The following is a 348,391-nucleotide window of genomic DNA, read 5'->3' on the forward strand; positions in this document are numbered from 1 at the left end:
GTAGGTGAAGCGACTTGCTCGTGGAGCTGAAATCAGTCGAAGATACCAGCTGGCTGCAACTGTTTATTAAAAACACAGCACTGTGCAAACACGAAAGTGGACGTATACGGTGTGACGCCTGCCCGGTGCCGGAAGGTTAATTGATGGGGTCAGCCGCAAGGCGAAGCTCTTGATCGAAGCCCCGGTAAACGGCGGCCGTAACTATAACGGTCCTAAGGTAGCGAAATTCCTTGTCGGGTAAGTTCCGACCTGCACGAATGGCGTAATGATGGCCAGGCTGTCTCCACCCGAGACTCAGTGAAATTGAACTCGCTGTGAAGATGCAGTGTACCCGCGGCAAGACGGAAAGACCCCGTGAACCTTTACTATAGCTTGACACTGAACATTGAGCCTTGATGTGTAGGATAGGTGGGAGGCTTTGAAGCGTGGACGCCAGTCTGCGTGGAGCCGACCTTGAAATACCACCCTTTAATGTTTGATGTTCTAACGTGGACCCGTGATCCGGGTTGCGGACAGTGTCTGGTGGGTAGTTTGACTGGGGCGGTCTCCTCCTAAAGAGTAACGGAGGAGCACGAAGGTTGGCTAATCCTGGTCGGACATCAGGAGGTTAGTGCAATGGCATAAGCCAGCTTGACTGCGAGCGTGACGGCGCGAGCAGGTGCGAAAGCAGGTCATAGTGATCCGGTGGTTCTGAATGGAAGGGCCATCGCTCAACGGATAAAAGGTACTCCGGGGATAACAGGCTGATACCGCCCAAGAGTTCATATCGACGGCGGTGTTTGGCACCTCGATGTCGGCTCATCACATCCTGGGGCTGAAGTAGGTCCCAAGGGTATGGCTGTTCGCCATTTAAAGTGGTACGCGAGCTGGGTTTAGAACGTCGTGAGACAGTTCGGTCCCTATCTGCCGTGGGCGCTGGAGAACTGAGGGGGGCTGCTCCTAGTACGAGAGGACCGGAGTGGACGCATCACTGGTGTTCGGGTTGTCATGCCAATGGCACTGCCCGGTAGCTAAATGCGGAAGAGATAAGTGCTGAAAGCATCTAAGCACGAAACTTGCCCCGAGATGAGTTCTCCCTGACTCCTTGAGAGTCCTGAAGGAACGTTGAAGACGACGACGTTGATAGGCCGGGTGTGTAAGCGCAGTGATGCGTTGAGCTAACCGGTACTAATGAACCGTGAGGCTTAACCTTACAACGCCGAAGATGTTTTGGCGGATTGAGAGAAGATTTTCAGCCTGATACAGATTAAATCGACAGGTCAGAACATGACGTGTTGATAAAACAGAATTTGCCTGGCGGCCGTAGCGCGGTGGTCCCACCTGACCCCATGCCGAACTCAGAAGTGAAACGCCGTAGCGCCGATGGTAGTGTGGGGTCTCCCCATGCGAGAGTAGGGAACTGCCAGGCATCAAATTTAGCGAAAGGCCATCCGGAAGGATGGCCTTTTTGCGCTGGTGCAGAAAAAAGGCCGGATGCGACGCTGGTGCGTCTTATTCAGCCTACACTTGCCTATCCGTCCTGCTTTTGCATCCACTCCACCACAAAATCAACCAGCCCCTCAACATCATTAATATCCAGTAACGCGACATCAACATTAAGCGGTACATCGCTGGCTACAGCAATGACATGCCTGTCTATCACTAACTCTTCTGGTCGATGTCCGGCTCCATCGCGAAATAGCACAATCTTCGCGATCTCTTCATGCTTGAACCCTTCGACCAGAATCAAATCCAGCTTTGAGGTATCCATTCGGCTTGCGAGGAAATGTAGATCCAGTTCTTCTTCATCTGGTGTTTCCGTCATCAAAGCCCATCGTTGCTGGCTGGCAACGATGGTTTGCGCCGCGCCAGCCTTGCGCAGCTCATAGCTGTCTTTGCCTGGCTTATCAACATCCATATCATGATGCGTATGCTTAATCAGCCCCGGGCGGATCCCTCTGGCGCATAATGCCGGGATCAGTTTTTTCAGCAGCGTAGTTTTTCCGGTGCCACTCCACGCAGCAAAGGCGATTAACGGTATCATCGTTTTTCCTGCCATCGGGCAAGCTCCTCTGGCGTATTCACGTTTATAAATGCCTCTTTGCGATCGCTGAAATCAACCGCGTGACCGCCAGCAAGATTCATAAAAGCCATCACCCGGCGCTCTCCGGACAGCAGGTATTCCTGCAATAATGGCTCAATAGTGCGGTTTACCAGGGCTATAGTCGGGTGATCGCGTTCGCCGTCATGAACCCATACGACAGGCGCATCTTTGCGCTGATGGTTAAGTCGGGAGGCTAAATCCTGGGGAATATAGGGTGTATCGCACGGACAAAACAGAAACCACTCGCCTTTTTCCTGCTGCATTACTGAAAGCATTCCCGCCAGTGGCCCAGGGTAATCCGCCAGAGAATCCGCTATCACTTTCAGACCGGTTGCCTGATAGATTTCCTGATGGCGATTGGCATTAACCACGACGTGAGACAGCTGCGTCATAAGCGCGTCAGCGACATGTTGCCACAGCGGTTTGCCATTTAATTCAAGCAATCCTTTATCTACGCCGCCCATTCGTCTGGCTTTACCGCCTGCCAGCACAACGCCTGTTATCGTCGTCATCAGATTCACCGATATCGCCTCTTTTATTGTGGGATTGACCCTGCTAACGTGTCTGTCTCAAGAGTAAGGAGCATTACTATGAAATGTAAACGTCTGAATGAAGTTATTGAACTCCTCCAGCCAGCCTGGCAAAAAGAGCCAGACCTTAACCTGCTGCAATTTTTGCAGAAACTGGCGAAAGAGTCAGGTTTTGACGGCGAACTGGCGGATTTGACGGATGACATTCTGATCTATCATTTGAAAATGCGTGATTCCGCGAAAGATGCGGTGATCCCAGGTTTGCAGAAAGATTATGAAGAAGACTTCAAAACGGCGCTATTACGCGCACGCGGCGTAATTAAAGAGTAAAAGCTTGTAAGCGGCGCGACCAAAATCATCGTGAAATGATATCCTTCATCATTCGTAATGTTTTCCGGATGATGGGATGAACAACAACGCTTTTACTTTCCAGACACTACACCCGGATACCATCATGGACGCTCTGTTTGAGCAAGGGATCCGGGTGGATTCCGGGCTTACCCCGCTTAACAGCTATGAAAACCGTGTCTATCAATTTCAGGACGAAGATCGTCGACGTTTTGTCGTCAAATTTTACCGCCCTGAACGCTGGACAGCCGATCAAATCCTCGAAGAACATCAATTTGCATTGCAGTTGGTAAACGATGAAGTGCCGGTCGCAGCGCCAGTGGTGTTCAATGGCCAGACTTTATTGAATCATCAGGGATTTTATTTCGCCGTTTTCCCAAGCGTCGGTGGTCGCCAGTTCGAAGCTGATAATATCGATCAGATGGAAGCGGTTGGTCGTTATCTGGGGCGTATGCACCAGACGGGGCGCAAACAGCTTTTTATCCATCGCCCGACCATCGGCCTGAATGAATATCTCATTGAGCCACGTAAACTGTTTGAGGACGCTACGCTGATACCTTCCGGGTTGAAAGCGGCATTCCTGAAAGCGACAGATGAGCTGATCACCGCCGTTACAGCGCACTGGCGGGAAGATTTCACCGTTCTGCGGCTACATGGTGACTGCCATGCCGGGAACATTCTCTGGCGCGATGGTCCGATGTTTGTCGATCTGGATGATGCACGTAATGGCCCGGCTATTCAGGATTTGTGGATGTTGCTGAATGGTGATAAAGCCGAGCAGCGGATGCAACTGGAAACTATTATTGAAGCTTATGAAGAATTTAGCGAGTTCGACACCGCTGAAATCGGACTGATTGAACCTTTACGCGCCATGCGTTTGGTTTATTATCTTGCCTGGCTAATGCGGCGTTGGGCTGATCCCGCGTTCCCGAAAAATTTCCCGTGGTTAACCGGGGAAGATTACTGGCTGCGACAGACGGCGACTTTTATAGAACAGGCAAAAGTTCTACAAGAACCCCCTTTGCAATTAACACCTATGTATTAATCGGAGAGAGTAGATCATGAAAAAGATTTGGCTGGCGCTGGCTGGTTTAGTTTTAGCGTTTAGCGCATCGGCGGCGCAGTATGAAGATGGTAAGCAGTACACCACCCTGGAAAAACCGGTTGCTGGCGCGCCGCAAGTGCTGGAGTTTTTCTCTTTCTTCTGTCCGCACTGCTATCAGTTTGAAGAAGTTCTGCATATTTCTGATAACGTGAAGAAAAAACTGCCGGAAGGCGTGAAGATAACTAAATACCACGTCAACTTCATGGGTGGGGATCTGGGCAAAGAACTGACTCAGGCATGGGCAGTGGCGATGGCGCTGGGCGTGGAAGACAAAGTCACGGTTCCGCTGTTTGAAGGCGTGCAGAAAACCCAGACCATTCGTTCAGCATCTGATATCCGCGATGTATTTATCAACGCAGGTATTAAAGGTGAAGAGTACGACGCGGCGTGGAACAGCTTCGTGGTGAAATCTCTGGTCGCTCAGCAGGAAAAAGCCGCAGCTGACGTGCAATTGCGTGGTGTTCCGGCGATGTTTGTTAACGGTAAATATCAGCTGAATCCGCAGGGTATGGATACCAGCAATATGGATGTTTTTGTTCAGCAGTATGCTGATACAGTGAAATATCTGTCCGAGAAAAAATAATTCATTGTAAATTACATAAAGCCCGTGAATATTCACGGGCTTTTTTTATTATTTAATAAATATAAATACATTCTGATAATGCACTCTGTTACTGGACATTATTTCATCATAAGTGGATATTCAAAGTTTTGCTGTTTTATCAGGGAATATTTATATGATACGTAAGTCAGCTACAGGTGTTATTGTTGCGTTAGCCGTAATCTGGGGTGGTGGCACATGGTACACAGGTACGCAAATTCAGCCTGGTGTCGAAAAGTTTATTAAAGATTTTAACGATGCTAAAAAGAAAGGTGAACATGCCTACGAGATGACGTTAAGTTATAAAAACTTTGAAAAATGTTTTTTTAATTCCCGTTTTGAAATGCAACTTACATTTGATAACGGCGTACCCGATTTCAATATCAAGTCAGGCCAGAAAGTTGCATTTGATGTGGATGTTGAGCACGGTCCGTTGCCCATTACAATGTTAATGCGTGGTAATGTCATTCCCGCACTGGCAGCGGCAAAAGTGAACTTAGTAAATAATGAGCTAACACAACCGCTATTTATCGCCGCGAAAAATAAATCACCCGTTGAAGCGAAATTGCGATTCGCGTTTGGTGGCTCATTCTCCACGACATTAGATGTTGCCCCTGCAGAGTATGGAGAGTTTTCCTTTGGTGAAGGCCAGTTTACTTTTAATGGAGATGATAGTTCATTGTCTAACCTGGATATTGAAGGCAAGGTCGAAGATATTGTCCTGAAATTATCGCCAATGAGCAAAGTAACGGCGAAGAGTTTTACCATTAATTCTCTGACGCGATTAGAAGAAAAGAAATTTCCGGTTGGTGAAAGCGAGTCAAAATTTAATCAGATTAACATTATCAATCGCGGTGAAGACGTTGCCCAACTCGATAATTTCGTTGCAAAAACCAGGCTAGATCGCGTAAAAGATAAAGATTATATCAATGTCAATCTGACCTACGAACTTGATAAGTTAACAAAAGGGAATCAGCAACTCGGTAGTGGTGAGTGGTCATTGATTGCTGAATCTATTGATCCCTTAGCGGTGCGTCAATTTATCATCCAGTATAACATTGCGATGCGGAAGCAGCTTGCTGCACACCCTGAGTTAGCAAACGATGAAGCTGCTCTGCAAGAAGTGAATGCTGCATTGTTCAAAGAGTATTTACCGTTATTACAAAAAAGTGAGCCAGTTATTAAATTACCGGTTAGCTGGAGAAATACTCTCGGAGAACTAAACGCCAATCTGGATCTTAGTATTGATGATCCAGCCAAATCTTCATCATCCATAAATAAAGATATCAAATCGTTCAATTTAAACGTGGCTTTACCGCTTAATGTTGTTACAGAAACAGCAAAACAACTTAATTTATCTGAAGGTATGGATGCTGAAAAAGCCCAGAAGCGGGCGGATAAACAAATCAGCGGGATGATGACATTAGGTCAGATGTTTCAGTTAATCACGATTGACAACAATACCGCCTCGCTACAGTTGCGTTATACACCGGGTAAAGTTGTTTTTAACGGGCAGGAGATGAGCGAAGAAGAATTTATGTCTCGTGCCGGACGTTTTGCACATTAATATAATATCTCGCCTCTGCTAATTCAGAGGCGAGAAAAGCTACTTATTCTGGCGCTGCGATGACATCAATGACGTCAGAAGCCTGTCTTTTTCATGCCACAGTGAGTTCAGCCATTGCTGAAAATGGCGTTTAAAGCTTTTGTCATTGATATAGTCGCCATGCAATTCTTCAGCAATAGGTTGTAAATCCACATGCACGACAATTCTGGTCAGTTTGCCACTTAGCATATCGAAGAATGGTTGACGGTGATTATCCGGGTAACACAGCGTAACGTTGAGCAATTTATCGAATTGTTTACCCAGTACATTCAGCGCCATCGCAATACCGGCAGCTTTTGGCGGCAGAAGATTTTGAAATGTTGAGTGGGTTTGCTGGTGTTTCTCTTCAGTGAAGCGGGAACCCTCAACAAAATTCACAATAGTGGTGGGATGCAGGCGAAATTTTTCGCAGGAACGACGAGTGGTTTCTACATCTTTACCGCGTCGCTCCGGATGACGTAACAAATAAGCGCGCGAATAACGCTTCATAAACGGCATATCCAGCGCCCAACACGCCAGGCCAAGAAAAGGCACCCAGGCCAGTTGCTGTTTGAGGAAATATTTATTCATCGGAATGTGCTTACGAAACAGCACACACAGTACGACAATATCTGCCCAGCTATGGTGATTACAAATAAGCAGATACCAGTTCTTTTTACTTAACCCTTCCAGCCCGTGAACTTCCCATCGCAAATGTGGATTAAGGTGTAGTAATAGCGCCAGTCCTTCGCACCAGCAATACATCATAAAATCACAAAAACGTGAAACTTTTCGCCATATCATTGGCACAGGTAACAATAGTTTTACGATCCCGGCAATGATGATCGGGACGGAACAAAAAATGGTAACCAAAATGGTCAATACGATACTCAGCAAAAGGGTTATCGTAGCGAGTATTCTCGTCATAATTAATTTATTCAAAAAGTTAGCCATAGACAGTGCGCGAAAGAAGCGCAAGGCGCAGATTTTAGCAGAAAACGCCCCAAATAACGGATGATCCTGAAGTAGAAAAATAATTTATATCTATCCACATTAGAAGAAATCCTATTATCTCAATTATTAGGGATGGCTTTATTTATAACTGCATGAAAAACAAAGATAAACATCATGCTGTAAAAAGCATGATAATAAATTAAAAGCGATGTAAATAATTTATGCACAAAGTTATCCACATGACGATTTGCGAGCGATCCAGAAGATCTACAAAAGATTTTCACGAAAAGCGGTGAAAAACTCATGTTTTCATCCTGTCTGTGGCATCCTTTACCCATAATCTGATAAACAGGCACGGACATTATGGTTCAGATCCCCCAAAATCCACTTATCCTTGTAGATGGTTCATCTTATCTTTATCGCGCATATCACGCGTTTCCGCCGCTGACCAACAGCGCAGGCGAGCCGACCGGTGCGATGTACGGTGTCCTCAATATGCTGCGTAGTCTAATCATGCAATATAAACCGACACATGCAGCGGTGGTCTTTGACGCCAAGGGAAAAACCTTTCGTGATGAACTGTTTGAACATTACAAATCACATCGCCCGCCAATGCCGGACGATTTGCGAGCGCAAATCGAACCCCTGCACGCAATGGTCAAGGCGATGGGACTGCCGCTGCTGGCGGTTTCTGGCGTAGAAGCGGACGACGTTATCGGTACACTGGCGCGCGAAGCCGAAAAAGCCGGGCGTCCGGTGCTGATCAGCACTGGCGACAAAGATATGGCGCAGCTGGTGACGCCAAATATTACGCTTATCAATACCATGACGAACACCATCCTCGGCCCGGAAGAAGTGGTGAATAAGTACGGCGTACCGCCAGAACTGATCATCGACTTCCTGGCGCTGATGGGCGACTCCTCCGATAACATTCCTGGCGTACCGGGCGTGGGTGAAAAAACCGCGCAGGCACTGCTGCAGGGTCTTGGCGGGCTGGATACGCTGTATGCCGAGCCGGAAAAAATTGCTGGCCTAAGCTTCCGTGGCGCGAAAACAATGGCAGCCAAGCTCGAGCAAAACAAAGAAGTGGCTTATCTCTCTTACCAGCTGGCGACGATTAAAACCGACGTTGAACTGGAGCTGACCTGTGAACAACTGGAAGTGCAGCAACCGGCGGCTGAAGAGTTGTTGGGGCTGTTCAAAAAGTATGAGTTCAAACGCTGGACTGCTGATGTAGAGGCGGGCAAATGGTTACAGGCCAAAGGGGCTAAACCTGCCGCGAAGCCACAGGAAACGCTTGTTGTCGACGAAATGCCAGAAGTGACGGCAACGGCGATTTCTTACGATAACTACGTCACTATCCTTGATGAAGATACGCTGAAAGAATGGATTACGAAGCTGGAAAAAGCGCCGGTGTTTGCATTTGATACCGAAACTGACAGCCTCGATAACATCTCTGCCAACCTGGTGGGGCTTTCCTTTGCTATCGAGCCAGGCATAGCGGCATATATTCCGGTTGCTCATGATTATCTCGATGCGCCCGATCAAATCTCTCGCGAGCGTGCACTCGAGTTGCTAAAACCGCTACTGGAAGATGAAAAGGCGCTGAAGGTCGGGCAAAACCTGAAATACGATCGCGGTATTCTGGCGAACTACGGCATTGAGCTCCGTGGGATTGCGTTTGATACCATGCTCGAGTCCTACATTCTCAATAGCGTTGCCGGGCGTCATGATATGGACAGCCTCGCGGAACGTTGGTTGAAGCACAAAACCATCACTTTTGAAGAGATTGCCGGTAAAGGCAAAAATCAACTGACCTTTAACCAGATTGCTCTGGAAGAGGCCGGTCGCTACGCCGCCGAAGATGCAGACGTCACCTTACAATTGCATCTGAAAATGTGGCCGGATCTGCAGAAACACAAAGGGCCGTTGAACGTCTTCGAGAATATCGAAATGCCGCTTGTGCCGGTGCTTTCACGCATTGAACGTAACGGTGTGAAGATCGATCCGAAAGTTCTGCATAATCATTCTGAAGAGCTCACTCTACGTCTGGCGGAGCTGGAAAAGAAAGCGCATGAAATTGCAGGTGAAGAATTTAATCTTTCTTCGACCAAACAGTTGCAAACTATTCTTTTTGAAAAACAGGGCATTAAACCGCTGAAGAAAACGCCGGGTGGTGCGCCGTCAACGTCGGAAGAGGTGCTGGAAGAGCTGGCGCTGGACTATCCGTTACCGAAGGTGATTCTGGAGTATCGTGGTCTGGCGAAGCTGAAATCAACCTATACCGACAAACTACCGTTGATGATTAACCCGAAAACCGGGCGCGTACATACTTCTTATCATCAGGCGGTAACCGCGACGGGACGTTTATCGTCAACCGACCCTAACCTGCAAAACATTCCGGTGCGTAACGAAGAAGGTCGCCGTATCCGCCAGGCGTTTATTGCGCCAGAGGATTATGTGATTGTCTCGGCGGACTACTCGCAGATTGAACTGCGCATTATGGCGCATCTCTCGCGTGACAAAGGCCTGCTGACCGCATTCGCGGAAGGAAAAGATATTCACCGGGCAACGGCCGCAGAAGTGTTTGGTTTGCCGCTAGAAACCGTCACCGGCGAGCAACGCCGCAGCGCGAAAGCAATCAACTTTGGTCTGATTTACGGCATGAGTGCTTTCGGCCTGGCGCGCCAGTTAAATATTCCGCGCAAAGAAGCGCAGAAGTACATGGATCTTTACTTCGAACGCTATCCGGGCGTGCTGGAGTATATGGAACGTACCCGCACACAGGCGAAAGAGCAGGGCTACGTTGAAACGCTGGACGGACGCCGTCTATATTTGCCGGATATCAAGTCCAGCAACGGTGCGCGTCGTGCTGCGGCTGAACGTGCAGCAATTAACGCACCGATGCAGGGAACCGCAGCCGACATCATCAAACGGGCGATGATTGCCGTAGATGCATGGTTACAGGCCGAGCAACCGCGCGTTCGTATGATCATGCAGGTACACGATGAACTGGTATTTGAAGTTCATAAAGATGATCTCGATGTGGTATCAAAGAAAATCCATCAATTGATGGAAAACTGTACCCGTCTGGATGTACCGTTGCTGGTGGAAGTCGGAAGCGGTGAAAACTGGGATCAGGCGCACTAAGATTCGCCTGAATATGCCCTTTTTTCGTAAGTAAGCAACATAAGCTGTCACGTTTTGTGATGGCTATTAGAAATTCCTATGCAACAACTGAAAAAAAATTACAAAAAATGCTTTCTGAACTGAACAAAAAAGAGTAAAGTTATTCGCGTAGGGTACAGAGGTAAGATGTTCTATCTTTCAGACCTTTTACTTCACGTAATCGGATTTGGCTGAATTTTTTAGCCGCCCCAGTCAGTAATGACTGGGGCGTTTTTTATTGGGCGAGAGAAAAGATCTGAATTGCCTGATGCATAACGCTTATCAGATTTACGGCGTGAGTCGCAATATTTTGAAGACCTAGGCCAGACAAAGCATTTAAGCTGCATCCGGCACCGGGGAAAGAAAATTATTCGCCGTCCTGATTCTCTTCGACAGGCTGCATTTCGCTAAACCAGGTATCCAGCTTCTGACGCAGCTTATCCACACCTTGTTTCTTCAGCGAAGAGAAGGTTTCTACCTGCACATCACCATTAAATGCCAGCACCGCTTCACGCACCATATTCAATTGCGCTTTACGTGCACCGCTCGCCAGTTTGTCCGCTTTGGTCAGTAGCACCAACACGGCGATATTGCTGTCCACCGCCCACTCAATCATCTGCTGATCGAGATCTTTCAGCGGATGGCGAATATCCATCAGTACCACCAGACCTTGCAGGCTCTGACGTTTTTCGAGGTATTCGCCGAGCGCGCGCTGCCATTTGCGCTTCATCTCTTCCGGGACTTCCGCATAACCGTAGCCAGGCAAGTCAACCAGACGCTTGCCATCAGCCACTTCAAACAGGTTGATAAGCTGGGTGCGCCCTGGTGTTTTCGAGGTACGAGCCAGGCTTTTCTGGTTAGTCAGCGTGTTCAGCGCGCTGGATTTACCTGCGTTGGAACGGCCTGCAAAAGCCACTTCGATCCCGGTATCGGAAGGTAAGTGGCGAATATCAGGCGCACTCATCACAAAATGCGTCTGTTGATAATTCAAATTAGTCAAAGCGGTCGTCTCCGTCAGTCAAAGCTTTTCAGCGATTATACCTGAACCACAATAAAAGACGGATTTTTCGGGGGACATGGTGTAAGTAAAAGCCACATGCTTTGTGAGACATTGCCGATCATCTTTATGCGAAATCGAAGAGAAAATTCTGCGATGCATGTCAAATAGGTCAAATAAATCATGTGATTAGTTTTATACAATAATCTGAAAATGAGAAAATACTGATGATAGTTTATTGTTTGTTTAGCGCAGAAGCGTAAAGTAGCACCCATAGAGCGAGGACGCTAACAGGAAGATGACTCAGGATGAGGGTCAGGAGCGCCAGGAGGCGAAGACAGAGGATTGTCAGGAAGACAAACGTCCGGAGACGTAATTAAACGGAAATGGAATCAACACGGAATGTTCTGGCTAATGGAAAAACAGGGTGTGTTGGCGGCCTGCAAGGATTGTAAGACCCGTTAAGGGTTATGAGTCAGGAAAAAAGGCGACAGAGTAATCTGTCGCCTTTTTTCTTTGCTTGCTTTCTGTTAGATTCCGCCGCAAATCTATACTGAATAAAACGGCAAAAAGACGAACCATTATGAAACCATCATCTTCAAACTCACGCAGCAAAGGTCACGCAAAAGCGCGTCGAAAAACACGCGAGGAGCTGGATCAGGAAGCTCGTGACCGCAAGCGCCAGAAAAAACGCCGTGGTCATGCGCCGGGCAGTCGCGCAGCGGGCGGTAACACTACATCAGGCAACAAAGGCCAGAACGCACCGAAAGATCCACGTATTGGCAGTAAAACCCCTATTCCATTGGGCGTGACTGAAAAAGTCACCAAACAGCACAAACCGAAGAGTGAGAAACCTATGCTTTCACCGCAGGCGGAGTTGGAGTTACTGGAAACGGATGAGCGTCTGGATGCGCTGCTGGAACGTCTGGAAGCAGGCGAAACCCTGAGCGCCGAAGAGCAATCCTGGGTTGATGCCAAACTGGATCGTATTGATGAGCTGATGCAGAAACTCGGCCTCTCTTATGACGACGATGAAGAAGGGGAAGAAGACGAGAAGCAAGAAGACATGATGCGTCTGCTGCGGGGCAACTAACGGATTGCCACCGTGGGCCTTCCCGTTCTGCTGATAACCCTTCCGGTTATATGTTATCTGGTGTGGTTATTCGTTAAACTACAACGGTTGTCGCGGCGACAAAAGTGGCTGCGCAACCGGCTGATGACCCGAACCGGGCATCCGTTGGTACGCCGTAGCCGCCAGAGACGCCATCGGAAGGAGTGAGCATGTCTGTACAGCAAATCGACTGGGATCTGGCCCTGATCCAGAAATATAATTATTCCGGGCCACGATACACCTCGTACCCGACCGCGCTGGAGTTTTCAGAAGACTTTGGCGAACAGGCGTTTTTACAAGCCGTGGCGCGCTATCCTGAGCGTCCATTATCTCTCTACGTACATATCCCGTTCTGCCATAAGCTTTGTTACTTCTGCGGTTGCAATAAGATTGTCACACGCCAGCAGCACAAGGCTGACCAATACCTGGACGCGCTGGAGCAAGAAATCGTCCATCGTGCGCCGCTGTTTGCCGGGCGTCACGTTAGTCAGTTGCACTGGGGCGGTGGTACGCCGACGTATCTGAATAAAACGCAAATCAGCCGCCTGATGAAGCTGCTGCGGGAAAACTTCCAGTTCAATGCCGACGCGGAAATCTCGATCGAAGTCGATCCGCGTGAAATCGAACTGGATGTACTCGATCATTTACGCGCCGAAGGTTTTAACCGTCTGAGCATGGGCGTGCAGGACTTCAACAAAGAAGTGCAGCGTCTGGTCAATCGCGAGCAGGATGAAGAATTTATCTTTGCGCTGCTTAACCATGCGCGTGAGATTGGCTTTACCTCCACCAACATTGACCTGATTTACGGCCTGCCGAAACAGACGCCGGAGAGTTTCGCTTTTACCCTGAAACGCGTAGCGGAACTTAACCCCGATCGTCTGAGTGTCTTTAACTACGCACATCTGCCGACCATTTTTGCTGCTCAGCGTAAAATCAAAGATGCTGACCTGCCGAGTCCGCAGCAGAAACTCGATATTCTGCAAGAAACCATCGCCTTCCTGACGCAATCGGGCTATCAGTTTATTGGTATGGATCACTTTGCCCGCCCGGATGACGAGCTGGCTGTGGCTCAGCGTGAAGGCGTGCTTCATCGTAACTTCCAGGGCTACACCACCCAGGGGGATACCGACCTGCTGGGGATGGGCGTTTCAGCCATCAGCATGATTGGCGACTGCTACGCGCAAAACCAGAAAGAGTTGAAGCAGTACTATCAGCAGGTGGATGAACAAGGTAATGCGCTGTGGCGCGGTATTGCATTAACGCGCGATGACTGTATTCGCCGCGATGTGATTAAGTCGCTTATCTGCAATTTCCGTCTGGATTACGCCCCCGTTGAACAACAGTGGGATTTGCACTTCGCTGATTACTTTGCGGAAGATCTCAAGCTTCTCGCCCCGTTAGCAAAAGATGGGCTGGTGGATGTCAATGAGAAGGGGATTCAGGTGACGGCGAAAGGCCGCTTGCTGATCCGCAACATTTGCATGTGCTTCGATACTTATCTGCGCCAGAAAGCGCGGATGCAGCAGTTCTCACGGGTGATTTAAATAGTGAATGGCGCCTCGTTCACAAGGTACAAAACGAAAGCGCCATCAATGTGCTGAGAACAAGGTTGCCTGATGCGCTACGCTTATCAGGTCTACAAAACCTGTTTTTGTAGGCCGGACAAGGCGTTCACGTCGCATCCGGCATAAACAATGAGCTTCAGCTAAACAGCCCAATCATCGCGACACACAGGATGGCCGCAACGGCAGTTTGCGGTGTGTGGCTATCAACTGCGCCACTCGATACCAGATTAATTATTGATTCCAGCATAATGACTTCCCCCGTTTTCCGGGCAAGATCATACTGAACTTATCGGAACAGTAAAGCGCAAAATAACAGCAATTTGCGCTCAATAATCAATCTTTACACACCAGCCGTGAATCACTCCATCCCCAACTCTTTTAACTTACGTGTCAGGGTGTTACGTCCCCAACCAAGCAGTCGCGCTGCTTCCTGTTTATGTCCCTGCGTATGTCGCAATGCGGTGGTCAGTAACGTCCGCTCCAGCTCTGGCTGCGCTTCAGAAAGCAGGTTTTGATGACCGGAACGCAGCGCCCGATCTGCCCACTGTGCTAACAATGTTGCCCAACTGTCCGGTTGCATAGTGGAAGGACTTTCCGGTACGGTTGATTCAAACAGTTCGCTTGGCAAATCCTGAATCAACACTTCCTGTCCGGCGGCCATCACCGTTAACCAGCGGCAGGTGTTTTCCAGTTGGCGCACGTTCCCCGGCCACGCCAGACGCGTCAGGGCGGCTTCGGTTTCCGGATGCAGCAACTTCGCTTCTACGCCCAATTCGCGCGCGGCAACCTGTAAAAAATGGCGCGCCAGGCGGGGAATATCTTCCCGACGCTCGCGCAGTGGTGGCAGATGAACACGGATAACGTTCAGGCGGTGGAAAAGATCCTCACGGAACTTGCCTTCCTGCACCCGCTGTTCGAGATTCTGGTGAGTCGCGGCAATAATACGCACATCCACTTTCACCGGCGCATAGCCGCCAACGCGGTAAAACTGACCGTCTGCCAGCACGCGCAGCAAACGCGTCTGCACATCCAGCGGCATATCGCCAATTTCGTCGAGAAATAACGTACCGCCATCGGCCTGTTCAAAACGCCCCTGGCGAACGGTATTGGCACCAGTAAACGCGCCTTTTTCGTGACCAAACAGTTCTGATTCGATCAAATCTTTTGGGATAGCCGCCATATTCAGCGCGATAAACGGCGCTTTGGCTCGCGGGCTGTGGCGATGCAGGGCATGAGCGACCAGCTCTTTACCGGTGCCGGACTCACCATTGATCAACACGCTAATCGAAGAACGCGAAAGCCGACCAATAATTCGGAACACGTCCTGCATGGCTGGTGCTTCGCCGATGATATCGGTTGTTGGGCCGTTAAGCTGAATATTGCGTGGCTGCTGCTGTTCCTGGTAATGGCTGATGGCGCGCTCAACCAGCGCCACGGCTTCGTCGATATCAAACGGTTTGGGCAGATAATCAAACGCCCCTTGTTGATAGGCGCTAACGGCGGCATCCAGATCCGAGTGCGCGGTCATAATGATGACCGGAAGCATCGGATGGCGCTGTTTAATCTGTTTGAGCAGCGCCAGCCCGTCCATTCCGGGCATACGGATATCTGAAAGCAGCACATCCGGCGTTTTGCTCGCCAGCGCCTCCAGCACCTCCGCGCCGTTCTCAAACGTCGTACAAGTTAAACCCGCCCCAGCGAGCGCACGTTCAAGCACCCAACGGATGGAACTATCGTCATCGACTACCCAGACTATCCCTCGTTGCATAAACGTCACCTTTATTTCCTGATAGGCAGGTAAACCGAGAACTCGGTATGACCTGGCCAACTGGTAAATTCAATTTTGCCTGAATGCTGATCAATCAAATTACGGGCGATGGATAAGCCAAGCCCGGTGCCGCCTTCGCGACCGCTGACCATCGGGTAAAACAGAGTATCCTGCAAATGAGGCGGAATGCCTGGCCCGTTGTCTTCTACATCGATCCGCGCTGCCAGCCGATAACGCTCACTGTGCAAGGTCAGTTGAAACGCGGTGCGGGTACGCAGAATAATTTCGCCGCCTTCCGGTCCCAGTGCCTGTAACGCATTGCGCACAATATTCAGCAATACCTGTTCAATTTGATCCGGATCGTGCGCCAGTTCCGGCAGGCTGGGGTCGTAATCACGAATCAACCGCACGTTACCCGGCAGTTCCATCGACACCAGCGCCACCACGCGTTCTGCCACCTTGTGAATACTTTCGGTAACACGTGTGCCAGGCAGTTGCGGCCCCAACAGACGGTCGACCAGATTACGTAATCTGTCCGCCTGCTCGATAATCACTTTGGTATATTCGAGTAGTGACGGGTCAGGTAATGCTTTGCTGAGCAGCTGCGCCGCGCCACGTAAACCGCCAAGCGGATTTTTAATCTCATGCGCCAGGCCGCGTACCAAATCGCGGGCAGCTACCTGCTGGGCGTGCTGTAGCTGTTCCTGACTTAAGCGGCGCTGATTATCCATTGGTGCCATCTCCAGCAGGATCATGCCATCTGGCATACGCTGAGCCGTCACAGAAAGGATATGTGAGCGCCCGTCAATCACCAGCGTCACTTCGTTATCGGTAAACCCTTGCCCCGCCTCCAGACTTTCTTGCATCAACTCGATATTTAATGAGAAGTAGCTCAACAGTTCCGGTAACGGCGTACCGAACAATTTGCGGGAGCTTTGGGCGAGCAGTTGTTGCGCGGCGGGGTTGGCGTAATGTATCGCCAGATTGTCATCAATTAACAAAATACTGTTAATCAGCGAGTTGAGGATCTGCCCAGCATCGGGCTGCGTGCCTGTTGCCATAAAGCAGTCTCCTGAACAGGTTGCACCATTTTAGTGCATTATAGCTTTTTACGGATAAAAAGCGCGAAGCATCAGAGAAATGACGGAGAAAAAAGCCCATGCAGAGATGGGCTGAAAGTTTCCACGGCAACTAAATCCCGGCGTTGTTCGCGCCGGGTAGTACAACTTCAACTATTAGACACTGTAGTACAGCTCAAACTCTACCGGATGCGGAGTCATACGCACGCGGTCATTTTCTTCGCGACGTAGAGCGATGTACGCATCGATCGCTTCATCCGTGAACACGCCACCGGCTTTCAGGAACTCGCGGTCCAGATCCAGTTCGTTCAGTGCTTCTTCCAGAGAGCCTGCAACTTGTGGGATCTCTTTCGCTTCTTCTGGCGGCAGGTCATACAGGTTTTTGTCCATGGCTTCGCCCGGATGGATCTTGTTCTTGATACCATCAAGACCGGCCATCAGCAGGGCAGCAAAGCACAGGTACGGGTTAGCCGCCGGGTCCGGGAAACGTACTTCGATACGACGTGCTTTCGGAGAAGAAACCACCGGAATACGGATAGACGCAGAACGGTTACGTGCAGAGTAAGCCAGCATTACCGGTGCTTCGTAGCCCGGGACCAGACGCTTATAAGAGTTGGTGGTCGGGTTTGCCAAGGCGTTAATCGCTTTAGCGTGTTTGATTACGCCGCCAATGTAGTACAGCGCCTGCTCAGACAGACCTGCGTATTTATCGCCCGCGAACAGGTTAACGCCGTTTTTAGACAGCGACATGTGGCAGTGCATACCGGAGCCGTTATCACCGAACATCGGTTTTGGCATAAAGGTCGCAGTTTTACCGAAGCGATGCGCTACGTTGTGCACAACATATTTGTAGATCTGAATTTCGTCAGCTTTTTTGGTCATGGTATTGAAGCGGGTAGCCACTTCGTTCTGACCAGCAGTCGCTACTTCGTGGTGATGGGCTTCAACCACCAGACCCATCTGTTCCATCACCAGACACATTTCAGAACGAATATCCTGAGCAGAGTCTACCGGTGGAACCGGGAAGTAACCGCCTTTCACTGCCGGACGGTGACCTTTGTTACCACCTTCGTATTGGGTGGAGGAGTTCCATGCGCCTTCGATATCGTCGATAGCAACGTGAGAACCGGAGATAGAAGATCCGAAACGGATGTCATCGAACAGGAAAAATTCTGGTTCTGGCCCGAACAGTACGGTGTCGGCAATGCCAGTAGAGCGCAGGTAATCTTCGGCGCGTTTCGCGATGGAGCGCGGGTCACGGTCATAGCCTTGCAGGGTGCCAGGTTCAAGGATGTCGCAACGGATAATCAGGGTAGAGTCGGCGAAGAACGGGTCAATCACTGCGGTGGATGCGTCTGGCATCAGCACCATGTCGGATTCGTTAATGCCTTTCCAGCCGCCAATCGAGGAGCCGTCAAACATTTTGCCTTCTTCGAAGAATTCAGCATTCACCTGATGAGCAGGGATAGTGACGTGCTGTTCTTTACCTTTGGTATCGGTGAAGCGCAAATCAACAAACTTCACTTCGTGCTCGTTCAGCATCGTCAGTACGTGTTCAGCGGACATACTTTAACTCTCCTGGATTGGTCATTGTCGTCGTGGTAACGAAATCTGCAATTATTTTGGCCGTGTCGCCGTAAAAAAGATAAAGCGAAATCTGTGCCAACTTTTAAATTGCCCCTAAAAGGCGTTATCATGCTTAACATCGTGCAAAAGGGCTGCACCGTGATGTGAATGTTGCACCAATATAGTGCTTCAATGGAAACATTAAGCACCATGTTGGTGCAATGACCTTTGGATAACCCTTTTTATGCTCCGTGAAAGCGATCACAAAGGGACTCTGCAATACTTGTTTGCGGAGGATGTTTGTGATCCTGTTTTGTAGTGCGATTAATCCGTGTACAATAACGCGCTATTTCTAATGCCTGAGGCAAAGTTGTGATCGAAAAATTGCGTAATATCGCCATCATCGCGCACGTCGACCATGGTAAAACCACCCTGGTAGACAAGCTGCTCCAACAATCCGGTACGTTCGACTCTCGTGCCGAAACCCAAGAGCGCGTGATGGACTCCAACGATTTGGAGAAAGAGCGTGGGATTACCATCCTCGCGAAAAACACCGCTATCAAATGGAATGATTACCGTATCAACATCGTTGATACCCCGGGGCACGCCGACTTCGGTGGTGAAGTTGAACGTGTAATGTCCATGGTAGACTCAGTGCTGCTGGTGGTTGACGCATTTGACGGCCCGATGCCGCAAACGCGTTTCGTAACCAAAAAAGCGTTTGCTTACGGCCTGAAGCCGATTGTTGTTATCAACAAAGTTGACCGCCCAGGCGCGCGTCCTGACTGGGTTGTGGATCAGGTATTTGACCTGTTCGTTAACCTCGACGCGACCGACGAGCAGCTGGACTTCCCGATCGTTTACGCTTCTGCGCTGAACGGCATCGCGGGTCTGGATCACGAAGATATGGCGGAAGACATGACCCCGCTGTACCAGGCGATTGTTGACCACGTTCCTGCGCCGGACGTTGACCTTGACGGTCCGTTCCAGATGCAGATTTCTCAGCTCGATTACAACAGCTATGTTGGCGTTATCGGCATTGGCCGCATCAAGCGCGGTAAAGTGAAGCCGAACCAGCAGGTTACTATCATCGATAGCGAAGGCAAAACCCGTAACGCGAAAGTCGGTAAAGTGCTGGGCCATCTCGGTCTGGAGCGTATCGAAACCGATCTGGCGGAAGCTGGCGATATCGTGGCGATCACAGGCCTTGGCGAGCTGAACATTTCAGACACCGTTTGCGACACGCAAAACGTTGAAGCATTGCCGGCACTCTCCGTTGATGAGCCGACCGTTTCCATGTTCTTCTGCGTTAACACCTCTCCGTTCTGCGGTAAAGAAGGTAAGTTCGTAACGTCTCGTCAGATTCTGGATCGTCTGAACAAAGAACTGGTACACAACGTTGCGCTGCGTGTAGAAGAAACCGAAGACGCCGATGCGTTCCGCGTTTCTGGTCGTGGCGAACTGCACCTGTCTGTTCTTATTGAGAACATGCGTCGTGAAGGTTTCGAACTGGCGGTATCCCGTCCGAAAGTTATCTTCCGTGAAATCGACGGTCGTAAACAAGAGCCGTTCGAAAACGTGACTCTGGACGTTGAAGAACAGCATCAGGGTTCTGTAATGCAGGCGCTGGGCGAGCGTAAAGGCGAGCTGAAAAACATGAATCCAGACGGTAAAGGCCGCGTACGTCTCGACTACGTGATCCCAAGCCGTGGTCTGATTGGCTTCCGTTCTGAGTTCATGACCATGACTTCCGGTACGGGTCTGCTGTACTCAACCTTCAGCCACTACGACGACGTACGTCCGGGTGAAGTGGGTCAGCGTCAGAACGGCGTACTGATCTCTAACGGCCAGGGTAAAGCGGTAGCGTTCGCGCTGTTTGGTCTGCAGGATCGCGGTAAGCTGTTCCTCGGTCACGGTGCAGAAGTTTACGAAGGTCAGATTATCGGTATTCACAGCCGTTCTAACGACCTGACCGTAAACTGCCTGACCGGTAAGAAACTGACCAACATGCGTGCTTCCGGTACTGACGAAGCCGTTGTTCTGGTTCCGCCTATCCGCATGACTCTGGAACAAGCTCTGGAGTTCATCGATGATGACGAACTGGTAGAAGTTACTCCGACCTCTATCCGTATTCGTAAACGTCACCTGACGGAAAACGATCGTCGCCGCGCGAACCGTGGTCCAAAAGAAGATTAATTTTTCTTTTTAGTCGTGAAAAACCTGCCAGTGATGGCAGGTTTTTTTTTGCCTTTGCAGGTCTGATAAGATGCGTCAGCATCGCATCAGGCATTATCGAAAGCCCTGCACACGGAGAAAATCCGCAATCGCGTCAGTGTTGTTGTGACCAATAACACTTTCAGCACAGGCACTCGCCATTACCCATCGCAATGCCTTTCCCAGCCATCCTCAAAATAAAGGCTATGATTTCATCCAGCGCGATGCACCTGGGTTAACCCGCTTACCCAGGCACCTGACGCAATAAATCTAACGCCGGAATTTGTGACGCCAGATAAGCCGCTGGTCATAGAAACTCGTCGGCCATTTACGCCTGAATCTTAACCATTCATCTATTGTGAAAAAGCCAGTGAAATTACTCTGCTTTTTCGCAATCAGCGTCACAAGATTACCCATATTGCCACATAGCCAAACCCCTCCTTTCCCGCTACAGTTAATTTCCTGTGGCGAGAAAGGAGGCAAAAATGCTCTATATCTTTGATTTAGGTAATGTGATTGTCGATATCGACTTTAACCGTGTGCTGGGAGCCTGGAGCGATTTAACGCGTGTTCCGCTGGCATCGCTTAAGAAGAGTTTTCATATGGGGGAGGCGTTTCATCAGCATGAACGTGGGGAAATTAGCGATGAAGCGTTCGCAGAGGCGCTGTGCCATGAGATGGCCTTACCGCTAAGCTACGAGCAGTTCTCCCACGGCTGGCAGGCAGTGTTTGTCGCGCTGCGCCCGGAAGTGATCGATATCATGCATAAACTGCGTGAACAGGGGCATCGCGTGGTGGTGCTTTCCAATACTAACCGCCTGCATACCACTTTCTGGCCGGAGGAATACCCGGAAATCCGCAACGCTGCCGACCATATCTATCTGTCGCAAGATTTAGGTATGCGCAAACCGGAAGCGCGAATTTACCAGCATGTTTTACAGGCAGAAGGTTTTTCACCAGATGAGACGGTCTTTTTCGATGACAACGCCGATAATATAGAAGGGGCTAATCAGCTAGGCATTACCAGCATTCAGGTAAAAGATAAAACCACCATCCCGGACTATTTCGCGAAGGTGTTATGCTAAAAACCATCCATGAAAAAGCCAGGCATCGTACCCGTCCGCTATGGGCCTGGCTGAAACTACTCTGGCAACGCATTAATGAGGACAACATGACAACCCTGGCAGGTAACCTTGCCTATGTGTCGTTGCTCTCATTAGTGCCGCTGGTTGCCGTTGTTTTTGCGCTTTTCGCCGCTTTTCCCATGTTTTCCGACGTCAGCATTCAGTTGCGTCACTTTATTTTCGCCAACTTTCTGCCTGCCACCGGCGATGTTATCCAGCAATATATCGAACAGTTTGTTGCCAATTCCAACAAGATGACCGCCGTCGGGGCATGTGGCCTGATCGTCACGGCGTTATTGCTGATGTACTCCATCGATAGCGCACTTAACGCCATCTGGCGCAGTAAACGGGTGCGTCCCAAAATTTACTCGTTTGCCGTGTACTGGATGATTTTGACGTTAGGGCCGCTGTTGGCAGGTGCCAGTCTGGCGATCAGTTCCTATCTGCTCTCCCTGCGCTGGGCGAGCGATCTCAATACCGTCATCGACAATGTGCTGCGTATTTTTCCGCTGCTGTTGTCGTGGATCTCCTTCTGGCTGCTGTACAGCATTGTTCCTACCATCCGCGTACCTAACCGCGACGCTATTGTCGGCGCGTTTGTCGCCGCGCTCCTGTTCGAAGCAGGAAAGAAAGGTTTCGCGCTTTATATCACCATGTTCCCGTCGTATCAGCTCATTTACGGCGTACTGGCGGTGATCCCCATTCTCTTCGTCTGGGTCTACTGGACATGGTGTATCGTCTTGCTTGGCGCGGAAATTACTGTCACTCTCGGGGAATACCGCAAACTAAAACAAGCAGCTGAACAAGAAGAAGACGACGAACCATGATTGCATTAATTCAACGCGTAACCCGTGCCAGCGTCACCGTGGAGGGAGAAGTGACGGGCGAAATTGGCGCGGGACTTTTGGTGTTATTGGGTGTCGAAAAGGATGACGACGAACAGAAAGCAAACCGTCTGTGCGAGCGTGTGCTCGGCTATCGCATCTTTAGCGATGCCGAAGGCAAGATGAATCTCAACGTGCAACAGGCCGGCGGCAGTGTGCTGGTGGTTTCCCAGTTTACCCTTGCCGCAGATACCGAACGAGGGATGCGCCCAAGTTTCTCCAAAGGCGCATCACCGGATCGCGCAGAGGCGTTATATGACTATTTCGTCGAACGCTGCCGTCAGCAGGAGATGAACACGCAAACAGGACGCTTCGCTGCGGATATGCAGGTATCGCTGGTCAATGATGGCCCCGTGACATTCTGGTTGCAGGTATGAGCCAGCTTCCAGGGGTATCACGGGAAACAAGAGAGAGTATCGCTATGTATCACCTTCGGGTTCCACAAACAGAAGAAGAATTAGAGCGTTACTATCAGTTTCGCTGGGAGATGTTGCGTAAACCCCTGCATCAACCAAAAGGTTCGGAACGCGACGCGTGGGATGCGATGGCGCATCACCAGATGGTCGTTGACGAGCAGGGTAATCTGGTGGCGGTAGGGCGGCTGTATATCAATGCCGATAACGAAGCCTCCATCCGTTTTATGGCGGTACACCCGGACGTGCAGGACAAAGGGTTGGGGACGCTGATGGCGATGACGCTTGAGTCGGTGGCGCGTCAGGAAGGTGTTAAACGCGTGACCTGTAGCGCCCGCGAAGATGCGGTGGAGTTTTTCGCCAAGCTGGGGTTTGTGAATCAGGGAGAAATCACCACACCAACTACCACGCCCATTCGTCATTTTTTGATGATTAAACCTGTCGCTACTCTGGATGATATTTTGCATCGCGGCGACTGGTGCGCACAGCTCCAGCAGGCGTGGTATGAACACATCCCATTAAGTGAAAAAATGGGCGTGCGTATTCAGCAATATACTGGGCAAAAATTTATCACCACCATGCCGGAAACCGGCAATCAGAATCCGCATCATACGTTATTTGCCGGGAGTTTATTCTCGCTGGCAACACTCACCGGTTGGGGGCTTATCTGGCTGATGCTGCGTGAACGTCATCTCGGCGGAACGATTATTCTGGCTGACGCGCATATTCGTTACAGCAAGCCGATTAGCGGTAAACCTCATGCGGTAGCCGACCTCGGTGCGTTAAGTGGCGATCTCGACCGTCTGGCGCGCGGGCGTAAAGCGCGGGTGCAAATGCAGGTTGAAATCTTTGGCGACGAGACGCCTGGTGCGGTGTTTGAAGGGACGTATATCGTTCTTCCCGCTAAGCCATTTGGCCCGTATGAAGAGGGCGGGAACGAAGAAGAGTAGGGTGGACGTTTTAATTAAAGACCGGTTGGTGGTGGCACTGACCGGTCAGTTACGGATGATTAATTTCACCTTAATCTCCGGTGCTGTAAAGAAGCTGACTTTTTTCGGGTACACCACCTGGATGATGCAAATGAAGACCCAATCAAAAAAATATTCTTGAATATAATATATTCATAACACCCATAACTCATCCTTATTATTTATTGTCGCTTTTCTGTGGGAGTGTCCCCGCCTAATTAAGAGTAATAAATTATTCTGGGCGATAACTAAGCCATTTTTGAGTAACAATTAAAATAATTGCAACTGTTGTATTATTTCTGGAAAACGTCTCGCAAAAACAAAACCGTATGAAAAAATAAGCTTTCGTCAGTTAATTTTTCGGCGTAATTTTCGCACATACATTAATGAGTAATTTATGTAAGGTGGTGAAAATGGCGATGAATACGGTTTTTCTTCATTTATCAGAAGAGGCAATTAAACGGCTGAATAAGCTCAGGGGCTGGCGTAAGGTTTCGCGATCTGCAATTTTACGCGAAGCGGTAGAGCAATATCTGGAGCGTCAGCAATTTCCGGTGCGTAGGGTAAAAGGCGGCAAGCAAAGGAGTGAGGCAGTAGGTGTTGAAGAATAGTGTAAGCTGCGCGAGGAATGGTAATGGCAAAAATGATACCAATCAGAATACTGAAAAGTGCGCGTTGTTCATACCGGATGCGGCTTGCACGCCTTATTCGACCTACAAAATCATGCCAATTCAATATATTGCAGTTTTTGGGGTAGGCCTGATAAGCGTAGCGCATCAGGCAATCTTACGTTTGTCATCAGTGACATACCAATAACCTTATCGATGTGTTGCTGGGAAAATTGAGACCAAACAGGCACTGACAGCATGGACTTGAATTGGTAACGCGGAATACGAGAGATGGTGTATCACACCTTATGAGCTGTAATCCGGGCGACCTGCGCCACCCGGAAAACGTCAGAGATTACTCTCCTTCACCCGGAAACAGGAACGGGTTGATGGAACTACGGGCATAGCCTTCTTGCTCCATTCGTGCATCCAGTACCAAGGAGGCGAGGTCATCTGCCACGGCTTCAACTTTCGGCTCTTTTTCCTGATAAAGAATCTTCAGGTAAGTGCCACAGTCATCGCAGCTTTCGGCTTTAATCGCGGCCTGTTCGTCATCCAGCGACCAGTAATGCAGTTTGCCGCTCTGCTCGCAGTTGCTGCATTTTACGCGCACCACGTGCCATTCGGTTTCGCACAGGTTGCAGTGCAGATAACGCAGACCCTGAGTGGTGCCAATTTGCACCATGCTGGACACCGGCATAGAACCACAAACCGGGCAATATTGACGTTGTTCGCCGTATTCTGCGCGGGCTTTGCCGGGGATCAGGTTAGCCATTTGCGCCCAGTAGAGCGACAGCGCGGCCCAGATAAACGGTGCTTTATCGCTGCTGACGGAGGAGAAATCAGAGGCAAACAGCGCGCTGGCCATATCTTCCAGCTCCTGGGTTGATGCCTTCTCCAGATTCTCAATCACGGCCAGCGCCGGACCGCTCATTTCAGGTTTCAGCTCGGCAATCAGCGCCATCAACAGTTTTTGCCAGTGCTTATCGCGCGGCAGAACGTGAATATCCAGCGGTGGCTTGCCTTGTGCGCTGGCTTCTTTAATGCGTGCAGTCAGATCCATCTCCAGCGGATGGTCGTACAGCACCACTTCCTGGGCGTGGGCGATAAGCGCAGCAAAGCGCAGGTAATCACCCAGCGGATTATTTTCTGCCAGTTCGCGCAGACGCTCGGCGCGGCGGTTGTACAAATTTTTGAGCCGAGGGAACAATAACGGCGGAATCATATCCGCCGTACGTTTCTCGCTCGAACCCAGCTCATCTTGCGGGATTATGCGAATACTCATTCAGCTTTCTTTTCCGTTGTCTTGCGGACTTCACGATACCAGCGTGGATGGTGTTTCTTCGCCCATGCGCTGGTAACCCATCCTTCCACCATGGCGGTAATCGTGCCTTTCACCCAAAGGGCGGCGTAGATATGCACCATGATAACCACAATTAACGCTACTGCGGCAAATGAATGCAGCATTAACGCGAATCGGATCACCGGGATTGAGAAAGCAGGCGCAAAATAAGGACGCCAGATAATCACACCGCTCACCAGCAGCAGAACCAGGAAAATAATCGCTGCCCAGAAAACGCATTTCTGACCGAAGTTATAACGCCCGGTGTCACCTACTTCCTCGTTGACGACGATCTTACGAATATTCTTCGCCCAAAAGATATCATCCCGATTGATTAGGTTGTGATGCCAGTAACGGAAAAACATGATGATGAACGAGGCAAACATAACCACGCCGACAAACGGGTGCAGAATTCGCGCCAGCTGCGGTGTGCCCATGATTTGCATCAACCAGTTGAAGGATGGGAACAAAAAGCCCAGCCCACTCACCGCCGCCAGGATGAAGCAGAAGGCGGTTACCCAGTGGTTGATACGTTCCGGCGCGGTGTAGCGCACGATGGTGTCACGTCGTTTCATTTGCGCTCCTCGTCTTTCTCTTCGTGCAGATTGTTCTCTTCCTCATCCGCACGGTTCGGGCCGACACCCACGTAGTGGAAGATACTGGCCGCAAAGGTAGCCGCAAAGCCAACAGCCGCGAGCGGTTTCCAGATGCCTTTCCAGAATTTCACTGTTTCGCTGATTTCCGGGTTCTCCGGCAAGCCATGATACAGATTCGGCTTGTCAGCATGGTGCAGCACGTACATCACGTGTGTACCACCGACGCCAGCCGGATCGTACAGACCCGCATTGTCGTAACCACGGGTTTTCAGCTCAGCCACACGCTCGCTCGCCAGCGTTTTCATCGACTCTTTCGTACCGAAATGAATCGCGCCCGTCGGGCAGGTCTTCACACAGGCCGGTTCTTGCCCAACCACCACGCGGTCAACGCATAGCGTACATTTGTAGACGCGGTTGTCTTCCGGGTTGAGGCGCGGAATATCGAACGGACAGCCCGCAATGCAATAACCGCAGCCAATGCACTGCTCGGACTGGAAGTCGACGATGCCGTTGGCATACTGAATAATTGCACCTTCCGCCGGACACGCTTTCAGGCAGCCCGGATCGGAACAGTGCATACAGCCGTCTTTGCGGATCAGCCATTCCAGTTTGTCATTCTGCTCCACTTCCGAGAAGCGCATTACCGTCCACGATTTGGCGCTTAAATCATTGGGGTTATCGTACACCCCAATGTTATTGCCGACGGTATCGCGAATGTCGTTCCACTCTGAACACGCCACCTGACAGGCTTTACAGCCGATACAGGTGGTAACGTCGATGAGTTTCGCCACTTCTTCCTGGAAGTCCCGCGCCTGAGGCGCGGGGGTCAGACCGTTAGTCGCGGAACGACGAATGATATCTTGAGATTGATAAGCCATATGTCGTCTCCGTTACACCTTTTCCACATTCACAAGGAAGGACTTAAACTCCGGCGTCTGCGTGTTCGCATCACCGACGAATGGCGTCAACGTATTGGCAATAAAGCCTTTTTTCGCCACGCCTTCATAGCCCCAGTGAATCGGAATACCGATGGTATCGATATCTTTGCCGTTCGCTTTCAGCGTGCGAATACGTTTGGTCACCACCGCTTTGGCTTTGATATAGCCACGGTTGGAGGAGACTTTCACGGTATCGCCCTGAGCAATGCCAAGTTTATTCGCCAGCGACTCACCGATTTCCACAAACTGCTCTGGTTGCAAAATCGCGTTCAACAGCGCGTGTTTGGTCCAGTAGTGGAAGTGCTCGGTCAGACGATAGGTGGTTCCGACATACGGGAACTTATCGGCTTTACCCAATGCTTCAGCGTCATCTTTAAAGATACGCGCAGCCGGATTCGAGATAACGTTTGGATGCAGCGGGTTAGTCCCCAGCGGCGTTTCAAACGGCTCGTAGTGTTCCGGGAACGGACCTTCCGCCATCTTATCGAGAGCAAACAGACGCCCCATGCCTTCCTGCTGCATGATAAACGGCCCAACGCCGCTGCCCGGAGGCGCTGCGCTGTAGTCCGGAATATCCCAGCCGGTCCACTTGGTGCCGTCCCATTTCAGCAACTGACGCTTCGGATCCCACGGGTTACCCTGCGGGTCTGCGGAGGCGCGGTTATACAGGATGCGGCGGTTAAGCGGCCATGCCCATGCCCAGCCCAGCGTGTTACCGAGGCCAGACGGATCGGCGTTATCTCGGCGTGCCATCTGGTTGCCTTCCGGCGTCCAGCTACCGGCGAAAATCCAGCAGCCACAGGAAGTTGTACCATCATCGCGCAGTTGGGCGAACGAACTAAGTTGTTGGCCTTTCTTGACGATAACCGCACCGGTTGCTGGATCGGTAATATCGGCCAGCGCCTTACCGTTGCTCTCCATCGCCACTTCTTCTGAAGATGGCTCATGCGGAATGGCGTAGTTCCAGGTCATGTTCAGTACCTGATCCGGGTTCGCGCCACCCTGTTCGGCATACATCTTGCGCAAGCGCAGGAAGATACCGGAGAGGATCTCGCCGTCGGTCAGTGCAATCCCTGGGGCGTCCGCACCTTTCCAGTGCCACTGCAACCAGCGACCGGAGTTAACGATAGAACCGTTCTCTTCCGCGAAGCAGGTCGATGGCAGGCGGAACACTTCGGTTTGGATCTTCGACGAATCAACTTCGTTCAGCTCACCGTGGTTCTGCCAGAAGTTAGAGGTTTCAGTGTTCAGCGGGTCGATGGTGACGAGGAACTTCAGTTTCGACAGACAACCGATCACTTTGTTTTTGTTCGGGAATGAGGCAACAGGGTTAAAGCCCTGGCAGATATAGCCATTGACCTTGCCCTCTTTCATCATCTCGAAGTATTGCAGGACGTCGTAACCTTTATCCCACTTCGGCAACCAGTCAAAGCCCCAGCTATTTTCCGCCGTCGCTTTATCACCAAAGAAGGCCTTCATCATTGAGACGAAGAATTTCGGATAGTTGCCCCAGTAGTTTACCTGGCCTTCCAGCAGCGGTTTCGGCGTGTTGGCGGTAAGGTAAGTTTGCAGGTCGGTCTGCTTCTCGCTTGGCAGCGTCATGTAACCCGGCAGGCTCTGCGACAGCAGCCCCAGATCCGTCAGCCCCTGAATGTTGGAGTGACCGCGCAGGGCGTTAACGCCGCCACCTGCCATCCCCATGTTGCCGAGCAGCAGCTGGATCATCGCCATGGTACGGATGTTCTGCGCACCAACGGAGTGTTGCGTCCAGCCGAGCGCGTAGAGGAACGAGGCGGTTTTATCGTGTGCACTGGTTTCGGCGATGTATTCGCAGACTTTCAGGAACGCGTCTTTTGGCGTACCACAGATGTTTTCAACCACATCTGGCGTATAACGGGAAACGTGCTGTTTCAGCAAGTTCCACACGCAGCGTGGATGTTGCAGCGTGGTATCGCGTTTGGCGAAGCCGTTTTCGTCCAGTTCGTAAGTCCAGGAGGATTTATCGTACTTGCGTTTTTCCGCGTCGTAGCCGGTGAACAGGCCATCTTCAAAGCCGTAATCTTCACGCACGATCAAGCTGGCGTTGGTATAGGCTTCGGTGTATTCGCGGTTGAATTTTTCATTGTTCAGCAGGTACAGCAATACGCCTGACAGGAAAGCAATGTCAGTACCGGAACGAATAGGGGCATAGTAGTCAGCCACCGCCGCCGTACGCGTAAAGCGAGGATCAATCACAATTAGCTTCGCGCCGTTGTGAATTTTGGCTTCCATCGCCCAGCGGAATCCTACCGGGTGAGCTTCAGCGGCATTACCGCCCATCACCACGACGAGGTTGGCGTTCTTGATGTCGACCCAGTGGTTGGTCATCGCACCGCGACCAAATGTTGGAGCAAGACTTGCTACCGTTGGTCCGTGTCAGACACGCGCCTGGTTGTCGACCGCGAGCATACCCAGCGCGCGGGAGAATTTTTGCGTTAAATAGCCGGTTTCGTTACTCGACGCGGAAGCACACAGCATCCCGGTGGAGAGCCAGCGGTTAACAGTCACGCCTTCGGCGTTTTGCGCAATGTAGTTCGCATCGCGGTCTTCTTTCATCAGTTTGGCGATGCGATCAAACGCCTCTTCCCAACTGATTTGCTGCCATTTATCAGAACCAGGCGCACGGTATTCCGGGAACTTCAGACGGCTTTCGGAGTGGATGAAATCCACCAGGCCAGCGCCTTTCGGACAAAGTGCACCACGGTTGACCGGGTGATCCGGATCGCCTTCGATATGGAAGATAGATGCTTTGGCGTTTTTTGCTCCGTCACCGAGGCTGTACATCAACAGCCCGCAACCAACAGAACAATAGGTGCAGGTATTACGGGTTTCGCGGGTGCGCAGCAGTTTATACTGCCTTGTTTCCGCGAGTGCTACGCTGGGTGCAAAGCCCAGTGCCGCTGCCGTGGTGCCTGCCATACCGCCAGCGCAGATCTTAAAGAACTGCCTTCTGCTGACCTGCATGGATTGCTCCTTGTTTCGACATTGTCACGTCCCATTTACATTCGCTTGCTGCGTGTGCAGGGAGTGGGAGTTATTTTTCTTTGCGGAAGGGGCCGCAAAGGTCCAGAATTGGCTCAATTTCCCTCCATCCAGGAAGGGTTTGTAACAGAATACCATAATCTTGGTGTGTGTGTTCTTATCTGGTTAAGAGAAAGTGAAAAAAACACAGCAAAAAGAAATCAAAAATGTGACAAATATCACGGGAATGCGACAAATTGAGTTATGGCAGCGTGACGATTTACAACATTCCCGGCTTGATGAAGTCGCGGAAGAAGTTCCCGTTGCGTTGGTCTACAACGGCATTTCGCACGTAGTGATGATGGCTTCGCCAAAAGACCTTGAACGCTTTGCGCTTGGTTTTTCGCTTTCCGAAGGAATAATCGAAAGCCCGCGTGATATTTTCGGCATGGATGTTGTTCCCTCGTGTAATGGTCTGGAAGTGCAAATCGAACTTTCCAGCCGTCGCTTTATGGGGTTGAAGGAGCGCCGCCGGGCGCTGGCGGGGCGTACAGGCTGTGGCGTGTGCGGCGTGGAGCAACTTAATGACATCGGTAAACCGGTGCAGCCGCTGCCGTTCACCCAGACGTTTGATCTCAACAAACTGGATGATGCATTACGCCATCTCAATGATTTCCAGCCCGTGGGGCAACTGACCGGTTGTACCCATGCCGCAGCCTGGATGTTGCCGTCTGGCGAACTGGCGGGCGGACATGAAGATGTGGGTCGTCATGTGGCGCTGGATAAACTGTTAGGTCGGCGGGCGCAAGAAGGTGAACGTTGGCAGTCGGGGGCGGTGTTGGTTTCCAGCCGCGCCAGCTATGAAATGGTGCAAAAATCGGCGATGTGCGGAGTAGAAATTCTGTTTGCGGTGTCTGCCGCGACAACGCTTGCCGTAGAAGTCGCCGAGCGATGTAACCTGACGCTGGTAGGTTTTTGTAAGCCGGGACGGGCGACGATTTATACCCATCCGCAACGGTTGATTCATAATTAAAGAAATACCGCAATTCTGATTCTGGATTGCGGTTTTATTTTTTTATTAAATAATGCTGAATATGTTATTCAGCATTTAAATAATAATTTCACCACAAGAAATTATCTCGTTAACTCCGGTTTATATCGATATACTCCAGTCGCATTAATCCTTTAAGAATTAATCATTATTTATATAAGACATTTTGTTTTAATCATCGCGTCAATAAATAAATGTTTCCGATGAGTGAATGAAAATAACAAACCTTGCACCGGTTGTAAAAAACAGCAATGTATTTTCAATAGTGGGTGATGGATTATGAGTATTGAAAAATGAGTACATTACAGTTACCTGGCAGTTCATATTCTACAGAAGTTAATTTAAACGGCTTAATTGAGGTGCTCAGTAAGCATCTTTACTCCACCCCCGTGGTCGCCGTGCGGGAATTAGTGCAGAACGGGCATGATGCGATCGTGCGCCGCAGGATTGAGCAACCCGATGCGCCAAATGATAACTCTATTCGTGTGGTGGCAGACGTGGCGAAATCCACCATCACCATTAGCGATACCGGCGCGGGTCTGACAGAAAGCGAAATTCACGGCTTCCTGGCTACAGTGGGCGTGGGTTATACCCGAATGCTGCGCCAGCAGGATGACAATACCGGTTTAATTGGTATGTTCGGCCTCGGTTTTTTGTCGGCATTTGTACTGGCAAAAGAGGTCACGGTGTTGACAACATCCTGGCAAACGCCGGATCAGAGCTGGAAATACCACTCTACCGACGGGCAAAAATATACCGTTACAGCGCATCAGACCTCGGAGCCGGGGACGCAGGTGATTCTGACGCTCAAAGAAGAGTACAGCCATCTGGCGAGTAACAATTTGCTGAACCGCGTCCTTTCCCGCTACTGCATATTGCTGCACGAACCGGTCTATGTGGGGGACGCCAGCGAGCCGGTGAACAAACTCCAGCCACCGTGGCGTGAAGAAACGCCAGACGGCGTAACGATGCACCGTGCGCTGGTACAGCGTAAAAATCTCGCCTTTGCCGCCCAGTTTGAATCTTCTTTTGAACCTATTTGCACCATTCCGGTGGTGCCAGCGGGAATGAGCGATGCAGTTGGAATTTTATGGATTCAGGATGGCGCAACCTACGGTACCAGCGATAACCGCAACCTGTCGCTGTTTTTGCGCGGCATGTTACTCGATGACGAAGCGCGTGAGCTGTTACCGCCCTGGGCCGGTTTTATTGGCGGCGTGATTGAGTCATCGAAACTGACGCCGACGGCGAGCCGGGAAGATCTCCAGCGCGACGAAACCTGGGTCGCGGTGCAGGAGGCGTTAAAAGAGGCGCTGATTTCTGGTTTATCCGATCTCGCACAAAATCAGCCAGAAATCTGGCGACGGGTATTAATGCGCCATAACGAAGCGTTGCTTGGCGCAGCGTTGTGTGATGACCGTCTGTTTGATTTGCTCAAAGACCGTTTACAGGTGCCAACGTCAAAAGGCGCGCTGCTGGCGAAAGATTTACGCGTTAATAACAGCATTCATATTCTGTTAAGTCGCGACGGCGGTTTCGAAGAGATGCTGTTCCACATTCTGCAACGACCTGTTGCTCGTGGCGATCGCTATGCCGTGGTGCCATTTTTACGCCGCTGGGCGCTGTTATATCACTGCCGGATTATTGAAGTCGGTACGCAAACGGGCAATGAGCAGTTGTTCAGCCTGGCGGAATTACCCGAAGAGCAGGTTGCTTATCTGGAAGAGCATCTCTGCGATGGCGAGCAATTAATTATCTCGCGCTTTGAACCGGCCGTTTTACCATTAGTGGTAACGCCAGATCGGGAAGCGGAATTAAAACAAATTCTTGAACAGGATGACGCGGATAAACGTATTAGCACCGCAGCGTTAATGCTGGCACGGCAATTTACCTCGCAAATCCAAAAGACCAAAACGTCAAGTCTGTATATCAATCTCAATAACCCCTGCATCATGCAACTGGTGACGGCATTACAACATCAGCAACAGCCAGCGGCGGCATTACGGTTATTAAAATCGCTGAAAGTAATTTTGTGCTCCAGCGGTAATAAAGAACAGCAGTGGGATTTACACCAGGCGCTGGATGATTTTACTCAGGTTATTCCTGTCTTAATTAATCAAGGAAAATAAAATGGATACATGGGAGTGGTACAACAAATATAGCCAGGAGTTGCGTGATGCCGGGCAGGAGTATATTCCGCAGATAATTGATGATTTTTCTGAAGGTGTTTTACATCTGCAAATGGAAAAGTGCGATTCGTTATTACCGGAAATGAAAGCACTGAATCAGGTGGCAAAAAATCCGTGGCTGGAAATATTTATCGGACACTGGGAGATGCGCCATCGTCTGACCAACTACGAAGAAGGCGAAAAAGTGCTGCCTGACGTGGTGGCGCTGTTTGAAAAAGCGCATCGGGAAGAGGCGAAAGATTGCCCGCAATCTATCTGCGTTACGCAGGATTTATCCGCCTGCTACGAGAATATAGATGCCCCAGGCTGGGCCAATGAACGCATGGCGGTGTGTGAAGAAACCATCGCGCGCATTGATCCGACCTGGAGCTGCTTTATGTGTTTATCCTGCGAATATGCCAGTGCGCTGATGGATTCCAACAGAACAGAAGAGGCGTTGGTTTATATCGACAGGCAAATCGACGCGGTAAAAGCATCGGGGAGTGAATATTTAGAAGCACTGCTGGCAACTCGTGCCGATATTTTGGTTGCCCTTCAGCGTTACGATGAAGCACGTGAAGTGATTGATGAACTGGCAAAAGAGAATGATTATTGGGGACGCGACCGCATCAATTATCAACTCAAAAAACTGTACATCATGGCGTTATGCGGGCAGGACAAAGAAGTCTGGGAGGAATTGCCGCGTTGGTCAGATCTGACTCCCTATTCATGGGGACTATGGCTGAAGATTATTACTGAATTACTGCCCCGCAATCCACAGAGAAACCACTGGCAACTGGCGCGAATCATCCAAAAAATGCTGGAGCACCGTTCACAGGCCGGGGCGCACCGCAAAGTGGTTGATCTGGCGAAACTGCAAATCACTCTGGCACTGGAGCGTGAATCCGTCTGGATTGCCAAAATGGCGATGAAGCTGGCTCAGCGGCACATACCGAAATTACGCGCGTTATTGGGGGTTGATCGCGAGTTTCTCGAACTTAGTGAAAAAATTGCCGCTAAAGAGGCGGAACTGCTTGCTCGCCCGGTTGTTGAATCGCCTGAAAATAGCGATGAAGAAACGCAGCCTGACCCCGAAAAAGACGTCGAAATATTCCGCCGTGCTTACCTGAACACGCCAGATGATACGGAATTGCTGGGTAAACTGGTCAATGCGTTAAAGGCTTGCAATGCGATTGATGAGTCGATTGAACTGCTGCAAAGCTATGTTGAAAGCCACATCCAGGAAGATAACGGCCTTTGCTTCGATCTGCTGGATCTCCTGCTACACCGTGGCGATCAGCAAGCGATCGAACAACTGGCGAAGCAGTATGAACGGGCTGGGCTACTACATATGGCCTTGTGGTTCCGCGCGCGAGTGATCAACCAACAGGAAGACTGGAGTGAACTGGAGTCGATTGGGCAACAGTTGCTGCAAAATGAAAAAGGGCGTGAGTGGATCGGCGTTTATCGCATGTGCTCCTGGGCAGCACAAAAACAGGAAGCCTGGGATCGGCAGCTGGATTATTTACAGCAATTGCAGCAACTTATGATTAGCCGTGAAGAAGATATTCGCAATCTCCAGTGGGATATCATGGCGACCGCCAGCATCTTACAACAGTGGGATTTGGTGCGGACTATCGCCGCAGAACTGGAAATCGAACTCACGGAAGGTGAAGGTTTTATTGACGAAAAATGGGGGTTACTGAATATCCGTTTCCGGGAAAACTTCGAATACCGCTATTACTATGCCCAGCGGATTGGACCGGTAACGGCAAGGATCATTGAACCAACCTACCGGACCGATTACCCACAACATGTTGATGAAATTGTCGTTTTCGATGCGGAGATGTTGAATACCCGGCCTGAAGATGAGGAAGAACAGAAGAATTTCACGCCGCTTTATGGCTGCCTGAAAACCATTATCCCGACTGAATACGGCGAGTCCTGGTTCTGCGAAGGCGTTATGCCTGGTGAAGAACAGTTTAATGCCTTCCGTGAGGCGCTACGTGAACGAAACTGGTACTACTGGAGCAACAGTAACGATGACTATACGTTAACGGACAGCCATCAGGGAGAAGATGCCGAGCCACTGCCCGCGTTATATTTTGTTATCAGCGCGCCGCGTTCGGTTGCTAAAGCTAATATTGATAAAACGCTAAGTGAGTTAACCGCAGACTGGGAACATCCGTTGTGTTGGTGGCGACTTGCCAAAGAAGCCGGAGCGAACGAAGAGAAACATGCTGCTATTTCTGAACGTTATGGGATGTAATGCAGGTTTAAATAATGGGGGGCAGAAACTTCCCTCCCGCAATGGTTGAACTGTTAATTGAATTAAGTCCTGTAATTTAGATATAAAATTACAGGACTTATTCATTCAGTGAATTGTAGCTATTTATTTATAAACAAAACGCGTGTAGTGACGCTTTCTTTTTTCCTTTATTATATTCACTCTCTTATTTATCTATTTATAAGGCAATTAAATGAAAAGGAATTTATTATCTTCAGCTATTATTATCGCCATAATGGCCCTCGGTATCACCGGATGTGATGATAAAAAAGCCGAAACAGAAACTCCCCCGCCCGCCAATAGTCAACCTGCCGCACCAGCTCCTGAAGCCCCCGTTGCAAAAGCAGAAGCTAAGCCTGAAACGCCTGCGCAACCGGTGGTCGATGAACAAGCGGTTTTCGACGAAAAAATGGATGTCTATATCAAGTGCTACAACAAGTTACAGATCCCTGTACAGCGTAGTCTGGCGCGTTATGCGGACTGGCTGGAAGATTTTAAACAGGGGCCTACCGGTAAAGAGAGGACTGTCTATGGCATCTACAGTATTAGTGAATCCAATCTCTCAGAGTGTGAGAAAGGCGTGAAAAGTGCTGTGGCGTTAACGCCTGCACTGCAACCTATTGACGGCGTGGCGGTGAGTTATATCGATGCTGCCGTGGCGTTGGGTAATACCATTAACGAAATGGATAAATATTACACCCAGGAAAATTATAAAGACGATGCGTTTGCCAAAGGGAAAACGCTGCACCAGACATTCTTAAAAAATCTTGATGCCTTTGAACCTGTCGCAGAATCTTATCATGCGGCAATTCAGGAAATTAATGATAAGCGCCAGCTTGCGGAACTGAAAAATATTGAAGAAAGAGAAGGGAAAACATTCCACTACTACTCTCTGGCAGTCATGATCTCAGCGAAACAAATTAATAACCTGATCTCGCAAGATAAGTTTGATGCCGAAGCGGCAATGAAGAAAGTGACTGAGCTGGAAACGCTGGTGGCGCAGGCCAAAGAAGCGGATAAAGGTGGCATGAATTTCTCATTCATCCATTCGGCAGACCAATATCAGCTTGAGGCTAAAAAATATGTTCGCCGCGTAAGAGATAAAGTCCCGTACTCTGACTGGGACAAAGAGCAACTTCAGGACGCAAACTCAAGCTGGATGGTCGAAGACTCTTTCCCGAGAGCGTTACGCGAGTACAACGAAATGGTCGATGATTATAATCGCCTACGTTAAACGTTTCTGATTCTTGTGCGCAATGTAGTCGGGAGCATATCAATTCATAGTACCGGGGCGATGAAGCCCCGGCGTGAGAGATTACTGCCCGTAATAGGCATTAGCCCCGTGCTTACGCAGATAGTGCTTATCTAAGAGTTCATTTTGCATGGCAGGAAGCTGCGGCGCGAGCTGGCGCGAGAACAGCCCCATATACGCGCACTCTTCCAGCACCACAGCATTATGCACCGCATCGGCGGCGTTTTTACCCCAGGCGAACGGGCCGTGAGAATGCACCAGTACCGCCGGGATTTGTGCCGGACTCCTGCCGCGCTCTTCGAAGGTTTTAATGATCACTTCGCCAGTCTGGTATTCATACTCACCGTTGATCTCCTCTGCGGTCATCTGGCGCGTGCAGGGGATCGCACCGTAAAAATAGTCAGCGTGAGTCGTACCCCAGGCAGGGAGATCAATCCCTGCCTGCGACCAGATAGTGGCATGGCGCGAGTGGGTATGCACAATGCCGCCAATTTCTGCATAGCGGCGATAAAGCGCCAGATGCGTTGGCGTGTCGGAAGAGGGCTTTTTGCTGCCTTCCACCACCTTACCGCTGGCTATTTCAACCACCACCATATCGTCGGCGGTCATCACGTCGTACTCGACGCCGGAAGGCTTGATCACCATCCATTGTCGCGTCTTATCTACTGCGCTGACATTGCCCCAGGTGAACGTCACCAGATGGTGAGCGGGAAGCGCCAGATTCGCCGCCAGCACGTCGGCTTTCAGTTGCTCTAACATATAAAACCAGCCTCCTGCATACGCGCTTCAATCCAGCGCCGCGCCTGAATAATCTCCAGCACCGGTTCTTTGGCTTTTTCGGTCCACATCTCAATCAGGAAAGAACCGCGATAGTTCAGTTCATGCAGCGTTTTGAAGATGCCAACGAAATCGACGCAGCCTTCGCCAAACGGCACATCACGGAACTGTCCGGGGCTTTGCTCGGTGACTGGCAGGGTGTCTTTCAGGTGAATAGCCGCGATACGGTCAATGCCCAGTTTCAGTTCTGCGGGAACATCATTACCCCAGGCGCTGAGGTTGCCGACATCCGGGTAGACGGTGAACCATGGCGAGGCGAGCATCTCGTCCCATTTTTTCCATTTGCTGATGGAGTTCATAAACGCGGTGTCCATAATCTCCACCGCCAGCATCACTTGTGATGCCGCCGCCTGTTCAACCGCCCACGCCAGTCCTTCAGCAAACCGTTGCCGGGTGCCTTCGTCATGGTCTTCGTAATAGACGTCGTAGCCCGCCAGTTGAATGGTGCGAATACCAAGGTCGCGCGCCAGGCGAATCGCGTTACTCATGATTTCCCGCGCCCGCTGGCGCACCGCCTCGTCGCGGCTACCAAAAGGGAAACGGCGATGGGCAGACAGGCACATTGACGGAATAGCAATGCCCGTTTCGATCATCGCGGTAACCAGCGAAGCACGTTGTGCGGCGCTCCAGTCCAGGCGTGACAGACGTTCGTCGGTTTCATCCACCGACATTTCGACAAAATCAAAACCGCAGCTTTTTGCCAGCACCAGTCGCTCCGGCCAGGAGAGATCTTTCGCCAGCGCCTTTTCATAAATACCTAACGGATGATTACGCACGTGCGCCTCCCCAGATTGAGTCGATTTGCGCATGAAAATCAGCGGCCACCTGCGCCGGATTTGCTGCGCCTGCCAGCGCCCGCCCGGCAATAAACGCTTTCACGCGGATATCTTTAAACAGCGGCAGGTCAGCAGGGGTAATCCCGCCAGTAATAGAAAGTTCGAGGCCGATATCAGAAAGAGCCTTCATACGCGCCAGATCCGCCTCGCCCCATTGCTGCCCGCTGGCCTGTGCGTCGCGACCACGATGATAAATCGCCTGCCGTACACCAATGCGATGCCAGTCACGTGCGTCGTCCAGTGTCCAGTTGCCGAACAGCTCTATCTGGATTTCACCGCCGCAGTGTTGCGCCATCGCGTGGCCTTTTTCCACCGTGGCGAGCGGCGCGGCGCAGATGATGGTCATCCAGTTGGCGCCCGCGCCAAACGCCTGTTGCGCGAGCGTTTCACCGGCATCAGCGACCTTCCAGTCAGCGACGATGATTTTGTTCGGGCACTGTTCACGCAAGGCTTTCACCGCGCCAAGCCCTTCGTTTAAACAGAGAATGGTGCCCGCTTCGACGATATCGACGCTGTCTTTTAACCGCGTCACGTCGCGCTGCGCGGCTTCAAGTGATGAGTGGTCGAGAGCCAGTTGCAGAAGTGGTCTGCTCATAGTGTGTGTTCCTTAATGCGGGTGTGATAACCCTGAAGTGCGGCAATGAGTTGCTGATAGCGTTGATATTTTTGTTGGTAATGCTGATGCGCGGTCATGTCCGGCAGTAATGTGCGTAGCGGATGTTGCGAGCTGTGCTGGGCCTCGCTGAAGTTGCGATAAACGCCCGTACCGACACGGGCAGCGAGCGCCGCGCCAAAGCATCCCGTTTCTTCCACCTGCGGCAGCTCGATACGCAGACCGCTGACGTCCGCCAGCATTTGCATCCAGACATCGGAGTGCGCCGGACCGCCAGTCACGCGCAGGGTGTGAACAGCGGTAAAACGTTCACGCATCCGGTTGAGGTGGGTCATGTGGCTGAACACCACGCCTTCATAAATGGCCTGCAACAGGTGCGCGCGGGTGTGAATGGCCTGCATCCCGTAGAAACCGCTGGTCATCTCAAGTCCGGCGTTACTGCCGTACAGGAACGGCAGGAAAAAGAGATCGCCTCCGGCTTTCGGCAAGCTGGCAACGGCCTGATTAATCTCAGCAAAAGAGATTTCTCCCCACTGCGCGGTAAACCATTCGAGATTGCCGGAAGAGGTAGGGCTGGCTTCGTGAACGATAAATTGACCGTCATTAACGTAGCGGCCATAGACATACGGATGCGCTTCACCGTCACGTAAACCGCTGGTTATGCCGCTGGTCACCGCCCAGGTTCCCATCACCGCATTGAGGGTAGATTCGTCTTCGATCCCGGCGCAGAGTGCGGTGGAAACCACATCAAAAAGGCCACCGACAACGGGCGTACCCGCTTTCAGACCGGTCTGTGCGGCTGTCTGAGCGGTGATCTCCCCGCAGATTTCGGCAGATCCAACAACAGGCGGCAGGGCGTGGTTGATTTCACCTATCCCCAGCCAGTCGGTGAGGCACGGGTCATATTCCCCAAGACTCATGTTGTAGAGATTGGACTCGGAAATATTGCTTTCTTCGCAGCCTTTGACGCCGGTTAAACACCAGCGCAGGTAGTCGTGCGTCATCATCACGCAGCCAATTTGCGCATAACGCTCAGGTTCGTGCATTTTCAGCCAGCGTAACAGCGACACCGGATGCCCGGTCCACAAGGTTTGGCGGGTCAGCGGGTAGAGTTTTTCCGGGACGCCATCTTCCTGCCAGCAACGGACGATTTCCATCGCCCGGCGGTCAGAGGACAAAATGGCGTTACCTAGCGGTTTGTTATTTTTATCGAGTAAAAACAAACCTTTCCCTTGTGCGGAGATACCGATACCCACAATTTGCTCCCCGCTAACGCCGGAATGGGTAAGCAGGGCGCGAATGACAGCCATGCAGCATTGCCACAGTTCTGCCATATCGCGCTCTGCCCAGCCTGGCTGCGGGCTTAATGCGCACAGCGGCAGGCGCTGCACGCCCGCCTCCCGGCCTTCGCGGTCATACAGTCCGGCTTTCAGCCAGCTACCGCCACAATCTAACCCCAGCCAGTATTGCGTCATGGTTTATTGCACCTCATCCACGGCTTTCAGCAGTTCAGCGCCCTGCGGAACATCTTTAACAAACATGTCGCGAACCTGATTACCCAATGCATCGCTAAAGGCTTTGCGGTCGAGATCGGTAATCACTTCAACGCCCGCGTCTTTCATGCCGTCGATGATTTTTTGCTGATCTTCAGCAACCAGTTTGCGCTGATAGTTACCCGCTTCTTGCGCAGATGTGATCAGTGCCTGCTGGAACTCAGGGGTTAAGCCATCAAACTTCGCTTTGTTGATCACCACCAGAAGTGGGGAGTAGGCGTGATGGGTCAGAGAAAGGTACTTCTGCACTTCATAAAATTTTGCTGACCAGACGACGTTAATCGGGTGTTCCTGGGCGTCGATGGTGCGGGTTTCCAGCCCGGTATAGACTTCGGCAAATGGCATCGGGATCGGGTTAGCACCGAAGATTTTGAATGCCGCAATATTCATTGGACTATTGTTGGTACGGATCTTCAGCCCTTGCAGATCGGCGGGAGTTTTAACCGGTGCACGCGAGTTGGTGACATCGCGCCAGCCGTTTTCCCAGTAAGCCAGCACTTTCAGCCCTTTACCTTCAAGGGAGATTTTCAGCTCATCACCGACTTTACCGTCGAGGGTTTTATGCGCATGGGCGGTATCGCGGAACAGGAAAGGGACATCGAGCAGGTTGATGACGGGCGAGAGTCCCGTAAAGTTATTGGAGCCAGACATCTCCATATCAATAGTGCCGCCGCGCACGCCGCTGATCATCGCCTGCGCATTGCCGAGGGTGCTATCCGGGAACAGTTTTAACTTCAGTTCGCCTTTGGTTTTTTCTTGCAATAATTCGTTGAATTTTTTTGCTGCAATATGTTGTGAATCGGTTTGCGAGGTTTCATAACCGAAACGTAATGATTGTGCCGCCAGAGAAGATGTACTGAACGCCGCCACTCCGGCAAATAATAAAGCGTAGGTTACAGAACGTAATTTCATTATGATTTCCTTTTAACTCATCCATTTAAGAGGAGCGGTAATAAGCCCCGGTATAAAAATAAATAATGCTAACAACATGAATAAAACCATGACGTAAGGCGCAACGCCTTTTACCGCATCGTCAAATTTAAGTTTTGCCACGCCGCATACCACGTTAAGGACGTTACCGACCGGGGGCGTAATCAGTGATATTGAACAGTTGATAATAAACATGATGCCGAAATAGACCGGATCTATTCCCGCTTCTTTCACTAATGGCATTAATACAGGTGTAAGAATTAATACGGTGGGCGTTAAGTCCATTACCGTGCTGATCACCATAATAGCAAGCATAATGACGATGAATAATAAGCGAGGCGAATCAACCAACGGTTGTAATAGCTCCGATACCATCATGGGTAATTCGGCGATCGTAATAAGCCATGCAGATACCGCAGCAGAAGCCACCAGGAACATGACCACGGATGTGGTTTTCGCCGCGTTAATCAGAACATGATAAAGCGTGGAGAAGGTCATTTCGCGATAGACCACCACCGAGACGAACAGAGCGTAGAAGGCGGCAACCGCGCCTGCTTCGGTAGGCGTAAATAACCCCGAACGGAAACCGCCAATAATAATTATCGGCAAAAAGAGCGCCCAAATACCGGAGACTAAAGATTGCCAGACTTCCCGCAGTGAGGCTTTTGGCTGGCAAGGCAGATTCAGCCGTTTTGCCTGCCACCACCAGGTAATCATCAGCGTGACGCCCATCATGATGCCCGGCGCGATGCCCGCCATAAACAGTTTACTGATAGAGAGTCCGCTGGAGACGCCGAAGATAATGAGTGGAATAGAGGGAGGGATAATGGCCGCAATAATACCGCCAGAACCGATAAGTCCGGCGGCGCGATTTACCGGATAGTTGGCCTGACGCATCATCGGCACCAGCAGCGCCGCGACAGCTGCGGTATCAGCAACCGCAGAACCGGAAAGGCTTGCCATGATCATTGCCGCCAGCACGCCAACGTAACCCAGACCGCCTGGCCTGTGACCCACCAGTTTCATTGGCAGGTCGACAATACGTTGCGACAGGCCGCCCGCATTCATGATCTCACCCGCCAGCACAAAGAAGGGGATCGCCAGCAGGGAGAAACTGTCTGCACCGTTGACCAGCGTTTGCGCCAGAATTTGCACATCAAAGATATCCATCCAGAACATCAATGAGATGCCGCACAGCAATAATGCCCAGGCGATGGGAACACCAATCGCGATAGCGCCTAACAAACTGACAATAAATATAAGAATTGTCATCGTCAGACTCCTTGTTGATTTTGGCTGATGGTATTTGTGAACTGCCGGTATAAATGACGCAATTCCAGCAATGCGATAATCAGGCTGGTGGGGATAGCGGCGGCGTACATTAAGCCAACGGGTACGCCGAGAATGGGCGATAAGTTACTCCAGTCCTGTGACGTTTTTTCTATTGCACCCCAGGCCAGACCCAGACACAGCAATAAAATGAGCGTATGGGTTAGCAGCGAAACACGTTGTTGATTAGTGGGAGAGAGTTTTTCGACTAAAAAAGTAACCTGCACATGGCTGTTGTCCATATAAGCAACGATAGCGCCAATAAAGGTTAACCAGACAAATAAAAGCCGGGATAATTCATCAATCGATAATATGCTTGTGTGAAATCCATATCGAAGAATGATATTAATAAAAATAATACAAGACAGTATTGCGATGATGAGCGCAAGAATGCCTTCGAGTATCCGTTTCATAACGAGTCCTTCTTGTTATGCAATATGTTTTCATTAATTAATGTTGTTGGTATTCGTAATATTTATTGGAGAGCGATTAATTAGAATCTGGCAAAATAATGAATCGTTTTAAATAGATTCATTTAGAGAGTGAATGCCATTGCGTAATATTTCGATGCGGTGCTGAACATCAGCAGCAGCATGGATTTCTAATAACTTGATGCCCGAAAATTGCAATGTTGATGGTTCTGCTACATTAAATAACTCGCGAACATGATCTGTGGTCATCAGGCTTTCTGCACAGAATGGTGCAAACGGCGCGTGTAAATCCTGCCATTCTCCGTATGCTCCGTTTAGCGTCGTACCAGAGAACATCAACGCGCCGAGTTTCCCGGCCTGTTTCGCCATTTGGGTATGGGTCAGCGGCAACGCTGTATTGCGGCCTTCAATGGCGGATCGCGCCCAGTTGATACAGATGCTGATGTCATAATCGGCAATGACTTCCAGCACATTTTCCAAAGGCAAAAAGCCTTTGCGTGGAGCGGCAGACGTCATGGCATCGCAGTGTTCCAGCACCAGTTTGCACGGCCAGTCCCAACTGGCGATTTCTTTTAACGAGCGGGCAAAAGCATCCGTCGCTTGCATAACATTGGGATTCGTTGCTAACGGTGCGGCCTGGATCTCCAGTGCGAGCACTTTATTAGCCTGCAATGAGTTGATTTTATGGAACAGGTGGCAATAGTACGCCACGCAGGCCTTGCGTTGTTCTTCATCGCTGGAGGCGAGACCAAAGCCGCTGTTTTCGCTGCGGCGACGCATGGTTTCCATCACAGCGGTGATGACAAATTTCCAGCTTTCCGGCGTATGGCGAAGTAACCATTGATCGCCAAGAGGATGGAAGTTTTCCAGGCAGGGTTGTTCCAGACCGCGAATATCAGGGGTATCTGATAATTGTCGCCAGAATTCCTTCTCTTCCTCTTCACTTCTTTGATGAAAAGAAGGTGCACAGGGATACGCGCCGATAATATAACCGACATTATTCGCTTTCATTTTGTGCTCCAGTAATAACTTTTTATAAAGCGCAGAGGGCGACTTTAACCACGATTTTGCGGATTGCCGTAGGGGCATTTTTATTACATGCCGGTCGGTGAACATCCTGCGGGAAGAAAATAGCGTAGCTACCCGGTATCATTTCTATAAATGATTCATGTTCACTATCGTGATAAAAAATAATATCGCGTTGCTCTAATAACGACTCACTGAATTTATTATTTCCCGTATCAATAGCAATGCCGATTTTCTCTTCACCCCACGCCAGAAACTGAATATCGATATACCGACGATGCACTTCCGGACGGTTTTCCACCGCTTCGCGTGTGGTTAAATCGATAATTTGCGCATAAATATTCTTGCCGTCGATTTCGACGACGCCCGGCTCCAGGGCGTTGAAGTCGGTGGTGCGCAGAAAATCGAGCGCCTTTTCAATGGCGACGGGCAAACGGCACGGATTAGGTTGTGTGATATGTCCAAATATCATGGTCTATCTCCTTATAATGCCTGGATTTTTGCCCATACGCTGTCGTCAATGGTAATTCCGTTACGACGGTTTTCTGCCAGCAGGGTAGTGAATTCGTGACCGGGTAAACGAATGGCCTGGTTTTTGTCTGCGCGCTCGGCGCTAGTAACGTAATCCATAATGCGTTGCAGTTTGGCATCGCGGGTGGAACCGTCGATCAGTTTGTCCACTTCAATGGCAATAAAGATTTGTGAAATGCCGTACTCGTCGCTGTTGTCCTGGGTGACTTCAGCAACCGATGCGCCGTCAGAAAGGAGAGTGGCTATCATATCCAGCACAATCGACATGCCAGAACCTTTCCAGTAACCCATCGGCAAAATGCGGCGATTTTTCTCGATAATGCCAGGTTCTTTGGTCAAATTGCCCTCATCATCAAACCCACCATCGACCGGCAGCTCGCGTCCCGCCAGACGATTCACTTCTAACATGCCGTAGGAGAACATCGACATCGACATATCGACCATGGTGATGGGGGACGAAGGAATGGCGACGATCAGCGGGTTAGTGCCGATGCGACACTCTTTTGCGCCCCACGGCGGCATTACGGCGATGGAGTTGGTCCAGCAAATGCCAATATAGCCTTTTTCCGCCGCCTGCCAGCCGTAGCTGCCGCCGCGCATCCAGTGGTTGGCATTACGTAACGCGACCAGGCCAATCCCGTGAGTTGCCGCCAGTTCAATGGCGCGATCCATCATCTTTTTCGCTGTCAGGTTACCGATCGAACGCCGGGCGTCCCACTGCTCAATCGCGCCGAGGCTGGTTATACGTTTGGGTTGGGCGTCAGGAATGATATCGCCGTTTTCCAGTTGCTGAATGAAACGGGGGAAACGGTTAACGCCATGAGAATAAACGCCGGATTCGGTGGTGCGGGCGAACATCTCTGCACATGCATCGGCCGTTTCACTGTCAACGCCACGTGAAATTAATACCCGATTAAAGGCTGTTTTTAACTGCTCAAATGTCACTTTCATCCCTGGCTTCCTTGTGTTTGTTGATCGCTTTTTTAGCTTAAAATTCCACTATGCGAAATTTGATTTCAAATATATCGATCGCTTTTTAACAAAGCAATCCGCGCCATGATTTTCAAAAATTAATAAAATCAAATAGTTACAAATTATCTGTCGAGATCGTGAACTGCGACACACTTTGCGTTACCATCAGGGCGCGATAAAAAGGGGAAGAAAGCGATGGGAAAAAAAGAGCACGAGTTGGCGCAGGAAAAAGAGCGCCCAGCTGGAAGTCAGAGCCTGTTTCGCGGGTTGATGCTGATTGAGATTTTGAGCAACTATCCAAACGGTTGCCCGCTGGCGCATCTCTCTGAACTGGCTGGCTTAAATAAAAGCACGGTCCATCGTTTATTGCAGGGGCTACAGTCCTGTGGCTATGTGACAACTGCGCCCGCTGCGGGGAGTTACCGCCTGACCACAAAATTTATTGCTGTCGGGCAAAAGGCGCTGTCGTCGCTGAATATCATTCATATTGCCGCGCCGCATCTTGAGACGCTGAACATCTCCACTGGTGAAACCATTAACTTTTCCAGTCGAGAAGATGATCACGCTATTTTGATTTATAAACTGGAACCTACTACCGGTATGCTACGAACCCGCGCCTATATTGGTCAGCATATGCCGCTCTACTGTTCGGCGATGGGTAAGGTTTATATGGCGTTTGGTCATCAGGACTACGTGAAATCGTATTGGGAAAGCCATCAGAATGAAATCCAGCCGCTAACCCGCAACACCATTACCGAACTGCCCGCGATGTTCGATGAACTGGCGCACATTCGTGAAAGCGGCGTGGCAATGGACAGAGAAGAGAATGAACTCGGCGTCTCCTGTATTGCTGTTCCGGTGTTTGATATTCATGGGCGGGTGCCGTATGCGGTGTCGATTTCGCTTTCGACATCACGCCTGAAACAGGTGGGGGAGAAAAATCTCCTGAAACCGCTGCGTGAAACTGCGCAGGCTATCTCCAATGAACTGGGATTTACCGTCCGCGATGACCAGGGCGCGATCACATAACGCTTTTGGCAGGTGGCAAAACTTTAATATTTCCTTCGTTGGATCAAAGCAATAATGGCGCACTCTCTGGCACGCTGCGGTTTTAGTGCAAAGGAGTGATCATGAACCGGTTTATTATTGCGGATGCGACGAAATGTATCGGTTGCCGTACCTGTGAAGTGGCTTGCGCAGTGTCGCATCAGGAGAATCAGGATTGCGCTTCGTTGTTACCTGGCGAGTTTATTTCCCGTATTCGTGTCATCAAAGACTACACCTGGACCACGGCAGTAGCCTGTCATCAGTGTGAAGATGCACCGTGCGCGAATGTTTGCCCTGTGGACGCTATTCGCCGCGAACATGGGCATATCTTCGTTGAACAATCACGTTGTATTGGCTGTAAAAGCTGTATGCTGGCTTGCCCGTTTGGTGCGATGGAAGTGGTTTCTTCGCGCACAAAGGCGAGGGCGATTAAGTGTGACCTGTGCTGGCATCGGGCAACGGGACCAGCCTGTGTTGAAGCCTGCCCGACAAAGGCGTTGCAATGTATGGATGTTGAGAAAGTGCAGCGGAATCGGCTACTACAGCAGCCTGTTTGAGACATTATTCCGGCGGTTCTCAACGCCGGAATAGTGCGTTTCGTTTATGCCGGATGAGGCGTGAACGTCTTATCTGGCCTACAAAACCTTACAAATTCAATATATTGCAGAAATTATGTGGCCTGATAAGCGTAGCGCATCAGGCAATTTTTAATGACTCTCAGCCCAGGCGCGTTCAATCTCTTCCGCCAGAATCTTCACACCTGCCTCGATTTTCTCCGGCTCTGGTACGTAGTTCATGCGCATACATTGATGCGTATGCGGCCACGGTTTATCCAGTCCCGGGAAGAAGTTGTGCCCCGGCACCATCAGCACGCCGCGTGCTTTCAGCCGCTGGTAGAGCTGCTCGGTCGTAATGGGCAAATCCTTAAACCATAGCCAGAGGAAAATGGCTCCTTCCGGTTTATGAATCAGGCAGCGATCTTCCGGTAAATAACGGCGAATGATGGCGATAGTTTCCTGAACACGCTGGTAATAGAACGGCTTGATGACCGTTTCTGACAGGCGCAGCAGATCGTTACGCTTAATCATTTCGCACATCATCGCCGGACCAATACCACCAGGCGCCAGGCTGATAATGCCGTTCATATTAGTGATAGCGGTGATGATTTTTTCATTGGCGATGATAATGCCGCAGCGCGAACCTGGCAGCCCCAGTTTGGAAAGGCTCATGCATAGCACGATATTCGGATTCCACAGTGGGCGCGCTTCGCTGAAGATAATGCCAGGGAACGGGACACCATAAGCGTTATCAATCACCAGTGGAATACCGTGCTGATTCGCCAGCGCATCCAGCTTCAGTAACTCTTCGTCAGTAATCACATTGCCTGTTGGGTTCGTCGGTCGCGAGACGCAAATCATCCCGGTCTCTTCGCCAATATGCAGATGTTCAAAATCGACGTGGTATTTAAACTGGCCTTCTGGCAGCAGTTCAATATTTGGACGCGCAGAGACGAAAAGATCTTCTTCCAGTCCGGCGTCAGCGTAGCCAATGTATTCCGGTGCCAGCGGGAACAGCACTTTTTTGACCCGACCATCGGCGCGGCGTCCGGCAAACAGATTAAATAAGTAGAAAAATGCGCTCTGGCTGCCGTTTGTTAGTGCAATATTCTGTGGTTCGATATCCCAACCCAGCTTCTCGCGTAGCATTTCGGCAAGTAGTGTGAGTAGCTCCGTTTTCCCCTGCGGGCCGTCGTAATTACACAGCGCATCAGTGGCTTTGCCGCTTTCCAGCATGTCGGTAAGCAGCGTCTGGAAGTAGTCCTGCATTTCTGGGATCTGCGCCGGATTGCCGCCGCCGAGCATAATCGCGCCGGGCGTGCGTAAGCCGTCGTTCAGATCTTCCATCAGCAGCGTAATGCCGGAGTGGCGGGTAAATTTGTCACCAAAAAGGGAGAATGTCATAGCGGGATATCTGTCGAACTCTGTAGCAAGGAAAGTAACAATAACGCTACATTTGCTGGGGTGCAAATCGGGTTGCTGCAAGAGGATTGACGTATCATGCTAAGGTTTATGATATGTCTGGTCTTTTATACTGGAATACGGCTTCCCGACATACTGTAAGTGGGAAGCCGGAAAAGTTACTGTTGCCCCGCCCAGACAACCATCACTTTATCGTCGCCATGTTCACGGACAAATCCATAACCTTGTTTCAGTGACAATGTGGTCTGCTTACCCGCGCCAATCGCTGGATGGCGGGCGCGGAACTGACCGAGGCGTTGCCAGTGCGCAACGCTGGCGGCAGATTTACCGCTAACATCCTGCCAGTTCATATCCGAGCGTGTGCCTTGCAGCGGATCAGAACCGGTAGCTCCGAACGGACGCGAGGATTCATCACCATAAAAGATTTGCACCGCACCTGGCGCTAATAGCAATAACTCTGCTGCTTTGTCGCCCCCTTCGCGGAACAGGCGGGTATCATGCGACGAGAGGTAGCTCAACACGTTGAAATCCTGCAATTTATCTGCCATTTGCTGCCAGGTGGTATCCATCTGTGCCAGACAATCGACGGCTTTCGCGGCCTGTTCCTGATAATCGAAATTGATCATCGCATCGAAGCCGTGGCGATAGTAGTCACTTTGCATTACGCCATGACCCCAGGCTTCGCCGGTCATCCAGAAAGGTTTGTCATCTAACGCTTTATCGGGGTTAGCTTTTTTCCATTCGCGAAGTGCGGCGCTGGCTTCGGTTTTCAGTTGCTGCCAGGCGGGCAACTCAACATGTTTGGCGGTATCGACCCGAAAACCATCAATCCCGTAGTCGCGAACCCACTGGCTTAACCAATGCGTTAAATAATCGCGGGGAGTAAAACTATCGATGGCTTTAGCGTGGGTATCCGGTTTGTTTTTATAGAACACTGGCAGACCTGAAGCGGTGGTAGATTCGGTCTTTATATCCAGCAAAAAGGCCAGCGACATGGTGAGATCGTCGAATCCAGGATTGTCGTAATCGCCAATATCCGTTCTGATCCAGTTTTTTCCCCACCATTTATCCCAGCCTGTTTTGTCGCTGAAATTAATGTAATCGTTAAAGCTATGCCAGGTTTGCCCGGCGGCGGGTTTCCAGTCGCTCCAGCGGTCACCCAGTGTTTTTTTCAGCTCATCACCGGAAAGGTATAACGCGCCAAACTGATACTCCTGCATATCCGCCAGCGTGGCATAACCGGTATGGTTCATCACCACATCAAAGAGAATACGAATACCGCGCTGGTGTGCGCTATCAACCAGCGCCTGTAGATCGGCTTCGTTGCCCATATTTGCATCAAGATTCGTCCAGTCCTGTGTGTAATAACCGTGGTAGGCATAGTGCGGGAAATCGCCTTTTGTACCACCGCCCACCCAGCCGTGAATTTGCTCAAACGGGGCGCTGATCCACAGGGCATTGACGCCCAGCTGCTGGAGATAATCCAGTTTGTTGGTCAGGCCGCGTAAATCGCCGCCGTGAAAAGTGCCAATTTCCGCCATACCGTCTTTATGACGACCGTAGCTCTGATCATTGCTGGGATCGCCGTTTTCGAAACGGTCTGTCAGCACAAAGTAAACGGTGGCGTTATGCCAGTCGAAAGAGGCAGAGGTGTCTGTTTCTGCCCGTTCCAGTAGTAGTAAGCCGTTACTGGTGGCGGCAGGTTGTAATGTAATTTGGCCGTTTTTCACTGTCGCGATTTGTTGGCTGTAATAATCACGGACAGGCGCACCTTCCGGGAAGGTGGCACTGACATCAAGCGTAAGTGGGCGACCATCCCATTTCGGGCATTCACGGATTGGGGTTGCTATTGGTTCGGCGGTGTTTGGGATCGATATCATCAACGTCGGCGTGCCGGAGCGGGTGTCGATTTGCAGCGTATATTCGCCATCTCTGAACAATCGCCATTGTGGCGGTGTGTTGTTGCAAGGTTGCAGGGAAAGCATCTGATTGAGTTTTATCGCATTCACCGGCTGCCAGCACTGTTGGTCAAAATTTAGCGTTAGTGGACGCGTACCTTTAGCCAGCTTCGCGTGGCTGACAAATGTTCCTGTCCCCTGTTCGGTAAAGGCGGGGAACCCCGGCGAAGTCCAGCTGGCGGCAATGGCAAAGCCGGGAAGGAGTGTCAGAAAACAGGCGGCAAGTTTCATGGCGGGTGAGTCCTTATTGCTGCGATTTCAGACAGTTTGCCAGCGAATAACCAGACAAAACTCATCCCTGAGTAGTAAGTCCACAGGATGAGACGCAGGGGTGAGCGATCGCGCGCAAAAAACGGCTGAATTTTGCGATAAAATCCACATTTTCTGCGATCTTGCACCAATCTGAACCATTACCACGTGACATTGTTTCAGATTTGGACTATTCCTTGGGGTGCGCTTGACCGCTATTTTTGATATGATTTGAGATTCAACTCTCAAATTTGGGAAAAATATTACTCTAAATCATTCGAGTTGCAGGACAAAACACCAATGGCGTTTTGAACAGCGTTTACGCAGCACATGCAACTTGAAGTATGACGAGTATAAGGTGTTTGAATGATTAAATCCGATCAGGAGACCTGATGATTTTGACTCCCATACGACGATATGGGGCGATGATTCTTATGTTACTCACTCTGGTGTTTTCGAGTGAGGTGTTAGCGAAGACGCACACGACAACAACGAGTCAAAAGTCCCACTTAACTAAAGCTAGTAATAAACAGGTAAGCAGTAAACAAGAGTATTCTCGCAATAGTGCAAAGAGCAGTTCACTTCCTGATTTGCGAAAATACCCTTCCGGAACACCAAGAAAAAAAGCGTTTCTCCGGACTGTAATGCCCTATATTACCAGCCAAAATGCTGCCATTACGGCGGAACGTAACTGGCTGATCTCAAAACAGTACCAGGGTCAATGGTCGCCTTCAGAGCGTGCACGTCTGCAAGACATTGCCAAACGCTATAAGGTGAAGTGGTCCGGTAATACGCGAAAAATCCCGTGGAATACGCTACTCGAACGTGTAGACATTATCCCGACCAGTATGGTGGCGACGATGGCTGCAGCAGAAAGCGGTTGGGGAACGTCGAAACTGGCGCGTAGCAACAATAACCTGTTCGGCATGAAGTGCATGAAAGGACGTTGTACCAATGCGCCGGGTAAAGTGAAGGGGTACTCACAGTTCAGTTCTGTAAAAGAATCGGTGAGCGCCTATGTCACTAACCTGAATACGCATCCGGCTTACGCTTCTTTCCGCAAATCACGCGCACAATTGCGTAAAGCGGATCAGGAAGTTACCGCCACAGCGATGATTCATAAGCTGAAAGGTTATTCCACGAAAGGGCAGAGCTATAACAACTACCTGTTCGCGATGTACCAGGATAACCAGCGGTTAATCGCCGCGCATATGTAATTGCATTCCCTTGAGCCTTATCCGACTTGTTGGTCGGATAGGGCTTTTGTTCGCATCAGGTGGTTGTGCTGAGTTACCTGATGCGACGCTGGCGCTTCTCATCATGCCTGACGGGTAGGTCGGATAAGGCGTTCACGCCGCATCCGACAACCACGCAGCGTTGCCTGATCCGACGCTTCTCATCACGCATGGTGGATTTTCCCCTCCCGCTACAGCATTACCTCGCTATTTACATCGCGATACTCTTTTGGCGTCGTGTCATACGCTTTTTTAAATACAGAGTAGAAATATTGCAGCGATGGATAACCACACATTTGCGATATCTCATTGATCGACAAGGTAGTAGAAATCAGCAGGCTGCGCGCTTTCTCCAGCTTCTCGGCATGGATCATGGCGTGAATAGTTTCACCCACTTCTTCTTTAAACCGTTTTTCAAGATTGGATCGCGATATGCCCACCGCATCCAGAACCTGATCCACTTTAATTCCTTTGCAGGCATGATTGCGGATGTAATGCATGGCCTGAATAACGGCGGGATCGGTCAACGAACGGTAATCAGTAGAACGCCGTTCGATGACACGGACTGGCGGAACCAAAATCCGCTGCAACGGCATTTCTTCTTTATCTAATAAGCGATGCAAAAGTTTTGCCGCCTGATAGCCCATTTGTCGGGCACCCTGCGCAACAGAAGAGAGGGCGACACGCGAAAGATAGCGGGTCAATTCTTCGTTATCTATGCCAATCACGCATAATTTTTCCGGTACGGGGATGTGCAGATGCTCGCATACTTGCAGAATATGCCGCGCCCGGGCGTCAGTGACGGCAATAATCCCTGTTTGCGGTGGCAGTGTTTGCAGCCAGTCTGCCAGCCGATTCTGCGCGTGTTGCCAGTTCTCTGGTGCGGTTTCCAGCCCCTGATAAACCACACCTCGGTACTTCTCTTCAGCCACAAGCTGACGAAAGGCATACTCGCGTTCGGCGGCCCAGCGTTTGCCGCTCGACTCTGGCAGACCATAAAAAGCAAAGCGGTTAACGCCTTTCTCTTTTAAATGCAAAAATGCGCTTTCAACCAGCGCATAGTTATCGGTGGCAATGTAATGTACGGGCGGATAGCTTTCTGCCAGGTGATACGAGCCACCAACCCCAACAATAGGGACGTTGACATCAGCCAATGCTTGCTCGATTTGTTTATCGTCGAAGTCGGCGATGACGCCATCTCCTAACCAGTCCTTGATTTTATCAATGCGGGCGCGGAAATCTTCTTCAATGAAAATATCCCATTCCGATTGCGACGCCTGTAAATATTCCCCTACACCTTCTACTACTTGACGGTCATAGGCTTTATTAGCATTGAACAGCAACGTGATGCGATGACGTTTAGTAAACATGGTTCTTTTCCTGCTGAATCATGCAAAAACTCAAAACCGGTAATACGTTACCGGTTTTGAGAAAATTTTTATCAAAATCAGGAACGGCGTTTGGTTGCGGAGTCCATCCATACTGCCAGCAACAGAATCGCACCTTTGACGATATACTGCCAGAAGGTCGGTACATCCATCATACTCATACCGTTATCCAACGAAGCCATGATGAATGCCCCCATTACTGCACCGGCAACACTCCCCACACCGCCTGCCAGACTAGTACCGCCAATCACACATGCTGCAATTGCGTCCAGCTCGGCGATATTCCCCGCAGAAGGTGAACCAGCGCCAAGTCGAGAACTAAGAATTAACCCGGCGATGGCTACCATCAAACCGTTGATAGCAAACACGGCAAGTTTTGTTCGTTCAACGTTAATCCCGGATAGCCGCGCCGCTTCCAGATTACCGCCAATAGCGTAAATACGTCGCCCAAAGGCTGTCCGTGTTGCCATAAACATTCCACCGAGTAACAGCAACGTCAGCAGCAGAACAGGAGTGGGAACGCCACGGTAATCATTTAGCAGCCAGATTGCGCCTAAAACGATGATAGCCGTTAATGCCTGGCGACCGACCACCGCCGTAGATGCCGGAGACTGCAAACCCAAAGCCTGACGGCGCATTCTTCCGCGCCATTGCCAGCCGACAAAAGCCATTAAACCAAGCGCGCCGATGATGAAACCGGTACTGGCTGGTAGATAGCTTTGCCCAATTTGTGACATCGCGGCGCTGGTGGGGGAAACGGTCGTGCCGTTGGTGATACCAATCAGGATACCGCGAAATGCCAACATACCTGCCAGGGTGACAATAAATGACGGGACTTTGCGGTACGCGACCCACCACCCATTCCACGCTCCGAGAAGCAGTCCCAGAACCAATGTCACAATGATAGTGAGTGGCAGCGGCCAACCCAACCAAACGTCACAGATAGCGGCGACCCCGCCTAGTAGCCCCATCATGGAGCCGACCGAGAGGTCGATTTCAGCAGAAATGATGACGAACACCATACCTACCGCGAGAATGCCGGTAATTGCGGTCTGGCGCAGCAGGTTGGAAACGTTACGGGCGCTTAAGTAGGCACCATCGGTGGTCCAGGTAAAGAACAGCATAATTGCGATGATCGCTGCAATCATCACGAAGACCTGTAAATTCAGTGATTTCAGCCCAGAAAAGCCACCGGATGTCGGTACGGCTAATTTCACTTCAGACGGATTGCTTTTCGACATGATGTTCGCTCCTCAATGCGGCTTCCATCACCTGCTCCTGAGTCAGGTTATGATTTATCAGGTTGGCTTTTAGTTTTCCTTCATGCATCACCAGCACACGATCGCTAAGGCCGAGTACTTCAGGTAATTCAGAAGAGATGACAATAACGGCAATACCTTGCTGGACGAGTTGGTTAATTAATTTGTAGATCTCGTATTTAGCGCCAATATCAATACCCCTGGTGGGTTCATCAAGAATGAGAATGCGTGGATTTAATAGCAGGCAGCGTGCGAGGATCGCTTTTTGCTGATTGCCACCGCTTAAACGTCCAATAGCAAGGTCGGGGGAGGATGTTTTAACTTTGAGTTGCTGGATGGATTCCAGAATACATTTTTGCTCTGCGGCATCATCAAGCTGGCTGATCCCTCCGGTAAATTTATTGAGTGCGGCGAGAGTAATATTTTTACCAACCGCCATTACCGGAACGATACCATCGCGCTTTCTGTCTTCTGGCACCATCGCAATACCCTGGGCGATCGCTTGCTGGCAGTTGTGAATATCCACCTGTTTGCCGTCAATATAGATTTTCCCTTCCCACTGTCCGGGCCAAACGCCAAACAGGCATTGAATGGTTTCGGTGCGTCCGGCACCGACCAGTCCGGCAATACCCAGTATTTCACCGCGTTTCAGAGAAAAAGAGACATCGTTGACCCGTTTAATATGACGATTAACCGGATGCCACGCCGTCAAGTGCTCAATACGTAATATTTCATCACCAGTGATATGCGGTTCGTTAGGGTAAAGTGCCGTTAATTCTCGCCCTACCATCATAGTGATAATATCGTCTTCGCTCATTCCGGCTGCATCACGTGTTCCTATATGCTGACCGTCGCGAATAACGCAAATCGTATCGGAAATTGCTTTAACTTCGTTGAGTTTGTGCGAAATATAGATACAGGCGATACCGTGTTGTTGCAGATCGCGAATAATATCCAGTAAAACCGTGGTTTCCAGCTCGGTTAATGAGGCTGTCGGTTCATCAAGAATTAATAAACGCACCTGCTTATTTAGCGCCTTGGCAATTTCAACCAGTTGTTGTTGCCCAAGCCCTAAATCGCCAACGCGGGCATCTGGTGAAATGGATAAACTGACCTGCGCTAATAGCTTCTGGCAGCGTAACGTCATCTGGTCATAATCCATAATCCCATTGTGGGTTATTTCGTTACCCAGGAAGATATTTTCCAGCACGGTCAATTCTTTCACCAGGGCCAATTCCTGGTGAATGATGGCGATACCTTTGCGTTCGGTATCGCGGATGTGACTTGCCTGAATCTCTTCGCCAGCAAAAATAATTTCGCCTTCGTAGGAACCATGAGGATAAATTCCACACAGCACTTTCATCAGCGTTGATTTACCAGACCCATTTTCCCCACAGAGTGAGACGATTTCGCCAGCGTTTAGCCGCAAGCTGACGTTATCTATCGCCTTCACGGTGCCGAAGGTTTTGGTAATGTTCTTCATTTCAAGTAGATAAGACATAACGACTCCACCTAAGCCAATCAGTTCACGCGGCATGGAGAGAAATCACGCCCCGGTCAGCGCCGGGGCGTGACGCTTAAAGCTCGCTCTCTTTGTGGAATCCGTCTTTAATTACCGTATCTTTGATGTTGTTTTTATTAACATCGATTGGTGTCAGCAGGCGGGATGGAACATCTTTCAGACCATTATTCAGAGTGGTATCTGCTTTTGGTTCCTGACCATTGCCCAACTCAACGGCAATTTCTGCGGCAGTATTTGCCAACAACGTAATGGGTTTATACACCGTCATAGTTTGCGTACCGGCAGCAATACGTTTTATGCCCGCGAGATCTGCATCCTGACCGGAAATTGCCACTTTGCCTGATAAACCTTGAGCACTTAATGCCTGAATCGCCCCGCCAGCGGTAGCATCGTTTGAGGCAACAACCGCATCAATTTTGTTATTGTTGGCAGTTAGCGCATTTTCCATAATTTTCAGCGCATTTTCTGGTAACCAACCATCAACCCATTGGTCGCCAACGACTTTAATTTTTCCTGAGTCAACATAAGGTTTTAATACTTTCATTTGCCCGGCGCGAAATAGCTTGGCGTTGTTATCGACCGGGGAGCCACCCATCAGGAAATAATTGCCCTGTGGGACGATATCAACCAAGGCTTTTGCTTGCAGTTCGCCGACTTTTTCATTATCGAAAGAAATATAAAAATCTATATCTGCATCATTAATCATGCGGTCGTAAGCTAATACTTTTATACCTTCTTGTTTGGCTTCTTTTACAACGTTACTTAATACCTGACCGTTATATGGAATAATGACAAGAACGTCGACGCCCCGGTTAATCATGTTTTCAATCTGCGACATTTGGGTTTCTTCATTGCCATTCGCAGATTGCACAAATACTTTCGCACCGAGAGATTCTGCTTTTTTAACAAAGATATCCCGATCTTTTTGCCAGCGTTCAAGACGAAGATCGTCAATCGCCATTCCTATTTTTACTTCTTTGGCGTGCGCTGCGACGTTAGTAAGCAGGAGTGAGGTGCAAAGGGTGAGTAAGATGTTCTTTATTTTCATGATTCAGAGGCCTTCTGTTGTTAGAGGTCAGCTTAAAAAAGTAACAATCACCGCGATAAACGTAACCAATTTTTAGCAACTAAACAGGGGAAAACAATTACAGATTTTTATCTTTCGATTACGATTTTTGGTTTATTTCTTGATTTATGACAGAGATCTTACTTTTATTGATTAATTGTACTTGTTGCATTTTTCTATTCGAGAAACCACCCAATTTCATCATTCCATATTATTTTTGCGAGCGAGCGCACACTTGTGAATTATCTCAATAGCAGTGTGAAATAACATAATTGAGCAACTGAAAGGGAGTGCCCAATATTACGACATCATCCATCACACGCGGCATTACCTGATTATGGAGTTCATTATGCAAGCCTATTTTGACCAGCTCGATCGCGTTCGTTATGAAGGTCCGAAATCCTCTAACCCGTTAGCATTCCGTCATTACAATCCCGACGAACTGGTGTTGGGCAAGCGTATGGAAGACCACTTGCGTTTTGCCGCCTGCTACTGGCACACCTTCTGCTGGAACGGGGCGGACATGTTTGGTGTGGGCGCTTTTAATCGTCCGTGGCAGCAGCCTGGCGAAGCTCTGGCGCTGGCGAAGCGTAAAGCCGATGTCGCATTCGAGTTTTTCCACAAATTACATGTGCCGTTTTATTGCTTCCATGACGTGGATGTTTCCCCGGAAGGCACATCGTTAAAAGAGTACATCAATAACTTTGCGCAAATGGTCGATGTGCTGGCTGGCAAGCAAGAAGAGAGCGGCGTGAAACTGTTGTGGGGAACCGCTAACTGCTTTACTAACCCTCGCTATGGCGCGGGCGCGGCGACGAACCCAGATCCCGAGGTCTTTAGCTGGGCAGCTACACAAGTTGTTACCGCGATGGAAGCAACGCATAAACTGGGTGGTGAAAACTATGTGCTGTGGGGCGGTCGTGAAGGTTACGAAACTCTGTTGAATACCGATCTTCGTCAGGAGCGTGAACAGCTTGGTCGCTTTATGCAGATGGTGGTTGAGCATAAACATAAAATCGGTTTCCAGGGCACGCTGCTTATCGAACCGAAACCGCAAGAACCGACCAAACATCAATATGATTACGATGCCGCAACGGTTTACGGTTTCCTGAAACAGTTTGGCCTGGAAAAAGAGATTAAACTGAATATTGAAGCGAACCACGCGACGCTTGCGGGTCACTCTTTCCACCATGAAATTGCCACAGCCATTGCGCTTGGTCTGTTCGGTTCTGTCGATGCTAACCGTGGCGACGCGCAATTGGGCTGGGATACTGACCAGTTCCCGAACAGCGTGGAAGAGAACGCGCTGGTAATGTATGAAATCCTCAAAGCAGGTGGTTTCACGACCGGTGGTCTGAACTTTGATGCCAAAGTACGTCGTCAGAGCACTGATAAATATGATCTGTTCTACGGCCATATTGGGGCGATGGATACGATGGCGCTGTCACTGAAAATTGCAGCACGCATGATTGAAGACGGCGAACTGGATAAACGCGTAGCGCAGCGTTATTCCGGCTGGAATAGCGAACTGGGTCAGCAAATCCTGAAAGGCCAAATGTCATTGGCTGATTTAGCAAAATATGCTCAGGACAACAATCTGGCGCCGGTGCATCAGAGTGGACGCCAGGAGCAACTGGAAAATCTGGTAAATCATTATCTGTTCGACAAATAACGGCTAATTGTGCAGTCCGCAAGCCCGGTTATCGGTAGCGATACCGGGCATTTTTTTAAGGAACAATCGCTATGTATATCGGGATAGATCTTGGCACATCGGGCGTAAAAGTTATTTTGCTCAACGAGCAAGGTGAAGTGGTCGCTTCGCAAACGGAAAAACTAACCGTTTCGCGTCCGCATCCACTCTGGTCGGAGCAAGATCCGGAACAGTGGTGGCTGGCGACTGGTCGCGCGATGAAAACCCTGGGTGAACAGCATTCTCTGCGAGACGTTAAAGCATTGGGTATTGCCGGGCAAATGCATGGTGCAACTTTACTTGATGCTCAGCAGCGGGTGCTACGTCCCGCCATTTTGTGGAACGACGGGCGCTGCGCGGAGGAGTGTGCTTTGCTGGAAGCGCGAGTTCCGCAGTCGCGGGATATTACAGGCAACCTGATGATGCCCGGATTTACCGCGCCTAAATTGCTGTGGATTCAGCGAAATGAGCCAGAGATATTCCTTCAGGTAGACAAAGTATTATTGCCGAAAGATTATTTGCGTCTGCGGATGACGGGAGAATTCGCCAGTGATATGTCTGATGCAGCTGGCACCATGTGGCTGGATGTCGCAAAGCGTGACTGGAGTGATGTTATGCTGGAGGCTTGCCAGTTATCTCGAGATCAGATGCCAGCATTATACGAAGGCAGCGAAATTACCGGCACTTTGCTACCTGAGGTTGCAAAAGCGTGGGGAATGAATGCAGTGCCGGTTGTTGCGGGCGGCGGCGATAATGCGGCTGGCGCGGTTGGTGTGGGTATGGTTGATGCCAACCAGGCAATGTTATCGCTGGGGACTTCAGGCGTTTATTTTGCGGTGAGCGAAGGTTTCCTAAGTAAGCCGGAAAGTGCCGTACATAGCTTTTGTCATGCATTGCCGCAGCGTTGGCATTTAATGTCTGTGATGTTGAGTGCGGCGTCGTGTCTGGACTGGGCGACGAAATTAACCGGTCTGAGTGATGTCCCTGTTTTAATTGCCGCAGCCCAGCAGGCCGATGAGAGCGTCGATCCTGTCTGGTTTTTGCCTTATCTTTCTGGCGAGCGTACGCCGCACAATAATCCACAGGCAAAGGGCGTTTTCTTCGGCCTCACCCATCAACACGGCCCCGCAGAACTGGCACGCGCGGTACTGGAAGGCGTGGGGTATGCGTTGGCGGATGGCATGGATGTCGTACATGCCTGTGGCATTCAACCGCAAAGCATTACACTGATTGGTGGCGGAGCGCGTAGCGAGTACTGGCGTCAGATGCTGGCGGATATTAGCGGTCAGCAACTGGATTACCGCACGGGGGGGGATGTGGGGCCAGCATTAGGCGCAGCAAGGCTGGCACAGATTGCGGTAAATCCAGATAAATCTCTCATTGAGTTGTTGCCGCAACTTCCTTTAGAACAGTCGCATCTGCCGAACGCGCAGCGTTATGCTGCTTATCAGCCACGGCGTGAAACGTTCCGTCGTCTCTATCAGCAACTTCTGCCGCTAATGGTATAATATTTCCCCCTGCCTTATGTGGCGGGGGATAATTTCCATCTATATATATTTAGAATATATTAATTTTTTATATGGATTTATTCTGAAAATCATTTGTTAATGGTGTTTTTCAGTTTTGTCTTTCGTTGGTTACTCGTAATGTATCACCGGTAGATACGGAGATCGTTATGAAAACCTCAAAGACTGTGGCAAAACTATTATTTGTGGTCGGGGCGCTGGTTTATCTGATTGGATTATGGATCTCATGTCCATTGTTAAGTGGCAAAGGCTATTTTCTTGGCGTGTTAATGACGGGGACTTTTGGCAACTATGCCTATCTGCGCGCAGAGAAACTCGGGCAACTGGATGATTTCTTTATTCGCATTTGCCAGTTAGTTGCGTTAATGACTATCGGCCTTTTGTTTATCGGCGTTTTAAACGCACCCATTAACGCTTATGAAATGGTGATCTACCCGATTGCCTTTTTTGTTTGCTTGTTTGGTCAAATGCGCTTGTTTCGCTCGGCATGATCGCCATAAAGCTCTTAATAGTTCAGGAATGAAAGGAAATCTGTGATGGAAAACAAAATATCAACCTATTCTCCGGCATTCAGTATTGTGTCATGGGTAGCTCTTGCTGGTGGTATCGTTACCTATCTGTTGGGGCTATGGAATGCAGAGATGCAGTTAAATGAAAAGGGATATTATTTTGCCGTATTGGTGTTAGGGCTGTTTTCGGCAGCTTCCTATCAAAAGACCGTTCGGGATAAGTATGAAGGTATTCCTACCACATCTATTTATTATATGACCTGCCTGGTGGTATTTATCATCTCTGTCGCGTTATTGATGGTAGGTCTGTGGAATGCAACGTTATTACTCAGTGAAAAAGGCTTTTATGGTCTGGCCTTCTTTTTAAGCTTGTTTGGTGCAGTAGCGGTGCAGAAAAATATCCGTGATGCCGGAATCAACGCCCCAAAAGAAACGATGGCTGCGCAGGAAGAATATAGCGAATAATCCAGGTAAACCCGGTCAGCCCAGTGTGACCGGGTTTTTACTTAACTCACTAATCTGTTTTTATCGATTCGTTGCACCAGCACAGAAAGTAACAAGCTTGCTGCCAGCGTCGCGCAAAAGATCCAAATAATATCCAGTATTGGCCAGCTTTTAAGCTCAATACCACTGGTGCGCAGCGCATGGATAATCAACGCGTGGAACCCGTATATACCCAGAGAATGACGGGATATCAGTCCAAGCCCGCTAACAGTACGCGTATCCAGTGTATTTTTTACCAGAGTCAGTAACGCAATTGCGCAGATAAAAACCATCGGCCCACAGTAAAGATACCAGGTATCGGCAAAATTTCCGCGCCACCGTAATTCATATAATGTCCCACGAGAGATAATAAATACCCCGGCTATAAACAGTGCGGCGCTCATCCACGACAGTGGCTTATGTTGCGTGTCCATCATCCCAATGGCGCGGCCCAACATGCCATACAGGATGTAGTAAAAGGTATCGCCATTGATATATAAGTTAATTGGTAGCCATTCAAAACCGTCGATCTTCTGTGGCACTGTGTTTGGGTTGGCGATGATGCCAATCACCACCATTAGCACCAACAACATTTTACCGCCGACGTGCTTTACCTGAATCAGCGGCGAAACCAGATAAATCACCGCAATCGCGAAGAAAAACCATAAGTGATAAAACACCGGCTTTTGCAGAAGATTTTTCAGCGATAACTCCACATTGATGGAAGTAAACAGTGCAATGTAGAGCAGTGCGACAGTGCTATAAAACAGCAGGCATAAGCCGATACGTAAGAAATGACGCAGCTGGGCGCTACGTTCGCCAAAAAAGAGATAGCCGGAAATCATGAAAAATAGCGGTACGCTGACACGAGAGGCAGAATTTAGAATATTCGCGATATCCCAAGTGATGGGTTTAACACTATGGGCATTGGTCACATACCAGGTAGTGGTGTGAATCATCACCACCATTAAACACGCTATCCCTCGCAGGTTATCAATCCAGTAAATTTTGGGCTGCATCTGTGTCTCTGTATCTGGTTAAAAAAAGTCTGACCGATAAATCATTCGGTTGGCGCACTGGAATAATCTGAGTTTTATCACTACAGCTTATAGAGGCTTGAGGAAATTCGTAAGATATTAGCCACTATACCGATATAAATAATAAGACTCACCTGCAAACCAGACGGTAATTTAATGATGATGAACTATTTCTTTCCGGCAATGGTGCTTATGGTGTTAGTGGGATGCTCGACACCGCCACCCGTACAGAAAGCACAACGGGTAAAAGTTGATCCTCTGCGTTCGTTGAATATGGAAGCCTTGTGCAAGGATCAGGCAGCAAAACGTTATAACACCGGCGAGCAAAAAATCGACGTCACCGCATTTGAACAGTTCCAGGGGAGTTACGAAATGCGCGGCTATACCTTTCGGAAAGAGCACTTTGTCTGTTCTTTTGACGCAGATGGCCATTTTTTGCATCTTTCCATGCGTTAAGCCCTGCTTTTTCCCGTTTCGTACTGTATATCTTCCATCCAGCGGGTATACTGATCCCTTCCTTTAAATCCACACGTATCCAGCACGAAATAATATGCAAAAGTTTGATACCAGGACCTTCCAGGGCTTGATCCTGACCTTACAGGATTACTGGGCTCGCCAGGGCTGCACCATTGTTCAACCATTGGACATGGAAGTCGGCGCGGGAACCTCTCACCCAATGACCTGTCTGCGCGCGCTGGGGCCAGAACCGATGGCGGCTGCTTATGTCCAGCCTTCTCGTCGCCCGACCGATGGTCGCTACGGCGAAAACCCCAACCGCTTACAGCATTACTATCAGTTCCAGGTGGTGATTAAGCCATCGCCGGACAATATCCAGGAGCTGTACCTCGGTTCTCTGAAAGAGCTGGGCATGGATCCGACTATCCACGATATTCGTTTCGTGGAAGATAACTGGGAAAACCCGACGCTGGGTGCTTGGGGTCTGGGCTGGGAAGTGTGGCTGAACGGCATGGAAGTGACTCAGTTCACTTACTTCCAGCAGGTTGGTGGTCTGGAGTGTAAACCGGTTACCGGCGAGATCACCTATGGTCTGGAACGTCTGGCGATGTACATTCAGGGCGTAGACAGCGTTTACGACCTGGTCTGGAGCGACGGCCCGCTGGGTAAAACCACTTATGGCGACGTGTTCCATCAGAACGAAGTGGAGCAGTCCACTTATAACTTCGAATACGCGGACGTGGACTTCCTGTTCACCTGCTTCGAGCAGTACGAGAAAGAAGCGCAGCAGCTACTGGCACTGGAAAATCCGCTGCCGCTGCCTGCCTACGAGCGTATTCTGAAAGCCGCCCACAGCTTCAACCTGCTGGATGCGCGTAAAGCTATCTCCGTCACCGAGCGTCAGCGTTATATTTTGCGCATTCGCACCCTGACCAAAGCAGTGGCAGAAGCATACTACGCTTCCCGTGAAGCCCTCGGCTTCCCGATGTGCAACAAAGATAAGTAAGAGGCGGCTATGTCTGAGAAAACTTTTCTGGTGGAAATCGGCACTGAAGAGCTGCCACCAAAAGCACTGCGCAGCCTGGCTGAGTCCTTTGCTGCGAACTTTACTGCGGAGCTGGATAACGCTGGCCTCGCTCATGGCACCGTTCAATGGTTTGCTGCTCCGCGTCGTCTGGCGCTGAAAGTAGCTAACCTGGCGGAAGTGCAACCGGATCGTGAAATCGAAAAACGCGGCCCGGCGATTGCCCAGGCTTTCGACGCCGAAGGCAAACCGAGTAAAGCAGCAGAAGGCTGGGCGCGTGGCTGCGGGATCTCCGTTGACCAGGCCGAGCGTCTGACTACTGACAAAGGTGAATGGTTGCTGTATCGCGCTCACGTGAAGGGCGAAAGCACCGAGGTGCTTGTACCGAACATGGTAGCCACTTCGCTGGCGAAACTACCGATCCCGAAACTGATGCGCTGGGGCGCGTCTGACGTGCACTTTGTGCGTCCGGTGCACACCGTAACTTTGCTGCTGGGCGATAAAGTCATTCCGGCAACTATTCTGGGTATTCAGTCCGATCGCGTAATTCGCGGACATCGCTTTATGGGTGAGCCGGAAATTACCATCGACAATGCCGATCAGTATCCGGAAATTCTGCGTGAGCGCGGTAAAGTCATTGCCGATTACGAAGAGCGTAAAGCGAAGATTAAAGCCGATGCTGAAGAAGCGGCGCGTAAGATTGGTGGTAATGCTGACTTAAGCGAAAGCCTGCTGGAAGAAGTGGCTTCGCTGGTTGAATGGCCGGTTGTTCTGACCGCGAAATTCGAAGAAAAATTCCTCGCTGTACCGTCTGAAGCACTGGTTTATACCATGAAAGGTGACCAGAAATACTTCCCGGTGTATGCGAATGACGGCAAACTGCTGCCGAACTTTATCTTCGTTGCCAACATTGAGTCGAAAGATCCGCAGCAGATCATTTCCGGTAACGAGAAAGTCGTTCGTCCGCGTCTGGCGGATGCCGAGTTCTTCTTCAACACCGACCGTAAAAAACGTCTGGAAGATAACCTGCCGCGCCTGCAAACCGTACTGTTCCAGCAACAGTTGGGGACACTGCGCGATAAAACTGACCGCATTCAGGCTCTGGCTGGCTGGATCGCTGAACAGATTGGCGCTGACGTTAACCACGCAACTCGTGCGGGGCTGCTGTCCAAGTGTGACCTGATGACCAACATGGTCTTTGAGTTCACCGACACCCAGGGCGTTATGGGTATGCACTACGCGCGTCATGATGGTGAAGCGGAAGATGTCGCGGTGGCGCTGAACGAGCAGTATCAACCGCGCTTTGCTGGTGATTCCCTGCCGTCTAACCCGGTAGCCTGTGCGCTAGCGATTGCTGACAAGATGGATACCCTGGCGGGCATCTTCGGTATTGGTCAGCATCCAAAAGGTGATAAAGACCCGTTTGCACTGCGTCGTGCGGCGCTGGGCGTGCTGCGTATTATCGTTGAGAAGAACCTCAATCTTGATCTGCAAACGCTGACCGAAGAAGCGGTGCGCTTGTACGGTGATAAGCTGACTAACGCCAATGTGGTTGATGACGTTATCGACTTTATGCTCGGTCGCTTCCGCGCCTGGTATCAGGACGAAGGTTACACCGTCGACACCATCCAGGCGGTACTGGCGCGTCGTCCGACTCGTCCGGCTGATTTCGATGCGCGTATGAAAGCAGTATCGCACTTCCGTACCCTGGAAGCAGCGGCAGCACTGGCGGCGGCGAACAAGCGTGTATCTAACATTCTGGCGAAATCAGACGAAGTGCTGAGCGATCGCGTGAATGCCTCCACCCTGAAAGAGCCGGAAGAAATTAAACTGGCGATGCAGGTGGTCGTATTGCGCGACAAGCTGGAGCCGTACTTCGCTGAAGGTCGTTACCAGGATGCGTTGGTCGAGCTGGCTGAGCTGCGTGAACCGGTTGATGCCTTCTTCGATAAAGTAATGGTTATGGTTGATGATAAAGATCTGCGTATCAACCGCCTGACCATGCTGGAAAAACTGCGCGAATTATTCCTGCGCGTTGCGGATATTTCTTTACTGCAGTAATAACTCCTTTATTAAAAAGTCTGCCAGATGGCAGACTTTTTTTATCACTAAATAATACAGCTACCTGTAATAATCTTCTGCTGAATAAAAATCATCTCATATATTAATTTTATGTGATTTTTTTAGGATTAAATCAAGGAGAGGAAAAGAACTTATTAAGCTAGAATAGCTACGGGTGCTTGAGACTGTTTGTCTCAGGTATTCGCCGAAAGGCAGACAGAGAAAAGCCCCACCTGACTATAAATCAAAGTGAGGCTACCTCTATGCGTCAACAACATAAGGTTAGCCTCTTACTCGTTGGAAATCAACACAGGAGGCTGGGAATGCCGCAGAAATATAGATTGCTTTCTTTAATAGTGATTTGTTTCACGCTTTTATTTTTCACCTGGATGATAAGAGATTCACTGTGTGAATTGCATATTAAACAGGGGAGTTATGAGCTGGCGGCATTTTTAGCCTGCAATTTGAAAGAGTAAGAGTCTTCGGCGGGAAATTATTCCCGCCTTTCTTACGGCGTTGCGCATTCTCATTGCACCCAAATTTATCTGTTTAATGAATGTTATTTAAAATAAAAGCGAATGGATTTGGCTATTAGATCAGTTTTTACATCGGGAACAGGAATGGCTCGGAGCATTCATGAATAAGCTGCTTTTACTATTGATAATGTTTTATCAACGACATCTTTCTCCTCGTAAAGGATATCGCTGTGCTTACAGTGTGTTGTACCAGACGCAGGGATGTTCTGGTGCCGTCAAAAATATTATTCAACAGAAAGGTGTTCTTGCTGGGTGGAGCGAGATACGTCAGCGTTTTGCAGATTGCCGACTTGCAGCACAGACAATCAGGCAGAAACAACGCCTGGGTGAGAGTATACGTAAAAAGAAGAATAATGATTGTGATTGTACCGGCTGTGATGGTGCGGTCTGTCGTGATTGCCACATGCCGGACTTTTGTCCGAATATTCCTGTGCCAGATCTGGATTGCTCCTGCGACTGCTCTTCTCTACATTTAAAGCGTTTTTTCAAATAAAAAAATCCCCGCCAATTGGCAGGGATCTTAGATTCTGTGCTTTTAAGCAGAGATTACAGGCTGGTTACGTTACCAGCTGCCGGGCCTTTAGCGCCGCTTTCGATGGTGAAGGACACTTTCTGACCTTCGTCCAGAGATTTGTAACCATCGTTCTGGATAGCAGAGAAGTGTACGAACACGTCTTTAGAGCCATCGTCAGGAGTGATGAAGCCGAAGCCTTTGTCAGCGTTGAACCATTTTACGATACCAGTCATTTTACCGGACATAGTGTATTACCTTTAATAATTAAGTGTGCCTTTCGGCGATATGGCGTGCTTTACAGATTTTGAAGCGTTAAAGGAATGTGCACTACGAGGGGTATCAACGATAACTCTTGAAGGGACTTGCCTTACTACACTGCTTTAATGGTCTGTACGTCAAACCGTTGATGTGCATTAAGCCACGCATTGAATGGTGATGCAACAATTATTTTCCATATTTATGATTAATTGGTCGGAAAACGGTCCTGTCATCAGGACCGTAAACATCAATACAGTGGATAAAAGTCTATTCCATCAACTGTTTACTTAATGCTGGGTTGGCCTGGATCAGGCGCATCAATTTTAGTTCGGCACTGGAAGGCTTTACGCGTCTGGACTCCCATTCTTTCACCATGGCTACTGATACGCCCAAAACCCGGGCGAAATCATCAATTTTTAACCCTGTCCCTTTACGTAATTGCTCAATTTCGGTACAAGGCGTTGTTCTGTGCGTCAGGGTAATCTTTTGCGTTTCATCTTTAAAAACAATTTGTTCCAGGCTACTCAACAGCTCATGCATTGGATCTTTATATTCCATTGAAAACTCCTCAAATCACACTGCGGGATCGTGAATTTCATCGAAGCTCATTAAGAATAGTCGGGAAAAGCAGACACAGCGGGGAGAAACCCGTGAGTGATTTAAGTATGATTCGATTCAGCTGCTAAGTTGCCGTGACTTATAGTCGCCTAACAATATGATTAATGCCGATATATTCCGTTGCGTCCTGGGATTGTAAAGATTCCGAAAATTTGGCTACCAAGAGAAGGGAGGGGCTGGCCACAAAAACGCAATAGTAATGCCTGTTTTTAACAATAAAACAACAAATTAACTCTTCTTCATTTTCTACATCATTTTCCCAGGAAGATTATGCATAAAGGGTATCCTGTAAGCCTGTCCTGGACTATCCTTGTCAGCGTCAGACACGCGTGTGTCGTTGTGCGCTTTTTTTGGGTGAAAGGAGTAAGAAAATGGCGACAGGAAAGTCCTGCTCTCGCTGGTTTGCGCCTCTTGCGGCGTTATTAATGGTAGTTAGCCTGAGTGGGTGTTTTGATAAAGAAGGCGATCAGCGTAAAGCGTTTATCGACTTCCTGCAGAATACAGTGATGCGTAGCGGTGAACGTCTACCAACCCTGACTGCCGATCAGAAAAAACAGTTTGGTCCTTTTGTCTCTGATTACGCGATCCTGTATGGCTATTCCCAACAGGTTAATCAGGCGATGGATTCCGGTCTGCGTCCGGTTGTAGACAGCGTTAACGCGATTCGCGTACCACAGGATTATGTCACGCAAAGTGGTCCACTGCGTGAAATGAACGGATCTCTGGGCGTACTGGCGCAACAATTGCAAAATGCGAAGTTGCAGGCCGATGCCGCACACTCTGCGCTAAAACAGACCGATGACCTGAAACCGGTCTTTGATCAGGCATTCACTAAAGTAGTGACGACCCCAGCGGATGCGTTGCAACCGCTGATTCCGGCGGCTCAAACGTTTACGCAGCAACTGGTGATGGTGGGGGACTACATCGCTCAACAAGGTACTCAGGTGAGCTTTGTCGCGAATGGCATCCAGTTCCCGACTTCACAGCAGGCGAGTGAATATAACCAACTGATTGCGCCATTACCGGCACAGCATCAGGCGTTTAATCAGGCCTGGACTACGGCAGTTACTGCAACCCAATAAAGAGTAAAAGCCCGAGCGATTATCGGGCTTTACTCCACGCAGTCGCGGCTTAGTCCGCGACGTGCGGATTCACACAGTTCTTCTCAACCTTCCCCTGCAACGCATTAATCAAATTATCCACGGCACAGGCAGCCATGCCATAACGCGTCTCATGAGTGGCTGAACCAATATGCGGTACTGCAACGACATTTGCCATTGAGAGCAACGGCGAATCTACTGGCAATGGCTCTTGTTCGAAGACATCCAGACCAGCGGCGTGAATTTCCCCTTTCTGCAACGCTGCAATCAGCGCATTTTCGTCAACTACCGGCCCACGCCCTGCATTAATGAAAATAGCGGAGGATTTCATTTTGGCGAATTGTTCCGCGCCAAACAGGTGATGAGTTTCTTCAGTTAGCGGCAGGATCAGGCAAACGAAATCTGATTCTTGTAACAGCGTATCCAGATCGCAGTAGCGGGCGTTAAAGCGTTCTTCTGCTTCTTTATGGTGGCGGCGAGCGTTATAGAGAATTGGCATGTTGAAGCCAAAATGCGCGCGCTGTGCCAGCGCCATGCCGATCCGTCCCATCCCGACAATGCCCAGTGTTTTATGGTGAACATCAATGCCGTACCAGTCCGGGCCGATATTGGCGGTCCATTCGCCTGCTTTTACGCGTTCTGCTACCTCCACAACCCGGCGAGCGGTAGATAACACCAGCGCCATCAGCGTATCGGCGACGGTTTCCGTTAATACGGTTGGCGTATGCATTAGCAGGATTTTTCGGGCGTTAAGCGCGTCGACATTGAAATTGTCATAGCCGACGGAGATAGTTGATGTGGCACGCAGTTTTGGCATCTTTTCCAGCAATGCGGCATCAACATTCTCGTTTGAACCCAGTAAACCTTCAGCTTCGGCAAAAATCGCCGCGTTTTGTTCGATGGTTTGTGGATTGAGGTCTGCTACCTGGTGAACGGTGAAATGCTCTTGCAGGCGTTGCAGTAGATCATCAGGTAAGGCTTTGTAGAGGATAACGGACGGCTTCATTCTTCTCTCCATTCACTGATAAGGCAATCACCTTAGCCTGAAATATGATGAAGGAAAACTGAAGAATGCCAGGTGATTTCTGCATCACCCGGCATGAAAGGGATTAGAGCGGGCTTAAAGTGATTTCTACACGGCGGTTTTGCGCCTTACCTTCTGCGGTGCTGTTGCTGGCGATCGGATTAGCCGGGCCAAGACCCTGAGTACGGATGCGGCTGGCGTCCACGCCCTGGGTGATCAACGCGCTGGCAACGGAATCCGCACGCTGCTGGGAGAGACGCATGTTCAGGTCGTGACCACCCGTGCTGTCGGTGTAACCAATCACGTTAACCGCTGTTTTCGGATACTCTTTCAGCACCATTGCCACGCCAGTCAGCGTGTTAGCACCAGCCGGTTTCAGAGTTGCGCTGCTGCTGTCAAAGGTCACATTGTTCGGCATGTTAAGGATAATGTTGTCCCCGCTGCGGGTTACGCTAACGCCGGTGCCGCGCATTTTGTCACGCAGCTTCGCTTCCTGCACATCCATGTAATAACCAACGCCGCCGCCCAGTGCCGCGCCAGCGGCTGCGCCAATAAGCGCACCTTTACCGCGATCTTTCTTCGAAGAAGAGAGTGCGCCAATACCCGCGCCAACGAGAGAGCCCAGACCTGCACCGATAGCAGATTTACCTGCTTCACGTTCGCCGGTGTAAGGGTTAGTTGTACAGCCAGATACCGCCAGAGCGCCGCTCACGACGGCAGCAATAAGATAAACACGTTTCTTCATTGTTAATCCTTAATAACCTTTTTATTCTTGTTCACGGGTGCCGTGGCGGGAGATTATGCCGTGTGAACATGAAGATTATTCCTGGGAATACTCGGAAATTTGTAAGTAATATTTAACTGCTCAATACATCTAACCTTTCAGGAGCCTTCGGTTTGGCCAATTCATCCTCACGTTATTCCGTTCTTACTGCCGCCCACTGGGGACCCATGCTGGTTGAAACCGACGGCGAAACCGTGTTTAGCTCGCGTGGCGTGTTAGCAACAGAGCTGGAAAACTCCTTGCAGAGCGCGGTTCGCGACCAGGTTCACAGCAATACGCGGGTGCGATTTCCAATGGTGCGCAAAGGCTTTCTCGCGTCTCCAGAAACCCCGCAAGGCATTCGTGGGCAGGATGAATTTGTTCGCGTGAGTTGGGATGAGGCGCTGGAGCTCATCCACCACCAACATAAACGTATTCGTGATGCTTATGGACCGGCGTCGATTTTTGCTGGTTCCTACGGCTGGCGTTCAAACGGTGTATTGCATAAAGCGTCAACTTTATTACAACGCTATATGGCGCTGGCAGGTGGTTATACCGGGCATTTGGGGGATTATTCGACCGGCGCGGCACAGGCGATCATGCCGTATGTCGTGGGGGGTAGCGAAGTCTATCAGCAGCAGACCAGCTGGCCGCTGGTGCTGCAACATAGCGATGTGGTGGTGCTGTGGAGTGCTAACCCTCTAAATACGCTGAAAATTGCGTGGAATGCGTCTGATGAGCAGGGACTTTCTTATTTTTCCGCATTGCGTGATAGCGGGAAAAAGCTGATCTGCATTGATCCAATGCGATCGGAAACCGTCGATTTCTTTGGCGATAAAATGGAGTGGATAGCGCCACATATGGGCACCGATGTGGCGCTAATGCTGGGGATCGCCCATACGCTGGTGGAAAATGGTTGGCACGACGAGGCGTTTCTGGCGCGTTGCACCACGGGTTATGACATCTTCGCTTCTTATTTGCTGGGTGAGAACGACGGAATAGCGAAAACCGCCGAATGGGCGGCGGAGATTTGCGGCATTTCAGCGGAGAAAATTCGCGAGCTGGCGGCTATTTTCCACCAAAACACTACGATGCTGATGGCAGGATGGGGAATGCAGCGCCAGCAGTTTGGTGAGCAAAAACACTGGATGATCGTCACGCTGGCGGCAATGTTGGGGCAAATCGGCACACCCGGTGGCGGTTTTGGCCTTTCTTACCATTTTGCTAATGGCGGCAATCCGACCCGCCGCGCTGCGGTGCTCTCTTCCATGCAGAGTAGTTTGCCTGGCGGCACCGATGCAGTAGATAAAATCCCCGTTGCCCGTATCGTTGAAGCATTAGAAAACCCCGGTGGCGCATATCAACACAACGGCATGAACCGACATTTTCCGTATATTCGTTTTATCTGGTGGGCGGGTGGTGCCAACTTTACTCATCATCAGGATACTAACCGCTTGATCCGCGCCTGGCAAAAACCAGAGCTGGTGGTGATATCTGAATGCTTCTGGACGGCGGCGGCGAAACACGCCGATATTGTCCTCCCTGCAACCACCTCGTTTGAGCGTAATGATCTCACTATGACCGGAGATTACAGCAATCAGCATCTGGTGCCGATGAAACAAGTGGTGCCACCGCGTGATGAAGCACGTAATGATTTTGATGTTTTTGCTGAATTAAGCGAACGGTGGGAAAAGGGCGGTTATGCGCGATTTACGGAAGGAAAAAGTGAGCTGCAATGGCTGGAAACGTTTTATAACGTCGCCCGGCAGCGTGGGGCAAGTCAGCAGGTACAATTGCCGCCATTTGATGAATTTTGGGAAGCCAACCAATTAATTGAGATGCCGGAAAACTCAGACAGTGAGCGGTTTATTCGCTTCGCTGATTTCTGCCGCGATCCGCAGGCTCATCCGTTAAAAACCGCCAGCGGTAAGATTGAAATATTCTCGCAGCGCATTGCGGATTATGGTTACCGGGATTGTCCGGGACATCCAACGTGGCTGGAGCCGGATGAGTGGCAGGGCAATGCCGAACCGGAACAGTTGCAGGTGCTTTCTGCTCACCCGGCACATCGTCTGCACAGTCAGCTGAATTACAGTTCTCTACGCGAATTGTATGCGGTGGCAAATCGTGAACCTGTCACTATTCACCCAGAGGATGCGCGGGCGCGCGGCATACAAGATGGCGATACAGTTCGGGTGTGGAACTCGCGCGGGCAAATCCTTGCCGGAGCAGTCATTAGCGAAGGTATTAAGCCAGGCGTGATTTGTATTCACGAAGGTGCATGGCCAGATCTGGATTTATCTGCTGGCGGCATTTGTAAAAATGGTGCGGTTAACGTGCTAACTAAAGACCTTCCCAGCTCGCGGCTGGGGAATGGCTGTGCGGGTAACACGGCGCTGGCGTGGCTAGAAAAATATAATGGCCCGAAGCTGTCGCTTACGGCGTTTGATCCGCCTGCCAATCCATAATCCAGGTAGGGAGTTGGGTTTCCTCCTGCCATGCGCAGTCGACAATATGAAACCCCTGCGCATGGTAAAAATCTAGCGCCGGTTGGTTTTTTTGATAAACCTCCAGCAACAAATGGGGATGGCGCTGCTGTACATATTGCATCAGCGCCTTACCGATACCGCGCCTGATGGCCTTCGGTGCAACGAACATTGCTGCCAGAAATCGCCCCTCCATAATGCTGACAAAACCGAGAAATTCACCATCGTCTTCCCACACCCAGTTTTGCGCGTTGGCAAGATATGCATCACGTACCAGCGGAATGCAGTCACGCCAATAGCTTGTTTCTATAAAGGGATGTCCCCAGCTTGTGCTTTCCAGCCATAACTCCAGAATCGCGGGCAGTTCCGAACGTTGCGCTTCCCGAATCATGTTTTGTTCTCCGGATGGCAACAGCAGCTAACCACATGATCATTCACCAGCCCACATGCCTGCATAAAGGAGTAACAAATCGTCGAGCCAACAAACTTAAAGCCGCGTTTTTTCAGAGCCTTGGAGAGCGCGTCGGAGGCGGGCGTTGAAGTAGGGATTTCGCTCAATGTTCTGGCTTGTGTCACTTGTGGCTGGTGGTTTACGAACGACCAGACAAAGTCGGCAAACGGTTCGCCGTTTTGCTCCATTTGCAGGTAAGCGCGCGCATTGCCGATAATGGCCTGGATTTTTCCACGATGGCGAATAATCCCGGCATCCTGTACCAGTCTTTCGATATCGTCTTCCTCCATTGCCGCAACCTTGACGGGATCAAACTGATGAAAACAAGCGCGATAATTTTCACGTTTTTTGAGGACGGTAATCCAGGATAACCCAGCCTGTTGTCCTTCAAGGCAGATCATTTCGAACAGTTTTTTACTGTCGGTTTCAGGCACGCCCCACTCATTATCGTGGTAGGCAATATAAAGTGGATCCTGACTCACCCAGCCGCAACGTTCCATACTTTCCCTCGTTATATACCCGGTCGTAAAAATTTCACCTGCTTTTCTTGACGCATCGGTGAAAAAGTCAATATTTAATACAGGGCTAATATGCCCGATATCCTTCATACAATGACAATAATATCGCCGAATTCGGCTCTTTCCTGGAGTCGTGTTAATGATCATAAAAAAATGCGGTGGCCACTGGACGTTAAGTTTGCTGGCGAGCGTTGTAACCAGTTCTCTTTTTCTCAACACAGCTTATGCCTGGCAACAAGAATATATCGTTGATACGCAGCCTGGGCATACTACGGAGCGTTATACCTGGGATAGCGATCACCAACCTGATTACAATGATATTTTGTCGCAACGTATTCAAAGTAGCCAAAGGGCGCTGGGACTGGAAGTCAATCTGGCGGAGGATACGCCTGTGGATGTGACCAGCAGTATGAGTATGGGCTGGAATTTCCCTTTATATGAACATGTTACAACAGGCCCAGTCGCCGCATTGCATTATGATGGTACGACTAATTCGATGTATAACGAGTTTGGCGACAGCACTGCAACGTTGACCGATCCGTTATGGCATGCCAGCGTCAGCACATTAGGCTGGCGTGTTGATTCCCGGCTTGGTGATTTTCGTCCCTGGGCGCAAATCAGCTATAACCAGCAATTTGGCGAGAATATCTGGAAGGCTCAATCAGGCCTGAGCCGCATGACGGCGACAAATCAGAACGGCAACTGGCTTGATGTGACGGTGGGAGCCGATATGTTGCTTAACCCACATATTGCCGCTTATGCCGCGTTATCTCAGGCAGAAAACAGCAACAATAATAATGATTATTTGTATAGCATGGGCGTTAGCGCCAGATTTTAACTTGTCATTTACAATTCAAGGCCGCGTATAACAATCATTGTGCTGATAGTGGGTACTAACTGACATAATTATTATTGCGGTGAATATTTGTCACGTCATTCATTCCTGAACTAAGGCATTTCATTCCGTTCTGATGGCATTTCATGCCGTTTTTCCCCTGGCATAAAGTGCACTTCGATATGGTTGTCGGCAGAGACCTTTCCTTTTTATTAATGCAGGAACACTGCCATGACACCTTCCAACTATCAACGTACGCGCTGGCTGACGCTTATCGGTACTATTATTACCCAGTTTGCCCTGGGGTCGGTTTATACCTGGAGCCTGTTTAACGGTGCACTTTCCGCCAAACTGGATGCACCGGTAAGCCAGGTGGCATTTTCTTTTGGCCTGTTGAGTCTGGGACTGGCAATTTCTTCTTCTGTCGCGGGAAAATTACAGGAACGTTTTGGCGTTAAACGCGTCACTATGGCTTCCGGTATTTTGCTGGGATTAGGCTTCTTCCTGACCGCGCATTCCAACAACCTGATGATGCTGTGGCTGAGTGCCGGTGTGCTGGTCGGTCTGGCAGATGGAGCGGGTTACTTGCTGACGCTCTCTAACTGCGTGAAGTGGTTCCCGGAACGTAAAGGTTTGATCTCCGCATTCGCCATTGGTTCCTATGGCCTGGGTAGCCTGGGGTTCAAATTTATCGACACGCAACTGCTGGAAACGGTCGGTCTGGAAAAAACCTTTATAATTTGGGGTGCGATTGCGCTGGTGATGATTGTTTTTGGTGCGACCTTAATGAAAGATGCGCCGAAACAGGAAGTCAAAACCCATAATGGTGTGGTGGAAAATGATTTCACTCTGGCAGAGTCGATGCGAAAACCACAATACTGGATGCTGGCGGTAATGTTCCTGACTGCCTGCATGAGCGGTCTGTATGTAATTGGGGTGGCGAAAGATATCGCCCAGAGTCTGGCGCATCTTGATGCAATTTCCGCAGCCAATGCAGTGACAGTTATTTCTATTGCTAACCTTTCTGGTCGTCTGGTGTTGGGTATTCTGTCTGACAAAATTGCCCGTATTCGGGTCATCACCATTGGACAGGTAGTTTCGCTGGTGGGCATGGCGGCACTGCTGTTCGCTCCACTCAATGCGTTAACGTTCTTCGCAGCGATTGCCTGCGTGGCCTTTAACTTCGGCGGTACAATCACGGTGTTCCCGTCACTGGTCAGCGAGTTCTTTGGGCTTAATAATCTGGCGAAAAACTACGGTGTAATTTACCTCGGTTTCGGTATCGGCAGTATTTGCGGCTCGATTATCGCCTCACTGTTTGGCGGCTTCTATGTGACCTTCTACGTGATTTTTGCCCTGTTGATTCTGTCACTGGCGCTCTCTACGACCATTCGCCAACCAGGGCTCAGAGCGTTTCGTGAGGTGCATGGTTAAGTTTGGCGACTGGTTTCAGTCTCGTCCTGAGATAGAGTGGCACATTTTTCACCGTGAATGAGCCAATGTATCAAAACAATTCAGGATGAGTCATTGATAAAGTCGGGGCCAGTTAGCTGGCCCTTTTAAGTGTTCAATTAATGAAAGTCTCCTTTCATACTTGTATTTTTGTAAATTTGTGCTTCACGCACACTCTTTCCCCACACTTTTTCCCTTTGCTGTGGTCTACTTATCAGCGTGTGCAGATTTTCCTTATCTGACGACCTTCGCACTTTTCCCTTGCCTGGCTTGAAAGGCCATTATGCAGGGTGTTATCACCTGTTTTTCCAGGGTTTGTTTGCATGAGATATATCAAAACGATAACGCAGCAAAAGCTAAGCTTTTTGCTCGCTGTCTATATTGGTTTGTTTATGAATTGCGCAGTCTATTTCCGTCGGTTTGATGGTTACGCGCATAACTTCACTTTTCTTAATGGTGTCTCGGCGGTTATCGAACTGGCAGGGACGGTTCTGGCAACCTTCTTCTTTTTACGCTTAATTTCACTCTTTGGCAGAACAGCCTGGAAAGTGCTGGCTTCATTGCTGGTGCTGATTTCTGCCGGAGCCAGTTACTACATGACATTTATGAACGTCATGATTGGCTACGGGATTGTCGCTTCGGTGATGACCACCGACATCGACCTGTCGAAAGAAGTGGTTGGCTGGACACTTATCGCATGGGTTGTACTGGTGAGTATTATCCCGTTGCTCTTTATCTGGATGAACCGCTCACAAGACACCTTCTGGCGTCAGCTTTGTACCCCGAAAACACGCTGGCGTAGCGCGCTTACTGTGCTGTTAGCAGGCTTGCTGGTATGGGGCCCAATCCGTCTTATGGATGTAGCACAAAAGCGTGCAGACCGCATGGCTGGGGTGGATATGCCAAGTTATGGCGGGGTGCTGGCGAACTCTTATTTACCCTCGAACTGGCTTTCTGCGCTGGGGCTGTATGCCTGGGCGCAAGTGGATGAATCTTCAGACAATCGTTCGTTGATGAATCCGGCGAAAAAATTCACCTATACCCCGACGCAAAATCTCGACGACACCTATGTGATTTTCATTATTGGTGAAACCACGCGTTGGGATCATATGGGGATGCTGGGTTACGAGCGTGATACCACGCCGAAGCTGGCGAAAGAGAAAAATCTGGTGATGTACCGTGGTTATTCTTGCGATACCGCGACTAAATTATCACTACGCTGTATGTTTGTGCGTGAAGGTGGAACGGAAGATAACCCTCAACGTACGCTCAAAGAGCAGAACGTATTTGCGGTTCTCAAGCAGTTGGGTTTTAGCTCTGATTTGTACGCCATGCAGAGCGAGATGTGGTTCTACAGCAATACCATGGCTGACAACATTGCCTACCGTGAGCAAATCGCGGCTGAGCCACGTAACCGTGGGAAAGCGGTAGACGACATGTTGCTGGTTAATGAAATTGAACGTTCTCTGGAGAAAAAACCAGAAGGTAAGCATCTGATTGTGCTGCATACCAAAGGGTCGCACTACAACTATACTCAGCGTTATCCACGTGAGTTTGCACAGTGGAAGCCAGAGTGTTATGCAATTGATCGCAAATGTCCAAGAGCGCCGATGATTAACTCATACGATAACTCCATTACCTACGTAGATCATTTTATCGACTCGGTGATCGACAGATTCCGCGATAAGAAGGCCATTATTTTCTATGCAGCGGACCACGGTGAGTCGATTAACGAGCGTGAGCACTTGCATGGTACACCACGCGAATATGCACCACCGGAGCAGTTCCGCGTACCGATGATGGTCTGGATGTCAGATAAATATCTGGAAAATCCGGCCAATGCGCAGGCATTCGCGCAGTTGAAAAAAGAAGCCGATATGAAAGTACCGCGCCGTCACGTAGAGCTGTACGACACCATCATGGGCTGTCTCGGCTATACTTCACCGGATGGTGGAATTAACGAAAACAACAACTGGTGTCACATCCCGCAAGCGAAGACCGTTGTGGCTAACTAAACGGCCTGCTGACTTTCTCGCCGATCAAAAGGCATTTTGCTATTAAGGGATTGACGAGGGCGTATCTGCGCAGTAAGATGCGCCCCGCATTCGGTGATTGGCGCAGCCTGGTAGCGCACTTCGTTCGGGACGAAGGGGTCGGAGGTTCGAATCCTCTATCACCGACCAATTTAGAAAAACCAGCCTACGGGCTGGTTTTTTGCTTTCTGCGGTCTGAAGAGGATGAGAACCTCCGGGGGCAGGGAGGTTCGACTCGACGTAGGCCTGATAAGACGCGCCAGCGTCGCATCAGGCAAATGTGCCGGCCCATTGTCGGATGCGGCGTGAAGGCCTTATCCCCCCACATCACACATTTCCCTGCCAAATTTGCGCCCCATATCTCACTATCCATTAACGGATTTGTGACAGAAACCATTGTCTTTTTTTATATTTGCTTAAATCTATTATTGCGTTACTTATGGCTGGCGCTGGCATTTTCCGCTGTGCGTTTTAGCGTTCATGGTATTAATCGCTCAGATATCCACCTTTTCCTCAGATTTTTTTCATTAAATGCATAAAACTTAATCACCAATTGTTGCTAAATATTAAGGTTATTGTTCTGGTTATGTTGGAGTAGCACAAATTTCTCTGCTGCAAATAGCGGTTTGAAGTTTTTTTAATCTTTGTTTGTGGATTCTCACCGTTGGTGTAAATCCCGGTTGGCTGTATTGACGTTTTCACATTCTGTTGACAGATTGTAGGTCACGAGGGGCATTTTATGGAGGATCCGCACTGTTACACTGATGTTAATTAGTACGGCATCCCCACCTCATAACGTTGACCCGACCGGGCAAAAAACAAAAAAGGTCAGGCAGCGACAACCCACTGCAAAGGGTTAAAACAACAAACATCACAATTGGAGCAGAATAATGCGTATTTCCTTGAAAAAGTCAGGGATGCTGAAGCTTGGTCTCAGCCTGGTGGCTATGACCGTCGCAGCAAGTGTTCAGGCTAAAACTCTGGTTTATTGCTCAGAAGGTTCGCCAGAAGGGTTTAACCCGCAGCTGTTTACCTCCGGCACCACCTATGACGCCTCTTCCGTACCGCTTTATAACCGCCTGGTTGAATTTAAAATCGGCACCACCGAAGTGATCCCGGGCCTCGCTGAAAAGTGGGAAATCAGCGAAGACGGTAAAACCTATACCTTCCATCTGCGTAAAGGTGTGAAGTGGCATGACAATAAAGAATTCAAACCGACGCGCGAACTGAACGCCGATGACGTGGTGTTCTCGTTTGATCGTCAGAAAAACGTGCAAAACCCATACCATAAAGTCTCTGGCGGCAGCTACGAATACTTCGAAGGCATGGGCTTGCCGGAGTTGATCAGCGAAGTGAAAAAGGTGGACGATAACACCGTTCAGTTCGTGCTGACTCGCCCGGAAGCGCCGTTCCTCGCTGACCTGGCAATGGACTTCGCCTCTATTCTGTCAAAAGAATATGCTGACGCGATGATGAAAGCCGGTACGCCGGAAAAACTGGACCTCAACCCCATCGGCACCGGCCCGTTCCAGTTACAGCAGTATCAAAAAGATTCCCGTATTCGCTACAAAGCGTTTGATGGCTACTGGGGCACCAAACCGCAGATCGACACGCTGGTCTTCTCTATTACTCCTGACGCTTCCGTGCGTTACGCGAAATTGCAGAAAAATGAATGCCAGGTGATGCCGTACCCGAACCCGGCAGATATTGCCCGCATGAAGCAGGATAAATCCATCAACCTGATGGAAATGCCGGGGCTGAACGTCGGTTATCTCTCGTATAACGTGCAGAAAAAACCACTGGATGATGTGAAAGTTCGCCAGGCTCTGACCTACGCGGTGAACAAAGACGCGATCATCAAAGCGGTTTATCAGGGCGCGGGTGTAGCAGCGAAAAACCTGATCCCGCCAACCATGTGGGGCTATAACGACGACGTTCAGGATTACACCTATGATCCTGAAAAAGCGAAAGCCTTGCTGAAAGAAGCCGGTCTGGAAAAAGGTTTCTCCATCGACCTGTGGGCGATGCCGGTACAACGTCCATATAACCCGAATGCTCGCCGCATGGCGGAGATGATTCAGGCGGACTGGGCGAAAGTCGGCGTGCAGGCCAAAATCGTCACCTACGAATGGGGTGAGTACCTCAAGCGCGCGAAAGATGGCGAGCATCAGACGGTAATGATGGGCTGGACTGGCGACAACGGGGATCCGGATAACTTCTTCGCCACCCTGTTCAGCTGTGCCGCCTCTGAACAAGGCTCCAACTACTCAAAATGGTGCTACAAACCGTTTGAAGATCTGATTCAACCGGCGCGTGCCACCGACGACCACAACAAGCGCGTTGAACTGTACAAACAAGCACAGGTAGTGATGCACGATCAGGCTCCGGCACTGATCATCGCTCACTCCACTGTATTTGAACCGGTACGCAAAGAAGTTAAAGGCTATGTGGTTGATCCATTAGGCAAACATCACTTCGAAAACGTCTCTATTGAATAATTAAAAGCCATACCCGGTGGTGCTGTTCCTCTGCGTGCAGCGCCATCCGGCAGCAATACTTCATTCCCTGTCAGACAAGGGCAGGAATTGATTTGTGAGCAATACAGACACGCAGTTCCAGGCTGTGGGTCACTATAGAGAATCCGGGTTATGTTGCAGTTTATTCTCCGACGTTTGGGACTCGTCATCCCCACGTTTATCGGTATTACCCTTCTCACTTTTGCCTTTGTCCACATGATCCCCGGCGATCCGGTGATGATCATGGCGGGCGAACGTGGGATCTCCCCAGAGCGTCACGCACAGCTGCTGGCTGAACTCGGTTTAGATAAACCGATGTGGCAGCAGTACCTCCACTATATTTGGGGCGTTATGCACGGTGATTTAGGCATTTCGATGAAAAGCCGCATCCCGGTTTGGGAAGAGTTCGTGCCGCGCTTCCAGGCCACGCTGGAACTTGGCGTCTGCGCGATGATTTTTGCTACGGCAGTCGGCATTCCGGTTGGTGTGCTGGCTGCGGTTAAACGTGGTTCCATTTTCGATCACACGGCGGTTGGTCTGGCACTGACCGGTTACTCAATGCCAATCTTCTGGTGGGGCATGATGCTGATCATGCTGGTTTCGGTGCACTGGAACCTGACGCCGGTCTCCGGTCGCGTGAGCGACATGGTGTTCCTTGATGATTCCAATCCGTTAACCGGTTTTATGTTGATCGACACCGCCATCTGGGGTGAAGACGGCAACTTTATCGACGCCGTCGCGCATATGATCTTACCTGCGATGGTGCTGGGCACAATTCCGCTGGCGGTTATCGTTCGTATGACGCGCTCCTCGATGCTGGAAGTGCTGGGCGAGGATTACATCCGCACCGCGCGTGCCAAGGGATTGACCCGGATGCGGGTGATTATCGTCCATGCGCTGCGTAACGCCATGCTGCCGGTGGTAACCGTTATTGGCCTACAGGTAGGGACGCTGCTGGCGGGGGCGATTCTGACCGAAACCATCTTCTCGTGGCCCGGTCTGGGGCGCTGGTTGATTGACGCACTGCAACGCCGCGACTATCCGGTAGTGCAGGGCGGCGTATTGCTGGTGGCGACGATGATTATCCTCGTCAACCTGCTGGTCGATCTGCTGTACGGCGTGGTGAACCCGCGTATTCGTCATAAGAAGTAAGGGAACATCATGTCACAGGTTACTGAAAATAAAGTGATTACTGCACCGGTGCCGATGACCCCTTTACAGGAGTTCTGGCACTATTTTAAACGTAACAAAGGCGCGGTCGTCGGACTGGTTTATGTCGTCATCGTGCTGTTTATCGCGATCTTTGCCAACTGGATTGCACCCTATAACCCGGCGGAACAGTTCCGCGATGCGCTGCTCGCCCCGCCAGCCTGGCAGGAAGGCGGCAGCATGGCGCACTTGCTGGGCACTGATGACGTCGGTCGCGATGTGATGTCGCGCCTGATGTACGGCGCACGCTTGTCGCTGCTGGTCGGTTGTCTGGTGGTGGTGTTATCGCTGATTATGGGCGTTATTCTCGGCCTGATCGCCGGTTACTTCGGCGGCCTGGTCGATAACATCATCATGCGCGTGGTCGATATCATGCTGGCGCTGCCAAGCCTGCTGCTGGCGCTGGTGCTGGTGGCTATCTTCGGCCCGTCGATTGGTAACGCCGCGCTGGCGCTGACCTTCGTTGCCTTGCCGCACTATGTCCGCTTAACTCGCGCTGCCGTGCTGGTGGAGGTGAACCGCGACTACGTGACCGCTTCCCGCGTGGCGGGAGCCGGGGCGCTGCGGCAGATGTTTATCAATATTCTTCCCAACTGCCTTGCGCCGCTGATTGTCCAGGCGTCGCTCGGTTTCTCTAACGCCATTCTCGATATGGCTGCTCTTGGTTTCCTCGGCATGGGGGCACAACCGCCAACGCCGGAGTGGGGCACCATGCTCTCCGACGTGTTGCAGTTTGCGCAAAGCGCCTGGTGGGTCGTGACCTTCCCTGGTCTGGCGATCCTGCTGACGGTGCTGGCATTTAACCTGATGGGTGACGGTCTGCGTGACGCGCTCGATCCCAAACTGAAGCAGTAAGAGGTTCGAGATGGCGTTATTAAATATAGATAAATTATCGGTGCATTTCGGTGACGAAAGCGCACCATTCCGCGCTGTAGACCGCATCAGCTACAGCGTGAAACAGGGCGAAGTGGTCGGGATTGTGGGTGAATCCGGTTCGGGTAAATCGGTCAGTTCACTGGCGATTATGGGGCTGATTGATTATCCGGGCCGCGTGATGGCGGAAAAGCTGGAATTTAACGGCCAGGATTTGCAGCGTATATCGGAAAAAGAGCGCCGCAATCTGGTGGGTGCCGAAGTAGCGATGATCTTCCAGGACCCGATGACCAGTCTCAACCCGTGCTACACCGTGGGTTTCCAGATTATGGAAGCGATTAAGGTGCATCAGGGCGGTAACAAAAGTACCCGCCGTCAGCGGGCGATTGACCTGTTGAATCAGGTCGGTATTCCCGATCCGGCGTCGCGTCTGGATGTTTACCCGCATCAGCTTTCCGGCGGAATGAGCCAGCGCGTGATGATCGCCATGGCGATTGCCTGTCGGCCAAAACTGCTGATTGCCGATGAACCGACCACCGCGCTGGACGTGACCATTCAGGCGCAAATCATCGAACTGCTGCTGGAGCTACAGCAGAAAGAGAACATGGCGCTGGTGTTGATCACCCATGACCTGGCGCTGGTGGCGGAAGCGGCGCATAAAATCATCGTGATGTATGCAGGCCAGGTGGTGGAAACGGGTGATGCTCACGCCATCTTCCGTGCGCCGCGTCACCCGTATACTCAGGCATTGCTGCGTGCGCTGCCGGAATTTGCTCAGGACAAAGAACGTCTGGCGTCGTTGCCAGGTGTCGTTCCAGGCAAGTATGACCGCCCGAACGGCTGCCTGCTTAACCCGCGCTGCCCCTACGCGACTGACAAATGCCGCGCCGAAGAACCGGCGCTGAATATGCTCGCTGACGGGCGTCAGTCCAAATGCCATTACCCACTTGATGATGCCGGGAGGCCCACACTATGAGTACGCAAGAGGCCACCTCGCAACAACCGCTGTTGCAGGCTATCGACCTGAAAAAACATTACCCGGTGAAGAAAGGCATGTTTGCGCCGGAACGTCTGGTGAAGGCGCTGGATGGCGTTTCATTTACCCTTGAACGTGGCAAAACGCTGGCGGTAGTAGGTGAATCTGGCTGTGGTAAATCGACCCTTGGTCGATTGCTGACGATGATCGAAATACCTACCGGTGGTGAACTGTATTACCAGGGGCAGGATCTGCTTAAGCACGATCCGCAGGCGCAGAAGCTGCGTCGGCAGAAAATCCAGATCGTATTCCAGAATCCCTACGGTTCGCTGAATCCGCGTAAAAAAGTTGGGCAAATTCTCGAAGAGCCGCTGCTTATTAACACCAGCTTAAGCAAAGAACAGCGTCGGGAAAAAGCCTTGTCGATGATGGCGAAAGTCGGCCTGAAAACCGAGCATTACGACCGCTATCCGCACATGTTCTCCGGCGGTCAGCGTCAGCGTATCGCCATTGCCCGAGGTCTGATGCTCGACCCGGATGTGGTGATTGCCGATGAGCCGGTTTCTGCGCTGGACGTCTCAGTGCGTGCGCAGGTGCTGAATCTAATGATGGATTTGCAGCAGGAACTGGGGCTTTCTTATGTCTTTATCTCCCACGACCTGTCGGTGGTGGAGCACATTGCTGATGAAGTGATGGTGATGTACCTGGGCCGCTGCGTGGAGAAGGGAACGAAAGACCAAATCTTCAATAACCCGCGCCATCCGTACACTCAGGCGCTACTTTCCGCGACGCCGCGCCTGAATCCGGACGATCGCCGCGAGCGCATCAAGCTCACCGGTGAACTGCCAAGCCCGCTGAATCCACCGCCGGGGTGCGCCTTCAACGCCCGCTGTCGTCGGCGCTTCGGCCCCTGCACCCAGTTGCAGCCGCAGCTAAAAGACTACGGCGGTCAACTGGTCGCTTGTTTTGCTGTTGATCAGGATGAAAATCCGCAGCGTTAACTCACAAAACCGGGGCCATGCGCTCCGGTTTACTCAATCAGCTTCAACAGTGGCGACAAGCATAGCAAAATGCCGTACAGCAGAATCAGCCAGGCTTTAAATCCGCGAAGTTTTTCCAGTTGTGCGACTTTATAGATCAGGAAAAACGGAATGAGGCACGACACAATGCCATATAACGGGCTTCCCAACTGAAAGAACACCAGCACCGATACACGAAACGAAACCCAAATCGTCAACGTAATGACGATAAAAGCGCAGATCGCCAGAGTCAGCATGCGTGAGTTAATTTTCTTGGTATCAATAATTCGGCTTAACAGATTGAGAATAATGCCTTTAATGGCCTCGTGGAAACCGAGATAAATGCCAAAGAATGCGGTCAGTACGGCAAAGATATTCAGCACCGTAGAGGTGATATGAATGATATGCCCAGGGATCACCTGCGCGGCCAGCGCCAGTGCCGAGATATTTTGTTCAAAGGCAGAAACGGCTTCTTCGTGGCTAATTGAGAAGGTAAACGAAAAGGCAAAAAACAGGATCACCGCGATGAGCGTGATATAACTAATCCGGTGGGTACGCAGCGCGAGCCGAGTTGCCAGTACTTTATCCGCTTCCCGTTTACGATAGGCAATATTCATCGGGTTAAGCACCTGAATAAATACCGCAGAAAAGAAGCAAAAAGGAATAGTAAGCAGAACGTCGCGGAAGAAGACGGAGGCTTGTGGGAACGCGGTTATATTGGCGAAATTCCAGTGCGGGATCATCGCAAAACCGAACACGACAATAATCCCTACTTTGACCAACACCATTGGCCCAGAAATCTTAAACAGTAATCGTTCACCACCAGACGCAATCGCCACCAGTACGGCGAAAATGGCGACTTTATAAAATAGAGATTGAGAAAGATCGGCATCGGTTAAACCGAAGGTTTTCAGGTACGAGGCGCTGTCGAAAACCACGGAGAGGGAATAGATAAAAATCCCGTGGATAATCATCAAAAAGTAGATAACGCCGAGGAATATTCCCCAGTTCTTCCCCAGGTAATGACTGATAATATCGGTGTAGTCATTACAGGAGTCACTTTCAGATAGTGTCTTTAAATAAATATCCTGCACTACCCAGGTTGCCGGATAAGCAATAATGGCGGCGGTAATAAATACCCAAATTCCCTTTAGCCCAATTTGTACTGGCATCAGCACCGTTCCGGCACCAATTGCCATTCCTATGCATAATAAAACCCAGCCGAAGTCATATCGCGTAAATGGTAATTTTTGATCGCGTAGTTGTAATGTGTTGTCCTGCATAAAGTCCTGTCCAGAAAGAAGTCAGCCCCGCAAAGATGGTTATCCCCCGTTTCTCTTGCGCAACAGGCGGAGAAGTCGAATACGCAGTGTGCTAAGAATGAGGCAACAGATTCACCGGGGAGAATCGCGAGGAGGCGCAATTCTACAAAATTGCGCATTTCACTACCAGCCTGGTGTCAGATCGCGGGTAATGCGTAAAGTGAAAATTCTGCAAACATGAAAATAAGCTGGAATGTATCGCGCAAAGTGAAAAACAGGCAGGTGCCAGGGGCAGAAAGCGTCAGTAGAATCTGTCGCAAGCCGGAGGGTTCCGGTGAGGCGCAATGTTGCGGGGGCTTTATCCCTGGTGGCATTGGTTGCTGGAAAGAGAAAACCCCCGCACGTTGCAGGTATGCACCTGACAACATCACGGGGGCCATTCTTGACTCTAGACCATTCAAGAATAGCCGCGAAACGTTGTCATTACAACACAGGCGGCTATATGACGCTCGCAGAACTGGGCATGGCCTTCTGGTATGATTTAGCGGCTCCGGTCATTGCTGGCATTCTTGCCAGTATGATCGTGAACTGGCTGAATAAGCGGAAGTAACGTGTCATGCGGGCGTCAGGCTGCCGTAATGGCAATTTGCGCCCGGACCAGGCCGCAGGGGTGAAACTCTGCGGCCTTTTTCGTAAGAAAAATGCAACGATTGCAAGCGGATAATATTCTGCGGAATGCGCAGCACAGAGTGAAGACGTGACGGATTCCGGAACAGAAAAACAGTCGTAGAATCAGCGGCAAGCCGGAGGGTTCCGGTGAGGCGCAATGTTGCGGGGGCTTTATCCCTGGTGGCATTAGTTGCTGGAAAGAGAAAACCCCCGCACGTTGCAGGTATATACCTGACAACATCACGGGGGCCATTCTTGAATCCAAACAATACAAGAATAGCCGCGAAACGTTGTCATTACAACACAGGCGGCTATATGACGTTCGCGCAGTTAGGCATGGCCTTCTGGCACGATTTAGCGGCTCCGGTCATTGCTGGCATTCTCGCCAGCCTGATCGTGAGCTGGCTGAATAAGCGGAAGTAACATGCTATGTGGGCGTCAGGCTGCCGTAATGGCAATTTGCGCCCGGACCAGGCCGCAGAGGTGAAACTCTGCGGCCTTTTTCGTAAGAAAAATGCAATGGTTGCAAGCCGGTAATATTCTGCGGAATGCACAGCACAGAGTGAAGAAGTGATGGATTTCGAAGCAGAAAAACAGTCGTAGAATCAGCCTCAAGCCGGAAGAGTCCGGTGAGGCGCAATGTTGCGGGGGCTTTATCCCTGGTGGCATTGGTTGCTGGAGAGAGAAAACCCCCGCACGTTGCAGGTATATACCTGACAACATCACGGGGGCCATTCTTGCATCTAGACCATTCAAGAATAGCCGCGAAACGTTGTCATTACAACACAGGCGGCTATATGACGTTCGCGCAGTTAGGCATGGCCTTCTGGCACGATTTAGCGGCTCCGGTCATTGCTGGCATTCTCGCCAGCCTGATCGTGAGCTGGCTGAATAAGCGGAAGTAACATGCTATGTGGGCGTCAGGCTGCCGTAATGGCAATTTGCGCCCGGACCAGGCCGCAGAGGTGAAACTCTGCGGCCTTTTTCGTAAGAAAAATGCAATGGTTGCAAGCCGGTAATATTCTGCGGAATGCACAGCACAGAGTGAAGAAGTGATGGATTTCGAAGCAGAAAAACAGTCGTAGAATCAGCCTCAAGCCGGAAGAGTCCGGTGAGGCGCAATGTTGCGGGGGCTTTATCCCTGGTGGCATTGGTTGCTGGAGAGAGAAAACCCCCGCACGTTGCAGGTATATACCTGACAACATCACGGGGGCCATTCTTGCATCTAGACCATTCAAGAATAGCCGCGAAACGTTGTCATTACAACACAGGCGGCTATATGACGTTCGCGCAGTTAGGCATGGCCTTCTGGCACGATTTAGCGGCTCCGGTCATTGCTGGCATTCTCGCCAGCCTGATCGTGAACTGGCTGAATAAGCGGAAGTAACGTGTCATGCGGGTGTCAGGCTGCCGTAATGGCAATTTGCGCCCGGACCAGGCCGCAGGGGTAAACTCTGCGGCCTTTTTCGCGTTTACTGCGGGTATGGCACCCAATCGCCGCCGTTCAGGCGAACGTACGGTTTATCCTGATATTGAATCACCACCGCGTTTGAGTTCTCGGATACCGGTGCTGTTTGTGGCAATCCGCTGGTGAGTTTTTTCCAGTCAACATTGTCTTCGGTGAAAATTTTACCGTCGAGAACGCGAACAACCAGATCAGAAATTGCCAGGAAACTGCTTGGTTGGTCGATGACAATCGGAGCCCCCTGATGTGGTGCCTTCATGCCGAAGAATTTCACGCCAACGGGGACATCAGTGATTGATGGACTAGGGATATCACGTAGGCCAGATACCTGCATTCTGTCGCCTTTCAGCGCGCCGCCATGTTCTGGTACGACCACCACCATTACTTTACGGTCAGATTTCTCCAGCTCGGTAAAGAATGCATCCAGTTCATCAAAGAACTTCTGCGCCCGCGCTTTATAGTCCGCTGTTTTACTGACGCCAGGATAATGGTTGCCATCATGCAGAGGGAGCGTGTTGTAGAACGTGGCGCTACGGGAGTTTTTATCTTTTTCAGTAAATTCCAGCCAGCGGTTAAGTACGGCGGTATCGTCATAAACTGGCGAACCATCAAAGCCCAGCAAAATAACCGGTAGATTCGTTTGATCCATCAATTCTGTCTGCATACCGCCATTTTCGCGCACTTCTTTCAGGAAGCCGCCGAATTGACCGTTATGCCCCATCATCAGATGCTGGGTAAAGCCCAGTTTTGACAAGTTATCGAACAGATAGCAGTCATTATTGGCTGGTTGATACAGATTGGTGTGCGAAGTTTGCCCACAACTGGCGCGCAGCAGACGAATCGCCGCCGGGCCGCTGTATGAGGTCGCAGAGTTGAATTTCTTGAACTCAATATCGAAATGCGACCATAACGGATGCGACATTAACCCGGCAGCCTCAATGTCCGACCAGGAGAGTGAGCAGATGTTGATGACCAGCAATTCAAATGGCTGTGCATCTGCCGGAAGCGCGGATGGGAAGGTCGATTTACGTTTCGCTTCGGCGTTATAGAAATTATTCAGCCATGCATTAAGATTCGCCGTTGTCGGCGGCGCGGTTTGCGCAGGCATATCACCCACCACCGGCGTACCACCTGCGGCTGCGACCGTTGCCGCTGCATTACCGCCCGTCGTTGTCACCGTCGTGGTCGGTTGACCGGCTGGCCACAGGGAGAAACTTGGTCCAGCCAGCGTAAGTACGTTCAACCATACCAGAATAGCGACGACAAATATGGTGATACGAATCCATTGTGACAGGAACAACCACGCCACTAACAATACAAAAATGGCTCCGATCATCTGCCAGTTAATAAAGCGAGTAACGAGGTCGATTAAATAATCGCTACTGAAACCAGCCACTTGCGAACCCTGACTCATGATACTTTCCGGGCCTGGCAGCCAGGTGTCGTGCCAGAACAATGCAAAACCGATTGGCAGGGCTATCCAGTGGCGTAGACGGTGTAGGCTATAGCGCGGAATAGGCATTAGCAGGAACGCAGCAAACACCAGGTTAAGCAGCGGATGGAAGTTAAGATATCCCGCCCATAACAGGCCAAATTTGACCAGAAAATATAAGTTCCAGCCAGAAAGGCCGCGCCAGTATTGCCAGAGGGAAGAAGGCATAGCGGTGTTTTGGGTAAATTGAGTCATTTTTTGATTGCCCTGGCTTTTTCCGCACGGCGTAATGTACCGGCCGGTTTTACATAACGAGGTTTAGCAAATAACAAACGCAAAGTGTCACGAATACGCCGCAGAGAATGCCGCGCCAGATAGCCCAGCGGGAAAAATATCAGTGCGCAAACGATAATAATTTCAATGATATCGCTGATGGTCATCATGATGAACGCTCCACAGCATCATCCAATAATCGCAGTGGTTCAGGTATGCGTCGCCAGTTGCGACCATCGTGTTCGGCATTGATGACTGGCGTGGAACCCTGCGTTAAAGGCAGCGGCATCCCCCATTGTTCCGGGGCGAGTAAACGCATTTGCACCAGCTCGGCGCTGATTTGGTCATCTTCAAACCAGACCATGCGGTTAGAGAAAATGTCGCCAGTAGGTAGTGGGAAAATATGATTCAATGCGGTATCCAGATCGTTAATCCGGCAGAAAGAGAGGAACAGCACCAGTCGATTGCCGCCAATCGTCATAATATCGCCGGTACGATTAGGGCGACACAGCGTCAGAGCTTGTTCAACGCGAATGCCAGGCACCGGGCGCAAAGCCACCAGAACGCCTTTCCCGTGAGCGGGTAACAGGGTGTTATTCATCATATTATTGACCGCGTCACAGAATACATCCCACTTCTGGAACCCCCGCAGTTTAATCGGCTGAGTCATCGACAACAGCGTGGTGATATCTTCCGGTACATAGCGGCTGAACTTCTGTCCCTGCACGCTTTCAATCATTGTCAGACAGCGAGAGAGCGGGGCGTTCCATGGAATGACCATATTTGCGCCGCAGGCCAACAGTAAACGTTCGTCGGTGGCGCGCAGGCTGGCAATATTTTCCCGCACGAGGATTTTCAACGCGCTACCACGCTGGCGACGCAATGTATGAATACTGCGGGCCAGCGGTTCAATTTGCCCATTTTGCTGCAAAGAGAACACGACCGTCGCGGCCTGAGAGGTACGCGCTTCATTGAACAGCGTTTCGTTATTGTCGAATAGCTTCCAGTGTTCCGATAGCGGTGGCGCGCCTTCCAGTACGGCAATATTACTGAGAATACGTTTTTCATCGCTGCGTGGTTGGATCTCCGCCTCTTCGCGCTGAACTAACGCCCAGACGCCATTTTGATGCTGGACGGTCAGTTGCTGACGGGCGCTGACGCCTTTTTCGTTACACCAAAAAGCAATATCCAGCAGATGCTGATCGCCCTGAAAACGCAAACTGGCAAGTCCAAAAAGCGAACGGTACTCCTCCAGTAACAATGAAAATTGTTTATCGTTATTATTTCCGGGATTAATTACCAGCAGTGAACAATGGTTTAGCCTGCACCATTTATTCATTTTTTCCAGCCATAGGCGAAGGTGCTCGGCAGGAATGTTTTGCCATGCGTTATTTGCGCAAACAAGAATGAACAGGTAATTATTGGGAACAACTGAACATTGTAAATCACGGGGCAAATAGTATAGACCTTTTTCATGATTTAGCATTGAAAATAATTTTATTTTTTCTGGTCCTTGAGAATCATCTAATTTGAAAATTTTCTCGGGATCGCTATCCATGCTAATGACCGCGACTTGCGCGGTTTCAGCTTGAGAAGCCATCGTTTGATTCACCAGGCTAATAGCATCTTCTTGACGATCGACGTTAAACCACCAGACGCCGCCTGCTGGCATATGTCGCAGCTCATCCCATAAGGATGAGATACCGATAGAGAATACGGGGTCCACAGTGTCCCTCAAGTCGCCATTTTGTCTGATTATCAGTTTACTAGCGAAAGCTAAGAAATAAACCTACCATTGAAATTAAAACTTATCAGATTTAGCATGTGAATCAATTTAACAGGACAGAAACCTTGTGATATCAGCCTTTTCGTTTTTTAGTTTTTCTGTTGCGTAACGGAAAGTCAAAAAATGAGCGGGTTTCTGTGCTGCCATAAGCAATAAAGCGGCGAAATTGTCTTGCTGTGTAATATGTTTATTTTATAGGGATCAACCATAATGAATAACAACGAACCCGATATTCTGCCTGATCCCGCGATAGGCTATATCTTCCAGAATGATATTTTGGCGTTAAAACAGGCTTTTTCACTGCCTGATATTGATTATGCCGATATTTCCCAACGAGAGCAGTTGGCTGCGGCATTAAAACGTTGGCCGTTGCTGGCTGAGTTTGCGCAAAAAAAGTAGGGGTGTGGTGAATGGCCGTTCTGGGATTGCAGGGGATGCGGGGTGGCGTGGGAACGACAACGATCACTGCCGCGTTAGGCTGGTCATTGCAAATGTTGGGAGAAAATGTCCTGCTGGTGGATGCCTGCCCGGACAATTTGCTGCGCCTGTCATTCAACGTTGATTTTTCTCACCGCCAGGGCTGGGCAAGAGCCATGCTGGATGGCCAGGACTGGCGTGATGCCGGGCTACGCTATACCTCGCAGCTCGATCTGCTGCCCTTTGGTCAACTGACTCTCGAAGAACACGAAAATCCCCAGCACTGGCAAACACGGCTGGGCGAGATTTGTAGCGGTATTCAGCAACTAAAGACCAGCGGGCGTTATCAATGGATTTTGATCGATTTACCACGCGACGCCTCGCAGATAACGCATCAAATCATGAGCCTGTGCGATCACAGCCTGGCAATCGTCAACGTGGATGCTAACTGTCATATTCGGCTGCATCAGCAGGCACTGCCCGCTGGCGCGCATATTTTGATTAATGATTTTCGTGTAGGCAGCCAGGTTCAGGACGATATTTATCAGCTATGGTTGCAAAGCCAGCGGCGCTTGTTGCCAATGTTGATCCATCGTGATGAAGCGATGGCTGAATGTCTGGCGGCGAAACAACCGTTGGGCGAATACCGTAGCGATGCGTTGGCGGCAGAAGAAATTCTGACGCTGGCGAACTGGTGTCTGTTGAACTATTCCGGGCTGAAAACGCCAGTCGGGAGCGCATCATGAGTATCCTGACCCGGTGGTTGCTTATCCCGCCGGTTAACGCACGTCTTATTGGGCGTTATCGGGAATATCGTCGTCATGGCGCGTCGCCTTTCAGCGCGACGCTCGGCTGTTTCTGGCTGATCCTTGCCTGGATTTTTATTCCGCTGGAGCACCCGCGCTGGCAGCGTATTCGTGCGCAACATAAAATCCTGTTCCCTCATATCAACGCCTCGCGCCCGCGTCCGTTGGATCCTGTGCGCTATGTCATCCAGACCTGCTGGTTGCTGATCAGTGCTTCGCGCAGAGAAACGCCGAAACCGCGCTGGCGGTCGTTTTCACGCTTGCAGAATATTCGTGGGCGTTATCATCAATGGATGGATGAATTGCCGGCTCGCTTCAGCCATAACACGCAACATCTTGATGAGAAAAAAGAGCTGGGACATCTGAGCGCCGGAGCGCGGCGTTTTATTCTTGGCATCATTGTGACATTCTCGCTGATTCTGGCGCTGATTTGCGTCACCCAGCCGTTTAACCCACTGTCGCAGTTTATCTTCCTGATGTTGCTGTGGGGTGTGGCATTAATGGTACGGCGAATGCCGGGACGCTTCTCTGCACTGATGCTGATTGTGCTGTCGCTCACTGTCTCGTGCCGTTATATCTGGTGGCGCTACACCTCTACGCTGAACTGGGATGATCCGGTCAGTCTGGTGTGCGGCTTAATTCTGCTGTTCGCTGAAACCTACGCATGGATTGTGCTGGTACTTGGCTACTTCCAGGTTGTATGGCCGTTGAATCGTCAGCCAGTGCCGTTGCCGAAAGATATGTCGCTATGGCCGTCGGTGGATATTTTTGTGCCGACGTACAACGAAGATCTCAGCGTGGTGAAAAACACTATCTATGCCTCGCTGGGTATCGACTGGCCGAAAGATAAGCTAAATATCTGGATCCTCGATGACGGTGGCAGGGAGGAGTTTCGCCAGTTTGCACAAAACGTAGGGGTGAAATATATCGCCCGTACCACTCATGAACATGCGAAAGCGGGCAATATCAACAATGCGCTGAAATATGCCAAAGGCGAGTTTGTGTCGATTTTCGACTGCGACCACGTGCCAACGCGCTCGTTCCTGCAAATGACCATGGGCTGGTTCCTGAAAGAAAAACAACTGGCGATGATGCAGACGCCGCATCACTTCTTCTCGCCGGACCCGTTTGAACGCAACCTGGGGCGTTTTCGTAAAACGCCGAACGAAGGCACGCTGTTCTACGGTCTGGTGCAGGATGGCAACGATATGTGGGATGCCACTTTCTTCTGCGGTTCTTGTGCGGTGATCCGCCGTAAACCGCTGGATGAGATTGGCGGTATTGCCGTCGAAACGGTAACCGAAGATGCGCACACTTCTTTGCGTTTGCACCGTCGTGGCTACACCTCCGCGTATATGCGCATTCCGCAGGCGGCGGGGCTGGCGACCGAAAGTCTGTCGGCGCATATCGGTCAGCGTATTCGCTGGGCGCGCGGGATGGTGCAAATCTTCCGCCTTGATAACCCGCTCACCGGTAAAGGGCTGAAGTTCGCGCAACGGCTGTGCTACGTCAACGCCATGTTCCATTTCTTGTCGGGCATTCCACGGCTGATCTTCCTGACTGCGCCGCTGGCGTTCCTGCTGCTTCATGCCTATATCATTTACGCACCTGCGTTGATGATCGCACTGTTTGTGCTGCCGCACATGATCCACGCCAGCCTGACTAACTCGAAGATTCAGGGCAAATATCGCCACTCATTCTGGAGTGAAATCTACGAAACAGTGCTGGCATGGTATATCGCACCACCGACGCTGGTGGCGCTGATTAATCCGCACAAAGGCAAATTTAACGTCACCGCCAAAGGGGGCCTGGTAGAGGAAGAGTATGTCGATTGGGTGATCTCGAGACCGTACATCTTCCTCGTGCTGCTCAACCTGGTTGGTGTCGCTGTTGGCATCTGGCGTTACTTCTATGGTCCGCCAACCGAAATGCTTACCGTTGTCGTCAGTATGGTGTGGGTGTTCTACAACCTGATTATTCTCGGCGGCGCGGTAGCGGTATCGGTTGAAAGTAAACAGGTTCGTCGTTCGCATCGTGTTGAGATGACGATGCCAGCGGCAATTGCCCGCGAAGATGGTCACCTTTTCTCCTGCACGGTTCAGGACTTCTCCGACGGTGGGCTGGGGATCAAAATCCACGGTCAGGCGCAGATCCTCGAAGGGCAGAAAGTGAATCTGCTGCTCAAACGCGGTCAACAGGAATACGTCTTCCCGACCCAGGTGGCACGCGTGATGGGTAACGAAGTCGGGCTGCAATTGATGCCGCTCACCACCCAGCAACATATCGATTTTGTGCAGTGTACGTTTGCCCGTGCGGATACATGGGCGCTCTGGCAGGACAGCTACCCGGAAGATAAGCCGCTGGAAAGTCTGCTGGATATTCTGAAGCTCGGCTTCCGTGGCTACCGCCATCTGGCGGAATTTGCACCTTCTTCAGTGAAGGGTATTTTCCGTGCGCTGACTTCTCTGGTTTCCTGGGTTGTTTCGTTCATTCCGCGCCGCCCGGAGCGGAGCGAAACGGTACAACCATCGGATCAGGCTTTGGCTCAACAATGATGATAACGCGATGAAAAGAAAACTATTCTGGATTTGTGCAGTGGCAATGGGGATGAGCGCATTCCCCTCTTTTATGACGCAGGCGACGCCAGCAACGCAACCACTGATCAATGCTGAGCCAGTTGTTCCTGCCCAGACGGAACAAAATCCGCAGGTGGGGCAGGTGATGCCGGGCGTGCAGGGAGCGGATGCGCCAGTCCTCGCGCAGAACGGCTCTTCGCGTGATGTGAAGCTGACCTTTGCGCAAATCGCGCCGCCGCCGGGTAGCATGGTGCTGCGTGGTATCAACCCGAACGGCAGCATTGAGTTTGGTATGCGCAGCGACGAAGTGGTGACGAAGGCGATGCTCAATCTCGAATACACGCCATCGCCGTCATTGCTGCCAGTTCAGTCGCAGTTAAAGGTTTATCTCAATGATGAACTGATGGGCGTGCTGCCAGTGACTAAAGAGCAGTTGGGTAAAAAGACGCTGGCGCAAATGCCGATTAACCCGCTGTTTATTACCGACTTCAACCGCGTGCGGCTGGAGTTTGTCGGTCATTATCAGGATGTGTGCGAAAACCCGGCCAGCACCACACTTTGGCTGGATGTCGGGCGCAGTAGTGGACTGGATCTGACGTATCAATCACTGAATGTGAAGAATGACCTGTCGCACTTCCCGATTCCGTTCTTTGACCCACGCGATAACCGTGCTAACACCTTACCGATGGTCTTTGCGGGCGCGCCGGATGTTGCTCTGCAACAGGCTTCCGCCATTGTTGCCTCGTGGTTTGGTTCCCGTTCCGGCTGGCGTGGGCAGAACTTCTCGGTACTCTATAACCAGCTTCCCGATCGCAATGCGATTGTTTTTGCGACTAACGACAAACGCCCGGACTTCCTGCGCGATCATCCGGCGGTAAAAGCCCCGGTGATTGAGATGATCAACCACCCGGAAAATCCTTACGTCAAACTGCTGGTCGTGTTTGGTCGTGACGACAAAGACCTGTTGCAGGCAGCGAAAGGTATCGCCCAGGGCAATATTTTGTTCCGTGGCGATAGCGTAGTGGTGAATGAAGTCAAACCGCTGCTGCCGCGTAAGCCATACGATGCGCCGAACTGGGTGCGTACCGATCGTCCTGTCACCTTTGGCGAACTAAAAACCTATGAAGAGCAGTTACAGTCCAGCGGTCTGGAACCAGCAGCGATTAACGTTTCGCTAAATCTGCCGCCAGATCTCTACCTGATGCGCAGTACCGGTATTGATATGGATATCAACTATCGCTACACCATGCCGCCGGTGAAAGACAGCTCGCGGATGGATATCAGCCTGAACAACCAGTTCCTGCAATCATTTAACCTGAGTAGCAAACAGGAGGCGAACCGCCTGCTGCTGCGTATTCCGGTATTACAAGGTTTGCTGGACGGCAAAACGGATGTCTCTATTCCGGCGTTGAAGCTGGGGGCGACCAACCAGCTGCGCTTCGACTTTGAGTACATGAACCCGATGCCGGGCGGATCGGTGGATAACTGTATTACCTTCCAGCCGGTGCAGAACCATGTGGTGATTGGCGACGACTCTACCATCGACTTCTCGAAGTATTACCACTTCATCCCGATGCCGGATCTGCGCGCGTTTGCCAATGCGGGCTTCCCGTTCAGCCGGATGGCGGATCTGTCGCAAACCATCACCGTAATGCCGAAAGCGCCCAACGAAGCACAGATGGAAACGCTGCTAAATACCGTTGGCTTTATCGGCGCGCAGACGGGCTTCCCGGCGATTAACCTGACCGTGACCGATGATGGCAGCACCATTCAGGGTAAAGATGCCGACATCATGATCGTCGGTGGTATCCCGGACAAATTAAAAGACGACAAGCAGATTGACATGCTGGTACAGGCCACCGAAAGCTGGGTGAAAACGCCAATGCGCCAGACGCCATTCCCCGGCATTGTGCCGGACGAAAACGACCGTGCGGCAGAAACTCAGTCAACGCTGACCTCTTCCGGCGCGATGGCTGCGGTGATTGGCTTCCAGTCACCGTATAACGACCAGCGCAGCGTGATTGCTCTCCTGGCTGACAGTCCGCGCGGTTACGAAATGCTTAACGATGCGGTGAACGATAGCGGCAAACGCGCCACCATGTTCGGCTCGGTAGCCGTGATCCGTGAATCTGGCGTTAACAGTTTGCGTGTCGGCGACATCTATTACGTTGGACATCTGCCGTGGTTCGAACGTTTGTGGTATGCACTGGCTAATCACCCGATTCTGTTGGCGGTGCTGGCGGCAATCAGCGTGGTGTTGCTGGCCTGGGTACTGTGGCGTCTGCTGCGTATCATCAGCCGTCGTCGTCTTAACCCGGATAATGAGTAATTGATGATGAATGTTTTGCGTAGTGGAATCGTGACGATGCTGCTGCTGGCTGCCTTTAGTGTTCAGGCAACCTGTACCTGGCCTGCCTGGGAGCAGTTTAAAAAGGATTACATCAGTCAGGAGGGACGCGTCATTGACCCCAGTGATGCGCGCAAAATTACCACCTCCGAAGGGCAAAGTTACGGCATGTTCTTTGCTCTGGCGGCTAACGACCGTGCTGCTTTCGATAACCTTCTCGACTGGACACAGAACAATCTTGCCCAGGGCTCGTTAAAAGAGCATTTGCCCGCCTGGCTATGGGGCAAGAAAGAGAATGCGAAGTGGGAAGTGCTGGACAGCAACTCAGCCTCTGACGGTGATATCTGGATGGCCTGGTCACTGCTGGAGGCCGGTCGATTGTGGAAAGAGCAACGTTATACTGACATTGGCAGCGCGTTGTTAAAACGCATTGCGCAAGAGGAAGTGGTGACAGTGCCGGGGCTGGGTTCCATGCTGTTACCGGGCAAAGTGGGCTTTGCCGAGAATAACACCTGGCGTTTTAACCCGAGTTATCTGCCTCCGACGCTGGCGCAGTATTTCACCCGCTTTGGCGCACCGTGGACCACGTTGCGCGAAACCAATCAACGTTTATTGCTGGAAACCGCCCCGAAAGGCTTTTCGCCAGACTGGGTACGTTATGAGAAAGACAAAGGCTGGCAGTTAAAGCCAGAGAAAACGCTGATCAGCAGTTACGACGCTATTCGCGTCTATATGTGGGTTGGCATGATGCCCGACAGCGATCCGCAAAAAGCGCGGATGCTCAACCGTTTTAAACCGATGGCGACATTCACCGAGAAAAACGGCTATCCGCCGGAGAAAGTTGATGTCGCTACGGGTAAAGCGCAGGGTAAAGGGCCAGTCGGCTTTTCTGCGGCTATGTTGCCATTTCTTCAGGATCGTGATGCCCAGGCCGTACAGCGTCAGCGTATTGCAGATAACTTTCCTGGTAGCGATGCCTATTACAACTACGTGTTGACCCTGTTTGGACAAGGCTGGGATCAACACCGTTTCCGCTTCTCGACAAAAGGTGAGTTATTACCTGACTGGGGCCTGGAATGCGCAAATTCACACTAAATATTCTTACGCTTTCCCTCGGTCTGGCCGTGATGCCGATGGTCGAGGCGGCACCAACCGCCCAGCAACAGTTGCTGGAACAGGTTCGTGTGGGCGAAGCGACCCACCGCGAAGACCTGGTGCAGCAGTCGCTGTATCGTCTGGAACTTATTGATCCGAATAACCCGGATGTCGTTGCCGCCCGTTTCCGTTCTCTGTTACGTCAGGGCGATGTTGATGGTGCGCAAAAACAACTCGAACGATTGTCGCAATTAGCGCCGAGTTCAAATGCGTATAAATCATCGCGTACCACAATGCTGCTTTCCACGCCGGATGGTCGCCAGGCACTGCAACAGGCACGATTGCAGGCGACGACCGGTCATGCGGAAGAAGCAGTGGCGAGTTACAACAAACTGTTCAACGGTGCGCCGCCGGAAGGTGACATTGCTGTCGAGTACTGGAGTACGGTGGCGAAAATTCCGGCTCGCCGTGGCGAAGCGATTAATCAGTTAAAACGCATCAATGCGGATGCACCGGGCAATACGGGCCTGCAAAACAATCTGGCGCTATTGCTGTTTAGTAGCGATCGGCGTGACGAAGGCTTTGCCGTTCTGGAACAAATGGCGAAATCTAACGCCGGGCGCGAGGGGGCTTCTAAAATCTGGTACGGGCAGATAAAAGATATGCCCGTCAGCGACGCCAGCGTGTCGGCGCTGAAAAAATATCTCTCTGTTTTTAGCGATGGCGATAATGTGGTGGCAGCGCAATCGCAACTGGCAGAACAACAAAAGCAACTGGCCGATCCTAATTTCCGCGCCCGTGCGCAAGGTTTAGCCGCTGTGGACTCAGGCATGGCAGGTAAAGCCATTCCCGAACTGCAACAGGCGGTGCGCGCTAACCCGAAAGACAGTGAAGCCCTTGGGGCGCTGGGGCAGGCGTATTCCCAGAATGCCGATCGCGCTAATGCGGTGGCGAATCTGGAAAAAGCCCTCGCGCTGGATCCGAACAGCAGCAACAACGACAAATGGAACAGTCTGCTGAAGGTGAACCGCTACTGGCTGGCGATCCAGCAGGGCGATGCTGCGCTGAAAGCCAATAATCCCGACCGGGCAGAACGCCTGTTCCAGCAGGCGCGCAATGTCGATAACGCCGACAGCTATGCGGTACTGGGGCTGGGTGATGTGGCGATGGCACGTAAAGATTACCCCGCTGCCGAACGCTATTATCAGCAGACTTTGCGTATGGACAGCGGCAACACCAACGCCGTGCGCGGGCTGGCGAATCTTTATCGCCAGCAGTCGCCGGAAAAAGCCGAAGCGTTTATTGCCTCGCTTTCTGCCAGCCAGCGGCGCAGCGTTGATGACATCGAACGCAGCCTGCAAAACGACCGCTTATCACAGCAGGCGGAGGCACTGGAAAATCAGGGTAAATGGGCACAGGCGGCAGCACTTCAGCGTCAGCGTCTGGCGCTCGATCCCGGCAGTGTGTGGATTACTTACCGGCTTTCGCAGGATCTCTGGCAGGCCGGGCAACGCAGCCAGGCCGATACGTTAATGCGCAGCCTGGCGCAACAGAAGCCGAACGACCCGGAGCAGGTTTACGCTTACGGACTGTATCTTTCCGGTCACGACCAGGACAGAGCCGCGCTGGCGCATATCAACAGCCTGCCGCGCGCGCAGTGGAACAGCAATATTCAGGAACTGGCAAACCGCCTGCAAAGCGATCAGGTACTGGAAACCGCCAGCCGCCTGCGTGAAAGCGGTAAAGAGGCAGAAGCGGAAGCGATGCTGCGCCAGCAGCCACCGTCCACGCGCATTGACCTCACCCTGGCCGACTGGGCACAGCAGCGACGTGATGACACCGCTGCCCGCGCGGCGTATCAGAATGTCCTGACGCGGGAGCCAGCTAACGTTGATGCCATTCTTGGGCTGACGGAAGTGGATATCGCCGCCGGCGACAAAGCGGCGGCACGCAGCCAGCTGGCGAAACTGCCCGCCACTGACAATACCTCTCTGAATACACAGCGGCGCGTGGCGCTGGTACAGGCGCAGCTTGGCGACACCGCAGCGGCGCAGCAGACGTTTAACAAGCTGATCCCGCAGGCAAAATCTCAGCCGCCGTCGATGGAAAGTGCGATGGTACTGCGTGATGGTGCAAGGTTTGAAGCGCAGGCGGGCGAGCCAAAGCAGGCGCTGGAAACCTACAAAGACGCGATGGTCGCATCCGGTGTGACGCCGACGCGTCCGCAGGATAACGACACCTTTACCCGTCTGACCCGTAACGACGAGAAAGATGACTGGCTGAAGCGCGGCGTGCGCAGCGATGCGGCAGATCTCTATCGCCAGCAGGATCTTAACGTCACCCTTGAGCACGATTACTGGGGCTCGAGCGGCACCGGTGGTTACTCCGACCTGAAAGCGCACACCACCATGTTGCAGGTGGATGCACCGTATTTTGACGGACGGATGTTCTTTCGCAGTGATTTCGTCAATATGAACGTCGGCAGTTTTTCCGCCGACGCTGAGGGTAAATGGGATAACAACTGGGGCACCTGTACGTTGCAGGACTGTAGCGGCAACCGCAGCCAGTCAGATTCCGGCGCCAGCGTGGCGGTCGGCTGGCGAAATGACGTCTGGAGCTGGGATATCGGCACCACGCCGATGGGCTTCAACGTGGTGGATGTGGTCGGCGGCATCAGTTACAGCGACGATATCGGGCCGCTTGGTTACACCGTTAACGCCCATCGTCGCCCCATCTCCAGTTCCTTGCTGGCCTTCGGCGGGCAGAAAGACTCCCCGGGTAATACCGGGAAAAAATGGGGCGGTGTGCGTGCCGATGGCGTGGGGCTAAGTCTGAGCTACGATAAAGGTGAAGCGAACGGCGTCTGGGCATCGCTTAGCGGCGACCAGTTAACCGGTAAAAATGTCGAAGATAACTGGCGCGTGCGCTGGATGACGGGCTATTACTATAAGGTCATCAACCAGAATAATCGCCGTGTGACCATTGGCCTGAACAATATGATCTGGCATTACGACAAAGACCTGAGTGGGTACTCACTCGGTCAGGGCGGTTACTACAGCCCGCAGGAATACCTGTCGTTTGCCATACCGGTGATGTGGCGTGAGCGGACGGAAAACTGGTCGTGGGAGCTGGGTGCGTCTGGCTCGTGGTCGCATTCGCGCACCAAAACCATGCCGCGTTATCCGCTGATGAACCTGATCCCGACGGACTGGAAAGAGGATGCCGCCAGCCAGACCAACGCCGGCGGCAGCAGTCAGGGCTTTGGCTACACGGCGCGGGCGTTACTTGAGCGTCGCGTCACGTCCAACTGGTTTGTCGGCACGGCGATTGATATCCAGCAGGCGAAAGATTATGCGCCCAGCCATTTCCTGCTCTACGTGCGGTATTCCGCCGCCGGATGGCAGGGCGACATGGATTTACCGCCGCAGCCGCTGATACCTTACGCCGACTGGTAAGTTTTCAGATAGCGCCTCTCTTAATGCCGCTGCGATCGGGTATACTCGGGCGGCAATCTGGGATTTCCGGGGGGAGACAATTTGCGCGTTAGTCGCTCGTTAACAATTAAGCAGATGGCAATGGTGGCGGCCGTTGTCATGGTGTTCGTTTTTGTTTTTTGCACTGTTTTGCTGTTCCATCTGGTACAGCAGAATCGCTATAACACGGCTACGCAACTGGAAAGCATTGCTCGCTCTGTCCGCGAACCCTTATCTTCCGCCATTTTAAAAGGTGATATTCCTCAGGCGGAAGCTATTCTTGCCAGCATAAAACCAGCGGGCGTGGTCAGTCGCGCCGACGTAGTGCTGCCTAATCAGTTCCAGGCACTGCGTAAAAGTTTTATTCCAGAGCGACCGGTGCCGGTGACGTTCACCCGACTGTTTGAGTTACCGGTACAAATCTCGCTGGGCGTCTATTCGCTGGAACGTCCTGCTACCCCGCAGCCGATTGCTTATCTGGTGTTACAGGCAGATTCCTTCCGCATGTACAAGTTCGTGATGAGCACTGTCTCTACGTTAGTGACCATTTACTTACTTTTGTCTCTGATCCTGACGGTGGCGATTAGCTGGTGCATTAATCGACTGATATTACATCCTTTACGCAATATCGCTCGTGAGCTAAACGCCATTCCACCGCAAGAGATTGTTGGCCATCAACTGGCCTTGCCGCGTCTGCACCAGGACGACGAAATCGGTATGCTGGTGCGCAGTTACAACCTCAATCAGCAACTGTTGCAGCGCCATTATGAAGAACAGTGCGAAAACGCGATGCGTTTCCCGGTGTCGGATTTGCCAAACAAAGCCTTGCTGATGGAGATGCTGGAACAGGTGGTCGCACGTAAACAAACCACCGCACTGATGATCATCACTTGTGAAACGCTACGTGATACTGCTGGCGTGCTGAAAGAGGCGCAGCGGGAAATCCTGCTACTGACGCTGGTGGAGAAAATCAAATCGGTGCTGTCGCCACGCATGATCCTCGCACAGGTCAGTGGCTATGACTTCGCTGTGATCGCTAATGGTGTACAGGAACCGTGGCACGCTATCACATTAGGTCAGCAAGTGCTCACTATCATGAGTGAACGCTTGCCGATTGAACGTATTCAGCTACGTCCGCACTGTAGCATCGGTGTGGCGATGTTTTATGGCGATCTCACTGCCGAACAACTTTATGGTCGTGCTATTTCGGCGGCATTTACCGCTCGTCATAAAGGGAAGAATCAGATTCAGTTCTATGATCCACAGCAGATGGAAGAAGCTCAACAACGTTTGACGGAAGAGAGCGACATTCTTAATGCACTGGAAAATCATAAGTTTGCTATTTGGCTACAGCCGCAGGTGGAGATGACCAGCGGCAAACTCGTCAGCGCGGAAGCGTTGCTGCGCATCCAGCAACCGGATGGCACATGGGAACTGCCGGATGGCTTAATCGATCGTATTGAGTCCTGTGGGCTGATGGTTACCGTCGGTCATTGGGTGCTGGAGGAATCCTGTCGATTGCTTGCTGCCTGGCAAGAGCGCGGCATTATGTTGCCATTATCGGTGAATCTCTCGGCGCTACAGTTGATGCACCCAAATATGGTGCCGGATATGCTGGGGTTATTAACTCGTTATCGTATTCAGCCTGGAACGTTGATCCTGGAGGTCACGGAAAGCCGACGCATTGATGACCCTCACGCGGCGGTGGCGATCCTCCGTCCGCTGCGCAACGCCGGCGTACAGGTGGCGCTGGATGATTTCGGCATGGGTTACGCAGGGCTGCGTCAGTTGCAGCATATGAAATCGTTGCCAATAGACGTGCTGAAAATCGACAAAATGTTTGTTGAGGGCTTACCGGAAGATAGCAGCATGATTGCTGCAATTATCATGCTGGCACAAAGCCTGAATCTGCAAATGATTGCTGAAGGCGTAGAAACGGAAGCGCAACGCGACTGGCTGGCAAAAGCAGGTGTTGGTATTGCCCAGGGCTTCCTTTTTGCCCGTCCACTCCCCATCGAAATCTTCGAAGAGAGTTACCTGGAAGAAAAGTAGCTACCCCAAACTGATTACAAAACTTTAAAAAGTGCTGGTTTGTGCGAGCTAGCTCAAACTTTTTAACCTTTTTGTTTCAATTATGATCCAGGTACATTTCTGTGATGTTGTCTGGGTGTTATTTTAAGGCCGCAGGTACCCCATAACCTTACAAGACCTGTGGTTTTACTAAAGGACACCCTATGAAAACCTCTCTGTTTAAAAGCCTTTACTTTCAGGTCCTGACAGCGATAGCCATTGGTATTCTCCTTGGCCATTTCTACCCTGAGATAGGCGAGCAAATGAAACCGCTTGGCGACGGGTTCGTTAAGCTCATTAAGATGATCATCGCTCCTGTCATCTTTTGTACCGTCGTAACGGGCATTGCGGGCATGGAAAGCATGAAGGCGGTCGGTCGTACCGGCGCAGTCGCACTGCTTTACTTTGAAATTGTCAGTACCATCGCGCTGATTATTGGTCTTATTATTGTTAACGTCGTGCAGCCTGGCGCCGGAATGAACGTCGATCCGGCAACGCTTGATGCGAAAGCGGTAGCAGTTTACGCCGATCAGGCAAAAGACCAGGGCATTGTCGCCTTTATTATGGATGTCATCCCGGCTAGCGTCATTGGCGCATTTGCCAGCGGTAACATCCTGCAGGTGCTGCTGTTTGCCGTACTGTTTGGTTTTGCGCTCCACCGTCTGGGCAGCAAAGGCCAACTGATTTTTAACGTCATCGAAAGTTTCTCGCAGGTCATCTTCGGCATCATCAATATGATCATGCGTCTGGCACCCATCGGTGCGTTTGGGGCGATGGCGTTTACCATCGGTAAATACGGCGTCGGCACGCTAGTGCAACTGGGGCAGCTCATTATCTGCTTCTACATCACCTGTATCCTGTTTGTGGTGCTGGTACTGGGTTCAATCGCTAAAGCGACCGGTTTCAGTATCTTCAAATTTATACGCTACATCCGTGAAGAACTGCTGATTGTGCTGGGAACATCATCTTCCGAGTCGGCGCTGCCGCGTATGCTCGACAAGATGGAAAAACTCGGCTGCCGGAAGTCGGTGGTGGGGCTGGTTATCCCGACAGGCTACTCGTTTAACCTTGATGGAACATCGATATACCTGACGATGGCGGCGGTGTTTATCGCCCAGGCCACTAACAGTGAGATGGATATCGTCCACCAAATTACGCTGTTAATTGTGTTGCTGCTCTCTTCCAAAGGGGCGGCTGGGGTAACGGGCAGTGGCTTTATCGTGCTGGCGGCGACACTCTCTGCGGTGGGCCATTTGCCGGTGGCGGGTCTGGCGCTGATCCTCGGTATCGACCGCTTCATGTCAGAAGCCCGTGCGCTGACTAACCTGGTCGGTAACGGCGTAGCGACCATCGTAGTTGCTAAGTGGGTTAAAGAGCTGGACCACAAAAAACTGGATGATGTGCTGAATAATCGTGCGCCGGATGGCAAAACGCACGAATTATCCTCTTAATCTCACCACTTATGCCCGCACTCCCTTCCCCGAGTGCGGGTGTTTGCGCATAATTGCCCCCTGTGCCCGAACTTACCACCTGGGTGAGTTCGGGTTTATTTCACTTCCTCCGTGACATTTTCATGTTCTTGCGGTCTAACACGAAGTGTTTTTAACGTCATTTAGGCTGACCGATAGCGGGCAGTCTTTTATTACCAGGATAGTTGATCAGGGGTTCACATGCAGGGCACAAAAATTCGACTTTTAGCGGGCGGTTTGCTGGTGATGGCCACTGCTGGCTATGTGCAGGCAGATGCGCTCCAGCCTGATCCAGCATGGCAACAGGGGACGCTCGCCAACGGTTTACAGTGGCAAGTGCTGACCACGCCCCAGCGTCCCAGCGATCGTGTTGAAATTCGCCTGCTGGTTAATACCGGTTCGCTCGCCGAAAGCACCCAACAGAGCGGTTACAGTCATGCCATTCCTCGTATTGCGCTGACGCAAAGCGGTGGTCTGGAAGCGGCACAGGCACGTTCATTGTGGCAGCAGGGGATCGACCCTAAGCGCCCGATGCCGCCGGTGATCGTCTCTTACGACACCACGCTGTTTAATCTGAGTTTGCCAAATAATCGTAACGATCTGCTGAAAGAGGCGCTCTCTTATCTGGCGAATGCGACCGGCAAGCTGACCATCACACCAGAAACGGTTAACCATGCGCTGCAAAGCCAGGATATGGTGGCAACCTGGCCTGCCGACACTAAAGAAGGCTGGTGGCGCTATCGCCTGAAAGGATCAACTTTGTTAGGTCACGATCCTGCCGATCCGCTGAAAAAGCCCGTTGAAGCGGAAAAGATTAAAGATTTCTACCAGAAATGGTATACCCCAGATGCAATGACGCTGCTGGTGGTGGGAAACGTTGATGCGCGCTCGGTTGTAGACCAGATCAACAAAACGTTTGGCGAACTGAAAGGCAAACGTGAAACACCGGCTCCGGTGCCGACGCTTTCTCCGCTGCGTGCGGAAGCGGTGAGCATTATGACCGACGCGGTGCGCCAGGATCGGTTATCTATCATGTGGGACACGCCGTGGCAGCCAATTCGTGAATCTGCCGCACTGCTGCGCTACTGGCGCGCGGATCTGGCTCGTGAGGCGCTGTTCTGGCATGTTCAGCAAGCATTAAGCGCCAATAACAGCAAAGACATCGGCCTTGGATTCGATTGCCGTGTGCTGTATCTGCGTGCGCAATGTGCCATCAACATCGAGTCACCAAACGACAAGCTGAACAGCAACCTTAATCTGGTGGCGCGTGAACTGGCGAAAGTCCGCGACAAAGGTCTGCCGGAAGAAGAGTTCAACGCCCTGGTCGCGCAAAAGAAACTGGAGCTGCAGAAACTGTTTGCCGCCTATGCACGGGCTGATACCGATATTCTGATGGGGCAGCGGATGCGTTCACTGCAAAATCAGGTTGTCGATATCGCACCGGAGCAATATCAGAAACTGCGCCAGGATTTCCTTAACAGTCTGACGGTAGAGATGTTAAATCAGGATCTGCGTCAGCAGTTGTCGAACGACATGGCGTTAATTCTGCTGCAGCCGAAAGGCGAGCCGGAATTTAACATGAAATCGTTGCAGGCTGCCTGGGATCAAATCATGGCGCCATCGGCCACGGCTGCGGCGACGTCTGTCGCCACGGATGATGTGCATCCTGAAGTGACGGATATTCCACCCGCGCAGTAATAAATAACCCGGCAGCGTTTCTTCTGCGCTGCCGGGATTAACGGTAATGAATATACCCGCAGATATTTTTCCGGGCACGGCGGTAGCGTGCGGATAATTACTGACTGCTGTGGTTTATGTAAAAGGGTGTAACCACACTTTGTGAACGTAACGTGCTAAAGGAATATAAATGCGCTACAAAGTCACACTGTTCTTGCCGATCATGATTCTCTGTTTAACAGCTCTCTATTCCTGCAACAAAAATTTTCTTTTACTTTTGGATGCGAATAATATTTATGTCAGTACAAGAAATAATATCGATAAAGACAAGGTAAAAATAGAATTCGGTATCAGTGTCAACACGATCAACCGAGAAACGGATGCCGAATTATTTGCTGACAGAGATAAGTATACAGTTCTCTTCGACGGTAACCTGAAAAACAGGATGATAAACGAGTACGGCGAAAATGATTTTTTAATTACCTATGATGATCGCTGCTATTTATCATTTCGTCAATTTAAAACCAATCGTCGTCATCAACATGATTATTATTTTGACTTCTTTAACACTAATGGGAATGTCTTCGTCACGGTCGAAATTAAAGGTGAGAACCCGCTTAAATTTACGCGTAGTTTGAATGATATGCGTCAGCAGTTTATTTCAAATCATCAGCCCCGCTCGGTTCATCCCTGCAAGAAGATTAACGGAGAACGAATATCTACCCGTTCTCCGCCAAAAATCATTACGCTGGCATCGCCTCACGCGGGATAATCGCGCCGCGATACTGGATAACCGTACTTGCAGTCAAATGTCCGCGTTTTGCCGCTTCTTCTGCACTTCCCCCGGTCAGGCGTACCGCCAGATAACCGGCGCTGAAAGAGTCACCCGCAGCGGTGGTGTCGATCACTTTTTCTTTCGGCAGTTTCACCGCTGGAACATCCACTAACCCTTCGCCAGCAATAGAAACCAGGCAAGAATCCGCCCCGCGTTTTACTACCACTTCTTTCACGCCTGCGTTATGGGTGCGCGCAATGACGTCTTCCACCGGCTGTTGACCCCACAGCGCGTCTTCATCGTCCAGCGTCAGGAAGGCGATATCTGTGCATTCCAGCATTTGCTGGTACACCTGCTGCGTCTCTTCTTTGCTCGCCCACAGGCGCGGACGGTAGTTATTGTCGAAAATGACCTTCCCGCCGTTGGCGCGGCATTCGCGCAACAGAGAAAGCAGCTTCTCGCGGCTGGTCGGGCTTAAGATCGCCAGGCTAATCCCGCTAAGGTAAAGGTAATCGAAATTCGCCAGCTCTTCACAAATCGCTGCTGACTGCTCGCTCTCCAGCCAGAATTTAGCAGCGGCTTCGTTACGCCAGTAGTAGAAAGTGCGTTCGCCAGTGCTATCGGTTTCAATGTAGTAAAGACCCGGCAGGCGGTTTTCCATCCGTTGGGTCAGGGAAGTATCGACGTTCTCGCCGTGCCAGGCGTCCAGCATCTGCTGACTAAAACTGTCCGTTCCCAGCGCCGTTACGTAATGAACGGTTAATGCCGCAGGATCGACCTGACGAGCGATATAGACGGAAGTGTTCAGGGTATCGCCGCCGAAACCGCGCTTAACGTCTGCGCCTTTCTCGGAAAGCTCAATCATGCATTCGCCAATCACGGCAATCTTTTTGGACATAGTCGTGAACCTGATCTGTAAAAAATTAGCGTTAGTTTGCGCTGTGGTGGTTTGCTGGTCAACTATATTAAAACACTGTTCCATTATTTTTTTGAGCCAGAACGTATTCCTGGAAGATTCCGTCGTTACGTGGGCAAATTAACTTCTCTCTGGCGGTAAAGTTCTGCCGTGGCGCGCCGATAATATTTGTCGAGTCCGGGCAGCATCACTTTTAAACACAGGACATCTTCGATGATAAGGCAGGTTATCCAGCGAATAAGCAACCCTGAAACAAGCATCGAGAGCTTGCAGGAACGGCGTTTTTGGTTGCAGTGTGAGCGCGTTTATACCTGGCAGCCGATTTACCAGACTTCCGGACGATTGATGGCCGTGGAGCTTTTAACCATTGTCACGCATCCTGATAATCCCTCGCAACGGCTGCCGCCAGATCGTTATTTTGCCGAAATCACCGTCAGGCATCGTATGGATGTGGTGAAAGAACAGATTGATTTACTGGCGAAAAAAGCTGCGTTCTTCGTTGAGCACGGCCTGCTGGCATCGGTTAATATTGATGGACCTACGCTTCTTGCCCTACGTCAGCAGCCGGAAATTTTGCGCCAGATTGACCGTCTTCCCTGGCTGCGTTTCGAACTGGTGGAACACATCCGTCTACCGAAAGATTCAACGTTTGCTTCGATGTGCGAATTTGGCCCACTGTGGCTGGATGATTTTGGCACCGGGATGGCAAATTTCTCTGCGCTAAGTGAAGTGCGTTACGACTACATCAAAATCGCTCGCGAACTGTTTGTGATGTTGCGCCAGTCGCCAGAAGGTCGCACGCTCTTTTCCCAGCTTTTGCATTTGATGAACCGCTACTGCCGTGGGGTGATCGTCGAAGGTATCGAGACTGAGGAAGAATGGGGCGATGTGCAAAATTCTCCCGCATTCGCCGCACAAGGCTGGTTTCTTTCACGTCCGGCACCAATAGAAACGCTGGACTCAGTGGCGCTGGCTCTGTAAGCCCCCTCATTTTCTGCCTGGCTGGACTATCTTTAGGACTGGCACAGGAAGAATGTGAGGAAGCGAACTATGAGCAAAGCAGGCAAAATAACCGCTGCGATTTCAGGGGCTTTCTTGTTGTTGATCGTCGTGGCGATCATTTTGATTGCAACGTTTGACTGGAACCGTCTCAAACCGACCATCAACCAGAAAGTCTCTGCGGAACTGAATCGCCCCTTCGCCATCCGTGGCGATCTGGGCGTGGTGTGGGAACGGCAAAAGCAGGAAACCGGCTGGCGTAGCTGGGTGCCGTGGCCTCATGTACACGCACAAGACATCATTCTCGGCAACCCGCCGGATATTCCCGAAGTGACGATGGTACATTTACCGCGCGTAGAAGCGACGCTGGCTCCGCTGGCGTTGCTGACTAAAACGGTCTGGCTGCCGTGGATCAAGCTGGAAAAGCCCGACGCGCGCCTGATTCGCCTCTCGGAAAAGAATAACAACTGGACGTTTAATCTCGCCAACGATGACAACAAAGACGCGAATGCGAAGCCGTCGGCGTGGTCGTTCCGCCTGGATAATATTCTGTTCGATCAAGGTCGGATCGCCATTGATGACAAAGTAAGCAAAGCGGATCTGGAAATTTTTGTCGATCCGTTAGGTAAGGCGCTGCCGTTCAGCGAAGTTACCGGATCGAAAGGTAAAACGGATAAAGAGAAGGTGGGCGATTACGTTTTTGGCCTGAAAGCGCAGGGGCGTTATAACGGCGAATCGCTCACGGGTACGGGAAAAATAGGCGGTATGCTGGCGCTGCGTGGCGAAGGAACACCGTTTCCGGTGCAGGCTGATTTTCGCTCTGGTAATACCCGTGTTGCTTTTGATGGCGTCGTGAATGACCCAATGAAAATGGACGGCGTCGATTTACGGCTTAAATTTTCCGGCGATTCGCTGGGTGATCTCTATGAACTGACAGGCGTTCTGCTGCCCGATACCCCACCGTTTGAAACCAATGGTCGGCTGGTAGCGAAAATCGACACTGAAAAATCGTCGGTCTTTGATTATCGCGGTTTTAATGGGCGAATTGGCGATAGCGATATCCACGGTTCTCTGGTCTACACCACCGGCAAGCCGCGACCAAAGCTGGAAGGTGACGTTGAGTCGCGGCAGTTACGGCTGGCTGATTTGGGGCCGTTGATTGGCGTTGATTCCGGGAAAGGGGCAGAAAAGTCGAAACGGTCTGAACAGAAGAAGGGCGAAAAAAGCGTTCAGCCTGCGGGCAAAGTGCTGCCTTATGACCGCTTCGAAACTGATAAATGGGACGTTATGGATGCCGATGTTCGCTTCAAAGGCCGACGTATCGAGCATGGCAGCAGTTTGCCGATTAGCGATCTTTCAACCCATATCATCCTCAAAAACGCTGACCTGCGCCTGCAACCGCTGAAATTTGGTATGGCGGGCGGCAGCATTGCGGCGAATATTCATCTGGAAGGGGACAAAAAACCGATGCAGGGGCGGGCGGATATACAGGCTCGTCGACTGAAGCTGAAGGAGCTGATGCCGGATGTAGAACTGATGCAGAAAACGCTGGGAGAAATGAACGGCGATGCTGAACTGCGTGGTAGCGGTAACTCGGTGGCGGCGCTTTTAGGCAACAGTAACGGCAACCTGAAACTGTTGATGAATGACGGGCTGGTGAGCCGTAACCTGATGGAGATTGTTGGGCTGAACGTCGGAAACTACATTGTCGGTGCGATTTTCGGTGATGATGAGGTGCGGGTGAACTGCGCGGCGGCGAATCTGGATATCGCTAACGGTGTGGCACGCCCGCAGATTTTTGCTTTCGATACTGAGAACGCGTTGATTAACGTTACCGGCACGGCAAGCTTTGCTTCGGAGCAACTGGATTTGACTATTGATCCGGAGAGCAAAGGGATTCGTATTATCACGCTGCGTTCGCCGCTGTATGTGCGTGGCACGTTTAAGAACCCGCAGGCTGGCGTGAAAGCCGGGCCGTTGATTGCTCGTGGTGCTGTTGCGGCGGCGCTGGCAACGCTGGTGACGCCTGCGGCGGCGTTACTGGCGCTGATTTCGCCTTCAGAAGGTGAAGCTAATCAGTGCCGGATGATTTTGTCGCAGATGAAGAAGTGATGAGGGGGGATTGTGTTTGCTGGTGAGTTCGGAAACAGCGTGTTCCCCTCACCCTAACCCTCTCCCCAAAGGGGCGAGGGGACTGTTTTTTGTGTGTTGAAACAACGAGTACCGCTTTTCCGTTCACTTTCTGGCGAGGGAACTGTTTCGTGCGTGTTGAAACAGCGAGAGCCGCTTTTCCGTTCACTTTCTGGCGAGGGGACTGTTTTGTGCGTGTTGAAACAACGAGAGCCGCTTTTCCGTTCACTTTCTGGGGGGAGGGCTGTTATGTTCGCGATGTAACATCTCGCTCCGCTTTTCTCCCTCTCCCTTTCAGGGAGAGGGCTGGGGTGAGGGTGGCAGCCCGCACGATACTTACAACGACTGATGTCGCGTCTCATGCGTCAGCAGCAGGGCAATTAACGTCAAGCCAGCCATTGTCGCCAGATATAACCCCACTGCACCTAGCCCGTAGTTAGTCTGCAACCAGGCTGCGATATACGGCGCAACGGAAGCCCCAAGAATCGACGATACGTTGTAAGAGAACGATGCCCCGGTGTAACGCACTTCCGTCGGGAACAGCTCTGGCAACAGCGCGCCCATCGGCCCGAAGGTCAGTCCCATCAGACTTAACCCCAACAGCAGGAAGGCAAAAACCAGAATTGGGTTACCAGAACCGAGCAGTGGGTTAAAGGCGAACAGCGCAAACAGGATGATAAGCGTCGTGATGATTACCATGCTTTTACGACGACCAAAGGCATCTGCCAGCAATCCGGCGACTGGCACCATCACACCAAAACCAATTACTGCCATCATCAGCATCCACAGCACTTCGTTACGCGGCAGGCCAAGCCCGACAGGCGCGGCGGCGGTACTGAAGGTCATCGAGTAGACAGTCATGATGTAAAACAGCGTGTAGGTTGCCAGCATGATGAAGGTGCCGAGCACCGTGACGCGCACGTGTTTGGTCAGCAGTGTACCCAGCGGGATCTTCACCTGTTTTTTCGCTTTTGCGACTTTCTCAAACACCGGTGATTCATGCAGCGAAACGCGGACATACAGGCCGATAATCACCAGCACCGCCGAGAAGATAAACGGCACGCGCCAGCCCCAGCTCATAAACTGCTCGTCCGTCAGTAGCCACGAGAGCAACAGGAAAGTACCGTTGGCAAAGAAGAAGCCAATTGGGGCGCCCAGCTGCGGGAAAGAGCCGTAAAGCGCACGTTTGCGCGGCGGGGCATTTTCAGTTGCCAGCAGCGCCGCACCGCCCCATTCACCGCCTAATCCCAGCCCCTGACCAAATCGAGCCAGCGCCAGCAACAGCGGGGCGAAAATACCAATCGTGGCGTAGCCCGGCAACAGACCAATCACCACCGTCGAAATCCCCATCGTTAGCAAAGAGGCGACCAGTGTCGCTTTACGTCCAACGCGATCGCCGAAATGACCAAATACGGCAGAGCCGATGGGGCGCGCGACGAAGGCAATGGCGAAGGTGGCAAGCGATTGTAGGGTCGCTGCCGCCGGGTCGCCCTGCGGGAAGAAGATATGCGGGAACACAATGACGGCTGCAGTGGCGTAAATGTAAAAGTCGAAGAACTCAATGGCTGTACCAATGAGGGAGGCAACAAGGACTTTATTACGCGAGTTTACCGGCGTGAATTCCTGGTTATTTTCGAGTGTTGTGGCTGTTGCTTGCATAATCTTTTCTTATTTTTTGGCTAACGAATAGCCATATTACGCACAGCAAAAGTGATATTTCAATGTGTAACAAATCGCGAAAATGGTCAAAAACCAAGCAAAAAGGGGATAATGTTTAGGCTAATGATTTTTCTTCTATGAAATGCTTCACACAATTTCATAAATAGTCAATAAAACTGGTTTCAGGTTAAATAAAAGTTACCGACTGGATTTATATGCTGGGGTTATGAGTTGGAATGAAATTGTTTGCTCCTAAATAGCTGGCTTAAGAGGCTCTGGGAAGAGTTTCAAGAGGTTATGTGCGCATTATAGCCGGATGCGATGCTGGCGCATCTTATCCGGCCTACGGGGAGTCAGGCCGGATAAGGCGTTTACGCCGCATCCGGCATATTTTAAGGCTGTGTTTTCCCCGGCATTCGCGGGTCATCTTTATACTCGGCGGTGGCAATCCACGCCGCGCAAAACAGCGTCAGACGAGCGAAGAAGTAGAAAAATGCCATCAGCCCCAGCACGGAACCAAATGCTGCGCCAGATGGGGATTTCATCAACGACGGCAGGGTATACGTCATCACAATTTTAATCACTTCAAAACCAATCGCTGCGAGGAACGTCCCGCGAATCAGCGCCTTTCTACGCGGACGGTGGCGCGGCAGGCGCCAGAAGATCCAGAAGAAAAGCAGATAGTTGGCAAAGATAGAAATCGCCAGACCAATCAACCGCCACGTCGGTTTCAGCCACTCAATGCTATTAAGGTGCAGCGCGCTAATAATCATTTGTTGCGCAGAACCGGCAACGGAAGTGATTGAGAGCGTCACAATCAGCGCAATCAACAAACCAATCAGCGAAATAAAGTCACGCAGATATTTTACCCAGAACTTCTCCTGATCTTGCGGCGAACGTTCCCAGACATCGCGCGATTGGGCGCGAATTGCTTCACGTAAATTCCCCATCCAGTTGATGCCGGAGTATAGCGCCACGGCTAACCCAACAAGTCCTACGGTAGTACGCTGCTGAACGGCAGTGTTGATGGTGTTTTTCAACGTGGCGGCAAGCGTCGGATCGCTGATGTTTTGCAGAATCTTGTCGAAGATATCCTGTAACAGCATCGGATGCGAAGCCAGCACAAAACCCCCTGCGGCAAATGACACCATTAAAATCGGGATCATCGACAAAAACGAGAAATAGGTGATGGCCGCGCCAAACTGATTACCAAGCCGATCGTTAAAGCGTTCTGTCGCGCGAATAAGGTGCGCGATGATCGGTTGGCGTTGGATTTTTTCGGCGGTGGTGGTGACGGTTTCCAGTGCCTGACTGACTTTGCCGCCTTTATCGCTATTATCCAGATGCTTAATTGGCTCGTGCTCCAGATCCTGGGTGGGACGTTTGATCTCGTTTTCCTGCGTCATCCGCTCTTTAGTCCTTCTGTCGTTGTCTTTCTTAAAAAGTATAGTCGGTCAGTCCAGGTACTCTTTCATCACACCAGCCAGCCACTGCATAAACAGGTTTACACGGCGGGAAAGCTCCCGACGCTGTGGGTAAACCAGAGAAATGGAGCGTGGTTCGGCGCGGTAGTTGGGTAACACTTCGATAAGCTGTCTGGCGCGTAGGGCTTCGCGTACGGTGACGCGGGGGATCTGAATAATCCCCAGTCCCGCCAGACCGGCGGCAAGATAGTTTTCTCTACTGTTTACCGTCAACATGCCGCCGGACTTAAACCACTGGACGCCATTAACACTGGCAACCTCAAAACCCAACGGATGCGCACCCAGATGTGGCGTGTAATGCACTACCGCGTGCGAAGTCAGGTCGTCGGGACTTTGCGGATAACCAAAGCGCGTCAGATAGTGCGGACTGGCGCAGTTGACCATCGTCAGTTTGCCGAGGGGGCGGGTGATGAGTCCATCGTCGGGCAACGTTCCCGTGCGTACTACGCAATCAAAGCCATCATGAAGAATATCTACCGGACGGTCATTGCTGCTTAATTCCAGTTCAATTCCCGGATATTGATGGAGAAATTCGGGCAGGCGCGGCAGTAGCAGGGTTTTTGCTATCCCGGACGGGATATCGATGCGCAATTTACCGCTGATGCTGGTGGCCTCCTGCTGAAATAAACCGTCCAGTTCGTTGAGATTACTCAACACATCTTTTGCCCGTTGGTAATAGGTCATGCCATCAGGCGTGAGTTTGACCCGTCGCGTGGTGCGCTGGAGAAGCTGGGTGCCAAGTTGATGTTCCAGTGCCTGTATCTGGCGCGAAACACTTCCCTTTGGCAAAGCAAAGAAATCCGCTGCGCGGGAAAAACTCTCCAGCTCTGCGACTTTGATGAACAACTGCATTGCGTGAATTTTATCCATTTCTTTGACCGATTGTTGTTCACAGCGAAACAGTAACGCGTATATCGCATTGTTTATTGTTTTTTCTAACATCTAATGCATGGTTTCACAACGATGCAACGTTGAAAGTGAGGTGATTTTAGAGAATAAAAGGCGGATTCGCGTCTCTGAATAGAGAAATAACCAACAGAAAACCAAAATTTTGATTCGTTTTATAAAATGCTCACACACGACATTGCGTATTTGTGCGTAATCCAGTCACTTTCTTAAACTGTGGATGCTATTAAAGCGTGCGCTGAATTGGCCTGGTTAACCGGAACGTGGCGCGAAAATATAAGGAATTCCTTAAGATTTTTTTAAATAGTGCCCTCGACATGTAATTTCAGGCGTTTAGCTGTAACTATTTATATCGGTAACTATTTTCTGTCTTTCATCTCTGTAGAATGGCCTCTGCCAAATGGCGAATTCTTATTTTGTCTCTCGGGTAATACCCTTCCACTACTTAAGCCTTTTTAACGTATTCAGGTGGAGATTCAGTAATGCAAATAATCATGTTTGACAGGCAGTCAATATTTATTCATGGAATGAAAGTCAGTTTACAGCAACGTATTCCAGGAGTAGGTATTCAGGGCGTCGGTCAGGCAGACGAGTTATGGCAAAAGCTGGAAAGCTACCCTGAAGCCTTAGTTATGCTCGATGGCGATCAGGATGGTGAGTTTTGCTACTGGTTACTGCAAAAAACCGTGGTGCAATTTCCTGAGGTTAAGGTGTTAATCACGGCTTCGGATTGCAACAAACGATGGTTGCAGGAGGTTATTCATTTCAATGTGATGGCGATTGTACCGCGTGATTCTTCGATCGATACGTTCGTGTTGGCGGTCAATAGTGCGGCGATGGGAATGATGTTTCTGCCCGGTGACTGGCGAACCACGCCGGAAAAGGATACGAAAGATCTCAAATCGTTAAGCGCCCGCCAGCGGGAAATTTTAACCATGCTGGCGGCGGGCGAATCGAATAAAGAGATTGGTCGGGCATTAAATATCAGCACCGGAACGGTAAAAGCGCACCTGGAATCGCTCTATCGCCGTCTGGAAGTGAAAAACCGTACCCAGGCAGCGATGATGTTAAATATATCCTCCTGAAGAGGATAATTTTACAGCTAGCAGGAAGTTAGCGGTTGGCTGTAAAAATATTATGGTTCGCCGTATAGACCAATTAAACGACGTACCACACCGTTGGTCCAGCCAAACCCATCCTGCAACGGATATTCGCCCCCGCCGCCCTCGCGGGGGACACCATCGGCAATATGGTATTTCTCGATCAGTTTGTGCTGTTCCAGGTAGAACTGATTCACCGTCTTCAGCCAGCTATGCGCGATCTCATCCCCCAGATAGTCATCACCGTACATTTTAAATCCCTGAATCGCCATCCATTGTAATGGCGCCCAGCCGTTGGGTTTATCCCACTGTTCACCGGTTTCATACTCACTTGCCAGAATCCCGCCCGGCGTCAGTAAACGGCTTCGCACGGCATTTGCCAGACGGTCGGCCTGTTCATGGCTCGCCATGCCCACATATAACGGCACAATGGCAGCAGCGGAAAAGAGAGCCTGCTGTTCGCGCCGCCAGTCGTAATCGCGGTAGAGACCATTTTCATCATCCCAGAGATAATGGTTTACCGCATCGCGGCGGGCATTGGCTTTCTGGCGGAACAGAGTTTCCGTTTCCTTGTCGCCTTTCAGCGCCGAGATGTTGGCGATGGCGCTCTCCAGTTTAAACAGGAAAGCATTCAGATCGATGGGGATGAACTGAGTGGTCCGAATACTCGCCAGGCGACCGGCGTCGCGTAGCCAGCGGGAGGAGTAATCCCAGCCAGAAGCTGCGCCCGCGCGTAAATCGCGGTACACCTCGTTCGGCGGACGACCAGAGTGCTTCGCGGTTTCCACATCCTCCAGCCAGGATTCGTCACGCGGCGTGTCGCGGTCGTCCCAGTAGCGGTTAAGCAGCGAACCATCCGGCATCCGCACTACATGGCGATAGGCCTGATTAGGGATCAGCGATTCTGCTCCGTCCATCCAGAAGGCATATTCCATTTTCAGATGGTCGAGATAGCGGCGCGCTCCGCGTACACCATCTTCTTCAAACAACTCCACCATCAGCGCAAAAACCGGTGGCTGCGAGCGGCTCAAATAGTAGGTGCGGTTGCCGTTGGGGATGTGCCCGTAGTTTTCGATCATCCAGGCGAAGTTATCGGCCATGCATTTCAGCAAATCTTCACGCCCGCTTTCCGCCAGACCCAGCATGGTGAAATAGGAATCCCAATAGTAGGTTTCGCTAAAACGACCGCCAGGGACAATATACGACTGCGGCAGCGCCAGCAGAGAAGACCACGGAATGTGATCCTGCGGCTCGCGGGTTAATACCGGCCATAGCTGGTCGATATGCTCTTTCAGGGAGTTTTGCGGGTCTGATACATACTCGCTGGAGTAGACTTCCGGTAACCAGAAGTGATTTTCAACAAACTTGCGCAAATCGAAATCACGATGACGGCGCACTTTACGATAGCGGATTAAGATATCCAGCGGGTCCATTTTGGGGGCGCAGTCAGGAAACGTTTTACTATCGGGGAAAATTTTTGCCGACTGGACATGTTCGAAAAGTTCGAGATAGCGGTCAGCAGGTGTTAGCGCGTCAGAGGCTGGCAGCCCTTCAATCATTTCGGGTTCTGGCTCTGCCTCGAGCATCTCATCCAGTTTTAATTCATACGGATCCAGTTCATAACAGAGATCGACCTCGACCATCAGTTCGTCTGGATTAGGGTTTTGAATTTTCTGATTGAGCATAAGGATCCGACCTCCGAAATTCGTCTCTAATTATCGGGCTTTCCTTTAAGCGTAGTCATTCGCTCCGGTCGATGGGCGACAAAGCGTGCGGTGGATCACGTTTATTAATGGGGCAAAAAATATAACGCACTAATATCAATGGAATTTATAAAAATAAGAATTCCATGTTGTTTTTCATTTTCGGAACATTCAATCATGGTCTCCCCGTAATCATGATATGCCATTCCTGATCTGAGTAATAGGTATAGGCTATCTTATTGATAGTTTATATTCATGTAATTGATTGATTCCTATCAAAAAGCTAATTCCCCTGTTTTTTATGATGGTTTAGTCTCGCAGAGACGTTTGCAGCATTCTGGAAAATTTTCTGGGTCACAATAACTCACTACCGTGAGGGAAGAATAATGAAAATGGTCTCACGTATTACCTCGATCGGCCTGGCTGGCGTCGCGATTTGCTATTTAGGATTATCTGGTTATGTGTGGTACCACGATAATAAACGCAGTAAACAGGCTGATGTTCAGGCATCTGCTGTCAGTGAAAATAATAAGGTTTTAGGTTTCCTCCGCGAAAAAGGATGCGACTATTGCCATACGCCTTCCGCAGAATTACCCGCCTATTATTATATTCCTGGCGCGAAACAGTTGATGGATTACGACATTAGGCTCGGATATAAATCTTTTAACCTCGAGGCAGTGCGTGCGGCTCTGCTGGCAGATAAACCCGTTTCGCAAAGCGATCTGAACAAGATTGAATGGGTGATGCAGTATGAAACTATGCCGCCAACGCGTTATACCGCACTGCACTGGGCGGGTAAGGTGAGTGATGAAGAGCGGGCGGAAATACTCGCCTGGATTGCAAAACAGCGCGCGGAATATTACGCCAGCAATGACACCGCGCCGGAGCACCGTAATGAACCGGTGCAGCCCATCCCGCAAAAACTGCCTACCGATGCGCAAAAAGTGGCGTTGGGGTTTGCCCTGTATCACGATCCCCGTTTATCGGCTGATAGCACCATTTCTTGTGCTCATTGTCATGCGCTGAATGCGGGAGGTGTTGATGGCAGAAAAACGTCGATTGGCGTCGGTGGTGCGGTCGGGCCGATTAATGCGCCGACGGTGTTTAACTCGGTGTTTAACGTTGAGCAATTCTGGGATGGTCGTGCGGCAACATTGCAGGATCAGGCGGGTGGGCCGCCGCTGAATCCGATTGAAATGGCGTCCAAATCCTGGGACGAAATCATTGCGAAGTTGGAAAAAGATCCTGTGCTGAAAGCGCAGTTCCTCAAAGTTTATCCGCAAGGTTTCAGTGGTGAAAATATTACTGACGCAATTGCTGAATTTGAGAAAACATTAATTACGCCGGATTCACCGTTTGATAAATGGTTGCGTGGTGATGAAAATGCGCTGACTGCGCAGCAGAAAAAAGGTTATCAATTATTTAAAGATAATAAATGTGCAACGTGTCATGGCGGTATTATTCTCGGTGGACGTTCTTTCGAACCGCTGGGTCTGAAAAAAGACTTTAACTTTGGTGAAATTACGGCGGCGGATATTGGTCGTATGAATGTTACTAAAGAAGAACGCGATAAACTGCGTCAGAAAGTACCCGGTTTACGTAACGTTGCGCTAACGGCGCCGTACTTCCATCGCGGCGATGTGCCGACGCTGGACGGGGCGGTGAAACTGATGCTGCGCTACCAGGTAGGTAAAGAGCTGCCGCAGGAGGATGTGGATGATATCGTGGCATTCCTGCACAGCCTGAACGGAGTTTACACACCGTATATGCAGGATAAACAATAATTAATTCGAACGCCCGAACAGGAATTTCGGGCGATTTTTATTACGATAATAAAGTCTGTTTTTTATATTATCATGTTAAATGTTTATATTATAAAAAGTCGTTTTTCTGTTTAGGATTTTGTTATTTAAATTACACCCGCAACGCCTTGCGTCCATTCCAGATAAATCCTACTTTTTTATTGCCTTCAAATAAATTTAAGGAGTTCGAAATGGACCAGAAGCTGTTAACGGATTTCCGCTCAGAACTACTCGACTCGCGTTTTGGCGCAAAGGCAATTTCCACTATCGCGGAATCTAAACGTTTTCCGCTGCACGAAATGCGCGATGACATCGCATTCCAGATTATCAATGATGAATTATTTCTCGACGGTAACGCCCGTCAGAACCTGGCGACTTTCTGCCAGACCTGGGACGACGAAAATGTTCATAAGCTGATGGATCTGTCGATCAACAAAAACTGGATCGATAAAGAAGAATATCCGCAGTCCGCAGCTATCGACCTGCGTTGTGTAAATATGGTTGCCGATCTGTGGCACGCGCCTGCGCCGAAAAACGGTCAGGCCGTTGGCACCAACACCATTGGTTCTTCCGAGGCCTGTATGCTCGGCGGGATGGCAATGAAATGGCGTTGGCGCAAACGTATGGAAGCCGCAGGTAAACCGACCGATAAACCCAACCTCGTGTGCGGGCCGGTGCAAATCTGCTGGCATAAATTTGCCCGCTACTGGGATGTGGAACTGCGCGAGATCCCTATGCGCCCCGGTCAGTTGTTCATGGACCCGAAACGCATGATTGAAGCCTGCGACGAAAACACCATCGGCGTGGTGCCGACTTTCGGTGTGACTTACACCGGTAACTATGAGTTCCCGCAACCGCTGCACGATGCGCTGGATAAATTCCAGGCTGATACCGGTATCGACATCGACATGCACATCGACGCCGCCAGCGGTGGCTTCCTGGCGCCGTTCGTGGCTCCTGATATTGTCTGGGACTTCCGCCTGCCGCGCGTGAAATCGATCAGTGCTTCAGGTCATAAATTTGGTCTGGCTCCGCTCGGCTGCGGCTGGGTTATCTGGCGTGATGAAGAAGCACTGCCGAAAGAACTGGTGTTCAACGTTGACTATCTCGGCGGTCAAATCGGGACTTTCGCCATCAACTTCTCTCGCCCCGCCGGTCAGGTAATTGCGCAATACTATGAATTCCTGCGCCTTGGTCGCGAGGGCTACACCAAAGTACAGAACGCCTCTTACCAGGTCGCCACTTACCTGGCGGATGAAATCGCTAAACTGGGACCGTATGAATTCATCTGCACTGGTCGCCCGGACGAAGGTATTCCGGCGGTCTGCTTCAAACTGAAAGACGGCGAAGATCCGGGATACACCCTGTATGACCTCTCTGAACGTCTGCGCCTGCGCGGCTGGCAGGTTCCGGCCTTCACCCTCGGCGGTGAAGCCACCGACATTGTGGTGATGCGTATTATGTGCCGCCGTGGCTTCGAAATGGACTTCGCTGAACTGTTGCTGGAAGACTACAAAGCCTCCCTGAAATATCTCAGCGATCACCCGAAATTGCAGGGTATTGCTCATCAAAATAGCTTTAAACATACCTGATAACAGGATGCTATAAGGGACCTCAGCCCCGGCTGGCAAGCCGGGGCTGAGAGTTCGGTCAGAATATAACCCGGAAATATTGGTTTATATTCATATTGTTATTAAGTTGTATAAAGTATGAATGTTTATAAATTATAATGGTATAAGTGAAATATCACCTTAAGGTATTATTCGCCTGGTATTCATTATCTTGCATTTTTATCTATGCATTTTTGTATTATAAATACCATAATACTGCGCAATTTATTCCACTCATTATCCTTTTTCTTACCGCTTCGTTTAAATTTATACGCCAGTAAATTTGACTTAGATATAATGCGTGCTACATTAATAAACAGTAATATGTTTATGTTATATTAAGTCAACTATGCAATCACAACATGGCACTTGTCTCATTGCGTACGCAACACATAAATATATTCTCACCGTGGCTAATGGTGAATATCGCTATTTGAATGGCGGTGATTTGGTCTGCGCGGATGCAAGTCAGGTTTTAGTTTCTAACTCCTTAGAAAATTTAGTATTTGTCACGAAGGAAACGCTTTCATTATTTCTCCAGATGCTCAAGGAGGAGGCATTAATTTTCCATGCTCATAAAAAAGCACCTTCGTTAATTATTCACCACTGCGCCAAAGAAATTCCAGTTTTTCAGGAAGTTGCACAACTCTCGCAGCAACATAATCTCCGCTATGGTGAGGTATTGCGCAAAAGAGCATTAATATTTGCATTATTGTCCGTTTTTCTTGAGGATGAGCAGTTTATACCGCTACTTGTGAACATATTACATCCCAATATGCGCACGCGAGTTTGTACAGTTATCAACAATAATATCGCTCATCAATGGACACTATCACAGATCGCCAACGAGTTACTGATGAGTCAGAGTCTGTTAAAGAAAAAATTGCGTGAAGAAGATACGTCTTATTCACAACTGCTCACCGAATGTAGAATGCAGCGTGCATTACAACTTGTTGTAATGCCTGGTATTCCAATAAAACGTGTAGCAATGTCCTGTGGCTATAACAGCATGTCATATTTTATTTACGTTTTTCGAAATTATTATGGGATGACACCCACAGAGTATCAGGAACAAATAGCACAAGGAAGGTTCAATGGCGACTCAATGACAAGGCTTGTTACAGAGGAAAATTTTATAGTTCGGCTGTAAGAATAAGATTACAAAGTCTGCCCGAACATAAAAAAAACCCGGCATAGGGGACCGGGAAGAGGATAGTCTGCCGTCTCCAGACTAATAAACCGTTATAACACTCCCTGTTGGCACGGGAAACTTTTGTGCTCTCAGTAAGTTAAATATAACGTTTGCTGGAGATAAGATCAGCCAAATTTTTATAAACATAGGCTATACGATTTTTAAAAATATAATTTTATTGTATTTACTTACTTCCAATTAACTGTTATGCAAATTTGCGTAATAGGTAAATTATGATCCTACTAAATATGGCAGTTTTAGCCCTGAGGAACAGTCAGGCATCATTTCATCAGTATACTGAAATTGAAATAATCGCAGTAATGGAATATAAGGGATAGTCATGGCTCATGTTTGCTCGGTGATCCTCGCCTGCCGTTCGTTCGATATTTATCATGAACAGCAAAAAATATCGTTGAACAAAGAGAGTATTCTACTACTGGAGAAAAATTTGGCAGACGATTTTTCGTTTTGTTCACATGATACGCGACGTCTGGATATCGATGAGCTGACGGTTTGCCATTACTTACAAAATATTCGTCAGGCACCACATAATTTGGGGCTACATAACAAAAATCGTTTATTAATTAACCCAGAGCCGCCCATGCCTCTGGTGATAGCGATTTTTGATAGTTTTGCTAAATCCGCTGTAAATTCTCCGATATTGAGCAATATGCTCTATCTTTCCTGCTTATCAATGTTTTCTCATAAGAAAGAGCTTATACCCTTACTTTTTAACAGTATCAGCACTGTCTCGGGGAAAGTTGAACGTATTATTAGCTTTGATATAGCCAGGCGTTGGTATCTGCGTGATATCGCAGAAACAATGTATACCAGTGAGAGCTTAATCAAAAAAAAGTTGCAGGAAGAAAATACTTGCTTCAGTAAAATATTACTCGCCTCGAGGATGTCGATGGCCAGAAGACTACTTGAGTTACGGCAAGTTCCTCTACATACCATTGCTGAAAAATGTGGGTATAGCAGTACGTCGTACTTTATAAATACATTTCGACAATATTATGGCATCACACCACATCAGTTTGCACAGCATTCGCCGGGAACCTTCTCCTGATTTTGGGTATTGGTCAGGATCTCACACTCGCTGCATGTAAAACTCTTTCCTGATTATCTCTGCCGGAACCAACGGCAAGTTCTCTTTGGCAGTTCGCAAACGGGTATTAGTATTTTCAGGAGGAAAAGACGCAGCATGTTTGGGATTATTAAGCTAACAATTCATATAATTACGGGAATGCTGGTCTGTATTGTGCTGTTCAAATTGATGACCAATGGCTGGAGTGGTTTCTACTTTCACTGCTGTTTGTTAAGTCTGGTATTCCTCACGATTAGCTGGTTGTTGAGTAGTGAGTGGTTGCGAGGAAAGAGTAAGGCCGAACGCTCATGTTCAACCTTACTCTCATTCATACGTTACGCTTTTTTAAAGCGGGCAAAGAGATGTTCCACAACGACGAAAAAGACGGGAACGAAGTAAATTGCCAGCACAGTTGCTGCAAACATCCCCCCCATAACGCCTGTACCTACCGCGTTTTGTGCGCCGGAACCTGCGCCATGACTGATAACCAGCGGCAGTACGCCAAGAATAAAGGCCAGAGAGGTCATGAGGATTGGGCGTAAACGCATCCGCGCCGCTTCGATAATCGCTTCTACCGGCGTCTTCCCTTCTTTCTGCATCATCTCAACCGCAAATTCGACGATCAGGATGGCGTTCTTGGCGGAAAGCCCGATGGTGGTCAGCAACCCGACCTGGAAGTAGACGTCATTGCTTAAGCCGCGCAGGTCAGTTGCCAGTAATGCACCAATGACACCCAACGGTACAACTAACATCACCGAGAACGGAATTGACCAGCTTTCATACAGCGCGGCGAGGGCGAGGAACACCACGACCAGTGAAATGGCATACAGTGCGGGAGCCTGGTTGGAGGATAACGCTTCCTGATATGACAGCCCGGTCCAGGAGTAGCCGACGCCCGCCGGAAGTTTAGCGACCAGATCCGCCATAAATTTCATCGCGTCACCGGTACTTTTCCCGGCAGCGGCTTCCCCTAAAATCTCCATCGACGGAATGCCGTTGTAACGTTCCAGTCGCGGCGAACCGTAGGTCCATTCTGTTGAAGAATAGGCAGAAAGCGGAGCCATCGTGCCAGAGGCGTTGCGTACATACCATTGGTTGATGTTGTCTGGCAGCATACGGAAGGGCGTTCCAGCCTGGACATACACTTTTTTCACACGCCCCTGATTGAGGAAGTCGTTGACGTAGCTACTGCCGAAGGCGGTAGAGAGGGTCTGGTTGATATCAGACAGTTCCACGCCCATCGCTTCGGCTTTCGCGGCGTTGACGTTCACTTTGAACATCGGCGTATCTTCCAGGCCGTTCGGGCGAACCGCTGTTACCTGATCGGGTGATTGTGCTGCCAGCGACAACAACTCGTTTCTCGCCTGGGTCAGCTTTTCGTGCCCCAGGTTGCCGTTGTCCAGTAGTTCCATATCAAAACCTGATGCTGTACCCAGCTCCGCTACCGCAGGTAAGTTGAACGGGAAAATCATCGCTTTATTGATACTGCTCAGAGCCACCATTGCCCGCTGAATGATTGCGGTCACCGAGTTTTCTTCGCCGACGCGTTCAGACCACGGCTTGAGGCTGATAAACGCCAGACCGTTGTTTTGCCCCTGACCACTGAAGCCAAAGCCACCAACGGTAAACACCGACTGGACATTATTTTTCTCTTTGGTCAGATAGTAATCAGTCACCTGTTGCAGCACTTTCGTGGTGTTAACCATGGTGGAACCTGACGGTAACTGCGCGGTGGTCATAAAGACCCCCTGATCCTCTTCCGGTAAGAAAGAGGTCGGTGTCCGCAGGAACAGTACCGCCATCCCGGCACAAATCAGTAGGTAAACCACCATATAGCGACCAGTGCAACGCAGCAGTGAGCGGGTGCTGTCGGTATAGTGCTGAGTCGATTTTTCAAACAGATGGTTGAAGCGTTCGAACAAGGCGTTCGGTTTGTGACCACCTTCCGGTGCGGCTTTCAGAATGGTGGCGCAAAGTGCCGGGGTCAGGCTCATCGCCACAAACACCGAAAGCAACATGGAGGAAATCAGCGTAATGGAGAACTGGCGATAAATTTCCCCGGTCGCGCCGCTCATAAAGGCCATTGGCATAAACACGGCGGACAGAACAACGGCAATCCCGACCAACGCACGCTGGATTTGCCCCATCGATTTATGCGTCGCTTCCTGCGGCGGTAGCTTATCTTCCGCTATCACGCGCTCGACGTTTTCCACCACCACGATGGCGTCATCCACCAGAAGCCCTATAGCTAACACCATCCCGAACATGGTGAGGGTGTTGATGGTAAAACCGACCGCCGACAAAATCGCGAACGTACCGAGAATAACCACCGGCACGGCGATAGTCGGGATAATCGTAGCGCGAATGTTCTGTAAAAACAGATACATGACCAGGAAGACGAGGATGATCGCCTCAACCAGCGTTTTGAAAACTTCCTGAATTGAAATTTGGATAAACGGCGTAGTGTCGTAAGGATAAACCGTCTTCAGGCTGGCGGGGAAATAGGCTGATAAGCGGTTGAGTTCTGCTTTTACTGCCCGCGAGGTATCGAGCGCGTTTGCCCCGGTAGCCAGTTTGATGGCGATACCGGCGGCAGGTTTGCCGTTATAGCGCGCCACGGTGGAATAATCTTCCGCCCCCAGCTCGACGCGAGCAACGTCGCGCAGCAATACTTGCGAACCATCTTGCTGAACTTTCAGCAGGATTTTGCCAAATTCTTCCGGCGTTTGTAGGCGCGTCTGCACAATGATTGAGGCATTCAGTTGCTGGTCTGCCGCCTGTGGCATCCCCCCCAGTTGACCGCCGGAAATCTGGTTGTTTTGTACTTTGATTTGGGAAATAACATCAGAAGGAACGAGATTGTATTTATTGAGTTTTTGCGGGTCCAGCCAGATACGCATGGCGTACTCTGAACCAAAGAGCTGTACGCTACCGACACCTGCGGTACGGCTGAGTGGATCTTTAATATTAGAAGCCACATAGTCCGCGATGTCGTACTGGTTGAGGCTGCCGTTATCAGAGATAAACGCCGCCACCATCAGGATATTGCTGCTCGATTTATTGACGCTAATTCCTTGTTGCTGTACCGCTTCGGGGAGCGATGGCATGGCGAGTTGCAGTTTATTTTGTACCTGAACCTGCGCGATATCGGGCGATGTTCCCGTCTCAAAGGTCAGGGTGATGGATGCATTACCTGCTGCATCGCTGGTTGATGACATATACATCAGGCCATCAAGCCCATTCATATTTTGCTCAATCACCTGAGTGACTGAGTCTTCTACCGTTTGCGCATCAGCGCCCGGATAGGTGGCGCTGACGGTGATGGTCGGCGGCGCAATCTGCGGATACTGCGCAACCGGTAAGTTCATGATCGCCAGACCGCCTGCGAGCATCAAAATAATGGCAAGTACCCAGGCAAAAACCGGGCGATCAATAAAATAGTTAGCCATGAAAGTCCCCTTAAGCCTGCAACGTTATTGTTTCGATTCGGTGCTGGCGTTTTCCTGGCTGGAGGAAATTGCGCGTGCCTTGATACCCGGATGTATGCGTTGCAAACCGGAAACGATCACCCGATCGCCAGCTTGCAGGCCAGAGGTAACAATCCACTGGTTTCCGATAGCTTTGGTCGCGTCAATTTCGCGTAACTGCACGACATCGTCTTTATCCAGAATGAGCGCCGTCGCTTTACCCTGAGCGTTGTGGGTAACACCTTCCTGCGGCACCAGTAACACATTCTGGCGGCTACCTTCATCCACTAATGCTGTGACGTACATGCCTGGCAGTAAGTCACCATTTGGATTGGGGAAAATCGCACGCAACGTGACGGAACCCGTGGTTTCATCTACCGTCGGGTCGGAAAATTTCAGCGTGCCGGTCTGGCTGTAACGTTTGCCATTTTCCAGATTAAGCTGCACAGGCGTACTGCCCTGAACCTGTTTGATCTGCCCACTGGCGACTTCCTCTTTCATGCGCAAAAAATCTTGCACTGACTGGGTGAGATCGACATAAATCGGGTCAAGACGCTGCACGGTAACCAGGGAATCAGCTTGATTAGCAGTAACTAATGCGCCGACGGTCACCGACGATTTTCCGCTGACGCCCGTAATCGGCGAGGTGACATTTGCGTATTGCAGATTGATCGTCGCCTGCTCAACAGCCGCTTTGGCGACGGTGACGTTGGCTTCTGCTTCATTCAGTTGGGTGCGCGCGGTGTCGTAATCCTGACGGCTAACGTAGTTGGTCCTCAGCAACGATGCCTGGCGGTTAAAGGTGATGCGGGCATTGCTGGCGGTGGAGAGAGCTTTCGCCAGCGAACCTTTGGCGGAGTTCAGCTCTGCCTGTAAAGGTGCAGGATCAATCTGATACAGCGAGTCGCCCTGGTTAACTTTATCGCCTTCGATAAAGTTGCGTTTAATGATAATGCCGCCTACCTGGGGGCGTATCTCAGCAACTTCATAAGGAACAGTTCTGCCGGGCAGTTCGCTCATCACATTGACCGAACCGGGAGAGAGTGTCACCACACCCACTTCAGGTGTCATCGCGGCGGCATTTTCCGTCGATTTGTCATCGCAGGCGGTGAGTATCGCGCCGCAGAATAACAACGGTATTAACAGTATTCTTTTTCTGTTCATTTTAGTCCCTGAAAACTCGTGAGAAATAACGGTTCTTTGAATTGCGTGCGGGGAGAGGTATGAGGGATTTACAGACCAGCGGCATAATGCAAGTCATGAGCTTGTAAGCCTGTGAGAGAGCATGTAGGCAGAGCGACCAATATCGTGATGTTAATGGCAAAAAAAATGTTGCCGTTCTGCCGACAGTCTCTGTCTGCATCCGGGCAACGAAGGTTTCTACTGGTGGATACACAAACCAGGGGAATAAATTCGTTTTCGCTTCTCCTTGGGTTATCACCGGGAGTAATGGAGTCAGCATTTGCATCCCTCGTCATGCCAGCCATTAATTTCAAACAATTATCGCTGGGTCACTTCGGCGCCTTATTAAAAATAAGAAGAAATTCCCAGAGTCACGATGTCGCTCATACGTCTCAGTTTCAGCTTGTACATGATATTGAATTTCTGGATCTTTAACGTTTGCTGCGAAATATTTAGTGTTGATGTGATATTACTTTCATTTTTGTTTTTCAGAATCAGTTGCATAATTTTGAATTGATTATGCGAGAAACATAATTGAGAATTCTTATGGGGTAAGTGTTTTCCATAAGTAATATCAATCAGGTTTTTAATACTTTCTTTGCGGCTGATAAAATAAATAGGCGACTGACTTTTCAGTTTACTGATGTGATAAGGTGCCAGAACAATGATTCTTTCGGCATCTAATTTCTCAAGAAACTTAATAGCTTCTTCATCAAGGATATGATTATGATAGGTATCAATGATCACCTTGAATGGTTTGTTGCCTATGCTTTTGAGCTCTGACAGGGAATTGATTTTTATCATTTCGTGATTATCTTTCAACTGCAAAAAGCCCTGTAAAAGAAAAGAATCCTTCGTCATGAGAAAAATCATAACTTGCTCCTTAGCCGTTATCGTTTCGAACATGCTGTCCTTTTCATTATTTACATCCATGTCCGAATATGGTGTTCAATATAGTAAACGCCTATAAGAACCTTGCCCTTCGTGAACTAATACGTCTATTAACACTAATCAAAACTTCAGATTTAGCCATCATCTGGTCCATATATTGATCCTAGGTAAGATTCCTGGTTGTTATTGATTTGTAATTAATAAACAAAACATTAACACGCTGCGGACTTCTACCCAAGAATAAGTTATAAATAATCCATTTGTGATCTCTGAAGAATATTACTAAAGTTAAAGCGTAATCCGATTTAAATATTGAGTCTCCTTGTTTCTATTTAAGCTGGCAATTGGATTGCCAGCTTTCTTTTAGTGCATTGATAGTGAAAAAATAAACTCTGTAATATTTGTTTATCTACCTATAGCATCGATGTTTATGGAACCTTCAGTTCACTTTCTCACAGCACTTCTAAAACATTAAACCTGACAACGAAAAATATCAGCCATGATAATGTTTGAAATGGCTAATTCGCCGTGAAATAAATAAAAAATACAAAAATTTCATATAGTTGATTTAATCGCTGTGCGCGATTTATTTCAACGATAGTACGTGTTTTATCAAAGTAGCCATGCGGTGGTGTGGGTATTAGCCACCTCATAATCATTGTGCGTGACTATGAGGCAGGCTAAAAAATAGAGCGGAGATACGTCGGCTAGTTATTATTTTTTAACGAACAAACTAGCAAAACTGAACAGGCTGGCGGCGCTAAATATGAGTTCGATCCCTACCAGGGTAGATACCAATGTCACAGAAACCATCGGTGTTGCGCCAAGGAATATCCAGGCAATGACGATATCCAGCACACCAATAACGAGTTGTAGCCAGCTACCTTTCATTGAACGCTGACGATACCAGCTCATCAGGCGAATAACCCCTGCGACGCAGAACAGACCCGCAATAAACGCTGCAATGGCGAAAATCCCTAGCTCCGGTGCGCGGATAAAGAAATAGCCGATCAATAAATAGGCTACTGCCACGAGGAACCCCGATAATACAGGCCAGAAATTATGACTGCGGTTGCTGAATAATCCAACAATAAGTGCAATGCCCGAGCAGATTAATAATACGCCCACTACTGTGCTTAGAATATCACCAGAAACAAACGGGAAACTGATACACAGTAAACCGACGATGAACAGCAGTACTGCAATAAACTGGATCGCTCTGCGATGCTTCTTAAGCATATCCAGATCAAACTTCAAAATTGTTGCCTTATCTATATATAACATAGAACCACCCTATAAATTTAAGAAGGAAAACCCCTGCTATCAATCTATGCCAAAAATGCATCTGAGAATGCAGTTGATTTAATAAAAATTTCCTAATTACCGTGCTTGATGACCGTGTAACTTGTTGTATTAGAATAAAAATATCTGATTTTGATATTTTGTCTCAACATGACATACCCAGAAATCCAGGTTATAACCTCAATGTCGAAATTGATTCGTGACGGCTCTTTCACTTTATAGTTGAGGATATTACGATGAAAAAAGTATTAGGCGTTATTCTTGGTGGGCTGCTTCTTCTACCTGTAGTGAGCAATGCAGCCGATGCGCAAAAAGCAGCTGACAATAAAAAACCTGTCAACTCCTGGACCTGTGAAGACTTCCTGGCTGTAGACGAATCCTTCCAGCCGACTGCTGTCGGTTTTGCTGAAGCTCTGAATAATAAAGACAAACCGGAAGATGCGGTTTTAGATGTTCAGGGTATTGCAACCGTAACCCCTGCGATCGTTCAGGCTTGTACCCAGGATAAAAAAGCCAGCTTTAAAGATAAAGTTAAAGGCGAATGGGACAAAATTAAGAAAGATATGTAATTACGGGAATGCGTTACATCGTATTTCCTTAAATATTGAACAGGCCGGAATATCTTGCTTATAAAGCAGGTAATCCTCCTGTTCATATATCAATTATTTATTGAATGGGTTGTAAAATGAATATTGCATCTCTACGTAAAGCCATTGTTTTCGTTGGCGCTGTAGCGGCACTGTCACTGGTTAATGCGCAATCTGCACTGGCAGCTAATGAATCGGCTAAAGATATGACTTGTCAGGAATTTATTGACCTGAATCCGAAAGCGATGACACCTGTTGCATGGTGGATGCTGCATGAAGAAACGGTTTATAAAGGTGGCGATACTGTAACCTTAAATGAAACTGACCTGACTCAGATCCCTAAAGTGATTGAATATTGTAAGAAAAATCCGCAGAAAAATTTGTATACCTTTAAAGATAAATTGGCAAATGTCCTGCCGAATTAACAGGAATAAAGTAAAAAGGAGTAGCAAGCCGAGCCATCTTGCTGCTCCTTTTTGCGTTTTTATATGACTACCGAATTTATTATTCGTTTGATCCTGGCCGCAATTGTTTGTGGTGCTATTGGCATAGAAAGGCAAATACGCGGCAAGGGTGCTGGTTTACGTACTCATGTCTTGATTGGCATGGGCAGTGCGCTGTTCATGATTGTGTCGAAATATGGTTTTGCTGATGTGCTGGCGTTGGATCATGTCGGGCTTGATCCCAGCCGTATTGCCGCTCAGGTCGTCACTGGCGTCGGATTTATCGGTGCGGGGAACATCCTCGTTCGCAATCAAAATATTGTCGGTTTAACGACCGCTGCGGATATTTGGGTAACGGCAGCCATTGGTATGGTGATTGGTAGCGGCATGTATGAACTGGGGATTTACGGTTCCGTGATGACCTTGCTGGTGCTGGAAGTCTTCCATCAATTAACCTTCCGCCTGATGAACAAAAATTACCATTTACAGCTGACGTTAGTGAACGGTAATACGGTATCAATGCTCGACTGGTTTAAGCAGCAGAAAATAAAAACAGATTTAGTTTCGTTGCAGGAAAATGAAGATCATGACGTGGTTTCCATTGATATCCAGCTTCATGCCACGACGTCGATAGAAGACCTGTTGCGATTATTAAAAGGCATGGTAGGGGTGAAAGGCGTTTCAATTAGCTAATCTGTATCGTTATTTATTCGGCAGGAGTACCAGAGCGGTACTCCTGTTGGTTTTAATGATCGAGGACGATCAGTGGTGAGTGGTTGGCAGGATCTTTTAACACGGTAATATCCGCGCCATAGAGCATTGTCAGCGCCTGTTGTGTCAATACGTCCTGCGGTTTGCCATTTGCGACAACCTTTCCTTTTTGCATCAAAACAACACGGTCAGCATAACGGGCTGCAAGATTAAGATCGTGCAATACGCAGCAGACGTTAAATTGCCGTTCGCGAACTAACTGGCGTAATAAACGAAACAGATGTTGTTGATGGTGAATATCCAGCGCCGACGTCGGTTCATCAAGAAATAACCATTTCGGTGAGGGGACAGGTTCCCAGAGTTGCACCAGCAGGCGAGCCAATTGCACACGCTGTTGTTCACCGCCGGATAATTGCCGGTAGTCGCGGTTAGCGAGTGCCTGACAGTCGCATAACGCCATAATCTGCACCGTTTCACCACTCTGATTGCCGGTACGATGCGGATGCCGCCCCATCTGGATAACTTCCTGTACGCTGAATGGAAATTCCATGTGGCTATTTTGACGCATCACGGCCCGGTGTTTCGCCAGTTCGGTGATTGACCATTCATTTAATGGCTTATTAAACAACCGGCATTCGCCGCTATCAGGTTGAAGGTAGCCGGTTAGCTGGCGAAGCAGCGTGGATTTTCCCGCGCCATTAGGGCCGAGAATGGCAACAATTTCTCCGCCGGGAAAAGTCAGCGAGACATTATCAGTCAGACGCCGTCCATGAAGGCTATAAACCAGGTTTTTGGCGCTGATCATGTGATCCTCCGGTTACGCAGAATCAACCACATAAAATAAGGGCCGCCAAGCAGACTGGTTAATAATCCCACGGGCATTTCTGCTGGCTGTACCAGCGTGCGGGCAAGCGTGTCTGCCATCAGCAATAAACAGGCACCGGCGAGGGCAGAGCAAGGGATTAACCAGCGGTGATTTGCCCCGGTCGTCATGCGAATCAGATGCGGGATCACCAGGCCAATAAAGCCGATAATGCCGCTTACCGATACGGCAGCGCCAACCAGCAGTGAGCTAATCAACAGTAATTGCTGGCGTTTACGCTTTACGTTGACGCCGAGGTAATGGGCTTCTTCATCACCAAGCTGGAGTAAATTTAGCGTTCCGGCGAGACAGGTTGTTGCCATAATGGCTGGCAGAATGAATGAACTGGCGACCAATAACGTCGGCCATTGCGCCTGACCGAGATTACCCATCATCCATAATGTCAGTTGTCGTAGCTGCTGTTCATCGCCGATATAGCTCAGTATGCCGATCGCCGCACCGCACAGGGCATTGATGGCGATCCCGGCCAGTAACAATTGCATCATGCTGCCATCGCGATGGCGCTGTGTGATGAGAAAAATGACGGTACAGACCACTAAACTGCCGGCGATGGCAAACACCATTTGCTCATAGAGCACCAGCACCACAGGGAAGGAGAAGGGTAGCACAATAGCAACGCCAACCATTAATGCAGAACCGCTACTGACGCCAAGTAATCCTGGGTCAGCCATTGGGTTGCGAAAAAGCCCCTGCATAATCACCCCGGCGGTTGCCAACGCTGCGCCTACCAGCACTGCCAGTAAAACGCGAGGCAGGCGAATATTCAGCCAGATATCGCGGTATTCCTCATCAAAAAGGGCATCAAAACTGATCTTTAACGCTCCCTGACTGGCACCGAACAGCACCAGAGCAAGCAATAATAGTGATAGCCCCATAAAAACACTGGCGGAAGAAAATGAATCCTTGAGCACGCAAAACTCCATTACGACATTACGGCGCGGATATTCCGCGCCGGGAGGGGATTACGCTGGTTTCAGATCTGGTTCAATCAGACTGTAGATCTGCTTGTTGAGTGTCGGCTGACTGGCCAGTTCAGCAATATGTGCAGCGACATCGGCACGGCGGACAAAACCATGGCATTCCTGATTTTGTATCCGTAACGCTTTACCCGTTGCTGCGCCATCAAGCAGACCGCCTGGACGGAGAATGGCGTAGTCAAGTTGGCTGGTTTGCAGCCAGCTTTCCGCCAGCGTTTTTTCCCGTACTGCCTGACCAAATGCGGCTTTGGCGCGATCTGATAAAAACGGCCAGCTATCTCCGCATCCCAAAGAGGTCACCAGAATCATGCGCTTGATACCGGCCTTTTCGGCCTCATCAATCACTGTTCTGTGCGCCAGATAATCCTGTGCGCCACCCATTGTTGAGATTACAAGCGCATCCGGGCCTGCCGCGCGGCAGGCCGCTGCGACCACGTTGGCATCACAGGCGTCGCCTGTAAAAACCTGCACACCTTGTTGTGCCAGTTTAGCCGCAGCGTCTGTACGGCGAACGACAGCAACGACCGGACGTTGTTCCGCCAGCACCAGTGCAAGCGTTCTGGCTCCAACTCCCTTTCCGCCTGCGCCAAAGAGTAGCCACGGCGTCATCAGGCATGTTCCTTCAGAGATGCCGCCAGAGCATGGAAGGCGCTGACTTGTTCGCTCAGGAGTTGACGATGGTCATCCCTGCCGAGGAAGATTTTCAGCATGGCGCTGCCTTCCTTATTGAAAAAGAGAATAGAGGCAGTGTCCATGCCCATGAATTTACGTTCGATCAAGGCAATATGCGTGCAGTTTTCTGCTTTGATATGCCCGGACATGCCGTGCTTTCCGCGTAGGTTGAAATAGCCGTGACGATGGAAACCCGAAGGCAGTTCTCCGCTAAATTCAAGGATCACATCGGCAGTATGCACCAGCGTGGTGACGTTGCCCCATTCGCAGACGGTATCCCAGACAGTATCGAATTTATCGCCTGACACGACCGTCGGAGAGGGCAGATTTTTCACTACCTCCAGCAGTGTGGTGTTGTATTGTTCGGCGATCGCTTCCAGCGTACCGTCTGGCTCCGTTTTCAAAAATTCCTGTAACGAGACATGGCTCATAAATCACTCCTGTTATGGTTTTCCAAGCGCAATCGCTGGCGCATTAAGTACCTGAATCAGTTCATTAAGAGACTGCAAAATATTGCTTGCCCAGAAACGACCTTCATTGGTCAGCCGCAGGCAAGTTGAAGCATCGCGGCTTAAGCCTTTTTGGTGCCACTGAGCCAGTAACGGCGCGAGTTTTTCGGCATGTGGCGTAAGTTCGTCCAGTGGTACACGCGCCGTTTCAATGCCCGACTGCAAGGTATGACGCCACTGCGCGTTACGTTCGGCGTTACGCATGATCATCATCAGCGGTTTTTTGCCTGCCGCGACGGATTCATGCCAGGTCTGAAGATTACGTTCGTTCATCCAGGAGTAACCATTAACCGAACCGCCAGCGCCGGAACCAAAGGCCAGACAATCGGCACCCTGTTTAATCAGCAGGTTATAGAGATTACGTTCGCGTGTGGTGCGACCCCAGTGGCTGTTACTGATGCAGCGCCAACCGGCATCGTCCATGAAGTCACACCCTTGCAGATAGAGATCGCGACGTTCTGCCGGAGAGGGCACGGTAGTGCGCCCGTTTTCCACGGCTTTGCCCAGCGGCGTGTTGGGCAGGACATTGAGCGCATAGAGATCGACACCATCGAGACCGATATCGCGGGCAATAGCCAGATCTTCTCCCCAGGTTTGCGCATCCTGACCTGGCAGGCCGAACAGCAGATCGCACACCACCGCAGCACGGTCGCGTTTGACCAGGCTTTCCATAAACGCAATGGCGGTTGGGCCATCCGAGGTGCGGGCCATTTTCTTGCGAATTTTGCTGTTAAATGACTGAATACCAATCGAGAAACGATTTGCTCCTGCGTCAAGGCAAGCATCGATTCGGTCAGCATCAAAATTCAGTACCCGGCCTTCAATGGTGATTTCACAATCGGGTGCCAGCGGTAATTTCTCTCGTAGTGTGGTGATGATTCTGGACAAATCGCGCGCAGAGAGCGCGGAAGGCGTGCCGCCACCGAAATAGACCGCGTGGATGGGGGCTGACTGATGCAATACGCTGTCTGCTTCCATTTCTATTTCACGAATCAGGGCGTCGGTGTAACGAGCGCACGCATCTTCGTTAAAACGATTCTGATAAAAACCACAAAACGTGCAGTGTGTCGCGCAAAAAGGAATATGCAGATAAACCAGTCGTTTACGAGGTGAAGTCGTTTGACCAATCATCTCTTGCCAGGTTTGTGCCAGTTGTTCTTTGGCGACCGGAATGGCTCCACGAAACGGCATCATGGCGCGCCTGTCTTTAAATGGCTGGTCTCCGTCTAAAGCAAAATGTGGCGTGAGATCCAGGGTGTTTTTCATGTTCATACGTCTGATTTAAATCCGTTTATTGCGGCCAAAGCTGCTGGTGTAAAGATTCAACGACATCAGCAATACGCGGGCCCATTCCCAGAATCAGGTTTTGATCAACGGTGATAATGCGCTGGTTCTTCCAGGCGGCGGTGTGGGTAATTCCGGCAATAGAACGCAGCCGATTAATATCGCCATCGACCATTTGTGAGGTGACGACAATCACTTCAGGGTTAGCCGCAATCAGCGATTCCGCGCTGTAGCTTTTGTACTGCTGGTGGGTAGCGACGTTTTCTGCACCGGCAAGCGACAGAATGGCGTCTGCGACGCTGCCTTTACCGGCAACCTGTGGCGCACTGCCGCCTGCGGAGAGAATAAACATCGCTTTAACCGGAGCTTTTTTGGCCGCCACGCTTTGCTGTACCCGCTCCAGGCGTTGGTTGATCTGTGTCACCAGCGCGTCGCCTTGTTCAGGAACCTGTAACGTTTTCGCCAGTTGGCGAATGTTGGCGTACATCTGCTCAAGGGTGGCGGGCACACGCGGTAGGGTGACGACGTTGACCTTCTGCGCCCGTAGCTGGTCGAGCACAATTTGCGGCCCGGCATCCTGCCAGGTAATTACGCTATCCGGGCGAAGTGACAAAATGCCTTCACTGCTCAGTTGCTTCCAGTAGCCAATATGCGGCAGTTTGGCGGTTTCTGGTGGATAAGATGTCGTTTCATCGACACCAACCACGCGGTTGCCAGCACCCATCGCGTAGATCAGTTCCGTCAGTGACCCTCCAGCAACCACGATACGTTCGGTCGCCGTTGCGCTAAAAGCCCAGCTAAGAGCCAGTACTGCCGTAAACAGTTTTTTCATGGGGATATGATTTACCGTGGTCTTCGCGGCAGAGGCCACGGCTGAAATACATAACGTTAGTGGGGAAAAAAGACACGGCCTGGTGGTGATCCTTGGCATCATATGAGAACTCTTATCAAATTGAGAATGATCATGATTATCATTTGAGTTATATATGAAATACCACCATCGATTCAATACGCAAGGCGTTACAAGCGTATTTATTTTTGATTTTTATCAAGATGATTCGTCAGCTAACGTTATTGTTACCGACTAAATTTGAGGGTGGGGAAAAGGCGAAATACCAGCAATGTTGCGGGTTGCAGGGCAAAGAGATAGCAAAATTATTGCAGTTAACGACAAAGATTCGTTACGGCACGGTGGGGCGAATTGTGACAAGGAGGCTGTGGTTGATGAGACATAAACAGATTTTATAACCCCCTGTTTAGTGTGTTAATAGCGGTTAAAAAAAGCTTGATCATAAAAAATTGATCGATAATAATTCTCATTATCAAGTTGGTATTTAACAACACATGATCATATGGATAATGAAACTATAACTTTTGTAAGGGATAACGCACTGCACTCTTCACTCCAGACGTGGTGTATCACCAGGCCTGATAAAGAGGGCGTGTATTTGCGCAACTGTCAGAAATACCAGGTAATTTCACGAGATATAAACGCCAATTAACTCACCTGGCTAATACTATCGCTTTGAATCGTAAATAAATTTATTTTCGCCAGCCACCCCGGTTTTTACCCAGGCAGCCAGCATTTTTTATTTTCCTCATGGAGAATCGCTATGTCACGTCCGCAATTTACCTCGTTGCGCTTGAGTTTGTTGGCTTTGGCTGTTTCCGCCAGCTTGCCGACGATTGCTTTTGCTACTGAAACCATGACTGTTACTGCAACGGGGAATGCCCGCAGTTCCTTCGAAGCGCCAATGATGGTCAGCGTTATCGACACTTCCGCCCCTGAAAACCAAACGGCCACTTCAGCCACCGATCTGCTGCGCCATGTTCCTGGGATTACTCTTGATGGTACGGGACGCACAAATGGTCAGGATGTGAATATGCGTGGCTATGATCATCGCGGCGTGCTGGTTCTTGTCGATGGTGTTCGTCAGGGAACTGATACCGGACACCTGAATGGTACTTTTCTCGATCCGGCGCTGATCAAACGTGTTGAGATTGTCCGTGGGCCTTCGGCATTACTGTATGGCAGTGGCGCGCTGGGAGGGGTTATCTCCTACGATACGGTCGATGCAAAAGATTTATTGCAGGAAGGACAAAGCAGTGGTTTTCGTGTCTTTGGCACTGGCGGCACGGGAGACCATAGCCTGGGGCTGGGCGCCAGTGCTTTTGGGCGAACTGAAAATCTGGATGGTATTGTGGCCTGGTCCAGTCGCGATCGTGGTGATTTACGCCAGAGCAATGGTGAAACCGCGCCGAATGACGAGGCTATCAACAACATGCTGGCGAAAGGAACCTGGCAAATTGATTCTGCCCAGTCTCTGAGCGGGTTAGTGCGTTATTACAATAACGACGCGCGTGAACCAAAAAATCCGCAGACCGTTGAGGCTTCTGATAGCAGCAACCCGATGGTTGATCGCTCAACGATTCAACGTGATGCGCAGCTTGCTTATAAACTCGCCCCGTTGGGCAACGACTGGTTAAATGCCGATGCAAAAGTTTACTGGTCGGAAGTCCGTATTAATGCGCAGAACACGGGGAGTTCCGGCGAGTATCGTGAACAGACAACAAAAGGTGCCAAACTGGAGAACCGTTCCACTCTGTTTGCCGACAGTTTTGCCTCTCATCTGCTGACATATGGCGGTGAGTATTATCGTCAGGAACAACATCCTGGCGGTGCGACGACGGGCTTCCCGCAAGCGAAAATCGATTTCAGCTCTGGCTGGCTGCAAGATGAGATAACCTTACGCGATCTGCCGATTACCTTGCTTGGCGGAACCCGCTATGACAGCTATCGCGGTAGCAGCGACGGCTACAAAGATGTGGATGCCGACAAATGGTCGTCTCGTGCAGGGATGACTATCAACCCGACCAACTGGCTGATGTTATTTGGTTCGTATGCACAGGCATTCCGCGCCCCGACGATGGGCGAAATGTATAACGATTCTAAGCACTTCTCGATTGGTCGTTTCTATACCAACTATTGGGTGCCGAACCCGAATTTGCGTCCGGAAACCAACGAAACTCAGGAGTACGGCTTTGGGCTGCGTTTTGATGACCTGATGTTGTCCAATGATGCCCTGGAATTTAAAGCCAGCTACTTTGATACCAAAGCGAAGGACTACATCTCCACTACCGTCGATTTCGCAGCGGCGACGACCATGTCGTATAACGTCCCGAACGCCAAAATCTGGGGTTGGGATGTGATGACGAAATATACCACTGATCTGTTTAGCCTTGATGTGGCCTATAACCGTACCCGTGGCAAAGACACCGACACCGGTGAATATATCTCCAGCATTAATCCGGATACTGTTACCAGCACCCTGAATATTCCCATTGCCCACAGCGGCTTCTCTGTCGGTTGGGTCGGTACGTTTGCCGATCGCTCAACACATGTCAGCAGCAGTTACAGTAAACAACCGGGCTACGGCGTGAATGATTTCTACGTTAGTTATCAAGGACAGCAGGCGCTCAAAGGCATGACCACCACTCTTGTACTGGGCAACGCCTTCGATAAAGAGTACTGGTCGCCGCAGGGTATCCCGCAGGATGGTCGTAACGGAAAAATTTTCGTGAGTTATCAATGGTAATCATCTGCCCCGATATTTCGGGGCGTTTATCTGGAAGGAAGAGAGACAATGAACCACTACACACGCTGGCTTGAGTTAAAAGAACAAAATCCCGGAAAGTACGCGCGTGACATCGCAGGTTTAATGAATATTAGCGAAGCAGAGCTGGCATTTGCCCGCGTCACGCACGATGCGTGGCGGATGCGTGGCAATATTCGTGAAATTCTGGCGGCACTGGAAAGCGTTGGCGAAACCAAATGCATTTGCCGGAACGAATATGCTGTTCATGAGCAGATTGGTGCTTTCACGAACCAGCATTTGAACGGTCATGCCGGATTAATACTCAACCCGCGCGCGCTGGATTTGCGACTGTTTCTCAATCAGTGGGACAGTGTTTTCCATATAAAAGAAACCACGGCTCGCGGCGAACGCCAGAGTATTCAGTTCTTTGATCATCAGGGCGATGCGTTACTGAAAGTTTATGCCACCGACAATACTGACATGGCGGCATGGAGCGAGCTTCTGGGGCGTTTTATCGTCGAAGAGAATACGCAGCTTGAGTTAAAAGCCGCTGATGCGACTGCCGCACAAACCGACGTAGATGCCAGTGTGGTCGAGCAAGAGTGGCGGGCGATGACCGACGTTCATCAGTTTTTTACGTTGCTCAAGCGCCACAACCTGACGCGCCAACAAGCGTTCAATCTGGTGGCGGACGATTTGGCCTGCAAAGTATCCAACAGTGCGTTGGCGCAAATTGTTGAATCTGCACAGCAGGATGGCAATGAAATCATGGTGTTTGTTGGCAACCGTGGCTGCGTACAGATTTTCACCGGTGTGGTAGAAAAAGTGGTGCCAATGAAAGGTTGGCTGAATATTTTCAACCCGACGTTTACTCTTCATCTATTAGAAGAGAGCATTGCTGAAGCCTGGGTTACCCGTAAACCGACCAGCGATGGCTACGTAACCAGTCTGGAATTGTTTGCCCATGATGGTACGCAGATTGCGCAGCTCTATGGTCAACGTACAGAAGGCGAACAGGAGCAAGCGCAATGGCGTAAACAGATTGCGGCATTGACGCAGGAAGGTGTTACTGCGTAAAGCGTAATTGTGCGGAGGTCTGGCGGTCGCCGGGCCTCTTTATAAATATCAGCTGGCGAGTTCAGACCAGATAATCAATATGTTGATGACGTACCAGTTCGTTGATCCGCTTAAGGTTAAGAATCATCATAATATTGTGTTTATGGCAATAGAATGTTTTCAGCGAAATTTTTAATTTCCCCAGAATATCTTCCGTCGTCATTTGATTAGCAATGCAGGTCAGAACCTGATGTTGTTTGCATGAGAGTGACACATCCGCTTCTGGCACAGAACAGTAACTGCCATTAAGCAGCGCGACAAAGTCAATAATCGTAATATTTCTCTGGACAAAGGTTACCGGGACTTTTCCCAGACAACGTTTAATATTAAACGGTGAGAAAACAATGACATGAACAGGCTTCAGATGTTCAATTTTGTTGAGTATTGAAGAATGAAAGACATTATTCATTAACGTGTCAATAATCACTAAGGCATTCTGATGCAATGTTAAGTCGATCTCTTCTTCGTTCTGTATATGAACGACATTACCCTTACTTAAAATATTTTTCATGGCGGTGAAAAACATTGTATCCCTGGTAATTATAAGAAACATAACCGACTCCTGTTGCGGACATTAACTTTATAATCAGGTGCCAAAGGTAATAAATAGAGAGGATATTATAATTATAGTTATATATAAATATTCATACTAAAGATGCAGATATTTGAAAAATATCTGCATCTTTAAACTAAATCATTTCACCAGTTCTGGTGTTACCTGGCTAACCGCATTAGTGTAGTAAGGTGCGCCCCAGCCTGGTTCAGGCCAGAATGCGCCGTAGCCGTAATCCCACAGGTTGTAGGTGGTGTTGACCACTTCTCTCAAATGCCACACCTGAATACCTTGTACATTCACGTCAACGAAGTTATACGGGACTTTATTGATAAATCCAGGTTGTTCGCCCTGAATTGTGCCGAGAACGGTAACAAAGTGATTGCGGTAGTTCACTGGGTCAAGGAAGCCATTTTGTCTGGCGAGCAGGCGACCCTGATAGTTGGCTTCAATTTCAGGTTTGGCATAGCTATCCAGCGGTAATACGGCGATTTCTAACAACGTATCTGTTTTGCCGTTAATAACGTTGATAACCTTACCGCCAAAGCGTGCCTGTTGACCAACATACAAATTTGGTTGGTTATGAACAGCAACAAAACTTTTTTGAATATCAGGTTGGTTATTGCCTTTGATATTTTGCGGAATCGAACTACATGCGGCAAGAAAAAATGAAAGGCTGAAGATGAGTGCACCTTTTGTCTTGTTCATGTTACTATCCTTATCAACAAATGTTAAAACCATAATAGATATTTCTTTATAGTTTTCATCCGATTCTTAGGCGATATGCCCGATAGTAACGTAAACCTGTCTGATATTTATATCCTTGAACATTAGTCCCGGATAGCATTGACATATGAAGTTATTATCCGCCTCCTTGTAATATTAGTTCTTTATTTAATTATTATAATGAGTTTATTTTTTCTCTCATGTTACATGGAGTACTAATTATTAGCATTATGGGGATAACCATTTATTAAAATGGAAACTATTTATCCGCGAGGGCAGGAAGCGCAATTTACTGAAATTGCACGATCATGCATCCGGTAAGAAATGATACGCGTTCGTCAGAGATTGGGGGCACAGCCCCCCTTTGTTTATTTTAATCGTTTACCCGAATCATCAACCACTTTCTCGCCATCTTCCTTGCTGAACGCGCCTTTTTGCGCATCTGGCAGGATCTCCAGCACCACTTCCGAAGGACGGCAAAGACGGGTTCCCAGCCGCGTTACCACGATTGGACGGTTAATCAGAATCGGGTGTTGCAACATAAAGTCGATTAACCGATCGTCAGTAAATTTATCTTCTGCCAGACCCAGTTCCTCATACGGTTCAACGTTTTTACGCAGCAGAGCGCGAACAGAAATCCCCATATCAGCAATGAGTTTTACCAGCTCATCACGAGTCGGCGGGGTTTCCAGATAGTGGATAATGGTCGGTTCTGTACCGCTGTTGCGGATCATCTCCAGCGTGTTACGCGACGTGCCGCAGGCCGGGTTGTGATAAATGGTAATGTTGCTCATATCAGTATCTCATTACAAAGTGAAAGAGAGGCGTAGCGCCAGCGCCACCAGCGTTACAAACAGTACCGGCAGGGTCATGATAATTCCTGTGCGGAAGTAATATCCCCAGGTAATCGTCATATTCTTCTGCGAAAGTACGTGCAGCCAGAGCAGCGTTGCCAGGCTACCAATAGGTGTAATTTTCGGCCCCAGATCGCAGCCAATAACGTTGGCGTAAACCATCGCTTCTTTGATCACACCAGACGCCGTGCTGCTATCAATAGACAACGCACCAACCAGTACCGTAGGCATATTGTTCATGATCGAAGAGAGGAAGGCGGTGAGGAATCCGCTGCCCAGCGTCGCCGCCCACAGACCGTTATCTGCCAGTACGTTGAGTACGCCAGAAAGGTAATCTGTCAGTCCCGCATTGCGCAGGCCATAAACCACCAGATACATACCGAGCGAGAAGATGACAATCTGCCAGGGTGCACCGCGCAGGACTTTACCCGTATTAATCGCATGACCGCGTTTAGCGACGACAAATAATATCAGTGCGCCCACTGCCGCAATGGCGCTTACCGGAATGCCGAGCGGTTCCAGGACGAAAAATCCCACCAACAGAAGCAGTAAAACAACCCAGCCAGTTTTGAACGTAGCAGGATCTTTAATCGCTTCTGCGGGAGATTTTAGCAGCGCCATATCGTAGTTCTGCGGAATATCTTTGCGGAAATAGAGATGCAACATCACCAGCGTGGCCAGTATCGCGGCGATATCCACCGGCACCATTACCGAAGCATATTCGCGAAAGCCAAGACCAAAGAAATCTGCCGAAACGATATTCACCAGGTTCGAGACGATAAGCGGCAGGCTGGCGGTATCGGCAATGAATCCGGCCGCCATCACAAACGCCAGCGTAGTGCCTTTACTGAAACCTAATGCCAGCAGCATGGCGATGACAATCGGCGTTAAAATAAGCGCCGCGCCATCATTGGCAAACAGAGCTGCAACGGCGGCACCGAGCAGGACAATCCAGGTAAACAGCAGGCGACCACGACCATTGCCCCAGCGTGAAACGTGCAGCGCCGCCCATTCGAAAAAGCCGGACTCATCCAGCAGCAGACTGATGATAATAACGGCAATAAATGCGGCAGTTGCATTCCAGACGATATTCCACACTACAGGAATATCGCCAGGATGAACCACACCTGTAACTAACGCCAGTATTGCGCCCAGCGTTGCACTCCAGCCGATGCCTAAACCTTTCGGTTGCCAGATAACCAATACGATGGTCAGGACAAAGATAGCGCCTGCCAGTAACATAATGCCTCCCGGATATAACACATGCGAAAATTCATATGTGTTTAGATAGAATTTTTAACTGCAAATGTTCTTATTGTCTGCGGAACAATTTTGTCGGACCAGGTTACGGACAATCGCCTGAACCTTTTCCTGTTCACATCGCCAGGTCTGCTCAATAATTTTTGCAGCCCAGGAAGGAATATGCGGCGATAAGCGGTAATGAACCCACTTACCTTGCTTGCGATCCAGCAATAAACCGCTTTCCCGCAGCAATGCCAGGTGGCGTGAGATCTTGGGCTGCGACTGATTCAGGGCCGTACAGAGATCACACACGCATAACTCACCCATCTCACTGAGCAGTAATACGATGCCCAGGCGGGTCTCATCGGCAAGAATTTTGAAGAGTTGGATGGGTAAAAGAAATGACATATTGCGCTCCTGATTGTTGCAGGCAGTGTCTCTCTTCAAAACGGATAAGTCAAAAACATATATGGTTTAACGGATGAGTAGGTGCAAAGGAAGGTAATGGGTGTGAATTTTGAGTTGGGTATTCATTTGAAAGGCGGTCTGAATCAGGGCGTAAAAAAACCGACTTTGCGTCGGTTTTTTACTTTCCAGCCCTGAGTTGGTGGCTCTGGCTGGAGTGAGAATGCCCACATCTAACGGTTCAATACTATTAGCCAGTGGCTAACATTGCAAGCGTTAGCGATTTCTTCAGCTGGCGAAGGGACAGTTTGCTATACATGTTGGTGAAAGAGGATTTATATACTTTCATCGGGTCGCTGCCGTACCAAGCCTTGTCCGAATCCGGACGTAAAAAAACCGACTTCGCGTCGGTTTTTTACTTTGCAGCCCAGAGTTGGTGGCTCTGGCTGGAGTGAGAATGCCATCATCTAACGCATCAATGCTAATACCATACTGAAACTATTGCAAGGACATGCTGGTTTTATAACCTGCATGTACTGTATGATTATCCAGTTAGTTCTGAGGCATTTTCACTCTGGTAATGCGCATAAACGCTTTCAAAGTCCTGGTCAGAAGTACGGGTGGTGCCGTTAACTGATGCTCTGGCCGGAGTGAGAATGCCCACATCTAACAATGGGGCATGCACCGTGACAGGCAGTGGATGAGTAAGCGGATGCATTCTCACTCCATCGCATGGAGAAAACGGGTGATTGATAAAGCAATCATCGTTCTTGGGGCGTTAATTGCGCTACTGGAACTGATCCGCTTTCTGCTTCAGCTTCTGAACTGATAGCGGAAACGTAGCTAAGGGCAAAGAGCACACCACTCTTTGCCCTTTAACATTTAACGCATGGTCACGAACTCTTCTGCCGCCGTCGGGTGAATGGCAACCGTGTTGTCGAAGTCTTTTTTGGTTGCGCCCATCTTCAGCGCCACCGCGAAGCCCTGCAACATTTCGTCCATGCCAAAACCAATGCCGTGAATACCGACAATTTTCTCTTCCGGTCCAACGCACACCAGCTTCATGCGGCACGGCTGGCGGTGAGTGGTGACGGCGGTATACATCGCGGTGAAAGACGATTTATACACTTTCACCTGATCATCGCCGTACTGCTCGCGCGCCTGCGGTTCCGTTAAACCAACAGTACCAATCGGCGGATGGCTGAAGACCACGGTCGGAATGTTGCTGTAATCCAGATGCTCATCCGGCTTGTTGTTAAACAGCCGTTCAGAGAGACGGCGACCCGCCGCCACCGCGACCGGCGTCAGTTCCACTGCACCTGTGTTATCGCCCACCGCGTAAATACCTTCAACGTTAGTATTTTGATATTTATCGACGACGATATAGCCTTTTTCGTTGGTTTTAACGCCAGCGGCTTCGAGGTTGATGTTGTCATTGGCAGGTTCACGTCCAATCGCCCAAATCAGGCAATCCACCGTTTCACTGCGACCATCTTCCAGCTCCAGCGTCAGGCTGCCATCGGCATTTTTCACCACCGCTTTCGGGATTGCATTGGTGTGCAGCTGCGGGCCTTCAGCGTTCATCACTTCGACCAGTGTTTCAGTGATCATCGGGTCAAAGCTGCGCAGCGGCGCGTGTTTACGCACAAACAGATGCGTCTTCGCGCCGAGGCCGTTAATAACGCCAGCCAGTTCAACGGCGATGTAACCCGCACCAACCACTGCCACGCGCTCTGGCAAAGCGGGTAGGGCAAAGAAACCATCGGAATCAATGCCATATTCCACGCCCGGAATATCTGGGTGGCTTGGACGACCACCGGTGGCGATCAGAATATGATCGGCCGTAATGGTTTCACCGTTAACTTCCAGCGTTCTGGCATCAACGAAGCGAGCAAAGCCCTTGATTACATCGACGTTATTTTTACCGAGTACGTTTTCATAGGAAGTATGAATACGGTCGATATAGGCGGTACGGCTGGCGATCAACGTTTCCCAGTTGAACTTATTGATGGTGGTATCAAAGCCATAATCCGGGCCGTACATGTGGATCGCTTCGCGGATTTGCGCCGCGTGCCACATCACTTTTTTCGGCACGCAGCCAACATTCACGCAGGTGCCGCCCAGTTCTTTGGCTTCAATCAGCGCGCATTTCTGACCGTACATAGCCGCGCGGTTGATGGAGGCGATACCGCCGCTGCCGCCGCCGATGGCGATGTAATCATAGTGTTTAGTCATGACATATTGTCCTTATCGTTGATTACCGCGATTGTAGCGCGAGACGTAATAGGTGCCAGCGATGGTTGCAATTACTCTGGCACGATCCAGCTTACGGTGGCGTGCCCGGTGCCTGCCGGAACCAGTTTGCTGTGCAGCCACGGCAGCACGTTGTTCATTTGCTGCTCCAGCTTCCACGGTGGATTAATCACAATCATGCCGGAAGCGGTCATACCACGGCGGTCGCTGTCCGGCAGCACCGCCAGTTCAATTTGCAGAATTTTGCGAATGCCGGTCGCTTCCAGGTCGTGGATCATGCGCTTGATCTGCTGGCGCAGCACCACCGGATACCACAGCGCGTAGGTGCCGGTAGCGAAACGTTTGTAGCCTTCTGCTATCCCGCTGACCACCGCCTGATAGTCGGTTTTCATTTCATACGGTGGGTCGATAAGTATCAAACCACGGCGGGAAACTGGCGGCAGTTTTGCTTTCAGTTGCAGGAAACCGTCGGCTTTTTCTACGCGCGCACGGCTGTCTTTCTGAAATTCAGAACGCAGCAACGGGTAATCGCTCGGGTGTAGCTCGGTCAGTTGCAGGCTGTCTTGTTCACGCAGTAACTGACGGGCAATCAACGGCGAACCGGGGTAGTAACGCAACTGTCCGCTACGGTTGAAGTGTTTTACCACATTGATGTACGGCTCCAGTTCTGCGGGCAAATCGTCCTGCTGCCAGATACGGGCGATGCCTTCGAGATATTCGCCAGTACGCTCGGCGTGTTCGCTGCTTAACTGATAACGCCCGGCACCCGCGTGGGTATCGAGATAGAGAAACGGTTTATCTTTCTCTTTCAGCGACTCGATGATCAGGCTCTGAACGGTATGTTTAAGGACGTCGGCGTGGTTGCCAGCGTGAAAGCTGTGGCGATAACTGAGCATGGGTAAAGGTGTTCCGGTAAGTAAAAATCGGCCCGTATTCGGGGCGCACAAAAGCATATCAGGACAGTATACCGAAAAGAGGACGTCGCCGCGAAAGCGTAACGTTTCTCATTGAAATTCACTACACTTAACCCCATGCTATTACCCATTACGCGTCGGATGGCATCGGCCTATTAACGTAGGTCGGATAAGACGTCTGCGTCGCCTCCGGCGAAAGCGCCTGTGAGCGTTTCGTTCCCTCTATTTAACCAGGACTGTACCTATGACGAATCCGTTACTGACTCCCTTTGAATTGCCGCCGTTTTCTAAAATTCTCCCGGAACATGTCGTTCCTGCTGTCACTAAGGCGCTGAACGACTGCCGCGAAAATGTGGAGCGCGTGGTAGCGCAGGGGGCACCGTACACCTGGGAAAATCTCTGCCAGCCGCTTGCGGAAGTGGACGATGTGCTGGGACGTATTTTCTCCCCGGTCAGCCACCTGAACTCGGTGAAAAATAGCCCGGAACTGCGTGAAGCGTACGAACAAACGCTGCCGCTGCTGTCGGAATACAGCACCTGGGTAGGGCAACACGAAGGGCTGTACAAAGCGTACCGCGATCTGCGCGATGGCGATCATTACGCCACGCTGAACACGGCGCAGAAGAAAGCGGTTGATAACGCGCTGCGTGATTTTGAACTCTCTGGCATCGGCCTGCCGAAAGAGAAACAGCAACGCTACGGTGAGATTGCCACCCGTCTTTCTGAGCTGGGCAACCAGTACAGCAACAACGTCCTCGATGCGACGATGGGCTGGACCAAACTCGTTACCGACGAAGCGGAACTGGCGGGGATGCCAGAAAGCGCGCTGGCTGCGGCAAAAGCCCAGGCTGAAGCGAAAGAACTGGAAGGCTACCTGCTGACGCTGGATATCCCAAGCTACTTGCCGGTAATGACCTACTGCGACAATCAGGCTTTGCGTGAAGAGATGTATCGCGCTTACAGCACCCGCGCCTCCGATCAAGGCCCGAACGCCGGTAAGTGGGACAACAGCAAGGTGATGGAAGAGATCCTCACCCTGCGTCACGAACTGGCGCAACTGCTGGGCTTTGAAAACTACGCCTTCAAATCGCTCGCCACTAAAATGGCAGAAAACCCGCAGCAGGTGCTTGATTTCTTAACCGACCTGGCAAAACGTGCGCGTCCGCAAGGTGAAAAAGAGCTGGCGCAACTGCGCGCCTTCGCCAAAGCCGAATTTGGCGTCGATGAGTTGCAGCCGTGGGATATCGCATACTACAGCGAAAAACAGAAACAGCACCTCTACAGCATCAGTGACGAACAACTGCGTCCGTACTTCCCGGAAAACAAAGCGGTTAACGGCCTGTTTGAAGTGGTGAAACGTATTTACGGCATCACCGCGAAAGAGCGTAAAGATGTTGATGTCTGGCACCCGGATGTACGTTTCTTCGAACTGTATGATGAGAACAACGAACTGCGCGGCAGCTTCTACCTCGACCTGTATGCCCGTGAGAACAAGCGCGGCGGGGCGTGGATGGATGACTGCGTAGGCCAGATGCGCAAAGCCGACGGCTCGCTGCAAAAACCGGTCGCGTATCTGACCTGTAACTTCAACCGCCCGGTGAACGGTAAACCGGCACTGTTTACCCATGACGAAGTGATCACCCTGTTCCACGAGTTCGGTCACGGCCTGCACCATATGCTGACCCGCATCGAAACTGCCGGTGTTTCCGGGATCAGCGGGGTGCCGTGGGATGCGGTCGAACTGCCGAGCCAGTTTATGGAAAACTGGTGCTGGGAGCCGGAGGCGCTGGCGTTTATCTCCGGTCATTATGAAACCGGCGAACCACTGCCGAAAGAGCTGCTGGATAAAATGCTGGCGGCGAAGAACTACCAGGCGGCGCTGTTTATTCTGCGCCAATTAGAGTTCGGTCTGTTCGATTTCCGCCTCCATGCAGAGTTCCGCCCGGATCAGGGAGCGAAAATCCTCGAAACCCTGGCAGAAATCAAAAAACTGGTTGCCGTGGTGCCGTCTCCGTCATGGGGTCGTTTCCCACATGCATTTAGCCATATCTTTGCCGGTGGTTATGCCGCAGGTTACTACAGCTACCTGTGGGCCGATGTGCTGGCGGCGGATGCCTTTTCGCGCTTTGAGGAAGAGGGGATCTTCAACCGTGATACTGGACAGTCGTTCCTCGACAACATTCTGAGCCGTGGCGGTTCAGAAGAGCCTATGGAACTGTTCAAACGCTTCCGTGGTCGCGAACCGCAACTGGATGCGATGCTGGAGCATTACGGCATTAAGGGCTGATCATTCAGTGAAAATCTGTTTAATTGATGAATCGGGCGCCGGAGACGGCGCCTTATCTGTTCTGGCGACCCGCTGGGGGCTGGAACATGATGAAGACAACCTGATGGCGCTGGTATTAACGCCGGAGCATCTGGAACTGCGTAAGCGTGATGAGCCGAAACTTGGCGGCATTTTCGTTGATTTTGTCGGCGGGGCAATGGCGCACCGACGCAAATTCGGCGGTGGTCGCGGTGAGGCGGTAGCAAAAGCGGTGGGCATTAAAGGCGATTATCTGCCGGATGTCGTCGACGCCACCGCAGGGCTGGGGCGCGATGCCTTTGTGCTGGCTTCGGTCGGCTGTCGCGTGCGGATGCTGGAACGTAATCCAGTGGTTGCCGCATTGCTCGACGATGGCCTGGCGCGTGGCTATGCCGATGCGGAAATCGGCGGCTGGTTGCAGGAGCGTTTGCAGTTAATTCACGCCTCCAGCCTGACGGCGCTGACCGATATTACTCCGCGCCCGCAGGTGGTCTATCTTGACCCGATGTTCCCACATAAGCAGAAAAGCGCGCTGGTGAAAAAAGAGATGCGTGTGTTTCAGTCGCTGGTGGGGCCGGATCTCGATGCCGATGGGTTGCTGGAGCCTGCGCGGTTGCTGGCGACCAAACGCGTGGTGGTGAAGCGCCCGGACTATGCGCCGCCGCTGGCGAATGTCGCCACACCGAACGCGGTTGTTACCAAAGGGCATCGCTTTGATATTTATGCGGGTACGCCGGAGTAAAAGTAAAACGGGTAGCGTTATAGCTACCCGTTTTTCTGCAAAAATAATTAATGGCTTTCCGGTGTCTCAATCATTCGTTTCAGCCAGGGCACCATCATCAACATCACTACTGCAACGCCCAGCGTGACCAGACCAATCTTACCAAACACGTTGGTGTAGACAGGTAACGTCTCAAGCGGATCGGTAATATTGTCTGGCACTGCGGTAAATGTTGCCACATAGCCGCCGAGCAAGAACGCGGCAGCCTGCGTCAGAAACCACATCCCCAGAATAAAACCCATCAAATGCTGCGGCACCAGAGCAGCAACCATTGCCAGCCCCAGGGCGCTAATAAACAGTTCACCCAGGCTCTGGAACAAGTAAACCAGCACGATAAACCACGGTGATGTCAGCCCCTGCGCATCAGCAAACCACATCCCCGCAGCGGCGGCAGTCAGAAAACCCAGCGAGCACATAAACATGCCGAGAGTAAATTTCATCGGCATCGAGAGGTCTTTGCCTTTGTTACCCAGATGAGTGTAAATGCCCGCCAGTATTGGGCTGGCGAGTACCACCCAGAACGGGTTAAGCGCCTGGAAGCTGACCGGGTTGATGGAAAAACCGAGAATTTCATGATGCACGTTGTTGATGGCAAAGAAGTTCAGCGACGTTGGCATCTGGGCGTAGAGGATGTAAAACACCACCGCTTCGAGCATCAGCACAAAGGCGACGAACATTTTATTGCGCCCGGTTTTATCCAGCTTGAATGCCTGGCGGAAGAAGATAATGGTGACAACGATGGAGAGGACGATCAGTACCAGATTGGCGACTTCTACGTTGTGCATCAGCCATGCACAGACGAAGATCATCACTACGCTGCCAATCAACACGTACAACAGTTTGCCGAAGTTCAGTGGTCGGAAGTCTGGATCTGAACCAATATTTTGCACCATCCCGCGACAGGCGATGTAGACCAGTAGCGCGACAATCAAACCTACCCCGCACAGGTTATAGGTAACGGAATAACCAAATCTATCGGCAATCACTGGTGCCAGCGACAGCGCCACCAATGAACCAATATTGATCGACATGTAAAACAGAGTGAAAGCACCATCCAGACGCGGGTCTTTCGGTGGATAGCATTTAGAAAGCAGGCTTGCCGGGTTGGCTTTAAACAAGCCGTTGCCGACGGCAATAGTGCCCAGGGCGATGAAAATCAGATCAGGCTTAAGTAGCGACATTCCGGTCATGAAGTAACCAATCGCCAGCACAATAGCCCCAAGAACAATGGTGCGTTTAGTCCCAAGTAGGTGGTCGCCGACATAGCCACCAATGGAGATAAGTCCATAGACTAGCGCAGCAAAAGCGCCAAAGGTGACAAAGGCCTGCTCTTGTGAGAATCCGAGCTGTTTAACGAAGAAAACTGCCAGCACGCCTTGCACGCCGTAGTAGCCGAATCGCTCCCATAATTCGACAAAAAAGATCATGAAAAATGGGCGAGGTTGTTGCAGCATCCCGGTGGGTGTTGTTGTATTCATATTTATTAACCTTCCAATACCATCCTGAAAAGTATGAACGCGTAAGTGATTGCGCGCGAAAGATTTTACAGATGTCTAAGATTTTTAATATTGATGTGGTAAATAGTTATATGCACTATTTCTACAGAAAACAACCAGCTAATCATGCTGGTTGTTTGAAGTAAGGTGGTTTTAGATTCTGATTTTTGAGGTGCTGAAAATTTGGATAGCTCTATGTATCTATGAGCCTGCAGGCCAGGAGTGCGCAAAAGCAGAACGCCCGCATAAGCGGGCGTCGGGAGCAAGTCGGGAGGGGATGATTATTCTTCTTCGTCGCGCAGCGGAACAATCAGCATATCAACGTGAACGGTGTTGATCAGTTGACGCGCGGAAGACATCAGTTTGCTCCAGAAGTCCTGGTGATGACCACAAACAACCAGATCCATATCGTATTTCTTGATTGCATCCACCAGAACCTGACCCAGATCGCCGCTGCCGCTCAGGGTTTCAGTGATTGGGTAACCTGCGTTGGTGGAGAGCTCGGTCAGCGCGTGATGAGTCTCTTCGGAGATGCGTTTCTGCATATCACCCAGATTCACATCAATAAGCCCGGTGTATAGGTCAGAGTAGTTTACATCTACGTGGATCAGAGAAACCTTCGCATTGTAGGGGCGAGCCATAGAGACTGCTTTCTCTACCAGAACTTTGCTTTCCGGGGAGAGATCGACCGCGATGAGAATGTGTTTATAAGCCATAGTGTTACTCCTTCCATAAAGTTGTCGATGACTGGCCAGCTAGCGTTTCTTGTGCCGTTACGTCACCCGCGTCCTGCGAACTACGTGCGCGGGGCTAACCCAGCCGTAAAGATTCAGTGTTAAGACCATCCTTACCTTATAGCGACCCGGATGATCCGTCAATCCGCCTTGCTTACCAATCAGATAATCAAATTTTCGAGATGAATATATTGATAGTGGTTAACCTTATGGAAAAAAAACAAGCTGATCTCCTACACTATCTATAGAGCCGCTCGGATGTGTGTCACGACAAAAGCGGTTTCTCCAGGACCTGGTGTTAACTGATTGGCAGCGTATCGGGAGCGGTAGCCCCGGAGTGGAACTCCGTGGGCCGGTCGCCGGGGAGGAGGTATGATAAGCACCGTCGCATTATTTTGGGCTTTATGTGTCGTTTGCATTGTTAACATGGCGCGCTATTTCTCATCACTACGCGCGTTGTTAGTGGTACTGCGTAATTGCGATCCATTGCTCTATCAATATGTAGATGGAGGGGGCTTTTTTACCTCACATGGCCAACCTAACAAACAGGTGCGTCTCGTTTGGTATATCTATGCTCAGAGGTATCGCGATCATCACGATGATGAATTTATTCGTCGCTGCGAGCGTGTGCGTCGGCAGTTTATTCTGACCAGCGCATTGTGTGGTCTGGTCGTGGTAAGCCTGATTGCATTGATGATCTGGCATTAAGTACCACAGCAATAACGCATAAAAAAAGCGGGTCAGAAAACTGACCCGCTCGTTTTGGTGCGTGCGATTACAGGAACTGCAAGGAGATCCAGTACAGCCCGCCGGAGAGCAATATCGCAGCCGGGAGAGTAAACACCCACGCCATCAGAATGCTGGTTACTGTTTTACGCTGTAAGCCGCCACCATCAACAACCATCGTCCCCGCTACGGAAGAGGAGAGTACGTGAGTGGTGGAAACCGGCATCCCGGTATAACTCGCCAGGCCGATAGACACCGCAGCCGTCATCTGGGCAGACATCCCCTGAGCGTAGGTCATGCCTTTCTTACCGATTTTCTCACCGATAGTCGTTGCCACGCGACGCCAGCCAATCATCGTACCGATACCTAACGCCAGCGCGACCGCCATGATGATCCACACCGGAGCGTACTCGATGGTACTCAGCATATCGGACTTCAGTTTCTTCAATAGACGCTGATCATCTGCTGTGACGCCAGGCATTTTCACCACTTTGTCGATGGTGTCAGAAACGCACAGCATAATGCGGCGCATCTGGCTACGTTGGTCAAGCGACAGCTTGTCGTAGCTTTCTACGTCAGCAGTCAACATGCCTTTCAGGCGATTGAGCGCGTTAATGGTATTCGACGGATGGCAATGGAACTCCGCAGGTTGTGTTGCGCCTGCTTCCGGAGTCGGTACTAACTGATCAGCACCGGTCGCCTGTTTCAGCAGTGCAGGGTGTTGCTCAAAATAAGCTTCCACGTTGTTGATTGCATCACGGGTACGAGTGATTTCGTAGCCTGAGGCATTCATATTAACCACGAAGCCCGCTGGTGCGACGCCAATCAGCACCAGCATAACCAGACCAATGCCTTTCTGACCATCGTTCGCACCGTGAGAAAACGCCACGCCGACAGCGGAAAGGATCAGCGCGATACGCGTCCAGAACGGCGGCTTTTTCTTACCGTCTTTCTTTTCACGCTCCGCTGGGGTCAGGTGGATACGGGCGCGTTTCTTAGTGCCGCTCCAGTAGCGACGCAGCAAGAAAATCAGACCGCCAGCAAACACCAGGCCGACAATAGGGGAAACGATCAGAGATGCGAAAATACTTAATACTTTCGGGATATTGAGTGCATCCACCACTGACGTACCGGTCATCAACGCATTGGTTAAACCAATACCGATGATTGCGCCGATCAGCGTATGGGAGCTGGATGCAGGCAAACCAAAGTACCAGGTACCCAGGTTCCAGATAATCGCCGCCAGCAACATAGAGAACACCATGGCGAGACCATGGGACGATCCCATATTAAGCAGCAAGTCTGTCGGTAGCATATGCACAATGGCATAGGCAACACTAAGACCACCCAGCAAAACACCCAGGAAGTTGAACACTGCCGCCATAACCACTGCGAGCTGAGAACGCATCGCGCGGGTATAGATGACAGTTGCCACAGCGTTGGCTGTGTCATGGAAACCATTAATGGCTTCGTAGAACAGCACAAAAGCCAGTGCAAGCAATAATAACAGCCCGGTATGCAAATCCAGGCCAGCAAACAAATGTAGCATAGGACGTTACGCCATTTTGAGGACATGAACGCGGCGCATTATCAGTGACTTTCGCGGCGCGGGCAAAGTGAAATATAGATTTTTTTGATTTGCCTCCTGTATGATTTTCACTCAAAAAATAATTATCTTATATAATTCAGGTAAATACTTCCCCTAAGTAATATTGATGCTGGTGCGACCACTGAGGAATCTTTACAATTCACGCCCGTTTTTTCTAAGAGGAGCGCAACGTGGAAAGGTTTGATGCCATTATTATAGGCGCTGGTGCGGCTGGTATGTTCTGTTCTGCGCTGGCAGGTCAGGCGGGACGCAGAGTTTTGCTGATTGATAATGGTAAGAAACCGGGGCGCAAAATCCTCATGTCTGGCGGTGGGCGCTGCAACTTTACCAACCTTTATGTCGAACCTGGTGCCTATCTGAGCCAGAATCCGCATTTTTGTAAGTCAGCTCTCGCCCGCTTTACCCAGTGGGATTTCATTGATCTGGTCAATAAACACGGCATCGCCTGGCACGAGAAAACGTTAGGACAACTCTTCTGTGATGACTCTGCACAGCAGATTGTCGACATGCTGGTGGATGAGTGTGAAAAGGGTAATGTGACCTTCAGATTGCGCAGCGAAGTGCTGAGTGTGGCGAAGGATGAAACGGGGTTTACGCTTGAACTGAACGGTATGACCGTCGGCTGCGATAAACTGATCATTGCCACCGGAGGTCTCTCGATGCCTGGTCTGGGCGCATCGCCGTTCGGTTATAAAATTGCCGAACAATTTGGCCTCAATGTGTTGCCAACCCGCGCTGGCCTGGTGCCATTCACCCTGCATAAACCGTTGCTGGAAGAGTTACAGGTGCTGGCGGGCGTGGCGGTGCCTTCGGTGATCACCGCTGAAAACGGCACCGTATTTCGCGAGAACTTACTCTTCACTCATCGTGGCTTATCCGGCCCTGCGGTATTACAGATTTCCAGCTACTGGCAGCCGGGCGAATTTGTCAGCATCAATCTGCTACCGGATGTGGATCTCGAAACCTTCCTTAATGAGCAGCGTAACGCACATCCAAACCAGAGCCTGAAGAACACCCTGGCGGTTCATCTGCCGAAACGGTTGGTTGAACGGTTACAACAACTGGGGCAAATCCCGGATGTCTCGCTAAAACAGCTCAACGTGCGTGATCAACAGGCGCTGATTACCACATTAACCGAATGGCGTGTGCAGCCCAACGGCACCGAAGGCTATCGTACCGCCGAAGTGACGCTCGGCGGTGTGGACACCAACGAACTCTCTTCACGGACAATGGAAGCGCGCAAAGTGCCGGGGCTGTACTTCATTGGTGAAGTGATGGACGTCACCGGCTGGCTGGGGGGCTATAACTTCCAGTGGGCGTGGTCGAGCGCATGGGCTTGTGCGCAGGATTTGGCGGCTGTGAATAAATAATAAAAATTCGGCGCCGTTATCAACATCAAGGCTGGGAAGCGGGAACTAATGGTTCCCGCTTAACGTTTTATTCACCGCGCAGAATCTGGCGGAAATGGGAAACCAGCGGACGTTGGTTGGCTTTATGCCATGCTGCCCATAATTGCGTTGAATAATTCATCCACGGCAATTCACGTAATACCACTCCTTCCGGCGCATTATGACGCAGACTATGTTGAATTAAGGCCAGACCTAATCCCGCAGCGACCAGACCTAACGCTGTGAGTGGTTCACCCGCTTCCAGGCGAATATCAGGATTAAACCCAGCGTTAACACAAGCGGCGACAAAATGATCGCGAGAATGCGCATCGTCGTTATGAATCACCGCAATCCACTGCTCATCGCCAAGTTGTGACGCGACAAGGTTTTCCTCCTGCGCCAGAGGATGATTTTGCGGTAAGGCCAACAACATTCGATCATCCAGAACCTGAATATATTCCAGATCCTGCTCGCTGTCGGCGGGCGGCGTATCGACCAGAGAAAAATCGAGACTGCGCTGGCGCAGGCCTTCAATCTGGGTGGCCGGTGGTTGGCTGTAAAGTGCGATATGCACATTCGGACGCGATACACGTAACGTACGTAGCGCCGTAGAAAGCACCCCGGAATGCATGGCGTTTTCAATATAGCCAATACACAAGCCACCATCTTCACCACGCCCCAGGCGTTTGCCTAACGACTCCAGACGGTTGGCGTGTGTCAGCAACGAACGTGTTTCGGCAAGGAATGTCTGTCCATCAGCGGTCAGGCGAATGCGCTGCTGATTACGCTCAAACAGCATCAGCCCCAGCCGTTCTTCCAGTTGTGCAATCTGGCGGCTCAGCGGTGATTGCGAGATATGTAATCGCTCGGCTGCGCGTCCCACGTGCTCTTCTTCTGCGACCACCACGAAGTACTTCAGTTGGCGTAAATCAATCATGTTAGACCTCAAAGGACTTAAGTCAGACGAATTATGTCCTATCAAGTCACAACCTCGCAAGGTAATGTGATCCACGTCACAGGGCGATAGCAAAAAAACGTCCGAACCCAAACCGAATAATTGAGGACATCTTATGAGCATCAAAAATTTACTTCCCGGCAAAATTGGCTTAGGCGGCGCACCGCTCGGCAACATGTTCCGTGCCATCCCGGAAGAAGAGGCTCACGCCACCGTGAGCGAAGCCTGGAACCTGGGCGTGCGTTACTTCGATACCGCGCCGCTGTACGGCTCTGGCCTTTCTGAAATCCGCATGGGTGAAGCGCTGTCTCAGTATCCACGCGATGAATATGTTCTGAGCAGCAAAGTCGGCCGCATCATGCTGGACGAAATGGAAGATCCAGCAAAACGTGATTTCGGGGAAAAAGGTGGCCTGTTCGAACACGGCCTGAAAAACAAAATTCTGAATGACTACTCTGCTGACGCCACGCTGCGCTCGATTGAAGACAGCCTGAAACGCCTGAAAACAGACCGTCTGGATATTGTCTGGATCCACGACCCGGCGCAGGACTTCTACGGTGACAGCTGGCTGGAGCAGTTCAACATTGCCCGTACCGGTGCGTTTCGTGCGCTGACACGTTTGCGTGACGAAGGTGTGATTAAAGCCTGGGGACTGGGTGTGAACCGCGTCGAACCTTGCGAACTGACGCTGGCGCTGGACGAACCGAAGCCAGATGCGTTCCTGCTGGCGGGGCGTTATTCCCTGCTTGATCACGAACGTGCGCTGCAACGCCTGATGCCAGAAGCACTGGAACAGAATGTGGATATCGTTGTCGGTGGTCCGTACAGCTCTGGCGTACTGGCAGGCGGCGAGCACTTTGAATATCAGAAAGCCTCTGCGGCCATCCAGCAGAAAGTGGCGCAAATTAACGCCATTGCCACACGTTTCAATGTGAACGTTAAAGCAGCTGCGCTGCAGTTCGCGCTGGCAAACCCGGCCGTTGCGGCGGTTATTCCTGGCTCCAGCCGTCCTGGCCGTATGGCAGAAGATCTGGCTGCACTGAATGCGCCTGTTCCGGCTGAATTCTGGGCAGAAATGCGCCGTCAAAATCTGGTTGCGGAAAACGCTCCGCTGCCGACCCGTTAATCAACCTGGTGAAAAAACGATGAAACTGGATCTGACAGGTAAAGTCGCGGTGGTCAGCGGCTCAACCTCCGGCATTGGGCAGGGTATCGCCGCCGGACTGGCAAAAGCAGGCGCAACGGTGGTTGTCGTCGGCCGTAAACAGAGCGGCGTTGATGACGCCATGGCTGCGATTGCGGCACAAACTCCCACAGCGTCACTGCGCGGCGTGGTGGCCGATCTCAGCACCGAAGACGGCGTGGCTGCGCTGATCGCTGCAGTCCCAACGGCTGATGTGCTGGTCAATAATCTGGGGATTTTCAACGATAAAGATTTCTTTAGCGTGCCGGATGATGAGTGGATGCACTTCTATAACGTCAACGTCCTCTCCGGCGTTCGTCTGGCGCGTCACTATGCGCCAGGCATGACGGAACAGGGCTGGGGGCGGATTATCTTTGTCTCGTCTGAATCCGGCGTGGCAATCCCTGGCGATATGATCAACTACGGCGTCACCAAAGCCGCGAATCTGGCGGTCTCTCATGGTCTGGCGAAACGACTGGCGGGGACCGGTGTGACCGTCAACGCCATTCTGCCAGGGCCAACCTTTACCGATGGCCTGAAAGAGATGCTGGCGGATGCCGCTGCACAGTCGGGACGCAGTGCGCGTGAACAGGCCGATGAGTTTGTTAAAACCTCGCGTCCGAGCTCCATCATCCAGCGTGCGGCGGATGTGGAAGAAGTGGCGAATCTGGCGGTTTATCTCGCGTCACCACTTTCCTCGGCAACCACAGGGGCAGCCCTGCGCGTCGATGGCGGCGTCGTCGACACCCTGACTATGTAACCCTATAAATTAAGAGAAAATTATCATGGCTAAAACAACTGTATCGATCGAAATCCCGGCTTCTGCCGACGCCGTATGGCAATTGATGGGCGGCTTTGATGCGCTGCCAGACTGGCTGCCATTCATCCCGAAAAGTGTGGTGACAGAAGGTGGTCGCGTTCGTTCGCTGACAACCTCTGACGGTGGCACTGTGGTTGAACGTCTGGAAGCGTTTGATAACCGTCAACGCAGTTATACCTATTCCATTATTCAGGCACCGTTCCCGGTGGTGGATTACCTCTCCACCATTACCGTTCATGAAACCACCGACAGCCAGGTTTCCCGTGTGGAATGGTTCGGTGAATTCACCCCGGTGAATGTGACGAACGAAGAGGCCGAGGAGCTGTTTACCGGCATCTATCGGGATGGTCTCAAGGCGCTGAAGGACAACTTTGTTGCCTGATGCGATCGACAGGCGTCGGAATGTCCGGCGTCTGATTATTAACAAAAACAGAATAGTCTATTGTCATTTGTATCATTTATGTTATCAGACGGCAGGCGTATTCTCTCCCCATCGCGTTAATAAACGCCAAACAATTAAGACACTCTGGAATATAAACATGAAAACGATCATCGCAATTTTTACGGCTTCTCTTTTCTCTGTCGCGGCGTTTAACGCATCGGCGCAAAGCGTGACAGCAACCGGTACAACACTGGATTCTGCGGAAGCGGTTATTGCGCAGAAAGCGAAAGAGATGAACGCCTCCGAATACAAAATTACCAGCGCTCGCATGGGCAATACCGTCACCATGAGTGCCGAACTGTATAAATAATCGCGCGAGGAACCCATTATGTTATTTGCTAAATATGCGCTGAATGCGTTGCCATTAAAAAACCGTATTGTAATGCCATCGATGACGCGTTCCCGCGCCGGTGCGGGTGACGTTGCGACTGACATGATGGCGGACTATTACGCGCAGCGTGCCAGTGCTGGACTTATCATCAGCGAAGGTACGCAAATCAGCCAGCAGGGGCAGGGTTATGCCTGGACGCCGGGTATTTATTCTGAGGCGCAGATTGCTGGCTGGAAAAAAGTGACCGATGCGGTACATCACGCAGGTGGTAAAATTTTTGCTCAGCTGTGGCACGTCGGTCGCGTGTCTCATACCGTGCTGCAACCGAACGGCGCCGCACCGGTGTCCTCTTCGGCGATTCAGGCCGAAGGGGTAAAAGTGTTTGTCGATGTGGAAGGCCGTGGTCCGGAGAACGGTGTTGGCGAGATGGTTCAGCATGACATGCCACGTGCACTGACGCTGGAAGAGATCCCGTCTATCGTTGATGACTATGCACAGGCGGCGCGTAATGCGATTGCCGCTGGCTTTGACGGTATTGAGTTGCACGGCGCGAACGGCTATCTCATTAACCAGTTCATTGACTCGCAGGCCAACCTGCGTGATGACGAATACGGCGGCTCGCTGCAAAATCGTCTGCGCTTTATGAAAGAGGTGGTGGAAGCTGTCTCTTCGGCGATTGGTAAAGAGCGTGTAGGAATTCGTCTCGCACCGCTGACTACGCTGATGGGCTCCAGAGACGATACGCCGGAAGCGACCTACCTCGCGGCGGCAAGCGTACTGAACGAGCTGGGGATTGCCTATATCCATATTGCCGAAGCCGACTGGGAAGATGCGCCGGTGATGCCTGCGGCCTTTAAAGAAGCGCTGCGCATAATTTTCCACGGCACGCTGATTTACTCCGGTAAATACACCAAAGCGCGCGCCGAAGAGGCGCTGGCTAACGGCTGGGCGGATCTGATTGGTTTTGGTCGTCCGTTTATTGCCAACCCGGATCTTCCGCATCGTCTGGAAAACGATTTACCGCTGAATGCGCCCATCAAAGAGAAATTCTTTGGCGGCGGTAAAGATGGATATCTGGATTATCCGGTTCTCTGAATTTGTTTTTTGTCACATGTAGATATCGTTACATATCAATTTGTTGTGTTTTTAGTGACATTATTTTCATGTCAAATATTGAAACTTTTTTTAACGCTACAGCCTCAGAATAACGCTTGCGTTACATATCCCATGACCACTGCCATTCCTAAAATTACCATCAGAAAGGCAATAATCATCGGCGTGCGAAACATCGATTTCAGCAAAATAACTTCTGTTAAGCTGGCACCCGCGCTACCGATGATGAGTGCCATTACAGCTCCCATCCCCATGCCTTTGGTCATTAATACCGACGCGAGGGGAATTACGGCCTCTGCACGTATATAGAGCGGGATACCTATAACCGCGCTCAAGGGGATGGCCAGTGGATTATCCGTTCCGGCATGTGCTGCAATCCATTGCGCTGGAATAAAGCCATAAATAAATGAGCCAATTAGTACCCCAATTAACAGGTAGGGCAGCACTTCTTTAAATTGCAGCCATGCATCCTTTATTGCCTGAGTCAGCAGGCTGGGGGGAGCCGTTTTGGCTGCACTACAGCAATTAACAGCAGGTTTTGCGGTACAGCAAGATGTGGTTTGTGGCGTAAACGTCGAGGAGCGCAAGTTAATAACGGGTTTATCGGACACCGGTTTGCAGCAGCTCGCGTTGCTCGCCTTCGCCGGTATGACGTATCGTTCGAAGCCAACAAAATCCAGTAACAAACTGGCGCTCAGCGAAACACCGCACGCAATAACGGCGTACAGCAACGTTACCTTCCAGCCAAATGTTGCCCACATTAGCCCGACGATAATCGGGTTGAGTAATGGTGAAACAAACAAAAAGGTGAGCATTGGGCCAAATCCCGCTTTTGCAGAAAGAAGACCGCGAAGCATGGGAATGGTTGAGCAACTGCAAAATGGAGTCACTGCACCTAACATTGCTGCCAGCAAATAACCGCGCCCTTTACGCGCACCCATCATTTTCTGGATCTTATGAGCCGGGATTTTCTGACGGATTACGCTGACACCAGCACTGATAAGAAGAAAAAGTAACGATAGCTCTACGGCTAAGACCAGGAACATCCCGGCGGCGTCGCGCAGCCCTGGTAACCATTCAAACATTTTATATCCTCTATAAAACTATATTTCTAAAATTATCGAAATGATGAGCGATGAGCAAGATATTTCTGGTATCATCGAAATATCAATTAACCGGAGAAACTACTTATGGAACTGGAAGATGTCGCTAAGGCACTGAAAGAATTAGGTCATCCGACCCGTTTGTTTATTTTTCGTCATTTGGTCAAAGCGGGAGAGCGCGGGATGCCGGTAGGCGAGTTACAGAAGGAGCTTGCGATCCCCGCATCGACCTTAAGCCACCATATCTCGGCGCTGGTCTCCGTTGGTCTGGTTAAGCAAAACCGCGAAAGTCGCACGTTGATGTGTGTCTCGCAATATGATGTTCTGGAAGTAATTATTAGTTTTCTGCGTGAAGAGTGCTGCGTGAATAACGGGAAGTATTAATATTCGCCGGGCTGTAGCATAACCACAACCCGGCGAGAGCCATTATTTTTTCGCAGAACCCGCTTCTAATATAGAAACGATTGAAAACAGCGTAAAACATACTGCACCCAAGCCCACCAGAACCCGCGAGGGAATAAAGTAAGCCATATCGATTTGCGCAATTTCAGCAAGGAACGCCGCGAGGAACAGGCAAAACAGACAGGTAAATACCGGTATCATTGGTATTCTGTTGGTTAATAAACAGGAGCGTCTCCAGACCAACGCCAGCAACCACACTTTGGAGAAAATACTGTAGCAGATCATTCCCAGACAAATGAGAATAATGCCGGGTGCCAGACGGTCGCTTGCATCTGAACTGATTAATACGTAGATACCCTGAATAACGGTAAGTGAGCCGAGCAAAATAACCCAATAGCACCAGAGCCAATGTTCTTTCTCTGAGAATGTATTCCGCGTTTGATGAACAATGGTGGCGACCAGACCAATAAGACAAGCGCAAATTGCCGTTAGCCCCAGGAGTACATGGCCTGCAACATAATGCGCTGTAATATCTGCACTACGCAAAAGAGTAACTGACCAGAGGAAACCAAAGAGAGTCAGAAGTAGTGGCACGGCAATTAAGCAATTACCAATAAACGAAGAATAAGCCTGAAGCGGAGTTCCATCGCTTTTACTACCTGCTGAGTTTTTCGGGATGAGCAGAAAATGCCCGGAAGATGCCGCGACGGTTGATACGCAGGCGGCAATCATCCCAACACCAAAAATAACGTGCCCGGCAACAAATTCATCCGCCATCACATTATCGCTTGCCAGCAGAGACCATCCCCAAATCATCGTTGCAACGGAACCTGCATAACCAATAATAGGAAATAGCGTGTTGTAGAATTTATTCACACCATGATTTAACTGAGAGATGATAATAAATGCAGTAGTGAACAACGCCAGGCATATTGCAGAAAGAGAAATTAAAACATGCCCTGCAACGAAATATTCACTTTGCCCAGAACCTGCTAATACAAAATCACCTAACGCGATGCATATTATACCCATTATCAAAGGGATTAATTTAAACAACCATCCGATATATATGTTCATCTCAATCTCCATATGCGTTTCCGCTAATGTCAGAAAGCGTGTAAGTAGTATTTTTAGTCAATTAAATATAACAATGAGATACCACTAATTGTAAAAAGTAACTTTACTATAACCGGATTTATTGTTCTGAGTATTGAATTTTATAGGCGAGTTAATGCTGGCAAATAAATATTTATCCTACAGCTAATTCTGAATTAATATCTTTTCCTTATTTTTCATCGTTGCTTAAAACGCTGCTTTTTCTCATCCACCCTCTTTTCGCAAAAATACCTTATTACCTTTCGTTAAGATATTTGTACACAAGAGAATAATAACGCTGTGTGATAGTCACCGTTCCTGTTAAGGATATTTTGGGTTAAAAACGTAATCGAAATGTAGAACATCGTGATGTATCACAAGCTGATTGTAATCAAATAGACAACATGAATATAACTGTTAGTATTTAATTGATTTCAATTATGAGTATGCGTGTTTCATTTACGGCCAGGAATGCTGATGATGACAACATTACTACCCGTTTTCACTAAGCCTTCCCCGTTGGCGCTCATCTTGCGGCGCCCTGGTCGTATATGCCGTTTCCTTCTCATCCCGGATGGAAGAATTCGCTGAACATCGTTCGGCGGCTGCTGTAACACGCGTCGTTTAATTACAGGGATTATGGCGGGTCGATTATGGATAAGATTAAGCGCCATCTGGCGTGGTGGGTTGTCGGGTTACTGGCGGTTGCGGCCGCCCTGGCGTGGTGGTTATTGCGTCCGGCAGGTGTACCGGAGGGTTTTGCCGTCAGTAATGGTCGCATTGAAGCGACGGAAGTGGATATCGCCAGTAAAATTGCCGGGCGTATCGACACCATTCTGGTGAAAGAGGGGCAGTTTGTCCGCGAAGGCGAAGTGCTGGCGAAGATGGACACTCGTGTGTTGCAGGAGCAGCGACTGGAAGCCATCGCGCAAATCAAAGAGGCGCAAAGTGCCGTTGCCGCCGCGCAGGCTTTGCTGGAACAGCGGCAAAGTGAAACTCGTGCCGCACAGTCGCTGGTTAATCAACGCCAGGCTGAACTGGACTCCGTAGCCAAACGTCATACGCGTTCCCGCTCGCTCGCCCATAGTGGGGCTATTTCTGCGCAACAACTGGATGATGACCGCGCCGCCGCTGAAAGCGCCCGTGCTGCGCTGGAATCGGCAAAAGCCCAGGTTTCGGCTTCTAAAGCCGCTATTGAAGCGGCACGTACCAATATCATTCAGGCACAAACTCGTGTAGAAGCTGCGCAAGCCACTGAACGGCGTATTGCGGCAGATATCGACGATAGTGAACTAAAAGCCCCGCGTGACGGACGCGTGCAGTATCGGGTTGCTGAGCCAGGCGAAGTGCTGGCGGCAGGCGGTCGGGTGCTGAATATGGTCGATCTGAGCGACGTTTATATGACCTTCTTCCTGCCAACCGAACAGGCGGGCACGCTGAAACTTGGCGGCGAAGCACGGCTGATCCTCGATGCCGCGCCAGATTTGCGTATTCCTGCGACCATCAGTTTTGTCGCCAGCGTCGCCCAGTTCACGCCAAAAACCGTCGAAACCAGCGATGAACGGCTGAAACTGATGTTCCGCGTCAAAGCGCGTATCCCACCGGAATTACTCCAGCAACATCTGGAATATGTCAAAACCGGTTTACCGGGCGTGGCGTGGGTGCGGGTGAACGAAGAACGTCCGTGGCCTGAAGACCTGGTGGTGAGGTTGCCGCAATGACGCATCTGGAACTGGTTCCCGTTCCGCCTGTCGCGCAACTGGCGGGCGTGAGCCAGCATTATGGAAAAACCGTTGCGCTGAACAATATCACTCTCGATATTCCGGCTCGCTGCATGGTTGGGCTGATTGGCCCGGACGGCGTCGGGAAGTCGAGTTTGTTGTCGTTGATTTCCGGAGCCCGCGTCATTGAGCAGGGCAATGTGATGGTGCTGGGCGGCGATATGCGCGACCCGAAGCATCGCCGCGACGTCTGCCCGCGTATCGCCTGGATGCCGCAGGGGCTGGGCAAAAACCTCTACCACACCTTGTCGGTGTATGAAAACGTCGATTTTTTCGCCCGCCTGTTCGGTCACGACAAAGCGGAGCGGGAAGTACGAATTAATGAGCTGCTGACCAGCACCGGGTTAGCTCCGTTTCGCGATCGTCCGGCAGGGAAACTCTCCGGCGGGATGAAGCAAAAACTTGGGCTGTGCTGTGCGTTAATCCACGACCCGGAACTGTTGATTCTTGATGAGCCAACAACGGGGGTTGACCCGCTCTCTCGCGCTCAGTTCTGGGATCTCATCGACAGTATTCGCCAGCGGCAGAGCAATATGAGCGTGCTGGTCGCCACCGCCTATATGGAAGAGGCCGAACGCTTCGACTGGCTGGTGGCGATGAATGCCGGAGAAGTGCTGGCGACCGGTAGCGCCGAAGAACTGCGTCAGCAAACACAAAGCGCCACGCTGGAAGAAGCATTTATTAATCTGTTACCGCAAGCGCAACGCCAGGCGCATCAAGCGGTAGTGATCCCACCGTATCAACCTGAAAACGCAGAGATTGCCATCGAAGCGCGCGATCTGACCATGCGTTTTGGTTCCTTCGTTGCCGTTGATCACGTCAATTTCCGCATTCCACGCGGGGAGATTTTTGGCTTCCTCGGTTCGAACGGCTGCGGTAAATCCACCACCATGAAAATGCTTACCGGACTGCTGCCCGCCAGCGAAGGTGAGGCGTGGCTGTTTGGGCAACCGGTTGATCCAAAAGATATCGATACCCGTCGTCGGGTGGGCTATATGTCGCAGGCGTTTTCGCTCTATAACGAACTCACCGTGCGGCAAAACCTTGAATTACATGCTCGTTTGTTTCACATCCCTGAAGCGGAAATTCCCGCGCGAGTTGCTGAAATGAGCGAGCGTTTTAAGCTCAACGACGTTGAAGATGTTCTGCCGGAGTCATTGCCGCTCGGCATTCGTCAGCGGCTTTCACTGGCGGTAGCGGTGATTCATCGCCCGGAGATGTTAATCCTCGATGAGCCTACTTCTGGTGTCGATCCGGTGGCGAGGGATATGTTCTGGCAGTTGATGGTCGATCTCTCGCGTCAGGACAAAGTGACCATTTTCATCTCCACCCACTTTATGAACGAAGCGGAACGCTGCGACCGTATCTCGCTGATGCACGCCGGAAAAGTGCTCGCCAGCGGCACGCCACAGGAGCTGGTTGAGGAACGTGGAGCCGCCAGTCTGGAAGAGGCATTTATCGCCTGTTTGCAGGAGGCGGCAGGGCAGAGCAACGAAGCCGAAGCGCCGCCCGTGGTGCACGACGCTACTCACGCGCCGCGTCAGGGATTTAGCCTGCGCCGTCTATTCAGCTACAGCCGCCGTGAAGCACTGGAACTGCGCCGCGATCCGGTCCGTTCGACGCTGGCGCTGATGGGAACGGTGATCCTGATGCTGATAATGGGCTATGGCATCAGTATGGATGTGGAAAACCTGCGCTTTGCGGTGCTTGACCGCGACCAGACCGTCAGCAGCCAGGCGTGGGCACTCAATCTTTCCGGTTCCCGTTACTTTATCGAACAGCCGCCGCTCACCAGTTATGACGAGCTTGACCGCCGAATGCGTGCGGGCGATATCACGGTGGCGATTGAGATCCCACCCAATTTCGGGCGAGATATCGCGCGCGGTACGCCTGTGGAACTCGGTGTCTGGATCGACGGTGCGATGCCCAGCCGTGCCGAAACGGTAAAAGGTTACGTGCAGGCGATGCACCAGAGCTGGCTACAGGATGTGGCGAGCCGGCAATCGACGCCCGCCAGCCAAAGCGGGCTGATGAATATTGAGACGCGCTACCGCTATAACCCGGATGTAAAAAGCCTGCCAGCGATTGTTCCGGCAGTGATCCCGCTGTTGCTGATGATGATCCCGTCAATGCTAAGCGCCCTTAGCGTGGTGCGGGAAAAAGAGTTGGGGTCGATTATCAACCTTTACGTTACCCCCACCACCCGTAGCGAATTTTTGCTTGGCAAACAACTGCCGTACATCGCGCTGGGGATGCTGAACTTTTTCCTGCTCTGCGCCTTGTCGGTGTTTGTGTTTGGCGTGCCGCATAAAGGCAGCTTCCTGACGCTCACCCTGGCGGCGCTGCTGTATATCATTATTGCCACCGGAATGGGGCTGCTGATCTCCACCTTTATGAAAAGCCAGATTGCCGCCATTTTCGGTACGGCGATTATCACGTTGATTCCGGCGACGCAGTTTTCCGGGATGATCGACCCGGTGGCATCGCTGGAAGGGCCGGGGCGTTGGATCGGCGAGGTTTACCCCACCAGTCATTTTCTGACTATCGCGCGCGGGACGTTTTCGAAGGCGCTGGATCTGACTGATTTATGGCAACTTTTTATCCCGTTGCTGATAGCCATACCGCTGGTGATGGGCTTAAGCATCCTGCTGCTGAAAAAACAGGAGGGATGATGCGCCATTTACGCAATATTTTTAATCTGGGTATCAAAGAGTTGCGCAGTCTGCTTGGTGATAAAGCGATGCTGACGCTGATTGTTTTCTCGTTTACGGTGTCGGTGTACTCGTCGGCAACCGTTACGCCAGGATCGTTGAATCTCGCACCGATCGCCATTGCCGATATGGATCAATCGCAGTTGTCGAACCGGATCGTTAACAGCTTCTACCGCCCGTGGTTTTTGCCGCCGGAGATGATCACCGCCGATGAGATGGATGCCGGGCTGGACGCCGGGCGCTATACCTTCGCGATAAATATTCCGCCTAATTTTCAGCGTGATGTCCTCGCCGGACGCCAGCCGGATATTCAGGTGAACGTCGATGCCACGCGCATGAGCCAGGCGTTTACCGGCAACGGGTATATCCAGAATATTATCAACAGTGAAGTGAACAGCTTTGTCGCGCGCTACCGTGATAACAGCGAACCGTTGGTATCGTTGGAAACCCGGATGCGCTTTAACCCGAATCTCGATCCCGCGTGGTTTGGCGGGGTGATGGCGATCATCAACAACATTACCATGCTGGCGATTGTGCTGACCGGATCGGCGCTGATCCGCGAGCGAGAACACGGCACGGTGGAACACCTGCTGGTGATGCCGATAACGCCGTTTGAGATCATGATGGCGAAGGTCTGGTCGATGGGGCTGGTGGTGCTGGTGGTGTCGGGATTATCGCTGGTGCTGATGGTGAAAGGCGTGCTGGGCGTACCGATTGAAGGCTCGATCCCGCTGTTTATGCTGGGCGTGGCGCTCAGCCTGTTTGCTACCACGTCAATCGGTATTTTTATGGGGACGATAGCGCGCTCAATGCCGCAACTGGGGCTGCTGGTGATTCTGGTGCTGCTACCGCTACAAATGCTTTCCGGTGGCTCCACGCCGCGCGAAAGTATGCCGCAGATGGTGCAGGACATTATGTTGACCATGCCGACGACACACTTTGTTAGCCTCGCGCAAGCCATTCTCTACCGTGGTGCCGGATTCGAAATCGTCTGGCCGCAGTTCCTGACGCTGATGGCAATTGGCGGCGCGTTTTTCACCATCGCGCTGCTGCGATTCAGGAAGACGATTGGGACAATGGCGTAAGGAAGGGAAACTTGACTTCATATTGTGATGTCATACTATTGATGTCATAAAGTGAAGTCATAAGGACATGCCATGAGAACTCAGGTACAGGCTTTACGGAAGAAACAAAAAAATACATTGGATCAAATATTTAAATCTCCTGTTCCTCAAGGGATTAAGTGGTCTGATATAGAGTCACTGGTTAAAGCATTAGGCGGAGAAATTAAGGAAGGAAGAGGCTCGCGTTGTAAATTCATACTAAATATGAGCGTTGCGTGTTTCCATCGGCCTCATCCGTCGCCAGATACCGATAAAGGCGCTGTAGAAAGCGTGCGTGACTGGTTACTAAGTATAGGGGTAAAACCATGATCAAACTGAAGACGCCAAACTCTATGGAGATTGCCGGGCAACCTGCTGTTATCACCTACGTGCCGGAGCTGAATGCATTTCGTGGCAAATTCCTGGGCTTGTCAGGTTATTGTGATTTTGTCTCTGACAGCATTCAGGGGCTGCAAAAAGAAGGGGAGCTTTCCCTGCGAGAGTATCTTGAGGATTGTAAAGCTGCGGGTATTGAGCCTTATGCGCGTACAGAAAAGATTAAGACCTTTACGTTACGCTATCCAGAATCGCTGAGTGAACGCCTTAATAATGCGGCTGCGCAGCAACAAGTCTCTGTTAATACCTATATTATTGAAACGCTGAATGAGCGTTTGAATCATTTATAAATTTTAGCGGCGTTCATTACGTAGAACATCTGCCTTTACAGGATCTATCTATGCAACTGAACTTAATTTTATAAATTAAGTTCAGTTAATATCTTTTCTTTCCGCGTTTCAGAAATAACTCAATCTTCCTTCGGCAGGCACTGCAAATGTCCGTGCCGCACGCCGCGCTGGGCGATAACGTCATCGGCAAAATGTTGCACGTCGCCCATGTCGCCTTTCAGCACGGCGATTTCCAGACAGTCGTCGTGATTAATGTGCACATGCAGCGTGGCGACCGAGAGATCGTGGTGATGATGCTGGGTGGAGACAATACGGCTGGCTAAGTCGCGTTTTTCGTGTTCATACACATACGACAGCACTGCGAAACCTTGCGTGCCGTGCTGCTGAGTAGCTTCCTGCGCCAGGGCACTACGCAGAATATCGCGGATAGCTTCGGAACGGTTGTTATAACCACGACGCTGGCTCAGGCTGTCCAGCGTCTCCAGTAAATCGTCATCAAGCGTGATGGTGACTCGTTGCATTTGCGTTAAACCTTTTCAGTGGCGCGACGGCGCACGGGGAATGCGGGTAATACCGCGTTTTGTAGCACACGTCCGGCGTCAGAGGAAAAGGTTAATTTATCTCCCACCACCTGGGTTTCGACGATTTGTCCGTTGTCCATCACCATCACCCGCTGACAGAAGCGTTCCACCAGGCGTAAGTCGTGGGTGATGAACAGGCAGGCGGTGCCAAACTGTTGTTGTAGCTTTTTCAGCAGGCGAATGACGCCCGCCTGTAATACGAGATCAAGGTTAGAAACCGCTTCATCCAGAATCAGCAGTTTCGGTTCGACCGCCAGTGCGCGCGCCAGGCAGACGCGCTGGAGCTGGCCACCGCTTAACTGCGGTGGGCGTTTGTCGAGCACGCTGTCGTCGAGATCGACCGCGCGCAACATTTCGCTGGCGCGCGCCAGTTGTTCGGATTTTTTCAGTGATAGCAGGTGGCGCATCGGTTCACGCAGGATCTCGCGCACGGTTTTGCGCGGATTCACGGCGCTGATGGAGTCCTGAAATACCATCTGAATATCGCGGCGGAACGCTTTACGCTGGGCGCGATTGAGTTTCGCCAGCGGTTCGCCGCGCCAGCTAATATTCCCTTGTGAGGGCAATTCTAAGCCTACCAGTAGCCGCGCGAGGGTGCTTTTTCCGCAGCCGCTGCGTCCCAGCAGGGCGACGGTTTCACCGCTTTTCAGGGTCAGGGAAACGTTATTCAGCACCGTCTGATGTTGATGTTTTCCGCTAAATCCACCGTGGGCATAGTGATGGGAAAGGTCGGAGACGTTAAGTAAAGTCATGATGCCAGCTCCATACCGTAGAGGGCGAGATGAGCGGAAACCAGGCTGCGCGTCACCGTATGTTTGGGGGCGTTAAACAGCGTTTCTACATCGCCCTGTTCGACAATCTTACCGTGTGACATCACAGCCACGTCATCCGCCAGACGCGCCACAACGCCCATATCATGGGTGACCAGCAGCATTCCCGGCGCTTGTTTTTGCATAATGCTTTCCAGCAGATCGAGGATGCGCGCCTGTGCTACCACGTCGAGGTCGGTGGTCGGTTCATCGGCGATGATAAACGGTGATTCACACAGCACCGCCATCGCAATCATCATGCGCTGCAACATGCCGCCGCTCATCTCGAACGGGTACAGCTTCAGCACGCGCGCGGCGTTTTCCAGCCCCACCGCTTCTATGGCAGCGGTAAGCGTGGCGTCATCGGCGGGTTTCCCCAGCGCCAGGCAGGTTTCCCGCGCGTGGGTCTGCATGGTGTGTAGCGGATTAAAGGCGCTGCGCGGGTTCTGCATGATGGTGGCAATTTTTATCCCGCGTAGCGCACAAGGCGAAACCGGCTTGCTATCGGCTAAAATTTCCCCCGCCGTCTGGCGAACGCCAGCGGGCAGAATGCCCAGCGTCGCGGCGCAGGTCAGTGATTTCCCGCTGCCGCTACCGCCGACTAACGCCAGCACACGCCCGCGTTTAAGGGTTAACGATACGCCGTGCACCAGCGGCTGCGCGGCCTGTAGCGCGATATTACGTAGTTCAATCTGTTGCGGCATTAGTGTGCGTGCTCCGTCACCAGATGAGGGTCCAGATGATCGCGCAGTGCGTCACCCACCAGGTTAAAGGCCATCACGCTGATAAACAGCGCCAGCCCCGGCCAGAACATTTGCAGTGGCTGGGTCCAGATATACTGACGCGCGTCGTTAATCATCACGCCCCATTCGGCGGTCGGAGCGGTCACGCCGAGGCCGAGGAAGGACATCCCCGCGACGTGCAGCATCATATGGCCGATATCCAGCGTCGCCAGCACCAGCAGCGAGGGGATCACCGCGCCTGCCAGATGATCAACAAACACCCGCACATGCCCCGCGCCAGAAAGCCGTGATGCCAGCACAAACTCGCGCTGGCGCAGCGAAATCACAAGGCTGCGCACCATGCGCGCGTACCACGCCCAGTGTGACAGGGCGATGGCGATAATGACGTTGGTCAACCCGGTGCCAAGCACGCCAACCATAAAGAACGACAGAATCGAGGTCGGGAAGGTCATAAACATATCGGCGACGCGCATGGTGGCCTGATCAACACGCCCGCCAATCAGCCCCGCGCTGCCGCCAATGACCAGCCCTAATGTCAGCACCAGCAGCAGGCAGGCCATTACCGAGCCGAGCGACACGCGGGTCGCCGCCATCAGCCGCGAGAAAATATCACGCCCTAAGTGATCGGTGCCCAGCCAGTGCTGCGCATCCGGCGAGAGCAGGCGCGACGGCAGATCAATCGCCTGTGGATCATACGGCAGCCACCACTGGCTGGTGAGCGCAATCAGCGCCAGCAGGGCGATAATGATCAGCGCCAGGCGTACCGACCAGCGGGAAGAGAGGAAAAAATTCACGCGTGCGCTCCTTCATGACGACGAATGCGCGGATCCAGCGCAGCGTTGAGCAAATCGACAATCAAATTACAGACCACAAAAACCACCACCATCATCAGCGTAAAGCATTGAATCACCGGATAGTCGCGGTTGAAAATCGCCGACACCGCATAGCGCCCGACGCCCGGCCAGGCAAAGATGTTTTCGATAATCATCGTCCCGCCGATCAGTTCGCCGATGTGCATCCCCACGGCGGTGATCATCGGCAGCGAGGCATTGCGCAGGATGTGACGGCGTTCGGTCTGTTTGTCGTTCAAACCGCGCAGCCGCGCCCAGGTGACGTGACGCTGACCGGCGACGTCCAGCATACTGGCGCGCAGCAGCCGCGCGTTAATCGCCAGCGACATAAAGGCGATGGAAACCGCCGGCAAAATGATGTGCTGCCAACCGCCGTAACCCATCGCGGGCAGCCATTGCAGATACACTGAAAACGCCATTACCAGCAAAAACGCTAGCCAGAAGTTAGGCATTGAGACGCCGAGAAACGCGATGAAACGTACGGCGAAATCCGGCAGGCGGTCGCGATGGCGCGCCGCCCAGATACCGAGTGGTACGGAAGTGAGCAGAATTAACACCAGCGCCGCGCCCGCCAGTTCCAGCGTGGCGGGCAGGAAGTTCAGCATATCGTCCAGCACCGGGCGTTGGCTGGCGAATGAGATGCCGAAATCGAGATGCAGCGCCTTCCACAACCAGGTGCCGTACTGGACGTACAGCGGCTGATCCAGTCCCAGCATGGTGCGGGTAGAGGCCAGCATCTCCGGCGTCGGCGGCAGGTTAGATAAACGCAAATAGTCGAGCGCCGGGTCACCGGTGCCGAGGCGCAACATCAGAAAAATGATCACCGAGGCGGCGAGCACCATCGGGATCAGCAGCAGAAAGCGGCGTAATACGTAACGCAACATTAAGGTTTCACCGGTTTAATCTGTTCGAACGGAATTTCGGTGGCGATCGGCGCGTAGGGGATGTTGCCCAGTTCCGGTTTCGATACCACCATCATTGAGATGTAGCTGATAGGCAGGTAAACCGCCTCGTCATGCAGACGGGTCAGAATGTCGCGATACAGCGCCTGACGTTGCGTTTCATCATGGGTCGCCAGTACTTCGCCGATCTCTTTATCAATCAGCGGCTTGTCGGCTAATCCTTGCTGAGCCTGGAAGTCAGCGTGCGACGGTACGCGCATCGAACTCAGAAAGGCGTGTGGATCGTAAGGCGCTCCCCAGGTACGGTGGAAAATCATGCCAAAACGACCGTCGCGTTGACGAGCATAGATACTGCTCTCTTCTTCGCCGATCAGCGAGACATCAGTGCCAATCTGGCGCATATCGGCCTGAATGATTTCCGCCATTGATTTGCTTAACGCATCGGTGCCGATAAACGACAGTTCAATGCGCAGCGGCTGACCGTTTTTCTCGCGGATATCTTTACCTGCGGGCAGCGTCCAGCCTGCTTTTTCCAGCAATTCTTTCGCTTTCTGTGGATCGTACTGGCGCGGCTTCAGGCCGAGATTAGCGTAGGGCACGGAAGGGGCAAACAGGGTGTCGGCGACCTGCTGAGTGCCATACAACGCATTATCAATCAGCGATTTTTTGTTCACCGCGTAATTGAGAGCTTCCCGCACTGCCAGCTCGTTGGTGGGGGCTTTGGCAGTATTAAGCGCCAGCATCACGGTTTCGATCGGCTGTGACAGTTGGGTATGGTAAGCCGGATTCTGGCTAAAGCGGGCGAAGGTATCGAGCGGTAATAACCCTTCGTTTCCGTACAGCAGGTCGATATCGCCAGTTTCAAACGCCACCGCGCGGGTAGTCGGGTCCGGGATCACGTTAAAGGTGATCTTTTTAATCGCCGGCTTTTCGCCCCAGTAGTTTTCGTTACGGACGAAGACATCGTACTGATTCAGTTTCGATTCCTGCAAAACCCACGGTCCGGTGCCAATCGGTGCTTTAATTCCGTTCATGGTTTCATGGTTTTTAAACTGCGAGGGGGCGATAAAGCGGAAAGGACGGGGCAGGGCCAGTTCTTGCAGGAAAGGATAGTAGGCGCTTTTCAGGGTGATTTGCAGCTCCGTTTTACTGAGTGCTTTAACATCAACAATCTGGTTTGCCAGCTCCAGCCAGGCGTGACGTTGACGGTTATCGAGCACTACGCGGAAGTTTTCTGCCGCCGCCTCGGCATCGAACGGTTCACCGTTGGAGAATTTCACGTCATCACGCAGGGTGAAGGTCCAGGTTTTACCATCTTCTGAATGAGTCCAGCTTTTTGCCAGCCACGGGATCACCGAACCGTCTGCCTGATATTTCACCAGCGGTTCATAAACCATGCTCTGGGCGAACATCTGGTTAGGCGTGTAAAGGTGCGGGTTTAGTGGCCCGACATTCACCGGCCAGGCGGTGGTGATTTCATCTGGTGCAGCGGCATGGACGATAAAAGACGCACAAGCCAGCAGCGCAAATAGAGTGCGGCGGAGTGTGGAGAGCATGGTAACCCCAATGGATTAAAATAGATGGCGGAAATAAGTATGACGATTTTAAGTATTCGTCATACTGATTACCTGTTCTGGATCAATAGATGGGCAGTCGGGTGGGCGGATCAGTTAACTGAATCGATCCATTGCACACTGTCGGCGGAGAGCGTAAAGGGGGTAGGGGTGCAGATCGCCAGACTTAAATTTTCTAGCTGACAATGGCTGACTGACAGCGAGGAGTGATAGGTGCTGTCTACGCTGACGATTTGCCAGGCGCTGCCGCCACGTTGTTTAACGATAGCTTCTTTGCGCGTCCAGATGCGCCAGAACATTTCTAGTTGCTGATCGGGATGCACGGCGTCCATCTCAGCGTGTTCCCCGAGGCTGAACACGGCGTTCGCCAGCCAGCGCCAGTTGGCGCGCGGGCGAATCACTTCGATATCGCAGCCGACTTCGCCTTCATCGCTCAACAGCAGGGCGATATCGTCACCGCTATGGCTTAAGTTGAACCATAGCGGCGTTTCCGGCGCGAATGCCGGTTTGCCTTGTTCGCCATAGATGATCTCCGGTAGCGGGGAAAGCGTGTGCGAAAGCAATGCACGCCCCGCCAGCCAGCGTTCGCGTCGTGGACCTTGCGGTGCTTGCTCGCGTAAAGCCGGTGGCAGTGGAGCTGTGCTTAAGGTCGAAACTTTCCCCAGAACTATCCGATACATATCAGGGCCAACGTTTAATGGAAAAGGAAAGTGCGTATCGTATCACTTGTCGCCTCATCCCGGTAACCGACTTTTCGGTCGTCCCGGTCCCAGTAAAATCGCTAGTTTGCTGCCGCCTTTGGTGGTTTCCATCCAGATTTTACAGACGCTGGTTAATGGCACCGAAAGCAGCATACCAACCGGACCGAGTAACCATCCCCAAACCAACAACGACAGAAACACCACCATGGTGGACATCCCCAGTCGATGCCCCATCATCCGTGGCTCTAAAATATTGCCGATGACCATATGGACAACTAAAAACAGTGCGCCAACCAGAATACATTCGTAAACGCCATTAAACAGCAACACCTGAATCATTGGCGGCACGGCGGAGATCACCGCGCCAATATTGGGAACGTAGTTGAGCAAAAATGCCAGTACCGCCCACATCAGCGCAAACTGTACGCCCATTAGCGCCAGCCCCAGCCAGACGATGACGCCTGTCCATAAACTGAGCAGCGTCTTCAATGCAAGATAGTGCGAAACACCTTTTAAGGCGCGGTGTAGTCCGGCGATGTGAATCTGTGGATTATTCAACGCAAAACGCATTTTGTAAGGCACGTGGCGCACTTCAAAAAGCATAAAAACTACGGTCATCACCAGCAAAAGCACGCTCGCCATTGCGCCGGAAAGCCCGGTCATCAGCGCAGTGGTGAAGGCGACAACTTTTTCCGAATCCATCCGCTGGAGCATTCGTTCTGGCGACATATGCAGATTAAGAAACGGTAACATCTCTTGTAATTTAAAGAGTTTACGGGTCAGTTCCTTATTAAATTTCGGCAGCATAGAGATAAATTCGTTAAACGATGCCGCCAGTACGCCGACCAGCGCAGTAAGTGCTATCAGCATCACCACCACCACAATGGTAATGGCAACGGGACGTTGTACTCCACGACGTATAAACCAGGTGACCAGCGGGTTGAGGACGATGGCGAAAAAGAGCGCCAGTAACAGTTGCACAATGATATCTGCCGCTGCGTGAATGCCGGCGAGGATCACCACCAGCGAGGCCAACTTGAGCAGAATATGCATTCCTGTTTTATCCGGTTGAGGGGTTTCCATTGGGGCTTCCTTGTGACTTTTTGTATTAAGTGTAGCGGGAGTCACGCCAGCAATATTCTGATTCTTACTGCTGATTTCCACGCCAGCCCGTGGTAAAAATGAAACACTGTTGTAAAAATGTGGTGATCTCCATGCCCGAACCCGCGCTAAACGGATTGCGCCTTAATCTGCGCATTGTCTCCATTGTCATGTTTAACTTCGCCAGCTACCTCACCATCGGGTTGCCGCTCGCCGTATTGCCGGGCTATGTCCATGATGTGATGGGATTTAGTGCCTTCTGGGCGGGGCTGGTTATCAGCCTGCAATATTTCGCCACCTTGCTGAGTCGCCCTCACGCTGGGCGTTACGCCGATTTGCTGGGGCCAAAAAAGATAGTTGTCTTCGGTTTGTGCGGCTGCTTTTTGAGCGGGCTGGGCTATCTGACCGCAGGATTAACCGCCAGTCTGCCCGTCATCAGCCTGTTATTACTGTGCCTGGGGCGCGTGATCCTCGGCATTGGGCAAAGTTTTGCCGGAACCGGATCGACACTGTGGGGCGTTGGCGTGGTTGGCTCACTGCATATCGGGCGGGTGATTTCGTGGAACGGCATTGTCACTTACGGGGCGATGGCGATGGGCGCGCCGTTGGGCGTGCTGTTTTATCACTGGGGAGGATTGCAGACGCTGGCATTAATCATTATGGGCGTGGCGCTGGTGGCGATTCTGCTGGCGCTCCCGCGTCCGTCGGTGAAAGCCAGCAAAGGCAAGCCACTGCCGTTTCGCGCGGTGCTTGGGCGCGTCTGGCTGTACGGAATGGTGCTGGCACTGGCTTCCGCCGGGTTTGGCGTCATCGCCACCTTTATCACACTGTTTTATGATGCTAAGGGCTGGGACGGTGCGGCTTTCGCGCTGACGCTGTTTAGCTGTGCGTTTGTCGGTACGCGACTGTTATTTCCTAACGGCATTAATCGTATCGGCGGCTTAAACGTGGTGATGATCTGCTTTAGCGTTGAGATTATTGGCCTGCTGCTGGTGGGCGTAGCGACTATGCCGTGGATGGCGAAAATCGGCGTCTTGCTGGCTGGCGCTGGGTTTTCGCTGGTGTTTCCGGCACTGGGCGTGGTGGCGGTAAAAGCGGTGCCACAGCAGAATCAGGGGGCGGCGTTGGCAACATACACTGTGTTTATGGATTTATCGCTGGGCGTGACCGGACCACTGGCTGGGCTGGTGATGAGTTGGGCTGGCGTGCCGGTGATTTATCTGGCAGCGGCGGGGCTGGTAGCAATCGCGTTATTGCTGACGTGGCGATTAAAAAAACGGCCTCCGGTGGAAGTACCGGAGACCGTCTCATCATCTTAAAACTTACTGAATAACCAGCGTATTAATGATGTTTTCTGCGGTGGTCTGCGCTTTTTGCTGATCGTCAGCAGGCAGCGTGATTTGCATGGTCAGCAGTTGATTACCCACGTTACCCAGAATGACGGAAGAGTACGCCGTCTGGCCTTTCGCGGAGATAATGCTGTCTAACTGCTGCATTTTGTGACCTTTCAGCTCAATAGATTTGTTGGTCACCACTTGCAGTTGCGGATCGCGGCTACGTTGCTGATCTTCCAGACGTTTCGCCAGCACAGCCAGATCTTCTTTCGGGTCGTCGCCCATGATGACGATGACTGCTTTCTGCCCGGTGGCGTCGGACCAGACGTGCATGTTATTGGCCTGCGTTCCCAGCTTACCGCTCTGGTCGGTCATATCCGCTGGCAGCGAGAAACTTAACTTGCCATCAAGCAGGTTGACGGGATTCACGGTAGCGTTACTTTCTGCGACCGAACCCTGCGCCGTAGCGTTAGTGTCTTTATCATCACAGGCCGCAAGCCCCATAACCAGCAGGCCAATTCCGACATATTTAACCAGATTGCGCATTGACTTCTTCCTTTCGATAAACGGCCATAACGGCTCATTCGTCCATCTTATCACAACTCTGATAACGAACCTTTAACTCGCCTGCAAAGCGTTGATTTCGGATTTATCTGCCAGTCTTTTCAATAGCATATTGAGTAATACGCCATACATTGGCAGGAAGAAAACGATGCTGATTAACACTTTGAAACAGTAATCAACCAGCGCGATTTCCATCCAGTGCTCAGCCATAAAGGCATCCGGGCTGCGCCAGAAAGCAATGAAGAAGAAGGCCAGCGTATCGCTGACGTTACCAAACAGTGTGGAAGCCGTCGGTGCCAGCCACCAGTGACGACTCTGACGCAAGCGGTTAAAGACATGCACGTCGAGGATCTGCCCCAGCGCGTAGGCCATAAAGCTGGCGGTAGCGATACGGGCGACAAACAGGTTGAAGTGGGCGAGAGCGCCGAATCCCTGCCATGAACCCATATAAAACAGTGATGAGATGACGTAGGAGATCAGCAACGCGGGGATCATTACCGCAAAGATGATGCGACGAGCCAGCGGCGCGCCAAAAATACGCACGGTCAGGTCGGTAGCAAGAAAAATAAACGGAAAGCTAAACGCGCCCCAGGTGGTATGAAAACCAAAAATGGAGACTGGAAGCTGTACCAGATAGTTACTGGAGGTGATCACCAGAAGATGAAATAACGATAACCAGAACAACGCTTTATAGCGTTGCGTTTGTGAGAAAGTGTTCATATTGTACCTTTTTGATTAGCCATTGGGGTGAGGGAACCCAATACGTACGACACGTTATTTTATAGTGAGATAGTAACGTGCTTACCCTTTTTTCGAGCCGCCGCATGATACTGCTTTATGTTGACAATGCAATGGCTAATTTTCACGCAATCGTTAACCTGGTTTGCTAACGGACGTACAGAGCGTAAACTAGCGCCGTTTTTTATATGGTGAGAAGAAAATGACCGATCTCTTTTCCAGCCCTGACCACACTCTTGACGCTCTTGGCCTGCGCTGCCCGGAACCGGTGATGATGGTGCGCAAAACCGTGCGCAATATGCAGCCTGGCGAAACGTTGCTGATTATTGCTGATGATCCGGCAACGACCCGCGATATTCCTGGGTTTTGTACCTTTATGGAACACGAACTGGTCGCCAAAGAGACGGATGGGCTGCCTTATCGCTATTTGATTCGTAAAGGTGGTTGATGGGGCTTTTCAGCCTGATGCGACGCTGGCGCGTCTTATCAGGCCTACGTTGATACGGTCTGTAACCTTTTTTGCATCGAACGCGCTCAATGTAGTGATCGGCTTGTAGGCGGATAAGGCGTTCACGCCGCATCCGGCATGTGGGCACGTTAAGGGCAATGATTGCCAGCGTTATGGAATGCAAAAATGGCTTATTTAATTCCAGCTTGTCTGGCATTGCTGGGATTACTCGCGATATTCACCCCCAATTGGCTGCTCCCTGTTTTTATCGTTGCGGTGGGATGGCTGGGGGTATTTGGCTGGGGTTGGCTCTGGCTAATGATTTTTTTACCTTTACTTAACGGTGTCGGGTTTGCTTATGCACTGTGGATGATGTTCAAAAGACCATCATTAGCATCCCGCCTGGTTGTTACATTCAGTGTTATCTCCATCATTCTGATGTTGGCGCTATATTACGCTTTCCTGACCATGCCACCGTTCCCGGCTCAGCACTAAGCCTGATAGCCAGAGGCTATCAGGCAACACCGTTACTTCCTGCGCAACAGCCTTAACGCATTTGCCGTCACCAGCACCGTCGCACCTGTATCTGCCAGCACCGCCAGCCACAGGCCGGTCATACCTAACAGCGTGGTGACGAGGAAGATCCCTTTCAGCCCCAGCGCAATGGTGATGTTCTGGCGGATATTAGCGTGAGTCGCGCGTGCCAGCTCAATCATTTGTACCAGACCGCGCAGGTGGTTATGCGTTAATGCTGCGTCGGCGGTTTCCAGCGCCACGTCTGTGCCACTGCCCATAGCAATCCCGATGGCGGCGGCTTTCATGGCTGGTGCGTCGTTAATGCCGTCGCCGACCATCGCCAGCGGCGCATGTTGGTTCAGCTCCGTCACCGCTTTGACTTTATCTTCCGGCAGTAATCCTGCTTTAAATTCCAGCCCCAGTTCACCGGCAATGGCTGCCGCTGCACGCGGATTATCGCCGGTGAGGATCACCCCTTTGACGCCCAGGGTGTTCAGTTCACTGATGGCAGTGGCGGCATCGGCGCGCAGGGTATCCTGCAACGCAATGACACCAAGCACTTCATCGTTACGGACTACCAGCACTACCGTTTGTCCGGCGCTTTCCAGTTCATTAATCAAACCAGTAAATGCATCGGCAGGATGTTTCCCGGCAGCGCATATCAGCACCCGCTCTCCGTTGACCTGCGCTTCAATGCCAGAGCCGACCAGCGCCCGCTGTGACTCTGCGGCAGGTATGGCGAGTGTAGCAACCTGCGCTTCACGAACGATGGCTTGCGCCAGTGGATGCGTCGCGCCTTGCTCGACCGCCGCCGCCAGCGCCAGCAGTTCAGATTCGCTAATACCTGTTGCCGGATGAATCGCGGTAACGCGCGGTTTCCCGACGGTCAGCGTTCCGGTTTTATCAAACGCCACCTGGGTAACGCGACCTAGCTGTTCCAGCGCCGTGCCGCCTTTAATTAACGCTCCACGACGCGCCGCCGCCGCCAGTCCGGAGGTAATCGCCGCAGGCGTGGAGATAACTAAAGCACACGGGCAACCAATCAGCAGCAGCGTCAGCCCTTTATAAATCCACTCCTGCCAGCTTGCGGCAAATAGCAGCGGTGGCACCAGCGTCACCAGCAGGGCGACGGCCATAATTGCCGGCGTGTAGATACGGCTGAAACGGTCAATAAAACGCTCAATCGGTGCGCGGCGCTCTTCGGCCTCTTCAATCAGTTTCAGAATACGATCAATGGCGCTGGCACCCGGTTCTGACAACACTTCCAGCGTAACCAGACGGTCAACGCTGGTGGCGCCTGCCGGGACTTTATCGCCCGTCGCGCGTTCCACAGGGATGGATTCGCCGGTCAGGGCGCTTTCATCAAAACTGGCAAACGGCGAGAGCAGTTTACCGTCAGCAGGCAAACGTCCACCCGCCGCAACTTCAATCACATCGCCAGGCCGTAGGCTGTTAATCGCCACCTCTTCCCGCTCACCGTTACGCAGGCGCGTGGCGGTTTCCGGTTTCAGCGCCATTAACGCGCTGACGCCCTGACGTGCGCGGCTGGCGGCCCATCCTTCCAGTCGTTCACCGATCAGAAACAGCAATAACACCATCGCAGCTTCAGCCGTTGCGCCAATAAACAGCGCGCCAATGGCGGCTACGCTCATTAACGTTTCAATAGCAAAATAACTGCCGGACTTGATCAGCCGTAATGCCTGGCGAGCAATCGGGTACAGACCAACCAGTGTGGTAGCGATAAACGCCAGTTGCCCGAACGGATGATTAAATTGCTCCAGCCCCCAACTGATTGCCATCATCACAATAAGCGTAATCAGCGGCAGGTTTTCTTTCAGGCGTGATGCTTGCGGTTCGTCGGCGGCCTGTTCATCGCGCAGGGAATAGCCTGCTTTTTGCACCGCAGATTCAACCTGGGCACGGATGTCATTGTCGGCATCGACCACCAGTTTTTCGGTGGCGAACAACACCTGCACCTGATTCACGCCTGCAAGCTGGCGCACGGCATTTTCTACCTTGCGCGCACAGGCGGCGCAGTCCATGCCGCTGACTTTCCAGCTATACCGGGTGCCGGAGACGTTTTCAGAGAGTGTGGGCGTGCTGGAACATGCACCGTCGCAGCAACAGTCGTTGGCGTTCTGTGCCGTGGTTAACGGTTTGAACGCGGCAAATTGAGGGGCTTTTTTGCCGTGATTGTCGGGAGTCGACATGGCATCCTCCGGTTAAGTTTTTTCTCATTAACCGAAGGATACACTCTGGAGTCGACTCCAGAGTCAAGTTTTATCAGAGATACAGCGAGCGGACGATGAGGAAGTGTCCTGCAAAGTAGCAAGCCGCAGCAATGGCGTTATCCGCACGGAAGCGTCGGCGATAGTGGCTACCCAGCCAGACAAAGTTACTGATAAACAGCAGTGCAGCGCCCATAAAGGCAGAGAGTGCCGGAGCAGTCGGGCGGAAGAACCACAGTTCACCTGCCAGCCACACCATCACCAGCGTCATACCGATAAAAGTACAGACAGGCCAACGGAACTCTTCGAGACGCGTCCAGATAATGGCCAGTAACAGCGCGCCCAGAACCAGCAGTACCAGCGGCAACGGCCAGAAAAAGGAGAGCGTCATCTGGCCGGCGAAATAGATGGTGTACAGCAAGTGTGAGAGGAAAAACGCACCGATGGCGTACATCAGACGCTGGCGTGGTAACAGGGTTAACGCATCGCCCAGCAGTGAGGCACACAGCCCCGCCAGCACCAGATAGCTAATGGCATCGAACATTGGCGCTTGCCAGGCCAGCAACAGCAGTAGCAGAAGGGTTAACGGTTTAAATACCCAGCGTTGCCAGGTTGGCCCACGGTACGATGCATCCACAGATAGCCATGCGGAAAGACAGACAGCGATAAACGACCAAAGCATCTTAGTTCCTTGAATTCGTTATTTTTTCGTAAGCGGAATGCCTACGGTCTTGCTAATCAGTTTAGTGGCGACGGTGGACGGATGACAACACCATAACTGGCAGGGTATGCTTATTTCCGCATTTTCCGATGAGGGATAAAGATGAGCAAACCACCTCTTTTCTTTATTGTTATCATTGGCTTAATTATCGTCGCCGCATCGTTTCGTTTTATGCAACAACGGCGGGAAAAAGCTGATAATGATATGGCGCCGCTCCAGCAAAAGCTGGTGGTGGTGAGTAACAAGCGGGAAAAACCGATTAACGATCGTCGTTCGCGCCAGCAGGAAGTGACTCCGGCGGGCACCAGTATGCGCTATGAGGCGAGCTTCAAACCACAAAGCGGTGGACTGGAGCAGACGTTCCGCCTCGATGCCCAGCAGTACCATGCCCTGACAGTGGGCGATCAAGGTACGCTGAGCTATAAAGGAACGCGCTTTGTCAGCTTTGTTGGCGACAAATAAGCTTATTTTTTAACTTTAAATTTCTTCTGCCAGATCAGCAGTTCAAACACGCCGAAAAGGAAAATCCGCACCTTTTCGGCAGTGGTCATCTGCGGGCCATCTTTCGGCAAGGTCGATTTTAACAGCGCCAGTTGCATACCATGCATCAGCACGGTAAAAATCAGCGCCACGTTAACGAAAATATTCAGCGGGCGTGGGAAGGGTTGAAAAAGATTGAGGATCAAAAACCCCCAAACGCAGAGCATTAACAAACGTCCGATATTAATCAGCATCACTTTCTCCTTGTGTTTCACGCTGATACAGCCGATAAGCGACCTGACCAGCCACTTTTTCGCGATATAACGACCAGTTGGCAGGAACGGCGGGCAGGCCATTTTCTACTTCACTTTCAACATATACCCAGGCTTCATCAGCCAGCCAGCCGTTGTTTTCCAGTAAATTAATGGTTTCTTCTAACAAGCCACGGCGGAACGGAGGGTCAACAAACACAATATTATGCGGCGTTCCTTTTTGCATTAGAAAAGACATCGCATTGGTGTTCACGACTCGCGCATTGCCCGCTTTCAGCGTCGCCAGATTCTTGATTAACTGCTGAGATACCGCGCGATCCATCTCAACCAACGTAGCTTCCGCAGCGTAGCGTGACAAGGCTTCCAGCCCCAGCGCACCGCTACCTGCGAAGCAGTCCAGGCATTGCGCATCAACAATGACCGGCGCCAGCCAGTTAAACAGCGTTTCGCGCACGCGATCGGTGGTAGGGCGTAGACCTGGGCTATCAGGAACCGGGAGTTTACGGCCTCGCCACTGCCCGCCAATAATGCGGATTTGACCGCTGCCGGAATGATTCGGTTTTTTCATGGTAAATTGCTCAATCCGCCAGATAACACATACTTGCAGGCGGTGATGTGGATTAAGTTAAGTGGTAGACTATTTCATCATTTTTTTAGCTGCTATGTACATAGCGTTAACGCTGTGCCATGAAGCAACAGCGAGGAGTGTAGTCGCAGATGGCGAAAGAAAAAAAACGTGGCTTTTTTTCCTGGCTGGGCTTTGGTCAAAAAGAGCAGACCCCGGAAAAAGAGACAGAAACCCAAAACGAACAACCGGTTGTAGAAGAAACTGTCCAGGCGCAAGAGCCTGAGAAAGTTGCTGAACAACCCGTTGAAGAGCAGCTGCAGGCGCATACTGAAGCTGAGGCGGAAACTTTTGCTGCCGACGTTGTGGAAGTCACTGAACAGGTTGCTGAAAGTGAAAAAGCGCAACCTGAAGCGGTTGTCGAGCCGGAAGTTATTGCAGAACCGGAACCGATAGTTGAAGAAACGCCAGCGTCGGTAGTTGAACCTGAAGTTACGCCAGAGCCAGTGGCTATCGAGCGTGAAGAGCTGCCGCTGCCGGAAGACGTTAAAGTCGAAGAAATTTCGCCAGAAGAGTGGCAGGCCGAAGCGGAAACCGTGGAGATTGTCGAAGCGGCGGAAGAACAAGCAGCGAAAGAAGAAATCACCGACGAAGAGCTGGAAGCACAGGCGCTGGCCGCTGAAGCGGCAGAAGAGGCGGTGATGGTCGTTCCACCAGCAGAAGAAGATCAGCCGGTGGAAGAGGTAGCCCAGGAGCAGGAAAAACCAACCAAAGAAGGTTTCTTCGCGCGCCTGAAACGCAGCCTGCTGAAAACCAAAGAAAACCTCGGTTCCGGATTTATCAGCCTGTTCCGTGGTAAAAAAATCGACGATGATCTGTTTGAAGAGCTGGAAGAGCAATTGCTCATCGCCGATGTGGGCGTGGAAACCACGCGCAAAATCATCACCAATCTGACTGAAGGCGCGACCCGCAAACAGCTTCGCGATGCTGAGGCGCTCTACGGTCTGCTGAAAGAAGAGATGGGTGATATTCTGGCGAAGGTCGATGAACCGCTGAACGTCGAAGGCAAAACACCGTTCGTAATCCTGATGGTAGGCGTCAATGGCGTGGGTAAAACCACGACTATCGGCAAGCTGGCGCGTCAGTTTGAACAGCAAGGTAAATCGGTGATGCTGGCGGCAGGTGATACTTTCCGTGCGGCAGCAGTTGAGCAGCTTCAGGTCTGGGGGCAGCGCAACAATATTCCGGTGATTGCCCAGCATACCGGCGCGGACTCCGCCTCAGTTATCTTCGACGCCATTCAGGCCGCTAAGGCGCGTAATGTTGATGTCCTGATTGCCGATACCGCCGGACGCTTGCAGAACAAATCGCACTTGATGGAAGAGCTGAAGAAAATCGTCCGTGTGATGAAGAAACTCGACGTTGAAGCTCCGCATGAAGTTATGCTGACTATCGATGCCAGCACCGGGCAGAATGCGGTAAGCCAGGCCAAACTGTTCCATGAAGCAGTCGGCTTAACCGGCATCACATTAACGAAACTGGACGGCACGGCGAAAGGCGGAGTAATTTTCTCGGTGGCTGACCAGTTTGGTATTCCTATTCGCTATATTGGTGTCGGCGAGCGTATTGAGGATTTGCGTCCGTTTAAGGCGGACGACTTTATAGAGGCACTTTTTGCCCGAGAGGATTAACAATGATTCGCTTTGAACATGTCAGCAAGGCTTATCTCGGTGGGAGACAGGCGCTGCAGGGCGTTACGTTCCATATGCAGCCGGGTGAGATGGCGTTTCTGACCGGTCATTCCGGTGCAGGGAAAAGTACCCTCCTGAAGCTGATCTGTGGGATTGAGCGGCCCAGCGCCGGGAAAATCTGGTTTAGCGGCCATGACATCACGCGTCTGAAAAACCGTGAAGTTCCGTTTCTGCGCCGCCAGATTGGCATGATTTTCCAGGATCACCATCTACTGATGGATCGTACTGTCTACGATAATGTGGCGATCCCGTTGATTATCGCCGGTGCCAGCGGTGACGATATTCGTCGTCGTGTATCGGCGGCGCTGGATAAAGTCGGGCTACTGGACAAAGCGAAGAACTTTCCGATTCAGCTTTCTGGCGGTGAACAACAACGCGTTGGCATTGCCCGCGCGGTGGTTAACAAACCTGCGGTACTGCTGGCGGACGAACCGACCGGTAACCTTGACGACGCGCTGTCGGAAGGAATTTTACGTCTGTTTGAAGAGTTTAACCGCGTTGGGGTAACGGTATTGATGGCAACGCACGACATCAACCTGATTTCGCGGCGTTCCTATCGTATGCTCACCCTGAGCGATGGTCACTTGCATGGAGGCGTGGGCCATGAATAAGCGCGATGCAATCAATCATATCCGGCAGTTTGGCGGACGTCTGGATCGCTTCCGTAAATCGGTCGGCGGTTCTGGCGACGGTGGTCGTAATGCGCCGAAACGCGCGAAATCCTCGCCAAAACCGGTAAATCGCAAAACCAACGTTTTCAACGAACAGGTGCGCTATGCCTTCCACGGCGCATTGCAGGATCTGAAAAGCAAACCGTTCGCCACATTTTTAACGGTGATGGTTATCGCCATCTCCCTGACGCTGCCCAGCGTCTGTTATATGGTGTACAAAAACGTTAATCAGGCGGCGACGCAGTATTATCCGTCACCGCAAATCACTGTTTATCTGCAAAAAACGCTGGACGATGACGCCGCTGCGGGCGTGGTGGCACAGTTGCAGGCCGAGCAAGGCGTGGAGAAAGTGAACTATCTTTCTCGCGAAGACGCGTTGGGCGAGTTCCGTAACTGGTCTGGTTTTGGCGGCGCGCTGGACATGCTGGAGGAAAACCCGCTTCCGGCAGTGGCGGTGGTGATCCCAAAACTCGATTTCCAGGGTACGGAGTCGCTGAATACGTTGCGTGATCGCATCACGCAAATTAACGGCATCGATGAAGTAAGAATGGACGATAGCTGGTTTGCCCGTCTGACCGCACTGACAGGGCTGGTAGGGCGCGTTTCGGCGATGATTGGCGTGCTGATGGTGGCGGCGGTGTTCCTGGTTATCGGCAACAGCGTGCGTCTGAGCATATTTGCCCGTCGTGACTCCATCAACGTGCAGAAACTGATTGGTGCGACGGATGGTTTCATCCTCCGTCCGTTCCTGTACGGAGGCGCGCTGCTGGGATTTTCTGGCGCATTGCTGTCATTAATTTTGTCCGAAATTCTGGTGCTGCGTTTGTCATCGGCAGTTGCGGAAGTGGCGCAGGTATTTGGAACGAAGTTTGATATCAATGGTTTATCGTTCGATGAATGCTTGTTGTTGCTGCTGGTGTGTTCGATGATTGGCTGGGTGGCAGCATGGCTTGCCACGGTACAACATTTACGGCACTTTACGCCGGAATAATAAAAGCGTGTTATACTCTTTCCCTGCAATGGGTTCCGTAGCAGGGAAAGAGACCCCGTTGTCTCTTCCCGGTATTTCATCTCTATGTCACATTTTGTGCGTAATTTATTCACAAGCCAGCATTGAACTTGTGGATAAAATCACGGTCTGATGAAACTGTGAATGATAATCTCGTTGCTCTTAAGCTCTGGCACAGTTGTTGCTACCACTGAAGCGCCAGAAGATATCGATTGAGAGGATTTGAATGACTGACAAAATGCAAAGTTTAGCTTTAGCCCCTGTTGGCAACCTGGATTCTTACATCCGGGCAGCTAACGCGTGGCCGATGTTGTCGGCTGACGAGGAGCGGGCGCTGGCTGAAAAGCTGCATTACCATGGCGATCTGGAAGCAGCTAAAACGCTGATCCTGTCTCACCTGCGGTTTGTTGTTCATATTGCTCGTAATTATGCGGGCTATGGCCTGCCACAGGCGGATTTGATTCAGGAAGGTAACATCGGCCTGATGAAAGCAGTGCGCCGTTTCAACCCGGAAGTGGGTGTGCGCCTGGTCTCCTTCGCCGTTCACTGGATCAAAGCAGAGATCCACGAATACGTTTTGCGTAACTGGCGTATCGTCAAAGTTGCGACCACCAAAGCGCAGCGCAAGCTGTTCTTTAACCTGCGTAAAACCAAGCAGCGTCTGGGCTGGTTTAACCAGGATGAAGTCGAAATGGTGGCTCGCGAACTGGGCGTAACCAGCAAAGACGTCCGTGAGATGGAATCGCGTATGGCGGCACAGGACATGACTTTTGACATGTCTTCCGACGACGATTCCGACAGCCAGCCGATGGCTCCGGTGCTTTATTTGCAGGATAAATCATCTAACTTTGCCGACGGCATTGAAGACGATAACTGGGAAGAGCAGGCGGCAAACCGACTGACCGATGCGATGCAGGGTCTGGACGAACGTAGCCAGGACATCATCCGCGCGCGCTGGCTGGACGAAGACAACAAATCTACGTTGCAGGAACTGGCCGACCGTTACGGTGTTTCCGCTGAACGTGTGCGTCAGCTTGAAAAGAATGCGATGAAAAAACTTCGCGCCGCTATTGAAGCGTAATTTCCGCTGTTAAGCAGAGAACCCTGGATGAGAGTCCGGGGTTTTTGTTTTTTGGCCTCTGCAATAATCAATTTTCCCTTCTGGCAAAAGCCAACCCACGCGCAGTTTGTTAATAAACTGTCAAAATATCTATTCCAATATCATAAAAATGGGGTATGTTTTAGCAGAGTATGCTGCTAAAGCACGGGTAGTCATGCATAAAACGAAATAAAGTGCTGAACAACAACATCACAACACACGTAATAACCAGAAGAATGGGGATTCTCAGGATGAATATAAAGGGTAAAGCGTTACTGGCAGGATGTATCGCGCTGGCATTCAGCAATATGGCTCTGGCAGAAGATATTAAAGTCGCGGTCGTGGGCGCAATGTCTGGCCCGGTGGCGCAGTACGGTGACCAGGAGTTTACTGGCGCAGAACAGGCGGTTGCGGATATCAACGCCAAAGGCGGCGTTAAAGGCAACAAACTGCAAATCGTAAAATATGACGATGCCTGTGATCCGAAACAAGCGGTTGCGGTGGCGAACAAAGTGGTTAACGACGGCATTAAATATGTCATTGGTCACCTCTGTTCTTCTTCTACACAGCCAGCGTCTGACATTTATGAAGACGAAGGCATTTTAATGATCACCCCAGCGGCAACCGCGCCAGAGCTGACTGCCCGTGGCTATAACTTGATTATGCGCACCACCGGTCTGGACTCCGACCAGGGGCCGACGGCGGCAAAATATATTCTTGAGAAAGTGAAACCGCAGCGTATTGCTATCGTCCACGACAAACAACAGTACGGCGAAGGTCTGGCGCGTGCGGTGCAGGACGGCCTGAAGAAAGGCAATGCTAACGTGGTGTTCTTTGATGGCATCACCGCCGGGGAAAAAGATTTCTCTACCCTGGTGGCACGTCTGAAGAAAGAGAATATCGACTTCGTTTACTACGGTGGTTATCACCCGGAAATGGGGCAGATCCTGCGTCAGGCGCGCGCGGCGGGGCTGAAAACTCAGTTTATGGGGCCGGAAGGTGTGGCTAACGTTTCGCTGTCTAATATCGCGGGCGAGTCAGCGGAAGGACTGCTGGTGACCAAGCCGAAGAACTATGATCAGGTTCCGGCGAACAAACCAATTGTTGATGCGATCAAAGCGAAAAAACAGGATCCAAGCGGCGCGTTCGTCTGGACCACCTACGCGGCGCTGCAATCTTTGCAGGCGGGGCTGAATCAGTCTGACGATCCGGCGGAGATCGCTAAATACCTGAAAGCGAACTCGGTTGATACGGTGATGGGACCGCTGACCTGGGATGAGAAAGGTGACCTGAAAGGCTTTGAGTTCGGCGTATTTGACTGGCACGCCAACGGCACGGCGACCGATGCGAAGTAACAGATAGATAAATGAAAATGCCCGATGAGCTGAACCGCCATCGGGTTTTTTTGTGTTTGTCGAAATGGTTGTAGAAAGATTAAACAATCCAGGATATGCTTAATGTACGGTAGAATTCCGTACATATTTATAAGTAGCAGGAGAGTTTACATGTCTGCTGTTAAAAAGCAGCGTATCGATCTGCGTTTAACTGACGATGACAAAAGTCTAATTGAGGAAGCGGCGGCGATATCTAATCAGTCCGTCAGCCAATTTATGTTGAATAGTGCCTCGCAGCGGGCTGCAGAAGTGATTGAACAGCATCGGCGAGTGATCCTTAATGAGGAGTCCTGGACGCGGGTGATGGATGCGCTGAGTAATCCGCCGTCACCAGGTGAAAAGCTAAAACGTGCGGCAAAACGTCTTCAGGGAATGTAATAATTTATGGATGAGCTGACGATAGAGATTCTGACTGATGATGCAGATTATGATCTACTGCGATTCGACTGCGGCGAGGAAGCCTTAAATCTCTTTCTGACGACACATCTGGTTCGTCAACATCGCAATAAAATTCTGCGAGCGTACATTCTTCGTACCAACACCCCTGAACGTCAAATACTGGGATATTACACATTATCCGGCAGTTGTTTTGAACGAGCCGCATTGCCCTCGAAATCGAAACAGAAAAATATTCCCAGCGTCACTCTTGGGCGTCTGGCAATTGATCGTTCAATACAGGGGCAGGGATGGGGAGCAACACTGGTTGCTCATGCCATGAAAGTCGTCTGGTCAGCCTCTTTAGCGGTAGGTATTCACGGTCTTTTTGTCGAGGCGCTGAATGAAAAAGCCCATACGTTTTATCAGTCGCTGGGCTTTATCCCGTTGGTCGGAGAAAACGAAAATGCGTTATTTTTCCCAACCAAATCCATAGAACTGCTTTTTACACAGAGCGATTAACGCTTCTCCCAGCCGCCCTGTTGTGCCGTAAATCCCTGTGCCTGCATAAACGCTGTCATCACGCCGCGATCTTCCACGCCTGCATCCGCCATCCACCAGCATGAAACGCCAGGATTGTTACGCAGCACCTCTTCCAGCAGATATTGCCCTACGCCGCGCCGCCGGGTGACTTCCCGCACTCGCAGGGAATCCATCGCTCCCTCGGTGCCGCTTAAGGTTACTCGCACGGCAGCGAGCAGGCGCTCGTTAAAACGCGCGGCGTAAATACGGTGGGAATCGTCAACCTGTAAAGAGGAAGGAGAATACTCCGGCCAGATCTTTTGCAGGTCAATCCGATCCTGGTCGCTAAAGTTTTCTAATCGAATGATGGTCAGCTTCATGGGGAACCCGTACAAATCACAAAAGTGGAACCAGTGTAGCGAAATAATTTAATCGGAGGCTTTCTCTTTTTTATTTCTTTTGGCAGGTGATTAATTTTTTTTCAGCAATAATTACAAATTAAAAACATTATAGAATGAAAATTGTCCAGCATAATCCCCTGAATGGTAGTGAATTATTCCGCCCTTTGTACCGTTATTTTATGCTGACAACTGCGCTTTTTTCTGTTTATCTATCAATTAATTCAGAATATTATCTGTTCTTAATCGACTGAAAAATAGGGATTTTAATCGATATCATCACAAAAAACTGCGCTAAACCCTTAATCGGACAGGCAAAAACAGCGCAGTATAAAAAAGAACAGTCTGATTTGTTAACACATAAAAAACAAAGCAACACAACATTACGAGTGGGGATTTTTGACTATGAAACGGAATGCGAAAACTATCATCGCAGGGATGATTGCACTGGCAATTTCACACACTGCTTTAGCCGACGATATTAAAGTTGCCGTTGTCGGCGCGATGTCCGGCCCGATTGCCCAGTGGGGCGATATGGAATTTAACGGCGCGCGTCAGGCGATTAAAGACATTAATGCTAAAGGGGGAATTAAAGGCGATAAGCTGGTTGGCGTGGAATATGACGACGCCTGCGACCCAAAACAAGCCGTTGCGGTCGCCAACAAAATCGTTAACGACGGCATTAAATACGTTATAGGCCATCTGTGTTCCTCTTCTACCCAACCTGCGTCGGATATCTACGAAGACGAAGGTATTCTGATGATCTCGCCGGGAGCGACCAACCCGGAGCTGACTCAACGCGGTTATCAACACATCATGCGTACTGCCGGGCTGGACTCTTCCCAGGGGCCTACGGCAGCAAAATACATTCTTGAGACGGTGAAGCCCCAGCGCATCGCCATCATTCACGACAAACAACAATATGGCGAAGGGCTGGCGCGTTCGGTGCAGGACGGGCTGAAAGCGGCTAACGCTAACGTCGTCTTCTTCGACGGCATTACCGCTGGTGAGAAAGATTTCTCCGCGCTGATTGCCCGCCTGAAAAAAGAAAACATCGACTTCGTTTACTACGGCGGTTACTACCCGGAAATGGGGCAGATGCTGCGCCAGGCGCGTTCCGTTGGCCTGAAAACTCAGTTTATGGGGCCGGAAGGTGTGGGTAATGCGTCGCTGTCGAATATTGCCGGCGATGCTGCCGAAGGTATGTTGGTCACTATGCCAAAACGCTATGACCAGGATCCGGCAAACCAGGGCATCGTTGATGCACTGAAAGCAGACAAGAAAGATCCGTCCGGGCCTTATGTCTGGATCACTTACGCGGCGGTGCAATCTCTGGCGACTGCCCTTGAGCGTACCGGCAGCGATGAGCCGCTGGCGCTGGTGAAAGATTTAAAAGCTAACGGTGCAAACACCGTGATTGGGCCGCTGAACTGGGATGAAAAAGGCGATCTGAAGGGATTTGATTTTGGTGTCTTCCAGTGGCACGCCGACGGTTCATCCACGGCAGCCAAGTGAAAATCCCACCGCCCGTGAAATGCGGGCGGGTTTAGAAAGGTTACCTTATGTCTGAGCAGTTTTTGTATTTCTTGCAGCAGATGTTTAACGGCGTCACGCTGGGCAGTACTTACGCGCTGATAGCCATCGGCTACACCATGGTTTACGGCATTATCGGCATGATCAACTTCGCCCACGGCGAGGTTTACATGATTGGCAGCTACGTCTCCTTTATGATCATCGCTGCGCTGATGATGATGGGCATTGATACCGGCTGGCTGCTGGTGGCGGCGGGATTTGTCGGCGCAATCGTCATTGCCAGCGCCTACGGCTGGAGTATCGAACGGGTGGCCTATCGCCCGGTGCGTAACTCTAAACGCCTGATTGCCCTCATTTCTGCAATCGGTATGTCTATCTTCCTACAAAACTACGTCAGCCTGACCGAAGGTTCACGCGACGTGGCGCTGCCCAGCCTGTTTAACGGTCAGTGGGTGGTGGGTCATAGCGAAAACTTCTCTGCGTCTATTACCACCATGCAGGCGGTGATCTGGATTGTTACCTTCCTCGCCATGCTGGCGCTGACGATTTTCATTCGCTATTCCCGTATGGGGCGCGCCTGTCGTGCCTGCGCCGAAGACCTGAAAATGGCGAGCCTGCTTGGCATCAATACCGACCGGGTAATTGCGCTGACCTTTGTGATTGGCGCGGCGATGGCGGCGGTGGCGGGTGTGCTGCTCGGTCAGTTCTACGGCGTGATTAACCCCTATATTGGCTTTATGGCCGGGATGAAAGCCTTCACCGCAGCGGTACTCGGCGGGATTGGCAGTATTCCTGGGGCGATGATTGGCGGGTTGATTCTGGGGATTGCGGAGGCGCTCTCTTCGGCTTATCTGAGTACGGAATATAAAGATGTGGTCTCATTCGCCCTGCTGATTCTGGTTCTGCTGGTGATGCCGACCGGTATTCTGGGTCGTCCGGAGGTAGAGAAAGTATGAAACCGATGCATATTGCAATGGCGCTGCTCTCTGCTGCGATGTTCTTTGTTCTGGCGGGCGTCTTTATGGGCGTGCAACTGGAGCTGGATGGCACCAAACTGGTGGTCGACAGTGCTTCAGATATCCGTTGGCAGTGGGTATTTATCGGTACGGCGGTGGTCTTTTTCTTCCAGCTTGTGCGACCTGCTTTCCAGAAGGGGTTGAAAAGCGTTTCCGGGCCGAAGTTTATTTTGCCTGCGATTGATGGCTCCACGGTGAAGCAGAAACTGTTCCTCGTGGCGTTGCTGGTGCTTGCGGTGGCGTGGCCGTTTATGGTCTCACGCGGGACGGTGGATATCGCCACCCTGACCATGATCTACATTATCCTCGGCCTCGGGCTAAACGTGGTGGTGGGGCTTTCCGGCCTGCTGGTGCTAGGGTACGGCGGCTTTTACGCCATTGGTGCTTACACCTTTGCGCTGCTCAATCACTATTACGGTCTGGGCTTTTGGACCTGCCTGCCAATTGCCGGGTTAATGGCAGCGGCGGCGGGCTTCCTTCTTGGCTTCCCGGTGCTGCGTCTGCGTGGTGATTATCTGGCGATCGTTACCCTCGGTTTCGGCGAAATTGTGCGCATATTGCTGCTCAATAACACCGAAATTACCGGGGGGCCGAACGGTATCAGTCAGATCCCGAAACCCACTTTCTTCGGTCTTGAGTTCAGTCGTACCGCTCGTGAAGGCGGCTGGGATACCTTCAGCAATTTCTTTGGCCTGAAATACGATCCCTCCGATCGCGTCATCTTCCTCTATCTGGTGGCCTTGTTGCTGGTGGTGCTAAGTCTGTTTGTCATTAACCGCTTACTGCGGATGCCGCTGGGGCGTGCGTGGGAAGCGTTGCGTGAAGACGAGATCGCCTGCCGTTCGCTGGGCTTAAGCCCGCGCCGTATTAAGCTGACCGCTTTTACCATCAGCGCCGCGTTTGCGGGTTTCGCCGGAACGCTGTTTGCTGCGCGTCAGGGCTTTGTCAGCCCGGAATCCTTCACCTTTGCCGAATCAGCCTTTGTACTGGCGATAGTGGTGCTCGGTGGCATGGGGTCGCAGTTCGCGGTGATTCTGGCGGCAATTTTGCTGGTGGTATCGCGCGAGTTGATGCGTGATTTCAACGAATACAGCATGTTAATGCTCGGTGGCTTGATGGTGCTGATGATGATCTGGCGTCCGCAGGGCTTGCTGCCCATGACGCGCCCGCAACTCAAGCTGAAAAACGGCGCAGAGAAAGGAGAGCAGGCATGAATCAGCCCTTATTATCTGTTAACGGCCTGATGATGCGCTTCGGCGGCCTGCTGGCGGTGAACAACGTCAATCTTGAACTGTACCCGCAGGAGATCGTCTCGTTAATCGGCCCTAACGGAGCCGGAAAAACCACGGTCTTTAACTGCCTGACCGGATTCTACAAACCCACCGGCGGCACCATTTTACTGCGCGATCAGCATCTGGAAGGTTTGCCGGGTCAGCAAATTGCCCGCATGGGCGTGGTGCGCACCTTCCAGCATGTGCGTCTGTTCCGTGAAATGACGGTAATTGAAAACCTGCTGGTGGCGCAGCATCAGCAGCTGAAAACCGGGCTGTTCTCCGGCCTGTTGAAAACGCCTTCTTTCCGTCGCGCCCAGAGTGAGGCGCTCGACCGCGCCGCAACCTGGCTGGAACGCATTGGTTTACTGGAACACGCCAACCGGCAGGCGAGCAACCTGGCTTATGGCGACCAGCGTCGTCTGGAGATCGCCCGCTGCATGGTGACGCAGCCGGAGATTTTAATGCTCGACGAACCTGCGGCAGGTCTTAACCCGAAAGAGACCAAAGAGCTGGATGAGCTGATTGCCGAGCTTCGCAATCATCACAACACCACTATCTTGTTGATTGAACACGATATGAAGCTGGTGATGGGAATTTCGGACCGAATTTACGTGGTCAATCAGGGGACGCCGCTGGCAAACGGTACGCCGGAGCAGATCCGTAATAACCCGGACGTGATCCGTGCCTATTTAGGTGAGGCATAAGATGGAAAAAGTCATGTTGTCCTTTGACAAAGTCAGCGCCCACTACGGCAAAATCCAGGCGCTGCATGAGGTGAGCCTGCATATCAATCAGGGCGAGATTGTCACCCTCATTGGCGCGAACGGGGCGGGGAAAACCACCTTGCTTGGTACGTTATGCGGCGATCCGCGCGCCACCAACGGGCGAATTGTGTTTGATGATAAAGACATTACCGACTGGCAGACGGCGAAAATCATGCGCGAAGCGGTAGCGATTGTCCCGGAAGGGCGTCGCGTCTTCTCGCGGATGACGGTGGAAGAGAACCTGGCGATGGGCGGCTTTTTTGCCGAACGCGACCAGTTCCAGGAGCGCATAAAGTGGGTGTATGAACTGTTCCCGCGTCTCCATGAGCGCCGTGTTCAGCGGGCGGGCACCATGTCCGGCGGTGAACAGCAGATGCTGGCGATTGGTCGTGCGCTGATGAGCAACCCGCGTTTGTTGTTGCTTGATGAGCCATCGCTCGGTCTTGCGCCGATTATCATCCAGCAAATTTTCGACACCATCGAGCAGCTGCGCGAGCAGGGGATGACTATCTTCCTCGTCGAGCAGAACGCCAACCAGGCGCTAAAGCTGGCGGATCGCGGCTACGTGCTGGAAAACGGCCATGTGGTGCTCTCCGATACTGGTGATGCACTACTGGCGAATGAAGCGGTGAGAAGTGCGTATTTAGGCGGGTAATAACACGTTGATTGATAGGGAGTCAAAAGACTCCTTTGAGACAGGTGACAAATGTAAAATTGCCTGATGCGCTGCGCTTATCAGGCCTACTGGGTGAGTGGCAATATGTTGAATTTGCACGATCTTGTAGGCCTGATAAGGCGTTTACGCTGCATCCGGCATGAAACGATGAGCAATCTGTAGAGTTTGATTCAGACCTTCTATATTTTCCCGCTTATCCGTGTCCCATCTCCCATTTTCCCTCACCCGTGCCGTCACCGCCTTGTCAACTTTCTGACACCTTACTATCTTACAAATGTAACAAAAAAGTTATTTTTCTGTAATTCGAGCATGTCATGTTACCCCGCGAGCATAAAACGCGTGAATTCGCGCATTCGGTACAACAAGAGAGATAAACGATGAAACCGTTACATTATACAGCTTCAGCACTGGCGCTCGGACTGGCGTTAATGGGGAATGCACAGGCAGTGACGACCATTCCGTTCTGGCATTCTATGGAAGGGGAACTGGGTAAAGAGGTTGATTCTCTGGCTCAACGTTTTAACGCCGAAAACCCGGATTACAAAATTGTACCGACCTACAAAGGCAACTACGAACAGAATTTAAGCGCGGGGATTGCCGCATTTCGTACCGGCAACGCGCCGGCTATTTTGCAGGTTTATGAAGTTGGCACCGCTACCATGATGGCGTCGAAAGCCATTAAACCGGTATATGACGTGTTTAAAGAGGCGGGGATTAACTTCGATGAGTCGCAGTTTGTGCCGACGGTTTCAGGTTACTACTCCGACAGCAAAACCGGCCACTTACTCTCCCAGCCGTTCAACAGCTCGACTCCCGTTCTCTATTACAACAAAGACGCTTTCAAGAAAGCGGGTTTAGACCCGGAACAGCCGCCGAAAACCTGGCAGGATCTGGCGGACTATGCCGCAAAACTGAAAGCCTCCGGTATGAAGTGCGGCTACGCCAGCGGCTGGCAGGGCTGGATCCAACTGGAAAACTTTAGCGCCTGGAACGGTCTGCCGTTTGCCAGCAAAAACAACGGTTTTGACGGCACGGACGCGGTGCTGGAGTTCAACAAGCCGGAGCAGGTGAAACACATTGCCATGCTCGAGGAGATGAACAAGAAGGGCGACTTCAGCTACGTCGGTCGTAAGGATGAATCCACCGAGAAGTTCTATAACGGTGATTGCGCGATGACGACCGCTTCTTCCGGTTCTCTTGCCAACATTCGCGAGTACGCCAAATTTAACTACGGCGTAGGCATGATGCCTTACGACGCCGATGCGAAAGATGCGCCACAAAACGCCATTATCGGCGGGGCCAGCCTGTGGGTGATGCAGGGCAAAGATAAAGAAACTTATACAGGTGTGGCGAAGTTCCTCGACTTCCTCGCGAAGCCAGAAAACGCTGCTGAGTGGCATCAGAAAACCGGTTATCTGCCGATCACCAAAGCGGCGTATGACCTGACCCGTGAGCAGGGCTTTTACGAGAAAAACCCTGGGGCGGATACCGCGACGCGTCAGATGCTGAACAAGCCGCCGTTGCCGTTCACCAAAGGGCTGCGTCTGGGCAACATGCCGCAGATCCGCGTGATTGTGGATGAAGAGCTGGAGAGCGTGTGGACCGGCAAGAAGACGCCACAGCAGGCGCTGGATACCGCCGTTGAGCGTGGGAATCAGTTACTGCGCCGCTTTGAGCAGTCTACGAAGTCTTAATTCTCTTACCCTCACCCTAACCCTCTCCCTAAGGGAGAGGGGACCGATCGGCGTGGTGGAAAAGTATGCACCGCCTTTCTCCCTCGCCCCTCTGGGAGAGGGCGGGGTGAGGGGAACACAACACGAAGAGTTTATTTATGTCATCATCCCGTCCGGTGTTCCGCTCGCGCTGGCTGCCCTATTTGCTGGTCGCGCCGCAGCTCATCATCACCGTTATCTTTTTTATCTGGCCTGCGGGCGAAGCGTTGTGGTACTCGCTGCAAAGCGTCGATCCGTTTGGTTTCTCCAGCCAGTTTGTCGGCCTGGATAACTTCGTCACGCTGTTTCATGACAGCTACTATCTCGACTCCTTCTGGACGACGATAAAATTCAGCACCTTTGTCACCGTCAGCGGTTTGCTGGTGTCGCTGTTCTTCGCGGCGCTGGTGGAGTACATCGTGCGCGGCAGCCGTTTCTATCAAACCTTAATGCTGCTGCCTTACGCTGTGGCACCCGCCGTTGCCGCCGTATTGTGGATCTTCCTGTTTAACCCTGGTCGTGGGCTGATCACTCATTTTCTCGCTGAGTTCGGCTACGACTGGAACCACGCGCAAAACAGCGGTCAGGCGATGTTCCTGGTGGTGTTTGCCTCGGTGTGGAAGCAAATCAGCTACAACTTTCTGTTCTTCTATGCCGCGCTACAATCCATTCCCCGTTCGTTGATTGAAGCCGCAGCCATCGACGGCGCAGGGCCGATTCGCCGCTTCTTTAAGATCGCGCTGCCGCTTATCGCCCCGGTGAGTTTCTTCCTGCTGGTGGTGAACCTGGTCTACGCCTTCTTCGATACCTTCCCGGTAATCGACGCCGCCACGTCCGGCGGACCCGTTCAGGCCACCACGACGCTGATTTATAAGATCTACCGCGAAGGCTTTACCGGGCTGGATCTGGCTTCTTCTGCCGCGCAGTCGGTGGTGTTGATGTTCCTCGTCATCGTGCTGACGGTGGTGCAGTTCCGCTATGTTGAAAGCAAGGTGCGTTACCAATGATTGAGAACCGTCCGTGGCTGACGATATTCAGCCATACCATGCTGATCCTCGGGATCGCGGTGATCCTCTTCCCGCTGTACGTGGCGTTTGTCGCGGCGACGCTGGATAAACAGGCCGTCTACGCCGCGCCGATGACGCTCATCCCCGGCACGCATCTGCTGGAAAACATCCACAACATCTGGGTAAACGGGGTAGGCACGAATAGCGCGCCGTTCTGGCGGATGTTGCTTAACAGCTTTGTGATGGCGTTCAGCATTACGCTCGGCAAAATTACCGTCTCGATGCTCTCGGCATTTGCCATTGTCTGGTTTCGTTTTCCGCTACGTAACCTATTCTTCTGGATGATTTTTATCACCCTGATGCTGCCGGTTGAAGTACGTATCTTCCCGACGGTGGAAGTCATCGCCAACCTGAAAATGCTCGACAGCTACGCCGGTTTAACGCTGCCGCTGATGGCCTCGGCGACCGCTACCTTCCTGTTCCGCCAGTTCTTTATGACGCTGCCGGATGAGCTGGTGGAAGCGGCGCGGATCGACGGCGCATCGCCAATGCGCTTCTTTTGCGACATCGTTTTTCCGTTGTCCAAAACTAATCTGGCGGCGCTGTTTGTGATCACCTTTATCTACGGCTGGAACCAGTATTTGTGGCCGTTGTTGATTATTACCGACGTTGATCTCGGCACCACCGTGGCAGGGATTAAAGGGATGATCGCTACTGGCGAAGGCACAACGGAATGGAACTCGGTGATGGCGGCGATGTTGTTAACCCTGATCCCACCAGTAGTGATTGTTTTAGTGATGCAGCGTGCCTTCGTGCGCGGCCTGGTCGATAGTGAGAAATAAGATGGCAGGACTGAAATTACAGGCAGTAACCAAAAGCTGGGATGGCAAAACCCAGGTGATTAAACCGCTGACCCTTGATGTGGCGGATGGCGAATTTATCGTGATGGTCGGGCCATCTGGCTGCGGGAAATCGACGCTGCTGCGCATGGTTGCCGGGCTGGAGCGGGTGACCGAGGGCGATATCTGGATCAACAATGAGCGTGTGACCGAAATGGAGCCGAAAGATCGCGGGATTGCGATGGTGTTCCAGAACTACGCGCTTTATCCGCATATGAGTGTCGAAGAAAACATGGCGTGGGGGCTGAAAATTCGCGGCATGGGCAAGCAGCAAATTGCCGAACGTGTTAAAGAAGCGGCGCGCATTCTGGAACTGGACGGCCTGCTTAAGCGCCGACCGCGCGAGCTTTCCGGCGGGCAGCGCCAGCGTGTGGCGATGGGGCGCGCGATTGTGCGCGATCCGGCGGTATTTTTGTTTGATGAGCCGCTCTCTAACCTCGATGCCAAGCTGCGCGTGCAGATGCGCCTTGAGTTGCAGCAGTTGCACCGTCGCCTGAAAACAACTTCACTCTACGTTACTCACGATCAGGTTGAGGCGATGACGCTCGCCCAGCGGGTGATGGTGATGAACGGCGGCGTTGCTGAACAGATTGGCACACCGGTGGAAGTGTACGAAAAGCCCGCCAGCCTGTTTGTGGCGAGTTTTATCGGCAGTCCGGCGATGAACCTGCTGACAGGACGTGTGAATAACGAAGGCACACATTTCGAACTGGACGGCGGTATCGCGCTGCCGCTAAACGGTGGCTGCCGTCAGTATGCAGGACGTAAAATGACCCTCGGTATTCGCCCGGAACATATTGCGTTAAGCTCACAAACAGAAGGCGGCGTACCGCTGGTGATGGATACGCTGGAGATCCTCGGCGCTGATAACCTGGCGCACGGACGCTGGGGCGAACAGAAGCTGGTGGTAAGACTGGCGCATCAGGAGCGCCCGACGGCAGGCAGCACGCTGTGGCTGCATCTGCCGGAAAATCAGCTACATCTTTTTGATGGTGAAACAGGACAACGAGTATGAGTAACTGGCCTTATCCCCGCATCGTCGCCCATCGTGGCGGCGGTAAACTGGCTCCGGAAAACACCCTGGCGGCAATCGATGTGGGGGCAAAATACGGTCATAAGATGATCGAATTTGACGCGAAGTTATCGAAAGATGGCGAGATCTTCTTGCTCCATGACGATAATCTCGAACGTACCAGCAACGGTTGGGGCGTCGCGGGTGAGCTGAACTGGCAGGATTTACTGCGCGTGGATGCAGGCAGTTGGTACAGCAAAGCGTTTAAAGGCGAGCCGTTGCCTTTGCTTTCGCAAGTAGCAGAACGCTGCCACGAACACGGGATGATGGCGAATATCGAAATCAAACCCACCACTGGCACTGGGCCATTAACGGGCAAAATGGTGGCGCTGGCGGCGCGCGAGCTTTGGGCAGGTATGACGCCGCCGCTGCTGTCATCGTTTGAGATTGATGCTTTAGAAGCTGCGCAACAGGCTGCACCGGAACTGCCGCGTGGTTTATTGCTTGATGAGTGGCGCGACGACTGGCGAGAACTGACCGCGCGGCTGGGCTGCGTCTCTATTCATCTCAATCATAAGTTACTCGATAAAGCGCGAGTGAGGCAGTTGAAAGACGCCGGATTACGGATTCTGGTTTATACCGTCAATAAACCCCAGCGCGCGACAGAGTTGCTGCGCTGGGGCGTGGATTGCATCTGTACCGATGCGATTGACGTGATTGGTCCGAACTTTACGGCCCAATAGTTTTCAACGGAATATCAGGCTGCGGCGTGCTGGGCTGATTCAGCATGTCGCCGTTTCTCCTCTCCGGCAGCATATGCTGCTGATTCAACGAACTATCCATATTATGGTTGCCGTTTAACATCCCGCCGTTGGTGTTGGGCAGCATTTGCTGCCGGGCGGGATTTAGCTCCCCCGGCTGCGACTGCAATACCCGCTGCGAGTTACTGTTAATCTGATTTTCTAAATGCTGCTGCTGTAATTGCGTCTGCGTTTTCAATTGTTGATTCAGCATCCCTTTTTGCTGGATTTGCTGCGTTTGCATTTGAGTTTGCATCCGCTGCTGACTGGGGATCTGATACCCCGGCTGGTTAGGGTTGTTCAGAGTATTAATGGGCTGTGCAAAGCCGACAAACGGCAGGAGTGCCGTCAAAAGCAGAAGTCGTTTCATCGCGTATCCTCCTCTGAAGATATCCTTTAAGTTTACTCGCTTCCCGGCAAAACGATGATTAATTCAGAGTTATATACCAGGCTTAGCTGGGGTTGCCCCACACATAACTGGAGAATAACGATGATAAAACCGACGTTTTTACGCCGGGCGGCGATTACAGCTTTGCTTTCAGGATGTTGTTTTAGTGCGGCAGCCGCGCCACCTGCGCCGCCGCCTGTCTCGTATGGCGTGGAGGAAGATGTCTTTCATCCGGTACGCGCGAAGCAGGGGATGGTGGCGTCTGTGGATGCTACTGCCACTCAGGTGGGGGTGGATATCCTTAAAGAAGGTGGTAATGCCGTTGATGCCGCCGTGGCGGTGGGATATGCGCTGGCGGTAACGCATCCGCAGGCGGGGAATCTGGGCGGCGGCGGTTTTATGCTGATCCGCACTAAAGATGGCAATACGACTTCTATTGATTTCCGTGAGATGGCACCCGCCAAAGCAACCCGCGATATGTTCCTCGATGATCAGGGCAACCCGGACAGCAAAAAATCACTCACTTCGCATCTGGCCTCAGGAACGCCTGGCACGGTCGCAGGCTTCTCGCTGGCGCTGGAGAAGTACGGCACCATGCCGCTGAACAAAGTGGTGCAACCGGCGTTTAAACTGGCGCGCGATGGTTTTATCGTTAACGACGCGCTGGCCGACGATCTCAAAACTTACGGCAGTGAAGTGCTGCCGAATCACGAAAACAGCAAGGCTATCTTCTGGAAAGAGGGCGAACCGCTGAAAAAGGGCGACAAGCTGGTGCAGGCGAACCTGGCAAAGAGCCTGGAGATGATTGCCGAAAACGGCCCGGACGAATTCTACAAAGGCACGATAGCGGAACAGATTGCCCAGGAGATGCAGAAAAACGGTGGCTTGATCACGAAAGAAGATTTAGCGGCCTATAAAGCGGTCGAACGCACACCGATTAGCGGCGATTATCGCGGGTATCAGGTTTACTCCATGCCACCGCCATCCTCCGGCGGGATTCATATCGTGCAGATTCTGAATATCCTGGAAAACTTCGATATGAAGAAATATGGCTTTGGCAGCGCCGATGCGATGCAAATCATGGCAGAAGCTGAGAAATACGCCTACGCCGACCGCTCGGAATATCTTGGCGACCCGGATTTTGTCAAAGTGCCGTGGCAGGCGCTGACCAATAAAGCCTATGCCAAATCCATTGCCGATCAAATTGATATCAATAAAGCGAAGCCGTCCAGCGAAATTCGCCCAGGCAAACTTGCGCCTTATGAGAGTAATCAAACAACCCATTACTCAGTGGTGGATAAAGACGGTAACGCGGTGGCGGTGACCTATACGCTGAATACCACTTTCGGTACGGGGATTGTCGCGGGTGAGAGCGGTATTCTGCTTAACAATCAGATGGATGATTTCTCAGCCAAACCAGGTGTACCGAACGTTTACGGGCTGGTAGGCGGCGATGCCAACGCCGTCGGGCCAAACAAACGCCCGCTGTCGTCGATGTCACCAACGATTGTGGTGAAGGACGGTAAAACCTGGCTGGTTACCGGTAGCCCTGGCGGTAGCCGGATTATCACCACCGTGCTGCAAATGGTAGTGAACAGCATCGATTATGGAATGAACGTCGCCGAAGCGACCAATGCGCCGCGTTTCCACCATCAGTGGTTGCCGGACGAGCTGCGAGTCGAGAAAGGATTTAGCCCGGATACACTCAAGCTGCTGGAAGCAAAAGGTCAGAAAGTGGCGCTGAAAGAGGCGATGGGCAGCACACAAAGCATTATGGTTGGGCCGGAGGGTGAGTTATACGGCGCATCCGACCCGCGCTCGGTGGATGATTTAACAGCGGGGTATTAATATCTTAAGCCCTCTCCCGGTAGGTGAGGGCTTAAATGACAAACTTAGATTGCAAATTCTTTATTTCACCCGCGCCATAAAATACGCATCGACATATTCGCCATTTCGCAACGCGTACTTTTTACCAGTTCCTTCAATCTCAAAACCGTGTTTTTTATAGACCTTAATTGCCGGGGCGTTATCGACAAACACGGTTAGTTCAATGCGATCTACCCGCAGCCAGTTGTCGCACATCTCAATCATCTCTCGCATCAGGGCGCTGGCGACGCCGCGATTGTGCCAGCGGGAGTCGACGCAGATACCAAAATCGGCAACATGACTGCGGCGCGGGCGTTGCTGCACGTCAATGGTGAGATGACCCACGACGGTTCCATCAATACAGGCGACTAACTGTTTGATGCCGGGACGATCGGCGAGTCGCTCCTGCCACAGATGATCGGAAGGATGAGGCACCTGTAGCGTGTTGTAATACACCTCCGGCTGGGCGTGAATTTGCCGAATGGCCTCGTAATCGCGCGTTTCAGCGTGGCGTATCACTATCTCACTCATTCCTCTGTCCTCTTTGGGGTAAATGTCCCTTTCAACATCATTGACTTTCAAATACGAGTCAAATGCATTTTTTTGCAAAAAGTGTTGGACAAGTGCGAATGAGAATGATTATTATTGTCTCGCGATCAGGAAGACCCTCGCGGAGAACCTGAAAGCACGACATTGCTCACATTGCTTCCAGTATTACTTAGCCAGCCGGGTGCTGGCTTTTTTTTTGCTTGTCATTTTGTCCAAGGGGAATGTTCCTCGTGTTGAGACAAATGCAAAATCGCCTGATGCGCTACGCTTATCAGCCTACAAACCTGTGCCCGAACCGTAGGTTGGATAAGGCGTTCACGCCGCATCCGGCATGATCAAAGTGCACTTTGCCAACAATCTGACGTACTGAAGCACAGGCATAGGAACCACGTCCGCTTTGCGCTAAGGTGTAAATAACCACCTTAAAAAGGACGAAATCATGGTCATCAACTGCGCCTTTATTGGCTTCGGCAAAAGCACCACCCGTTACCATCTGCCGTATGTACTTAACCGCAAGGATAGCTGGCATGTCGCGCATATTTTCCGCCGCCATGCGAAGCCGGAAGAACAGGCTCCTGTCTACTCGCATATCCATTTCACCAGCGATCTCGACGAAGTATTAAACGATCCTGACGTTAAGCTGGTTATCGTCTGCACTCACGCTGACAGCCACTTCGAGTACGCGAAGCGTGCGCTGGAAGCCGGGAAAAATGTGCTGGTCGAAAAACCGTTCACCCCGACGCTTGCGCAGGCGAAAGAGCTGTTTACGCTGGCAAAAAGCAAAGGGCTGACCGTCACGCCGTATCAGAATCGCCGCTTTGACTCCTGCTTCCTGACGGCGAAAAAAGCGATTGAAAGCGGCAAGCTGGGAGAGATTGTCGAAGTGGAAAGCCATTTTGACTACTACCGCCCGGTGGCAGAAACCAAACCTGGACTGCCGCAGGATGGCGCATTTTATGGCCTTGGCGTGCATACCCTCGACCAGATTATCTCGCTGTTCGGTCGCCCGGATCATGTGGCTTACGACATTCGCAGCCTGCGTAATAAAGCCAACCCGGATGACACCTTCGAAGCGCAGCTGTTTTATGGTGATTTGAAAGCCATCGTCAAAACCAGCCATCTGGTGAAAATCGATTATCCGAAATTTATCGTTCACGGTAAGAAAGGTACATTTATTAAATACGGTATCGACCAGCAGGAAACCAGCCTGAAGGCTAATATTATGCCGGGCGAACCGGGATTCGCAGCGGATGATTCGGTCGGTGTGCTGGAGTATGTCAATGACGAGGGCGTGACGGTAAGAGAAGAGATGAAGCCGGAGGTGGGCGACTACGGACGCGTATATGATGCGCTGTATCAAACCATCACCACCGGTGCTCCAAATTACGTCAAGGAATCTGAAGTTCTTACTAATCTGGAAATCCTTGAACGCGGTTTTGAACAAGCTTCTCCCTCTACAGTGACTCTCGCGAAGTAAGTTTGATGGCTCCTCGAATAGTTCAATTTTTTTGAACAGAGGGGTCAATTTTCACCCTCTATCATCCCAGGCGGATCGGGTCCACACTAAGCCCATCGAAAACATTCAGGGGGTGAATACAAATGATCTACTTACGCAAAGCAAATGAACGTGGTCATGCGAATCATGGCTGGCTGGACTCCTGGCACACTTTCTCTTTTGCCAATTATTACGACCCGAACTTTATGGGCTTCTCCGCGCTGCGTGTCATTAACGACGACGTGATTGAAGCAGGGCAGGGTTTCGGCACTCACCCACATAAAGATATGGAAATTTTAACCTACGTGCTGGAAGGTACTGTTGAGCATCAGGACAGCATGGGTAATAAAGAGCAGGTTCCGGCGGGCGAGTTTCAGATTATGAGTGCGGGTACGGGTATTCGTCACTCAGAGTACAACCCCAGCAGCACCGAGCGTCTGCATCTGTATCAGATCTGGATCATGCCAGAAGAAAACGGCATTACGCCGCGTTATGAACAGCGTCGCTTTGATGCCGTGCAGGGCAAACAACTGGTGCTCTCGCCGGATGCGCGTGATGGTTCGTTGAAAGTGCATCAGGATATGGAACTGTATCGCTGGGCGCTGCTGAAAGATGAACAGTCTGTGCATCAGATTGCCGCTGAACGCCGCGTCTGGATCCAGGTAGTGAAAGGCAATGTCACCATTAACGGTGTGAAAGCCTCGACCAGTGATGGTCTGGCAATCTGGGATGAGCAGGCAATCTCCATCCACGCCGATAGCGACAGTGAAATTCTGCTGTTCGATTTGCCGCCAGTCTAAATTTATCTCACAAACCTTCCTGAGGAATCAGGAAGGTTGTGATGCGTCCGTGGTAAACTAAAGGAATCTATCCCTTTTGTACCCTTCAGGACGATGAAAAAGAAAAGACCCGTACTTCAGGATGTGGCTGACCGTGTAGGCGTGACCAAAATGACGGTCAGCCGTTTTTTACGCAACCCGGAGCAGGTCTCCGTCGCCTTACGTGGCAAGATTGCCGCCGCTCTTGATGAACTGGGTTATATTCCCAACCGCGCGCCTGATATCCTCTCAAATGCCACCAGCCGGGCAATTGGCGTCCTGTTACCTTCTCTCACCAACCAGGTTTTCGCGGAAGTATTACGCGGCATCGAAAGCGTTACCGACGCGCACGGTTATCAGACTATGCTGGCGCACTACGGTTATAAACCGGAAATGGAACAAGAGCGCCTCGAATCGATGCTTTCATGGAATATCGACGGGCTGATCCTCACCGAACGTACCCACACGCCGCGCACCTTAAAGATGATTGAAGTGGCAGGTATTCCAGTGGTGGAGCTGATGGACAGTAAATCTCCGTGCCTCGATATCGCCGTCGGTTTTGATAACTTTGAAGCGGCACGCCAGATGACCACCGCCATTATTGCTCGCGGGCATCGTCACATTGCCTATCTCGGCGCACGTCTCGACGAACGTACTATCATCAAACAGAAGGGATACGAACAGGCGATGCTGGATGCCGGCCTGGTGCCATATAGCGTGATGGTTGAACAATCTTCTTCTTACTCTTCAGGTATTGAACTGATTCGCCAGGCGCGGAGGGAATATCCGCAGTTGGATGGCGTATTCTGTACCAACGATGACCTGGCTGTCGGCGCGGCGTTTGAATGTCAGCGTCTGGGGCTGAAAATTCCTGATGATATGGCAATTGCCGGTTTCCACGGCCACGATATTGGTCAGGTGATGGAGCCACGGCTGGCGAGCGTGCTGACGCCGCGTGAGCGGATGGGCAGCATTGGCGCTGAACGCCTGCTGGCGCGTATTCGTGGCGAAGCAGTGACACCGAAAATGTTAGATTTAGGTTTCACCTTGTCACCGGGCGGATCTATTTAAGCTCACAAATTTGAAGTAGCTCACACTTATACACTTAAGGCACGGATGGATATTGCTTCTGATTTTGTCCGGCTGGACAATGTTACCGATAACAGTTACCCGTAACATTTTTAATTCTTGTATTGTGGGGGCACCACTTTGAGCACGACTAACCATGATCACCACATTTACGTCTTGATGGGCGTATCGGGCAGCGGCAAATCTGCGGTCGCCAGTGAAGTGGCGCATCAACTTCATGCCGCGTTTCTTGATGGCGATTTCCTCCATCCGCGTCGCAATATCGAAAAAATGGCGTCCGGTGAACCGCTGAATGATGACGATCGCAAACCGTGGTTACAGGCGCTGAACGACGCCGCGTTTGCCATGCAGCGTACCAATAAAGTGTCGCTGATCGTCTGTTCCGCACTGAAAAAGCACTATCGCGACCTGCTGCGCGCGGGTAATCCGAATCTCTCTTTCATCTACCTGAAAGGCGATTTTGATGTAATTGAAAGCCGCCTGAAAGCGCGTAAAGGCCATTTCTTTAAAACCCAAATGCTGGTGACGCAGTTTGAAACGCTGCAAGAGCCGGGTGCGGACGAAACCGATGTACTGGTGGTGGATATCGATCAACCGCTGGAAGGTGTTGTGGCAAGCACCATTGAGGTTATTAAAAAAGGCAAATAAGTAGTGAGTACATTAACGCTTGTTTTAACAGCAGTAGGGTCTGTTTTACTGCTGCTGTTTTTAGTCATGAAAGCGCGTATGCACGCTTTCCTGGCTTTGATGGTGGTGTCTATGGGGGCTGGCCTTTTTTCCGGTATGCCGCTCGATAAAATCGCAGCGACGATGGAAAAAGGGATGGGAGGCACCCTCGGCTTCCTGGCGGTGGTTGTCGCTCTGGGAGCCATGTTTGGCAAGATCTTACATGAAACCGGCGCAGTCGATCAGATTGCCGTCAAAATGCTCAAATCCTTCGGTCACAGCCGCGCGCATTATGCCATTGGCCTTGCGGGGCTGGTTTGTGCGCTACCGCTGTTCTTTGAAGTGGCGATTGTTCTGCTGATTAGCGTTGCTTTCTCAATGGCGCGCCATACCGGCACGAACCTGGTGAAACTGGTTATCCCGTTATTCGCCGGCGTGGCGGCAGCGGCGGCGTTCTTATTGCCGGGGCCAGCGCCAATGCTGCTGGCATCGCAGATGAACGCCGACTTTGGCTGGATGATCCTGATCGGTCTGTGTGCGGCAATTCCGGGAATGATTATTGCCGGGCCGCTGTGGGGTAATTTCATCAGCCGCTACGTGGAACTGCATATTCCTGACGACATCAGCGAACCGCATCTCGGTGAAGGCAAAATGCCATCTTTCGGATTCAGCCTGTCGCTGATCTTGTTGCCGCTGGTGCTGGTAGGTCTTAAAACCATTGCCGCGCGTTTTGTGCCGGAAGGCTCTACCGCTTACGAATGGTTCGAGTTTATCGGTCATCCGTTTACCGCGATTCTGGTTGCTTGTCTGGTGGCGATTTATGGTCTGGCGATGCGTCAGGGTATGCCGAAAGACAAAGTGATGGAGATTTGCGGTCACGCGCTGCAACCGGCGGGGATCATTCTGCTGGTAATTGGTGCGGGTGGCGTGTTCAAACAGGTGCTGGTTGATTCTGGCGTAGGTCCGGCACTAGGCGAAGCGTTAACCGGGATGGGGCTGCCGATTGCGATTACCTGCTTCGTGCTGGCCGCTGCAGTGCGCATCATTCAGGGTTCTGCAACGGTTGCCTGCTTAACGGCGGTAGGGCTGGTGATGCCGGTTATTGAACAACTGAACTACTCCGGTGCGCAAATGGCGGCGCTGTCGATTTGTATCGCTGGTGGTTCGATTGTTGTCAGCCACGTTAACGACGCCGGTTTCTGGTTGTTCGGTAAATTTACCGGCGCGACCGAAGCCGAAACGCTGAAAACCTGGACCATGATGGAAACCATCCTCGGCACTGTCGGTGCTATCGTCGGGATGATTGCGTTCCAGCTGTTGAGTTAATTACCGCGACAAATTACTGCGAGCTTGCTCGCAGTAATTCATTTCTCTTTTTTCCTCTCTTCATCTTTTTGATCTCTCTCGCAAAAATACTGGCTCATTATCCGTTCTAATCACTGCGTTAACGGACGCAGGAGAAGAAGATGGAGAAACACGGAGCTGAATTGCTGTTACAGCGGATGTTAAGTAACACCACCGCTACCTTCAGGGAAGGGCAATGGGAAGCTATAGATGCGGTGGTTAATCAGCGGCGAAAACTGCTGGTTGTACAGCGCACTGGCTGGGGGAAAAGCGCCGTGTACTTCATCGCCAGTAAAATCTTCCGCGATCGCGGCGCTGGCCCGACAATTATCATCTCTCCTTTGCTTGCCCTGATGCGTAACCAGGTTGCCGCCGCTGAACGGTTAGGTATTACGGCTGAAACGTTGAATTCTACAAACAGGGAAGAATGGCAGCGCATTAGCGATAATTTGCTGCAAGGTGAGGTCGATTGCTTGCTGGTTTCCCCGGAACGTTTGGCAAACCAGGACTTTATCGAAACGGTTTTATATCCTATAGCCGATCGTATTGGCTTGCTTGTGGTCGACGAGGCGCACTGCATCTCTGATTGGGGCCACGATTTTCGCCCGGATTACCGACGTATATTAGATATTTTGCGCCAGTTGCCTGCGAATACCCCTGTTCTGGGTACAACCGCGACAGCGAATAACCGTGTCGTTGAGGATATCCGTCAGCAATTGGGTGACATTGTGATTCAGCGTGGAACGCTGGCTCGCGAAAGTTTGGCGCTTGATGCCTTAGTCTTAGGTGAACAGTCATCCCGTCTGGCATGGTTAGCGACGGTTATCCCTCAGTTTTCCAAATCGGGAATTGTTTATACCCTGACTACGCGCGATGCCGAACTTGTCGCCGAGTGGTTAAGGAAAAATGGTATCAGTGCATTTGCGTACTACAGCGGCGTGACTTGCGAAGGCGCGGAAGATTCTAATACTGCCAGGGAATATCTGGAGCAGGCACTGCTGGCAAATAAAATCAAAGTGCTGGTCGCGACGACGGCATTAGGTATGGGGTTTGATAAACCTGATTTAGGTTTCGTCATTCATTATCAGATGCCGGGGTCGATTGTTGGTTACTACCAACAGGTGGGGCGTTATAGATTCCGCAGTTGGCATATTGCTTTGTGGTGGCGAAGACCGCGCTATTCATCAATTCTTCCGTGAAAGTGCCTTTCCTGCGGAGGCACAAATTCATGAAATACTCAACGTACTTAGCGAGAATGACGGTCTTACTCTACGAGGCATTGAACAACGGACGAATCTCCGTTATGGGCAAATAGAAAAAGCACTGAAATTATTGGTAGCTGAAAATCCATCGCCTGTGGTGTATACCGAGAAATTATGGCGCAGAACTATCGTCAGTTTTTCTCCTGACCATGAACGAATTAACCATTTGATGAATCAGAGAAAAAGTGAACTGGCAGACGTTGAAAGCTATATCACGACTAAGGAGTGCAAAATGCAATTTCTGCGCCGCGCACTCGATGAGCCAAGTGCCGAACGTTGTGGTAAATGTAGCAGTTGTCTTCAGCATCCGTTGTTGTCGCCCGACATTGATAGCGGCTTACTCCATGCAGCAAATTTATTTATTAAACACGCTGACCTGCCATTAAATCTCAATAAACAGGTGGCATCTGGGGCTTTTACGCAATACGGATTTAAAGGGAACTTACCTGCGGATTTACAAGGATCTACGGGGCGAATCCTTTCTCGTTGGGGGGATTCCGGGTGGGGAAAGCAGGTCGCACAGGAGAAAAAAATGGGGCGCTTCAGTGATGAGCTGGTGGAGGCATGTGCGGAAATGGTTCGCCAACGCTGGAATCCGCATCCTGAACCAACCTGGGTATGCTGCGTTCCTTCATTAAGGCACCTCGACCTGGTTCCTGATTTTGCCCGGCGACTGGCGGCGAAACTTGGCTTACCTTTTATTGATGCCATTGACAAAGTCGTGGACAATCCACCACAGAAAATACAGCAAAACCGTTTTCACCAGTGTCAAAATCTCGACGGGGCGTTTGTGATTACCCCTCCTTTGATGCCAGGCCCGGCGTTGCTGGTTGACGATATCGTGGATTCTGCATGGACGCTGACAGTTCTGACAGCACTGTTACGCCAGGCAGGTTGTCCGACGGTTTATCCTCTTGCCCTTGCTTCTACCTCGGTAAAAAATTGATGAATCTTTCAGCCAATGCACAAGCGACTCTCCTGCTAACCAGCGATTTTTCTCGCGCGGCGGCGAGTGAGCATAAACCTCTTAGCAATAGTGAATGGGGGAAGTTTGCATTATGGCTGAAGCACCAACGTATCAGTCCCGCCGATCTTCTGGTGTCGCAACCGCAAGAGAAACTTACAGGCTGGAGCGATCCGCGTATTTCTCAGGAGCGTATTATTGGCTTGCTGGCGCGCGGTCATAGTCTGGCGTTGGCGGTAGATAAGTGGCAACGCGCTGGTTTATGGATCTTAACCCGAGGCGATGCCGATTATCCCGTTCGCTTGAAAAACCGATTGCGAACGGATGCCCCTCCCGTTTTATTTGGCTGCGGGAATAAAGCATTACTGCAAGCGGAAGGTATGGCGATTGTTGGCTCACGAGATGCTCCGACTGCCGATTTGCGCTATACCCAACAACTGGCAGCGAAACTGGCTCAACAGAGGATTTGCGTTATCTCTGGTGGTGCGCGAGGTATTGATGAATGTGCAATGACGTCGGCACTAGAGGCAGGGGGAACGGCCGTTGGCGTATTAGCTGATAGCTTGTTAAAAACGAGCACGTTAGTGAAATGGCGTGAAGGGCTTATAGCAGGCAATCTGGTGTTGATTTCGCCGTTTTACCCAGAAGTACGTTTCACCGTCGGCAATGCGATGGCGCGGAATAAATATATTTATTGCCTTGCTGAAAGCGCAATGGTTGTGCGTGCGGGAATGACCGGTGGAACGATAACTGGGGCGATGGAGGCATTAAAACATCAGTGGCTGCCTGTTCTGGTTAAACCAAATCAGGATGAGCAATCAGCCAATTCACGATTAGTAGAAAATGGGGCGTCATGGAGTGCTGAACAGGCTGAAAATGTGACGATCAGACTGCCAGATGTTCCTGGGCTGATGTATGACAGAGTACGCCGTAACGCTCAACCAGAACTGTTTTCACTGCATGAAGATGACGCAAATTACGCAGGAATGCCCGCGCATACGCCTGTCGATTTTTATCAACTCTTTGTAGCGGAACTGGCGATCCTTGCAAAGGAATCGATAAGTATTGAAAGGCTGGCGTCTTGTACTGGTTTAACCATCGAACAAACTAGTGTATGGCTGAATCGCGCAGAAGAAGAGGGAAGAGTTATCCGATTGGGCGAAGGTCATTATCAGTTCAGGTAATAAAACAGGTGCCGCGTCAGGTTGTGTGCAGCACCTGTTTGAACCTTACCCCTTCATCCACATCCGAACGCCGTCGAGGAACATCTGGGTTGCCATCATCACCAGAATCAATCCCATCAGGCGTTCCAGCGCATTCACCCCTTTCTCGCCCAGCAGACGTAAAAACAGCGATGACTGTAGCAGGATGACAAATGTGCCGCCCCAGGCCAGCAGCAGGGCAATCACCAGATGCCCCATCTGATTCGGGTACTGATGAGACAGCAACATCAGCGTGGCGAGAATTGTCGGCCCGGCGACCAGTGGAATGGCTAATGGCACGATAAACGGCTCTTCACCAGCCGGAAGCCCGCTGCTGTTTCCCGAGGCGCTGGGGAAAATCATCTTAATGGCGATCAGAAACAGAATGATGCCGCCAGAAATGGAGACGGTTTCCGCCCGTAGGCTAAGAAATGCCAGAATTTTCTCACCCGCAAACAGGAACACCAGCATCACCAGGAGAGCAATAAGCAACTCTCGCACCATGATTGCCCGACGTCTTTTCGGTTCAGTATGTTTCAGTACGGACATAAAAATAGGTAGGTTTCCGAGCGGATCCATAATCAAGATCAATAAAACTGCTGCAGAAATGATTTCATTCATAACTCAAGTTCCCTGATAATTGCGTTGGACTTTCTGCGTGCTATGAAAGCAGGATAAGTCGCATTACTGATTGCTTCGCTATCATTGATTAATTTCACTTGCGACTTTGGCTGCTTTTTGTATGGTGAAAGATGTGCCACGAGGACACCGGCACATATATACAGCACACATCTTTGCAGGAAAAAAACGCTTATGAAAAATGTTGGTTTTATCGGCTGGCGCGGTATGGTCGGCTCCGTTCTCATGCAACGCATGGTTGAAGAGCGCGACTTCGACGCCATTCGCCCTGTCTTCTTTTCGACTTCCCAGCCTGGTCAGGCTGCACCGTCCTTTGGCGGTACTACCGGCACACTTCAGGATGCCTTTGATCTGGAGGCGCTGCAGGCCCTCGATATCATCGTAACCTGTCAGGGCGGCGATTATACCAACGAAATCTATCCAAAGCTCCGTGAGAACGGGTGGCAAGGTTACTGGATTGACGCAGCATCGTCTCTGCGCATGAAAGACGACGCCATCATCATCCTTGACCCGGTCAATCAGGACGTCATTACTGACGGATTAAATAAAGGCATCAGGACTTTTGTTGGCGGTAACTGTACCGTAAGCCTGATGTTGATGTCGTTAGGCGGTTTATTCGCCAATGATCTTGTTGATTGGGTTTCCGTTGCAACCTACCAGGCGGCTTCCGGCGGTGGTGCGCGACATATGCGGGAGTTGTTAACCCAGATGGGCCAACTGTATGGCCATGTGGCGGATGAACTCGCAACCCCGTCCTCTGCTATTCTCAATATTGAACGCAAAGTCACGACCTTAACCCGCAGCGGCGAGTTGCCGGTGGATAACTTTGGTGTTCCGCTGGCGGGTAGCCTGATTCCGTGGATCGACAAACAGCTTGATAACGGTCAGAGCCGCGAAGAATGGAAAGGGCAGGCGGAAACCAACAAGATCCTCAACACATCTTCTGTGATTCCGGTAGATGGTTTATGCGTGCGCGTCGGGGCATTGCGCTGCCATAGTCAGGCATTCACCATCAAATTGAAAAAAGATGTATCTATTCCGACCGTGGAAGAACTGCTGGCGGCTCACAACCCGTGGGCGAAAGTCGTACCAAACGATCGGGAAATCACTATGCGTGAGCTAACCCCAGCAGCCGTTACTGGCACGCTGACCACGCCGGTAGGCCGCCTGCGTAAGCTGAATATGGGACCAGAATTTCTGTCAGCCTTTACCGTAGGTGACCAGTTGCTGTGGGGCGCAGCGGAGCCGCTGCGCCGGATGCTTCGTCAACTGGCGTAATCTTTATTCATTAAATCTGGGGCGCAATGCCGCCCCTTTTAGTGCGTAATACAGGAGTAAGCGCAGATGTTTCATGATTTACCGGGAGTTAGATAGAGCATTGGCTATTCTTTAAGGGTGGCAGAATACATGAGTATTCACTGCCTTACCTGAAGGGAGGACGACGCAGAGAGGATGCACAGAGTGCTGCGCCGTTCAGGTCAAAAAAATGTCACAACCAGATGTCAAAAATCAGTTGGATGGGGTGACACAATAAAACAGGAAGACAAGCATGTCCGTTCGTATCGATAGAGACGTGATAAACGCGCTAATTGCAGGCCATTTTGCAGACCCATTTTCCGTACTGGGAATGCATAAAACTACAGCAGGACTGGAAGTCCGCGCCCTTTTACCTGACGCCACCGATGTGTGGGTGATTGAACCAAAAACCGGACGCAAAGTCGCTAAACTGGAGTGTCTCGACTCTCGTGGATTCTTCAGCGGCGTCATTCCACGACGTAAGAATTTTTTCCGCTATCAGTTGGCTGTTGTCTGGCATGGTCAGCAGAATCTGATTGATGACCCTTACCGTTTTGGCCCTTTAATCCAGGAAATGGATGCCTGGCTGTTATCTGAAGGTACTCACCTGCGCCCGTACGAAACCTTAGGCGCACACGCAGATACCATGGATGGCGTTACCGGCACGCGTTTTTCTGTCTGGGCACCCAATGCCCGCCGAGTCTCGGTTGTTGGGCAATTCAACTACTGGGATGGTCGTCGTCATCCGATGCGCCTGCGTAAAGAGAGCGGCATCTGGGAACTGTTTATCCCTGGCGCGCATAACGGTCAGCTCTATAAATACGAAATGATTGATGCCAATGGCAATCTGCGTTTGAAGTCTGATCCTTATGCCTTTGAAGCACAGATGCGTCCGGAAACCGCTTCCCTTATTTGCGGACTGCCTGAAAAGGTCGTGCAGACCGAAGAGCGCAAAAAAGCGAATCAGTTTGATGCGCCAATCTCTATCTATGAAGTTCACCTGGGTTCCTGGCGTCGTCACACTGACAACAACTTCTGGTTAAGCTACCGCGAGCTGGCTGATCAACTGGTGCCTTACGCTAAATGGATGGGCTTTACCCATCTCGAACTGCTGCCAATTAACGAACATCCATTCGATGGTAGTTGGGGCTATCAACCGACGGGGCTGTACGCGCCAACTCGCCGTTTTGGTACTCGCGATGACTTCCGCTATTTCATTGATGCCGCACATGCAGCCGGTTTGAACATCATTCTTGACTGGGTGCCGGGGCACTTCCCGACTGATGACTTTGCGCTTGCCGAATTTGACGGAACAAATCTGTATGAACACAGCGATCCCCGTGAAGGCTACCATCAGGACTGGAATACCCTGATTTACAACTATGGGCGTCGTGAAGTCAGTAATTTCCTCGTCGGCAACGCGCTGTACTGGATTGAACGTTTTGGTATTGATGCGCTGCGTGTCGATGCGGTGGCTTCGATGATTTATCGCGACTACAGCCGTAAAGAGGGCGAGTGGATCCCCAACGAGTTTGGTGGGCGCGAGAATCTGGAAGCGATTGAATTTTTACGCAATACCAACCGTATTATCGGCGAGCAAGTTCCTGGCGCGGTAACAATGGCGGAGGAGTCTACCGACTTCCCTGGCGTTTCTCGTCCGCAGGATATCGGCGGCCTGGGCTTCTGGTACAAGTGGAACCTCGGCTGGATGCACGACACCCTGGACTACATGAAGCTCGACCCGGTTTATCGTCAATACCATCACGATAAACTCACCTTCGGGATGCTCTACAACTACACTGAAAACTTCGTCCTGCCGTTGTCGCACGACGAAGTGGTGCACGGCAAAAAATCGATTCTCGACAGAATGCCGGGCGATGCATGGCAGAAGTTTGCCAATCTGCGAGCCTACTATGCCTGGATGTGGGCGTTTCCGGGCAAAAAACTGCTGTTCATGGGCAATGAATTTGCTCAAGGGCGCGAGTGGAACCACGACGCCAGCCTTGACTGGCACCTGCTGGAAGGCGGCGACAACTGGCACCACGGTGTCCAGCGTCTGGTGCGCGATCTGAACCACACTTATCGCTATCACAAGGCATTGCACGAGCTGGATTTTGACGCGTATGGCTTTGAATGGCTAGTGGTGGATGACCATGAACGTTCGGTGCTGATTTTTGTTCGCCGTGATAAAGAGGGTAATGAAATTATCGTTGCCAGTAACTTTACGCCGGTGCCGCGCCATGATTATCGCTTTGGCATTAATCAGCCGGGTAAATGGCGTGAAATCCTCAATACTGATTCCATGCACTATCACGGTAGCAATACCGGTAATGGCGGCGCGGTACACAGTGATGAGATCGCCAGCCACGGTCGCCAGCATTCATTAAGCCTTACGCTACCGCCGCTGGCCACTATCTGGCTGGTTCGGGAGGGATAATGACACAACTTGCCATTGGCAATCCCGCTCCTCTTGGCGCGCATTACGACGGTCAGGGCGTTAACTTCACGCTCTTCTCCGCTCATGCCGAACGGGTAGAGCTGTGTGTGTTTGACGCTCAGGGCATCGAACATCGGTATGATTTGCCAGGACGAAGTGGTGACATCTGGCACGGTTATCTGCCGGATGCGCGCCCGGGTTTGCGTTATGGTTACCGCGTTCATGGCCCATGGCAACCCGCCATGGGGCATCGCTTTAACCCGGCGAAGTTGTTGATTGATCCTTGCGCGCGGCAAATTGTCGGGGAATTTAAAGATAACCCGCTGCTGCACGCCGGGCATAGTGATCCTGACTATCGCGACAACGCTGCTATTGCGCCGAAATGCGTAGTGGTCGTGGATCACTATGACTGGGAAGATGATGCCCCGCCGCGTACGTCGTGGGGCAGTACCATCATTTATGAAGCCCATGTCAAAGGCTTAACCTACTTGCACCCGGAGATCCCGGTCGAGATCCGTGGAACCTATAAAGCCCTGGGGCATCCGGTGATGATCAACTATTTAAAACAGTTGGGCATTACCGCACTGGAACTGCTGCCGATCGCGCAATTTGCCAGTGAGCCACGCTTGCAACGTATGGGGTTGAGTAACTACTGGGGTTACAACCCGGTGGCGCTGTTTGCACTGCATCCGGCGTATGCATGCTCGCCCGACAAGGCGTTGGATGAGTTCCGCGATGCAGTCAAAGCCCTGCACAAAGCGGGCATTGAGGTCATTCTCGACATCGTTCTCAACCACAGTGCGGAACTGGATCTCGACGGCCCGTTATTCTCCCTGCGCGGGATCGATAACCGTAGCTATTATTGGATAAGAGAAGACGGCGATTATCACAACTGGACCGGATGCGGCAATACGCTCAATTTGAGCCATCCAGCTGTGGTGGAGTACGCCAGCGCCTGTCTACGCTATTGGGTGGAAACTTGTCATGTTGATGGCTTCCGCTTCGATCTCGCTACAGTCATGGGGCGAACGCCGGAGTTTCGTCAGGATGCGCCTCTGTTTACGGCTATTCAGAATTGCCCGGTACTTTCGCAAGTGAAGCTGATTGCCGAACCGTGGGATATCGCGCCCGGTGGCTATCAGGTGGGGAATTTCCCGCCGCTGTTTGCCGAGTGGAACGATCATTTCCGCGATGCTGCCCGGCGCTTCTGGCTGCACTATAACCTGTCGCTGGGGGAGTTTGCCGGACGCTTTGCCGCTTCCAGTGATGTTTTTAAACGTAATGGCCGTCTGCCGAGTGCTGCGATTAATCTGGTCACGGCGCATGACGGTTTTACGCTTCGCGACTGCGTTTGTTTTAACCATAAACACAATGAAGCAAACGGAGAAGAAAATCGCGACGGAACCAACAACAATTACAGTAACAATCATGGTAAAGAAGGGTTAGGCGGTACTCTTGATCTGGTTGAACGGCGGCGCGACAGCATTCACGCCCTGTTAACAACGTTGTTGCTCTCCCAGGGTACGCCGATGTTACTGGCCGGTGACGAACACGGTCACAGCCAGCATGGCAATAACAATGCTTACTGTCAGGATAACCAACTAACGTGGTTGGACTGGTCGCAAGCAAGCAGTGGCTTAACCGCGTTTACCGCCGCGTTAATCCATCTGCGCAAGCGCATTCCTGCTTTGGCAGAGGATCGCTGGTGGGAAGAAGGCGACGGCAATGTCCGTTGGCTGAATCGATATGCTCAATCTTTAAGCTCGGATGAGTGGCAGAACGGGCCAAAGCAGCTGCAAATTTTGCTTTCGGATCGTTTCTTGATCGCAATAAACGCCACGCTTGAGGTAACAGAGATTGTTTTACCTGCTGGGGAGTGGCGTGCCATTCCCCCATTCGCTGGAGAGGATAACCCAGTGATTACGGCTGTCTGGCCGGGACCTGCACACGGACTGTGTGTGTTCCAGAGATGATAAAAAAGGAGTTAGTCATGATTAGTTTAGAGAAGAACGATCACTTAATGTTGGCGCGCCAGCTGCCATTGAAGTCTGTTGCCCTGATTCTGGCGGGGGGACGCGGTACTCGCCTGAAGGATTTAACCAATAAACGAGCAAAGCCTGCCGTACACTTCGGCGGCAAGTTCCGTATTATCGACTTTGCACTGTCCAACTGTATCAACTCCGGTATCCGTCGTATGGGCGTGATCACCCAGTACCAGTCTCACACTCTGGTACAGCATATTCAGCGCGGCTGGTCGTTCTTCAATGAAGAAATGAACGAGTTTGTCGATCTGCTGCCAGCGCAGCAGAGAATGAAAGGGGAGAACTGGTATCGCGGTACGGCAGATGCCGTTACCCAAAACCTCGACATTATCCGCCGTTATAAAGCGGAGTACGTAGTGATCCTGGCGGGTGACCATATCTACAAGCAAGACTACTCGCGTATGCTTATCGACCACGTCGAAAAAGGCGCACGTTGCACCGTTGCTTGTATGCCTGTACCGATTGAAGAAGCCTCTGCATTTGGCGTTATGGCGGTTGATGGAAACGATAAAATTATCGAATTTGTTGAAAAACCGGCTAACCCGCCGTCAATGCCAAACGATCCGAGCAAATCTTTAGCGAGTATGGGGATCTACGTCTTTGATGCAGAGTACCTGTATGAATTGCTGGAAGAAGACGATCGTGATGAAAACTCCAGCCACGACTTTGGTAAGGATTTGATTCCAAAAATTACCGAAGCAGGCCTCGCCTATGCGCATCCATTCCCGCTCTCTTGTGTACAGTCCGACCCGGACGCCGAGCCGTACTGGCGTGATGTTGGGACACTGGAGGCTTACTGGAAAGCGAACCTGGATCTGGCTTCTGTCGTGCCGGAACTGGATATGTACGATCGCAACTGGCCGATTCGCACCTACAATGAATCATTGCCGCCAGCGAAATTCGTTCAGGATCGCTCCGGTAGCCATGGGATGACCCTTAACTCACTGGTTTCCGGCGGTTGTGTGATCTCTGGTTCGGTGGTGGTGCAGTCCGTTCTGTTCTCACGCGTTCGCGTGAATTCATTCTGCAACATTGATTCCGCCGTATTGCTGCCGGAAGTATGGGTAGGTCGCTCGTGCCGTCTGCGTCGCTGCGTCATTGACCGCGCTTGTGTCATTCCGGAAGGAATGGTGATTGGTGAGGATGCAGAAGAGGATGCACGTCGTTTCTATCGTTCAGAAGAAGGCATTGTGCTGGTTACGCGCGAAATGCTACGGAAGTTAGGGTATAAACAGGAGCGATAATGCAGGTTTTACATGTATGTTCAGAGATGTTCCCGCTGCTTAAAACCGGCGGTCTGGCTGATGTTATTGGGGCATTACCCGCAGCACAAATCGCAGACGGCGTTGACGCTCGCGTACTGTTGCCTGCATTTCCCGATATTCGCCGTGGCGTGACCGATGCGAAGGTGGTATCTCGCCGTGATACCTTCGCCGGACATTTCACGCTGCTGTTTGGGCATTACAACGGGGTTGGCATTTACCTGATTGATGCACCGCATCTCTACGATCGTCCCGGAAGCCCGTATCACGATACCAATTTATTTGCTTACACCGACAACGTATTGCGTTTTGCACTGCTCGGGTGGGTTGGAGCGGAGATGGCAAGCGGCCTTGACCCATTCTGGCGCCCCGATGTTGTGCACGCGCACGACTGGCATGCGGGTCTTGCGCCTGCGTATCTGGCGGCACACGGGCGTCCGGCGAAGTCGGTGTTTACTGTGCACAACCTGGCCTATCAAGGCATGTTTTATGCACATCACATGAATGACATCCAATTGCCATGGTCATTCTTTAATGTTCACGGGCTGGAATTCAACGGGCAAATCTCTTTCCTGAAGGCCGGATTGTATTACGCCGACCACATTACAGCGGTTAGTCCGACCTACGCTCGTGAGATTACTGAACCACAGTTTGCCTACGGTATGGAAGGTTTACTCCAGCAGCGTCATCGTGAAGGGCGACTTTCCGGCGTACTGAACGGCGTGGACGAGAAAATATGGAGTCCAGAGACGGACTTACTTTTAGCCTCGCGTTACACCCGCGATTCATTGGAGGATAAAGCGGAGAATAAGCGCCAGTTGCAAATCGCAATGGGGCTTAAGGTTGACGATAAAGTGCCGCTTTTTGCAGTGGTGAGCCGTCTGACCAGCCAGAAAGGACTGGATTTGGTGCTGGAAGCCTTACCGGGTCTTCTGGAACAGGGCGGACAACTGGCACTGCTCGGTGCGGGTGATCCGGTATTGCAGGAAGGTTTTCTTGCTGCAGCGGCGGAGCATCCCGGCAAGGTTGGTGTACAGATTGGTTATCACGAAGCATTTTCGCATCGCATTATGGGCGGCGCGGACGTCATTCTGGTTCCCAGTCGTTTTGAACCGTGCGGCTTAACGCAACTTTATGGATTGAAGTACGGCACGCTGCCGCTGGTGCGGCGTACCGGTGGGCTTGCTGATACGGTTTCTGACTGTTCTCTTGAGAACCTTGCAGATGGCGTCGCCAGTGGGTTTGTCTTTGAAGATAGTAATGCCTGGTCGCTGTTACGGGCTATTCGACGCGCTTTTGTTCTGTGGTCTCGCCCTTCACTGTGGCGGTTTGTGCAACGTCAGGCTATGGCAATGGATTTTAGCTGGCAGGTCGCGGCGAAGTCGTACCGTGAGCTTTACTATCGCTTGAAATAGTTTTCAGGAAACGCCTATATGAATGCTCCGTTTACATATTCATCGCCCACGCTAAGCGTAGAAGCTCTTAAGCACTCTATCGCTTACAAGCTGATGTTTACGATTGGAAAGGATCCGGTCGTCGCCAATAAACATGAATGGCTGAACGCAACGTTATTTGCTGTGCGCGATCGTCTCGTGGAGCGCTGGTTACGCTCGAATCGTGCTCAGCTGTCGCAAGAAACTCGCCAGGTTTACTACCTGTCGATGGAATTTTTGATTGGCCGTACTCTCTCCAACGCCATGCTGTCGTTAGGTATTTATGACGATGTCCAGGGTGCGCTGGAGTCGATGGGATTAAATCTCGAAGAGTTGATTGATGAAGAAAATGACCCAGGTCTCGGTAATGGTGGCCTGGGGCGTCTGGCGGCCTGCTTCCTGGATTCGCTGGCGACTTTAGGATTGCCAGGGCGTGGTTACGGCATTCGTTATGACTACGGTATGTTCAAACAGAACATCGTTAACGGCAGTCAGAAAGAGTCTCCGGACTACTGGCTGGAGTACGGCAATCCGTGGGAATTTAAACGCCACAATACGCGCTACAAAGTGCGTTTTGGCGGACGTATTCAGCAAGAAGGTAAGAAAACGCGCTGGATTGAAACCGAAGAAATTCTGGCCGTGGCTTACGACCAAATCATCCCAGGTTATGATACTGACGCGACCAACACTTTGCGTCTGTGGAGTGCACAAGCCAGTAGCGAAATTAATCTTGGTAAATTTAACCAGGGTGACTACTTCGCGGCAGTGGAAGATAAAAACCACTCTGAGAACGTATCCCGCGTGCTGTACCCGGATGACTCCACCTATTCCGGACGTGAACTGCGTTTGCGTCAGGAATACTTCCTGGTATCTTCGACCATTCAGGACATTTTAAGTCGTCATTATCAGTTGCATAAAACCTACGATAATCTGGCGGATAAAATCGCGATTCACCTCAACGACACCCATCCGGTGCTGTCGATTCCTGAGCTGATGCGTCTGCTGATCGATGAGCACAAATTTAGCTGGGACGACGCTTTTGAAGTGTGCTGCGAGGTCTTCTCCTACACCAACCACACGCTGATGAGCGAGGCGCTGGAAACCTGGCCGGTCGATATGCTGGGTAAAATTCTGCCGCGCCATTTGCAGATTATCTTTGAAATCAACGACTATTTCCTGAAAACCTTGCAGGAGCAGTATCCGAACGATACCGACCTACTGGGACGGGCGTCGATCATTGATGAATCGAATGGGCGTCGTGTGCGCATGGCCTGGCTGGCTGTTGTGGTCAGCCACAAAGTTAACGGCGTATCGGAGTTGCACTCTAATCTGATGGTGCAATCGCTGTTTGCTGACTTTGCGAAGATCTTCCCTGGACGTTTCACCAACGTTACCAACGGTGTGACCCCGCGTCGCTGGCTGGCGGTGGCGAATCCGTCGCTTTCAGGCGTGCTGGATCAACACCTCGGTCGTAACTGGCGTACCGATCTGAGTCAATTAAACGAGTTGCAACAGCATTGTGATTTTCCGATGGTCAATCATGCTGTTCATCAGGCGAAACTGGAGAACAAAAAGCGTCTGGCGGAGTACATCGCCCAACAATTGAATGTGGTGGTGAATCCGAAGGCGCTGTTTGATGTGCAAATCAAACGTATTCACGAATACAAACGTCAATTGATGAATGTGTTGCACGTGATCACCCGCTATAACCGCATCAAGGCCGATCCAGATGCGAAGTGGGTTCCACGAGTGAATATCTTTGGCGGTAAGGCGGCTTCGGCCTATTACATGGCGAAGCACATTATCCATTTGATCAATGACGTAGCGAAAGTGATCAACAACGATCCACAGATTGGCGATAAGCTGAAAGTGGTGTTTATCCCGAACTACAGCGTCAGCCTGGCGCAGCTGATCATTCCGGCAGCCGATCTTTCCGAACAAATATCGCTGGCGGGTACGGAAGCCTCCGGCACCAGCAACATGAAGTTTGCACTTAACGGCGCACTGACTATCGGTACGCTGGACGGTGCGAATGTTGAGATGCTGGATCATGTCGGTGCGGACAATATCTTTATCTTTGGTAACACTGCGGAAGAAGTGGAAGAGCTGCGTCGTCAGGGCTACAAACCGCGTGAATACTACGAGAAAGATGAAGAGCTGCATCAGGTGCTGACGCAAATCGGCAGCGGTGTGTTTAGTCCGGAAGAGCCGGGTCGCTACCGCGATCTGGTTGATTCGCTGATCAACTTTGGCGATCACTACCAGGTGCTGGCGGATTATCGCAGCTATGTCGATTGTCAGGATAAAGTTGACGAACTGTACGAGCGTCCAGAAGAGTGGACAGCCAAAGCGATGCTGAACATCGCAAATATGGGCTATTTCTCTTCTGACCGGACTATCAAAGAGTACGCCGATCTTATCTGGCATATTGATCCGGTGAGATTGTAATTTCGCCAAAAATAGAACGGGGCCAAAAGGTCCCGTTTTTTTTCGCCTTTATTTCGGAAAAGTGTCCAGCGGGGGCGAGGATACTGGAGGAGTATAATTTCGCCATTCAGAAAGAATGGACAGAATGATGCAAAACAGAAAATGGATTTTGACCTCGCTGGTAATGACTTTTTTCGGTATTCCCATACTGGCGCAATTTTTGGCAGCGGTTATTGCCATGCTGGGTGCCGGGATTGCCGCTATTCTTGAGTTTTGCAATCTACTTCTCACACCAACAATTTACCTTTTACTCAACGTTTTTATGCTGGCGCTGGGCGCGATAGTGATATTTTTCTCGGGTCGAGTGTGGGCGAGAGATAGCGCCCCAGAAAACAGAGAAATAGCCGTCTGGCGACAATGTCTTTTTTTATTACCTGCATTATTAACCCTGGTTGGCTGGATAATCACGCTACATCTGGCAGATTATCAATTTCGCCAGATGGGTTCGGGCTGGTTGGCAGATCTTATGCTTCCCTGGCTGGGCGTTTTATTAGTCACATTAGTCGGTGGTGAGTACTGGTGGATGGTCATTATTCCCGTTGGGGCGCATATCAGTTTTTCGCTGGGATACGCCTGGCCGACAAGACATCCTTTAACCGGCACATTCGGACTACGTTGCCGTAATTCACTTCTGTTTATCCTTCTCCTGCTGGGTTTTGTCGCTGGTTATCAGGCTCATTTATATAAACAGCTTAATCCTGGTGTCGGTGTTCGCGAAGATATTGATACCTGGGCCTGGCGACCCGACAAACTCAATAATCAACTGACACCACTGCGTGGTAAACCACAAATTCAGTTTACGCAAAACTGGCCACGACTCGATGGTGCTACGGCAGCGTACCCCATTTATGCCTCTGCCTTTTATGCGTTAAGCGTTATACCGGAAGATTTTCACGTCAGGGAATATCTGGATAACTCTCGCACGCCGGAGGCGTATAACAAAATCATTAAGGGCGATGCCGATATTATCTTTGTGGCGCAACCTTCTGGTGGGCAGAAAAAGCGTGCAGAGGAATCGGGCGTCACTTTGATATACGCTCCCTTTGCCCGCGAAGCATTTGTTTTCATCGTTAATGCAGATAACCCGGTTAATTCCCTGACAGAGCAACAAGTGCGTGACATCTTTAGTGGCGCTATTACCAACTGGCGTACTGTTGGCGGTAATGATCAAGAGATCCAGACCTGGCAACGCCCGGAAGACTCAGGCAGTCAGACGGTGATGCAATCACTGGTGATGAAAGATGTCCGCATGATCTCGCCGCAGGAAACCGAAGTGGCAAGCGTGATGGAAGGCATGATTAAAGTCGTTGCTGAATACCGTAATACAAACAACTCCATTGGCTATACCTTCCGCTATTACGCGACGCAAATGAATGCCGATAAGAATATCAAGTTGTTAGCGATTAACGGTATTACACCGACTGCGGAAAACATTCGTAACGGCAAATATCCGTATATAGTCGATGCTTTTATGGTGACGCGGGAAAATACGACGTCAGAAACACAAAAATTGGTGGAATGGTTTTTAACGCCACAAGGACAGAGTCTGGTGGAAGATGTGGGTTATGTACCGATGTATCCAACAATGAAATAACCCTGGAGAGAAAGGAATCAGCGCGATGAATAAATTCACCGGTGTTTTACTATTAGGCACGGCATTACTGGCGGGATGTGTCGACCGGGAAGGGTACTATAACAGTGTCAGAGAAGAAGAGAGCCATGGACTGACTTCTCTGCATGGTCAACCTGAATTACATTACAGCGAAGATTGGTCAAGATGGCCAAGAGTGTACGGCGCTACGGCCTTATACCCGCTGTATGCCTCTGCATATTATCAATTAATACCCGAGCCGAAAGATGCGGATCGAACCTCGCGTGCCTGGCAGGCGTATGGTTTGCAGCAAACCCGAACAGCAGAAGCCTACGATAGTCTAATTAAAGGTACTGCGACCGTTATTTTTGTCGCGCAACCGTCAGAAGGGCAGAAAATACGAGCAGAACAAGCGGGGGTTAAGCTGAAATATACCGCTTTCGCCCGCGAAGCCTTTGTCTTTATCGTTGATATCAAAAACCCCGTTAATTCACTTAGCGAACAGCAGGTCAAAGACATTTTTAGCGGTAAAGTGAGTCGCTGGAATAAAGTGGGCGGTAGTGACGAACGTATAAAAGTCTGGCAGAGGCCAGAGGATTCTGGAAGCCAAACGGTTATGAAGGGACTGGTTATGCAAGACACCCCAATGCTGCCAGCTAAAAAATCCACTGTAATTGATCTCATGGGCGGTTTAATTACCGAAGTAGCCGACTACCAAAATACACCATCTTCCGTTGGTTATACCTTTCATTATTATGTCACGCGTATGAATGACAACATGCTCAAAATGCGCAAGCAGATCAAATTACTGGCAATCAACGGTATCTCCCCAACTGAGGAAAATATTCGCAACGGAACTTATCCATACATTGTGGATGCTTATATGGTGACGCGTGAAAATCCTACGCCGGAAACGCAGAAATTTGTTGACTGGTTTTTAAGCCCGCAGGGACAGCAATTGGTAGAGGATGTAGGGTATGTGCCGCTGTATAAAACGTTATTAGATATTAAATAATTAAGTAAGTAGGGGGCAGATATGGATATGAAGACTTTATTACTTATCAGCAGTTGCTTACTCTTTCTTTCTGAGAGTAATGCCGCATACCAGAATATTTCACCGCCTTTCCAGCATTACACTTTAGCTTGTGAAACAGAATCCGCTAAAACAGCCCGAGCAGTGGACAGATTATCAGATCTGGGAAGACGACGGGATGATTGATGAGTGTTTATGCGCGAGGTATGACGCATCACCTGAATCATCAGGACAATAAAGATGAACAAATTCAGATTTTATATTCCTCCGGTAATTCTCGGCTTTGTCATTGTGCCGTTGTTGGTATGGCCGACGGTGGTTGCGCTGGCTGCTTTTGGTATCACGCTGAGTGTCCTGGGGGAAATGCTGTTCTCAATCCCGCTCATGATCCGGCGTATTTCACTTCTGGAATTACAACTTTGGTTATCGGCTGAATATGCGCTTGTTTTCTGTGCAATGGTGGGTGTTGGTTGGCAATTTGCTTGCAGAACGCCATCGGAACTAAAAAACAGACCTCACTGCTGGCTGGTATTCACACCAGTTTATTTCTGGTTGCTTCTGTGGAATATCATTTTCTATGTCGCGCCAGCGCGAATTGCTTTGCTGGAAAATCTGCGCAGTTTCTTTCTGAGTGTTATCTGGTTACCCCTGAATTTTTCGCCATTTTGGCCACAGCCGTGGACTGGTTTTGTCGGTCCGATAAGCGCACAGCTTGGTTTTGCGTTGGGATATTATTGCCAGTGGCGTAGTAAAAATAGAAGCCAGATACGGAAGTGGAGTGAGTGGGGAACGTGCCTGAGTTTTGTTACGTTGGGTATGATGGTGTGGGCTTTGCGGTAATTCCCTGAATCCAAAAGTTATTCAGATTGAAATTTGACCTCCGATTGTTGGCAAAGTGCGCTTTGTTCATGCCGGATGCGGCGTGAACGCCTATCCGGCCTACAAAACCATGCAAATTCAATATATTACATAAATCATGTAGGCCTGATAAGCGTAGCGCATCAGGCTGTTTTTGTGTTTGTCATCAGTCTCAGGTCAGATCGAAATCTGACCCAGCCAGCTTACGTTAAATCACGACGCCAGCGACAATTTCTGCTGCGTATACTCTACAAGCCACTGACTCACACGAGACTGTTGCTGCGCATTCAGCCACATGCCTTGTTTTGTGCGACGCCACAGGGCATCGTCGGCGCGGCGTACCCATTCGTGGTCTACCAGATATTTCAGCTCCGCTTCGTAGAACTCATGGCCGAAATCTTCCCCAAGATCGCTTATCGCCTCCGCATTGCCGAGCAGCAGCTCGCTGTTGCTGCCGTAAGTGCGTGCGTAATGACGTGCCAGCGATTCTGTAATGAACGGATAGCGGCGGCGCAGGCGGGCGGCATAATCGTCGCGATCGCCTTCAATGGCTCCACCCGGTAACACGCTCTCTTTCGTCCATGCCGGGCCAATCCCCTGATAATACGGCGTTAGTTTTTCCAGCGCATGTTCCGCCAGTTTACGATAGGTCGTCAGCTTGCCGCCAAATACCGACAGCAGCGGCGCTTTGCCATTTTCATCGTGGATATCAAGGGTGTAATCACGAGTAATAGCCTGCGGCGAGTCGGACTCATCATCACAAAGCGGGCGCACACCGGAGTAGGTCCAGACGATATCGTCACGGCTTAACTGCTTTTTAAAGTGCGTGTTATACACTTTCAGCAGGTAATTGATTTCACTCTCTTCAATCTTCACTGCTTTTGGATCGCCTTTGTATTCCACATCGGTGGTGCCGATGATGGAAAACTCATCCATCCACGGGATCACAAAGACAATACGTTTATCTTCGTTTTGCAGAATGTAGGCTTGCTTCTGGGTATGCACGCGCGGCACGACAATATGGCTGCCTTTGATCAGGCGAATGCCATAAGGCGAAGGCAGATGCATCCCGTCGTCGAAAAATTGTTTCACCCACGGGCCAGTGGCGTTAACCAGGCCGCGCGCCTGCCAGGTATATTTTTTACCGGTATCGATATCTTCCGCTTCCACAATCCACAGGCCGTTTTCGCGGCGAGCAGAGGTGGCGCGAGTCCGGGTAAGCACTTCGCCGCCTTTACGCACCACCATCTGGGCGTTGGCGAGTACCAGACGGGCGTCGTCTACCCAACAGTCGGAATATTCGAATCCGCGCTTAATTTCCGGTTTTAACACTGAATTTGCGCCAAAACGCAAACCGGTTGATCCCGGCAGGCTGGTGCGTTTACCCAGATGATCGTACATAAACAGACCAATGCGAATCATCCACGCCGGGCGCAGATGCGGACGATGCGGCAGGCGAAAACGCATCGGGAAGGCGATATGCGGGGCCATTTTCAGTAGCACTTCACGTTCAGCCAGCGCCTCGCTGACCAGGCGGAATTCATAGTGCTCAAGGTAGCGCAGGCCACCGTGAATGAGTTTTGAACTGGCGGAAGAGGTCGCACAAGCGAGATCCTGCGCCTCCAGCATCAGCACGGATAAACCGCGTCCAGCGGCGTCTGCCGCGATACCAGCACCATTGATGCCGCCACCTATCACAATCAGATCTTTGGTTTCCATGCTGCCCTCATTCACTTTCGTTAAAGCTCATAAATGTTCGTTATCGAACATATTAGCAAAGAATCGCGCTTTGGGTAACATTGAAAAAACATTTTAGAGTGATATGTATAACATTATGGCGTTTATCTGCCGCTTCAACGTAAACTGTGCGGTAAATTTGCCCACTTGTTTGTAAAGAAAGAGAGACGCATGGATCAGTTCGAATGTATTAACGTTGCCGACGCGCACCAGAAGTTGCAGGAAAAAGAGGCGGTGCTGGTCGATATTCGCGATCCACAAAGTTTCGCTATGGGTCATGCAACACAGGCTTTCCATTTGACTAACGACACGCTGGGCGCGTTTATGCGTGATAATGACTTCGATACGCCGGTCATGGTGATGTGTTATCACGGCAATAGCAGCAAAGGCGCGGCGCAGTATCTGCTGCAACAGGGCTACGATGTGGTCTATAGCATTGACGGCGGCTTTGAAGCCTGGCAGCGTCAGTTTCCCGCAGAGGTGGCGTACGGCGCGTAACGCTTTATACTGTCCCCTTTTGTGTGGAATAAGCGACAGCAACGATGTTGATGATTACCTCTTTTGCTAACCCCCGCGTGGCGCAGGCGTTTGTTGATTACATGGCGACGCAGGGCGTTATCCTCACTATTCAACAACATAACCAAAGCGATGTCTGGCTGGCGGATGAATCCCAGGCCGAACGCGTGCGGGCGGAGCTGGCGCGTTTTCTCGAAAACCCGGCAGATCCGCGTTATCTCGCCGCCAGCTGGCAGTCAGGCCATACCGATAGTGGTCTGCACTATCGCCGTTTTCCTTTCTTTGCCACCTTGCGTGAACGCGCGGGGCCGGTGACCTGGGTGATGATGATCGCCTGCGTGGTGGTGTTTATCGCCATGCAAATTATCGGCGATCAAGAAGTGATGTTATGGCTGGCCTGGCCATTCGATCCAACACTGAAATTTGAGTTCTGGGGTTACTTCACCCATGCGTTGATGCACTTCTCGCTGATGCATATCCTCTTTAACCTGCTCTGGTGGTGGTATCTCGGCGGTGCGGTAGAAAAACGTCTCGGTAGCGGTAAGCTAATTGTCATTACTCTCATTAGCGCCCTGTTAAGCGGCTATGTGCAGCAAAAATTCAGCGGGCCGTGGTTTGGCGGGCTTTCTGGCGTGGTGTATGCGCTGATGGGCTATGTCTGGCTACGCGGCGAGCGCGATCCGCAAAGTGGCATTTACCTGCAACGTGGGTTAATTATCTTTGCGCTGATCTGGATTGTCGCCGGATGGTTTGATTTGTTTGGGATGTCGATGGCGAACGGAGCACACATCGCCGGGTTAGCCGTGGGGTTAGCGATGGCTTTTGTTGATTCGCTCAATGCGCGAAAACGAAAATGATTCCAGGGATTTATAAATGAAACAAACACAACGTCACAACGGTATTATCGAACTGGTTAAACAGCAGGGTTATGTCAGTACCGAAGAGCTGGTAGAGCATTTCTCCGTCAGCCCGCAAACTATTCGCCGCGATCTCAATGAACTGGCGGAGCAGAATCTGATCCTGCGCCATCATGGCGGCGCGGCGCTGCCTTCCAGTTCCGTTAACACGCCGTGGCACGATCGTAAGGCCACCCAGACCGAAGAAAAAGAGCGTATTGCTCGTAAAGTGGCTGAGCAGATCCCCAACGGTTCAACGCTGTTTATTGATATCGGCACCACGCCGGAAGCGGTGGCACACGCGCTGCTTAATCACAGCAATTTGCGCATTGTGACCAACAATCTCAACGTTGCTAACACATTGATGGTAAAAGAAGATTTTCGCATCATTCTCGCCGGTGGCGAATTACGCAGCCGCGATGGCGGGATCATTGGCGAAGCGACGCTCGATTTTATCTCCCAGTTCCGCCTTGATTTCGGCATTCTGGGGATCAGCGGCATCGATAGCGACGGCTCGCTGCTGGAGTTCGATTACCACGAAGTTCGCACCAAACGCGCCATTATTGAGAACTCGCGCCACGTTATGCTGGTTGTCGATCACTCGAAATTTGGCCGTAACGCGATGGTCAATATGGGCAGCATCAGCATGGTAGATGCCGTCTACACCGACGCCCCGCCGCCAGTAAGCGTGATGCAGGTGCTGACGGACCACCATATTCAACTGGAGCTGTGCTGATCCTGCACGGCTTCCCACGTCAGACCAAAACGCGCCAGGTATTTGCGTAGCCGATCCGCGTCATTGACGCTGGCTTTGCCCTGGCGCGAAACGTCAAAAAGCTGGCGTCCGGCTGCGGAAAGCGACTTTGCCTGGCGGCAGATAGCGATAACGTGTTCCAGTTGCATACGGTCGAAGAGATCGATGTTTTCTGCCTCTGCGCCCAGCAAAGTCGTAAGCGCGGAGGGGCGGCTCTCCTGCCAGTTATAGCGCAGACGGTTTATCTCATCTTCAACCACGTCCAGAGTGATGCGTCCGCTAGTGGCAAAGGTGGCCATCCGCGTGACGCTGGCAGAAAGTTCGCGAAAGTTACCGCGCCATGTCGCCTGGGGAGAGGTCGCAAAAGCCAACCAGGCACGCCGCGCTTCGGTGTTAAAACGCACGCTGTCACCAGTGAGTGTGGCGTGGCGCTCCACTTCATAATCCAGGTTCGGTTCAATATCTTCCTGGCGCTGGCGTAGACCCGGCAGGGTGAAGGTCCAGAGATTGATCCGCGCGTACAGATCTTCGCGAAATTTGCCTTCGGTAACTAACTGGCGCAAATCGCGCACCGTTCCGGCGATAAGCTGAAATTCACTGCTGACCAGACGATCGCTGCCAAACGGGTAAAAGGTTTTCTCTTCAATGGCTTTCAGCAGCATTGCCTGTTCATCTGCGCCCAGTTCGCCTATCTCATCGAGAAATAACATGCCGCCGTTGGCGCTGCGTAATAATCCTTCCCGCGATTCCCGCGCCCCGGTAAATGCGCCTTTCACATGACCAAACAGCGCCGACATCGCGGTATCACCGCGCAGGGTGGCGCAGTTCACTTCCACAAACGCGCCGCTAAACTGATGTCGCGCCTGTTTTAATTCGAAAATGCGTCGCGCCAGAAATGACTTACCCGCACCAGTCGGGCCGTTAAGCAGGATCGGTGCGCGGGATTTAATCGCCACTTTTTCGATCTGCTCAATCATGCGGTTGAAGTGGGGGTTACGCGTGGCGATGCCTGATTTGAGGAAATCGAGCGTTTGCTGGCGTTCCTCGGCAAAGCGGCTGGCAATGGCGTTATAACGGCTTAAATCGAGATCGATAATCGCCACCGCGCCTGGGCTATCGGGCTGTTCTTTTTTGCGCGGTGGTGAAGTTTGCGCCAGTCGGGCGGGCAGGTAACGAGCTTCCGCCAGCAGAAACCAGCAAATTTGCGCGACGTGGGTGCCAGTGGTGATGTGAATTAAATAGTCTTCGCACTCTGGCTGAAAAGCGTAACCTCGGGCGAAATCATGCAGGCAGGCGTAAACCTCTTCGAAATCCCACGGGTTATGCAGTTCAATCTCAACACCCACGACTTCTGTTTCTGGCGAAACGCTGGCGATATCGCGTTTAAGCGTTTCAAACAGCGAGCGTGAGCGGGCGTCGTGCAACAATACCAGCCGGTCGATGACCAACGATTCTTGCTGACATAAACAGAGCGTCGGACGCCATTTTGACCAGCGTTGGCTGCCGCGTCCGGCATAATCCAGTACGGTTCCGACAAAGCCAAAAGCCACTGTTTTACGCATCTTAGATATCCTTATAAAAGACGATATTTCATTATCGGGTAAGTGACTTTATAGAAAATCTCCGTTTACGGACTTTGTGCCTTTAATTAAATAAAAACAATTAATTATAAGTTTAATTTGCTGATTTAATTTTTTGGCACGACGGTTGCAATTATCAGGACATACCAACGAAAAGAGAAAAGCAAAATGAATTATGAATTACTGAACACTGAAAATGCCCCGGTAAAAATGTGGACCAAAGGCGTGCCGGTAGAAGCCGATGCGCGTCAGCAACTTATTAATACGGCGAAGATGCCGTTCATTTTCAAACATATTGCGGTAATGCCCGACGTGCACCTCGGTAAAGGTTCTACTATTGGTAGCGTGATCCCGACCAAAGGGGCGATTATTCCGGCGGCGGTAGGTGTGGATATCGGCTGTGGAATGAACGCGCTGCGTACTGCCCTAACGGCGGCGGACCTGCCTGAAAACCTGGCGGAGCTACGTCAGGCGATTGAAACTGCCGTGCCGCACGGGCGTTCCAATAATCGTAGCCGTCGTGATAAAGGCGCATGGGAAAATCCGCCTGTTAACGTCGATGCTAAATGGGCCGAGCTTGAAGCAGGTTATCAGTGGTTAACGCAAAAATATCCGCGTTTCCTGAACACCAATAATTACAAACACCTGGGAACGCTGGGAACGGGTAACCACTTTATTGAAATCTGCCTTGATGAGTCGGATCAGGTGTGGATTATGTTGCACTCCGGTTCACGCGGAATCGGTAACGCCATCGGAACTTACTTTATCGATCTGGCGCAAAAAGAGATGCAGGAACAGCTTGAGACGTTGCCGTCGCGTGATCTGGCGTACTTTATGGAAGGTACGGAATATTTTGATGATTACCTGAAAGCCGTGGCCTGGGCGCAGCTTTTTGCCAGCCTTAACCGCGATGCGATGATGGAAAACGTGGTAACGGCGTTGCAGAGTATTACGCAGAAAACGGTAAGACTGCCGCAAACGCTGGCGATGGAAGAGATCAACTGCCACCACAACTATGTGCAAAAAGAACAGCACTTTGGCGAAGAGATCTACGTGACGCGTAAAGGCGCGGTGTCTGCGCGCGCTGGTCAATATGGAATTATTCCCGGGTCGATGGGGGCGAAAAGCTTTATCGTCCGTGGGCTGGGAAATGAAGAATCTTTCTGTTCATGCAGCCACGGTGCCGGACGCGTGATGAGCCGTACCAAAGCAAAAAAACTGTTTAGCGTGGAAGATCAGATTCGTGCCACCGCGCATGTGGAATGCCGTAAAGATGCCGAAGTGATCGACGAAATCCCGATGGCGTATAAAGATATTGATGCGGTGATGGCGGCGCAAAGCGATCTGGTGGAAGTTATCTACACCCTGCGTCAGGTAGTGTGCGTAAAAGGATAAATAATGAAAAGGATGATTGCGCTGGATGGCGCACAGGGCGAAGGCGGCGGGCAGATCCTGCGCTCGGCGCTGAGTCTGTCGATGATAACCGGTAAACCGTTCACCATCACCGGCATTCGTGCCGGACGGGCGAAACCTGGGCTGTTGCGCCAGCATCTGACGGCGGTAAAGGCAGCGACGGAAATTTGCGGAGCGACGGTGGAGGGCGCGGAGTTGGGGTCGCAGCGCCTGGTCTTCCGGCCTGGCATCGTGCGCGGCGGCGATTACCGCTTCGCCATCGGTAGCGCAGGTAGCTGCATGTTGGTGCTGCAAACGGTATTGCCCGCGCTATGGTTTGCCGACGGGTCTTCGCGTGTTGAAGTCAGCGGTGGCACCGATAACCCGTCTGCACCGCCCACCGATTTTATCTGCCGTGTGCTGGAACCGTTGCTGGCGCGGATGGGGATTCAGCAGCAAACAACGCTGTTGCGCCACGGTTTTTACCCTGCTGGCGGCGGTGTGGTGACAACAGAAGTCTCGCCTGTGGCATCACTTAACGCATTAGCGTTGAATGAGCGGGGCAACATTGTGCGACTGTGCGGTGAAGTGTTACTGGCTGGAGTGCCTCATCATGTTGGCGAAAGAGAGATGTCCGTGCTGGCTGCCAGCTTTTCCCTGAATGAGCAGAATATTCAAAGTCTGCCGCGCGAGCAGGGGCCAGGAAATACCGCTTCGCTTGAAGTCGTCAGCGAACACATCACCGAGCGTTTTTTTGCTGTTGGTGAAAAGCGTGTCAGTGCCGAAGTGGTTGCAGCCCAACTGGTGAAAGAGGTTAAACGCTACCTGGCAAGTTCGGCTGCGGTAGGGGAATATCTCGCAGACCAGTTAGTGTTGCCGATGGCGCTGGCAGGCGCGGGGGAGTTTACGGTTGCTCATCCCTCATGCCATCTGCTGACCAATATCGCGGTGGTGGAGCGTTTCTTGCCAGTGCGGTTTATTCTGGCTGAAACAGATGGCGTAACGTGGGTTAGCGTTGAATGATGCAGAGAAGCAAGTCGGATCAGGTGTGTTACCCGACCAGACTCACACCCCATATCCCATCATTTTCAGCAGTTTCTGCGCGTGCTGTACCGCAGCCTGACGGTGGGCAACGCCGAGTTTTTGATACAGATTGCGGATATGCGTTTTGATGGTGGTCGCAGCTACTTCCAGTTCGCCCGCAATTTGTTCGTTACTGTAACCGGAGTAAATCAGCCCCAGCACCTGCCATTCGCGTTGGGTCAATGGGCTGGTGCGGATCAGTTCCGGCACTTCCGGATGATTTAGCAGACGTTCGACAAAGCTCTCGTCAAAGTGAGCGAACTTGTGTCGGTGATGTTGATTGATTTCCCGCAGGATACGCTGCGCGCGGTGCTGTTCCAGTTCCGGCAGCGTATTGAGCTGAATCAGCTGGCGTAACTGCTGCGCCATCGCTTCGCCTTCGATGACAAAATGACTGATAAATCCGGTGCGATTCGCCAGTTTTAATGCGTCCAGCAGCACGCGCTGAGCGTCGCTTTTACGTCCGGCCTGCCAGTACAACTGATTGAGTAACAGCAGGTTGCGGTTCAGGTCGCTCATTAACCGCAGACTGCGGGCATTTTCGTTGAGTTCTTCGAGGACAATTTCCGCAGGTTCAAACTCGCCGAGTAAAATTTGCGCACGGGCAATGTTGCGCCATTGGCCTTGCAGGAAGTGGTTGTTCGCAAACTCCGGTTTGGCCGTGTGACGCAACCAGTTGGCAGCGGCGGCTTTGTCGCCAGTCATTTGCCAGTAAATCACGCGAACTTTGTTGGCGTTAGAGATCCAGTCGCTGTGATATTTGCCATTCCCCAGCAGGTTTTCCAGGCGGTTAAGTTGGCTGCGGGCGTTATCCAGATCGCCACGAGCCAGCGAGCATTGAATTAACATTGCCAGGCACTGAAGCTGTTGCTGGGGCTGATAAGAAGATAAAACTTCGATCCCGCTACGCGCCGAGGCTTCGGCTTCATCCAGCCGTGCCCATGCCCATAACAGTTGCGCACGGATGCGTACCAGAAACTCATGCATCGGCAACTGTTCCAGATGCTGTTCGTTAATCAACTGGAACGCTTTTTCCTGCGTTTCCCACGCAGTTTGCAGGAACCCCTGGGCAAACAGAATTTCACTTTGCTGGATTAAACTCCACAAGGCGTAGTGCCAGACATCATGCTGGCGCGCCATTTGCTCGGTTTGCTGCATAAGTGCCAGCGAGCGGGTTAGTTCACCTTTACAGTGCAACACTTCGCCAAGTACAGAGGTCGCGACAATGCGACTGTAGAACCAGCCCGGAGGCAGTTCTTCCAGTGCCTGTTTTGCCAGTCGTTCGGCTTCTTCCGGATTACCGTCGTTAATGGCTACCTGGGCGCGCAGAGCGTTAAATTCTGCGTGCATGGTGCCTTCCCTGATGCCCTGGATCTCGTGTTCGGCTCGTGCCAGCAGGGTATTTACTTCGCCGTAGCGATGCTGACTTTGCATCAACCAGGCCTGCAACAATACCAGTTGTGGATTTTCCAGCAGGCTGTCCCACGGCAGGGCTTTAAGCGACTCTTCCAGCAGCGACAGTTCGCTGTGGTTGAACAAACTCCAGGCGTGATTCAGCAGAATATCGCGCAGCATCAAAGCGTCGCCTGCCGCCAGCGCATGATGGATGGCTTCGCTGGGAAAACCTTGTTCCATCCAGCTTTCTGCGGCGGCACGGTGGATTTCCGGCAGTTCCGCCGCCAGTTCCCACTGGCAGCGTTGGCGCAGGAAGTTGCCAAACAGCGGGTGATAGCAGAACCACTCGCCAGTATCATCCATCCGTTGCAAAAACAGCCCCTGACGCTCAATCTCCTCAAGACGCATTTGCCCGTTTTCTTCGCCGGTCACGCGGGTGATTAGCGCATCATTCATCGAGCGCAAAATGGCGCTTTTTAGCAGGAAATGACGAGTGGTCAGATCAACGTTATCTAACACCTCATCGACCAGATAATCAGAAAGATGACTGGCATTGATGCCCGCCAGACGACGCGCTGATTTATGCGCCGAGTGGGTATTTTGCCTTGCTGAAAGCGCGATTAGCTGCAACGCCGTCGCCCAGCCGGACACGTCATCGCAAATCCGACTGCTTTCTGCGGCTTCAATCGGCGATGACAGACGGCAATCAAAAAACTGCTTCGCTTCCTGATGGGTAAATGTCAGTTGCTGGCTGCCAATTTCCAATAGTTGGTCACGCACGCGCAGATTGGCAATGCCCAACTGCGGAAGGTTGCGTGACAGCACCACCAGAGTGAGATTTTCTGGTTGATGGCGAATGAAGAAGCGCATTGATTCGTGGATCACCGGATTGGTGATCAAATGGTAATCGTCGATCACCAGGTAAAGTGGGCTATGCCATTCCGCCAGTTCGATGAAAAGCTGGGCAAACAGTGACGTCAGACTGGCATATTGCCGTTTTTGCGTCATTGTTTCACTGATGGCGCAGTGCCCGCTGGTTGCCTGTTGCACGGCGGCGATCAGATAGCTGGCGAAACGTTCTTGCTGGTTATCGCCTTCATCAAGCGAGTACCAGCCCAAATCGTTTTTTCCTGCCGCCCATTGGGATATGAGCGTTGTCTTCCCGTAACCCGCAGGACTTGTGATTAGCACCAGCCTGAAGTTGTTCGCGCCGGAAAGTTTAGCCAACAGGCGCTCACGAACCACAGTATGGTCGAGTCGAACCGGACGACTTAATTTTGACGGAATCAGCATAGTTAATCACTTCACTGTGGAAATTGAGGAAATATTATTTTTTTTGCGCTTCGTAATTAATAGTTATAAGTTCGGTCAGAAACCTGTGCAATGCAAGCGATGACGATTTTTTATGTGTCTGAATTTGCACTCTGTCACAATTCCAAATCTTTATTAATACTTCATCTTAAAACAAGGCAAATGCAGCGTGGATACTGGATTTTAGGGTGTTTTCTTTCAGTTCAAAAGCCTTATTAAAGCAACGATACCGCCTTAATTCCTGATGAAAGGTCTATCTAAAAAGTTGATCTTAATAAATCTATTAACAGTGAGATGACCCTCAATGGATATTTCATTACTGAAACTATTTCGCCGCTTTACTTAATTTATAGAGTTGCTTTCCGCTTTTTGATAATACGCAACGACCATTTCTTACTGTTAATAGCAGGTTTTCTGCGCTCTCTGGCATTGAGCTGATGCTTTTGCAGTTGATTGCACTACCTTTAAGTGGTCGTGATCACATTTTCTTGCTCATCCCCGTCACTCCTCCCCGCCTAATCCCCCGTAGGATGAGGAAGGTCAACATGGAGCCTGGCAAACTAACGATAACGTTGTGTTTAATATCTAAGAAAACTGGAACTCCTATGTCACAACCCATTTTTAATGAAAAGCAATTTCAGGAAGCCCTGTCACGCCAGTGGCAGCGTTATGGTTTAACTTCTGCGGCTGAGATGACTCCTCGCCAGTGGTGGTTGGCAGTAAGTGAAGCCCTGGCGGAAATGCTGCGAGCCCAGCCTTTCGTTAAACCGGCGGCGAATCAGCGCCATGTTAACTACATCTCAATGGAGTTTTTGATTGGGCGTCTGACGGGCAACAACCTGTTAAACCTCGGCTGGTATCAGGCTGTTCAGGATTCACTGAAGTCTTATGACATCAACCTGACTGACCTGTTGGAAGAAGAGATTGATCCGGCGCTGGGTAACGGTGGCCTGGGGCGTCTGGCTGCGTGTTTCCTCGACTCAATGGCGACTGTCGGGCAGTCTGCCACTGGCTATGGTCTTAACTATCAGTATGGTTTGTTCCGTCAATCCTTTGTCGATGGTAAACAGTCTGAAGCGCCAGACGACTGGCATCGCGGCAACTACCCGTGGTTTAGCCATAACGAAGCTCTGGATGTGCAGGTGGGCATCGGCGGCAAAGTGACGAAAGAGGGGCGCTGGGAACCGGAATTTACCATTACCGGGCAAGCGTGGGATCTTCCAGTGTTGGGTTACCACAACGGTGTGGCACAACCGCTGCGTTTATGGAAGGCGACTCATGCTCATCCGTTCAATCTCACCAAATTTAATGACGGTGACTTCCTGCGTGCCGAACAACAAGGCATCAATGCTGAAAAACTGACCAAAGTTCTCTATCCAAACGACAACCACACTGCGGGTAAAAAGCTGCGCCTGATGCAGCAATACTTCCAGTGTGCCTGTTCGGTGGCGGATATTCTGCGTCGCCATCATCTGGCGGGGCGTAAACTGCACGAACTGGCAGATTACGAAGTCATTCAACTGAACGATACCCACCCGACTATCGCTATTCCAGAACTGCTGCGCGTGCTGATCGATGAGCACCAGATGAGCTGGGATGACGCCTGGGCAATCACCAGCAAAACTTTCGCTTACACCAACCATACTTTGATGCCAGAAGCTCTGGAGTGCTGGGATGAGAAACTGGTAAAAGCCCTGCTGCCGCGCCATATGCAGATAATCAATGAAATCAACAACCGTTTTAAGAAACTGGTGGAAAAAACCTGGCCAGGTGATAAAGCGGTGTGGGCAAAGCTGGCGGTTGTGCATGACAAACAGGTTCGCATGGCCAATATGTGTGTGGTAAGCGGCTTTGCGGTGAACGGTGTGGCGGCGTTGCACTCGGATCTGGTGGTGAAAGACTTGTTCCCGGAATATCACCAGCTGTGGCCGAACAAATTCCATAACGTCACTAACGGCATTACCCCACGTCGCTGGATCAAACAGTGCAACCCGGCACTGGCGGCGCTGCTGGATAAATCACTGAAGAAAGAGTGGGTTAACGATCTGGATCAACTGATCCATCTGGAAAAATTCGCCGATGACGCGAAATTCCGTCAGCAATATCGCGAGATCAAACAGGCGAATAAAGTCCGTCTGGCAGAGTTTGTGAAAGCCCGTACCGGTATTGAGATCAATCCGCAGGCGATTTTCGATATTCAGATCAAACGTCTGCATGAGTACAAACGCCAGCACCTGAATCTGCTGCATATTCTGGCGCTGTATAAAGAAATTCGCGAGAACCCGCAGGCCGACCGCGTACCGCGCGTATTCCTGTTCGGCGCGAAAGCGGCGCCTGGCTACTACCTGGCGAAGAATATTATCTTTGCGATCAATAAAGTGGCTGACGTGATCAACAACGATCCGCAAGTTGGCGACAAACTGAAGGTGGTGTTCCTGCCGGATTATTGCGTTTCGGCGGCGGAAAAACTGATCCCGGCGGCGGATATCTCCGAGCAGATCTCCACTGCAGGGAAAGAGGCTTCTGGTACTGGCAACATGAAACTGGCGCTCAACGGCGCGTTAACCGTGGGTACGCTGGATGGCGCGAACGTTGAAATTGCCGAAAAAGTCGGTGAAGAAAACATCTTTATTTTTGGTCATACCGTGGAACAAGTGAAGGCAATTCTGGCCAAAGGCTACGACCCGGTGAAATGGCGGAAGAAAGATAAGGTTCTGGACGCCGTGTTGAAAGAGCTGGAAAGCGGTAAATACAGCGACGGTGATAAACATGCCTTCGACCAGATGCTGCACAGTATCGGCAAACAAGGCGGCGATCCGTATCTGGTGATGGCGGATTTCGCAGCCTATGTAGAGGCACAAAAGCAGGTGGATGTGCTGTACCGCGACCAGGAGGCCTGGACTCGCGCGGCGATCCTCAATACCGCCCGCTGCGGTATGTTTAGCTCGGATCGCTCTATTCGCGATTATCAGGCTCGTATCTGGCAGGCAAAACGCTAAGGAAGCTCGATGGAAAGCAAACGTCTGGATAATGCCGCGCTGGCGGCGGGGATCAGCCCCAATTACATCAATGCCCACGGTAAACCGCAGTCGATTAGCGCCGAAACCAAACGGCGTTTGCTTGACGCGATGCATCAACGTACCGCCACGAAAGTGGCGGTAACGCCAGTCCCGAATGTCATGGTTTATACCAGCGGCAAAAAAATGCCGATGGCGGTAGAAGGCAGCGGCGAATATAGCTGGCTGCTGACCACCGAAGAAGGTACTCAGTACAAAGGGCACGTGAGCGGTGGTAAAGCGTTCAATTTACCGACGAAGCTGCCGGAAGGTTATCACACGCTGACGCTTACCCAGGACGAACAGCGCGTGCATTGCCGGGTGATTGTCGCCCCGAAACGTTGTTACGAACCGCAGGCGTTGCTGAATAAACAAAAGCTGTGGGGGGCCTGCGTTCAGCTTTATACGCTGCGCTCGGAAAAAAACTGGGGCATTGGTGATTTTGGCGATCTCAAAGCGATGCTGGTGGATGTGGCAAAACGTGGCGGGTCGTTCATCGGTTTGAACCCGATTCATGCGCTCTATCCGGCAAACCCGGAAAGCGCCAGCCCGTATAGCCCGTCTTCTCGCCGCTGGCTGAATGTGGTTTATATCGACGTTAACGCCGTCGAAGATTTCCATCTTAGCGAAGAGGCACAGGTCTGGTGGCAGATGCCGACCACACAACAGACGCTGCAACAGGCGCGGGATGCCGACTGGGTCGATTACTCCACGGTTACCGCCCTAAAAATGACAGCATTGCGGATGGCGTGGAAAGGTTTCGCGCAACGTGATGATGAACAGATGGCAGCGTTTCGCCAGTTTGTTGCAGAGCAGGGCGATAGCTTGTTCTGGCAGGCAGCGTTTGACGCGCTACATGCACAACAAGTGAAAGAGGACGAAATGCGCTGGGGTTGGCCAGCATGGCCGCAGGCGTACCAGAATGTGGATTCACCAGAAGTGCGTCAGTTCTGCGAAGAACATCGTGATGACGTCGATTTTTATCTCTGGTTGCAGTGGCTGGCTTACAGCCAGTTTGCCGCCTGCTGGGAAATCTGCCAGGGCTATGATATGCCGGTTGGGCTGTATCGTGACCTGGCCGTTGGCGTGGCGGAAGGCGGCGCAGAAACCTGGTGCGATCGCGAACTGTATTGTCTGAAAGCGTCGGTTGGTGCGCCACCGGATATCCTCGGCCCGTTGGGGCAAAACTGGGGATTGCCGCCGATGGACCCGCATATTATCACCGCGCGCGCCTATGAACCGTTTATCGAGCTGCTGCGCGCCAATATGCAAAACTGCGGTGCGCTGCGAATTGACCATGTGATGTCGATGCTGCGTTTGTGGTGGATACCGTATGGCGAAACGGCGGATCAGGGGGCATATGTTCACTATCCGGTGGATGATCTGCTCGCTATTCTGGCGCTGGAAAGTAAACGCCATCGCTGCATGGTGATTGGCGAAGATCTTGGCACGGTGCCAGTAGAGATTGTCGGTAAGCTGCGCAGTAGTGGTGTTTACTCCTACAAAGTACTCTATTTCGAAAGCGATCACGAGAAGACGTTCCGCGCACCAAAAGCGTATCCGGAGCAGTCGATGGCGGTCGCGGCAACACACGACCTGCCTACGCTACGCGGCTACTGGGAGAGCGGGGATTTAACGCTGGGCAAAACGCTGGGGCTGTACCCGGATGAAGTGGTGCTGCGCGGTTTGTATCAGGATCGCGAACTGGCGAAGCAAGGGCTGCTGGATGCGCTGCATAAATATGGCTGTCTGCCAAAACGTGCCGGGCATAAGGCATCACTGATGGCGATGACGCCGACGCTTAATCGTGGCTTGCAACGCTATATTGCCGACAGTAATAGTGCCCTGTTAGGGCTACAGCCAGAAGACTGGCTGGATATGGCGGAACCTGTAAATATTCCTGGCACCAGTTACCAGTATAAAAACTGGCGACGTAAGCTTTCTGCAACGCTTGAGTCGATGTTTGCTGATGATGAGGTGAACAAGTTGATTAAGGATCTGGACAGGCGGCGCAGAGCGGCAGCGAAGAAATAATTTAGGAAGTGCCTGGTACACGTTACCAGGCTTTTTTTCAAGGAAAAATGATATGGACATGTCAGTCAAGGCAGACCTTGAAGATAAGATAAAAGAAAAATATACGATTGGTGACTATGAATTTGATGAAGTAAATAAATGCTTTTGGGGTGATACAGAAATCGAATTGTATCTCTATGAAGTAGATACAGATATCTGGCGAAGCTGCGATGTATGGTACTTTGATGGCTATGAAAATGGATTATCCGATCATGAGACTGAAGACCTTGTTTTCTTTGGTGATAAGGTTTCTGTAAAGAGTAAAGCCATTAAAAAATTTAATGAAAATCCCCCGGAGTTTATGGGATACAAGATATTTTATAGAAATATAGCCATTGTCTTCGAAACGCGAAGGCATCTGTTATAAGCGGCACAGAGCGGCAGCGAAGAAGAAGTAGAGTGCGGTTGATGCCGGATGCGATGCATCCGGCCATCAGTATTATCAAATCACCATATTCAGCAGCAGACAGCCTACCAGACCGCACACTGAGATAATGGTTTCCAGCATCGACCAGGATTTGATGGTCTCGCCGATAGTCAGGTTAAAGTACTCTTTGAACAGCCAGAAGCCCGGATCGTTCACGTGAGAGAAAATCACACTACCGGAACCAACCGCAATAACCATCAGCTCCGGGCTAACACCTGTCGTTGCAATCAGCGGCGCAGCGATACCACCCGCAGTGATTGCCGCAACGGTTGCAGAACCCAGCGCGATACGCAGCACAGCGGCAATAGACCACGCCATCAGCAGCGGAGAAATATTGGTTTCGTGCATCATGGAAGCAATGTATTTGTCCACGCCGCTGTCTACCAGCACCTGCTTGAACGCACCGCCACCACCGATGATTAGCAGCATCATCGCGATGATTTTGATGGAAGAAACCAGCGTGTCGTTAATCTGATCCATCGAACGGCCACGGTTCAGACCAAAGGTGAACATCGCAATCAGCACGGCAATCAATGTCGCCATCACCGGGTCACCGAGGAACTCTGCTACCGGCAGGAAAGCGTGACCTTTCGGCAGGATCATTTCAGCGATGGCACGCATCGCCATCAGTACAACCGGCACCAGAGAAGTCCAGACGCTGACGCCAAAGCTCGGCATCTCTTCTTCGCTAAAGGTTTTCGCACTGTACAGACCTTCCGGGATCGGCTTATCAATGCCTTTCAGCACGCGAGCGTAAACCGGACCCGCGAGAATCACGGTCGGGATCGCCAGAATAGTACCGTACAGCAGGGTTTTACCCATATCGGCATTGAAAATGGTGGCAATCGCAGTCGGGCCCGGATGCGGCGGCAGGAAGCCGTGGGTCACAGACAGTGCAGCCGCCATTGGTACACCAACATACAGCAGCGGGATATTGGCAGCAGCAGCGATGGTGAATACCAGCGGCAGCATCAGTACGAAGCCTACTTCATAGAACAGGGCAAAACCGACGGTAAAACCGGTCAATACCACTGCCCACTGGATGTGTTTTTTACCAAATTTGGCAATCAGCGTGGTGGCGATACGTTGCGCGCCGCCACAGTCTGCCAGCATTTTGCCCAGCATTGCGCCAAAGCCCATGATCAGGGCAAGGCTACCGAGCGTCCCGCCGACACCGGCTTTGATAGAGCCAATAACTTTATCCAGCGGCATCCCTTGCATTAATCCAACAGCAAGCGCCACCAGGACGAGAGCGATGAAGCCGTTCATTTTGAAGCGGATCATCAGGAGTAATAACAAGATAACACCGATAGCAACAATGACTAATGGCATGATTTACCTGGCCTTTAATTTGTTATGGGTAACGTCAGGTTTCTGACGACAAATCCTGGTTGTCCCAACTGGGAACAGCGATATAACGGCACCACGGCTGATGACCCCTAAAACGTATTAGTGTAGTCAGATGTTATGAGTGTGTTTGGTGCCCATGAGAATGATACGGGTAACATAATGCGCTTGAGAATCACCAGAGCGGGGTAAATTTAAATTATGAGAGGTTGGTCATATTATCGTGGGGAAACGAAGGGGGACGGAGTAAAGCTGCGCCATAAGAACAACGAAAGCCCGATAAGACACTTTAGCGTCGCATCGGGCAATCTACAAAAGAGGGGATAACTTAGTAGTAAGAGTGTTCGCCGCGCTGGTGTTCGGTGAGATCGCGCACACCTTTCAGCTCCGGGAATTCGTTCAGCAGCTGCTTTTCGATCCCTTCTTTCAGCGTTACGTCGACCATGGAACAGCCGTTACAGCCGCCACCAAATTGCAGAATGGCGTAACCGTCTTCGGTGATTTCCATCAGCGAAACGCGACCACCGTGACCGGCAAGCTGCGGGTTAATCTGCGATTGCAGCATATACTCGACGCGCTCCATTAGCGGCGCATCGTCAGCCACTTTACGCATTTTGGCGTTCGGTGCTTTCAGCGTTAGCTGGGAACCCAACTGGTCGGTAACAAAGTCGATTTCTGCATCTTCCAGGTATGGTGCGCTTAACTCATCAACATACGCGGTCAGCAGGTCAAATTTCAGGGCGGTGTCGGTGGCTTCCACAGCGTCCGGCGGACAATAAGAAACGCCGCATTCAGCGTTAGGTGTGCCAGGGTTAATCACAAATACGCGGATTTGTGTCCCTTCTTCCTGGTTTGCCAGCAGTTTGGCAAAGTGCGCTTGTGCAGCATCGGAAATACGGATCATAGTAATGGCCTAATAGTTGACTATTTTAGTTGGTTATAATACGCCCATCATCGAGGCTCTACAAGGTTCGACAAAGGCACCAGACCTGGACAGTCGCCGCACCATTGCGTAAAAGCAACTGCGCAATCTCTGCGACGGTACTTCCGGTGGTAACGACATCATCCACAATCACCATATGGAGACCTTGCACGGGCAATTCAAGGCGAAAGGCATTTTTCAGGTTGCGCTTGCGCAGACGGGCGTTGAGAAAATGCTGGGTTGCAGTGGCTCTTGTTCGTGTGACGGCTTCGCTATCCCATTGGCAGTGCAACCAGCGTGATAACGGCTGACACAGCAAATCGCTCTGATTAAATCCCCGACGCCAGTGGCGATGCCGCCATAACGGGACACTGACGATACGATCCGGCAGATGTAATTCGCTGGTGCGACGGGCGTGTAAGACTTCCAATAGTAGCAAACGTGCTAGCGCACTGGCGATTTCACTGCGCCGGGAAAACTTAAGCTGGTGGATGAGCGGACTTAAGGGCGGCGCATAGTTGGCAACAGTGAGCAGTCTTTGCCACGGCGGCGGTTTTTGCAGACAGCGACCACAGGGAAGATGTGAGTGTGTAGAGGGTAATCCACATTGCGGGCATAGCATTTTATCTGTACGTGCGGCGCGGGAGCAGACCGAGCAAATCCCCCAATGACCTAGCGCCAGCGGCATTCGGCATAGCCAGCATAATCCCGGTACTGTTAGCATATGTTCATCCTTGTAAGTCAAAAGAGAACAATAGCGGATGAATAACATCTGGTGGCAGACCAAAGGTCAGGGGAATGTTCATCTTGTGCTGCTGCACGGATGGGGACTGAATGCCGAAGTGTGGCGTTGCATTGACGAGGAACTTAGCTCGCATTTTACGTTACATCTTGTTGATCTGCCTGGCTTCGGGCGCAGTCAGGGATTTGGTGCGATGTCGCTTGCTGACATGGCTGAAGTCGTGCTGCAACAGGCACCGGATAAAGCCATTTGGTTAGGCTGGAGCCTGGGCGGGCTGGTGGCAAGTCAGATTGCATTAGCCTATCCCGAGCGTGTTCAGGCGCTGGTCACTGTAGCATCGTCGCCATGTTTTAGTGCCCGCGATGGGTGGCCGGGGATAAAACCGGACGTGCTGGCGGGTTTCCAGCAGCAGCTAAGTGAAGATTTTCAGCGTACGGTGGAGCGTTTCCTTGCGTTGCAAACCATGGGGACAGAAACTGCGCGCCAGGATGCGCGGGCGCTGAAGAAAACCGTTCTGGCATTACCGATGCCGGAGGTTGAGGTGCTCAATGGTGGGCTGGAAATCCTGAAAACGGTCGATCTTCGTCAGCCGCTGCAGAACGTACCAATGCCGTTTTTGCGATTGTATGGTTATCTCGACGGTCTGGTGCCGCGCAAAGTAGTGCCGATGCTGGATGAACTCTGGCCGCACAGCGAATCATATATTTTCGCCAAAGCGGCCCATGCGCCGTTTATTTCACATCCAGACGAGTTTTGTCAGCAGCTGGTAGCGTTGAAGCAGAGGGTGTAGGTGGCTTTAGAAATGGCGAGACAGAACTTTACTGGCTCGCCGCAGCCAACTCTTCTTCTGACACCCCGGTAAAGCGCATGATATCTGCAAGAGGGACTCCGGATTACAGCATTCTTTTGGCGATATCCAGGGCTTCCAGGCGTCGACCCAATAAATAACCAATCAGGTAACTAATAAGATATTCTCTTTCTGCATCTGTCATTAAAACCATCCTTTACGTTATTGATGATCTATTTCAGCAAGGTCTTCAACCGTCAGGCTGGTAAATCGCAGAACGTCCTCAAGAGAGACTCCGGCATCCAGCATGGTTTTGGCAATAGCACGTATACCTTTCTGAAACCCTTCCTGCCGCAATCTTTCCGCAATAGTCATTAAACTCTCCTTGTGTTTCGGTGAACGTTCGGCAACGCCGTCGATAAAATCGTTAAAACGTACCGCATCGCCAGTTTGTAGTATGTAATTAAACAGCCCTTTGATTTGTCTGTCATTAGCGTACCCACTACTTAATAAGCAAGCCATTTGCTCTACCAGCCCCATCAGGTCGCGTTGACGAATATGTTTTTGAATTAACTCCAGCAGCGCCATGCGTCGGTGCTGCATGATTTCATCATCAGGCATGACGGTGACATCAATCAGCGGAAATGCAGAGGCATAAAGCTGCCTTGCCAGTTTGGGATCGGCGAAACAATCCAGCCAACACAGCGAATAGGGATAGGGGCTTTCAATGCCGTGGTAAAACAACAACGGTACGACCATCGGCAACGTTTTGTATCCTGCATCAAGGTGGTTTTGCATTGCGGCAATGGCATAACGCATCATGCGAAATGCGATCAATTTGTTTGAGGTGCTTTGATGTTCAATCAGGCAATAGATGTATCCTGGCCCTTGCTCCGTTTTCACCGACCACAGCACGTCGGAATAGCTTTCACGCAGATCGTCATCGATAAAGCTGCTCGACTCCAGCTTGAGGGTTTTCATATCACAGAGCGCGTGAATGGGGGCCGGTAAATGGAACGCAAGAAAATCGCGTGCCGTGTCCGGTTGGCGTAAAAAGAGTTTGAACAGCGCATCGTGTGGGGTGGAACTCTGTTTTTTGCTCATGGCGTTCCTTCACCTGTTTTTTTGAATGCCGTGACTTTTCGCGCCACTCCACGGCTATGCATTAGCGAGTTTTCATCCTTGCGAGACACTTTCAGAGGAACTTACGCCACGCTGCAAGAGTTGCATTTTTATGGAAAGCCGCACGCAAAAAAGCCCGGTAGCTAATGCATACCGGGCTTTTCAAAACGAACGATGGAACAAGGTTAACGCAACATCCACCACTCACGCAGACAGGCTTTTCCTTCCGGGCAACTTTTACAACTGCCAGAGAGGCAGCCATCAGGTTCTTCCTGAATCCGTACCGCTTTGCCCATATTTTCCAGCTGTTGCAGCATAGCGTTAATCATCGGCTGCGGGGTGTTCAGCGTCTGGCTGATCTGGGTCGCTTCCATACGACCCCGTAACGCCAGCAAATCACGCACCTGAATGAGCGAAGCCATTGCCGTGTCCTTAGTGGCAATCGCCAGTGGTGCTGGTTGCGCAGCAACTGCTTACCGTTTTGCGGCTTGCCAGTAGTTCGATATCGACCCGACTACGCGCGCGGCGCAGCAGACCGATAACCACGATGTTAAACAGGACAACCACCAGAATGCACACCAGGCTGTAAGTTGGGTGCTGGCTGTAGCTGGCGACCTGATAGAACAATGTTGCCAGCGAGTAAGCGATATTTAGCCCCCACAGGATGGAGAAGCCCATCCAGCCACGGCTTGATTCACGGGCAATGGCACCCATCACCGAAATGCAAGGTACATACAGCAGGACGAATATCAGATAGCTGTAAGCTGCCGCCGCGCTACCGAATTTCTCATCCATCACGCCCATTGCCCCAGTACCCATTTCGCCGTCGCCTTTGCTGGCTTCAATTGGGTTCATCAGTACGCTAAGACTGAAGGTGTCTTTCAGGCTCTGCCAGGTTTCATCTACTGCGCTGAACAGCTCTTCACCAAGGTTAAATTCCGCCGGATTGAACTCTTCGTCCTGAATGTTTTCTGCGGTATAGAGAGTGTTGAGCGTACCGACCACCACTTCTTTCGCCATTGCGCCAGTAAACAGTCCAACCGTTGCCTGCCAGTTATCTTCATGCACGCCAATCGGCTTGAAGACTGGAGTGATCACACGGCTGACAGAGGCCAGCGCCGAGTCGTTGATGTTATCGACGATTTTCCCACTCAGCGAGAAGCTGTTGAAGGCGCTCAGGAAAATGCTAACGATGATAATCACTTTACCGGCGCGCAGGACGAAGCCTTTCAAACGCTGCCAGGTCTGGATAATCAGGCTCTTAATGTGTGGTACGTGATAGACCGGCAGCTCCATGACAAACGGCGTCGCTTCACCGCGCATAATGGTGTATTTGAGCATCAGTCCCGTCAGTACCGCCATCACAATACCGATGACATACAGCGAGAACACAGCCAGTGCGCCATTCTGCCCGAAGAACGCAGCAGCAAATACTGCGAAGATTGCCAGACGAGCACCGCAGGACATAAACGGTGCCATCATGATGGTCATCAGGCGTTCACGTGGTGCATCAAGGGTTCGTGCGCCCATTACCGACGGTACGTTACAACCAAAACCGACGATCAACGGCACAAAGGATTTACCCGGCAAGCCTAACGCCTGCATCAGACGATCCATCACAAATGCCGCACGCGCCATATACCCGGAGTCCTCGAGGAAGGAGAGGAACAGGTACATCATGCCGATCTGCGGCACCAGTGGCAGAACGGTGTTAATACCGCCACCCAGGCCCTGGGCGAGGAAGATAGTTAGCCAGTCCGGGAAGTGGAGCGTGTAGCCAATCCACTGAATACCATGCACAAAGAGTGCCACGGAACCGACGTCAAACAGTGGCTGTAGCGCCCCGCCGATGTTGATAGCCAGCAGGAACATCAGATACATCACAAAGAGGAAAATCGGCAGACCGAGGAATCGGTTGAGCACAATTTTATCCACTGCCGTGGTGAAACGGCTGGGTTCTGCCGTCAGAGTATTGCTTACCACATCGCAGATGGCCGCAATACACTGGTAACGTGCATCGGCAATGTGCAGCGCCGGATCGTCCATCTCATTAAGCAGACGGGCGAGGGCAGCATCCAGATGCTGCGACGCTTCACCGGCGTAGGCGCGGCTGTAGATATCGCCTTCCAGCATTTGCAGACCCAGCCAGCGGCGATGTTTCAGCGGGATGTCCGACGGCATCACTTTCGCCAGCGCATCGGCTTCATTGATTAGCGGCTGCGCGTAATGTACCAGTTCTACATTCTCGTTGGCTTTATAGCGGTCAATCGCCAGTTTCAGAGCTTCAATACCGCGACCACGCGTGGAAACTAGCGGGATCACCGGGCAGCCAAGACGCGCCGACAGCGCATCAATTTCAATGCGAATATTTTGCTTCTCGGCAATGTCGAGCATGTTCAGCGCCACGATGCAGGGAATGCCGAGTTCCAGCAGTTGCAGCGTCAGGTACAGGTTACGCTCAAGGTTAGACGCATCCACCACGTTAATCAGCAGATCGGCGTCGCCACTCAGAATGTAGTGACAAGCGATTTGCTCATCCAGCGAAGTTTGCGATGAGATGGTCGTCAGAGAATAAGTGCCAGGCAGGTCAACCAGAGTGACCTGATGATCGGTGGTGGAGAACTGACCCTCTTTACGTTCGACGGTAACGCCAGCCCAGTTCCCTACACGCTGGCGTGCACCGGTGAGCTGGTTAAATAAAGTTGTCTTGCCAGAATTTGGATTACCAATTAAGCCAATGGTTAATTTTTTCATTGTTATTCTCACCGTATTAACAGGAAACCGCTTCCACTTCTAATAAGGCCAGATCTTTTTTGCGTAATACCAGGCTCACACGACGGGTTTCGATATGAATGGGATCGCCGAGTGGAGCGACGCGCACCACATTAAAAGAGGAGCCAGGTAACATGCCAAGAGAAAGCAGTTTTTGGCGATATGCCGGGCTGATTTCACGGGAAAAGCCAGTGATTTTCCACGCAGTATCTGGAGTGTATTGCATAAGGGCCTACTTGTTTCTCATTAACTGGATAACTACCTCATGGGGCGTTTGACAGCGACATGAGACCAGATGATTTGCCAACGAAGGAGAGATTAAATAATCAACAATACAATGATAATGAGAATGGTTTCTATCAGCAATACTTAAAATGTGTGCGAATGTTGGTTTAGATAATAATCTGACTCAATGTTGATGTGGCTCAAGGTTATATCGGAGCAAAAATATAACTCGAATGGCGAATTATTAGGGCTGGTTAATGTTTAATTAAGGTTTTAATTGTTAATGCAGTGATAAACATTAGCAAAAATATATTGTGGATTTAGCTGTGGAATAAAAATGCCGGAGATAATTTCCGGCATTTTTATGTCAGGCAAGGCGCTCGTTGTGAGTTGCCAGATTCGGCGTGAACGCCTTATCTGGCCTACGATTTCGTGCAAATTCGAACCGTAGGCCAGTCGGGGGATTAACGTTTTTTCCCCATTGCCGCTGCCAGCGCATCCATCATCGCGCTATTACCGGCAGGCTGCGCTTCACGACCGCGCGGTTTGGCTGCCGGGCGGTTGTTTTGCGGGCGATCGTTACCGCCGCTGCGACGGGCGTTGGTTTCACCTGGCTGCTCATCCAGACGCATGGTCAGGGCGATACGTTTACGCTGAAGATCCACTTCCAGCACTTTCACCTTCACAATGTCACCCGCTTTCACCACGGTGTGCGGATCTTCCACAAACTTGTTCGACAATGATGAGATGTGAACCAGGCCGTCCTGATGCACGCCGATATCGACAAACGCACCAAAGTTGGTGACGTTGGTGACTGCGCCTTCAAGGATCATTCCCGGTTGCAGGTCGTTCATCGTCTCGACGCCATCGGCAAACTGAGCGGTTTTAAATTCCGGGCGTGGGTCACGACCCGGTTTTTCCAGCTCTTTGATGATATCGGTTACCGTCGGCACACCGAATTTCTCATCGGTAAAGTCAGAGGCTTTCAGGTTACGCAGTTCGCTGCTGTTACCCATCAGATCTTTCAGCGCCTGCTGTGTTGCCGCCAGAATACGTTCAACCACCGGATAGGCTTCCGGGTGAACGGTAGAAGCGTCAAGCGGGTTATCTCCGTGGTTAATACGCAGGAAGCCCGCGCACTGCTCGAAGGCTTTTGGCCCCAGGCGGCTCACTTTTAACAGTTGCTGACGGTTCTGGAACTGACCGTTCTCGTCACGCCAGGCAACAATGTTTTGCGCCATCATGCGCGTCAGGCCCGCCACGCGAGTTAACAGCGGAACAGAAGCAGTGTTGAGATCGACGCCAACGGCGTTAACGCAGTCTTCCACCACTGCGTCCAGTTTACGAGCCAGCTGCGTCTGGCTGACGTCATGTTGATACTGACCCACACCGATAGATTTCGGATCGATTTTCACCAGCTCTGCCAGCGGATCCTGCAAACGACGAGCGATAGACACTGCGCCACGCAGCGAAACATCGAGATCCGGGAACTCCTGCGCTGCCAGTTCGGAAGCTGAGTAAACGGATGCGCCTGCTTCGCTGACGATCACTTTCTGCGCAGTCACTTGCGGGAACTGCTTCTGCACGTCGAGATAGAAACGCTCGGTTTCGCGGGAAGCCGTACCGTTACCAATTGCCACCAGCTCAACGTTATGTTTTTCACACAAAGCGGCAACGGTCATCGCCGCTTTTGCGGCTTGTCCGGTGTGCGGGTAAATGGTGTCGGTCGCCACCAGCTTGCCGGTTGCATCGACCACCGCGACTTTTACCCCGGTGCGCAGACCCGGATCGAGACCCATCGTCGCACGCAATCCGGCTGGGGCTGCCATCAACAGATCGTGCAGGTTACGGGCAAAGACGTTAATCGCTTCATCTTCCGCACGTTCGCGCACGGTGCCCATCAGTTCGGTTTCCAGGTGCATCAGTACCTTGATGCGCCACGTCCAGCTCACCACTCCTTTACGCCAGCTATCCGCTGGGGCATTGTTCAGGCGCAGATTGAGGTGATCCATAATGATTTGTTCGCAATAACTCTCTTTCGGCGGCTCATCGAACTGTGGATCGGCATTCAGCGAAAGCTGGAGTATGCCTTCGTTACGACCACGGAACATCGCCAGTGCGCGGTGAGAAGGCACCGTTGAGAGCGGTTCGTGATGATCGAAATAGTCGCGGAATTTTGCCCCTTCCTCTTCTTTACCGCTCACCACCGTAGAAACCAGATGCGCGTTCTTCCACAGATAATCACGCACTTTCGCCAGCAGGGCGGCATCTTCGGCAAAACGTTCCATCAGGATATAGCGCGCGCCGTCCAGCGCGGCTTTGGTATCTGCCACGCCTTTATCGGCATCAATATATTGCGCAGCGGCGACTTCCGGCGTATGTGACGGATCGTTCCACAGCAGGTCGGCCAACGACTCAAGACCTGCTTCAATGGCGATTTGCCCACGGGTACGACGTTTAGGTTTGTAGGGCAGATAGAGGTCTTCGAGTTCGGTTTTGCTTAAGGTGGCGTTGATGGCATTCGCCAGCTCATCGGTGAGTTTACCTTGCTCAGAAATAGACTTGAGGATCGCCTGACGTCTCTCTTCCAGTTCACGCAGGTAGCTCAGACGCGTTTCCAGATTACGCAACTGCGTGTCATCCAGACCGCCGGTGATTTCCTTACGATAACGTGCGATAAACGGCACGGTATTCCCTTCGTCAAGCAGGCGAACGGCGGCTTCAACCTGTTCCGGGCGCGCCTGAATTTCACCCGCAATAATGCGGCAGAACGAATCATTCATCATGGTTTGAGTTCATCTTTTCGGATCAAAAATCAGGGGATAGTTATACGGACTGGCTGGCAAAAATGCCAGCCAAAGGCTGGAGGTTAAGACTCTTCCTTACGGTTTCACGTACTCGATGGCATTAACATACCAGCTCGCTTCCCCGGCAGGCGTATTCACTACTGCCAAATCGCCCACCTCTTTTTTCAGCAATGCGCGAGCCATCGGGGAATCGATAGAGATGTAATCTTTACGACCAAAAATTTCATCATAGCCGACAATTCGAAAACGGTGAGTCACGCCATCGTCGTTTTCAATCTCTACCCATGCGCCAAAGAAGACCTTGCCTTCTTGCTGCGGGGAATAATCGACGATTTTGAGATTTTCCATGCATTTAGTGAGATAGCGCACGCGACGGTCGATTTCACGCAGGCGCTTTTTATTATACTGATAGTCAGCATTTTCGCTGCGGTCGCCCAGACTTGCAGCCCAGGTCACCTTTTTTGTGACCTCCGGGCGTTCTTCACGCCAGAGATAATTTAGCTCTTGTTTGAGTTTTTCATACCCTTCCCGGGTAACCAGGGGCGTTTTCATCTCGTTGATTCCCTTTGTCTGTTTGATAATGCGCACATTGGGTATAACGTGATCATATCAACAGAATCAATAATGTTTCGCCGAATAAATTGTATACTTAAGCTGCTGTTTAATATGCTTTGTAACAATTTAGGCTGAAATTCATACCAGATTTTGCTGGTGACGAACGTAAGCTTTTTTAAGAATACACGCTTACAAATTGTTGCGAACCTTTGGGAGTACAAAGAATGCAAGAGAACTACAAGATTCTGGTGGTCGATGACGACATGCGCCTGCGCGCGCTGCTGGAGCGTTATCTCACCGAACAAGGCTTCCAGGTTCGAAGCGTCGCTAATGCAGAACAGATGGATCGCCTGCTGACTCGTGAATCTTTCCATCTTATGGTACTGGATTTGATGTTACCTGGTGAAGATGGCTTGTCGATTTGCCGACGTCTTCGTAGCCAGAGTAACCCGATGCCGATCATTATGGTGACGGCGAAAGGGGAAGAAGTGGACCGTATCGTGGGCCTGGAGATTGGCGCTGACGACTATATTCCAAAACCGTTTAACCCGCGTGAACTGCTGGCTCGTATTCGTGCAGTGTTGCGCCGTCAGGCGAACGAACTGCCGGGCGCGCCGTCACAGGAAGAAGCAGTAATTGCTTTTGGTAAGTTCAAACTTAACCTCGGTACGCGCGAAATGTTCCGTGAAGATGAGCCGATGCCGCTCACCAGCGGTGAATTTGCGGTACTGAAGGCGCTGGTCAGCCATCCGCGTGAGCCACTCTCTCGCGATAAGCTAATGAACCTTGCCCGTGGTCGTGAATATTCCGCAATGGAACGCTCCATCGACGTGCAGATCTCACGTCTGCGCCGCATGGTGGAAGAAGATCCGGCGCATCCGCGTTACATTCAGACCGTCTGGGGTCTGGGCTACGTTTTCGTGCCGGACGGTTCTAAAGCATGAGGCGATTGCGCTTCTCGCCACGAAGTTCATTTGCCCGCACGTTATTGCTCATCGTCACCTTGCTGTTCGTCAGCCTGGTGACGACTTATCTGGTGGTGCTGAACTTCGCGATTTTGCCGAGCCTCCAGCAGTTTAATAAAGTCCTCGCGTACGAAGTGCGTATGTTGATGACTGACAAACTGCAACTGGAGGACGGTACGCAGTTGGTTGTGCCTCCCGCTTTTCGTCGGGAGATCTACCGTGAGCTGGGGATCTCTCTCTACTCCAATGAAGCCGCCGAAGAGGCCGGGCTGCGTTGGGCGCAACACTATGAATTCTTAAGCCATCAGATGGCGCAGCAGCTCGGCGGCCCGACGGAAGTTCGCGTCGAGGTCAACAAAAGCTCGCCTGTCGTCTGGCTGAAAACCTGGCTGTCGCCCAATATTTGGGTGCGTGTGCCACTAACCGAAATTCATCAGGGCGATTTCTCTCCGCTGTTCCGCTATACGCTGGCGATAATGCTGTTAGCGATAGGCGGTGCGTGGCTGTTTATTCGTATTCAGAACCGACCGTTGGTCGATCTCGAACATGCTGCTTTGCAGGTCGGTAAAGGGATTATTCCGCCGCCGCTGCGTGAATATGGCGCTTCGGAGGTGCGTTCGGTTACCCGCGCCTTTAACCACATGGCGGCAGGCGTTAAGCAACTGGCGGATGACCGCACGCTGCTGATGGCAGGGGTAAGCCATGACCTGCGCACGCCGCTGACGCGTATTCGCCTGGCGACGGAGATGATGAGCGAGCAGGATAGCTATCTGGCAGAATCGATCAATAAAGATATCGAAGAGTGCAACGCCATCATTGAGCAGTTTATCGACTACCTGCGCACCGGGCAGGAGATGCCGATGGAGTTGGCGGATCTTAACGCTGTGCTTGGTGAGGTGATTGCCGCCGAAAGTGGCTATGAGCGGGAAATTGATACCGCGCTTGAGCCGGGCAGCATTGAAGTGAAAATGCACCCGCTGTCAATTAAACGCGCGGTGGCGAATATGGTGGTGAACGCCGCCCGCTACGGCAATGGCTGGATCAAAGTCAGCAGCGGCACGGAGCCGAATCGCGCCTGGTTCCAGGTGGAAGATGACGGCCCAGGTATTGAACCGGAGCAGCGTAAGCACCTATTCCAGCCGTTTGTCCGTGGTGACAGCGCGCGCACTATCAGTGGCACTGGCTTAGGGCTGGCGATTGTGCAGCGGATTATCGATAACCATAACGGGATGCTGGAACTTGGCACCAGCGAGCGAGGCGGGCTTTCCATTCGCGCCTGGCTGCCATTGCCGGTAACGCGGGCGCAGGGTGCGACAAAAGAAGGGTAAAAAACGGGAGGCGAAGGTGCCTCCCGTTTTGCTTTCTATAAGATACTGGATAGATATTCTCCAGCTTCAAACCATTACAGCTTCGGACCAGCCGCTACCAGCGCGGCACCTGCTGGGGTGTCGGTGTATTTATCGAAGTTGTCGATAAACAGTTTCGCCAGCGTTTCAGCTTTTTCCTGCCACTGTTCCGGAGAAGCGTAGGTATTACGCGGATCGAGGATCTTTGTGTCAACGCCCGGCAGTTCGGTCGGGATCGCCAGGTTAAACATTGGCAGAGTGAAGGTTTCTGCGTTATCCAGCGAACCATTCAGAATAGCGTCGATAATGGCGCGGGTATCTTTAATCGAGATACGTTTGCCAGTGCCGTTCCAGCCGGTGTTAACCAGATACGCCTGCGCACCCGCTGCCTGCATACGTTTCACCAGCACTTCTGCGTACTGAGTCGGGTGCAGCGACAGGAACGCCGCGCCGAAGCAGGCGGAGAAGGTTGGCGTCGGTTCGGTGATGCCACGCTCAGTACCGGCCAGTTTGGCGGTGAAGCCAGAGAGGAAGTGGTACTGGGTTTGATCGGCAGTCAGACGAGATACCGGTGGCAATACGCCGAAAGCATCTGCGGTCAGGAAGATAACTTTAGTTGCGTGGCCTGCTTTGGAGACCGGCTTAACGATGTTTTCGATGTGATAGATCGGATAAGAAACGCGAGTGTTCTCGGTTTTTGAACCATCATCAAAGTCGATAGTGCCATCTTCACGTACGGTGACGTTTTCCAGCAGCGCATCGCGACGGATGGCGTTGTAGATTTCGGGTTCCGCTTCTTTCGACAGCTTGATAGTTTTTGCGTAGCAGCCGCCTTCGAAGTTAAACACACCGTCATCATCCCAGCCGTGCTCGTCATCGCCAATCAGACGACGTTTCGGGTCGGTGGAAAGGGTGGTTTTACCGGTGCCGGAAAGGCCGAAGAACACCGCAACATCACCTTTCTCGCCAACGTTGGCGGAGCAGTGCATGGAGGCAATGCCTTTCAGCGGCAGCAGGTAGTTCATCATCGAGAACATCCCTTTCTTCATTTCGCCGCCGTACCAGGTGCCGCCAATCAACTGCATACGTTCAGTCAGGTTAAACGCGACGAAGTTTTCAGAGTTCAGGCCCTGTTCTTTCCACTGCGGGTTGGTGCACTTCGCGCCGTTCATGACGATAAAGTCTGGTTTGAAACCTGCCAGCTCTTCATCGCTTGGGCGAATAAACATGTTTTTGACGAAATGCGCCTGCCAGGCCACTTCGGTGATGAACCGGACGGAAAGACGTGTGTCTGGGTTAGCACCACAGAAAGCGTCAACGACAAACAGACGTTTGCCGGAAAGCTGTTTGGTCACCAGGCCTTTCAGATGCTGCCAGGTTTCAGGGGAGAGAGGTTTGTTGTCGTTCTTACCTTTGCCTTTGTCTGCCCACCAGAAGGTATCGCGAGTGGTATCGTCACGGACGATATACTTATCTTTTGGTGAACGACCGGTGAAGATCCCGGTATCGACGGCAACGGCACCCAGATTAGTTAACACCCCGCGCTCATAACCGGTCAGGCTCGGATCGAGCTCTTCCTGATACAGCAGGTCGTAGCTTGGGTTGTAAACGATATCATGTACGTCACTGATACCATAAGCCTCGAGTTCTTGCGGGGTCAAACCATTGTTAACGCGCATTTCACTGCTCCTTAGCCAATATGTATTGCCTGAATAGTAAAGTCTTTTTGGGGGTGTTAACCGCGACAAGGCTCATAGATTTACGTATCTGGAGAAATTCATATTTGACAAAACTCCGTGATTCCTGTCACGAAACGGTAGCTATTATCGCAGAAATAGCATTTTAGGTGTGGAAAATGTTCTTAAAAGGTTAAAACTTGGTTTATATGGCGAGAATGTTGCGAGTGTAATCGCATTCCTGAGTGAAATTGATGCAAATTCAACGAGTAAAGTATCGATTCACCACGCTAACTTTTTTTGATTACTTTCTGAAAAAAGCAAATTAGTCCTGCCTGGATGCGATAATTACCTCTCCTTTTGATTCTGGATAACCAACATGGAAAACGTTGAGCTTTCACCCGCGACACGCAGGGGAATGGTTGCTACCGGATTACTCCAGGGATTAGTTTGCTACCTGCTGATCTCCTGGCTTGCCAGTAAAAATAACAGTTGGATAGTTTATGGCGTACCTGCGACCGTGGCGCTTTCATCCGTTTTGTTATTTTCTGTAGTGTCCTTCAAACAGAAGCGACTTTGGGGATGGCTGGCGATAGTGTTGATTGCCACTCTCGGGATGAGCGGCTGGCTGAAGTGGCAAATTGATGGCATGAGTCCCTGGAGAGCGGAAAAGGCGCTTTGGGATTTTGGGTGTTATCTGCTGCTGATGGGAATGATGTTGCTGCCGTGGATACAACAGAGTCTGCGTGAGCGTAATGACAATACCCGCTATAGCTATTTTTACCAGTCGGTATGGCATAACGTACTTATATTATTGGTGATTTTTATCGCCAATGGCCTGACGTGGCTGGTGCTTTTACTGTGGAGTGAGTTATTTAAACTCGTTGGCATCACGTTTTTTAAAACGCTCTTTTTTACAACCGACTGGTTTATTTATCTTACGTCAGGTCTGGTTACCGCACTGGCGGTGATTCTTGCGCGGACACAGTCTCGTTTAATCGACTCCATTCAAAAGTTGTTCACGTTAATCGCCACGGGGTTGCTGCCGTTAGTATCATTGCTAACCCTGATGTTTATTATCACCCTGCCGTTTACGGGCCTGAGCGCGATTTCTCGCCACATCTCCGCTGCCGGGTTGCTTTTGACGCTGGCCTTTTTGCAATTGCTCTTAATGACCATTGTCCGCGATCCGCAAAAAGCGTCACTTCCCTGGACTGGTCCGTTGCGTTGCCTGATTAAAACCGCTCTGCTGGTCGCCCCATTGTATGTGTTAGTCGCCGCCTGGGCGTTATGGCTGCGGGTCGCTCAGTACGGCTGGACTACGGAACGCTTGCATGGTGTGTTGGTTGTGGTGGTGTTACTGGTTTGGTCGCTGGGATATTTTGTCAGTATTGTCTGGCGTAAAGGGCAAAATCCCCTTGTTTTTCAGAGCAAAGTGAACCTTACGGTTTCGTTATTGGTGCTGGCGATACTGGTGCTTCTTAATTCGCCGGTGCTGGACAGTATGCGTATTAGCGTGCACAGTCATATGGCGCGTTATCAGAGCGGCAAAAACACGCCAGACCAGGTAAGTATCTACATGCTCGAGCAGAGCGGTCGTTATGGACGTGCGGCGCTTGAGTCACTGAAAAGCGATGCCGGGTATATGAAAGACCCGAAACGCGCATGGAATCTGCTAATGGCGTTTGATGGGGAGCAACATCTTCAGCAGGTATCGGAAAAAGCATTAGCCGATAATGTGTTAATTGCTCCAGGTTCAGGTAAACCGGATGCGACATTCTGGTCGGCCTTAATCAAAGAACGCTATAACGTGATGACCTGTATTGAAAAAGACGCCTGCGTACTGGTCGAGCAAGATCTGAATAGTGATGGCAGGGCAGAGAGGATCCTTTTCGCTTTTAATGATGAAAGATATGTTGTTTATGGCTTTGATCCTGACAAGAAAGAATGGCAAGAGCTTGCGATGAGTGTACTTCCGCGTGAAATAACGAAAGAGAAATTACTCACTGCCGCGAAGGAAGGAAAACTGGGGACGAAGCCTAAAACGTGGCGCAATCTTACGGTGGATGGTGAAACGCTGGATTTGAATCTGAATGAATGACAACGCGTATCTGATTTTTGCCGGATGCGGCGCTTTAGCTGACCTACAATAACTTGCGATTTATACCATCGGCCTGTTAAGCGCAACGCATCAGGCAATTGCGTCATGAAATCCGGCAGAGTTATCTCTGCCGGAAAAACTAATTAATGAACCTGCGGATCTGCCGGAGACGCGTTGTTGCGGATTTCAGCAATATCCATCGCATTGAACAGATAGTGGTTACCGCAGTAATCACAATGCATGTCAATTTCGCCATCTTCCGCCAGGATGCTATCCACTTCTTCATCCGGCAGCGTTTTCAGCGCATCGGCGCAACGTTCACGCGAGCAGGTGCATTTGAACTCAACATCCTGCGGATCGTAAACCGTCACCTCTTCTTCGTGATACAAACGCCACAACACTTCGTTTGCCGGTAAGGTCAGCAGTTCTTCGGTTTTGATGGTTTCGGTTAGCGTCGCCAGATGGTCGAAGTCGTCCTGCTGGGCATTTTGCGCAGGCATTACCTGCAACAACATACCGCCCGCAGCCGGTTTGCCATCTACGTCGCCGGTGCGAATAAACAGGCGCGTCGGCAGCTGTTCAGAACGCATAAAGTAATCTTCCAGGCAGGCCGCCAGGGTATCACCTTCCAGACCAACCACGCCCTGATAGCGTTCACCTTCGCTCGGGGTAATTGTGATCACCACGTAACCATTGCCAACCAGCGTTTTCAGGTCAGCATTTTCCGGAATTTCGCCCTGTACGCGCGCCACGCCACGCATCTGCTGGTTGTTGTTACCGTTAATAACCGCCAGATTCATCGGGCCGTCGCCTTGCAGCTGTACGGTGATATCACCATCAAACTTCAGCGTAGCGGTTAACAGGCTGGTCGCAACCAGCAGTTCTGCCAGCACGTTTTTAACGGGCTGCGGGTAATCGTGATTCTCAAGGATCTGTTGCAGGGTTTCCGAAACGGTTACCAGTTCGCCGCGAACGGCAAATTTTTCAAACAGATAACGATGTAATTGGTCATGTTGCGGCATAATCATCTCTCTTGCAGGTGACAGTTATTCACTGTCGCCGTGTTTAAATCGTAACAGGTCGCGGCGCTCTTTTTTGTCCGGGCGTCGGTCCGGGTGCGGCATGGTTAAGGCATTAAGTTTACGTGCCAGCGCCATTTTTTCGCGTTTCTCTACACTTTGTGCAGTCTCTTCATACAGCAAGGCTGCCTCGCTGGCGGGGCGACGCTGTTCAGTAATCGCCTTCACGATTACCGTTCGCTCGTCATTTCCCTGGCGCAGAGTGAGCGTGGCATTCAGTTCGACGACTTTACTCGGCTTGCTGCGCTGCCCGTTGTAATGCACCTTACCGCCTTCGATCATTTCACGAGCCAGCGCGCGGGTTTTGTAAAAACGGGCGGCCCATAGCCATTTATCCAGTCGAACCTCAACAGCAGGTTTTTCTTTCATGGCGTCTCCTTCACATTAGCGAGGGGATCAGGCGGCGGTAGTCATTCAGTGACGGATGGCGCTGATACTGTTTTTCAGCAATCCCTGAGTCGGGATTAGTGACGCCGAGGCAGTAACGAATACCAAATTGCGCGGCAGCATCGAGAATCGCTTCGCTGTCATCGATAAACAGCGTTCTTTCAGCTTTCAGACCCGTAGCTTCGGCCACCGCATTCCATAACCGCTGATCCTCTTTCGGATAACCAAATGTGTGGGTGGAAAGTAATAAATCAAGGTGCGCGTCGAGACCGGTATGCTCAAGTTTTACCGCCAGGTTGTGCGGATGCGCGTTGGTGAGCAAAATTCGCTGCTTACCGCTGGCTTTAAGTGCCTCAAGAAACGGAATGGTATCTTCACGCAGTACGGCGCGCGGTCCCATCTCGGTGGTCATCGCACAGATATCCAGACCCAGTTGCTCACTCCAGTAATCAAGACAGTACCAGTTTAGCGTATGCTGCACGTCGTGATATTGCTGGCGCATATATTCCATCGCTTCCTGTGGCGTGACCCCGTTTTTCGCGCCCCAGGTTTCAGGCACCAACTTTTGCCAGAAATAGTTATCGAAGGCGAGGTCGAGCAACGTGCCGTCCATATCCAGCAGAACGGTATCTACGTCCTGCCAGGCAATGTTGATATGCATGAGGGAAATCTCCAGAGTGAAGCAATTTGCGCGACAGGGTAGCATAACCTGCCGCGCAAACGTGTTATTCGATAAGGCTTTCTGAAGGGGTGATCAGTTGTGGATTCAGGCAGCTTTCATAATAGGCCTGAATTTCCATCATGCGAGTACGATGACGGTGATAACGACGCCAGGCCTGTACGCCATTATAGATGGCACTGCCCAGCATCGTCAGCAACAGCAATGTCGTGCCCAGATAGCGCCACAGGCCGGAGCGATCCGGGATGGGGTGCAAGCCGATATGCTGCGTACCGTTGGCATCGGTAAAAATATTGGTGACGATACCTTCGGCGTTAAACGGCGTATGCATCAGCATTTGCGCCAGTTTCTGGAAAGCGTTCCACTGTTCTTGCGGCGGGTAGTCGTAAAGTGATGCCGAAGGCCAGGGCTGATCAACAAAATCGCTGCCTTCGTCGCTGACAATCAGGAATCCTCCCGGTGCCGGGCTATTCAGTGATTGCGCCGCTCGCGCCGTTTCATGAGTAATGAATGGTGCTGTGGAGGTTTCCACCAGGTTATCGAGTGATTCTGCGCTCACCGGGCGGAGTAACACATTCACGCCGTCGAGTTTTCCAGCGTTAGCGCGTTTTACCAGTGCGTCCCAGTCCTTACTGTTGCCGAGATTCACCAGCGCATTTTTCAACCGAACACAATCATCTTTGGCGGCACAGAGATCGGCGGTTTTCAGCACGATGTCGCCAAAGTCATCGAGCAGTACCATGCCGGATTTCTGAATTGCTGAACGCAATGTGGCGCTGACGCGAGATTCATCATCCGGTTTCGGGTGCAACTGGCGGTTTACTGCCTCGGTCAGTGCCGTGGCCTTGTTGACCAGCTCAGATTCTGGTAATGGCAATGAACGGGCGTCATTCCAGATGATCTGCGAGCAGTCAAATGGTAAAAACGGTGAATTGGTTTTCGCGCTCCAGGTGCCTGACGTGCGGATATTACACATCCCTGTACCGCTAAGACGTAAGGTATCGCCTACACGTACTCCGGCATCTGCCAGTTGTTTAACGCTGGTGGCTTCAATGGTCTGCGCACCTTTCATCCACGAGAGGGTGAATTTCAGCGGCATATCCAGTGGAACCCAGAACAGCAGCATAAACAGCACCAGCAGCGAACCCACTGCGATAATCGTACTGCGTAGCCAGTGTTGCAGCGGGAAGTTTTTAACTTCGTCATGCAGCGAAAGATAGCGTCCCTGGCGTACCACGTGCCGATCAAGATAGATATCGATATCCGTTTGCTGCCCCAGATCCTGCGCAATATAAGGCTGCCAGTGCGCGGGATAGACCAGGTCGATAATACCGAGCGAAATATTGTTGATCTGTTCCTGATCGTTTTCGCCAAACAATCCCCAACGACGCGGCGTACCACGCAGACAGTGGATCTCCCGCAGGGATGATTTTGCTGGTGGCGCAAATAGCCCCCACAGACCGGCTCCCAGCAGCAGTAACGCGCCGCCAGCCAGCCACGGGACAAATACATCCGGGGTAATCAGGCAGAAAAAGAACATCAGGAAAGAGGCGACAATCAGCAACGCTTCGCGTAGCCCACGCGGGCGACTAAGCGCATACTCTTCATGCGTTTCTTTGCGAATATTGAGCAGTTCGATTTGCTCGCTTTCTTCACCGCGAATCGACGCCTGCGTTGACGGGACAGGCTGTAACGCATAGCCGCGAGTTTCCTGCATGTACTCTTGCAGCGTATGACCGTTGAGAGAAATAACCAGCGGCAGCGAATCGGTATGGATCAGTTCAACGCTATTTTCATCGTTGATGTACTGCTCCCAGAACGGGGGCAGGTGGACTTCCACCGAATCGAGATAATAACGCCATTTGTTAGGATCGTCGGTCGAAATGCCATAACGCGTGATGGCGTGTGTCAGCATCATGACGTTGTTGCTTTCAGCGTTCAGCGTCAGTGAAACGGGGGCTGCGCTGGCACCCGTCGGGCCAGGAACCTGCAAAACCTGCGTCAGGCTGTCGAGATAATTTTCAACGGCGCTACGTTCTTCAGGCATGAGTTTGCGCGTTTGCGCATCAGCGAAGGCGTTAGTCCAGGGCAGTTGACGCCGTCTGGAGCGCACCTTTATCAGCCATCCCGCAAGTAGTGAGCAGGCCAGCAAAGCAGCTAAAAAAATCACAATGGTGCTCATGCTTTCCCCATCTTACTTAATTTGTCAGGTGTGATTAGTCGCATCCTGGACACAATATAGGATTCTGCGGTTGGCTATCGGCAAGCGTGGAGTTGAACTTGAGCATCATTAAGCGCATCCCAGTGACCGGTGATCATAGCAAACCCTCTGAGGGCGGAATATCAGCAAATTCCTGGAGTTATTTCAACCTATTGACTTTTAATTTGATTTGAGAATGATTATTTATTAAGTTACGTAAATGTAAATAACATGCAATTCACATTGCCGAATGCGTGTCCGATATCGCACAATAACTGCTGATTTCACAGCATAGATTCCACGATGAGCAAATCATTACAAAAACCCACCATTCTGAATGTTGAAACTGTAGCCCGTTCCCGATTGTTTACCATCGAAAGCGTGGATCTGGAGTTCAGCAACGGCGTGCGGCGTGTTTATGAACGAATGCGTCCAACCAACCGGGAAGCCGTGATGATTGTGCCAATTGTGGACGATCACCTGATTTTGATCCGCGAATACGCGGTGGGAACCGAATCCTACGAGTTAGGATTTTCGAAAGGGTTAATTGACCCCGGTGAAAGTGTCTATGAAGCGGCAAACCGCGAACTCAAAGAAGAAGTGGGATTTGGCGCAAGGGATCTGACTTTTTTGAAGAAACTCAGCATGGCACCGTCTTACTTCTCCAGCAAAATGAATATCGTTGTGGCGCAGGATCTTTACCCTGAATCGCTGGAAGGCGACGAACCAGAGCCACTACCGCAGGTGCGCTGGCCGCTGACGCATATGATGGATTTGCTCGAAGATCCTGACTTCAATGAAGCACGTAATGTCAGCGCGTTGTTCCTGGTGCGCGAGTGGTTGAAGGGGCAGGGACGGTTGTAAATACGTGGAGCTTGCCTGATGCGCTACGCTTATCAGGCCTACGTGGTTCCTGCAATGTATTGAGTTTCGACGATTTTGTTGGCTGGATAAGGCGTTCATGCCGCATCCAGCATGAACAACGCGCACTTTGTCTGCAAACTGAAAAGGCGCCGAAGCGCCTTTTTAATCAGAACAATTCCTGAGCCTCACCATTATCAATAATGGTTGTCCCTACCTCGCGCACCGCCTGCTGTGTAGGTTGCGTACCTTCGATGAAATACTCTTCGCGGCTGTTACCACCGTTGGCCAGTTGCCCGGTGCTGCGATCAATATTCACCGTCACAATACCTGGCGGCGGCGTCAGCGGTTGTTCCGGTACACCTTCCAGAACGGCTTTCATATAAGCGTCCCATGCTGGCTGGGCGCTCTTTGCACCGCCTTCGTAACCGGAGATCTGATCTTTAATCGCCCCGGAAGCTGTGGTGTGACCGAGATTACGACGGTGATCGTCAAAGCCAATCCATACCGAGGTCACAACGCCCGGACCGTAACCCGAAAACCACGCATCTTTCGAACTGTTGGTCGTCCCGGTTTTCCCGCCGATATCATGACGTTGCAAATCACGACCTGCGCGCCAGCCGGTGCCCTGCCAGCCAGGTTCACCAAAAATATTGGTGTTCAGGGCGCTCTTAATCAGGAACGCCAGCGGTGTGCTGATGACGTGTGGAGCGTATTCTGGCGCGCCAGTTTTTGCTACTAATGCCTGATTAGCCTGCTCCAGCTGCGGCATCGGAACGGAAACATTCTGCTGTTCGCGAGAGATAGCCACGTCTTCAACGTCGCTGTTTTCCAGCACGTTCGATTTTTGCGTATCACCGTAAATCACCGGAATATCACATTCAGGGCAGGCTACTTTCGGTTTCGCTTCGAAAATCACGCCGCCCTGGTCGTTTTCAATTTTGCTGATAAACCAGGGGTCGACCAGGAAGCCACCATTAGCCATCACTGCGTACCCGCGCGCCACCTGCAACGGCGTGAAGGAAGCGGAACCCAGTGCCAGCGATTCAGTGTGGACAATGTTTTGTGCCGGGAAGCCGAAGCGTTGCAAATACTCTGCGGCATAGTCCACGCCCATCGCTCGCATCGCACGTACCATTACCACGTTTTTCGACTGACCCAGCCCCTGACGTAAACGGATTGGACCGGCGTACTGCGGCGGTGAGTTTTTCGGCTGCCAGTCAGAACCCGCGCCTGCGTCCCAGCGGGAAATCGGCACATCGTTCAACATACTTGCCAGCGTCAGACCTTTATCCATCGCAGCGGTGTAGAGGAACGGCTTGATATTCGAACCAACCTGACGCAGTGCCTGGGTAGCGCGGTTAAATTTGCTTTGGTTGAAGTCAAAGCCACCGACTAACGCCATAACCGCGCCGTTTTGTGGATTGATCGATACCAGCGCCGAGTTTACTTCCGGCACCTGTGCCAGCCACCAGGCATCGCCCACCTGGCGAACCCAGATTTGCTGGCCTGTTTGCACAACATCGGTCACTTTACGCGGCGTCGGTCCCTGCTGAGTATCGGAACGATAAGGCCGTGCCCAGCGAATCCCTTCCATACGCAGCGTCACAGATGTTCCGTCCGCCAGCATTGCTGTCGCTTCCTGCGGGTTGGCGCGGGTGACAGCGGCAGGTAGCAGCGGACCATAGGTTGGCAGCGCCTTCAGCGTATCGGTAATCTTTTTGTCATCCCACGCTGATTCACCTACTTTCCACAGCACATTGGCCGGGCCGCGATAGCCGTGACGCATGTCGTAGTCCAGTACGTTATTACGCACGGCTTGCTGTGCGGCCTGCTGCACTTTGCGGGTAATGGTAGTGTAAATGCGATAGCCGTCTTCATAAGCGTTTTCGCCGTAACGGTTATACATCTCCTGACGTACCATTTCGGTGAGATATGGCGCTGAGAAGGCGATCTCCGGTGCGTGATAGTTGGCGTTAATCGCTTCGGTGCGTGTCTCATCAAGCTGCTGTTGGGTGATATACCCTTCGTCCAGCATTCGCGACAGCACGACGTTACGCCGCGCGACGGCTCGATCCATTGAATAGAGCGGGTTGAAGGTGGAAGGGGCTTTAGGCAGCCCGGCAATCACCGCCATTTCGTTCAACGTCAATTGGTCGACGGTTTTACCGAAATAGACTTGTGCCGCAGCACCGACACCATAGGCGCGGTAACCGAGATAAATCTTGTTCAGATAAAGCTCGAGGATCTCGTCTTTCGTCAGCAACTGTTCAATACGAATCGCGAGGAAGACTTCCTTAATTTTACGCATTAGCGTGCGTTCTGGACTCAGGAAGAAGTTTCTCGCCAGTTGTTGGGTGATGGTGCTCGCCCCTTGCGATGCGTGACCGGAGAACAGCGCCACGCTTGCCGCACGGAAGATCCCCACAGGGTCAACTCCGTGATGCTCGTAGAAGCGGCTATCTTCCGTCGCAATAAAGGCTTTCACCATTTCCGGCGGGATTTGATCCAACGTAACCGGAATACGACGTTTTTCACCGTATTGAGCAATTAGCTCGCCATCGGCGCTGTAAATCTGCATCGGAATTTGCAGGCGTACATCTTTTAATGTCGCCACATCCGGCAGTTGTGGCTCGATGTAGCGGTAGAGGCCATAAATCGAGCCTGCTCCCAGCAGAATGCAACAGACTGCAAGGATCAATAAATACTTTACGAACTTCACTGGAAATTTCCCATTTAGTTTCATTTGGGCAGTTTATAAACAAACGCGCGGTAGTATAAAGGCAAGCCAGACGCATTGATATACCCGTCATAGTGACGGGGGATAAGGAGATCATCACAATGGCATTTAAGACCTGGCAAATTGGTTTGCATTTACAACAGCAAGAAGCGGTGGCGGTTGCTATCGTGCGTGGCGCGAAAGAATGCTTTTTGCAACGCTGGTGGCGTTTGCCGCTGGCGACCGACATTATCAAAGATGGGCGCATTATTGACGCGGAACGGCTGACTAAAACGTTGTTACCGTGGAGTCGTGAACTGCCACACCGTCATCACATTATGTTGGCATTTCCCGCTAGCCGAACGTTACAAAGGGCATTTCCGCGTCCGGCAATGTCCCTGGGCGAACGGGAGCAAATGGCCTGGTTGACAGGTACGATGGCTCGCGAGCTGGATATGGAACCGGACTCCCTGCGCTTTGATTACAGCGAAGATTCGCTAAGTCCCGCCTATAACGTGACCGCTGCGCAAAGCAAAGAGCTGGCAACGCTGCTTAGCCTGGCAGAAAGATTGCGTATTCACGTTAGTGCGATTACCCCAGACGCCTGCGCTTTGCAGCGATTCCTGCCTTTTTTACCTTCTCATCAGCAATGTCTGGCCTGGCGTGATAACGAACAGTGGCTATGGGCGACACGTTATAGCTGGGGGCGCAAACTGGCGGTAGGGATGACAAGCGCGAATGAACTGGCCGCGACGTTAGCCATTAATTCTGAAAGTCTCGCGATATGCGGTGAAGGCGGATTTGACCCCTGGAATGCGGTTTCTGTCCGTCAGCCGCCGCTACCGCCGCCAGGTGGAGATTTTGCTATCGCGCTGGGGCTGGCGCTTGGGGAGGGGGGCTGATGAATCCGCCAATCAATTTTTTGCCATGGCGAGAGCAACGCCGGACGGCCTTTCTTCGCTTCTGGTTGCTGATGTTCGTTGCTCCTCTGCTGCTGGTTGTCGGGATAACGCTAATGCTGCGTTTGACAACCAACGCTGAAGTACGCGTTGACGCTGTTTTGCTTCAGGCGGAACAACAACGCGCCAGCACCCTACAAACCAGTAAACCCCGTTTGCTGGAACGCCAACAATTACGCGAACAGCGTTTGCAACGTCAGCGCCAGCGACAATTTACCCGCGACTGGCAATCTGCGCTGGAGTCACTGGCGGCGCTTTTACCCGAACACGCCTGGCTGACAACGATAAGCTGGCAGCAGGGAACGTTGGAGGTAAAGGGACTTGCGACGAACATTACTGCGCTAAACGCACTGGAAAAAGCACTCCGCCAGGATGCTTCTTTTCAGCTCAATCAGCGTGGAGCCACGCAGCAGGATGCTCAAGGTCGCTGGCAATTTGAGTATCAGTTAACAAGGACGGTTAGCGATGAACACTCTCTTTGACTGGTGGTTCGCGACATCACTCCGTATCCGCCAGTTTTGCTGGGCAGTCTGGTTGCTGATGTTAGTTACGCTCATTTTTCTTTCATCGACACACCATGAAGAGAGTGACGCATTAATTCGACTGCGGGCAAGTAATCACCAGCAATGGACTGCACTGTATCGCCTGGTAGACACCACTCCCATCATTGAAGAAAAGACGTTGCCCTTTTCGCCACTGGATTTTCAGTTGCCCGGCGCGCAACTGCTTTACTGGCATCCATCCGCTCAGGGAGGCGAGTTGGCGTTGAAAACGTTCTGGGAAGCTGTGCCGTCGGCATTTACACGACTGGCAGAGCGCAACGTCAGCGTGAGCCGTTTTTTGTTAAGCGTGGAAGGTGGCGATCTTTTGTTCACGCTACAACTGGAGATGCCGCATGAGGGTTAAACGCTGGTTGTTGGTAGGCATTGCCTTGTGTCTTTTAACCGGTATGCGCGACCCTTTTAAGCCGCCGGAGGATCTATGCCGGGTAAGCGAACTTAGCCAGTGGCGTTATCAGGGGATGGTAGGGCGAGGCGAGCGCGTTATTGGCGTAATAAAAGATGGGCAAAAAAAATGGCGACGGGTGCAGCAAAACGATGTGCTGGAGAATGGCTGGACAATTTTACAACTGACGCCAGAAACATTAACGCTGGGAACCGGAAAAAACTGCGAACCGCCACAGTGGTTGTGGCAACGGCAAGGAGATAAAAATGAAGCAATGGATAGCCGCACTACTGTTGATGATGATACCCAGCGTACAGGCGGCAAAGCCGCAAAAAGTGACGCTGATGGTGGATGACGTTCCGGTGGCTCAGGTATTACAGGCGCTGGCTGAACAGGAGAAGTTAAACCTGGTGGTTTCGCCAGACGTCAACGGTACGGTGTCGTTACATCTCACTGACGTTCCCTGGAAACAGGCATTACAAACCGTAGTGAAAAGCGCCGGGCTGATAACGCGCCAGGAAGGCAACATTCTTTCAGTGCATTCTGTTGCCTGGCAGAATGACAATATCGCCCGTCAGGAGGCTGAACAGGCGCGGGTGCAGGCAAATCTGCCGCTGGAAAATCGCAATATTACTCTGCAATACGCCGACGCCGGAGAGCTGGCGAAAGCAGGGGAGAAGCTACTTAGCGCCAAAGGCAGCATGACTGTCGATAAACGCACTAATCGCCTTTTGCTGCGTGATAACAAAACGGCGTTAAGTGCGCTGGAACAATGGGTAGCGCAAATGGATTTGCCGGTCGGGCAGGTTGAACTGTCGGCGCACATTGTCACCATTAATGAAAAAAGTTTGCGGGAATTGGGGGTGAAATGGACGCTGGCCGATGCGCAACAAACTGGCGGCGTTGGGCAAGTGACCACGCTCGGTAGCGATCTCTCCGTAGCGACGGCGACAACACATGTCGGTTTTAACATTGGGCGCATCAGCGGGCGTTTACTGGATCTGGAGCTTTCCGCGCTCGAACAAAAACAGCAACTGGATATTATCGCCAGCCCGCGTCTGCTGGCCTCACATCTCCAGCCTGCCAGCATTAAACAGGGGAGCGAGATCCCGTATCAGGTTTCCAGTGGTGAAAGCGGCGCGACGTCGGTGGAATTTAAAGAGGCCGTGCTGGGAATGGAGGTCACGCCCACGGTATTACAAAAAGGTCGCATCCGACTGAAATTACACATCAGCCAGAACGTTCCGGGGCAGGTGCTACAACAAGCTGATGGCGAAGTGCTGGCGATTGATAAGCAGGAGATCGAAACGCAAGTTGAGGTAAAAAGCGGAGAAACGCTGGCACTGGGTGGCATTTTTACCCGTAAAAATAAATCGGGTCAGGATAGCGTACCGCTGTTGGGCGACATCCCTTGGTTCGGGCAATTATTTCGTCATGACGGAAAAGAAGATGAACGACGCGAGTTAGTGGTATTTATCACGCCACGGTTGGTTTCCAGTGAGTAAACTACCGCGAAAACGGCGATGTTTTCATGCTGAACATGTTTCATCTATTTGACGCGCGCAGGTATTTAGCATACAAGGAGTACCGATTTGAGAGTCGGTGCTCTTTGTTACCTGCGTTTTATGATGGTGATTTATCTTTCACGCGGCATTTTGCTGTCTTTTTTAGGCTAATCTTACCCGGTGATTTATCGCCAGAGCGGTGATAGCAAGGCAGTGCACCTGCAGCGACCAGATATGCAGAGGGATGGGCAATTTATTCAGTTGCCAAACCCGCTGGAGTATTGAGATAATTTTCAGTCTGACTCTCGCAATATCTTATGAGGTTTCAGTTCATGTCCTGCGGCGCTCTCTGAGCGAAGCGGGTTTATCATTAACGAATAGTCTTAGTAGTACCGAAAAAATGGCAGAGAAACGCAATATCTTTCTGGTTGGGCCTATGGGTGCCGGAAAAAGCACTATTGGGCGCCAGTTAGCTCAACAACTCAATATGGAATTTTACGATTCCGATCAAGAGATTGAGAAACGAACCGGAGCTGATGTGGGCTGGGTTTTCGATTTAGAAGGCGAAGAAGGCTTCCGCGATCGCGAAGAAAAGGTCATCAATGAGTTGACCGAGAAACAGGGTATTGTGCTGGCTACTGGCGGCGGCTCTGTGAAATCCCGCGAAACGCGTAACCGTCTTTCCGCACGTGGCGTTGTCGTTTATCTTGAAACGACCATCGAAAAGCAACTTGCGCGCACGCAGCGTGATAAAAAACGCCCGTTGCTGCACGTTGAAACACCGCCGCGTGAAGTTCTGGAAGCATTGGCTAATGAACGCAATCCGCTGTATGAAGAGATTGCCGACGTGACCATTCGTACTGATGATCAAAGCGCCAAAGTGGTCGCAAACCAGATTATTCACATGCTGGAAAGCAACTAATTCTGGCTTTATATACACTCGTCTGCGGGTACAGTAATTAAGGTGGATGTCGCGTTATGGAGAGGATAGTCGTCACTCTCGGGGAACGTAGTTACCCAATTACCATCGCATCTGGTTTGTTTAACGAACCAGCTTCATTCTTACCGCTGAAATCGGGTGAGCAGGTGATGTTGGTCACCAACGAAACCCTGGCTCCTCTGTATCTCGATAAGGTTCGCGGCGTACTTGAACAGGCGGGTGTTAACGTTGATAGCGTTATCCTTCCTGACGGCGAGCAGTATAAAAGCCTGGCAGTACTCGACACCGTTTTTACGGCGTTGTTGCAAAAGCCGCACGGTCGCGATACGACGCTGGTGGCGCTTGGCGGCGGCGTAGTAGGCGATCTTACCGGTTTTGCAGCGGCGAGCTATCAGCGCGGCGTTCGCTTCATTCAAGTCCCGACGACATTGTTGTCACAGGTAGACTCTTCCGTTGGCGGCAAAACCGCAGTCAACCATCCCCTCGGTAAAAATATGATTGGCGCTTTTTATCAGCCAGCATCAGTGGTGGTGGATCTCGACTGTCTGAAAACGCTTCCCCCGAGAGAGTTAGCTTCGGGGCTGGCGGAAGTCATCAAATACGGCATTATTCTTGACGGTGAGTTTTTCAACTGGCTGGAAGATAATCTGGATGCGCTGCTCAGTCTGGATGGTACGGCAATGGCGTACTGTATTCGTCGTTGTTGTGAGCTGAAAGCAGAAGTTGTTGCCGCCGACGAGCGCGAATCCGGCTTACGTGCTTTACTGAATCTGGGACATACCTTTGGTCATGCTATTGAAGCGGAAATGGGGTATGGCAATTGGTTGCACGGTGAAGCGGTCGCGGCGGGTATGGTGATGGCAGCGCGGACGTCGGAACGTCTCGGGCAGTTTAGTTCTGCCGAAACGCAGCGTATTATTACCCTGCTTACGCGGGCTGGATTACCGGTTAATGGGCCGCGCGAAATGTCCGCGCAGGCGTATTTACCGCATATGCTGCGTGACAAGAAAGTCCTTGCGGGAGAGATGCGCTTAATTCTTCCGCTGGCAATTGGTAAGAGTGAAGTTCGCGGCGGTGTATCGCACGAGCTTGTTCTTAACGCTATTGCCGATTGTCAATCAGCGTAACAACAAGAAAGGTCAGGCCGCTTATCAAGTGGTCTATTAGCTTCAGGTTAATTGCAACGTAGTAAGCATTAACCTTTTAGTGGGGTGTTAAATGGATGAATTCAAACCAGAAGACGAGCTGAAACCCGATCCCAGCGATCGTCGTACTGGTCGTTCTCGTCAACCTTCTGAGCGTTCAGAACGTACTGAACGTGGCGAACCGCAGATCAATTTTGATGATATCGAACTTGATGAAACTGACGATCGCCGTCCGACTCGTGCGCAAAAAGAGCGCAATGAGGAACCGGAAATCGAAGAAGAAATTGATGATTCCGAAGATGAAGCTGTGGATGAAGAGCGTGTAGAGCGTCGTCCGCGTAAGCGCAAAAAAGCAGCCAGCAAACCGGCTTCTCGTCAGTATATGATGATGGGCGTCGGTATTCTGGTTCTGCTGCTGTTGATCATCGGTATCGGTTCTGCGCTAAAAGCCCCCTCGACCTCTTCCAGCGATCAAACCGCGTCTGGCGAGAAGAGTATTGATCTTGCTGGCAATGCGGCCGATCAGGCGAATGGTGTGCAACCAGCGCCGGGAACCACGTCTGCGGAAAATACCCAGCAGGATGTTTCTCTGCCGCCGATTTCTTCTACGCCGACTCAGGGGCAAACCCAGGCGGCAACGGATGGTCAACAACGTGTTGAAGTGCAGGGTGACCTGAATAACGCGCTGACCCAGCCGCAAAATCAGCAACAGCTGAACAATGTGGCGGTGAACTCTACGCTGCCGACTGAACCCGCGACTGTAGCGCCAGTTCGTAATGGCAACGCATCGCGTGATACGGCGAAAGCGCAAACCGCTGAACGTCCGACCACCACGCGTCCAGCACGTCAGCAGGCGGTGATTGAGCCGAAAAAACCACAAGCAACTGTGAAAACGGAACCGAAGCCGGTAGCACAGACGCCGAAACGTACTGAACCGGCTGCACCTGTGGCGAGCACGAAGGCACCGGCTGCGACTTCTACGCCAGCCGCAACGCCAGCACCAAAAGAGACGGCGACTACGGCTCCAGTACAGACGGCATCCCCGGCGCAAACCACGGCAACACCAGCCGCTGGAGCGAAGACCGCAGGTAATGTTGGTTCGTTGAAATCGGCACCGTCCAGCCATTACACTCTGCAGCTGAGCAGTTCTTCTAACTACGACAACCTGAACGGTTGGGCGAAGAAAGAGAATCTGAAAAACTACGTTGTCTATGAAACGACGCGTAATGGTCAGCCGTGGTATGTACTGGTTTCTGGCGTGTATGCTTCGAAAGAAGAAGCGAAAAAAGCGGTATCTACATTGCCAGCCGATGTTCAGGCCAAAAACCCGTGGGCGAAACCGCTGCGTCAGGTACAGGCCGATCTGAAGTAATCAAGGTTATCTCCCGCAATGGTTTATCGTTGCGGGAGTTACCTGAAGCGCTGGATGCTGTCGGAGCTTTCTCCACAGCCGGAGAAGGTGTAATTAGTTAGTCAGCATGAAGAAAAATCGCGCTTTTTTGAAGTGGGCAGGGGGCAAATATCCCCTGCTTGATGATATTAAACGGCATTTGCCTAAGGGTGAATGTCTGGTTGAACCTTTTGTGGGTGCCGGGTCGGTGTTTCTCAACACCGACTTTTCTCGTTATATCCTTGCCGATATCAATAGCGACCTGATCAGTCTCTACAACATTGTGAAGATGCGTACTGATGAGTACGTGCAGGCTGCCCGCGAGCTGTTTGTTCCTGAGACAAATTGCGCCGAGGTTTACTATCAGTTCCGCGAAGAGTTCAATAAAAGCCAGGATCCGTTCCGCCGGGCGGTACTGTTTTTATATTTGAACCGCTACGGTTACAACGGTCTGTGTCGTTACAATCTGCGCGGCGAGTTTAACGTGCCGTTTGGTCGCTACAAAAAACCCTATTTCCCGGAAGCTGAGTTGTATCACTTCGCTGAAAAAGCGCAGAATGCCTTTTTCTATTGTGAGTCTTACGCCGATAGCATGGCGCGCGCAGATGATGCATCCGTCGTCTATTGCGATCCGCCTTATGCACCGCTATCCGCGACCGCCAACTTTACGGCGTATCACACAAACAGTTTTACTCTTGAACAACAAGCGCATCTGGCGGAGATCGCCGAAGGTCTGGTTAACCGTCAGATCCCGGTACTGATTTCTAACCATGATACGGCGCTAACGCGCGAGTGGTATCAGCGCGCAAAATTGCATGTCGTCAAAGTTCGACGCAGTATAAGCAGCAACGGCGGCACACGTAAAAAGGTGGACGAACTGCTGGCTTTGTACAAACCAGGAGTCGTTTCACCCGCAAAAAAATAATTCTCAAGGAGAAGCGGATGAAACAGTATTTGATTGCCCCCTCAATTCTGTCGGCTGATTTTGCCCGCCTGGGTGAAGATACCGCAAAGGCCCTGGCAGCTGGCGCTGATGTCGTGCATTTTGACGTCATGGATAACCACTATGTTCCCAACCTGACGATTGGACCAATGGTGCTGAAATCCTTGCGTAATTACGGCATTACCGCCCCTATCGACGTACATCTGATGGTGAAACCAGTTGATCGCATTGTGCCGGATTTCGTTGCCGCAGGCGCCAGCATCATTACCTTTCATCCTGAAGCCTCCGAGCATGTTGACCGCACGCTGCAACTGATTAAAGAAAATGGCTGTAAAGCGGGGCTGGTATTTAACCCGGCGACACCGCTGAGCTATCTCGACTATGTGATGGACAAACTGGATGTGATCCTGCTGATGTCCGTCAACCCTGGTTTCGGTGGTCAGTCTTTCATTCCTCAAACACTGGATAAACTGCGCGAAGTACGTCGTCGTATCGACGAGTCTGGCTTTGACATTCGTCTGGAAGTGGACGGTGGCGTGAAGGTGAACAACATTGGCGAAATCGCTGCGGCGGGCGCGGATATGTTTGTCGCTGGCTCCGCTATTTTCGACCAGCCAGACTATAAAAAAGTCATTGATGAAATGCGCAGTGAACTGGCAAAGGTAAGTCATGAATAAGTTTGAAGATATTCGCGGCGTCGCTTTTGATCTTGATGGTACGCTGGTCGACAGTGCTCCTGGTCTTGCTGCTGCGGTAGATATGGCGCTGTATGCGCTGGAGTTGCCCGTCGCAGGTGAAGAACGCGTTATTACCTGGATTGGTAACGGCGCAGATGTTCTGATGGAGCGCGCATTGACCTGGGCGCGTCAGGAACGTGCGACTCAGCGTAAAACAATGGGTAAACCGCCCGTTGATGACGACATTCCGGCAGAAGAACAAGTACGTATTCTGCGTAAACTGTTTGATCGCTACTATGGCGAAGTTGCCGAAGAGGGGACGTTTTTGTTCCCGCACGTGGCCGATACGCTTGGCGCGTTGCAGGCTAAAGGCTTGCCGCTAGGTCTGGTCACCAACAAACCAACGCCGTTCGTCGCGCCGCTGCTGGAAGCCTTAGATATCGCAAAATACTTTAGCGTGGTCATCGGCGGCGATGACGTACAAAACAAAAAACCACACCCGGACCCGCTGCTACTGGTGGCTGAACGGATGGGTATTGTCCCGCAACAGATGCTGTTTGTCGGCGATTCTCGCAATGATATTCAGGCAGCAAAAGCAGCCGGTTGCCCTTCAGTTGGCTTAACCTACGGATATAACTACGGCGAGGCTATCGATCTCAGCCAGCCTGATGTAATTTATCACTCTATAAATGACCTTCTGCCCGCATTAGGGCTTCCGCAAAGCGAAAATCAGGAATCGAAAAATGACTAAGCCCATCGTTTTTAGTGGCGCACAGCCTTCAGGTGAATTGACCATTGGTAACTACATGGGTGCGCTGCGTCAGTGGGTAAACATGCAGGATGATTACCATTGTATTTACTGCATCGTTGACCAACACGCCATCACCGTACGCCAGGATGCGCAGAAGCTGCGTAAAGCAACGCTGGATACACTGGCGTTGTACCTGGCTTGCGGTATCGATCCTGAGAAAAGCACTATTTTTGTTCAGTCCCACGTGCCGGAACATGCGCAGTTAGGCTGGGCACTGAACTGCTATACCTACTTCGGCGAACTGAGCCGCATGACGCAGTTTAAAGATAAATCTGCGCGTTATGCCGAGAACATTAACGCTGGTCTGTTTGACTATCCGGTGCTGATGGCTGCGGACATCCTGCTGTATCAAACCAATCTGGTGCCGGTCGGTGAAGACCAGAAACAGCACCTGGAACTGAGCCGCGATATCGCCCAGCGTTTCAACGCGCTGTATGGCGATATCTTTAAAGTACCGGAGCCGTTTATTCCGAAATCTGGCGCGCGCGTAATGTCGTTGCTGGAGCCGACCAAGAAGATGTCCAAGTCTGACGATAACCGCAATAACGTTATCGGTCTGCTGGAAGATCCGAAATCGGTAGTGAAGAAAATCAAACGTGCGGTCACTGACTCCGACGAGCCGCCGGTAGTTCGCTACGACGTGCAGAACAAGGCGGGCGTTTCTAACCTGCTGGATATCCTTTCTGCGGTAACGGGTCAAAGCATCCCGGAACTGGAAAAACAGTTCGAAGGCAAGATGTATGGTCACCTGAAAGGCGAAGTAGCTGAAGCGGTTTCCGGTATGCTGACTGAATTGCAGGAACGTTATCACCGTTTCCGCAACGATGAAGCCTTCCTGCAACAGGTGATGAAAGACGGCGCAGAAAAAGCCAGCGCACACGCTTCCCGTACACTGAAAGCGGTTTACGAAGCGATTGGTTTTGTGGCGAAGCCGTAATTCACTATTGATACCAAAAACCGGGGAAACCCGGTTTTTTTACGTCCTTATTTGCAATAACCCCAAAAAATGTGAAGCATCTCGCCGTTTCCACATCTCTTTGTTGCGCCTTATCTTCATTTTCATGAAGATATAAATATTCATTTTATTGAAAATTTATTATGCGTCGAACGTTTATCAAAAAAGAAGGCGTCGTCATCACGACGCTGGCTCGTTATTTGTTAGGTGAAAAGTGTGGTAATCGCCTGAAAACCATAGATGAACTGGCAACTGAATGCTGTTCGTCCGTCGGCCTGACGCAGGCCGCGTTAAAAAATCTGGAGTCAAGCGGCGCGATTCGGATTGAACGTCGCGGGCGCAATGGCAGTTATCTGGTAGAGATGGATAACAAAGCACTGTTGACCCATGTTGATATCAATAATGTGGTATGTGCGATGCCCTTGCCCTATACCCGCTTGTACGAAGGTTTAGCGAGCGGGTTAAAAGCTCAGTTTGATGGCATTCCTTTTTACTATGCGCATATGCGTGGTGCGGATATTCGCGTGGAGTGTTTGCTTAACGGTGTCTATGACATGGCGGTAGTTTCGCGACTGGCGGCGGAAAGTTATCTCACGCAAAAAGGCTTATGTCTTGCGCTGGAGTTGGGGCCGCATACCTACGTTGGCGAGCACCAGTTGATTTGCCGTAAAGGGGAGTCAGGTAACGTGAAGCGCGTGGGGCTGGATAACCGTTCGGCAGATCAGAAGATCATGACCGATGTCTTTTTTGGCAGTAGCGATGTGGAGCGAGTCGATCTCTCTTATCACGAGAGTTTACAACGCATTGTTAAAGGCGATGTCGATGCGGTTATCTGGAATGTGGTAGCGGAAAGCGAACTGGCCATGCAGGGATTAGAAGCGACGCCGCTAACAGACGATCCGCGATTTTTACAGGCTACTGAAGCCGTGGTTTTGACGCGAGCCGATGATTACCCGATGCAACAATTGCTGCGTGCGGTTGTTGATAAACACGCCCTGCTTGCCCATCAACAGCGAGTGGTCAGTGGGGAACAGGAACCCAGTTATTAAACGAAAGGCATCTAAAATGGAAACCAGACTCAACCTGCTTTGCGATGCAGGGGTCATCGATAAGGACATCTGCAAAGGCATGATGCAGGTCGTCAAAGTACTGGAAACAGAATGCCATCTACCAGTGCGCAGTGAGCAAGGAACGATGGCAATGATACATATGGCGAGTGCGCTGATGCGCAGTCGTCGCGGCGAACAGATCCAGCCACTGGATGACGAATTGCTGGCTGAACTGGCGCAATGTAGCCACTGGCCAGCGATCATGCAGTTGCACCAGGTATTATTGCAGAGATTCGCGCTGGAAGTTAACCCGTGTGAAGAAGGCTATTTGCTGGCCAACCTTTATGGATTATGGATGGCCGCTAACGAAGAGGTCTGAAGCCCACAACAAATCCACGTCGCATAACTTAAATATTCAAAAAAATGAATATTTGATTCAAGGAACAGAAACGAGGCAACAAGATGTTTGTAGAAGCATTGAAACGCCAGAACCCGGCACTGATTTCTGCCGCACTAAACCTGTGGCAGCAGGGCAAGATAGCCCCGGACAGTTGGGTTGTCGACGTGGATCAGGTACTGGAAAACGGTAAGCGGCTGATTGAGACGGCGCGGCTTTACGGTATTGAGCTGTATCTGATGACCAAACAGTTCGGTCGCAATCCGTGGCTGGCGGAAAAACTGCTGGCGCTGGGCTACAGCGGTATTGTGGCGGTGGATTACAAAGAGGCGCGAGTGATGCGCCGCGCAGGTTTGCCGGTGGCGCATCAGGGGCATCTGGTGCAAATCCCTTGTCACGAGGTCGCTGATGCCGTTGAACAGGGCACCGACGTCATCACCGTGTTTACCCTTACCAAAGCGCAGGAGGTTTCTGCGGCAGCGGTGAAAGCGGGGCGGATTCAGTCTGTGCTGCTCAAAGTTTATAGCGACGATGATTTTCTTTATCCGGGGCAGGAGAGCGGTTTTGCTCAACATTCGTTGCAGGAAATTGTCGCTGAAATCCAAAAACTGCCAGGAGTCCATTTAGCGGGACTTACCCATTTCCCTTGCCTGCTATGGAATGAGGGCATTGGGAAAGTTTTGCCGACGCCGAACCTCCAGACGTTAGTCAATGCCCGCAACCAACTGGCGGAATCTGGTGTTGCTGTTGAGCAATTAAACGCGCCTTCAGCAACCAGCTGTACTTCGCTGCCATTGCTGGCGGAATACGGTGTTACTCATGCCGAACCCGGTCATGCGCTGACGGGCACTATTCCGGCAAACCAACAGGGCGACCAGCCTGAACGCGTAGCCATGCTCTGGTTAAGCGAAATATCCCATCATTTTCGTGGTGATAGCTACTGCTACGGCGGCGGCTATTACCGTCGTGGTCATGCGCAACATGCGCTGGTGTTTACACCAGAAAATCAAAGCATTACTGAAACATATCTCAAAACTGTGGATGACAGCAGCATCGACTACACCTTGCCTTTGGCTGGTGAGTTTCCGGTGAGTAGCGCGGTGGTGCTCTGTTTTCGTACACAAATTTTTGTTACCCGCAGTGATGTCGTGCTGGTGTCCGGTATTCAGCACAGAGCGCCGGAAATCGTAGGCCGTTATGACAGCCTCGGCAACCTTCTGGAGGCGTAAATGGCGCGATTTGTGGTGTTAGTGATTGATAGCTTCGGCGTGGGAGCAATGAAGGATGTCACGTTGGTGCGTCCGCAGGATGCCGGGGCGAATACCTGTGGTCACATCCTGAGCCAGCTGTCGCATTTGCAGCTACCAATGCTGGAGAAAATGGGGCTAATCAACGCATTAGGTTATGCGCCGGGAGATATGCAGCCGTCAGACTCCGCAACTTGGGGCGTGGCAGAGCTGCAACATGAAGGTGGCGATACCTTTATGGGGCATCAGGAAATTTTAGGCACGCGCCCGTTACCGCCGCTGCGGATGCCCTTTCGCGATGTGATTGACCATGTTGAGCAGGCATTAGTATCCGCCGGTTGGCAGGTGGAGCGCCGTGGCGATGATCTGCAATTTCTGTGGGTCAATCAGGCGGTTGCGATTGGCGATAATCTCGAGGCGGATTTAGGCCAGGTCTATAACATCACCGCCAATCTCTCTGTGATCTCTTTTGACGACGCAATCAAAATTGGTCGTATCGTGCGTGAGCAGGTACAGGTCGGTCGGGTCATTACATTTGGCGGCCTGTTAACCGACAGTCAACGCATTATCGATGCCGCAGAAAGCAAAGAAGGGCGCTTTATTGGTATCAATGCGCCGCGCTCTGGCGCTTATGACAACGGCTTCCAGGTCGTGCATATGGGCTACGGCGTCGATGAGAAAGTACAAGTGCCGCAAAAACTGTATGAAGCGGGCGTGCCAACCGTGCTGGTGGGTAAGGTGGCAGATATCGTCAGCAATCCTTATGGCGTGAGCTGGCAAAACCTGGTGGATAGCCAGCGGATTATGGATATCACCCTCGACGAATTTAACACGCATCCGACGGCGTTTATTTGCACCAATATCCAGGAAACCGACCTCGCTGGTCATGCAGAAGACGTCGCACGTTATGCCGAACGTTTGCAGGTCGTTGACCGTAACCTTGCCCGGCTTATTGAGGCGATGCAGCCAGATGATTGCCTGGTCGTAATGGCGGATCACGGTAACGATCTGACCATTGGTCACAGCCACCATACCCGTGAAGTGGTGCCAGTGCTGGTTTATCAGCAAGGGCTGGTCCACACGCAACTCGGTGTGCGCACCACGCTTTCTGATGTGGGGGCTACCGTGTGTGAATTTTTCCGTGCGCCACCGCCACAAAATGGTCGCTCTTTTCTTTCCTCCCTCCGGTTTGCAGGAGACACCCTATGAGTTTTGATCCGACGGGTTACACCCTGGCCCATGAGCATCTGCATATTGATCTCTCCGGCTTTAAAAACAACGTGGATTGCCGCCTTGATCAGTATGGGTTCATTTGCCAGGAGATGAACGACCTGATGGCGCAAGGTGTGCGTAATGTGATTGAGATGACCAACCGTTATATGGGGCGCAATGCGCAATTTATGCTCGATGTAATGCGCGAAACGGGGATCAACGTGGTGGCCTGTACCGGTTATTACCAGGACGCGTTTTTCCCGCAACATGTGGCGACCCGCAGCGTGCAGGAACTGGCGCAGGAGATGGTCGATGAAATTGAACAGGGTATCGATGGCACGGAGCTGAAAGCCGGGATCATCGCGGAGATTGGTTCCAGTGAAGGAAAGATTACGCCGCTGGAAGAGAAAGTGTTTATTGCTGCCGCGTTGGCACATAACCAGACCGGATGCCCCATCTCCACGCATACGTCGTTCAGCACGATGGGGCTGGAACAACTAGCTCTGCTGCAAGCCCACGGAGTTGATCTTTCGCGCGTTACTGTCGGGCACTGCGATCTGAAAGACAACCTCGACAATATTTTGAAGATGATCGAACTCGGCGCGTATGTGCAGTTCGACACCATTGGCAAGAACAGTTACTACCCGGACGAAAAGCGCATTGCGATGCTTCATGCACTACGCGACCGTGGATTACTGAACCGCGTCATGCTGTCGATGGATATTACGCGTCGCTCCCATTTAAAAGCCAACGGTGGTTATGGCTATGACTATTTATTTACCACCTTTATTCCACAACTGCGCCAGTCAGGATTCAGCCAGGCCGATGTGGATGTGATGTTACGTGAAAATCCCTCTCAATTTTTCCAATAAGGACAGACTCATGAAAAAGATTGGCGTTGCAGGCTTACAGCGTGAGCAGATTAAAAAAACCATTGAAACGACGGCTCCAGGCTGTTTTGAAGTTTTCATTCACAACGACATGGAAGCGGCAATGAAAGTGAAATCCGGGCAACTGGATTACTACATTGGCGCGTGTAATACCGGTGCTGGTGCGGCATTGTCGATTGCCATTGCGGTGATTGGTTATAACAAAAGTTGCACCATTGCCAAGCCGGGCATTAAAGCGAAAGACGAGCATATCGCCAAAATGATCGCCGAAGGGAAAGTCGCATTTGGACTTTCCGTTGAGCACGTTGAACACGCGATTCCGATGCTGATTAACCATCTGAAATAAAAGGCACGACTATGGATCTGTATATTCAGATTATCCTGGTGGCGTGCCTGACCGGTATGACATCGCTTCTGGCGCATCGCTCGGCGGCCGTTTTTCATGACGGCATCCGCCCGATCCTGCCGCAACTGATTGAAGGTTATATGAACCGTCGCGAGGCGGGGAGTATCGCTTTCGGTCTGAGCATCGGTTTTGTGGCCTCGGTAGGGATCTCTTTTACCCTGAAAACCGGCCTGCTCAACGCATGGCTGCTTTTTCTTCCTACCGATATCCTCGGCGTACTGGCGATAAACAGCCTGATGGCGTTTGGTCTTGGCGCGATCTGGGGCGTACTGATCCTCACCTGCCTGTTGCCGGTAAACCAGCTGCTGACCGCACTGCCGGTGGATGTATTAGGCAGTCTTGGGGAATTAAGCTCGCCGGTGGTTTCAGCTTTTGCACTGTTCCCTCTGGTGGCGATTTTCTACCAGTTTGGCTGGAAGCAAAGCCTGATCGCCGCCGTGGTTGTGCTGATGACCCGTGTGGTGGTAGTGCGCTATTTCCCGCATCTCAATCCGGAATCCATCGAAATCTTTATTGGCATGGTGATGCTGCTGGGGATCGCGATAACTCACGACCTGCGTCATCGTGATGAAAATGACATCGATGCCAGCGGGCTTTCGGTGTTTGAAGAACGCACGTCGCGGATTATCAAAAACTTACCGTATATCGCCATCGTGGGAGCATTGATTGCCGCCGTTGCCAGCATGAAGATTTTTGCTGGCAGTGAAGTGTCGATCTTCACCCTGGAGAAAGCGTACTCCGCAGGCGTAACGCCGGAACAATCACAAACGCTGATCAACCAGGCGGCACTGGCAGAATTTATGCGCGGGCTGGGTTTTGTACCGTTGATTGCCACCACCGCGTTAGCAACGGGTGTGTATGCAGTTGCGGGCTTTACCTTTGTTTATGCGGTGGGCTATCTCTCGCCGAATCCGATGGTTGCAGCGGTATTAGGCGCAGTGGTTATTTCGGCGGAAGTCTTGCTGCTGCGTTCGATCGGCAAATGGCTGGGGCGCTACCCGTCGGTGCGTAATGCGTCGGATAACATCCGTAACGCCATGAATATGCTGATGGAAGTGGCGTTGCTGGTCGGCTCGATTTTCGCAGCAATTAAAATGGCGGGTTATACCGGATTCTCTATCGCGGTTGCCATTTACTTCCTCAACGAATCTCTCGGTCGTCCGGTACAAAAAATGGCGGCGCCGGTCGTGGCAGTAATGATCACCGGCATTCTGCTGAATGTTCTTTACTGGCTTGGCTTGTTTGTTCCGGCTTAAGGAATGCACTTATGAAGACGTTTCCTCTGAAAAGTCTGACCATTGCTGAAGCGCAGCAGAAGCAGTTTGCGCTGGTGGATAGCATTTGTCGCCATTTTCCTGGTAGCGAATTTCTTACCTGCGGTGATTTGGGATTAACGCCGGGGCTGAATCAACCGCGCATTACCCAGCGTGTGGAGCAGGTGCTGGCTGATGCGTTTCACGCGCCAGCGGCGGTGCTGGTGCAAGGCGCTGGCACAGGAGCGATTCGTGCCGGGCTGGCGGCTTTGCTTAAACCAGGGCAGCGTCTTCTGGTGCATGACGCGCCCGTTTATCCGACGACACGCGTCATCATTGAACAGATGGGGCTGACGCTTATTACTGTTGATTTCAATGATCTATCGGCACTTAAGCAGGTCGTAGACGAGCAACAACCTGATGCAGCGCTGGTGCAGCATACGCGCCAGCAGCCGCAGGATCGCTACATTCTGGCAGATGTGCTGGCAACGTTGCGCTCGGCTGGCGTTCCTGCGTTAACCGATGATAACTATGCGGTAATGAAGGTAGCGCGAATCGGCTGCGAATGCGGGTCGAATGTCTCGACATTTTCCTGCTTCAAGCTGTTTGGGCCAGAGGGTGTTGGCGCGGTGGTAGGCGATGCTGACGTTATCAACCGTATTCGCGCCACGCTTTACTCCGGCGGCAGCCAGATTCAGGGCGCTCAGGCGCTGGAAGTCTTGCGTGGGCTGGTTTTCGCGCCGGTGATGCACGCGGTGCAGGCGGTGGTCTCTGAACGATTGCTGGCTTTACTTAACGGCGGCGCGGTGCCGGAAGTTAAAAGTGCCGTCATTGCCAATGCGCAGTCGAAAGTGTTGATTGTGGAGTTTCATCAGCCAATTGCCGCCAGGGTGCTGGAAGAAGCGCAGAAACGCGGTGCGTTGCCGTATCCGGTGGGCGCGGAGTCGAAATATGAGATCCCGCCGCTCTTTTATCGCCTTTCCGGAACGTTTCGCCAGGCGAATCCGCAATTAGAACATTGTGCGATTCGCATTAATCCGAATCGTAGTGGTGAAGAGACGGTGCTGCGGATTTTGCGTGAGAGTATTGCCAGCGTTTAATGTTGTGAACGATATTTTCAAAGGCAAGGTAAAAACAAATACGCCCTCTGATGAAAACAGAGGGCGTCAGACAATTAAACCGGTATTAACCGATTTATGTTAAGAGATTACTGTGCAGTCGGACCGCAGCCACCAATGATTTTAGAAATAGAAATTGCCGGGTGCAGCAGGTAATCGTAAGAGCAGTTCTTGTCACGGTTTTCAATATGACCAGTACATGCAGTTAATGTAGCCAGTACTGCACCTACCAGTGTTACTTTAATAAATTTATTCATTTTCATTCCCTATGTAAAATATATCGAGTAATATTCATTAATTATGTGAATATAAGCAAGCTGCTCGTTAGAAACAATACAGGAATATCTATTACACGTCAGTGTGTGGACTATTAATATTTCGATTATATTTGTAAGCCACTGTAACTGTGGGTGGTTGTTAAAAAACAAATTGGTTAAAAAGTTGTTTTATGTCTGCTGAAGATAAAAATTAATATGATGATTATTGTGAATAAAAAAGGTCGGAAATATCCGACCTTGATTAAAATTTTATTTAATTAATGGTTTGAGAACCAGTTTAATTTGTCGCGCAGACCAACGACCCGGCCAATAATAATCAAAGACGGACTGTTCATTTGCTGCGCCAGCTCGCCCAACTGTGCGAGCGTACCGTCAATCACGCGTTGCGTTACTGCCGTACCGTTTTCGACAATCGCCACTGGCATTTCGCCTGGCATTCCGTGTTCAATCAATTTTTGCTGAATAGTCGCAGCCTGATTCAGCCCCATATAGAACACCAGCGTCTGTTTTTCTGCTGCCAGGTTTTCCCAGTCCAGCTCACCACCGGTTTTTAAGTGTCCGGTAATTAAGCGTACGCTCTGAGCATAATCGCGATGCGTAAGTGGAATACCCGAATAGGCAGAGCAACCGGAAGCTGCGGTAATACCCGGAACCACCGAGAACGGAATGCCCGCGTTGCACAGTGTTTCCAGCTCTTCGCCACCACGTCCGAAAATAAACGGATCGCCGCCTTTCAGACGCACCACGCGTTTGCCTTTTTGCGCTTCCCGCAACAGGATCTGGTTAATCTCTTCTTGCGGTACGCAGTGGTATCCCGCGCGTTTGCCGACAAAAACGCGATCAGCATCGCGGCGTACCAGATTCATAATATCGTCAGAAACCAGACGGTCGTAGACCACCACATCTGCCTGCTGAATTTGTTGCAGACCTTTCAGCGTCAGTAGCCCGGCATCGCCAGGGCCGGCGCCAACCAGCACCACTTCACCGCGATGGTCGAGCGGCTCGTTGATTAACTGTTCGGTCGTTTCAGTAATGGCTTTCTGATCGTTATTCGCCAGCGACTGCGCCAGGCGGTCGTTAACGAACAATTTTTCCCAGAAACGGCGACGCTCGCCCATCGTGGCGAACTTTTGTTTCACCCGACCGCGTAACTGCCCGGCATATTTCGCTACCTGGCCCAGATGCAACGGCAGCAGTGATTCGAGTTTTTCGCGCAGCAGGCGCGCCAGAACCGGAGATGTACCGCCAGAGGAGACCGCTACCATTAGCGGTGAGCGGTCAATAATCGACGGCATAATGAAGCTGGCGGCTTTTGGCGCATCGACCACGTTACAGAAGATGCGGCGAGATTCAGCGGCTTCGCTGACGCGCTGGTTAAGCGCGTCATCATCCGTCGCGGCAATCGCCAGCCAGCAGGTGTCGAGAAGGCTTTCATCAAATGGCCCTTCGACGAGGGTTAACATGCCTGCATCTGCCCATGCGGTGAACTGTGGAATAAACGCCAATGCATTCACCGTTAAGCGAGCGCCTGCGTCTAACAGCAACCTTGCTTTGCGTTCCGCAACATCACCACCGCCGACAATCAGACAGTCGCGATCGCGTAATTGGCAAAATATAGGCAAATGATCCACGTAAAAACCCCTTACTGATTAACCTGCAGCCGTTTCAGTTTGATTAAATTTGTCCGCAACCGGACGATTCGCTTTCGGCGTAGCATACCAATAACCCAATCCCATGAATACGGCACCCGATAAAGTATTACCCAGCGTCACCCACAGCAGGTTATGACCAATACCCGCCAGCGTGTAGGCTTCGCTGTGGTTGCCAAACCAGGAGAGGGCGAACAGCGTCATGTTAGCGATGGAGTGCTCGTAGCCGGACGCGATAAATGCCAGCAGACACCACCAGATAGCGATAAATTTCGCCGCACCTTCAGTGCGCAGCGCCATCCAGATTGCAAGGCAAACCAGCCAGTTACACAATGCGCCTTTGAAGAACAGTACCATTGCCGGTGCAGTGGTTTTAGCCAGCGCGACGGAGTGAACGATGCTGGTATCTACCGGCAGCAGGCTACCGCCGCCCCAGCTATAAAGCATGGCAACAAAGACGGAACCGACCAGGTTACCCAGCCAGGTTTGCGGCAGGATTGCCCACATTTGCCCGTGGCTGATGGTGCCCGCTTTCACCCCAAAGGTGAGGAACATGGTGTGTCCGGTGAACAGTTCAGAACCGGCGATAATGACCAGCGTTAAGGCGATACCAAAGGTCGCGCCCATCACCAGAGGACGAACAGATGGATCGAGCAGGTTACCGAGCGTGAAAATCAGGATGATCCCAAGACCCACATACGCGCCCGCCATTGCAGAGCTGACCCAGAAGCCGAGCGGGTTATTTGCCGACAGGCGTGCAATGCGCGCAGCGTTAGCCGCACACTTATTAATAGTGTCTGTAAACATTTGATTATCCTTTAAAAATAAAAACAAAAAATAAAACAAAAAGTTTAAAAAATGCCCTGCAATATACCGAAGGTCATTACAGGACAATGCAAAAAGGGGAGGCATTGCGCCTCCCGTTAAAACATTAACCGCGCAGTTGTACCACGCCGTCTTTCACTCGCGCTTCGTAATGCTTGACGGAAAACTGTTCGTCTTCCATGCACAAACCGTCGCTTAAGCGAAAACGCTGTTTTTTCAGTGGACTGGCAACCCACAGCTCGCCCTGGTGTTCCGCAATCAGCCCGCGTGACAGCACGCTGGATTCGAAGAACGGATCGATGTTGCTGATCGCAAACACCTGGTCGCTGTGATACGGGCGGAAAATGGCTACCTGCTCGTCACCTAACAGCGCGCAGACGCCGGTTTCAGGCAGGATGTCATCGATTTTGCAGATGTCTTTCCACTGGCTCATGCGTTGTCCTCCACCAGAGTTACCGGGATACGTTCATACGGCGTTGCCGGACGGTGCTGTTCGCGCTCTGGCACCATCTGCACGTTCGGGTCACGCTTATCGCTGTTGATGAAGTGTTTGAAGCGAGTCTGCGCAGACGGCGTATTTACCGTTTCAGTCCACTCACACACTACCGCTTCACGCAGGCGCGCCATCTCTTCTTCCAGATGTGCATTCAGCCCCAGTTTGTCGTCAATGATCACCGCTTTCAGGTAATCAATACCGCCTTCGAGGTTTTCTAACCACGGCGCGGTACGCGTCAGTTTGTCGGCGGTACGGATGTAGAACATCATGAAACGGTCGAGATATTTGATCAGCGTTTCGCGATCGATATCCGCCGCCAGCAGATCCGCATGACGCGGTTTCATGCCGCCGTTACCGCAAACGTACAGGTTCCAGCCTTTTTCGGTGGCGATGATACCCACGTCTTTACCCTGAGCTTCTGAACATTCACGGGTACAGCCAGAGACACCAAACTTCATTTTGTGCGGAGTACGGATGCCTTTGTAGCGGTTTTCCAGTTCCACGCCGAGGCCGACGCTGTCGCCAACGCCGTAGCGGCACCAGGTGCTACCCACGCAGGTTTTCGCCATACGCAGTGCTTTCGCATAGGCATGACCGGTTTCGAAGCCGGCTTCAATCAGCTGACGCCAGATCTCCGGCAGATCGTCTTTCTGTGCGCCAAACATTGCCAGACGCTGGGAGCCGGTGATTTTGGTGTAGAGATTAAATTCACGCGCGATACGACCCACTGCCATCAGTCCTTCCGGGGTGATTTCACCGCCCGGAGAACGCGGGATCACCGAGTAGGTGCCGTCTTTCTGGATGTTAGCGAGGAAGTTGTCGTTAGAATCCTGCAGCGGAGTATGTTCCGGCTTCAGAATGTATTCGTTCCAGCAGGAGGCCAGCAGCGAACCGACGGTCGGTTTACAAACTTCACAACCGTAGCCTTTGCCGTGTTTCGCCAGCAGTTCTTCGAAGGTTTTAATGCCTTCAACGCGGATCAAATGGAACAGTTCCTGACGCGAATAAGCAAAGTGTTCGCACAGGTTGTTGTTAACTTCGATACCCTGTTTCGCCAGTTCCGCATTCAGTACCTGAGTTACCAGTGGGATACAGCCGCCGCAGCCAGTACCGGCTTTGGTTTCGGCTTTCAGCGCCGCAACGGTGTGGCAGCCTTTGTTGATAGCAGCAATCAGGTCGCCTTTGGTGACGTCGAAGCAGGAACAGATTTGCGCGCTGTCCGGCAGTTTATCAACACCGATAGACGGCTTACCGCTACCAGAGTGCGCCGGCAGGATCAGGGAATCCGGGTTTTCTGGCAGTTCGATAGCGTTCAGCACCAGTTGCAGCAGGTTGCCGTAATCGCTGGTATCGCCCACCAGTACCGCACCGAGCAGGGTTTTGTTGTCTTCGCTGACAACCAGGCGTTTGTAGATCTCTTTGCTTTCGTCGAGGTAAACATAGCTACGCGCGCCTGGTGTACGACCATGCGCATCGCCAATACCGCCAACGTCCACGCCCAGCAGTTTCAGCTTGGCGCTAAGGTCAGCGCCTTCAAAGGCGTTTTCGCTACCGAGAATGTGGTCGACGGCGACCTGCGCCATTTTGTAGCCTGGTGCTACCAGACCAAATACACGGTTGTTCCAGCTTGCGCATTCACCGATAGCGTAGATATCCGGATCGGAAGTCTGGCAGGAATCATTGATTACGATACCCCCACGCGGAGCAACGTCCAGACCACACTGGGTTGCCAGCTTATCGCGCGGACGGATACCGGTAGAGAAGACGATAAAGTCAACTTCCAGCTCGCTACCGTCGGCAAAACGCATAGTTTTACGCGCTTCAACACCTTCCTGCACAATCTCAAGGGTATTTTTGCTGGTGTGAACGCGTACGCCCATGCTTTCGATTTTGCGACGTAGCTGCTCGCCGCCCATCTGATCAAGCTGTTCCGCCATCAGCATCGGGGCAAATTCGATAACGTGGGTTTCAATGCCTAAGTTTTTCAGTGCGCCAGCGGCTTCCAGACCTAACAGGCCTCCGCCAACAACGGCACCGCGCTTGCTGCGACGGGCGCAGGATTCAATCGCGTTGAGGTCTTCAATGGTGCGATAAACAAAGCAGTCCTGAGTATCAGAACCTTTGATCGGCGGGATCCACGGGTAGGAACCGGTCGCCATGATCAGCTTGTCATAATAAACGGTACGCCCGGCGCTGGAGTGGATCACCTTTTCCTGACGGTTGATGGTGATAGCGCGTTCGCCGACCAGAACTTTGATGCCGTGTTTCTCGTAAAAGCCTTCGCGCACCAGCGACAGCTCTTCGGCGGTGTGGTGAGAGAAGTAAGACGAGAGGTGTACGCGGTCATAAGCGATGCGCGGTTCTTCACAGAAAACGGTAATATCAAAGTTGGCCGCATCAGATTTATCAAGAAGATCTTCGATAAAGCGATGGCCGACCATACCGTTACCGATAATTGCGAGTCTGACTTTGCTCATTTTTGCCTCGATTTCTTTTCTATTACCGCCTACCTTAACGATTCAGCAACCCCACTTATTGATGCAAATCAAATTCACCTTTATATACTCCTTAAGAGGTATATTGCTGATTTGTATAAATATTCTTAAGTCACGGAATTGTCTGACATTTCATGTTTGTGCAAAAAACAGACAAAATGAAAGCATTTATAGAGATGAAGGCACGTTGCGGGAGATGAGAGGAAAAGCCGGACGACGAAAGTGCCGCCCGGCATTGGTAATTAATGAGAGGTCAGGGTGTTGTGCTGACGGTGACGGCTGACAAAGCCTAACAGGAAGCACATCACGAATACCACAGCGTACAGACCGTTTGCAGTGAGCAGCGCCGCCTGTGGACCGCTATGCTCTACGATCGGACCAGTAACCACAAAGGTCAGCATGGTGCCGATGGTTCCACAGGTGAGTACGAAGTTAACCAGTTTTGGCGACGGCACTTTTGTCTGCTGGGAACCCAGAGTGATGATGGTGGTATAGATTGCGCTGGAGAAGAAGCCCAGAGCAAGAATAGACCACGCCATATGCGCTGGTGTTCCGGTGTTAAAGACATACATCAGAATCGCAGCCAGGCCTGCCAGCACGGTCAGAATACGTTGCAGGTCAAAGAAACGCAGAATAAAGCTGAACGCCCACATGCCGACCATGTACGACATCCAGAAGTTGCTCACCAGCGTACCCGCATCGTTCAGGCTCATGCCCAGACCTTTGGCGTACTCTGGCACCCAGGAGATAAAACCTAACTGACCGAGGATGTAGCACAGCGCAGCAATCGAGAGAAACAGCACGCCGATCCCCCACTTTTCTTTCGCTACCGGAGCGTCAGCTTTTGGCGCATGTTTGCCCAGCGCCGGGAACTCACAGCCGAAGGTCAGAATAAAAATAGCGACGTACACCAGCCCGATGCAGGCATAAACCCAGTACCACTCAATGCTGCGCGCCAGCAGAAATGCGGCGATCATCGGGAAAATCATCCCTGCCATACTGAAGAAGGAGTCGGTAAACAGCAGACGGGAACCGCGCTGGCGCCCTTCATACATTTGCGTTACCAGGAATGTACCAATCGACATGGTGATGCCGCTGACCACCCCAAGGATGAACATCGCCGCCGAGAACAGCGCCAGGCTGTGGCTGAACATCAAACCGGCAACCGCCAGCACCATCAGGAGAAAGCCAAAACGTAACTGCGTTTTCAGCGGGACAATTTCCATCAGCCAGGCGTTGAGGAAGATAGAGATTAAAATGCCGGCATTGAGGAAGGTGAAGGTGTTACTCATACTGGAAACAGGCAGATTGAAATAATCGGCGATATTTCCCATCACCATCCCGGTGACAATAACCAACGCACCGGTCAGTGCGTAGGAAAGAAAGCTAATCCATGTGAGCTTGATGCGATTGCTGTTAGTCATGATTGGCCTGCGTTAAAAGATAAAATGGCATAGTGGATATGCTGCGAGCGGGGGATTTTAGGTGATTTTGTGATCTGATTAAATATTTAATTGCAAACGGTTGCTAATTTGCAATATTTAAAGTGATTCTGATCACAAAATAAAAGTGATCATCAGGTTACATATATTTCAAGTACGTAAAATTAGGTAAAGGAATGGCCTTGTCATTGAAGGCTATTTAGAATCTCTCCACTTGCTTTTTTTCTGCTCTGTTAAGGAAATCTCATGTTCAAATCGACCCTGGCAGCTTTCGTAGCTGTTTTCGCTCTTTCTGCTCTCTCACCCGTAGCAATGGCAGCGAAAGGGGACCCGCACGTATTGTTAACAACCTCTGCTGGTAATATCGAACTGGAGCTGGATAGCCAGAAAGCACCGGTATCAGTGCAAAACTTTGTCGATTATGTGAACAGTGGTTTTTATAACAACACCACCTTTCACCGCGTTATCCCTGGCTTTATGATTCAGGGCGGTGGATTTACCGAGCAGATGCAGCAGAAAAAACCAAATCCGCCAATCAAAAATGAAGCTGATAACGGTCTGCGCAATACGCGCGGCACTATTGCTATGGCGCGTACTGCGGACAAAGACAGCGCAACCAGTCAGTTCTTTATCAACGTGGCCGACAATGCCTTCCTCGACCACGGTCAGCGTGATTTCGGCTACGCCGTCTTTGGTAAAGTGGTGAAAGGTATGGACGTTGCCGATAAGATTTCCCAGGTGCCGACTCATGACGTTGGTCCATACCAGAATGTGCCGTCAAAGCCAGTAGTTATCCTTTCTGCTAAAGTCCTGCCGTAACGATTTCTCGCGCGGGCAATTTTGCCCGCGCTTCTGCTCTTCCGGCGTAACCCGGATTTGCCGCTTATACTTGTGGCAAACGGACACGTTCAGGGAGGCATTAAGTGAAGAAACTCACCGATAAGCAAAAGTCCCGCCTCTGGGAGCTTCAGCGTAATCGTAATTTTCAGGCCAGCCGTCGTCTCGAAGGTGTTGAGATCCCTTTGGTGACACTGACTGCCGCTGAGGCTTTGGTGCGCCTTGAAGAGCTAAGGAGGCACTATGAGCGATAAATTCGGCGAAGGGCGCGACCCGTATCTCTATCCTGGCCTCGATATCATGCGTAATCGGCTGGATATCCGCCAACAGCAGCGGCTGGAGCAGGCGGCTTACGAAATGACGGCGCTGCGTGCCGCGACCATTGAGCTTGGTCCATTGGTGCGTGGTTTACCGCATTTGCGTGCTATTCATCGCCAGCTGTATCAGGATATTTTCGACTGGGCGGGGCAACTGCGTGAAGTCGATATTTATCAGGGGGATACACCGTTCTGCCACTTTGCCTATATTGAAAAAGAGGGCAATGCCCTGATGCAGGATCTGGAGGAAGAAGGTTATCTGGTCGGTCTTGAGAAAGCGAAGTTCGTCGAGCGGCTGGCGCATTACTATTGTGAAATCAATGTCCTGCATCCATTCCGTGCAGGAAGTGGTCTGGCACAGCGGATCTTCTTCGAGCAACTGGCGATTCATGCGGGTTATCAACTGAGCTGGCAGGGTATCGAAAAAGAGACCTGGAATCAGGCTAATCAGAGTGGGGCTATGGGCGATCTCTCTGCGCTGCAGACGATATTTAGCAAAGTGGTAAGCGAAGCCGGGGAATCTGAGTAAAATAGCGCGGTTCTTTCGTACCGGAGCCGCCATGATCCTGCTTATTGATAACTACGATTCTTTCACCTGGAACCTCTACCAGTACTTTTGTGAACTGGGGGCGGATGTGCTGGTTAAGCGCAACGATGCGTTGACGCTGGCGGATATCGACGCCCTAAAGCCGCAGAAAATTGTCATCTCGCCAGGCCCCTGTACGCCCGATGAAGCCGGAATCTCCCTTGAGGTTATCCGCCACTACGCCGGGCGCTTGCCGATTCTTGGCGTCTGCCTCGGTCATCAGGCAATGGCACAGGCATTTGGCGGCAAAGTTGTGCGCGCCGCAAAGGTCATGCACGGCAAAACCTCGCCGATTACACATAACGGTGAGGGCGTATTTCGGGGGCTGGCAAATCCACTTACCGTGACACGCTACCATTCGCTGGTAGTGGAACCTGGCTCATTACCAGCGTGTTTTGAAGTGACTGCCTGGAGTGAAACCCGCGAGATTATGGGGATTCGCCATCGCCAGTGGGATCTGGAAGGGGTGCAGTTCCATCCGGAAAGTATTCTGAGCGAACAAGGACATCAACTGCTGGCTAATTTCCTGCATCGCTGATTTCTGATTGCCATTCAGTGATTTTTTATGCATATTTTGTGATTATAATTTCACATTTATTTATGCGTAACAGGGTGATCATGAGATGGCAATTGAACAAACAGCAATTACACGCGCGACTTTCGATGAAGTGATCCTGCCGATTTATGCTCCGGCAGAGTTCATTCCGGTAAAAGGCCAGGGCAGCCGAATCTGGGATCAGCAAGGCAAGGAGTATGTCGATTTCGCGGGTGGCATTGCAGTTACGGCGTTGGGCCATTGCCATCCTGCGCTGGTGAACGCGTTAAAAACCCAGGGCGAAACTCTGTGGCATATCAGTAACGTTTTCACCAATGAACCGGCGCTGCGTCTTGGGCGCAAACTGATTGAGGCAACGTTTGCCGAACGCGTGGTGTTTATGAACTCCGGCACGGAAGCTAACGAAACCGCCTTTAAACTGGCACGCCATTACGCCTGTGTGCGTCATAGCCCATTCAAAACCAAAATTATTGCCTTCCATAACGCTTTTCATGGTCGCTCGCTGTTTACCGTCTCGGTGGGCGGGCAGCCGAAATATTCCGACGGCTTTGGGCCAAAACCGGCAGACATCATTCACGTTCCCTTTAACGATCTCCACGCAGTGAAAGCAGTGATGGATGATCACACCTGCGCGGTAGTGGTTGAGCCGATTCAGGGCGAGGGCGGCGTGACGGCAGCGACGTCAGAGTTTTTGCGGGGCTTGCGTGAGCTGTGCGATCAGCATCAGGCATTATTGGTGTTTGATGAAGTGCAGTGCGGGATGGGGCGTACCGGCGATCTGTTTGCCTATATGCACTACGGCGTGACGCCGGATATTTTGACCTCAGCGAAAGCGTTAGGCGGCGGCTTCCCGATTAGCGCCATGCTGACCACGGCGGAGATTGCTTCTGCGTTTCATCCTGGTTCTCACGGTTCCACCTACGGCGGTAACCCGCTGGCCTGTGCGGTTGCGGGCGCGGCCTTTGATATCATCAATACCTCTGAAGTGCTGGAAGGCATTCGCGCGAAACGTCAGCGTTTTGTTGATCATTTGCAGAAGATAGATCAGCAGTACGATGTGTTTGGCGATCTTCGCGGTATGGGGTTGTTGATTGGCGCCGAGCTTAAGTCACAGTACAAAGGTCGGGCGCGCGATTTCCTTTATGCGGGCGCAGAGGCTGGCGTAATGGTGCTGAACGCCGGGACAGATGTGATGCGTTTTGCACCATCGCTGGTGGTGGAAGATGCGGATATCGATGAAGGGATGCAGCGTTTTGCCCGCGCGGTGGCGAAGGTGGTTGGGGCGTAATAAGACGTGTCATCGTCGCATCAGGCAAAGCATGTCGGATGCGGCGTAAACGCCTTATCCGACCTACAGTTTGCTTCTGGCAATGATGATATTACGCCTTCGAATCCCGTAACTTCCGGCTCAACCAAATCCCGTGATGCGGTCGCTGCCGCCAGGCCATCGCTGAAATGGTGTGCATTGTATTCAGATGGCCAATAACGCGTTGTAAATGCTGCTCCAGCGTGCCAGACGCGCCTTCGTGTGGCAGCATCTCTGGCGAGTCTATGATATTGGCGTCGCCAGAACTACCCGGTTCATCATATTCCAGGCGCTGCTGACAGCGTTGAATAGCGATTTCACAAGACTGCAAATACTCCTGCGCCAGTTCCGGCGGTAATGTCCGGTGCTCCCGCGCCAGCGTGGTCATGGCATTAATATGCTCAACAATAAACTGACTATGCGTTACCCACAGTTTCATATCTGCCAGATAATGGCTGTTAAACGCCGGTTCCTGCATCGCCTGGTTCAATGAGTTATACAAGGTGTTATGCGCCTGATTAACCCGCATTCGTTGCCAGGCTAGTGGCGTAGGTTGCGGATCTTTACTGAGGATCAGACGAATGGCCTCCTGGTAAGTTTCTAAGGCATCATGGGCGTTCTTGCGCAATAAGCCGCTCTGCCACTGCGGCCACAGCCACACTGTGCCGCCGAAGGCAATCAGACAGCCGATGATAGTATCGATAAGACGGGGGATGATGTACTGCTCACCATTCAGCCATAACAGTTGCAGGGTATATACAGCGGTAATGGTAAAACCGACCGTCGCCCAGCCGTAGTTTTTGCGCAATATCAGGTAACTGGCGAGCGTGGTGAAAAGCATCAGCGTCAGGGTGTAACCCTCAGGGATTTTAAAGTGCAGCGCAACGCCTGCAATAATTAATCCAACCACGGTTCCCACAGAACGATTCACAATCCGCAGGCGAGTCGCGCCGTAGCCATTTTGCGTCACCAGCAATACCGTCATTAGTATCCAATAGGATTTCGGCAGATGCAGCGCGGTGCCCATCAGACTGGCAATGCTTAACATCACACTCAGTCGTCCGGCATTACGCAGTGCTGGCGATTTCAGGGAAATATAGCTTTTCAGCGCCGGGAGTAACGGCATTCGGCGCTGTTTATCTGCCAGTAAGTCACGGGCATAGAGTGGTTTTTGCGTTCGCAGCACGCGGGCGATGCGGCTGAAATGCCAGTAGCAGAATTGCCCCACAGGGTTATCCGGATGTTGGCGGGCGATTTTTTCCAGTGCGCCAATTTGCTTTTCCATCGTAAAACGCGTCGGCAGGCGATGATAAAGAATGTCATCAGCCAGCACGCGCAGGCGAGCGGCGACGGTTTGCGCATTCCAGCGGATAACTTCCTCCGCATGGCTACGCTCGACCAGCTTTTGCACCTCTTCCGGCTGATGCAAACTGACCGAAATGTGTTCCTGTAAATCCAGCGCCTCCTGGAAAATGCGCAGCATCCGCTTGTAATCGGTATTATTTTGCGCGGAAAGCATATGCATTTGCTGATAGCACTGGGTAATTAAATCGACCGCTTTTTGCTGGCGTTCCAGAAGCGGTGGCAACGCTTTCTCAGGATCGGTGTGCTGGGTAAGCAGGCTGTATTTGGCTTCGCAATAATCTGCCAGTTCACGGTACAGCAGGCTAAGGGACTCACGTAGCGGTTGTTCGCGCCAGAGCCAGAACCAAAACCAGTTAAACAGCCCATACCAGAGTGTACCTAACGCATAGATGAGCAACGGTTCCCAGACGGGCATGTATCCCGCCAGACTTAAGGTAAAAATAGCTGCCAGCAGCGATGCGGGAAGTAATTTTGCGTGTAATGGCCCTAACTCGGCAGTAACGCCAAGTATCAACGTTAACCCCGTCAGCAGAAATGGCAGGGGGATATCTTTTTCCAGCAGCAGTTGTGTTAGCAAGCTGCAGGTGGCAAACAGCGACGCACCAATAATTAAACGTTTGAAAAAACGTTTATGGGGAGTATCAAGCCCCGCAATATTGCAACAGGCGGGGACGAGGGAAAAGAGCAGCCCGAGTCTTAATTCGCCAAGCAATAGACCAACGGCCACGGGCAAACATAGCACCAGCGTTTGTCGTAGTGCATAGTTGATATCGGGATGATAAATCAGTCTGCGCCACATCGGGTTAAACAAAATGGCGCGCTACTCAGTAACGCGCCACTCCGACGGGATTAACGAGTGCCGTAAACGACGATGGTTTTACCGTGTGCGGAGATCAGGTTCTGATCTTCCAGCATCTTCAGAATGCGCCCCACAGTTTCACGAGAACAGCCGACAATCTGACCGATTTCCTGACGGGTAATTTTGATTTGCATACCGTCAGGGTGAGTCATGGCATCCGGTTGTTTTGCCAGGTTCAGCAGAGTCTGTGCAATGCGGCCCGTTACATCGAGGAACGCCAGGTTACCCACTTTCTCTGAAGTGACTTGCAGACGACGCGCCATCTGTGCGGAGAGACGCATCAGAATATCCGGGTTTACCTGAATTAATTGGCGGAATTTTTTGTAGGAAATTTCAGCCACTTCACAGGCGGTTTTCGCACGTACCCATGCGCTACGTTCCTGGCCTTCTTCAAACAGGCCCAGTTCGCCAATGAAATCACCCTGATTCAGATAAGAGAGGATCATTTCTTTACCCTCCTCGTCTTTGATCAGCACTGCCACAGAGCCTTTAACGATGTAGTACAGCGTTTCCGCTTTTTCACCCTGGTGAATAAGCGTGCTCTTGGATGGGTACTTATGAATGTGGCAATGAGACAAGAACCATTCGAGAGTCGGGTCTGTTTGCGGTTTGCCAAGCACCATGCGCGGTTATCCTCTGTTATAAGCTTTCTCCAGAGCCAGAAAACGCCGCTGTCTCTGGATTGCCGAAATGTGCTTCCCGCTACCTGGGAAGGGGCTATCAACTGAACTGCACGGTAATGTGACGTCCTTTACATACATGCAGTACATCAATGTATTACTGTAGCATCCTGACTGTTTTAGCATAGCTTTCGCGTTGTGTCTCCTGGTGTCTCGCTTCAGCATGACCCAGGTCGCCTTCCGTTGCGCGATTTGGTCAGTACGCGTACTCTGTCAGGAAAATTGACGCAATGGAGTTTCGATTATGCAAGCGCGTGTGAAGTGGGTCGAAGGGTTAACCTTTCTGGGCGAGTCCGCCTCTGGTCACCAGATTTTAATGGATGGCAACTCTGGCGATAAAGCGCCAAGTCCGATGGAAATGGTGTTGATGGCGGCAGGTGGCTGTAGCGCAATTGATGTGGTTTCTATCCTGCAAAAAGGGCGTCAGGATGTGGTCGATTGTGAAGTAAAATTGACCTCTGAACGCCGCGAAGAGGCACCACGCCTGTTTACGCACATTAATCTGCATTTTATCGTCACCGGTCGTGACCTGAAAGACGCAGCGGTTGCGCGTGCGGTCGATCTCTCAGCCGAGAAGTATTGCTCAGTCGCGTTGATGCTGGAGAAAGCGGTGAATATTACTCACTCGTATGAAGTGGTTGCCGCGTGATTTAACTATCCCGTTGTGAAGCCGGAGAGTATTTTATCCGGCTTAATAGCAGAGTTACTCGATTTTTTTCCCTTCCATCAGTCGTTGCACCAGCGGCAGCATAATTAACTCCATTGCCAGACCCATTTTGCCGCCCGGCACCACTAATGTATTGATGTGGGAAATGAACGAGCCTTGCAGCATCGCCAGCAGCCAGGGGAAATCGATTCCCTCCAGATTACGAAAATGGATTACCACAAAGCTTTCATCCAGCGATGGGATGCCTTTTGCGGCGAAGGGGTTTGAGGTGTCAACGGTGGGGACGCGCTGGAAGTTAATATGGGTGCGAGAAAACTGCGGTGTGATGTAGTTGATATAGTCTTCCATTGAGCGAACTACCGAGTCCATCACCGCTTCTCGCGAGTGCCCGCGCTCGCCGGTATCGCGAATGAGTTTTTGAATCCACTCCAGGTTAACGATAGGCACTACACCAACCAGTAAATCCACATGCTGCGCGACGTTATGTTGTGGTGTGACCACGCCGCCGTGCAAACCTTCATAAAACAGCACATCGGTGGGTTCTGGCAGCGCCTGCCACGGGGTAAACGTACCAGGCACCTGATTCCACGGTACGGCTTCGTCGTAGGTATGCAGATATTTGCGAGATTTCCCTTTGCCGCTCTGGCCGTATTCAATGAAGGTTTGTTCCAGCAGGCCGAAGTCGTTAGCTTCGGGGCCGAAGTAGCTGATATGCCGTCCTGCATCGCGCGCCTTGCGGATCGCCATGTCCATTTCCGGGCGGGTGTAGCGGTGAAAACTGTCGCCTTCTACCTCGGCTGAGCGCAGATTTAACTGCGCGAATATTTTACGAAACGCGAGGCTGGTGGTGGTGGTTCCCGCGCCGCTGGACCCTGTTACTGCAATGACCGGATGTTTGGCAGACATAGTAACTCCATGACCTGGTTATCATTATTATCTCGTCCGCCGACGGTTGCAGGTTATTCGCGAAACTGACTGCGCGGCATGATATTGACCGTTTCGTGCAGTTCCGACCATACCAGCACCGCTTCTCCGCACTGTAGCTGGCGTTTGACGTCGGCGACTTTCTGTTCAAGTGTACGCTCATGTTCACCATAATCGGTGCCTTCGCGTAACACAAAACTTTCAATTAAATTTTCCAGCGTTTCAGGGGAGAGGTCTTGCCAGGGAATCAACATGATTTCGCCTCCAGATACGTTGTTAACCAGTCAGGAATGCGTGACTCCAGCCACATTTGCGGATGAAGTAATGTACCGCCAATAAAGCCAACATGACCGCCATGTTCCGTCAGTTGATACTCCACCTGCGGTGGGAGATTTTCCGGTTTCGGGATCACCTGATGATCCATAAACGGATCGTCTTTGGCGTGAATAATCAGCGTGGGTTTGGCGATCCGATTGAGCAGCGGCATGGCGCTACACTGACGATAATAGTCGATAGCGTCGGCGTAGCCGTGAATTTTGGCGGTGATCAGATCGTCAAATTCGCGGATTCGACGTACCGATTTTAACTGTGCGAGATTAATCGGCAGCGTTCCGGGGTAGGCCGCCAGTTTGCGCGCAGCATTGGCTTTTAACAGGTTCAGTAAGTAACGCTGATAAACGCGGGAAAAGCCCTTTTCCATATGGTAACTACAGGCTTCCAGCATAAACGGCGCAGAGACAATCACCGCCGCATCAATCGGGAGCTCATTGCCTTCTTTTGCCAGCAAACAGGCCAGCATATTACCGCCGAGCGAATAGCCGACGGCAGCCGTTGGCGCGTGACCAAACTCGCGTTGCAGCCAGCGTAAAAACCAACTGGCGTCTTCCGTTTCGCCAGAGTGATAAATGCGGTGCATCCGGTTTGGTTCACCGCTGCAACCGCGAAAATGCATCACCACGCCCAGCCAGCCGCGCTTTTGCGCTGCCTCGATCAGACCGTGGGCATAAGGACTATTAAGGCTGCCTTCGAGACCGTGGAAAACTACCAGACGCGGTTTATGCTGCGCCTGTGCGGGAGCTTCACTCCACGCGAGATCGACAAAATCGCCGTCGGGCAACTCCAGTCGCTGCCAGTGCGGGGTGAATTTCACCTGACGACGAAACAGACGCGGCAGCATGGTTTGGAGATGACAATTGCTGAAACCGCGCATAGGGGTGAATTCAGCACTGCTGCTGAATTCATTGGCATCGGTCGTCGTTATCTGCGCCATCAGTTGCTTTGGCCTTCCAGCAGCATCTGTTCCAGTTGCTTCTGGGCTTCCAGCCACGCCATTTCGCACTCTTCCAGCCCTGATTTGGCGCTGGCTTGTTGTTGCAGGCAGGCGGTCAGTTCTGCTTTACGGCTCTGGTCGTACAGTTCGCTATCGCCGAGTTTCTCTTCCGCCTGCGCCAGCTGTGCGTTCAACTTCTCCATCTCTTTTTCCAGACGGGCGATCTCTTTACGCAGTGGCTGGGTTTGCGCACGCAGCTCCGCTTCCCGACGCTTCTGATCTTTACGTGCCTGGGCGCTGTTAGCGTTCTCTTTGGGTGTTTCGTCGGTCTGGTTTTCCTGCTTTTGTACGTCGCTTAACCACTGTTGATAATCTTCCAGATCGCCGTCGAACGGTTCGACTTTACGATCGTGAACCAGATAGAGATCGTCAGTGGTGGAACGCAGTAAATGGCGGTCGTGCGAAACGACAACCAGCGCGCCTTCAAACTCGATTAACGCTTCGGTTAGTGCCTGGCGCATGTCGAGGTCAAGGTGGTTAGTCGGTTCGTCGAGCAGCAGCAGATTCGGACGCTGCCAGACGATTAGCGCCAGCACCAGGCGCGCTTTTTCCCCACCGGAGAAGCGGCGCGTCTCTTCCGTCACTTTATCGCCCTGGAAGCCAAAGCCGCCGAGGTAATCACGCAGTTTTTGTTCCAGCTCCTGCGGCGCTAAACGCGCCAGATGTTGAATCGGCGATTCGTCGGCGCGCAGATATTCCAGTTGATGCTGGGCGAAGTAGCCGAGTTTGATCCCTTTCGCCAGGCCAATTTCACCGCTGACTGGCGCAAGTTCACCGGCTAACAGTTTGATTAATGTCGATTTACCCGCGCCGTTTCGGCCTAACAGACCAATGCGCGAACCTGGCACCAGGTTAAGTTTTATCGAGTCGAGAATAATGCGATCGCCATAGCCCGCACTGACTTTTTCCATCTTCAACAACGGATTAGGCAGGCTTTCCGGTGCGCGGAAGCTAAAACGGAACGGGTTGTCGACGTGCGCGGGGGCAATCAGCTCCATACGCTCCAGCATCTTAATGCGGCTCTGGGCCTGCTTCGCTTTAGTAGCTTTGGCACGGAAACGGTCGATATAACTTTGCAGATGCGCCACGCGCTCCTGCTGGCTTTCATACATCGCCTGTTGCTGCGCCAGACGGGTAGCGCGCTGCACTTCAAATGAGCTGTAGTTGCCGGTGTACTCGAACATGCTTTGTTGTTCGATATGAATAATTTTATCGACGATTGGATCGAGGAAGTCACGGTCGTGGGAGATCAGGATCAGCGTGCCCTGATAGCTCTTCAGCCATTTTTCCAGCCAGATAACCGCATCAAGATCGAGGTGGTTCGTCGGTTCGTCGAGCAGCAGCAAGTCTGAACGGCAAATCAGCGCCTGAGCGAGGTTAAGACGCATACGCCAGCCACCGGAGAAATCACTCACCGGGCGCTCCAGTTGTTCGTTGCTGAAACCGAGGCCGTGCAGCAGGCTGGCGGCGCGGGAACGAATACTCCACGCGTCGATAGCATCCAGCTTGCCATGAATGGTGGCGATGGCGTGCCCGTCGTTACGTTCGTTGGCGTCATGCAACTGTGCTTCCAGTTGGCGATATTCGCGGTCGCCATCAATGACATATTCCAGCGCAGGTTGCGGTAGCGCCGGTGTTTCCTGATTCACCCACGCCAGTTGCCAGTTACCAGGAAAGGTGTAGCTGCCGCCGTCGGCGCTGATTTCATTTTTCAGCAGTGCCAGCAGGGTAGATTTACCGCAGCCGTTTTTACCCACAAGACCCACTTTCTGGCCGGGGTTGATGGTGGCGGTGGCATTATCCAGCAGGACGCGCACGCCGCGACGAATTTGTAACGAGGAGAAAACAATCATAAGGCGCCGTATGTTCAGACTATGTTAACTTATCATTATGATAATGTAATGTATGGGCGAGCTGCCGCACCGGGCGCAATGGTAGCCCAAAACAGCGACTATACACAAAAACCATACCGGGAGGGGGATGATGTCTCAGCCAGCGAAAGTTTTGCTGCTGTATGCCCATCCGGAATCTCAGGACTCGGTGGCAAACCGGGTACTGCTTAAACCGGCCACGCAGCTCAGCAATGTTACCGTGCACGATCTTTACGCGCACTATCCCGACTTTTTTATTGATATCCCCCGTGAGCAGGCATTATTGCGCGGGCACGAGGTGATTGTTTTTCAGCATCCTCTTTATACCTATAGCTGCCCGGCGCTACTGAAAGAGTGGCTGGACCGGGTATTAAGCCGTGGTTTTGCCAGTGGGCCGGGAGGAAATCAACTGGCGGGAAAGTACTGGCGCAGCGTGATCACCACCGGTGAGCCGGAAAGTGCTTACCGTTATGACGCACTGAATCGCTACCCGATGAGCGATGTTCTACGCCCCTTTGAACTGGCGGCGGGCATGTGCCGGATGCATTGGTTAAGCCCCATCATTATTTACTGGGCGAGACGGCAAAGCGCACAGGAGCTGGCGAGTCACGCCAGAGCCTACGGTGACTGGCTGGCAAATCCGCTGCCCCCAGGAGGCCGCTGATGGAAGGTTCCGATTTTTTACTCGCAGGAGTGCTGTTTCTCTTCGCGGCGGTGGCTGCGGTGCCGCTGGCATCGCGGCTGGGTATTGGCGCTGTGTTGGGATATTTGCTGGCAGGGATTGCGATTGGCCCGTGGGGGCTTGGGTTTATTAGCGACGTCGATGAGATCCTCCACTTTTCGGAACTCGGCGTGGTATTCCTGATGTTTATCATCGGGCTTGAGTTGAACCCCTCCAAGCTCTGGCAATTGCGGCGCTCGATTTTTGGCGTAGGCGCGGCGCAGGTGCTGTTAAGTGCGGCGTTGCTGGCGGGATTATTGATGCTGACGGATTTCGCCTGGCAGGCGGCGGTGGTCGGTGGCATTGGGCTTGCGATGTCATCAACTGCAATGGCGTTGCAATTGATGCGTGAAAAAGGGATGAATCGTAGTGAATCCGGGCAGCTCGGGTTTTCGGTTCTGCTGTTTCAGGATCTGGCGGTGATCCCTGCGCTGGCGTTAGTGCCGCTGCTGGCGGGATCGGCAGACGAACATTTCGACTGGATGAAGGTCGGCATGAAGGTGCTGGCATTTGTCGGCATGTTGATTGGTGGGCGCTATTTGCTGCGTCCGGTATTCCGCTTTATTGCGGCTTCTGGCGTTCGGGAAGTGTTCACCGCCGCGACGCTGCTGCTGGTGCTGGGTTCTGCGTTGTTTATGGATGCGCTGGGGCTGTCTATGGCGCTCGGTACGTTTATTGCGGGCGTGCTGCTGGCGGAAAGTGAATATCGCCATGAACTGGAAACGGCTATCGATCCGTTTAAGGGCTTGTTGCTCGGGCTATTTTTTATCTCCGTCGGGATGTCGCTTAACCTCGGGGTGCTTTATACCCATCTGCTGTGGGTAGTGATAAGCGTGGTCGTGCTGGTGGCGGTGAAAATTCTCGTGCTGTATCTGTTAGCGCGCCTGTATGGCGTGCGCAGTTCTGAGCGGATGCAGTTTGCTGGCGTGCTGAGTCAGGGCGGTGAGTTTGCCTTTGTGCTCTTTTCTACCGCTTCTTCACAACGCTTATTCCAGGGCGACCAGATGGCGCTGTTACTGGTGACGGTAACGCTTTCCATGATGACCACGCCGCTGCTGATGAAGCTGGTGGATAAATGGCTATCCCGCCAGTTTAACGGAACGGAAGAAGAAGATGAAAAACCGTGGGTCAACGATGATAAACCGCAGGTCATTGTCGTGGGCTTTGGGCGTTTTGGTCAGGTGATTGGTCGTTTACTGATGGCGAATAAAATGCGTATTACCGTGCTGGAGCGGGATATCAGCGCCGTTAACCTGATGCGCAAATATGGCTACAAAGTTTATTACGGCGACGCCACACAGGTAGATCTTTTACGTTCTGCGGGTGCAGAGGCCGCTGAGTCTATCGTCATTACCTGTAACGAGCCGGAAGACACCATGAAGCTGGTGGAAATATGCCAGCAGCACTTCCCGCATTTGCATATTCTTGCGCGAGCGCGCGGACGTGTCGAAGCACATGAGTTATTACAGGCCGGGGTGACACAGTTTTCCCGTGAAACATTCTCCAGTGCGTTAGAGCTGGGGCGCAAGACGTTAGTGTCGCTAGGTATGCATCCACACCAGGCGCAGCGGGCACAACTGCATTTTCGTCGCCTGGATATGCGAATGCTGCGGGAACTCATCCCGATGCACGCTGATACCGTACAAATTTCTCGCGCCAGGGAAGCCCGACGCGAACTGGAAGAGATTTTCCAGCGTGAAATGCAACAAGAACGACGCCAAATGGATGGCTGGGATGAATTTGAGTAGAGGGTGAAGATGGCAATCCGAAAACGTTTTATTGCTGGCGCGAAATGTCCAGCCTGTCAGGCGCAAGACTCAATGGCGATGTGGCGCGAAAATAATATTGATATTGTTGAATGTGTTAAGTGTGGGCATCAGATGCGTGAAGCCGATAAAGAAGCCCGCGATCACGTTCGCAAAGATGAGCAAGTGATTGGGATTTTTCATCCGGACTAGCGATATGCGCCGAGTTTTTTTAAGCTAGTGAGTACACGGCAGCAGAATTCCGATACAATCTGCGCCACTATTCTTCCCATGCTCAGGAGATATCATGAAAGTAGCAAAAGACCTGGTGGTCAGCCTGGCCTATCAGGTACGTACAGAAGACGGTGTGTTGGTTGATGAGTCTCCGGTGAGTGCGCCGCTGGACTACCTGCATGGTCACGGTTCCCTGATCTCTGGCCTGGAAACGGCGCTGGAAGGTCATGAAGTTGGCGACAAATTTGATGTAGCTGTTGGCGCGAACGACGCTTACGGTCAGTACGACGAAAACCTGGTGCAGCGCGTTCCTAAAGACGTATTTATGGGCGTTGATGAACTGCAGGTAGGTATGCGTTTCCTGGCTGAAACCGACCAGGGCCCGGTGCCGGTTGAGATTACTGCGGTTGAAGACGATCACGTTGTGGTTGACGGTAACCACATGCTGGCGGGTCAGAACCTGAAATTCAACGTTGAAGTTGTGGCGATTCGCGAAGCGACTGAAGAAGAACTGGCTCATGGTCACGTTCATGGCGCGCACGATCATCACCACGATCACGACCATGACGGTTGCTGCGGTGGTCATGGCCACGATCACGGTCATGAACACGGTGGCGAAGGCTGCTGTGGTGGTAAAGGTAACGGCGGTTGCGGTTGCCACTAATACCGAAAAGGTATCAAAAAAGCGGGAATTACCCGCTTTTTTTTCGCCTTAATAATGTGGCGGTGGCGTTTCTTCAGCCTGCGATGCGATGTTCGACGGCTGGCTGGCTTTTAACTTCTCGGTCAGCAGACGCAGATGATCGCGCAGTTTTGCCATCTCCATTTCATGAGCGGTCACCGTGACGTTCAGTTCTTCAATGGTGATTTCCTGAAAAGCCAGTCGGCTCTCCAGCTCTGCCAGGCGTGCTTCCATTGATAAATCCTGCATGGTTCACCTCTTTGGTCGAATGATCGCTGCGGATTCTACTTAACTTTGCTGCCAGAGACAGCACTCATTTCGCGACATCGAAACTAATTTAAACAAAAAGAGTCTGAAAATAGATGATAATAGGGCGTGTCTGTATGTAGATTTATCCGACAACGCTTTATAGTACCTTTCTGATAATAGTTAACCCTGGGGTGAGATGCCCCGATCCTGGAGATATGGATGAAATCACTGTTTAAAGTAACGCTGCTGGCGACCACAATGGCCGTTGCCCTGCATACACCAATTACTTTTGCTGCCGAAGCGGCGAAACCTGCTACAACTGCTGACAGCAAAGCAGCGTTCAAAAATGACGATCAGAAATCAGCTTACGCACTGGGTGCTTCGCTGGGTCGTTACATGGAAAATTCACTGCAAGAACAAGAAAAGTTGGGCATTAAGCTGGATAAAGATCAGCTGATCGCTGGTGTCCAGGATGCGTTTGCTGATAAGAGCAAACTTTCCGATCAAGAGATCGAACAGACTCTGCAAGCATTTGAAGCTCGTGTGAAGTCTTCTGCCCAGGCGAAGATGGAAAAAGACGCGGCTGATAACGAAGCTAAAGGTAAAGAGTACCGCGAGAAATTTGCCAAAGAGAAAGGTGTGAAAACCTCTTCGACTGGCCTGGTTTATCAGGTAGTAGAAGCCGGTAAAGGCGAAGCACCGAAAGACAGCGATACTGTTGTAGTGAACTACAAGGGTACGCTGATCGACGGTAAAGAGTTCGATAACTCTTACACCCGTGGTGAACCGCTCTCTTTCCGTCTGGACGGCGTGATCCCAGGCTGGACCGAAGGCCTGAAGAACATCAAGAAAGGTGGCAAGATCAAATTGGTTATTCCACCAGAGCTGGCTTACGGTAAAGCGGGCGTTCCGGGGATCCCACCAAACTCTACTCTGGTATTTGACGTAGAGTTGCTGGATGTGAAACCAGCGCCGAAGGCTGATGCGAAGCCAGAAGCCGATGCGAAATCCGCAGATTCTGCTAAAAAATAAGCATTAAGAACCGCCGCCTGACCAGGCGGCGGTTTTTTTTATTACAGGCCGGATATAATTAGTGCTGGAAAGCGGAACCTCCGCTGTATTAATTTAGTTACCCGCATCATTAATGAGCCTGCCCTGAAAAGTTAACGACAGGCTCCTGAAAAGGAGTGTTTTTTTTCATGTCCAGGTCGCTTTTAACCAACGAAACCAGTGAGTTGGATTTACTGGATCAACGTCCTTTCGACCAGACCGATTTTGATATTCTGAAATCCTACGAAGCGGTGGTGGACGGGTTAGCGATGCTCATTGGCTCCCACTGTGAAATCGTTTTGCACTCTTTGCAGGATTTAAAATGTTCAGCCATTCGTATTGCCAACGGTGAACATACAGGCCGGAAGATTGGTTCGCCGATTACCGATCTGGCGCTGCGTATGCTGCACGATATGACGGGGGCGGATAGCAGCGTTTCTAAATGCTATTTTACTCGCGCCAAAAGCGGTGTCTTAATGAAGTCCCTGACTATCGCGATTCGTAACCGCGAACAGCGTGTAATTGGTCTGCTGTGCATCAATATGAATCTTGATGTTCCCTTCTCGCAGATCATGAGTACCTTTGTGCCGCCAGAAACCCCGGACGTCGGTTCAAGCGTCAACTTTGCGTCTTCTGTTGAAGATCTGGTCACCCAAACGCTGGAGTTCACCATTGAAGAAGTGAATGCCGATCGCAATGTTGCCAATAACGCTAAAAATCGCCAGATCGTGCTGAATCTTTACGAGAAAGGGATCTTCGATATTAAAGACGCGATCAACCAGGTTGCTGACCGTCTGAACATCTCCAAACACACTGTCTATCTCTACATCCGCCAGTTCAAGAGCGGTGATTTCCAGGGGCAAGATAAGTAATGCGTTTTGCCATCGTGGTGACCGGGCCAGCATACGGTACGCAACAGGCGAGTAGTGCCTTTCAGTTTGCGCAGGCGCTGATAGCAGAAGGCCATGAGTTAAACAGCGTCTTTTTCTATCGGGAAGGGGTCTATAACGCTAACCAATTGACCTCTCCGGCAAGTGATGAATTTGACCTTGTGCGCGGCTGGCAACAACTGAATACACAACATGGCGTGGCGCTGAATATTTGCGTGGCGGCAGCATTGCGTCGCGGTATCGCCGATGAAACTGAAGCTGGAAGACTCGGTCTGGCATCTGCAAATCTCCAGCCGGGCTTTACCTTAAGTGGCCTTGGCGCTCTGGCTGAAGCCTCGCTGACCTGTGACAGGGTGGTACAGTTCTGATGAAACGAATTGCGTTTGTTTTTTCTACTGCACCTCATGGTACAGCTGCTGGTCGTGAAGGATTGGATGCTTTATTGGCGACTTCCGCATTAACTGACGAACTCGCCGTCTTCTTTATTGCCGATGGCGTTTTTCAGCTTCTGCCAGGGCAAAAGCCCGATGTGGTGTTGGCGCGTGATTATATCGCAACCTTTAAACTGCTGGGGCTGTATGACATTGAACAGTGCTGGGTTTGTGCGGCTTCACTGCGTGAACGTGGGTTAGATCCCCAGACACCCTTTGTTGTAGAAGTCACTCCGCTCGAAGCAGAAGCATTGCGTCGGGAACTCGGCAACTACGATGTTATTTTGAGATTTTGAGGCGTACATGCTGCATACATTACATCGCTCACCCTGGCTGACGGATTTTCCTGCGCTGCTGCGTCTGCTCAGCGATGGGGATGAACTGCTGTTATTGCAGGATGGCGTCACTGCCGCAGCTGATGGTAACCGCTACCTTGAAAGTTTGCGTAATACCCCCATTAAGGTCTATGCCCTGAACGAAGACCTCATCGCTCGTGGTTTGGTTGGTCGAATTTCGAACGATATCACTCCCATTGACTATACTGATTTCGTCAGACTTACGGTTAAGCACACCAGCCAGGTCGCCTGGTAACGGTGGGATCGTTGTATATTTCTTGACACCTTTTCGGCATCGCCCTAAAATTCGGCGTCCTCATATTGTGTGAGGACGTTTTATTACGTGTTTACGAAGCAAAAGCTAAAACCAGGAGCTATTTAATGGCAACAGTTAACCAGCTGGTACGCAAACCACGTGCTCGCAAAGTTGCGAAAAGCAACGTGCCTGCGCTGGAAGCATGCCCGCAAAAACGTGGCGTATGTACTCGTGTATATACTACCACTCCAAAAAAACCGAACTCCGCACTGCGTAAAGTATGCCGTGTTCGTCTGACTAACGGTTTCGAAGTGACTTCCTACATCGGTGGTGAAGGTCACAACCTGCAGGAACACTCCGTGATCCTGATCCGTGGCGGTCGTGTTAAAGACCTCCCGGGTGTTCGTTACCACACCGTACGTGGTGCGCTTGACTGCTCCGGCGTTAAAGACCGTAAGCAGGCTCGTTCCAAGTATGGCGTGAAGCGTCCTAAGGCTTAATGGTTCTCCGTTAAGTAAGGCCAAACGTTTTAACTTAAATGTCAAACTAAACTCGTAGAGTTTTGGACAATCCTGAATTAACAACGGAGTATTTCCATGCCACGTCGTCGCGTCATTGGTCAGCGTAAAATTCTGCCGGATCCGAAGTTCGGATCAGAACTGCTGGCTAAATTTGTAAATATCCTGATGGTAGATGGTAAAAAATCTACTGCCGAATCTATCGTATACAGCGCGCTGGAGACCCTGGCTCAGCGTTCTGGTAAATCTGAACTGGAAGCATTCGAAGTAGCTCTCGAAAACGTGCGCCCGACTGTCGAAGTTAAGTCTCGCCGCGTTGGTGGTTCTACTTATCAGGTACCAGTTGAAGTCCGTCCGGTTCGTCGTAATGCTCTGGCAATGCGTTGGATCGTTGAAGCTGCTCGTAAACGCGGTGATAAATCCATGGCTCTGCGCCTGGCGAACGAACTTTCCGATGCTGCAGAAAACAAAGGTACTGCAGTTAAGAAACGTGAAGACGTTCACCGTATGGCCGAAGCCAACAAGGCGTTCGCACACTACCGTTGGTAATCCCTTCGGAGTTTTAGTCACCAGGCGGGCGCTTCCAGTAAGCAGCCCGCTTTGGGCTACTTAAATTGAACGCCTAAAAGATAAACGAGGAAACAAATGGCTCGTACAACACCCATCGCACGCTACCGTAACATCGGTATCAGTGCGCACATCGACGCCGGTAAAACCACTACTACCGAACGTATTCTGTTCTACACCGGTGTAAACCATAAAATCGGTGAAGTTCATGACGGCGCTGCAACCATGGACTGGATGGAGCAGGAGCAGGAACGTGGTATTACTATCACTTCCGCTGCGACTACTGCATTCTGGTCTGGTATGGCTAAGCAGTATGAGCCGCATCGCATCAACATCATCGACACCCCGGGGCACGTTGACTTCACAATCGAAGTAGAACGTTCCATGCGTGTTCTCGATGGTGCGGTAATGGTTTACTGCGCAGTTGGTGGTGTTCAGCCGCAGTCTGAAACCGTATGGCGTCAGGCAAACAAATATAAAGTTCCGCGCATTGCGTTCGTTAACAAAATGGACCGCATGGGTGCGAACTTCCTGAAAGTTGTTAACCAGATCAAAACCCGTCTGGGCGCGAACCCGGTTCCGCTGCAGCTGGCGATTGGTGCTGAAGAACATTTCACCGGTGTTGTTGACCTGGTGAAAATGAAAGCTATCAACTGGAACGACGCTGACCAGGGCGTAACCTTCGAATACGAAGATATCCCGGCAGACATGGTTGAACTGGCTAACGAATGGCACCAGAACCTGATCGAATCCGCAGCTGAAGCTTCTGAAGAGCTGATGGAGAAATACCTGGGTGGTGAAGAACTGACTGAAGCAGAAATCAAAGGTGCTCTGCGTCAGCGCGTTCTGAACAACGAAATCATCCTGGTAACCTGTGGTTCTGCGTTTAAGAACAAAGGTGTTCAGGCGATGCTGGATGCGGTAATTGATTACCTGCCATCCCCGGTTGACGTACCTGCGATCAACGGTATCCTGGACGACGGTAAAGACACTCCGGCTGAGCGTCACGCAAGTGATGACGAGCCGTTCTCTGCACTGGCGTTCAAAATCGCTACCGACCCGTTTGTTGGTAACCTGACCTTCTTCCGTGTGTACTCCGGTGTGGTTAACTCTGGTGATACCGTACTGAACTCCGTGAAAGCTGCACGTGAGCGTTTCGGTCGTATCGTTCAGATGCACGCGAACAAACGTGAAGAGATCAAAGAAGTTCGCGCGGGCGACATCGCTGCTGCAATCGGTCTGAAAGACGTAACCACTGGTGACACCCTGTGTGACCCGGATGCGCCGATCATTTTGGAACGTATGGAATTCCCTGAGCCGGTAATCTCCATCGCAGTTGAACCGAAAACCAAAGCTGACCAGGAAAAAATGGGTCTGGCTCTGGGTCGTCTGGCTAAAGAAGACCCGTCTTTCCGTGTATGGACTGACGAAGAATCTAACCAGACCATTATCGCGGGTATGGGCGAGCTGCACCTCGACATCATCGTTGACCGTATGAAGCGTGAATTCAACGTTGAAGCGAACGTAGGTAAACCGCAGGTTGCTTACCGTGAAACTATCCGCCAGAAAGTTACCGATGTTGAAGGTAAACACGCGAAACAGTCTGGTGGTCGTGGTCAGTATGGTCATGTTGTTATCGACATGTACCCGCTGGAGCCGGGTTCTAACCCGAAAGGCTACGAGTTCATCAACGACATTAAAGGTGGTGTAATCCCTGGCGAATACATCCCGGCCGTTGATAAAGGTATCCAGGAACAGCTGAAAGCAGGCCCGCTGGCAGGCTACCCGGTAGTAGACATGGGTATTCGTCTGCACTTCGGTTCTTACCATGACGTTGACTCCTCTGAACTGGCGTTTAAACTGGCTGCTTCTATCGCCTTTAAAGAAGGCTTTAAGAAAGCGAAACCAGTTCTGCTTGAGCCGATCATGAAGGTTGAAGTAGAAACTCCGGAAGAGAACACCGGTGACGTTATCGGTGACTTGAGCCGTCGTCGTGGTATGCTCAAAGGTCAGGAATCTGAAGTTACTGGCGTTAAGATCCACGCTGAAGTACCGCTGTCTGAAATGTTCGGATATGCAACTCAGCTGCGTTCTCTGACCAAAGGTCGCGCATCATACACTATGGAATTCCTGAAGTATGATGAAGCGCCGAGTAACGTTGCTCAGGCCGTAATTGAAGCCCGTGGTAAATAAGCCTCAGGGTTAATACCAAAGTCCCGTGCTCTCTCCTGAAGGGGAGAGCACTATAGTAAGGAATATAGCCGTGTCTAAAGAAAAATTTGAACGTACAAAACCGCACGTTAACGTTGGTACTATCGGCCACGTTGACCACGGTAAAACTACTCTGACCGCTGCAATCACCACCGTACTGGCTAAAACCTACGGCGGTGCTGCTCGTGCATTCGACCAGATCGATAACGCGCCGGAAGAAAAAGCTCGTGGTATCACCATCAACACTTCTCACGTTGAATACGACACCCCGACCCGTCACTACGCGCACGTAGACTGCCCGGGGCACGCCGACTATGTTAAAAACATGATCACCGGTGCTGCGCAGATGGACGGCGCGATCTTGGTTGTTGCTGCGACTGACGGCCCGATGCCGCAGACTCGTGAGCACATCCTGCTGGGTCGTCAGGTAGGCGTTCCGTACATCATCGTGTTCCTGAACAAATGCGACATGGTTGATGACGAAGAGCTGCTGGAACTGGTTGAAATGGAAGTTCGTGAACTTCTGTCTCAGTACGATTTCCCGGGCGACGACACTCCGATCGTTCGTGGTTCTGCTCTGAAAGCGCTGGAAGGCGACGCAGAGTGGGAAGCGAAAATCCTGGAACTGGCTGGCTTCCTGGATTCTTACATTCCGGAACCAGAGCGTGCGATTGACAAGCCGTTCCTGCTGCCGATCGAAGACGTATTCTCCATCTCCGGTCGTGGTACTGTTGTTACCGGTCGTGTAGAACGCGGTATCATCAAAGTTGGTGAAGAAGTTGAAATCGTTGGTATCAAAGAGACTCAGAAGTCTACCTGTACTGGCGTTGAAATGTTCCGCAAACTGCTGGACGAAGGCCGTGCTGGTGAGAACGTAGGTGTTCTGCTGCGTGGTATTAAACGTGAAGAAATCGAACGTGGTCAGGTACTGGCTAAGCCGGGCACCATCAAGCCGCACACCAAGTTCGAATCTGAAGTGTACATTCTGTCCAAAGATGAAGGCGGCCGTCATACTCCGTTCTTCAAAGGCTACCGTCCGCAGTTCTACTTCCGTACTACTGACGTGACTGGTACCATCGAACTGCCGGAAGGCGTAGAGATGGTAATGCCGGGCGACAACATCAAAATGGTTGTTACCCTGATCCACCCGATCGCGATGGACGACGGTCTGCGTTTCGCAATCCGTGAAGGCGGCCGTACCGTTGGCGCGGGCGTTGTAGCAAAAGTTCTGAGCTAATTACTCGTTAATTAGTTTTGAATTGAAAAGGGCGCTTCGGCGCCCTTTTTGCTACCCGTAATTTGAGCTCGAAATATTTAGTCGTAATTTCGCTCGCCGAACTGTGGCGCAAATAAAACTGTGCTATTGTAATCATAACTATTCTCATTTACACTTTGCGCAGAATTTGAACGGGAGTAATCATGTACGTTTGTTTGTGTAATGGTGTAAGTGACAAAAAAATTCGCCAGGCAGTCCGTCAGTTTCATCCTCAGTCTTTCCAACAATTACGCAAGTTTATTCCTGTGGGAAATCAATGTGGTAAGTGCATTCGCGCCGCACGCGAAGTGATGCAGGACGAGTTGATGCAGATGCCAGAATTTAAAGAGATTGCCTGAAGCTCACGCTTATTTTTTGACATCCCGCTAGCCCCATCTACGCTCTAATAGTGGAAGCGGAGGGACTATAAAATGAAAGGTGATGTTAAAATCATAAATTATCTCAATAAACTATTGGGAAATGAGCTTGTCGCAATCAATCAGTATTTTCTCCATGCCCGAATGTTTAAAAACTGGGGCCTGATGCGTCTCAATGACGTCGAATACCATGAATCTATCGATGAGATGAAACACGCCGATAAATATATCGAGCGTATTTTGTTCTTAGAAGGAATCCCAAACTTACAGGATTTAGGTAAGCTGGGGATTGGTGAAGATGTCGAAGAGATGCTGCAATCCGACCTGCGATTAGAGCTGGAAGGTGCGAAGGATCTCCGTGAGGCTATCGCTTATGCCGATAGCGTTCATGACTATGTTAGCCGCGATATGATGATCGAGATCCTTGCAGATGAAGAAGGTCATATCGACTGGCTCGAAACTGAACTGGATCTCATCGGTAAAATCGGCCTACAGAATTACCTGCAATCACAAATTAAAGTTAAAGATTAACTGCCTGTCAGCAAACTATCCCAGCCAACAACGAAACCCGCAGCCGCCAGAAATGGTCCAAAAGGCAGCGGGTTTTTTAATGATTCTTTTCCTCTCATGAGCAGACCAATAACTACGGCTCCGCAAGCGAATGAGGCAGCAAGGAAAACCAGCCGTGGTAAGAAGGCCCATGTATGCCAGGCACCAAGGGCGGCGAGAAATTTCACATCGCCATAGCCTAATCCTTCTTTATGTCGCAGTATACGATAGCCCCAATAAATAACAGCGAATGCGCCGTAACCGATAATCGCCCCCCATAATGCATCGGCTAACCCGGCAGGCTGACAAACTTGATAGAACAAAAGACCAGACCAGAGTAACGGGCAGGTAAATCTGTCAGGTAACAAGCCATGCTTTGCATCCCAGAAAAAAAGTAGGGCTGATAAACAAGCGTACAAAATCAGAAAGGGAAGGGTAGCGTCCATAAAATATCCTCTGTAGTTGGAGTATCACCATCGAATAACTTTGGATACTCAGCAACAGAGAAATCGCTGCTTTGTTAATCTGGTTCCGGTGAAAAACGTTATCTTCACAACCTTACAAATTTCGTGGAATGCAGCTCGCAATCTGCGCGTTGCGATTAATTTCTACGCGATGCTTGCGTCAGGCTCAGATTTACGTATAATGCGCGGGCTTGTCGTAGTTGACAGCAGGTTCGATCTGAACCTCAGTTAGCCGAATTTGGCTACCTAACAATGCTCCCAATCGGGGAGCTACGTAAGAACGGTTACACTCTCCCATCAATCGTAATGGGTCTGAGGAGTAATCATTTTCGTTTATAAAATAATTGGAGCTCTGGTCTCATGCAGAACCAAAGAATCCGTATCCGCCTGAAAGCGTTTGATCATCGTCTGATCGATCAAGCAACCGCGGAAATCGTCGAGACTGCCAAGCGCACTGGTGCGCAGGTCCGTGGTCCGATCCCGCTGCCGACACGCAAAGAGCGTTTTACCGTTCTGATCTCCCCGCACGTCAACAAAGACGCGCGCGATCAGTACGAAATCCGTACTCACTTGCGTCTGGTTGACATCGTTGAGCCAACCGAGAAAACCGTTGATGCTCTGATGCGTCTGGATCTGGCTGCCGGTGTAGACGTGCAGATCAGCCTGGGTTAATCAGGTCATTGAGCGATTGAGAGGTTGAAACAATGATTGGTTTAGTCGGTAAAAAAGTGGGTATGACCCGTATCTTCACAGAAGACGGCGTTTCTATCCCAGTAACCGTAATCGAAGTTGAAGCAAACCGCGTTACTCAGGTTAAAGACCTGGCTAACGATGGCTACCGTGCTATTCAGGTAACCACCGGTGCTAAAAAAGCTAACCGTGTGACCAAGCCTGAAGCTGGCCACTTCGCTAAAGCTGGCGTAGAAGCTGGCCGTGGTCTGTGGGAATTCCGCCTGGCTGAAGGCGAAGAGTTCACTGTAGGTCAGAGCATTAGCGTCGAACTGTTTGCTGACGTTAAAAAAGTTGACGTAACTGGCACCTCTAAAGGTAAAGGTTTCGCAGGTACCGTTAAGCGCTGGAACTTCCGTACCCAGGACGCTACTCACGGTAACTCCTTGTCTCACCGCGTTCCGGGTTCTATCGGTCAGAACCAGACTCCGGGCAAAGTGTTCAAAGGCAAGAAAATGGCAGGTCAGATGGGTAACGAACGTGTAACCGTTCAGAGCCTTGACGTAGTACGCGTTGACGCTGAGCGCAACCTGCTGCTGGTTAAAGGTGCTGTTCCGGGTGCAACCGGTAGCGACCTGATCGTTAAACCAGCTGTGAAGGCGTAAGGAGATAGCAATGGAATTAGTATTGAAAGACGCGCAGAGCGCGCTGACTGTTTCCGAAACTACCTTCGGTCGTGATTTCAACGAAGCGCTGGTTCACCAGGTTGTTGTTGCTTATGCAGCTGGTGCTCGTCAGGGTACTCGTGCTCAGAAGACTCGTGCTGAAGTAACTGGTTCCGGTAAAAAACCGTGGCGCCAGAAAGGCACCGGCCGTGCGCGTTCTGGTTCTATCAAGAGCCCGATTTGGCGTTCTGGTGGCGTGACCTTCGCTGCTCGTCCGCAGGACCACAGTCAAAAAGTTAACAAGAAGATGTACCGCGGCGCGCTGAAAAGCATCCTGTCCGAACTGGTACGTCAGGATCGTCTGATCGTTGTCGAGAAGTTCTCTGTAGAAGCGCCGAAAACCAAGCTGCTGGCACAGAAACTGAAAGACATGGCTCTGGAAGATGTGCTGATCATCACCGGTGAGCTGGACGAAAACCTGTTCCTGGCTGCGCGCAACCTGCACAAGGTTGACGTACGCGATGCAACTGGTATCGACCCGGTTAGCCTGATCGCCTTCGACAAAGTCGTAATGACTGCTGATGCTGTTAAGCAAGTTGAGGAGATGCTGGCATGATTCGTGAAGAACGTCTGCTGAAGGTGCTGCGTGCACCGCACGTTTCTGAAAAAGCGTCTACTGCGATGGAAAAATCCAACACCATCGTACTCAAAGTTGCTAAAGACGCGACCAAAGCAGAAATCAAAGCTGCTGTGCAGAAACTGTTTGAAGTCGAAGTCGAAGTCGTTAACACCCTGGTAGTTAAAGGGAAAGTTAAACGTCACGGACAGCGTATCGGTCGTCGTAGCGACTGGAAAAAAGCTTACGTCACCCTGAAAGAAGGCCAGAATCTGGACTTCGTTGGCGGCGCTGAGTAAGTCGGAGGAGTAATACAATGGCAGTTGTTAAATGTAAACCGACATCTCCGGGTCGTCGCCACGTTGTTAAAGTGGTTAACCCTGAGCTGCACAAGGGCAAACCTTTTGCTCCGTTGCTGGAAAAAAACAGCAAATCCGGTGGTCGTAACAACAATGGCCGTATCACCACTCGTCATATCGGTGGTGGCCACAAGCAGGCTTACCGTATTGTTGACTTCAAACGCAACAAAGACGGTATCCCGGCAGTTGTTGAACGTCTTGAGTACGATCCGAACCGCTCCGCGAACATCGCGCTGGTTCTGTACAAAGACGGTGAACGCCGTTACATCCTGGCCCCTAAAGGCCTGAAAGCTGGCGACCAGATTCAGTCTGGCGTTGATGCTGCAATCAAACCAGGTAACACCCTGCCGATGCGCAACATCCCGGTTGGTTCTACTGTTCACAACGTAGAAATGAAACCAGGTAAAGGCGGTCAGCTGGCACGTTCCGCTGGTACTTACGTTCAGATCGTTGCTCGCGATGGTGCTTATGTCACCCTGCGTCTGCGTTCTGGTGAAATGCGTAAAGTAGAAGCAGACTGCCGTGCAACTCTGGGCGAAGTTGGCAATGCTGAGCATATGCTGCGCGTTCTGGGTAAAGCAGGTGCTGCACGCTGGCGTGGTGTTCGTCCTACCGTTCGCGGTACTGCGATGAACCCGGTAGACCACCCACATGGTGGTGGTGAAGGTCGTAACTTTGGTAAGCACCCGGTAACCCCGTGGGGCGTTCAGACCAAAGGTAAGAAGACCCGCAGCAACAAGCGTACTGATAAATTTATCGTACGTCGCCGTAGCAAATAATTTTAGAGGATAAGCCATGCCACGTTCTCTCAAGAAAGGTCCTTTTATTGACCTGCACTTGCTGAAGAAGGTAGAGAAAGCGGTGGAAAGCGGAGACAAGAAGCCCCTGCGCACTTGGTCCCGTCGTTCAACGATCTTTCCTAACATGATCGGTTTGACCATCGCTGTCCATAATGGTCGTCAGCACGTTCCGGTATTTGTAACCGACGAAATGGTTGGTCACAAACTGGGTGAATTCGCACCGACTCGTACTTATCGCGGCCATGCTGCTGATAAAAAAGCGAAAAAGAAATAAGGTAGGAGGAAGAGATGGAAACTATCGCTAAACATCGCCATGCTCGTTCTTCTGCTCAGAAGGTTCGCCTTGTTGCTGACCTGATTCGCGGTAAGAAAGTGTCGCAGGCTCTGGATATTCTGACCTACACCAATAAGAAAGCGGCTGTACTGGTTAAGAAAGTTCTGGAATCTGCCATTGCTAACGCTGAACACAACGATGGCGCTGACATTGACGATCTGAAAGTTACGAAAATTTTCGTAGACGAAGGCCCGAGCATGAAGCGCATTATGCCGCGTGCAAAAGGTCGTGCAGATCGCATCCTGAAGCGCACCAGCCACATCACTGTGGTTGTGTCCGATCGCTGAGACTCTGGAGACTAGCAATGGGTCAGAAAGTACATCCTAATGGTATTCGCCTGGGTATTGTAAAACCATGGAACTCTACCTGGTTTGCGAACACCAAAGAATTCGCTGACAACCTGGACAGCGATTTTAAAGTACGTCAGTACCTGACTAAGGAACTGGCTAAAGCGTCCGTATCTCGTATCGTTATCGAGCGTCCGGCTAAGAGCATCCGTGTAACCATTCACACTGCTCGCCCGGGTATCGTTATCGGTAAGAAAGGTGAAGACGTAGAAAAACTGCGTAAGGTCGTAGCGGACATCGCTGGCGTTCCTGCACAGATCAACATCGCCGAAGTTCGTAAGCCTGAACTGGACGCAAAACTGGTTGCTGACAGCATCACTTCTCAGCTGGAACGTCGCGTAATGTTCCGTCGTGCTATGAAGCGTGCTGTACAGAACGCAATGCGTCTGGGCGCTAAAGGTATTAAAGTTGAAGTTAGCGGCCGTCTGGGCGGCGCGGAAATCGCACGTACCGAATGGTACCGCGAAGGTCGCGTACCGCTGCACACTCTGCGTGCTGACATCGACTACAACACCTCTGAAGCGCACACCACTTACGGTGTAATCGGCGTTAAAGTGTGGATCTTCAAAGGCGAGATCCTGGGTGGTATGGCTGCTGTTGAACAACCGGAAAAACCGGCTGCGCAACCTAAAAAGCAGCAGCGTAAAGGCCGTAAATAAGGAGCGTCGCTGATGTTACAACCAAAGCGTACAAAATTCCGTAAAATGCACAAAGGCCGTAACCGCGGTCTGGCGCAGGGTACGGATGTTAGCTTCGGCAGCTTCGGTCTGAAAGCTGTTGGCCGTGGTCGTCTGACTGCCCGTCAGATCGAAGCAGCACGTCGTGCTATGACCCGTGCAGTTAAGCGTCAAGGTAAGATCTGGATCCGTGTGTTCCCGGACAAACCGATCACTGAAAAGCCGCTGGCAGTGCGTATGGGTAAAGGTAAAGGTAACGTGGAGTATTGGGTTGCCTTGATTCAGCCGGGTAAAGTCCTGTATGAAATGGACGGTGTTCCGGAAGAGCTGGCCCGTGAAGCATTCAAGCTGGCAGCAGCGAAACTGCCGATTAAAACCACCTTTGTAACTAAGACGGTGATGTAATGAAAGCAAAAGAGCTGCGTGAGAAGAGCGTTGAAGAGCTGAACACCGAGCTGCTGAACCTGCTGCGTGAGCAGTTCAACCTGCGTATGCAGGCTGCAAGTGGCCAGCTGCAACAGTCTCACCTGTTGAAGCAAGTGCGTCGCGATGTCGCACGCGTTAAGACTTTACTGAACGAGAAGGCGGGTGCGTAATGACCGATAAAATCCGTACTCTGCAAGGTCGCGTTGTTAGCGACAAAATGGAAAAATCCATTGTTGTTGCTATCGAACGTTTTGTGAAACACCCGATCTACGGTAAATTCATCAAGCGTACGACCAAACTGCACGTACATGACGAGAACAACGAATGCGGTATCGGTGACGTGGTTGAAATCCGCGAATGCCGTCCGCTGTCCAAGACTAAATCCTGGACGCTGGTTCGCGTTGTAGAGAAAGCGGTTCTGTAATACAGTACACTCTCTCGATACGAATAAACGGCTCAGAAATGAGCCGTTTATTTTTTCTACCCATATCTTTGAAGCGGTGTTATAATGCCGCGCCCTCGATATGGGGATTTTTAACGACCTGATTTTCGGGTCTCAGTAGTAGTTGACATTAGCGGAGCACTAAAATGATCCAAGAACAGACTATGCTGAACGTCGCCGACAACTCCGGTGCACGTCGCGTAATGTGTATCAAGGTTCTGGGTGGCTCGCACCGTCGCTACGCAGGCGTAGGCGACATCATCAAGATCACCATCAAAGAAGCAATTCCGCGTGGTAAGGTCAAAAAAGGTGATGTGCTGAAGGCGGTAGTGGTGCGCACCAAGAAGGGTGTTCGTCGCCCGGACGGTTCTGTCATTCGCTTCGATGGTAATGCTTGTGTTCTTCTGAACAACAACAGCGAGCAGCCTATCGGTACGCGTATTTTTGGGCCGGTAACTCGTGAGCTTCGTAGTGAGAAGTTCATGAAAATTATCTCTCTGGCACCAGAAGTACTCTAAGGAGCGAATCATGGCAGCGAAAATCCGTCGTGATGACGAAGTTATCGTGTTAACCGGTAAAGATAAAGGTAAACGCGGTAAAGTTAAGAATGTCCTGTCTTCCGGCAAGGTCATTGTTGAAGGTATCAACCTGGTTAAGAAACACCAGAAGCCGGTTCCGGCTCTGAACCAACCGGGTGGCATCGTTGAAAAAGAAGCCGCTATTCAGGTTTCCAACGTAGCAATCTTCAATGCGGCAACCGGCAAGGCTGACCGTGTAGGCTTTAGATTCGAAGACGGTAAAAAAGTCCGTTTCTTCAAGTCTAACAGCGAAACTATCAAGTAATTTGGAGTAGTACGATGGCGAAACTGCATGATTACTACAAAGACGAAGTAGTTAAAAAACTCATGACTGAGTTTAACTACAATTCTGTCATGCAAGTCCCTCGGGTCGAGAAGATCACCCTGAACATGGGTGTTGGTGAAGCGATCGCTGACAAAAAACTGCTGGATAACGCAGCAGCAGACCTGGCAGCAATCTCCGGTCAAAAACCGCTGATCACCAAAGCACGCAAATCTGTTGCAGGCTTCAAAATCCGTCAGGGCTATCCGATCGGCTGTAAAGTAACTCTGCGTGGCGAACGCATGTGGGAGTTCTTTGAGCGCCTGATCACTATTGCTGTACCTCGTATCCGTGACTTCCGTGGCCTGTCCGCTAAGTCTTTCGACGGTCGTGGTAACTACAGCATGGGTGTCCGTGAGCAGATCATCTTCCCAGAAATCGACTACGATAAAGTCGACCGCGTTCGTGGTTTGGATATTACCATTACCACTACTGCGAAATCTGACGAAGAAGGCCGTGCTCTGCTGGCTGCCTTTGACTTCCCGTTCCGCAAGTAAGGTAGGGTTACTAAATGGCTAAGCAATCAATGAAAGCACGCGAAGTAAAACGCGTAGCTTTAGCTGATAAATACTTCGCGAAACGCGCTGAACTGAAAGCGATCATCTCTGATGTGAACGCTTCCGACGAAGATCGTTGGAATGCTGTTCTCAAGCTGCAGACTCTGCCGCGTGATTCCAGCCCGTCTCGTCAGCGTAACCGCTGCCGTCAAACAGGTCGTCCGCATGGTTTCCTGCGGAAGTTCGGGTTGAGCCGTATTAAGGTCCGTGAAGCCGCTATGCGCGGTGAAATCCCGGGTCTGAAAAAGGCTAGCTGGTAATTGTCACCAATTGAATCACGGGAGTAAAGACAGATGAGCATGCAAGATCCGATCGCGGATATGCTGACCCGTATCCGTAACGGTCAGGCCGCGAACAAAGCTGCGGTCACCATGCCTTCCTCCAAGCTGAAAGTGGCAATCGCCAACGTGCTGAAGGAAGAAGGTTTTATTGAAGATTTTAAAGTTGAAGGCGACACCAAGCCTGAACTGGAACTGACTCTTAAGTATTTCCAGGGCAAAGCTGTTGTAGAAAGCATTCAGCGTGTCAGCCGCCCAGGTCTGCGCATCTATAAACGTAAAGATGAGCTGCCGAAAGTTATGGCGGGTCTGGGTATCGCAGTTGTTTCTACCTCTAAAGGTGTTATGACTGATCGTGCAGCGCGCCAGGCTGGTCTTGGTGGCGAAATTATCTGCTACGTAGCCTAATCGGAGGAAAAAATGTCTCGTGTTGCTAAAGCACCGGTCGTTGTTCCTGCCGGCGTTGATGTAAAAATCAACGGTCAGGTTATTACGATCAAAGGTAAAAACGGCGAGCTGACTCGTACTCTCAACGATGCTGTTGAAGTTAAACATGCAGATAATACCCTGACCTTCGGTCCGCGTGATGGTTACGCAGACGGTTGGGCTCAGGCTGGTACCGCGCGTGCCCTGCTGAACTCAATGGTTATCGGTGTTACCGAAGGCTTCACTAAGAAGCTGCAGCTGGTTGGTGTAGGTTACCGTGCAGCGGTTAAAGGCAATGTGATTAACCTGTCTCTGGGTTTCTCTCATCCTGTTGACCATCAGCTGCCTGCGGGTATCACTGCTGAATGTCCGACTCAGACTGAAATCGTGCTGAAAGGCGCTGATAAGCAGGTGATCGGTCAGGTTGCAGCGGATCTGCGCGCCTACCGTCGTCCTGAGCCTTACAAAGGCAAGGGTGTTCGTTACGCCGACGAAGTCGTGCGTACCAAAGAGGCTAAGAAGAAGTAAGGTAACACTATGGATAAGAAATCTGCTCGTATCCGTCGTGCGACCCGCGCACGCCGCAAGCTCCAGGAGCTGGGCGCAACTCGCCTGGTGGTACATCGTACCCCGCGTCACATTTACGCACAGGTAATTGCACCGAACGGTTCTGAAGTTCTGGTAGCTGCTTCTACTGTAGAAAAAGCTATCGCTGAACAACTGAAGTACACCGGTAACAAAGACGCGGCTGCAGCTGTGGGTAAAGCTGTCGCTGAACGCGCTCTGGAAAAAGGCATCAAAGATGTATCCTTTGACCGTTCCGGGTTCCAATATCATGGTCGTGTCCAGGCACTGGCAGATGCTGCCCGTGAAGCTGGCCTTCAGTTCTAAGGTAGAGGTGTAAGATGGCTCACATCGAAAAACAAGCTGGCGAACTGCAGGAAAAGCTGATCGCGGTAAACCGCGTATCTAAAACCGTTAAAGGTGGTCGTATTTTCTCCTTCACAGCTCTGACTGTAGTTGGTGATGGTAACGGTCGCGTTGGTTTTGGTTACGGTAAAGCGCGTGAAGTTCCAGCAGCGATCCAGAAAGCGATGGAAAAAGCCCGTCGCAATATGATTAACGTCGCGCTGAATAACGGCACTCTGCAACACCCTGTTAAAGGTGTTCACACGGGTTCTCGCGTATTCATGCAGCCGGCTTCCGAAGGTACCGGTATCATCGCCGGTGGTGCAATGCGCGCCGTTCTGGAAGTCGCTGGGGTTCATAACGTTCTGGCTAAAGCATATGGTTCCACCAACCCGATCAACGTGGTTCGTGCAACTATTGATGGCCTGGAAAATATGAGTTCTCCAGAAATGGTCGCTGCCAAGCGTGGTAAATCCGTTGAAGAAATTCTGGGGAAATAAACCATGGCAAAGACTATTAAAATTACTCAAACCCGCAGTGCAATCGGTCGTCTGCCGAAACACAAGGCAACGCTGCTTGGCCTGGGTCTGCGTCGTATTGGTCACACCGTAGAGCGCGAGGATACTCCTGCTATTCGCGGTATGATCAACGCGGTTTCCTTCATGGTTAAAGTTGAGGAGTAAGAGATGCGTTTAAATACTCTGTCTCCGGCCGAAGGCTCCAAAAAGGCGGGTAAACGCCTGGGTCGTGGTATCGGTTCTGGCCTCGGTAAAACCGGTGGTCGTGGTCACAAAGGTCAGAAATCTCGTTCTGGCGGTGGCGTACGTCGCGGTTTCGAAGGTGGTCAGATGCCTCTGTACCGTCGTCTGCCGAAATTCGGCTTCACTTCTCGTAAAGCAGCGATTACAGCCGAAGTTCGTCTGTCTGACCTGGCTAAAGTAGAAGGCGGTGTTGTAGACCTGAATACGCTGAAAGCGGCTAACATTATCGGTATCCAGATCGAGTTCGCGAAAGTGATCCTGGCTGGCGAAGTAACTACTCCGGTAACTGTTCGTGGCCTGCGTGTTACTAAAGGCGCTCGTGCTGCTATCGAAGCTGCTGGCGGTAAAATCGAGGAATAAGTAGCAGATGGCTAAACAACCGGGATTAGATTTTCAAAGTGCCAAAGGTGGCTTAGGCGAGCTGAAACGCAGACTGCTGTTTGTTATCGGTGCGCTGATTGTGTTCCGTATTGGCTCTTTTATTCCGATCCCTGGTATTGATGCCGCTGTACTTGCCAAACTGCTTGAGCAACAGCGAGGCACCATCATTGAGATGTTTAACATGTTCTCTGGTGGTGCTCTCAGCCGTGCTTCTATCTTTGCTCTGGGGATCATGCCGTATATTTCGGCGTCGATCATTATCCAGCTGCTGACGGTGGTTCACCCAACGCTGGCAGAAATTAAGAAAGAAGGGGAGTCTGGTCGTCGTAAGATCAGCCAGTACACCCGTTACGGTACTCTGGTGCTGGCAATATTCCAGTCGATCGGTATTGCTACCGGTCTGCCGAATATGCCTGGTATGCAAGGCCTGGTTATTAACCCGGGCTTTGCATTCTACTTCACCGCTGTTGTAAGTCTGGTCACGGGAACCATGTTCCTGATGTGGTTGGGCGAACAGATCACTGAACGAGGTATCGGCAACGGTATTTCAATCATTATCTTCGCCGGTATTGTCGCGGGACTCCCGCCAGCCATTGCCCATACTATCGAGCAAGCGCGTCAAGGCGACCTGCACTTCCTCGTGTTGCTGTTGGTTGCAGTATTAGTATTTGCAGTGACGTTCTTTGTTGTATTTGTTGAGCGTGGTCAACGCCGCATTGTGGTAAACTACGCGAAACGTCAGCAAGGTCGTCGTGTCTATGCTGCACAGAGCACACATTTACCGCTGAAAGTGAATATGGCGGGGGTAATCCCGGCAATCTTCGCTTCCAGTATTATTCTGTTCCCGGCGACCATCGCGTCATGGTTCGGGGGCGGTACTGGTTGGAACTGGCTGACAACAATTTCGCTGTATTTGCAGCCTGGGCAACCGCTTTATGTGTTACTCTATGCGTCTGCAATCATCTTCTTCTGTTTCTTCTACACGGCGTTGGTTTTCAACCCGCGTGAAACAGCAGATAACCTGAAGAAGTCCGGTGCATTTGTACCAGGAATTCGTCCGGGAGAGCAAACGGCGAAGTATATCGATAAAGTAATGACCCGTCTGACCCTGGTTGGTGCGTTGTACATTACCTTTATCTGCCTGATCCCGGAGTTCATGCGTGATGCAATGAAAGTACCGTTCTACTTCGGTGGAACCTCACTGCTTATCGTTGTTGTCGTGATTATGGACTTTATGGCTCAAGTGCAAACTCTGATGATGTCCAGTCAGTATGAGTCTGCATTGAAGAAGGCGAACCTGAAAGGCTACGGCCGATAATTGGTCGCCCGAGAAGTTACGGAGAGTAAAAATGAAAGTTCGTGCTTCCGTCAAGAAATTATGCCGTAACTGCAAAATCGTTAAGCGTGATGGTGTCATCCGTGTGATTTGCAGTGCCGAGCCGAAGCATAAACAGCGCCAAGGCTGATTTATTCGCATATTTTTCTTGCAAAGTTGGGTTGAGCTGGCTAGATTAGCCAGCCAATCTTTTGTATGTCTGTGCGTTTCCATTTGAGTATCCTGAAAACGGGCTTTTCAGCATGGAACGTACATATTAAATAGTAGGAGTGCATAGTGGCCCGTATAGCAGGCATTAACATTCCTGATCATAAGCATGCCGTAATCGCATTAACTTCGATTTATGGCGTCGGCAAGACCCGTTCCAAAGCCATCCTGGCTGCAGCGGGTATCGCTGAAGATGTTAAGATCAGTGAGCTGTCTGAAGGACAAATCGACACGCTGCGTGACGAAGTTGCCAAATTTGTCGTTGAAGGTGATCTGCGCCGTGAAATCAGCATGAGCATCAAGCGCCTGATGGATCTTGGTTGCTATCGCGGTTTGCGTCATCGTCGTGGTCTCCCGGTTCGCGGTCAGCGTACCAAGACCAACGCACGTACCCGTAAGGGTCCGCGCAAACCGATCAAGAAATAATCGGGGTGATTGAATAATGGCAAAGGCACCAATTCGTGCACGTAAACGTGTAAGAAAACAAGTCTCTGACGGCGTGGCTCATATCCATGCTTCTTTCAACAACACCATCGTGACTATCACTGATCGTCAGGGTAACGCGTTGGGTTGGGCAACTGCCGGTGGTTCCGGTTTCCGTGGTTCTCGCAAATCCACTCCGTTTGCAGCTCAGGTTGCAGCAGAGCGTTGCGCTGACGCCGTGAAAGAATACGGCATCAAGAATCTGGAAGTTATGGTTAAAGGTCCGGGTCCAGGCCGCGAATCTACTATTCGTGCTCTGAACGCCGCAGGTTTCCGCATCACTAACATTACTGATGTGACTCCGATCCCTCATAACGGTTGTCGTCCGCCGAAAAAACGTCGCGTATAACGCTTCGTTTTCCAGGTTTGTTGGAGAAAGAAAATGGCAAGATATTTGGGTCCTAAGCTCAAGCTGAGCCGTCGTGAGGGCACCGACTTATTCCTTAAGTCTGGCGTTCGCGCGATCGATACCAAGTGTAAAATTGAACAAGCTCCTGGCCAGCACGGTGCGCGTAAACCGCGTCTGTCTGACTATGGTGTGCAGTTGCGTGAAAAGCAAAAAGTTCGCCGTATCTATGGTGTGCTGGAGCGTCAGTTCCGTAACTACTATAAAGAAGCAGCACGTCTGAAAGGCAACACCGGTGAAAACCTGTTGGCTCTGCTGGAAGGTCGTCTGGACAACGTTGTATACCGTATGGGCTTCGGTGCCACTCGTGCAGAAGCACGTCAGCTGGTTAGCCATAAAGCAATTATGGTAAACGGTCGTGTTGTTAACATCGCTTCTTATCAGGTTAGTCCGAATGACGTTGTAAGCATTCGTGAGAAAGCGAAGAAGCAGTCTCGCGTGAAAGCCGCTCTGGAGCTGGCTGAGCAGCGTGAAAAGCCAACCTGGCTGGAAGTTGATGCTGGCAAGATGGAAGGTACGTTTAAGCGTAAGCCGGAGCGTTCTGATCTGTCTGCGGACATTAACGAACACCTGATCGTCGAGCTTTACTCCAAGTAAAGCTTAGTACCAAAGAGAGGACACAATGCAGGGTTCTGTGACAGAGTTTCTAAAACCGCGCCTGGTTGATATCGAGCAAGTGAGTTCGACGCACGCCAAGGTGACCCTTGAGCCTTTAGAGCGTGGCTTTGGCCATACTCTGGGTAACGCACTGCGCCGTATTCTGCTCTCATCGATGCCGGGTTGCGCGGTGACCGAGGTTGAGATTGATGGTGTACTACATGAGTACAGCACCAAAGAAGGCGTTCAGGAAGATATCCTGGAAATCCTGCTCAACCTGAAAGGGCTGGCGGTGAGAGTTCAGGGCAAAGATGAAGTTATTCTTACCTTGAATAAATCTGGCATTGGCCCTGTGACTGCAGCCGATATCACCCACGACGGTGATGTCGAAATCGTCAAGCCGCAGCACGTGATCTGCCACCTGACCGATGAGAACGCGTCTATTAGCATGCGTATCAAAGTTCAGCGCGGTCGTGGTTATGTGCCGGCTTCTACCCGAATTCATTCGGAAGAAGATGAGCGCCCAATCGGCCGTCTGCTGGTCGACGCATGCTACAGCCCTGTAGAGCGTATTGCCTACAATGTTGAAGCAGCGCGTGTAGAACAGCGTACCGACCTGGACAAGCTGGTCATCGAAATGGAAACCAACGGCACAATCGATCCTGAAGAGGCGATTCGTCGTGCGGCAACCATTCTGGCTGAACAACTGGAAGCTTTCGTTGACTTACGTGATGTACGTCAGCCGGAAGTGAAAGAAGAGAAACCAGAGTTCGATCCGATCCTGCTGCGCCCTGTTGACGATCTGGAATTGACTGTCCGCTCTGCTAACTGCCTTAAAGCAGAAGCTATCCACTATATCGGTGATCTGGTACAGCGTACCGAGGTTGAGCTCCTTAAAACGCCTAACCTTGGTAAAAAATCTCTTACTGAGATTAAAGACGTGCTGGCTTCCCGTGGACTGTCTCTGGGTATGCGCCTGGAAAACTGGCCACCGGCAAGCATCGCTGACGAGTAACCGGATCACAGGTTAAGGTTTTACTGAGAAGGATAAGGTCATGCGCCATCGTAAGAGTGGTCGTCAACTGAACCGCAACAGCAGCCATCGCCAGGCTATGTTCCGCAATATGGCAGGTTCACTGGTTCGTCATGAAATCATCAAGACGACTCTGCCTAAAGCGAAAGAGCTGCGCCGCGTAGTTGAGCCGCTGATTACTCTTGCCAAGACTGATAGCGTTGCTAATCGTCGTCTGGCATTCGCCCGTACTCGTGATAACGAGATCGTGGCAAAACTGTTTAACGAACTGGGCCCGCGTTTCGCGAGCCGTGCCGGTGGTTACACTCGTATTCTGAAGTGTGGTTTCCGTGCAGGCGACAACGCGCCGATGGCTTACATCGAGCTGGTTGATCGTTCAGAGAAAGCAGAAGCTGCTGCAGAGTAATCTGAAGCAACGTAAAAAAACCCGCCCCGGCGGGTTTTTTTATGCCTGTAGTATCCCCACTTATCTACAATAGCTGTACTCTTTTTGTTCATCCCCTGGAGTATTTATGTGGTTACTTGACCAGTGGGCAGAGCGCCATATATCAGAAGCGCAAGCGAAAGGTGAGTTTGATAACCTGCCAGGTAGCGGCGAACCATTGATACTTGATGATGATTCCCACGTGCCACCGGAATTACGTGCGGGGTATCGCTTGTTGAAGAATGCCGGTTACTTACCTCCAGAACTTGAACAGCGAAAGGAGGCAATTCAACTTATGGATATCCTCAAAGGCATTCGCCAGGACGATCCGCAATATCATGAGATTAGTCGTCGGTTGTTATTACTGGAGTTAAAGCTGCGACAAGCAGGATTGAGCACCGATTTTTTACGTGGCGTGTATGCTGAAAAATTGTTGAATAAAATCAATGATAACTAATGGAGTAAATATGTATCGCATTGGTGAGCTGGCAAAACTTGCGGAAGCAACGCCTGACACGATTCGTTATTACGAAAAGCAACAAATGATGGATCATGAAGTACGTACCGAAGGTGGTTTTCGTCTTTATACCGAAAGCGATCTCCGACGTTTGAAGTTTATTCGTCACGCCAGACAGCTCGGTTTCAGCCTTGAGTCGATCCGAGAATTACTGTCGATCCGTATCGATCCTGAACACCATACCTGTCAGGAATCAAAAGGCATTGTGCAGGAAAGATTACAGGAAGTGGAAGCGCGGATAGCCGAGTTGCAGAGTATGCAACGTTCTCTGCAACGGCTTAATGATGCCTGTTGTGGGACGGCTCATAGCAGCGTTTATTGCTCGATTCTTGAAGCTCTTGAGCAAGGAGCGAGTGGCGTTAAGAGTGGCTGTTGATTTATTGCACTGGCGGGATTACACTCGCGCCGTTAAACAACCAACTGGAGTTTTTATGAGCCGATATCAGCATACTAAAGGGCAGATAAAGGATAATGCGATAGAAGCATTACTGCATGACCCCCTGTTCAGACAACGCGTAGAGAAAAATAAAAAAGGGAAAGGCAGCTATATGCGAAAAGGAAAACATGGCAATCGGGGGAACTGGGAGGCCAGTGGCAAGAAAGTGAATCGCTTTTTTACCACTGGCCTTCTGCTTTCTGGCGCTTGTTAAGAGCGGTTATTCTGCTCTTTCAGCAAATCACGAATTTCTGTCAGTAATACTTCTTCTTTAGTTGGTGCTGGAGCCGCCGCCGGTTCTTCTTTTTTCCGATTCAGTTTGTTGATTAGCTTAATCGCCATAAAGATGGCAAAGGCAACAATCAGAAAATCAAATACGTTTTGAATGAAGACGCCGTAATGCATAACAACAGCGGGTACATCCCCCTGCGCATCGCGTAATGTGACAGCAAACTGTTTAAAGTCGATCCCGCCAATTAATAAACCCAGTGGCGGCATGATGATATCAGCAACCAGTGAAGAGACGATCTTACCGAATGCCGCGCCGATAATGACACCCACTGCCAAATCCACCACGTTCCCGCGCATCGCAAATTCGCGAAATTCTTTAATAATGCTCATGTTATTCTCCCTATGAAACTGACATTTATAAGTCTAACAAATGTTAAGCTATTTTCCTGCCAGGAATGAATTTAATTAATCCTTGATAATCAAAGGGAAATAATAAGGCGTCATTAGACGCCTTATTAACTACAAAAAGAAAGGGCTTGGCTGGAAGAGTCTTTCGACGTCGGTAATAAACTTTTTATCTGTGAGGAACATAATTACGTGATCGCCTTGCTCAATGCGTAAATTATCATTAGCAATCATCACGTCGTTTCCACGTACCACTGCACCGATAATTGTCCCAGGCGGCAGTTTAATTTCATCAATAACCCGACCAACAACACGAGAAGTGCTCTCATCACCGTGAGCAACAGCTTCAATAGCTTCAGCCACACCTCGACGGAGTGAGGAAACACCAACAATATCAGCTTTTCGCACATGACTAAGCAACGCGGAAATAGTTGCTTGTTGCGGTGAAATCGCAATATCGATCACGCTTCCTTGAACCAGATCCACATAAGCGCGACGCTGGATCAACACCATCACCTTTTTCGCCCCCATACGTTTGGCAAGCATGGCGGACATGATATTGGCTTCGTCATCGTTGGTGACGGCAATAAATAGATCAACTTGATCAATATGTTCTTCAGCCAGCAGTTCCTGATCCGACGCATCGCCAAAAAAGACGATCGTATTCTGCAACTTTTCCGCCAATTCGGCTGCGCGCTGCTGATTACGTTCGATGAGTTTGACGCTGTAATCTTTTTCCAGACGACGCGCCAGTCCAGCGCCGATGTTGCCGCCGCCTACCAGCATAATCCGCTTATACGGTTTTTCCAGACGTTGTAATTCGCTCATCACCGCGCGGATATGTTGTGAAGCGGCAATAAAGAACACTTCATCACCAGCTTCAACGATGGTCGAACCTTGCGGACGAATGGGGCGATCGTGGCGGAAAATTGCTGCCACACGAGTATCGATATGTGGCATATGTTCGCGCATGGTCGAAAGTGCATTACCAATCAGCGGGCCACCATAATAGGCTTTAACCACAGCCAGGCTGACTTTACCCTCAGCGAAGTTCACCACCTGCAATGCGCCGGGATACTCAATCAGTCGGTAAATATTATCGATAACCAACTGCTCTGGCGCGATCAGATGATCAATCGGTACGGCATCAGAATGGAATAGCTTATCAGCATCTCGAACGTAGTCCGGCGAGCGGATACGAGCGATGCGATTAGGGGTGTTGAAAAGTGAGTAGGCTACCTGGCAGGCAACCATATTAGTTTCATCTGAACTGGTTACAGCAACCAGCATATCGGCGTCGTCGGCACCGGCCTCCCGCAATACGCGTGGATGAGAGCCATGCCCCTGCACAACACGCAGGTCAAATTTATCCTGCAAGGTCCGCAGACGCTCACCATTAGTATCGACAACGGTAATATCGTTGTTCTCACCAACCAGGTTTTCCGCCAGCGTGCCGCCAACCTGACCGGCACCCAGAATGATAATTTTCATCAGTCGCGACCCGTTATCTCATCACTTTTTGATTAGCTTAGCGTAAAAGAAGCCGTCGCCTTCTTCGGAGCCTGGCAGATTTTGCTTACCAGGTTGCTCTGGTGTTCCTGTTTCGCAAAGTACGGCATCATCCGTACGTTGCAAAAAGGCTTTAATCTGCTGGCTGTTCTCTTCCGGTAACACCGAACAGGTGGCATAAACCAGGGTTCCACCGGATTTTAAATGCGGCCAGATGGCGTCAAGAATTTCAGACTGCAACTGCGCGAGTTCCGGGATATCGCGGTCGCGACGCAACCATTTAATATCCGGATGGCGACGAATTACACCGGTTGCCGAACAAGGCGCATCTAATAAAATGCGATCAAACTGTTGCTCGCCGCACCATTGGGAAGGGTAACGGCCATCACCTTGTTTCACGATTGCCTTCATACCAAGGCGTTTTAAATTGTCGTAAACGCGAGAAAGGCGCTGTTCGTCAATATCAACCGCCAGCACTTGCGCTTCTGGTGCCACCTCAAGGATATGTGTTGTTTTACCGCCGGGGGCGGCACAAAGATCCAGAATGTGTTCACCGTTTTGTGGAGCAAGCCAGGTCATGCAACCTTGTGCTGATACATCCTGAACGGTAACCCATCCTTCTTCAAAACCTGGTAGCGCATGAACCGGCGCGGGTGTTTCCAGGCGTACAGCATCCGGGTAATCCGCATGTGGGAAGCCTTTCATGCCTGCTTCTTCCAGAAGTCCAATCCAGCTATCGCGGGAATGATGCGTACGATTAATGCGTAGCCACATCGGCGGGCGCTGGTTATTGGCTTCGACGATGGATTGCCACTGCTCTGGATATGCTTTTTGCAGACGCTTCAGCAACCAGGAAGGATGCAGATAACGTGCATCACTGGCATTAAACTCGGCTAATAACTCTTCTTGCTGACGCTGGAACTGGCGTAATACGCCGTTAATCAACCCTTTAAGCTGCGGGCGTTTAATCGCAACTGCGCCTTCAACTGTTTCCGCAAGCGCGGCGTGTGGCGGAATACGGGTATAAAGTAGTTGGTACAGTCCGACCATAATCAGGTAATGCACGGTCCGCTGTTTGCCGGTCATCGGACGGGCCATTAACTTATTAATCAGCCAGTCTAGCTGTGAGAGCGTACGCAGTACGCCAAAGCACAACTCTTGAAGAAGTGCTTTGTCTTTATCGGAAACTTTTTGCTGTAGCGGTGGCAGAATGTTGCTTAATGATTGCCCTTGCTCGACGACTTGTTCAATGGCCTGGGCCGCCATGCTACGTAAATTACGTTGTTTTTTCATAAGTATAAAAATAAAAATGCCCGGCAAGACCGGGCTTAGAAGAGTGGACTATCAGGCCAGACGGTTGCCCGGAACAAACCATTCCCGACGAGAATTCAGGAGGTCTTGCGCGCTCATCGCTTTCTTACCCGCAGGTTGTAACGAGAGCAGGTTCAGGATGCCATCACCAGTTGCAACCTGGATGCCTTGTTTGTTGGCTTCAAGGATCGTTCCTGGTGCGGCTTTGGTTGCCGTATCAATGACCGACGCTTTCCAGACTTTAACCGGTTGTCCTTCAATTTCCAGCCAGCTCATTGGCCATGGATTGAAAGCGCGAATGCAGCGTTCAAGTTGGGCTGCCGAAAGCGACCAGTCAATACGCGCTTCTTCTTTACTCAACTTTTCAGCGTAAGTGACAAGAGTTTCGTCCTGAACTTCTGGTTTCGCCGTGCCGTCTGCCAGTTGTTTCAACGTGGTGATAAGCCCTTGTGGGCCAAGCTCTGCCAGTTTGTCGTACAGCGTACCACTGGTATCTTCTGCGGTAATCGGGCAGGAGAGTTTATAAAGCATGTCGCCGGTGTCCAAACCGACATCCATTTGCATAATGGTCACGCCAGTTTCTGCATCACCCGCCCATAACGAACGTTGGATTGGCGCGGCACCGCGCCAGCGAGGCAGCAGTGAACCATGAACATTGATACAGCCGAGACGTGGCATCTCCAGCACAGCTTTAGGCAGAATCAGCCCATAAGCGACGACGACCATAACATCAGCTTGCAGATCGGCGACCAGTTGCTGGTTTTCTTGTGGACGCAAGGAAACAGGCTGAAAAATGGGTAAGCCTTTTTCTTCAGCCAGCACTTTGACCGGACTGGGCATCAGCTTTTTGCCGCGTCCTGCTGGTCGGTCAGGTTGGGTAAACACGCCAACAACGTTATGTCCAGAAGACAACAGCGCGTCAAGATGACGCGCTGCAAAGTCAGGTGTACCCGCAAAAATAATACGTAGTGATTCTGACACGTTAATTCTTATCCTTAAGCCCGGGCTTTCAGACGATCCAGTTTTTCAACTTTCTGACGAATACGTTGTTGTTTTAGCGGTGACAGATAATCCATAAACAGTTTGCCAACCAGATGATCCATCTCATGCTGAATACAGATGGCTAACAGACCGTCTGCTTCCAGTTCAAATGGTTTACCGTCGCGGTCCAGGGCGCGAATTTTCACTTTCTCTGCGCGCGGTACTAAAGCACGTTGTTCAGGGATCGACAGGCAACCTTCTTCAATGCCTGTTTCGCCGCTTTTTTCTAAAAGCTCCGGATTGATTAACACCAACCGTTCGTCACGGTTTTCCGAAACATCAATAACAATGATACGTTGATGGATATCAACCTGGGTTGCCGCCAGGCCAATACCTTCTTCTGCGTACATCGTCTCGAACATATCATCGACGATACGCTGAATTTCTGCATTCACTTCTTCTACCGGTTTAGCAACTTTGCGAAGCCGCTCGTCCGGAATATGTAACACTTGCAAAACTGACATAAATCTCCAGAGATGTGTTCAGGAGTTAGAAAGATTATTTCTTCTATTCTAGACAAATCCCCCTCTGATTGACAGCATCACTGACCAATCGCAAAGATTGCTAAGGCTGCTTATGGCAGGGAGATAAGGATGGTCGATACAGAAATTTGGCTGCGTCTGATGAGCATCAGCAGCTTGTACGGCGATGATATGGTCCGTATGGCTCACGCGTTGGCGAAACTACCACACATTGATGTTGTTATATTGCAACAAGTAGGGCTTTCATTACTGCAGGCACAGCGTTTCCTCTCTTTTTCGCAGAAGAGTCTGGATAGTGCGCTTATGTGGCTTGAGCAACCTAACCATCATTTTATCCCAGCGGATAGCGAATTTTACCCTCCTCAACTTCTCGCAACGGTTGATTATCCCGGAGCTCTGTTTGTTGCCGGGGAGCTTCCCGCATTGCGATCCTTTCAGCTTGCCGTCGTGGGAAGTCGTGCTCATTCATGGTATGGCGAGCGATGGGCACGATTATTTTGCGAATCGCTGGCGACACGTGGCGTAACGATTACCAGTGGACTGGCGCGTGGAATCGATGGTGTGGCGCATAAAGCGGCGGTACAGGTAAATGGCGTTAGTATTGCGGTGCTGGGAAATGGACTCAATACCATTCATCCGCGTCGCCATATTCAACTCGCCGCTAGTCTGCTTGAACAGGGTGGTGCTCTCGTCTCGGAATTTCCCCTCGATGTTCCACCCCTTGCTTACAATTTCCCGCGAAGAAATCGTATTATCAGTGGTCTAAGTAAAGGTGTACTGGTGGTGGAAGCGGCTTTACGCAGTGGTTCTTTAGTGACAGCACGTTGTGCGCTTGAACAGGGGCGAGAAGTTTTTGCCTTGCCCGGTCCATTAGGGAGTCCGGGAAGCGAAGGGTCTCACTGGTTAATAAAACAAGGTGCGACTCTTGTGACGGAACCGGAAGAAATTCTGGAAAATTTGCAATACGGACTGCACTGGTTGCCAGATGCCCCTGAAAATTCATTTTATTCACCAGATCAGGAAGACGTGGCATTGCCATTTCCTGAGCTCCTGGCTAACGTAGGAGATGAGGTAACACCTGTTGACGTCGTCGCTGAACGTGCCGGCCAACCTGTGCCAGAGGTAGTTACTCAACTACTAGAACTGGAGTTAGCAGGGTGGATCGCAGCAGTACCCGGCGGCTATGTCCGATTGAGGAGGGCATGCCATGTTCGACGTACTAATGTATTTGTTTGAAACCTATATTCACACAGAAGCTGAGTTGCGTGTGGATCAAGACAAACTTGAACAGGATCTTACCGACGCAGGATTTGATCGAGAAGATATCTACAATGCCCTGCTTTGGCTGGAAAAGCTTGCTGATTATCAGGAAGGACTGGCAGAACCGATGCAACTGGCCTCTGATCCACTCTCCATGCGTATTTATACCCCTGAAGAGTGTGAAAGACTGGACGCCAGCTGTCGTGGGTTTCTGCTTTTCCTTGAGCAAATTCAGGTGCTTAACCTTGAAACCCGTGAAATGGTGATAGAGCGAGTGCTCGCGCTGGATACCGCAGAGTTCGACCTGGAAGACCTGAAATGGGTAATCCTGATGGTGTTATTCAACATTCCGGGCTGCGAAAATGCGTACCAGCAAATGGAAGAATTACTCTTTGAAGTAAATGAAGGTATGCTGCATTAATTATTTCTTTAATTCAGCATAAGTTGTTATGGCGAAATCAGCACTGTTCACGGTGCGTAATAATGAGTCCTGCCCAAAGTGCGGGGCTGAACTGGTTATTCGATCCGGGAAACACGGTCCGTTTCTTGGATGCTCACAGTATCCGGCGTGTGACTACGTCCGTCCTCTGAAGTCTTCAGCGGATGGACATATCGTCAAAGTTCTGGAGGGGCAGGTTTGCCCTGTATGTAGCGCAAATCTGGTATTACGCCAGGGACGCTTTGGTATGTTTATTGGTTGCAGTAACTACCCTGAATGCGAACATACCGAACTTATCGATAAACCGGACGAAACAGCAATTACATGTCCCCAATGTCGGACGGGCCATCTGGTCCAGCGCCGCTCCCGTTATGGCAAAACATTCCACTCCTGTGATCGCTACCCGGAGTGTCAATTTGCTATTAACTTCAAACCAATAGCCGGAGAGTGCCCTGAGTGTCATTATCCGCTACTCATCGAAAAGAAAACCGCGCAGGGTGTAAAACACTTTTGTGCCAGTAAACAATGTGGAAAGCCGGTTTCGGCGGAATAATAACGTGAATAATAACCTGCAAGGAGACGCTATCGCAGCTGCGATAGATGTCCTCAATGAAGAACGTGTCATCGCCTATCCAACGGAAGCCGTTTTCGGTGTCGGGTGCGATCCTGATAGCGAAACTGCAGTGATGCGACTGTTGGAGTTAAAACAGCGTCCGGTTGATAAGGGGCTGATTTTAATCGCGGCAAATTACGAGCAGCTCAAACCTTATATTGATGACAGTATGATGACGGACGCGCAGCGTGAATCCATTTTTTCTCGCTGGCCAGGTCCTGTTACCTTTGTCTTTCCCGCGTCGGCGACAACACCGCGCTGGTTAACAGGCCGCTTTGATTCGCTTGCTGTACGAGTCACCGACCATCCGTTGGTGATTGCTTTGTGCCAGGCTTATGGTAAACCGCTGGTTTCTACCAGTGCCAACTTGAGTGGATTGCCACCTTGTCGAACAGTAGACGAAGTTCGCGCGCAATTTGGTGCGGAGTTCCCGGTTGTGCCTGGTGAGACGGGGGGGCGTTTAAATCCTTCAGAAATCCGCGATGCCCTGACGGGTGAACTGTTTCGACAGGGGTAAGTTGATGGAAACCTATGCTGTTTTTGGTAATCCGATTGCACATAGCAAATCGCCATTCATTCATCAGCAATTTGCGCAGCAGCTGAATATTGAACATCCCTATGGGCGCGTGTTGGCACCCATTAATGATTTCATCAACACACTGAATGCATTCTTTGCCGCTGGTGGTAAAGGTGCAAATGTGACGGTGCCTTTTAAAGAAGAGGCTTTTGCCAGAGCGGATGAGCTTACTGAACGGGCAGCGTTGGCTGGTGCTGTTAATACCCTCAAGCGGTTAGAAGATGGACGCCTGCTGGGTGACAATACCGATGGTATAGGCTTGTTAAGCGATCTGGAACGTCTGTCTTTTATCCGTCCTGGTTTACGTATTCTGCTCATCGGCGCTGGTGGAGCATCTCGCGGCGTACTACTGCCACTTCTTTCCCTGGACTGTGCGGTGACAATCACTAATCGGACGGTATCCCGCGCGGAAGAGTTGACTAAATTGTTTGCGCATACGGGCAGTGTTCAGGCGTTGGGTATGGACAAACTGGAAGGACATGAGTTCGATCTCATTATTAATGCAACATCCAGTGGCATTAGTGGCGATATTCCAGCGATTCCAGCATCGCTTATTCATCCAGATATTTGTTGTTATGACATGTTCTATCAGAAAGGGAAAACACCTTTTCTGACATGGTGTGAGCTGCAAGGCTCAAAGCGTAATGCTGATGGATTAGGGATGCTGGTGGCACAGGCGGCACATGCTTTCCTTCTTTGGCATGGTGTCCTGCCTGACGTAGAACCAGTTATCAAACAATTGCAACAGGAGTTGTCAGCGTGAATCAGGCCATCCAGTTTCCAGACAGGGAGGAGTGGAATGAGAGCAAAAAATGCGTATGTTTTCCCGCTCTGGTGAACGGTATGCAACTGACTTGTGCAATTACTGGCGAAAGTCTGGCGAATCGCTTTACAGGGGATACGCCAGAACAGTACTTAGCGAATTTTCGTCAGCATCGCTGGGACCTGGAAGAAGAAGCAGAAAGCTTAATTCAGGCTCAAAGCGAAGATGATCAAGGTTGGGTTTGGTTGCTTTGATCCAGATACTCGTCTTTCCATTTCACGTAGTTATTAGCTGAATAGCGTAACCCAGACTTTTCTTCATCAGTTAACGGGCGGATCTGCTTGACGGGGCTACCGAGATACAGATATCCGCTCTCCAGCCGTTTATTTTGTGGGACAAGGCTACCCGCCCCAATCATCACATCATCTTCTACTATTGCGCCATCAAGTAAAATTGAGCCCATCCCAACCAGCACACGATTGCCAATGGTGCAGCCGTGGAGCATCACTTTATGTCCAACCGTAACATCTTCGCCGACGATCAACGGATTGCCTTGTGGATTAGCCGTTGATTTATGGGTCACGTGTAAGACGCTGCCATCCTGGATATTGGTTCGGGCGCCGATCTGAACATAATTAACATCACCACGAATTACAACAAGTGGCCAGATCCCCACATCATCGGCCAACCGAACATCACCAATAACCACACTACTACAGTCGATCATGACTCGCTGACCGATTTGTGGAAAAAGATCCCGGTATGGGCGTAGAGTGTCTGACATACTTACCTCAACGAAAAATGATTTATCTATGACTTTGGGTGCTTTATTAGCCTTGCGCAAGTGTTTTGCTATGTAAAAATGCGCCATTTTGCATGTGAATGCAGCAAAGAGGATGAAAAAACAACAAACAGAAAAAAAGATCAAAAAAGTGCTTGTGCAAAAAATTGGGATCCCTATAATGCGCCTCCGTTGAGACGACAACGTGAAACACTTCACAAGATGGTCGTGACAACGAAGAGAAAAAATCCTGAAATTCGGGGTTGACTCTGAAAGAGGAAAGCGTAATATACGCCACCTCGCGACAGTGAGCTGAA

At 51.2% G+C, this 348,391-nt stretch carries 335 protein-coding genes, 1 tRNA gene, 1 rRNA gene, 4 pseudogenes and 2 other annotated features; of the genes and pseudogenes, 216 read left to right on the plus strand and 125 right to left on the minus strand.

Annotated elements, in window-relative coordinates; translation table 11 throughout:
• The first annotated feature begins 42 nt into the window (after positions 1 to 42).
• Positions 43 to 276 (plus strand) — a sequence feature (23S ribosomal RNA rRNA prediction is too short).
• 30 nt (positions 277 to 306) lie between these two features.
• Positions 307 to 1,179, plus strand: a sequence feature (23S ribosomal RNA rRNA prediction is too short).
• 113 nt (positions 1,180 to 1,292) lie between these two features.
• A 5S ribosomal RNA gene (gene rrf, locus WES_RS20300) occupies positions 1,293 to 1,408 on the plus strand.
• A 102-nt stretch (positions 1,409 to 1,510) separates the two neighbouring features.
• Here rrf and mobB read toward each other — a convergent pair.
• A complete protein-coding gene (mobB, locus tag WES_RS20295) occupies positions 1,511 to 2,038 on the minus strand; it encodes a molybdopterin-guanine dinucleotide biosynthesis protein MobB (RefSeq protein ID WP_016160061.1) in 528 nt (175 codons plus the stop codon).
• Positions 2,020 to 2,604 carry a molybdenum cofactor guanylyltransferase MobA gene (mobA, locus tag WES_RS20290; protein ID WP_016160060.1) on the minus strand — a complete coding sequence of 195 codons (585 nt, stop codon included), beginning with the start codon at positions 2,602 to 2,604 and terminating at the stop codon, positions 2,020 to 2,022. Before mobA ends, mobB begins: the two co-directional genes overlap by 19 nt.
• A 69-nt stretch (positions 2,605 to 2,673) precedes the next feature.
• On the opposite strand from mobA, the gene WES_RS20285 reads away from it, so the two are divergent.
• The 4 genes from WES_RS20285 to WES_RS20270 all read left to right on the plus strand — a co-directional run bounded on the left by WES_RS20285 (position 2,674) and on the right by WES_RS20270 (position 6,234).
• Entirely contained in the window at positions 2,674 to 2,943 is a 270-nt protein-coding gene (locus WES_RS20285; protein WP_001295263.1) for a YihD family protein, read from the plus strand.
• A 76-nt stretch (positions 2,944 to 3,019) separates the two neighbouring features.
• On the plus strand, positions 3,020 to 4,006 hold the full coding sequence (srkA, locus tag WES_RS20280; protein WP_001062017.1) for a stress response kinase SrkA: 987 nt from the start codon (positions 3,020 to 3,022) through the stop codon (positions 4,004 to 4,006).
• A 16-nt stretch (positions 4,007 to 4,022) separates the two neighbouring features.
• Positions 4,023 to 4,649 (plus strand): thiol:disulfide interchange protein DsbA, encoded by a 627-nt coding sequence (gene dsbA / locus WES_RS20275; RefSeq protein ID WP_016160059.1) that lies wholly within the window; start codon positions 4,023 to 4,025, stop codon positions 4,647 to 4,649.
• A gap of 154 nt (positions 4,650 to 4,803) precedes the next feature.
• Positions 4,804 to 6,234: a DUF945 family protein gene (locus WES_RS20270; protein ID WP_016160058.1), complete on the plus strand. Its 1,431-nt coding sequence runs from the start codon at positions 4,804 to 4,806 to the stop codon at positions 6,232 to 6,234.
• A 39-nt stretch (positions 6,235 to 6,273) separates the two neighbouring features.
• On the opposite strand, the gene WES_RS20265 is transcribed toward WES_RS20270, so the two are convergent.
• Positions 6,274 to 7,206 carry an acyltransferase gene (locus WES_RS20265; RefSeq protein WP_010350928.1) on the minus strand — a complete coding sequence of 311 codons (933 nt, stop codon included), beginning with the start codon at positions 7,204 to 7,206 and terminating at the stop codon, positions 6,274 to 6,276.
• Positions 7,207 to 7,569: 363 nt separating this feature from the next.
• On the opposite strand from WES_RS20265, the gene polA reads away from it, so the two are divergent.
• Positions 7,570 to 10,356, plus strand: a complete 2,787-nt coding sequence (polA, locus tag WES_RS20260; RefSeq protein WP_016160057.1) for a DNA polymerase I — start codon at positions 7,570 to 7,572, stop codon at positions 10,354 to 10,356.
• Between the two features lie 385 nt (positions 10,357 to 10,741).
• Here the strand turns inward: polA and yihA are convergent, their stop codons facing one another.
• Entirely contained in the window at positions 10,742 to 11,374 is a 633-nt protein-coding gene (yihA, locus tag WES_RS20255) for a ribosome biogenesis GTP-binding protein YihA/YsxC (RefSeq protein WP_000183348.1), read from the minus strand.
• A gap of 234 nt (positions 11,375 to 11,608) precedes the next feature.
• Between yihA and WES_RS23410 the strand changes: the two are divergent.
• The 3 genes and pseudogenes from WES_RS23410 to hemN all read left to right on the plus strand — a co-directional run bounded on the left by WES_RS23410 (position 11,609) and on the right by hemN (position 14,026).
• Positions 11,609 to 11,836: pseudogene (locus tag WES_RS23410) on the plus strand (hypothetical protein).
• A 118-nt stretch (positions 11,837 to 11,954) separates the two neighbouring features.
• On the plus strand, positions 11,955 to 12,464 hold the full coding sequence (yihI, locus tag WES_RS20250) for a Der GTPase-activating protein YihI (RefSeq protein ID WP_016160056.1): 510 nt from the start codon (positions 11,955 to 11,957) through the stop codon (positions 12,462 to 12,464).
• 188 nt (positions 12,465 to 12,652) lie between these two features.
• Positions 12,653 to 14,026 carry an oxygen-independent coproporphyrinogen III oxidase gene (gene hemN / locus WES_RS20245; protein ID WP_000116105.1) on the plus strand — a complete coding sequence of 458 codons (1,374 nt, stop codon included), beginning with the start codon at positions 12,653 to 12,655 and terminating at the stop codon, positions 14,024 to 14,026.
• 157 nt (positions 14,027 to 14,183) lie between these two features.
• Here the strand turns inward: hemN and WES_RS20240 are convergent, their stop codons facing one another.
• The 4 genes from WES_RS20240 to glnA form a co-directional block, all read right to left on the minus strand.
• A complete protein-coding gene (locus WES_RS20240; protein WP_000893993.1) occupies positions 14,184 to 14,294 on the minus strand; it encodes a YshB family small membrane protein in 111 nt (36 codons plus the stop codon).
• A 111-nt stretch (positions 14,295 to 14,405) separates the two neighbouring features.
• Positions 14,406 to 15,815: a nitrogen regulation protein NR(I) gene (gene glnG, locus WES_RS20235; RefSeq protein WP_016160055.1), complete on the minus strand. Its 1,410-nt coding sequence runs from the start codon at positions 15,813 to 15,815 to the stop codon at positions 14,406 to 14,408.
• 11 nt (positions 15,816 to 15,826) lie between these two features.
• Positions 15,827 to 16,876, minus strand: coding sequence for a nitrogen regulation protein NR(II) (gene glnL, locus WES_RS20230; protein WP_016160054.1), 1,050 nt, complete (start codon positions 16,874 to 16,876; stop codon positions 15,827 to 15,829).
• A gap of 174 nt (positions 16,877 to 17,050) precedes the next feature.
• Positions 17,051 to 18,460, minus strand: coding sequence for a glutamate--ammonia ligase (gene glnA, locus WES_RS20225; RefSeq protein WP_001271718.1), 1,410 nt, complete (start codon positions 18,458 to 18,460; stop codon positions 17,051 to 17,053).
• A gap of 372 nt (positions 18,461 to 18,832) precedes the next feature.
• Here glnA and typA point away from each other — a divergent pair, with 372 nt between their 5' ends.
• The 7 genes and pseudogenes from typA (at position 18,833) to WES_RS20195 (ending at position 24,674) form a co-directional block, all read left to right on the plus strand.
• A complete protein-coding gene (typA, locus tag WES_RS20220; protein ID WP_000570663.1) occupies positions 18,833 to 20,656 on the plus strand; it encodes a ribosome-dependent GTPase TypA in 1,824 nt (607 codons plus the stop codon).
• A 246-nt stretch (positions 20,657 to 20,902) separates the two neighbouring features.
• Positions 20,903 to 21,019: pseudogene (locus WES_RS23420) on the plus strand (aldose 1-epimerase); the annotation flags it as partial.
• Positions 21,020 to 21,159: 140 nt separating this feature from the next.
• Entirely contained in the window at positions 21,160 to 21,759 is a 600-nt protein-coding gene (yihX, locus tag WES_RS20215) for a glucose-1-phosphatase (protein WP_016160053.1), read from the plus strand.
• Positions 21,753 to 22,625, plus strand: coding sequence for a virulence factor BrkB family protein (locus WES_RS20210; RefSeq protein WP_000920721.1), 873 nt, complete (start codon positions 21,753 to 21,755; stop codon positions 22,623 to 22,625). Before yihX ends, WES_RS20210 begins: the two co-directional genes overlap by 7 nt.
• Entirely contained in the window at positions 22,622 to 23,059 is a 438-nt protein-coding gene (gene dtd / locus WES_RS20205; protein WP_000560983.1) for a D-aminoacyl-tRNA deacylase, read from the plus strand. The genes WES_RS20210 and dtd overlap by 4 nt, the downstream gene beginning before the upstream one ends.
• Positions 23,060 to 23,103: 44 nt before the next feature.
• On the plus strand, positions 23,104 to 24,045 hold the full coding sequence (gene fabY, locus WES_RS20200; RefSeq protein WP_001297068.1) for a fatty acid biosynthesis protein FabY: 942 nt from the start codon (positions 23,104 to 23,106) through the stop codon (positions 24,043 to 24,045).
• 431 nt (positions 24,046 to 24,476) lie between these two features.
• Positions 24,477 to 24,674: a ribbon-helix-helix domain-containing protein gene (locus WES_RS20195; protein ID WP_001251295.1), complete on the plus strand. Its 198-nt coding sequence runs from the start codon at positions 24,477 to 24,479 to the stop codon at positions 24,672 to 24,674.
• 352 nt (positions 24,675 to 25,026) lie between these two features.
• On the opposite strand, the gene fdhE is transcribed toward WES_RS20195, so the two are convergent.
• Genes fdhE through fdnG form a run of 4 tightly spaced genes read right to left on the minus strand, consistent with a single transcriptional unit; the run spans position 25,027 to position 30,550 of the window.
• Positions 25,027 to 25,956: a formate dehydrogenase accessory protein FdhE gene (gene fdhE, locus WES_RS20190; protein ID WP_000027708.1), complete on the minus strand. Its 930-nt coding sequence runs from the start codon at positions 25,954 to 25,956 to the stop codon at positions 25,027 to 25,029.
• Positions 25,953 to 26,588, minus strand: a complete 636-nt coding sequence (fdoI, locus tag WES_RS20185) for a formate dehydrogenase cytochrome b556 subunit (RefSeq protein WP_000829031.1) — start codon at positions 26,586 to 26,588, stop codon at positions 25,953 to 25,955. Before fdoI ends, fdhE begins: the two co-directional genes overlap by 4 nt.
• Positions 26,585 to 27,487, minus strand: coding sequence for a formate dehydrogenase O subunit beta (gene fdoH, locus WES_RS20180; protein WP_000331377.1), 903 nt, complete (start codon positions 27,485 to 27,487; stop codon positions 26,585 to 26,587). Before fdoH ends, fdoI begins: the two co-directional genes overlap by 4 nt.
• A gap of 12 nt (positions 27,488 to 27,499) precedes the next feature.
• Positions 27,500 to 30,550 carry a formate dehydrogenase-N subunit alpha gene (fdnG, locus tag WES_RS20175; protein ID WP_010723259.1) on the minus strand — a complete coding sequence of 1,017 codons (3,051 nt, stop codon included), beginning with the start codon at positions 30,548 to 30,550 and terminating at the stop codon, positions 27,500 to 27,502.
• Between the two features lie 193 nt (positions 30,551 to 30,743).
• On the opposite strand from fdnG, the gene fdhD reads away from it, so the two are divergent.
• The 4 genes from fdhD (at position 30,744) to WES_RS20150 (ending at position 37,287) form a co-directional block, all read left to right on the plus strand.
• Positions 30,744 to 31,580, plus strand: coding sequence for a formate dehydrogenase accessory sulfurtransferase FdhD (fdhD, locus tag WES_RS20165; protein WP_000753604.1), 837 nt, complete (start codon positions 30,744 to 30,746; stop codon positions 31,578 to 31,580).
• A gap of 311 nt (positions 31,581 to 31,891) precedes the next feature.
• Positions 31,892 to 33,727, plus strand: a complete 1,836-nt coding sequence (locus tag WES_RS20160) for an ATP-binding protein (protein ID WP_000105783.1) — start codon at positions 31,892 to 31,894, stop codon at positions 33,725 to 33,727.
• A gap of 1 nt (position 33,728) precedes the next feature.
• Complete coding sequence (locus WES_RS20155) at positions 33,729 to 36,035, plus strand: tetratricopeptide repeat protein (protein ID WP_016160052.1); 2,307 nt, start codon at positions 33,729 to 33,731, stop codon at positions 36,033 to 36,035.
• Positions 36,036 to 36,246: 211 nt separating this feature from the next.
• Positions 36,247 to 37,287, plus strand: a complete 1,041-nt coding sequence (locus tag WES_RS20150) for a YiiG family protein (protein WP_010357067.1) — start codon at positions 36,247 to 36,249, stop codon at positions 37,285 to 37,287.
• 81 nt (positions 37,288 to 37,368) lie between these two features.
• On the opposite strand, the gene araD is transcribed toward WES_RS20150, so the two are convergent.
• From araD to yiaK, 10 genes are all read right to left on the minus strand, one after another.
• Complete coding sequence (gene araD, locus WES_RS20145; protein ID WP_000893150.1) at positions 37,369 to 38,064, minus strand: L-ribulose-5-phosphate 4-epimerase; 696 nt, start codon at positions 38,062 to 38,064, stop codon at positions 37,369 to 37,371.
• Positions 38,058 to 38,918 carry an L-ribulose-5-phosphate 3-epimerase gene (locus tag WES_RS20140; protein ID WP_016160051.1) on the minus strand — a complete coding sequence of 287 codons (861 nt, stop codon included), beginning with the start codon at positions 38,916 to 38,918 and terminating at the stop codon, positions 38,058 to 38,060. Before WES_RS20140 ends, araD begins: the two co-directional genes overlap by 7 nt.
• Positions 38,911 to 39,573 (minus strand): 3-keto-L-gulonate-6-phosphate decarboxylase UlaD, encoded by a 663-nt coding sequence (gene ulaD, locus WES_RS20135; protein ID WP_000089507.1) that lies wholly within the window; start codon positions 39,571 to 39,573, stop codon positions 38,911 to 38,913. The genes WES_RS20140 and ulaD overlap by 8 nt, the downstream gene beginning before the upstream one ends.
• Entirely contained in the window at positions 39,570 to 41,066 is a 1,497-nt protein-coding gene (lyxK, locus tag WES_RS20130; protein WP_000196063.1) for an L-xylulokinase, read from the minus strand. The genes ulaD and lyxK overlap by 4 nt, the downstream gene beginning before the upstream one ends.
• A gap of 3 nt (positions 41,067 to 41,069) precedes the next feature.
• Positions 41,070 to 42,056 carry a 2,3-diketo-L-gulonate TRAP transporter substrate-binding protein YiaO gene (gene yiaO, locus WES_RS20125; protein WP_000776920.1) on the minus strand — a complete coding sequence of 329 codons (987 nt, stop codon included), beginning with the start codon at positions 42,054 to 42,056 and terminating at the stop codon, positions 41,070 to 41,072.
• A 12-nt stretch (positions 42,057 to 42,068) separates the two neighbouring features.
• Positions 42,069 to 43,346, minus strand: coding sequence for a 2,3-diketo-L-gulonate TRAP transporter large permease YiaN (yiaN, locus tag WES_RS20120; protein WP_016160050.1), 1,278 nt, complete (start codon positions 43,344 to 43,346; stop codon positions 42,069 to 42,071).
• Between the two features lie 2 nt (positions 43,347 to 43,348).
• Entirely contained in the window at positions 43,349 to 43,816 is a 468-nt protein-coding gene (gene yiaM / locus WES_RS20115) for a 2,3-diketo-L-gulonate TRAP transporter small permease YiaM (protein ID WP_000821449.1), read from the minus strand.
• Between the two features lie 108 nt (positions 43,817 to 43,924).
• On the minus strand, positions 43,925 to 44,845 hold the full coding sequence (locus WES_RS20110) for a DUF4862 family protein (protein WP_000646712.1): 921 nt from the start codon (positions 44,843 to 44,845) through the stop codon (positions 43,925 to 43,927).
• A 22-nt stretch (positions 44,846 to 44,867) separates the two neighbouring features.
• Entirely contained in the window at positions 44,868 to 45,332 is a 465-nt protein-coding gene (locus WES_RS20105; RefSeq protein WP_000576115.1) for a NanQ anomerase/TabA/YiaL family protein, read from the minus strand.
• Between the two features lie 11 nt (positions 45,333 to 45,343).
• Complete coding sequence (yiaK, locus tag WES_RS20100) at positions 45,344 to 46,342, minus strand: 3-dehydro-L-gulonate 2-dehydrogenase (protein WP_016160049.1); 999 nt, start codon at positions 46,340 to 46,342, stop codon at positions 45,344 to 45,346.
• Positions 46,343 to 46,558: 216 nt separating this feature from the next.
• On the opposite strand from yiaK, the gene yiaJ reads away from it, so the two are divergent.
• Both yiaJ and WES_RS20090 read left to right on the plus strand, forming a co-directional pair.
• On the plus strand, positions 46,559 to 47,392 hold the full coding sequence (yiaJ, locus tag WES_RS20095; RefSeq protein WP_016160048.1) for an IclR family transcriptional regulator YiaJ: 834 nt from the start codon (positions 46,559 to 46,561) through the stop codon (positions 47,390 to 47,392).
• 101 nt (positions 47,393 to 47,493) lie between these two features.
• Positions 47,494 to 47,967, plus strand: coding sequence for a 4Fe-4S binding protein (locus WES_RS20090; RefSeq protein ID WP_016160047.1), 474 nt, complete (start codon positions 47,494 to 47,496; stop codon positions 47,965 to 47,967).
• Between the two features lie 150 nt (positions 47,968 to 48,117).
• On the opposite strand, the gene avtA is transcribed toward WES_RS20090, so the two are convergent.
• Together avtA and malS are read right to left on the minus strand one after the other, a co-directional pair.
• Positions 48,118 to 49,371, minus strand: coding sequence for a valine--pyruvate transaminase (gene avtA, locus WES_RS20085; protein WP_000144334.1), 1,254 nt, complete (start codon positions 49,369 to 49,371; stop codon positions 48,118 to 48,120).
• A 176-nt stretch (positions 49,372 to 49,547) separates the two neighbouring features.
• Positions 49,548 to 51,578, minus strand: a complete 2,031-nt coding sequence (gene malS, locus WES_RS20080; RefSeq protein ID WP_016160046.1) for an alpha-amylase — start codon at positions 51,576 to 51,578, stop codon at positions 49,548 to 49,550.
• Positions 51,579 to 51,988: 410 nt separating this feature from the next.
• Between malS and WES_RS20075 the strand changes: the two genes are divergently transcribed.
• Positions 51,989 to 52,813, plus strand: a complete 825-nt coding sequence (locus tag WES_RS20075; RefSeq protein ID WP_016160045.1) for a protein bax — start codon at positions 51,989 to 51,991, stop codon at positions 52,811 to 52,813.
• Between the two features lie 209 nt (positions 52,814 to 53,022).
• Here the strand turns inward: WES_RS20075 and xylR are convergent, their stop codons facing one another.
• The 4 genes from xylR to xylF all read right to left on the minus strand — a co-directional run bounded on the left by xylR (position 53,023) and on the right by xylF (position 58,048).
• Positions 53,023 to 54,201 (minus strand): D-xylose utilization transcriptional activator XylR, encoded by a 1,179-nt coding sequence (gene xylR, locus WES_RS20070; RefSeq protein WP_000494493.1) that lies wholly within the window; start codon positions 54,199 to 54,201, stop codon positions 53,023 to 53,025.
• A 77-nt stretch (positions 54,202 to 54,278) separates the two neighbouring features.
• Positions 54,279 to 55,460, minus strand: coding sequence for a xylose ABC transporter permease XylH (gene xylH / locus WES_RS20065; RefSeq protein ID WP_000045978.1), 1,182 nt, complete (start codon positions 55,458 to 55,460; stop codon positions 54,279 to 54,281).
• On the minus strand, positions 55,438 to 56,979 hold the full coding sequence (gene xylG, locus WES_RS20060; RefSeq protein WP_016160044.1) for a D-xylose ABC transporter ATP-binding protein: 1,542 nt from the start codon (positions 56,977 to 56,979) through the stop codon (positions 55,438 to 55,440). Before xylG ends, xylH begins: the two co-directional genes overlap by 23 nt.
• Positions 56,980 to 57,055: 76 nt before the next feature.
• On the minus strand, positions 57,056 to 58,048 hold the full coding sequence (gene xylF / locus WES_RS20055; RefSeq protein ID WP_000694881.1) for a D-xylose ABC transporter substrate-binding protein: 993 nt from the start codon (positions 58,046 to 58,048) through the stop codon (positions 57,056 to 57,058).
• 367 nt (positions 58,049 to 58,415) lie between these two features.
• Here xylF and xylA point away from each other — a divergent pair, with 367 nt between their 5' ends.
• The 4 genes from xylA to yiaA all read left to right on the plus strand — a co-directional run bounded on the left by xylA (position 58,416) and on the right by yiaA (position 62,256).
• Positions 58,416 to 59,738 carry a xylose isomerase gene (xylA, locus tag WES_RS20050; protein ID WP_001149551.1) on the plus strand — a complete coding sequence of 441 codons (1,323 nt, stop codon included), beginning with the start codon at positions 58,416 to 58,418 and terminating at the stop codon, positions 59,736 to 59,738.
• 71 nt (positions 59,739 to 59,809) lie between these two features.
• The gene (gene xylB, locus WES_RS20045) at positions 59,810 to 61,264 is read left to right on the plus strand and encodes a xylulokinase (protein WP_016160043.1); all 1,455 of its coding nucleotides are present in this window, start codon (positions 59,810 to 59,812) and stop codon (positions 61,262 to 61,264) included.
• A 167-nt stretch (positions 61,265 to 61,431) separates the two neighbouring features.
• Positions 61,432 to 61,773: an inner membrane protein YiaB gene (gene yiaB, locus WES_RS20040; protein ID WP_016160042.1), complete on the plus strand. Its 342-nt coding sequence runs from the start codon at positions 61,432 to 61,434 to the stop codon at positions 61,771 to 61,773.
• A 45-nt stretch (positions 61,774 to 61,818) separates the two neighbouring features.
• On the plus strand, positions 61,819 to 62,256 hold the full coding sequence (gene yiaA, locus WES_RS20035) for an inner membrane protein YiaA (protein ID WP_010349690.1): 438 nt from the start codon (positions 61,819 to 61,821) through the stop codon (positions 62,254 to 62,256).
• 41 nt (positions 62,257 to 62,297) lie between these two features.
• Here the strand turns inward: yiaA and WES_RS20030 are convergent, their stop codons facing one another.
• Positions 62,298 to 63,293, minus strand: coding sequence for an acyltransferase (locus WES_RS20030; RefSeq protein WP_016160041.1), 996 nt, complete (start codon positions 63,291 to 63,293; stop codon positions 62,298 to 62,300).
• 174 nt (positions 63,294 to 63,467) lie between these two features.
• On the opposite strand from WES_RS20030, the gene WES_RS20025 reads away from it, so the two are divergent.
• From WES_RS20025 to hokA, 4 genes are all read left to right on the plus strand, one after another.
• On the plus strand, positions 63,468 to 63,767 hold the full coding sequence (locus tag WES_RS20025) for a YsaB family lipoprotein (RefSeq protein WP_000980219.1): 300 nt from the start codon (positions 63,468 to 63,470) through the stop codon (positions 63,765 to 63,767).
• Between the two features lie 94 nt (positions 63,768 to 63,861).
• The gene (gene glyQ, locus WES_RS20020) at positions 63,862 to 64,773 is read left to right on the plus strand and encodes a glycine--tRNA ligase subunit alpha (protein WP_001168544.1); all 912 of its coding nucleotides are present in this window, start codon (positions 63,862 to 63,864) and stop codon (positions 64,771 to 64,773) included.
• Positions 64,774 to 64,782: 9 nt separating this feature from the next.
• Positions 64,783 to 66,852 (plus strand): glycine--tRNA ligase subunit beta, encoded by a 2,070-nt coding sequence (gene glyS, locus WES_RS20015; protein ID WP_016160040.1) that lies wholly within the window; start codon positions 64,783 to 64,785, stop codon positions 66,850 to 66,852.
• Between the two features lie 323 nt (positions 66,853 to 67,175).
• On the plus strand, positions 67,176 to 67,328 hold the full coding sequence (gene hokA, locus WES_RS0120775) for a type I toxin-antitoxin system toxin HokA (RefSeq protein WP_001135738.1): 153 nt from the start codon (positions 67,176 to 67,178) through the stop codon (positions 67,326 to 67,328).
• On the opposite strand, the gene WES_RS24315 is transcribed toward hokA, so the two are convergent.
• Positions 67,305 to 67,376, minus strand: coding sequence for a hypothetical protein (locus WES_RS24315; protein WP_219906482.1), 72 nt, complete (start codon positions 67,374 to 67,376; stop codon positions 67,305 to 67,307). The two genes, hokA and WES_RS24315, sit on opposite strands and share 24 nt — an antisense overlap.
• A gap of 112 nt (positions 67,377 to 67,488) precedes the next feature.
• On the opposite strand from WES_RS24315, the gene yidD reads away from it, so the two are divergent.
• Complete coding sequence (gene yidD, locus WES_RS0120780) at positions 67,489 to 67,881, plus strand: membrane protein insertion efficiency factor YidD (protein WP_016160038.1); 393 nt, start codon at positions 67,489 to 67,491, stop codon at positions 67,879 to 67,881.
• A 53-nt stretch (positions 67,882 to 67,934) separates the two neighbouring features.
• Here yidD and cspA read toward each other — a convergent pair whose 3' ends face one another.
• Positions 67,935 to 68,147, minus strand: coding sequence for a transcription antiterminator/RNA stability regulator CspE (gene cspA / locus WES_RS20010; RefSeq protein WP_000014594.1), 213 nt, complete (start codon positions 68,145 to 68,147; stop codon positions 67,935 to 67,937).
• 280 nt (positions 68,148 to 68,427) lie between these two features.
• Complete coding sequence (locus tag WES_RS20005; RefSeq protein ID WP_010344962.1) at positions 68,428 to 68,718, minus strand: HTH-type transcriptional regulator; 291 nt, start codon at positions 68,716 to 68,718, stop codon at positions 68,428 to 68,430.
• Positions 68,719 to 69,149: 431 nt separating this feature from the next.
• On the opposite strand from WES_RS20005, the gene WES_RS20000 reads away from it, so the two are divergent.
• A complete protein-coding gene (locus WES_RS20000) occupies positions 69,150 to 69,860 on the plus strand; it encodes a DUF3053 domain-containing protein (protein WP_016160037.1) in 711 nt (236 codons plus the stop codon).
• A gap of 49 nt (positions 69,861 to 69,909) precedes the next feature.
• Here WES_RS20000 and ghrB read toward each other — a convergent pair whose 3' ends face one another.
• A complete protein-coding gene (ghrB, locus tag WES_RS19995; RefSeq protein WP_016160036.1) occupies positions 69,910 to 70,884 on the minus strand; it encodes a glyoxylate/hydroxypyruvate reductase GhrB in 975 nt (324 codons plus the stop codon).
• A gap of 103 nt (positions 70,885 to 70,987) precedes the next feature.
• Positions 70,988 to 71,647 carry an OmpA family lipoprotein gene (locus tag WES_RS19990; protein ID WP_000747625.1) on the minus strand — a complete coding sequence of 220 codons (660 nt, stop codon included), beginning with the start codon at positions 71,645 to 71,647 and terminating at the stop codon, positions 70,988 to 70,990.
• A 152-nt stretch (positions 71,648 to 71,799) separates the two neighbouring features.
• On the opposite strand from WES_RS19990, the gene bisC reads away from it, so the two are divergent.
• The gene (gene bisC / locus WES_RS19985) at positions 71,800 to 74,133 is read left to right on the plus strand and encodes a biotin sulfoxide reductase (RefSeq protein WP_016160035.1); all 2,334 of its coding nucleotides are present in this window, start codon (positions 71,800 to 71,802) and stop codon (positions 74,131 to 74,133) included.
• Here bisC and WES_RS19980 read toward each other — a convergent pair.
• Positions 74,102 to 74,542 carry an N-acetyltransferase gene (locus tag WES_RS19980; protein ID WP_000617463.1) on the minus strand — a complete coding sequence of 147 codons (441 nt, stop codon included), beginning with the start codon at positions 74,540 to 74,542 and terminating at the stop codon, positions 74,102 to 74,104. The two genes, bisC and WES_RS19980, sit on opposite strands and share 32 nt — an antisense overlap.
• Positions 74,539 to 75,102, minus strand: coding sequence for a DNA-3-methyladenine glycosylase I (gene tag / locus WES_RS19975; protein WP_016160034.1), 564 nt, complete (start codon positions 75,100 to 75,102; stop codon positions 74,539 to 74,541). The genes WES_RS19980 and tag overlap by 4 nt, the downstream gene beginning before the upstream one ends.
• A gap of 157 nt (positions 75,103 to 75,259) precedes the next feature.
• Between tag and WES_RS19970 the strand changes: the two genes are divergently transcribed.
• From WES_RS19970 to dppF, 9 genes are all read left to right on the plus strand, one after another.
• Complete coding sequence (locus WES_RS19970) at positions 75,260 to 75,958, plus strand: autotransporter outer membrane beta-barrel domain-containing protein (protein WP_016160033.1); 699 nt, start codon at positions 75,260 to 75,262, stop codon at positions 75,956 to 75,958.
• A 228-nt stretch (positions 75,959 to 76,186) separates the two neighbouring features.
• The gene (locus tag WES_RS19965; protein WP_000189032.1) at positions 76,187 to 77,389 is read left to right on the plus strand and encodes an L-lactate MFS transporter; all 1,203 of its coding nucleotides are present in this window, start codon (positions 76,187 to 76,189) and stop codon (positions 77,387 to 77,389) included.
• A gap of 341 nt (positions 77,390 to 77,730) precedes the next feature.
• Complete coding sequence (gene eptB, locus WES_RS19960) at positions 77,731 to 79,422, plus strand: kdo(2)-lipid A phosphoethanolamine 7''-transferase (RefSeq protein ID WP_001269271.1); 1,692 nt, start codon at positions 77,731 to 77,733, stop codon at positions 79,420 to 79,422.
• A gap of 91 nt (positions 79,423 to 79,513) precedes the next feature.
• Positions 79,514 to 79,590: transfer RNA gene (locus WES_RS19955), tRNA-Pro, on the plus strand.
• A gap of 740 nt (positions 79,591 to 80,330) precedes the next feature.
• On the plus strand, positions 80,331 to 81,938 hold the full coding sequence (gene dppA, locus WES_RS19950) for a dipeptide ABC transporter substrate-binding protein DppA (protein WP_016160032.1): 1,608 nt from the start codon (positions 80,331 to 80,333) through the stop codon (positions 81,936 to 81,938).
• 150 nt (positions 81,939 to 82,088) lie between these two features.
• Positions 82,089 to 83,108, plus strand: a complete 1,020-nt coding sequence (gene dppB, locus WES_RS19945; RefSeq protein WP_000938857.1) for a dipeptide ABC transporter permease DppB — start codon at positions 82,089 to 82,091, stop codon at positions 83,106 to 83,108.
• Positions 83,109 to 83,117: 9 nt separating this feature from the next.
• Positions 83,118 to 84,020 carry a dipeptide ABC transporter permease DppC gene (gene dppC, locus WES_RS19940; protein ID WP_000084683.1) on the plus strand — a complete coding sequence of 301 codons (903 nt, stop codon included), beginning with the start codon at positions 83,118 to 83,120 and terminating at the stop codon, positions 84,018 to 84,020.
• A 10-nt stretch (positions 84,021 to 84,030) separates the two neighbouring features.
• Positions 84,031 to 85,014, plus strand: coding sequence for a dipeptide ABC transporter ATP-binding protein (gene dppD / locus WES_RS19935; RefSeq protein ID WP_001196445.1), 984 nt, complete (start codon positions 84,031 to 84,033; stop codon positions 85,012 to 85,014).
• Complete coding sequence (dppF, locus tag WES_RS19930; RefSeq protein ID WP_016160031.1) at positions 85,011 to 86,015, plus strand: dipeptide ABC transporter ATP-binding subunit DppF; 1,005 nt, start codon at positions 85,011 to 85,013, stop codon at positions 86,013 to 86,015. The genes dppD and dppF overlap by 4 nt, the downstream gene beginning before the upstream one ends.
• Before the next feature lie 29 nt (positions 86,016 to 86,044).
• On the opposite strand, the gene WES_RS19925 is transcribed toward dppF, so the two are convergent.
• On the minus strand, positions 86,045 to 87,316 hold the full coding sequence (locus WES_RS19925) for an SLC5/6 family protein (protein ID WP_016160030.1): 1,272 nt from the start codon (positions 87,314 to 87,316) through the stop codon (positions 86,045 to 86,047).
• A 481-nt stretch (positions 87,317 to 87,797) separates the two neighbouring features.
• On the opposite strand from WES_RS19925, the gene WES_RS23425 reads away from it, so the two are divergent.
• The 4 genes from WES_RS23425 (at position 87,798) to WES_RS23435 (ending at position 89,351) form a co-directional block, all read left to right on the plus strand.
• On the plus strand, positions 87,798 to 87,905 hold the full coding sequence (locus WES_RS23425) for a type I toxin-antitoxin system toxin Ldr family protein (protein WP_016160029.1): 108 nt from the start codon (positions 87,798 to 87,800) through the stop codon (positions 87,903 to 87,905).
• A 374-nt stretch (positions 87,906 to 88,279) separates the two neighbouring features.
• On the plus strand, positions 88,280 to 88,387 hold the full coding sequence (locus tag WES_RS23860; protein ID WP_000141666.1) for a type I toxin-antitoxin system toxin Ldr family protein: 108 nt from the start codon (positions 88,280 to 88,282) through the stop codon (positions 88,385 to 88,387).
• Positions 88,388 to 88,761: 374 nt separating this feature from the next.
• A complete protein-coding gene (locus WES_RS23865; protein WP_000141666.1) occupies positions 88,762 to 88,869 on the plus strand; it encodes a type I toxin-antitoxin system toxin Ldr family protein in 108 nt (35 codons plus the stop codon).
• 374 nt (positions 88,870 to 89,243) lie between these two features.
• Positions 89,244 to 89,351, plus strand: a complete 108-nt coding sequence (locus tag WES_RS23435) for a type I toxin-antitoxin system toxin Ldr family protein (RefSeq protein ID WP_016160028.1) — start codon at positions 89,244 to 89,246, stop codon at positions 89,349 to 89,351.
• A gap of 85 nt (positions 89,352 to 89,436) precedes the next feature.
• Here WES_RS23435 and bcsG read toward each other — a convergent pair whose 3' ends face one another.
• Genes bcsG through bcsE form a run of 3 tightly spaced genes read right to left on the minus strand, consistent with a single transcriptional unit; the run spans position 89,437 to position 92,872 of the window.
• A complete protein-coding gene (gene bcsG, locus WES_RS19920) occupies positions 89,437 to 91,116 on the minus strand; it encodes a cellulose biosynthesis protein BcsG (protein ID WP_016160027.1) in 1,680 nt (559 codons plus the stop codon).
• Positions 91,113 to 91,304, minus strand: a complete 192-nt coding sequence (gene bcsF / locus WES_RS19915) for a cellulose biosynthesis protein BcsF (RefSeq protein ID WP_000988301.1) — start codon at positions 91,302 to 91,304, stop codon at positions 91,113 to 91,115. The genes bcsG and bcsF overlap by 4 nt, the downstream gene beginning before the upstream one ends.
• The gene (gene bcsE / locus WES_RS19910) at positions 91,301 to 92,872 is read right to left on the minus strand and encodes a cellulose biosynthesis c-di-GMP-binding protein BcsE (protein ID WP_077637387.1); all 1,572 of its coding nucleotides are present in this window, start codon (positions 92,870 to 92,872) and stop codon (positions 91,301 to 91,303) included. Before bcsE ends, bcsF begins: the two co-directional genes overlap by 4 nt.
• Positions 92,873 to 93,130: 258 nt before the next feature.
• Between bcsE and bcsR the strand changes: the two genes are divergently transcribed.
• The 10 genes from bcsR (at position 93,131) to WES_RS19860 (ending at position 109,622) form a co-directional block, all read left to right on the plus strand.
• Positions 93,131 to 93,319 (plus strand): cellulose biosynthesis protein BcsR, encoded by a 189-nt coding sequence (gene bcsR / locus WES_RS19905; RefSeq protein WP_001063311.1) that lies wholly within the window; start codon positions 93,131 to 93,133, stop codon positions 93,317 to 93,319.
• Between the two features lie 11 nt (positions 93,320 to 93,330).
• A complete protein-coding gene (gene bcsQ, locus WES_RS19900) occupies positions 93,331 to 94,083 on the plus strand; it encodes a cellulose biosynthesis protein BcsQ (protein ID WP_000279494.1) in 753 nt (250 codons plus the stop codon).
• Positions 94,080 to 96,698: a UDP-forming cellulose synthase catalytic subunit gene (gene bcsA / locus WES_RS19895; protein WP_000025927.1), complete on the plus strand. Its 2,619-nt coding sequence runs from the start codon at positions 94,080 to 94,082 to the stop codon at positions 96,696 to 96,698. The genes bcsQ and bcsA overlap by 4 nt, the downstream gene beginning before the upstream one ends.
• 10 nt (positions 96,699 to 96,708) lie before the next feature.
• Positions 96,709 to 99,048, plus strand: coding sequence for a cellulose biosynthesis cyclic di-GMP-binding regulatory protein BcsB (gene bcsB / locus WES_RS19890; protein WP_024195082.1), 2,340 nt, complete (start codon positions 96,709 to 96,711; stop codon positions 99,046 to 99,048).
• A gap of 6 nt (positions 99,049 to 99,054) precedes the next feature.
• Positions 99,055 to 100,161, plus strand: coding sequence for a cellulose synthase complex periplasmic endoglucanase BcsZ (gene bcsZ, locus WES_RS19885; protein ID WP_024195083.1), 1,107 nt, complete (start codon positions 99,055 to 99,057; stop codon positions 100,159 to 100,161).
• The gene (gene bcsC, locus WES_RS19880; protein ID WP_016235146.1) at positions 100,143 to 103,616 is read left to right on the plus strand and encodes a cellulose synthase complex outer membrane protein BcsC; all 3,474 of its coding nucleotides are present in this window, start codon (positions 100,143 to 100,145) and stop codon (positions 103,614 to 103,616) included. Before bcsZ ends, bcsC begins: the two co-directional genes overlap by 19 nt.
• Before the next feature lie 81 nt (positions 103,617 to 103,697).
• The gene (hmsP, locus tag WES_RS19875) at positions 103,698 to 105,686 is read left to right on the plus strand and encodes a biofilm formation regulator HmsP (protein ID WP_077637386.1); all 1,989 of its coding nucleotides are present in this window, start codon (positions 103,698 to 103,700) and stop codon (positions 105,684 to 105,686) included.
• Between the two features lie 182 nt (positions 105,687 to 105,868).
• Complete coding sequence (gene dctA / locus WES_RS19870; RefSeq protein WP_000858209.1) at positions 105,869 to 107,155, plus strand: C4-dicarboxylate transporter DctC; 1,287 nt, start codon at positions 105,869 to 105,871, stop codon at positions 107,153 to 107,155.
• 219 nt (positions 107,156 to 107,374) lie between these two features.
• The gene (locus tag WES_RS19865; RefSeq protein WP_016160021.1) at positions 107,375 to 108,871 is read left to right on the plus strand and encodes a M16 family metallopeptidase; all 1,497 of its coding nucleotides are present in this window, start codon (positions 107,375 to 107,377) and stop codon (positions 108,869 to 108,871) included.
• 169 nt (positions 108,872 to 109,040) lie between these two features.
• The gene (locus WES_RS19860) at positions 109,041 to 109,622 is read left to right on the plus strand and encodes a hypothetical protein (protein WP_016160020.1); all 582 of its coding nucleotides are present in this window, start codon (positions 109,041 to 109,043) and stop codon (positions 109,620 to 109,622) included.
• Here WES_RS19860 and kdgK read toward each other — a convergent pair.
• On the minus strand, positions 109,594 to 110,523 hold the full coding sequence (gene kdgK, locus WES_RS19855) for a 2-dehydro-3-deoxygluconokinase (protein WP_000037563.1): 930 nt from the start codon (positions 110,521 to 110,523) through the stop codon (positions 109,594 to 109,596). The two genes, WES_RS19860 and kdgK, sit on opposite strands and share 29 nt — an antisense overlap.
• A 231-nt stretch (positions 110,524 to 110,754) precedes the next feature.
• Here kdgK and pdeH point away from each other — a divergent pair, with 231 nt between their 5' ends.
• Complete coding sequence (gene pdeH, locus WES_RS19850) at positions 110,755 to 111,522, plus strand: cyclic-guanylate-specific phosphodiesterase (RefSeq protein ID WP_000621120.1); 768 nt, start codon at positions 110,755 to 110,757, stop codon at positions 111,520 to 111,522.
• Positions 111,523 to 111,591: 69 nt separating this feature from the next.
• A complete protein-coding gene (locus WES_RS19845) occupies positions 111,592 to 113,652 on the plus strand; it encodes an AsmA family protein (RefSeq protein ID WP_016160019.1) in 2,061 nt (686 codons plus the stop codon).
• Between the two features lie 354 nt (positions 113,653 to 114,006).
• On the opposite strand, the gene WES_RS19840 is transcribed toward WES_RS19845, so the two are convergent.
• The 3 genes from WES_RS19840 to WES_RS19830 all read right to left on the minus strand — a co-directional run bounded on the left by WES_RS19840 (position 114,007) and on the right by WES_RS19830 (position 117,683).
• On the minus strand, positions 114,007 to 115,329 hold the full coding sequence (locus tag WES_RS19840; protein WP_016160018.1) for an MFS transporter: 1,323 nt from the start codon (positions 115,327 to 115,329) through the stop codon (positions 114,007 to 114,009).
• Between the two features lie 392 nt (positions 115,330 to 115,721).
• Positions 115,722 to 116,735, minus strand: coding sequence for an inner membrane protein YhjD (gene yhjD, locus WES_RS19835; RefSeq protein ID WP_000191243.1), 1,014 nt, complete (start codon positions 116,733 to 116,735; stop codon positions 115,722 to 115,724).
• Between the two features lie 48 nt (positions 116,736 to 116,783).
• The gene (locus WES_RS19830) at positions 116,784 to 117,683 is read right to left on the minus strand and encodes a LysR family transcriptional regulator (protein WP_032147810.1); all 900 of its coding nucleotides are present in this window, start codon (positions 117,681 to 117,683) and stop codon (positions 116,784 to 116,786) included.
• Positions 117,684 to 118,201: 518 nt separating this feature from the next.
• On the opposite strand from WES_RS19830, the gene WES_RS19825 reads away from it, so the two are divergent.
• Positions 118,202 to 118,804 carry a helix-turn-helix transcriptional regulator gene (locus tag WES_RS19825; protein ID WP_001165766.1) on the plus strand — a complete coding sequence of 201 codons (603 nt, stop codon included), beginning with the start codon at positions 118,202 to 118,204 and terminating at the stop codon, positions 118,802 to 118,804.
• 50 nt (positions 118,805 to 118,854) lie between these two features.
• Here WES_RS19825 and WES_RS19820 read toward each other — a convergent pair whose 3' ends face one another.
• A complete protein-coding gene (locus tag WES_RS19820) occupies positions 118,855 to 120,504 on the minus strand; it encodes an alpha,alpha-trehalase (RefSeq protein ID WP_016160017.1) in 1,650 nt (549 codons plus the stop codon).
• 404 nt (positions 120,505 to 120,908) lie between these two features.
• Between WES_RS19820 and ccp the strand changes: the two genes are divergently transcribed.
• From ccp to gadW, 4 genes are all read left to right on the plus strand, one after another.
• The gene (ccp, locus tag WES_RS19815) at positions 120,909 to 122,306 is read left to right on the plus strand and encodes a cytochrome c peroxidase (RefSeq protein WP_016160016.1); all 1,398 of its coding nucleotides are present in this window, start codon (positions 120,909 to 120,911) and stop codon (positions 122,304 to 122,306) included.
• A gap of 209 nt (positions 122,307 to 122,515) precedes the next feature.
• On the plus strand, positions 122,516 to 123,916 hold the full coding sequence (locus tag WES_RS19810) for a glutamate decarboxylase (protein WP_000372165.1): 1,401 nt from the start codon (positions 122,516 to 122,518) through the stop codon (positions 123,914 to 123,916).
• 367 nt (positions 123,917 to 124,283) lie between these two features.
• On the plus strand, positions 124,284 to 125,084 hold the full coding sequence (gadX, locus tag WES_RS19805) for a DNA-binding transcriptional regulator GadX (RefSeq protein ID WP_001191771.1): 801 nt from the start codon (positions 124,284 to 124,286) through the stop codon (positions 125,082 to 125,084).
• Between the two features lie 382 nt (positions 125,085 to 125,466).
• Complete coding sequence (gadW, locus tag WES_RS19800) at positions 125,467 to 126,195, plus strand: acid resistance transcriptional activator GadW (protein ID WP_000951546.1); 729 nt, start codon at positions 125,467 to 125,469, stop codon at positions 126,193 to 126,195.
• Between the two features lie 353 nt (positions 126,196 to 126,548).
• On the opposite strand, the gene mdtF is transcribed toward gadW, so the two are convergent.
• Together mdtF and mdtE are read right to left on the minus strand one after the other, a co-directional pair.
• Entirely contained in the window at positions 126,549 to 129,662 is a 3,114-nt protein-coding gene (gene mdtF / locus WES_RS19795) for a multidrug efflux pump RND permease MdtF (RefSeq protein WP_000024839.1), read from the minus strand.
• Between the two features lie 24 nt (positions 129,663 to 129,686).
• A complete protein-coding gene (mdtE, locus tag WES_RS19790) occupies positions 129,687 to 130,796 on the minus strand; it encodes a multidrug transporter subunit MdtE (protein WP_309476820.1) in 1,110 nt (369 codons plus the stop codon).
• Between the two features lie 107 nt (positions 130,797 to 130,903).
• Here mdtE and WES_RS24630 point away from each other — a divergent pair.
• Positions 130,904 to 131,170 (plus strand): annotated as a pseudogene (locus tag WES_RS24630) (hypothetical protein).
• Between the two features lie 37 nt (positions 131,171 to 131,207).
• Here the strand turns inward: WES_RS24630 and gadE are convergent.
• On the minus strand, positions 131,208 to 131,735 hold the full coding sequence (gene gadE, locus WES_RS19785) for an acid resistance transcriptional activator GadE (RefSeq protein ID WP_000576683.1): 528 nt from the start codon (positions 131,733 to 131,735) through the stop codon (positions 131,208 to 131,210).
• Between the two features lie 732 nt (positions 131,736 to 132,467).
• Complete coding sequence (gene hdeD / locus WES_RS19780) at positions 132,468 to 133,037, minus strand: acid-resistance protein HdeD (protein ID WP_000965661.1); 570 nt, start codon at positions 133,035 to 133,037, stop codon at positions 132,468 to 132,470.
• A 254-nt stretch (positions 133,038 to 133,291) separates the two neighbouring features.
• Here hdeD and hdeA point away from each other — a divergent pair, with 254 nt between their 5' ends.
• From hdeA to WES_RS19765, 3 genes are all read left to right on the plus strand, one after another.
• Positions 133,292 to 133,624 carry an acid-activated periplasmic chaperone HdeA gene (hdeA, locus tag WES_RS19775; protein ID WP_000756548.1) on the plus strand — a complete coding sequence of 111 codons (333 nt, stop codon included), beginning with the start codon at positions 133,292 to 133,294 and terminating at the stop codon, positions 133,622 to 133,624.
• 116 nt (positions 133,625 to 133,740) lie between these two features.
• Complete coding sequence (hdeB, locus tag WES_RS19770; RefSeq protein WP_016158878.1) at positions 133,741 to 134,067, plus strand: acid-activated periplasmic chaperone HdeB; 327 nt, start codon at positions 133,741 to 133,743, stop codon at positions 134,065 to 134,067.
• A 63-nt stretch (positions 134,068 to 134,130) separates the two neighbouring features.
• On the plus strand, positions 134,131 to 134,778 hold the full coding sequence (locus tag WES_RS19765) for an MgtC/SapB family protein (RefSeq protein WP_016158879.1): 648 nt from the start codon (positions 134,131 to 134,133) through the stop codon (positions 134,776 to 134,778).
• 52 nt (positions 134,779 to 134,830) lie between these two features.
• Here the strand turns inward: WES_RS19765 and WES_RS19760 are convergent, their stop codons facing one another.
• The 6 genes from WES_RS19760 to shuT are packed head-to-tail and all read right to left on the minus strand — an operon-like array spanning position 134,831 to position 140,052.
• Positions 134,831 to 135,601: a heme ABC transporter ATP-binding protein gene (locus tag WES_RS19760; RefSeq protein WP_016158880.1), complete on the minus strand. Its 771-nt coding sequence runs from the start codon at positions 135,599 to 135,601 to the stop codon at positions 134,831 to 134,833.
• A complete protein-coding gene (gene shuU / locus WES_RS19755; RefSeq protein WP_000910395.1) occupies positions 135,598 to 136,590 on the minus strand; it encodes a heme ABC transporter permease ShuU/ChuU in 993 nt (330 codons plus the stop codon). The genes WES_RS19760 and shuU overlap by 4 nt, the downstream gene beginning before the upstream one ends.
• A gap of 51 nt (positions 136,591 to 136,641) precedes the next feature.
• Positions 136,642 to 137,265 carry an anaerobilin reductase gene (gene chuY / locus WES_RS19750; protein WP_016158881.1) on the minus strand — a complete coding sequence of 208 codons (624 nt, stop codon included), beginning with the start codon at positions 137,263 to 137,265 and terminating at the stop codon, positions 136,642 to 136,644.
• Positions 137,265 to 137,759 carry a heme utilization cystosolic carrier protein HutX gene (gene hutX, locus WES_RS19745; protein ID WP_000020032.1) on the minus strand — a complete coding sequence of 165 codons (495 nt, stop codon included), beginning with the start codon at positions 137,757 to 137,759 and terminating at the stop codon, positions 137,265 to 137,267. Before hutX ends, chuY begins: the two co-directional genes overlap by 1 nt.
• 12 nt (positions 137,760 to 137,771) lie before the next feature.
• Positions 137,772 to 139,109, minus strand: a complete 1,338-nt coding sequence (hutW, locus tag WES_RS19740; RefSeq protein WP_016158882.1) for a heme anaerobic degradation radical SAM methyltransferase ChuW/HutW — start codon at positions 139,107 to 139,109, stop codon at positions 137,772 to 137,774.
• Positions 139,110 to 139,128: 19 nt separating this feature from the next.
• The gene (gene shuT, locus WES_RS19735) at positions 139,129 to 140,052 is read right to left on the minus strand and encodes a heme ABC transporter substrate-binding protein ShuT (protein WP_024191052.1); all 924 of its coding nucleotides are present in this window, start codon (positions 140,050 to 140,052) and stop codon (positions 139,129 to 139,131) included.
• A 775-nt stretch (positions 140,053 to 140,827) separates the two neighbouring features.
• On the opposite strand from shuT, the gene chuA reads away from it, so the two are divergent.
• Both chuA and chuS read left to right on the plus strand, forming a co-directional pair.
• The gene (gene chuA, locus WES_RS19730; protein ID WP_309245441.1) at positions 140,828 to 142,717 is read left to right on the plus strand and encodes a TonB-dependent heme/hemoglobin receptor ChuA/ShuA; all 1,890 of its coding nucleotides are present in this window, start codon (positions 140,828 to 140,830) and stop codon (positions 142,715 to 142,717) included.
• Positions 142,718 to 142,765: 48 nt separating this feature from the next.
• Positions 142,766 to 143,794 carry a hematinate-forming heme oxygenase ChuS gene (gene chuS, locus WES_RS19725; protein WP_016158884.1) on the plus strand — a complete coding sequence of 343 codons (1,029 nt, stop codon included), beginning with the start codon at positions 142,766 to 142,768 and terminating at the stop codon, positions 143,792 to 143,794.
• A 61-nt stretch (positions 143,795 to 143,855) separates the two neighbouring features.
• Here the strand turns inward: chuS and WES_RS19720 are convergent, their stop codons facing one another.
• The 5 genes from WES_RS19720 to arsR all read right to left on the minus strand — a co-directional run bounded on the left by WES_RS19720 (position 143,856) and on the right by arsR (position 147,616).
• Positions 143,856 to 144,386, minus strand: coding sequence for a helix-turn-helix domain-containing protein (locus WES_RS19720; protein ID WP_000478613.1), 531 nt, complete (start codon positions 144,384 to 144,386; stop codon positions 143,856 to 143,858).
• A 141-nt stretch (positions 144,387 to 144,527) separates the two neighbouring features.
• A complete protein-coding gene (slp, locus tag WES_RS19715) occupies positions 144,528 to 145,094 on the minus strand; it encodes an outer membrane lipoprotein Slp (protein ID WP_001044202.1) in 567 nt (188 codons plus the stop codon).
• Between the two features lie 386 nt (positions 145,095 to 145,480).
• Positions 145,481 to 145,906 (minus strand): glutaredoxin-dependent arsenate reductase, encoded by a 426-nt coding sequence (gene arsC / locus WES_RS19710; protein ID WP_000065770.1) that lies wholly within the window; start codon positions 145,904 to 145,906, stop codon positions 145,481 to 145,483.
• A gap of 12 nt (positions 145,907 to 145,918) precedes the next feature.
• Positions 145,919 to 147,208 carry an arsenite/antimonite:H(+) antiporter ArsB gene (gene arsB / locus WES_RS19705; RefSeq protein WP_016158885.1) on the minus strand — a complete coding sequence of 430 codons (1,290 nt, stop codon included), beginning with the start codon at positions 147,206 to 147,208 and terminating at the stop codon, positions 145,919 to 145,921.
• Positions 147,209 to 147,262: 54 nt separating this feature from the next.
• Complete coding sequence (gene arsR, locus WES_RS19700; protein WP_016158886.1) at positions 147,263 to 147,616, minus strand: As(III)-sensing metalloregulatory transcriptional repressor ArsR; 354 nt, start codon at positions 147,614 to 147,616, stop codon at positions 147,263 to 147,265.
• Positions 147,617 to 148,358: 742 nt separating this feature from the next.
• On the opposite strand from arsR, the gene dinQ reads away from it, so the two are divergent.
• Positions 148,359 to 148,442: a damage-inducible type I toxin DinQ gene (gene dinQ / locus WES_RS0120825; RefSeq protein ID WP_001295215.1), complete on the plus strand. Its 84-nt coding sequence runs from the start codon at positions 148,359 to 148,361 to the stop codon at positions 148,440 to 148,442.
• A 53-nt stretch (positions 148,443 to 148,495) separates the two neighbouring features.
• On the opposite strand, the gene gorA is transcribed toward dinQ, so the two are convergent.
• On the minus strand, positions 148,496 to 149,848 hold the full coding sequence (gene gorA / locus WES_RS19690; RefSeq protein ID WP_016158889.1) for a glutathione-disulfide reductase: 1,353 nt from the start codon (positions 149,846 to 149,848) through the stop codon (positions 148,496 to 148,498).
• A 71-nt stretch (positions 149,849 to 149,919) separates the two neighbouring features.
• Positions 149,920 to 150,762, minus strand: a complete 843-nt coding sequence (gene rlmJ / locus WES_RS19685; RefSeq protein ID WP_010349921.1) for a 23S rRNA (adenine(2030)-N(6))-methyltransferase — start codon at positions 150,760 to 150,762, stop codon at positions 149,920 to 149,922.
• A gap of 262 nt (positions 150,763 to 151,024) precedes the next feature.
• Between rlmJ and prlC the strand changes: the two genes are divergently transcribed.
• Both prlC and rsmJ read left to right on the plus strand, forming a co-directional pair.
• On the plus strand, positions 151,025 to 153,067 hold the full coding sequence (gene prlC / locus WES_RS19680) for an oligopeptidase A (protein WP_016158890.1): 2,043 nt from the start codon (positions 151,025 to 151,027) through the stop codon (positions 153,065 to 153,067).
• A gap of 7 nt (positions 153,068 to 153,074) precedes the next feature.
• The gene (rsmJ, locus tag WES_RS19675) at positions 153,075 to 153,827 is read left to right on the plus strand and encodes a 16S rRNA (guanine(1516)-N(2))-methyltransferase RsmJ (RefSeq protein WP_000686600.1); all 753 of its coding nucleotides are present in this window, start codon (positions 153,075 to 153,077) and stop codon (positions 153,825 to 153,827) included.
• Between the two features lie 47 nt (positions 153,828 to 153,874).
• Here rsmJ and dtpB read toward each other — a convergent pair whose 3' ends face one another.
• Together dtpB and uspA are read right to left on the minus strand one after the other, a co-directional pair.
• Positions 153,875 to 155,344: a dipeptide/tripeptide permease DtpB gene (gene dtpB, locus WES_RS19670; protein ID WP_016158891.1), complete on the minus strand. Its 1,470-nt coding sequence runs from the start codon at positions 155,342 to 155,344 to the stop codon at positions 153,875 to 153,877.
• 299 nt (positions 155,345 to 155,643) lie between these two features.
• A complete protein-coding gene (gene uspA / locus WES_RS19665; RefSeq protein ID WP_000323571.1) occupies positions 155,644 to 156,078 on the minus strand; it encodes a universal stress protein UspA in 435 nt (144 codons plus the stop codon).
• A 390-nt stretch (positions 156,079 to 156,468) separates the two neighbouring features.
• On the opposite strand from uspA, the gene uspB reads away from it, so the two are divergent.
• Positions 156,469 to 156,804 (plus strand): universal stress protein UspB, encoded by a 336-nt coding sequence (uspB, locus tag WES_RS19660; protein ID WP_000626187.1) that lies wholly within the window; start codon positions 156,469 to 156,471, stop codon positions 156,802 to 156,804.
• A gap of 67 nt (positions 156,805 to 156,871) precedes the next feature.
• Here uspB and pitA read toward each other — a convergent pair whose 3' ends face one another.
• Positions 156,872 to 158,371, minus strand: coding sequence for an inorganic phosphate transporter PitA (gene pitA / locus WES_RS19655; protein WP_000902771.1), 1,500 nt, complete (start codon positions 158,369 to 158,371; stop codon positions 156,872 to 156,874).
• Between the two features lie 230 nt (positions 158,372 to 158,601).
• Between pitA and WES_RS19650 the strand changes: the two genes are divergently transcribed.
• Positions 158,602 to 159,801 (plus strand): BaiN/RdsA family NAD(P)/FAD-dependent oxidoreductase, encoded by a 1,200-nt coding sequence (locus WES_RS19650; protein ID WP_016158892.1) that lies wholly within the window; start codon positions 158,602 to 158,604, stop codon positions 159,799 to 159,801.
• A gap of 67 nt (positions 159,802 to 159,868) precedes the next feature.
• On the opposite strand, the gene WES_RS19645 is transcribed toward WES_RS19650, so the two are convergent.
• A complete protein-coding gene (locus WES_RS19645; RefSeq protein WP_000566329.1) occupies positions 159,869 to 160,756 on the minus strand; it encodes a LysR substrate-binding domain-containing protein in 888 nt (295 codons plus the stop codon).
• Between the two features lie 133 nt (positions 160,757 to 160,889).
• Here WES_RS19645 and WES_RS19640 point away from each other — a divergent pair, with 133 nt between their 5' ends.
• The 5 genes from WES_RS19640 to WES_RS19620 all read left to right on the plus strand — a co-directional run bounded on the left by WES_RS19640 (position 160,890) and on the right by WES_RS19620 (position 164,645).
• The gene (locus tag WES_RS19640; RefSeq protein ID WP_000023622.1) at positions 160,890 to 161,900 is read left to right on the plus strand and encodes an aldo/keto reductase; all 1,011 of its coding nucleotides are present in this window, start codon (positions 160,890 to 160,892) and stop codon (positions 161,898 to 161,900) included.
• A 19-nt stretch (positions 161,901 to 161,919) separates the two neighbouring features.
• Positions 161,920 to 162,717 carry an SDR family NAD(P)-dependent oxidoreductase gene (locus WES_RS19635; RefSeq protein WP_000762716.1) on the plus strand — a complete coding sequence of 266 codons (798 nt, stop codon included), beginning with the start codon at positions 161,920 to 161,922 and terminating at the stop codon, positions 162,715 to 162,717.
• A 25-nt stretch (positions 162,718 to 162,742) separates the two neighbouring features.
• Positions 162,743 to 163,159, plus strand: a complete 417-nt coding sequence (locus WES_RS19630; RefSeq protein ID WP_016158893.1) for an SRPBCC family protein — start codon at positions 162,743 to 162,745, stop codon at positions 163,157 to 163,159.
• Between the two features lie 157 nt (positions 163,160 to 163,316).
• Positions 163,317 to 163,529: a YdgH/BhsA/McbA family protein gene (locus tag WES_RS19625; protein ID WP_000848792.1), complete on the plus strand. Its 213-nt coding sequence runs from the start codon at positions 163,317 to 163,319 to the stop codon at positions 163,527 to 163,529.
• 18 nt (positions 163,530 to 163,547) lie between these two features.
• On the plus strand, positions 163,548 to 164,645 hold the full coding sequence (locus tag WES_RS19620; protein WP_016158894.1) for an alkene reductase: 1,098 nt from the start codon (positions 163,548 to 163,550) through the stop codon (positions 164,643 to 164,645).
• Between the two features lie 104 nt (positions 164,646 to 164,749).
• Here the strand turns inward: WES_RS19620 and WES_RS19615 are convergent, their stop codons facing one another.
• Positions 164,750 to 165,748, minus strand: coding sequence for a permease (locus WES_RS19615; protein WP_016158895.1), 999 nt, complete (start codon positions 165,746 to 165,748; stop codon positions 164,750 to 164,752).
• Positions 165,749 to 165,853: 105 nt separating this feature from the next.
• On the opposite strand from WES_RS19615, the gene WES_RS19610 reads away from it, so the two are divergent.
• Entirely contained in the window at positions 165,854 to 166,150 is a 297-nt protein-coding gene (locus WES_RS19610) for an ArsR/SmtB family transcription factor (RefSeq protein WP_016158896.1), read from the plus strand.
• A gap of 42 nt (positions 166,151 to 166,192) precedes the next feature.
• Here WES_RS19610 and WES_RS19605 read toward each other — a convergent pair whose 3' ends face one another.
• Entirely contained in the window at positions 166,193 to 167,245 is a 1,053-nt protein-coding gene (locus WES_RS19605) for a DUF2776 family protein (RefSeq protein ID WP_016158897.1), read from the minus strand.
• Between the two features lie 495 nt (positions 167,246 to 167,740).
• On the opposite strand from WES_RS19605, the gene WES_RS24320 reads away from it, so the two are divergent.
• The 6 genes from WES_RS24320 to WES_RS19580 all read left to right on the plus strand — a co-directional run bounded on the left by WES_RS24320 (position 167,741) and on the right by WES_RS19580 (position 173,544).
• The gene (locus WES_RS24320; protein ID WP_212976463.1) at positions 167,741 to 167,854 is read left to right on the plus strand and encodes a hypothetical protein; all 114 of its coding nucleotides are present in this window, start codon (positions 167,741 to 167,743) and stop codon (positions 167,852 to 167,854) included.
• Positions 167,855 to 167,916: 62 nt separating this feature from the next.
• Entirely contained in the window at positions 167,917 to 168,984 is a 1,068-nt protein-coding gene (locus WES_RS19600; protein ID WP_016158898.1) for an HlyD family secretion protein, read from the plus strand.
• On the plus strand, positions 168,981 to 171,716 hold the full coding sequence (gene rbbA, locus WES_RS19595; protein ID WP_016158899.1) for a ribosome-associated ATPase/putative transporter RbbA: 2,736 nt from the start codon (positions 168,981 to 168,983) through the stop codon (positions 171,714 to 171,716). The genes WES_RS19600 and rbbA overlap by 4 nt, the downstream gene beginning before the upstream one ends.
• Positions 171,716 to 172,840, plus strand: coding sequence for an ABC transporter permease (locus WES_RS19590; protein ID WP_010350603.1), 1,125 nt, complete (start codon positions 171,716 to 171,718; stop codon positions 172,838 to 172,840). Before rbbA ends, WES_RS19590 begins: the two co-directional genes overlap by 1 nt.
• 72 nt (positions 172,841 to 172,912) lie before the next feature.
• Positions 172,913 to 173,188: a type II toxin-antitoxin system HicA family toxin gene (locus WES_RS19585; protein ID WP_001260301.1), complete on the plus strand. Its 276-nt coding sequence runs from the start codon at positions 172,913 to 172,915 to the stop codon at positions 173,186 to 173,188.
• On the plus strand, positions 173,185 to 173,544 hold the full coding sequence (locus tag WES_RS19580) for a type II toxin-antitoxin system HicB family antitoxin (protein WP_000593555.1): 360 nt from the start codon (positions 173,185 to 173,187) through the stop codon (positions 173,542 to 173,544). The genes WES_RS19585 and WES_RS19580 overlap by 4 nt, the downstream gene beginning before the upstream one ends.
• 119 nt (positions 173,545 to 173,663) lie before the next feature.
• On the opposite strand, the gene nikR is transcribed toward WES_RS19580, so the two are convergent.
• The 8 genes from nikR to WES_RS19540 all read right to left on the minus strand — a co-directional run bounded on the left by nikR (position 173,664) and on the right by WES_RS19540 (position 180,788).
• Positions 173,664 to 174,065, minus strand: a complete 402-nt coding sequence (nikR, locus tag WES_RS19575) for a nickel-responsive transcriptional regulator NikR (RefSeq protein ID WP_001190062.1) — start codon at positions 174,063 to 174,065, stop codon at positions 173,664 to 173,666.
• Between the two features lie 5 nt (positions 174,066 to 174,070).
• Complete coding sequence (gene nikE, locus WES_RS19570) at positions 174,071 to 174,877, minus strand: nickel import ATP-binding protein NikE (RefSeq protein WP_016158900.1); 807 nt, start codon at positions 174,875 to 174,877, stop codon at positions 174,071 to 174,073.
• Positions 174,874 to 175,638, minus strand: coding sequence for a nickel import ATP-binding protein NikD (nikD, locus tag WES_RS19565; protein ID WP_016158901.1), 765 nt, complete (start codon positions 175,636 to 175,638; stop codon positions 174,874 to 174,876). The genes nikE and nikD overlap by 4 nt, the downstream gene beginning before the upstream one ends.
• A complete protein-coding gene (gene nikC / locus WES_RS19560) occupies positions 175,638 to 176,471 on the minus strand; it encodes a nickel ABC transporter permease subunit NikC (protein WP_001008963.1) in 834 nt (277 codons plus the stop codon). Before nikC ends, nikD begins: the two co-directional genes overlap by 1 nt.
• Positions 176,468 to 177,412: a nickel ABC transporter permease subunit NikB gene (gene nikB / locus WES_RS19555; protein WP_000947068.1), complete on the minus strand. Its 945-nt coding sequence runs from the start codon at positions 177,410 to 177,412 to the stop codon at positions 176,468 to 176,470. The genes nikC and nikB overlap by 4 nt, the downstream gene beginning before the upstream one ends.
• Positions 177,412 to 178,986 (minus strand): nickel ABC transporter substrate-binding protein, encoded by a 1,575-nt coding sequence (gene nikA / locus WES_RS19550; protein ID WP_016158902.1) that lies wholly within the window; start codon positions 178,984 to 178,986, stop codon positions 177,412 to 177,414. Before nikA ends, nikB begins: the two co-directional genes overlap by 1 nt.
• A 110-nt stretch (positions 178,987 to 179,096) precedes the next feature.
• A complete protein-coding gene (gene acpT, locus WES_RS19545) occupies positions 179,097 to 179,684 on the minus strand; it encodes a 4'-phosphopantetheinyl transferase AcpT (RefSeq protein WP_016158903.1) in 588 nt (195 codons plus the stop codon).
• A 54-nt stretch (positions 179,685 to 179,738) separates the two neighbouring features.
• Positions 179,739 to 180,788: an AI-2E family transporter gene (locus WES_RS19540; protein WP_016158904.1), complete on the minus strand. Its 1,050-nt coding sequence runs from the start codon at positions 180,786 to 180,788 to the stop codon at positions 179,739 to 179,741.
• A 98-nt stretch (positions 180,789 to 180,886) separates the two neighbouring features.
• Between WES_RS19540 and WES_RS19535 the strand changes: the two genes are divergently transcribed.
• A complete protein-coding gene (locus WES_RS19535) occupies positions 180,887 to 182,125 on the plus strand; it encodes an MFS transporter (RefSeq protein ID WP_016158905.1) in 1,239 nt (412 codons plus the stop codon).
• Positions 182,126 to 182,128: 3 nt separating this feature from the next.
• Here WES_RS19535 and dcrB read toward each other — a convergent pair whose 3' ends face one another.
• Together dcrB and WES_RS19525 are read right to left on the minus strand one after the other, a co-directional pair.
• Positions 182,129 to 182,686: a phage sensitivity protein DcrB gene (dcrB, locus tag WES_RS19530; RefSeq protein ID WP_001245301.1), complete on the minus strand. Its 558-nt coding sequence runs from the start codon at positions 182,684 to 182,686 to the stop codon at positions 182,129 to 182,131.
• 72 nt (positions 182,687 to 182,758) lie between these two features.
• Positions 182,759 to 183,424: a 7-cyano-7-deazaguanine/7-aminomethyl-7-deazaguanine transporter gene (locus tag WES_RS19525; protein WP_016158906.1), complete on the minus strand. Its 666-nt coding sequence runs from the start codon at positions 183,422 to 183,424 to the stop codon at positions 182,759 to 182,761.
• A 220-nt stretch (positions 183,425 to 183,644) separates the two neighbouring features.
• On the opposite strand from WES_RS19525, the gene tusA reads away from it, so the two are divergent.
• Both tusA and WES_RS19515 read left to right on the plus strand, forming a co-directional pair.
• Positions 183,645 to 183,890: a sulfurtransferase TusA gene (gene tusA, locus WES_RS19520; protein ID WP_000130621.1), complete on the plus strand. Its 246-nt coding sequence runs from the start codon at positions 183,645 to 183,647 to the stop codon at positions 183,888 to 183,890.
• A 186-nt stretch (positions 183,891 to 184,076) separates the two neighbouring features.
• Entirely contained in the window at positions 184,077 to 184,385 is a 309-nt protein-coding gene (locus WES_RS19515; RefSeq protein WP_016158907.1) for a hypothetical protein, read from the plus strand.
• A 32-nt stretch (positions 184,386 to 184,417) separates the two neighbouring features.
• On the opposite strand, the gene zntA is transcribed toward WES_RS19515, so the two are convergent.
• Both zntA and WES_RS19505 read right to left on the minus strand, forming a co-directional pair.
• Positions 184,418 to 186,616, minus strand: a complete 2,199-nt coding sequence (gene zntA, locus WES_RS19510) for a Zn(II)/Cd(II)/Pb(II) translocating P-type ATPase ZntA (RefSeq protein ID WP_016158908.1) — start codon at positions 186,614 to 186,616, stop codon at positions 184,418 to 184,420.
• A gap of 73 nt (positions 186,617 to 186,689) precedes the next feature.
• Positions 186,690 to 187,316 carry a lysoplasmalogenase gene (locus WES_RS19505; RefSeq protein ID WP_000964709.1) on the minus strand — a complete coding sequence of 209 codons (627 nt, stop codon included), beginning with the start codon at positions 187,314 to 187,316 and terminating at the stop codon, positions 186,690 to 186,692.
• Positions 187,317 to 187,457: 141 nt separating this feature from the next.
• Between WES_RS19505 and WES_RS19500 the strand changes: the two genes are divergently transcribed.
• Positions 187,458 to 187,817, plus strand: a complete 360-nt coding sequence (locus WES_RS19500; protein ID WP_000042880.1) for a DUF2500 domain-containing protein — start codon at positions 187,458 to 187,460, stop codon at positions 187,815 to 187,817.
• 2 nt (positions 187,818 to 187,819) lie between these two features.
• Here the strand turns inward: WES_RS19500 and WES_RS19495 are convergent, their stop codons facing one another.
• Positions 187,820 to 188,089: a DUF1145 family protein gene (locus tag WES_RS19495; protein ID WP_010353660.1), complete on the minus strand. Its 270-nt coding sequence runs from the start codon at positions 188,087 to 188,089 to the stop codon at positions 187,820 to 187,822.
• Positions 188,079 to 188,675 (minus strand): 16S rRNA (guanine(966)-N(2))-methyltransferase, encoded by a 597-nt coding sequence (gene rsmD, locus WES_RS19490; RefSeq protein ID WP_000743183.1) that lies wholly within the window; start codon positions 188,673 to 188,675, stop codon positions 188,079 to 188,081. Before rsmD ends, WES_RS19495 begins: the two co-directional genes overlap by 11 nt.
• Positions 188,676 to 188,824: 149 nt before the next feature.
• Between rsmD and ftsY the strand changes: the two genes are divergently transcribed.
• The 7 genes from ftsY (at position 188,825) to WES_RS19455 (ending at position 195,493) form a co-directional block, all read left to right on the plus strand.
• The gene (gene ftsY / locus WES_RS19485; RefSeq protein WP_016159565.1) at positions 188,825 to 190,363 is read left to right on the plus strand and encodes a signal recognition particle-docking protein FtsY; all 1,539 of its coding nucleotides are present in this window, start codon (positions 188,825 to 188,827) and stop codon (positions 190,361 to 190,363) included.
• A gap of 2 nt (positions 190,364 to 190,365) precedes the next feature.
• A complete protein-coding gene (gene ftsE, locus WES_RS19480; RefSeq protein WP_000617723.1) occupies positions 190,366 to 191,034 on the plus strand; it encodes a cell division ATP-binding protein FtsE in 669 nt (222 codons plus the stop codon).
• On the plus strand, positions 191,027 to 192,085 hold the full coding sequence (gene ftsX, locus WES_RS19475; RefSeq protein ID WP_001042009.1) for a permease-like cell division protein FtsX: 1,059 nt from the start codon (positions 191,027 to 191,029) through the stop codon (positions 192,083 to 192,085). The genes ftsE and ftsX overlap by 8 nt, the downstream gene beginning before the upstream one ends.
• Positions 192,086 to 192,329: 244 nt before the next feature.
• Positions 192,330 to 193,184: an RNA polymerase sigma factor RpoH gene (gene rpoH, locus WES_RS19470; protein WP_000130220.1), complete on the plus strand. Its 855-nt coding sequence runs from the start codon at positions 192,330 to 192,332 to the stop codon at positions 193,182 to 193,184.
• Positions 193,185 to 193,453: 269 nt separating this feature from the next.
• Entirely contained in the window at positions 193,454 to 194,557 is a 1,104-nt protein-coding gene (livJ, locus tag WES_RS19465) for a branched chain amino acid ABC transporter substrate-binding protein LivJ (RefSeq protein ID WP_010350765.1), read from the plus strand.
• A 150-nt stretch (positions 194,558 to 194,707) separates the two neighbouring features.
• Positions 194,708 to 194,974, plus strand: coding sequence for a type II toxin-antitoxin system antitoxin AtaR (ataR, locus tag WES_RS19460; RefSeq protein WP_001277103.1), 267 nt, complete (start codon positions 194,708 to 194,710; stop codon positions 194,972 to 194,974).
• Between the two features lie 6 nt (positions 194,975 to 194,980).
• On the plus strand, positions 194,981 to 195,493 hold the full coding sequence (locus WES_RS19455; protein WP_000344015.1) for a GNAT family N-acetyltransferase: 513 nt from the start codon (positions 194,981 to 194,983) through the stop codon (positions 195,491 to 195,493).
• On the opposite strand, the gene panM is transcribed toward WES_RS19455, so the two are convergent.
• Positions 195,490 to 195,873, minus strand: coding sequence for an aspartate 1-decarboxylase autocleavage activator PanM (gene panM, locus WES_RS19450; RefSeq protein WP_016159564.1), 384 nt, complete (start codon positions 195,871 to 195,873; stop codon positions 195,490 to 195,492). The genes WES_RS19455 and panM overlap by 4 nt on opposite strands.
• Before the next feature lie 423 nt (positions 195,874 to 196,296).
• Between panM and livK the strand changes: the two genes are divergently transcribed.
• The 10 genes from livK to ugpQ all read left to right on the plus strand — a co-directional run bounded on the left by livK (position 196,297) and on the right by ugpQ (position 206,527).
• Positions 196,297 to 197,406: a high-affinity branched-chain amino acid ABC transporter substrate-binding protein LivK gene (livK, locus tag WES_RS19445; protein WP_001301528.1), complete on the plus strand. Its 1,110-nt coding sequence runs from the start codon at positions 196,297 to 196,299 to the stop codon at positions 197,404 to 197,406.
• 47 nt (positions 197,407 to 197,453) lie between these two features.
• Positions 197,454 to 198,380: a high-affinity branched-chain amino acid ABC transporter permease LivH gene (gene livH / locus WES_RS19440; RefSeq protein WP_001295111.1), complete on the plus strand. Its 927-nt coding sequence runs from the start codon at positions 197,454 to 197,456 to the stop codon at positions 198,378 to 198,380.
• Positions 198,377 to 199,654 carry a branched chain amino acid ABC transporter permease LivM gene (livM, locus tag WES_RS19435; RefSeq protein ID WP_016159563.1) on the plus strand — a complete coding sequence of 426 codons (1,278 nt, stop codon included), beginning with the start codon at positions 198,377 to 198,379 and terminating at the stop codon, positions 199,652 to 199,654. Before livH ends, livM begins: the two co-directional genes overlap by 4 nt.
• Positions 199,651 to 200,418 (plus strand): high-affinity branched-chain amino acid ABC transporter ATP-binding protein LivG, encoded by a 768-nt coding sequence (gene livG, locus WES_RS19430; protein WP_001075510.1) that lies wholly within the window; start codon positions 199,651 to 199,653, stop codon positions 200,416 to 200,418. The genes livM and livG overlap by 4 nt, the downstream gene beginning before the upstream one ends.
• A gap of 1 nt (position 200,419) precedes the next feature.
• Positions 200,420 to 201,133: a high-affinity branched-chain amino acid ABC transporter ATP-binding protein LivF gene (livF, locus tag WES_RS19425; RefSeq protein WP_016159562.1), complete on the plus strand. Its 714-nt coding sequence runs from the start codon at positions 200,420 to 200,422 to the stop codon at positions 201,131 to 201,133.
• A gap of 398 nt (positions 201,134 to 201,531) precedes the next feature.
• Positions 201,532 to 202,848 (plus strand): sn-glycerol-3-phosphate ABC transporter substrate-binding protein UgpB, encoded by a 1,317-nt coding sequence (ugpB, locus tag WES_RS19420; protein ID WP_000803181.1) that lies wholly within the window; start codon positions 201,532 to 201,534, stop codon positions 202,846 to 202,848.
• Positions 202,849 to 202,985: 137 nt separating this feature from the next.
• The gene (gene ugpA / locus WES_RS19415; protein ID WP_000099289.1) at positions 202,986 to 203,873 is read left to right on the plus strand and encodes a sn-glycerol-3-phosphate ABC transporter permease UgpA; all 888 of its coding nucleotides are present in this window, start codon (positions 202,986 to 202,988) and stop codon (positions 203,871 to 203,873) included.
• Positions 203,870 to 204,715 carry a sn-glycerol-3-phosphate ABC transporter permease UgpE gene (ugpE, locus tag WES_RS19410; protein ID WP_000572164.1) on the plus strand — a complete coding sequence of 282 codons (846 nt, stop codon included), beginning with the start codon at positions 203,870 to 203,872 and terminating at the stop codon, positions 204,713 to 204,715. The genes ugpA and ugpE overlap by 4 nt, the downstream gene beginning before the upstream one ends.
• Position 204,716: 1 nt before the next feature.
• Positions 204,717 to 205,787: a sn-glycerol 3-phosphate ABC transporter ATP binding protein UgpC gene (gene ugpC, locus WES_RS19405; protein WP_016159561.1), complete on the plus strand. Its 1,071-nt coding sequence runs from the start codon at positions 204,717 to 204,719 to the stop codon at positions 205,785 to 205,787.
• Positions 205,784 to 206,527 carry a glycerophosphodiester phosphodiesterase gene (gene ugpQ / locus WES_RS19400; RefSeq protein ID WP_016159560.1) on the plus strand — a complete coding sequence of 248 codons (744 nt, stop codon included), beginning with the start codon at positions 205,784 to 205,786 and terminating at the stop codon, positions 206,525 to 206,527. Before ugpC ends, ugpQ begins: the two co-directional genes overlap by 4 nt.
• Here ugpQ and WES_RS19395 read toward each other — a convergent pair.
• Positions 206,514 to 206,954, minus strand: coding sequence for a DUF2756 family protein (locus tag WES_RS19395; RefSeq protein ID WP_016159559.1), 441 nt, complete (start codon positions 206,952 to 206,954; stop codon positions 206,514 to 206,516). The genes ugpQ and WES_RS19395 overlap by 14 nt on opposite strands.
• A gap of 120 nt (positions 206,955 to 207,074) precedes the next feature.
• Between WES_RS19395 and ggt the strand changes: the two genes are divergently transcribed.
• Positions 207,075 to 208,820, plus strand: coding sequence for a gamma-glutamyltransferase (gene ggt / locus WES_RS19390; protein ID WP_016159558.1), 1,746 nt, complete (start codon positions 207,075 to 207,077; stop codon positions 208,818 to 208,820).
• Between the two features lie 60 nt (positions 208,821 to 208,880).
• Here the strand turns inward: ggt and yhhY are convergent, their stop codons facing one another.
• Entirely contained in the window at positions 208,881 to 209,369 is a 489-nt protein-coding gene (yhhY, locus tag WES_RS19385; RefSeq protein ID WP_010353668.1) for an N-acetyltransferase, read from the minus strand.
• 457 nt (positions 209,370 to 209,826) lie between these two features.
• Between yhhY and WES_RS19380 the strand changes: the two genes are divergently transcribed.
• From WES_RS19380 to WES_RS19355, 7 genes and pseudogenes are all read left to right on the plus strand, one after another.
• The gene (locus tag WES_RS19380; RefSeq protein WP_016159557.1) at positions 209,827 to 210,864 is read left to right on the plus strand and encodes an oxidoreductase; all 1,038 of its coding nucleotides are present in this window, start codon (positions 209,827 to 209,829) and stop codon (positions 210,862 to 210,864) included.
• A gap of 122 nt (positions 210,865 to 210,986) precedes the next feature.
• The gene (gene yhhW, locus WES_RS19375) at positions 210,987 to 211,682 is read left to right on the plus strand and encodes a quercetin 2,3-dioxygenase (protein WP_000639809.1); all 696 of its coding nucleotides are present in this window, start codon (positions 210,987 to 210,989) and stop codon (positions 211,680 to 211,682) included.
• Between the two features lie 93 nt (positions 211,683 to 211,775).
• On the plus strand, positions 211,776 to 212,771 hold the full coding sequence (gene gntR / locus WES_RS19370; protein ID WP_000730250.1) for a gluconate operon transcriptional repressor GntR: 996 nt from the start codon (positions 211,776 to 211,778) through the stop codon (positions 212,769 to 212,771).
• A gap of 138 nt (positions 212,772 to 212,909) precedes the next feature.
• Positions 212,910 to 213,437, plus strand: a complete 528-nt coding sequence (gntK, locus tag WES_RS19365; protein WP_000108328.1) for a gluconokinase — start codon at positions 212,910 to 212,912, stop codon at positions 213,435 to 213,437.
• Between the two features lie 3 nt (positions 213,438 to 213,440).
• The gene (gene gntU, locus WES_RS19360; protein ID WP_000105942.1) at positions 213,441 to 214,781 is read left to right on the plus strand and encodes a gluconate transporter; all 1,341 of its coding nucleotides are present in this window, start codon (positions 213,441 to 213,443) and stop codon (positions 214,779 to 214,781) included.
• Between the two features lie 140 nt (positions 214,782 to 214,921).
• Positions 214,922 to 217,007 (plus strand): annotated as a pseudogene (locus tag WES_RS0120840) (RecQ family ATP-dependent DNA helicase).
• A complete protein-coding gene (locus tag WES_RS19355) occupies positions 216,914 to 218,209 on the plus strand; it encodes a DNA-processing protein DprA (RefSeq protein WP_147598556.1) in 1,296 nt (431 codons plus the stop codon). The pseudogene WES_RS0120840 and the gene WES_RS19355 overlap by 94 nt, the downstream one beginning before the upstream one ends.
• 45 nt (positions 218,210 to 218,254) lie before the next feature.
• Here the strand turns inward: WES_RS19355 and yhgN are convergent, their stop codons facing one another.
• Entirely contained in the window at positions 218,255 to 218,848 is a 594-nt protein-coding gene (gene yhgN, locus WES_RS19350) for an NAAT family transporter YhgN (protein WP_001002547.1), read from the minus strand.
• A 192-nt stretch (positions 218,849 to 219,040) separates the two neighbouring features.
• Here yhgN and asd point away from each other — a divergent pair, with 192 nt between their 5' ends.
• From asd to WES_RS19305, 9 genes are all read left to right on the plus strand, one after another.
• Positions 219,041 to 220,144, plus strand: coding sequence for an aspartate-semialdehyde dehydrogenase (gene asd / locus WES_RS19345; protein WP_000799967.1), 1,104 nt, complete (start codon positions 219,041 to 219,043; stop codon positions 220,142 to 220,144).
• Positions 220,145 to 220,415: 271 nt separating this feature from the next.
• Positions 220,416 to 222,599 carry a 1,4-alpha-glucan branching enzyme gene (gene glgB / locus WES_RS19340; RefSeq protein ID WP_000116222.1) on the plus strand — a complete coding sequence of 728 codons (2,184 nt, stop codon included), beginning with the start codon at positions 220,416 to 220,418 and terminating at the stop codon, positions 222,597 to 222,599.
• Positions 222,599 to 224,572 carry a glycogen debranching protein GlgX gene (gene glgX / locus WES_RS19335; protein ID WP_016159553.1) on the plus strand — a complete coding sequence of 658 codons (1,974 nt, stop codon included), beginning with the start codon at positions 222,599 to 222,601 and terminating at the stop codon, positions 224,570 to 224,572. The genes glgB and glgX overlap by 1 nt, the downstream gene beginning before the upstream one ends.
• Positions 224,573 to 224,589: 17 nt before the next feature.
• Positions 224,590 to 225,885, plus strand: a complete 1,296-nt coding sequence (gene glgC, locus WES_RS19330; RefSeq protein ID WP_000624234.1) for a glucose-1-phosphate adenylyltransferase — start codon at positions 224,590 to 224,592, stop codon at positions 225,883 to 225,885.
• The gene (glgA, locus tag WES_RS19325) at positions 225,885 to 227,318 is read left to right on the plus strand and encodes a glycogen synthase GlgA (RefSeq protein WP_001197629.1); all 1,434 of its coding nucleotides are present in this window, start codon (positions 225,885 to 225,887) and stop codon (positions 227,316 to 227,318) included. The genes glgC and glgA overlap by 1 nt, the downstream gene beginning before the upstream one ends.
• An 18-nt stretch (positions 227,319 to 227,336) precedes the next feature.
• Complete coding sequence (gene glgP / locus WES_RS19320; RefSeq protein ID WP_000993436.1) at positions 227,337 to 229,784, plus strand: glycogen phosphorylase; 2,448 nt, start codon at positions 227,337 to 227,339, stop codon at positions 229,782 to 229,784.
• A 124-nt stretch (positions 229,785 to 229,908) separates the two neighbouring features.
• Positions 229,909 to 231,417: a PstS family phosphate ABC transporter substrate-binding protein gene (locus tag WES_RS19315; RefSeq protein ID WP_147598558.1), complete on the plus strand. Its 1,509-nt coding sequence runs from the start codon at positions 229,909 to 229,911 to the stop codon at positions 231,415 to 231,417.
• Between the two features lie 25 nt (positions 231,418 to 231,442).
• Entirely contained in the window at positions 231,443 to 232,429 is a 987-nt protein-coding gene (locus WES_RS19310) for a PstS family phosphate ABC transporter substrate-binding protein (protein WP_016159551.1), read from the plus strand.
• A gap of 258 nt (positions 232,430 to 232,687) precedes the next feature.
• Positions 232,688 to 233,287 carry a hypothetical protein gene (locus WES_RS19305; protein WP_016159550.1) on the plus strand — a complete coding sequence of 200 codons (600 nt, stop codon included), beginning with the start codon at positions 232,688 to 232,690 and terminating at the stop codon, positions 233,285 to 233,287.
• Positions 233,288 to 233,518: 231 nt separating this feature from the next.
• Here the strand turns inward: WES_RS19305 and glpD are convergent, their stop codons facing one another.
• A complete protein-coding gene (gene glpD / locus WES_RS19300; RefSeq protein WP_000448163.1) occupies positions 233,519 to 235,024 on the minus strand; it encodes a glycerol-3-phosphate dehydrogenase in 1,506 nt (501 codons plus the stop codon).
• A 189-nt stretch (positions 235,025 to 235,213) separates the two neighbouring features.
• Here glpD and glpE point away from each other — a divergent pair, with 189 nt between their 5' ends.
• From glpE to WES_RS19285, 3 genes are read left to right on the plus strand one after another with little or no spacing between them, the layout of a single operon-like run.
• Entirely contained in the window at positions 235,214 to 235,540 is a 327-nt protein-coding gene (glpE, locus tag WES_RS19295; protein WP_000371926.1) for a thiosulfate sulfurtransferase GlpE, read from the plus strand.
• A gap of 44 nt (positions 235,541 to 235,584) precedes the next feature.
• Positions 235,585 to 236,415, plus strand: a complete 831-nt coding sequence (gene glpG / locus WES_RS19290; protein ID WP_016159549.1) for a rhomboid family intramembrane serine protease GlpG — start codon at positions 235,585 to 235,587, stop codon at positions 236,413 to 236,415.
• A 16-nt stretch (positions 236,416 to 236,431) separates the two neighbouring features.
• Positions 236,432 to 237,190 carry a DeoR/GlpR family transcriptional regulator gene (locus tag WES_RS19285; protein ID WP_000815099.1) on the plus strand — a complete coding sequence of 253 codons (759 nt, stop codon included), beginning with the start codon at positions 236,432 to 236,434 and terminating at the stop codon, positions 237,188 to 237,190.
• Here the strand turns inward: WES_RS19285 and rtcR are convergent.
• Entirely contained in the window at positions 237,172 to 238,770 is a 1,599-nt protein-coding gene (gene rtcR, locus WES_RS19280) for a DNA-binding transcriptional regulator RtcR (protein ID WP_016159548.1), read from the minus strand. The genes WES_RS19285 and rtcR overlap by 19 nt on opposite strands.
• 186 nt (positions 238,771 to 238,956) lie before the next feature.
• Here rtcR and rtcB point away from each other — a divergent pair, with 186 nt between their 5' ends.
• Together rtcB and rtcA are read left to right on the plus strand one after the other, a co-directional pair.
• Positions 238,957 to 240,183, plus strand: a complete 1,227-nt coding sequence (gene rtcB, locus WES_RS19275; RefSeq protein WP_016159547.1) for an RNA-splicing ligase RtcB — start codon at positions 238,957 to 238,959, stop codon at positions 240,181 to 240,183.
• 3 nt (positions 240,184 to 240,186) lie between these two features.
• The gene (gene rtcA / locus WES_RS19270; RefSeq protein WP_016159546.1) at positions 240,187 to 241,203 is read left to right on the plus strand and encodes an RNA 3'-terminal phosphate cyclase; all 1,017 of its coding nucleotides are present in this window, start codon (positions 240,187 to 240,189) and stop codon (positions 241,201 to 241,203) included.
• Positions 241,204 to 241,245: 42 nt separating this feature from the next.
• Here the strand turns inward: rtcA and malT are convergent, their stop codons facing one another.
• Positions 241,246 to 243,951, minus strand: coding sequence for an HTH-type transcriptional regulator MalT (gene malT / locus WES_RS19265; protein ID WP_000907057.1), 2,706 nt, complete (start codon positions 243,949 to 243,951; stop codon positions 241,246 to 241,248).
• A 623-nt stretch (positions 243,952 to 244,574) separates the two neighbouring features.
• Here malT and malP point away from each other — a divergent pair.
• Genes malP through WES_RS19250 form a run of 3 tightly spaced genes read left to right on the plus strand, consistent with a single transcriptional unit; the run spans position 244,575 to position 249,465 of the window.
• Positions 244,575 to 246,968, plus strand: coding sequence for a maltodextrin phosphorylase (malP, locus tag WES_RS19260; protein ID WP_016159545.1), 2,394 nt, complete (start codon positions 244,575 to 244,577; stop codon positions 246,966 to 246,968).
• Between the two features lie 9 nt (positions 246,969 to 246,977).
• On the plus strand, positions 246,978 to 249,059 hold the full coding sequence (malQ, locus tag WES_RS19255; RefSeq protein WP_016159544.1) for a 4-alpha-glucanotransferase: 2,082 nt from the start codon (positions 246,978 to 246,980) through the stop codon (positions 249,057 to 249,059).
• 52 nt (positions 249,060 to 249,111) lie between these two features.
• Complete coding sequence (locus WES_RS19250) at positions 249,112 to 249,465, plus strand: hypothetical protein (RefSeq protein ID WP_016159543.1); 354 nt, start codon at positions 249,112 to 249,114, stop codon at positions 249,463 to 249,465.
• Positions 249,466 to 249,540: 75 nt separating this feature from the next.
• Here the strand turns inward: WES_RS19250 and gntT are convergent, their stop codons facing one another.
• From gntT to gntX, 3 genes are all read right to left on the minus strand, one after another.
• Complete coding sequence (gene gntT / locus WES_RS19245; RefSeq protein ID WP_001131743.1) at positions 249,541 to 250,857, minus strand: gluconate transporter; 1,317 nt, start codon at positions 250,855 to 250,857, stop codon at positions 249,541 to 249,543.
• Positions 250,858 to 251,200: 343 nt separating this feature from the next.
• Positions 251,201 to 251,776, minus strand: a complete 576-nt coding sequence (gene nfuA / locus WES_RS19240) for a Fe-S biogenesis protein NfuA (RefSeq protein WP_000619389.1) — start codon at positions 251,774 to 251,776, stop codon at positions 251,201 to 251,203.
• A gap of 58 nt (positions 251,777 to 251,834) precedes the next feature.
• Positions 251,835 to 252,518, minus strand: coding sequence for a DNA utilization protein GntX (gntX, locus tag WES_RS19235; RefSeq protein WP_010352788.1), 684 nt, complete (start codon positions 252,516 to 252,518; stop codon positions 251,835 to 251,837).
• Positions 252,519 to 252,555: 37 nt separating this feature from the next.
• Between gntX and bioH the strand changes: the two genes are divergently transcribed.
• Positions 252,556 to 253,326, plus strand: a complete 771-nt coding sequence (gene bioH / locus WES_RS19230) for a pimeloyl-ACP methyl ester esterase BioH (protein ID WP_016159542.1) — start codon at positions 252,556 to 252,558, stop codon at positions 253,324 to 253,326.
• Between the two features lie 219 nt (positions 253,327 to 253,545).
• Here bioH and rpnA read toward each other — a convergent pair whose 3' ends face one another.
• From rpnA to greB, 6 genes are all read right to left on the minus strand, one after another.
• Positions 253,546 to 254,427: a recombination-promoting nuclease RpnA gene (gene rpnA, locus WES_RS19225; protein ID WP_016159541.1), complete on the minus strand. Its 882-nt coding sequence runs from the start codon at positions 254,425 to 254,427 to the stop codon at positions 253,546 to 253,548.
• Between the two features lie 203 nt (positions 254,428 to 254,630).
• Positions 254,631 to 254,867 carry a [Fe-S]-dependent transcriptional repressor FeoC gene (gene feoC / locus WES_RS19220; protein WP_000157593.1) on the minus strand — a complete coding sequence of 79 codons (237 nt, stop codon included), beginning with the start codon at positions 254,865 to 254,867 and terminating at the stop codon, positions 254,631 to 254,633.
• 10 nt (positions 254,868 to 254,877) lie between these two features.
• A complete protein-coding gene (gene feoB / locus WES_RS19215) occupies positions 254,878 to 257,199 on the minus strand; it encodes a Fe(2+) transporter permease subunit FeoB (RefSeq protein ID WP_016159540.1) in 2,322 nt (773 codons plus the stop codon).
• 16 nt (positions 257,200 to 257,215) lie between these two features.
• Positions 257,216 to 257,443: a ferrous iron transporter A gene (feoA, locus tag WES_RS19210; protein WP_001200455.1), complete on the minus strand. Its 228-nt coding sequence runs from the start codon at positions 257,441 to 257,443 to the stop codon at positions 257,216 to 257,218.
• Positions 257,444 to 257,906: 463 nt separating this feature from the next.
• Positions 257,907 to 260,228 carry a Tex family protein gene (locus WES_RS19205; RefSeq protein WP_016159539.1) on the minus strand — a complete coding sequence of 774 codons (2,322 nt, stop codon included), beginning with the start codon at positions 260,226 to 260,228 and terminating at the stop codon, positions 257,907 to 257,909.
• 96 nt (positions 260,229 to 260,324) lie between these two features.
• The gene (gene greB / locus WES_RS19200; protein ID WP_000856744.1) at positions 260,325 to 260,801 is read right to left on the minus strand and encodes a transcription elongation factor GreB; all 477 of its coding nucleotides are present in this window, start codon (positions 260,799 to 260,801) and stop codon (positions 260,325 to 260,327) included.
• A gap of 227 nt (positions 260,802 to 261,028) precedes the next feature.
• On the opposite strand from greB, the gene ompR reads away from it, so the two are divergent.
• Both ompR and envZ read left to right on the plus strand, forming a co-directional pair.
• A complete protein-coding gene (gene ompR, locus WES_RS19195) occupies positions 261,029 to 261,748 on the plus strand; it encodes an osmolarity response regulator transcription factor OmpR (protein ID WP_001157751.1) in 720 nt (239 codons plus the stop codon).
• Entirely contained in the window at positions 261,745 to 263,097 is a 1,353-nt protein-coding gene (envZ, locus tag WES_RS19190; RefSeq protein WP_001253710.1) for a two-component system sensor histidine kinase EnvZ, read from the plus strand. Before ompR ends, envZ begins: the two co-directional genes overlap by 4 nt.
• A gap of 74 nt (positions 263,098 to 263,171) precedes the next feature.
• On the opposite strand, the gene pckA is transcribed toward envZ, so the two are convergent.
• The gene (pckA, locus tag WES_RS19185; protein WP_001309803.1) at positions 263,172 to 264,794 is read right to left on the minus strand and encodes a phosphoenolpyruvate carboxykinase (ATP); all 1,623 of its coding nucleotides are present in this window, start codon (positions 264,792 to 264,794) and stop codon (positions 263,172 to 263,174) included.
• A gap of 376 nt (positions 264,795 to 265,170) precedes the next feature.
• On the opposite strand from pckA, the gene WES_RS19180 reads away from it, so the two are divergent.
• The gene (locus WES_RS19180) at positions 265,171 to 266,892 is read left to right on the plus strand and encodes a DUF4153 domain-containing protein (protein ID WP_016159538.1); all 1,722 of its coding nucleotides are present in this window, start codon (positions 265,171 to 265,173) and stop codon (positions 266,890 to 266,892) included.
• A 143-nt stretch (positions 266,893 to 267,035) separates the two neighbouring features.
• On the opposite strand, the gene hslO is transcribed toward WES_RS19180, so the two are convergent.
• The 4 genes from hslO to igaA all read right to left on the minus strand — a co-directional run bounded on the left by hslO (position 267,036) and on the right by igaA (position 271,219).
• Complete coding sequence (gene hslO, locus WES_RS19175) at positions 267,036 to 267,914, minus strand: Hsp33 family molecular chaperone HslO (RefSeq protein WP_016159537.1); 879 nt, start codon at positions 267,912 to 267,914, stop codon at positions 267,036 to 267,038.
• A 24-nt stretch (positions 267,915 to 267,938) separates the two neighbouring features.
• Positions 267,939 to 268,340: a ribosome-associated heat shock protein Hsp15 gene (hslR, locus tag WES_RS19170; protein ID WP_000660491.1), complete on the minus strand. Its 402-nt coding sequence runs from the start codon at positions 268,338 to 268,340 to the stop codon at positions 267,939 to 267,941.
• Positions 268,341 to 268,350: 10 nt separating this feature from the next.
• Complete coding sequence (yrfG, locus tag WES_RS19165; protein WP_010353807.1) at positions 268,351 to 269,019, minus strand: GMP/IMP nucleotidase; 669 nt, start codon at positions 269,017 to 269,019, stop codon at positions 268,351 to 268,353.
• A 64-nt stretch (positions 269,020 to 269,083) separates the two neighbouring features.
• A complete protein-coding gene (gene igaA, locus WES_RS19160; protein WP_016159536.1) occupies positions 269,084 to 271,219 on the minus strand; it encodes an intracellular growth attenuator protein IgaA in 2,136 nt (711 codons plus the stop codon).
• Positions 271,220 to 271,540: 321 nt separating this feature from the next.
• Here igaA and nudE point away from each other — a divergent pair, with 321 nt between their 5' ends.
• On the plus strand, positions 271,541 to 272,101 hold the full coding sequence (nudE, locus tag WES_RS19155) for an ADP compounds hydrolase NudE (RefSeq protein ID WP_000045734.1): 561 nt from the start codon (positions 271,541 to 271,543) through the stop codon (positions 272,099 to 272,101).
• 166 nt (positions 272,102 to 272,267) lie between these two features.
• Here the strand turns inward: nudE and mrcA are convergent, their stop codons facing one another.
• Positions 272,268 to 274,820, minus strand: a complete 2,553-nt coding sequence (gene mrcA, locus WES_RS19150; protein ID WP_016159535.1) for a peptidoglycan glycosyltransferase/peptidoglycan DD-transpeptidase MrcA — start codon at positions 274,818 to 274,820, stop codon at positions 272,268 to 272,270.
• Positions 274,821 to 274,939: 119 nt separating this feature from the next.
• Here mrcA and hofM point away from each other — a divergent pair, with 119 nt between their 5' ends.
• The 20 genes from hofM (at position 274,940) to WES_RS19050 (ending at position 292,641) form a co-directional block, all read left to right on the plus strand.
• Positions 274,940 to 275,719 carry a DNA utilization protein HofM gene (hofM, locus tag WES_RS19145; RefSeq protein ID WP_016159534.1) on the plus strand — a complete coding sequence of 260 codons (780 nt, stop codon included), beginning with the start codon at positions 274,940 to 274,942 and terminating at the stop codon, positions 275,717 to 275,719.
• A complete protein-coding gene (locus tag WES_RS19140) occupies positions 275,719 to 276,258 on the plus strand; it encodes a PilN domain-containing protein (protein ID WP_016159533.1) in 540 nt (179 codons plus the stop codon). The genes hofM and WES_RS19140 overlap by 1 nt, the downstream gene beginning before the upstream one ends.
• Positions 276,242 to 276,682 (plus strand): DNA utilization protein HofO, encoded by a 441-nt coding sequence (hofO, locus tag WES_RS19135; protein WP_016159532.1) that lies wholly within the window; start codon positions 276,242 to 276,244, stop codon positions 276,680 to 276,682. Before WES_RS19140 ends, hofO begins: the two co-directional genes overlap by 17 nt.
• The gene (locus WES_RS19130; protein ID WP_001264142.1) at positions 276,672 to 277,076 is read left to right on the plus strand and encodes a DUF2531 family protein; all 405 of its coding nucleotides are present in this window, start codon (positions 276,672 to 276,674) and stop codon (positions 277,074 to 277,076) included. Before hofO ends, WES_RS19130 begins: the two co-directional genes overlap by 11 nt.
• The gene (gene hofQ, locus WES_RS19125) at positions 276,988 to 278,226 is read left to right on the plus strand and encodes a DNA uptake porin HofQ (protein WP_071599064.1); all 1,239 of its coding nucleotides are present in this window, start codon (positions 276,988 to 276,990) and stop codon (positions 278,224 to 278,226) included. The genes WES_RS19130 and hofQ overlap by 89 nt, the downstream gene beginning before the upstream one ends.
• Before the next feature lie 400 nt (positions 278,227 to 278,626).
• Complete coding sequence (gene aroK, locus WES_RS19120) at positions 278,627 to 279,148, plus strand: shikimate kinase AroK (protein ID WP_000818618.1); 522 nt, start codon at positions 278,627 to 278,629, stop codon at positions 279,146 to 279,148.
• A gap of 56 nt (positions 279,149 to 279,204) precedes the next feature.
• Positions 279,205 to 280,293: a 3-dehydroquinate synthase gene (gene aroB / locus WES_RS19115; protein ID WP_016159530.1), complete on the plus strand. Its 1,089-nt coding sequence runs from the start codon at positions 279,205 to 279,207 to the stop codon at positions 280,291 to 280,293.
• A gap of 91 nt (positions 280,294 to 280,384) precedes the next feature.
• On the plus strand, positions 280,385 to 281,683 hold the full coding sequence (damX, locus tag WES_RS19110) for a cell division protein DamX (RefSeq protein WP_016159529.1): 1,299 nt from the start codon (positions 280,385 to 280,387) through the stop codon (positions 281,681 to 281,683).
• A gap of 106 nt (positions 281,684 to 281,789) precedes the next feature.
• Positions 281,790 to 282,626: an adenine-specific DNA-methyltransferase gene (dam, locus tag WES_RS19105; RefSeq protein WP_000742146.1), complete on the plus strand. Its 837-nt coding sequence runs from the start codon at positions 281,790 to 281,792 to the stop codon at positions 282,624 to 282,626.
• Between the two features lie 17 nt (positions 282,627 to 282,643).
• Complete coding sequence (rpe, locus tag WES_RS19100) at positions 282,644 to 283,321, plus strand: ribulose-phosphate 3-epimerase (protein ID WP_016159528.1); 678 nt, start codon at positions 282,644 to 282,646, stop codon at positions 283,319 to 283,321.
• Positions 283,314 to 284,072, plus strand: coding sequence for a phosphoglycolate phosphatase (gene gph, locus WES_RS19095; RefSeq protein ID WP_016159527.1), 759 nt, complete (start codon positions 283,314 to 283,316; stop codon positions 284,070 to 284,072). The genes rpe and gph overlap by 8 nt, the downstream gene beginning before the upstream one ends.
• The gene (trpS, locus tag WES_RS19090; RefSeq protein WP_000165546.1) at positions 284,065 to 285,069 is read left to right on the plus strand and encodes a tryptophan--tRNA ligase; all 1,005 of its coding nucleotides are present in this window, start codon (positions 284,065 to 284,067) and stop codon (positions 285,067 to 285,069) included. Before gph ends, trpS begins: the two co-directional genes overlap by 8 nt.
• Before the next feature lie 161 nt (positions 285,070 to 285,230).
• Positions 285,231 to 286,136, plus strand: coding sequence for a GntR family transcriptional regulator YhfZ (gene yhfZ / locus WES_RS19085; RefSeq protein WP_016159526.1), 906 nt, complete (start codon positions 285,231 to 285,233; stop codon positions 286,134 to 286,136).
• A 16-nt stretch (positions 286,137 to 286,152) separates the two neighbouring features.
• Entirely contained in the window at positions 286,153 to 286,515 is a 363-nt protein-coding gene (locus tag WES_RS19080) for a hypothetical protein (protein WP_016159525.1), read from the plus strand.
• 83 nt (positions 286,516 to 286,598) lie between these two features.
• Positions 286,599 to 287,762: a YhfX family PLP-dependent enzyme gene (locus WES_RS19075; protein WP_016159524.1), complete on the plus strand. Its 1,164-nt coding sequence runs from the start codon at positions 286,599 to 286,601 to the stop codon at positions 287,760 to 287,762.
• On the plus strand, positions 287,763 to 288,989 hold the full coding sequence (locus tag WES_RS19070; protein ID WP_016159523.1) for a phosphopentomutase: 1,227 nt from the start codon (positions 287,763 to 287,765) through the stop codon (positions 288,987 to 288,989).
• A complete protein-coding gene (locus WES_RS19065) occupies positions 288,986 to 289,864 on the plus strand; it encodes a phosphotriesterase-related protein (protein WP_016159522.1) in 879 nt (292 codons plus the stop codon). Before WES_RS19070 ends, WES_RS19065 begins: the two co-directional genes overlap by 4 nt.
• A gap of 10 nt (positions 289,865 to 289,874) precedes the next feature.
• Positions 289,875 to 290,228, plus strand: coding sequence for a DUF2620 domain-containing protein (locus tag WES_RS19060; RefSeq protein WP_010349555.1), 354 nt, complete (start codon positions 289,875 to 289,877; stop codon positions 290,226 to 290,228).
• Positions 290,229 to 290,239: 11 nt separating this feature from the next.
• Positions 290,240 to 291,544, plus strand: a complete 1,305-nt coding sequence (locus WES_RS19055) for a YhfT family protein (RefSeq protein ID WP_016159521.1) — start codon at positions 290,240 to 290,242, stop codon at positions 291,542 to 291,544.
• A gap of 11 nt (positions 291,545 to 291,555) precedes the next feature.
• A complete protein-coding gene (locus WES_RS19050; RefSeq protein WP_016159520.1) occupies positions 291,556 to 292,641 on the plus strand; it encodes an aminotransferase class I/II-fold pyridoxal phosphate-dependent enzyme in 1,086 nt (361 codons plus the stop codon).
• A 107-nt stretch (positions 292,642 to 292,748) separates the two neighbouring features.
• Here WES_RS19050 and WES_RS19045 read toward each other — a convergent pair whose 3' ends face one another.
• The 6 genes from WES_RS19045 to tsgA all read right to left on the minus strand — a co-directional run bounded on the left by WES_RS19045 (position 292,749) and on the right by tsgA (position 299,826).
• Positions 292,749 to 292,916, minus strand: a complete 168-nt coding sequence (locus WES_RS19045) for a YhfL family protein (protein WP_001031838.1) — start codon at positions 292,914 to 292,916, stop codon at positions 292,749 to 292,751.
• A 278-nt stretch (positions 292,917 to 293,194) separates the two neighbouring features.
• The gene (gene cysG, locus WES_RS19040) at positions 293,195 to 294,568 is read right to left on the minus strand and encodes a siroheme synthase CysG (protein ID WP_016159519.1); all 1,374 of its coding nucleotides are present in this window, start codon (positions 294,566 to 294,568) and stop codon (positions 293,195 to 293,197) included.
• Positions 294,569 to 294,586: 18 nt separating this feature from the next.
• Positions 294,587 to 295,393, minus strand: coding sequence for a nitrite transporter NirC (nirC, locus tag WES_RS19035; RefSeq protein WP_000493563.1), 807 nt, complete (start codon positions 295,391 to 295,393; stop codon positions 294,587 to 294,589).
• Positions 295,394 to 295,517: 124 nt separating this feature from the next.
• Complete coding sequence (gene nirD, locus WES_RS19030) at positions 295,518 to 295,844, minus strand: nitrite reductase small subunit NirD (protein WP_000084764.1); 327 nt, start codon at positions 295,842 to 295,844, stop codon at positions 295,518 to 295,520.
• Positions 295,841 to 298,384 (minus strand): NADPH-nitrite reductase large subunit, encoded by a 2,544-nt coding sequence (nirB, locus tag WES_RS19025; RefSeq protein WP_000049233.1) that lies wholly within the window; start codon positions 298,382 to 298,384, stop codon positions 295,841 to 295,843. Before nirB ends, nirD begins: the two co-directional genes overlap by 4 nt.
• Positions 298,385 to 298,644: 260 nt before the next feature.
• Entirely contained in the window at positions 298,645 to 299,826 is a 1,182-nt protein-coding gene (gene tsgA / locus WES_RS19020; RefSeq protein WP_000185241.1) for an MFS transporter TsgA, read from the minus strand.
• A 264-nt stretch (positions 299,827 to 300,090) separates the two neighbouring features.
• On the opposite strand from tsgA, the gene ppiA reads away from it, so the two are divergent.
• The 5 genes from ppiA to argD all read left to right on the plus strand — a co-directional run bounded on the left by ppiA (position 300,091) and on the right by argD (position 303,428).
• Positions 300,091 to 300,663, plus strand: coding sequence for a peptidylprolyl isomerase A (ppiA, locus tag WES_RS19015; protein ID WP_000477213.1), 573 nt, complete (start codon positions 300,091 to 300,093; stop codon positions 300,661 to 300,663).
• A 104-nt stretch (positions 300,664 to 300,767) separates the two neighbouring features.
• A complete protein-coding gene (locus WES_RS19010; protein ID WP_000736855.1) occupies positions 300,768 to 300,935 on the plus strand; it encodes a YhfG family protein in 168 nt (55 codons plus the stop codon).
• Positions 300,925 to 301,527, plus strand: coding sequence for a putative adenosine monophosphate-protein transferase Fic (locus WES_RS19005; protein WP_001280620.1), 603 nt, complete (start codon positions 300,925 to 300,927; stop codon positions 301,525 to 301,527). The genes WES_RS19010 and WES_RS19005 overlap by 11 nt, the downstream gene beginning before the upstream one ends.
• A 31-nt stretch (positions 301,528 to 301,558) precedes the next feature.
• A complete protein-coding gene (pabA, locus tag WES_RS19000) occupies positions 301,559 to 302,122 on the plus strand; it encodes an aminodeoxychorismate synthase component 2 (protein ID WP_016159516.1) in 564 nt (187 codons plus the stop codon).
• Positions 302,123 to 302,207: 85 nt separating this feature from the next.
• Positions 302,208 to 303,428, plus strand: coding sequence for a bifunctional acetylornithine/succinyldiaminopimelate transaminase (gene argD, locus WES_RS18995; protein ID WP_016159515.1), 1,221 nt, complete (start codon positions 302,208 to 302,210; stop codon positions 303,426 to 303,428).
• A gap of 91 nt (positions 303,429 to 303,519) precedes the next feature.
• Here the strand turns inward: argD and WES_RS18990 are convergent, their stop codons facing one another.
• Both WES_RS18990 and crp read right to left on the minus strand, forming a co-directional pair.
• Positions 303,520 to 305,610, minus strand: a complete 2,091-nt coding sequence (locus WES_RS18990) for a YccS/YhfK family putative transporter (RefSeq protein WP_016159514.1) — start codon at positions 305,608 to 305,610, stop codon at positions 303,520 to 303,522.
• A gap of 50 nt (positions 305,611 to 305,660) precedes the next feature.
• A complete protein-coding gene (gene crp, locus WES_RS18985; protein WP_000242755.1) occupies positions 305,661 to 306,293 on the minus strand; it encodes a cAMP-activated global transcriptional regulator CRP in 633 nt (210 codons plus the stop codon).
• Positions 306,294 to 306,594: 301 nt separating this feature from the next.
• On the opposite strand from crp, the gene WES_RS18980 reads away from it, so the two are divergent.
• Positions 306,595 to 306,999 (plus strand): OsmC family protein, encoded by a 405-nt coding sequence (locus WES_RS18980; RefSeq protein ID WP_001148908.1) that lies wholly within the window; start codon positions 306,595 to 306,597, stop codon positions 306,997 to 306,999.
• Positions 307,000 to 307,053: 54 nt separating this feature from the next.
• Here the strand turns inward: WES_RS18980 and WES_RS18975 are convergent, their stop codons facing one another.
• The 4 genes from WES_RS18975 to WES_RS18960 are packed head-to-tail and all read right to left on the minus strand — an operon-like array spanning position 307,054 to position 311,124.
• The gene (locus WES_RS18975) at positions 307,054 to 307,923 is read right to left on the minus strand and encodes a phosphoribulokinase (RefSeq protein WP_001274700.1); all 870 of its coding nucleotides are present in this window, start codon (positions 307,921 to 307,923) and stop codon (positions 307,054 to 307,056) included.
• A gap of 53 nt (positions 307,924 to 307,976) precedes the next feature.
• Positions 307,977 to 308,195: a YheU family protein gene (locus WES_RS18970; protein ID WP_000907085.1), complete on the minus strand. Its 219-nt coding sequence runs from the start codon at positions 308,193 to 308,195 to the stop codon at positions 307,977 to 307,979.
• Positions 308,189 to 309,211 (minus strand): hydrolase, encoded by a 1,023-nt coding sequence (locus WES_RS18965; protein ID WP_016159513.1) that lies wholly within the window; start codon positions 309,209 to 309,211, stop codon positions 308,189 to 308,191. Before WES_RS18965 ends, WES_RS18970 begins: the two co-directional genes overlap by 7 nt.
• Positions 309,211 to 311,124, minus strand: a complete 1,914-nt coding sequence (locus tag WES_RS18960) for an ABC transporter ATP-binding protein (RefSeq protein ID WP_016159512.1) — start codon at positions 311,122 to 311,124, stop codon at positions 309,211 to 309,213. Before WES_RS18960 ends, WES_RS18965 begins: the two co-directional genes overlap by 1 nt.
• A 130-nt stretch (positions 311,125 to 311,254) precedes the next feature.
• Between WES_RS18960 and kefG the strand changes: the two genes are divergently transcribed.
• The 4 genes from kefG to slyD all read left to right on the plus strand — a co-directional run bounded on the left by kefG (position 311,255) and on the right by slyD (position 314,506).
• Positions 311,255 to 311,806: a glutathione-regulated potassium-efflux system ancillary protein KefG gene (gene kefG / locus WES_RS18955; RefSeq protein ID WP_010357561.1), complete on the plus strand. Its 552-nt coding sequence runs from the start codon at positions 311,255 to 311,257 to the stop codon at positions 311,804 to 311,806.
• Positions 311,806 to 313,611 carry a glutathione-regulated potassium-efflux system protein KefB gene (kefB, locus tag WES_RS18950; RefSeq protein ID WP_000399149.1) on the plus strand — a complete coding sequence of 602 codons (1,806 nt, stop codon included), beginning with the start codon at positions 311,806 to 311,808 and terminating at the stop codon, positions 313,609 to 313,611. Before kefG ends, kefB begins: the two co-directional genes overlap by 1 nt.
• A 9-nt stretch (positions 313,612 to 313,620) precedes the next feature.
• Positions 313,621 to 313,821, plus strand: a complete 201-nt coding sequence (locus WES_RS18945) for a YheV family putative zinc ribbon protein (RefSeq protein WP_001007730.1) — start codon at positions 313,621 to 313,623, stop codon at positions 313,819 to 313,821.
• 94 nt (positions 313,822 to 313,915) lie between these two features.
• A complete protein-coding gene (gene slyD / locus WES_RS18940; protein WP_000861334.1) occupies positions 313,916 to 314,506 on the plus strand; it encodes a peptidylprolyl isomerase in 591 nt (196 codons plus the stop codon).
• Between the two features lie 48 nt (positions 314,507 to 314,554).
• Here slyD and WES_RS18935 read toward each other — a convergent pair whose 3' ends face one another.
• Positions 314,555 to 314,773, minus strand: coding sequence for a protein SlyX (locus tag WES_RS18935; protein WP_001153620.1), 219 nt, complete (start codon positions 314,771 to 314,773; stop codon positions 314,555 to 314,557).
• A 219-nt stretch (positions 314,774 to 314,992) separates the two neighbouring features.
• Here WES_RS18935 and fkpA point away from each other — a divergent pair, with 219 nt between their 5' ends.
• From fkpA to bfr, 11 genes are all read left to right on the plus strand, one after another.
• Positions 314,993 to 315,805 carry an FKBP-type peptidyl-prolyl cis-trans isomerase gene (gene fkpA / locus WES_RS18930; RefSeq protein ID WP_016159511.1) on the plus strand — a complete coding sequence of 271 codons (813 nt, stop codon included), beginning with the start codon at positions 314,993 to 314,995 and terminating at the stop codon, positions 315,803 to 315,805.
• Positions 315,806 to 315,972: 167 nt separating this feature from the next.
• A complete protein-coding gene (locus WES_RS18925; RefSeq protein ID WP_010357572.1) occupies positions 315,973 to 316,695 on the plus strand; it encodes a helix-turn-helix transcriptional regulator in 723 nt (240 codons plus the stop codon).
• Complete coding sequence (tusD, locus tag WES_RS18920; RefSeq protein WP_016159510.1) at positions 316,695 to 317,081, plus strand: sulfurtransferase complex subunit TusD; 387 nt, start codon at positions 316,695 to 316,697, stop codon at positions 317,079 to 317,081. The genes WES_RS18925 and tusD overlap by 1 nt, the downstream gene beginning before the upstream one ends.
• Positions 317,081 to 317,440, plus strand: a complete 360-nt coding sequence (gene tusC / locus WES_RS18915) for a sulfurtransferase complex subunit TusC (protein ID WP_000820726.1) — start codon at positions 317,081 to 317,083, stop codon at positions 317,438 to 317,440. Before tusD ends, tusC begins: the two co-directional genes overlap by 1 nt.
• 7 nt (positions 317,441 to 317,447) lie before the next feature.
• Positions 317,448 to 317,735, plus strand: a complete 288-nt coding sequence (gene tusB, locus WES_RS18910) for a sulfurtransferase complex subunit TusB (protein WP_016159509.1) — start codon at positions 317,448 to 317,450, stop codon at positions 317,733 to 317,735.
• A gap of 125 nt (positions 317,736 to 317,860) precedes the next feature.
• Positions 317,861 to 318,235, plus strand: a complete 375-nt coding sequence (rpsL, locus tag WES_RS18905) for a 30S ribosomal protein S12 (protein ID WP_000246815.1) — start codon at positions 317,861 to 317,863, stop codon at positions 318,233 to 318,235.
• A gap of 96 nt (positions 318,236 to 318,331) precedes the next feature.
• Positions 318,332 to 318,802 (plus strand): 30S ribosomal protein S7, encoded by a 471-nt coding sequence (gene rpsG / locus WES_RS18900; protein WP_001138043.1) that lies wholly within the window; start codon positions 318,332 to 318,334, stop codon positions 318,800 to 318,802.
• 96 nt (positions 318,803 to 318,898) lie between these two features.
• Entirely contained in the window at positions 318,899 to 321,013 is a 2,115-nt protein-coding gene (gene fusA / locus WES_RS18895; RefSeq protein WP_000124700.1) for an elongation factor G, read from the plus strand.
• Positions 321,014 to 321,083: 70 nt separating this feature from the next.
• A complete protein-coding gene (tuf, locus tag WES_RS18890; RefSeq protein WP_000031784.1) occupies positions 321,084 to 322,268 on the plus strand; it encodes an elongation factor Tu in 1,185 nt (394 codons plus the stop codon).
• Positions 322,269 to 322,450: 182 nt separating this feature from the next.
• Positions 322,451 to 322,645 carry a bacterioferritin-associated ferredoxin gene (bfd, locus tag WES_RS18885; RefSeq protein WP_000289090.1) on the plus strand — a complete coding sequence of 65 codons (195 nt, stop codon included), beginning with the start codon at positions 322,451 to 322,453 and terminating at the stop codon, positions 322,643 to 322,645.
• Positions 322,646 to 322,717: 72 nt separating this feature from the next.
• Entirely contained in the window at positions 322,718 to 323,194 is a 477-nt protein-coding gene (gene bfr, locus WES_RS18880; protein WP_000675515.1) for a bacterioferritin, read from the plus strand.
• On the opposite strand, the gene WES_RS18875 is transcribed toward bfr, so the two are convergent.
• The gene (locus WES_RS18875; RefSeq protein ID WP_000340161.1) at positions 323,191 to 323,658 is read right to left on the minus strand and encodes a prepilin peptidase; all 468 of its coding nucleotides are present in this window, start codon (positions 323,656 to 323,658) and stop codon (positions 323,191 to 323,193) included. The two genes, bfr and WES_RS18875, sit on opposite strands and share 4 nt — an antisense overlap.
• A 378-nt stretch (positions 323,659 to 324,036) precedes the next feature.
• Here WES_RS18875 and rpsJ point away from each other — a divergent pair, with 378 nt between their 5' ends.
• The 31 genes from rpsJ to arfA all read left to right on the plus strand — a co-directional run bounded on the left by rpsJ (position 324,037) and on the right by arfA (position 338,876).
• On the plus strand, positions 324,037 to 324,348 hold the full coding sequence (gene rpsJ / locus WES_RS18870) for a 30S ribosomal protein S10 (protein WP_001181004.1): 312 nt from the start codon (positions 324,037 to 324,039) through the stop codon (positions 324,346 to 324,348).
• Positions 324,349 to 324,380: 32 nt separating this feature from the next.
• Positions 324,381 to 325,010, plus strand: a complete 630-nt coding sequence (gene rplC, locus WES_RS18865; protein ID WP_000579833.1) for a 50S ribosomal protein L3 — start codon at positions 324,381 to 324,383, stop codon at positions 325,008 to 325,010.
• 10 nt (positions 325,011 to 325,020) lie between these two features.
• Positions 325,021 to 325,626, plus strand: coding sequence for a 50S ribosomal protein L4 (gene rplD / locus WES_RS18860; RefSeq protein WP_000424395.1), 606 nt, complete (start codon positions 325,021 to 325,023; stop codon positions 325,624 to 325,626).
• Positions 325,623 to 325,925 (plus strand): 50S ribosomal protein L23, encoded by a 303-nt coding sequence (rplW, locus tag WES_RS18855; protein WP_000617544.1) that lies wholly within the window; start codon positions 325,623 to 325,625, stop codon positions 325,923 to 325,925. Before rplD ends, rplW begins: the two co-directional genes overlap by 4 nt.
• A gap of 17 nt (positions 325,926 to 325,942) precedes the next feature.
• Entirely contained in the window at positions 325,943 to 326,764 is an 822-nt protein-coding gene (gene rplB / locus WES_RS18850) for a 50S ribosomal protein L2 (RefSeq protein ID WP_000301864.1), read from the plus strand.
• Positions 326,765 to 326,780: 16 nt separating this feature from the next.
• Positions 326,781 to 327,059 carry a 30S ribosomal protein S19 gene (gene rpsS, locus WES_RS18845; RefSeq protein ID WP_001138117.1) on the plus strand — a complete coding sequence of 93 codons (279 nt, stop codon included), beginning with the start codon at positions 326,781 to 326,783 and terminating at the stop codon, positions 327,057 to 327,059.
• Positions 327,060 to 327,073: 14 nt separating this feature from the next.
• Complete coding sequence (rplV, locus tag WES_RS18840; RefSeq protein ID WP_000447529.1) at positions 327,074 to 327,406, plus strand: 50S ribosomal protein L22; 333 nt, start codon at positions 327,074 to 327,076, stop codon at positions 327,404 to 327,406.
• Positions 327,407 to 327,423: 17 nt separating this feature from the next.
• Positions 327,424 to 328,125 (plus strand): 30S ribosomal protein S3, encoded by a 702-nt coding sequence (gene rpsC / locus WES_RS18835; protein ID WP_000529945.1) that lies wholly within the window; start codon positions 327,424 to 327,426, stop codon positions 328,123 to 328,125.
• Between the two features lie 12 nt (positions 328,126 to 328,137).
• Positions 328,138 to 328,548 (plus strand): 50S ribosomal protein L16, encoded by a 411-nt coding sequence (gene rplP, locus WES_RS18830; RefSeq protein ID WP_000941212.1) that lies wholly within the window; start codon positions 328,138 to 328,140, stop codon positions 328,546 to 328,548.
• Positions 328,548 to 328,739: a 50S ribosomal protein L29 gene (gene rpmC, locus WES_RS18825; RefSeq protein WP_000644741.1), complete on the plus strand. Its 192-nt coding sequence runs from the start codon at positions 328,548 to 328,550 to the stop codon at positions 328,737 to 328,739. The genes rplP and rpmC overlap by 1 nt, the downstream gene beginning before the upstream one ends.
• Entirely contained in the window at positions 328,739 to 328,993 is a 255-nt protein-coding gene (rpsQ, locus tag WES_RS18820) for a 30S ribosomal protein S17 (protein ID WP_000130100.1), read from the plus strand. Before rpmC ends, rpsQ begins: the two co-directional genes overlap by 1 nt.
• Positions 328,994 to 329,157: 164 nt before the next feature.
• Positions 329,158 to 329,529, plus strand: a complete 372-nt coding sequence (rplN, locus tag WES_RS18815) for a 50S ribosomal protein L14 (RefSeq protein WP_000613955.1) — start codon at positions 329,158 to 329,160, stop codon at positions 329,527 to 329,529.
• Positions 329,530 to 329,539: 10 nt separating this feature from the next.
• Entirely contained in the window at positions 329,540 to 329,854 is a 315-nt protein-coding gene (gene rplX / locus WES_RS18810) for a 50S ribosomal protein L24 (RefSeq protein WP_000729185.1), read from the plus strand.
• Between the two features lie 14 nt (positions 329,855 to 329,868).
• A complete protein-coding gene (gene rplE / locus WES_RS18805; protein ID WP_001096200.1) occupies positions 329,869 to 330,408 on the plus strand; it encodes a 50S ribosomal protein L5 in 540 nt (179 codons plus the stop codon).
• Between the two features lie 14 nt (positions 330,409 to 330,422).
• Positions 330,423 to 330,728: a 30S ribosomal protein S14 gene (gene rpsN, locus WES_RS18800; RefSeq protein ID WP_001118930.1), complete on the plus strand. Its 306-nt coding sequence runs from the start codon at positions 330,423 to 330,425 to the stop codon at positions 330,726 to 330,728.
• A gap of 33 nt (positions 330,729 to 330,761) precedes the next feature.
• Positions 330,762 to 331,154 (plus strand): 30S ribosomal protein S8, encoded by a 393-nt coding sequence (gene rpsH, locus WES_RS18795; protein ID WP_000062611.1) that lies wholly within the window; start codon positions 330,762 to 330,764, stop codon positions 331,152 to 331,154.
• A 12-nt stretch (positions 331,155 to 331,166) separates the two neighbouring features.
• Positions 331,167 to 331,700 (plus strand): 50S ribosomal protein L6, encoded by a 534-nt coding sequence (gene rplF, locus WES_RS18790; RefSeq protein ID WP_000091945.1) that lies wholly within the window; start codon positions 331,167 to 331,169, stop codon positions 331,698 to 331,700.
• Between the two features lie 9 nt (positions 331,701 to 331,709).
• A complete protein-coding gene (rplR, locus tag WES_RS18785) occupies positions 331,710 to 332,063 on the plus strand; it encodes a 50S ribosomal protein L18 (RefSeq protein WP_000358960.1) in 354 nt (117 codons plus the stop codon).
• Positions 332,064 to 332,077: 14 nt separating this feature from the next.
• Entirely contained in the window at positions 332,078 to 332,581 is a 504-nt protein-coding gene (gene rpsE / locus WES_RS18780) for a 30S ribosomal protein S5 (RefSeq protein ID WP_000940122.1), read from the plus strand.
• A 3-nt stretch (positions 332,582 to 332,584) separates the two neighbouring features.
• Positions 332,585 to 332,764: a 50S ribosomal protein L30 gene (gene rpmD, locus WES_RS18775; RefSeq protein ID WP_001140433.1), complete on the plus strand. Its 180-nt coding sequence runs from the start codon at positions 332,585 to 332,587 to the stop codon at positions 332,762 to 332,764.
• Between the two features lie 3 nt (positions 332,765 to 332,767).
• Entirely contained in the window at positions 332,768 to 333,202 is a 435-nt protein-coding gene (gene rplO, locus WES_RS18770) for a 50S ribosomal protein L15 (protein WP_001238917.1), read from the plus strand.
• 7 nt (positions 333,203 to 333,209) lie between these two features.
• Positions 333,210 to 334,541, plus strand: coding sequence for a preprotein translocase subunit SecY (secY, locus tag WES_RS18765; RefSeq protein WP_001118861.1), 1,332 nt, complete (start codon positions 333,210 to 333,212; stop codon positions 334,539 to 334,541).
• Positions 334,542 to 334,572: 31 nt separating this feature from the next.
• Positions 334,573 to 334,689: a 50S ribosomal protein L36 gene (gene rpmJ, locus WES_RS18760; protein ID WP_000868187.1), complete on the plus strand. Its 117-nt coding sequence runs from the start codon at positions 334,573 to 334,575 to the stop codon at positions 334,687 to 334,689.
• Between the two features lie 146 nt (positions 334,690 to 334,835).
• Complete coding sequence (gene rpsM, locus WES_RS18755; protein WP_000090775.1) at positions 334,836 to 335,192, plus strand: 30S ribosomal protein S13; 357 nt, start codon at positions 334,836 to 334,838, stop codon at positions 335,190 to 335,192.
• Positions 335,193 to 335,208: 16 nt separating this feature from the next.
• A complete protein-coding gene (gene rpsK / locus WES_RS18750) occupies positions 335,209 to 335,598 on the plus strand; it encodes a 30S ribosomal protein S11 (protein ID WP_001029684.1) in 390 nt (129 codons plus the stop codon).
• A 33-nt stretch (positions 335,599 to 335,631) separates the two neighbouring features.
• Entirely contained in the window at positions 335,632 to 336,252 is a 621-nt protein-coding gene (rpsD, locus tag WES_RS18745; RefSeq protein ID WP_000135224.1) for a 30S ribosomal protein S4, read from the plus strand.
• Positions 336,253 to 336,277: 25 nt separating this feature from the next.
• Entirely contained in the window at positions 336,278 to 337,267 is a 990-nt protein-coding gene (locus WES_RS18740; protein ID WP_001162094.1) for a DNA-directed RNA polymerase subunit alpha, read from the plus strand.
• A 40-nt stretch (positions 337,268 to 337,307) separates the two neighbouring features.
• Positions 337,308 to 337,691, plus strand: a complete 384-nt coding sequence (gene rplQ, locus WES_RS18735; protein ID WP_001216368.1) for a 50S ribosomal protein L17 — start codon at positions 337,308 to 337,310, stop codon at positions 337,689 to 337,691.
• Between the two features lie 106 nt (positions 337,692 to 337,797).
• Positions 337,798 to 338,166, plus strand: coding sequence for a DnaJ family domain-containing protein (locus tag WES_RS18730; protein WP_000266524.1), 369 nt, complete (start codon positions 337,798 to 337,800; stop codon positions 338,164 to 338,166).
• Between the two features lie 10 nt (positions 338,167 to 338,176).
• Complete coding sequence (zntR, locus tag WES_RS18725; protein WP_000285592.1) at positions 338,177 to 338,602, plus strand: Zn(2+)-responsive transcriptional regulator; 426 nt, start codon at positions 338,177 to 338,179, stop codon at positions 338,600 to 338,602.
• Between the two features lie 55 nt (positions 338,603 to 338,657).
• Complete coding sequence (gene arfA / locus WES_RS18720; protein ID WP_000092701.1) at positions 338,658 to 338,876, plus strand: alternative ribosome-rescue factor ArfA; 219 nt, start codon at positions 338,658 to 338,660, stop codon at positions 338,874 to 338,876.
• Here the strand turns inward: arfA and mscL are convergent.
• The 5 genes from mscL to def form a co-directional block, all read right to left on the minus strand.
• Positions 338,873 to 339,283: a large-conductance mechanosensitive channel protein MscL gene (gene mscL, locus WES_RS18715; RefSeq protein ID WP_000022446.1), complete on the minus strand. Its 411-nt coding sequence runs from the start codon at positions 339,281 to 339,283 to the stop codon at positions 338,873 to 338,875. The genes arfA and mscL overlap by 4 nt on opposite strands.
• 129 nt (positions 339,284 to 339,412) lie before the next feature.
• On the minus strand, positions 339,413 to 340,789 hold the full coding sequence (trkA, locus tag WES_RS18710; protein ID WP_000691382.1) for a Trk system potassium transporter TrkA: 1,377 nt from the start codon (positions 340,787 to 340,789) through the stop codon (positions 339,413 to 339,415).
• A 21-nt stretch (positions 340,790 to 340,810) separates the two neighbouring features.
• Positions 340,811 to 342,100, minus strand: coding sequence for a 16S rRNA (cytosine(967)-C(5))-methyltransferase RsmB (gene rsmB / locus WES_RS18705; RefSeq protein ID WP_016159508.1), 1,290 nt, complete (start codon positions 342,098 to 342,100; stop codon positions 340,811 to 340,813).
• Between the two features lie 51 nt (positions 342,101 to 342,151).
• The gene (gene fmt / locus WES_RS18700) at positions 342,152 to 343,099 is read right to left on the minus strand and encodes a methionyl-tRNA formyltransferase (protein ID WP_016159507.1); all 948 of its coding nucleotides are present in this window, start codon (positions 343,097 to 343,099) and stop codon (positions 342,152 to 342,154) included.
• A gap of 14 nt (positions 343,100 to 343,113) precedes the next feature.
• The gene (gene def, locus WES_RS18695; RefSeq protein ID WP_000114984.1) at positions 343,114 to 343,623 is read right to left on the minus strand and encodes a peptide deformylase; all 510 of its coding nucleotides are present in this window, start codon (positions 343,621 to 343,623) and stop codon (positions 343,114 to 343,116) included.
• Positions 343,624 to 343,752: 129 nt separating this feature from the next.
• Between def and dprA the strand changes: the two genes are divergently transcribed.
• Genes dprA through WES_RS18665 form a run of 6 tightly spaced genes read left to right on the plus strand, consistent with a single transcriptional unit; the run spans position 343,753 to position 347,547 of the window.
• Positions 343,753 to 344,877 carry a DNA-protecting protein DprA gene (gene dprA, locus WES_RS18690; RefSeq protein ID WP_000228559.1) on the plus strand — a complete coding sequence of 375 codons (1,125 nt, stop codon included), beginning with the start codon at positions 343,753 to 343,755 and terminating at the stop codon, positions 344,875 to 344,877.
• Positions 344,849 to 345,322 carry a DUF494 family protein Smg gene (smg, locus tag WES_RS18685; RefSeq protein ID WP_000460672.1) on the plus strand — a complete coding sequence of 158 codons (474 nt, stop codon included), beginning with the start codon at positions 344,849 to 344,851 and terminating at the stop codon, positions 345,320 to 345,322. Before dprA ends, smg begins: the two co-directional genes overlap by 29 nt.
• A 28-nt stretch (positions 345,323 to 345,350) precedes the next feature.
• The gene (locus WES_RS18680; protein WP_010357255.1) at positions 345,351 to 345,893 is read left to right on the plus strand and encodes a DNA topoisomerase family protein; all 543 of its coding nucleotides are present in this window, start codon (positions 345,351 to 345,353) and stop codon (positions 345,891 to 345,893) included.
• A 4-nt stretch (positions 345,894 to 345,897) separates the two neighbouring features.
• Complete coding sequence (gene tsaC, locus WES_RS18675; protein ID WP_016159506.1) at positions 345,898 to 346,470, plus strand: L-threonylcarbamoyladenylate synthase type 1 TsaC; 573 nt, start codon at positions 345,898 to 345,900, stop codon at positions 346,468 to 346,470.
• A 4-nt stretch (positions 346,471 to 346,474) separates the two neighbouring features.
• Complete coding sequence (gene aroE, locus WES_RS18670; RefSeq protein WP_016159505.1) at positions 346,475 to 347,293, plus strand: shikimate dehydrogenase; 819 nt, start codon at positions 346,475 to 346,477, stop codon at positions 347,291 to 347,293.
• A complete protein-coding gene (locus WES_RS18665) occupies positions 347,290 to 347,547 on the plus strand; it encodes a DUF1488 family protein (protein ID WP_001070587.1) in 258 nt (85 codons plus the stop codon). The genes aroE and WES_RS18665 overlap by 4 nt, the downstream gene beginning before the upstream one ends.
• On the opposite strand, the gene WES_RS18660 is transcribed toward WES_RS18665, so the two are convergent.
• Together WES_RS18660 and WES_RS24330 are read right to left on the minus strand one after the other, a co-directional pair.
• The gene (locus WES_RS18660; protein WP_001285641.1) at positions 347,523 to 348,077 is read right to left on the minus strand and encodes a gamma carbonic anhydrase family protein; all 555 of its coding nucleotides are present in this window, start codon (positions 348,075 to 348,077) and stop codon (positions 347,523 to 347,525) included. The genes WES_RS18665 and WES_RS18660 overlap by 25 nt on opposite strands.
• 46 nt (positions 348,078 to 348,123) lie before the next feature.
• On the minus strand, positions 348,124 to 348,391 hold a 268-nt coding region (locus WES_RS24330; RefSeq protein WP_222859135.1), incomplete at its 5' end, for a hypothetical protein.

The sequence above is a fragment of the Escherichia sp. KTE31 genome (assembly GCF_000407925.1).
GTDB lineage: Bacteria > Pseudomonadota > Gammaproteobacteria > Enterobacterales > Enterobacteriaceae > Escherichia > Escherichia ruysiae.

What these genes read in the sequence shown, in the direction of transcription:
- crp (WP_000242755.1), bottom strand. Translation starts at nt 306,293, where the DNA reads ATGGTGCTTGGCAAACCGCAAACAGACCCGACTCTCGAATGGTTCTTG.
- WES_RS20210 (WP_000920721.1), top strand. Translation starts at nt 21,753, where the DNA reads ATGCTAAAAACCATCCATGAAAAAGCCAGGCATCGTACCCGTCCGCTA.
- WES_RS18980 (WP_001148908.1), top strand. Translation starts at nt 306,595, where the DNA reads ATGCAAGCGCGTGTGAAGTGGGTCGAAGGGTTAACCTTTCTGGGCGAG.
- rplE (WP_001096200.1), top strand. Translation starts at nt 329,869, where the DNA reads ATGGCGAAACTGCATGATTACTACAAAGACGAAGTAGTTAAAAAACTC.
- rplV (WP_000447529.1), top strand. Translation starts at nt 327,074, where the DNA reads ATGGAAACTATCGCTAAACATCGCCATGCTCGTTCTTCTGCTCAGAAG.
- rsmD (WP_000743183.1), bottom strand. Translation starts at nt 188,675, where the DNA reads ATGAAAAAACCGAATCATTCCGGCAGCGGTCAAATCCGCATTATTGGC.
- rplD (WP_000424395.1), top strand. Translation starts at nt 325,021, where the DNA reads ATGGAATTAGTATTGAAAGACGCGCAGAGCGCGCTGACTGTTTCCGAA.
- aroB (WP_016159530.1), top strand. Translation starts at nt 279,205, where the DNA reads ATGGAGAGGATAGTCGTCACTCTCGGGGAACGTAGTTACCCAATTACC.
- pitA (WP_000902771.1), bottom strand. Translation starts at nt 158,371, where the DNA reads ATGCTACATTTGTTTGCTGGCCTGGATTTGCATACCGGGCTGTTATTA.
- rplR (WP_000358960.1), top strand. Translation starts at nt 331,710, where the DNA reads ATGGATAAGAAATCTGCTCGTATCCGTCGTGCGACCCGCGCACGCCGC.
- yiaJ (WP_016160048.1), top strand. Translation starts at nt 46,559, where the DNA reads ATGGGAAAAAAAGAGCACGAGTTGGCGCAGGAAAAAGAGCGCCCAGCT.
- WES_RS20160 (WP_000105783.1), top strand. Translation starts at nt 31,892, where the DNA reads ATGAGTACATTACAGTTACCTGGCAGTTCATATTCTACAGAAGTTAAT.
- WES_RS19055 (WP_016159521.1), top strand. Translation starts at nt 290,240, where the DNA reads ATGGATCTGTATATTCAGATTATCCTGGTGGCGTGCCTGACCGGTATG.
- yiaA (WP_010349690.1), top strand. Translation starts at nt 61,819, where the DNA reads ATGGAAAACAAAATATCAACCTATTCTCCGGCATTCAGTATTGTGTCA.
- dctA (WP_000858209.1), top strand. Translation starts at nt 105,869, where the DNA reads ATGAAAACCTCTCTGTTTAAAAGCCTTTACTTTCAGGTCCTGACAGCG.
- rplW (WP_000617544.1), top strand. Translation starts at nt 325,623, where the DNA reads ATGATTCGTGAAGAACGTCTGCTGAAGGTGCTGCGTGCACCGCACGTT.
- glgA (WP_001197629.1), top strand. Translation starts at nt 225,885, where the DNA reads ATGCAGGTTTTACATGTATGTTCAGAGATGTTCCCGCTGCTTAAAACC.
- bcsA (WP_000025927.1), top strand. Translation starts at nt 94,080, where the DNA reads ATGAGTATCCTGACCCGGTGGTTGCTTATCCCGCCGGTTAACGCACGT.
- gorA (WP_016158889.1), bottom strand. Translation starts at nt 149,848, where the DNA reads ATGACTAAACACTATGATTACATCGCCATCGGCGGCGGCAGCGGCGGT.
- ataR (WP_001277103.1), top strand. Translation starts at nt 194,708, where the DNA reads ATGTCTGCTGTTAAAAAGCAGCGTATCGATCTGCGTTTAACTGACGAT.
- gph (WP_016159527.1), top strand. Translation starts at nt 283,314, where the DNA reads ATGAATAAGTTTGAAGATATTCGCGGCGTCGCTTTTGATCTTGATGGT.
- hofM (WP_016159534.1), top strand. Translation starts at nt 274,940, where the DNA reads ATGGCATTTAAGACCTGGCAAATTGGTTTGCATTTACAACAGCAAGAA.
- mscL (WP_000022446.1), bottom strand. Translation starts at nt 339,283, where the DNA reads ATGAGCATTATTAAAGAATTTCGCGAATTTGCGATGCGCGGGAACGTG.
- WES_RS18875 (WP_000340161.1), bottom strand. Translation starts at nt 323,658, where the DNA reads ATGGACGCTACCCTTCCCTTTCTGATTTTGTACGCTTGTTTATCAGCC.
- avtA (WP_000144334.1), bottom strand. Translation starts at nt 49,371, where the DNA reads ATGACATTCTCCCTTTTTGGTGACAAATTTACCCGCCACTCCGGCATT.
- rpmJ (WP_000868187.1), top strand. Translation starts at nt 334,573, where the DNA reads ATGAAAGTTCGTGCTTCCGTCAAGAAATTATGCCGTAACTGCAAAATC.
- dtpB (WP_016158891.1), bottom strand. Translation starts at nt 155,344, where the DNA reads ATGAATACAACAACACCCACCGGGATGCTGCAACAACCTCGCCCATTT.
- WES_RS20240 (WP_000893993.1), bottom strand. Translation starts at nt 14,294, where the DNA reads ATGCTGGAATCAATAATTAATCTGGTATCGAGTGGCGCAGTTGATAGC.
- WES_RS19605 (WP_016158897.1), bottom strand. Translation starts at nt 167,245, where the DNA reads ATGAACATATATATCGGATGGTTGTTTAAATTAATCCCTTTGATAATG.
- WES_RS20285 (WP_001295263.1), top strand. Translation starts at nt 2,674, where the DNA reads ATGAAATGTAAACGTCTGAATGAAGTTATTGAACTCCTCCAGCCAGCC.
- arsB (WP_016158885.1), bottom strand. Translation starts at nt 147,208, where the DNA reads ATGTTACTGGCAGGCGCTATCTTTGTCCTGACCATCGTATTGGTTATC.
- hdeA (WP_000756548.1), top strand. Translation starts at nt 133,292, where the DNA reads ATGAAAAAAGTATTAGGCGTTATTCTTGGTGGGCTGCTTCTTCTACCT.
- WES_RS19630 (WP_016158893.1), top strand. Translation starts at nt 162,743, where the DNA reads ATGGCTAAAACAACTGTATCGATCGAAATCCCGGCTTCTGCCGACGCC.
- rpnA (WP_016159541.1), bottom strand. Translation starts at nt 254,427, where the DNA reads ATGAGCAAAAAACAGAGTTCCACCCCACACGATGCGCTGTTCAAACTC.
- malS (WP_016160046.1), bottom strand. Translation starts at nt 51,578, where the DNA reads ATGAAACTTGCCGCCTGTTTTCTGACACTCCTTCCCGGCTTTGCCATT.
- WES_RS19285 (WP_000815099.1), top strand. Translation starts at nt 236,432, where the DNA reads ATGAAACAAACACAACGTCACAACGGTATTATCGAACTGGTTAAACAG.
- WES_RS18960 (WP_016159512.1), bottom strand. Translation starts at nt 311,124, where the DNA reads ATGATTGTTTTCTCCTCGTTACAAATTCGTCGCGGCGTGCGCGTCCTG.
- xylH (WP_000045978.1), bottom strand. Translation starts at nt 55,460, where the DNA reads ATGTCGAAAAGCAATCCGTCTGAAGTGAAATTAGCCGTACCGACATCC.
- WES_RS19925 (WP_016160030.1), bottom strand. Translation starts at nt 87,316, where the DNA reads ATGCAGGACAACACATTACAACTACGCGATCAAAAATTACCATTTACG.
- bcsZ (WP_024195083.1), top strand. Translation starts at nt 99,055, where the DNA reads ATGAATGTTTTGCGTAGTGGAATCGTGACGATGCTGCTGCTGGCTGCC.
- glnA (WP_001271718.1), bottom strand. Translation starts at nt 18,460, where the DNA reads ATGTCCGCTGAACACGTACTGACGATGCTGAACGAGCACGAAGTGAAG.
- bcsG (WP_016160027.1), bottom strand. Translation starts at nt 91,116, where the DNA reads ATGACTCAATTTACCCAAAACACCGCTATGCCTTCTTCCCTCTGGCAA.
- tag (WP_016160034.1), bottom strand. Translation starts at nt 75,102, where the DNA reads ATGGAACGTTGCGGCTGGGTGAGTCAGGATCCACTTTATATTGCCTAC.
- nirD (WP_000084764.1), bottom strand. Translation starts at nt 295,844, where the DNA reads ATGAGCCAGTGGAAAGACATCTGCAAAATCGATGACATCCTGCCTGAA.
- bcsQ (WP_000279494.1), top strand. Translation starts at nt 93,331, where the DNA reads ATGGCCGTTCTGGGATTGCAGGGGATGCGGGGTGGCGTGGGAACGACA.
- rpe (WP_016159528.1), top strand. Translation starts at nt 282,644, where the DNA reads ATGAAACAGTATTTGATTGCCCCCTCAATTCTGTCGGCTGATTTTGCC.
- ggt (WP_016159558.1), top strand. Translation starts at nt 207,075, where the DNA reads ATGATAAAACCGACGTTTTTACGCCGGGCGGCGATTACAGCTTTGCTT.
- glnL (WP_016160054.1), bottom strand. Translation starts at nt 16,876, where the DNA reads ATGGCAACAGGCACGCAGCCCGATGCTGGGCAGATCCTCAACTCGCTG.
- glyS (WP_016160040.1), top strand. Translation starts at nt 64,783, where the DNA reads ATGTCTGAGAAAACTTTTCTGGTGGAAATCGGCACTGAAGAGCTGCCA.
- rpsE (WP_000940122.1), top strand. Translation starts at nt 332,078, where the DNA reads ATGGCTCACATCGAAAAACAAGCTGGCGAACTGCAGGAAAAGCTGATC.
- WES_RS18965 (WP_016159513.1), bottom strand. Translation starts at nt 309,211, where the DNA reads ATGGCGCAGATAACGACGACCGATGCCAATGAATTCAGCAGCAGTGCT.
- zntA (WP_016158908.1), bottom strand. Translation starts at nt 186,616, where the DNA reads ATGTCGACTCCCGACAATCACGGCAAAAAAGCCCCTCAATTTGCCGCG.
- malT (WP_000907057.1), bottom strand. Translation starts at nt 243,951, where the DNA reads ATGCTGATTCCGTCAAAATTAAGTCGTCCGGTTCGACTCGACCATACT.
- WES_RS19590 (WP_010350603.1), top strand. Translation starts at nt 171,716, where the DNA reads ATGCGCCATTTACGCAATATTTTTAATCTGGGTATCAAAGAGTTGCGC.
- rpoH (WP_000130220.1), top strand. Translation starts at nt 192,330, where the DNA reads ATGACTGACAAAATGCAAAGTTTAGCTTTAGCCCCTGTTGGCAACCTG.
- WES_RS19860 (WP_016160020.1), top strand. Translation starts at nt 109,041, where the DNA reads ATGCGCTACAAAGTCACACTGTTCTTGCCGATCATGATTCTCTGTTTA.
- mdtF (WP_000024839.1), bottom strand. Translation starts at nt 129,662, where the DNA reads ATGGCTAACTATTTTATTGATCGCCCGGTTTTTGCCTGGGTACTTGCC.
- glgC (WP_000624234.1), top strand. Translation starts at nt 224,590, where the DNA reads ATGATTAGTTTAGAGAAGAACGATCACTTAATGTTGGCGCGCCAGCTG.
- kdgK (WP_000037563.1), bottom strand. Translation starts at nt 110,523, where the DNA reads ATGTCCAAAAAGATTGCCGTGATTGGCGAATGCATGATTGAGCTTTCC.
- glnG (WP_016160055.1), bottom strand. Translation starts at nt 15,815, where the DNA reads ATGCAACGAGGGATAGTCTGGGTAGTCGATGACGATAGTTCCATCCGT.
- WES_RS19250 (WP_016159543.1), top strand. Translation starts at nt 249,112, where the DNA reads ATGGACATGTCAGTCAAGGCAGACCTTGAAGATAAGATAAAAGAAAAA.
- hdeB (WP_016158878.1), top strand. Translation starts at nt 133,741, where the DNA reads ATGAATATTGCATCTCTACGTAAAGCCATTGTTTTCGTTGGCGCTGTA.
- WES_RS19355 (WP_147598556.1), top strand. Translation starts at nt 216,914, where the DNA reads ATGGACGCTGACAGTTCTGACAGCACTGTTACGCCAGGCAGGTTGTCC.
- WES_RS24320 (WP_212976463.1), top strand. Translation starts at nt 167,741, where the DNA reads ATGATGACAACATTACTACCCGTTTTCACTAAGCCTTCCCCGTTGGCG.
- tusB (WP_016159509.1), top strand. Translation starts at nt 317,448, where the DNA reads ATGCTGCATACATTACATCGCTCACCCTGGCTGACGGATTTTCCTGCG.
- yhgN (WP_001002547.1), bottom strand. Translation starts at nt 218,848, where the DNA reads ATGAATGAAATCATTTCTGCAGCAGTTTTATTGATCTTGATTATGGAT.
- dsbA (WP_016160059.1), top strand. Translation starts at nt 4,023, where the DNA reads ATGAAAAAGATTTGGCTGGCGCTGGCTGGTTTAGTTTTAGCGTTTAGC.
- polA (WP_016160057.1), top strand. Translation starts at nt 7,570, where the DNA reads ATGGTTCAGATCCCCCAAAATCCACTTATCCTTGTAGATGGTTCATCT.
- ugpQ (WP_016159560.1), top strand. Translation starts at nt 205,784, where the DNA reads ATGAGTAACTGGCCTTATCCCCGCATCGTCGCCCATCGTGGCGGCGGT.
- WES_RS19395 (WP_016159559.1), bottom strand. Translation starts at nt 206,954, where the DNA reads ATGAAACGACTTCTGCTTTTGACGGCACTCCTGCCGTTTGTCGGCTTT.
- yiaN (WP_016160050.1), bottom strand. Translation starts at nt 43,346, where the DNA reads ATGACAATTCTTATATTTATTGTCAGTTTGTTAGGCGCTATCGCGATT.
- WES_RS18740 (WP_001162094.1), top strand. Translation starts at nt 336,278, where the DNA reads ATGCAGGGTTCTGTGACAGAGTTTCTAAAACCGCGCCTGGTTGATATC.
- tusC (WP_000820726.1), top strand. Translation starts at nt 317,081, where the DNA reads ATGAAACGAATTGCGTTTGTTTTTTCTACTGCACCTCATGGTACAGCT.
- greB (WP_000856744.1), bottom strand. Translation starts at nt 260,801, where the DNA reads ATGAAAACGCCCCTGGTTACCCGGGAAGGGTATGAAAAACTCAAACAA.
- asd (WP_000799967.1), top strand. Translation starts at nt 219,041, where the DNA reads ATGAAAAATGTTGGTTTTATCGGCTGGCGCGGTATGGTCGGCTCCGTT.
- rpsS (WP_001138117.1), top strand. Translation starts at nt 326,781, where the DNA reads ATGCCACGTTCTCTCAAGAAAGGTCCTTTTATTGACCTGCACTTGCTG.
- rpsC (WP_000529945.1), top strand. Translation starts at nt 327,424, where the DNA reads ATGGGTCAGAAAGTACATCCTAATGGTATTCGCCTGGGTATTGTAAAA.
- WES_RS19505 (WP_000964709.1), bottom strand. Translation starts at nt 187,316, where the DNA reads ATGCTTTGGTCGTTTATCGCTGTCTGTCTTTCCGCATGGCTATCTGTG.
- livK (WP_001301528.1), top strand. Translation starts at nt 196,297, where the DNA reads ATGAAACGGAATGCGAAAACTATCATCGCAGGGATGATTGCACTGGCA.
- ugpA (WP_000099289.1), top strand. Translation starts at nt 202,986, where the DNA reads ATGTCATCATCCCGTCCGGTGTTCCGCTCGCGCTGGCTGCCCTATTTG.
- rpsD (WP_000135224.1), top strand. Translation starts at nt 335,632, where the DNA reads ATGGCAAGATATTTGGGTCCTAAGCTCAAGCTGAGCCGTCGTGAGGGC.
- dppF (WP_016160031.1), top strand. Translation starts at nt 85,011, where the DNA reads ATGAGTACGCAAGAGGCCACCTCGCAACAACCGCTGTTGCAGGCTATC.
- livF (WP_016159562.1), top strand. Translation starts at nt 200,420, where the DNA reads ATGGAAAAAGTCATGTTGTCCTTTGACAAAGTCAGCGCCCACTACGGC.
- xylA (WP_001149551.1), top strand. Translation starts at nt 58,416, where the DNA reads ATGCAAGCCTATTTTGACCAGCTCGATCGCGTTCGTTATGAAGGTCCG.
- yhhY (WP_010353668.1), bottom strand. Translation starts at nt 209,369, where the DNA reads ATGAGTGAGATAGTGATACGCCACGCTGAAACGCGCGATTACGAGGCC.
- WES_RS19065 (WP_016159522.1), top strand. Translation starts at nt 288,986, where the DNA reads ATGAGTTTTGATCCGACGGGTTACACCCTGGCCCATGAGCATCTGCAT.
- WES_RS19980 (WP_000617463.1), bottom strand. Translation starts at nt 74,542, where the DNA reads ATGATTCGGGAAGCGCAACGTTCGGAACTGCCCGCGATTCTGGAGTTA.
- rplC (WP_000579833.1), top strand. Translation starts at nt 324,381, where the DNA reads ATGATTGGTTTAGTCGGTAAAAAAGTGGGTATGACCCGTATCTTCACA.
- fusA (WP_000124700.1), top strand. Translation starts at nt 318,899, where the DNA reads ATGGCTCGTACAACACCCATCGCACGCTACCGTAACATCGGTATCAGT.
- feoA (WP_001200455.1), bottom strand. Translation starts at nt 257,443, where the DNA reads ATGCAATACACTCCAGATACTGCGTGGAAAATCACTGGCTTTTCCCGT.
- malQ (WP_016159544.1), top strand. Translation starts at nt 246,978, where the DNA reads ATGGAAAGCAAACGTCTGGATAATGCCGCGCTGGCGGCGGGGATCAGC.
- yrfG (WP_010353807.1), bottom strand. Translation starts at nt 269,019, where the DNA reads ATGCATATCAACATTGCCTGGCAGGACGTAGATACCGTTCTGCTGGAT.
- srkA (WP_001062017.1), top strand. Translation starts at nt 3,020, where the DNA reads ATGAACAACAACGCTTTTACTTTCCAGACACTACACCCGGATACCATC.
- uspA (WP_000323571.1), bottom strand. Translation starts at nt 156,078, where the DNA reads ATGGCTTATAAACACATTCTCATCGCGGTCGATCTCTCCCCGGAAAGC.
- hdeD (WP_000965661.1), bottom strand. Translation starts at nt 133,037, where the DNA reads ATGTTATATATAGATAAGGCAACAATTTTGAAGTTTGATCTGGATATG.
- WES_RS19080 (WP_016159525.1), top strand. Translation starts at nt 286,153, where the DNA reads ATGGAAACCAGACTCAACCTGCTTTGCGATGCAGGGGTCATCGATAAG.
- rpsG (WP_001138043.1), top strand. Translation starts at nt 318,332, where the DNA reads ATGCCACGTCGTCGCGTCATTGGTCAGCGTAAAATTCTGCCGGATCCG.
- ghrB (WP_016160036.1), bottom strand. Translation starts at nt 70,884, where the DNA reads ATGAAGCCGTCCGTTATCCTCTACAAAGCCTTACCTGATGATCTACTG.
- WES_RS19075 (WP_016159524.1), top strand. Translation starts at nt 286,599, where the DNA reads ATGTTTGTAGAAGCATTGAAACGCCAGAACCCGGCACTGATTTCTGCC.
- rpmD (WP_001140433.1), top strand. Translation starts at nt 332,585, where the DNA reads ATGGCAAAGACTATTAAAATTACTCAAACCCGCAGTGCAATCGGTCGT.
- hutX (WP_000020032.1), bottom strand. Translation starts at nt 137,759, where the DNA reads ATGAGCCATGTCTCGTTACAGGAATTTTTGAAAACGGAGCCAGACGGT.
- ccp (WP_016160016.1), top strand. Translation starts at nt 120,909, where the DNA reads ATGAAAATGGTCTCACGTATTACCTCGATCGGCCTGGCTGGCGTCGCG.
- kefG (WP_010357561.1), top strand. Translation starts at nt 311,255, where the DNA reads ATGTCTCAGCCAGCGAAAGTTTTGCTGCTGTATGCCCATCCGGAATCT.
- smg (WP_000460672.1), top strand. Translation starts at nt 344,849, where the DNA reads ATGTTCGACGTACTAATGTATTTGTTTGAAACCTATATTCACACAGAA.
- trpS (WP_000165546.1), top strand. Translation starts at nt 284,065, where the DNA reads ATGACTAAGCCCATCGTTTTTAGTGGCGCACAGCCTTCAGGTGAATTG.
- acpT (WP_016158903.1), bottom strand. Translation starts at nt 179,684, where the DNA reads ATGTATCGGATAGTTCTGGGGAAAGTTTCGACCTTAAGCACAGCTCCA.
- hofO (WP_016159532.1), top strand. Translation starts at nt 276,242, where the DNA reads ATGAACACTCTCTTTGACTGGTGGTTCGCGACATCACTCCGTATCCGC.
- chuA (WP_309245441.1), top strand. Translation starts at nt 140,828, where the DNA reads ATGACTGTTACTGCAACGGGGAATGCCCGCAGTTCCTTCGAAGCGCCA.
- WES_RS20090 (WP_016160047.1), top strand. Translation starts at nt 47,494, where the DNA reads ATGAACCGGTTTATTATTGCGGATGCGACGAAATGTATCGGTTGCCGT.
- WES_RS18935 (WP_001153620.1), bottom strand. Translation starts at nt 314,773, where the DNA reads ATGCAGGATTTATCAATGGAAGCACGCCTGGCAGAGCTGGAGAGCCGA.
- def (WP_000114984.1), bottom strand. Translation starts at nt 343,623, where the DNA reads ATGTCAGTTTTGCAAGTGTTACATATTCCGGACGAGCGGCTTCGCAAA.
- kefB (WP_000399149.1), top strand. Translation starts at nt 311,806, where the DNA reads ATGGAAGGTTCCGATTTTTTACTCGCAGGAGTGCTGTTTCTCTTCGCG.
- WES_RS20195 (WP_001251295.1), top strand. Translation starts at nt 24,477, where the DNA reads ATGGCGATGAATACGGTTTTTCTTCATTTATCAGAAGAGGCAATTAAA.
- xylG (WP_016160044.1), bottom strand. Translation starts at nt 56,979, where the DNA reads ATGTCTTATCTACTTGAAATGAAGAACATTACCAAAACCTTCGGCACC.
- WES_RS19625 (WP_000848792.1), top strand. Translation starts at nt 163,317, where the DNA reads ATGAAAACGATCATCGCAATTTTTACGGCTTCTCTTTTCTCTGTCGCG.
- fdoH (WP_000331377.1), bottom strand. Translation starts at nt 27,487, where the DNA reads ATGGCTTATCAATCTCAAGATATCATTCGTCGTTCCGCGACTAACGGT.
- nikB (WP_000947068.1), bottom strand. Translation starts at nt 177,412, where the DNA reads ATGTTGCGTTACGTATTACGCCGCTTTCTGCTGCTGATCCCGATGGTG.
- WES_RS19495 (WP_010353660.1), bottom strand. Translation starts at nt 188,089, where the DNA reads ATGCTGATTAATATCGGACGTTTGTTAATGCTCTGCGTTTGGGGGTTT.
- gntX (WP_010352788.1), bottom strand. Translation starts at nt 252,518, where the DNA reads ATGCTAACAGTACCGGGATTATGCTGGCTATGCCGAATGCCGCTGGCG.
- bcsB (WP_024195082.1), top strand. Translation starts at nt 96,709, where the DNA reads ATGAAAAGAAAACTATTCTGGATTTGTGCAGTGGCAATGGGGATGAGC.
- nikR (WP_001190062.1), bottom strand. Translation starts at nt 174,065, where the DNA reads ATGCAACGAGTCACCATCACGCTTGATGACGATTTACTGGAGACGCTG.
- xylB (WP_016160043.1), top strand. Translation starts at nt 59,810, where the DNA reads ATGTATATCGGGATAGATCTTGGCACATCGGGCGTAAAAGTTATTTTG.
- rplQ (WP_001216368.1), top strand. Translation starts at nt 337,308, where the DNA reads ATGCGCCATCGTAAGAGTGGTCGTCAACTGAACCGCAACAGCAGCCAT.
- yiaO (WP_000776920.1), bottom strand. Translation starts at nt 42,056, where the DNA reads ATGAAATTACGTTCTGTAACCTACGCTTTATTATTTGCCGGAGTGGCG.
- hemN (WP_000116105.1), top strand. Translation starts at nt 12,653, where the DNA reads ATGTCTGTACAGCAAATCGACTGGGATCTGGCCCTGATCCAGAAATAT.
- yiaB (WP_016160042.1), top strand. Translation starts at nt 61,432, where the DNA reads ATGAAAACCTCAAAGACTGTGGCAAAACTATTATTTGTGGTCGGGGCG.
- yihX (WP_016160053.1), top strand. Translation starts at nt 21,160, where the DNA reads ATGCTCTATATCTTTGATTTAGGTAATGTGATTGTCGATATCGACTTT.
- hokA (WP_001135738.1), top strand. Translation starts at nt 67,176, where the DNA reads ATGCCGCAGAAATATAGATTGCTTTCTTTAATAGTGATTTGTTTCACG.
- ompR (WP_001157751.1), top strand. Translation starts at nt 261,029, where the DNA reads ATGCAAGAGAACTACAAGATTCTGGTGGTCGATGACGACATGCGCCTG.
- dam (WP_000742146.1), top strand. Translation starts at nt 281,790, where the DNA reads ATGAAGAAAAATCGCGCTTTTTTGAAGTGGGCAGGGGGCAAATATCCC.
- WES_RS19515 (WP_016158907.1), top strand. Translation starts at nt 184,077, where the DNA reads ATGGCTTATTTAATTCCAGCTTGTCTGGCATTGCTGGGATTACTCGCG.
- gadW (WP_000951546.1), top strand. Translation starts at nt 125,467, where the DNA reads ATGGCTCATGTTTGCTCGGTGATCCTCGCCTGCCGTTCGTTCGATATT.
- WES_RS19130 (WP_001264142.1), top strand. Translation starts at nt 276,672, where the DNA reads ATGAGGGTTAAACGCTGGTTGTTGGTAGGCATTGCCTTGTGTCTTTTA.
- WES_RS19500 (WP_000042880.1), top strand. Translation starts at nt 187,458, where the DNA reads ATGAGCAAACCACCTCTTTTCTTTATTGTTATCATTGGCTTAATTATC.
- nikE (WP_016158900.1), bottom strand. Translation starts at nt 174,877, where the DNA reads ATGACTTTACTTAACGTCTCCGACCTTTCCCATCACTATGCCCACGGT.
- WES_RS19820 (WP_016160017.1), bottom strand. Translation starts at nt 120,504, where the DNA reads ATGCTCAATCAGAAAATTCAAAACCCTAATCCAGACGAACTGATGGTC.
- rtcB (WP_016159547.1), top strand. Translation starts at nt 238,957, where the DNA reads ATGAATTATGAATTACTGAACACTGAAAATGCCCCGGTAAAAATGTGG.
- yiaK (WP_016160049.1), bottom strand. Translation starts at nt 46,342, where the DNA reads ATGAAAGTGACATTTGAGCAGTTAAAAACAGCCTTTAATCGGGTATTA.
- gntR (WP_000730250.1), top strand. Translation starts at nt 211,776, where the DNA reads ATGAAAAAGAAAAGACCCGTACTTCAGGATGTGGCTGACCGTGTAGGC.
- WES_RS18990 (WP_016159514.1), bottom strand. Translation starts at nt 305,610, where the DNA reads ATGTGGCGCAGACTGATTTATCATCCCGATATCAACTATGCACTACGA.
- yhhW (WP_000639809.1), top strand. Translation starts at nt 210,987, where the DNA reads ATGATCTACTTACGCAAAGCAAATGAACGTGGTCATGCGAATCATGGC.
- WES_RS20110 (WP_000646712.1), bottom strand. Translation starts at nt 44,845, where the DNA reads ATGAAAGCGAATAATGTCGGTTATATTATCGGCGCGTATCCCTGTGCA.
- rplB (WP_000301864.1), top strand. Translation starts at nt 325,943, where the DNA reads ATGGCAGTTGTTAAATGTAAACCGACATCTCCGGGTCGTCGCCACGTT.
- rplP (WP_000941212.1), top strand. Translation starts at nt 328,138, where the DNA reads ATGTTACAACCAAAGCGTACAAAATTCCGTAAAATGCACAAAGGCCGT.
- WES_RS19635 (WP_000762716.1), top strand. Translation starts at nt 161,920, where the DNA reads ATGAAACTGGATCTGACAGGTAAAGTCGCGGTGGTCAGCGGCTCAACC.
- shuT (WP_024191052.1), bottom strand. Translation starts at nt 140,052, where the DNA reads ATGCCAAGGATCACCACCAGGCCGTGTCTTTTTTCCCCACTAACGTTA.
- glpE (WP_000371926.1), top strand. Translation starts at nt 235,214, where the DNA reads ATGGATCAGTTCGAATGTATTAACGTTGCCGACGCGCACCAGAAGTTG.
- nudE (WP_000045734.1), top strand. Translation starts at nt 271,541, where the DNA reads ATGAGCAAATCATTACAAAAACCCACCATTCTGAATGTTGAAACTGTA.
- WES_RS19720 (WP_000478613.1), bottom strand. Translation starts at nt 144,386, where the DNA reads ATGTTTCTTATAATTACCAGGGATACAATGTTTTTCACCGCCATGAAA.
- gntT (WP_001131743.1), bottom strand. Translation starts at nt 250,857, where the DNA reads ATGCCATTAGTCATTGTTGCTATCGGTGTTATCTTGTTATTACTCCTG.
- WES_RS23425 (WP_016160029.1), top strand. Translation starts at nt 87,798, where the DNA reads ATGACGCTCGCAGAACTGGGCATGGCCTTCTGGTATGATTTAGCGGCT.
- cspA (WP_000014594.1), bottom strand. Translation starts at nt 68,147, where the DNA reads ATGTCCGGTAAAATGACTGGTATCGTAAAATGGTTCAACGCTGACAAA.
- ftsE (WP_000617723.1), top strand. Translation starts at nt 190,366, where the DNA reads ATGATTCGCTTTGAACATGTCAGCAAGGCTTATCTCGGTGGGAGACAG.
- livH (WP_001295111.1), top strand. Translation starts at nt 197,454, where the DNA reads ATGTCTGAGCAGTTTTTGTATTTCTTGCAGCAGATGTTTAACGGCGTC.
- bcsC (WP_016235146.1), top strand. Translation starts at nt 100,143, where the DNA reads ATGCGCAAATTCACACTAAATATTCTTACGCTTTCCCTCGGTCTGGCC.
- dppA (WP_016160032.1), top strand. Translation starts at nt 80,331, where the DNA reads ATGCGTATTTCCTTGAAAAAGTCAGGGATGCTGAAGCTTGGTCTCAGC.
- WES_RS18730 (WP_000266524.1), top strand. Translation starts at nt 337,798, where the DNA reads ATGTGGTTACTTGACCAGTGGGCAGAGCGCCATATATCAGAAGCGCAA.
- dprA (WP_000228559.1), top strand. Translation starts at nt 343,753, where the DNA reads ATGGTCGATACAGAAATTTGGCTGCGTCTGATGAGCATCAGCAGCTTG.
- rtcA (WP_016159546.1), top strand. Translation starts at nt 240,187, where the DNA reads ATGAAAAGGATGATTGCGCTGGATGGCGCACAGGGCGAAGGCGGCGGG.
- dppD (WP_001196445.1), top strand. Translation starts at nt 84,031, where the DNA reads ATGGCGTTATTAAATATAGATAAATTATCGGTGCATTTCGGTGACGAA.
- WES_RS18660 (WP_001285641.1), bottom strand. Translation starts at nt 348,077, where the DNA reads ATGTCAGACACTCTACGCCCATACCGGGATCTTTTTCCACAAATCGGT.
- WES_RS19535 (WP_016158905.1), top strand. Translation starts at nt 180,887, where the DNA reads ATGAAACACTGTTGTAAAAATGTGGTGATCTCCATGCCCGAACCCGCG.
- bfr (WP_000675515.1), top strand. Translation starts at nt 322,718, where the DNA reads ATGAAAGGTGATGTTAAAATCATAAATTATCTCAATAAACTATTGGGA.
- dppB (WP_000938857.1), top strand. Translation starts at nt 82,089, where the DNA reads ATGTTGCAGTTTATTCTCCGACGTTTGGGACTCGTCATCCCCACGTTT.
- chuS (WP_016158884.1), top strand. Translation starts at nt 142,766, where the DNA reads ATGAACCACTACACACGCTGGCTTGAGTTAAAAGAACAAAATCCCGGA.
- rpsK (WP_001029684.1), top strand. Translation starts at nt 335,209, where the DNA reads ATGGCAAAGGCACCAATTCGTGCACGTAAACGTGTAAGAAAACAAGTC.
- secY (WP_001118861.1), top strand. Translation starts at nt 333,210, where the DNA reads ATGGCTAAACAACCGGGATTAGATTTTCAAAGTGCCAAAGGTGGCTTA.
- yihI (WP_016160056.1), top strand. Translation starts at nt 11,955, where the DNA reads ATGAAACCATCATCTTCAAACTCACGCAGCAAAGGTCACGCAAAAGCG.
- pabA (WP_016159516.1), top strand. Translation starts at nt 301,559, where the DNA reads ATGATCCTGCTTATTGATAACTACGATTCTTTCACCTGGAACCTCTAC.
- aroE (WP_016159505.1), top strand. Translation starts at nt 346,475, where the DNA reads ATGGAAACCTATGCTGTTTTTGGTAATCCGATTGCACATAGCAAATCG.
- WES_RS19970 (WP_016160033.1), top strand. Translation starts at nt 75,260, where the DNA reads ATGATCATAAAAAAATGCGGTGGCCACTGGACGTTAAGTTTGCTGGCG.
- zntR (WP_000285592.1), top strand. Translation starts at nt 338,177, where the DNA reads ATGTATCGCATTGGTGAGCTGGCAAAACTTGCGGAAGCAACGCCTGAC.
- WES_RS19315 (WP_147598558.1), top strand. Translation starts at nt 229,909, where the DNA reads ATGATGCAAAACAGAAAATGGATTTTGACCTCGCTGGTAATGACTTTT.
- yiaM (WP_000821449.1), bottom strand. Translation starts at nt 43,816, where the DNA reads ATGAAACGGATACTCGAAGGCATTCTTGCGCTCATCATCGCAATACTG.
- arsR (WP_016158886.1), bottom strand. Translation starts at nt 147,616, where the DNA reads ATGTCATTTCTTTTACCCATCCAACTCTTCAAAATTCTTGCCGATGAG.
- WES_RS19825 (WP_001165766.1), top strand. Translation starts at nt 118,202, where the DNA reads ATGCAAATAATCATGTTTGACAGGCAGTCAATATTTATTCATGGAATG.
- glgP (WP_000993436.1), top strand. Translation starts at nt 227,337, where the DNA reads ATGAATGCTCCGTTTACATATTCATCGCCCACGCTAAGCGTAGAAGCT.
- WES_RS20075 (WP_016160045.1), top strand. Translation starts at nt 51,989, where the DNA reads ATGATTTTGACTCCCATACGACGATATGGGGCGATGATTCTTATGTTA.
- WES_RS18975 (WP_001274700.1), bottom strand. Translation starts at nt 307,923, where the DNA reads ATGTCTGCCAAACATCCGGTCATTGCAGTAACAGGGTCCAGCGGCGCG.
- WES_RS19205 (WP_016159539.1), bottom strand. Translation starts at nt 260,228, where the DNA reads ATGATGAATGATTCGTTCTGCCGCATTATTGCGGGTGAAATTCAGGCG.
- WES_RS19525 (WP_016158906.1), bottom strand. Translation starts at nt 183,424, where the DNA reads ATGAACACTTTCTCACAAACGCAACGCTATAAAGCGTTGTTCTGGTTA.
- malP (WP_016159545.1), top strand. Translation starts at nt 244,575, where the DNA reads ATGTCACAACCCATTTTTAATGAAAAGCAATTTCAGGAAGCCCTGTCA.
- WES_RS19640 (WP_000023622.1), top strand. Translation starts at nt 160,890, where the DNA reads ATGAGCATCAAAAATTTACTTCCCGGCAAAATTGGCTTAGGCGGCGCA.
- panM (WP_016159564.1), bottom strand. Translation starts at nt 195,873, where the DNA reads ATGAAGCTGACCATCATTCGATTAGAAAACTTTAGCGACCAGGATCGG.
- WES_RS19380 (WP_016159557.1), top strand. Translation starts at nt 209,827, where the DNA reads ATGGTCATCAACTGCGCCTTTATTGGCTTCGGCAAAAGCACCACCCGT.
- aroK (WP_000818618.1), top strand. Translation starts at nt 278,627, where the DNA reads ATGGCAGAGAAACGCAATATCTTTCTGGTTGGGCCTATGGGTGCCGGA.
- rpsQ (WP_000130100.1), top strand. Translation starts at nt 328,739, where the DNA reads ATGACCGATAAAATCCGTACTCTGCAAGGTCGCGTTGTTAGCGACAAA.
- rpsH (WP_000062611.1), top strand. Translation starts at nt 330,762, where the DNA reads ATGAGCATGCAAGATCCGATCGCGGATATGCTGACCCGTATCCGTAAC.
- ftsX (WP_001042009.1), top strand. Translation starts at nt 191,027, where the DNA reads ATGAATAAGCGCGATGCAATCAATCATATCCGGCAGTTTGGCGGACGT.
- glyQ (WP_001168544.1), top strand. Translation starts at nt 63,862, where the DNA reads ATGCAAAAGTTTGATACCAGGACCTTCCAGGGCTTGATCCTGACCTTA.
- rplF (WP_000091945.1), top strand. Translation starts at nt 331,167, where the DNA reads ATGTCTCGTGTTGCTAAAGCACCGGTCGTTGTTCCTGCCGGCGTTGAT.
- WES_RS19845 (WP_016160019.1), top strand. Translation starts at nt 111,592, where the DNA reads ATGAGCAAAGCAGGCAAAATAACCGCTGCGATTTCAGGGGCTTTCTTG.
- rpsN (WP_001118930.1), top strand. Translation starts at nt 330,423, where the DNA reads ATGGCTAAGCAATCAATGAAAGCACGCGAAGTAAAACGCGTAGCTTTA.
- rlmJ (WP_010349921.1), bottom strand. Translation starts at nt 150,762, where the DNA reads ATGCTCAGTTATCGCCACAGCTTTCACGCTGGCAACCACGCCGACGTC.
- WES_RS18925 (WP_010357572.1), top strand. Translation starts at nt 315,973, where the DNA reads ATGTCCAGGTCGCTTTTAACCAACGAAACCAGTGAGTTGGATTTACTG.
- dtd (WP_000560983.1), top strand. Translation starts at nt 22,622, where the DNA reads ATGATTGCATTAATTCAACGCGTAACCCGTGCCAGCGTCACCGTGGAG.
- nirC (WP_000493563.1), bottom strand. Translation starts at nt 295,393, where the DNA reads ATGTTTACAGACACTATTAATAAGTGTGCGGCTAACGCTGCGCGCATT.
- nikA (WP_016158902.1), bottom strand. Translation starts at nt 178,986, where the DNA reads ATGCTCTCCACACTCCGCCGCACTCTATTTGCGCTGCTGGCTTGTGCG.
- uspB (WP_000626187.1), top strand. Translation starts at nt 156,469, where the DNA reads ATGATAAGCACCGTCGCATTATTTTGGGCTTTATGTGTCGTTTGCATT.
- livG (WP_001075510.1), top strand. Translation starts at nt 199,651, where the DNA reads ATGAATCAGCCCTTATTATCTGTTAACGGCCTGATGATGCGCTTCGGC.
- WES_RS19620 (WP_016158894.1), top strand. Translation starts at nt 163,548, where the DNA reads ATGTTATTTGCTAAATATGCGCTGAATGCGTTGCCATTAAAAAACCGT.
- chuY (WP_016158881.1), bottom strand. Translation starts at nt 137,265, where the DNA reads ATGACGCCGTGGCTACTCTTTGGCGCAGGCGGAAAGGGAGTTGGAGCC.
- WES_RS20030 (WP_016160041.1), bottom strand. Translation starts at nt 63,293, where the DNA reads ATGCAGCCCAAAATTTACTGGATTGATAACCTGCGAGGGATAGCGTGT.
- bfd (WP_000289090.1), top strand. Translation starts at nt 322,451, where the DNA reads ATGTACGTTTGTTTGTGTAATGGTGTAAGTGACAAAAAAATTCGCCAG.
- rpsJ (WP_001181004.1), top strand. Translation starts at nt 324,037, where the DNA reads ATGCAGAACCAAAGAATCCGTATCCGCCTGAAAGCGTTTGATCATCGT.
- slp (WP_001044202.1), bottom strand. Translation starts at nt 145,094, where the DNA reads ATGAACAAGACAAAAGGTGCACTCATCTTCAGCCTTTCATTTTTTCTT.
- argD (WP_016159515.1), top strand. Translation starts at nt 302,208, where the DNA reads ATGGCAATTGAACAAACAGCAATTACACGCGCGACTTTCGATGAAGTG.
- mobB (WP_016160061.1), bottom strand. Translation starts at nt 2,038, where the DNA reads ATGGCAGGAAAAACGATGATACCGTTAATCGCCTTTGCTGCGTGGAGT.
- glgX (WP_016159553.1), top strand. Translation starts at nt 222,599, where the DNA reads ATGACACAACTTGCCATTGGCAATCCCGCTCCTCTTGGCGCGCATTAC.
- ftsY (WP_016159565.1), top strand. Translation starts at nt 188,825, where the DNA reads ATGGCGAAAGAAAAAAAACGTGGCTTTTTTTCCTGGCTGGGCTTTGGT.
- WES_RS20265 (WP_010350928.1), bottom strand. Translation starts at nt 7,206, where the DNA reads ATGGCTAACTTTTTGAATAAATTAATTATGACGAGAATACTCGCTACG.
- glpD (WP_000448163.1), bottom strand. Translation starts at nt 235,024, where the DNA reads ATGGAAACCAAAGATCTGATTGTGATAGGTGGCGGCATCAATGGTGCT.
- xylR (WP_000494493.1), bottom strand. Translation starts at nt 54,201, where the DNA reads ATGTTTACTAAACGTCATCGCATCACGTTGCTGTTCAATGCTAATAAA.
- WES_RS20005 (WP_010344962.1), bottom strand. Translation starts at nt 68,718, where the DNA reads ATGGAATATAAAGATCCAATGCATGAGCTGTTGAGTAGCCTGGAACAA.
- fkpA (WP_016159511.1), top strand. Translation starts at nt 314,993, where the DNA reads ATGAAATCACTGTTTAAAGTAACGCTGCTGGCGACCACAATGGCCGTT.
- trkA (WP_000691382.1), bottom strand. Translation starts at nt 340,789, where the DNA reads ATGAAAATTATCATTCTGGGTGCCGGTCAGGTTGGCGGCACGCTGGCG.
- livM (WP_016159563.1), top strand. Translation starts at nt 198,377, where the DNA reads ATGAAACCGATGCATATTGCAATGGCGCTGCTCTCTGCTGCGATGTTC.
- WES_RS19455 (WP_000344015.1), top strand. Translation starts at nt 194,981, where the DNA reads ATGGATGAGCTGACGATAGAGATTCTGACTGATGATGCAGATTATGAT.
- WES_RS19760 (WP_016158880.1), bottom strand. Translation starts at nt 135,601, where the DNA reads ATGATCAGCGCCAAAAACCTGGTTTATAGCCTTCATGGACGGCGTCTG.
- WES_RS20150 (WP_010357067.1), top strand. Translation starts at nt 36,247, where the DNA reads ATGAAAAGGAATTTATTATCTTCAGCTATTATTATCGCCATAATGGCC.
- WES_RS20270 (WP_016160058.1), top strand. Translation starts at nt 4,804, where the DNA reads ATGATACGTAAGTCAGCTACAGGTGTTATTGTTGCGTTAGCCGTAATC.
- ppiA (WP_000477213.1), top strand. Translation starts at nt 300,091, where the DNA reads ATGTTCAAATCGACCCTGGCAGCTTTCGTAGCTGTTTTCGCTCTTTCT.
- lyxK (WP_000196063.1), bottom strand. Translation starts at nt 41,066, where the DNA reads ATGACGCAATACTGGCTGGGGTTAGATTGTGGCGGTAGCTGGCTGAAA.
- rsmB (WP_016159508.1), bottom strand. Translation starts at nt 342,100, where the DNA reads ATGAAAAAACAACGTAATTTACGTAGCATGGCGGCCCAGGCCATTGAA.
- WES_RS19610 (WP_016158896.1), top strand. Translation starts at nt 165,854, where the DNA reads ATGGAACTGGAAGATGTCGCTAAGGCACTGAAAGAATTAGGTCATCCG.
- WES_RS19140 (WP_016159533.1), top strand. Translation starts at nt 275,719, where the DNA reads ATGAATCCGCCAATCAATTTTTTGCCATGGCGAGAGCAACGCCGGACG.
- WES_RS20025 (WP_000980219.1), top strand. Translation starts at nt 63,468, where the DNA reads ATGATGATGAACTATTTCTTTCCGGCAATGGTGCTTATGGTGTTAGTG.
- WES_RS19580 (WP_000593555.1), top strand. Translation starts at nt 173,185, where the DNA reads ATGATCAAACTGAAGACGCCAAACTCTATGGAGATTGCCGGGCAACCT.
- pckA (WP_001309803.1), bottom strand. Translation starts at nt 264,794, where the DNA reads ATGCGCGTTAACAATGGTTTGACCCCGCAAGAACTCGAGGCTTATGGT.
- damX (WP_016159529.1), top strand. Translation starts at nt 280,385, where the DNA reads ATGGATGAATTCAAACCAGAAGACGAGCTGAAACCCGATCCCAGCGAT.
- ugpE (WP_000572164.1), top strand. Translation starts at nt 203,870, where the DNA reads ATGATTGAGAACCGTCCGTGGCTGACGATATTCAGCCATACCATGCTG.
- yhjD (WP_000191243.1), bottom strand. Translation starts at nt 116,735, where the DNA reads ATGACGCAGGAAAACGAGATCAAACGTCCCACCCAGGATCTGGAGCAC.
- nikD (WP_016158901.1), bottom strand. Translation starts at nt 175,638, where the DNA reads ATGCCGCAACAGATTGAACTACGTAATATCGCGCTACAGGCCGCGCAG.
- WES_RS19060 (WP_010349555.1), top strand. Translation starts at nt 289,875, where the DNA reads ATGAAAAAGATTGGCGTTGCAGGCTTACAGCGTGAGCAGATTAAAAAA.
- WES_RS19615 (WP_016158895.1), bottom strand. Translation starts at nt 165,748, where the DNA reads ATGTTTGAATGGTTACCAGGGCTGCGCGACGCCGCCGGGATGTTCCTG.
- tsgA (WP_000185241.1), bottom strand. Translation starts at nt 299,826, where the DNA reads ATGACTAACAGCAATCGCATCAAGCTCACATGGATTAGCTTTCTTTCC.
- WES_RS19045 (WP_001031838.1), bottom strand. Translation starts at nt 292,916, where the DNA reads ATGAATAAATTTATTAAAGTAACACTGGTAGGTGCAGTACTGGCTACA.
- xylF (WP_000694881.1), bottom strand. Translation starts at nt 58,048, where the DNA reads ATGAAAATAAAGAACATCTTACTCACCCTTTGCACCTCACTCCTGCTT.
- WES_RS19840 (WP_016160018.1), bottom strand. Translation starts at nt 115,329, where the DNA reads ATGCAAGCAACAGCCACAACACTCGAAAATAACCAGGAATTCACGCCG.
- WES_RS23860 (WP_000141666.1), top strand. Translation starts at nt 88,280, where the DNA reads ATGACGTTCGCGCAGTTAGGCATGGCCTTCTGGCACGATTTAGCGGCT.
- WES_RS20155 (WP_016160052.1), top strand. Translation starts at nt 33,729, where the DNA reads ATGGATACATGGGAGTGGTACAACAAATATAGCCAGGAGTTGCGTGAT.
- WES_RS19585 (WP_001260301.1), top strand. Translation starts at nt 172,913, where the DNA reads ATGAGAACTCAGGTACAGGCTTTACGGAAGAAACAAAAAAATACATTG.
- WES_RS20105 (WP_000576115.1), bottom strand. Translation starts at nt 45,332, where the DNA reads ATGATATTTGGACATATCACACAACCTAATCCGTGCCGTTTGCCCGTC.
- WES_RS19050 (WP_016159520.1), top strand. Translation starts at nt 291,556, where the DNA reads ATGAAGACGTTTCCTCTGAAAAGTCTGACCATTGCTGAAGCGCAGCAG.
- WES_RS19070 (WP_016159523.1), top strand. Translation starts at nt 287,763, where the DNA reads ATGGCGCGATTTGTGGTGTTAGTGATTGATAGCTTCGGCGTGGGAGCA.
- ugpC (WP_016159561.1), top strand. Translation starts at nt 204,717, where the DNA reads ATGGCAGGACTGAAATTACAGGCAGTAACCAAAAGCTGGGATGGCAAA.
- feoC (WP_000157593.1), bottom strand. Translation starts at nt 254,867, where the DNA reads ATGGCTTCGCTCATTCAGGTGCGTGATTTGCTGGCGTTACGGGGTCGT.
- WES_RS19310 (WP_016159551.1), top strand. Translation starts at nt 231,443, where the DNA reads ATGAATAAATTCACCGGTGTTTTACTATTAGGCACGGCATTACTGGCG.
- WES_RS19180 (WP_016159538.1), top strand. Translation starts at nt 265,171, where the DNA reads ATGGAAAACGTTGAGCTTTCACCCGCGACACGCAGGGGAATGGTTGCT.
- rpsL (WP_000246815.1), top strand. Translation starts at nt 317,861, where the DNA reads ATGGCAACAGTTAACCAGCTGGTACGCAAACCACGTGCTCGCAAAGTT.
- yidD (WP_016160038.1), top strand. Translation starts at nt 67,489, where the DNA reads ATGAATAAGCTGCTTTTACTATTGATAATGTTTTATCAACGACATCTT.
- arfA (WP_000092701.1), top strand. Translation starts at nt 338,658, where the DNA reads ATGAGCCGATATCAGCATACTAAAGGGCAGATAAAGGATAATGCGATA.
- arsC (WP_000065770.1), bottom strand. Translation starts at nt 145,906, where the DNA reads ATGAGCAACATTACCATTTATCACAACCCGGCCTGCGGCACGTCGCGT.
- glpG (WP_016159549.1), top strand. Translation starts at nt 235,585, where the DNA reads ATGTTGATGATTACCTCTTTTGCTAACCCCCGCGTGGCGCAGGCGTTT.
- slyD (WP_000861334.1), top strand. Translation starts at nt 313,916, where the DNA reads ATGAAAGTAGCAAAAGACCTGGTGGTCAGCCTGGCCTATCAGGTACGT.
- WES_RS20000 (WP_016160037.1), top strand. Translation starts at nt 69,150, where the DNA reads ATGGCGACAGGAAAGTCCTGCTCTCGCTGGTTTGCGCCTCTTGCGGCG.
- envZ (WP_001253710.1), top strand. Translation starts at nt 261,745, where the DNA reads ATGAGGCGATTGCGCTTCTCGCCACGAAGTTCATTTGCCCGCACGTTA.
- fdhE (WP_000027708.1), bottom strand. Translation starts at nt 25,956, where the DNA reads ATGAGTATTCGCATAATCCCGCAAGATGAGCTGGGTTCGAGCGAGAAA.
- fdoI (WP_000829031.1), bottom strand. Translation starts at nt 26,588, where the DNA reads ATGAAACGACGTGACACCATCGTGCGCTACACCGCGCCGGAACGTATC.
- fabY (WP_001297068.1), top strand. Translation starts at nt 23,104, where the DNA reads ATGTATCACCTTCGGGTTCCACAAACAGAAGAAGAATTAGAGCGTTAC.
- WES_RS23435 (WP_016160028.1), top strand. Translation starts at nt 89,244, where the DNA reads ATGACGTTCGCGCAGTTAGGCATGGCCTTCTGGCACGATTTAGCGGCT.
- hutW (WP_016158882.1), bottom strand. Translation starts at nt 139,109, where the DNA reads ATGAACATGAAAAACACCCTGGATCTCACGCCACATTTTGCTTTAGAC.
- eptB (WP_001269271.1), top strand. Translation starts at nt 77,731, where the DNA reads ATGAGATATATCAAAACGATAACGCAGCAAAAGCTAAGCTTTTTGCTC.
- WES_RS18945 (WP_001007730.1), top strand. Translation starts at nt 313,621, where the DNA reads ATGGCAATCCGAAAACGTTTTATTGCTGGCGCGAAATGTCCAGCCTGT.
- WES_RS23865 (WP_000141666.1), top strand. Translation starts at nt 88,762, where the DNA reads ATGACGTTCGCGCAGTTAGGCATGGCCTTCTGGCACGATTTAGCGGCT.
- nirB (WP_000049233.1), bottom strand. Translation starts at nt 298,384, where the DNA reads ATGAGCAAAGTCAGACTCGCAATTATCGGTAACGGTATGGTCGGCCAT.
- glgB (WP_000116222.1), top strand. Translation starts at nt 220,416, where the DNA reads ATGTCCGTTCGTATCGATAGAGACGTGATAAACGCGCTAATTGCAGGC.
- hslO (WP_016159537.1), bottom strand. Translation starts at nt 267,914, where the DNA reads ATGCCGCAACATGACCAATTACATCGTTATCTGTTTGAAAAATTTGCC.
- WES_RS19810 (WP_000372165.1), top strand. Translation starts at nt 122,516, where the DNA reads ATGGACCAGAAGCTGTTAACGGATTTCCGCTCAGAACTACTCGACTCG.
- WES_RS19005 (WP_001280620.1), top strand. Translation starts at nt 300,925, where the DNA reads ATGAGCGATAAATTCGGCGAAGGGCGCGACCCGTATCTCTATCCTGGC.
- pdeH (WP_000621120.1), top strand. Translation starts at nt 110,755, where the DNA reads ATGATAAGGCAGGTTATCCAGCGAATAAGCAACCCTGAAACAAGCATC.
- WES_RS19540 (WP_016158904.1), bottom strand. Translation starts at nt 180,788, where the DNA reads ATGGAAACCCCTCAACCGGATAAAACAGGAATGCATATTCTGCTCAAG.
- hslR (WP_000660491.1), bottom strand. Translation starts at nt 268,340, where the DNA reads ATGAAAGAAAAACCTGCTGTTGAGGTTCGACTGGATAAATGGCTATGG.
- WES_RS18680 (WP_010357255.1), top strand. Translation starts at nt 345,351, where the DNA reads ATGGCGAAATCAGCACTGTTCACGGTGCGTAATAATGAGTCCTGCCCA.
- bcsR (WP_001063311.1), top strand. Translation starts at nt 93,131, where the DNA reads ATGAATAACAACGAACCCGATATTCTGCCTGATCCCGCGATAGGCTAT.
- rplO (WP_001238917.1), top strand. Translation starts at nt 332,768, where the DNA reads ATGCGTTTAAATACTCTGTCTCCGGCCGAAGGCTCCAAAAAGGCGGGT.
- dppC (WP_000084683.1), top strand. Translation starts at nt 83,118, where the DNA reads ATGTCACAGGTTACTGAAAATAAAGTGATTACTGCACCGGTGCCGATG.
- WES_RS19645 (WP_000566329.1), bottom strand. Translation starts at nt 160,756, where the DNA reads ATGATTGATTTACGCCAACTGAAGTACTTCGTGGTGGTCGCAGAAGAA.
- araD (WP_000893150.1), bottom strand. Translation starts at nt 38,064, where the DNA reads ATGTTAGAGCAACTGAAAGCCGACGTGCTGGCGGCGAATCTGGCGCTT.
- nfuA (WP_000619389.1), bottom strand. Translation starts at nt 251,776, where the DNA reads ATGATCCGTATTTCCGATGCTGCACAAGCGCACTTTGCCAAACTGCTG.
- WES_RS19305 (WP_016159550.1), top strand. Translation starts at nt 232,688, where the DNA reads ATGAACAAATTCAGATTTTATATTCCTCCGGTAATTCTCGGCTTTGTC.
- rpmC (WP_000644741.1), top strand. Translation starts at nt 328,548, where the DNA reads ATGAAAGCAAAAGAGCTGCGTGAGAAGAGCGTTGAAGAGCTGAACACC.
- gadX (WP_001191771.1), top strand. Translation starts at nt 124,284, where the DNA reads ATGCAATCACAACATGGCACTTGTCTCATTGCGTACGCAACACATAAA.
- yhfZ (WP_016159526.1), top strand. Translation starts at nt 285,231, where the DNA reads ATGCGTCGAACGTTTATCAAAAAAGAAGGCGTCGTCATCACGACGCTG.
- feoB (WP_016159540.1), bottom strand. Translation starts at nt 257,199, where the DNA reads ATGAAAAAATTAACCATTGGCTTAATTGGTAATCCAAATTCTGGCAAG.
- gadE (WP_000576683.1), bottom strand. Translation starts at nt 131,735, where the DNA reads ATGATTTTTCTCATGACGAAGGATTCTTTTCTTTTACAGGGCTTTTTG.
- WES_RS19600 (WP_016158898.1), top strand. Translation starts at nt 167,917, where the DNA reads ATGGATAAGATTAAGCGCCATCTGGCGTGGTGGGTTGTCGGGTTACTG.
- WES_RS19965 (WP_000189032.1), top strand. Translation starts at nt 76,187, where the DNA reads ATGACACCTTCCAACTATCAACGTACGCGCTGGCTGACGCTTATCGGT.
- ulaD (WP_000089507.1), bottom strand. Translation starts at nt 39,573, where the DNA reads ATGAGCAGACCACTTCTGCAACTGGCTCTCGACCACTCATCACTTGAA.
- hofQ (WP_071599064.1), top strand. Translation starts at nt 276,988, where the DNA reads ATGAAGCAATGGATAGCCGCACTACTGTTGATGATGATACCCAGCGTA.
- rplX (WP_000729185.1), top strand. Translation starts at nt 329,540, where the DNA reads ATGGCAGCGAAAATCCGTCGTGATGACGAAGTTATCGTGTTAACCGGT.
- tusD (WP_016159510.1), top strand. Translation starts at nt 316,695, where the DNA reads ATGCGTTTTGCCATCGTGGTGACCGGGCCAGCATACGGTACGCAACAG.
- rtcR (WP_016159548.1), bottom strand. Translation starts at nt 238,770, where the DNA reads ATGCGTAAAACAGTGGCTTTTGGCTTTGTCGGAACCGTACTGGATTAT.
- WES_RS19830 (WP_032147810.1), bottom strand. Translation starts at nt 117,683, where the DNA reads ATGGATAAAATTCACGCAATGCAGTTGTTCATCAAAGTCGCAGAGCTG.
- ugpB (WP_000803181.1), top strand. Translation starts at nt 201,532, where the DNA reads ATGAAACCGTTACATTATACAGCTTCAGCACTGGCGCTCGGACTGGCG.
- dcrB (WP_001245301.1), bottom strand. Translation starts at nt 182,686, where the DNA reads ATGCGCAATCTGGTTAAATATGTCGGAATTGGCCTGCTGGTTATGGGG.
- WES_RS19765 (WP_016158879.1), top strand. Translation starts at nt 134,131, where the DNA reads ATGACTACCGAATTTATTATTCGTTTGATCCTGGCCGCAATTGTTTGT.
- igaA (WP_016159536.1), bottom strand. Translation starts at nt 271,219, where the DNA reads ATGAGCACCATTGTGATTTTTTTAGCTGCTTTGCTGGCCTGCTCACTA.
- rbbA (WP_016158899.1), top strand. Translation starts at nt 168,981, where the DNA reads ATGACGCATCTGGAACTGGTTCCCGTTCCGCCTGTCGCGCAACTGGCG.
- rplN (WP_000613955.1), top strand. Translation starts at nt 329,158, where the DNA reads ATGATCCAAGAACAGACTATGCTGAACGTCGCCGACAACTCCGGTGCA.
- bioH (WP_016159542.1), top strand. Translation starts at nt 252,556, where the DNA reads ATGAATAACATCTGGTGGCAGACCAAAGGTCAGGGGAATGTTCATCTT.
- livJ (WP_010350765.1), top strand. Translation starts at nt 193,454, where the DNA reads ATGAATATAAAGGGTAAAGCGTTACTGGCAGGATGTATCGCGCTGGCA.
- tusA (WP_000130621.1), top strand. Translation starts at nt 183,645, where the DNA reads ATGACCGATCTCTTTTCCAGCCCTGACCACACTCTTGACGCTCTTGGC.
- prlC (WP_016158890.1), top strand. Translation starts at nt 151,025, where the DNA reads ATGACGAATCCGTTACTGACTCCCTTTGAATTGCCGCCGTTTTCTAAA.
- WES_RS19990 (WP_000747625.1), bottom strand. Translation starts at nt 71,647, where the DNA reads ATGAAGAAACGTGTTTATCTTATTGCTGCCGTCGTGAGCGGCGCTCTG.
- bcsF (WP_000988301.1), bottom strand. Translation starts at nt 91,304, where the DNA reads ATGATGACCATCAGCGATATCATTGAAATTATTATCGTTTGCGCACTG.
- WES_RS18970 (WP_000907085.1), bottom strand. Translation starts at nt 308,195, where the DNA reads ATGTTGATTCCCTGGCAAGACCTCTCCCCTGAAACGCTGGAAAATTTA.
- WES_RS19865 (WP_016160021.1), top strand. Translation starts at nt 107,375, where the DNA reads ATGCAGGGCACAAAAATTCGACTTTTAGCGGGCGGTTTGCTGGTGATG.